Source organism: Roseivirga spongicola (assembly GCF_001592965.1).
In the GTDB taxonomy this organism is placed as follows: domain Bacteria; phylum Bacteroidota; class Bacteroidia; order Cytophagales; family Cyclobacteriaceae; genus Roseivirga; species Roseivirga spongicola.
This window is the reverse complement of record NZ_LRPC01000028.1, coordinates 173,014-634,386: the sequence shown is the minus strand read 5'-3', so window position 1 is coordinate 634,386 and position 461,373 is coordinate 173,014. Positions and strand designations below refer to the sequence as shown.

The following is a 461,373-nucleotide window of genomic DNA, read 5'->3' as shown; positions in this document are numbered from 1 at the left end:
AAGCCAGGATCGTTAGCAAAAATATTGTACTGCGCTAACTGAAATCCTTTGCCCAATACACTAGAAAGACCATTATAAAAGCTTGTTTCTTGCCCTGCTTTTATTCTGCTAAGGTCTTTTTCCGAAATTCCTTCTGCCTCGAATTTGGCAAAAGCTTCTTCTATGGCTTTAGCTACTTCGTCTAAATCTTTATCTGAATAGGCCCTTACAGAAAGCTGATATTGACCGGCCAACTCTGAGGTTCTATTATACATTCTTACGTTGGAGGTTAATTTCTTGTCTTCTACAAGCACTTGGCTAAATGGCGCTTTCTTGCCACTTGAGAGGTATTGCGCTAGTACATCTAGGGCATAGCTATCAGGATGATATTGTTCAACAGTAGGCCAGGTGTAAGTCAGTTCTGGTACTCTGGCAAAATTATCTTCATGGTAAAGCCTGATGTTTTCTGTAATTACACCAGCTCTTGGCTGCATGGTTTCCACTGTTTCACCCTTCGGAATTTCATCAAAATACTTATGCACCCATTCTTTGGCTTGTTCTACATCGAAATCTCCAGAAACTACTAGCGTTACATTATTGGGTACATACCAACGGTTAAAGAATTCCTTAACATCGGCAAGGGTTGCTGCCTGCAAATCGTCTAAAGAACCAATTACTTGCCAATTATACGGGTGATCGGCAGGGTAGAGGTTTTTGTCAATAACGTAGCTAGTATGGCCGTAAGGGCGGTTGTCTACACTTTGACGCTTTTCATTTTTCACCACTTGCTTTTCTTTGGCCAAAACCGGATCCGTTACGGTATTGATGAACCAACCAAGCTTATCGGCCTCAGCCCAGAGCATTTTTTCTAAGGCATCGTTAGGAACGGTTTGAAAATAGTTGGTTCTATCTCTGGAAGTTGAACCATTAGCACCTGAGCCACCCACTCTGGCGCTCAACTTATCTAAACCACCTTTGCCTAGGTTTTCTGACTCTAAAAAGAGCAGGTGTTCAAAGAGGTGTGCAAAACCTGTTCTGCCTTCCTTTTCTCTAGCCGAGCCTACATGAGCCGTCAAGGCTACTGCAACCACAGGATCGGACCTGTCAACATGAAATACTACATCGAGTCCGTTGTCTAGTTCGAATTTTTCATAGTCTACATTAAAATCAGCTTTGGTTTCTTCCTCTTGCTTAGGCTGGCAAGAAACCATGATGGTAAGAATGAAAAGGAAAGTCAGTTTATGTTTCATAAGAATAGTGATTTGCCACAGTTAGAATTGATCGTAAGATTTGATTCGAATTTTTACCCTTTTATTCCCTAAAGGGAGAGATTAGAATTTAATCACCTTTTAGGGCAGGGGTTAGTATTTTCTATTAATATGAATCTTATGATCAGTCTAGTATATGACTTGAATATCTTTCCTAATTAGCCAATTTAAGCAGATTTAGCAAGTGGAATAATAGGAGGTGTGTATCAAAATGATATACGTTTCGATTTCCATTTGATAATTTGTCTCAAACCATGAACTTGGCAGCAGAATTCGGGAAATGAAATACTACATCATTGCAGGAGAGGCCTCTGGCGATATGCATGCGGCCAACATGATGAAAGAACTGAAAAAGCGTGATTCAGATGCTTATTTCAGAGTGTGGGGAGGCGATAAAATGAAGGTCGAAGCTCAAGAATTAGCTAAGCACATTAAAGAGACTTCATTTATGGGTATTTTTCAGGTAGTTCAAAACCTGAAGACCATTAAGCAGAATTTCAGGTTCTGTGAGCAAGACATTGAAGAGTTTCAGCCCGATGTTCTTATCCTCATCGATAACTCTGGCTTCAACCTCCGAATTGCTAAGTATGTAAAGCAACAAGGCCTGAAAACGAAGGTATTCTATTACATCCTTCCGCAAGCTTGGGCTTGGAAGAAAAAGCGAGTTCATACCATACACCAATGGACAGATAGAATCTTTTCTATCCTACCTTTTGAACCTGCGTTTTACAAATCTTATGGCTATGATATAGATTTTGTTGGTCACCCTATTCTAGATGCTCTTGAACTTCGCCAAAAAGATTTACTCCCAAGCGATGAGTTTTATAGCAAGTATGAGCTTGCTTCGGATAAACCGTTAATTGCCATTTTACCTGGGAGCCGAAAGCAAGAGATAATCGGGAACCTTTCTAGAATGCTTAAGGTAATTCCTCATTTTCCTGATCATGAGTTTATTATTGCTGGTTCTGAGACCATAGATTCAGAGCTCTATGAGCAGTTTACAAAGGGTAGAGTGCGTGTAGCCTTTGGGGCAACTTATGATATTCTCAATAACGCCAAAGCAGCTTTGGTTACTTCTGGAACAGCCACGTTAGAGACTGCTCTTTTCAACGTGCCACAGGTAGTTTGTTATAAGGCAGGCTTTTTCACTTATCATATCTTGAAAAGGATAGTGAGTATAAAATACATCTGCATGGTCAACATAATTTTGGATAAGATGGCAGTGCAAGAACTTATAGAGTCAGATTTAAATGAAAAGAGGCTGGTGAGAGAGTTAATGTTGACTCTCAACGGATCGAAAAGAGATCAGATTCTTGAAGATTATAAAGCCCTTCGGGTGAAGCTTGGCGGCACTGGAGCTTCTGAAAGAGTTGCCGAATTGATGTTTGAAGAGTTAAGCAAGAAATAGAGCTTCAGCCAATAAGTTTTAGCCTTCAATTGGCAAGAGAAATATCCTTACAACTGCACCATAGAACTAAATTAAATGAAAACAGGTTTTGCAATCATGAATCACCAAGAGATAGTTGAGAGAATTGCCTCATTTTCAGTACTTGAGGGAGTGCCGATTTCACAAATTGAATGGATTGTAGAACGTGGAGAGTTGGTTGAAATACCTGCTGGCGAACAGATTTTTAAGAGGGGAGATTCTATTGATCGTTTGTTGATTATGCTCGATGGCCTCTTCTCACTAAAAGTTCAACAGGCAGGTCAGTTTAAGGAGTTGGCGCAAATTAAGACCGGAGATGTTTCTGGTGCATTGCCTTACAGTAGAGCTCAATCGGCCACGGGCCACGCCTTTGCAGTAACCGATTCTAAGGTCTTCACCCTTTCGGTAGATCATTTTTACGACCTCATTTGCGAGTGCCACGAGGTAACTGCTGTCTTGGTCCACCTGATGACCGATAGGGTTAGAGATTTCAGTCGTTTTCAACACCAAAGTGAGAAGTTGATGGCGCTAGGCAAGCTTTCTGCAGGCTTAGCACACGAACTCAATAACCCAGCTGCTGCCATTGTTAGAAGTGCCGAGTCTCTAGAAAAACACTTAGGCACAGTTCCCGACAAATTGAAGAAGGTGATCTCTATGGAAATTGTAGATGACCAGATAGACTTTGTGAATAACCTGGTGTTTGGCAAGCTTAGGCAAGGAATCAACAAAACTGAATCTATGATTGCCAGAGCTGACCGTGAAGACGAGCTCACCGATTGGCTAGAAGATAATGGTTATGGCGATTGCTATATGCTGGCTGAAACTTTAGCAGACTATCGATTTGATGTTGCTGATTTAGATGGACTTAAGGAAAAGATGGGCGAGAAGGAGTTTCCATCTATGCTTACTTGGGTAGACAATGTGCTGACCACCGAAAAAATGGTTGGGGAAATAAAAGATGCTTCAAAGCGAATCTCTACACTCGTAAATTCCGTGAAAGAGTATTCTCACATGGACAGGTCTGGCGATTATGAGCCTACTGATATCCATATTGGTTTGAGAACAACGTTGTCCATTTTAAATCATAAAGTGAAAAAGAACCAAGTTACGGTTGAAGAAAACTGGCAAACAGATATGCCAAAAATGGCAGCTAGCCCAGGTGAACTCAATCAGGTTTGGACGAATATTATAGATAACGCACTCGATGCCATGGAAGAGGCGGGTGGTACATTAACCATAACCACTAAGACGGTTGGCGATAATGTGAGGGTTAATATTAGCGATACGGGTAAGGGAATTCCGAAAGACATTCAAGACAGAATTTTTGAACCATTTTTTACCACTAAAGATATTGGAAAAGGTACAGGGCTAGGGCTAGAGACCGTGCAGCAGATTGTCGAAAACCATAACGGCACAATTAAGCTGCAGTCGCAACCCGGAAATACAACTTTTGAAATTTGCTTACCACTTAAGCACTAAGAATCACCAAAAACTCAAATGGCCAAACAACCAATAATTTTTACTGTAGATGATGACGAGCAGGTACTAGCAGCCATTCGTAGAGATCTAAGACAGCAGTATAGAGCAGACTATAGAATTATGAGTACGGCTTCTGCCAATGAGGGCCTAGAGGCACTCAAAGAGTTAAAGCAGAAAGGCGAAGATGTTGCCCTTTTCTTGTCTGATCAGCGAATGCCTGAAATGACAGGAGTGGAGTTTTTAGAGCAAGCCAAAAAGCTTTATCCTGCCGCAAAGCGAGTGTTGTTAACTGCTTATTCAGATATTGAGGCTGCCATTAAGGCCATCAACGAGGTTCAATTAGATTACTATTTGAACAAGCCTTGGGACCCACCAGAAGAGAAACTTTACCCAACCCTGAACGATTTGCTAGATGAGTGGCAAATCAATCATATTCCAGCTTTTAGAGGTATTAGAGTAGTTGGTTACCAGTACAGTCCAAAGTCGCATGCGGTGAAGGACTTTCTTTCAGGAAACCTCATTCCTTATCAATGGCTAGATGTAATGAATGAGCCAGAAGCCAAAGAATTAATGGACTTGGCCGAAGTAACCGATCAGCATTTGCCAGCAGTGTTCTTTGAAGATGGTTCACATCTGAAGAACCCTTCTGCCGTAGAGTTAGGATCCAAGATTGGCCTTCGGTCTAAGGCTGCTGAAAAAATGTACGATGTCACCATTATAGGAGCGGGTCCTGCAGGAATGGCAGCAGCGGTTTATGGTGGTTCAGAGGGGTTGAAAACGCTTTTGATTGAAAAACATGCTCCTGGTGGACAGGCTGGAACGAGTTCACGGATTGAAAACTACTTGGGCTTTCCGAAAGGTCTTTCTGGTGCTGATTTAACGCAAAGGGCCATTACCCAAGCCAAACGCTTTGGTATTGAGTTTTTGTCGCCACAAAGTGTGGTTGGGGTAGAAACTCAAGACAATTATAAAAAGGTAATTCTTGAAAATGGCGAGCAAATTCACACCAAATCGGTGATTATTACCACTGGGGTTCAGTATAGAAAACTGGAAGCCGCAGGAATTGACAATTACACAGGTGCAGGAATCTACTACGGTGCTGCCACTACAGAAGCCCACGCCTGTAGAGACAAGGATGTATATATTGTTGGAGGTGGTAACTCAGCTGGCCAAGCGGCCATGTACTTGAGCAACTTTGCCAAGAATGTCTATATCGTTATCCGTAAGCCAGACTTAACTAGCAGTATGAGCTCTTACCTGATTGACCAGATTAAGGGAACGGAGAATATCAGCCTAGTTCCTCGCTCGGTGATAGAAGCGGCTCATGGCGAAACTCACCTTGAGTGCGTGTCATTGAAGAACCTAGAAACCAATGAAGTGGAGAAAAAACCAGCAGGTGCTCTACTTATTTTCATAGGAGCAAGGCCTTACACTAGCTGGACAGGCGATCAAATTTTCAAAAACGAAAGAGGTTTTATCCTTACCGGACGAGATGTTCAGAAAGACGATGAGTTTAAGAAGATCTGGAAGAAAACCCGTGAGCCATTCTTACTAGAAACTAGCACTCCAGGCATATTTGCCGCAGGAGATGTTAGGGCAGGAGCCATGAACAGAGTAGCCTCAGCCGTAGGAGAAGGCGCTATGTCCATCAAGTTTGTGCATGAGTATTTAGGGGAGGTTTAGAGTAACGGTCTTGTATATGAGCTGAAGCGGATTTTAACCAACTACTTTTCAGATAGCAATATACTTTATTTAAACTAAAAACAGTTCAAGTTTGCACTCAAACCGCTATTGCTTATACACGTTATTAGCAGCTGCCTTTTTTGATTTTTGAATTTTAATTATGTGAAATCCGTGTATCAAAACTGCTATTCCACAACCGATTATAAATGGTGGTGCATTTAATAAAATTCCATAAGCGATGTAAATCATATTGGCAATCAATGATAGAACTCTCAACATTAGAATGTTCTTCATTGTCATTGAGAGTAAATTAATTCCCAAAGCCGAATAACCAATAATGTGTATCATAATGACAAGCACATAATTTTTTCAGTTCTCTCTAAAACATCCATTTGAGTTGGTGCTTTTCTGTCATTAAACCCAAGTTTATAGTATAATTTGTGTGCTTGTGGCATACTCATAGTGGTTTGTAACCATAATTCAGTAGCGTCATTTTCCAAACAACGACTTATGCAGCGTTCAATTAGTTTTGTTGCTATTCCAAGTTTTCTAAAGTTTGGATTGATGAATAGTTTGGCAAACTCAAAGGTGTCTTCATTCAATCGTTTTAGGGCGACACAACCAACAATTTCTTCCTTAAACTTGGCATAAAAGAGGAATCCGCCATTTTCTAAATAAGCCTTGTCAGGATTATGCAAAGTGAATTTATCATCTTCTTCTAATACACCATTCAAAACACTCAACAGCCAAGGTCCAGCCAATTCATAGAAATATTTTTTAAGACTTGGTTTATAGTCAATGATTTTTACAAATTCGTCTTTGGGTTGATGTATGCGTTCATTGATTGGTTTGTGATTGATTTCCCAATCCAATCTGTCCAAAATATTAATCATATCTGGATGTCCAATTGAGAAAAGTTCTTTAAGCGTTTTGGAAAATGAAAGCCATAAAGGTTCAAGTTCCATTTGTAATTCTTTCCCCTTTTTTGTTAGTCCAACCAACTTTGAGCGTTTATCATTCGGATTTGGCGTAATATTGACTAATTCTTCTTTTTTTAGTTCTCGAAGAATATTTTTTACCGTAATGTGAGAAAAGTCGATTTGATTGGAAATTTCGAGGATAGTTTGTGGTGAATTCGTTTTAGCTAAGACATAGTAAACAGAAAACCAACTTGCTTTAAATTGTATGTTGGCATCTGAATAAATCTTGTCACCATCTTGTTGCAGTTTTTCACTTATTCTTCGAAATCTTGAAGCTCCGGCAAGATATCCCAATTCATTTAATACATCTGACATATTTATTATTTATGAAAGTACTTTAATAAAAATATGAAAGGTGTTTCATAAGTTCAAATATTTCTTTGAGATTTCTGTGTTTAGGTTGCTGCTAACGTTGTGTATCGTGCACTCCAGTGCACGATATATTTCCAATAATTTACTAAAAGTGCACAATAGCCAACCAACTGGTGCTGTATAAAGTGCACTATCTCATTCTCCAGAAAACTCAAGATTGTATTTAGACTGTGAGTGTTTTCTGAGTCGAATAAACTTATTCCAGGGCTTTTTTATAAGCTGTTTAGATCTGTGATGCTTTCAACTCCTTCTAGAATTTTCACTTCTTAACTTAAGTCAATGCACAGGCGTTCGGGCTGCGCTACTTTTGGGTATCAAAAACAACAAAAGCCCAATGGACAAGCTCAAAACAACAATGAAAGCGGTAGTAGCCAATGGTTATGGCTCTCCGGAAATTTTGGAGGTGAAGGAAGTGCCTAAGCCACAAATCAAACCGACAGAGGTATTGGTCAAGACATCTGTGGCCAGCATTACACATGCCGACACACTAATGAGAGCAGGTGACCCCTGGTTTGCGCGCTTGGTACTCGGACTGTTCAAACGCAAGCACCCAATTATCGGAACAGGCTATGCCGGTGTAGTGGTGGAAGTAGGTGCCCAGAGAGCCGATTTTGAAGTAGGAGATAGTGTCTTTGGTGAAACTACCACCAACTTCAGTACCAATGCAGAGTACATAGCAGTGGGTTTAAATGACATCATCATGCAGATGCCAGCGCAGATCAGCTTTGAAGAAGCCAGTACTATGTGCGATGGCCCAGTTACTTCGCTTAACTTTCTCAAACTGATTGGAGAAGTTAAGCCAGGCCAAAAAGTGCTGATTGTAGGGGCTTCAGGAAGCTTAGGATCTGCTGCTGTTCAAATAGCGAAGAATTTGGGTGCTGAAGCTACAGGAGTATGCAGCGGAAGGAATGTGAAATATGTGAAGTCACTGGGTGCAGACCATATAATCAACTATCTGGAGAAGGATTTCAGGAAGTTGGAGTCTGCCTATGATGTGATTTATGATACTGTTGGGGCACATTCCTTCAAGAGCTGTAAGAATGCGCTCAAAGAGGGAGGATTGTACATGTCTCCGGTACTTTCTATGCCATTGTTGTGGGCTTCGCTGTTCAATAGGGAAGGAAGAAAGAGAGCCAAATTTGCGGCTACTGGTATGGCTCCTAAAGACACCATCAAAGACTTATTGAAAAGTTTGGTGAAGATGAAGCAGCTGGGCAAACTGGAAATACTGATAGAAAGAAGATATAGCATGGATCAGATTCGTGAAGCACATATTTATGTGGAATCTGGGCGAAAGAGAGGAAATGTAGTGTTGGGAGTTGCCGAGTGTTAAAATCACTTCGCAGTGAGTAATCTCTTTCTTATCCTGCTCAATGACTCGGGTTTTACGCCAAGGAAGCTTGCAATCTGATGTTGCGGCACTCTGTTCATAAGCCCGGGTCTCTTTTCTAACAGGCTAACGTAGCGTTCTTCTGGAGATGACATGATAAAGGCAGCGTATTCATCTTGAAACTTACCTGCATTTTTCTCTACCTCAACTCGCATTAGATTTTCCAGCCGAGGCACTTTTTTGCACATGGCTTCAATAATATCATCGGTGCCAACTGTGAGAATGCAGTCTTCTATACACTCCAGATAAGACCTTGAAGGACTTTTGCTATTGTTGCTGGTAAAAGAGTTGACCGGCTCATTTTCTGTAAAGAAGGCGGTGGTCTTTTCATCACCATCCTTGAGGTAATATTCGCGAATAAGACCTTTCAGCACGAAGTAGCATTTATCTGAAATCTGCCCTTCTTTGAGAAGAATGGTTCCTTTGGGAAAAGCCTGAATATTAGTTCCATCAACAATAGTATCCACCTCTTGTGGAGTTAACATGTTGAAAGTAGTAATAAAGGAGTGGAGATCTCTTCTGGCAGTTTCTAAAGCGTCCATGTGCGAATATAATCAACCAGAGGTTAACACATTCAAAATCAACTGTTTTAGAAGGGGGTGAGGACTTATTTAATAGGAAGGCTTTTCAGTCAATTTAAAGGAGTCAAACTGGTAAACGGAGAATATCCAAAGAAGCAAAATAACGCCAAAGAGGGAGTAGCTGATCCAAGAAGGGCTTTGAAATGTTTCGCTAAAGAAGGATACAAAGGTTCTAGTAATCAATATTGGAAAGAACGCTATCGGAGCTAGTACAAATCTCCTGCTAAGGTTTACCGTTAAGGTAGATTTGCAATTTTCACATTCAAACTGCGTGTCTTGAAGTCTTAATAGAACTTTTAAATACTTTTTAAAAGGGTATTTATGGTTACAGTTAGGGCACGTTCTACTGTTCATTGCTAATGATGTTCATTGAGTAGATTGAATGTAACTATTTAATCAAAAATCAACATAATATTCAGTGAAATTGTCTTCTCAAATTAGTCCAGATCTGCTAATGCAAGCTATGTAAATAGTTTTATGATAGGCGTTCAATAAGCCAACTCCTTCAATATAGCCTTTGCCGCTTTATTCAGTTTTTGTGGAGTTTTTGGGCCACTGTGGTTCACGAAAATTGAGATACCTAAATCGTACTTCGGGAATATATAGAGCCAGTTTTGTGTGCCAGTTGTGCCACCGTGATGATTGAACGATGTGCCGTACTTGTCTTTCCAGATATTCCAGAAATAGCCCATCCATCGGGTTTTCTTTTCATAGAGAAGACGGTGAGATTCTTTAATGATTGGATCTTCACTTAGGTTGTAAGCGATAAACTTCATCATATCCGGAAGGGAAGACTTCAAGCCTGTGCCAGTGTTCCAAAGTAAGTTCTCGGATAGTTTGGAAGCTTCGGTATTATTCATCCAATAGCCTTGTGCTAGTTCATTGTCTATTTCGGTGGAAGTGTGGTTCATTTCAGCCTTATTCAATATAAACTGGTCATAAAGCTCATTTAGCGGTTTGTTGTAAACAGAGCTGAGGATGTTTCCTATCAACTCTGCACCAGCATTGGAGTAAGCGTAGGTTGTTCCAGGCTTCTCTGTCAACTGAATATTGTAAAGCGACTCAAGAAATTTGTCCTTTGTGTATTCCCTTTCAAATTCGAAGATTACATCGGGTACATTAGGCTGAAGCCCTTGGTAAGCCTTCGCCACTTCCGAATTAATAAAAAGGGGAAGCCCTGCGGTATGGGTCACTAAGTCTTTGATAGTAATGGGAGTTCCTTCAAGGGAGAGGTTGGGATAATCATCGGTTAGATAGGTTCGAATGTCTTTATCTAGCTCAATTTTGCCTTCTAGCACAGCCTGAGCTACAAGGTAGCCTGCAAAGACTTTGGTAACAGACCCAAGTTCATAGCGTGTGTCATTGTTTGGAGATTGACCCGTGGGTAGTGTGCCAAAGTGGTGTATATAGGATTCTCCATCTTTATATATACCAATAGAAACAGCTCTGAATTCCTTGTTTTTTATTAATGATTTACTGGTTTTTTGAACGAGTTCATCAATACTTTGGGCGGATAAACCTTGAATGAAAATCAGTGAGAATAGGAGTAGGAGGTGTTGTGCTCTTTTCATGAATATAGATTTCACTGTTTTAAGCAAACACCAAACCACTTTTATTCCGCTCTAAGGCTATCCACAGGGTTTTGTCTGGCTGCTTTTATGGTCTGTATACCAACAGTAAACCAAGCCAAAAGCATGGCAGAAATAGCTGCAATAGCGAATATCCACCAGCTAAGCTCTATGCTGTAAGCGAAATTCTGGAGCCAGCTGTTGGCAATGTAATACCCAATCGGTACAGATATAAGTATGGCGATGGCCACCGTTTTGGTGAATACATTGGTTAGTAATTGGAAAATAATAAGTTGGCTAGCACCTAATGTTTTTCGGATTCCTATTTCCTTGGTTTTTCTTTCTGCTGTAAAGGCGGCTAATCCAAAGAGACCCAAGCAGGAAACAATAATGGCGATTGCGGCCATATAGTTCGAAAGATCAGCCACTTTGTTCTCAGAATCATACAGAGACTTATAATCGTCAGCCAATAGGCTAGGACTGAAAATCTGACCCGGAAACACATCTTGAAATACCTTTTCAACCTGAGCGATGGTTTCTTGCTCTGAACCTGGTCTGAGCTTTACAAAATATTGCTTTCCCCGTTCTCTAAACTGAATAATAAGTGGCTCAATCTTTTTATGTAATGAGCCATACTGAAAGTCTTTCACCACTCCAATTACTTCCATTTCACGATCATCGCCCCAACCAATTTTAGTTCCGATAGGGTTTTCAAGCTCCATATATTCCACTGCCGCCTCATTTAAAATGATGCTGCTTACACCATCGTTGAAGTCTCTGGAAAATGATCTTCCTTCAACTATTTCGAGCCCCAATGTTTCAATAAAGTTGAAGCCTACTTTGGGTGAATCGAAGAGGTGGTTATCATCATCTTCTGTGCCTTCAATCCATGAAAAGCCACTATTGTTGTCATCGGCTGCTAAAAAATCGCCCGACATGTTGGCCGTACTGAGCACGCCTGGGATTTTCATCAGTTCATTGAAGAAGGGTTGTGGGTTACTGTAGTCTGAACCGGCTTCTCTAAAAGTAATGATGGCTTCCCTGTCATAGCCTAATGACTTTTTCTGGGTGAAATCGATTTGTTTATTGATGACAATAACACCGATAATGAAGATCACAGAAAGGCTGAACTGAACGATTACCAACCCTTTTCTAATCCACTCTTCGCCTCTGAGGTTTGAAAATTTGCCCTTGAGTACGGTTACGGGCTTAAACCTGGATAAATAAAATGCTGGGTAGCTTCCGGCTACAAAACCAGTCAACAACACAAGTGAAAGGGCTGGCAAAATGTACTCTTTCCAGCTTATCAATGTTAATTCTTTGCCAGATATATGATTGAACTGAGGCAATACCAGCATGACCAATCCAACGGCAACAACAAGTGCAATGATAGAGAGGAGAATGGATTCACTTAAAAACTGAAAGATCAAAGCAGTTCTATTGGCTCCAATGGCCTTTTTTACCCCAACTTCCTTGAGTTTTTTGGAAGCTTGAGCGGTGGAAAGATTCATGAAGTTGATGCAGGCAATGGCCAAAATGAATATGGCGATATAGGTAAACAATCGAACGTTATCTATTCTTCCCCCAGTTTGAATGCCGCTTTCATACTTTCCGTAGAGATAGTTTTTAGAGTATTGCTGAACAAACAACTGGAATCTATCGCTGTCTGTGTTGATGGTTAAATAGTCGGCAATTTTAGCATTGAAGGCGTCTATATCCGTATCTTGTTTTAGTAGCAAATAAGTCTGTGCATAGCCTCCATTCCAATGATCTGCCCATTCATCGGCTTCCACCAAATTTTCGTAATTGAGCACTATGTTGAACCGTATGGATGCATTTTTGGGAGGTGCTTTGAAAACTCCCGAAACAATGAATTCTTTACTGAAGATTCTGTTGTCCCATGAGATGGTTTTTCCCAGCGCATTTTCGATACTCCCGAAAATGCTTTGGGCATATTCATCGGAAATAGTCACCGAACCCTTATCCGCAATTACTTTTTCGGGATCGCCAATAAGCATTTCATAGGTCATAACCTCGAAAAAGTTAGGACTGGCAAAAAGTCCATTTGCTTCAAAATAGTTCTCATCAAAAGCAATAGTGCCTCTAGGGCGGAAGAAGTCGTTACCTACTCGTACGGCATCTTTAACTTCAGGGAAATTATTTAGCAGGGCTTCGGCCAATTTGCCAGAGGTATAGTTCCAAGTATTTACATCGTTATTAATGGAGAAATTCGACATCACCCAATACAGGTGATCATTCTTCTCATGGAAAGTGTCAACAGACCTTTCGTCTTGCACCCAAAGTAGGATTAGCAAGGTAGCTGCCAGACCCGTAGAAAGCCCCAAAAGGTTGATGAGAAAGGTAGTTTTATGTCGCTGAAAACTGCGAATTGAGATTAACAAGATGTGTTTGAACATACCGAAGTTGTTGAGTTTTTGACTGCCAGAGAATTTTCTAATTAAGGAAGGTCTTATAAGTTTGAGCACTTCTAAATGATAGATTCTTCTGGCTTTCGACTTTGAATATTTGCCGAGTAAATCATGATAGACTTCCTCTAAATCGCCCTGAATCTCTTCCAAATATTGACCACGTAGGAAGAGCCTCAATAGCCGTGTTGACCATTTGGGTGGGGTGATATGTGAGCTATTTTTGCTCATCAGGCAATGGAGGCCCAAAGTTGGGTGCGAACCTCTTTAATTTCTTCCAATGTTTGAACGGCTAGGGGAGTAGCGGTGTATATGCGTTTGCGTTTGCCGCCTCTTACGGCAGTAGCTTCTCCAAACTCAGACTTCAGAAAGCCCTTTTCTTCCATCCGCTTCAGTGCAGATTGAATCGAACCAACACTTAATGTCTCTTTTAGCCTTTCTTCAAGCTCTCGTTTGATTTCTACCCCGTAGGCATCTTCTTTCAAAACAATAACTGTTAGTAGAACCAACTCTTCAAACTCACCTAGCTTAGTCTTCTTCATAATTAAATTCGTAATTGCAGTAAATATAGAGAAATATATTATTCGTAATTGCAGTTTTTATAAAAAGCTGGAAGTCGGATTACAGAAGACGGGAGTGTGGGGGCCGGAATTGTATCGTCCTCCTCTGTCCCCCGAAGTTTCGGGGCGGACATCGCCTCCAGAGGAGAACATCCGTGCAATCCGGTGCTTTAGCAGACTTATTATCCCCGCTTGCCGGGTGTAGGAGGGACTGGCTAGGAATAAAGGTTCCTACCTTTTCTTCTTCCTCTTCTTAAAAGTGGGGTTTTCAGCGTCTTTCATCAGTTTACGCCAATCTTTCGAGTCGTCTTCGGTCAGGTCTTTTACCAATTGATAGTCACCTTTACTTATTTCTATGCGCTCAATTGGCTCAGTAAGGTGTTCTTCGATAAGCGTCAGCATTTCCTGTTCCTCTTTGCTGCAAAATGAAACGGCCTGACCCTTTTGTGTTCCTCTTCCTGTTCGGCCAACACGGTGAACGTATTGCTCAGAACTGTCTGGCAGGTCATAATTCACCACATAATCAACGTTTGGAATGTCGATTCCTCTTGCGCTAATATCTGTGGCTATCAGAATTTTTAAACTACCACTTCTGAAGCGTTTCATCGTCTGCTGGCGCTGATTTTGCTCTTTGTCGCTATGGAGCGTATCCGTTTCAATTTCTACTCGCTCCATGGCCTTCATTACTCTTTCAGCGCGGACTTTAGTACGTACAAAAACCAGCATTTTAAGGTCAGGATTGTTTTTGATCAAGTTCTCAAGGAAGAAGCGCTTATCATCCATTTCCACCAGGGCTACAGCATGCTCAATATTTTTAGCCACAGGGTTTTTGGGAGAAATCTGTATTCTTATGGCATTGCTAACTAGTGAGTAAGCCAGCTTTTTAATTTCCTCATTGATGGTTGCAGAGAAGAAAAGGGTTTGTCTTTTCTTCGGTATATGGCGCATCAAGTCTTTTATATCTTTAATAAAGCCAAGTCCGAGCATGTGGTCGGCTTCATCGAGAATCAATATTTCGAGCAAAGAAAGATTTAGATGTCCCTGACTCACTAAGTCGAACATACGACCTGGAGTGGCCACAAGTACATCTATTCCTGAGTTCAGTTTTTCGATCTGCGGGACCTGATCTAGGCCTCCATGAATGGCAAAAATGTTCAATCCAGAACCTCTGCCAATCTCCTGAAAGCTTTGTTTTACCTGTTGTGCTAGCTCATGAGTAGGTACCATAACCAAGCAGCGAACACCATTGTGCCTAATTTTAGAACTCTTCTGAAGTAACTTTTGAAGAGTTGGAATGGCAAAAGCTGCGGTTTTGCCCGTTCCTGTTTGCGCAATGGCCAATACATCTTCTCCTTTTAGGATAGCCGGAATTGCCTTAAACTGAATGTCGGTCGGTTTTTTGAAACCAAGCGCTTGAATGTTAGTTTTGAGGATGTCGTTGATGGGGTATGCACTGAACTTCATGTGGCACAAAGATAGTTGTTAGCAAACAATAATATTAGTTTTCCCAGATATGCATCAGGTTGTTTCTGTTTTAAGGGTAGTTTGTTTTGTAGTATTCCTAAACCTTACGGTTTCTGAAGCCAAAGCGCAATACCTAGAAGTAGATACTACCGCTTTTATTGAGTGGTCTGAAGATTTATATATGAACTGGGCCGACTATAGGTTTAGGAATTATTCTAAAGAAGATGGTTCGGGAATGGCTCTTACATCGGTAATGCACTCGGTTAGGGGAGGGATTATCAAAGGCCAACCTAAATTTGAGGTGAAAGTGCTGTTCGTAAAGGAAGATTCTTGGACCACAGACTCTACCAGTATTACGCTATTGGCACATGAAAAGCTGCATTTCGATATAGCAGAATTATACGCTAGGAAAATCCGTAAACAAATAGATCAGCTTTTTAAGGATGGCGAGCGAGACTTAAAAGTTTATAACAAATACGTAAAGCAGCTCTTGGGCGATTTCAAGAGGTATTCTCATAATTATGATAGTAAAACTCGTCATGGGCGCAATTTTGACGAGCAAAAAGTGTGGTTTGAGAGCGTTTATTCAGAATTGGAGCGGCTCAAAGATTATTATAAATAAATTTAAATACATATATATTTATATACAAACATGTTTTCATGTATATGAATTTCATCTAGCATTTTCGCTTTAATACATATTTGATTTATTTTCAATCTAAATTAAGAAGTGGCAAAAGCTGTGGAGAAAGAATATTCAAATGGAGAGATCACTGTTTTATGGAAACCAGATCTTTGTATTCATTCAGGAATATGCCTTAAAGGATTGCCCAAAGTGTTCAACCTGAAACAAAGACCATGGGTGAACATAAATGCAGCTTCTTCTGAAGATATAGTGCAATTGGTAAGGGAATGTCCTTCCAAGGCGCTTTCCATTAAGGGGGTAAAGTTCAAAGAAAAGCAAAACCCTGAGGTGGAAGTAAAGCTAATTCCTGGTGGCCCTATAATTATTAAAGGAGGTGCTACCGTAACGGACAGGTCAAAAACCACTGTTTTCAATGAAACGGTTTCGTTTTGTAGATGTAAAAGGTCCGGGAATTATCCGTATTGTGATGGAACACACGCTCAACCTAAAGAAAATTAGACTATGGCTATAACTATAAAAGACATTGCTACGGCATTAAAGATTTCGCCCTCAACAGTTTCTAGGGCATTAAATGATCACCCGAATATTAGTGAAGACACTAAGAAATTAGTATCTGCTAAGGCCAAAGAACTCAAGTATCAGACAAACTTTATCGCTGCTGGTCTTCGAACAAAAAGATCTAACTCAATAGGTATTTTGGTTCCCCACATTACCAGTAACTTCTTTGCCTCTGCCATAGACGGTATTCAGAAAATTGTGAGTGACAATGGTTACTATACCATCATTTGCCAGTCTAATGAAAATTATCACGATGAGCTTGACCAGATAAAGTCGCTGCTCTCTTGTAAGGTGGAAGGCGTGATATTGTCCATATCGAGCGATACCAAAGACTTCGAGCATTTAGAAACGCTCCAGGCTTACGATGTGCCATTTGTGCTTTTCGATAGAATCGCTCCGGGCTTCGATACACCTACCGTGGAGGCTAATGATTTTACTGGCGGATTTCAGGCAGTAGAGCACCTAATTAAAAGAGGTAGAAAGAAAATTGCTCATTTGGGAGGGCCAGGACTTTTAGGTATTAGCAAAAGCCGATACGAAGGTTACTTAGAGGCATTAAGAACCTATGATTACGAAATCAACGAAGACTTTGTAGTATTTACTGACCCAGACCAAAAGCACGATGCGATCATCGAAAAGATGTTCGAAAATCCTAAGAACAGACCTGATGCACTATTCACCTTTAGTGATGAGCTAGCAGTTGAAGCCATTTTGAAATTAAAGAAAATGGGGCTCACTGTCCCTCGAGAGGTTTCAGTGGTAGGGTTCGGAAACAGTAACCTTTGTGAAATTGTAGAGCCAAACCTTACAAGTGTAACGCACGAGCCTATAGAAATGGGTGAGGCAGCTGCTGAGCTACTTTTTAAGGTGATTCAGAAAAGACATATTCCACCGCATCAACTACATATGAAGTTCGATTCTAGAGTGGTTATCAGAGATTCTTCGAGATGATGAAACGTTTGTGCGGCTTATTCCTAGTGTTGCCTTTTGCCTTCATACTTTCTTGTAAGCAAGAACGAAAGCTGGTTTGGCAAGACGAGTTCGATGGTAGAGAATTGGACACCACAAAGTGGACAGCCTATGTTGGTGATGGTTGTCCAGACCTTTGCGGCTTTGGAAACAATGAGTTGCAGTATTACACTGATAGGCCAGAAAATATTAGTCTCGCCCATGGCATTCTAACTATTACAGCCTTGGCCGATTCTTTTAAGACAAGACCATACTCATCGGCTAAGTTGGTAACCAAAGGCAAGGGTGGCTGGAGATATGGCAGGGTAGAGGTGATGGCTAGAGTTCCTGCTGGTAGAGGTAATTGGCCCGCCATATGGATGCTACCCACTGAAAATAGTTATGGCGGATGGCCTGAAAGTGGCGAAATAGATATTATGGAGCATGTGGGATTTGATCAGGGAAACATGCATGGTACCGTCCATACCGAATCTTTCAATCATATTAAGGGAACTCAGAAAGGCGACTCTCTGCAAATAGTAGACATATCTAATCAGTTTCATTTGTACGCTATTGAGTGGACAGAAGATAAGATTGATTTTTATCTGGACGATCAGAAATACCACACCTTTGAAAATACTGGTAAGGGTTCTGATGATTGGCCTTTCGATCAGCCTTTTTACCTCATACTAAATTTAGCCATTGGAGGCAATTGGGGTGGCCTAGAAGGCATTGCAAACGATGTCTTTCCAAACCGATTTGAAATTGATTATGTTCGGGTCTACCAATAGTTGATCCAACGATTGCACTGGTTGCTATTTAGCTTCTACAATTATTGGTAAATTGATATAAAGAAAGCATTGACACCGCATTCTATCGATAAGCTAGTATGATTGTATGAGCAAGCACTATAAAGTGGCCGTAATCGGTCCTATTCCGCGAGACCATATCACCACCTATCGGGGTGAAGTCATTGAAAAATACGGATGTATAACGCATCCTACTATTGGATTGGCTCAATTGTTAGAAGGCCAAGGCACAGTATATCCCATCTCACACATCCGAAAACAAGATACCGAGGCCGTAAAAGAAATCTTTGCGCCATACCCTGCCATAGATATGGAAGGTGTTTCTGATGAAGCCGATAGCGGAGATGTAATTAAGCTTAAGTTTCTCGATCAGAATTTTAGAGTAGAGAAACAAACGGCATTTATGAATGCCATTGTTCCGGCAGATTTAGCACCTTTCTTAGATTGTGATGCCTTTGTGTTTGTACCCATTACCGACCATGAAATTGCACTAGATACAGTTAAATACCTTAGAGAACATGCCAAAGGAGTCATCATATTCGATGCGCATGGCCCAACGCATACAATGACCATAGGTGGCGATAGGCACAAGAAGTTTTGGGTGGAAAGAGATCAGTGGTTGCCTTATATAGATGTGTTGAAGATGAATCTGGAAGAGTCTTGGTGTACATGGTTTAAGCATGAATATAGAGAAGATGAGCTCACCGATTTACTGGATGATATTGGGCAAGAACATTTGAGGCCATTGGCAGAATATGTGCTAGATCGTGGCCCTAGAGCACTTGTGGTTACCACTGATGCCACTGGCTGCAAAGTATTTACAAAAGAAAAGGGCGAATTGAAAGAGCAATTCGTCAATAGCATTCGCATGGAACATGTGATAGATACCACTGGCTGTGGCGACTCTTTTGCTGGAGGGTTGGCCTACGGACTTATGGATGGCCAAGACAACTTTGTTCGAGCTTCCATGTATGCCAATGCACTAGGTGCTCAGCGCACACAAGGAACTACCTTTGAAGTATTTAAGACGCTCTCTGAGACTGAGGAGATGATGAGAGCCAATTACCCTGATTTTAAATGACATTACCGAAAGCCTGTATTTTCGATTTAGATGGTGTTATTGTAGACACCGTCCCTGCTCACTTTGTGGCATGGAAAGCCATGGCCGATGAGCTAAACATTCCTTTTACTGAAGTAGATAATGAGCAACTGAAAGGAGTAAGTAGAACAGAATCGATGAAGAGAATTCTAGCCATGGGCGGAATGACCAAGTCGAACATAGAAATAGAGGAGATGACCACAAAAAAGAATCATATCTATGTGGAAATCATCTCTAAAATGACTCCTGATGATATTCTGCCAGGTGTGGTAGAGTTCTTAGATCTACTAGATGACAATAATATTGCCATTGCTTTGGGGTCTTCAAGTAAGAATGCTCCAGTGATTTTAGAAGCAGTAGGTTTGGCTCATCGTTTTCCAGTATCAGTAGATGGCAATCAGATTGCTCACTCCAAGCCTCATCCAGAAGTATTTTTACTGGGGGCTGACCGTCTGGGGCTAAGTCCTTCAGAATGTGTGGTTTTTGAAGACGCTATCTCAGGCGTTCAAGCAGCTAAAAGAGGCAATTTTAAGTGCGTAGGAGTAGGGGATTCAACTGTGCTTTCAGAAGCAGATGTTGTAATTCCGGACATGAAAAACATTGATCTAACCATTTTTGATAATTTATAATCAACCTCATGAAGAATTACATTAAGCACGATCCTTGGTCGATTATTGAAGAAGGGTTCGAACCTAAATACAATCAAATTTCAGAGAGTATTTTCAGTATTGGTAATGGCATGTTTGGCCAGCGCGCCAACTTCGAAGAGCAATACTCTGGAGAAACTCTCTTGGGTAATTATGTGGCAGGGGTTTATTACCCTGATAAAACACGTGTAGGTTGGTGGAAAAATGGTTACCCAGAATACTTCGCAAAAGTATTGAATGCAGCCAATTGGATCGGTATCAATATTTCGTTCGATGGAGAAGCTTTGGATCTCGCCAACTGTAAGGTAGAAGATTTCCGAAGAGAGCTGAATATGAAAGAAGGTTGGTTGAAGAGATCTTTCAAAGCCACTTTACCTTCTGGTAAGCAAGTACAGGTCAGCTCCACCCGAATTTGTAGTATGGCCAGAACCAAGGTGGGCGCATTGTCTTATGCTGTAACACCGCTCAACTTCTCTGGTGCAGCTCAGGTAACCCCTTATGTCGATTTTGACGTAATGAATGCCGATTCTAACTACGATGAGAAGTTCTGGAACGAGCAGGAAAAGTCGGCCTCAGAAGGTTTTAGCTATGTATTGGCCAGCACCAAAAAGACTGATTTTTGGGTTGCTACAGGAATGAAGTTCAACATAGCAGGCAAGTGGAATGGCTCATCGAATACTGGCAATGAGAAAGAAAAGTATGTTGAGGTAATTGCCGAGGGTAATATAACTGAAGGAGAAACCTTTACCATAGAGAAGTACGCTGCCAATATATCTTCCATGTATTTTGAGAAAAATCAATTGGTGGAAGTCTGCAAAAAAGAAGTTGAAGCAGCCGCAGCTGAAGGTTTTGAAACCCTATTGAAAGAACACAAAGAGGCTTGGGCGGTGAAATGGGAAAAGAGTGATATAGTCATTGATGGTGACGTTTCGGCTCAACAAGGTATTCGTTTCAATATCTTCCAACTCAACCAAACTTATACTGGTGAAGACGAGAGGCTAAATATTGGTCCTAAAGGATTTACAGGCGAAAAATATGGAGGAAGTACCTATTGGGACACTGAGGCTTACTGTCTAGCTTTTTACTTAGCTACAAGCGATCAGGAAGTAGCTAAAAACCTAGTGCTGTACCGATATAAGCATTTGCAAAAAGCCATTGAAAATGCACAAAAATTGGGCTTTACGGATGGCGCTGCACTCTACCCAATGGTTACGATGAACGGTGAAGAATGCCATAATGAGTGGGAAATCACCTTCGAAGAAATTCATAGAAATGGAGCCATTGCTTACGCGATTTACGACTACATCAATTACCATGGCGATGAAGATTACCTGATTGATTATGGTTTGGAAGTACTTATTGCTATTTCAAGGTTTTGGGCACAACGAGTGCATTGGTCGGAAAATAAGAGCCAGTATGTGATGCACGGTGTAACAGGGCCAAATGAGTACGAAAACAACGTTAATAATAACTGGTACACCTCTAAAATGGCCTTATGGACATTGGAATATACCTTGGAGGGTTTGGCTAAATACGAAGGTTCAGATAAGCTAAATGCCTTATTGGATAGGTTGAACTTTAAAGGAGCTGAGGAGACCGAGAAGTGGGAAGATATTCTTGAAAACATGTACCTCGGATACGATGAAGAAAGAGGTGTCTTCCTTCAGCAAGATGGTTTTTTAGATAAGGAGTTGATGCCAGTTGGAGATATTCCATCAGGGCAAAGACCAATCAACCAGAACTGGTCATGGGATAGAATTCTGCGTTCATGCTTTATTAAGCAGGCTGATACACTTCAGGGAATTTACCTGTTTGAAGATGAATTCGATGAAGAAACGATTGAGCGGAACTTCGATTTCTATGAGCCAATGACAGTACATGAGTCGTCTCTTTCGCCATGTGTTCACGCTATTTTGGCTTCTAAGTTAGGTAGAAAAGAGAAGGCCTATGAGATGTATCTGCGTACCGCCCGACTAGATTTGGACGATTACAATAACGATACGGAAGATGGTTGCCACACCACCTCAATGGCCGGAACTTGGATGGCATTTGCCAAAGGTTTTGCAGGTATGAGAGTAAGACATGGCGAACTGTTTTTTAGTCCATCACTACCAGATCATTGGGAAGGGTATTCGTTCAAAATTAAGTTTAGAGAACGTAATCTGTCTATTAGCGCTAAAGGAGGGCAGGTAACCATCGCCAACGAATCTGAGCAAGATTTAAGTCTGTATGTGTATGATACACCAATTAATGCACCAGCCCAAGGCTCAGTAAGTATTGAGATGGAATAGATCAGTCAGACTTACAGAAGACTGTTCCATCTTGAAGTAGTGGCCTTTGAAATAGGTGAGGGTCTATACAAGATGATGAGTTAAATACAAAAGCCTGAGCAGTCAGGCTTTTTTTATGGTACGAGTTTCACGGCCCCTATTAAGCAAGTAATGCTTAGCTGAGACGTATCTCATGAACAGTCGAAGACAGTAGATTGAGTCATTACTAATATATTCTGTCTAAATCGAAGTTTTTAACATGATTATCAGCTGAACAAATTTACAAAGGAGGTTAGACAATGCACTCATCAATTTAATTGTAGACCCTTATGATTTCTCCTCTGCCTTTTCCATGTACACTCCGCACATAGGCATTCACCACTTTGGTCATAGGTATTGGGTTGTGCCCAGGGAAGTAATCTTTGTATTTATCATAAGCAGCTTCTACCATTCCAGATGATACTACATTTACGCGAATTCCATTTTTTATCTCCAGATTAACGGCTTTTACAAAACTGTGAATAGCACCGTTGACCATGGCAGCACTAGTGGTTTTTTCTACGGGATCATCGGCCAAAATTCCCGTGGATAGCGTGATAGAACCATTTTTGCTTAAATATTCTTGACCAATACGCACAAGGTTCACTTGACCCATCAACTTGCTTTTTAGCCCTATGTAATAGTCTTCTTCTGTTAAGCTTTCAAAATTGTCCCACTTAGCTTCTCCTGCAATGCAAATGACCGCATCAAGCTTTCCTGTTTTTTCAAACATGGCTTGTATGGATGAGCTATCGGCTATATCTACGGTTACATCACCACTCGTTCTTCCGGCTATGAATACATCATTCGTTTTTTCAAAATGCGATGTAACTACACTTCCAATTGTGCCTTTACCTCCAATTATTAAAATTCTCATATTTTCTTATTTATGTGAAACATTCAGTTTTTCTGCACTTTGCTTTAGTCCTTCGGCTTTTGTATATCGTTAGCGTTGCAATTACACTCCATAGTAGATTCGTAATAAAGGGCGGAATGGCCTGATAGTAATAGCATTTTATGGCGATTAATATTCCTCCCATTAAGTTTAAATATTTGCCATAGTTCAAGTATTCGCTATTCTTTACTAAGGTGAGGGCATAAGCTAAAATAATCAATCCAGAACCGGTCCACCCAAGTATGTCGATTACAGTTTTCATATTACTATATATCTGAATATGTAGATGTATTATGGGAAATTTTTTAACTGATAAAATCCGTAAATCGCTTTATCACTTCTTCATTTCGTTTTAGGTATGACCACTTTCCATGACGTGTAGAAATCAACAACCCACACTTCTCCATATTGGTGAGATAGGTAGAAATGGTTGATTGAGAAAGCCCTGCCTTTTCCTGAATATAAGTCACACAAACACCATCGTTAAAATGCTTGAGCGTTTCATGAGGAGGGAAGTTCTTTGCCGGCTCTTTCAACCACTCCATTATTTGCATCCTTGTTTGATTAGATAGGCATTTCCCGATTTCTGTGGCCGTTCTTAAATCCATGACACAAATATATCTATAATTTGCGATATGTAAAAATGATGATCACAGGAAATTCTTGGCATTTCCATTTCTAATTCAAGCTATACTTCTCCCGATACTCCGTAGGGCTAATGCCTTCTTTCTTTTTGAAAAGGCGTGAAAAATAGGGCGGGTATTCAAAGCCCAATTCGTAAGCTACTTGAGCTACAGTTTTGTTGGGGTCCAGCAAAATATTCTTGGCTTCGTCAATCAAATACAATTGCAGATGCTCGGTGCTGGTTTTGCCGGTCTCTTTTTTTAACGTGTCGCTGAGATAGCGTTGCGAAACGGAAAGCTGCTCGGCAATTTGTTCAATGCTGGGAATTCCGTTTTCCTGTAATTGTCCTGAATCAAAATAAGCTTCCACTTGCTTATTAAAGCGCTCCAGCAAGTCGGTGGATAATTCTGTGCGGTGGATAAATTGCCGCTCGTAAAAGCGCTGGGCATATTTTAATAAAGTGCCTAAATGCGAAATGATAATTTCTTTGCTAAAGGAATCGGGATTGCTCTGATATTCCAGTTCGATATTTTCAACAATCAGCTCTATTTGCTTTTCTTCTTTGGGTGAAAGATGAAGTGCTTCATTGGCTGAATACGAAAAGAAACCATATTTCTTAATCTGGTGCGCCAATTCAGTGCCTTTTATAAAATCCTCATGAAAGTTGATGGAGAAACCTTTTTGTTCAAAAACCGCAGCGTCAGTCCATTGTAGCACTTGTCTGGGGGCGATAAAAAATAAAGCTCCATTGGTGAAATCATACTTAGTTCGGCCGTAGGTCAAATCACCTTGTACGAATTTTTTAAAGCTGATCGTGTAGCAATCGTTGGTAATGGGTGGCGAGCTTTCTTTAGGACAGGGCAAAAAGCCATCGCTTAAAGAGGAAAAAAGACTAAACATGGGGTGCTCTGGGCGAGGCAATTCCAAGTATGCTAGATAAGCCGAAAGTGTTTTGAAGTGCTGCATTTTACTCCTGTATTTCTTTTCGCGCTTGAATGAGGTGCTCGTTGTACTCCGCTATGCGTGCATGCGCCAAACCGTCTATGAGCATGATCACTGCAAGCATGGCTATGGTGGTAATCATGCTGGCGCGCCAGCCGGGTGGGTTTACAAATAAAAGCACAGCAGCGCAAACCGCTATAATGATGGGAATGGCTGTAAATACAACGTTTTTGTATTCTTTTAAAGTGGCTTCGGCACGGGTAATTTCGGAATCTATAAAAGCCACTCTATTTTCTTGATAAGCCGTTTGAAACTGGTTTATTCGGTTCTTGTTGATAAAGAAAAGTCCTGCTCCGATAATCACCAGTAATATACCCGCCACTAAGGTGGGAATGATGTAAGCTTTGGCTAAATCGGTTTTACCCACTTGCCAAAAACCAATGCTCATGGAGATGAATACCATTCCTGCCAGAGCGAAGAATGGCGTAGATATGAGTTCAGCTTTGGCCCAATCAGTAGCTGCTTTTAGTATGTCCATAATTCAAATTATTATAGGTTTCTAATTTACAGGTTCCACTTTACACCCGTTTCCTTTTCCGAAAGATCCCATAATCTTTTAGCTACAGCCTTGTCTTTGGCATGGGGTTTTAGTTCGTGCGGACCAACCGGGCCTGTCCAATTGTTACGTCCGGTGGGGCCATAAAATGCGGTTTGGTCTAAATCGGGCTCCGTGGCGCACATCAATTCTGGATAAGCGCCATTTTCGGCTGGTTGCGTAAGTGGCGTTAATTTCATGATTCCAAAAATTAATTTCATCATAAAACTACCATTGGTAGCAATCAATGAAGTTCTAGAAGAACCTGGATGGCACGCATAGGCTTTAACATGGGTTTTACCAGCGGCTTTTAATCTGGCATTTAGTTCGTACATAGACATGATTTGCGCCAACTTACTTTGACTGTAAGCATCGTTGGGTGTGTAGTCTTTGTCCCAATTTAGGTCGTCAAATTTGATGGTCTTTAGCCCCATATCGTATCCCATACTGCCTACAGTAACGATGCGTCCGCTAGATTTTTCGATCATTGGGAATAGCAAAGCTTGAAGCGTGAAATGCCCGAAGTAGTTGACACCCATTTGCATTTCCCAACCTTCTTCGGTTGTTTGTCGATTTGGAGTTTGCGCAATGGCGCCATTGCACATCAAAGCGTCAATGCGGTCTACTTTTTCCAGCACTTCGGTAGCGGCTTTTTTCACTGAATCTTGATTGCCCAAGTCCATAGTGATGTTGAGGACGTCAATCTTATTGCCCAGCAAATGTTTGAGTTGTGCGATGGTATCGGCCGCTTTTTTAGGGTTGCGGTTTAGCATCACCACTTTTGCATCTTTAGAAAGGAGAATACGGGCAGCTTCATAACCCGTACCACTGGTGGTTCCGGTAATCACAAATGTTTTACCGCTCAAATCTTTTATTCTGTCGGGCGTCCAGCCTTTTTTGCCAAATGGGTTTGTTGTACTCATCATGTAACGTTTTAAATCGTTGTGCTTTTTTGATGGTACAAAGATGCATTGGCTCTATGCCTGTGGCATTATACACATTTTCGTAAGCTGTATACTTTTTGGAGAAAACGATGAAGTTTTGATTTACCTCACTTCCAATTCCCCATTTGTCCGCACATAAATCACCACTTCTTCGTTGGTGCTCACCTCATGTTTGGCTTTGGCCGATGATGTAAAGTAGCTTCCAGGATCCAAGCTTTTGGTTTCTCCGCTTTGGGGCAGAGTGTAGGCCAAGTCTCCCTGAATAACTACAGCATGAAAAATATCGCCTTCGCTGTTGATGTGGCCTTTAAATCCTTGGGGCAGTTTGATGAATAGCCCTTTTAGGTTTTCACTTTTCCACAAAAAGCTAAGAGCGGCACCGCTGTTCGGAGCAATCCACTCTGCTTTATCGCTGCCCAGCCATACTACATTTGATGCGTCAATATTTACAGGGCGTTCACCATTGTCAAAAGCTTCTTCGGTGGGTTTTACCAAGTACGGACCATGGTCAATTTCTACGTAGGCAATGTTTTCATCACCTTGCGCGGCTGTGATGTGTGCCTCGCCAACGGGCTGTGTCCAAAAGCTTCCAGGTTTCATCCACATTTTTTCAGCTGAAGAATCATCGTTGTGGATGCTTCCGCTGATGACTACCGCCCTATACGTGACATTGTGGATATGTGGTGGCGATGAGAATCCATCTACAAATTTGGCCAGAAACCCTGTAGGAACTTCTGCATTTCTATCGCCCCAAAGAGTACCTGCCTGCGGGCTGGCATCGCCCCGAGCTGGATTTAGCTTTTCCCAGTTTACCTCCGAACTCAGTACTACTGCATTGGTGGGGTTTTCGATGGTCGTACTGGTGGTTTCTTCTGTTGTAGATTTATTTTCAATGCAAGAAATAAAGCTTGTTAAGCTTATTGCTGCTATTAGGATTTGTGATTGTATTTTCATTTTGTGGTCACTTAAATGATCAATTCGCTATAGGTATATCGCGTGGCTTACAGCTTCCTGTGAGGGTGGTATTCAGGCCATAGCGAATTCTAATCCTATAACTATAATTATTATAGTAGCAAAAGTATGTATAGTGTATTACCTTTGCAATAACGGTCAATATTGATAGTATAGAGATATGGAGTCAGTTGAAGCAAAATCATTTAAGTTTAAAGGGAGAGAATATCCTTGTTGTGCTAGCCTTACCATGGGCATAATTGGAGGTAAGTGGAAGACGGTGATTCTATTCCATCTTATCGGTGGAAAATTACGTTATAGCGAGCTCAGAAAATGTATGCCTACCGTTACTGAGCGTACATTAAGTTTACAACTTCAAGCCTTAGAAGATGATGGGTTAGTGCTTAGAGAAGTATACCATGAGAAGCCACCATTAAAAGTAGAATACTCACTCACAGCATTCGGAAAAACTCTTATTCCCCTAATTCAAGCAATTGCCGATTGGGGTGAAGTTGCAGCAGAGTAGCTTTAGAAAAAAATAGGCAAGGCTGTGCTTTTTGAGTAGTTGTTAAGTTCAGTTCAACACGAAAAACTCATTTTTTGCTTTACAGCTTTTGATATAATTCGCATCTTCGCAGCAAAACAGAGAATATGTTCATTATCGTTGTTATCATCCTATTTGTAGCTGCTATTGCAGCACCTTTTGTTGCTCCAAATACTAAAGTAAGCAAGCATGAGAAAGACTGGGAAGTATAACTCAATAGCGATTAACTCGCTGCCCTCTTCCAATTATCCAGTAGAGTATAGACCCTAATACAGGCAATAGGATTACCACTATAACCCAAATCACCTTATTCTGATGTGGGTTAAACTCGTTTCTGAGAATATCTACCAAAGCACTGATTACTATCAGAAAAGGAATTAGGTAGAACACGATTATCATAAATAGCATAATAAACTTCATTTGAATGAGGATAAAGACTAATTGTTTTTATTCAGCTTCTGCTTATATCCGATTAAGAAGTAAATAATCGAGCCTATGATTGGAGCAAAGATTACAATGGCTACCCAGAGCACTTTTGTAACCCCTTCTTCAAATCGAGCTCCTGCAATATCAATTATAGCTACAATAGGCAGAATTATACCGAAAGTAATTATTAGAATAACGAGTATTTCTCCGCCTCCCGGCATTCCAATAGCTAATAAATCCATTAGTTTCATCATTTATATGTGTGTTTAATCTTTTCCTAGTTGACTTCTCCCCATCAGTTTTACCAATAAATCGGCATCTGGTATTTGAGATAAAATAACTCTAGCCATCACAATTAGTGGAACAGAAAGAAGCATTCCAGCCACGCCCCAAATGTACCCCCAAATTACTAACCCAAGTATTACAGTTACAGTATTGAGTGCTACGGAAGACCCCATTACATAAGGTTCTATTACATTACCCCAAATAAACTGAGTAGCTATCAATAGAATGATAAAGAAGGTAAAACTTCCTCCAGAATCGATTTGAATTAGTCCGAGAAGTAATGGTGGAATTGTAGCAGCAATTGACCCTACAGTAGGGATGAAGTTGAGTAAGAAAGCCAAAAATCCCCAGAAAAGGGCAAAGTCAACGCCAAAGGCAAAGCATATTATTCCAAAACAAAGGCCAGTACAGAAGCTGGTAAAAAACTTGACTTTCATATAGCTTACTATAGAAGTTTTAACCTCTACAAATGAATTAATAAGCCTTTCTTTTCCCACCGAATCATCACCTTCTAAGTAGGAAATGTACTTTTCATAACGAACAATACTACCCAGAACAGCTACCAAATAGATGGCACACAGAATAAAATTAAAGGTAAAAGAACCTACAGAGCTAGCAACCACACCAGAGGTGTTCAACAGAAATTCCGTAGAAATAACATTGTTGAGTGTTTCAATAAAACCATCGGTCTCCAAGCTGCTTACCCCAGGTATAAAAGAAAGCCCTGAAAGTATTTCTTGAAAACGTACATCAATTTGAGATAGTAGCTTGTCTTTTTGACCCACAATCTGAAGCCCAGTATCATAAACTATCAGTCCGGTTAAGAAAATAAAGCCCAATGTAAGAATGGTAATCAATGTAATACTTACCGTATATGGCCATTTCTTTTGGTCTAAATAACTAATAATGGGCGAGAGTAGAATACCTATAAATAAGGCAAAGGCCAATGGGATAAGTAGGCCAGAAAGGGTTTTTATGATGATAATACCTAGAATTGCTGCAAAAATCAGCATGGTATTTCTAATGGTACGAAGGTCCGTATTAAAAGTGTTATTCATTAAAGAATGTGAGTTTTCGATCGACTCTTAAATTAAGTAAAATTCTATGGGCTAGCATTTATGCCAAAAAAATAAGTTGGGAAACACATTAATATTTAAGTTTGTAACTTGATCACAAACGGAGATGCTTTTGGAATTTGAACAACCGATAGTAGAGCTCGAAGGAAAGTTAGCAGAAATGAAGCAGCTTGCGGAGAGCAGTAGAGTAGATGTAACAGAAGACGTAAAATCTTTAGAAAAAAAGATTCAGAAGCTAAAGGAGGAGACTTATAAGAACCTTACGCGCTGGCAGAGAGTACAGCTCAGCAGACATCCTGAAAGACCATATACCCTAGATTATATATATAACATTACGGATGACTTTGTTGAAATTCATGGAGATAGAACCGTGAAAGACGACAAAGCAATGGTTGGTGGTTTTGGAACCATCAACGGACAAACGGTAATGTTGGTAGGGCAGCAGAAGGGTAGAAATACCAAACAGCGCCAAATGCGAAACTTTGGTATGGCCAACCCAGAAGGATATAGAAAGGCTTTGAGGCTTTTCAAAATGGCTGAGAAGTTCAATAAACCTATTGTAACGCTTATAGACACTCCTGGTGCATATCCTGGTTTTGAAGCAGAAGAAAGAGGTCAGGGCGAAGCCATTGCTCGTAACATCAAAGAGATGTTTATGCTCAAGGTACCAGTTATCTGTATTATTATAGGTGAAGGTGCTTCTGGAGGAGCCATTGGTATAGCTATTGGAGATAAAGTACTGATGCTTGAAAACTCTTGGTATTCAGTAATCTCTCCGGAGTCTTGTTCTTCAATTCTTTGGAGAAGTTGGGACTATAAGGAACAGGCCGCTGAAGCGTTAAAGCTTACTGCTACAGATATGCAGGGCTTTGGTCTAATCGATGGTATTATTGAAGAACCACTAGGGGGCGCTCATAGAGATTCCGATTGGATGTTCAATACTGTCAAAGACAGAATCTTGAAAGAAATTGCCAGCCTTCAAAAGTTGAGTACCGAAGAGCTGATTAACCAACGAATAGACAAATTCTCCAATATGGGAGAAGTTGTTGAATAAATCGAACTGTGAACGTATCTTAAAGTCATTCCTAAACGAATGACTTTTTTTATGCTCAATCAATTATATGAAAACTAAGAGGAAGACTTACACTGCCTATTTCATGGAGCTTTTGGTAGTGGTTTTGGGTATAACCATAGCCTTTACCTTAGATAACTACGCTAGCAATAGCAAATTGGACAGAGAGGAAAAGCTGTATAAAGAGGCTCTAATTTCAGACCTTGAGAAAGATATTGCCTCATTAGATAGCGCCAGAGAGTCTTCCAAAAAGGTAATAGCCTTAACGGGAGAGTTATTCAATTTTATGTATACAGATGCGCCTATTGAACGCTATACCAGAGCGCATGTTACAAGCACCTATACCACACCATACTTTTACAGTAACAATGGAACTTATCAATCATTAATCAACTCCGGAGACCTGAAAGTATTATCGAGCTTTGAACTAAGGCAAGAACTGGTAACGCTCTATAATGTGCATTATGCTGAGGTCAGTAGAGCAGACGAGTTTATAAAAGACTTGGTTACTGTTCAGGTTTACCCATACATTCTTTCTGAAATCGCATTTCATCCTATAGAAGATAGAATTATAGATTCTTCACCACTAAAAACAAATCAGGCCGTTAATCTATTAGGTAGTTTTTATAACCTAATGTCAGCGCGTAATATTGAATACGGAGAGTTGATTGAGGATTGTAAACGCGTCAAGAAAATTATTGAAGATACTTTATGAAATTACACATAATAGATACTGGAAAATTTAAACTAGATGGGGGAGCCATGTTTGGTGTAGTACCCAAAAGCCTTTGGTCTAGAACTAACCCTGCAGACGAGAATAACCTATGTACTTGGTCCATGCGTTGTTTATTGATTGAGGATGGTGATCAGCTTATTCTAATTGACAACGGCATAGGCAATAAGCAAGACGCCAAATTCTTTAGCCATTATTATTTACATGGAGAAGGCTCTTTAGATGGTTCTTTAGAGAAGGCAGGTTTCCATAGAAATGACATTACCGACATGTTTTTGACACACCTTCATTTCGACCATTGTGGTGGTGGAGTTGACTATGTTGGAGAAAATAAAGAACAATTAGAACTTCATTTTCCAAACGCTAAATATTGGTCTAATCAAGAACACTGGGTGTGGGCAACACAGCCTAATGCTCGAGAAAAAGCTTCTTTTCTGAAGGAGAATATACTTCCAATGCAAGAAAGCGGTCATTTGCATTTTGTGCCGAACAACGGTAAATCTCCCTTTAGTCAATTTGATATTATAACAGCCGATGGCCATACTGATAAACAAATGCTCCCGAAGATCAAGTATAAAGAGCATACCATTGTTTTTATGGCAGACTTACTTCCTTCGGTGGGTCATCTTCCGCTGCCTTATGTAATGGGTTATGATACCAGACCATTGTTGACGCTAAAGGAAAAGGAGGAGTTTCTAAATGAGGCCGCAGACCACAATTACGTACTCTTTTTAGAACATGACTCAGTGAATGAGTGTTGCACAGTTAAGCATACAGAAAAGGGAGTAAGGTTAGATAGAACCTTCCCGCTAAAAGAGATTCTTTAAGATGAAAGTAGGATTGGCATTGTCAGGAGGTGGAGCAAGAGGTTTTGCTCACCTTGGGGTTTTAAAAGCATTAGAAGAAGCCAATATCAAGGTAGATATGCTCAGTGGAGCTAGTGCTGGCTCTATGGCTGCCGCCTTTTACTCATATGGTTATAAGCCAGAAGAGATTCTTAAGATTTTTGAGAGTACCAGCCTGCTCAAGTTGGTATGGCCAGCATTTAGTTTTACAGGTTTGTTAAGCATACAGAAAACGGAATCTGTTTATAAAAACTTTTTAGAGGAAGATACCTTCGAAGATGCCAAAATACCGCTTTACATTTCGACTACTAATTTGAATGAAGGCAAAGCGGAAATGTTCAGCTCTGGATCTCTAAGGCAAGCCATTATGGCTTCTTGTTGTATTCCGTTTATTTTCGATCCTATAAAGATTGGAACAGATTATTATGTAGATGGTGGTATCTTGAACAACCTTCCTACAGAAGTGCTTAAAGAAAAGGGATGTGACTTTATTATTGGGGTTAATGTGGCGCCAGTCATTAAGGAGCCAAACCTTTCTGGCCCTAAGCGCATGATTGAAAGGGTTTCTGTTCTAGCGCTAAGCGCGAATGTTTCGTATAGTAGCAAGTTTTGCGATATGTACATTAAACCGGCAGAACTAAGGAAGTTCGGAACTTTTGACTTCAAGAAGTCTAGAGAGCTTTTCGAAATTGGTTATGAGTACACTAAATCTATGCTAGAAACGCCAGATAATAAGAAGTTGGAATTGTTGCTGAACCAACCAAAGACAGCTTAGATGGCATAAAAACCACTGCATTCTCTCATTTGTCCTGCCCAAGCTTCTAGTTTTAGTGATATTATAACACTAGCGGCAAAGCAATTGCTAGTAAAAGTCGAAGCGAGACGCTTCAACTAGATTTCGTATGACTGGTCAGACCAGTGGTTCCATCTCCATCAAATTCTAACATGGTGAACTCGGAGGAATTTTAGAAGTTGCACAAAGTTCCTGTCAAGAGAAGTCTGAGCGAAATGCTACACTAGATTGGATTGGTAGCTAAGTTCCCTTCTTGATGAAGGCTAGCTACTCACTTTAACTATGTACATAGTGCTGTCAGCCTCTAATCGCCTCTTTCCCATCCCGAGGAACCGAGGGATCTGCCTAGCCAAACCACTGAATCCATTCGTAAATGAGTGCTGAATAGTTTTGGCGAGGACACCAAAACTGGTGGTAAATCAATTGCTAGCAAAAGTCGAAGCGAGATGCTTCAACTAGGGTGTTGACGCTTTAGTTAGGGTAGGTGTCTGCTAGGTAAATTCAACTGAAGTATTTAAGATTCATCCTTAAAGAAAATACCAATAACTATTGTTAGGGCACCAACAATCGCTAGCATAAATGAAATCATAGCAAAGCCTGGATAACCAAAAATGGTGAACTTGGTTTGTACGCTCATCATTAAAGCTGAGCCGACCAGTAGGGCAGCCACAATTAGGCCGATGGTGATTCTATTCGCCACTTTCTGAAAACCTTGCATTAAGCTCTTTTCGTCAATAGCATCGAGTTTCACTTCTAACTCATTATTGGCCAGATTCCTCATAATTGTGTTGAGCCTGTGCGGCATTTTTTCAATGAGTTCTTTGCTCTCAAGTATAGTAGAGAAGAAGTTCTGAGGCGCTAGTTCCTTGAGCATGATTTTGTTCATCAAGCTCATAGCATTGCGCTTGATAGATTTATTAGGCTCAAACTCAGGAGCCAATGTGTGCGCTACAAGGTCTATGTTCATCAGGGCTTTGCCCACTGTGCTGAGCTCAAACGGAAGTTCAAATCCACATTGGGCGGCCGTATGAATAAGCCCAAACATCATTTTACCTGTATCTATTTCTTTCACAGAGGCCTGATGTGTGGCCTGAATGAGCTCTGCAATTTTGCTCCTAAACTGATCTTCATCTGCCTCGTCTGTTGCAGTGCTCATGGCAATCAAAGTATCTAATGCTTCAGAAACTTTATTATTGCTGATGTTCAGAATTAGCTTCAGGTAATTCTTTCTTAAATCTTCCGATATATGTGCTACCATGCCCATATCAAGAAGGGCCAATCGATTGTCGTCTGTTAGGTGAACATTGCCAGGGTGCGGATCGGCATGCATAAATCCATCGACAACAATTTGCTGCAAATAGGCTTTAAACAGCGATTCACAAAGTGCCTCTCCATCTAATTCTAGCTTTCTGAGGGGAGAAATCTTTGTGATGTTTTTGCCCTTTATAAACTCCATAGTCAGCACTTTGTCCGTACTGTAATCTGGAATGGAGGTAGGTACTATAATGTCCTTAAACTCCTTCAGGTTTTCATGGAGTATATCCATGTTCTGAGCCTCTTTCAGGTAGTTCAGTTCCCTTAATAAGGTCGATTTAAACTGGAGAAAGACTTTGTGTAGGCTGTATTTTCTGCCTTGAGCACTATTATTTTCAAGGAAGGAAGAAAGCTTCTCAAGTGCTTCTAATTCATCTACCACTTGTTGGCGAATACCTGGTCTTTGAACTTTAACCACCACTGTTTCACCATTTCTCATTTTTGCCAAGTGAACCTGGCCTAAGGAAGCGGATCCAATAGGTTCTTTATCGAATGATTGGAATGCTTTAGAAATTCTTACGCCCAATTCATCTTGAACAATACCTTCAACTTGTTCATAGGGAAAGGGTTCTAGGTTATCTTGAAGCTCTCTAAGAGCACTTATGTATGGTTCTGCGATCAGATCGGGGCGGGTAGATAATAGCTGACCTAGCTTAACATAGGTAGGCCCTAGTGCTTGCAAGTCTTTGACAAAAGCCTTTTTGTCCAAATCTTTAGTTTCTGATTGTTGTTCATCGGTTATAGCCATTTCGTTTGCTAAACCAGACTCCTTAATCATGTCAGAACTACCGTATTTAACTAGAAAAAGCACGGCATCTTTGTATTGCGAAAAGTGTTTCACTCTTGTTCGGGTTAAGGTTAAAAAATCAGCGTCATCATAGAAACTCAACAGAAGTACGATTGTTATAGCTATTTATTCGCTTCACTCGAAATGACTTAGACGCTAGCTGTTTCTTATTCCCAGTTTACCGAGAAATCTCCCTCCATATTTTTGAACACTGGTCTGCATAACATTCCGTTCACCCCGAATTGATGATTTTTTTATCGGTTTAGGTAAACCTTTGTGCCTTTCTTAACGACTTCTTAAGAAATTCTATAAGTAATGTACGTGTGTTTTATAAACTGCACGTCTTACCATGGAAAGGAAAAACAAAAACTCACTCGATGGCTTTCTTAAAGGTTAGCATCGAGACAAACAAACAACAACAATGCGCAAATTAATGCTTATGACCTGGGTGCTATGCTTGGTCGGCATGGCACAGGCCCAGGAAAAATTCACACTCAACGGCTACGTAAGGGATGCATCTAATGGAGAAGAACTCATTGGTGTAACGGTTTACGTTAAGGAAATGCAAAACGGGGTAATTACAAACCCTTATGGCTTTTACTCGCTTACTCTTCCAAAGGGTACATATCATGTAGAATTCAGTTTTATAGGTATGGAACCACTAGAAAAGGAGGTTAATCTTAATTCTGATGTTTCTATGAACATCGAACTCAAGGAGATTGCCATGGATCTAAATGAAGTAGTGGTAACTGGCGAACGCGAAGATGAACAAGTAGTAAACATTCAAATGAGCAAGAATGAGATAGATATTGCTCAAGTGAAAAAGCTTCCAGCTTTATTTGGAGAGCCAGATATTATTAAAACCGTACAAATGATGCCGGGAGTAATTTCGGCAGGAGAGGGCACATCTAGTTTCTTTGTTAGGGGAGGTAGTGCAGATCAGAACCTGATACTTATTGATGAAGCTCCGGTGTATGATCCGTCTCACTTGTTTGGGCTATTTTCAGTCTTTAATGCTGATGTAATAAAAGACTCAGAACTCTATAAAGGAGGAATCCCTTCAAGGTTTGGAGGCAGACTTTCATCCATTCTGGAAGTTCGAACTAAAGACGGTAACAATAAAGAGTTTGGTGGTGAAGCGGGTATAGGGCTTTTAGCCAGTAGCTTAATGCTCGAAGGGCCAATTAAAAAAGACGAAAGTTCATTTATCTTTTCAGCTAGAAGGTCTTACGTAGACTTGTTTTTAAAAGCGGCTAACCAAGACAACATTGTTTACTTCTACGATATTAATGCGAAAGCCAATTGGAGAGCCAATAACAAAAACCGCTTCTTTTTAGCCGTATATACAGGGCGAGATAACTTTAAGTTTGGAGATGATTTCGGCTTCGATTGGGGAAACAAAACCGCCACTTTCCGATGGAATCATCTATTTAACGATAAGCTGTTTTCTAACACCTCGCTTATTGCCAGTAGGTTCGATTACGGTTTAGGCTCTACAACCGACAGCGATGGATTTCAGTGGGATTCAAATATCACTGAGTATACTTTCAAGCAAGATCAGAGCTACTTCTTTAATCCAAATTTAAGCTTAGACTTTGGCTATCATCTTACTTACAGGCAGTTTAGCCCGGGCATAATTGAGCCAGAAGAAGGTTCTATCTTTAAGAAAACAGAACTGCAGAAAGAGTATGCCTTAGACCATGCATTGTATGCTGGGCTAGAGCATAAAGTATCTGACAGACTTACGTTTCAGTATGGAGCTAGGCTTTCAGTTTTCCAAAGCATAGGGGAGCAGATGGTCTATGATTATGCCGATGTTCGTGATAATAGAAATCCTGAAAGAACGGATTCTACCTTCTACGATAGTTTTGAAAACATCAAAACTTACGTGAACGTGGAGCCTCGTTTTGCTGCCAGATACATTCTAAACGAAAGCACAAGTCTTAAGGCCAGCTATAACCGAATGGTGCAAAATACACACTTGGTGAGTAGTGGAACCGTTCCTTTGCCTTTTAACACTTGGGCGCCAAGCTCTTTGTATCTGAAGCCACAGAAGGCCGATCAGTTTGCTATTGGCTACTTTAAAAACTTAGACAATAACAATTATGAACTCTCTGTTGAAGCCTACTATAAAGACATTCAGAATGTAACCGACTTTGCAGATAACGCACGTGTATTTTTTAATCAAGATTTGATAACGGAATACAGACAGGGTACATCTGAAGCTTATGGTGCTGAGTTTATGCTTCAGAAGAAGAAAGGGGCTTTAACAGGATTTGTGTCATACACATGGTCTAAAGCAACGCGCCTTGTACCCGATGTAAACCTGAATCGAGAGTTTTATGCCAACCACGACAGAAGAAACAACCTCAATGTAGTGGCTACTTATGAATATAGCGACAAGTGGACGTTTGGAGGAAGCTTCACTTATGGAACGGGTAGACCTATTACCTTACCTGCTGGTTCTTACGAATATGGCGATGGCTATTTGCCCGATATCATTACCGAGCGTAATGGTTTCCGCCTGAGAGATTTCCATAGAATGGATTTCAGTGCCACGCTTACACCGAGAAAGAATGCTGGTAAGAAGTACGAAACTTCTTGGACATTCTCTCTATATAATGCTTACAGCCGTAAAAATCCTTTCTCTGTGTACACAAGAGTTCAGATGGACGATGATGACAATATTGTTGGAGATGGTACACAAAAAGAGGCTCGTCTCATCTATCTATTCCCTATACTTCCTTCAGTTACATACAATATCTCATTCTAATCATGAAACAGCTTTATAAATATATACTTACAGTTTGTGCCGTGGCTTTAGTGTTTAGCTGCGAAGAAACCATCACCATAGACACATCTACTACCGATAGTAGAGTGGTTATTGAAGGCTTGGTTACCAATGTAGCTTCAGGCAGTTACGTAAAGCTATCTAGGAGTAGAAACTTCTATGATAATGGTCAGACCGATAGAATAACTGATGCACAGGTAACGGTAAATACCTCTACAGGAGAGCAAATTGTCTTTATTCACAACCCTTCTGGAGGAACAGATAGTATCGGATATTACTTTCCTAATCCAAACTTTGCAGGGACAGTAGGTATAACCTACACGCTAAATGTTGAAGTAGAAGGAGAGACCTTTACTGCGGCAGAAGAAATGCAGCCAGTAACAACCATAGACTCATTAACTTCTAAGATTGATGAGGATGAATTTGACGATCCTGAAGAGCCAGGAAGACATTTTGCAGTGTTCTTTTTTGCGAAAGAACCGCAAGATAGAGCCGACTATTATTTGTTTAAATTCTACAGGAATGGAGAGTTGCTATTAGATTGGCCAACAGATATTTACATAGCAGATGATGAAGCCTTGGGTGAAACAATAGACGATGTTGAAATTGCAGGGTATTTCAAGGAAGGAGACAATGCCAAGGTTGAAATGTATAGCCTTACTCGCAACGGTTTTATTTTCTACTCAGACCTGTCTACGCTATTGAATAACGATGGAGGAATGTTTAGTCCGCCACCTGCCAACCCTAGAACTAACCTCAGTAATGGAGCCATGGGATACTTCCAAGTCAGTGCAGTAGATGCACTGGAAATTACGGTGGAAGATAATTAAGATTTAAAATCTATATCTATCAGACTTTAATGCCCGCCTTTGGTGGGCATTTTTTATGACATAATCTCTTGTGATACAATTCTGTCAGTCTTCAAAGGATACTGATATAGTCTATTAACTGACATTGTGTCCTAATAAGTGTGTGTTAAATACAATTTATTGTATTTGGCATACACATTGTTAAATGAAAAACGAGGCAAGTTCGTAGCAGGCCTCGTTTTAACAAATTCATTATACCCTGAAGGGGTAGTTTTAAATTGGGACTGCAAAAGTAATAGATACTTTCTATTTACCAAACTGTTTGTTTAAGCTTCCTTTCGGGTTATTCTAAACCTTAAAAGACAGACAGTTATGTCAAAGAAAAACTATTTCGTTGTCTCCAACCCTCAAGGGGGGTGGAGTGTAAAAGCAGGTGGAAGCCAAAGAGCTTCTGCAAACACCAGCACACAAAAGGAAGCTATAGACATTGGAAAGCGTCTTGCTTCAAATAGCAATTCTGAATTAACCATACAAGGCACTGACGGTAAGTTCAGAAAGAAGAATTCATATGGAAACGACCCTCATCCACCTAAAGGCTAGTTCATATGGTTGTTCAGGAAAAAGGAAATCATTTGAAGTATTTGATTGATAGGTATGACAGGTACTTTCAGGTGGTGGACGCTAAAGGAAACATAATTTTGGCGTATCACCTATTCATTATAGGTGGATTATTATTGAATTACGAAGATTTGAATGAAGTTTACACTGGAGGCTTACTTTCATTCTCATCTATTGTTTGGCTTACATCTATAATTTCTACAGTATCAGTAAGCATCATTTTGGTTTCAATCTTCCCATACTTGAGAAAAGGAGCTTATTCGGATTCAGAGTCTCTAATTTTCTTTATGTCGGTATCTGAGATGAAACTAGAAAGGTTTGGTGATAAAGTCAGAAAAATGGTTGAGTCAGATCTTGAAGATGACTTAATCGAACAAGCCCATACCTTAGCTAAAGGGTTAAGGAAGAAATTCCAGTCTACAAATATGGCTGCAAAAGTAACGATTGGCCATTTGTTGATTGCCGGTTTAATTTTAATTCAATTCTTGCTATGAAGTTATTTGAGAAAACAATGCAAGGGTTTAACCCTTACTTCGTCAATGAAAGTCGTGATCTTAGTTTTTCTGATGTTTCTGGTCAGTCTAATGCTTTGACTAAATCTCGGTTAGATAAAGGTTTGTTAGGATTAGGTAGTACCAAAACAAAAAATATTATTGAGTTTAATGAAACGGATCTGAGTAGATATTTCTCGCCTTCGCCTTTAAGGTTTTCCGATATTTCGATTGGGGGACATCCTGATTTTGAGGATATAAACCACAATGAAACTACGATGCACAATGCTGTATCATTCTTTATGGATATAAAAGGCTCAACAGGATTGATAGGGATAGTTAGAGATTTAGAAGAACTAAGATTATTAAAAGATAATATTCTTACTCTGGCTATTAGGGTTTGTAACTACTTTGGCGGTCATGTGCAGAGATTGCAAGGAGATGGGATTTTTGTATTGTTTGTAAGGAGAGGAAAGGAACCATATGATGCACTAATTGGCGCATTAAATGCAAGTGCTATTTTAACCTACTTTATAAAAAATGAATTTGGTCCAGCGATACAGGAGATCGGAATTGAAAAGCCAATTCGGATACGGACTGGGATAGACTTTGGCCCAGATGAAAAAGTGCTTTGGTCTAGATATGGGATACCAGGTTGTGATGAATTGACGACAACAAGCGTTCATACCGATATGGCAGCAAAATTACAACAAAGAGCTCCTTCATTTGGTGTTATGATAGGTGATAATGTAAGGGGCCTATTGGATTTGGACTCTAGTCTTTTGAGTATCCGAACGTATCAGGAGAATGGTATTACCCAGAAAGATGAGTCATTCACAATCTCAAAGAATTATAAATACAAGTTTTGGGTATTTGATTGGGAGAAGTACCTTCTTAAATATGCATGTTGCGAAAGAAGTGGTACTTCAATAATTTTTGTAAAACCAGAAAAGAGACTTAAGTGTATCAGACAAGACACAGGCTATGAATATATAGAGAATTCATATGCTTTGCCTAAAGGGGTGAAGTTGAGGTTTGAGGTTTTAAATAGACATGGTGAAAAACTAGTTAATTTTCCTCCTCAGAAAATTGAGTGGAAAATACTAAATACTGGTAAAGAAGCAAGTCGAGATGAAAAATTGGAGATTCCAATTCCACTATACAATTCCTCTATGGAGATAGAAGTCGATACAGCCTACCTAGGGCAACACAAAATCCAGTGCAAGATTGGTACTTGGCCCAATTCCTCAACTCTAGAGTTTCACGTCTTTGTTAGGTCAAACTACCTATTGCCTTCTTAGAAATTGTACAAAGGCTGGAGTGAATTCAATTGAATAATTTTAATTCGTGGGGTGAGTAAAGTCTCACTCCACAACCACCAAATAGTAGTTCTTCTTACCTTTTTGAACTAGGAAGTACTTGTTCTGCAGTAAGTTGAATTCTGGTTTGGCGTTCATATCTTCAATCTTGTTTTTGTTGATAGATACACCACCGCCTTGCAGCATTCTACGGGCTTCTCCTTTAGACTTAAAAATGATTCCTTGAGTTACTTCACTCAATAAGTCAATGTAGTTTTCAGCTGCATCAACCTCTGCTTTAGCTACTTCTACCTGAGGCACACCTTCAAAAACGGATAGGAGAGTGCTCTCATTCAAAGAAGCCAAGTCTTCTGTAGTTGACTTACCGAAAAGAATATTAGAAGCTTTAATAGCTGTTTGAAGGTCTTCTTCGGAGTGAACTCTGCGTGTCACATCTTCGGCTAAGGCTTTCTGTAAAATCCTCATATGAGGTGCTTCAGCATGCTCTTTTTCCAAAGCCTCAATTTCTTCTTTAGGCAATAGTGTAAAGACTTTGATGAAGTTAGCAGCATCTTCGTCAGAAGTGTTGAGCCAGTATTGGTAGAACTTGTATGGAGAAGTTCTCTCAGGGTCGAGCCATACGTTTCCGCCTTCAGACTTCCCGAACTTAGTTCCGTCAGCCTTCTTCACTAGAGGAGCAGTCATGGCAAAAGCTTCGCCTTGCGCTTTTCTTCTGATCAACTCTGTACCAGTAACAATATTTCCCCATTGGTCAGAACCACCCATTTGCAACTTGCAATCTAGGTTTTGGTATAAGTGGTAGAAATCGTAGCCCTGAACCAATTGGTAAGTGAATTCAGTAAATGACATACCACCTTCCAAACGGTTCTTTACAGAGTCTTTAGACATCATGTAATTTACGGTGATGTGTTTACCAGTATCTCTGATGAATTCTAAGAAGCCAATGTCTTTGAACCAGTCATAGTTATTTACAATCTGAGCAGAGTTCTCGCTATCATCGAACCTTAGGAACTTCTGAAGCTGTTTCTTTTGAGAATTAAGGTTGTGGTTAAGTGCCTCAATATCTAACAACGGACGCTCAGCAGACTTCCCTGAAGGGTCACCCACAAGGCCAGTAGCACCACCAACCAAAGCAACTGGCTTATGGCCAGCTCTCTGTAAATGCACCAAAAGCATTACAGGCACAAGGTTACCAATGTGCAATGAATCGGCAGTAGGATCGAAGCCCACATAACCGGTGGTCATTTCCTTATTCAGTTGCTCATCTGTTCCAGGCATCATGTCATGGATCATGCCTCTCCACTGTAACTCTTCAATTAGGCTGTTGCTCATGGTTTTTTAATTTCGGAGGGCAAATATAGAAGATGGTGGGTGAGGTTGAAAGCTTTGATTCAACTTAATCGCTAAGTCCTTTCGAAGGAGGCACGACTGAGAAAACTTATACATCCATATAGATATCCTTTCTTGCTCAAGTGTATAAGATTTCTCCTTACAGTCGAAATGACATTCGATTAAATCCTTCCGTAAGTTATCTCCTAAGTTTTAAAGACAAATAAAAATGGCTCCAAAAAGAGCCATTTATTTATTCGTTAATCACACTGATTTCAGGTTTCCGTTTACTGCACACTGATATTTACCAAGCTACGGTACCGTAGTTATCCTTCTGGTCTCCAGAGGCTGATCTCTTATTCAGGTTAATATCTCTAGTAGAACGAGAAGGAGAGCTTGTATTTAATTCTGGTATTTCTACCTCTTTGCCTACAGTTACTTTCCCATTTAGTTCAGCACCATTTTCTACGGAGATACCTTTTGCGAATATCTTCCCATAAATTTTGCCTGCTTGAGAGATGTGCAAATGTCCGTTAGAAAGTACATCGCCATTTACATATCCATCAATTGTAATATCTGCTCCGCTTAAATTCCCTCCAATTTCTCCATGTGAGCCAATAATGATTTTCTCTTGTGACACTAAGTCGCCCGTTACATGGCCGTCTACTCGAATGCTGTGTTCCGACTTCATATTGCCGGAAATCACAGAACCATTCCTAATTTGAGTAATGTAGGTTGAAGGGTTTTGAACGTTTTCGTTTTTTCTACTCATTAATATTCAGCAGGGATAGAAGATTCCACAGTGGTTTGACTGTCATCATAAATAGAAACGATGGTTGTGGCGTTTCCGATATCCAAACCAACTGCATTTCCTTTAACGCCACCATTTAATTGGGCCGAGTTAATGCAATATCCTCTACTGGCCAACGATTGTGGCTCTTGAGCTACTTCTAAATCTAGAATATCTTGAAACTCTTCTTTAAAGCACTCTACTAGCTGACCGTATAATGCGCCACCTCCGGCAAGAAGCATTCTGTGCGACATGGTAAAGTCATTGTCATTGAAGGCCTTTCTCATAGCAGGAGAAACCACATCTTCGTAATACTGACGAATACATTTGTCTCTCATAGACTTGATGTCAATTCTCTTTCTGTTCAAGAAAATTATACCCTTTTGAAAGGCTACATCTATCTGATGCTCGGTTTTAAGCTCTAAATAATAAGTTTTAGCTAGTTCTTTCTCTAACAAGTTTACTGCGTATCTCAAGCCGTAAGTGGAAAGGGAGGTTCTTTGAACAATACCACCTTCTGTACTTAGGAGTCCTTCTAGCGTACCATAACCTAGCGACATCACAAAGAAATTGCCGTCTACCTTTTGTGCTCCTTTTCTTAGGGCTATAGCACAGCCAATAACTTCTGGGATCACCTGAACACCATCAATTTCGACCTGAATATTTTTTCTGGTACCACCACCAAAAGTGGCGGCATCATAATCTATAATGTGGTTGGCGTTAATTTGTCCTGCAGCCTGTTCTTTATACAACTGAAAGGTTGAGAATGGAAAACCAGTAGTTATAGTAAGAGGGTTGCCCAATTTCTGATTGGCCAACAAAAGTCCCGACTTTAAAAGCAAATTATAGTCTAGCTCGTCTGGTGCACTGTTGATGTTTCTGTGTGGAGAAACACCTTCAGTTAAAGCTAGATTTCCGATCACATAGCCTTCGCCATCGTGAAATATTTTTAAGCCATTAATTAGGTCGGGAGATACGTTTTTAAGGTCTGTGTTGTTTCCTTCTATAACACTGGGAAAAGTGTAAGTTTTGAACATAGCTACTTATTGATGTGGTTAGGTTGTCTTTCAACGAAAAGCAATAATACAATTTAATCGCCTTTCAAACTTGTTCTATTAGTAAAAATCAGCCTGAATTTGTGAAATACTTTTGATACTAAAAAACGATTTCATACTAGTTGTTCACAACTATGGCAAGCTTATCATTTTCCTGACTCACAGCCATTCTAGTAATGCCATTAGCACCTACTTGCCCAGAATCTATAATTTCTACCCATTCATTGTGATGCTCTGGGTTGAAAGCCAAGAGTTTAGCTCCAACGCTTGTTATGTAAGTACCTTCTCCCGTAATAGTCCAATCAGATGCTCCTTTTGGTTTTTCTACTACTTTAGTGAACTGCTTGCTGCTTTTATTCAATCGGTAAATTAAGGTTGTGCCGTTCTCTTCTCTTCTTTCGAAAGTAAAGTCTTTTGTGCCCGGAATGAGCCGAATAGTTCTACCTATATTACTCGTAATAATGTCATCATCTACCTCTTCCATATTGGCCATTACCATGGTTACTGGTTGTCCTAATACAAACATTAGAATATCTCTTTCGCTAATTGCAAAGTAGCCCACCGGCTGAATTTTGTCAAAGATTAGCTGCGGTTCACTTTTTCCATCCATATGGTACATCCATAGCCTTTGGCTGTTATCTGCTTCTACTCTAACTACAGCAAATGAATTGAAGCCTGGGATGGGCAGTGGGGAATATTCGCTGTCTTTTGAATTAGTTAAGTTCTTTACTTCTTCCTCATACAAATCGTAGATCATAATATCTGTCTGTCCATCTTGTTGCGAAGAGGTGTAGAGAATATATTCGTTGTTAAAGAATGAAGGTTGATTGTCATAACCATCTCTTTTCGTAATATTTTTCTCTTTAGAAAGACTGATTTTACCTTTCTTTTCTTTCATAGAATAAACATAAATGTCAGTACTAGGTGGTGCCGACTGACCAAAAATGGCTGTGCTTAATAGTAGGAGTAAGCTTAAACAGAAGAGCTTTTTCATAATGGTTGGTTTGAATGAGATTCGGAAAATAGGGAAATATGTAGTCAATTGAAATTCGATGATTTTCAAACTTTCAACATAAGTAGTAGTTTCCAAAGGGTGAGCTCATTAACGCACATATCTAAACGAGGCTTAAAGAAGTTTAGGCAACAAACGGATTCACTGGCCGATGCTGTTATTTCTAAATACTTTCCCAGTAATAAAGTAGGCTTGCAGCAAGAATTAGCACTCATTGTTAATAATGAAAGTGAATTGCTTAATTCTGCTGATTCAACTCTTGTAGCGCTTTATACAGACATTTGGAGCAAATCAGATAAGTTATCTGAGAGTGATCTGAAATTGGGGCAACAGTTTTTCAATAAACATGCTTCTGACATTATGCTCTTATTAGGCATGCTTTCTTTGCCATATTGTTATGCAGCCGCTAATGGAGCAGAGGTGTTAATAAGGTCAAAAAGAATATTGGAAGATCCAGAGAAGCGACTGTTAGAAACAGCAGAGTTTGTGTTTAATGTGTGTTCTAGAAATGCTTTTAGTGCAAAGGGAAGAGCCCTTTCAGATATTCTTAAGGTTCGATTAATGCATGCAGCAGCTCGCTGGTATGCTCTGCATACAACAGAGTGGAATGCCTCTGAGCTGGGGCAGCCAGTTAATCAAGAAGATATGGCCGGAACCAACCTTTCCTTTTCGCTGATTGTGATTAGAGGGCTAAAGAAATTGGGTAAGTCTGTGAGTGTCGAAGAGGCTTTTGGTTACATCAATTATTGGAATCTGATTGGTGATTTGTTAGGGGTGAACCAAGCATTGCTTCCTAAAAGTAATAGAGAGGCATATATTCTGGAGCGGAATATTCGAGAAGGCCAATTTAGGCAAAGTGAATCTGGTATAAGGCTTACTAAATCGTTGCTCAGGTATTTTGAAACTGCCACTTTAGATACGCCTTTAAAAGGGCGAAGCAAAACATTGGTTGCTTATTTATTGGGAGATAGAGTATCGGGCTTATTGGGTCTGCAAAACTCGCTAGACGAAAAAGTGCTATTTCAGCCTTATAAGTACTTTTTTAAAATCCAGAATACCATCAATCTGAGGAATGACTCTTATGCCGCAGCATTAAAGCAGTTTAGAGAGGTGCAGAAATCAGTAATATAGTTGGGTAGAAAATCCTCCGGCTCCCGAAGCCTCGGGACGGCTACCTCCTTTAGAAAAGGAGGATTGGCTCGCTGATAGGAGATTTAGGGTGAATTACTTGATTGGAAATTACAATTTCAATTAAGCTCGGTATAGACAACCTGAATCATTGAACCTCGTTTCCTCGTTTCCTCGTTTCCTCTTATCCGACTTCCGACTTCCGACTTCCGACTTCCGACTTCCGACTTCCGACTTCTGACCTTTTTATTTATACTTGTCGTTCAATCCTATACCTTCCAAAATCATTGGGGTTATCTTTTCTAGTCGCTTAGACTTGGTTTCTTCTCTTTTTGCGAGTTGAATGTATTCTGCAAACTCTCTTTTCTTGGAGAGGTTCAGCGCCTCAAAGGCTTCTTTTAGCTTGGTGCTCTCATTTAAAGCGGATTGAAGCTCCGTTGGAATAACAAGCGGTTTTCCTACTTTGGCTTTTATCTTTTTTCCTGCCTTTTGGTTGGTAATAGCTTCGCGAATATATGAGTTGATGGTTTCGGAATCTTGCTGAATCTCCTCGGTGCTTTCAAATCTCCACTGTCTCATGGCTTGAGTTTTCCCTTCTTGAGCATTCATTAGTTTATTGGCCTCGTCTTTCAATAGTCCACCTTGGAAAAACCAGATTCCAACATAAGACTTAAATGCACCAAGCCCTAGAATATTCTTGCCTTCTAAAGCATACACTGGTGCGCCCCATTTAATGGTTTCTTCCAAATTATGCGACTTTGCTAATTTTCTTAGAAGAGTTAATTCAGATTGCCAAGTTTCGTGTTTCTCTATGTAAGTATCTACAGTCTTATCTAGTCCCATTCAATGTATATTATAGAGTGAAGGTCAGTAAAATCGTTTGTAACAGCAAGTTAGGGTAGGTTTTTATCGAATTGTTAAATACTAATAAATATAGTATTGTATAACTAATATAGTTAGTATATTTGAAATATGATGAAGGATAGACCAGCTCAGTTATTTAGAAACAATGAACTAAATGAGTACATGATCATTGTTTTGCCTTATGCAGAAATCAATAATGAGGTAAAGAATTTTAAGAGGGAGTTCTTTAAAAAATACGGCCCCTATTCTGGCCAGAATTCTTGTGCTCATATTGGGTTAATGTCATTTTTTCAGACAGCTGATCGTGAAGAGAAATTGATGCAAAGTGTGCAAGAGGTTGTAGGTCAACTGAAAGGATTTGAAGTTTTCCTGAATGGTTTCGAGTTCGATTCAAATCAGCGTTCCGTTTATGTAGATATTCTCAACAAGCAATCGCTAGAAGGATTGTATCATCAGCTTAGGCTTCGTTTGTTCAAAGACTTGGTTTCGTTGGCTTTCTTAAATAAGAATTATACTCCTATGATGAAGATTGGACAAAACCTTAGTCCGCTACAATTCCTAGATGCTATTGCTGATAATAAGACCAGGGCTTACACTAATAATTTTAGAGTTACGCGCCTTCATGTATTAAAGCGTAAGGCACCTTACACTACTTGGGAGAGTTTGGCAGCCGTGCCTTTTGCCAGGGCGGAGAACGAGCTAATGGGCTTGCATTAAAGGTTTTTGGAGAGTCGATGGTGTTTAGTTGAATATTTTAGAGCACAGACGGTGTTCTTTCATCGGCTTTCAAAATTGATCTGAACAAGGGATGGTCAATAAACACACTGATTAAAGCTTAGAGTATGAAGAACAAAGTGAATTTTAAAGTATTGGAACAGAGCTTAAGGTTAGCTTCAAAGGCTTCTGATCTTGAGCGAGAATGTGATAACATGGAGATTTCTCAATTACTGCACGAGGTAAACTTAATGGCCTTAGGCATACCCAAAGTAGTTACTGAAGGAGAAACAGAGAGTGCTCTAATTGAAATAAGAGCTGCGATAGAGCAAATAAGGGTCAAGATTGCCAAGCTCCCTATACAATCGGAAGCTATTTTTGAGTTCGCTAGGTTGCTTGACGAAGAGAGCGAATTGGTAAAGCGGTACCAACCTAACACTCGAGAAATAGCCAAGCCTGTTAAAGCTAGTCGGCTCAGTATTCAAGACAGAGGAAGGTATAGAAGACCTCTGAATTTGAAAGCTGGCTTTCAGACTAGTTTATTCTGATTTATAGTGATTCTATTGTAGAACACATAGATTATTCAATCTTTGAAGTAATGTTCAATGCTGAAGAAATAGCTTCTAGAGATTTTAGTACTGAGTTGCATTTTCAAACTTCCAGAAGCTCTGGGCCTGGTGGTCAAAATGTAAATAAGTTGGAGACTCGCGTAACCTTGCGTTTTAATCCTTCTAACTCTGAAGTCCTCTCTGAAGAAGAGAAGGAGAGGTTGGTCTCTAAATGGAGCAATAAACTCACTAATGAAGGAGATTTTCTTATTAGTTCAGAGAAACATAGAAGTCAATTAAAGAACAAAGAAGACGCTATTTCACTCTTTCTCAAGGAGGTTAAAAAAGCCTTTACTGATCCTAAGCCTAGAAAAAAATCTAAGCCATCTAAGGCAGCAATTAAGAAAAGGTTAGATGGGAAAAAGAAATTGGCAGAAAAGAAGGCTATGAGAAAGCCGCCAAAGTTCTAAATGAGATTAATGGTTCGTACGCTGCTTAAATTCTGATTGATAGCCACCCAGCTTTCAGAGTTGTCATCAGACACATATAGGTTTCCATTATTAGTACCAAAAGCCATTGTGTTTCTTTGTTTATCGAAGGCAGCCCTGAGCACTAAATCGAAAGACGTATGACTTGGTAGTCCCTTTGATTTGCTCACCCAATTTTGTCCGCCATCTGTAGTTTTATACACCTCCAATTTAGTATGATGAGGGTATCTCAAATCGTCCGATTGCGCGGGAATAACCCAAGCTGTATCAACGTCAGTTTCATCCACTACTAAGTCGAAGCCATATACGGCTACTCCAGTCTGGTCAGAAACATCAGTCCAAGTATCGCCACCATCAACAGATCTAAAAATTCCACAGTGGTTCTGTTGCCATAGTATTTCAGGGTTTTTAGGATGACGGATAATTGAATGAGGATCATGACCAACTTCCGCGTTGCTATCTGGCAAGTAAAAGGCCTTGAGTCCTTTATTAGAGGGTTGCCAGCTTACACCACCATCGAACGAACGCATAATACCCGCGCAACTAATCCCGACCATTAGCTCTTTTTCATTCTTAGGGTTAAAGACGATGCTATGGAGGAATGGATTTTTACTGCCTTTGCCGCCACCTTGCCAAACGGATCGGCTTGGGTGTTCTGAAAGTCCTTTGAGTTCTTGGAAACCGTTTCCTTGCCATTCAAAAATAGTAGCGGGTTCTGTGCCTATAAATACCCTTTTGTTAAATGACTTGATGCACCAAATTGAACGTAGTGAGTAGGGGCTAGTTTGGTCGAACTGTGGCGCTTTAACTTCTTTAAAAGATTCGCCCTCATCTGTGGAAACATAAACTTTAGCTCCCCAATGTTTGTGGTTGATGGCTACCCACCAATTCCCATTTTGCTGCTTATGAAAAGCCCCAATTGGCAAACCGATAAAGTGAATATCTTTCAGCTTCCATTCATTGGATACTTTCTGATAGACAATAAGGCCTTTATCTGTTCCGGCTATAAGTTTCATTTTCGTATTTATTCGACACTTCCGTAAATTCTGCGGCTAAAGCATTCCCTCTACTGATTTAGGAGTTTTTTATCCACTGGTATATGGAAGGTGTTCTGTTTATGAGTTTGTATAATCAGATTTCCCTCCAGTCTTCTTCAGTAGCTTAGTTTCTTTAATGGAGATGTTCTGAGAGAAGGCCTTGCACATATCATAAACGGTTAATGCAGCTATTGAAGCACCTGTCAAAGCTTCCATTTCAACTCCCGTTTTACCAGAGCATTTAGCTACGCATTGTATTTCTACTAGTAGGTTCTCCTTTAGCTCTATTTCAATAGAGACTTTATTCAAATTCAGCTGGTGACACATGGGGATCAGCTCCCAAGTACGTTTTGCTGCCTGAATTCCGGCAATAATTGCAGTTTGAAATACAGGGCCTTTCAGTGTCTTTATTTCTCCATCATGAACATATTTAGCCATATCATCAGGCAGTTGCACATGGCTTACGGCTATGGCTGATCTTTTTGTTTCTGACTTATCTCCAACATCTACCATCGCTGGTTTGTCTTTGTCAATATGGGTGAATTCTCTGCTCATAATTAATTTCTAAATCGAATATAGCGATAAACTTCGCCAGCCTTAAATTCTGATTTATTATCTGGGAGAATAAGAAAGCCATCTGCTAAGGTGAGGTTGGCAAAGTCACCTGAGCCATTGCCTCTAAAAGGGGTGGCCTTTACAGAGCCCGAAGCTGTATTTTCTAGTTTGCACTCAATAAACCATGTCAGTTCAGGTGGAAATGACAAGTCGGAAGCCAGCTCTGCATACTCTTCTCCAACCGGCTGATCTAGACTTGCTTCTAGCCATTCTTTAATATAAATGTTGGCACAAGCGAATGAAGATACTGGGTTTCCTGGCAAAGCAAATACTACATTTTCCTTGCCTTTTGTACCAAACCAAAACGGTTTTCCCGGGCGCTGTTTTACCTTATGGAAGTGTTTTTCCACACCCAGCTCTTCCAGGACCTCAGGCAAGAAGTCAAACTTACCTCGCGAGACCCCTCCAGTCAAAACTATCAATTCATAGTCAGACAAAATAGAACGCAGCTCATTGAGCATAAGCTCTTTATCGTCTTTCAAATGGATCTGGGTTGCTTCAATATTCCAATCTTTTAAAAGAGCAAGAACTCCATAATTGCTCGATCTTCTAATCTGATGTTCAAGTGGAGATTCATCAATGTCTACCAGTTCATCTCCGGTAGTAATAATTGCTGCTTTGGGTAAGGCTTTCACCTTTACGGTAGATTTACCGACTGAAGCTGCAACAATTAATTCTACAGGGCTCAGTTTTGTGCCAGCACTAACCACAACTTCACCACTCAATCTATCTTGTGCTTTAAAGTGGATGTTTTGCTGGTGCTTAACTTCTTTGACCTCAATAGTGGCGATATCGTTTTTAATACTTAGATCTTCATACCTGATTACCGTATCTAACCCTTTAGGCATAATGGCTCCTGTCATTATCTGGACACACTTACCAGAAATGTCTAAGTCTTTTTGTGGCATTCCAGCACCAATTGTGTCTGCAATAGGGAAGGCCCTTTGTCCACTTTCAAAGTCAGCGTGGCGTATGGCAATACCATCCATAGTCACTCTATCAAAAGGAGGGAAGTCTCTATCTGCAATAAGGTTTTCTGCCAAAATTCGCCCATTAGCTTCTTCAATTGAAACAGAGATGCTTTTTGGTTTATAGAGGTGTTTTGAAATGATTTGCTTCGCTTCTTGGTAACTGATCATTGTAGTATTGAATGTTTAATTGTGAATGCTGAAGAGCTTACCACACATTCATCATTCTAGCATATAAAGTTAGCCGCCTATGGTAGCCATAGATTCAAAGGTATTGGATTGGCTCTTTTGTTCTTCGGCTTCGAAGCCATTTTTAGCTCTTCGTTTGAAAAAGTGCATAAACTTTTCCTGAATGTCTTGATCTGAAGCACCCTGGCGCATAAAGTCTCTAAAGCTAAAGCCTTCATTTTGGTATAAACAAGTCATTAAATCGCCTTTAGGAGTTAGTCTTATTCTGTCGCAGGTTCCACAAATAGATCTAGAGTAAGCAGGAATTACCCCGAAACTTCCTCTGGCACCAGGAATCTGATAGTTGTAAGAAGTAGAGCTGGCGTGGTCGTCTAGCTTCTGAATAGTTGGGTGTTTTTCAGCAATGAGTTGCAGTATCTTCTTATAGTTCCAATCGATTTTTTGATAGCCTTTAGAACCGCCATTGAAGGGCATTTCTTCTATAAACCGAACATTGACTGGGTCTTTTTGAGTCAATTCAACCAGGGGTAGAATATCTTCTAAATTGTGCTCTTCCATCACCACAGTATTGATTTTCGTTCGAATACCTGCATCAATAAGAGACTGGTAGAAGTTAATCACTTGATCGAACTCATCTCTTCTAGTTATTTTATGGAATCGCTCTTTGTTGAGTGTGTCTAAACTGAGATTGACAGCATGAATGCCCATTGCTTTCAGTGCTTCAATATGGCGAGTTGGGGCTGTTCCGTTGGTGGTGATACTTAGTTTTTCGATACCTTCAATCTGACTTAAATCAGCCATGAAAGGCATCAGGTCTTTGCGTACAAAAGGCTCACCTCCAGTGATTCGCACTTTGGAGATGCCCATTTTGGCTAAAATTCCAACAAGCCTGAGCATTTCCTCATAACTTAGCAGCTGCTTTTTATTAGACCATGGAAGGCCTTCTTCAGGCATACAGTAAAAACACCTGAGGTTACATCTTTCGGTAACTCCAAGTCTCAGGTATCTTAATTGTCGGCCGTGGTTATCGAATAGCAAATGCTTCTTATATTGTTAAGTTCAAACTACAACGAGAAAAATGGTAGACATAGTTTCAAGAATACAGCAATTACTCGACAAAGAAAAACCTTTTGCCTTGGCCAGAGTCATTAAAACTTGGAGAAGCTCTCCTCGGCCCGTGGGTTCTGCCATGCTAATAACTGATGATGGAGAAATGCATGGATCAGTGAGTGGTGGATGTATTGAAACTGCCGTTGTAAAGGGGGCTCTCGAAGTAATAATGTCGGGGCAGTCTAAGGTGATGGACTTTGGTGTGGCCGATGAAGAGGCGTGGGAAGTGGGTTTGAGCTGCGGTGGCTCCGTATCGGTGCTCATCACTCCATTTATGGAAGATGACGCTTACGTTAAGTTCTTGAGGTTTCTAGATAAGAATAAGCCGTTTTTTATACTCACTCGCTTAAATGGCCCAAGTCATTCTAATCCGATTTACCTAGATAGGATGGAGGATGAATTGGCTGGCAATCCTGTTCTGGTGAATAACATCAACAATGCGTTTGAATCTGGATTAACAGGTGCAATAGTGGAGTCAAGAGCCGGAGATGAGTATTTTGCTCATTTTTTCAGGGCTAAGCCTCGGTTGATTCTTATTGGTTCGGCACATATCACCTCTGAGCTTTTGGTTTTAGCGAGCATGCACGATTTTGAAACCATAGTTATTGATCCGCGCGATACCTTCGCTAAGAAAACTTCGCGCCAGCAAGAGCCCAATCAACTTATAGTGAAATGGCCACAAGAAGTGCTGGGAGAGATGGATTTAGATCAGAACACTTTTGCTGTAATTCTCTCTCATGACCCTAAAATTGATGATGAGGCTTTAAAGATTATACTGCCTTCAGAAATGAAATACGTTGGAGCGTTGGGGAGCAAGAAAACTCATGCTAAGCGTGTAGAGCGATTAAAAACCTATGGCTTCTCTGAAGATGAGATCGCCAGAATAGACGCGCCTATTGGTATTGATATTGGCTCTCAAACACCTAAAGAAATAGCCATAAGCGTTATGGGAGCTTTAATTAAAGCAAAGAATGCCTAGTTAAGGTTAGCTTCCTTTTTTGATCCATCCGGATTGGCCAGAGGTAGTTTTAACTCTCAAGAAGTCATCGTTTTTTCCTAAAACCTGAATGCCATCAGCAAGAGGTATGGATCCTATTGTTGCATTGTGGTCAGGCCTTTGGTACAGATCTACTTCTGTAGTAGCTACAAGCTTTTGGATTGGTCTTAAATTGATGGTTAGTTCTCGTTTGCTGATGTAGCCTACTTGGCCATCAGGAAGCTCAACCTTACAAGCTTTGTCATTGAGTGCAATAATTCTGGCTATTTGGTTTCTCTCTAGTTTGCTAAGTTGAGCGTGGGTACGGCTGTCTTTATAAATAACTGCGTTTGTGGTGAGTCTCATTTCAGAGCCAAGCCAGCCCAAATCGTCATTAACCGTTTTCAGTTCAAAGCCTAATGATTTTAGTGGGTTAAAGGCCTTCATAGAATTACGTGTATAAATGCCAAAGTGTAAATGTGGGGACGAGTAGAAAGCGTTTCCAGTATTGCCTACAAAGCCTATTGTATCTCCAGTTTTTACTTTTTCTCCTCTCTTCACACTCCAGTTATCTAAATGAGCAAAGTATAGATTATGCGGTCTTTTGGCATCTTCTAGCCAAATAGCCTTACCTCCAATCCCTTTATCATCTATAGACTTTACAGTGCCATCTGTTGGCGCAATAACTGGTGTGCCTAAAGGAGCATAAATATCAATTCCATCATGACTTCTGTTTCCACCGTCTCTGGGGTCACCCCAATAGCTGATTATCGATCCATGGTTTTTGCCTGCAACAGGAAAGGCGAGGGTGGGTTCATTCTCAAAAGTGATTTTGAAAGTTCCACCTCTTAAAAGTTCCGATTGAAAACGCAGAATATAACTAGCATCTCTTCTTGGTTCAAAGCTCAAAAGATGTCCTGTGCTGTCTGCTGAGGCAATATGAACGAATTCCTCGCTATCTACTCTGAATAAGTCCACAAACCTCTTCATGGTATCTGCCGCAATTTCGGCTATAGAGATCTGAATTTTCTCGCCCTTTTTGGCACTAAACGAATAGCTAATGGCTTTGGCGCTAGTATTATCTACAAAAAACGCCTCTTCATAAGGGAGGTCGATTGGGTCTGGTTCTAGTAAGGAGCTACTAGCCGAATTGAGCCACTCTTTACCTAAAGCAGTTTCTAATAGATTGGCATCTTGTAAGGCTTTTTGATAAGCCTCATGATCGTTTCTGGGCTGAAATACTACTGGAACTCTTTCTTCTTTGCAGGAGAACAACGTACATAGTAATAGCACCATTAAAGCAAGTAGCTGCTTTTTACTCGTCATAAAAAGTCATTTGAGTGTTGACCAAATTACAATACTGCCTAACGAGATTTAAGGTTGCAATTGTATGGATTGGAAAGGAAATATTTTTGAATGATGTAGTGCACTGAATTCGAGTGGTAGAACTTAAAGCTCATAACTAGTTCAGGCAAAGAGGCTGTAATAGCAGACCTGTCCGTATCAATCGAACTTATCGTAACCACCATTTAGCCATCTCCAAAATCTGCTGATTACATTGGTTGGTTTTGCAGATTGTGTCTGGGTCTGCTGCACCTGAGCTTGAATAGCTTGTTGCTCAACAAACTTCTTTTTCTTCTTCTTTTTTGGTTTGTCAGCGATTTTGGCTTTTACATTCTGTTCGTAATGCTTCTTCTTTTGTTCTTTATGCCACTGTTGCTCTTGTTCTTTCTTCTTTTTAGCCTCTAATTCGGCTCTTTTGCGTTGCGATTCTACCGGATTGCGATTGGAGTTTCTTCTATAGCTCTTTCTTTTATTGTGGCGTTGTCTGGCGCCACGCTCGTCAATAGTTTGAGTGGAACGCTTACTCTTTTCTTCTTTGACTTCTTTTGTTTCTTTAACCGCTTTGGGTTTAGGTTCTGGAAGGTCAATTTTACCGACTACCCTCAAACCTTCTAGCTCAGGCTTCTCTGCTTTAAAAGTCTCTAGTTCTTTCTTTTTTGCATTAAACTCTTCTTCTAGGGTAATTACCTTTGGTCGAAGCGATTCTACAAAGGCAGGCGTTTCAATAATTTCAGTCTCTTTTTCTTCTTCTAGAGGTTCTTCCTTAATGTCTACCGTTGGCTCGGTAATAATTTCTTCGGTAACAGGCTGTGGTTCTTTTTCTGGCTCCGGGGTTGGCTCGAAATGATTCGTAATAAATGCGAGTTCTTCTTTAGAGATTTTAATATTCGGGTGATTATTAACCTCTCGGAAGTTTTGTTTCAGGAGTTCAACAATAGCAGAAGAATCTACTTCAAGTTTTCTGGAAAGTTGTCCGAGTCGCATGTCATTCGATTAATTGGCTGCGAATATAAATAACTGATAGTCAACTTACCAGTGAAGCGTGAGAGAATAGAAGGTTTTAGTTATGAATAGGATAAAACTAAGCCTTTGATGCGTCAAATAATCGGAATTTATATCTTTCCATCATGAAAGTTATCAAAGCAGTTGAAGACCTAAATTCAGCAAAACACATTATACTCCCATTTGCACAAGACACCGTAGACTTTGACCTTATCTCTCAGATTACAGGCATACAGGGCAAGCCAGATTTTCAAGGAAAGTTTAAGCAGATCAATACATTGCCATCTGTAGACGGAACCAAGGTGCTTTATTTAGTTGGGCTGGGGACAGGTAAATATTTAAGTGAACGACATGAAGCTTTCAGATGGATAAGTCATAAAAGAAATAGGGCTTGGCAAGACCATATAACGCTTTATTTAGAACACCTGGAAGAAGACGATTTATATGCTGCTATTTATGGTTTGGTTTTAAGTAAGTATGATCTAGGAGCCTATAAGACAGACGATAAAACCAAAAATGCCTTTCTCAATGCTGAGGTTGAGTGTTTTGTTTATTCGAGGCATTTTAACGAAGAGCTGGCGCTTGAAGCTAGAGCCGCAGCTAGAACAGTTAATGCCATCAAGGCTTTGGTAGACGCACCCGCGAATATTAAAACCCCAGAATACTTGGCCAACTGCGCTGTCGATTCAGCCAAACGATTTGGGTTTAGCACCAAAGTTTTCGATAAGGAAATGCTGGAGCAAGGAGGCTTTCAGGCCCTATTGGCAGTTGGGCAAGGTAGTAGGTTCGAACCACGGCTTATTCAGATGGAATACAAACCCGAGACTGATGGAGATTACCCAACCTTAGCCTTGGTAGGAAAGGGGATAACCTTCGATACAGGTGGTTTATCCATTAAGCCTTCGGACAATATGCACCATATGAAGTCAGACATGGGAGGTGCAGCAGCAGTATTAGGTACTATGGAGCTAGTAGCCAAACTGAAATTACCAATTCATTTGATAGGCGTGGTAGCGAGTGCTGAAAATGCAGTTGATGCCAACAGCCTAAAGCCTGGAGATATAATCAACTCATATTCAGGGAAAACTATTGAGGTGATAGATACGGATGCCGAAGGACGTTTAGTACTAGCTGACGCTATAAATTATGCCATTAAAGAGTTTAACCCCGATAAGGTGATTGATTTGGCAACTCTGACAGGAAGTGCAATCGGTACACTAGGTTATACGGCTGCGGCCATGTTCAGCAACAATGAAGATATGACTGATGCTCTTTTAGATATTGGTTATGAAACACATGAGCGAGTCTGGCAATTGCCGCTTTTTGATGATTTTAAATCAGACCTTCATTCAGATGTAGCAGATGTAAGAAACTACAGCGGTAAGCCTATAGCTGGTGCTATAACTGCAGCTAAATTCCTCGAAGTATTCACAGAAGACCATCCAGCTTGGTTGCATCTAGATATTGCGGGGGTAGCTTTTGGCAGTTCTTCTTATGCTAAGATGCAGTGCGCTACAGGTTATGGAGTTCGGTTACTGACAGAATATATTAAAAGCCTATCGTAATTCTGGTCTATTCAATTGTTTCAGGGCGCTTATAGTCCGTTATATGGCGCTCTTTCACATCTTCATGAATATCTGCAATAGTCACAATGAGTCCGGTTTCTTCTACGCCACCAAAATCTGGGTTGTATGCTGTACCAAAGGTCATCATAGTAGAAGACAGATTCATATAAATATTGATTAAAGGAGGTATCCATTCTCCTCTCTCTTTCAGGAGTTTATGTAAGATTTTAAAGCCTTCGTTGAACGGTGGATTGTGCTTAAAATGTTCTTTGAAAATGGCGTTATCAAAATCTGCAAAAAGCTCAGGTTTAGGCCTGCATAGTTCGTCTTTATCTGGGAAATAATGTGCAAGAAAAGAGAATAGAATGTCTCTTGCTTCAGGGTTGTAAGACTTGTAGGTAGTTACTTTACCGAAGAAGTACTTTATTTCCGGGTACCCTGTGATTAGAGCACCTAATCCGTCCCAAATATTAGCTAAAGCGAACAACCCTTTTCGAGGGTTTACAGAAGGTTGGTATTCTGGCTGAACCCAAGAACGACCCAGCTCTATTGCACAAGGAAGAAAGTCATTCTTCATTTGTTCAGAAAAATCGAAGTAATGTGCAGTAGAGAGCTCAAATTCGCCTGTTTCAGGATTCCTAGCCCTATTCCCTGTTATGAATCGGTAACCGCCTATAATTTCTTTGTCTTCTCTACTGTAGACAATTAATTGCTCGTAACATCTGGGGCTGGTATCGTACTCGTCCATGTCAATCTCATGTCCCGTACCGCCACCAGCAGATCTAAAAGATATTTCCCTCAAACGCCCCACTTCGCGCATAGTATGCGGTGAGTTGTGGTGGTTGATTATGTAAATTTCGTTGTTTCCCTTGTGCGTATGTTGGATGAAACGCTCTTGCGTTAACTCATCTTCAATGAGTTCTCTTTCAACAGGAGGTATTATCTCTTTTTTTACTTTACTCTGCTTCATACGGGTCTGTTACGACTGCTTTAACTGGTAAACTTTCTCTTTCATCCATTCTGCCCATTCTTTTTCAGATTTGCTCTTGTCGAATGTTTCGGGAGAAACGGGTTTACCAATAATGATATCCATTTTATTGCCTTTCTGCTTATACAACTCATCAACCAGAAAAAACATCTCAATATTCACCTTAATTCCCAGTGCTTTTCTGATGTTGGCAAGTCTGTAAAACTTGTTCGTCAATCTCCCTTCAATATACACTGGAATGACGGGCTTTTTATATTTTTTAGCTTTTGAAACGAAGGTTTTATTCCACTCTAAGTCTCTGACAACGCCATTCTTTTTTCTACTCACCAACCCTGCCGGAAAAATGAAGGTTGCGGTGTCTGATGCAAACTGTTTTTCAACGGCCATCAGTGATTCGCGAGCACTCTTGCCCACCTTGTTCACTCCAATAAACCTTTCTTTTAAGTTTTTAATGCCAAGGAGGAAGTCGTTGACTACAAATCGAATGTCTGGCCTTATATGGTTTACAGCCCATACAAATGCTACAGCATCGAAACCGCCAAGCGGATGGTTTCCAACAAAAATACAGCTTTCGGGTGGTTCAATAATGTTTTCTTTCCCAACAAGGTTGAGGTCAATCTTCCATTCCTCCATTAATTCCTTACAGAATTCATAGGCGCTGGCCGACTCATGACGGGCCATAAAGTCATTGACTTCTTCTTGATGGATTATTCGTTCTATATAGTTTATAACAAACCCAGGAAGCCATTTGAGTAGCTTTGGGTTTCTAGCGGCCATCATTCTCCGAACGTCAATAAACTTATCCATGGTTGGGTTCCAAATCGAACAACCGCAAGTATAAGCCCAAATCTTCAACAATTCAAAAGCTCAAATCATCTTGATGGAACAAAGCTCAAAAGACTTGATAGATTCAAATTATTTGTAAAATGCATTATGATTGGAGTAAACGTAGGGCAAAAATTTTCTTTAGTTGAAGAATTTTGGAAACCATCTATCATAGGAGAGCTTAATGGTCAGCTAGTTAAGTTGGCCAAGCTCAAAGGTTCATTTGTTTGGCATAGCCATGAAAATGAAGACGAACTGTTCTATGTTCATCAAGGGACTTTATATATGGAGTTTAGGGATAGAACAGAAGTAATTAATACGGGAGAAATTATTATTGTGCCAAAAGGAGTGGAGCACAACCCATACACCAAGAACGATGAAGAAGTTTGGGTAATGCTCTTTGAACCAGCTAATACACAACATACTGGGGATGTTAAGCACGAAAGAACCCATAATAATCAGCAGTGGATTTAGTTTTCATTAATAATATCTACCCACAGTTGTTCTAACTTTTCTCCAGGCTTAGGTCTTTCAATGAACCTGCCTATTTCTTTGCCATTTCGGTAGAAGATAATTGTAGGCACTCTGCTGATATTATAGGTGGCCTGTTCGGCATTTGGCCCTTTTTTACCAAGGTCTAGTGCCCATGCATCTATTTGATTTTCAGATATTTTGAGTTGATCTATGAATTTGTAAAATACAGGCACATTTCTTTGGCTATCACCACACCAAGTTCCCATAAAAAGCTTCACTGTCAGGCCTTTCAATTGTGCCTGTTTTACTTGTAATACGATCTCAGTATTCAGCTCATATCTGTTATAAACCAAGTTGAACCAGCCAGCATAAGAATTGGAAGTAAGACCTTCTCGATTAATTTGACCATAGAGAATGGTTCTTCCATTTACTGTAATTTCTTTATTGATTTCTTCATTCGGTACTTCTGAAAATGGAAAGAGAAGAATTAAGGCTAAGAGTATCTGTTTCATGTTTTTATTTGATACTCGTCCTAAATTTGGACCTCAACAAAGAGTTTCTGCTTCAAGCAAGAAAGACCATGCGAACCTTTAAAAACAGCCGATCACTGGTCGTTGATGAGTTTTCATGCTGTTGATAGAAAGGAGTGAGTTGTTGATAGATGGATTCTTGCTACTGATTCTTTTGGTTGTATTTTGCTCTTGAAATGAGGTTGGACTTTGGTATTTACACGCGCATTGGCCTGAACCTGCTGTTTTGGGCTTTTTATTTTATCTATCCTTTTTTACGCTTTAGGTACACAGGTGAACACAGTATTACCTATGAAGAAATTGGCTTTTATTTTCTCGTTTACGGCTTTGTGCTTTACCTCAATAACCTTGTTTTACTTCCTCAATACCTCAAAAAGCATAATCTGAGAAAGTACCTTCTGATTCTTTTACCAATAATGCTTTCGGTAGCTTTCTTCGAAGCTTATGTCAATAAAACACTGCTTCAAACATGTTCGTGTGAAGGGCCGAATTCGACTTACGCGCTCTATAATTTCATACACTTGGGTATCCTTCTAGTCTTATTTAGTGCTGTTCCGGTTCTTCTAAACTATTCGGCCAAGCTTAAAGATTTAGAAAGAGCCGAAACCGATCGTTTAGAAGCGGAACTTAAGTTTCTAAAAGCTCAGGTTAATCCACACTTGTTGTTCAATAGCTTAAATAGCATCTATTCCTATGCCTTGAAAAAGGCTTCAGAAACGCCTGAAATGGTTTTAAAGCTGTCCGATTTGCTGCGGTATATGCTCTATGAAGCAGATAAGCACAAGGTTGAATTGCAAAAGGAAATAGAATACCTCAATGATTATATCGACCTACAGAAAATGCGTAAAGATGGTTTTAAGGTGAATTTCGAGATTATTGGGGATATTGAGCATTACTCCATTGCGCCAATGATTCTGATTAACTTCGTAGAGAATGCTTTCAAGTACATAGATCCTTTTCAACCAGAAATCAATTTGAGCCTAGTGGCTCAGAATAAGACCATTTTCTTTTCCTGCGAAAATAGTTTCAACAAAGACTCTGGCAAGTCCAACCTACTAAATGAACAAGGAGGCTTAGGTTTGAAGAATGCCAAGCAATTATTGCATGCCTTTTATGGAGAACGGTATCAGCTCGACATTCATAAAAGTGATCAATCATTTAATGTAAAACTCTTAATTACTAACGATGAGGTGTATAATCATTGAAGATGAAAGGCCTGCTCAAGAGGTACTGAAGGAGTTTATAGGGCAGTGTCCAGCCTTGGAGCTTAAAGGAGTTTATGCGAACGCCATGGAAGCACAAAGTATGTTGAATTCAGGGAAGGTCGACTTACTCTTTCTGGATATAAACCTTCCTTTGATTAGTGGGATTGAACTGTTGAAATCAATCAAAAATCCTCCACAGGTTATTATCACTACCGCCTATCCGGAATATGCTATCGAAGGCTTCAACCTTGATGTGACGGATTATTTGCTTAAGCCGTTTTCCTTTTCCAGGTTTCTTAAAGCCACAAATAAGGCTCTTAAACAATTTCAGAATGAAACAGTAGAGACGATCACAAAACCTGCAAAAGAGAAGGAATATTCAATCATTCTAAATATCGATAAGGTCTTACACAAGCTTAGCCCTAATGATGTGCTTTACTTATCGTCTGATAGAGATTATGTTGAGTTCCACACCACTCAAAGGAAATATGTAATGGTAGGAGCATTGAGAAAGTGGGAGATTGAATTACCAAAGACCAGCTTTGTTAGAATTCATAAAAGCCATATTGTGAATATCAGGTCGGTTGATCAGGTAATTGGAAACCAAGTGAAAGTGAGAGGGCAAATTCTGCCTATCGGTAGGAAATACAAACCTGAGTTTCTTAAGGCCTTTGGAAAGCCATCCTAAAATCATTTTGGCAACAATTTCCGTTTTAATGCTTATTTTAGATTTTATGCCTACAATCAAGTTCACATCTAACCTAAAGCGATTTTACCCTAATCTTTCGCCAATTCATGCCGATTGTAAAACCGTGAAAGAAGCGGTTGATCTCATTGAGCAGAACTATTCAGGGTTGAAGGATTATATAGTAGACGAAAATGGCTCGCTCAGAAAGCATGTAAATATTTTTGTAGGCAATCAATTGATAAAAGATAGAAAGTCACTTCAAGATGTGCTAAAGGATGGTGATGAGGTTTATGTGATGCAGGCGCTTTCTGGAGGGTAAAGCCTTAAAATCAAGTCTCAATTATAAACTTTTAGCCATGTCAGAAAAGAATACGCTCCTTGTAGGTTCTCGCAAAGGACTTATTGTTTACAGGAAAAATGTCTCTGGAAAATGGAGGCATGACTCTACTGAATTCCTTGGCTTCCCTGTTACTATCGCTTGTATTGATGAAAACACTGGTTATTGGTGGGCAATGTTAGATCATGGCCATTGGGGTTGCAAAATTCATCGATCTAAAGATGGAAAGGAGTGGGAGGAACTTGAAGCCCCTAAATATCCTGAAGGCGAAGAACTGAAAGATGGTTCACCTGCAGCAACCAAATACTTATGGGCATTTGCTACTGGAGGAAAAGGTCAGCCAGGAACCATTTATGTGGGAACAGAGCCAGGAGGACTTTTCAAGAGCACCAATAATGGAGACTCCTTCGAGCTGGTGAGAGGCTTATGGGATCATCCTTCAAGAATTGAGTGGTTTGGTGGGGGAAGAGACAATGCCGGAATTCATTCCATTCTAGTAGACCCAGCGGATTCTAATCACATTTATGTTGCCGTAAGTTGTGCAGGAACCTTCGAAACTTTAGATGGAGGCGAAAGCTGGAAATCGGTCAACAAGGGCTTATATGCAGAGTTTTTGCCAGACCCTACGGCAGATATTGGCCAAGATCCTCATCTGGTAGATTGGTGCGCGGGTAACCCCAAAGTGATGTGGCAACAGAATCATTGTGGTATTTACAGATCTGTAAATGGCGGTGAATTTTGGGATAAAGTCAGCGAGGAAAACGGTCCTGCCCACTTCGGCTTTGCCATTGCCGCTAGTGAAACAGATACTAATGTGGCTTGGGTAGTACCAGGAGATAGTGACCAGATGCGTGTTGCCGTAGATTCAGCGCTTTGTGTTTGTAGAACCGATGATGGAGGTAAAACCTGGAAAGCCTTCAGAGAAGGTCTGCCTCAAGAAAATGTTTTTGACATTACCTATAGGCACGCCCTCGATGTAACAGGTTCTACATTGGCTTTCGGTACAACTACAGGTAATTTGTATCTATCTGAAAATGATGGAGAAAGCTGGGCTACATTGAGTAACAACTTACCAATGGTACACTCTGTAGAATTCTGCAATACCTAGCCAATATATAAGAAGGTGGAGAGTCTAAATAAATTGATTGACTTTCAATTAGTTCCCATTTATTCCCTCTACCTTTGTAGTTCATTATAAAAATACGTTTTGTCAAATTTTAAATCACTAGGACTTTCGCAGAACTTATGTGAAGTGCTAGATCAGTTGGGTTTTGAAACTCCAACACCTATTCAACAACAGGCTATTCCGCAGTTGTTGAAGAAAAATCCCACAGACTTCATTGGTTTAGCGCAAACAGGAACAGGAAAAACTGCCGCTTTTGGTTTGCCGTTAATCGATTTGATTGATCTGGAAGATGAAAGTACGCAAGCCATTATTATGGCTCCAACCAGAGAATTAGGTCAGCAAACAGCTACTCAATTGCAAAGCTTTGTAACTAATAATAGAAAGCTTAATGTAGAGGTAGTTTATGGTGGTGTAGATATTAGCAGGCAAATTAGAGCTTTAAAAAAGCCTACTCAAATTGTAGTTGCCACCCCAGGTCGTTTGCTAGATCTTATTAAAAGAAGAGCCATTTCTTTAGATGCAGTTCAGTACGTTGTGCTAGATGAAGCCGATGAAATGCTGAATATGGGCTTCAAAGAAGATATAGATGATATTATTGGTTACACTTCTGAAGAGCGTTCAGTCTGGTTGTTTTCAGCCACTATGCCTCCAGAAATCAGAAGGATTGTAGATAAGTACATGCACGAGCCTATTGAGGTGGCTGTTAATACTGAGCAAAAAAGTAACCTAGATATTTCTCATCAGTACGTGGTAACCAAAACAGCGAATAAGGTAGCTGCCATTCGTAGGTTTTTAGATGTTCAACCAGATATGAGAGGTGTAATGTTCTGCCGAACCAAACGCGAAACTCAGCAATTTGCAGACGAGTTTTCGAATATGGGCTATGGTGTAGAAGCATTACATGGAGATTTATCTCAAGGTCAACGCGATGCCGTTATGAAGCGTTTTAAGGCGCGTTCTATGCAATTACTAATTGCTACAGATGTGGCAGCTCGTGGTATTGATGTAAACGACCTTACTCACGTATTCCACCATACTTTGCCCGACCAGCTTGAGAGTTACACCCACAGAAGTGGAAGAACCGGTAGAGCAGGTAAAAAGGGTATCTCTTTGGTACTAATTAACCCGAGAGAAGGCAGGAAAATCAAAGACCTAGAGAAGAGGCTCAAAGTTAATTTTGAGCTTGTAGAAGTGCCTAATAGAGCTGAGCTGAAATACAGTAGAATTAACCACTGGGTTAAACTTATTCTTCAGACCAAGGTAGATAAGGGCATTGATGATATTCTTGAGCATATAGATCCTGAATTAGTTGGTTTGTCTAAAGAGGAGTTACTTAAAAGACTTCTGACAGTGCAACTAGACCACATGAGGGTAGATGGTAATGCCAACTTCGATGAACCTGAAGACTTGAATGAATCTCAGGGTAGTGGTAAGAGGCAGTCAGAAGGTGGAGTACGAGCCGATGGCCTTCAGCGCTTCTTTATTAACATAGGAGAAATTGATGGTGCCACTAAAGCCGATTTACTTCACTTTATGGCAGATGTTACGGATATGAACCCTAAGGCTTTCCAAGACATTGAAATGAAGAAAAACTGTAGTTTCTTCTACATGGATAAGGCTGAAAGCAAAGATGTTTCGAGAAAATTTAGAGGTATAAGTGTTTCTGGTCGTGCCGTAAAGGTGAATGAAGACAATGATGGGCCACCTAAAAAGTCGGGCCCCAAAAAGGGCAGGGGCAGAAGTTTTGGTTCTGATAACAAAAGAGCTGGCGGCCGCAGACAGGGTAGAACTCAAGGTAGGTCTGGTAGAAGAAGATAGTTACTATTGACAAGTTTTTTTGTCTTGCGTAAATTCCACTAGTGAAAATGTAATTTGATCTATGGGAAAAGGAGATAGAAAAACCAAGAAAGGCAAGATTGCCATGGGTACTTTTGGTGTTTCAAGACCCTACAAGGTAAAAGCCAAAAGCCATCCTAAGAAAGAAAAAGCTACTAAAGAAAAAGTAGCTAAGAAATGAAAAAGCCCTGACTTCTCGTGAAGTCAGGGCTTTCTGTTTACTGATAATCTCAATTATTTCAGTGAGTCTATCAACTTCTCGTTTAGTCTCACATAGTCAGGGTTTCCGCCTTCCTCGGCAAGTTTCATAGATTCTTTAGCCGCTGCTTGAGCTTCTGCATTCTTGCCTAATCTGGCGAGTAATTTTGCCTTTAAATGAATTACCCAATACTGTTTTTGTGGAGAAGCATCAATGGCTTTGTTTACCCATGTAAGAGCTAAGTTTGAGTCTCTTTCGGTGTCGTAATAGTAACCAGCAGCTTGAAAATAAACGCCAGCATTGGCTGGTGTACCATCAATCACTTGCTCCTTAATTTGAGCCATCACACGCTCGTCTACTTTTGTTTCTATTTTGAACATTGCTTTAGTGTGTTCCCACTTCATGTTCAAGTTGGCAGAGTTAGTAGTGAAGTCTGAAAAGCTAATAGTGAAAGTCTCATAATGGCTGCTCGGATGCTTTACTGGTACTTCAACCCTAAGTTGATCATCTTTTGACTCATAGCCAATAGCACCCCACCAATCTAGGTTTTTGCTAAAAATGATAGTGGCTACATCTTCAGTAAACTGAGTGTAAAGAGCGTAATCACCTTTAGGTAGAGGTTTGCCTTCAATTAGAACATCTTCGCTAAATGAGATTTTTGTAGAAGCATTGGCACCAGTTCTCCAAACTTCATTGTAAGGAATGAGCTCTCCGGCAACTTTTCTGCCACGGGCACTTGGTCTAGAATAAACCACTTTTACCTCTGCTAAGCCTACGGTTCCTTTCAATTCGAAAGTAGGACTTGCCGGAGGCATTTGTATTTGCGCATAGGTTACCGTAGTAACCATAACAGCTAATAAGCTAAGTATAATTCTTTTCATCGGTTTGAATTTTTGTATTGTGAAGTTATAAAAAAAGCTTCCATTCAATGAATAGAAGCTTCGTTTAGATTTTATATAACCTTAGTTAGTAACCGCAATTGGGAATTTCACTGAAGTATCGGCCCATGCTAACTCAATCATAGCCTTGTCTTTGCTGTTCTTGTCAAAGTCTTGCATCATGATGTAAAAAGTTTCTACAGGCTTATCCGTTTTAGTGGCTTTTGCTTTGAAACGCATTACGTCTTGAGATTCGTCATAATTAGTACCCCAAGTCTTGGCTTTGTTGATGATGATTGTCCACTCATCAGCGCCAGGGATAGTGTACATAGAATACTCACCAGCGGCTAGTTTTTTTCCACCTATCATTACCTCTTTGTCAAAGCTAATTTTAGTATTGGCGTTAGCTCCAGTTCTCCAAACTTCTCCATTAGGCGCCAAGGTATTCAGCTTACGACCATCTAAACTAGGTCTAGAGTATACCAAAGTCATTTGAGTGTTTCCTATGGCTTGTGAAACTGTAGTTGTAGGACTTGCTGCAGGACCTCTCTGAGCGAAAGCTGAGGTAGCTACAAAAAATAAAAGTAGTGTTGCGAAAGAGATAATTCCTTTTCTCATTTTTGATCAGTTTTTTTGATTCAACAAGTTAAACTCATTTCTTGAGAATTAGTTGCTATGATTTTCAGATGAAACTTCAAAAATCATTTTATCAGCGTGAAAATGTAGTCCAGATTGCCAAAGAGCTTTTGGGAAAGACTCTACATACTTTAGTTGATGGAGTCTATACCGTAGCTAAGATTACTGAAGTAGAGGCTTATTCTGGTAGAGATGACAAGGCTTGTCATGCTAATAACGGAGTAAGGACTAAGAGAACAGAGGTAATGTACGCAGAAGGCGGTCATGCTTATGTTTATTTGTGCTACGGCATCCATCATTTATTTAACGTGGTAACAAATGTTGCAGATAAGGCCGATGCTGTACTGATTAGGGCCGTTGAACCTATTGAGGGCATTGATATTATGCTTGAACGAAGAAAGAAAGGGAAGTTGGAAAAAGGTTTGAGTTCAGGACCTGGTACTTTGAGTCAGGCCTTAGGAATTACTACCAAAGTCCATTATGGTAAATGGCTTTTAGGAGATGAAATATGGATTGAAGAGGCTCCTAATTTAAATGATACAGAAATTGTAGTATCAAAAAGAATAGGTGTAGACTATGCGGAAGAAGATGCGCTTAAACCGTGGCGCTTTTATATAAAAGACAATAAATGGATCAGCAGAAAATAGATATTCTACTTTGTGCCAAAGTGTGGCAACCAGAACCTTGGGTTGAAGGCCTTTCAAAGTCGCCTTATGTAAATAAAGTACATGTATGGCCTACGGAAGAAGACTTGTCGAGTGTTCAGGCTTTGTTTGTTTGGAAGCCAATGGATGAAGGTGTGGTTGAAAGCTTACCAAATCTAAAGTGGGTAAGTTCACTAGGAGCTGGTGTTGACCATCTGGTCAATGATCAGCAGATTCCTTCCGATATTCCGATTACCCGAATTGTAGACCCGCATCTGACACGTGATATGACCAATTACTGCGTGATGGGAGTGATGATGTACCAACGAAGTATGGATAAGCATAAGGAGAACCAAGAAACTTCTACTTGGGATAGGCTTCCTTATTCGAACCTAAAAGTTGGTGTACTTGGTTTGGGTGAATTAGGAGGTCATTGTGCTTCTACTTTGGCTACTTTAGGCTTTGAGGTTAGTGGGTTTAGCAGAACTCCGAAGGAAATTGAAGGTGTAAAATGTTATGCTGGAGATCAGATGTCTGAATTTCTCAAGCCAATAGACGTTTTGATTAATCTGTTGCCGGTTACACCTCAGACCGAAAGCATTCTGGATAAAAACCTTTTTGAACGGCTTTCTGATGGAACATATTTAATAAATGTAGCTAGAGGGAATCATTTGGTAGAAGATGACTTGATTGAGGCCTTAGATTCAGGTAAGCTCTCTGGAGCCTTATTAGATGTATTCAGGCAAGAGCCGCTTCCGTCAGAACATCCTTTTTGGAAACATCCGAAAATTAAAATCACTCCACATGTGGCCAGTGTCACTTCTCCAGAATCAGCATTGAACTTGCTTCAAAAAAATATAGCTCGACTCATTAAAGGAGAAGAGCTATTGCATGATATAGATAGGTCTGCCGGTTATTAAGCCAGCAGACTAATTTTCTTTCCACTGAGTAACAAACTCATCAAATGACTTTTCTGTAAGTTCCATGGCTCTTTCAAAAATACCTTCAAAGCCATCAGAATCTGAAAAAAGAAGCTCACTGGATACCCAAATATTATTATTGAACCAATAGACTTTGGTTACCTTTTTTTCTTTAGTGATATCGTGACAGATTATCTTTGCACGATTGATATCTGATTCTTCAGTCAATTCTAGTCTAGCAATTCTGGCAATTCTGAAAAACTCTTTTTCACTTGCGTCAATAGTTAGATAATAGTTATTGTCATTGTAAGTGAATTCCACATCGCCATCAGCATCTATTTCGGGGTCATATCCTTCTCTAATGAGATACCCTAAATATCTATTCTGTAATTCTTTCTGAACATCTTCCGATTGACCTTGTGCCATAAAAGTGCAGAAGAGTAAGCCTAAAAAAAGGAGTCTTTTAATCATGAGTTATTATGTTTCAGGTTATAAGGTTGAAAGTAGTAATTAGGAATTAAAGTTGTCTGATTAATTCAGTTTACTTCCGTTTGAATACTTCATAAGCACAATTCATTACACCATAATTAATTTCATTTGCAATAGTGAAACATATGTATTTCATTTACTATTGTGAAACAAATTAAAACCCATGGGAAGAGTACAAATAGGGGAGTTTGAAGAATTGGTGCTTTTGGTTGTGGCCATTCTGAATGACAACGCTTATGGCATTAGTGTGATGGAAGAAATTCAATCTCAGACTGGTAGGAAAATCAATATTAGTGCAGTCCATTCTGCCTTAGATAGGTTGGAAACCAAAAGTTTTTTAAAGTCTGAAGTTGGAGGGGCTACTGCCGAGAGAGGCGGAAGAAGAAAGCGATTCTTCAAAATCACTGTGGCTGGTCAAGAGGCTCTGAACGCTATTCGCGAACAGCGCAATAAGTTACATGATCAAATTCCATCATTAGGACTCAAGTATGTCTCCATTTGATCACGAACCACCTCAGTGGGCCATCAAATTCTTGAAACTCTATTGCAAGCCCAGGGCACTAGAAATCATTGAAGGAGATGCCTATGAGCTATTTTATAAACGAATTGAAGCGGAAGGACTCAAGCCTGCAAGAAGAAAGTTCTCTTGGGATGTTCTCAGGTTTTTCCGCCTAAGATATATCAAAGGTCTAGAAGATATAAACTCATTAAACAACATTGCTATGCTCAAAAACTATTTCAAAATATCCATTAGAAGTCTCCTAAGGCAGAAATTCTATTCTGCTATTAACATTTCAGGTTTAGCCATTGGTTTAGCGGCCTGTTTGCTCATTACTATGTACATAGGTCATGAATTGAGCTATGATAATTTTCACCAAGATGTAGATAGAGTTTACCGTGTTGCCAATGGTCAGGCAGGCGCTTGGACTCCAGCCAGGCTTGGTGCTCAAATGAAGACTGACTTCCCTGAGGTTGAAGCTGTAGCACGGCTTAATGGGCCATTTGATCAAACCTTCAAAATTGGTGATCAGGTTTTTAAAGAGGCTCGAGGCTTCAGTGCAGACTCCACAATTAATCAGATATTCGATATTCAGTTTATAGCTGGTAACCCCAAAACTGCTTTAAATAGGCCTAATTCTGTAGTACTAACACAGTCTTTGGCAGATAAACTGTTCGGGTACCAAGATGCACTTGGTCAGATTATTAAGGCCGATGGCCAAAATATTCAGGTAACGGGTGTAGTAGCTGACCCACCTAAAAACACTCATTTTCAGTATAATTTCATCAACTCGTATCCACATGAAGAATGGATAACCATTGGTAATTGGACAGGGAATGGCTTTTTCACTTATGCTAAATTGGCTAAGGGGGCTTCTCCAGAACAAATCCATGAAAAGATGCCTGCCTTTATTCGTGAACATCTAGCACCTATGATTATTAAATATTCGGGGCATGATAGTTTCGATGCGTTTCTAGCAGATGGAGGTAAAAAAACGTTCTCACTCATTCCTATGCAGAAACTGCATTTACACTATTCTCATATGGCCTTAGGGTCTAGTGGAAGTATAGATAATGTTTACATATTCTCGGCTGTTGCCTTCTTTATTCTACTCATTGCCTGCATCAACTTTATGAATTTAAGTACCGCTCGTTCGGCCATGAGGTCTAAGGAAGTAGGTATGCGAAAAGTACTCGGATCATTAAAGGGACAGTTGGTTGGGCAGTTTCTAGTTGAATCTATAACTGTTTGCTTTCTTTCTTCAATATTGGCTTTAGGCATAGCCTCTTTGGCTCTAGAAGGGTTCAATCAACTGGCTAATAGAAACTTTAATGTAGAGGATATTTTCAATACGGCTACATTGCTTAAGCTATTCGGTATTATGTTACTTGTTGGTCTTTTGGCCGGAAGTTATCCTGCTTTTGTGCTTTCTGCTTTCAAACCAATTACGGCTTTAAAGGGAGAGTCTCAGGCAACAGGAAAAGGTAGTGGCTTTTTAAGAAAAGGGTTAGTAGCATTTCAATTCGCTATATCTATTCTTTTGATTGTAAGTACAGTAGTGGTTTACACTCAACTTAATTTTATCAAAAATCAAGACCTAGGCTTTAATCAAGAACAAGTTTTACTCGTCAAAAATATTAATCGATTGGCCGAGAACGGCACATCTTTTCTGAATAAGATTGATAGAATACCTTCTGTAGAATCTAGAGCTTTGAGTAACCAATACCTCTCGGGAGGTGTGTCGGATTGGGGTTATCAAACAGTAGAGGATAACCCTAGAAATAATAGCTTCATTAACCTATTTGCTACGGCAGACTTTCTAAAGACAATGGATATTGAACTGATAGAGGGTAGAGGTTTCAATAAGGATCTAGTTTCCGATACTGCTAATATTCTCATTAATGAAAAGACCAAAAAATGGCTAGGGGGAGATGTTTTGGGTAAGGTGCTTTCAAGAGGCGATGGAGAGGACTATACTATCATTGGGGTAGTAAAAGACTTCAACCATGCTTCATTGAGAAGAGACATCGACCCATTCATTTTTAGGCTGATGGGAGAAGATGGCAAAACTGAGGGAGACTGGTATGCCGCTAACTATTTATCGCTTAAGGTAACTGGAGACTATCAAAATACGGTTGAACAAGTAAGACAAGCATGGGCTGAAACCATTACAGATGAACCTTTTGAATACGTGTTTTTAGATGAGTCTTTCAACTCCCTTTATGCCGAAGAAGAAAGGTTTGGGCAATTGTTCACGGCTTCTTCTGGTTTGGCAATCGTTATTGCATGTCTGGGGTTATTCGCGCTAGCAGCATTCACTTTACAAAGGAGGTACAAGGAGATTGCCGTAAGAAAAGTGCTTGGCGCTTCTGTTCAGAGTTTAACTTTTATGGTAATTAAAAGCTTTACCCTGTTGGTACTTATAGGTGCTTTAATTGCCATACCAGTAGGTTATTGGTTAATGAAAGAGTGGTTAGCATCATTCGCTTACCAAATCAACCTTAATAACCCACTGATATGGATTGTGCCTATACTAGTGGTTGCCGCAGTAGCCTGGCTTACTGTTGGTTATCAGTCTATTAGAACCGCTACAAGTAACCCAGTAAAGGCTTTGAGGAGTGAATAGCTTAGTTGCCTTCAGCAGGCGTAACCATTATGTGAGCTCTGTAAAGGCCAGGGAACATTACCCAAGGGTGTCCTTTGCCATTCGGGCTAATTGGTAAACCAGTAGATTCTGCGGTGGCCAGTGGGGTATAGATAACGTACCTAAACTGGCCGCCTTCTAATTCATTAGTTTCAGGGTTGTATTTGGCGTTTTCTCCATAATAAATGGCAAGTGTAGAACCATAATTAGGTTTTTGAAGAGAGCCATTCATCATTTCTTCTTCGCGCATCTGAAGCACTTCGCCTCGGTTTTTACCTTCAGCTCTTAGCTCACGACCACGAGCCATAAATGGTTCAACATCTTTTGGATAAGAAACTACCTCAAAACCCTCTTTGGTAGGATCATCGGCTCTTACCACAAAGTTATTAGTGCCTTCTCTGAGCGTAATCATTTCGCCTTTTTCGTTGAAACCGTAAACATGTGCTCCATCTCGAACGGCAGCGGGAGCTGCTAGAACGGCCGATTTGATTTGCTCTTCAATGTTATTTTGTCCAGTACAAGAAAACTGGAGCGAAATGGTACATAATAAAATGACTATAAGCTTTTTCATAAGTAGAGTTGTTTGCTCCACAAGGTAAGAAAGAGCTGGTTAATCCTATGTATTGAAGGAATCAATCCTTCTTTCCAAGTATTTTATTCTTGGTGAATTGGCTGAAATCTTGGAAGCCTTCTTTGGTGAAGATTGACTTAATCACTTTCCACCTAGTCAGTATTTCTTGAGACTCCTTCTTTGGCACAGAAGAGGTTTTGGGTTCTGATTTTTCTTCTTGCTTTTCACCTTCCTTTGGCTCGTAACCAATGATTTTATTCGATTGGTTGAAACTCTTCTTTGAGCGTTCCTGATAGCCGAGCTTTTCTTCAATCAGACCCTTGTTGTTTAGTGCAATAGCGTCATCAGGATCTAATTCAACTGCTTTTTCATAGTCGGCTAGTGCTGCTTCACCTTCACCAATTCTATCTTTAAAAAATGCCCTAGAAGACCATCTGTATGGGTTTTCAGGCTCAAGCTCAAGTGCTTTTTCAAACTGAACATTAGCTTCATCATTTTCACCATTTAAATGAAGCGCTACAGCATAATCACCAATAAAGGTGGCATTGTTGGGCTGTAGTTTGGCAAGCTTTTCAAAGTCTAAAAGTGCATCTTCTAGCCTCTGAATCTTAGAAAGTGCTCGTGCTCTGTTGTATAAGCCAGAAATATGTTCGGGCTGTTTTTCTAGCGCCTGATTGAACAATTCTACGCCTTTTTTGAAATTATCTGATTTACAGGCTTCAATGCCTTTTTCCACCAACGAATCAACCATTCTTCACTTTTTTACAAATATAAACCCCTTATAAAAGTCTTGGTTCTATTTACTTGAAAATAGATTCGAGATCGTATATTTGACAACTGATCATGGCAGTAACTCCCGAGCAGATTTTACAGCAGTTGAAGGCCGGAAAATATGAACCGGTTTATTTTTTACAGGGGGAAGAACCCTACTATATCGATCAGATTTCCGATTACATTGAAGACAATTGTCTGAACGAAACCGAGAAGGGTTTTAACCAGACCATAATGTACGGTAAAGATGTTTCTGCAAGTCAGATTGTAACTGCAGCCCGCAGGTTTCCAATGATGGCCGAACGTCAGGTCGTGATAGTAAAAGAGGCTAAAGAAATACAGGATATCAATAAGGAAGAAGGGCAGAAGCTCCTGATGAACTACCTTGATAATCCGGTGCCTTCAACAGTGCTAGTTTTCGCCCATAAGCACAAAAAGGTAGATGGCAGAAAACCACTCTCTAAGGCGCTTAGTAAAAAGGCTATTCTGTTAACCACCACCAAACTTCGCGATTATGAAGTACCTAAGTGGATTGAAGGTTACGCTAAAGACAAAGGTTTCAACATAGGTTATCAGTCGGTGCAAATGCTTGCCGAGTATTTGGGCAACAACTTAGAGCGACTAAGCAATGAAATCAGCAAGATTTCTATCAACCTGAAAGAAGGCGAAGAAATTACTCCAGAGCACATTCAGAAATATGTTGGCATTAATAAAGACTACAATGTCTTTGAACTTCAGAATGCTATTTCTAAAGGAGATGTGTTAAAGGCCAATCGTATTGTCAATTATTTTGCGGCTAATATTAGGGCAAATTCCATCATCCCTATGATAGCTGTACTTTTTAGTTATTATAGTAAATTACTCCTTTTACACAGTGCAAAAGATAAGTCAGATAGTGGCTTGGCTAGAGCAATGGGGCTTCCTCCATTTGTAGTGAAAGATTACAAGGTTGCTGCGGCCAGATATCCTATCGATAAGGTGATGCAATGTATTTCTTTGCTTCGCGAAGCAGACCTAAAATCTAAAGGAGTGAATTCAGGATCTATGCCTGAAGAAGAAATTTTAAGAGAATTGGTTTTCAAATTGATGCATTGAATACTTCAATGGAGACTAACAATATTCAGAAGTTAAAAGAGTTTAGAAGTAAAGTGAGCAAATACAACTTGATGAGGAATCTATTAACTATTGTCACCATCAGCCTTGTAACGCTCGGGTCATTAAATGCTCAAAGTACGCTTCACCAAAACAGCGATAATAAATACTATCGTTTTGGTTTGGAGTTGCTAGACAAAGAGAAGTATAGTGCGGCCCGAGAACAGTTTGAAAGGTATCTTCTCGAAGGGTCTGATGAAATAAAAAAGGCCGATGCCGAATATTATGTTGCCTTATGTGCTTTGAACTTGAACAATGCAGATGGGCCACAACTTATTTCAGAATTCGTAAAGAAAAGGCCAAGTCACCCGAAAGCTTCTAAAGCTTATTACAACCTGGGTATCAATGCCTTTAAATCGAATGACTTTCAGACAGCTAACAAGTATTTAAAACTGGCAGATCTGAATGCTTTAAGCTCTGAAGAAAGAGCTGAAACCTACTTCAAAATTGCTTATTCCGCTTTTAGTCTAAATAGAAAAGAAGAGTCTATCAAATACTTCGATTTGGCTAAGAGAGAAGCTGGAGAATATCAGGCCGATGCCAATTACTACTCAGGTTACTTGGCCTACATAGATAATGGCTTTGATAAAGCTATTGTAGACTTAAGGAAGGCCGAAGAAAGTGAAAAGTACAGGTACAGAGTGCCTATTATGATCACTAGTTCATATTTTAAGCAGAAGCGTTATGGCGAGGTGCTAGCTTATGCGGATAAATTCAAGAATGTTGATGTAGAGCGTACTAGAATGGACTACCTCTATCAGATTTATCAGTTAGCAGGTGAGTCTGCTTATGCCGAGAGCAGGTATGAGAATGCCTTGGAGTTCTACGCTTTATACAGACAGTTAGCAGCCCAAAGTATAGACAATCAGACCCTTTATAGAATAGCTTATTCTAATTTTGCCATGGGTAATTCGGAGCCAGCCATTGAAGATTTTAAGCGTGTAGCTTTAAAAGAAGATACCTTGGCACAGTATGCATCTTATTATTTAGGACAGCTGTATGTTGAGCAAGACAATTATGTGTTTGCAACTTCTGCATTTGATAAAGCAAGTAAGCTTCCATTTAACGAGAGCATTCAAGAAGAAGCCTCTTTCAATTTAGCTAAGGTGAATTTTGAGTCGAAGAAGTATTCTCAAGCCATTACTTCATTAGACAGGTTCATTAGAGAGTACCCAACTTCTCAATATATTCCTGAGGCAAATAATCTACTTTCTGAGGCATTTTTGAATACCAACGATTTTGCTCGGGCTATTACATTCATTGAAAGAATTCAAGATAAGAGCCCAAGAGTGAGGGCGGCTTACCAGAAAGTGACCTTCTACAAGGGAACAGAGTTCTTCAATAATGCTCAGTATACCAATGCTGTTCAAATGTTTGATAAGTCATTGGTTTACAGAATTGATGACGACCTAGAAACTGCAGCTCATTTTTGGAAAGCCGAGGCCTTGGCTACTTCAAGAAATTACACCAATGCCATAGATGCATACCAGCAGGTATTTAGAACTAGAAACACAGATTCTGAGTACTATTTAAAGGCGAATTATGGAATCGGCTATGCCTATTATAATACTAGGGATTACCCTAATGCCAGAATCTATTTTAAGCGCTATGTAGATGTGTTGGAGGGAAGACCCAATAAACTCAACTACAATGATGCTATTTTGAGGTTGGCAGACTGTTACTATGTAGATAAGGCCTATGCTACAGCCATTTCTTACTACCAAAGAGCAATTGATACGAATAACCCAAATGTTGATTATGCTTATTTTCAAAAGGGTGTAGTTAGAGATTTTCAAGACAAAAGTGATGAGGCTATTCAGTCTCTAGACGTAGTAATTAACCGCTTCAGCAATTCACGCTACTACGATGATGCTATTTACAAAAAGGCTCAGATTCAGTTAGAAAACAGAGACTATAGAGAGTCAATTCAAGGCTTTACTAGAATAATTGAGAACCAAGAGCAAAGTCCTTTCATTCCTTATGCTTATGAAAGCAGAGCACTGGCTTACTTTAACTTAAATGAGTTAGATAAAGCAGAAGAAGATTATAAAATCATTCTAGATACTTATGTAACCAGTAGAGTGGCCAATTCTGCACTTCTAGGTTTACAAAATACGCTGAAGCTCAATAACAAAGTGCTTGAGTTCGATCAGTATTTGGCAAAGTACAAGAATGCAAACCCAGATAATCAGGCGCTCGAGAACATAGAGTTAGAGTCCGCTAAAAACCTTTACTTCGGTCAAGAATATTCTGCTGCTATTGGAGCCTTCGAAGATTATGAGCGAAACTATACTAGCAGTCCGTTGAGCAGTCAGGCTAAGTTCTACAGGGCTGAATCTCACTACAGATTGAATAATAATGTAAAAGCTCTAGAACTCTATTATGAACTAGACAGAGAAGCGCAGGTATCTGATATTGATGTGGTTTTCCAAAGAATAGGTGAGCTGCAACTCAAGGCTGGAGACTTTGGAGAAGCTGCGAACTACTACAGCAGGCTAGAGAAAATAGCAATCTCCAAAAGGCAGGAGAATGATGCATGGGCAGGTTTGCTCGAAGCTTACTTTAAACTAGCCGAATATGATAAGATGAAGGTCTACGCCAATAACATCATCACCAAAGGGAATATCAGCCAAGATCAGGTGAACAAGGCGCAGTTGTATTTGGGTAAAGCAGCTTATAATCAGGGCAACTTCAATACAGCAATTGACGACCTTTTGAGCACGATAAATACTTCTAAAAACAGGTACGGAGCAGAAGCTCAGTATTTGCTAGGAAAAATATTCTATCAACAAGGTAACTACCAAGAGTCGCTCACCACCTTGTTCGAATTCAATGAACGATTCGCGGACTATGACTTATGGTTAGGAAAAGCCTTCTTACTAATTGCCGATAACTACATAGCCTTGGGCGAGTTGTTTCAGGCAAAAGCCACGGTTAATTCAATTATTGAGAATTCTCAGGTAGATGAAGTGTTAACGGAAGCAAGAGCTAAGTTGACCGAAATTGAGATAAAAGAGGAAGAGCTAAGACAACAAGAAATTGCATCGGATAGCACAAAAATGGATTCAACACAAGTTCAGAAAGGAGGCAACAATGAATAAGTTGACAAGACTTTCGATTGTAGGACTTTTTATCATAGGAACTGGTTCTCTTTTCGCGCAGCAAGGGCAAGGACAGCTAGAAGAGGCTGAAATTGTAATCCGTAAAGACAGGCGAATTACGCTTCCGCCAGCTACCAGAAACTTTGAGAAAATACCTCAGCTTCCCGTAAGCGAAACGGATACCAAGCAGCAATACTCTTTTAAAACTTTTCAGTACAGTTTGAGTCCGTTGGTGCCAGCATTTCGAACAGTGAATTATCAAGGAAATCAACGGTTGAGCGACTTGACTTCAAACTTCCTGAAGCTTGGTTATGGTAATTATGGAACCCCTTATTTAGAAGGGTATTTAGGCTCTAAACGACATGAGTCTTACTTGTTTAACCTATATGTAAGACACCTTTCGAGTAAAAAAGGACCTGTTTTCGATGAGAATTCTGGAGAAGGAAGAACCGAAGCGGCCATTGGCGCTAAGTACTTCAGTAATGTGAATAAGGTCTCTGGCTCAATGAATTACTCAAGTCAGAAGGTTCATTTTTACGGATACGATCCTGTGCTAGATTTAGAGCCTGGAGATATTGAGCGGAAATTCACCAGATTCTCAACTAATGTGTTGATTGAGAATGCCAATAAGGAGCAAAACTTCGATTACCATTTCAAAACAGACTGGATTTTCTTTAGAGATTCTTATGAGGCTAGAGAGAACAAGTTCAACTTCGATGTGGGTGGGTTCTTTATTGTAAATGAAGACCTAAGGTTCAACATAGACCTTTTAGCTACCCTCTCTAAACGTCAAGATACTGAAGAGGACAACCGTAGTTATTTAAACTTCAGGCCAAGGGCTATTTACAGAACCAATGGATTCACCTTTAATGCAGGTTTTAACCTAGCAGGAGACAATGGCTTTAACAAAGGCTTAAGTATTTATCCGGTAATTAAGGCCGATTATGCCTTGAGCTCTGGCTTTAGAATTTATGCTGGCTATGAGGGAGACCTTGAATTCAATTCTGTAGAATCTTCTATTAGCGAAAATCCATTCTTAGAGGCTGACTTTGACTTGAGAAATACTGAGAAGGTAAGCGATATTACTGCAGGTTTAGATTTTCAGTTATTCGATGGTTTAACACTCAGTTCTGGGGTTAGCTATGCTACCTTGAACAACTTGCAGTTCATTACCAACTCTATCTCTGACTCTACTAGGTTTGAAATACTTTATGATGGTGATAAAACTGATAGGTTAGATGTTTTTGGAGCGGTAAACTTTGAAAAAGCAGGAAAGGTGAGGAGCTCCTTACGTTTCGATTTCTATAACTATTCTTTAGCCACATTGACAGAAGCATGGCATAGACCAAACTTTAAAGCGGCTTTTAACTCTACTATTTTCCCAATTGAAAAGTTGGCCATCACTACTGATTTATACTACCTAGGTGGGCTTAAGGCACTTAACGGAGAAACAACCCAGGTGTATGATCTAGATGATATCATAGATCTGAATTTGGGTGGTAGATATGAGGTAAATGATAGAATTGGTGTATTTTTGCAGATAAACAACCTATTCGGCAAAGAGTACGAAAGGTATCTTAACTATCCATCTCGTGGTATTCAATTCTTAGGTGGATTATCAGTATCATTCTAGTCTGGCAAAGACCCATTTTAGTATAGTATTTTTATTTTACTAATTTGTAAAAACATCATTCAACCTTATTCAGTATGGCGGCTAAAAAGAAAAGCAATTCTTCTGGAGAAAACGACAAAGCAAAAAGAACCGGTGCGAGAAAATCACCAGCTAAACCTAAGAAAGAAAAACCTCAGGCACCTGAGACTAATGATGATGACTTTGGTTTAGATGATATTGAACTAGAACCAGTTACAGATACTCCTTTAGAAGAGCCACCTGCTCCAGAACCTATTGCAAACCCTAGCGAAGAAGCAGAAGAAGCTCCGAAAGAAGAAAAGGTAGAAGAGAAAGAGGTAACGCCAATACCTCCAGTAAAAGAAGAAAAAAAGGAAGAGCCAGAGCCTTTCGTGTTTTCTACTGGCGATGAGAAAGCGCATCCCAAAAACGAAGAGAAAAAAGCACCAGTGCAACCTGTGGCCAAAAAGCCTGAAGAGGAGGAGAAAACCAATAATTCAGGAATTACAGCTTTGGTTATTATCTTGCTGATTGTGATAATAGCAGCAATACTTTATTTCTTCGTTTTCAAGAAAGATAAGGAGGTTGAACCTATTAAAACTGAACAACCACAGCCTAAGCCAGAACCGGAGCCAGAGCCCGAACCAATTCCTGAACCAGAACCAGAGCCGACAGCAGAATTATTTACAATTTCTGCACCTGAAGGCCGTTGGTATGTTGTAATCGGAAGCTTCTATGATGCCGATCTTGCTGAAGATAAAGGCGAAGAAATTGTAGCTGCAGGAGAGAGTGCTTATTTGTTGAAACCTACTGGTGATTTCAAATTCCATAGAGTGGGCATAGCACTGTCTGGCAGTATGGCTGAAGCCGAAGAAAAGAGAGCTGACTTGGTTAGCACTTACGGTGAAAATATCTGGGTACTGAAATATTAAAATGGTGATATTATTGCAACAATTAGCCACTTCCGACACAACCGCTGTTGGAGGTGATGGAGAAGGAGTTCTGTTCTTTTTTGAACTCCTTTTAAAAGGTGGATTCTGGTTAGTGCCACTAGTTATTCTTTGGGGTATGGCTATCTATATATTCTTCGAAAGACTAAGAAATCTTAATAGAGCTTCTAAAACGCCTTTCGAGTTTATGGAGAAAATTAAAAACCTGGTGGCTAACGGAGATGTAAATGGAGCTAAGCTTTTGTGCTCTCAAACTGATTCACCAATTGCTAAAATGATTGAAAAGGGAATTCACCGAATAGGTTCTCCACTCAAAACTATTGAGGCTTCTATAGAAAATGTAGGTAAAATTGAAGTTTACAAGTTAGAAAAGAACCTCTCTTTGCTAGCTACTATTTCTGGTGCAGCACCAATGATTGGTTTCTTAGGTACCGTTTCTGGTATGATTCAGGCCTTTATTGCCATTGCGCAAGAAGAAGGGTCTGTAAGCCCTAAGTTACTTTCTACAGGTATTTATGAGGCTATGGTTACAACCGCAGCTGGTTTGGTGGTAGGTATTATAGCCTACTTGGGGTACAATTACCTAGTATCTAAAGTGCAGAAGGCTATTCACTACATGGAATATACTTCTATAGATTTTATAGACTTACTGCAAGAGCCGCAATAAGATGGATATTAAGTCTAAACATAAGGTAGAGTCATCATTTAGCATGTCATCAATGACAGATATTGTATTCCTGTTGTTGATCTTCTTTATGCTTACCGCCTCTTTCATCACACCATCGGGCCTACCGGTAAATTTACCAACGGCACAATCGGCTAGTATTTCACTGCAGAAAAATAGCTTAACGATTACAGCAGATTTGCGTTATGTGTTAAATGATAATGAGGTGACTCCTGAGACACTAGAAAACGAATTATTACGTTTAACGGGTGGGCAAGAAGGTACTTTGAGCTTAAATATAGATGCATCCGTACCAACCGGTCATACGGCTAAAGTGGCTGGGATTGCCGCCAAATTGAAGCAAAAAACAGTCTTGGTTACAAGACCTGAGTAATATGTCTGAACAGGAAAAGAAAGATAAGCGATTTAGTATTGTGGTTTCGGCTATTGTACATAGCTCGATTATCGCTCTTTTCCTTGTTTTAGTAGCTTGGAGAGAACCAGATCCGCCAATTCCAGAATATGGCATTGAACTAAACCTTGGTTTCCAAGAAGTTGGTAGTGGCGACACTGAGAAGACTTTTGATGCTCCGGCAGAAGAAACTGAAAATGATACGCCTCCTGATGCCGAGTCTGACTCTGAGAATACGGAAGTGGAAGAAGTTCAGGAAGAAGAAGTTACCGAGCCAGAAACAGTAGAAGAGATTAAGCCTGTTACACCACCTGTTGAAGAAACCAAGACAGAAACTCCTCCAGTAGAGCAAACAGTTAAAGAAACTATAACCAGTCCTGAAAAAGCAGAAGTGAAGGTGGAAGAGAAGACTCCTCCTGTAACTGAAACAAAAAAAGAGGAAGAAACTAAGCCGACAGAACAAAAGAAAACAGAAGAGAAACCTGTTGAGGAAAAAAAAGTAGAAGAAAAGCCAGTTGAAAAACCTAAGCCAAAACCTACTATTGATAACAGAGCTTTAATGGGGGGAAAGAAAACGAATACTGACAGTAAAGAAGCTGCATCAAATAATCAGGGAAGCTCTTCAGAAAAGGGAAATGAAGGTGACCCTAAGGGTAACCCTAATACCAAAGGCTCTAGCCCTGGAGGTGCCGATTTAGGTGTTAGTTACAGTTTAGACGGTTGGAAGTGGCAAGCGCCTCCTTCTAAAAAAGACGATTCTCAAGTAGATGGTGTTATCAAATTTGCTATCGATGTAGATGATAGAGGAAAGGTACTTAGAGTAACTGTTGTCCCTGGGACAACTATAAGTGACAACACTATTGTAGACTTTTATAAGAAGCAAGTGTTGGAGCTACGCTTTATTCAAACCGATGCCTCCAAAGCACCTGCTGCAGTATCTAAGGGCGAAGTTACCTTCGTAATTAAAACCAATTAATTACTTCTTCTTCACTTTACCAGAACCACTAATTTGTGTAAAAATTTGAGGGTTTCCGTAGTATTCTACTTTACCAGAGCCCGAGATATCTGCCTCTAAAGACTGATTTACTCGAGTTTCAATATCTCCTGATCCACGAATTTCCACTTCAGCAGATTCTGCTTGAAGATCGTGTCCTTTGAATTTTCCTGAACCATTAACCACAACCTTGAGCACATCTGTTGCTCCACATGCGTAAATATCGCCAGAGCCATTGATCTGAAATGATGCAGAGGCCACATCTAAACAGTCTTCAATAGCAATTAGACCAGAACCGTTTATGGTAAACTGAGACACCAAGTCAGAGGTGACATAAATGCTCATGGAGTTGGCGTTTCTAATCCACACATTGGGTGTAGTTTCAATTCTTAATTCTCCATTTACCACAGTGGTTTCAATGTACTTATGTAAGTTTTCGTTAGTTCTAATTCTTACACTAGGTGCCGTTCCTTCATAAACGTAAAGCTTAGCAGGAATCTGAAGATGCAAAGCTGTGAATTCATCCGTTGAGCGTTCTTGCTCAACTATAGGCCCACGGCCATTAATTCCATCTTCCGAGCAAGCAGTAATAAAGGTGAGTAAGGCCAGTAGGCTGAGGATTAATTTGAATGATTTGTTCATATTCTGAGTTTTTGACTTTTGCCGATATGACGTTTTCAGAGTGAACCACACGTATGATCAATCAAAATATTTTCAAAAATCCTGATACCCGATCAATAGGAGCTAGTATCTTCGCCCTATGACCTATCAGGAGGCGCTTGATTTCATGTTTAAGGCTTTACCCATGTACCAAAGAGTGGGACAGGCCGCGTTTAAAAAGGATCTTACAAATACAATTAAGCTTTGTAAGGCGCTCAATCATCCAGAAAAGAAATTCAAGAGTATCCATGTAGCAGGCACTAACGGTAAGGGCAGCACATCGCACATGCTGGCTTCGGTGCTCCAAGCATGCGGATATAAGGTGGGTTTATATACTAGCCCGCATTTAAAATCATTTACCGAGCGGATCAGAATAAATGGTGAAGAAGTAAGCCAGGGTTTTGTAGTAGATTTTATTGAGCAAAATATGCCCAGTATTGAGTCTATTAAACCTTCATTCTTTGAAATGACGGTAGCTATTGCTTTCAATTACTTTGCTCAGCAGAAGGTCGATATTGCTGTTATAGAAGTTGGACTAGGAGGCAGGTTGGACTCTACAAACATTATTGAGCCAGAAGTTTCTGTAATTACCAATATCGGTATGGATCATATGGATATGCTAGGTGACACATTGGAAAAGATTGCCTTTGAAAAAGCTGGTATAATTAAGGAATCGGTTCCTGTAATAGTCACTGAGAAGCAAAAAGAAACTGAGCCAGTTTTTGTTGAAGTAGCAAAAAAGAGAAATGCTCCCATCATTTTTGCTGAAGACCAGGTTTATGATGAAATACCTTTATCCGATCTTCAAGGAACTTATCAAGCTAAAAATGTCAAAGGAGTGTTGACTTGCCTGAGGGTATTAACAGAACTAGGTTGGGAAATCTCGGAAGATAAAATCAGGTTAGGCCTGTCTCAGGTTCAAACCAATACTGGACTTAAAGGCAGATGGCAACAGTTGGGTTCTAATCCTTTAACTATTTGTGATACAGGTCATAATAAAGAAGCATTTCAATATATAGTTGATCAAATATCTAGACAGCTTTACTCACAGTTATATATGGTGCTGGGCTTTGTTAAGGAAAAAGATTTGAATCCTATACTAGCTATGCTTCCTGAAAACGCACACCTGATTTTCTGTGAGCCTCAAATACCAAGAGCTCTACTGATAGACGAATTGAAAGCGAAGACAAGCAAGTTAAAGCAGCCCAAAACCTATATTCAAGATGTTAATGAGGCTATCAATTTTGCCCAACAGTCTGCATCGCCAGATGATATGATTTACATTGGAGGGAGTACATTTGTAGTGGCTGAAATCGAAGGGTTATAATGTCTAGGACTAAATTGAAGAAGTATGGGGAAATTGCTGAAAGACATAATGTCTTCGAAGACACTATGCCCATTTACAAAAACTTGAAAGGGAATTGGAACAAGGAGTATTTCCCTAATGACCAACCAATAACCCTTGAGTTAGCATGCGGAAAAGCCCATTATACTACAGGCTTAGCAGCAGTTTATGCTCAAAGAAACTTTGTAGGCATAGATGTTAAAGGAGATAGACTATGGGTTGGTAGTACTGTATCTATTGAGAAGGAACTAACTAACACAGCTTTCCTCAGAGCGCAGATTGAGCATTTAGATCAGTTTTTTGCCCCGAATGAGGTGGCCGAAATATGGATAACTTTTCCAGACCCAAGACCTAGAAAGAGGGATATTAAACGGAGGCTTACTTCTCCCAGATTTTTAGAGCTTTATAAAAGTGTATTAAAGCCAGATGGCCTGATCAACTTTAAGACGGATAACACCCAACTTTTCCAATACACCCTAGAGCTGTTTGAGGAACGAGATGATATTGAGTTGCTAGACCATACTTTCAATTTGTATGATTCCGATTTAAACAAGCTCCATCACGGTATTGAAACAGACTTTGAGAGAAAGTTTGTGGCCAAAGGTGAAAACATTAAGTACCTAAGATTCAAATTCAAGGAATGAAATCAGACTTATTCGGAACAACAATACATTGGTTAACGGCTATTTACTTTGTACTAGGCGGCATTTTAATGGTGTTTACTGCCCATGGTGACGTAGTGTTATGGTTAAATGACAACCACTCAGTATTTAGCGATTTTTTCTTCAAGTATTGGACGCATGTAGGTGATGGTTTTGTACTGGCTATAGTGGCACTAGGCTACTTATTCCTGAATTATCATAAGTTTTTAACACTGCTAATTGCCATAGTCTTTCAAACCATCTTTGTACATATCTTCAAACAATGGTTGTATGCTGGAGAGCCAAGGCCCAAGCTTTATTTCGAAGATCAATTAGATACATTGAACTTTGTAGATGGAGTTACAGTAAGAAGCTTCGATGCTTTTCCTTCAGGGCACACTGCCTCTGCGTTTACTTTGGCATTTTTCTTAATGCTTGTAATTCGTTCTACCACATGGAGAGTTGTATTCTTCTTTAGTGCCGTTTTGGTAGGTGTAAGCCGAATGTATATTCTTCAGCACTTTGCTAGAGACGTATATTTTGGTAGTCTGTTTGGAATTCTTTCAGTGGTTCTAGCCTACATGATTATGGCACCAAAGAGTGAGTATCCGAAACTTCAAAAGGGATTATTAAGGAAGTAACCTAGTGCTTTCCCCATTTCATAACCAGCGTGGTTGGGTTTTCAAATAAATCTTTGGCTTCGGAATGGTATTCTAGGCCATCAATTTGCTCCAACTCTTCACGGTAGTCAGTTCTAGAGATCACATAACCGGAAGGAGCCTGTGTCATGGCTTCTTCAATTTCCTGTAAGGTTGAAAAGCGAGGAATTTCTCTTTCTAGTGCAAAAACAAATGCAGGGTTAAGGCGTGCATAGGCAATCATTGCTTTACTAGTTTCCATCTGAGGGACTAGTTTTCTAACTGGGTTTTCAGCATCTACTTGAGGAAAGATCAGATAGAAAAACAAGAGTATAGTTGCCATCCATCCGGCTACATTCCACCTAAGCAATGCCGCTATATTTTTCGACCTGAACATTGTGTAGAAATTATAGATTCCTACTCCTGTAAGAATGATGAAATATACACCTAACCAAGAGAGGTGGCTTAATGATGGATCGCCTTTAAGGCCGAAATAGATTCCAGCAGGAAATCCCACCAGAAGTACCGAATAAAGGCCTAAGCCTAATTTGTTCCATTTATTAGTGAACCATTGTGTGTCAATCTGAGACAAATAAAACCCGAGAACAACAGCTAATACTGGGTATGAAGGAACCGTATAATTAGGCAATTTAGTACTTGAAGAAGCGAAGAAAATGACTACTACAAGGGCTGCTATTAATGAATAGAGAAGAGGTTCGTTCTTTCTATTGAGGATAGCATATTTAATGCTCTGAAAAACAAATGGTAAGAAGGTGAGCATCCCTAAGACAAATACAAAGGCAAAGGTGATAATGAATATACCCTCGTGACCTTCCATAGCCTCTGAATAGCGGGAGAAGTTGTGCTTAAAGAAAAAGTCTTCGGTCCATGCACCGTTGGTTTGCTTATGCACCTCATAGTACCAAGGCAAAGCCACCATCAGTGATAGTAACAATCCACCAAAGGGCTGCATGCGCCATATAGTCTTCCATTTAAAATCTCTGTTCAGTAATAAAAATATAACAGCAGTAAGACCTGGTAGTGCCACAGCAATCGGGCCCTTGGTTAAAAGTCCACAGCCAATGGCAAAGTAAAAGGAGAAAAGTTGCCATCTGTTACCAGTTTTATAAGCATCGTAGAAGGAGAAGTATGCCCAAGTGATAAAGAGTATCAAGTATGGGTCTGGTACAGACATGTGAAACTGCAAGTTAAAATGCAGGGATGCAATGAGCACCAAACTAGAAAGAATGGCTGCACGAGTATTAAAATGCTTCAGCACAAAAAGAAAGGTGAGCACAATGGTTAGCACGCCAAATAGCGATGAGAAGAACCTTGCACCAAAAGCATTCACTCCAAATAATGAATACCCTGCAGCCATAAAATAATAGTGTAGGGGAGGTTTATCGGTTCGTAAATCTCCGTTATAGAATGGCACTACGTAATTGCCACTTTCATACATGTAGCGAGCCGCCTCAGCATTTTTTGCTTCGTCTAAGGCATAAACATCTAGTCCACCAATATTGGCAAACATTACAGCTATCGATAGGGCAACTAATGCCCCGAATATGATTCTCAGTTTCACTTGGTCACAAAACTAATCGAAAAATGATAAAGCAAGCCTCAATTGTATTGATTAGGTATTTGGGGCAGAACATGTTTACTTTGCACAGCGAAATTTTGGCCTGCTCAAAACATAGAATTTGAAGATGAAACTATCGGTAGTTGTTTCCCTCTACAATGAAGAAGATAATGTGATTCCCCTTTGTGAAAAGGAGTATGAAGCACTGGAAGGTATTGATTATGAGCTGATTCTAGTAGATGATGGTTCTTCTGATAAAACGGTTGAAAATGTTAAGAAGGTAGCTAATGAGCGCACTAAGCTCTTAATCTTCAACAAAAACCATGGACAAAGTACAGCTATGCAAGCTGGAATTGATGCAGCAGAGGGTGAGTACATTGTTACCATGGATGGTGATTTACAGAACGACCCAGCAGATATTCCAACTATGTTGGCCAAATTAGAAGAAAGCGGACTTGATGTTGTAGCTGGAGTAAGAGCTAACAGGCAAGACGGTTTTGTGCTTAGAAAATTCCCGAGCAAAATTGCTAACTGGATTATCCGAAATACTACTGATGTTAGATTGAGTGACTATGGCTGTAGTCTTAGAATCTACAAAAAAGATATAGCCAAAAACCTTGGTCTGTATGGTGAGCTTCACCGATTCATTCCTGTTTTAGCTAAACTTCAAGGGGCTAAAATGACCGAAGTTGATGTTAGACACCACGCAAGAATGCACGGAGAGTCTAAATATGGCATCAACAGAACATTCAGGGTAATGGCCGACCTCATTCTGATGATCTTCTTTCAGAAGTATTTCAGAAGGCCAATGCACCTCTTTGGAGGGTGGGGAATCATCACTTTTATTGTAGGCTTCCTCATTAACTTGTATTTAGTTATTTACAAGTTTTGGACAGGAGAAGACATTTGGGGGCGTCCACTTTTACTCTTAGGAAGTATCCTTATTCTTGCGGGTATTCAGTTTGTGACGGTCGGTATAATCGCAGAACTAATGATGAGAACTTATTATGAGTCTCAGAATAAGAAGGTTTATCGCTTAAAAGAAACTTTCATTGGCGAGCAAAAAGCTTAAGCGGTGGGCGAAAGTAGCTGCTCAGCTGGTTATTGCTGTTCTGGCCATCTACTACGTTTTTCAAGATATTGATTTTGAAGAACTCAAGTCAACAGTTTTATCAGCTCATATAGGCTGGCTGTTTTTAGCTTTCTTGGCATTTAATGCCTCTAAAATTCTTAGTGCCTTCAGGTTGAATTACTTTTTTCGTGCCTTACGGCTAGATTTGAAGGAGCGTTTCAATTTAAAGCTGTACTACCTAGGTATGCTTTACAACCAATTTCTTCCAGGTGGAATTGGGGGGGATGGCTATAAAGTATATCTGTTGAACAAGTGGTACGGCAACTCCATTAAAATGCTAGTAAGTGCCACTTTACTAGATCGTGTAAGTGGGGTAGTGGCTTTGGGGTTTTTGGCCTTTAGTCTTGGTCTTTTTGGTTATGCTCCAGAAGCTTTAGGAGACTACTCTTTCTTGCTTTGGCTTGGCTTAATAGCTGCTTATCCTTGCTATTACCTTTTGGTAAACCTGCTTTTTAAGACCTTCAAATCAGTTAATCATATTACTAATCTTCAGGCCCTTGGTGTTCAGGGGCTACAAGTATTAAGTGCCTTTTTCATTCTTCAAGCACTAGGAGTAGAAACAGGATATATTGACTATCTCACTTTGTTTTTGGTCACTTCTGTAGCTGCATCTTTACCTGCCTCTTTACCTGGCGGTATTGGTATTCGTGAGTTAGTAATGGTAAAAGGAGCTAGCTATCTTTTGATTAATGAAACCAATGCCACGGCTTTAGCCACCCTGTTTTTCCTGATCAGTTTGCTAAGCGCTTTAGGTGGAATTAGCTTCTTGAAGCTTAAAAAGCCAAAAAGTTAGAATTCATTAGTCAATTGTTGTAATCAGATTTAGATTAGGATAATTTTTGAAATATGAAGACTACACACTTTCTCCTTATCATCTTATTCCTTGTTTTTTATCTACCAGCGAAGGCTCAAATCTCAGTCAAGAGATTGATTAACAAATACGAAAGCAACACCGAGAGGTATAAAAATCTGGAAACGAATTTTAGTGAAATAAAACTTAAGATTTCCGCTACCATGTCACTTGGAGAAATGACGGACATTCCTGTTTCGATCTGGATGTCAGAGCCATATATGAGAATGGAAATGAGCTTTATGGGAGCTAAATTCCTTAGAATTGCGAATGACACTTTAGCTTGGTCTAGAGATCCTTTTTCAACTCAGTATGAATTTGAAAAGTTGGAAGAGAGTAATACAACTACTGATGCGGACTTAGGTTTTATAAGTTTTGGATCTTTTGACTCTAGCCTAGATAAAGGCTGGGTAGGGCAGCAGGTTTCAGAGGTGAGCATTGATAGTCTTGACTTGTACGCATTGTTAATGACTAAGGAGTTAGATGAAGTTGATAGTATCACATACTACTTTGACAAAGAGAATTTTTACAATGTTGGTTCTGATTACCACGGAGAACGTGAATTTTACCTGAATTACACTGTTGTTGATGGATTCTTACTTCCTACAAGGTTTTTTTCTTTTGGTCAGGCGGATGGTAATGTTATTATGGTAGTCGATCAATATGAAATCAATCCAGCAGTCGATGATGAATTATTTGAGATGTCTGAAGAAGCTAAATCTGCTTACAGTGGCTACATTGAAACTATAAGACCTAAATCGGAGAAGTCTCCTCTACAAAAATATTACGAGGAAGGAATAAGCTTTGCTGAAAATGGTGATTTTACCAACGCAGTTGAGAGTTACTCTAAGGCCTTGAAGATTAACCCTAACGAAAGTTCTGTGTTAAATCGTAGAGGACTTGCTAAAATGTATAATAACGATTTATATGGCGCCATTTCCGACTTAGATAGAGCAAAGGAATTTGCTGACTCTACATTATTGCCTACTGTTTACAATAACCTAGGTTTGGCAAAGTATTACTTAGGCGATAATGAAGGAGCAAAAAACGACTATCTAAAAGCACTAGATGCTGATTCGACTAATCGCATGTATAATATGAATATGGGGCTTCTAATGATCAGGTTACAAGACTTTGAATCTGCAGAAGCTTATACCACCATTTCTATAAAAAGCGATTCCACCTTGGCCAATGCTTACTACTACAGAGCAGTAGCTAAGGCTCAGATGCAAGAATATGAAGGCGCTATTGAGGATTATAATAAAGCTGGAGAACTTGGTGTAGACTTAGCTGAATATTATAACTATAAGGGAGTTACGTTTTACAATCTAAATGAGTTCGAGAAGGCAGCTAATTCATTTAAGGCAGCAATAAATAGAGACAGTACAAATAGTCAATATTTTTACAATCTCGCACAAGGCTATGAAGGAATGGAAGACTATCAGTCTAGTATTCAAATCTATGATTTACTCGTTAAAAGGGATTCTACTTCTGACAATGTATATTACGCTCGATCTGATGCTTATTGGAGCTTGGCCATGACAAATGCTGCAAGGCGGGACATTGAGAAAGCGATAGAACTTAACCCTCAGAATGCTCTTTACTATGATTATCGAGCGTATATGAAAGAAGAGGCTGGTGATTACACAGGAGCAATAGAAGATTTTACAACTTCCTTAAACCTAGAACAAGACCCTAATATATACTTCCGTAGAGGTTTAGCTAAAATCAATATTAGCAACAAGTTTGATGCTTGCAAAGACTTCAAAAAAGCTGAAGAGCTTGGTAGTGAAGAAGCCAAAGAAGCGCTTACAGAGCACTGTAAATTATAACCTAGTATTTCAATACAGTTACTGTGCCTTTGCCAATTTCAGATACAGTAACAATGAATATCATTCCGTACTCTTTTTCATCTAGTTGTTTGAATTTTTCTGAACCAAGCAAAATGTTAGCAACCATAGGCGTGGTATTGGAATGTCCAGAGATCAGAATGGTGCTTCCTTTATGCTTTTTCAGCATATCTTGAAGATAGGTCTGGCTTCTGAAATCATAAACATTAACAGTGAGTCCTTTTGCCTGAGCTAATGGCTCAGCTGTAGTTCTGGTTCTTTTGAAAGGAGTTGAGTAAATGGCCGCTATGTCTTGTTCTGCTAGTACTTCGGCCAATTTCTGGGCTCTTGCTTCACCCTCAGCGGAAAGAGAAGGATCTCGAGGGTCGTCATTAGACTTCTCCGCATGGCGAACCAAGATAAAAGTGGTTAAATCGGTTTGAGCAAAAGCTGGACTTATTGCCAAACCCAATAGGAAACACAGAACCAAGATTTTTTTCATAGCTTCTAATCTATGAAAATATCTCGTGTGCTTTGCAGGAAATTCTTTCTGAGGAATTTTTGACTATAATTAGCAAGCTAGACCCACTCATCGGCATCTAGTGCCTCAAGAATATCAGCCATCTGATCAAAGTCCTTATAGCCAGGGCGAATCTCGTCACCACCTTTAAGAGCAATTCCTTTAGGTTGAATAGCCCCAAGAACATCTTCAAGGTTATCTGTACTAAATCCACTAGCAATTACTAGTTCGGTTTCACTAGCTAGTGCTTCTAGGCTAGACGGTTCCGCTTGTTCATCTTCTAATAAGATATAAGCTATTTTATCACCAAACTGACTCGCTATGCTACTAGCATCTGCTAATGATGAAGCAGAATAAATGACCTCCTTGCCAGTTTCACATGCTTCATCGATCATACTGCTTTCCGATACTTGAATAGCGTATAAATCATACTGCGAAATAACTTCTGCCACTTTGCCTTGTGCACTTAGAGAATCAAATTCTCCAACAAAATCAACACCAGAAACCCAATCTGATAATTCTTTAAACGATTGTGGATCAGTATAATTAGGGTGCTTGTCTTCAATATTAAATCCTAATTGATTTACTCCCATACCTGCACAGTATCGGGCATCACTTAGGTTATTTACTCCACTAATTTTCACAAAGGTTTTTAAGGCCATATCGCTGATTTTTAAAGCGTGGGCAAAGCTAATTCATTCCGAAAAACTAACCCAAAATACCACACACAAATGCTTATTAAGTACTAGGGTAAAATTATATTAGACTGTATTAATTGGTGTGAACAAGCTTTGCTACCATCAAACACTAAGCAATGCTTGCTAAACGTTTCAATAAGGTATTAATTCGCAATATGAAGCTGAAAAGCTGGATTCTTCTTTCTTTACTTATTGCTCTTGTGGTGGCCTGTGGTGGCGATGACGAAGAGCCAGAGCAACCGATTGACCCTAACCGGGGTAAAAGTTATTTCTTTTTAGAGCCTGGCAAATACAGAGAATACAACGTCTATGAGATTCGCTATTCGGGAGTTGGTTTTAGCGATACTTCAGAATATCAGATCAGAGTAGAAGTAGGGGAAGGCTTTGCTAGCGGTGGAGAGACCTCTCACTTGGTGAACAGATTTAGAAGGGAAGACGCTACAGAAAGATGGGAATTAGACTCGGTTTGGACTGCCAGAATTGAGGGCAACAAAGGCATTTCGGTTGAAAACAATGTTCCAATAGTCAAAATGACTTTCCCTTTAGATACTGGCAACAGATGGGATAGTAATTTGCTCAACAGTAGGCAGCCTGTGGTAAGCCGTGTTGTCAATTTCAATAGCAATTTTACAGTAGGGCTAAATACATTTCTTAAAACAGCCGAGGTAGAATTTAGTAACTTTGATGACGGTATTGTGGATCGGTTCATCAGCAAAGAGGTTTATCGCGATAGCATTGGTATGATATATAAGCTGTATGATTCAGTTAAATACTGTACTCGCGATTGTCAGTTGGGTTCTCAGATAGTACAATCTGGTAGATACTACCGAGAAGAATTGATTGCTCATGGCTTTTTAGATGAGGATTAAGCTACTCACTGTCTTCCTTTTTTTTATTGGCCTAAATAGCTGGGCACAAGATAGGTACATGGTCTTTTTTACTGATAAGATCGGTAGCCCTTACAGTGTTCAATCTCCCGAAGACTTCCTTTCTGAACGAGCGCTGAAGCGAAGAGAAAACCAACAAATCGAAATTACAGAACAAGATTTACCTATTAGTCCGGTTTACAGACAGGGACTAAAAAGCATTGGTGCCGAGGTTTATTTTTCTACTAAATGGATGAATGGCTGCTTAGTTCAGATGGATGAGAATGAAGCAATGGCTGTTCAAAGCTTGCCTTATGTTACTAAAGTTGAACTTGTAGCACCGAATGCGCCACTAAGCTATGCTTCTGAGAAAAATGAAGATCCGCTTCCTGGCTCAAATAATCTGGCTTCTTTTCAGCAAAGCATGCTGGCTATTGACTTAATGCACAGTTATGGATTTTATGGAGAAGGAATGCTTATAGCTGTATTCGATGACGGTTTTCAGAACCTAAACCAACTAAGTGCTTTTGACCACCTTTTCCTTGATAATAGGCTATTGTACACTTTCGATTTTGTGAACAATAGAGTGAATGTAGAAAACGGTGAAGATCATGGAACACGAGTTTTGTCCATCATTGCAGCCAGTGAAGCGAATTATACTGGAGCAGCACCTCATGCTAGTTTTATTCTAAGTGTTACAGAAGCTCCTCTGGAATACAGAATTGAGGAGTACAATTGGCTATTTGCAGTAGAAAAGGCAGATTCTGCTGGTGTTGATATTATTAATACATCGCTAGGCTATAAAACAGGTTTCAGCGACCCATCAATGAACTACGCTGACATTGAGCTAGACGGTAAAACAGCGGTGATTACCCAAGCGGCTAACATGGCAGCATCAAAAGGAATTTTACTAGTTAACAGTGCTGGAAATGATGGGGATTTAGTCAGCGCACCAGCTGATAGCCCAAATGTACTAGCAGTAGGAGCAATTACAGCAGATAGCGTTTTGGTTGGGTTTAGTAGTAGAGGGTCTAATACGGTAGATGCCTTTAAGCCAGATATTGTTGCCCAAGGTGCTGGGACTTCTTTAATAACTTCTACCGGTAATTATGCAGCACAAAACGGTACTTCATTTTCTTCTCCTCTAATTGCCGGGTTGGCAGCTGGGGTGTGGCAGGCATACCCAAGTAAATCAGCAGAAGAACTTCGAGAAATGATTAAGCTATCGGGTAACATGGCTAACACACCAGATAATTTGTATGGTTACGGTATTCCAAGCTTTGCTAGAATTATTGAGAACGAGAGGGGGATTTACAGTGGCAACAAGCCAATTTACACAGCTTTTCCCAACCCAACATTCGACCATATTCAAATGAGTTTTAGTTCTGAATATTTTGGGCAACAGCTAACAATCCAGTTGATTCGCGGAAATGGGAGCTTAAAGAAAGAGTTTCTGTATATACCTTTTGAAGCCAGAAACCCTTTGCAAATAGATTTACCGGAGAGTGGTTTGTACTTTATTCGTGTTATGAGTAAGTCTGAATCTACCACTCGAAAGATCATTAAATATTAATTTATATTTGTTCATGAACTCACCTATAGTTGCCCCTTCGGTGTTGGCCGCAGATTTTGCCAACCTTCAACGCGATATCGAAATGCTGAATGAAAGTCAGGCTGATTGGATTCATATCGATATAATGGATGGTGTTTTTGTACCTAATATTTCCTTCGGTTTACCTGTTTTGGAAGCTATTAATAAGTATGCCAAAAAGCCATTAGACGTTCATCTTATGATTGTGAACCCCGAGAAGTACATAAAAGCTTTTAGAGATGCTGGCGCTGCTAATATTACGGTTCACTTTGAAGCATGTAATCACTTACACAGAATGCTAGAAGAGATCAAGTCTTTAGATTGCAAAGCAGGTGTTGCGGTAAACCCTCATACTAATGTGCAATTACTCGAAGATACCATTAAGGATATTGATTTAGTGTGTATGATGAGTGTAAATCCTGGGTTTGGAGGACAAAAATTCATTCAGAATACTTACAAGAAAGTAAGACAGTTGAAGGAAATCATTGCCGAAAACGAGGCTCATACATTAATTGAAATTGATGGGGGAGTAAATGCTCAAAATGCCAAGCCACTAATGGAGGCAGGTGCAGACGTTCTGGTAGCTGGTAGTTTTGTATTTAAGTCAGTAGACCCAGTTGAGACAATAGAAGAGTTAAAAAATGTGGTTTCTGCTTAAAGTCTAGAAGCTAAACCTTACACTCAAGTTGGGAGTGAATTCCAAAAAAAACTTAGTTCTCTGCGCAATTACTACCTCGTTGTCCTGATTCAGGTCTATGAGGTAGCCTATATTATATACATTCCTTCTATTCAAAATATTCATAAGACTAAAGCCAACTTCTCCTTGCCAAGTCTTTCCCTTGAACCTATGCCATACAGAAGCATCAAAACGGTGGTAATTGGCTACTCTTAGACTATTAGGTTTGCTAAAACGCAACTCGTACTTTTCATTTACCCCTGAGCCTGGTGGGTTAGGACTGTTGTTTTTGCGATTGAGCCGCACGTTATTGATACCTGTGTAAGGAGCACCCGTTTTGAAAGTATAACCCAGTGAAAACTCCCAGTTTCCACGTGAGAGCGTACTTGAAAAACTAAACTGATGCCTGATGTTCAGGTTAGAGGCGAAGGTTGTTGGAAATAGTTCTGAGAAGCTTACTTCCGAATCTTGAAAATTATAGCTAAACCAAGTCTTGATGTATTTCCAGCGTTTACGGAGCGTCAAGTCTGCACCAACAATTCTTTCAGTACCCTGATTGAATCCTGCCTCTCTGGTAAAGCCAAAACCTAAATTTCTGGCCAATAGTCCGTCTACGTTCTTTTGGTAAATATCGAAATCTATAAGCCATGATTTCGTGTTTCTAATGAAGCCAAGACTCATCTGCTTATTGATGAGCATAGGAACTAACTCATCTTCATCGGCCAGTAGCCAATGCTGCTCTATAGCGTTAGAAATGGTGAATTGAGACTCTTTTATTGTACTCAAATACTGATGGTATATGCCATATGTAGTCTTAAAGAGTAATTGTTCATTGAGATTATAATTGAGCTTTATTTGTGGACTAAAGACACTTCTGTCTATGGATTCAATGGCTGTCAGTCTACCGCTCAATACCAACTCTAGAGGAGCTGAAAGCTTGAGGTTAAGGTCGGAAAATACTGCGTGTATGTTTCCCTCAGAGTTAATTTGCTCTGCTTGGTCTTGCTCAAAAAAGTTCTCAGTATTGATAAGGTTTCTGATTTTGAATTTATTGAATTGATAACCAATGGTCAGCTTATGCAGGTCTTTATAGATGGAGGTGTGACTAAGTCGCAATTCCAAGTTTTCAATATCATTACTCCTTTCTTGCTTATCGTCATCAGAGTCTATGGTGGGGTTCCGAAGGTTAGTGTAATCATATTCCATTCCATAGTCTGAGTAGGCAGCACTTACAGATAAAGACTGTTTATCCGTCACTCTTTGGATCCATGAAATATCTGCTCCAGAACTTTTGATCTGGTGCGATTGTACAATATTTTGCCGTTCTCTCAAATCGTTCTCCCTATGGTTAAATTGACTTCGGTTTCTGATATAACCTAGCTTAATAGATGTCTTATCTGTTGGTTCGTAATTCCAATGAAAATTGAGGTCGGAGAAATTGAGGTCATTGCTGTATTCGCTTTCATAAACAATGCCTTGTGGGTCTCTTATCTCTCTACCAAACAACTTTTCTCCGTAGGCATTATAGGTCCAAGTAGGGATGGCATCATTATAAGATCTTCTAGCTGCAAACATTACAGATCCCTTTTTACCTAAAAATGGAGTTTTAATAAAAGCATCTCCATGCGTCATATTAATGCTGAGCTCAGCATTCAATGTTTGGTCAATTTCATTTCTTGAAGCTAATGAGATAAGACCTGCCGAAGCCCCTCCATATTGAACAGGTACATAGTTTTTATAGACGTCTAAAGTGCCAATTGAAGAAGGTATAAAGCTGGATATATTACCGAAATAATGAGCAGAATGATAGATGGGCACGTTGTTCCAGTATAGCAGCGTATTGTCTCGTGCGCTACCTCTTACATTTATTCCGGAAGCAGATTCATCATTGGAGTTGACCCCTGAAATTATCTGAGCTGAAAGCAGTACATCGCGCTCTGCTAAACCAGGGAGTATCTCCATTTCTTGAGGAAGGATACGAAAACTATTGGCTTTTGGGTCGGAAGCAATACCAGCATTTAAGTACTCCTTCAGTTCATAATCATTTAAGTCTAATGGTTCTGGTAGGAGGTGTACCTGATGCACCTGATAAGAATTTAAACTATCAACGTGTATGCTGAACGATTGAAAGCCAAGATAGAACACCTCCAATACAACTCCCTTGTGGTTAGGTATTACCAATCTTGCTAATCCAAACTCATCGGTCACTAAGCCTAGTTTGCTAGCATTTTGCTTAATGGTGGCGAAGGGGAGGGCTAAGTCAGTTTCGGCATCAAGCACCTCAATAGTCAAGAATTTAGAGGCTGCTTTCTTTATGACATAATACTGATCATCTATTTTCTGGAACTCAAGTGCAGTGTTGCTCAATGCAGCTTGAAGTGCCAAGTCTAAATCATTGGTTTGCGGTATATTATTAAGCTTAATGCCTTTAAGTGAATTAGGGTCGTAAGAGAACCTGATACGGAATTGCTTTTCTAGATTGTTCAGCACTGATTTCAAAGAAACTGCGGTCTCATTTTGAGCCATCAGGTTTAGACTAAAAATGAGAAAGAGTGGGAGAACAAGCCTAATTCTGCTCAATACCGATAATGTTGAGTTCCTTGCTGTTGGCATTGTAGCTATACTCAAGCCCTTTGGTAGACATAACAATTTGTATGGCGATTTCCACATTATCATTCGGGTAAGACCCAGTAAAACGTTCTGAAGTTAATGATATGTTGGATGAGATAGATATCCCAAATGAATTTCTCAAAGCATCTAGAGCTTCAGAAAATGGTACATTGTTCAGCTCAGTAATATTTTGAGACAACCAAAGCGGCCTTTCCTGATCTTGAATTTGCCATTGATCGATCAGTTGACCGTCTTCAACCCTAAGGCCATCTCCCTTCTGAAGAGTAGAATTAGCACCTTTGGTAAGCACCTTCACTACTCCAGAGTGAACCTGAACATTTAGATATTCGGCCCTTTGATTAACATTGAAACTAGTTCCTAAAACTACAACTTGACCTTGGCAAGTATTAACCTCAAAGTTGACTCCTTTGGTCACTTCAAAGAATGCTTCGCCCTCAAGGGTTAGTTTTCTATTTTCTGAGAATGTATGAGGGTCGAACTTCAGAACTGAATTGACATTTAGAGTTACTGTTGAGTTATCTGGTAAGGTTATAGCCTTGGTTTCACCAAATTGAGTTTTGTAAACTTTATAACTTGGTTTAGTTAAGAAATAAACCAAAGAGATGCCCACAACAAGAACAGCAGCTACTGCTAACTTCCAAATAGGGTGTATGGTCTTAGTATTAGGCGCAATAGTCTTCTTCTTTTCTTGTAACCTTTGTAATTCCAATTCAACATTGTAAGCGGGAAAAGCCATTTTATCGGTAGAGGAAATTATCTTCAGCAAGTCCTTTCCTTCTTCAGAAGACTCAAAATTCTCCTTTTCAGCAGGGGTAAGTTCATTGGCCAACCATTTGGCCAAGAAGTCTTCACTATTTTCAGAATTAGAACTCATATTATTCACTCTATGCTTACATCCACTTCATTAGAAATAACCCTACCTGCCTGTTCTATATTTTTTCGTTTATCTGTATTCTAAGTTTTAAAAGGGCCTTATGCATGCGTTTTTCTACTGCTTTAACACTTACATCCAATGCTTCTGCAATTTCGCTGTAAGTCATTTTTTCAATTCTGTTCATTAAGAAAACCTCACGCTGGCCATCAGGTAAACCTTCGATTGCTTGTTGAACTTTTAGGTCGAATTCAGAAAACTCCATTTCGAACTCTGGCGTTTCGGAGTGGCTAGGTTTAAACAGAAAATGAATGTGCTTTTCTTTAGTCCTTTCTTTCTCCAGACTTTTAAGCATTTGATTTTGAGCCACCTTAAAGACGAAAGCCTTTGCCATAGAAGGCAGCACTTGCGCACACTTCTGCCATAGAATAAGAAATGCCTCTTGAACCATGTCGTTAGACTTGTCTATATCACGATACTTGGCATAAAGAAAGTTCCGAAGCAAGGGTGCTATGCTCCGAAAGAGTGAATTGTAAATATTTTCATTGCAGCTATCTGTAGCCTGCTTAATTTCCAAGGTTAATTACTTGAGAGTGAGTACAGTGGTGGTTTTTCCAGCAACTTTAAAATCTTTAGCTAAGTCAAAGTTCTTTCCAGAAATAACATCCATACCAAAGGTAAAACCTCTGAGCATTTCTAAGTGCTTTTCTCGAGAAATTGTGACTTCTGAATCATTCATATTCATAATTACCATAACTCTCTCTCGGTCGGTGTATCTGAAATAGACATAAACATTGTTCTCAGGAACAAAATGAAGGAGCTTGCCATGCTTTACTGCATCACTGGTTTTTCTCCAATTTGTGAGCTTTGTAACGTACTGATGCATATCGTTTTCTTCGGCTGTTCTACCTTCTTTAGTAAATACAGAGCGACTGTCACCTGCCCAACCTCCGGGCATTTCGGCACGTTTTGCACCATCTCCCCAATCACTTGGGCCAGCCTTAAAAGCTAGTTCAGTACCATAATAAACCTGTGGTATTCCTCTAGTGGTCAATAGAAATGCATAAGCCATTTTTAAGTGCTTCGGGTTTTCTCCAAGTGTTGAATAGATTCTACTGATGTCGTGATTATCTAGAAAGATAACGTTCTTCATTGGGTCTGAATAGAGCCTGTCTTGGGAGAGCGCATAATAGATTTTCATCAGACCAGTCTCCCAGCCAAAGCCCTGATTAAAAGCATCTCTCACGGCAAAATGAATCTGGAAATCGGTTACAGATGGAAGATAAGATTCATAGCCATCGTTTTCTCCTGGCTTATCTTGTTGCCAATATGACTCATGAGCTACAGTTTCCACCCAAGATTCGCCTACAATATTAAAATGCGGATATGCAGCAATCACCTCTTTGGCCCATCTGGCCATGTAGTCTTGATAAGGATATAGGTAGGTATCCATTCTGATTCCGTCAATGCCTGAGTATTCTATCCACCAAAGGGTGTTTTGAATCAGATAGTCAGCTAACTGCTGATTGCGCTGATCTAAATCTGGCATTTCTGTGACAAACCAGCCCTTAACTAGCTTATTGTTGTCATACTTTGAAGCATAAGGATCGGAAGCGATTGTTCCTCTGTAGTTGGTGTTGCCGTAAACCTCATGATCGTGAACCCAATCTTTAAACGGCAAATCCTTCATCCACCAATGCTGATCCCCGATATGGTTATGGATCATATCCATAATTACTTTGAGTCCTTTATCGTGGCAAGCTTTTACAAAGGCAACAAACTCTTCATTAGAACCAAAGCGCCTGTCAATCTTATACATATCTGTAGCTGCGTAGCCGTGATAAGCTTTATATTCAGGTGTTTGATCGTTTTCAAAGACAGGAGTGAGCCAAACGGCAGTCATCCCTAGGTTTTTTATGTAGTCTAAATGGTCTAAAACACCCTTTAGGTCACCACCATGCCTGCCACTAGGGTGGTCTCTTCTGGCTGGCTCCAACATGCCCTCAACAGTATCATTATTAGGATTGCCATTAGCAAATCGGTCGGGCATTAGCAAGTAAATCACGTCTTCACTGCTAAACCCTTGATTCCGCTTCAGCTCCTTAACTCTAGGCTTTAGTTCGTAAGAAATGGTTTTGGTATCTGCTCCATTAGTGAGGGTGAGGCTGAAAGTACCTGCCAACACATCGGGGCTTATTTCCAAATACACAAATTTATAGTTGGGAGAATCACCAGAAACCTGCTTAACCATGGTTATTCCTTTATGCTGAACATTGGCTTTATACTGCCCTATGTTTTCACCATAAATCATCAATTGCAGGTTTTCGGTAGGCATTTTTGCATACCAGAAAGGCGGTTCAACCTTAAGATCGCTCTGCTGAGCTAAACCGTTTGTTCCAAAAGAAAGTGCGAATAGAAATAGTAAAAGCTTAAGTTTTCCCATGATGAGCTGATTGTGTTTGGTAAACTACAGAAATAATGGGATACAGGAAAAAATGGTCTCATTCAACCGTTTGCATTCAGCCAATAAGGTAATCTATGGCTTTGTCTACAATTGATGCAGCCACCCAAGTAAAGAAGGGGATAATCAAATAAAAGATAAATCTCGAAGCTGTAGGGATATTAATAGGGATTTCTGGAGTAGCTGTTATTAAGCGTTTGTAAGTCATTAAGTCAACCACATTTATATTCTCCAAATTGTTACCTATTCGAGATTTTTCAAGGGCTTTTTTATCTCCCTCAATTCCTTTTTCTATTAATCCAATTTCTAATTCTTTGGCTGAAATTATCCTTTTCCGAACTCCACTGAGCGGAGTAACTACCATCCATACAATAGAGGGGATAAGAGGCAATAAGGCAGGATTGTATAGCTCAATTGAATCTATACTTTCAATGAAAAGAATAGTATAGACTCCTACAAAAGCCAAAATACTTATAACGCCAGCACTTGTCAGTGGCATTAACTGCTCAGTATTTAGAATATCTATCTCAATCGCTCTTGAAAGCCTATTCATCTTAGTCATGTTACGCAGGTAGGTACTAGTAGATTGCCAAATCATAATCCATATGATCAAGATTTGAATAATAGAGTAAACCTTGAGAAACGGATAGGGCACTTCATTAAATGAAAAGCTGGCTCCATTGACAAAGAAGCCGTGTAACAAACCAATACAGATAGGAATGAGCATTTCTTTCCATGAAAGTTTCTGATCATGAAATTCCTGAATATGATCTTGCTTTTCGGATTCATTGAGCTTGGTGTAGCTCAACAACTTAAAGAAGCCTTTTTCATGATTGTTATTAATTATTCGGGAAATAAAAACCAGATAACCAGTGGTAAGAATAAAGAAGAAGGTGGTTGAATAAAGACTGTAACTATGTTTAATTCCTTCAATTTCAAATACTAAGGCTTGTAACAGAACAAAGAACACACAGGTAAGAACACCCACCAACCAATTTGGCAATTGAGAAGAAGTGAGGCGTAATAGAAATGGTTGTGATGGTTTATTCATGTCTGATAAACTTACAATTTAAACAGTATGAAATGAAGGTCAAGAAGCCATTCAAATTTTATTAATTGTAGCCAGTATTGGTTGAAGAGAATTAACTGCTCAAATCCAAAAAACTGTTACCAATAAAAACCTTGAACATTTAGTTGATGATACTATAAATAAATTAGTATTAGTCTTAATAATTTGGACATCTTAGCTGATCTGTAAGAAGTCTTGGTCAGGAATTCATAATTTGACCTTATTTTAGATCCACAATTCAACCAATATGAAAAAACTACTTCTCTTATTCTTTATGATTTGTTCATTGAGCATGGTAGCTCAGCATGAATATGGAAACATTTTATCTATGAAAGATAGAGCCACTACCATTAACAGGTTGCTAGAAGATAAAGTGAAGAATTACCTTCCTGAAATCATGAGAAGAGAGGGAATTGATATGTGGCTGGTTATTTCTAGAGAGTACAATGAAGACCCAGTAATAGAAACCCTACTACCAGCAGAATGGCTTGCCGCAAGAAGACGAACCATACTTGTTTTTTACGATCGTGGAGATGGTAAAGAGTTAGAAACTTTAGCTGTTGCCAGATATGATGTGGGTTCAGTTTTTAAAAGTGCATGGAATAAGGAAGAGCAACCTAATCAATGGGCACGCTTGGCAGAGATTATAAGTGAGAGAAACCCTAAAAAAATAGGTGTAAATAAATCTGAATACTTTGGTTTAGCTGATGGTATTGTAGCTACTGACTATGAAGGACTTAAAGAAGCCATAGGAGCTCAGTTTTCCAAAAGAGTTGTATCGGCCGAAAAGGTGGCAATTGGCTGGTTAGAAACAAGAACTGCGGCAGAAATGGCCATTTATCCGCATATAGTCAAAATTGGACATGAGATCATTAAAGAAGCCTTTTCTTCTAAGGTAATTACACCAGGGGTTACCACAACGGAAGATGTGGTTTGGTGGATGCGAGAGAAAGTACGAGAGTTAAAGCTCCAGGCTTGGTTTCACCCTACAATAGACATACAGAGAGCCGACCCAGAAAGGTTCGACCACCTAAGAACTTTTAGTAAGCGCCCAGAACCTGGTGTAATAATGCCTGGCGATCTTATTCATTGTGATTTTGGTATTACTTATCTCAGACTGAATACTGACCAGCAACAGCATGCTTACATTTTAAAATCAGGCGAAACAGATGTACCTGAATACCTAAAGAAGGCATTCAAAAATGGTAATAGGCTACAAGATATCTTCACTAATAATTTTAAAGAAGGTAGAACTGGTAATGAGGTTCTGAAGATGAGTAGGGAACAGGCCATAGCCGAAGGAATTACTCCATCAATTTATACTCACCCTATTGGTTATCATGGTCATGCAGCTGGTACCACTCTGGGTATGTGGGATTCTCAAGGAGGCGTACCTGTAACCGGAGATTACCCACTACACTTAAATACTGCCTATTCTATTGAGCTGAATGCATCTACCTTTGTTGAAGAATGGGGCAAAGACGTAAGAATAATGTTAGAAGAAGAAGCTTTCTTCAATAAAGATGGCGTACGCTATATAGATGGGAGGCAAGAGGAGATTATCATAGTAAAGTAAGGCTTGAAGCATTTTTTAGTTTACATATCATTTTTTTTCCTCTCTATTGGAGGCTTATCTGCTCAGACCGAGTCATACTTCGATCTAAGAGGTCAGTCGTTTTCTGATCCTGTCAAGCTTGATGGTCAGTGGGAATTCTATTGGCAGCAATTCATATCAGAAAAGAATAATCAAGGCAGCTTTGAGCTTCTGGAGGTTCCTGGCGATTGGTATCAAGAACCGTTTGATAAACAGTTTACTAAAACTGGGTATGGTACATATAGAACTAATGTGGTTGTAGATGGGGGCAATCCTGAAGATTTAGGACTGTATATCCCTCACATATTTTCATCCTACAAGCTACTTATTAATGGAGACTTGGTTTATAAATCTGGCGAAGTAGGTAAGTCTAGGAAAGAATATCAGCCTAACAGAGAACCCAAAGTATTCAACCTTTCAAAATATGGCCAAACTCAATACGAGATCATCATTGAAGTAGCCAACTACGATCATATGAACTCTGGTTTATTATATTCTCTAGAATTAGGGAATTTTGAAGACTTAAGGTACGAGCTTATGGCTCGCCAAGATGTCAATCTCTTTTTGGCGGGGGGGTTATTTATTACTGGCTTTGTGCTTTTGGCTTTTGCTATCTCATACAAGCAATTAGAGCTTCAGATTCCTTTCTATGCGCTGTTCTCCATCAGTCTAATGTATAGAATGCTTGGAGCAGACCCATATCCCTTGCATGCTCTTTTCACTGGTTACCCATTCGGAATATCAATTCACTTAGAATACCTCACCATACATTCTGCCGCCTTGTTTGGAGGATTATTTGTGTTCTATCTATACCCAAACCAGACCAACAAGTATCTCAAGTATATTTTTGTGATAGGCACGCTCTTTAGCATGGGGTGCATTGTGTTTTTAGAACCTGTGGTATTTACAGGGCTTTTAAAGTATTATCTGTTTTTTGTAATAGTCTATGTCGGTGTATTCATTTACATAATAGCTAAGGCCAGAATTGAAAGAGAAGTAAGTTCTAGCTTCTTGGTTTTTGCTATGGTGGTGGTGCTTCTATGGACTGCTTTTCAGATTATCACCTTTTTAGGTTTAGGCAAAGTGCCATATTACTTGAACGTAGCACTCATGTCCATGATAGTTGTATTCTGCAACTTGGCGCTCTTTAGAACATTCATGTTGAAAATCCAGTCGGTAGATCAGGCGCAGGCCGAATTCAACCTGAATAAGGCCAAACAAAACATGCTGTCTCTTATTTCACATGAAATTAAGACACCCGTTTCTACACTTCGAATGAACATTGAAATGCTCAAAGCAGGTTTGGAAAGTGGCAAGGCTATTCCTGATTCTATGATGGAAAAAATTGTATGGGGGAGCTCAGAAGCCGTTGTAGATATAAAACAAATGGTCAATGACTTTGTCTACTTTATGAGTAGGGCCGATACAGGTGTGTGTGTAATAGCAGCTGAAGAAATTGCCAGTAGACTTACCGCGAGGTTCACTATGAACCACCTTAGTATTAAAGTTGCTTCAGGTTTAAAGGGAAGTTATAAAACCGATTTGCTCACGCTTGAGTATATTCTAAGTACTCTACTCAATAATGCCGAGAAGTATTCATCAGCTTCAGATCCGACTCCAGAACTCTGTCTTTACGAACAAGAAGATTGCTTAATTATAGAAGTTAAGGATTATGGAGTAGGAATGGACAAAGAACAAATTAGGCAGTTGGGCGAAACAAAGCTTCAATTGGACGAAAAGTCTGAAATATCTGGTGTAGGGTTTTACCTTGCAAGAGAATTGTCCAACCAGTTAGATCATAGTCTTAATATTGAATCTAATCCTGGAGTGGGAACCTCAGTTAGAATAGAATTAAAACGAAATGATTAACCTGCTGTTAGTTGATGATAATTTCTCTGTGAGAGATACCTTGAAAGACTTTTTGGAGTTTTTCTACAACGACCTTAATATTTTCATGGCCAAGAATGGCAAGGAAGCCATAAATCTTGTTGAGAATAATAAGATGGATATTGTAATATCTGATCAGATGATGCCAGATATGAAAGGCTCTGATTTTTTAGCTTCGGTGATTGATAAACTAAGAGCAGATAAGGCTTGGATTTACATTTATAGCGGCCAATTAACAGAAGAGCTAAGAATAGACTTTAAAGACTATGGAGAAGTGAAAGTGATAGATAAATTCACTAACCCTATGTTCTTCAAAGAGATAATTGAGAACTATAAAGTTGCAGTAACTAATTAGAACCTTCGTGAAACAATTAACCAAAGTTTTAGCTTATTTTGGCGCAAGCAGATGGAAAGCAACAAGAAGGATTTCTATAACTACTTTTCTCAAAACCTCATTAAGGGGTTCGTTTACCTTATTGTTCTAGTCGGCCTACTTATTCTTTTCAAGAGCTATTTTAAAACCCAGTATGATACCATTGAACATTGGGTGTCTGATGATTATGTGTTGATGCTCGTCATCTTCTTAATTTCAGAAGTTCTGGTAGGTATTCTTCCCCCAGAGTTATTTATGATCTGGTCTATAGACGATCCTGGAAATGTCTATACCATTATCGTTATTGTCATGGCTTTCCTATCTATCGGTGCTGGCTGGATCAATTTTGCTATTGGTAAAGTAATTAGTACCAAGGCCTTTTTTCATCGATACTTTAATAAAAGCCTTACCAAGTATCAGCAACGATACGATCAGTACGGAGCAGGTTTTATCATAGTGGCGGCACTTACACCATTACCATATTCACTTATCAGCTTGGTGACTGGCTCAATGGATTACCCAATCCGTAAATATCTTATCTACTCCTCATTTCGAATACTGCGCTTTGTGGTTTACGGCATCGTCATTTGGAACCTAGAAGGGGTTATTTAGTATATGCTGCTCGGTGCTTGTGATTAGTGCCTGGCTGTCTACAAGCATAAATAATTGACTAACACATCACACACAAAAAACACCAAATACCATAAACCAAAAACTACACACTAGATACCAAATCATCCAATTACCTAGTTCCTCAGTCGCCCAATTCCCAAAAAATACTATCTTCAAAAAATGAACCGTAGAAACTTTATGGGCAAGAGCCTGGCTGCCGGAGCACTCTCCGCAATTCCTTTTTCAGCCAGCGCCAACAACTCTTCAGAAAACACTTTTCAATTGAATTATGCGCCACATTTTGGCATGTTCAGCCAGTCGGCACCGGGTAGTATACTCAATGAGTTAGACTTTATGGCCGAGCAAGGCTTTAAGGCCTTAGAAGACAATGAAATGAAGGCCAGACCCATAGAGGAGCAGAAGCAAATTGCCAGCCGAATGGAAAAACATGGTATGAGCATGGGAGTTTTTGTGGCGCACACTATTCATTGGTTCAGACCTAACCTGACGAGTGGAGACCAAGACAAGCGAAATGAGTTTTTGCAAGAGATCCGCGAGTCTGTTGAAGTAGCCAAAAGAGTAAATGCCAAATGGATGACCGTAGTACCTGGCTTTGTAGACATGCGTAAAGATATGGGCTATCAAACTGCCAATTTGGTAGAGAGTCTGAAGCAAGCCTGTGCTATTCTTGAGCCGCATGGTTTGGTGATTGTATTAGAACCACTCAATAAAAGAGACCATCCAGGTCAGTTTTTAAGCGGTACTGCCCAGGCCTATGAAATCTGTAAAGCAGTAGACAGCCCATCGTGCAAAATACTCTATGATGTCTACCATCAGCAGATCACTGAAGGTAACCTGATCCCTAATATCGATGCTGCCTGGGACGAGATCGGGTATTTTCAAGTAGGAGATAACCCCGGCCGCAAAGAACCCACCACTGGCGAAATCAACTATCTCAATGTATTCAAACATATTCACAACAAAGGCTTTAGAGGCATTGTAGGCATGGAACATGGCAACTCACAAAGCGGCAAAGCAGGAGAACTAGCTGTGATTGAAGCCTATAGAAAAAGTGATGGCTTTTAACACGTCACTTGCAGAGGATTAATTAGACCAGCTTAAACCAAAAATAGTATAAACACATATCAATGATGGCGAAAAGTAAAGTAATTGAAGTTATGGGTAGCAAGATCACAATCATATCCAGAAATAATCGCGACTATATTTCTTTAACCGATATGGTACGCCATTTTGAAGATGGGTCAATTCTAATTGAAAAATGGCTCAGAAACAAGAACACCATCGAATTCATCGGTATCTGGGAACAAATCAATAATGAGAATTTTAATTCCCCCGAATTCGAGGGAATTAAAAATGAAGCAGGTCTAAATCGCTTTACTCTTTCTGTCAAAAAATGGATTGAACACACCAATGCCATTGGATTATTTGCCTAATCAGGGAGATATGGAGGGACATACGCACATAGAGATATAGCTTTTGAATTTGGAAGTTGGTTGAGCCCTGAATTCAAACTTTACCTCATCAAAGAGTTTCAACGGCTTAAAGAAGAAGAAAGTAATCGTCATCAACTAGAATGGAACGTAAGCCGAACCTTGGCTAAAGTCAATTACCGAATTCATACCGATGCCATCAAGGAGAAACTGATTCCAGAAAAGCTCCCCAAAGATCGTATTCAATTGGTTTATGCCTCAGAGGCTGACTTGCTAAACGTTGCCTTATTTGGACAAACAGCCAAAGAATGGCGTGACCAAAACCTTGATACTAATGGCAATATCAGAGATCATTCAACCATAGAACAGTTGGTGGTTTTGGCTAACCTTGAAAGTATTAACGCTATGCTAATTCAACAAGGTATGAGTCAACCAGAAAGATTAAGGCAGTTAAATGGTTTGGCAATTCAGCAAATGAAATCACTGCTGCAATCTCCTTCTACTAAAAACCTTCTGGAATAAATTGCCAAAAGGGCTAATATTTAAATAATGAACAGTGAGTTGGTCGTGATTGAAGCCTATAGAAGGTGAGCTTTAGTTTGAAGCTGACTGGTTGAATCTCCCCCAACTAATAACGTCTCTTAAAACCATAACTCAATTGACTACTATATAATCTTTGATTTTAACTAATTACTTTTGAGGTAATCTGGTAAATAGTTGACTGGAAGCATCTTATAAACTCCTAAATTAGCTAGGTGACCATAAACCATTAATGAGAGTGGATTGTGTAAGTTACCGTTTTGAGAGACTTTGGTAGTCTCATTTTTTAGAAGAATGTAACTAACCTCCGTTGTGTCATCAACCGGATTAGTAAAAAACAGCTCTATAGTTCCATCAACCCACATTTCATAATTATCATTTTCAACCTTAGTTAATTTTAGATTAGGGTTGACAGCAGATGGGCCAGTTCTTAGCGCATTACTAACTCTCTCATAGTCTTTTGAATCAATATTCGATGTGGGGTCAAAGTTTGTAATATTCACCAAAAAACCTTCCTCGATTAAACGGTCACTGATCAAACTAAATAGAAGGTGCTTTAAGGAGCCTTTGAATGCTTCTTCTCTATTCTTCTTCCATTTCACCAAGTCTTCTGGTTCTTTGGGTGTTAGCTCTTTAAAAACGGGGTATCCAATAAAAGTTTTGGTGGTTTTATTCATTATAAATGAGAAGTCGTAGTATTTTATTTCATAACCTAAGTATTCATTTACAAATACCAGATCATAGTTTTTGCTAAACTTCCAAGATTGTGATGTAAGGTCTCGGATATCTATTACTTCTTCATTGACCAACTGAATTAATCGTTCATTGTATTCTGTTCCGAGTACCATTTTCATGAAATTCCCTAATTCTCTTCTTCTTTGTCTCGCAAGCTTTCCTCTGCCTTTGGCACTGATGGAAACTTCATCTAAATCGACCACTTTAGGGTTTAGTCTAATTGTTAGTGTTTGATCTGTATTTTTTGGAGATAGCTTCAACACCTTATTTTCGTATGCGATATGAGAAAATACTAAGGTGAACTTGTGGTCTGGTAGACCTGAAAGTGAGAATTTCCCTTCTTTATCAGTGATGGTTCCTGTTGTAGAACCAACTAAGCCAATTGCACAGAATTCAATTGGGTCTCCTGTAGATTTATCTATAACTACACCACTCAAAGTATAAGATTGAAAAGAAAAAGAGAGATTGAAGGAAAAAATTAAGAGTAGAATACTCAATCTTATTATGGTCATTACTTACTTATTTTATAAAGTTTAGAAGCATTAAATACACTACCATCAGAACTTAAACCTTGTACATTAATGAGTACATTAGTCTCCCTGTCTGTATTGTAGAATTCTATGGTTTTCTGGCTTTCATTAGTGAAAAAGAGCATTGGTTCCCAATGCAACAAAAGCCTTTGGTCTGGAATCGTATTATTCACATTATCTGGATAGTATTTGGGAGAATAGAATTCTAAGGGTCTATTATACCCTCCTGGTAAAGTCATCGAAATAGCTCCTTTGCCATCCTCATCGAGAATATCTTTCTCAACTTTGCTGTAAAACGCTATTACACCTGCAGCCCCCTCAGAACCAAAAGCTGAAGCAGAATTACCTTTATAGACCTCTACTCTGTCTATAGAAGATGGAGGTATACTTGTCAGTTCTTCATACCTCATAGCATGGTTGTCTAAAAGGATTAAAGGCATTAACTGAGACAGTGGAGTGTTGTTTTCGTAACCGACAGAGTTTCTAAGACTGATTTTAACATCTGTTCCACCAATTTCAATTTTTACACCTGGGATTCTACCTTGCAGTGCTTGAAATGGGTTGTGATAGGGTGAAGTGTCAATTTTTCTGAAGTCCACCGTATAGTCACTCTGTCCATATACATTACCTCTATTCCCTTGTCTTTGAATTAGCTTCTTGCCTTGTATCACATATTCTCCAAGATCTCGAAATCTAGTTGAATCAAATTCATAGGTGGCTTTTATATACTCCCGCTTCTGATGGTGATCACTAAAATTCGTAAAATCTCCATCAGAGAAATTGAATTGCATTGAGCCTCTTTTTGAATTAGCTAAGGGAGGGTGCTCTGTATTAAAAGTATCGAGTTGTAAACTAACATTAGTTGCTCCTCTTTTATTTACTGCCTGAAAAACAACTTGATCTCCCTCATAGAATTTTACATCCTTCATGGTGAAGCGTCCATTTGCATCTGTAGAGGCCTGTTTAAAGACTGTTGGAATAACATTTTTATTTAAAAAAGTAACAGTACCATTTTCTAAAGCTTTATTTCCTCTTTCGTTTAATACTCTTCCATTAATTTCAAGGCCTTTCTCCGCTAAATATTTCTCTTCATTGGTTTTCAGGGCAGTTATGCTATTCCAAGAAAACCTAGTCCAACCCTGTACCAGCATTAATAAGTCTAAATGACTTTTTGCCAATGGGTTAGATGAATCAAAATAATATGTAGGTTTTTCCACATACCCTTTTAAATCTGAAGAGAGTAGTAGTTCAGAGACAATTGTTTGATCGGGAATTGAATCTAATGTTTGGCCTAAATCAATAATACTAACAGAAAACACTCCGTCAATACTTTGTTGATTTTGAGAGACAATTTTCGCACTTACCTTACTTCGTTTATCAAACGAACTGGATTCCAATTCTATAGAAATTTGAGATTTTTGGCCTGTTACGTGAATTAATCTATCGGCTATAATATTATTGTTTTCATCAAATAGCGTTACATGTGAAATACCATCGGGTAAGTGAATCTTGGGTATCGTTAATTTATTCTCGCCTACCTTTAATCTTGGCTCGAAAGTGTAAATTACTTTTCCTTTAGAATGAATAACCAATGACTGTTGACCACCTGAATTAGGAACGTTTGATCGTATAAAAACATCGAAAGTATTCTTTTTGGCATTGTTTACTTCTAAGACATAGCCGAGTTCTTTGGGGGTAGGAAGGTCAAGCTCCATAGGATAATTGTTGACTCTAGCCTTGTATTTCTTGCCCTCTGTAGGGGTTATAGAAAAAACACCCATTCCGTTGTGTTCTGTAATAAACTCCGTAATAATACTGTCGTATTGATCTACAATTTCGCCTTTCAAATGAACCCCTAAACCTCCGCTATTAACTGCTTTAAAGGCAACCTTGCTTTTGATGCCATTCACCAGATGTCCGCCTTCTGGAAAAAACTGCAAACCTAAATCATTGCCTGAAGGGTCTAAGGGTTTGATAGTAGAATCTACTACCACAATTTCTTTTTCAAACATGAATTCTTCAGGGTAGTTGCGCATTAACGCTGTATAACTTCTAAGTAAGTAACTCCCTGGTTCCAAAGATTTTGGTAATTCTAATTGCCCATGCCCATAGCCGTTATTCGAAAGTATTTTTTGCCGGCTAATTAGGTTATTTGTCTTAGAATAGAGCTCTACCCAAACTACTTTGCTCAATTGTGATGGTTGGTTGTTGGTTGCATTCACAACGTATGACTGATACCACAATAAGTCACCAGGTGAATAGAACCTTCTATCAGTATGTAGATATACTTTTTCATTCTTATGAGTATCTGTAAATGATTTAAATTCGTGGATAATATCATTTTCTTGTTCAGCTTCCTGAGCATTAATGCCGGTTTGCTGAGCAATGAGGAACAAGAATGATAGAAAGAGTTTCATATTGATAAAAGGTGTAGAATACTGAATTAACAAATTAGTTGATCACCGATGATTAACACAAATAGAACCTAACAAACCCTTATCGGATAATAAATTAAATATTATATTTTGAAATACATTATATATGAACAGAGGTAGTTTTTTGTCTTATATTAATATTAAAAATAGTTTAAGGTCAGTATTTAACAATTATTGAATGGGGTTTCATAGTTAATCTATACTCTATTTTTATAACTTATTTTGGAAACCTCTAGCCTCTTATGAAACCTTATAGACAGGGAATTGTAGCCTTGTATAAAATAATGAGACCATGATAAGGCATTAATTCTATATTGGGGTTTGAGAAATAAATATAACTCCACCATGCAGTCTAAACCTATCTTTAGAATTTTCTACTGTTTGACAATTATCCTATTGTCATTTAGCTCTATTTCAGCCCAAGAAAAGAAAGCCCTTCAATTAGAAGATTATGGGCAGTGGAACAGAATCAGCAATACTTCACTTTCGCCCAACGGCCAGTGGATTACTTACGCTTATAGTCCTAATGATGGAGATGCGAAGTTCTACATGCGTCAGGTTGCGGGCGACACGGTCTATAGTGCCATTAATGCCTCTAGGGTTAGCTTTTCGAACGATAATCGATACGTTGCATTTTTAGTTTCTCCTGCAGAAGAGAAGGCCGAAGCTTTAAGAAAGCAACGCAAACCTGTCAACAGAAACCTACATATTTATAACCTTAGCAATCGTTCGGTAGAAGAAATTAAGGATGTACAATCATTCAGCTTTGCAGAAAACTCTGAGTACATAGCCATAAGCAAAGTACAAAGCGATAAAGACGCTGAACACAGCGGCACCGACCTGATTTTGAAGAGCCTCAAAGGCGGCACGGTAATGAATATTGGTAATGTTTCGAGCTACGCTTTTAATGAAACTGGCAAGCTATTCTCTTACTTGGTAGATGCAGATGGCGATACTGGAAATGGTGTTTACTTACTAGACCTAAGCAATAGCAGAACCTGGTCTATCAATACTGGAGAATATACCTACAGTCAACTGTCTTGGAACGAAGCTGGAAATACATTGGCCATACTTTATGGTAAAACACCAGAAGGAAAGGTTCAGCGAGAAAATACACTGCTTATTTCAAGTAATCTTAGCGCAGGTATGTCAAATCTTTCTTCGCTTACCATGTTTAGCCAAGCACCGAACAATTTCGTGATCAGCGAATATAGTGGCTTGAACTGGAATGATGCAGGTACACAGATTTTCCTTGGTATTAAGGAGCAGGAAGATGAGTTAAAGAAAGAAGACGAATTGAAGGCCAATGTAGATGTTTGGCATTGGAAAGATGATGTGGTGCAGTCATCGCAAATTGTGCGAGCTAATAGAGATAAGCGAGCCACCTACACTGCTGCTTACAATGTGAACTCCGGTAAACTGGTGCAGCTCCAGACAGAAGATATTTCAGTAAGAACTAATGACAAATCGAAATGGGCAGTTGGCTTTAACGATAGCAAATACAGTAGCCTGAGAGATAGGCCATCGGGTTATGCTGACCTAACTGCCATCAACACGGAAACTGGAGCTAGTAAGCGAATTGCTGATGAGGTTTATCATTTCATGGGGCTTTCAGCCGATGGACAATATGCGGCTTACTCTAAAGATACGCAGGTAATGATTTACCAGTTCGAAACAGGTAAAACCACCAACATTAGCGCAAATACTGATATCAGTTTTGAGAATACCGAATTCGATTACCCGGTAGAAAAACCGGTTTATGGAATTGCTGGCTGGTCAACCGATGGTGATTGGGTTTTGATGAACAATAAGTACGATATCTATGCCTTTTCACTTAAATCAAAAGAGGTGAAGAACCTTACAGATGGAGTTGGCAGAGCCAATGATATTCGTTTCAGGTTGACACAGCTTGACCCTGAAGCTGATAGCTACGATTTATCTAAAACCTTATTGCTCAGTGCTTATGGTGAATGGACCAAGAAGTCGGGTTACTATGAAGTGCAAATGGGCAAGAAGCCGAAAGCACTTAAGTTTGTAGATAAAATGATTGGCCGACCTACCAAGGCAAAAGATGCTGACGTATTGATGTTCACTCAACAGACTTTTGAGGAGTTTCCAGATGTTTGGGTGGCCAACACTGACTTCAAAAACGAACAAAAAATTACAAATGCTAACCCACAGCAGGCAGAGTATAAGTGGGGCAGAAGAGTGCTAGTAGACTACACAGACAAAAGAGGCCATAAATTACAGGCTACATTAGCTTTACCTGCCGACTATCAGGAAGGTAAGAAGTACCCAATGGTGATTTATTTCTACGAGAAAATGTCGCAAAGACATCATCAGTATTCTATGCCAACTTATGATGACAGACCACACATGTCTGCTTATGCCAGTAATGGTTATTTGGTGTTGATGCCAGACATTGTTTACGATATGGGTAAACCAGGAAGCTCTGCTTTAGACGATGTGACTTCTGCGGCACAAAAGGTTATTGATCTTGGCTATGCCGACCCAGAAAGAATTGGTTTACAAGGACATAGCTGGGGTGGCTATGAGTCGAGCTTTATTCTAACTCAAACCGATATGTTTGCTTGTGTAATCACTGGCGCACCACTTACTAACTTAATTTCAATGTATAATGTCGCCTATAAGCGAACAGGCAACCTTAACGGTCCAATTATTGAGTGGTCGCAAGGTAGAATGGGAGTAAGCCCATGGGATGATATGGAGCTATACAGAAGTCAGTCTCCTATTCATCATGCTCAAAACATTAATACACCATTTTTAATATTACATGGTACAGCCGATGGCGCTGTAGACTGGAATCAAGGTTTAGAATATTATCAGACTGCTCGCAGATTGGGTAAAGAGGTAATTCTATTGTCTTACCCAGATGAACCGCACCACCTTGGCAAGGAAGAAAATCAGAAGGATTTTCAAATTAGGATGAAACAATATTTCGACCATTACTTAAAAGGTGCCGAAGCTCCAGTTTGGATGACGAAAGGCGTCAAACAATTAGATAAGAAAAGAACTAAAGCAGAAGAAATGGGAGAGGGCAAATAGCCCTCTTTCTTTTTTAGATAGCAAAATAACCATGAAACTAATTCTTACTCTTCTGGCCAGCGTAGTATTCTCTACGTTTATACATGCTCAGACAATGCTCAAGTTCGAAAAGGTGAAGTCTATGAAAACTCCATCTTACAATTTTGGCTACGCTGCCTCCAATCAAGACTTGTATGCCATGGGTGGAACGCAAGGTATGATGGAGTTTGGTTCGGGCATGCAAGTCTACGACAGCAGAACTGGAAAATGGATTACTGTAAAACTCAAAGACATACCTTATACTACCACTACGTCTTTACTTTATTTGGAAGAGTATGATGGCCTATTGATGCTCGGTGGAAGTCAATTGGTGGGAGATGCCGAATCGCTTATGCAAGAAGCTAGAGTGATTGACTTGTCAAATTTAACAATAAAATCTTTAGGGAATTTCCCGAATGCAGCGAAAAAAATGGGCCTCGCGAAACAGGGTGACTTTATCTATTACTTCGGTGGCTATTTAAGTAAAAGTAGATTCTCACCTCCAACCTATACCTTCAGTAACCACTTTTACTCCTTCAACTTAAAGAGTGGAGCACTACAAGAGTTAGCCAATTTACCAATGGCCATGTCTACGCAAGGCGGTATTTATGACGGTAATCTTTACTTGTTTGGAGGTTTTGATGATAGGTATTTAAGTGAAATTTGGCAATTCGACTTTGAAACCCAGGTTTGGAAGGAACTAAAAGGCTTTAAAGAGCCCGTTTCATCTTATGCCCTAGCTCAATATGAACACTATTTTATTCTGGTGGGTGATTACTCTAGTGGTGATCAGATATTGGTTTATGATGCCAAAAAGCAAGAGTACAAGACTTTTCAATCCAATGTGAGAATGAGAAATGGTGGAGCCGCGATTTTAAATGGCTACCTCTATGTGTACGGTGGTCAGTTGCCATACCCAGGCAAAGAGCAACTTCAACAAACTTATAGGATTTCGGTAAGTGAATTGATTGATGAAATGAATTAGTCAGGTAATTCTCCTGTGCTTAAGCATATTCATTTTGGTGTTTCTTCTTGAGTATACCGGAACGAAAAGATGAATGTTTGGCTTATATTCCTAACAACGATGCAGAGTTTAGAGCCAATTTTGTTACCTGCAAACTTGTAATATCATCAACGACAGCCTAGAGCACTTTTAAAATAAGTAATTGAGCAAGGAAAGAATTCTGGAAACGGCAAAAACACTATTCATGCGCTTCGGGGAGCGAAGCATAAGCATGGATGATATTGCCAAGGAGAGCATCGTTTCTAAGAAAACTATCTATCAGCATTTCGAAAATAAAGAGTCACTTCTCCTCACCATAGTGAAAAACGAAATAGCAGAATGGGATACTTTTAAGGCAGAACTAGCTGCAAAAAAAGAGTCTGCCGTCATTAAAATTTATAGGTATAATGAGTTTGTAAAAACTAGAATTCTCAATTTCAACCCACTATTCATCATTCAAGTTTCCAAATATTATAGAGCCATTGAAACAGAAATAAATACTGCTGCTGATAGTAATCAGACATTTATTGAAGGTCTTTACATGGAATTAAAGAGGGGTGATTTGCTCAATGACTGGGTAGATATTTCTTCTGCGGTAAAGGTTCAAAGGGTTTTGAATAAGCTGTTTATAGAAAACTGTGCGCTAGACAAAAAGAATGCAGTAAATGCTCATTTGCACCTCATTCAATCTAACTTTTTTGGAATGCTCACTAGCTCTGCTTGTGAAGAGTTACAACACTTTATCTCACGGAATTAACCATGCAACAATATATACAAGAAACTGAATTCTTCGATTTTAATACTGCTGGCATTCAAGCCTTAGTGGCTGAATTTATCGACCAACCGACTAATCAACAGATTGAAGGCCTCTTTCTTACGGTAAGAGACAACTGGAGATATAACCCTTATACCATTTCAGGCAAGAAAGACCACTACAAAGCAAGCGATGTGGTTGGCCGAAAAGAAGGGCATTGCATTGATAAGTCCGTTCTATTTATAGCTGCACTAAGGGCTTTGAAGATTCCTGCCCGACTTCGATTAGCGAAAGTTGTGAACCATATTGCAGCAGAAAGATTGACTGAGAAATTAGGCAATTCGCACATTGCACCTCACGGTATTGCTGAAGTATATGTTGATGGAAAGTGGTTTAAAGCTTCAAACGCTTTCAATAAAGAGCTCTGCGAAATATACAATGTTGATCCGCTGTACTTTAATGGGACGGAAGATGCCATGATTCAGCCCTTTAACAGAAGTGCGCAAAAGTATATGGAATACATCGAAGACTACGGTCATTTTGACGATGTGCCTTTTCGATTCATCATCGATACCTTTCAGCAAAACTATCCTGCCTTGGCCCATGCTTTTGTGGAAGATAGGTTCACCATCTAAGTTGGAAAGGAAATATAAATTCTTTCAGATCGACTGATTTTTGGCCATTTAGAAAGTGTCCCTAGACGATTTAATGATATGTTTGTGGCGGTACTAAAATGACCTAAGTTTCGGGAATGCGAACCTTCAGTAGTTTAGACAATTTAAACTTCAACTAAATGACAGCCATTGAAAGTATTGCTCTGATTGGCGTTTTCTTATTGCTGCTACTGTCTGCATTTCTGATTTCCAACAAGTCTGAAAAAAGAACTGCAAATTTACTTTTTGCTGGCTTTCTGATTATCACTTCGTTAGATCTTTCTGGTCAGTTTTTAGGTGATTTTTATAGGGATTTTACCATTCTCAATAAGTTGAGAACCTCACTTGCATTCTTACAAATGCCATTGCTTTACTTTTATGTAAAGAAAACCTGTTTCAGCGATTTCAAGCTCAAGCCTAAACTTTTGTGGCATGCATTGCCTACGCTTGTGTTTTTGTTGGTATATCTCTTCTCTGAAATCACTCTAGGACTGGAAGTGATCTTCGTTATTTCTGTTCAGATTCAGATTTATACCTATTTGGTGGCGAGTTTCATTCTACTGAAGAATTACAGAAAGACGTTTGAAAACTTCCATTCAACGCAAAGCCAAACCTATCGCTGGTTACTCACGGCTATAGCATCATACTTTCTAGCCAACAGCATTGTCCTTTTCAGAGGAGTCTCAGAAGCGTTAAATAATTTTGAACGCTTTCCTATTTTAGACTTATCTATTGCCTTGTTTGCCTTGTTTATGGTTTCTTGGTTCGTTCTAAAAACCATGCATACTCCGGAGCTATTTCTGCAGGTAAATCAAAACGAAAAGGAATCTGTAAAGCAAAAAGTGAGCAATGCACCCTCAGAAGATGCATCTAAAGATCTCGCTACTCTAGATGCCTACATGTTGAATAAGAAACCGTTTTTAAATGACACACTAACGCTTCAAGTCTTAGCCAGCGAAACTGGTCTGTCCGCAAAACGATTATCGCTAATTATTAACCAATCTAAGGGAACGCACTTCTTCGATTTCATCAATGGTCATAGGGTAGAGGAAGCCAAGCACTTGCTGCGCGAAACTGACCAGACCATTCAACAGATTATGTTCGAAGTTGGCTTTAACTCCAAGTCTTCATTCAACACGGCCTTTCGGAAACATACCAGCTTAACGCCTACAGCTTATAGAAAGCAAACCGCATCATTTAAAGTCTAAATACTAGGTGTTCTTTTTCCGATTAATTGGTTCGACTTTCCTCTAATCGAACCACAGAGCCCTTTTCTTTCATTTGATTTGCCTAAGCTCTTTGTGTAAGCAGATAGAGGCTTTCAATGAAAAAAAATCAAATCACCTATAACTCAACTATGAAAAATCTAAAAACAATTGGCCTAATTTCTCTCGCTTTAATCCTTTGGACAGCCTTCATTGCTCTAGGTTTTGTAGATGGATATTTATTGAAATCTATCGACTCTAGTGGAACAACAAAAGGCTTTGCAGAGGCTGTGTCAGATCAAATAGGGAATGAATATATAGGCAACCTAGCCATGGCGCTAATCAAAGACGGAAAAGTAGCAGAAATGCTTTTCCATTCAGATAGTGGAGAAGATATCAATGGACAATCTGCTTTTCCAGTAGCTTCGGTGAGCAAGTGGGTAACAGCTGTTGGAGTAATGAAATTGGTGGAAGAACAAAAGCTAGACTTGGATGCACCAGTTGAAAATTACCTAACTCGTTGGCATTTGCCGGCAAGTGAGTTCGTCAATGATCAAGTTACGGTAAGAAGACTATTATCGCATTCTGCTGGTTTTGATGATGACTTGGGCTACGGTGGATTCACTGCAGATGAAGAAGTTCAATCTTTGGAAGAATCTCTCACCAGCGCAGCAGACGGTTATTACGATGGTGCCAAAGCAAGAGTTGGATACGAGCCAGGGAGTCAATTTATGTATTCTGGAGCCAGTTATACGCTTCTACAATTGCTTATAGAGGAAGTAACAGGTGTATCATTTTCAGACTATATCAGTCAGGCCATTTTTAACCCATTAGGCATGAAAAATACCAGCTTCAACCTAAAAGATAGTAGCAGTATAAACCTGGTAAATGTGTACAAAACCAACGGATCGACTAGGCCAATGAATAGATTCACTGCTAAAGCAGCTGCTTCATTAATGACTAGCCTAGATGACCTCTCAAAATTCATGCTGAGCAATTCATTAGAAAACAGTTCGCTTCTAAAGCCTAGCACTATTCAGTTAATGGCAAAAGCTGAGAGCTACAGGAATGGGATTCCTTATTACGGACTAGGCCCTGATCTATACTCACCACAGCACGAAACAGCAAATATTATTGGCCATGATGGAAGCGGAAATGATGCTATCAATGCCACAGCAAGGTTCGACTTGGCCTCTCAGGATGGGATCATTATACTTAGTACGGGGCATTATTCTTTTGCCTCAGACACTGCAGATGAATGGTTGTTTTGGAAAGCAGGAATTGCCGATAGGGTAGTGATGCAAAGAAACATTCCATATCTAGTAACTCTGCTTGTAGTCGGCTATGTACTAATAGTCATTATATCATGGCTGATTTTGAAAAGGAGAAGGGCTAATACCTAAGGCCCTTTTTCTTCAGAATTTAGAATCTGAGTAGTGCTGTTACGTGATCGGTGTAGTAAACATTTGTCTGGTCATAGTAAGCTGATTGTTTTTAATATTAAGCTTACTATCTAACAAACAGTGCGTTAAAGCTTAAATTCATATAACTATATCAATTATTTAAGATTTCAACTATTGGGTAATATTCATTTTGTTTAAATTAGTGGTGTTTAGTTAACTGAACCGAATAACAATAAACGGTTAGGCTCACAACCTAGCGAATCACACAAACGACAACCCGATGAGAAGAATCAATCAGATTGCCTTATGTGCAATCACTCTATTAATTGTTTTAAGCCTACCTTCTTGCCAAAAAGCCACGCAGCGCCATCAAGAAGTAGCTTCTGAAGACATACTTAAGGAGATAAACACTATAAAAGCTAGTCTTTCAAGTGTTAAGCTCAAGGCTGGTGCAGACAAGCCGCTAATACATTTGCCTTTCCAGAATCCTGAAGAAATTTCTTCTAACAATGGAATGCTCGACACCGAGCTTGCCGTAAAGTTTACTACAAGCTCCATCTATAATACAGTTAAAGACGAGAACATTTCATTGTATCACAGGTCTTATAATGGCAAACTGGTAGGGCCAACCCTTCGACTTAAGAGAGGAGATTCACTGTTTGTAAATTTGATGAATCAGCTTCCAACCTTAGAAGGAGGAGGGGCTTGCGACCCATTTGAACCTATACATGATGGAGTAGATCCTAACATCATTGATAGTCTGAGGTTTAACAATACTAATTTGCATACGCATGGCCTGCATGTTTCTCCTATGGGGCATGGAGACAATGTATTCGTTAACCTAGATCCTGGTTGTAGCTTTCAGAACAGAATAGGAATTCCAGATAACCATGCGCCTGGTACATTTTGGTATCACGCACATCTCCATGGCTCTACGGCCATTCAGGTGTCTTCAGGAATGGGAGGAGCCATCATTATAGAAGGTGGCTTAGATAGTCAGCCAGAGATTGAAAAAATGGAGGAGAAAATCTTCATCATGCAACAGATTCCTTATACACCAGACACCGCTGCAGGAGGGAATCCAGATCGTTATGCAGTGAAGTTCATTGAAGGAACCACTTTTGGTCCAGGAAGCTGGCAAGATGGTATTGAAGCCTCAACAGGATGGAGAACAACCATTAACGGAATGGTATTGCCTATCATTGAAATGGAGTCTGAAGAGGCTCAACGTTGGCGATTTATTCATGCAGGTGTAAGAGAAACACTAAACCTTAAGCTTGTCAGCCTACAAGAAAATAAAATCAATCATGAGAAGCTTCACGTGGTAGCTGAAGATGGCATTGCCTATGGTTATCGCAATGATGTGGATAGCATGACGCTTCAGCCTGGCTATCGTGCTGATATTCTAGTTCAAGCAGCAGTAAATACGAGTAATGAGCAAGACACCCTGTATCTAATTGACGCAGATTCGCCTGTGTTGGATGAAACCGATAGAACCGAGTACGAGTCGGAAAAGGTATTGGCAGTGGTCATTGTTAAGCCTAAAACTTCCAAGGCATTGGCTCGCAAATTACCTTCTTCGGAGGCATTGGCGGTGTATGCACCATATCCTTCATTGGTTAATGAACCGGTTACCGATTCTATGCAATATGTACAGTTTGATATAGTGCCAGGAGATACTACCCTTTTCCAGATTAATGGAGAGGCCTTCGACCATACTAGGCCACCGCGTCAATTAGGACTAAATAATGTGCAGAAGTGGACTCTAACTTCATCATTAGGTGCTCATCCGTTCCACATCCATGTGAATCACTTCCAGATTCAACAGCATTTTAAGAAAGTGAATGATGAATGGGTAGAACAGCCCACCTCGCCAATCTGGAAGGATACTTACTTTGTTCCTAGCTCAGATTCCATCATCATCAAATCAATCTATAAGGACTTTGTGGGAGATTTTGTACTCCATTGTCACATTCTAGACCATGAAGATCAGGGTATGATGGAATCGGTGAGAATTGATAAAGACAACCGAATTACCGCCTACCTGAGTGATAGAGGGATTTCTATTTGTGGGCCAGGCTATAAGAATGATTTCGACATGACAGAATTAGAATAAACACTTATGAACATGATTAGACACACACTCAAAACGCTCATCGGCTGTATGTTGCTGATAGTACTTTTTGCTGGGCAAATCTCAGCACAGGTAATTAGAAAGAACATCGACTCGCTTACCGCAGTAGAGTTGGCCACTTACGAACATGCCATTCAACTATTGAAAGACAGAAGTGCTGAAAATCCGTACGACTTACAGGGCTACGCTTGGCAAGCTTGGGTTCACAACAAAAACAGAGTCACCATTCCTGCTCAAAATACTATGAAGCAAGGAGATATGATTCCGACCGAGTTTTATAAAAAAGCTGCTCAAGAAGTCTATGCAGATGGCACATACGGGTACCCAGGTATGTGTGAGCATGGAAAAGACATCTTCTTTATTTGGCACAGAGCACAGTTTTATTACTACGAACAGATTCTACAGAATACCGACCCTGAGGGTACAATTGTAGACAGCAAAGGAAATAAGTACCCCACCAAGAATTTGGGCATTCCTTTTTGGAATTTCACTAGAAAAGCAAGTGGCAAGAAGTTTCCGAAGATTTTTGAAGATCAAAATTCCGTACTGTACCATCCGGGTAGAAACATAGAAATTGATCCGAAAGACACCTCGTTTACATCTCCTTATTTACTATCTAACTTACTTCAAAGTGATTATTGGGCGGTATTCGGAGGATATCCAAATGCTACCAATGGTGGTTATGGTACTTTTGAAAGTCAGATTCATAACCCAATGCACGACAAGTTCATTGGCGGAGATATGGCAAGCCCATCTACTGCTGCTTATGACCCGATTTTCTATTCATTCCATGCCTATATCGATTATGTATTTGAAGCTTGGATGGAGCAACACGGAAAAGAGAAGATCACTTCTTTAAACTACTTTCTGAGAGCCCAACAACCAGAGCAATTTCATTTACCAAACCACAACCCAGGACTTGGTGATAGACCTAATATGGGGCAGGCAAACCTGTATCTCGACATTTCTAAACTTGGTTATAAATATCAGGTTAGAGGTAAAGACCGCTTCTATAATGCGGCAGAGATAGCTCAGTTTTTAACTGATAGCAAAGGCAGACCTTTGGTTTTAGGGGTGAGCAATGAAAGCCCTTATTACAAACTATTTACTTATGGCGTTCAAAGAAAGCCAGAAAGTGACATTGGAGAATTGACTCAGCAAACCCTTACAATAGATGCAGTAAACCCAGAAGTGCCATACATTTACACTTACACGGAAAGTCAGCCAACAACTTCTTATCAGGTAGATATTTATATGCACCCTGTAAATGTTAAAGCGAAAATTAAATCGAAGAAGTTTAGGGAAAAATACTTTGTAAGGTCGGCAAATGCGTGGTTAGATGAAATGCATGGCGACCATATAATGGGAGGCCACAAACTAAATGTAGACCTAACCGAGGCTATTAATGCTTTGAACCAAAACTTCTCAGGAGAAGAATATCAAATAACAGTAAACTACACTAAACAATAATACCATGAGCGTTTATTTCGACCCAGATATTAAGGCCATTTTTGCACCATACGTACAACTAATGTTACAGGTCTCAATTGCAACGGACCAAGGTGTTTTTAGCTTAGATCTCAGCAATTACGAGTCAGTTTGCCGATTAAGCCAGCGCATTAAAATAGCTATTGAAGGTTACAAGCCTGAGAGTAAAACAGCTCACCCAATGCCTCCAAGAAAGTCTAATGGCGATGATAACCCATTGCCAGATGAACAAATAGACATGTACAATCAATGGTTAAAAGATGGAATGCCAGAAAGCGAAGGAGCAGAGGCATTTAGCGGACCAATTGTTTAGCGAGTCTTACAAATAGATCATTACGATCTTAGTCTTATAATTAAGCCCTGAGCTTTCCTTTTGACGAATAGGGAAACGCTCAGGGCTTTTCTTTTCTGCCTCGTTTTCCCAAAAAAAAAACTGTTATTCAGTCTATCTATACTGTAACCTATTCAGGTTTCGGAGAGTCACTTAGTATAGCCTTAGCGATTTTTAGCAAGCTAAGCCTCCATTTTATGTAATGGGTTACCTATATTTAGAGGTGAAATGGCTTGACTGCAAGTACTTTCATAAGGTCAAAAACAAATAACAACAACTTACATGCTTAAAAATTACGTGAAAGTAGCTTTTCGAAGCCTACTTAAGCAACCTGCTTACACAGCATTAAACATCATTGGTTTAACCGTAGGCATTGCTTCCAGTTTAATCATTCTGCTGTATATTTTTCATGAAACGAGCTTCGATAAGCAGCACTCGAAGGCAGATCGGATCTATCGACTTTCAACACAAATAACGGAGCCAGACAACTCATTTAAGTGGGCAAGTATGACTTGGCGTGCAGCCATGACCATCAAAAATGAGAATCCAGAAGTAGTTCAGGCTACTCGTTTGTCTGAAGTGAGCGGTCAAGGAGGAATGCGTTTCACCTTAGATCAGGTCGACTATTTTCAGAACAATGTCTACGCTGCAGATTCTACCATTTTCGAGATTTTCGATTATGATTTTATATCAGGTAACCCCGAAACAGCCTTGGAAGCTCCTAACTCCATTGTCATCAATGAGTCAATGGCTAAGAAAATTTTCAAGAATGAAAATCCGGTAGGTCAAACCTTACAGAGCGGTGGCAATAGAGAAATGTCATTACAGGTTACCGGGGTTTATAAAGACGTACCTAAGAGTTCTCACCTAATTGCTGAAGCTTTAGTTTCTTGGAAGACTATTTTTCAAGGAGATGATCCAGGATGGGGGAGTTGGGGTACTTATTCTTACGTGCTAGTAAATGAAGGAGTAGGCAAAGAAGAGTTACAGGTAAAGCTCGATTCTACCGTAACCAAGTACATAGCGCCTATTTTTGAACCAATCAACATTCAGGTGCAGATGATTCCTGTCTTACTTCAAGACATTCACTTAAATTCTGAATTTGAAGGTGAACCAGTGCCTGCTGGTGATATTAAATATGTAAGGATTTTTACAGCCATTGCTATCTTCCTAATCATTATAGCCAGTATCAATTATATGAACTTGGCTACTGCCCGGTCGGCTAAACGAGCTATGGAGGTTGGTCTCAGAAAGGTAATGGGTGCCCAAAGGGGAGGTCTCATCGGTCAGTTTTTGACTGAGTCTATATTGATTACACTTATATCTCTCGCACTCAGTATTCTAATCATTGTTTCTGTAGTGCCAAGCATTAATAATTTGGTGGGCACCAGTCTAGACGTTCAGGCACTTTTAAACACCAACGTGATTTTATCCATCATAGGAGTAGTAATAATCACAGGCTTTATAGGCGGAAGTTACCCTGCATTCTTTTTATCCTCTTTTCAGCCAGCTGCAGTATTAAAAGGTAGTGCAGGTAAGTCTGGAAGCAAAATTTTAAGAAAGGGCTTAGTAACTCTTCAGTTTGCTATTTCCATGTTTATGCTCATAGGCACTTTTGTGATCTACGCTCAAATGCAATTTGTAAGAAATAAAGACCTTGGCTTTGATAAAGATCAAGTCATTCAAATTGACTTTAGAAGCAGGGCAGATGTTGAAAAATGGAATGTATTGAAAAATGAATTGCTTCAAAACCCGAATATCACTGGTGTTGGCTCTTCTAGTTCAACTCCGGGAAATGGTCATGGTAAAAATGTTTACAGTATTGAAACCGAAGAAGGGCCAATGGATCAGAGAGGTTTGGATAACTATCGCGTTGACTATGACTTTTTCAAAACCTTGGGAGTTGAAGTAGTTGCAGGTAGAAGTTTCTCTCTTGAATACCCTTCAGATTCTTCTCAGGCTGTAATGGTCAATGAGGCAATGGTACGTAGAATGGATTGGTCTGACCCAATCGGCAAGAAAGTAAATCTTACAGGTAATGATTCTCTGCCATCCGCTCGCGTAGTGGGTGTGGTAAAAGACTTTCACCAAAAGTCACTTTATGAACCTATCAGTGCGCTAATGTTTTTGCCAAGTCGATTGAATCCGTCTGCTGTTGTTAAAATCTCTGGAGATGTAAATAGCACCATTGACTTTATTGAAGAAGCTTGGGACAGAACTTATGCCACCACTGCCTTTGAATATACCTTTTTAGACCAGCAGTTTATGGAGAACTATGAGGAAGATCAAATTCGTGGACAGCTGTTCCTTGGCTTCAGTGGTATGACTATTCTCATAGCCTGTTTAGGCCTTTTGGGCTTAGCCTCATACACTGCAGAACAGCGTTCTAAGGAGATTAGCATTAGAAAGGTTTTAGGAGCCAATACTGGCGGATTAGTTGGCTTGTTAATCAGAGACTTTATCATTCTGATACTAATTGCCGCTATACCAGCTTGCATCTTGGGCTATTACTCAATGATGGATTGGTTAGAGACCTTCCAATTCCACATTACACCCGGAGTTTTGATTTTCTCTATCGTTTTATTGGGAACTGTTCTGGTAACGGTTTTAACCACAGGTTACCATGCTCGCAAAGCTGCCACAGCTAATCCTGCTCAGAAATTAAGAAGTGAGTAAAATCTGACTGATTATTATTAAGAAAACTGTCCGAAAAGTTATTTAGTTGGTTGATAGTCAGCTTGAAAATTGAGCGAGATTGGCGATTACCCAACAGCTTTTCAGACAGTTTTAATTGATTCATTTCCCTTGCGATACTTACATTTGAGCCTCTGTCACGTCATTCCCAGCTTGACTGGTAGTCTCTAAAGCCTTAATGACTTTCTAGTTATGATTAAGACCTAATTTGGAGGGAAGAATAAAGGCTAACAAAGAGCTTTGTAAGCAGACTTTATTGTTCACCTACGTGGGGTTAAGAGAACTATAAAACCACTTCAACGTCATTCCCTGCTTGACTGGGAATCTGTATCTTTTAACATTAAACTGGAAGTGAACTAAGGCTACTTATCGTATTCTATCTTTAGAATCTTCCATACAAAATCACCCAGCTTAGTGGTAACCACCACTTCATCGCCAACAGTTTTATGCATCAGTGATTTAGCCATAGGGGAGTCCATAGAGATGTAGTTCTTATTGCCTATTAACTCTTCATAACCAACAATTCGAAAACGATTCTGAATTCCTTTCTTTTCGTTTCTAATTTCTACCCAAGCACCAAAGTTTACTTTTCCTTCATGATTTGGGTGATACTCAATAACCTTAAAATCGTCAATGCATTTACGCAAATAGCGCAAGCGGCTATCAATTTCTCGAAGTCGCTTTTTATTGTAATGGTAATCGGCATTCTCTGAACGATCTCCCAAGCTTGCTGCCCAGGCCACTTTAGCCGTTACATCAGGACGCTCAACTCTCCATAAATGATCGTGCTCTTCTTTTAACTTTTCAAAGCCCTCTGGCGTAATCATCTGTGAACGATTGAGCTTAGGAAGTGTCGATTCTGGTATTTTCCGTCTCATATTGGAAGACCTGATTTTAAAATTTGGCGCAAGATAATTGTTCTAGAGCTTGAATGCATCCAGACGAACAGCCTATTTCAAATTGCTTAATGCAGGAATCAGTAGAATTGGTCAATAGACTAGTTAATTGAACTTCACAAAATCGATCTCAGCTTGAAAAGGGCCTTCTTTTTTGTCGTTGGTCATAAGGCCCAAACGAATGATCTGTTCGAGCTGACTTTTAGATATTTTGTTGCCCGTAGCCCTACCAACCCTGTATTCTTTCAGGTCGGCTAAAGCGATGGTTACAGATTGCCATTCACCATCAGTTGCTGGTAAAGTAGCCTTATAATTTGGGTACCACCAAGCTCTATAATAGTCTAAATTTAAACTCAGGCTCTGTCCATCACTCTTATATCTCACTGTAACCGTTTCATATTCTGACAGGTCGTAACTGCCAAAAGAACTCCTTGCGGAGGCAAAACCTCCGTTATTCTCAAAAGACACCGAGCCCTTAAAGACCAAAGAGTTTTCGGAATAGCTCACATTACCCTGAGAACGACCACCCATCACCGTATCGTTGACAGAAAACCAGTTGGCGTTTTTGTTTTGCCCAAAGTCGATGATTAATGGATTGGCCATAAAGAAAATGGAGGTTAGTACGATCATTAAGTTATACATGCGCTGCTAACTATGTTTTCAGCTTTACTGTTTATCAAATTGACGTTTAGCCGATAGTAGTAGAATAGGTAGTGCGGAATCTGAGCTTAGAAGTTTCAATGAAGGAAGATATACTTAAGTGGGTCTTTCGCCATACGTAATTCCGATACTGATTTATACCAAATTTTTGTACTAATAAGTGAGCCACAAATGTTAACCTAACTATAGAGCTTATCTAAAAGAATCGGATCTTAAAGCTTCGAACTTTAAGAATTTGCTAAGGAAACCTGCCTATCAAATAGCTGAGAGCTTAAAGTATGGATTCGCCTCTTCATTGTCTTTACCAATCAGGGCTAAACCAGTCCAAGCGGTAGAGGCTACATGCAGGTAGTTGAAATATGCCCAGCCTAAACCTTCACCAGTATGTGCCTCTTTAGCAGGAGTGGCCACTAAGCCGTAGCCTATACTGTTTTCGGCCTCTTTAATTTGCCTAACCAGACTCTCCATGTATTCATCAAAAACCTTCTCGAAAGACGAACTTACCTGTCTGGCAAACCAAAGCGACATGGCAGCCCCTGCAGTAGCTTCATTTTGTATTTCTGAGCCAGCAAGTGCGAACTTGGTTCCTTTAAACCCTTTAGATTTGGTCGTCATAGCATCAATCATAAAGGAAAGACTAGACATGTCCGTTTCAGGGTTTATTCGTGCTAAACTAACCCAGCTCTGACAGTCGGTTGGTACTACAGTATGGTTAATGTCGCTTGCTATACCAGTTCCCGTAACATAATACGTATTCTGCCAAAAACAGCCTTTCACTAATGTTCTAGCTCTTTCTCTGGCGTTTTTCCAAGCATCATTACCTGTCAATACCCACAGGTTATCAAAGAAGGAAACACAATCTACATTATGCTCTACAGACCTCCAGTGATACGGATTCCCCCAATGGTCTTCACCACCTGTAAAGCCCTGGAGTTCATCTTCTTTAGTGCAGTTTGTAATAATCCATTGACCTATGGTTTCCGCAGCATGCAAATAACGATGAACCTTGGTTTTATGGTAAAGGCGTGTAAGTGCTATACCAGCCCACGACATATTTCCGATATCCCTTCGCCCTCCATCAGGCACATAAATAGAGGTGGTAAAATTCATATCAGGGTCAATAAGCCTATCGGCTACTGTTGCGGCTACAATTCTACCTTCGCCAATCGGGTCGTGGTTCATAGCTTGCACCAAACCATCACCCAGCGCCTGTGCTCGCTCCAAATTATCCCTCACCAAAAAGTAAATACACGCCATGGCCGTGTCATAGGTATCGCCTCTAGAAAAAACCATGTTATGATCTGTAGAAAACCCAGGTGCAGGTGGGCGATAGGTTTGTACATAACGTGGCCCACTTAACTGAAATTGATCCATCTGCTGCTCTAAGAACAAGTCAATTCGTTCAAGAGAATTGGCAGAATGATACTTACTTCTACTCGGTACAACGGGGAATATTAAGTTGTTGGGCTGCCTTTCAATGAGCCCAGCCATTTCTCGATTTCTACCATCCCAGTCAACCAAATTCATAAAACTTTTGGTGGTATTTAGAAGTGCTTCATTCCAAGTTTTGGTCCACTCTTCCTGAACCTTCTCATCATAAGACCTCAGAGCCTCATAAACCGCCATTTTCGTATCCTGAAATTCGACCTGACCGCGATCTACAGGTACTCTAGGCGTCTCCTTTATTATAACTGCCGTGCCCAAGCCAGGCGACCATCGCCCTTGAGCAAAGCGATCGTAAACAGTCATGGTGATAACTTTTGTTTTAGCTTTGAGCACTTCTTGTTCTTCTAAGCCATCTCTATAGTGAATTTCTCCTTTGCCTGAAGCAATCATGGATCTTCTCCATGCCATAGATCGATGAAACATAGAAGCGGCACTATCGGAATAAAGGATGGCCATATTATTAAGAGCAGCCTGATGCCTATAAGTATGAGGCTCCATGGCTTTGAGCTCCATAAGCACAGCAATGTGTGTAACTGCCAGTACTTGCATTAATCTAGCAACCTGGAGTAGATGCAGGGGAGGCACATTGTTAAGCTCTGCCAGCATGGTATTGGTTTCTGAAGTCAATACAATCAGATGTAGTCGTTTTTCACGGGCATTGCTTATAAAAGCCAACTGCCTAAAAAGATTACCAAAATTGCGAATTCTCTTGATGAGGTTAGATGCCGTAAGCTCTCCAAGTGCCTGTTGAACCGCATCATCTACCTTATGATCAACCATATTAGAGACCTTTCCTTCTATCTGATCCCAGAGAGATTTCTTCTTTTTATCGGCACTGCTTGGAAAGAAAACTAGGTCTACCACATACTTGATCAGCTTATTGGATTTTCCTGGAGCCTGATCGGCAGCAATATGAATTACGGCCTGCAAAAAGCCTTTGTGGTCGAAGGTCTCGAAGTCATCACCAAAGGACTTTAAAAATTCGGTGCTTATTTCAAACGGATCGGTTGCCATATCTGTATGTGGTAAAGTGACGTGTTATTTTGTGTTTCTAATTATACTAAATAAATAGCTATGGTTCATGTAAACCAAGCGCTCGGTTACCGACCCACGTAGATTCATATTGAAATATAAAAGCAAACGGTTGGTGGTGCTGGCCCTGTTTTGCTTAACAAAAGAACTGTCGTTATCGTATAGATCCCGATAGCTATCGGGACGATAACTGATCTTATGTAAACCACTGCGTGGCCGCAAAACACTATTATTGTTATATAATGTCCACAGTTTTATGTTAAGTAAGCTTGGGGTTTCTAGCGAGCTTTTCATTCTAAGAAGGGCTGGCCAATTAGCCACGCAGGAGGGGAGGCAATGGCACACTCTTGCATAGTGCCTGCACAAGCATGTGTGTGGAATTTGGACTATTGTTTCAATGTAAAATCATCATTATGACTTTTCAAATATTACCTTAAATCTTAAGATTTAATTAGCTAATTTAAGCACTAACAATAATTTCTGACAATGAACATAAGTGAAAAGAATAAGGTTAACCAATAGTATTCTAGAATCTCTAACAAGGTTTAGCACCGAAATACAGATTTCTAATAAAAATGCATTCTTTGATATCAACATTCAGTCTGAATACCTGCTGATACCTTTATTGAATTTGGTTTTTGATTATAAGCTGGTGAATGCTAACCAAATAAAAAAGAATTATCCAGCGGTCGATCTTATCGATCTTGATAACAGATTAGCTTTTCAAATTACTTCGACATACTCATCCCACAAAGTCAAAAAGACACTTGAGAGTTTTAGGAAAAATGATCTTCATAAACTATTTGATGAAGTCTTTTTCCTCTTTTTAACTACAAATGATGTTAAGGTAAACTCTCAAAAAGTACTCTCTGAAGTAGGGACAAAGATCGTTTTAGAGGATGACCGACACTTCTTGAATTTCAATAGTTTGTTTTCTCACATTCAATCCTTGTCATTGAATAAAATTGAGCGTATCGAAGCACTTCTAACGGAAGAGTTTCATGAGGAAAAAGTTAAAGCTAGAATTCAAGATACGAAGAGCCCGGACTTGAGGACAGAGCCTTACTTCCTCAATTTAGTATCACTAGATCTTCCTAAGAGTCTATTTGTGGTTGATCTTAACATTGAAAAAGAAAAATTAAAAAAGGACTTGATTGAGCGTAAAAAGGAGAAGGGGCAAAAGATGAGAAAATTCAATGATAGGGACTTGTTTAAAGAGGCTATTAATCAGAATAATCCTGATAAATACTGTGAAGACTGGGTTATCCATGGTCAACAACTAATCTCCTTCAGAGATTTTACAAAGGATGTATCTCTAGCTGGGCTAGTAGATCAAGGAACTAGTACAGAACTGAGTATTGAGGAATTCTGCTTCGATGAAGATAAGAAACGAGTTTTCAAGAATTTATTAAATGCGGTTTTAAGGGAGTATCTAAAAACAGTGAAGTTCGAGTGGTACCATCCAGATAAGATTTTTAGAATAAAGTCTCCTAACGCAGATATGCCTAAAGAAGTCAAGGTTACTTGGAAACTGAATAAAAAACCCCAGCCTCGATCAGTGATAAGTGAGATATGGAATAAGAACAAGACTCATATTATCTGTTTTAGACATTTGGCATTTTCTTCATCCATTTTTGAATTTGACGGAAGGTGGTTTTTTAGCATTAATCCCACCTATAGTTTTACTACGAATGGTTATCGGAAAAGTAGATTTTCTCAGTATTACATGACTGGGAAAAAACAAAACGATGATAACAAGTCAATTTATCACGATCTCCGATTTATACTTTGGAATATTAAGAAGCTAGATTCCCCGTCAGAAATGTTCCAAGCTACGCTGCCCTATGATTTTAAAATAGGAGACTTTGAGGAATTCAAATCAGGATTTGCAATAAAGGATGATGAATGGAACCCAAAGCAAGAAAAAGTCAATGAAGGAGTAATCGATAACCCATTATTCAACTAATTATGGAGTTTAGGCACATCAAAGAACCTCTATTAGAGTTTGGAGAAGGGCTAAGTGTTTGTCCTAAAGATGGGATTGCAACCAAAGGTACTTACGACCGAAATCAAGTTCGACCTGTACAGATAAAATTAGGGGTTGTAGGTAAGGAGGAAAGCGTTGAAAAAGTTCTCAATTGGTTAATTAATTCTAAAGACTACATTCCGGGAAAAGAAAGTAAAAGAGAAAAACCAAAGCTATTCCCGGCCTTTCCGGGGTTCAATAGTCAAACAGCCTTCAAATCTGAAATAATCTATGACGAAACATATATTAGGAATCTAAACAATTCTGAATTTGATAAGATAAAGGAGAACTCGGACAGTGTCGAAAGCTTGATTTCAGCAACTATTGATTTATATCTGAACGAGATAAAGTTCTTAGCAAAAAACAAGGTAGCTGATGTTATAATATGTGTTCTTCCTGAAAAATTTGTCCAAGGTTTTTTAGAGAGTGAAAAAGATCCAGAAAAGCCATCCGCTAATGCTGACTCTACTCAGGAAAATGACAATGAATATCAGAATGGCAATGATGCTGAAGATGAAGAAGAGCACTCTCTAGAAACGGACTTCAGAAGACTCTTTAAAGCAAAGTCAATGAAGTATAACATTCTAATTCAGATAGTAAGAGATAGAATTGTTAAACCTTCTTCAAGTATGCAGGACCCTGCGTCAATTGCTTGGAATCTATACACAGCACTATATTATAAGGCTGGAGGTACGCCATGGGCATTGAGAAAAGACTCAGCCTCAATTGATTGTTATGCAGGTATAAGTTTTTATCGAAGCAGAGACAAAAAAACTCTTCAAACCAGTATCGCTCAAATTTTTAACGAAGTTGGAAAAGGAGTAATTCTAAGGGGTGAGCCTGTTGAAATCAAAAGCAACGATAGAATTCCCCACTTAAGTGAAGACCAAGCATACAGGTTAATGAATAGAGCTCTGACTGAATATAGAGACTCTTTAAGAATTAACCCCCAACGCTTGGTGATTCATAAAACCTCAAATTTCAATGAAGACGAGATTAGAGGGTTTGAGAAAGCGGCAAACGAACATGCCGTTTATTCAACTGATATGGTAACAATCATGCGTACCGATTTACGGCTTTTTAGAGAAGGAATGTTTGCTCCAAGAAGAGGAAGTCACCTTGCTCTTGATAGCCATAATCATCTGCTGTATACAAGAGGTTCTGTTGATTTTTTTGAGACATACCCAGCAAAGTATATACCATCACCAATTTTGGTACGACTTTTTAAATATGACAGCTCTCCCAATAAAATTTGTGAAGAGATATTGGCTTTGACGAAAATGAATTGGAACAATACTCAATTTGATAGAAAATATCCTATCACTATAGAATGTGCCCGAAAGGTTGGTGATATTTTAAAATACCTCAACGAAGACGAAAAAGAGCAATTAAAGTATAGCTTTTACATGTAGATAAAATGGATTGGAATAAATATTTAAACTCACAAAGACTAAGAAGCACTGAACGAGAAAAGAAAGGTGATTCAAGAAATGAATTTGAAAGTGATTTTGGCCGAGTAATCTTCAGCCCTGCAACACGAAGAATGCATGATAAGACCCAGGTGTTCCCATTGACGTTAGATGACAATATACATTCAAGATTAACTCATTCCATGGAGGTTATGGCTATTGGTCATTCCTTGGGTTTAAGGGTCGTTGAAGATAAATTATTTTTACACAAGACAAATCTTAAAAAACAGGATATACATAGAAACATCCCTGTGATTTTAAAAAATGCTTGTCTAGTTCATGATATTGGAAATCCACCATTTGGACATTTTGGTGAATCAGTCATAGCAAATTATTTCGAACGATTTTTTAATAACAATAAAGAAGATAAGTTTCATATCTCGAATAGAATAGAGCTTAGTAAGCTTGAGAAAGAGGACTTTACAAACTTTGATGGTAATGCTCAAGGCTTTCGCGTATTGACCAAGCTTCAAGTTTTAAATGACGCACATGGACTTAATTTGACTTACGGTACATTGGGGGCATTCTTGAAGTATCCCAATTCTGGCCAAATCGATAAAAAATATCTCGCCACAAAAAAGAGAGGGGTTTTTCAATCGGAGGCAGATGTATTAAAGAAAATAATTGACAATTGTGACCTTAAATCTGCTGACGAATTCAAAAGGCATCCTCTTGCATTTTTGATGGAAGCCGCAGATTCAATCTGTTATTTGGTAATGGACATAGAAGATGGCTTCAATAAAGGGTGGTATGGGTTTGACGATGTAAAAAAGATTCTTGTCGGTATTCCAAAGGTCAAGAAGAAAATTAAGGATTTAGACAAAACAAGTGGCTTAGGAAGCGAAATAACCAAAATGGTAAAGCTTAGAATATTCTTAATTTCTGAATTGGTGAAAATAGCAGTTTATAACTTTGTGAATCACCTTGAAGGGATATGTGAGGGTGAATACAATAAAGAATTGATAGATGATGATCCTAATGGTTTATCAGATATTCTGAGGGAATTTGTAGGCGTAAATGTGTTTCCAAAAAGAGAAATTCAACAATTAGAGCTGACCGGACACTCTATTATTACTGGCCTTTTGGATTTTTATATCGAATTTATTTTTTCTGAATCGAAGCATTACAGAAAAAGGGCAATCGGTATGATTTCTGGAAGTTTAATTCGGGCAGCACTTTTCGAAAACGGTTTTAAGAAAAGATCTGATTTTGATTCACTACCGGATTATTATAAGTTGAGAGTAATTGTTGATTTTATCTCCGGTATGACCGACCAATTCGCATTGCAACATTATCAAAAACTAAGTGGGCAGAAGATTAGCTGATATAGAGATTGAGATCAAAAACCATGAGCAAAAGTTCTCTAGCTTTCTTAGAAACATTTTAGAGGGCGAAATATTCAGGTTAATTGATCAATTATCTAAGTCAACCAAGGTATATTTATTCAGTGGCATAATCAGAAACTATTTTCTCCATAAGTATTTGGTGCGCGATGTAGATCTGGTGATTGAATCTGATGATGGACTTGACAAAGTGTTGGAAGGCTTAAAATATCGTCAAAATTCATTTGGTGGTTATAAGATTGAATTAGATGGTAAGAACATCGACATTTGGAGAATGGATAAGACATGGGCTTTCAACCATAGACAAAAGCATCTGAACCTTGATCTACAACGCATTATACCTGAAACTTCTTTCTTTAATTTTTCCGCCATTATTTATTCAATCAATGAACAAAAGTTCTTCTATACCAAAGACTTTTTGAGTTTCCTTAGGACGAAAACAATCGATTACGTTTATGAACCAAATGCCAACAGGCAATTATGTGTAGTTAATACATTCTATTATCAGAAGAAGTACGATTTGAAGGTGTCTAACAAACTATTACATTTAATAAGTTCTTGGTATTGGGAAGGAGAAAAGGACTATGAAAAAGTACAATATAAGCACTTTGGAAAAGTGATTTTCAGCAATTCCGAGATATTAGAAAAAGTCATTCCGACTAATGAACTCCTAGAATGTAAATAAAAAAATTGTGTCTACTCACAAGAAGCGTTCAGCTGTGCCTGGCTCAAAAGGACAGGATTTACTTGCCCTTGTAATTACCGAAGTGATCAGCCGGATATTGGCTATTGACTGGGAGTGGTAAGAATGTATAACTATATCCTTAGGTATAAGTGAAGTTGAGTTTTTGAAGGCGGGTGGGATGAAGGAATCGCGGAGATGCGTCCGCCTTGTGCGGCTGGCCGATTATTCCTTCTTGATTTCTTTGCATACTTTCTGCATCAAGGCAGAAAGTTTGAGCCTCCCGAAGTATCGGGACGGCTTGAATGAGATTGAGCGTTAAGAATTTATTCAGAGAATGAATTTAGCGAGTGGTCTGTCTATAGGGCAATCATCATTAACACAAATCCACAAAGCAATGAGGAGATTGCCGCGCTACACTCGCAATGTCGACCTTAATGACCCACAGCAAAGAGAAAGGCCTCGGACCAGCACACAGCTCAGTTAGACAGCCAAAAAATCAGTAAAGCGCCAACAGAGCCCAGGTTCACATATGTTTGCTCGCGATCGTTTGGATTTATTTTAAATCGTGCTCGCGAATCTCACTCATTGAAGTTCAATATGGTTCAGGGCTTCGAGAAGCGTTCGATTTTAACAGGCAAGCCTGAAGACTCGGGCTAACACTTGAGAAATGCCCAGCATTCGTTGCGCTCATTCGCCAAATAAATGAAGCGCGCGACAATCGAATATTCGGAAGCAATCTGTACGACAGGACGTACACAAGAAAATAGAGCATCAGAATTTTCTGGTAAACCTTATGAATGGGCCATCCGTGTTTTGCTTAACATAAGAACTGACGTTATCGCACTGGAGTGACGATAACTGTTCTTATGTTAAATACTCTACAAGCTCCGTATTACGCAAAACATTATTGTTGTTATATAATTTATATTATGTTAAATATAAACTTCGAAAATGAAGGAGGCCTATTTAACCTCCTTCTATTTCTTAGTTACCTCCTTCTAGTGCATCTAGTCTATCAAGGATGGCATCTCTCTTGTCATCCATTCCTAACTGATCGTAGATAGTACTCAATGGTCTTAATGAGTACACATCATTAGGATCGGCTTCAATGGCTTTCTCAAAATATGGCTGAGCCTCTTTGAACTTGTCCATTGCTTGCTTCTTCAACTCTTGATACTTGGCATCATCATCTACCTCATTATTAGCTTTTGACATTAACTCAGCACCTTGATTATAAACCACAGATCCTGCAACATATAAAGCTTCTGGGTAATTAGGATCCATCTCTAAAGCCTTCTTAGCGTTCACTAAAGCATCATCGAAATCCTCATTGTTCCATTGTAGGTATGACAACATGTAGTAAATATTCTTCTCTACATCACCTTGAGCGATTAAGCTCTCAAGTCCCTCAATTGCTTCATCCATCTGATCGATCTTAATAAGAATATCTACTTCCCATTGCGGATAAAGCTTTTCTTCTGGATACTCTTCTTTAGCAGCTCTCAACACTTTCAAGCCCTCATCATAATTTTCATTATCGATAAGGTTGGTGATTACCTGATTATAGGCATAGCTCTTGTTGTCATAGTCTTCTTCAGAAGCAATTACTTTTTTGTAGTATGCTACAGCTTCATCATCCATTCCAGCGTTTTCAGCAGAATAACCAGCAAAAAAGTCTTTTGTAATATCTGAGTTAATCTGAGTAACGATCTTCAAGCATTTGTAAGCTCTTTCATAATCTTCAGCTTCCATAGCCTTATTAGATTCGTTAAGCAAAACAGCCTCTAATGCACCTAACTTAGAACCACCCATTGCTTTAGTATCATCAGCAGGGTTTAGAATAGCTTCTTGCATAAGGTCTTCTTTCACCTTGTCGTCAGCTACTTCCATCGCCTTCATATACCAATCGAAGCTTTTTTGAGCATCTTCCATATTGGTTAGGCCACCAGTCAAGAATTTTTCTTGATAGATATCGCCTAATAGTACTAAGGCGTCAACTTTGGTTTCAGCATCTTGAGATGCTTGAGTAGCATTAGTTATCGCATTGTCAATCTCACCTTTTCTTAATGCTTTCTCAGCCTCTTTTAATACTTTCTTTTGTGCAAATACTCCCACTGCCAGGAATGAAAGTACTACAGTTAAAAACAGTTTTTTCATGAGTATTTTAGTCTAATTTTAGTTTCAATTTTTATTCGGTAGTCTCTGAAGTTGGCGCTTCGCCTCCTTCGTTATTTTCGTTTTCTGAAGAATCCATAAGTTCTTCATCTTCAGCTATTTGTTCTATCTTTTCTACAGAAGAGATTTCATCTCCTTCTTGTAACCTAATTAGCTTCACTCCTTGTGTAGCTCGGCCCATAACTCTTAGGTTCTCTACAGAAATTCTGATGGTGATTCCCGACTTGTTGATAATCATCAAATCATCTGTATCAATCACTTCTTTTATGGATACTAAGTTACCGGTTTTCTCAGTAATGTTAATGGTCTTAACACCCTTACCACCTCTTTTGGTAATGCGGTAATCTTCTATTGGAGAGCGCTTTCCGTAGCCCTTTTCAGAGACAACTAACAGGTTAGCGTCTTCTCTAGCTACACATACCATGCCAACTACTCTATCATCGTCTCCTTCTAGGGTCACTCCTCTTACTCCAGCGGCTGTTCTCCCCATAGATCGAACGTCACTTTCGTGGAAATGAACCACCTTACCAGACTTTTTACCGATAATAATATGGTTGTCGCCATTTGTGAATTTAACCTCTAATAATCGGTCTCCTTCGTTAATGGTAATGGCATTTATACCGTTAGTTCTTGGTCTAGAATATGCCTCAAGAGAAGTTTTCTTGATAGTTCCAGATTCAGTACACATAACCACAAAGTGGTTGTTTACATAGTCTTCATCCTTCAAGTCTTCAACATTGATAATGGCTCTGATCTTGTCTCCAGGCTCAATATTAATCAAGTTCTGAACTGGTCTACCTTTAGACGTTTTACTTCCTTCTGGCAGCTCCCATACTTTCTTCCAGAACACTTTACCAAACTCAGTAAAGATCAACAAGTAGTTGTGGGTCATACCAGTGAATAGGTATTCCGTAAAGTCGTCTTCCTTAGAGCCAGCCCCTCTAGAACCAACACCACCTCTTCCTTGAGTTCTATACTCAGAAAGGTGCGTTCTCTTAATATATCCTTGGTGAGAAACGGTGATGAGCATTTCCTCATTCGGAATCATATCTTCCGTAGTGAAGTCTTCTGCAGAATGAACTATATCAGTTCTTCTCTCATCGCCATAACGGTCTCTTATTTCAATAAGCTCATCCTTGATAATGCCCATTCTAAGTTCTTCTTTCTCAAGAATCTCTTTCAACTTAGCAATAAGCTCCATTATCTCTTCATACTCCTTCTTGATCTTGTCTCTTTCAAGACCTGTCAATCTTTGAAGTCGCATTTCTAAGATGGCTTTGGCTTGTATTTCTGACAAACCGAAATTCTCCATTAGACCTGCTTTCGCTATTTCAGGGTCTCTTGAAGAACGAATTAGATTGATAACCTCATCGAGATTATCTAGTGCAATAAGATAGCCTTCTAAGATGTGTGCTCTCTTTTCAGCTTCATTGAGTTCATATTGCGTTCTACGAATAACCACTTCATGTCTGTGGTCTACGTAGTTCTTTATTAAGTCTTTAAGGTTTAATGTGTATGGTCTACCTTTTACCAAGGCCACGTTATTCACACCAAATGAAGATTGAAGCTGTGTATACTTATACAGGTTGTTCAATACAACATTACCTATGGCGTCTTTCTTTAGCTCATAGACAATGCGCATTCCGCTTCTATCCGACTCATCTCTGATATCAGAAATACCTTCAATTTTCTTCTCATTTACCAAAGCAGCAGTCTTCTCGATCATGCTGGCTTTGTTTACCTGATAAGGAATTTCTGTTACAATGATTTGCTCACGACCAGACTTCAAGACTTCAATATCGGCTTTGGCCCTAAGCACCACTCTACCTCTACCTGTCTCGAAAGCAGACTTTACACCTGTGTAACCATAAATGGTTCCGCCAGTTGGAAAGTCAGGAGCTGTGATGTGCTGCGTAAGCTCATCGATAGTTATGTCATTGTTGTCGATATATGCGATGGTACCATTCACTACCTCAGTAAGGTTGTGAGGCGCCATATTAGTAGCCATACCTACCGCAATACCGGAGCTACCATTTACCAATAAACAAGGGAGTTTACCGGGTAAAACTGTTGGCTCTTTTAATGAATCGTCAAAGTTGAATTGATAGTCTACCGTATCCTTATTGATATCGGCCAACATCTCATCAGCAATCCTTTTCAACCTAGCCTCGGTGTAACGCATAGCTGCTGGCGAATCACCATCAATGGAACCGAAGTTACCTTGCCCGTCTACCAAAGGATATCGTAACGACCATTCTTGGGCCATACGTACCATGGTATCGTATACCGATGAATCTCCGTGAGGGTGGTATTTACCAAGCACCTCTCCTACAATTCTAGCTGATTTTTTATAAGGTTTGTTCCAGTTAACCCCTAGGTCGAGCATTCCGTAAAGAACCCTTCTGTGAACTGGTTTTAGTCCATCTCGGACGTCTGGTAATGCTCTTGAGATAATCACCGACATGGAGTAGTCGATGTATGCACCCCTCATCTCATCTTCTATGTTAATGGGGATGATGGTTTCCTTGTCTCCGTCTGCCATAAATTGGTTAAAAAGTCCGTTTTAATTAAAGGCGCAAGATACTAAATATTATCTGTAGAAGCGGTTAAAATGAAAGGTTTAATTGCCATTTCCACCACCTTTTTCGCTACCTTTTTTAGACTTTTTGTCCTTTATAATTGGGAATGACCAACCCTTGGCTTTTCTGTTAACGCCTCGCTGTCCGTAGCGAGGATTTTGCTTCTTATAGAACGGCCTACCTCGGTACATTTTTCCGTTGAAAACATGTTCCATTTGCACCATATCGGCCTTGTACTTATTTCTTGGGTAGACAGGATACTTGAATAGTAGACCTAAGTCTATGCTAAAGATGGAATATTTGTGCTGGGTAGAAAGAACATCGTTGGCCAAGGTATAGCTCCTCATTTCAAATGATGGTCTAATGTAGCCTTTGAAATACTTTGAGAATGTGGTTTGGAACATGAGCCCGACATTGAAAAATGGCTCGTAGTTGATGTTATCCGAATTAATTTGCGACTGTTTGATCTTCCAAACACCACCATAAACATCGGCCAACATAGAGAAGTCTCCCAGAGAGTAGAAGTTATAAGTGACCGAAGCAAACATTTTGGTTGTAGATATCTTGGTTTCAGGTAGCTGATATCGTCTCAGCAATGGGTCTACATCTTGCTCTGAACTCGGATGCCTAAACTTATGTGCGCCCCACCCTATTCCGCCTCCTATGCGAAGCATATCATCATCTAGATACCTCTTTTCTCCAGTTCTTTCGAAATGGCCTTTGTCTAATTTTTTAATGCTATACGATAGCCTCAGAGTCAGCGGATTATAACGACCTGAATTGTTATAGACGAATGAGGCTGTATCTGTTCTTACAATCTGACTATCGTCATCTATTCTCGAAATATCAACTTCGGTAAATCTATTAAACCAATTGCTATAGGCAACACTAGGCTGCGCTGTCGATTCTTCACCAATAGGGACAATATAAAGCAGATCGTTTCTCGGGTTTCTAATAACAGACACCCCTTCTAGCGGATTTTGATAAGAAAAATATCCGTAGCTTTTCTCTACACTCAGGTTGAACCGATTGAGCATTTTTCTCACCGGGCTAGTGAGCTGCCGTTCCATGGCCTTTTTCCTTTCCTCTGGTGTTTGGGCCTCTTCAAGCACAAAACCTTGTACGTTACCCTCCTTCTTTTTCTTTTTTTTCCAAAACTGAGCATCTACTTGGTTAAATGTTATACCCAACAGGAGAGTAAGCAGGAAAAGGCGGTATAGACGTATCAATGAAAGGCTTTTTCAATTATAAAGACAAACGTATTCAATTATTATGGAAAGGGGTAGAAAATAGATGCTAGAAGTAAGATTATAAACCCTTACAGTAAACTCATGGACAAAAAAAAGACTGCCAAAGCAGTCTCTTTTCGTTTTTAGTATGTTAAGGTTGATTAAGGGTTCTTATTGAGCTAGTTCGGCCAAGAATGCGTCAACTTTTGACTTTGCATCTCCACCACCAGCGTAAGCCTTCTTCACGGCATTGTACTTTTTAGCTCCAAGGCTATGTTTAGCCAAAGTACCAACTACACTACCTGCAGCTTTCTTCTTTGCATCGATTTGCTTGTTTACAAGCGCCAAGAATTGCTTCTCCCAGTCAGCTGCTGGCTCACCAGATTTCTTCTGAAGCTCTTGGAATCTCTGACCAGTCATACCCTCTTGCTTTTCAATCAATTCATTCACCATAGGGCTGATTTTATCAGTAATTGATTTCTGAGCCAAAAGGATAATCGCGTAATCCTTGTAGTCCTGATCTGTGATTTCGTCTTGAGCTTGTGCTGAAACAGACACAAAGACAAAACAAATAGCAGCTAGAACAACATTAGATAATCTTTTCATAATAGTTTTTGATTTTAGTTTTAATGAAAGGTCAGCGTTCCTTTCAGACAGTTTAGTAGTTTAGTTATTTTTAACAGCATCACAAAAAAAGGCATTTGATCAAAACATACAAATATTAGTATCCCAAAATTGTTTAATTGCGGCTGATTTTGTCAGTTTCCATAAAAAAAGACAAACAACAGATCGAATATGAAGAAAGTCTACTACCTCTCCACTTGCGATACCTGCAAAAGAATAATGAGCGAACTCAACCTTGAAGGATTTGAGAAGCAAGATATCAAAAACGAGGCCATAACTAAAACTCAAGTTGAACAAATGAAAGAGCTTGCAGGAAGCTATGCGAGCTTATTTTCTAAAGTGGCCCAAAAATATCGTGCACTTGGCCTCAATGAAAGAGTCCTCACTGAAGAAGAAATGAAAAACTATATTTTGGAAGAATACACTTTTCTAAAGCGTCCTGTTTTCATTATTGACAATGAGATATTCATTGGGAATAGTAAAAAGAATGTTGAAGCACTTAAGTCGGTCATTGGAAATTAGTCATTAGTCATTCGGTTATGAATGACTAATGACTAATAGCTATTGACTAGTTATCAAACTCCCCTGCCTTAAGCCTGGCGAAGTAGTCTTGAGCTGCTTTCCATGCTTTAGGCGCCAATAATATGGCAGAAATCATGGTAGGTATGGCCATTAGAGCAAAGCTGCTGTCTATCAGGTTTACCACAAAACCCAGCGAAGTAACAGCCCCGATAATAATAGTACCTATATACAAATAGTTATAAAGGTTTCCGTTCTTAGCTCCCAGCATAAAAGACACACACTTCACTCCGTAGTAAGAATAAGAAAGCAGAGAACTCACGGCAAAAACCAGAATGCACAGTCCTAAGAAGTAAGCTCCGTAACCTGGAATAGCAGCATTAAATGCTTCGAGTGTTAAAGAAATACCTGCTATGTTGCCATCTCCTATATACGGTTTGTAAACACCAGTACTCAGAATTACTAGAGCGGTAAGGGTACAAACCAAAAGCGTATCTATAGCTGGACCAAGCATAGCAACCAAACCTTCTCTTACTGGCTCATCCGTTTTAGAATCTCCGTGTACCATAGGGGCAGTTCCTATACCCGCTTCATTCGAGAATGCAGCTCGTTTGGCTCCAGTTACAATTATGGCACCAACACCACCTCCTAAAATGGCATTGCCGTTAAAGGCTTCTTCAAGAATTGAAGCAAATATCTCCGGAATACCAGCTAGGTTTTGAATTAGAATGTAGACTACAAGAATGAAATAAAGCACCACCATAGAAGGAACCATCTTTGAGGCCACTTTAGCAATCCTCTTAATTCCACCAAAGATCACAGAAGAAACCAATACGGTGAGTATTACACCAATAACGGCTGAAGCGTAAGGTATATCTATTCCTAAAAAGGTGAATGATGAAGCCACATCATAACCAATGGATGGCGCCAACACTTCATTAAGGGCAGCGGTTAGCTGGTTGGCTTGGAATATTGGCAATGCACCAATCAATGCGAAAATACAGAAGAAAACCGCCAGAGGTTTCCATTTCTTACCTAAGCCTTCGGTTATTACATACATGGGACCACCCCTAACTTCACCGTCAGAATCTTTTCCACGATACATAACTGCCAAAGTACAGGTGAAGAATTTTGTGGCAATTCCGAAGAATGCCGAAACCCACATCCAGAAGATAGCACCTGGGCCTCCCATGGTGATGGCCACAGCCACTCCAGAAATGTTACCCATACCCACAGTAGCCGCAAGCGCTGTAGAAAGCGCCTCATAGTGACTAATTTGACCCTCTTTATCTTCTTCGTGGTATTTACCAGCTAATACCTGAATGGCATGTTTAAAATATAGAAATGGGCTGAAGCGAGCGTATACCATAAAGAAAAGCCCCCCACCCATTAAAAGAATTAAAAGAGGTATTCCCCAAATCCATCCGGCAAAAAAAGCTACAGCGTCTTCTATAAATCCCACAGTCTCAAATTATGTGAAGCCGCTATAATAACAGATAAGACTTCATTCACCAACAGTTCTCTTTTAAATCGGAGAATAATTCTTTGGTTTCAACTATTTATATAGTTAAACTCACCTCATGAAAGCTATCATTTTGCTTCTATTATTCTTTCAATGGCACGGAGATCAAACGTCTTCAATAGACATCATTCAGAAGCACTATAACAACGATAGAATTGAAGTGAATGTCACAGAGGTAGTTCAATCATTTAAGACTGCATTAATAGAGAAGGGAATTTTGAATGAAGGTGAATTTGAGCATGTTGACATTCTTCATAAAAAGATCTATTCCATTATAGAAGAGTTTAAACCCGAAGCACTTAGCATTCCATCCTTCATTCCTAAGGAGCCATTCCTTAAGGCTCAGAGAGAACTGGAAAACATGGGTGAACAACGTCCTGAAGAAGTCTTGTTTCTCTATGCCCAGATGTTATCCGAAAAGCACATCACATTTAATCTTCATATTGATGAAAGAAGGCTTATATATCTAAATAACAATGACTTACCCATTAATAGTTTTGAAGCCGTATTCATGGGTAAGATAAATGAGCATAAATATGCCTTGCCTGCAGATTCTTGTGTTATTATTACAGCCGATGCCAGAACACCATTTGAATTTGTAGCCTTCGTAATGAAAAAGACTAGAGAACTAGGGATTAGAAAGACTGTTTTGAAGTGAGGGCTTAAAGCAAGCCCTGACTCATAGCCATTAAGTTGATTAGCCTATAGAGCACTCTTGCACCCACGTTGGCATCCCACTCATCATCTGAAGGTGAAACTTCATTTAGGTCGGCTCCCACAATAGTTTTACCCGATTGTACCAGCTTTTTAAACAAGTACATCACTTGTTCGAACTCAAAGCCACCAGGCACAGGAGTACCTGTATTTGGGCAAAGCTTAGGGTCTAAGCCATCAATATCGAATGAGATGTAGACTTTCTCTGGCAGTTCGGCAATTATCTTTTCGCAAATAGCATCCCAAGTAACACCAGCATATTGCTCTTCTTTAATTACCTGATCGTAAAAGCTAACTACTCTTCCTTTCGAACCTTTAACGAGATCAGCCTCTTCTTGACAATAATCACGGATGCCAACCTGCACTAACTTTCCTAGATTTTCATCCTTTAAAGCATTGTACATAATGCTCGCATGTGAAAACTCAAAGCCTTCATAAGCCGTCCGGAGGTCAGCATGAGCATCAATCTGAAGGATTCCTAAGCCCTTATGCTTTTTGGTTAAAGATCTGATATGTCCCAAAGGAGTACTATGATCTCCCCCAAGTAGCACAGTTAACTTACCTTTCTCCTGCCAATAGTCGCACTCTTGCTCAACATACTTCATCAGTTGAGCGCATTCTTCATTCACTTCTTCAAGAATAGCATCCATTTCTTTGGCTAAAACTGGGTTAGATCCCTCTTCGAGCCATTGAATGTACTGTTCCGATTTGGCACGCAACTCCTTCCCTAGTGAATACCAAACCTCAGGAATATCGGCCATAGCCACACCTAGCTTCCATGCTTCAGAAAGATCTGGCTGCTCATAGTCTAGTTGAGATGAAGCCTCCAACACAGCTTCAGGACCATCTGAAGTTCCTGCTCCATAAGAAACAGTAACATCCCAAGGCACAGGAATTACCACTACTTTGGCATCATCGGTACTATAGGGCAACCCAAATAGAGTGCCCTTAATACCAACATTGTTTGGATTGAAGTCTGTTGCCATTACCCAATCATTTCTTTTACAAAGTTTGGCAATGCAAATGCTGCTTTATGTAAATCGGCATTATAATATCTGAGCTTGTTAGCCTTTACAAAAGCATCTACCTCTTCAGTAGGCTTTAAGTTCATTGGGTTGGCCGATCCTTTTGAGCTGTAGCTGAATGACCACATGCCAGTTGGATAAGTAGGAATATGAGCTAAGTAACAGTGTACGTTATCTTGACCAAAGATTCCTCTGTAAGTCTGGTAAATTTCCTTAAAGACTTTGCTGTTAAATCTTGGCGACTCACTTTGAGTAATCATCAATCCATCAGCTGAGAGTATTCGGTGAACCTCCTTATAAAAATCTACAGTGAATAAACCTTCCGCTGGGCCAACAGGATCGGTAGAATCTACAATAACTAAATCGAAACTACCATCGGCAGCATCGTTTACATATTTGATTCCATCATCAATGATCAGGTTTAGCTTAGGATGGTCTAACGATTGGGCTATAGTTGGTAAGTGCATCTTACTTGCCTCGATCACTTTATCATCAATCTCCACCATTACCACTTCTTCCAAGTTCTCATGTTTAAGAACCTCGCGGGCGGTTCCACCATCACCACCACCTATAATAAGCACTCTTTTTGGATCTGGATGAGTTAAAAGCGGAACGTGAGTAATCATTTCATGATACACATACTCATCTTTTTCGGTGGTCATTACCATGCCATCTAGCGTAAGCATATTACCATAAGCTTGTGTATTATACACTTCTACGCGCTGATAGTCAGATTGCACATCGTACAATTTACCATCATGCTTGAGAGAAAGGGCTATTTTATCGTCACGCTCGGTAAACCATACATCTCTGGTTCTGATAGGGTCACCATCTTCAGAGCTTTTTTCATCTCTCATGGCTTTCACATCAAAGTTCTTTCTCTTCAATAAAGCCATTTCACCCCTCTTCAACTCTACAGCCGAACCATGCCCAGCCTGAAATGAATCTTTTAACATCTGATAAGAAACCCAAGGGTTTACCGTATCTCCACAGGTGAATAAGTCTACAGACGCATAACCATATTCAGGCCATGTATGAATAGCCAAGTGGCTTTCTTGTATAACCACAACACCAGAAACACCATAAGGTGAAAAGTGGTGAAAAGTTGAATTAATGATGGTTGCTCCAGCCTCTTCTGCAGCATTTTCCATGCTTTTTTCTATATGAACTACATCGTTCAATAATTCTGGAGAACAGTTGTAGTACTCCACTATAATATGTCTTCCTAATGATGCCATGCGTCAAAAATAAAACCTTCAATTTTTACTGAGCCAAAGTTTCTCAATTATTCTCAATAGATCATTATCCGATTTGGCCAGGATAGTAAAAATCTCGTTCGGTAAAACTATTTTCTGTAATGTGAGACCAACTCTCAAACTCCCCTTCTAGCCATGAACAGGTTGAGGGACTGTAAGACTCAAATTTTCTGGTGAGGTAATTATGTAGTTCTGCAATACCAGGGTTATGGGCTACAATAGCTACATTTTTAAAATTATCATCCATTCTATTCACAAAAGCCCTCATGAGGTTTCCAGTTGCTTCATATAATTCTTCGGCATCCATCATTCTGGGCACTTTATTCAGAGTATCTAGAATGAATTGGCTGGTTTGTAAGGTTCTTTTAGATGGACTGTGGTATATGGCGTCTAGCTCAAAGGGTAATTCTTTCAGGTAGCTAGCCAAGATAATTCCCTGATTCTGACCATTAGGTGTTAAGTTTCTATCGAAATCTCTTTTGCGTTCGCTCGGAAATTCAGCTTCCGCATGCCTAATCAATAATAAATTTCTAACCATTTTAATTGATGTTGTGTTGTTTGTTGAACAACGAATTAAGCAATGTATTGATATATCGCAAAACAGGTGAAAAATCAATTCGTTTGTTTTTTTGAAAGTTTTATGCGCATCTTTGAGGCGCTCAGAGATTAAAATCAAGCCCTACATGTCGAAAAATCTTGTTATTGTCGAGTCACCGGCTAAAGCTAAAACCATAGAAGGATATCTTGGAAAAGACTTCAAAGTAGTTTCTAGTTATGGCCATGTGAGAGATTTACCCAAAGGAGATAAAGCTATTGATATTGAAAATGGCTTTCGCCCCACCTATGAAGTTACGGCAGACAAGAAAGACGTCATCAAAAACCTTAGAAAGTTAGCGAAAGAGGCAGAGACCATCTACCTAGCGAGTGATGATGACCGCGAGGGAGAGGCCATTAGCTGGCACTTAAAAGAAGCATTAAAGCTTAAAGATGATTTCACTAAGCGCATAGTATTCAGAGAGATAACCAAATCTGCTATTCAGAAGGCCTTGGAAAACCCAAGGACTATAGATGAAGATTTAGTCTATGCTCAGCAAGCCAGAAGAATACTAGATAGAATTGTGGGTTACGAGCTTTCTCCAGTGCTTTGGAAGAAGATAAAAAGAGGACTCTCAGCAGGAAGAGTTCAATCTGTGGCAGTTCGTTTGGTAGTAGAAAGAGAAAGAGAAATCGATCAATTCGATGTTCAATCTTTCTTTAAAGTTTCAGCCATCTTCGACATAGATGGTAAAGAGTTAAAAGCCGAACTACCTAAACGTTTCGATACAGAAGAAGAGGCGCAAGCCTTTCTAGAAAGTTGTAAAGCTGCCAACTTCACTATCGAATCACTCGACAAAAAACCTGGAAAAAGATCTCCAGCTGCTCCGTTTACAACTTCTACCCTTCAGCAAGAGGCCAGTAGAAAGCTAAATTTCTCTGTTTCTCAAACCATGACTTTGGCCCAGAGGCTTTACGAAGCGGGTAAGATATCATATATGAGAACTGACTCTGTGAACCTTTCTCAAGAGGCCATGGACGGTGCTGCAAAAGAAATAAAGTCGGCTTATGGAGCTGAATACGCAAAAAGTCGTGTATTCAAAACCAAGTCTCAATCGGCACAAGAAGCTCACGAAGCCATAAGACCAACTGATTTTTCGGCACATACTGCTGGGAAAGACTATAACGAAAAAAGGCTCTACGAACTGATCTGGAAAAGAGCTGTAGCCTCTCAAATGGCAGATGCTCAGTTGGAGCGCACTACCGTAAATATTGACATTTCAACTAACAAAGAAAGACTTGTTGCCCATGGTGAGGTGATAGTTTTCGAAGGCTTCTTAAAGGTTTATATCGAATCTACAGACGATGAAGAAAGTGGAGATGAGGCAAAGGGAATGCTTCCACCATTATCTATTGGTCAGAACCTAAAGTTAGATTTCTTAAAAGCCAGACAAGGCTTTACTCGCCCTTCTGCCAGATATACAGAGGCTAGTTTGGTGAAGAAATTGGAAGAAATGGGTATCGGTAGACCTTCTACTTATGCCCCTACTATTTCTACAATTCAGAAGCGGGAGTATGTAGTTAAGGAAAACAGAGAAGGTAACGAGCGTAAATACATCGAGCTAATATTGAAAGATGACAATATTCGGTCTAACGCTCTTACGGAAATTACTGGTGCGGAAAAGTCGAAGCTCTTCCCTACCAATATTGCAATGGTGGTGAATGACTTTTTGGTAGATCATTTCCCAAATGTGATAGACTACTCTTTTACTGCTAATGTGGAAGAAGAATTTGATCAAATTGCTCAGGGTTCTCAAAACTGGGACAATATGATTAAGAACTTCTACGGTAAGTTCCATCAGACTGTAGAAGAAACAGAGCAAATAGACCGCAGAGAAGTTGGTGCTAGTAGGGAGTTAGGAATTGATCCGGAAAGTGGCAAAACTGTTGTTGCTAGACTTGGTAAATTCGGACCTTTAGTTCAAATAGGTGAAGCCTCTGAAGATGAGGAAGATAAACCTAAATATGCTAGCCTTAAAAAAGGGCAATTCATTGAGAGTATAACACTAGAAGAAGCGCTAGAACTATTCCAACTACCAAGAGAGGTTGGCGAATACAAAGGCAAAGAAGTAGTTACCGCCATAGGCCGTTTTGGACCATATATTAAGTACGATGAGAAGTTTATTTCTCTACCTAAGAGTGCCGACCCAATTAGCATTGAGCTAGACGAATGCATTGAGCTCATCAAACAAAAAGAAGAGGCTGATGCACCTATTTATGTTTATCAAGATAAGCCGGTTCAGAAAGGTAAAGGAAGGTTTGGGCCTTTCATAAAATGGGACAATATGTTCATTAACGTGAACAAAAAGTACGACTGGGATAACCTTTCGGCACAAGATATTGAGGAACTCATTGAAGATAAGCTTAAGAAGGAAAGAGAAAAGGTTATTCATAACTGGGAGTCTGAAGGCATTCGCGTTGAAAAGGCTCGTTGGGGAAGGCATAATGTTATAAAAGGCAAGGTAAAAGTAGAGTTAGCTAAAAATGTTAGTGTAGAAAACATGACATTAGAAGAAGCTCAAACTTTAATTGCCAACAATACTCCTGCAAAAAAGGGAAAGGCTAAAAAGAAGTAATTCTTAACTTTCTTTGGCTTATTTATTGTTTCAAGTCTCCATTGAAATCATTAGTTTTCAAACAGATTGACTATGGGCAGACTGATACTTATATCTTTCTTTATACTTTTATTTTCACCTCTTCTTCACACACAAACCTTCGAAGAAGATACGGTACATATTCAATCCAAAGGACATGATCTTGGTGGAGTCATAATGTTCCCTGAAGGCAAGAAGAAAAAGCTGCCTATTGTACTTATCATCCAAGGTTCTGGACCAACCGATAAAGATGGTAATTCAATTGCTCTGGCAGGAAAGAACAACTCGCTAAAGCTTTTAGCAGAGGTATTAGCCCAAAACGGCATAGCCTCCCTCCGATTCGATAAGCGAGGTGTTGGCCTAAGTAAAGAAGCTGCTATACCAGAAGCTGAGCTATCATTCGATGACTTTGTAAATGACGCCAATGCATGGCTAGAGTTTCTTATAGAAGATAGACGCTTCAATAGTATTGGCATCGCAGGTCACTCTCAAGGATCTCTAATCGGAATGAGATTGTCTCGACATGAAAAGGTAGAAGCTTTCGCTTCAATTGCTGGACCTTCACTAAGTATTGATGAAACCATACTAGCTCAGATTAAGAGCAATCCTTTTAATCCACCTAACATTACCAAAGAGGCCGAAGATATTTTTAACAAGCTCAGAAATGGAGAAAGTGTTTCCACAATCCCTCCTTACCTAATGGCCGTTTTCAGGCCAAGCATTCAACCGTTTATGAGATCATGGATGAAATATGACCCCTTGCTGGAAATTGAAAAACTGGATATACCAATCTTGGTAGTAGCTGGCAGCACAGACTTACAGGTAACCGTAGAAGACGCTCAGCGACTTCAGATAGCCAATGCCAAGGCCGAACTAAAAGTGATTGAAGGAATGAACCATGTGTTGAAAAATTCTTCTGCCTTAACCAATGAAAATACTGCCTCCTATTCAAACCCAAACCTTCCTCTGAATGAAGAGTTCGAGAAGTCGATCAACACTTTTTTTTCTAAACATCTCAAATGACAAAACCTGAAGCCCGAGAAATTCTTGAAAACTGGACAAAGACTGATAGCCTTCTAAGGCATGCCAGAAGTGTAGAATTAGTAATGGAAGCTTACGGAAAGCATTTCGGTGAAGATTCGGAAGAATGGGCCATTACTGGTCTTTTACATGATGCAGACTATGAAAAGTATCCTGAAGAGCATCCGAATAAAATAGTAGCCCTTTTGCGGGAGAAAGGCGAAGAGAAGATAGCACATGCTATTTCAGTTCATTACACAAAATGGGGAGTCAGTTATGAAAACCTATTAGACAAGGCTTTGCTGGCCTGCGATGAGCTCACTGGGTTTATTATTGCCTGTTGCCAAGTGAGACCAGAAGGTGCTAACGGCTTAACACCAAAGTCTGTAAAGAAGAAACTGAAACAAAAGAGCTTTGCTGCTAAAGTAGAAAGAGATGAAATTGAAGCAGGCGTCAGTCTGCTTGAGGTTGAACTGGATGAACACATTCGGTTTATTATCAATGTGTTGGAGCAGAACAAGGAAGAGTTGGGGATTGGCTAACCCCCTATCAAAAACATGTCATTTCCACGAAGGTGGAAATCCCTAAGTTTTGTGCACAGAATTGGGGATTCCTGCCTTCGCAGGAATGACAGAAAAATGGGTATGAAAAAACTAGTAGTACTAACAGGAGCAGGAATAAGTGCCGAAAGCGGCTTAAAGACTTTTCGAGACTCAGGAGGTTTATGGGAAGGTCATGATGTAACCGAAGTAGCTACTCCAGAAGCATGGGCTAAGAATCCTGAGTTGGTTCAGAAGTTCTACAACGAAAGAAGAAAACAAGCACTTAACGCTAAGCCCAATATAGCTCACACTTTATTAGCAGAATTAGAGAAAAACTTTGAAGTAACGGTCATTACTCAAAACGTAGATAATTTTCATGAAAAAGCTGGGTCAACCGAAGTGCTACATTTACATGGTCAGTTATTTCAGTCAAGAAGCTCAATTGATGAGCAATTAGTCTATGAGGTAGATGGTTGGGAACTCAAAATGGGCGATTTATGTGAAAGAGGCTCTCAACTTCGACCAAATATCGTATGGTTTGGAGAAGCTGTTCCTATGATGGAACCCGCCATTGAAGCAACTGCACAAGCGGATATATTCCTTGTAGTAGGAACGTCATTACAGGTTTATCCAGCGGCTAGTCTCATTCAGTACACCAAGGCGAGCTGCCCTATTTACTTAGTAGACCCCAAAAAGCCAGGTGGTTACCTTGGTAGAAATGTCACTTTCATTGAAGAAAAAGCAAGCACCGGGATGCTGAAATTCAAGGAGCTTATTTTCAAAAATTAAAAAACTCTAGGAGTTTTTCGAAAATTGGCCTTGCTTTATAGCATGATTGTTTGAGAGTTGTGTTCACACTTTATGTCGAGGCTGCATTGGTCCTGAACCTAGGATAATCCTTTCCTAGTCGCACATCTGTATTTTTTTATTTCATAATTCTCTACAATGACATCTATTTCTCAAAATAAGTACAAGCGTTACTTTCAATACCTTATTGCCGCTATCCGTGGCAAAGAAGAAGATTTTACTACCGGTAGTATTCGGAAGGCTATTTTTATGCTTTCCATTCCTATGATTCTGGAAATGCTCATGGAGTCTACTTTTGCTCTGGTAGACATTCTATTTGTTTCCAGGGTTTCGGTAAATGCTGTTGCCACCGTTGGTCTTACAGAATCTGTTATTACACTACTTTATGCTTTGGCCATCGGGTTAAGTATGGCCGCAACGGCTGTAGTTGCCAGAAGAACAGGCGCCAAAGACAAAAAAGGGGCTAAAGAAGCAGCTGTTCAAGCCATTATTTTAGGCGTAATCATTTCAATAGTAGTTGGAGCAATTGGCATCATTTACCCTAAAGAAATTCTGGGGCTAATGGGAGGCGAACCAGCTCTTATAGAGGAAGGGTATGGATATACCAGAATCTTGATAGGTGGAAATATCACCATTATGCTACTTTTTCTCATCAACGCTATTTTCAGAGGCGCTGGTGATGCCTCTGTAGCCATGTGGGCCCTGGTGCTATCCAACGGTTTGAATATTATACTAGATCCTATTCTTATATTCGGTTGGGGTCCTATACCAGCTTATGGTGTAGAAGGTGCTGCCATAGCCACTACAATAGGTCGAGGAACCGCTGTAGTAGCACAATTTATGGTGCTTTTCTTTGGTTGGAGCCGTGTCAAATTGACACTAAGTGACTTTGTGTGGAAGGCGGAGGTAATGATGAACCTTATCAAAATTTCCTTGGGAGGAATTGGTCAGTTTCTGATCGGTACATCGAGCTGGGTATTTCTTATGCGAATAATGTCCGAATTCGGTAGCGATGTATTAGCTGGTTACACCATTTCCATAAGAGTTATGATGTTCACCCTTATGCCCTCTTGGGGAATGAGTAATGCTGCTGCAACGCTGGTTGGTCAGAACTTAGGAGCTAAGCAACCCGAGAGAGCGGAAAAATCGGTATGGAAAACCAGCAAATACAATGCTGTATTCATGGTAATCGTTTCGGCTGTCTACTTCCTATTTGCTAAACAAATTATCGGATGGTTTAGCGATGTAAGTGATGTAGTAGAATACGGAGCCTTAAGTTTACAAATAATTACTGCGGGCTACATTTTCTATGCCTATGGTATGGTGGTTACTCAGGCCTTCAATGGTGCTGGAGATACTAAAACACCCACCATTATCAACTTCTTTTGTTTTTGGCTATTTCAGATTCCTGTGGCCTATTTTGTTGCTCTTCAATTAGATTGGGGACCTATAGGAGTTTATGGTGCAATCACCACTTCAGAGATACTTATTGCCATAGTGTCTATCCTTCTTTTCAGGAAAGGTAAGTGGAAGACTACAGAAGTTTAAAAATGAGTAAAGAGCCTCCAATCTATACAATCGATCGGAGGCTCTTTTTACTTAATTGCTTTCACTAAGTGTTTCCTTTGCTGCAATTATAGCCTTATCAATATCCTCAGCCACAATCTTAACACTTGTCAATTCCTCTTTCAAAGCATCAGTTAGTTCTTCCTTACTCATGACTTCATCATCAGCCAGAGAAGAGGCTTCTCCGCCCATCAAAGTACCTTCGGGAAACCTTGCTGAGAAGTTGCGCATCCAGTCCATCATACCATCGTGCGCCTTGGTTAAATCACTTAAGTTGATAAGAATAAGCGAATCATTTTTAGCCTCAATCTTCAATTTGGAGAGCTCACGTTTCAACTGCATAATCTCTCCCATTCTAGCCATGGCTTCATCATGAATAGTAATAACTTCTTCCTTCAACTCACTCACTTCATCTTGCCCTATATTTGAGTCAAATGAAAAAATTATGATAGCTATAAGAATACCTATAGCTATCAAGATTCCTTTAGACTTCATTCTACTCATCATTTACAAGCTGTAGTATAACCCGATTGAAAACCTATCTCCCCCTTCAATTGAGGCAAAATCATCTGTATTGAAGGTTTGCTTAATAGGAGTCTGATACTGAGCATTTAAAGTAAGTCGGCTGACAAAAACCTGGGCACCAAGTGTAGCCATAATGGCTTTACCACCAGTATTGGCTTCTCGAATTCCCTCATTATAGTGATAGTCCCCTTGTTCATAAAAGGCTCCTACAAACGGCAAAACCGAGAAACTGGCGGTTTCCAAATAGCGATAAACATTCAAGGCAACATTGGCCTGATTTCCAAATTCATAGTCCATACTATTGGCTGAGTTGATTTTATAAGATGACTCTACATTTGCACCATACTTACCAAACCTCACCATATAATTGGCTGAAAGAATGTAGTCTAGACTACCAGAGCCCAACTGAAAATTTCGGTTGATAATTTCTCCATCATCAGTTTTCTCAAACTCCCCTGCCGGCAGTTTCAACCCAGCGCCTACATTTAGTGAATGAACGATTCCCTCCATATTTTCACCAGTGTTGAAAACTGAATAGTAACCAACAATCATTGGATCTCCCAATCCTGAAGAACGCACATTTTGATGCGACCCTTCCATGTTATTGATGATATAAGGTACCACATACCTTACTTCAAATCTTGGGCTAAATCGGTATTTTCCAGTCAAGTCGAATCGCTGATAAGTATCGTTAGAATACTCATCTTGAAAGTAGTAGTCATCATTATCTATGTAGGCTTTAAATGAAGCCGAACTGTACTTAAGTCCTATAAAATGTCGGTTCTGCATAGATACGTAACCGAAATAGAGGCCTGAAAGGCTACAACCGCATACATCGCATGCCCAGGTCTTTGGAATGCTCAGTACGGCAATCAATGCAACCAGAATTATTCTTCTATTCATTGTTTCTAAATCTTTCGTCTGAAATAAATGTGTAATCGGTTAGGGTATGGATAAACTCAATAATATCTCCCTGCTCTTCTTTAGTCATAGGTATTCCGACCACTACTTCCCCATTTTTAAATGAGGGATCGAGTGTTGGAGAATCGACCATGCCATTGCCATAATGCTCAAGCACTTCTTCTAGTGTTGAGAACTTAGCATTGTGCATATATGGGGCGGTAATGCCTGCATTGCGAAGGCTTGGCACTTTAAACTTGCCTTCATCAGCCTCATCCTCAGTGATAAGCCCCCTACCCTTATCGCCAAAATCCGAACTGATTCCGTTATTCCGATAGCTTTGATCGGTAAACAAAACACCAGCATGGCAGCTTGAACATTTCTGTTCAAACAGCGCCAAACCACGCGATTCATTCGCTGTTAACTCTTCTTGCCCTTGCAAATACTTATCGTACTTGGAATCTGCAGAAATCATCATGGCAGTGAACTGAGAAAGCGCATGAAGCAAGTAAGGCGCAGTGGCCTCTTCAGTTCCGAATGCAGTCTTAAACTTGGTTCTGTAAGCTTCACTGGCATTGAGCTTTTTCACCACGTTTTCCAAAGACTCATCCATTTCTACATCCGATTCAATCGCATTGATGGGTACAAAGTCAAGATGTGTAACTGCACCATCCCAAAAGAACTCCTTCATAAAGGCCATATTGGCTATGGAAGGCGCGTTTCTTATGCCGAACCGGTTGTCTACCCCAACACTAGTCGGATGCAGTGGTGTGTCGGCAAAAGCCCGCGACTGCTGATGACAGTTATTGCATGAAACACTCTTGTCTCTCGATAATATTGGGTCGAAAAACAGCTTCTTACCCAGTTCAAAACCTTCTGCTGTTATCGGGTTATTCTGAAACGTGTATGTAGGCTCTGGAAAGTGCTCAGGCTTTACAAAAGCCAATACTTCTCCAGGCTTTTCATCAGCTCCGCCCCCACATGACCAAAGAGAAAAAAGCACCCAGCCAATGGCCAGGCACTTTTTCATCACTCTATTAATGACCATGACCATTAGAACTCTGGTGTACATGGTGCACCACAAAGGCATTGGCTAACTGATCTGCAAAAGGCTTACCTGCCTTTGGAGCATGTACCGAATAGGTTGAACTAAAGTCTATATTAACTCCATCTAATAGCTTCAGCACATCAGTTACTACATGAGCATTCGGAGAAAGCTCTTCAGAAACCGAGACGGTTGTTCCAAAATCGAGCGTTCTGGTGCGAACATTGTTCACAAAATTCTCATTGTCAGTAACATCCTTCCAGCCACCAACATGAACAGCAAAGGTTTTCTCTTTGGTTTCTGTACCATTGCCCCAATCTACATATTGCTGGGCTGAGTTTTCGGCAGTTCCCTCAATGGCCATTCCAATGTAGCCAGCATTCCAGTTCCAGAACCAAGCACCTTTGGCCGGATCTAGAACACCTCCCAAAGCACCTTCCTGAACGCCATCTTCAGCCACACCAATAGTGAAAGTTACTTTGCTGTACGAACCGGCAGGTACATTTTCCAGCATTACATTATGACTAGAAGCTACACTCTCCAAGATTTGGTAGTAACCTTTCGACTCGCTGGCAGAAACACTGACTTCATCCTCATAAAGTTCACCATTCGGTCCTTCCAATTTTATTTTGCTCACGTAATAGCCAAACCTGGAAAGGTTGAATTTTTCGCCATTGGTTGTTTCGTAATTGTAATTAGTAGATCCGGGCTCACTTAGCGTAAGCTCGCTAGCCCCTACCTTATTATCGAAGTAAAGTTGAAATGTTCCGAACTCTTCTGGTTGAGGTTCGTCATTTTCACAAGACATAATGGTAACGATAAGCGCCAGTAGCGCTAAAATTTTAGATATTTTCATCTTTTAGATTTCTTAGAATATTAGTTGAACAGGCTAAAACTGATGCGTAGATGTTCTATCTAAAAGTTTACTTAGAAACTAATAGACATCAGCTTTACTCGCTCAAAATAAACGAGTAGATCATCAAGCTTTAACCCAATTCAGGATATAATTGAATAATAGATAAGAGTGCACAGTGTATTCTCACATTCGCCATGAGCAAATGGAATACAGTTAATTCATACACCATTTGGGAAGGGAAATCTATGCCCGGGGAGGCTGAAAAATATCAGAATTAAAGAGGTCGCTAGGAACATCTTCGTCATAAGCCAGTGGCAATTTGTCTTGCAACAGATGCCAAGTGGCTTCACCTATTGCTTCGTCCCTTTGTTCATTGCAGTAAAAGGTATACTCCTTAGGCATCAGCTTTTCAGCATCGTCCTGAGTGTCTTGAGCCGTTTGTAGGTTTTCGCTCAAAACGCAGCTACCGTAGCATACTGTAATGGGTTTGTCTCTTTCGATACAAAGGAACTCAGCAATATAATCTTTCCGTATCTCGTAATCGAGATAGATCAGTGGCATGAGAAAAGTGCTCACAAGCTGTGAGCAAATCACCAAGCCAATAAGAGTTGATCTAATTGCTGACATTATTACAAATGTCCACCATGGTCGTGAAGCCGACAACAAAAAGTTCCATTTTTTGAAGGATGGTTAAAAACCCCTAGCGGCTAAAAGCTGAAAATAGATCTAAGCTATTTCCGAAAATATCATCAGTGCACTTATGATAAAACTGTTTTCAATCTGTCTAAGAATTCTTCAGAACTCTTAGCATCCATCATATTTTCAATGGCCAAAAACATATCTTTGCGACCAAATTTCGATTCATGATTTCAGTTGATGCTGTAGGTGTTGAGTTCAATGGCAATGCTCTATTTAATAATGTTACTTTCAATATTAATGACAATGACCGAATAGCCCTGATGGGCAAAAACGGGGCAGGAAAATCTACACTGTTAAAAATAGTAGCGGGTAAAAACACGCCTACTAGTGGTAAAATATCTGCACCCAAAGAAGCTGTTATAGCCTACCTACCCCAGCACCTGTTGACTGAAGATAATTGCTCCGTTTTTGAAGAAGCTTCTAAAGCTTTCGCCAAGATTCAAGGAATGAAAACCAGAATTGATGAACTCAATCATCAGCTGGAAACAAGGACTGATTATGAGTCAGACGCCTACAGTAAGATCATCGAAGAGGTTTCCGAGCTTAGTGAGAAGTTCTATAGCATTGAAGATGTAAACTATGATGCTGAAGTAGAAAAAACCTTAATAGGCCTTGGCTTTGAGCGTTCTGACCTAAACAAACCTACGAGTCAATTTAGTGGTGGCTGGAGAATGCGTATAGAATTGGCTAAAATACTGCTTCAGAAACCAGATCTTATTCTGCTCGATGAGCCTACCAACCACCTAGACATTGAATCGGTTCAATGGTTAGAAGACTTTTTGAAAACCAGCGCTAAGGCTGTAATGGTTATTAGCCACGATAAAACGTTCGTAGACAACCTCACCAATAGAACCATTGAAATCACCAGAGGCAAGGTTTACGATTATAAAACCAATTACTCGCATTATTTAGAACTGAGGAAAGAAAGACGCGAGCAGCAGCAAAAGCAGTTCGATGATCAGGCTAAAGAAATAGCGGAAATTAAACAGTTTATTGAGCGATTTAAGGGTACCTATTCCAAAACACTTCAGGTTCAATCTAGAGTGAAAATGCTCGAAAAAATGGAAATTATTGAGGTTGATGAGGTAGATACGTCTGCCTTAAACATCAAATTCCCTCCAGCCCCTCGCTCAGGAAACTATCCAGTAATTGTAGATAACTTGGCTAAGCGCTATGGAGACCATGTAGTTTTCGAAGGTGCTTCATTCACTGTGGCTAGAGGAGAAAAAATTGCCTTAGTAGGTAAAAATGGTCAGGGTAAATCTACTTTGGTTAAAGCTATTATGGGCGAAATCGATTTTGATGGAACACTTCAGGTTGGCCATAACTCTATGATTGGCTACTTTGCTCAAAATCAAGCTTCACTGTTAGACGAGAACCTGACCGTCTTCCAAACCATTGATGAGATAGCCAAAGGGGACATTAGGTCGAAAATCAAGGATTTACTAGGCGCCTTTATGTTTTCTGGAGATGCTATCGATAAGAAAGTAAAAGTGCTTTCTGGTGGTGAAAAAACTCGCTTGGCTATGGTGAAGCTACTCTTACAACCAGTGAATCTCCTGATATTGGATGAGCCTACCAACCACCTGGATATTCGCTCTAAAGACATTTTGAAAGATGCCTTAAAAGCTTTTGATGGCACGCTGATTTTGGTTTCTCATGACCGTGACTTTCTAGACGGATTAGCAGATAAAGTATTAGAGTTCGGCAATCAGAGAATCAAAGAGCATTTGGAAGACATCAACGGATTCCTTCGCAATAAGAAGATGGAGAACCTGAGGGAGATTGAGCGGAAGGTGTGATCTAGGTTCATTAAATTATCTCCCACTCCTTAGGCACATTGTATACCAACTCTCCTTTTCTGATCTCCAGTGGAGAATCAAAATTATTGGAGTAAAGCTGACCTGTTCCTAGGCCTTGCGGCAACAGGTTTTCATACTCAGCAGTGAACTGGGCGATAGCATTTAAACCAATATTAGATTCGAGCATGGAGGTCATCCACCAGCCTATATTTCTTTCTTCAGCAAGAGTAATCCACTCTCGACAGGATTTGATTCCACCCACCAAAGATGGCTTCAGAATAATGTATTGAGGTTTGATTTTATCGAGTAGCTCATTCTTTTTTTGAAGTGAATGAATTCCAATCAGCTCTTCATCTAGCGCAATAGGTAACAACTCTTCCTCGCAGAGCTTTGCCATAAGATCTCCTTGACCTGGCATAATGGGTTGTTCTATAGAATGAATTTCTAAGGAAGCTAAATCCGTCAATCTTGAACGAACATTAGATTCATCAAAAGCTCCATTGGCATCTACTCGTAAAGTAATTTCATTGGCAGAGTAATGCTTTCTTATGGATTCAAGCAGTTTAAACTCGGTATCAAAGTCAATGGCACCAATCTTCATTTTGATGGTATTGAAACCGGCTTTTAATTTGGCCTCAATCTGTTCTTGCATGAAGGCTTCATCACCCATCCAGATTAGGCCATTAATAGGAAGACGCCTTTTGCCTTGAGCAAACGGATTATCGAATATCTTAAACTGTCCACCTTTTAAATAATCGAGCAGAACAGTTTCTAAGCCGAACCTAATTGAAGGGAAATCAGCAGGAATCACTTCTGAGGCAAATTCAAGAATATCTACTTGATTGTCTGGTATTTCCATTCCTTCAACTTGACTAAAAAATGAAGTCAATTTTGACTGGAAATCAGGCGAATAATCTTCTGATAGTCCTTTTAACGGTCCTGCTTCGCCCCAAGCTACTTGATCTGGTTTTGATGGATCATAGGCCTTAATCAACCAAGTTTCTTTCTCGGTGAAAGAACCACGAGAAGTACCTGCTGTGAAAGTGAATTTCAAGACATAAGGAATGACCTCAAACTTTAGCCTCATTTGCCTAAAAGTCTTTTAACATACTTCCCAATGATATCGAATTCTAAGTTTACTGAATCTCCTTCTTTAAGCGTATGAAATACTGTGTGGTCGTAGGTATAAGGAATAATAGCTACTCTGAACTTTCCTTCTTCAGAATTGAAACAAGTCAAGCTGGTGCCATTAACGCATATCGAACCTTTTTCAACAGTTACATTGCCTAATGAGGGGTCATATTCAAAGTCGTAAAGCCAGCTTCCATCCTCTTCTTGGATACTCGTTACTGTACCAATCTGATCCACATGGCCTTGTACAACATGACCGTCAAATCGGCCATTAGCCACCATACAACGCTCTATATTCACTTTACCACCAACATTCCAGTTTCCCAGGCTTGTCTTTTGTAACGTTTCATCAATCGCAGTAACTCGGTGTACATTTTCATTTACAGCAACCACTGTAAGGCACACCCCATTATGAGCCACACTTTGGTCTATCTTTAGCTCATTGCTGATGTTACTTTCAATATTGAAGTGATAATTGCTTCCTTCTTGCTCAATGGAACTGATGGTTCCTACCGTTTCTATTATCCCTGTAAACATATGGCAAGTTTACGCATTAATCGGGAAAGCCTGAGCCTCAAGCACAAACGAAAAGCATCAATTTTTTATCGGATTGTCTGCAAATTTTCAGATAAATTCGAAGCTTCAATGCAAGACAGTTACAGACATAAAGGAATGAGAAGGCAGCTCGTGCGAGTTGTTAGAGAGAAGGGAATTAGAGATGAAAGAGTATTAGCTGCTATTGGCAAAATACCGCGCCACTTCTTCTTTGAGAATGCATTTTTGGAGCATGCTTATGAAGACAAAGCCTTCCCTATAGGTTCGGGTCAGACCATTTCTCAACCTTATACCGTAGCTTTCCAAACTGAACTACTAGAGTTAAAGCCTGGAGACAAAGTTTTCGAAATTGGAACTGGCTCTGGATATCAATCCATTGTACTGCTAGAATTAGGTGCCGAGGTTTATACCATTGAGTATCAGAAAGATTTGTACGACAAAACCAGTTGGTTTTTGCCAGAAATGGGATATAAACCAAACTTCTTTTATGGAGATGGTTCGCAGGGAATGCCACGCTTTGCTCCTTATGATAAAATTATAGTGACAGCAGGGGCTCCCACTGTACCCGATGCACTCATTGACCAACTAAAGGTTGGTGGTATCTTGGTGATTCCTGTAGGTGATGCCAAAACTCAACAAATGCTGCGCATTACTAAAACCGCCAAAAACCGTGTAAGGACCGAAACCTTTACTGATTTCAAGTTTGTCCCTCTCATGGGCGAAGACGGTTGGGGGAAGTAAATCGGTTCATTAGAAAACGGAAAACAGTAATCAGAGTTGGTCGGCAATTGGAATTTGACGCTTGTCATTTGTGCTCTCCTTTTCAGTATTTTATTCTAAAATATCTAACGAATACATCATACAACTAAAAATTCATTGACTACTTTTGCAGTGAACAAAATATACTATGGCAAAGAAAGCAAAGAAGTCGAGTGAATCTTTAGTTATAATGACCGAATTGGTGCTTCCTAACGACACCAATACGTTAAACAATTTAATGGGTGGTAAACTCATGCATTGGATGGATATAGCCGCTGGTGTATCCGCTCAAAAACACTCCAATAGAATTGTTGTTACTGCCTCTGCCGATAATATTTCGTTCCAAAGACCGATTCAATTAGGCGATGTAGTTACTCTTCGCGCTAAAGTGGTTCGTTCATTTAGTAGCTCAATGGAGGTATATATTGAGGTATTTGCCGAGAACATACCTTCAGGAACCAAATTCCGTAGCCACAGTGCCTTCTTTACTTTCGTGGCTGTAGACCAAGGTGGTAAGCCGATAGACGTTCCAGAGCTAATTCCTGAGACGGATGAAGAGAAAGAATTATTCGATGGCGCACTAAGAAGAAGACAACTTCGCCTTGTTTTGGCTAAAAGAATGAAGCCAGAAGAGGCTACAGAATTGAAAAGTATTTTCGTAGATCAAAATATCGCAAAAGCTGAATAATCCTTTTGCAGATTTCGCTTCTCAACGAATTAGTCAGGGAACTTAAATAATCAGGCCTTTTTTGTTGGTAACAACACCCACAAAGGCCTATTTTTGATCTATGTCCGATCGCGCTTTTCTTTCTGAGTTTATCACCGAGCCCCTTTACCTTATTAAAGAAGAATTACCGGCTTCAAACGAGTATAAAGAAGAAGCCGTTGAACAAGAGCCAGCTGTTGTGAAAGAACCAGAGGTCAAGGTGGAGCTAAAGCCTATATTCACTTCTGGTGATAACTTAAAAGGCTGTATCATTTTGGTAGACTGGCAAAATGGTGAAGTGAGTGCTGAGAAAGAATTACTATTGAAAATTCTTGGTTCAGTAAAACGGACAGAGACAGACGTACTCATTGCTCATACTCATGACAGCTCATCAGAACAAATGGAGGCACTTTTAGCGGAGCAAAATCACAAGCATGTGTTAGATTTTGGAACTAGTAAGATACCAAATCTTCAGCCTGCTGACTTTTACAAGATTACTGCTAACGGCCCTAAAAAATCATTAAAAGCTCATCCTCTCTCTGAAATAGCTACCGATACAGAGAAGAAGAAAATGCTTTGGAATGCCTTAAAAGAGATGTTTTTGTAAACTTCTTTCAACCATAAATCTGCTTTAGTTCAACTCAACCTATTTGATTTGTTGTAAAAACACAACTCATTATTTTCGCTCCATGATTAAGGGACTCAAATCTATCAGTTTAGTGGTTTTTATTTGCTTCAGTGCCTGTTTTGGCAGTGACCAAAAGAACTTCACTCCTACTACCTACGACTTAGATGAGGCTTACGATTACTTAGTAGACGTTGGCTTTATGACGGACGCTCCTAAAGGAGAAAGAGGTTATAACCCTTCAGCCATATTTGAGGAGTCTGCAGAAGATGTGCTCGGTCTTATCATGGCTATATTCCCAAATAAGGAGCCTGCTTTAGTATACTACTTAGAAGTGGCTGGAGCCAATCTCAAAAATGCATCTGAAAGAGACCTCTTCATCGACAATTGGGTAGATAAGGTGCCTTGGTTTGCTACTGATCTAGTTACTGCACTCAACTACATTCACAGAAACCCTGACAATGTGATTGTAAATAATGCCTTAGACAACATAATAAAGAGATTAGACACTGAAGAAACAGAGAAACTATTAGTTCAGCAGAGTTTTATTAGAGAGAACATGGGCCCTGATGGTACTGGTAACGGGGAATACACCATCATGGAAGAGTATATTGAACATTGGCCTATAAAGCACATCAATCAGTGTGCACAAAATATACGAGCTGGCAACTCAGATTCAAACCTGACTGAAGTTGCTGAGACATTAGAAAGAATCAGTAAGGAAAAAGAGGACACGAAATAAACCACTATGGGCTGAAAGCACCATAGTTTTAGAAGCAACTAAAAGTCGCTTTGAATGGCCGACTTAGAAAATGTACGATTTACGTCAATCAAACCCCGAGCATTATCGGGGCGTACATCGTAAATTCCAGGATGCTTTTGAGAAGCTAAAGCGAAATGCACTAAAGTGCATAGTTTTAACTCCTTTTATGACCAATAAAAAGGCTGTCTCAATTGCTAGCTTTCATTCTCGACCCAGCTCTAAAAATCTAGTGGGAATGACGAGAACAATAGCTTTTGAAACAGCCTCTATTGAATGTATCAGCGCCTTACACGACTATATAGATTTCAAGTCTCTGTCAGTTACATCCAAAGCCAGGTTCACTTCCTGAACGGTTGCTGGAGCATCTAATTTGAATAAACCAGAATGCCCTCTTTCAAGCCTGCTAGCTCTTACTGCCGCCTTGATGGCAAAGAATACACTAGAAGCCAGTACCAAAGGAGGCTCCCCTACTTCTTTACTAGACATCAATTCATTAGGGTTTTCAGGAACCTCTGAAGAGTTATTTCTAGGATACAAATAGGTATTCATTTCCAAAGGAATAGAAGTAACAGCTGGTGGCTTGTACCTCCAGGTATTCAGCGTATTCAGGCGGCCTACTTCTTCACCATCAGGTTGAAAAACTAGCTTTTCGGTGGTTACATAACCAACCCCTTGAACAAAAGCACCTTCTACCTGACCAATATCAATGGCAGGGTTTAGACTCCAGCCCATATCAAATACAATGTCTGATTTGAGAATTTTAACTTCTCCTGTGAGAACATCTACCTCTACTTCTGAACATGCAGCTGAGAATGTCCAACCAACGAATGAGTCGACAACACCAGCAGTGCTTTGCACAGGGGCCAATTCAATACCCGGTATTTCCTTTTGTTGATCTATTGGCTTGAATGTCATGGCAGGAACAGGCGTTGTTCCGCCAGGAATTGGTGCGGTAAATGCAGCGATCAAGTCAATGCGGTATTGGTAGGCCAACCCTACGAGATTCTGCCAGATTAACCTTGGGTGCTTATCGACATTCGGACGGATAACGTTTGCTGACCACCCTTCTTTTCCATAGTTCCAATAGTCAATACCTTGAGCCTTACACCAGTCTTCTCCGTTTTCTTTGAGCAACTTCTGACCAAATTCCATTAGCCTTTGCCTCATTTTCTCGCAGGCCTGCTTTACAGCTTCACCATTATAGGCCGTTCCTGTGGAACCTCCTGTGCTACTCGGGTTAGGGATTACCTTAGTTGACGGTTTATGAATTTGAATGAGTTCCATAGGCACATTCAAGATATAAGAGGCTATTTGCTCCACTTTGGTCATCATTCCCTGTCCCATATCTACACCACCCTGATTGATGGAAATACTCCCATCACCAGAATATATAGAAACAATAGCAGCGGCCTGCTCAAGCATCACTAGGTTATAACCAGAACCATACTTCACAGGAATGGCATAAATACCTCGCTTCTTCCACTTATTATTTTTATTGAACTCTTCAACTTTCTTAACTCGGGCTCTATAATCGCTCTTCTCCTCAATGTATTTCCATACATCGCGCATGTAGCAATAAGAAAGGGCTTGACCGAATGGTGTCACATCCCCTCTTTGATACATATTTTTGAGTCGAAGGTCATAGGGATCCATACCAACACTAAATGCGGCATCATCTACTGCATTTTCTAAAATCAACTTGCCCTGTATATCGCCAAAGGCACGCATAGCAGTATTAGGCGCCTTATTAGTTCGACACACATCTAATTGAGATTCAAAATTTTTGATCAGATAAGCATTATCCAGTCGCAACTGAATACAATTACTTACTACAAATGAACAGTCGTAAAAGGCACCACCATCGCCCCAAAGCTTAACCAATAGACCTCTAATAATCCCCTTATCTTCTTCTCTTATATCTCCCTGATCTACAGCTATTTGATATTGACCATAATAACCATGTCTTTTACCAATCATAGCGGTGTCATGCTCTCGCTTCAGGGCCATTCTAATCGGAATATTTAGGGCTTTAGCAGCAACCGCAACTGGACCAATCACAAACTTGGCTTGCTCGGTTTTTCCTCCATAACCACCTCCCAATTGACGAACATCAATATTGACTTTGTTATGTTCTGCCGCTAAAGAAATGGCAGCAGTTTGGTGCATTTCCATTGGACTTTGAGAAGAAGGGTGAATCAGAATTTGATTGTCATCTTCAGGAATTGCTACACAAGATTGTGTTTCCATGTAGAAATGAATCTGCTCACCTGACACCTGAGTATTTTCAATAACCAGACAGTTGTTGCCGTCCACCTTGGTCTTCCGCTTCACAGGCTTTTTATCCAACGGCTTTTTATTCTCATTAGTCCAATAGAGTTCCGTGCCAGGCCTTGTAATCTTCCATATATGCGTAACAAATGGAGAAGATTTTGGACAGTCTGGGAAGATACTCTCCTTTTCAATGGCCTCATCTATGCTCATAATTGGCTTTTCCCACCCCTTCTGCCAGTTAATGGGCTTGTACGCTAAACAATTGGAAGAGGCGAATTCTGCAATTTCGATGGCTAATTGTTCGCTCTCGGCTATAACCATGGCAATTGCTTGGCCTGGATAGAGTATTTGATCTACAGCAAAAATGGGTTGGTCAGCGCCCATACCTTGAAGATTTACGCCACCTGGAGGAATATCCTCATGATTGATTAATGCATAAAACCCTTCGAATTTATCTTCTAGATAATCTGCTAATTGGTCTCTATCAATTTGAGCTTTGGTTTCTGGATTAATGAAATGATAGAGAGCCAGCGTTCTTTGGCTTTGAATAAAAGCACCATTCTGACCAATTGGTGGCAATTCAATCTCATGTGTATAATGCACCTCTCCCATAGCCTGATGAAAAGCCATAAGCTTAATGTATGGTTGAGATACTGGAGCTTTAAAGTCTTGAATGGTATAGTGTTGAGTTCCTTTGCTAACACCCCAATTACCCCAATCAATTTTTGCAGCAGAGCTAATGTTCTCAGGAATCTCTTTCGGTTTCTTTTCAACAATCGCCCTAACAATGGCCTTGTAGATATAAGACATAGCAAGCTTTACGCGATATTCATCGGTAAAACCTTCCGATGGTAAGCCATTAGACCTTCCTTTTTCCTCCCAATAAGCCAGCTCTTTTATGACTTCTCTCCTAACAATGCCTAAAAGTCTAGGAAGGAGGTCTAGGGATAGCTTCTTTCCTTTTAGCCATCTCTCGGAATTTCTTGCATGCCAAGTGATAGGAGCAATACCACCAAAAACGATGGAAGCTTCATCGACCTTTAAGTCTTTACCAAGCTCCAGTCGAATTGTTGAGTTGACAATGGAATGTGAGTTTACTTCTCTTATAGAAACTTTCTGAGATAATACTACCTCTTCTCCTTTGCCTTGAGGAATGAAATATCTGAGAATGATAATATCATCTGCTAATGAAGGTGTTCTTCTTAGCTTTCTCACTAGTTCATCAACATGATCTTCAGTGGTTCTTCCGGTAGATACCTTGAGATAAGTAATTGTAGCATCATTACCATCTAAGGCTGTAAATAGGTCAGAAGGAAAAGGCTCTCCTTGCATCAAATGTTTAAGAACCAACATGGTATTTCCCGCCACTGAAGCAGCATTTCGCACAATCATTCCTGCCGTTCTATGAACCATGTACAAACTAGCTCCTAATCTGCTAGTAGGTTCTGGATTCAAATTCTCCAGAAAATCGAAGAGTTCGGAATAAGTTGTGGTCGCTCCAAACGAAATTCCATCCTTAGTCTGTTTAATTCCCTTTAACTCTTCAATCAACTTAATATCTACCATCAATTTGACTTGAGGGTATTCATCGGCATAAATACCGAATGATGTATTTCCGAAGACTATTCTGGTAGTTTCACCAGGATTCTTCCTCATGATTCTTTTGAGTTCATCAAGCGTTCTAGGCGTCACCCAATCACATTGACTCTCTAAAATTTTAGTGTCCGGAAGTGGTGCTTTAGCAGCCTCAGGAAATGGGATCTTTACTTGATCATGCACCAAAACCTGATCGCACTTGTCTTCTGTCAAGCACTTCATTCTTTCTTTTTCGTCCTCTTCCGTCCAGTCTGAAGCAAAGGTTTTCATTCCCGTAAGAATTGCCCGATAGCCAGTACACCTACAGATGTTACCATCGAAAGCTTCTTCTATTTGCTGCTTGGTTGGTGATGGATTTTGGGCAAGGAAAGCAGACATATTCATTACAAAACCTACCGTACAGTATCCACACTGAGATCCGTTATTGATGGCCAGCCTATGTGCCACTGGGTTCATTCCTTCATGAATTTCATGCAGATTTTCATCTCCTACCAGCACATGTTCTAGACCTTTTGCATCACGGATTTTTTCAAGGCTGCTCCTTACCAGTGACTTCTTTTTCTCCTGATGTTCCAGCAAGTTACTCTTAGATTCATTCCAATGATCTGTTGGCTGAATTGCCCCAGGAGCCACTCCTCTCGAAGCAGGCAGAGTAAAGGTAAGGTGTTTGTTTTCAGGCCTTTTTGTTCCTCCTGTACCTTCAACAGTGGTAATGGAAAGTCCTCCTAATGAGCAAACTGGTCTCAAACACGAGTTGATGGACTTATGCTCTACTTCCTTCTTTTCTTTGTTCCAAGAAGACATGATAACCGTACAGGCACCACAACCACCTTGGCCGCAGCCTTTTTTGGCTCCTGTGAGCCCTATTTCTGGAGATCTTAAAAAGTCGATCAGAAGTAGTTTTGGAGAAGGGTCCTCTAGAACTACTTGCTGACCATTTAGAAAAAACGATACTTGATTTGACATGTGCCTATTTAGTTAAGTGTTCTTTATTTCTATGAATGAAGTGTTTGCTGTAGCTTTCTTGTAAGTGTTCCAAGTGGTGTTTATCTCCACTATCATTTGAATCACCAGTAAGTTTATTCACCATTTTCCCCATTACTCTATGAAGGTCATTTTCATGATCTACATCTATTTTGGTATCCCATTTTTGAGGAGTTACTTCGGGAAATGAAGTTCTAGGACTGGCTTCGGTTAACACGGCCGAAAAACTCGGAGCAGCTTCATCTCTTGCGGTTAGGTGACCTTCAAGTTTGAAACACTCCTGAACTGTCTTGATTATTGAGGTATGATCAAAAGGCACATAGCCCTTAGGCCTGGCAATTAAACCTTGGGTAATGTATGGATTGATGAGAATACAAGGAACCCGTACACCAAAACGATTGAACAGAAATCCATCTTGTCCCGGCTGATTATTGGGATCAGGATTCTTGGCCTCTCCCGGAGGAGGGACATGATCATAACATCCACCATGTTCATCATAAGTAATTATGAAAAGTGTGTTTTCGAACGATTTGGAGGTTTTTACTGCATTGTACAGGTCAGCCATCAGCTGCTCACCAGGACGAATATCGGCCGGAGGATGTTGATCATTTTGATCTTCTCCTCCATAACAAGGCTCTAGAAACGAATAGCTCGGTAAGGTTCCATCAGCGCATTTCTGTTTAAAGTCATCCAATGTACCAAAGTTGTCATCGTACTTAGCATCGTGCAATTGTGTCATGCAAAGACGAGTAAGTGAGAAGTGATCATCTTTGGTTTCGCCTGGCTTGTCTTTTTGCTTTTTATAATAGCTTGTAGGCATCATATTACTACTGAACACCCCCCAACTCAAGTCATTCCTTCCTCCATCTATGGCATCTTGAATTTGATTATAAATGGTTTTAGCATCGGTAAATGAATTAGGTGAGTTGTTCACATTTCCGCCCGAAGTGGCGGCATGAACGAAAGACCTATTCGGCAACGTCTGACTGGGGATTGAACAATGATAATGATCGCAAACAGCAAAATTCTTAGCCAAAGAAGAGAGTACCGGTGTCTGCTCAGGAGTAAAGCACTTCATTATGTCCCTTGGGTTGCTAGGTGAATCACCAAAACTATAGGCTCCATAGAGCATGGCATTCTGGTAGTTCTGCACAAAGCCCATATTAATAGGCTGAGGAGGATAAAGTGAGCCAACATTGTATTCACTGAATAGCTGATGATTGGTATCTTTAAAGCCTTCTCCTGGATCAGGGTCAGGAAAACAATAGTCTACCGGAACGCTTTCAGTTTTTCCATATTTACTCTTTTTGACTCCATTTTTTTGAATAGGTACCTTTTCAACAAAGGGCATTCCATTACTATCAATATTGTCTAATGGGTTCCAAAGATCATCATACAAACCCTCAAAATATTGACCGTTTGGTGGTTTTTCTTCATCGTACAACCAGCCAAGCAGGTTATCAAAAGAGCGATTCTCAAGCATCAGAACAACGATATGTTTGATTTTTTCCTGAAGCTTTTCAGTTTGTGGCGGTAAGTACTGGCTCATGACTTACTTATTTAAAGTTTCGTCAACAGATGCTTTCAACTCACCCTTCCTATGCATTTCTAGCGGACTTCTCTCATATTCCTTATACCAATAGCCTTCTACATTATCATTTTTCCATTCTGTGAAATAGCCTAATGCCAATGAGACCTGTAATGAAAAGTCGCAAGATGTAGTGCCTTCTGAATAAGGGGTTCCACAGCGAATATTGGTGAAGTATTTTTTGAAGGCAGCAGCTTCAGTATTAGTGAGCTTAACCAAAACACTATCTTTACTGCCAGGTTTAACTGGTTTTTTAATTCCTTCGAAAGCTTCTGCCGGTACTAGTGCCGCAGCCTGAGGATATTCAGCCGTAGAATGACATGACATACAAGAGGCATTATTTAAATCTACCGGCCCATCTAATCTTCCACCCCAACCTAGATGCTGTGGGGGTAACTCTTCCTTATTCGGATTAATCTTGGTTTCCTTAAGGTTAGGATTAACTATAGTTTCAGTAGGCGGGTAAGGATTAATAAAATTGGTGGTATCCTGCTCGTCATTCCCGAACTGAATTCCCACCGGAACTAGGTTCTGAGCCCTCATTGAGCCAGTTTTACCATTGTTCAGCTTTCCATTGTAGCAGAAAGTACCGAATACCCAACCAGTACCATATTTATCGGCCCTTGGGTCACGGATCATCACATCCATTTGAATCAGGTGCATGTCCTTTACAACTCGTCCTGTATCCTGACCATCGTTCCAAGTTGGTGTAACATAAGCTTTTCTGGTCATAGGATTTACCAAGTAATCCACTTCAGTTTCATCGGCATCAGTGTAGAGAAGCTTGTAGATGACGGTGCCTACTGGAAAGCCTTTAGGGTTCTGGGTAGCATAAGCATCTGGGTTGTCAGCATCTTTCCACATTTGCCCTAGCGTATAACCAGCAAACTCATTGTAATAGCCCAAAGCATAAGTTTGATGCGGGTTCTTTTGCTCTGGTGTTAATTGGTATGGAGAAATCTGAGCTTCTTTGGCCAGTCCGTTGAAACCTTCAGAACCTTGTGGACCCCAATGCATCCATGGCATGTGATACCATTCTCTGACCTCACTCTCTTGAGCCACAAAGTCTACATCTATCATGCCTTCAAAACAGTAGTCTCTCACAGCATTGATGTATTCCATCCATCGATCATCATCATCGAATGGAATGTTGAAGAAGTCAGGGATTTTAGATTCATCGGGCATTTCTAGAGGATAATCTTGCTTGAGCTAAATACCTTTTCTCCAGGGTAATTTGCTACGAACTCGGCCGGGCTAATCATTCTTCCGAAATCAGGAAAGTTGTTATTAACCGTTTTCGCCTCATAGCCCTTATGCTTACGCTCAGGTTCCGAATGCTTGCAGGATTGAATTACCAGAAATGTTAGACCAATAAGAATGCAGAGCTGCACTCTCTTGAGTGTATTGTGTGTGTTCATGTTACTTGTAGTTAAGGTTTAAAACTTAGGTAATATAGGATTATTTCATAAATTTTAAAACCATCCTTAAAAGCAATTCGATTAACCTTTCAAATAACAGAGTATATTCAACAACCTGTTTTTCAGCACTATAAACAGAAAAGAACACGCTTCTCCATTGGGCAAAAAGCAAGTATTTACACTTGGTTTATCAGGTGAAAATCAGTGATTATTTCTGGCAGCATTTTCAAGCTGTTTTATCACTGAGAAGGGCTTTCCGTTCACAAAACCTTCTACGCAAATCAACATTGGAGCAACATCGTCAGAACTATAAAACTGAATGGTAGCCGAACCATTTTCGTCTGTTTCAACCGAAGGGTTCCAGTAAAGTGTAAACCTAAACTGTGGTGCGATTTTGTTCGGACGAATTTTAGCAAACGGTAAGCCTCTACTAATGCCAGTAAATAGCTTATTTTCATCTATTGGTTCTCTTGTTGTTCCCGACTTAGTTTCAACTAGCACAATCCCATTTTTGGCCATGTCTCCAAACCTAGAAAGTTTTTTAGGGTACTTGATAACCGAAATTCGTTTAAGCGTTTTTGGATCAAGAGACAGAAAGAAGTTGGTGTTCTTTGTTGCTATTCCGTCAATGATATATAGTGGATCTGCAGTAGCTATGTTTGGTTCTAAAAACCTTACCCTAACCACAGGTTTTCCCTTAAATTTTCCCACTCTCAAAGGGCGAACCACCTCATTAATGAACTCAGAAAACGTGGGAAATAAATAGAAGTCTTCGACATTAAATGTTTCGTCTGCCTCAAGAATAGGAACCTTAGGCGCTCTACTTTTCTTAGAGTCTGCCAATGAATCTAAATTGGCAGTATCAGAGAAAAACTGAAACGAGTCGTTTATTCTTTGCCTTTTACCAGCAAACACCCCGTAAGCATCTTCTCTGTTTGACTCCTTGGCTTTAGGTGGCGTTAAAAACCTAGGCAACGGCTCGGCAATCCAGTCAATATTAATATTTAGAAGCTCTTCACCTTTTGGTGTTTCTGCCATCACAAACAGTTCTTCTTCGCCAAATACATCAAACAAGTTTAAAGCAAACATACCTTGCTCTAATACATCCACTTCATAGCGCATTAAGTCGTTCTGTAAGTAAAACATCAGGGTAGAATGCAAAGGCAAGGGATTATCTAATGAGTCTTTTGCCACCCCTATTTTTTGTAGTAACGATGAAAAGCCATACTGAGGCTTTCTACCATCAAACTCAAGAATGTCATCCCAATTAGCTGTTTTGGGCTTCAGAATGAGCATTTGATCTACCACATTATCGTTTGGTTTAAGCTTGTGGAATCCTTCATTGATGATTCTCTGACTTAACACTATTTTCTCCTCGAAAGAAAGAGTTTCATTCTCTAAAACTGATTGATTGATAATCCGCACCGATAATTCTGACGAAACAGATGGAGCAGTTTCTATATTAAGCTTCAGGTCTTGAACAGTTGAATTGATACCAGTAGTATTTATCGATATTCCCAAATCTTCTACAGAAGGAAGAAAGAATTCGCGATATGAAATGAGCTCTCCACTATCACTAAGCAAGGAAATATGATAGAGCCCCGAGGTGAGTTTTTCACGAGATATGCTCTTCCCTACTTTCAGCTGGTCGACAGGAAGAGCCTCAGCATAAACTACTTTTCCTTTTGAGGTGATAATGAAATAAAGATTATCCAAATCAGGATCAGGTTTTCCAGATACCAATATTTTAACGGCTTCATCTTTAGACTCCCCATTTACCAAGCTTACACTGTATCCATTCTCCTGAACCATTGGAAGATCTACAACTGTATCTCCCGCGTTTATAGAATACCTTTTGGCCTTGTCACTTCTAAAGGTGAATTTCCCCAAGCCATTCATGTCCGTTTTAACAGAGTCAATACGGCTTAATCGATTATTTAAGTAAACCCAAGAATCGGCTTTATTGAATCTAATCACAACATCGGAGACCACTCCATCTACCAAATTGCCACCTTCAATTCCGTACTCTATTTTGTCATTCAAATAATCTAATTCAGCTTCTCCTACTATGCTTAGCTGAGCTTGAAACATAGAAGAAACCCCAAAATTTCTCATCCAATTAGTGAAGGCCGTAAAATTGTAAAAGCCGGGTTTCAAATCTGATGGAAGAATGATCTGATTGCTTGCTACTCCCTTTTCTGTTTTAATCAGTGTGTGTGCACTTACTGAGCCATAAGCATCGATCAAGTTAATCTCAACTATTTGAGGACTGCTCCAAAGACTCAGGTCTTCCCCTAAAAGGTAGGCTTTGAAGAATACCGTATCTCCAGGAACATACTTGCCTTGGTTGAAAGTGAAATACAGTTGTTGGGTAGGCCTTTCTTGTTTATATGTTTCATAAGTCTTTAAGAAGGAATTCAACTGGCTTTGAGCTTTAACAGAACAAAAGCACAAAACAAACCAGCCAAGAAGAGTCAACTTTCTCAATTCCATGATTCTGGCTGGACTGTGGTTGAATGATCAAAAAAGACTGTGCAAGATTCTGGAATGGTTTCCGTAGGGGTTAGCTGATAAGGTATATCTGATTTTTGAATAAACCGTGTCTTTTTACTGGTAGCAGTAGCCCAGAATAAACCAAGCACACGGTCATCGGAATTTACTGGAAAAACATTACCAATTAATTCACCAGATGGTGGCTGAAAAATATTTGAGGCCTCGGTTTTTTGAATTCTGATCAATTTGAAGAACTCAAAAGCAGTTTGAGTCATGCTCATTTGCTCTACTTCAACCAGGTACTTATCGTAGAATGTTATATTATTGATGGCCACTTCTCCCACTTTTACATTATTGAACTGTTTATCAGCAATCAATAGATCGTCTGAAAGCTGAGGCGCCTTTTCATATTGGGTTACAAAACACTCACAACAAGTACAATCTCGCTCTTGAACTAGTATATAACCCGAACCACTTGGATGACCAGCTATTCGGAAGCCACTACAATCTCTAGGTATTGGTCTCGGTAAATCTGACCATGGTAAGACTTCTACTTTTAATTCTGGGTTAGTAACAATTCTATAGGTACCCTTAAACCTCCATCGAACATAATTACCAAAGCCTGGCCCAGCATCTGAATCTATATAAACATTAAATACATCTTTGCGGGCATTGACAAAATTTTGTTCTTCTGTTCTAGCTTCAAATTCATAGCGAATCTCTTCAACATTCCCTACTGGCTTCATCAAATCTGGCTCAGACTCGTAAATCGTTCCATCTTCTAATTCAATCCTTATATGGTAAGATTTACCAACTTGTCCTTGAATAGCTCCACCAGTTTTGTAAACACCAGGACTTACTTCTTGGAAGTCTTCTATGTTGTTTTCATCATCGTATAATCTAACGGTAGCATTTTCTACTGGGGGCTGTTTCAAACTATCTGCTGAAAGCGGAATGGCCCTAGAGATAGTTACAGTATACTCCTCGTCTTGATCGCTGATATAGCCTTCTACAATAACTAATGATTCTGCAGGTGGTACATCAAATTCTATGGGTTGAACACACCCAAATATCATCAAGAGACAGCAAAAGAAAGTTGGTGAATATTTAAATTGATGTGCTTTCAATTGAGTTTCAGGTTATAGCTCACAGATGGTAAAATAGTACCTACAATAGATAATTGATAGGGTTCAGGAACACCAGCTCTAGACGTTCTGAAAAAGATGGTGTATGGGTTCTTTCGAGCGTAAGCATTATATATTGAGAACACCCATGTACCTTTCCACTTCTTTCTTTTATTATGATTTCCTTCTACAACCAAGGCGAGGTCTAGTCTGTGATAGTCGGGAATTCTGTATTGATTTCTGCCAGAAAAATAGGCTACCGAATTATTATCATATCCAAATACGGCCAAGGGAATAGTTACAGGCCTGCCTGTATGATAAGTGAAATTTCCTGTAAAAAAATGCCTTTTAGACATCGCTAGCTTCCAACCTAAATTGACAATATGAGGCTGATCGTAACTGGATGGATAGCGTTCTCCTTTATTGATGGATTCACTTGTAGAGGCCCCTGCAATTGTTCTGAAACTTCTGGAATAAGTGTAGCTCAAACTGCCTGTAAGCTTTCCCTGATTCTTAAAAACTGAGGTTTCAACTCCATAAGCTTCTCCTTTACCTTGAAGTAGCTCTGTTTCTAAATGATTATTCAGAATAAGACGTGCACCATCTTTAAAGTCTATCTGGTTTTCTATAAACTTATAAAACACCTCTGTAGACAAACCATAGGCTTTATCTCTAAAGTCCTTAAACAGACCTGCAGAAATTTGGTCTGCGCGCTGCGGACGAAAGTAATAACCACTTGGCTGCCATATATCTACAGGAGTAACAGCAGCAGTATTGGTTACTAAATGAAGAAACTGGTAAATTCTATTGTACCCAATCTTTAAAGATGCTTCGGAAGCAAACTCCCAATTAACTGAAAGCCTTGGCTCTAGACCAAAGTAAGCCTTAATTAACTTTCCACCCTTATAACTTAGGGTGTCTGTAATGGTAGACACTTGCTTTACCTCCCCTAGTTCATAAGTGAAAACTTCAGCAGGGCCAAAAGAAAAGAACATAGGCACCCTCAGTCCTCCTTCAAGTCTTAGCTTATCATTCAACTCCCATTCATCGTTGAGGTAGAAAGCACTTTCTATTGAATACTGATTATCCATGGTAATATTTGCAGCATTAGAATTACCAGAAGTTGGCTCTAGCTTACCTGGCTGAAATCGATAATGGGTCAATTGCCATCCAAAATCTAACTTGTGTTCAGCTTTGTCTAAATGAAAAGCAGATTGAAACGAAGTGAGGTTTATTTGGTACGAAAGACGTGAGGCTTGTCTAGGGTCTTCATTATCTACGTTGTAACCATACACTGTATGACCGAGCGTAAAATCAGAACCTAATTGCGGGGTAAATTGGTGATCTAGTCTTACGCTGACTTGCAAGTTATGCCATCTGTAGGTGGTATCACCTTCTAACGAAAAAGCATCTTTACTGGAATATCCTGTAAAAGATAGTTTGGTATCATCAGAAACCAAATGAGTCAATTTCAAAGTGGCATCGTAAAAGTTGACTTTGCTATCACTTAAATCGGCATAGTCTGTTCTTATAGCATTTACCAACCAATTAGAATAGGTAGACCTGAGTGATGCCGCCATTGCGGTTTTTCCTTCTTTAAGGGGCCCATCAACCATGGCTTTACTGGTTATCATACCAATACCAATGTTTGCATTCCAGCGATTCAAATCTCCGTCTTTAGACTTAATATCTAACACCGAAGATGCCCTACCTCCATAATTGGCCGGTATTCCTCCTTTATAAAAAGACACATCATTAACTGCCTCTGGGATAAAAGTGGTAAGAAACCCAAAAACATGAGAACTATTGAACACGGGCATGCCGTCATAAAGAATGAGGTTCTGATCTACACTCCCACCCCTCACATTAAACCCTGTAGCGGCTTCCCCTACCGTAGTTACACCTGGTAGTGTTTGAACCTGTTTCACTAGATCAACTTCACCCAAAAAAGCAGGGGCTAGCTTAATATCTCTAACATTTAAATAGGTTCTGCCAATTTTACTTTTTGTAAGGTCTTGGGTTCTTTCTCCCTGCACAACAACTTCATCTAACTGCGTAGATTCTTTTTCTAGCTCCACATAGATTTTTCCGTTATCGAAAGCATGAAGATCTACCACCTTTTCTGTGTAATCCAAGAAGTTGAAGCGTAACACATAACTTCCAGCAAGTAGTTTTAAGCTAAATTTTCCCTGATCATTTGAGGCTGTCGACATTAAAGAGTCGTTCACCGATACCGTTGCAAAAGGCAGCTCCTCTCCGGTAGTCCAATCAATTATTTCTCCTTCTATCAAAACCTCCTGATTCGAAGAGCTTCCTGGTTCGCCAAATTCATATGTTTCAACCTTCTTCCCTTGCATTAATGCCGAAATCAGTGCTTCTCTTCTCTGAATATCTTTTGTGGGGTCTTTAATTAGAACAAGTACTTTTGGGTACATCAACACTGCATCAAGTTCAGTGTTCTCAAAGAGCTCTTCCAGCATGAAGCCAAGGCTTTTACTCGAATAACTCTTATTGATCTGAATACCATCAATCCATCGAGGGAGAAAAAAAATACTGGCTTGTTCTTCATCGGCTATTTCAGAAAGTACCTCAAGCAATTGCCTTCCTTGCTCAGATCCATTCATCATATGGTCTAGTATATTCTGAGCCATGAGGGTATTGCCAATAAGGCATAGCCACAATATCGGTATCCAGCGCGTTCTCATACAATTGTTTGTAAGTTAGAAGAATTAGACTCCCAAAAAAGATATAGTTGCCAGATGGCTAAAAGACTTTATTTCATTTGGCATAAATGTAGAAGGTCAGAAAATGATTTTTGATTAAGTCATTTATCCTTAATTTATCGACAGATCAGTACTACGTGTGTTCAAGAATCACTGATGTTAACACGCGTTTACTGATTCAGCAAGGTATATCCAAGCTAAACGATTGTATGAAACGAGCGCGCTGGCTCACATTTTTGAAACTATGGACAAACCAAACAAAAGTTCTCGCAGAAACTTTATCAAAACCCTCGGTCTGGGTACTGCGGCTTTCACCATTGTTCCCCGCCATGTTCTAGGCAAAGGCTTTAGAGCTCCATCAGACACCTTCTATTTAGGTGGAATTGGTGTAGGAGGAAAAGGCTATTCTGACTTGACAGAATCTGCAAAAAGCTCTGCAGTGAAAGTAATAGCACTTTGCGATGTTGATGATAGAAGAGCTGTTAATGCCAGAAAAACATTTGCGGAAGCCAACTACTACAAAGACTATCGAGAAATGCTGGAAAAGGAATCTGGACTAGATGGAGTTACAATTTCATCACCAGATCACATGCATGCTATTCAAACGATGGCTGCCATGGAAAGAGGCTTACATGTATATGTTCAAAAGCCATTAACCCACGATATAGCCGAGGCAAGACAGCTGACCGAAGCCGCTCACAAATACAAGGTGGTGACCCAAATGGGGAATCAAGGAGCATCTGGAGACGGTGTAAGAAAGATGCAAGAGTGGTATCAGGCCGGACTAATTGGTGAGGCCGAAGAAGTGTGGTGCTGGACAGACAGACCCGTATGGCCGCAAGGCATAGCCTGGCCTGCCGATAGAAAAGCACAGGTACCAAAAGAGCTCGATTGGGACCTTTGGCTGGGAACAGCACCTAAAAAAGACTATATAGACAATTTAGTGCCATTTAACTGGCGTGGCTGGTGGGATTATGGTACAGGCGCCTTAGGCGACATGGCTTGCCATATTATTGAACCTGCTTTTAAAACACTCAAGCTAGGTTACCCTACTGGTGTAGAGGCATCTGTTGGTTCTGTTTATGTTGGTGAATTCAGAAGAGGTTATTTTCCTGAAAGCTGCCCTCCTTCTAGCCATATCACCCTAGACTTCCCTGCAAGAGGCGAAGAGCCTACTTTAAAACTGCATTGGATGGATGGCGGAATTCAGCCGCCAAGACCAGAAGAACTAGGTGCCAACGAGCAAATGGGTGATGGTGGCAATGGAGTAATCATCAAAGGAACCCGAGGCACCATGATGTGTGGTACTTACGGAATAAACCCTCGCTTGGTACCATTAGAGCTGAACGAATCCATCAATGTAAAAGAGACAATCCCTAGAGTACCAGAAGGCCATTACGTACAGTGGGTAAATGCTGCTATGGCCGGGTATAAGCAAAAAGAATGTAGCTCAGATTTCGATATTGCTGGACCTCTAACTGAAAGTATTTTGATGGGCAATCTAGCCTTAAGAAGTTTCGATATTCAGAAAAAAGATGGCAATAGAACTACTTATCCAGGACGCTACATCAAGCTACTTTGGGATGGTCCTAACATGAAGATCACCAATTTCGATGAGGCTAATCAATTCGTGAAGAGAGAATATAGAACTGGTTGGTAATCAAATCAATAATATTACGCATAAAGGAGATTGATTTTTGACAATCTCCTTTTTTATTATCTTCCCCTCAAACCTTAAAACAATGCTCAAAAAACTCATTTTGTTTGTCCTCTTACTCGTTTCCTTCACCTGTCTGGGTCAAAGCGATTTAGATAAGAAATTAGGTAATCATAGATTCAGATTTATTGGCCCAGAAGGTAACAGAGCTATTGCTGTAGCAGGAGTTCCGGGCGACCCAATGGTCAACTACATTGGTGCAGCTTCTGGCGGATTATGGAAAACCACTGATGGCGGCATCAACTGGCGTCCAATTTTCGATAATCAAGACATCTCATCCATTGGCTCTGTGGCCTTAGCTCCCTCCGATCCTGATCAAGTTTGGGTAGGAACAGGCGAAACTTTCGTTATCCGTCCTGCCCATGCCATGGGAAATGGAATCTATTTCTCACCAGATGCAGGCCAGACTTGGGAACACAAAGGCTTGGAAAAAACAGGTAGAATCGGACATGTGGTAATCCACCCTACCAACCCAGACATTGTTTATGCAGCTTCATTAGGTCACACATATGGTCCTCAGCAAGAGCGCGGTGTGTACCGCACCAAAGATGGTGGAGAAACTTGGGAAAGAGTTTTATTTATAGATGAAGGAACTGGTGCATCAGATTTAGCCATCGACCCAGAAAACCCAAACATCATCTATGCTGCTATGTGGTCTGTACATATCAATACTTGGGGATTGAATAGCGGTGGTGCCGGAAGTGGAGTTTATAAATCTACAGATGGTGGCGATACTTGGGAACCTTTAAACAAGTATGGCCTGAAGTTCGGTGCTGATAGAATTGTAGGAAAAACATCGGTAGCACTGTCTCATAGTGACCCAAATGTGGTTTACGCTTTGTTCGAAGCAGAAAGCCCTGAAGTGTGGAGATCGGAGGACAAAGGCATGAGCTGGACATTGATGAGCCGTGATCATGATTGGAATGAAAGAGCTCCTTATTACACCCGATTACGTGTGAATACTGGTGATCCGAATGAAATCTATTCTATGTCGGTTCGGTTCGTTCACTCATTAGATGGTGGAAAAACTAGGAACAGAAGACCTCCAAGAGGTGGTGGCGATAACCATGACATTTGGATCGATCCAGAAAACCCTGACCGCTTTATGGTTGCTCACGATGGTGGGGTAAGTATGACCCTCAATCATGGAAGATCTTTCCAAAGAGTGGTACTTCCTATCGCGCAGATGTACCATGTAGCAGTAGATGATAAAATTCCTTACAATGTATTCGGTAATCGTCAAGACGGTTGGTCCTACATGGGACCAAGCAATTCATTACAAGGCTACATTCCGCTTGGTTTGTGGAAAGGCGTTGGCGGCTGTGAAAGTGGTTTTGCTCAACCAGATCCCAACGACAATAACATCATCTGGTCGGGTTGTTACGATGGTGGTTTAGAAAGACACGATATCAGAACAGGTCACTCGAGAGAAGTTAGAGTTTGGCCAGAAGCTGGCTACGGTTGGGCTCCGGCAGATATGAAATATCGTTGGCATTGGAACTTCCCGCTAAGCTTTTCCCCTCACACTAAAAACAGAGTGTATGTAGGTAGTCAGTACGTTCATAAGTCGGACGATAATGGCCAAAGCTGGCAAATCATCAGCCCAGATTTAACCCTAAACCTGAAAGATCATCAGCAGAGTTCTGGTGGGGTAGCAATTGACAACCTGATGACTTTCGATGGTTCTACCCTATTCGCCATTGAAGAATCGCCTTTAGAAGAAGGCTTAATTTGGGTGGGCACAAATGATGGACAAGTTCAACTCACCAAAGATGGTGGTGAAACCTGGCAGAACCTAACAGCCAATATCACTGGTCTTCCAGAGTGGGGAACTATTGCCAACATTGAAATTTCGAAGTATCAGAAAGGCACGGTTTATATCTCAGTAGACCTTCACCAAATGGGTGATTTCGATCCATATATTTATAAAACCACAGACTATGGCCAAAGCTGGAAGAAGATTTCTGACGGAATTCCTTCGTCTGAGTCGAGCTTTGTACATGTCATAAAGGAGGACCCAAAAAGACAGGGAATGCTTTATGCTGGTATAGACAAAGGCATTTATGTGAGCTATGATGATGGTTCAACCTGGGACAGATTAAGACTTAACCTTCCTCCTGCCCCCGTTTACTGGATAGAAATTCAAGAGCGTTTTGACGATATGGTGGTGGGTACCTATGGTCGTGGATATTACATATTGGACGACTTAGCAGCACTGAGAAATGCTGATCAGCTAGATGATGAATTGGCGCTGCTGGACGTCAGAGACACTTACAGGTTCAATACTCGAGAGAGCATTAAAACCGATGGAGGAAGCTTCAATTCAGGTCAAAACCCGCCAAATGGAGCTATTATCAACTATTTCTTACCTGAAGGATTTAAGGGTGAAGTGAAAATAGAGATCGAAGACCTAGAGGAAAACCTGATCAGAACACTCAGCCCAAGGTCTAGAGCAGGTGTAAACAGAACCACTTGGGACTTAAGACACGAGCCAATTATTCGAGCCAAGCTTTTAACTCAACCTCCTGGCCGCCCGTGGGTGCAATTAAACGGAGAAGGCTGGAGACCTTTAGTACAATGGGATTTAGACCTAATGGCGGGTCAATACGGACCAAGGGTTGCTCCAGGTTCGTATAAAGTCAACTTGAAACTAGAAGACGAAAATGGTGACTTGATTCAAGAAGTTTCGAAAATGTTTGATGTGTTAAAAGACCCTTATTCTGAAGGAACTCAAGAAGATATTGAGGCACAGGTTTATTTCTCCCTTCAACTGCGAGATGCAATTAACGTTGCAGTAAGTAATATTAATGCCGTAGAACAACTTCGCAAGGAACTCGAAAACATCATAGATGAAGAAAGTGACAAACGCACTCAGAAAGAGGCAATGAGACTTCTCGGAATTGCCGAAGATATAGCTGGAAAATTATATGACATTCACCTTACAGGTGCACGTGAAGATGCATTTAGAAGCCCTATCAAGCTTTACGGAAGATTGAGTGCTTTGGCTAGTGATATCAACGGTAGTGGCATAGACTTCCGTCCAACCAATCAACAAGGTGAAGTTTATGAAGTGCTAAATGGAAGACTTCAAAAAGCCGTTGAACAATTCGATCAGATTATCAATGAAGACATTCCGAAGTTCAACAAGGCGCTGGAAAGAAAGAACAGGACGATTGAAATAGAAAAAGCTGGGAAGTAATAGGTGTAATATCCCCATTTACACAAAGAGCGCAGAGTTTAAACTTTGCGCTCTTTGTTTTTTTGGAATCTTAAAGGTCTTCAGGCCAATTTAGTCATTGCGAGGAGAAAGTTTGACCTGAGTCAAACTTGTGACGCGACAATCTGTCCGTTCTTGGCACGATGCACATAAACAAGCGGATTGCTTCGTTACAAAATTTCACTTTGTTCTTTTTGCTCCTCGCAATTACGGTACCTCGGCTATTCCGGACTTATCTTTTCTTTTTATAAAACTACCAACTCGTCACCGTTTGATACGAGGACAGTAGAAAAGTCGATTTACAATCGACATAAATAGTATAAAAGGCTTAAGACTGTAAAGGCAATACCTACCCTCTCTTAAAGATTAGCTTGTTATCAGTAGAAGATTCAGAATCGAATAAGTAGCCTTCAGAATCAAAAGCTTGAAGACCTTCAATTGTCTCGATTCGATTTTTTATGATGTATTGAGCCATCAGCCCACGGGCTTTCTTCGCCCAAAAAGAAATGATCTTATAGGTACCGTTTTTATTATCTAAAAACTCAACATCTACCACATTCATTTTAAGCGCTTTTAGGTCGACTGCCTTGAAGTATTCTTGAGAAGCCAGGTTCACCAAAGTTTTCTCTTTCAACTTCTTAGACTGCTTATTCAACTCAATGGAAAGCTTATCTGCCCAATAGTTGTAAAGTGTGGTATAGTCATCGAAAGCTAATCGAGTACCCATTTCCAATCGGTAAGGCTGAATCAAATCCAATGGCTTTAAAATGCCATACAAACCAGAAAGAATTCTCAACCTGTCTTGAGCATACGAAATATCTTCATCAGAAAGCGCTTCAGCCTCCAAGCCTTGATAAACATCACCCTGAAAAGCATAAACTGCCTGTTTGGCTCTTTTAGAGTTTTTGCTCTTGGCGAACTTTCTATACCTATCTACATTCAACTCCGCCAGATTCTCACTCAAATCCATCAACTCTTGAATGTCTTCAGGGCTTTTTTCTTTCAGCACACCAATCAATTCCAGCGCTTCTTTCTGAAATTTTGGGTAAGAATGTTCCTTATCGCAAGGCGTTTCGAAATCGAGTGTTTTAGCAGGAGAAAGTACTAATAGCATATTGATTGTTCTTTATGCAAACATACAACCTGAGTGCTAAAAATGTTCGTAGGAATGATAGCTTGTTTCAATATTGTATAGCGATTTGCGATATGGGTATTGAGTACAAAGTACAGAGTATTGAGTATTGAGACTCGCAAGTGCAACACCCTCAGTGTCTCCTAAAATGGACACTGAGGATCTAAGAGACTCTGATTTGGAGAAGAAAGAAATGACTCAAAAACCCTCAATTCCTTCCCGATGCTTCGGGAAGGTCGGGGGATTTACCTATTCATTATTAGATTCAATAAAATTTCTAATCTGTAATATCAAGAGTATCATCCCAAATCCGTATTTCTCAATAACCAATACTCAGGTCTCAATACTAAAACCCTTAACTTCGCAACATATTATTCAAAATGAAACAACTTATAACTTCTGTTTTCCTTTTAGCTTCCTTCCTGTTTTCAGGCACCATATCAGCACAAACTCAGCAAGAAAAGGATATCAAGAGACTCATCATAGGCACTTGGGAAGGCACAATTTCAATAGAGGTTGATGAAGAAGGAAACAAGGTTGAAATACCTAAACTAAGAAGCTTTGGTTCTGAGGAAAATCATAACAACGAAGAGCAGGATAAAAATGACTTAGCTTTTAATTTCAATTCTGCATTTGAAGGTCGTGAACTGTTTGAAGGAGAACCTATTCATTATGCATTTATCTATGATGTTTCTGCCGACACATTGCTTCTCGGCAGTCAAAAATGGAAAGTGGTTAAAATTGACAATAACGAACTTCAGCTTCTGGAAATCCCTGAACTCATACCGCTTAGAGGGTATAAGTTGATGTCATTTAAGAAAACAAGCTCAAAAGGTTTCGAAAGTACGAGATATGAATTATTAGAGGGTATTAAAGGTGAATGGGTAACCAAATCCGTTCAACCTGTAAGAACCGAAGGAATTGCTATCTATGAGGAACCTGTGACCATCCTCGATACTTTATCGGCTCCCATAACCGACCCGGTGTTTTCACTGAGTTTTTCCAACAACGAACTAGTTATTGGACAAGATGAAATTGGACCTATGGGTACCTTTAAATATGATGTTGCGGATAGCATGATTAATTCTGATGGAATTCATCTCTTCTCAATTTTTGAGATAAAACCAGAGTCTTTAACACTGCTGGGAATACACGGAACAGAAACACAAGGCAAACCTTTGATGATCTGGAAACTAGAACGTAAAAAATCTAACTAACCGAGCTTCTCTCCAGTCAAATTACTGCATACTAGAATTCACTAAATGTCCTTCGACTACCAACATATAGACCTTCCTGTTAAGGAAGTAGTTTCTGATACCAGAAAGCATCTCGCTGAAAAGAACACCATGATCGTAAATGCGCCTCCGGGTGCTGGAAAAAGTACTCTTCTGCCACTCACTTTGATGGAGGAACCTTGGCTCAAGGGTCAGAAAATAATCATGCTGGAGCCAAGAAGATTGGCTGCGCGTACCATTGCGGAACGCATGGCTTATTTCCTCGGAGAGAAAGTTGGCGAAACGGTTGGCTACCGAATTCGATTTGACAATCGAGTTTCTGATAAAACGAAGATTGAAGTCGTTACCGAGGGTATTCTTACCCGAATGATTCAATCAGACAATGAGCTTTCGGGCATTGGAATGGTCATTTTCGATGAATTCCATGAGCGAAGCATTCATGCCGATGTAGCCCTAGCACTTTGCCGTGAAGCCCAACAGGTACTCCGTACTGACTTGAGAATTATGATCATGTCGGCCACGCTGAACATGCCTCAACTGACAAGTCTTTTGAAAGCTCCTGCGGTAGTCAGCGAAGGAAGGCAATATCCTGTAGAGGTAAACTATGAAGGCGATATCGATGAATTCTTAATTCCTGAACTGATATCGAAAACCATAACAAAGGCTGCAAAACAGCATGATGGCGATATTTTGGTCTTCCTTCCAGGACAAAGAGAAATCCAGAAAACAGCAGACTTACTCAGAGGCAGTTTACGCGATATGGCCATTCACCAACTTTTCGGAAGTCTTCCGCCACATAAGCAACAGGCAGCCATAATGCCTGATAGAAATGGGAAACGAAAAGTGGTACTGGCTACCAATATTGCCGAGACCAGTTTGACCATTGAAGGCATTAAAGTGGTGGTTGACAGTGGTTTTGGAAGAACTTCCAAATTCGATCCAAACTCAGGTCTGTCTCGTTTAGAAACAGTCCGGATTTCTAGAGACTCAGCCGATCAGCGGGCAGGCCGGGCTGGTAGACTAAGCGCAGGACATTGCTATCGCATGTGGTCAACAGTGACTCATCAGCGAATGGCTGAGCATATTGTACCAGAAATTATGGAGGCCGATCTGGCTTCATTGGTACTCGATATGGCGCAATGGGGAATTATTGATGCTCAACAGATGACTTGGCTAACTCCACCTCCTGCCGGTCCATTGGCACAGGCAAGAGACTTACTTCATCAGCTTGAGGCCTTAGAAAATGGCAAGATCACTGAGCATGGTCAAAAGATGTTGCGTTTGCCTTGTCACCCAAGGATTGCTCATATGCTATTACTGGCAGAAGAACATGATCATTTAGCTTTGGCCACTGATATTGCAGCTTTGCTTGAAGAACGTGATCCGCTTGGAAGAGAAGCCGGAATAGATATCAATACCAGAATTGAAGCATTGAGAATGCATCGCAGGGAAAACCGTGATGGAAAGAAGCTGGCGCGAATAGAAAAAATAGCAGATCAGTATCGAAGGCTGTTTCAGATTAAAGCAGAGAATGATTTTGTCGATCCGTATGAAACAGGTGTTTTGATTACCCATGCTTACCCAGAGCGAATCGCTTGTGCTCGACCTGGTAATAATGCTCAGTTTCAGCTATCCAATGGACGCTATGCTATGGCTGGCCACAGAGATGATTTGGCTGCCGAACCTTGGCTAGCAGTTTGCCATATAGATGCCCGCGATGGAATGGGTAAGATTCATATGGCCTCTCCATTGAATCCACGTGATTTGGCACCGTTGGTAAAGGCAAAAGAAGTTATTACTTGGGATACTGAAGATGGTGGACTGATTGCGAGCAAAAATTTGTGCATAGGAAACATTGTATTGCGAAGCACTCCTCTGCCAGACCCTGATCCTTCTCATTTGGTAGAAGCAATTATTGAAGCTATTAAGAAAGAAGGCGAAAGATTGCTAGACTTTAATGAGGAAGTAGCTCAATGGCAAAGTCGCGTATTATCGCTCAGGAAATGGAATCCTGACCAGCAATGGCCAGAAGTCAGCACCTCTTCACTCCTACAGACCTCAGCTGAATGGCTAGCTCCTTATCTCAATGACATTCGTAAGCCTGAAGACTTGAAGAAGCTCAACCTGAAAGACATTCTTCATCACAGTCTCAGCTTTGAGCAGCAGAGCCAATTGAATGACTTGGCACCTGAAAAGATTGAAGTGCCAAGTGGCTCAAGCATCCGACTGGCATACCGAGATAATGCCGAAGCTCCTATCCTTGCCGTGCGTATTCAGGAAGTTTTTGGCTTGGCCGAAACTCCTAAGATAAATGGTGGAAAACAGGGTGTACTAATGCATCTACTTTCTCCAGGTTTCAAACCCGTGCAAATCACCTCTGACCTTAAAAGCTTTTGGTCCGATGCCTATTTTGAAGTCCGCAAGGAACTAAAAAGGCGCTACCCTAAGCATGTTTGGCCAGATGATCCTTGGAATGAACCCGCTATTCGTGGGGTTAAAAAGAGAAAACAGTAATCGGTTGAACGGAAATTGGGGAATTAGGTAATTGGTCAGTGGTCATTTGTCAATAGTTATTGAAGGAGTTTATGATTGCCAAGTGATCTAACCCCATGCTTAGTGATTTTCGAGTTTTATTTGGGCTCAACTTTGAGCCCAAATGAAACATCGAACAGGTTTATTCATTCCTAAGTACTTCAGTTGGGTTCTTTCGAGTACTTAAATAGCTGTGAGCTCCTAGTATGAGGGTTGCAATCAAAACTATGATGGCTACTGAGCTTATACCAAAGCTTCCAAGACCTTCTATTCTATACGGAAAAGCTTGGAGCCATTCTTCTACCAAGTAAAATGTAGTGGGAATCGATACTAGAAAGGCTACAACCATCAGCCCAACAAAATGCTTATTGAGCGTTTTTAAGATGTGGAAATAGTTGGCACCCAACACTTTTCTAATTCCGAGTTCTTTTTCCCTAGCATTACTTTCAAAAGTGGCCATGGCGAACAAGCCAAGGAAAGCCACCAGAATAACCATACCTGTCAGCATATTAAAGATGGTTTTGAGCGTAGTTTCAGCATCATAAAAGTTAAAGCCTTGGGTTATGGTCTTCAGTTCTGTCATGCTTGGCGCAGACTTTAGGCCAAACTCTTGTTTCATGGCCATTTCAACCTGAGCCATAACATCTGCCTTATTTCCAGCTCTGAAACTAAATTGAACATTATAGAAACCTCTTGGATAGTAGGTAAGAGAAGCGGGTTGAATCTCCGATTTAGCTGTATCAAAGAAAAAGTCCTTTACTACTCCTACTACCTTAGACCCATCAGGCAGTTTAGCACCTAAAGCTGGATTGAGAGCTAGCTTCTTCTTAGCTGTTTCATTGATAATAGCCGCATTTCCAAGTTCAGATTCTGGTACTTGTGTAAAGTCCACTCCCTCAAGAAACTCCAACTGAAAAATCTCATTAAAATTCCTGTCAACGAAGCCTGTAAAAAAGGTCATCGCAAACATTCTACCTTCTATCTCCACCATCGATGGCGGAGGCGGAGGCGGAAAAATGGGAAGTGTAGCAGAAGTAACCACCTCAATTTGAGGAATGGACTCTAGCTTGTTTTTGAGCACTTCATATTCCAAACGCTGACCTTCTTGTCTAACACTCATAGACATAATATTTTCCTCATTGTAACCTTTATCTATGTTAATGAGGAAGTCAGCTTGGCTTCTGATAGCTAAGGCAGCGATTAGAAGACCTGAACAGATGATAAACTGAAATACAATCAGCGACTTTTTAAATAAACCGGCTTTAGTTTTAGGTTGAGCTCCTCTTAATACTGTTGACAAGTTGATAGAGCTCAACATAAATGCAGGATAGACGCCAGAAATCAACATGACAACAATAAGCAACACTACTGGTAATACTAGCTGTGATGGAGACTGCAAAACATTGAATGAAAGCGACTTACCTATTAGGGAATTGATATAAGGTAACGTCATTTCTACGGCTATGATGGCTAAGACTAAGCTCCAAAATGAAACAAAGAGAGTTTCCACCATTTTGTTAGATACTAAACTTGTCTTTGAGGCACCTATCACCTTACGAATACCCATTTCCTTGCTTCTGCTAATTGAAGCACTAGTAGTAAGGTTGATGTAATTGAAGCAGGCTACTAGAAGAATTAGCGTTCCTATTAAACTGAAGATGTAGACATACTTCATCTGACCGCCAAACATATCCCTATTAAAGCGCTCAGTTTGTTGCTTCAAATACAATTCTGAAAATTTGAGAAACTCATAGTTGGCAGCTATATCCTCAGCACCATTTCTAGCTAAAATCGTTTTGGTATCCTCATAGAGCTTATCGAGCTTATAATCTCCTTTTAGAAGGAAGTAATTGTATCCCGTTCCATAAACCCACTCCCCCTCTGATCTTTTATATCTAGAGCCTGGATTATTAATTGAAGCCACCATATCGAACCTCAAATGTGAATTTGCTGGAATTGGGTTTAGAACACCCACCACCTTCAGTTCACCCTGGCCTTGAATGCTTATCATTTTGTCTAATGGGTTCTCCCCAGAGAAAAGAGATTCTGCCAATTCAGAAGAAATTACTACATCGGTTGGCTCAGAAAGTGCAGTGGTTTCGTTACCATACTTCAGACTAAAATCAAATACTTCGAAAAGTTCTGGTGAAGAATAATAGAACTGCTCGGTCTGAACCCACTCTTCACCTAGCTGATAGTACTTCCAGTTGTTTCGGCTAATATTTACAGCACTTACTACTTCAGAGCTTTCTTCTTTCAATGCCTTAAGCAAAGCATAAGATGGCCTAACCTTGAACTTCTCTCCATCCTCTCGCTGCATTTCCAAAGAAGACATGAAGATATTATCGGCATTCTCATGCCATCGGTCAAAAGTCAGTTCATCCTTTACGTAAAGTGCCGTAATGAGAAAACAGAACATACCAATTGCCAGGCCCGAAAGGTTGACAAGTGAGTAAAGTTTTTGTCTCTTAAAGCCTCTATAGCCTGTTTTTAAAAAGTGTTTTAACATATCTGTTAGTTTTATGTTCTAAGTTTTAGGTTTCATGTTGGCTCAACTTTGAACTCATTTATTCATCTTTTAAATAGTTAACTGTCTTAGTGTGATACACTTTAACCACCTGAAAAAGCATAGCAGGAATAATTAACAAAGCTGTAATCATTAAAACCGGAGCGTAGTTTAAGGCACCAACATTGATCTGATATGAGAATTGAGCTAGCCAATCGTTGATCCACCAATACGACAATGGAATGGCCACCAGAGCACTGATGACAAGGTATCTAAGACCACTTTTGTTGATGGCTCTATTTAGATCGATCAGATTCGCGCCTAGCACCTTGCGAATGCTGATTTCCTTCACTCTTCGCCTCACCGTATAGGAACTCGACCCAAACACTCCGAAGAAGGAAATCAGGAGGGCAATACCGGTAAAAATCTGCATCAAATACTTGATCACCTTCTCCGAAGCATAGATTTTGTCGTACTGCTCATCAAAGAATCGGTAAGTAATCTTGCTGCTTCCTGTTACCTCTTCGTATCGCTCGAGCACATCATCCATAGCAGCCTGAATATTATCTGACTTTAGCCGCATCAAAATCCATCCAAAACCATCATGCTCGAACAATCGAATGGCCAGAGGCTTAATCAATTCTCTTTTCGATTCTGCATGAAAATCGGCCACAACACCTATAATCTCCTTTCCGTTGAATTTTTTACCTATCGGTTCATCAAAGCCCAAAGCTTCCACAGCAGTTTCGTTTAGTATTGTGTAATTCTTGTGGTGTTCGAGGTTTTCTAGTGGCCTGCCTTCTATCAAATCGAAATCAAATACCCCCAGAAATTCTGCATCGGCTGTATACTGAATAAAATTCAGTTCCTCTTTCGCTGCATATGTTGGGCGGGCATGCTCTACCGGATAAGAACTTGATATTGCAGCATGCTGCACATATGGGCTCTTGACGAAAGTAGCTTTCAGTTCATTCTTCTTGAAAATGGACTCACGTGTATTCACTGAGACCATCAAAACATGCTCTTTGTTAAAGCCCAGATTCTCGTTTTGAACAAAATCTAACTGTTGATTGACAAACAAAGTAGCTGCCAATAGAAAAACGAATACGGCTGCTTGAAAGCAATTAACAACATAGATAAATGATGTTCTTCGGAATAATGCTGAACTACCATGTGCTTTAAAATTGCTCAAGCCCCTTCTAGAAGCTATATAAGCAGGATAAAGTATGGAAAGAAAAGACACAAGCACAACTGCACTAAAGCATTTCGATAGAAGTGTTAGGTCACTAAAAATTTGTACACCCAAGCTCTTATTGATTACACTTTCTATTTCCGGAACTGAAACCTCTATTATGATCAGAGCCAGAATAAAAGCTGATGAAGTAAGTATTACAGACTCGAAAAAATAGTGGCTGATGAGATTCATGGTTGATGCACCAACTGTCCTTTTTACGCCAATCTCCTTAACTCTTTCAACTGATTGAGACAGGGTAAGAGAGCAGTAATTCGCAAGCGAAGCGAAAAGAATAACCAAAGCAATAGTGCTAAATATCAGCAGGTAACTTTCATCTGTCTGGTCACTGAAGTGGTCATTGGTGGCTAAGTCGAAATGGGCTTCTTTAAAAGGCTGAAATTCAAAACTTGATGGAAGTTCCTGATGAACTACTCTGGTGTTGTATAACTCAGCAATTTCATGAGCAACTAACTCTCTTTGTTCACGGGTGACACCCTTCTTGAATAACACCACATTATTAACGATGTTATTCCCCCACATTTTTATAAAACTTGTTTTACCTTCTACCGATGGATAGGCTCCCATCAGAGAGGTGAGACAATCAAAACGAAGTGAAGAACTTTCAGGAATGTCTTCTATCACTCCCTTCACTATATATTCCTCCTTGTTAAAACTACTAAACACGCTTCTCCCAATTGCCTTCTGCCCTGTTTCAAATAATGCCTTCGCTTTACTTTCTGTAATGATTATTGCACTATGATCATTATCAAAATCTGGGTACTGACCATATTTAAGTTTGAAATCGAATATCTCATTGAATTTAGAGTCGACCTGAAAGGTATTGTGGCTAATGGCCAGATCTTCGGATATTGTGGAATCGGATACAAATTTGCTTCCTCCAGATAATTCATATCTACTAAAAGCTTCTATAGCTGGATAATCAGTTGCTAGTTCTACCAGAATAGGCCCTGAAGTTCTGGTTGATTTCTGGGCGGTACCATCCCGTTCTGTTACAATTGCCAAGTGCTCAATCCTATCCAGTTTTGAATGAAACTTGTCGAACGCCCTCTCCTTCTTTACAAAAAGGAAAATGATCAATACAGATGCAAAACCAACCGATAAACCCAATAGGTTAATGAGGGTGTAAAACCGATTCTTGATCAGTCTTCTGAAAGCGAGTTTAAGGTGGTTCTTTAGCATGTTTATTAGTTTTATGTTCTAGGTTTTAGATTTCATATTGGTTCAACTTTGAACTTGAAACTTTGAACAGTTCTATTCATCTCTCAATGAATTAATTGGGTTAGCATTGGCTGTTCTATAAGACTGTATACTCACCGTTAATACCGCGATAAAAAGCGTTATCAGGGTTGGAATAAGGAAAACCAACACACCTAAGTCTATTCTAAATGCAAAGTTTGAAAGCCAATCGTCTAAGAAGTAATAAGCTGCTGGAATAGCCACTATGGCCGAAATAGCTACCAATTTGGTAAAACTCAGATTGAGCATAAACACCAGTTCCCTCACACTTGCCCCTAATACTTTTCTTACACCAATTTCTTTCTGTCTCTGTTGAGAAGAAAGGTGTGCCATTCCGAATAACCCGAGACATGAAATGATGATGGCAATAACAGTAGCGCTAGTAATAATGGATCTCCACCGCTTCTCATCAAAATAGCTTTCTCTATTCTGTTCTTCAACAAATGAAAAGCTTAAAGGCGTATATGGGTCTACTTTTCTCCATGCATCAGTTAGTTTTCCTTCTATTTCACTAGCGTATCCAGCGCTATGCTTGACATTCACCTTATTAAAACTTCCCTTTTCAGCGCTTCCTGCTATAAATGATATTGGAGAAACTCCACTTTTAGCCGATGAATAAATAAAGTCATTGACCACCCCCACTATGCGGTAAGCGTCTTCTTCCTCATCGCCTCCACTTGTGATGTAGAGCCCAATTGGATCTCCATCAAACTTAATCTTCTCCAAGAATTTTTGATTGACAACTATGTTTGTCAGTGTATCCTGTCCTCTTATATAGGCGTCTTCTGTCTGTTTAATATTTCTACCTTGGAGTAGCTCCAAACCCAGAACATCAATAAAACTCGTGTCAATTGCAGAAACAACACAGAAAAACTCCTCCTCTCCATAACCCATTGAAGTAGCGGAAGAGAAATCACCACCTAGGGCAACTTTGGTAATATTCGGATCTTTGGCCAGCTCACTAGTTACAATGTTAGCCTGCTTCTCGCTGCCCCTAATACTCATTGAAACCAAGTCCTTATCGTTATAACCTAAGTCGGTTTTAAGTAGAAAGGAAATCTGTTGATTCATACCAATGGTACCAATTACCAAAATGGCAGCAATAGCGAATTGAAAGAGCACCAAACCTTTGGTGAGGTACTGTCTACCACTCATTTTCACCCTGCCAGAAAGGCTTTTGAGGACTGAAAAACGAGACACAAAGAAGGCAGGATATGAGCCAGCCATTAAGCCACTGAAAGCCACTACTCCCAAACAGATTCCTATTAAGTAGGCATCATTCCATATTCTGGAAGAAAAATCCTTCCCTGTTAATTGACCGAAGGTTGGCAAAAGTAATTCAGCCAGAATAAGGCCAAGTACAAAGGCTATGACTGAAACATAGAACGCCTCTCCTAAAAACTGAAGTGCAATTTGTTTTCTCTGCGCACCTAGCACTTTTCTCAAACCAATTTCTTTGGCTCTCGGAATAGACCTTGCCACCGATAGGTTGGCAAAATTGATACAGGCTAGAATTAGAATCAGCAATCCAATTCCTCCTAAAATATAAGAGTAGGTAGGGTCGCTGGCATTGGAAACGCCTGAGCTACCCTGAACCTCTGTATTCAAGTGGAAACTCTTCAGAGGTTCTAAATAGCTCATAATACCTCTCGCCCATGAATCTTCTTCCGGATTCAATTGAAGACGAACTTCCCTAAGTTTCTTTTCAACTTCTAAAGGATCAGAACCTGCTCTAAGCATTAGAATAGATGTATTTCCTATATTATTCCAAGCTCTTTCAGGTTTCAGGTTTCTGAAGTCATTTGACTTTTCTAATGGAAAGTAAATATTCGGGTTTAATGATGAGTTAATTGGAAAATCTTCAAAAACTGCCTGAATGATGAACTGCTCCAGCTTTCCTTCTAGCTTAATGGTGAGTTCTTCTCCAACTACATTCACTCTATCGAAATACTTCTCCGCAATGCTTCTGGAAATCACTATTGAGTTGAGGTCGTCCAATGCTCCATCAAGAGCTCCGTCTAAAACCTCATAATCGAATATGTCAAAGGTTCCAGAATCGGTAAACAATGCCCCATATTGATTCACATACTCTTCCCCTTTTTTGATGACTAAGGCAGTACTCTTATACCGAGTAAAAGCCTCTACTTCAGGAATTCTATCTGCATATTCTTTGGCTTCAACTAAGTTAGAAGCTCCCATGAGGTCTTTGTTCCCAAACCAATCAATTTCAGAGTTGATGCGGTAGATTCTATCTACATTAGTGTGAAACCTGTCGTAAGTCAACTCATCTTTTACATAAAGGAAAATGAGCAAACAACAACAAATCCCTACGGCAAGCCCAAAGACGTTGATGAATGAATATCCTTTGTGTTTACGGATATTTCGAATGGCGATTTTCAGATAGTTTTTGAGCATGGTATTAATTTTATGTTCTAAGTTTCATGTTCCATGTTGGCTCAATTTTGAACTTCAAACAAGGAAGATTGAACTGACCTTTATTCACTTCTAAGCACTTCGGCCGGGTTTTTCCTCACACTATTTACTCCTTGAATAGATAGCATTACAATGGCTAGGACCATTACAACGCCACCAGCTAAAATGAAGTAGTTGGCCGTTGAATCTATTCGATAAGGAAATGCATCTAACCAACTACCAATTAGGTACTGGGTAATCGGGATAGAAATTATCAAGGCCAGACCTATTAATAGCACAAAACGCATATTCAAGTTCCTGAGTAAGGTTAAAGAATTAGCACCAAGCACTTTGCGTATACAAAGTTCCTTCTCTCTAATCTGGCTTTCGAAAACGGCAAGGGCAAATAGACCAAGACCCGCCACTGAAATCAGCATAATGGTCAAACCATCGAAAATAGAGATCAGCGCTTCTTCCCTTTTGAAGGCGTTTTCAAAATGATTTTCAATTACGTTGTATTTCAATTGCTCAGTATATCCCAACTCTGCCAAAACTGCTTCAGCATGAGCAACCACTTTATCCTGATCACCTGCCTTGTATCGGATCAATACATTGCTAAGCTGATCTTCATCATAAGAGATGATTTGAGGGCCAATTTTAGACTTTGTAGAACTTGTATGATAGTTCTTAATAACCCCTACAATTTCCATTTCAGAATCTGGAATTTTTGTAGAAATAGCTTCTTCTGGAGAAAGATCCAAAAGCTCGCAAGCTGCTTCATTAATAATTACACCATTAGCCAAAGCCGACTCATCTACATTTGCGAAAGAATTGCCAGCAACGATCTGCAAATCAGCAATATTGATGAAGTTCTTGTCGGCAGCACTGTACCCAAAGAACTGTTGAACCTTATCTTCTTCGCCAATATTGATTATCATAGCCCCACCGCTGGTAGGAATTGGACCAGAAGCAATTCCTTCAACTATAGCCGAACGCTGAACTTCATTCTTAAAGGTTTGCATTTTGTCATAAAGGCCACTTCTTCTCATCTCTATTGAAATGATGTTCTTGGTATTATATCCCAAATCCATATTGATCATGTGGTTAGCTTGGAAGCGGATAATTAAAGCACTTGCCAAAACCCCTGTACAAATAGTGAATTGAATGACGATTAAAGCTTTACGAATGACTGTTCCTCTAGAGTTGGGCGACTTGCCTTTTAATGAAGCTGATAAATTAAAACGACTTCCAATAAGTGCCGGATACAATCCTGAAAGCAGCATTACTAACACCAATACAGATGCTGGAAGAAATAATACTGAAGGGTCTCTTTGAATCTGGAGGGAAAGATTCTTTCCTATCAATTCGTTAATCGATGGCAAAGTAAGTTCTAAGGCAATTAGCGCTATGACCAGACCTAGCAAGGCAATGAAAAACGTTTCACCCAACTGAATAGCAATTAACCTAGCTTTGGACGCACCAATCACTTTCCTGATTGCAAAATCCTTTGCTCTGGCAAAAGACCTTGAAGTGGTCAAGTTGATATAATTAAAAGACGCAACCAGAAGCATAAGAGCTCCTATTATACTAAATATAACCACGTACTTCTTCCGCCCACCAAACATGCTATCCCCAGTTCTCATAGCACTGCCAGACATATACAACTCAGAGAATTTGTTGAACCTAAAAGGCATTGCCTGCTTATTTCCTGTATGCTTCTCAAGCATAGCCAAAGTTTCATCAGAGAGCTTTTCCATATCAGAGCCCTCGTCAATCAGTAAATAGTGATAGCCACTACCAAATTGCCAGTTATTTTCAAGTCCAGTATAAGGGTCTTTGGTAAAGTCGATAGGCACTAAAAATTCAAATTGTAAGTGAGAATTACTGGGGATTGGATTGAGCACTCCAGTAACCTTATAGGTTCCAATTCCCTTTACTTCAATGTACTCTCCCAAAGGGTTCTCACCTTTGAAATGCTTTCTGGCTATTTCATGAGAAATAACCATTGCATCGGGTTCGCTTAAGGCTTTCTCTGGGTTGCCTAAAGCCAAACTAAAATCAAAGATTCTAAATAGAGCGCCAGTGGTAAAGACCAGTTGCTTGGTTTTAAACTCACTTTCATTAATGATGTAGTCTCTATGCTTTTCAGAGCTAATATTCACATAGTCTCGAACCGCAGGAATTTCATCTACCCACCCCTGCCCAATGGCAAAAGATGGCATTAACATCATAGAGCCTTGCTCTGACTCGAAAATCTGTTGTGGCATATAGATATTCTCTGCATTCTTATGCCATTTATCATGGGTCAACTCATCTTTCACATAAAGCGAAGTGAGTAGAAAGCAGAAAATACCTAAACCAAGTCCAAGAATGTTGAGCAGCGCATAGTACCGCTCTCGTTTCAAGGACTTGAAGCCACTTTTAAGGAATTGTGCCAGTTTATTCATGTCTTTTGTTGATTTGTGAGTGATTCATCCTAACCCTTATTCTGTTCTAATAGCGTTTACAGGATTAGCATAAGCCGATTTAAGGGATTGAAATATCAGTATAATCCAGACTACTGCGATCAAGGCAATGAGTGGAATAAGCATAGTGAAAACACTGATGGAAATATTGTAGACAAAACCATCGAGCCACTCAGACATAAAATGGTAAACTAAAGGCAGGGTGATGAGTGCTACAATAAGAATGAGCTTGGTGATGCCACTATTTAAAAGCCAGATTAACTGACCAATATTGGCACCAAGAATTTTCCTGATTCCCACTTCTTTAATTCTGGATTCAGCAATGAAGATGGAAAGCCCTAAAATCCCAAGACCGGCTACAATAATGGCCAACACTGTAAAGGTTGAAAAGACTTGAGAAAGCTTCTGCTCCTGTTCATACTTCTTAGCGAAGACATCGTCTAGAAAACTGTAATCGAATGGGTAATCACTTGCGAAATTTTCAAAGGTTGACTGCAGATGATTCATGGCAGACTTAATATTTCCCCCTGAAATCTTAACGTAAGCATAAGTAAAGCCACTTTTCGAAGGTACAATCATTAAAGGTTGTATTGCCTCTTTGGCCGATCCATAGACAAAGTCTTCCACCTGGCCAATGACTTTATAATCGCTTATGGTTTTACCAATTGGAGTATCCCAACCGAATTCTTCCTGGGCAGTCTCATTAATGAGTATTCCTTTTCTGTTTAACTCACCTTCAGAAGAGAAATCATCACCTTCTTTAATTGTGATTCCTAAACGCTCTGCGAAGTTCGTTTCGACATTCATAAAAGTGATGGGCACAGATTCTTCCATTCCTTCCGGATCCATATAGAAGCTGGCACTACCATCGAAAACAGAGAAAGAAGCCCCTGTAACAGATTCGATTGAGGCATTCTTGGTTAACTCATTTTTGAAAGTTTCATAATTCTCAGCTACACCTTTATCGGCCAAAGAAACGCCCACAATTTGATCGTGATCAAAGCCCAAATCTAAATTCGACATGTGCTTGAATTGCTGAAGAACAATCATTGTCACCGATATAAGACCAAGACAAATAAACACCTGAAAACCAACCAGCGCAGTTCTAAATTTTGAACCCTTCTTACCGCCCGTTGCTCTACCAGAAAGTACTTCAATGGCATTGAATCTGGAAAGGAATGAAGCGGGGTAAATTCCCGCTAGGAAACTTACAGCTATAACAATTGATAATAGAATAAGATAGCTTTCTGGTGCACTGTAATCAACACCAATCGACTTATCTACAAAGTTGCTTAGTATTGGAGAACAAAGCTCAACCAAACAAATAGCCAATACTAAACCGATAAATGTAATGATGAAAGATTCTGTTAGAAACTGTCTGGCCAGCTGCATTTTATGCCCACCAACTGTTTTGCGAATACCAACTTCTCGAGATCGTTTAGAGTAGCGAGCCGTAGCCAAATTCATGTAGTTGATAATGGCCACACCTAAAATGACCAGCGCAATAATTAGGTAGAGCTGAGCTTTGTCTTTTTCTCCTTTTCTCCCAAAGTAACCATGACTCAGGTCTGAAAAATAAATTTCATTAACAGGGAGTAATTTGGTAACCCTATTACTCTGATGTAGCCCTAAGGCCGCATTCATTTTTGCTTCAACCGACTCAATATCTAGGTTCTCAGCATTCAACTTGACATATAAAGGAAAAGCAGAAACCACACCCCAATCGAAGACTGTTTTCTCCATAATAAAATTGACTCCCGAGAAAAAAGCATCATTGGCATTCTCGAAAGAGATAAGGTAATCGAAATCCAAGTGAGTATTATCTGGTAAATCGTTGAAAACACCACCTACTTGAAAAGTGCCGAGCTCAACTATTTCAACCGATTCTCCAATTGCAGCCTGAACCGAACCAAAAACCTTCTTTGCCTCACTTTCTGATAAGATAATATCACTCTTCCCTAGCTTCAAATTGGAAGAACCAGTAGCAGGACTAACATCAAAGAAATCGAGTGTTTCCGGATCAGTGTAACGAACTCCTTCGATCAAAAACCTCTGGTTGTTCATTTTCAACACTTTCTTATGCATAGTACCAAAACGAGTGCTTGCCGCTACCTCAGGTACTTGATCAACCATTAGCGGCCCCATAGGTGCCATGGTCTGTAAGGCAAAATCAGGAGCTTTATCAGTAGTATCCTTAAGAAAGACTTGATAAATCTGGTCTTTCTGGCTCAAATGCTCATCGTAACTAAACTCAACCTTTACGAACAGACCAAGCATTATAAAAGCTGCCAAGCCTATCGACAGACCAAATACATTGATGAACGTGTAGCCTTTGTTTTTGAGAAGATATCGGCTAGCAGTCTTGAAGTAGTTTTTAAACATGAGTGTTGAATTATTTTGACCATTGGGCTCTAACCCACCATTTTCTTTCCAAGCAATATGCCAAAGTTAAAAACCTGATTTACAGTGCTTTAAAAACACATCCTCAACTTAAACTATTCGCTGACGAACTTTACCGTTCGCTGGCGGACGGTAGTATTTGTGTATATTCATGAGGAAGGATTGATTTGCTAAGCTTTTTAACTCTGCCTAAAATAAAAAAAGCCCCTTAAGGGGTTTAAGGGTGAATACATTTTAGAACGTCATTCCCGCGCAGGCGGGAATCTCCAATGAAAACAAGATCCGTAAGGGATTCCCGCCTGCGCGGGAATGACGATAAATCAGGCATCAGTAAAAGGTTGTTTTATTACAAGAAAAATAAAACCTAGCACAAACCCTCCCCCTTTTTGAAAAGGGGGCTAGGGGGATTAGATGATAAATCCATTATGACCACCTACAACAAACACTTAAAACACAACGCCAGAAAACTTAGAAATGAGTCGACACCAGGTGAGGCCATACTCTGGAAATACGTTCTCAGAGCCAAAGGTTTTTACGGACTTCAATTCAACAGGCAATTCATTATTGAAAACTATATAGTTGACTTTGTCTGTCGCGAATTGAAATTGATCATCGAATTGGATGGAAAATATCATGACCATATAGTTGAGGAAGATGAAATTCGAGACTATAGATTGAAAGAACTCGGTTATCAGGTCATTAGAATTCCCGAAAAGTTGGTAATAGAAGATGTAAATGCGGTTTATCACTATCTGAAAGAATTTGTACCTGAAGGGATTAAAGGAAGACAAGGAAACAGTCAATCCCCAGAACCTCTGCCGTTGCTCAGGAAGCCTATGGGAAAATAAACGTACTAGAGTTAGAACCACCAGAAGCATATGCATAAAGCAAAGCGACTATGGAAAAAGTAAATAATTTATGGCAGCAACTCTCCCCCTTTTTGAAAAGGGGGCTAGGAGGATTAGTGACTAGGTCAATCCTCCCAACCTCCTTCGCCAAGGAGGAGTATCCTTACAAACATCATTCAGATCAATTCCAAAGATGTTTATCTGCTAATAATTTACCTTTTTTAAAAGAGAGTTAAGAGGATTAAAATCACCGAAACCCAAACATGAAAACAGGACGCATACTCATTATAGACGACAACGAAGACCTGCTCAAAGCAGCTCGTATTTTCCTGAAACGCCATTTCGGGCAGATTGATCTGGAGAAAGATCCCACCCTGATTCCTGACCTACTTAAAAATGAATCGTATGATGTGATTCTGCTAGATATGAACTTTACACAAGATGTGAATTCAGGTCAGGAAGGCTTTCATTGGTTAGATAAAATTCTGGAGATTGATCCGTCTGCCGTGGTGGTGCTTATCACAGCTTTTGGCTCGGTAGATATGGCGGTAAGAGCCATCAAAGCTGGAGCAACAGACTTTGTGATGAAGCCATGGGAAAATGAGAAACTGCTAGCCACAATGCTATCAGCTATTCAGCTTCGATCTTCTAAAGCAGAAGTTCAGCAACTCAAAGACCAACAGGAACTTATGCGTGAAGAATTGGATCATAAGTTCAAAGACATTATTGGTCAGTCTTCGGCTATGATCAGGGTGTTTGACACCATTGAACGAGTAGCTGAAACCGATGCCAATGTGCTAGTTCTGGGTGAAAACGGAACGGGTAAGGAACTCATTGCTCGAGCCATTCACCGCAATTCCAAAAGAGCTGATAAACCCTTCGTTACGGTAGACTTGGGAGCTATCACTGAGACCCTTTTTGAGTCGGAACTTTTTGGTCATGTGCGTGGTGCATTTACCGATGCCAAAACAGATCGTGCTGGTAGATTTGAAGTAGCCAATGGCGGCACTCTCTTCCTCGATGAAATTGGCAACCTCTCTCCTGCTCTTCAGGCCAAATTATTGACAGCCTTGCAGAATAAACGTATTTCTCGCGTTGGCTCAAACAAAGTACTTGATGTAGACATTCGCTTGATATGTGCCACCAACATGCCGCTTTATGAAATGGTGCAAAAGGGGGAATTTAGGCAAGATCTGCTATATCGTATCAACACCATTGAGCTTACCTTGCCTTCGCTGAAAGAACGCAACGAGGACATTAGAATACTGGCAGAACATTATCTGGAGCAGTTTGCTAAGAAATACAACAAAGACATTTACAAGTTCTCAGAAGCCACTGTGAAGCGATTGGAGAAATACCATTGGCCTGGTAATGTTAGAGAGCTTCAGCATGCTGTGGAAAGAGCTGTGATTATGAGCAGAGACAACATTCTGCAGCCGGAAGACTTCTTCTTTAATGCCTCGAATCAGCCGAAAGACCAAAGCGAGATCAATCTGGAGCAGTATAATCTGGAAGATGTAGAGCGAATTCTCATCCGCAAAGTCTTGGCAAAGCACAACGGAAACATTACCCATGCCGCTCAGGAATTGGGACTTACGCGTTCGTCACTATACAGAAGATTAGAGAAGTATGGGCTTTAACCGTTTCCGCTTATTTGTACTGCTTCGGGTGATTGTTCTTTTCATCACCGTATCTGCCTTTGTATATCTAATTTTCTTCGATGAAAAGTACGTAACCACTGTGGTTACCGGCTTTCTGATCATCTTTGAAGTCTTTGAGCTTTTCAACTACATAGAAAGCACCAACAAGAAGCTCAGACGCTTTTTCGATGCCATCAAGTACAACGACTTCAACATGAGCTTTACCCATGACAATAAGCTGGGAAAGACCTTCAAGGAACTGAATATGGCTTTCAAAGAAGTGATTGATGCCATTTTGTTGGAACGTCAGAAGCGTGAAGAGTTCTTTCAGGAATTGCAGGTGGTGGTTGAAAACATAGCTTCTGGTATTGTGTCCATCGATGAAGAAAACAAGGTGAAGTTCATCAACCGCTCAGCTCTTAACCTACTGAACCTGAATAATGATAGAAATGTGTCAATCAATCGGTCTTACCTTGAAATCAGGGAGATACTGAAGGAACTGGGAAATCATTCTAGAATCATTTATAAAACCAAGAACGGCAACGAGTTAGCGGTATTTATCAGCCGTTATAAATTAGGAAATGAATCGTTTCGTTTGTTGGCCTTCCAAGACATTAAGGCTGAACTGCAATCGCGTGAGTTGGAAGCCTGGCAAAACCTGACCAAGGTGTTGAGGCATGAGATTATGAACTCCATTGCCCCTATTTCATCCCTCACCTCAACGCTAAAGGAAATTATTGCAGAAGATGTAACCAGAAAGCCCGATGCTAACCTGATACCAGATGATAGCCTTGACGACCTGGAAGAAGGTCTACGCACCATATCAGGTCGTTCAGATGGATTAATCAACTTTATCAATGCTTATCGAGATTACACCAACCTGCCCGAACCAAACCTACAAAAGCATGATATTAACAAAGTAGTCGAAAGTGCGGTGGCTCTGATGAAGAATGAATTCAAGGAAAATCAGCTGACACTGAAGGTTTTAAAACAGGAAACCATTGTAAACTTAGACGATCAGTTAATCGAGCAAGTGCTCATTAATTTGATCAAGAATGCTAGTGAAGCTATTGAAAACCAAGAAGACGGAGAAGTTGAGGTAAAAGTTGATTTCCGTGATGGACATACCAAAGTCTCAATCCAAGACAACGGACAAGGCATTACCGAAGAAGCCAAAGAGAAGATCTTTATGCCTTTCTATTCCACTAAAAAGCGAGGTTCAGGTATTGGACTGAGTCTATCCAAACAGATTATGCAACTCCATGGTGGCGACCTAAGAGTTGAAAGTGAAATTGGTAAGGGAGCGTGTTTTGTTTTGAGTTTTTAGGATATCCATATATTAAATTTAGACGTCATTCCCGCGTAGGCGGGAATCTCCAAATAACATTGAGATTTGAATTATGAAATACCAATGCCCTTGTTGTGATTATTTCACCTTAGAAGAAATTGGGGCGTATGATATTCGGTTCATTTAGTTCTTGCAATTTGCTAATCTACCATTCTATTTTTCACCCCTTACTCGGCCTGTAAAGAATAATCACCTGAATTATGATAGCCAAAAAGATCAATACATAAACTTCTAGTTGGGTGAATAACTCATCTGATTCTGTTTCTCTATTGGTAATGGAAACCTGTCCACTCCTAAACCCAGTCTTAGGCGTCTCATAAAAACCTAGTTTCAACATCTCACTTAGACCATCTTTTAACTGATTTTTTAAAACTGATTCCAATAAACCTGAATAAAAGTTAAACTCGATTCAAACTTTTGTTCTGGAATAGGAGGACGACTATCATTGAGTAAATCAAACAACACCATCAATGAAACATATTACAAAAATAATCATTGGCTGCGCCCTATTTGTTTCGAGTCTCGTGCATGGACAAGACAGCTCAGCTACGAAAGAAATTGGGTTATTCGCAACTACTCAAGATCAAGGTATCACCTACCGATTCGGGTCAGAAAGAAAACTATGGAATTTCAGTCTTTATGGGAGTGCTTACTCCGGTTTTCAGCATCAGAATAGAATTGGTTTTGAAGCTGGAAGAGAGTGGAGATATCCTCTTTCATCAAGGGCATTTTTCCGATTTGGTGGAGGAATAGGATATTCATTTGTCAGAGTTAAAGAAAGAGTAAATAATAATGGGGTCATTAATTATAATCGGCAATATGACGTGCATTCACTTTATCTATATGGCTTTGCCGGTATCAATTACGACATAACGAGAAGATTTTCCTTGGGACTCAGTTTTAAACCTTATGCAGGTTTTTATCAAGTCAACTATAGCAATAAGAACTCAACACCAACAGAAAACAAATCTGGAATCCATGGATTTAATGTTTTCAATTCTAACGGAAATTTTCTGGAGTTGTCATTAGCGTTTAGGCTTGGCAAGAGGAAAAAGTAAACTCCAGCTTCATCTCAATCTAGTCTTGGCATCTCGCCCAAGACTAGAAACTGGAAAAATCACCCCTTACTTGGCCTATCAAAGAATAATCACCTGAATAATAATGGCTAGAAAGATCAATATATAGGCTTCTTCCACTAATCAAAGCGTCTCGCTTTGACCGCCCTTGACTGCCTATTCAAAGTCTTAGGGAGCCCCCAAGACTAATTATGCTATTACGATTGCACAAATAATTCCCCTGTACCACTTCCTTTAAAAATTCACTCCTGTTATTTTGCCTCTTCATGAATTGGCAGCCATTACGCGACTCCCTAAAAGGAGATTTATATACTGACGAAACCCACAGAAGGCTATATGCCACTGATGCTTCGGCTTACAGAGAATTACCTCTTGCTGTGGTTATTCCCGAAGGAAAAGAAGACCTAATTACCTTGGTTAAGTTTGCTTCGGTGAACAATAGTTCACTGATCCCCCGAACGGCAGGGACATCTCTCGCTGGTCAGGTAGTGGGCGGTGGCATTGTGGTAGATCTTTCCAAAAACTACAACCAAATCATTGAAGTAAATGCTGAAGAAGGCTACGCTTGGGTTGAACCAGGAATCGTTAGAGACGACCTGAACAAGCACCTAGCCGTCTACGGTTTCTTCTTTGCACCTGAGACCTCTACAGCCAACAGAGCCATGATTGGCGGTATGATTGGAAATAATTCTTGCGGCTCTAATTCGGTGGTTTATGGTAGTACGAGAGAACATCTCTTAGAGGTAGAAACCATTTTAGCCGATGGTTCAGAGACTTGGTTCGGTCCGATGGATACAGGCGAGTTTTTAAACCGATGCAACGGACTTTCTACAACAGGTTTGCTTCACAATAACATCTACTTTGAAACCAGAGAGATGTTGAAGGATGAAACGAATCAAAAAGAGATCGTTGAGCAATTCCCTAAGGCCGATATACCGAGAAGAAATACAGGTTATGCGCTGGATATGCTACTTAGGCATGAGCCCTTTGTTGAAAATGGCACTCCTTTTAACTTTTGTAGTCTGATCGCTGGTTCAGAAGGAACACTATGCATGGTTACCAAAGCGAAGATCAAGCTCACTCCTCTTCCACCTAATAACAAGCGACTGGTTTGCATTCACTCAGCAACAATAGATGATAGCCTAAAAGCCAATTTGGTAGCACTGAAATATGCTCCATCAGCATGTGAGCTGATGGATGATTACATTCTACAAGCAACCAAGCGAAACCCAATGTATCGTGCACTACGCTTCTTTGTAGAAGGCGATCCTGAAGCCATTCTGGTGGTCGAATTGAATGGCGAAACACCTGAAGAAGCCGACCAAAAAGTCACTGATTTAATCTCTGACTTAAAAAGTGAAGGAAGAGGTTATGCCTATCCCGTCATTCAGGGAGAACAGATTAAATCCGTCTGGAACCTCAGAAAAGCTGGATTGGGCCTTCTTTCTAATGTTCCTGGCGATGCCAAAGCTGCTCCGGTTATTGAAGACACAGCTGTAGATGTGCAGGATTTACCTGCCTATATCGAAGAGTTCAACCAGATACTCCAAAAACATGGCTTATACTCCGTGCATTATGCGCATGCCGGTTCTGGAGAACTGCACCTGCGTCCCATTTTGAACCTCAAGACGGCAGAAGGACAAAAGCAATTCAGAATCATAGCCGAAGAAATTGCTTCACTGGTTAAAAAATACAAAGGTTCGCTTTCAGGAGAGCACGGTGATGGAAGACTCCGAGGCGAGTTCATTCCTCAAATGGTGGGTGAACACAATTATGAGCTCATCAAGCAGATGAAGCAAATCTGGGACCCGCAGAATATCTTCAATCCCGGCAAAATAGTGAACACCCCTCCTATGGACAGTTCGCTTCGCTATGAGAAAGATCAGGAGACCAGAGAATTCGACACCATGTTCGATTTCTCCGAGAATCAGGGGATTCTTCGTAGCGCTGAACTTTGCAATGGATCGGGAGACTGTCGCAAATCGGAACTCAGTGGCGGCACCATGTGCCCGAGTTACATGGCCACCAGAAACGAGAAGGAGACCACTAGAGCCAGAGCCAATATTTTGAGGGAAATGCTGACTCGTTCAGACAAGGCTAATCCTTTCGCTCACGAAGAAATTAAAGAAGTGATGGATCTTTGCCTGAGTTGCAAAGGTTGTTCTTCAGAATGTCCGTCTAATGTGGATATGGCCAAACTCAAGGCCGAGTGGCAATATCAATATTATCAGGAAAAGGGCGTTCCAACTAGGGCCAAACGGATCGCTCATTTCTCCAAAAGCATGAAGCTGGCCAGCAAAGCTCCATGGGCTTACGATCTGGTTTTTGGCAACTCGGTTACAGGAAATCTGGCCAAGTCGATTGCAGGATTCGCTAAAGAGCGCAGCATGCCTGAACTGGCCAAGAAGCCACTCAAACATTGGCTGAACAAAGAATTCCGACCTGAAAAGAAAGAGAAAAGGGTTTACTTCTATTGCGATGAATTCACCAATTACAACGATGCTGAAATCGGGAAGAAGGCGGTCCTATTGTTGGACAAACTGGGCTATGAAGTGACTTTCGTAGATCACCCAGATTGTGGCAGACCACAGCTCTCCAAAGGATTGTTGGATGAAGCCAAGGAATTGGCCGAAGCCAATGTGAAGCTATTTGCGGATATAGTCTCGGAAGAAGTGCCTTTAGTAGGCATAGAGCCTTCCGCTATACTTACCTTCAGAGATGAGTTTATCGGCTTAACTCGTGGTGAATTGCAGGAAAAGGCTAGAAATTTAGCCAAATATGCTTTCACTATAGAGGAATTCTTGGCTAGAGAAATTGACCGAGGCCATATCAAAGCGGAACAGTTTACAGAGGTGCAGAAGCTGATTAAAGTTCATGGACACTGTCACCAGAAGTCGCTTTCCAGCATGACTCCTACTAAGAAGATTCTGAGTCTTCCGAAAAACTTTGAAGTGCACATGATTCCTTCAGGATGCTGTGGCATGGCCGGGTCGTTTGGCTACGAAAAGGAACACTATGAGCTCTCCATGCAGATTGGAGAATTAGTACTCTTCCCTACTGTGAGAAAGCAACCGGAAGAAGTAATTATTGCCGCTTCAGGCACCAGCTGCCGTCATCAGATTAAAGACGGAACAGGGAGAAAGGCGCTGCATGTGGTGGAGATTTTATTAAGTGTTTTGAGATAATGTCATTGTTTCGCGATTAGATCTTGAACGTCACTGCGAGGCACGAAGCAGTCTCTGCCCAAAAACAAGGAGATTGCCGCGGTCGTACCTCCCTCGCAATGACGGACAAAATATTAGCTCAAGACCCAAGACTCAAGACTAATCACTAGATTCATGATAATGAATAAATTAGGTTTCCTTCTAGTTCTAGCGATATTCAGCTGTTCCCCCAAAAAAAGCTCGCTCACCATCGCCACCGCTGCCAATATGCAGTTTGCTATGAGTGCCTTGGTTGAGGCTTATGAGGCTGAGACCGGAACTGATTGCGAGATCATCCTTGGCTCTTCTGGTAAACTGACTGCGCAAATTCAACAGGGTGCTCCTTACGATCTCTTCTTCTCAGCCGATACCAAGTTCCCCGAAGCACTTCAGGCATCAGGAAACACAATTGGAGAACCTGTTATCTATGCTCAGGGACAATTGGTGCTCTGGTCTATGAAGGAAAATCTGTTAGTTTCTTTGGATCAACTGAGTTCTAAAGAGGTATCGCATACCGCATTGGCCAACCCCAAAACTGCTCCTTATGGACTCGCTGCGGAGGAAGTGCTTAAGCGATTGAATTTGTATGAGGCCAATGAGTCCAAATTTGTCTTTGGAGAAGGTATTTCTCAGGTCAACCAATTTATCATCTCTCAGGCTGCGGAAATGGGCTTCACAGCCAAATCGGTTGTCCTTTCTCCTAATATGTCAACCCATGACAATTGGATCACCATAGCTGATAGCTTGCACTCCCCTATCAATCAGGCTATGGTTATACTTAAAAATGACCGAGGCTTAGGAAAGGAAGCTGAGGCATTTGCAACATTTGTGAGATCTGAAAAAGGCCTTTCCATTCTACGCAATTTTGGCTACAGATAGCCTTTTCAATTTTTTTAGTCATATTTTATGAAAAGTAGAAACATATTTCTATTGTTGCCGTCCTATATTTAATATCAAAAGTAGAAACATATTATGAAGGGCTATTTGGGTGAGTTTGAAGAACTCGTTTTGTTAACCATAGCGAATCTGGCTGAGGAAGCTTACGGAACTACCATTTTGGAAATGATAGAGCAGCAGGCTAATCGTAAAATGAGCTTGGGTGCCTTGCATTCCACTCTCACACGCTTGGAAGAAAAAGGGTTTCTCGTTTCCTATTTAGGAGAGCCTACAGCCAAACGTGGTGGACGTAGAAAACGCTATTTCGAGATCACACAAAGTGCTAAGGAAGCGCTCAACAACATGAAAAGCCTTCGTGATGAACTTTGGCAAAACTCTAAAATCAACTTATCAGTTGGCTAATGCATAAAGCTCCTAAACTCGCAACTAAACTCTTTCACTGGGCAAGTGGTCAGGCTCAGAATGAAGATCTTTTAGGCGATCTGCAGGAACTCTATGAAGATAAGTTAGAATCGAAAGGGGAATTTAGAGCCCGCCTCTTCTACTGGTTAGAAGTTATAAAACTCTCTTTCTCCTACGCCCTGAGAAAGCGCAAGAAAGACAGGTCATTTTCAAATTATTATTCTGGTCAAAAACTCAATACAATGATTCTCAACTACATTAAAATCTCTATTCGGAACATAAAAAAACAAAAGCTCTTTACAGGGCTCAACGTCTTTGGTTTAGCCTTAGGCATGTCGGTTGCCTTACTCTGCCTAGCCATGGTGTCGGATCTTAAACAGTTCGATAGGTTCCACCAAGATTCGGAAGACATCTATCGAATCACAACAAAGCTAACCACTTCAGGAGACAGAAATCACTTTGCTTCCTCCCCTCCTGCCTTGGCAGAATTATTACGTAACAGTACCCAGCAAATCACAAATAGTGCAGTTATTAACGATCATTTCTTCCCTACTATCAAATCACTGGGAGAGCCTATTCAGATGTATGGTTACTATACCGAACCCAGCTTCCTTGAACTTTTTGATTTCAAATTACAAAGAGGCAATGCTAACGTAATTGATAATCCCAGAAGCGTGATCATTACGCATGAGCTGGCTGAAAAATTATTCAACTCTACGGATGTTATCGGAAAAACCGTTGAAACAGAAAGAGATGGTATTTTCGAAATTGGTGGTGTGTTGGCGCCTTTCCCTCAGCGTACCCATTTCAAGTTCGATTTGCTAGCAAACATCTCAGGTACTAATCGCGGAAACAATATTGGTGCTGCAGGGTGGACTGATTTTAGTGGCAATTATTTCTACTTTAAGTCGGAGGCTTCTAGAGGTGATCTAGAAACCATTGTAAGCAACTTAGGTCAAAGCGGCCAAGCATTCTTTGATTTGGAATCTTCTCAAGCTTCTTATCATGTTCAGGCCATAACTGAGATCAATCCAGGCCCCAATTACTCAGATAGAATTGGTGTGATTTTCGGTTACGATGGGCTTTTGTACTTCATTGGAGTATCGCTTATGGTGCTTATTCCAGCATGTTTCAATTACATCAACATGGCCATTGCCAACACACTCAATAGAACCAAAGAAATTGGCATTAGAAAAATTATTGGAAGCCCTAATAAATTCATTATCAGACAGTTTTTGGTAGAGACAATTATCGTCTGCATTATCAGTTTATTGCTTTCGACCGTACTCTTCAACCTTGTAAAAGGAGAGTTTACCTCTATGCTTGTTGGTGCAGAAGCCTTGACGTTTGAGATGACTCCTCTTGTCATCATCATGTTCTTAGGCTTTGCCATTTTAACAGGCCTTGTTACAGGAGTATTACCCGCTCTTTACCTTGCCCGTATCGCGCCTATTTCCGCCATCAACAACAGAGCCAGTAACAAAAAAGTATCGATTTCTGGCTTCAGAAAAGGCCTTCTAGTCTTTCAGTTTATTCTTTCGCTCTCTTTCATGATTGGCATTGGAGTAGTACTAAGGCAGTACTCACACACCATTACTTATGACCCAGGTTTTGCCAAAGAAAACAGAATTATCTTACCTCTTGAGTCGAACAATGTAGCCGTACTTCAAAATGAATTGCAAGCTATAAATGGGGTCGAAGACATAAGTTTCAGTTCCAACATCCCTGGTTTACCCTTGAACAAAACGAATTATTTCTACAGTGATGATTTGACCGACTCTATTCTAGTTAGAGAGGTTTACATCAGTGAAGAATTCATTGATAAAATGAATCTTAAAATGGTTTGGGGCGAAAGCCAATTGAGTGATGTTCAGTTTGAACAGGTGCTGGTTAATGAGAAGCTGCTGAGCCTTCTCAACAATATTGAGAATAACCCTCAAGACAGTTTAATCAGGCAGTTAGCCGACAGGCAAGTTCAAATTGTTGGTATAGTAGCAGATTATAATCACGAACCGCTTAACGAAAGAATTGAACCTATGGTAATGCGGCTAAATGAATCGGCTTATAATTATGCGATTATTGAACTTAACGGAGTAAATGGTGATGCAACACTGGCCAACATTGAAGCCGCATGGAATAAACTTCAACCTGAAAGCCAATTTCAACCTAGGTACTTAGAAAGCATTGTGGCTCAGAGTTATGACTTTATGTTTACGGCCATGAAAATCTTCGGCTTTTTGGCGTTAATCTCTATTACAATCTCTAGTCTTGGGTTATTGGGCATGGTTGTTTACTCTACCGAAAACAGGCGTAAAGAGGTGGCTATTCGTAAGATACTTGGTGCCAATGCCATGACGCTCTTCGGAAATCTCTCGGGAATGTTCTTAAAGCTTTGGCTAATTGCCTTGTTAATTGCCATACCTGGAGCCTATTTTTTCTATGATAATCTCTTTGTGAATATCTACAATAAGTTCAGTGGTGGTGTTCACTTCGCAGAAGTATTTGTAAGCAGCCTGCTGACCATCATTATCGGTCTATCTGCCATATTCTGGCAAAGCAGAAGGATCATCAGAATCAATCCGGCAGAAAACCTAAGAAATGATTGAGTAGACGGAATCTTCACAGACACAATAATATGACTAATCTCTGGGCAGTACGTTGTTCGATGTCACTTCTACGAAGCTTAATGGAGTAGTAGGATAACTCATAATTATGACATAACGCCACTCTGTGGCTAGTCTTTCCATTAGATAGGAAATAAGGCTCCAGAGGAGTCTAATGTCATAACACTCTGATCAATAGAGTGATTGAGCTTCGTAGAAGCGACATGATCTTAAAGGACGGCTTATGACTATGCAAACACCCATTTTCTGCTCAAGTCAACAAGTGGTTCAGCCACGGAGTGGCGAAATGTCATAATACCAATGGTTAAGCTAACCTGAGCTTCATAGAAGCGAGAGGGCCGATAAAATCAAAATAAACCTCATCAAAGACACTATCCTGCAATCCAGCCTACTCAAAAAAATAAAGGGTATAAGCATTACTACCTCAAATGAAAGGCTGCCTCCCTCTTGTTCCTTCAATTATCATTTGTGCTTTACCTTATTTCGCTTCTACGAAGCTTAATAATCCGGTCGAGTTGCAGATGTTATGACATTGGGCTCCTCTGGAGCCTAATTTCCCCATACCATATTGTGAGTTTAGACAGCCACATAGTGGCGAAATGTCATAACCATCAATAATCCTACCTTCCAACTAAGCTTCATAGAAGCGATATATTCACATAAGTATTAGTAAATTGTTCAATGGCAAACACATACACACAAATCTATATCCACTATGTCTTTGTGGTGAAAGGAAGAGACAACCTGATTAAGGAAACCATAAGGGAGGAACTCCAAAAGTACATTACTGGCATTATTAAGAACCACGGACATCTATGCATTGCTATCTATTGCATGCCTGATCACACACATATTTTGATAGGTTTAAACCCAATTCAGTCCGTTTGCGACTTAGCTAGAGACATCAAAGCCAACTCTTCCAAATGGATTAATGAGAAGAAGTTTCTGAAAAATAAGTTCAACTGGCAAATCGGCTATGGAGCGTTTTCATATGCCCAAAGTCAAGTTCAGACAGTAGTTAAGTACATCAATAATCAACCAGCGCATCATAGAAAAACTAGTTTCCGTGAAGAATACATCGATTTTCTTAGCAAATTTAGGGTCGACTATAATGAGGAATATCTCTTCGAATTTCTAGACTGAATTGAACTCTTTCAAAGCTAAAATCTCAGACATCAAAACCTCCGGTAGCTTCTCGTTAGTAAGCCTGAATGCCAATGGCTTGAAGCTAAAAAGCATAGTGATTGATACTCCTGAAACAGCCGATTACATACAGTTGAACAATGAAGTAAATGTGATCTTTAAGGAGTTAGAAGCTTCAATTGCTATTCAGGCCAACTTACCCATCAGCTTGCAGAATCAGATTTCAGGCGATATCACGGACATTCAAAAAGGTCAGCTATTGGCTCGAATCACCCTTCAAACCCAAGTTGGGCCTATTACTTCAGTGATTACTAGCGGATCAGCAGATAAATTGGGGCTGACTGTTGGACAAGAAGTTTTTGCCTTAATTAAAACCAACGAACTAATGCTTTCGAAGGAATGAACTGGTCACCTATTATACTGTCCTTAGAGTTAGCTTTGGTAACCACTATACTACTTTTTGTTGTCTCTGTTCCTTTGGCCAATTGGTTAGCAGAAACTAAGTCGAGAATCAAGCCAATTATAGAGTCCATTATCAGCTTGCCTCTTGTGCTCCCTCCTACGGTGCTTGGCTTCTATTTACTGGTTGCCTTCAGTCCTAATAATACCTTTGGCAACTGGCTCCAGGAAACCATTGGTATTCAATTGCTCTTCTCTTTTCCAGGACTGGTACTTGCTTCCATGATTTACAGTCTTCCATTTATGGTACAGCCAATCCAATCGGGATTAGCTAGTCTTTCATTAAACATGAAAGAATCTTCATATGTTTTAGGCCAATCGAAGTTTAAGACACTGACCCATGTTCTTCTACCCAATATCAAACCATCGATTCTAACAGCCTTGGTACTTTCTTTTGCCCACACCATGGGTGAATTTGGAGTAGTACTAATGATTGGCGGAAACATACCTGGAGTCACTAAAGTGGCTTCCATTGCCATTTATGATGAGGTCGAGTCGCTCAATTATGCTGCAGCACATCAATACGCACTGGTACTACTTCTACTCAGCTTTGGCATTTTGGTGACAGTTTACAGCCTAAATAAGAGAATTAATCTCACTGGAAACCATGCTTGAAGTAAAAGTCAATAAGCTATTGAGTTCAGCCGAAGGCCAACTAGAACTTGACCTAGATTTTAAGTGCCAAGCAGGTGAATTTTTAGTGATCTCAGGTGAATCAGGAGCTGGCAAAACTTCCCTCCTGCGCATGATAGCAGGTTTGATGAATCCAGATTCAGGCAACATCATTTCCAATCAAGAACCTTGGTTCGGCCATAAAACTAATATCAAACCTCAGCAGAGAAACTGCGGACTGGTTTTTCAGCAATACGCTCTCTTCCCTAACATGACTGTTGAGGGCAACCTTAGATATGCCTTGAAAAAGTCACAAGCTGACTCCATCATTGAAGAGCTACTGGATATCATGGAAATCAAGGGGTTGAGAAATCAGAAACCCAATCAGCTTTCAGGAGGTCAGCAACAGCGGGTGGCTTTAGCCAGAACACTGGTTCAAAAACCCAAACTTCTACTGCTTGATGAACCATTGTCGGCCCTAGATAGGTCAATGCGTATTCGACTTCAGGAATACCTTAAAAAGGTGCATCAGCAATTTGAGCTAACCACTATTATGGTCACTCACGACCCTTCAGAAGCCTTAAGGTTAGCCGATAGAATCATTGAAATTGAAAAAGGCAACATCACCAAAGATGGAAAACCAACTGAGGTTTTCGGAAACAAAAGCCTGAGTGGAAAATTTCAGTTTACTGGAGCCGTGGTCGACATTCAGGAAGAAGAACTGCTTTGTATAGCCTCTGTGTTGGTGGGCAACCAGCTAATAAAAGTAGTTATCAGCGACTCGGAACAAAAAAACCTTCGAATTGGCGATGAGGTCATCGTAGCATCGAAGGCTTTCAACCCTATTATTAAGAAAATTTAGCTTCTAAAAATCATTACTTATCGGATTGCATTGTGAGGATACAACAGTATGCAGAAACTGATCTGGTGTGTCAGCCAATAACGCCATACATTGAATACAATCCGACTCTACTGGCTCATCAACAATATTTACAAAGAAAGTATCACCAACTTGTACACCACTGTCGCATGGACTCACGGTTGTAGTAAATACATTCTTATAAGTAACTCCACTATTGTTAGTCCAAGAATTAGCGACACCACTCGGTACTTCGCCACCAGTAACCTGATAAATAGCCGTACCACATAGCTGATTAATCATTTTAACTTGAATACAGCCATCAACCGAATCATTGTCGCATGAAGTGATCAAAGCGATGGAAAGTATAGATAGAATAAAAGATAGCTTCTTCATTTTTGTGCTTTTGCTATTCTAGACCTCAACTTGGGACAAATGGTTGGAATTAGATGATAAATTAAAGTAATTCAGCTTCATGAAAGCATTGGTTTGTCACTCCTTCGGTCTACCTGAGAACCTTAAAATGGATGAGCTTGAAACTCCTCAAATTCAACCCAATCAGGTTCTAATTCAAGTGAAAGCCTGTGGTGTCAACTTTCCAGATACGCTCATCATTCAAAATAAATATCAATTCAAACCTGAACTACCTTTTGCCCCGGGTGGTGAAGTATCTGGTATAGCTGTTGAAGTAGGCCCTGAAGTGAACCACGTCAAAAAAGGTGATCGAGTTTTCGCGCTTACTGGTTGGGGTGGCTTTGCTGAATTTGTAGCCGCTGATGCTCACAAATGCTTGCCTGTTCCTGAGGGCATGGACTTTGTAACCGCTGCCACTACTATGTACAATTTTGGCACATCACTCTTCGCGCTTAAGCAAAGAGCTAACCTTCAGAATGGAGAAAAACTACTGGTTTTAGGTGCTTCTGGTGGTGTTGGGTTGGCAGCAGTTCAGATTGGCAAGCAGATGGGCGCTCATGTGGTGGCTGCTGCAAGTTCAAAAGAAAAGCTGGAAATTTGCCTGAAAGCCGGAGCTGATGAAGTCATCAACTACTCAGAACAAGATCTAAAGGAAACAGCAAAAGCCATGACGAATGGAGAAGGTTTCGATGTGATTTGTGACCCTGTTGGAGATCAATATGCTGAACCCGCAGTTCGTTCTCTCGCTTGGGGAGGCAGGTATTTGGTGGTGGGTTTTGCTGCTGGTTCTCCTTCTGCTATTAAAATGAACCTACCTTTGCTGAAAGGCGCCTCGATAGTTGGAGTATTCTGGGGCGCTTTTGCTCAGAAAGAACCCGCAGAAAACATGAGGAACTTTGAGCAGATTCTTCAGTGGATTCAGGAAGGAAAAGTGAAACAGCACATCTATAAAGAATATCCGTTAGAGCAAGGTGCTCAGGCTATTCGTGATCTGATGGATAGAAAGGTAATAGGTAAGAATGTGGTTATAATAGATTAAATGTTTTTGCTATCAAAAACTCGAACAATGAGTCTGGGTTAACCTTCAAAATAGCTAGGAACAATTGAGCAGGAATGACCTGCTTCTCAGAAATCGGCTTACCACATAAACCATGTCTTTCAGGCAGAGCTTCAGGCTATAAAATCCTAACTTGAACAAGTTCAATCAATCCTAATTCAGAAAGAAAATGGTTTTGAGTTAATTTTCACAGAATACTCCTTTAGGGAAATAAATTTGTCTGTGATAATAGGACATCAAGCCCTTTTTAACCAATTCATGAGTCGCGAAAAGCTCTTCAACTCCTCCCTCCTGATCTGATTTATAGATGACAACCTGACCTTCATTGGCATTTAAGTTAATAGCTCCAACCAACTCAGCGTTGTCCTTGTACTTCTGTTTGAGTTCTTTCAGCAAATTCTCAGTAAAACGATTAGTCTTTACTGCATCAATGTTCTCATCACCCTTATTTGGCTCAAAGCGTACGAAGTAATAGGTCGTCATTTCTACATCGGCTTCGTCTTTATGCCAAAGCGTGCAAAGCTTCCCTTCCATCAGATCGAACGGATAAACCTCTAGCTTAAAACGGCCAGCAGAAATTGCAGGATCAGAATTTAAAACTGCTTCCGTATCGGTCTTATTGGTATCGAATAGAAAAATACCTCCCCCATTATAAAACGGACCTGCAGCAATCATCTTCTGCTCTTTCACTAGCCGATTGATATTAGCAATATGTCCTGACTGAAGGCTATCGACTTGCTCTTTGGGTAGTTCAGCTCGGTCAGGATTCGTGTTCAGGAAAACGAAGGTATATCTACCATCACCATACTGAGCCTGTAATTGAGCAGCAACCATTAGGAACAGAGCGAGGAAGGTCAATTTGAGTTTCATATCGATGAATTAAGAATGAATGAAATTAGCAATAAAGTCCGAGGACGATAGCTGGAAGATAGAAATTTCGTCTACCCTTCAAATCGTAGGTCAAATTGAAACGCAACACCTTTTACGCTCAGACGTCTCCTGAAAGGGACTCTGAGCATCTTAAAGCATCATCAGAGTCCACTGCATGAGACTCTGATAGTGTTGGGAATCAACTGGTCTGACCACTTGGAGTGGTCTGACCAGTGAAACGCGCACAGTTGAACTTGCCAGCTTCCACCCTAGTTGAAGCGTCTCGCTTCGACTAATACTCAGACTATTTGAGTGTTGTCACCAAAACCCAGCTTCCAGATGACATCACTGAATAAGCGATAAATGAAGCCTGGCCGATCCCTCGATTCCTCGGGATGAGAAAGAGCTTGAACAAAACTAGGAGCCTTACAACAGTGAAAGTAGGAAGCCAGCCTTCAAGTAGAGAACTTCTCTACCACACCAAGCTCACTCAGGCACCTCCAGAAAGAGACACGCTCCTCGCTTAGAGTCTCCTGAAAGGGACTCTGAGCATCTTAAAGCATCATCAGAGTCCACTGCGCGAGACTCGGATGGAGATGGGAATCAACTGGTCTGACCACTTGGAGTGGTCTGACCAGTGAGACGCGCCTCAGTTGAACTTGTCAGCTTCCAACCTAGTTGAAGCGTCTCGCTTCGACTAATACTCTAGGTTGATTGGGTTTTGTCACCAGAATCCAGCTTAAGAGTGACAACACTGCTTGAGCAATAAATAAAGCCTGGCCGATCCCTCGATTCCTCGGGATGAAAAAGAGCTTGAACAAAGCTCACAGCTCTATATCTACATAGTGAAAGTAGTTAGCCAGCCTTCGATTAGAGAACTTCGTACAATTCTAACATTTATAGCTCCTCACCCAAAAACCTCCTAAAAGGGACATTTACCTCGCTCAGACGTCTCCTTAAAGGGACTCTGAGCATCTTAAAGCATCATCAGAATCCATTGCGTGTGACTCTGATGGGGATGAGAATCTTATGAGGACAGGGAGGTAAACGCTTAGTTCATCAAAAGGTAAAGCCTAATTCACATTAGTTAAATTTAAAATCGCTCTTTGTAAACCATTACATCCTTATCTTTGGGCAAATTTCAAGTCATGAGAAAATTTCTTACTCTTTCGCTTCTAGTATTGTTCTCTATTTCTCTAACCTCAAGCAGTTTCTTCTGGGGACAAATTGGACATAGAACAGTTGGTCATATCGCTGATGGTATGTTAAGCAAAAAGGCGCAGAAAAATGTGAAACGTGTTCTTGGCAGCGAAACACTGGCTGAGGTAAGCACATGGATGGATGAAGTAAGATCGGACAGGGCTTACGATTATGCCAACACTTGGCATTACTGCACAATCCCCGATGGAATGACTTATGAAGAAGCTCCTGAGCAAGAAGGTGGCGATGTAATCAAAGCGATAGAAACCATCACTGCCGAGCTTAAGGCAGGGGACTTATCGGCCGAAGAGGAGGCTACAAAACTGAAGTTTCTAGTTCATTTGATTGGCGACATTCACCAACCTCTTCATGTTGGGAATGGTGAAGATCGTGGTGGAAACGATGTTAAAGTTGAATATTTCGGAAGCAGCACTAACCTGCATAGCGTTTGGGATAGTCGCATGATCGATGGCAAACAATTGAGCTACACAGAGTTTGCAGATTGGGTAAATCACCCGAGTTCAAGTCAGATAAAAGATTGGCAGTCTGCAACCGTAAGAGAATGGGCTTATGAGTCTATGTCTTATAGAGACCAAGTGTATGATGTTCCGGAAAATGGAAGATTGAGCTATCAATATGGCTATAAGTATTTCGACATCATCAAGTTAAGAGTCCTTCAGGCTGGAGTTAGATTGGCAGGAGTTATCAACGACATTTACGGATAATCTAAGCCTGAGCTTCTGAACTAGCGGCATCTACAGGAGTGGTTCTATGTTTTTTTGTGAAAAGATAGAGCCACAATATTCTCGATAGTTTAAAGTTCGGAAATAAGAAAATAAGCATTACAGCTGTAATTATGGCCATCATGAGGTCTACAGACATTTCTATTCCTAAAACCCTGATAGCAACAAAAGTAGCGATTGCCTCAGCCGTAGTAATACCGTAACTCACAAACATGGCTCCGAAAAAATAGCCTGGTTCACGTTCAAATTTGAAATTGCAATGAGGACAATTCTCATGCATCTTTGGCCCCTGAAGCTTCAGAATATTTCCATTTGACTCAAAAATCTTTCCTTCTTCACATTTAGGGCATTTGCCTTTTACCATTGAGTTGAACCTACCCATCTCCTTTTCAATTTATTGCAAAGTTAGAATCATGTAGAAAACAAAGCTGTTACAATACACTCTAATACTAGCACAATTAAGACATTTTCCATTAATTGTAGTATGGAGAATATCCCAATATTACACCTCGATCAATTCTTGCTTAGTGGAGGAAATGGAGTTTACATTAATGACCTAAAAACACATCTTTTAGATCATCATAATAAGATTTCACACCCACACAAGCACAACTTTTATTTGAATGTACTTTTTACTCATGGCGAAGGAATTCACGAAATAGACTTCAATGAATTTGAAGTAAAACCTGGGAGTTTTTTTGTTATGGCACCTGGTCAGGTACATCATTGGGAGCTTTCAGATGATGTAAAAGGCTTTGTTTTTCTTCATTCAAAAGAGTTTTTCATGTTAAGAGATAGTGAATTCGAGTTAGATGAGTTTCCTTTTTTCTATTCAAAACAGAATACTCCAGAAATAGTGTTAGACGGAGAAGCGTTTAGTTCGGTGCACGATCTATGTCACAACTTGCTACAAGAGTACAAAGCAAGCCATGAGTATAAAGCGCTGAAAATTCACTCCCTTATAACTCTTGTATATATAGCATTGACACGGGCTTACAGCCCGACAAATCATAAGGTGAAAAGGAACTCGCATTATGACAGCACAATTAGGACTTTAGAACACTTAGTGGAAATCTCTTACAAAGATGAAAAAGGACCATCATATTATGCCGACCAACTCAACATAACCTTAAAGCATCTCAATAGAATCTGCAATCACGTTTTAGGCACATCAGTAAGTCAAGTAATTACCGCTAGGGTATTGTTAGAGGCAAAACGCTTATTGATGTTTAGAGATTTAAGCATTGCAGAAGTAGCTAACCAGTTGGGCTATTCTGACTACTCCTATTTCTCTAGGCTCTTTAAAAAACACACCACCCAAACGCCACAGCAGTTTCGGAAAGGGTATATTCAGTAATCATCATTTCAAGAGACACGATCATCCTACTAACAAGCCACTAATCAATTAGAAAACCAATATTCATTAATGAAATCACTATATTCCTAACATGAACTCACAAATAACATTTATGCCTAAATGGGCGGTTGGTACTTTACTAAGCTTTGCCCTTCTCCTATTTATATTTGGAATTAGCCAGAGTCTGACATTCGATAATGCTCCAGCAGTCTTTATTCTAGCCTTTGCCTGTTTCCTGCCTTGCTACATTGCGCTTTTCATGGATATAGCCAAACGTAGACTTCCTTACCATTGGGGAATGTTAATGCTCTTTCTGCCATTTCTTGGACCTTATATTTATTTCTTAAGTCAAAGTCATTTGAACAAATAAGCCAATTGATGCATAGGAGATTAATCATTGCCCTAATTCTCAGTCTATCTATTAAGTTATCCTTTGCCACAAGTCAAGCTTCAGAGTTGATTATATATAATGGTGATACGTTGGAAATGCTTTCTTTACCATTAGATCCCTATTTAGGTGAACTAGATAAAAGAAATGAGAAATATCCCTTCCTTAAAGAGATGTGTTCCACTGGGTTGTGGAGAGGATATCAAGGGTTGTGGAAAATTGAAAACAATGAATTATTTCTTATTGATGTATTCCAATGTGCCGACAAAGAAAAAAGCATCTTCCGTAAACTATTTAACACTGATTTCCCTATAAAAGCTAATTGGTACTCCGGCAACCTTTTTATTCAGCATGGAGAAGTAATAAAGTATAATCATACGGGATTCTCAAGATTCTATGAAGAAGAAACAGTTCTGGAAATCGACAAAGGAAATCAAGTTGATCAGAGTCACTTTATAAATGGATATAGACCAGATGACAACAACTTTTCAAATCACCCAGACTCTATAATAACTAAAGTTTTTAATCGAATTGATTGGAAGAAGTTTCCTGAACTATCAAAGGAATACTGCCTATATGCAGGCATAAAATTAGGCCAAAAAGATAGTCTATATATAATCAAAGCTAAAGCTCCAGAGGCATATGTTAATGAGATTAGAACAATATTCAATGAATTCCCAAAACTCAAAAAATTCTATTCTCGTGGTAAACCTTTGAATGAAGTTTATTCTTTCCGAATCATTTTCAGCGAAGAGTCAAGAAAAAGATATAGCAAGAAGTAGCGATGCTAGTGCATAACTCATCCTTGGACAGTCTGAATTTCTCATCCAGAAAAGTATACTAGATGAGGGCAAAGTAGCAACTTATTAAGTCTATCTATTTTCAACAGATCTTTATCTATTTATTGGAAAAAGAAAGTGACTTATCAGTTAGCAGGCGGTACATTAAAACTGCAGCTCTTTTAGTCTGCATTGGCAAGGTTCTTAGATCTCCAGCTTCATTGACAGTATGACCTTGAGTTCCGCCCATTCCCATTCCATCAATGCCCATTTTAATTCCAAAAGCTGTAAATGATATATCTGCTGCACCAGCGTCTGCAGGGTTTACAGGAGTAACCTCTCCAAAGCCTAAATCTTGACTCACCTGACTGAATTGCTTTAGAAGTTCATAATTGCCATCAGTTGGGGCAAAAGGCGGATAACCATCACTGAAAGTGATTGTTGCTTCAGTTTGGGGCAAATGCTCTGAAACTATGCGTTTCATCACTTCCTGTGCCCTCTTGTACTGTTCCTCACTGATACAGCGAATATCACCATTCACAATAGCAGATTCGGCTACTACGTTGGTCTTTCCAAAAGCAGTCCCAGAATTGGTTTTGTCATTGTAGCTAATATCGGTTCCACCTACAATATTCCCTGGGTTAAAGGTTAAAAACTCTTCTCCTGACAGTTCTTCATAGAATTGATAAAGAATTCGAGAAGCCTCATAGATGGCACCTGCCCCAATGTTCGGTTTAAAGATTTGAGACGAATGTGAAGGAACACCCTTCACCTCTAGTGTCCAACCAGATGAACTTCTACGGGCTACATTCGCTGTCTTTGGATTGCCATCACCGTTTTCAAACCCAAGCGCAATATCAGCCCATTCCGCAGCCTTTTTCAACTCCGCTTTAGAAAGGTCAAGTGGCCTGCCGCTGAGTTCTTCATCACCTGTCATCACCACCCAAATGTTCATGTCTTTCAGTAGACCAGCCTCATTTAATGCAGCTAAGGACTGAAGAATAATTACATCTCCACCTTTCATATCGGCAATTCCAGGCCCTTTGATAGTATTTTCATCAACCTGTTCCCATTGCTGGAATGGGCTATCTGGTTCAAATACGGTATCTAAATGACCAATCATTAAAATCTTCGGCCCTTTTCCTCCTTCAATTTTGGCCACCAAATGCCCAGCGCGGTTCCATGAGCTTCCATCAATAAAACTGGCATCCATTCCAATTGCTTCAAATTTCGGAATTAGAACATCCGCCACTTGTCTCACTCCATCAAAATTCATGGTGCCAGAATTGATGTTAATAAGCTCTTTAAGTAAGTCTAATGCTTCAGAGTTATGCTCATCTACCCAAGAAGAAAGCTTTTTTTCGGTACGATCGAGTTGAGCATTGGCCTGAAATGAGACGAAAAGAACAAGTAAACAGATGATTTTGGTAAAGACACCAAAATTGGCTTGAGTCAGTTTCATAGATGAATGTTTAATTCAAGTATACTGAAGAAATACAACACTAGAAAGTGATGCTGTTTGGGATGTTAAACTGACCTATCAATGTAATCTGGCATATACTTCTCCCAATAGCTATCGGGATTGCTTAGTATAGGAAAAACTAATCATTTACATCCCGAGGGAACGAGGCATCGGCCAAAAAGTTAGAGGCAAGATTTCTCCCTTGAATCAAAGAAACTTCTAAAAAACATTCACCACAAAGAGCCAGGCCATCCAAGCAGAAGCTATTAATTTCAGGAGTGTTCCTGCCAAGAAACCAACAAAGGAACCGAAGGCAGACCTGAGTGCGGCTTTATTGGTAGTCTTGCCAGTACTCATTTCTCCCAAAAAGGCGCCTACAAACGGACCGATAATAATTCCGAATGGAGGAAAAAAGAACAAACCAACCAACAATCCGATGGTGCTGCCCCACACTCCTCTTTTAGTTCCTCCGAACTTCTTGGTTCCATAAATGGGCACAACGTAATCTAGCGCTGTAACAGCTGCAGTAATAAAGGCCCAAAGCCAAAGAGTGTCAGAATCAAAAGGCGACTTCTCTGTCCATTGAAGTAGTAATAATGCCAAAAAACTGATTGGCGGACCAGGCAGGATGGGCAAAAAACATCCTCCAATACCTACAATGACACAAATAAAACCGAGAATGATTAAAAGAATATCCATGGTTGTTGTTTTGACCTAATTTAAAGATGCACAAAACTTTGATTTGTTACACCTTAGTACAAGTCAATGGTCGATAGTCCATTGTCGATGGATGAATTTTTGGGCTAAAAAATTTTCCCCATCATGAGCGTGCCGAAGGATCTGCTCATGAACATAGACGGACTGATCCTTCGGTTCCTTGGGATGAAAAAAGAAACAGAATATTGAGAGTTGAGGAATCTTGGAATTTGGAGATTGACTTTTGTTATTTACCAATAGATATGGACATCAAGGCTCAACTCACCAAAGAACATAGCAAAGAGAATAAAGACTTAATAGTTGAACACCTATTAAATAACCCTAGTGAAATTGATGCTTTGATGGATCAATTCTTTAGCTCAAATCACATAATGGTGCAGAGAGCTGCCTGGGTAGTTGGGACTTTAGGTGATAAACAACCAGAACTAATCAAGCCTTTCTTCCCTAGAATGGTTAAGGCAATTAGGCAAACAGACTGTATTGTGGCTGTTAAAAGAAATGTACTAAGAGTTTTACAATTCCAAAATGTAGATGAGAATCTCTGGGGAGAATTGTATGATGTATGTATAAGATTCCTTGAAGACAATAACGAACCAGTAGCCGTAAAAGTCTTCTCTATGTCTACTGCCTACAATATTGTAAAACAAGTTCCTGAATTAAAAAACGAACTCATGGGAGCCATAGAGCAAATTATTCCAGAAGGCACAGCGGGTGAAAAAAATAGAGGGCAAAAAATACTTAATGCCCTCTCTAAACTTTAGTTTTCTCCTGAGTACTTTGCTTTTACATACTCTGGAAATATTTTCTTAAACTTCTTTACCTTAGGAACAGCCACTTGAATTATGTATGGATTCCCAGGATTGAGTTCATAATAGTTTTGGTGATAATCTTCGGCTAGCCAGAACTCTTCAAATGCTTCAACCTCAGTTACTATAGACTTCGAATACTTTCCAGAGGCATCTAGCTTTTTAATTGTATTCTCTGTTGCCGATTTCTGAGCGGCATCATGATAATACACCACTGGCCTATACTGCTTACCAATATCAGGGCCTTGACCATTAGCTTGTATAGGGTTGTGAGCTACAAAGAATATATCTAGCAATTCCTGATAAGTAATAACCTGAGGATCATAATAGATCTGAACTGCTTCAGCATGTTCGGTCTTACCATAACTTACCTCATAGTAAGTTGGGCTTTGTTCAGGCCCACCTGTATAGCCAGAAACCACATCTCTTACTCCCTTAACTCTTTCAAAGACTGCTTCTGTACACCAGAAGCATCCACCAGCAAATGTGGCCACCTCTTCTCCTGCTCCTTTCGCCTTGTTCAAATTAACCAACTGAGAGCCTTCACTCTGACCATAGCAAGCACTTACTGATAGAACTAGCATTGCAGAAACCAGAATAGAATAAATATCTCGCATAATCATTCTTTACGTTCGCTTTGATAACGCCCTCAGTAAGTCAAAGGTTTTTAGAGGTGGTCAGCCAGCCTACTTTTTAGATCGGCCGGTGAGTAATTCACTGACTTTAAGGTCTTGTTATCGGAAGATCTATATACCAAGAAATGCCCGTCAGACTCTTCTATGTAGCTCTCTGTACCATCCTTGTCTAAATAGAATTTCTGAGTAGCTTCTGCCTCTTCCATGGTTTTACAAGTTTTACTCATGTTTGAGCGCTGAACCTCATCGAATAACTCTTTGAATTTATCTGCAAGGCCAAACTCTAAAATGGCTCCACTAAGAACATACTGAATATCACAAAGTGCATCGGCTACTTCAACCAAGTCCTTATCATTAATGGCTTCTTCAAGTTCCTTTAGTTCTTCCGCAATTAAAGAAACCCTCAGTTTACACCTATCTTCTGAAGGTATTTGAGGGGAACTGAGTATGGGATGTTTGAAAGTTTTGTGAAATTCTGCTACGCTATTAAGTGCTTTTGGTTCTTCCATAATTCAATAAAAAAAGCCTGAAATTTAGTTTCAGGCCAATGTTAATCAATAATTCTTTTGCGCTGGAATTAGTTATCGTCTTTTTTGAATTTAGGAGGCTTCTCTCCTTTTGGCACAAAGATTAAAGCATCTGAATTAATGCAATACCTTAAGCCAGTTGGTTCTGGACCGTCTTCAAAAACGTGTCCCAAATGTGAACCACTTTTACTATCCACTACTTCCCAACGCACCATACCAAGAGAGGTATCTTTCTTAAGCTCTATTGCGCTATCCGATACTGGTTTCCAAAAAGCTGGCCAACCAGAGTATGAGTTATATTTGGTCTCACTAGAGAAAACTGGCTGCAATGAAGCAGCAGAATAATAAATTCCTTCTTTATAAAACTTATCGTATTTACCACCTCGTGGTTCGGTGCCCTGCTCTCTTAAAACATAATATTGCTTAGGTGTCAGCCTCTGCTTCCATTCTTCCTCAGTCAACTGAATTTCGTATTTCTCCTTCTTCTTAGGGTCTTGATCTTGAAACGCCTTAGATCGCTTGGTTGCGAAAATGCTAGAAATTAGAATTATAACTAAACCTGATATTAAAATGATCTTTGCTTTCATGAATAGCCTTTGTTTGCCTAACTAGATTTACGTACAAAAGGTTTGGCTCGGTTTTCCGAATTAGGAGAATTGTCTTCCGAGCGATGTTTTGGTATATAAATCGCCCGAAGTATCGTCATTAGAATAGGTTTTCACAGGGTGAAAATAGATGGACGGTACCTTTTTCTTTTTCCATGGCGCCACAATTCCTAAAGCCTTTTTAGACAATTGATCTGACTTAAATTGAGCTTGAGCATGTAATGGTTTATCCTTATCATAAAGAACAACGGAATGCCCATTCCCTTTTAGTACACGTTTTAACTCTCGATAAGCCTGCGTTTGATCTGCCTTGTCATACTCATTAATATAGTCGAAAGAGAACAATGCATCAATAGACTCTTCAGCAAAAGGTAGGTTGGCATTATCACAGAGAATCAACAAGGTATTATCCTTCATCTCTGCTTTTATAGCAATAAGTCGGTCTAAAGAAAAATCTATATGCAGATATTGATTAAAATGGGTATTGAAAACGAGGTTATGTAAAGCGTCTACATCATGAGTTACAGCACTTAGAAAACAGTCTCCAGATCTAGGCAAAAGGCCTTTAAGTTCTTTCAGCTGATCGTTAGAAAGAGGCTTACTGCGCATTTGCTTTAAACCTACGTGTGAATTATCTCCTTTCTTAAGAGGTTTAAACTCTGTATAAAAAGCTTCAACAGTTTGCTGAGTCACTCTTAGAAGAGGATTCTTTGTTCTGTTCTTCGCGGTAACTGCAGTATCTTTTCTCAGCAGAACAATACCGTCTACAATCGGATAGAAATAGGTTTGATTTTCAGTGATTAACCCTTGCTCCAAGCTAATTTCTACTTGTATTCCGGGGTGAAAATAAAGTTCACCATTAGCAATTTTCTGATTGACAATAGAAAGCTCCTCTGGTGACATAAGTCTGAGTGACTTACCAGAAATTGGACATACAAAAGAAGATGTATTTATACTCTCTAACACAATACTACTTACACGCAATAATTCTACGGTTGTGGGAACAATAACCCTACCAAGCAGTAAAATCGATCAAAAATGAGCAAATAAGAGGAAGTGGCAAAAAGAATAATCCCATTTTGGGACTCATATACCAAAAAAAACCGACTTGGGAGTCGGTTTACTTTTTCATTACCAAGGCAGACTTGCTGGCCCTCAGAGCACTACTATACATAAGCTCTTTGCTAACCTCGCTAAGGTCGTTTACATACTTTCTTAATCTAGCTGTGGTTTCGCTAGAACGTAACTGAATTTTCTCTTCAGCATACTTAAGGATCTTTCCTCCTATTTCTTTAGACTTTGTCATTTCCATATTCTTAAAAGTTCAACCATAATTTTTAGTAAAGATTACTACAAGTTCTGATTGCTGAGTTGAGACTACAGTTTAAACGTTTCAGAAGAGATTCTGTTTGCCGTTTAACTCATTTAATATACAAATTACAAAGGGTTAACCCTCACTTGATTTTTATCAAAGGTTTATCAACTGCCTTTTTTCCCTGAATTGACGAATAATGCTTTGTATATCTGGTGTCTCCGGATAGAGATGGATAATGTCCTTAATGTTATCTATGTTCTCAATTGCAAATGATGTTTCCGCATAACCATAGCCTTGATACTTGCCTTGCTCCACCAATACCAGCGAAACTTCATTGACGTCTCGCCCCTTTCCTACTAAACAGAAGGAGTCTCCTACTGCGTCCAAGTCTTTAAGCGCATTAGCGAATCGCTCATTTAGCCCCATCTCACTTGAACTATCGTAAGAATATCCATGATAATTTAGTAAGGAGGCCGGAAGACCACAATGCTCTGGGTTCAACCCGAATTGCTTTGCAAATTGAATAAGAAAGCTCCTCGCTTTATCAAACGAAGGGAATGCTTTAATGGGCTTAAGGCCCCTTTGAACCTTTCCAACCGATATTCTATTTACCCCGCTCCCATCTACATAATGATAGAGTCCGAACTTCGCTGTCGGAAATTTCTGTGCTTTATTAAACTTGGGGAATAGCCTTTTGATCTCATATGACTCTTTGAGAAACGCTATTAATTCATCACCACAAATCTCGAATGAAACATCGTGAATTTTATCTTTTAGCTGTTGCTTGAATATTACATCTGTACTTGAGAAATGATTTCGAACCCTTCTTTTAATGTTATTCGCCTTTCCTACATAAAGCACCTTTCCGTGCTCATCATGAAAGTAGTAGATTCCAGTAACCTCAGGCAATTCTTCAAAAACCTGACGGTTTAAGTTGGGTGGCAGATCGGCCTCTTTACTATTCTTTTTTAGAAAGAATTCAATTTCTCCATTCTCCTTTTCTAGAATAAGATCCATCAATTCGGCAGTCGCTCTCGCATCGCCCATAGCTCTGTGCCGTGCTGAGTTTTCAATACCGAAATGCTCTCCTAAACGACCCAAACTATACGACTTAAGGCCGGGGAATACCTTTCGGGTTAAGCGGACCGTACAGAGCTTTGGCAAGTTCAAATTGCCGCCTAGGTCTTGAAACTCCTTTTTTATAAATGAATAGTCGAAGTTGACATTATGAGCTACAAATATGTTTCCTTCTAGCATCTGATGTACCTCTTTAGCTACTTCGAAAAAGCGAGGTGCATCTTCTACCATTTCATTGCTTATACCCGTTAAAGCGGTGATATTAGATGGAATGTATGACTCAGGATTGAGCAAGGTTTGGTATTCATCTACCACCCTTTTACCGTCATGAATGAGTATGGCTATTTCAGTAATTTTTCCGTGCGCTGCCGAGCTCCCCGTAGTTTCAATATCCACAATAGCGTACATAGATTGAAATTAAGTAACAATTCGTATTTTATGCCAGTATGAGTCAAAAATGGGTAAAAAAAGCATCGGGAGAAATTGTAGAATTCGATGAAAACAAACTTAGGCAATCACTTTTTAATTCTGGAGCCTCAGAAGAACTGATCAGCACAATTACCAATAAAATTCTCAATGAACTAGATGAGACCACTTCGACCAGAAGTATTTATAAAAAAGCGTATCAATTATTGAGAAGCTCTAGCCAAAAGTTGGCAGGTAAATACAAGTTGAAGAACGCCATTTTAGAACTTGGCCCATCTGGTTATCCTTTCGAGCACTTTGTTGGTCAACTACTCGCCTATCAAGGATATGATGTTGAGGTTGGTATTGAAGTTCAGGGAAAATGCTTAAAACATGAAGTTGATATTTTCGCTCATACTGATGACCATCTAATTGTTGGAGAATGCAAACATCACAGAAATGCTGGCTATAAATCCGATGTTAAAATCCCTCTATATGTGCACTCTAGGTACAACGACATTGTAAATGGACTACGATCTGCCAGTGAAAAGAGAGACTCTGAATGCTGGATAATCATAAATACCCGATTTACTTCAGATGCTGAACAGTATGGCCAATGCTATGGTCTAAAGCTAGTTTCTTGGGATTACCCTAAAAAAGGAAGTCTCAGAGAACGCATTGAGCTTTCTGGTCTCTATCCTATCACTTGTCTCTTTTCACTTACAAAGAAGGAAAAACAAGTATTGATGGAGGAGGACATAGTGCTATGCCAGCAGTTGAGCAAGAACCCAGAACTTCTAGGGCCAATAGACCCAAGAAAGCATCAGAAGGTTTTAGCCGAATGCGAGGAAATCTGCTCTGCTAGTTTTTGAAAATTCTAACCACATAACTTAGAACAACCACTAAGATACATCCGAAGGCATTGTACCATAAGTATCCCATAGTTAGTGGCCCTGCAATTCCTTGCACATTGAGATAGTGCACCCCAATTACAGCAAACTGGCTAATAATAGCCGCAATAAACACTGCATTGCTTTTAATGGATTTGAAGAAGAATGCCACTACAAAGATTCCGAGCACTATAGGGTAAAACAATGACCCTATTAGGTTTACTGCTTGAATTAAGTTCTCAAAAAGGTTAAGTGTCGAAGCAAAAATGATGGCCAATACTCCCCATGCTAAAGTGAACAGCTTGGAGTTTTTTAGGTATGTGGCATCACTAGCATTTTTATTGACCGTTCGCTTATAGAAATCTATGGTCGTAGTTGAACCCAAGGCATTCAATTCTGATGAAGTAGATGACATGGCTGCTGAGAATATTACCGCAAACAATAAACCTACTATACCCACTGGCATGGTGTTCATCACAAAGTTCATGAAGATGTAATCTTTGTCATTGGTTTCCCTCTCTGGCAAAGCTTGACTTATCAGTGATTTTGCTTCTTCTCGAAGCTCTTCAGACTCATTCTGGAGTCTATTTAGCTCATGCCTACTAGTTTCAATAAGTGTTTCACTGTTAGATTCTACGGCTTCATTCAAGTCTTTTACTACCTGCAGTTTCTCATTGAAGATATCTTGGTATTCAGACTCCATACTGAGAAAGTCTTGACCAAACTCTTCGTTAGCCACAACCTCTTCCCTAATGGTATCATTGAAGAAAATTGGTGGTTGATTGTACTGATAGTAAACAAAGACCATAACCCCTATGAATAGAATTACGAACTGCATTGGCACTTTAAGCAATCCATTCATCATAAGCCCCATACGGCTTTCTTTCAAGGTTCTGCCTGATAAATAGCGTTGAACCTGTGACTGGTCTGTGCCAAAATAAGACAAGAAGAGAAAAACAGCGCCCGTCATTCCCGACCAAAAACTGTATCTATCCTGAAGGTCGAATTCAAAATTGACAATGTTCAATTTCCCCATTTTTCCAGCAACATGCATGGCATCTTTGAAACCCACACCATCTGGCAATGACATTACCACGAGAACACCAGCTACAATCATTCCTCCCATCATTACAGCCATTTGTTGCTTCTGAGTTTGCGTAACGGCTTTTGTCCCACCAGATACTGTGTAAAGAATAACCAAAACACCAATTACGATTGTTGTCAGTTGCAATGGCCAACCAAGCAAAGCACTAAGAATAATAGATGGAGCATAGATTGTAATACCAGCTGCTAAACCTCTCTGAATTAGAAAGATAAATGCAGCAAGTAATCTAGTCTTTAAGTCGAACCTGCCCTCTAGATATTCATAGGCAGTATAAATCTTAGCTTTGTAATATAATGGTAGAAAGAAGATCGAAATGATGATCATGGCTACGGGTAAACCGAAGTAGAATTGCACAAATCGCATTCCATCGGTATAAGCCTGACCAGGAGTAGAAAGAAAGGTAATTGCACTTGCCTGAGTTGCCATAATAGAAAGGCCTATCACCCACCATTTACTGTCATTTCCACCTCTTAAATATCCGTCTACTGTGTTTTCGCCTCGAGTTTTCCAGATTCCATAGGCCACAATGAAAATGAGTGTACCAAAGAGTACAATCCAATCTATACTAGTCATGAATAACTAACTGTAATGAGGTAAAACAAAGAGATACATACAGCTAAGACAAATAAAACGAAACCGTATACGCCTGCCCAGCTATTAAAAAATAAGAATCTGACTTTTTCCTCTTCAGGATTTTCTTCCTTCATACTACTTGTTTTCAACAGAATTCAACGAGGTTGAATTAGGCTTATCTTGACCTAGTGAAATCATATTCGTGAAAATTCTAAATGCCCCAGGGACTCCAGCAGGTAGTTCTCTGAACCATGAATAGCCCGAATATACAAAATAACCTTCGCCATACTTGGTCACTAGTAAACCACCATTCTTTGGTGATTCTCCCGGATCGTTAGCAGACAAAATTGCCGTATATCTTTCATCCCACTGGTTCGGAAAGTATAGTCCCCTTTCTTGAACCCAGCCTTCAAAGTCTTTTGAGGTGATCTTATTTGGACCATCAATAATTGGATGGTCTGGGGCTAAAATTCTAACCTCAGCCTCTTCTTTAGTAACTCTATCTCTTGAGATACTAAAAGAATAAGGACCAATAGGTGGCTGATTGCTCATTGAAGTGTTGTATTGAGCGATTAATGTTCCTCCCTCCTTAACATAATCCATCAACTCAGGCTGAATCACACGCATTCTATCAATGGTGTTGTAGGCTCGAACACCGATGATGACTGCATCATAATCTGCAATTGACTCTGTGGTGATATTCTCTGGGTCTAGAAGCGTAACATTATAACCGATTTGCTCTAAGGCTTCTGGAACAGCATCGCCAGAACCCATGATATACCCAACAAACTGTCCTTTTCTCTTCAAATCTAGCTTTACAATCTTGGCCTGGCTTTCAGGAAAAATAGTTTGGGTAGGAATATATCCGTAATCAATAATCTTTAGCCCTTTATTGTAGGTTTTCCCTTCATAGGTTACTTGTGCTTTCGCAAAACCTTCAGAAGCTCCTGCAGGTGGTAATACTTGGAATTCGGCTCTATACTCACCACCCTTTTTGGCAATACTATAGTCTAACGATTCAGGGCTCACTTTCCATCCCGCAGGAAGAGACAAACTCACTTTGCCAGAAACATCATCTTTACCTGCGATGACAGTTACATCAATTTGTTTGGTTTCATTGTCTGGGAAAATTAGCACGGACTGTTGCGTATTCACGAATACAGGTGGTGTAATCACAAATGGGCGATATACCTCTCCATCGACTCTGTCATTGGTTTTATGAACCACAGGAACCGAAAAACTGTAAGGCTTTCCTTCAACCTTGAAATTAAACGTAGCCTCAATAGTTGGTGAGTTCTCTGGTAAACCGCGCATACGCTGATTTTCGACAGTATACATTCCCAATGAAGCTTCTTTTTCTAACCAATAAGGTTGAGAAATTTTATTCTCTCTTAGTACCAAATCAGCAGCTACATCGAAGCGTTCATTGTTTTTAAGAGGCTGGTAAGGCTTTAAAACCACATCGTAACCATCGAAGCTGATTGTTTCTAATTCTACATTTGCATCAGACCGATTTATAGCTTCACCATAAATATTGAGTGTTTGACCGTTAACCGCAGAGTAATCGCTAGCGACAAGCTCCACATAAAGGCCTAGGGCTCCTTTTATGATTCCATCCAGTTCTGCACCTTTTACTTCTCTCCAGTACTCGTCTTTTAATGCACTAATTTTCTCTCTAATCACTAACAACTCAGCTACACTAGCTGACGGATTCTGTATATCGAAGTTTTCATTGGCCTTTTTAATTAACTCACCAATTTCTTTTCCTCCTTCCACACGAGCCCAAGTCTGATCAATATTTTCGAACACATCATTCTTTGGAAGATCTCCTTTCCAATGTCTCAAATACTCAGGGATATTACCTCTTCTGCCCGTACTTCCGAATCCTTGAGATTTATGCTGACTTCTGCTTAAGGCTGAAATTTCATCGTATGACTTACCAAGTAGCGGGTTGTATTGATTTAAGTCTATTGCAAAATATCCTGGCTGATCTTCATGGCTTGAAGTAAACCTTCCTCCAAAGTTGTAAGTGTTCCAATAGAGTCCTTTGGGTTGCCAAGTGTCTACGTATTTCAATTGTTCAGGAAAAACCTTAGGGTCGGCTGCAATATCAAAAGCTCGTTGAGCCAGAATTGCTGAAGCAGTATGGTGGCCGTGCATTCTTCCACTATTATCGCGGGTGGTATCAAAACGAGTAATAATTACATCAGGTCTAAACCTTCTGATGTTCCAAACTACATCGCTAAGCACATCTTCTCCTTCCCAAATTTCGAATGTCTCATCAGGATTTTTAGAATACCCAAAGTCATTCGCTCTGGTAAAGAACTGCTCACCACCATCAGTTCTACGTGCTGCCAATAGTTCTTGGGTTCGGATTATGCCCAGTAGCTCTCTGATTTCCGTACCTACCAAGTTTTGACCACCATCTCCCCTTGTCATAGCCAAGTATGCAGTTCTGAGCTTCTTTTCATTAGCCATGTAAGCAATTAGCCTAGTATTCTCATCATCTGGATGAGCGGCCAAGTACATTACTGAACCAAGTACCTCTAGTTTGTTCAGTGCTTGCTTTAGTTCAGCCGCATTGGGTTTTTCAGGTGCCTGAGCGTATAAAATTGATGTGAAACAGAAAAGTAGTAGTGCGCCAGTTACGCGCGTAGTGAGTCTCATAGAATTAGGTTTGATGCCTTTAGTACGGAAGTAAAAATAGGAAGTTATAAAAAATCCACCGCTGGCAGTTTTGCTAACGGTGGATTAAGCTATGTTTTGAATCCCTATATGGCAGCTAATGCCGCCTCATAGTCAGGTTCTTGGCCAACTTCTGGTACTTGTTCGGTATAAATGACATTGCCCTTTTTATCTAGCACAATGATAACTCGGGAGTCTAGGCCTTCAAAAACACCATCTACTATTTTTAACCCCATGTCTTCAGCAAATTGTGGCACTTTGAAATCTGAAGCTACGGTTACATTTTCGATACCCTCAGCACCACAAAAACGATTCAACGCAAACGGTAGATCTTTAGAAATACAAAGCACGGCAGTATCGTCCATGTTAGCGGCTTCTTTGTTGAAGTTTCGAACAGAAGTAGCACAAACCGAAGTATCTACACTTGGAAAAATATTCAAGATTAGGTTTTTGCCCTTGAAATCCGAGAGGCTTACAGGAGCCATATCATTCTTTACAAAAGTGTAATTATTTAAGGTAGTACCAACTGCAGGAAGCGTTCCATTGGTATTAGTTTCATTACCTCCTAAGGTGATTTTAGCCATAATTCTTTTTGATTAAAGTTATGTGGTTTCAACCCAAGTTAGTCCATTATGTTCAAAAAATAAGGCCTGCCCGAATTGGGCAGACCCTGATCAAAACTCAAAACAACATTTATCTTCTGAAGTAGACGGTGTTACAAAAATCTACCAGTCCACTATTGTCTAATCTATCTTCTACTGAGTAACTCAAAACTACGTCTCCATAGTCTATTCTTCCTGTCCCCTGTATGACATATCCATCTATTACTTGTCTAGGAATTGTGAGTCTATCACCGTAAACCTCGGCAAATACCTCTACATCTATTCCGTAGAAGTTACGGATGTAGACTACACTACTGTGGGGATCTCCATCTTTTAGTATTCTAACATTATACTTGGTGAGTAAATCGTAAGTTTCGCTGTATTCCTCTACACTAAACCTTCCTGTGAAGTTGTCTCTAGAATCGTATGGAACCTCTACAACCCATACATCACAACTACTCAAAAAAACTATGACCGATAAAATGAGTAAACCTTTTTTCATATTGACCTCCTTTGGTTGATGTTACTACCCATTTTCCCAAAATGATGCCAAAAATGAAAAGACATAAAAAAAGCCTCACAATAAGAGGCTTCAAATATTTGATTTTCAGTATTTTAACTAAGCAATATTTGTATATACTGCTTGCACATCATCATCGTCTTCTAGCTTGTCGAGCATCTTTTCAATCTCTTCTAGCTGCTCATCGTTAAATTCTACTGGTGAGGTAGCGAATCTTTTAAGTGCTGCATTCTTCACTTCAATATTCAGACCTTCTAAGCCTTCTTGCATTGAACCAAACTTGGTGTAATCTGCATAAGCATAAACCGTAGTAGTACCTTCTTCTTCGTCTGTATGAGAATCGATTTCCTCAAGTCCAGCATCGATTAACTCAAGCTCTAATTCTTCAAGATCCATTTCTTCAGTTTTCTCAAACTCAAAAACAGCCTTTCTAGAGAACATAAACTCTAGCGAACCATTAGGCACTAAACCGCCACCAGCTTTATTGAAGTATGACTTAACATTGGCTACAGTTCTGTTTTGATTATCTGTAGCACATTCTACAAATACCAAAACCCCGTGAGGACCCTTTCCCTCATAATTGATTTCTACGTAGGCCTCAACATCTTTGCTAGTAGCCCTTTTAATAGCCGCATCGATATTGTCTTTGGGCATGTTCTGCGCTTTGGCGTTTTGGATAGCCGTACGCAGCGAAGCATTCATATCAGGATCTCCTCCACCTTCTTTGGCGGCCATAGTAATGGCTTTAGCCAGTTTTGGAAATATGCGGGACATCTTATCCCAACGTTTCATTTTGGCGGCTTTCCGATATTCAAATGCTCTTCCCATATTAAATTAATTTTCTCGCTGCAAAAATAAGAAGTCCCTTCAAATGGCAATCAGAAGGTTTAAAAATGTTCACTAGCTATTGGTTGCCACGCTGGTAACGATTATCGAAGAAGTAATGGCTATCATTATAGCTGCTTGAATTTCTCTGATACTCTTATTAATGACCTGGCTTACCTTCATGTCTTTGGTAACTTCTTTTATCTTTCTATTAATGGCTTTGTAGTCATCTTTGTCTCTAAAAGCCTCTTTGGTTAGGTCTGTGGCATCTATTAAACTCAAGAGCATCAGATCGTGAGGGTCTATGGTAGACTCAGAGCTTAAAACATCGTCTAAACGCTTTCTTACTTTGTTCTCAGGAGTCAGATCTGAGGTTGGATATTTTTCATATGGAATAATCCAAAGCACCTTATGCTCTTCTTTTTTGAGAATCCCCTTGTTAATCAGCCTTTGTAAAGTGTCGTTTTTAATCTCGGAAGATTTCCTTGCCAGAGATTGAATTGACTTTTTTAAGGTAGGACTGTCTTGTTCTCTAATCACATCGATCATTTTGTTAACCGACATTTCTGGTTCATAGGTATCGTCTCGAAGTATCAATTTTTCACCTTCTACCTGAATCTTTCCTCGCAGTGCAAGTTCCAATAGCACCGCACCAGCAAAACCGTAATGCAAACGTGTTGAATCAATTACAAACTTGCCCCTATCATCATCTAAAGCAAGTAATAAATATTCTTCCAGCAGATTTAATTTCATGAGTTTTTGAGTATGATTCCGAAGATACCAAAAGCTTAAAGCAATCGATCATTTTAATATTAAAATGAATATGATTCCGAGAAATATTACCATAAAAAGTTTTTGATAAGTATATTCATAGATCATTATTACAAGAACGGGCTAAGCAATGCTGTTACTCCGGATAAATCAGCCTCTAGATAACCCACAAATTCTGTAGTAAAGAGCACCTCAACATGAAAATACCCAAGACTGCTAAGCGCGAAGAATCACGCTTAGAGACACTTATTGCATATAGAATTCTAGACACGCCTCAAGAGCAAGAATTCGATATAATCACTGAAATCAGTGTAGAGCTCTTCAATACGCCAGTTTCAACCATTTCATTTATAGATAAAGACCGAGTTTGGTATAAATCTGTGGTAGGATTGAACACCAAAGAAACCAAAAGGTCTGAAGCTGTTTGTGCCGAAATCTTGAATGACGATAATGATATTTTGGAAATTGAAGACTTAAGCAATGATCCCAAATTCTCTTCATCAACTGTTTTCATTGATGATCAATCATTAAAATTCTATGCTGGTGCACCTATTAAAGACAGGAACGGATTTACGCTAGGCACTCTTTGCGTAATGGATACCAAGCCTAGAAGGCTATCGGACATCGAAAAAAGCCGTCTGAAAAGTCTCTCTAATATGGTGATGAGCCAAATAGAACATAGACTTATTCAAAAGCACCTGAATCAATATGTACAGTTACAAACTGCTGAGCTTCAAAAGACTCTTATCAACCTCCGTAATAAAGTATCTGAAACACAACAGGAGAAGGCCCAACTAATCAGTGATTTGCAGGAGGAAAAGGACTTTGCTGATATGCGAGCACAATTGGTTCAATCGATCTCTAAGCAATTTAGAAGCCCACTAACTACAATCACCTCTTCTGCACAACTCATAGAAATGATTACTCCAGAACTAAGTACTGGCATGGACAAGCATTTAAATAGAATATTGGGCTCTGTGAAGAATATTGCAGAAATGATGGACGATGTGCTCTATTTTCATGAGCTAGATTTACTAAATCTACACGATTCTGCTACTGAAATAAATATAACTAAATTAGTATACACTGCCTTAGACAGGGCAAAACTCGAATGTCAAGGCAGAAATGAATTTCAAGTAGACTGCTTAGAAGAAGAAACACTCAAGTTTTATAGTAATAAGGAAGGGTTAGAAATGCTCCTAAAAGTCTTTCTTTCAAATGCCATAAAGTACTCTACCCTAGGCTCCATTATCAAGTTTCAATATTCGGTAAACTCCGAATCATTTCAATTCAATGTCAATACCAAAGGAGCCACGTTGAAGAAAAGCGAGTTAAAGCAAATATTTGATCTTTTTTACAGAGGAGATAATAGTGCCAATACCAGTGGTTTGGGAATTGGCTTAACCACTGCCCGTAAACTCATAGGCTCATTGAATGGACAAATAAAGGTGGAATCTACCTCAAGAGATGGAACCACCTTCTATGTTTTGATAACTGCCTTTACTCAAGAAGGTCAAGCAGAAACTAAATGATAGTACTGAGGCCTGCCTGAATATTCGATTGCGCACAAGACTCCTCACCATCTGAAATACAGTTGACAATAAAGTCTCCTACTCTGTCTGTTCCGTAGCTCTGCTCTTTGGCCAAGTCTGAGGTGACCATGCCATTTCTCAATGAAGCATTCACTGCCTGACGTACTTCAATGGCTTCATCAATCAGTCCGAGATGATCTAGCATCATAGCTGCTGATAAAATAGTAGCCAATGGATTGGCAATATTCTGACCGGTTGCTTGCGGATATGAACCATGAATAGGTTCGAACATAGCAGTTTTGTCTCCTACAGAAGCCGATGGCAACAAACCCAGAGAACCACCAATTACTGAGGCCTCATCGGAAATGATATCACCAAACATGTTCTCTGTAAGAATCACATCGAACTGCTTAGGGTTTTGAATCATTTGCATAGCTGCATTGTCGACAAACATAGCGTCTAGCTTCACCTCTGGATATTCCTTGGCAATTTCTGTTACCCTTTCCCTCCAAAGCCTGGAGGTCTCCAGCACATTGGCCTTATCAACCAAAGTCACATGTTTTCTGCGATTTTGAGCCGACTGGAAGGCTAGATGTGCAATGCGATCTATCTCATAATTGGAGTAAGTACAGTGATCGTATGCACCATCTTCTGTTCTTCCCTTTTCTCCAAAATAAATACCTCCAGTTAGCTCTCTATAAACAACTATATCAACCCCCTTTATTTTCTCAGTTTTTAACGGAGACATGTGTAACAAACTATCATAAGCCGTTACAGGCCTAATATTCGCGTAAAGTCCGAGGCTCTTTCTTAGCTTCAACAAACCTTGCTCAGGCCTAACCTTCGCTTTCGGGTCATTATCGTATTTCGGATGGCCAATGGCTCCGAAAAGAAATGCATCAGACTGTTCACAGATATCCAATGTCTCATCTGGCAGTGGCTCACCAGTCTTATCGATGGCAATAGCACCAACATCGCCATAGCTATAGGTAAACGTATGACCATATTTTTCAGCTACGGCATTTAACACTTTTATGGCTTCAGCAACTACTTCAGGGCCAATTCCATCTCCGGGCAATACGCCAATTTTCTTCTTCACTCCCATATTATATTACCATTGAAGAGGCCTCATACTCCTCTATTTCATCCTTAATACTTACTAAAAAATCGATATCATCATATCCGTTCAACAGACACTCTTTCTTGTACGAATTCACCTCAAAACTTTCTGATTTTTCATCAAAACTGATAGTCTGTGCAGGCAAGTCAACAGTGATTTCAGTAGATGGATTAGCCTTAATAGCAGCCAATAGTTCTTTCAAGAAGGCTTCTGAAACCTGAACTGGCAAAAGGCCATTGTTCAACGCATTACCCTTAAAAATATCTGCAAAGAAGCTTGAAACCACCACTTTGAAACCATAGTCATACAAGGCCCAAGCGGCATGCTCCCTTGAAGAACCACAACCGAAGTTCTTGCCTGCTACTAATATTTCTCCTGAATAGGTGGAATCATTCAATACAAAATCAGGCTTCGGCTGATTGCCCTGAACATATCTCCAGTCCCTGAAAAGGTTATCACCAAAACCATCCCGGCTAGTAGCCTTGAGGAACCTTGCAGGGATAATCTGATCGGTATCTATATCTTCAATCGGCATTGGCACTGCCGTAGAAACTACTTTATTAAACTTCTCCATCTCAATTCAGGTGTTTACTAATGTCCACAATCTTGCCCTCAATAGCCGTTACAGCCGCCACCAAGGGGCTGGCCAATAATGTTCTAGCTCCTGGCCCCTGTCTTCCTTCAAAATTTCTGTTTGAAGTTGACACACAGTATGACCCAGCAGGCACCTTGTCTTCATTCATGCCCAAACAAGCACTACAACCCGGTTCTCTCAGTTCGAAACCTGCTTCGGCCAGCACTTTATCAATTCCTTCAGCTTTAGCCTGCTTTTCAACTTGTTTTGAACCAGGCACAATCATGGCATTCACGTTTTCGGCTTTTCTTTTGCCTTTCACGTAATCGGCCACAATGCGTAAATCTTCAATTCTGGAATTGGTACAGCTTCCGATAAACACATAATCAATTGGTTTACCCAACAGGCTCTCTCCTGCTTCAAAACCCATGTATTTCAATGATTTCTGGAAACTTTCTTCACCAGCTTCGGCCAATCTATCTGGAATGTTCGCGGTGATCTTGATGCCCATACCCGGATTCGTTCCGTAAGTAATCATCGGCTCAATATCAGCCGCAGGAAAGTTGTATTCCTTGTCGAAAGTGGCTCCTTCATCAGAATAGAGTGTATTCCAATACTCCATGGCCTTGTCCCATTCTGCCCCCTTCGGTGAGAATTCTCTGCCCTTTACATATTCGAAAGTGGTTTCGTCAGGAGCAATCATTCCGCCTCTTGCACCCATTTCAATACTCATATTGCAGATGGTCATTCTAGCCTCCATAGAAAGCGAACGAATGGCCGAACCAGCGTACTCCACAAAGTAGCCTGTTCCGCCTGCAGCAGTGAGCTTAGAAATGATGTAGAGAATAATGTCCTTGGCATAAACGCCCTTGTTCAGTTCACCATCAATCGTGATTCTCATGGTTTTAGGTTTCGACTGAAGCAAACATTGGCTAGCCATTACTTGTGCCACCTGGCTCGTTCCGATTCCGAAAGCAATGGCTCCGAAAGCTCCATGTGTTGAGGTGTGTGAATCGCCACAAACCATAGTTCTACCAGGAAGCGTAATTCCCAGTTCCGGCCCAATTACATGGACAATTCCCTGAAATGGATGACCTAAGCCATAAAGCGTGACATTATGCCTGGCACAATTAGCCAAAAGTGTATCAACCTGATGCTTAGAAAGTTCCTCTTGAATAGGTAAATGCTGATCCTTAGTAGGAACATTGTGATCTGGTGTAGCCACCATTTGATCTTTCCTGAACAACTCAAGTCCACGACTTTCCAATTCCGAAAATGCCTGTGGACTCGTTACTTCGTGAATTAAATGCCTATCGATATACAAGACATCAATTCCACCTTCAAGGCTTTTGACCACGTGTGCATCCCAAACCTTGTCGAATAGTGTTTTCGCCATATTATACCGCTACCTTTTGTTTATACTCTGCAATACCGTGTAAGTCATCGTCTTCCACTTCTTTCTTATCATCAGCCACTTTCAAGAACTGAGCGTACACAACATCCAATTCATCTCTTGTAAGCTCGTAGCCCAGGTTTTTCATCCTGTAAGCCAATGCAGCCCGGCCACTTCTGGCGGTCAGCACTATTGAGGAGTGGTCTACCCCAACATCTAGCGGATTGATGATTTCGTAGGTTTCTCGGTTTTTGATCACTCCATCCTGATGAATTCCGGATGAATGTGCAAAAGCATTAGCTCCTACTATCGCCTTATTCGGCTGAACAGGCACACGCATGGTTTCAGACACATAGCGCGAAATAGCGTTAAGCTGTTGGGTATTAATATCTGTATATTTAGCTAAATCTGGGTGCTGACGAAGCACCATTACCACTTCTTCCAAAGCTGTATTTCCTGCTCTTTCGCCAATGCCATTAATAGTACACTCAATCTGAGTAGCTCCATTCAATACTCCAGCAATTGAGTTGGCAGTAGCCATTCCCAAATCGTTATGGCAATGAGTTGAAAGCCTCACGTTATGGACACCCTTTACATTTTCCCTTAGGAATTTGATTTTCGCTCCATATTCCTCAGGAAGGCAATAGCCTGTTGTATCGGGAATATTTAAAACGGTAGCACCAGCCTTTACCGCCTGCTCACACACATAGGCAAGAAACTCGTTGTCAGTCCTTCCTGCATCTTCAGCATAAAACTCAACGTCTTCCACATACTTTTTAGCTAGCGAAACGGCTGCTATGGCTCGCTCAACTACCTTTTCCCTTGTGGTTCTCAGTTTGTGAATAACGTGGGAATCTGAAGTACCGATTCCTGTATGAATTCTTGGTCTAGCTGCTTTTTTTAGTGCTTCTGCAGCTGTTGTAATGTCTTTTTCAACGGCACGACTCAGGCCACAAACCGTTGCATTCTTCACCACCTTGGCTATGGCTTCTACCGAGCCAAAATCTCCCGGGCTTGAAATAGGAAAACCTGCTTCAATCACATCTACTCCTAGGGCTTCAAGTCGTTTGGCTACTTCTACCTTTTCGGCAGTATTCAACTTGCAGCCAGGCACCTGTTCGCCATCTCTCAATGTGGTATCGAAGATTTGTATTTTTTGTTGATCCATCGTTTCTTTGGTATCAGTTCAATGCTTCAATTCACTTTTCTCTCTAAAATTGAAGTTAGATATCCGGTAAAACGACTCCATAAAAGAAGGGCTGAGTTCTACTATTTCTAATTCACAGTTTTCATTTGTAAGATTCTGTTTATCAATAGTTTATTATAGCTTTAAATACAATGGCTAAAGCAAAGAGCGATTCCTTATTTTCCCTTGTCAAATCACTTACCCAAACTGAAAAGCGACATTTCAGGCTTTATGTGAACCGAAGTGGAAATACGCAAGATGTAAAGTTCATCAAGCTGTTCGATGCCATGGACTGTTTGAAAAAATACGATGATAAGGAAATTCTTAAACGAGTTCCTTCCATAAAGAAATCGCAGCTTTCGAATCAGAAGGCTAACCTTTACAAGCAGATTCTCTCGAGCCTTAGAAGGTATCATATTGGCCAGAATGTAGATATTCAGCTACGCGAAAACCTCGACCATGCCAAGGTGTTATACAATAAAGGTTTTTATAAGCAGGCCCTGAAAATGCTAGATAAAACCAAGGCTTTAGCCCGTGAGACAAAGCACTTCACCATAGCCCTTGAGGTTATGGAATTCGAAAAGCAGATTGAGTCGCAATACATTACTCGAAGCATTGAAAACAGGGCTGAAACATTAACTGATGAGGTCTTGGCTACTACTGACATCATCAAATCAAGCCATCGACTATCAAACCTCACCCTCAATTTATATAGTTTATTTCTAAAACATGGTTACGCTAAAAACCAAAAAGAATTCGATGAAGTAAGCACTTACTTTTATTCGCACATGCCTCAAATAAACTTTGAGAACCTCACCTTTTATGAGCAACTCTATTTTTATCAAGCGCATGTTTGGTTTAACAAAATCATTCAGAACTTTCCAAATGTTTACAAGCACTCCCTTTCTTGGGTAAAGCTCTTCCAAGACAACCCTGAAATGATCAAAAAACAGCCTGTTCACTACATCAAGGGCTATAGAAATCTATTAGGATCACTATTTCAACTGCAGTATTACTCTAAGTTTTGTGAGGTACTTAAGGAGGTTGAAGAGTTGAGTCAGAACAAAGAGATCATTCAAAACCTGAACACTGAAGTGCTGGTTTTTCAATTCCTCTACATTTCCAAAATCAACAAACACTTTATGGAAGGCAGTTTTGATGAAGGAGTTGAAATGGTACCTGAGCTTATGCAAAAGCTAGAGAGGTATCAAAACAAAATTGATCCTGAGCGTGTGGTAATGATGTATTATAAAATAGCATCACTCTATTTCGGAAGTGGCAATTTCAGAAAAGCCATTTTCTATCTCAATCAGATTATTTTTTATCAGGATATAAAGCTGCGCGAAGACATTCATTGCTTTGCCAGAATACTGAATCTTATCGCTCACTTTGAAGATGGGCAAGACTATCACCTAGAGTATCAGATCAAATCTACCTTTCAGTTTATTGGTAAAATGAACCAACAGCAGGCAGTTCAGCGAGAGATCATCAACTTCTTGAGGATTACTGGAAAAATTACCCCTGATCAGCTCAGAGACGAATTTATTAAGCTCTATAATAGGCTGCTTCCGCTAAGTGAAGACATATATGAGCGTAGACCATTCTTTTATCTAGATATACTCTCCTATCTACAATCGAAGATTGAAAACAGACCAGTAAAATTGCTGGTACAAGAGAAGTTTGAGAAACTGAAGTGATGTGCGATGTTAGGTTTTTGATCTTAGAGCAATCAAGAGCGTTAACATCAGATTATCAACCTCAAACAGCCTGCTTCAATCTTAACGTTTACTTCATCGATTTCGCCCATTAATTCTCCGTCTATTTGGAAAGTTTGGGGTCGATTAAGTTTGATTTTAACCTGACTGGTTTGATAAACCTGACAGTAAGAGGCAGACTCATCTACATGGTCGAAAAACTGCGCTGCTAAACCTGCAACACTCAATTCACGAAGCACATAGATTTCGAAAAGTCCGTCATCCAGCTTACCAATAGTATTTAAAACAGCTCCCGTTCCGTATCTTCTAGCATTGGCAAAAGCCACCATATGGCAATCCTCAACTACTGTTTTATCATCCAATTCTATGGTTGCCTGAAACTGCTCAAGGTTCATCAATTGGTTGGTCACTCCTTTGGCGTAACCTAGAAATCCGCGCCTTTCTCCCTCTTCAAACTCCTTCACTAATCCTGCATTTAAGCCTACATCGCTTATATGCAAACCATAATCTGCATCATTAAAGAGGAGCATATCAGCCTGAATAGTATTTCCTTTTAGAACAACGGCTAGTGCTTCTTTTACATCTTGAGGAATTTCCAATTCCGTGGCCATACCGTTGGCCGAGCCTGCTGGAAGTAAGCCTAAAGCGATTTCAGTGCCTTTTACCACCATGGCACAGAGCATAACTGTTCCATCGCCTCCCACAGCGACAACCGTTTGTGGTTTGAGCTTTTCGATGCAATCCTTTAGCTTTTGGTCATCATCTTTACCAGTGGTTTCCCATTTTTCTATGGAAATATCCAAACCTTCTGCCCACTCATCGATTTGATTAATAAGGTCGGTTTTGTCTTTATCACCAGAAATAGGGTTAATTACAAAGAGTATCTTGTTCATTGGAAACGCTTAAGCGACTAATTTAAAATGATTTCAGCACACCCAGAATGGAGTTCATACAAAGAAGCACCTATTAGTGGAAATTCTTTTCAAAAATGGTGGAAAAGCCGTTTTCGCTATGTCGATTATCCGTTTATTCTGGCTTATCGAGGTTTTGGAAATGCTGACAAGTGTTACGTTCAAGGCCATGTTTTTAAAGGAATGGCATTGCGAAAGCCCAGAAAGGATGCTTCGGTCTGGAAAAACATCATCGCACTACTTAAAATGTTTCTGGTTTCCACAATTGCAGAGGCCAAAGTGGAACTTAAACTCAATGGAAAAACTTACCATTGCCATAGTAATGAACAAGGCCTCTTTGAATTTGAGATTGAAAATCACGGTTTAAGTGAAGGCTGGAATAGTGCTGAAATCCGACTAGCTGAAGAGTTAGTCGATGGTCAGGAAGAAGTGAAAGTTTCAACAGAAATTCAGATTTCCACACAAAGCGAACTCATTTTCATTTCTGATATTGATGATACGTTCCTGGTATCTCACGTCACCCAAAAGCCTAAGAAACTCTACACCTTGCTTACCAATAATGCTCAAACACGCAAGCCTGTAAAGGGTGCAGTAGACTTTTATAGAGCACTTAAAAAAGGAGTCAATCAAGAAGAAAATCCATTCTTCTACGTTTCGAGCAGCGAATGGAATTTGTATGAGTTTCTGGTGCAGTTTATTGAAATGAATGAACTACCCAAGGGGGTTCTGCAGCTCAAACAGCTCAAAACAGGCTTTCTCGATTTCTTTAAATCAGGTTACGGAAGCCATACACATAAACTCGATAAAATAGAGCGAATCCTGAAACTCTATCCAACTAAGGAATTCGTGCTACTAGGTGACAATGGACAACATGATCCACTGATTTACAAGGATATAGTAGAAAAAAACTCAGACAGAATCAAAGCGGTTTATATACGGGGAGTCAAGTCCAGACATTGGGATGAAACACAGAAAATTCTAGAGGAAATAGAATCGATCGGCACAGCCAGTTGCCAGTTCAGGCATAGCCAACAGGCTTTTGAACATGCACAATCTATCGGGTTAATCAGCTCTTGAGAAGGATGGTTTCCATGTAAGGCACATCTCTATGACTCTGCTCAACCCAATAGGTTTGAAGAATTAGCTTTTGAAGCGAATGGGTTGTTCTAATCTCCTAGCCCCCTTTTCTAAAAAGGGGCAATGGCCTCTGCTAGATTGAAGGGCAACATATTTGAGCCACATGCTAACTATTCTATTTACTTTAAACTCGGCTACTACACTACCCATCTGATCTTCGTTACTGATGGGCTTTCCGTCAGCACGGAAGATCAGCTGGAAAAAACAAAACTGATAGCGCAACTATTCTATGACCATTCCTAGGAAGTTCTTTTCAGAAGATTCTTAAACTCCGAATACTCGCTGCTCATTTTAGTCGACTTCTTTTGTTTCAGCATTAGGTCTTCGGCAAACTCCGGCATTTCCAACTTCTCCCCTAAAGCCTTCTCCATAACTGGCGCAAACTTGATCGGATGAGCAGTTTCTAAAAACACTCCTTGCTGGTCGATTTTCAGCCTTTCCTTTAATCCGGCATAGCCAATAGCACCATGTGGATCGAGCACATAACCTGTTTCCTTATGGCACTGCTCAATCGTTTCAAGAATTTGCTCATCATGTAGAGTGAAGCCTGAAACGTCCTGAATCAGATCATCAAAAGTGTGATCATAGAGCTCCAACATTCGTGGGAAATTGCTTGGGTTACTTACATCCATGGCATTGGCATAAGTGGCAACAGTTGGTAATACCTCGTATTCGCAGCTTTCCAGATAACGAGGAACGACATCATTGGCATTTGAACAGACCAGGAATTTGCCCAACGGAAAGCTCATTCGCTTGGCCAACATGCCTGCCGTTACATTGCCATAATTCCCCGAAGGAACTGCAATCAAAGCTTCTTCTGCGTTTTGCATCTTTAAAGCCAGACTAGCGTAGTAAATCGACTGGGGCATCCAACGGGCAATGTTGATGGAATTGGCCGAGGTTAGATTCAGTTTTTCACTCAGTTCTTTATCCAAGAAAGCCTGTTTCACCAAGGCCTGACAATCGTCAAAATCACCTTCCACTTCCAAAGCGGTAATGTTTCCGCCCAAAGTAGTTAACTGCTTTTCTTGCAAGTCGCTTACCTTTCCCGATGGATAAAGGATGATCACCTTCACTCCTTCTACACCATAAAATCCGTTGGCAACTGCTCCGCCTGTATCTCCGGATGTGGCCACCAGGATAGTCGTCTCTCTGGCATCTTTCTTAGCGAATTCACCAAGACACCTGGCCAGAAATCTAGCTCCGACATCTTTAAAGGCATAAGTTGGTCCATGAAAAAGCTCCAGACTGAAGATATTCTCTTCTGCCTGAACCAAAGGAATCTCGAAACTCAACGCATCTTCTACAATGTCTTTCAACTGAGATTTTGTCAGATCGGGCTGAACGAAATCCTTCATCATCTCAAATCCAATGGCGGGAAGGCTTGCATCTTTTAGATTGACGATGGTTCGTGCATCCAAGGCAGGAATCGACTTAGGGAAATATAGTCCTTTATCAGCAGGCAGACTGTTGATAACCGCTTCCTTAAAGCTTACTTCGTTCGACTCTCTATTCGTTGAAAAATACTTCATATTGGAATGTTGAATGCTTTATTGTGAATATTGATTTTCAGGCTATCCGATGTCAATTACCTCAGCACCCCGCCCGTTTATGGCTGATTCATGAAGTCTGCAATTGATGCCTTTGGCTGAATAGAGCTCCTTAATGGACTCCTTCAATTGAGTCAAATCCTGCTCCTTTCTAAAGAATGAGAACATACTTGGCCCCGAACCAGAGATATTAAATCCGATAGAACCATGCTCTTCACAGAGTTTTCCCACTTCATCATAAGCCTGAATCAATCTCTTTCGGTATGGCTGAGCCAGCACATCTTTCAAGGAGTTTCTAATCATGGCATAGTTGGCTGTGGTTAAACCATTGATCAGCCCGGCCATATTAGCAGCCTGTTGAATAGCCAGTGACATAGGCACTTCCTTGGGCAGTAAACCACGGGCATCAGATGTTTTCACAACAATATCCGGAAAGATAATCAGCACTTTCAAAGCCTTGGGGTAAGCCACCTGAAAGCCATCGAACGGATCGCAACCCTTTACTGCAACGAAGCCACCAAGCATGCATGGTGCTACATTATCCGCATGTCTATGACCAGAAGCCAGCGACTCTCCATCTAAGGCAAAACTAATCAGCTCCTCCTTTGAATAACCAGCCTGAAGCAGCTCATTGGCAGCAAAAACAGCCCCTACGGCACTAGAGGCCGAGGAACCCAATCCACTGCCTGGCGTAAAGTTCTTCTCGATTCGAATTAGAAACCCACCTTGATAGCCAATTTCATCGCAGAAAGATCGCAGAGCAACTGTGGCCACATTCTTCTCAGGATCGGTAGGTAAATCAGTCCCAACCGCATCGATGATATAAGCCGTCCCATCTCTTTTGCTTAGGGTGATCTTGTCTCCCATTCCCTCCAGCGCAAAGCCAAGTATATCAAAGCCTGGACCTACGTTGGAGACTGAGGCGGGTGCGAAAACTTTAACCGAATCTTTATTCATTCTTCTATTTCCGAGTTATGCGTCATTGCCTAGTTTGCTAATTAGTCAATTGTCATTAGTCATTTTTCCTTGTCGGTGTTACGTGTCATTGCGAGGAGCAAGTTTGACATGAATCAAACTGGTGACGAAGCAATCTGCTTGTTGACGGCAGTCTGCAAAGAATCAGGAGATTGCTTCGTCATTAAATTTGCTCCCGCAAAGTTAATTCCTCGCAATGACGGTTCCGAGAGTATCTACTGTTTTCCAATCACTGATTTCCGGTCACCGATTACTGATTAGCAATTCGTAATACATCTGCAAAAATACCACTTGCAGTGACTTCTGCACCAGCACCAGCACCTTTTACTACTAAAGGTTGTTCTTGATATCGGTCTGTGTGGAAGAGCACTATATTGTCCTTACCCTCAAGAAAATAGAAAGGATGACTTTTCTGCACTTTCTCCAATCCAACCTTGGCAACTCCATCTTTAAAGCTTGCCACTACTCTTAGCTGTGCCTCTTCAGCTTTTGCGTCATCATAAATCGCTTTGAAATGGCCTTCATTCTGATCGAGTAAGGCATAGAATTCTTCCAAGTCTTTAGCTTGCTCACAAGCTTCCGGCAAAAAGGAAACTTGCTCAATTTGATCCATCTCCCATTTTCTTCCGCTTTCGCGGATAAGGATGAGTAGCTTGCGCATTACGTCTTCTCCAGAGAGGTCTAGTCTTGGATCAGGTTCGGTTAAACCCAATTTCTTAGCATCTTTCACAATGTTTGAAAATGGCTTAGTGCCATCGTAATTATTAAACAGGTAATTCAGGGTACCACTCAACACGGCATGAATAGCGTGAATTCTGTCCCCCGATTTAAACAGGTCATTCATGGTTGAAATGACCGGAAGCCCTGCCGCCACATTAGTCTCAAACAAGAACTGGCTGCCGTATTTTTTAGTAGCGTACTTCAAACTCAGGTATTTCGACATTTCTCTAGTGGCTGCAATCTTATTCGGAGTAACCACCGAAATACTCATCTCGAGTAATTCCTGATAAACCTCAGCAATGGTTTTTGAAGCCGTCATATCAATAAACACACTGTTCCTTAGATTAAGCTCAGTCATTTGAGTGATAAACGCCTCAATAGTCGAGTCATTCCCTTTATCCAAAAGCTGCTCCCATTGTGCTAAATCGATGCCATCTTCATCGAAATGGCTCTTTCTGGAATTGGCCACAGCCACCACCTGAATATCGACCCGGAACTCCTTAGCGAGCATGGTCTGTTGCCTTTGCACCTGACTTAGGAAGGCTTTTCCCACATTCCCAACACCCACCACAAAGAGATTGATCTTCTTCGATTCTGATAGGAAAAAGCTTTCATGTAGTGTATTTAGTGCCTTTTTCAGATCAGGTTTGGCAATGATGGCAGTTATATTTCTTTCGGATGAACCCTGCGCAATGGCCTTAACGCTGATGCCATTTCTGCCCAAGGTATTGAACATCTTGCCCGAAATACCCACCTGATTTTTCATGTGTGAACCCACCAGGGCCACCACACTCAGGTCTTCTTCAACAATGGGCTTATCTATTTTGTGAAGTAAAATCTCTGTCTCGAACTCTTCGCTGATGGCCTCTAAAGCAGCCTGCGCATCGGACTTAGAAATACCCACGCAAATAGAATGTTCCGAAGTGGCCTGAGTGATCATTATCACATTGATTTTAGCTTCGCTCAGTGCTTTGAACAAGCGAAAGGAAAAGCTTGGAATACCCACCATACTGGCACCACTCAGGTTGAGCAAAGCGATATCCTGAATGTTGGAAATGCCACAAATGGCCTGTTTATCATCGTCCCATTCTTTGGTTACAAGAGTTGATGGCCCATCAGCATCGAAGGTATTCTTCACCCAAATAGGTATTTCAGCATCCAATGCCGGCTGAATACTCGGTGGATAAAGCACCTTCGCACCGAAGTGAGACAGTTCCAGCGCTTCTTCATAAGACACATGTTCCAATAAATGGGCTGAGGGCACCAACCGAGGGTCTGCAGTCATCAGTCCATTCACATCAGTCCATATTTCCAGCTGAGATGCTCCCAAAACATTGGCCAAAACAGCTGCCGTATAATCGGAACCTCCCCTGCCTAAGGTAGAAGTTTCATTATCGCTGGTAGAAGCAATAAAGCCCGGAAACACGCTAATTGGAGCCAATTGTGGCTTAAGCTCCTGCAAAGCCGCTTTGGTGGACTGCCAAAGTACATTGGCACCACCGAATTTCTTATGCGTAATCAGGTATTTTCGGCTGTCAAAGAGTTCTACTTGTAGCCCTTCTTTTTTGAGGTGTTCACTAATTATGTAGCTCGACAGCCTTTCACCGCATGACTGAATATAGTCGCTGGTTCTTGGAGTCAATTCTCGCAGAAGATAGACACCTCTACAGATTTCGGTAAGTCGAACGAAGAGTTTAGAAATCTCGAAGCAGTTGGAGTTTCCTGTGAGTTTCTTAAATGCGGTGCAATGCTTTTCCTCTAAGGCTTGCAGGTCCGATTCGTAACTGGCATCCCGAACAGCAGCTTTTTGAGAAATAGAAATCAAGGTATTTGTGACCCCGCTCATGGCAGAAACTACCACCACCAACTGTTCCTGACCAGATTCCTTTTTTAGAATCTCAGCAACCTTTCCAATTGCCTCTACACTTCCTACGGACGTACCGCCAAACTTCAAAACCTTCATGGTTTCGCTGATTTATGATTAGAATTTGATTTAAAAATTATGTTCGTCATTCTGAATTTATTTCAGAATCCTTTTCAAAAAGACCCTGAATCAAGTTCAGGGTGACGGTAAAGTTTTAAAGGATAAACCCGAACAGATTCGGTTGCTCGTTGAGGTATTCTACCTGATAATTTCTCGACTTCATTCTTTCCAAAAGTGGCTCGAAATCCTCTTGATTCAAGTGTTCAATACCAATGAGTGCAGGCCCTTTTTCCCTGGCTGTTTTCTTCGTGTATTCAAAGTGAACAATGTCATCATTCGGCCCTAATACTTCCACCAGAAAATCACGAAGTGCACCTGCTCTTTGAGGGAATCTTACAATGAAATAGTGCTTTAGGCCTTCGTATAGCAGTGATCTTTCGCGAATCTCTTCAGTTCGGGAAATATCATTATTACTACCTGAAAGCACGCAAACCACATTCTTACCCTTGATTTCTTCGTGAAAAAGATTCAAAGCAGCTACACTGAGAGCACCTGCTGGCTCTACCACAATGGCTTCTCTGTTGTACAAAGCGAGAATGGTGGTACACACCAAACCTTCGGGTACAGTTATCACCTGGTCGAGGTTCTGCTTACAGATTTGGAAAGTTTTAGCTCCTACTGCCTGAACCGCAGCACCATCTACAAACTTATCGATGTCCTTTAGCACCACATTCTCTCCAGCTTCTAATGACTTGAGCATAGCTGGCGCACCTTCCGGCTCCACTCCAATAATCTTAGTATTCGGACTCAATTGCCTGAAAACGGTAGACACTCCAGCAGAAAGTCCACCACCACCAACAGGCAGAAACAGATAATCTATGGGTTCTGAGGCATCGGCCAATACTTCCAGACCAACTGTTCCCTGACCTTCAATCACCTGCTCATCGTCAAATGGGTGAATGAAAACGGCCTTTTGCTTTTGGCAATATTCCTGTGCGAGGTGGTATGCATCATCAAAGGTATCGCCAATCAGCACAACATCAACCCAGTTCTTACCGAAGAACTTGACCTGATCTACTTTTTGCTTAGGCGTTGGAGCAGGCATAAAAATAGTAGCATTTACCTCCAACATTCTGCAGGAATAAGCCACACCTTGAGCATGATTTCCAGCACTAGCACAGACCACACCATTCTCCTTCTGAGTTTGGCTCAACTGGCTGATTCGATTATAAGCTCCACGGATCTTATAAGATCTTACCACCTGTAAGTCCTCACGCTTGAATTGGATATTGGCCTCATACTTTTCAGAAAACGAGAGATTTGACAACAAGGGAGTTCTTTGAACCACACCCTGAAGTCTTTCTGCTGCCTTTTCTATATCAGCTAATTGTGGTATGTAAAAAGTAGTTGTATTCATTGCATATTCGTATCATTTAACACGTCATTCCCGCGCAGGCGGGAATCTCCAAATAATCGCACCTAAGGCCGATAGGGATTCCCAATCAAGTTGGGAATGACGGTTACTAGAATCATTGGAAGTAGGCCTTTACAGCCTACTCTAGCACTAATACTCTCCCCCTATTCTAGGGGGAGTTGGAGGGGGTCAAACAAGTTCCTCTTTCTTCACAGCTGGGGCATTTTCAGGCCTGAGGGCTCTAACGGCCTTGCCTGCCTGCCACATTTCTGAGTTTTGAAGCTCGTCCAGCTCTACTTGAAGTTTCTCTCTGTAATCAGCTTGAGAGTTAGAGTCAATAGATTTCTGAGCCTCTACACCTGCTTTTACCGAAGCATAAAGCTTTTCGAAAACTGGCTTGGTAGCTTCGTAGAATGGATCTTTCCAGTCCAAAGCACCACGCTGAGCTGTGGTAGAACAGTTGGCATACATCCAGTCCATTCCGTTTTCAGCAATCAGAGGGTAAAGCGACTGAGTAGCTTCTTCAACAGTTTCATTGAACGCTTCTGAAGGTGAGTGTCCATTAGCTCTCAATACTTCGTATTGTGCCTGGAACAAGCCCTGAATAGCCCCCATCAAAGTGCCTCTTTCACCAGTAAGGTCAGAAGTAACTTCTTTGATGAATGTGGTTTCGAACAGGTAACCTGAACCTACTCCAATACCCAAGGCAATGATTCTGTCTTTGGCTTTTCCTGTAGCATCCTGATGCACAGCAAATGATGAATTCAAGCCTTTTCCTTCAACAAATAGTCTTCTCAAGCTGGTACCTGACCCTTTGGGAGCCACTAGCGCCACATCTACATCAGCCGGAGGAATGATACCTGTCTTATCCGAGTACGCCACTCCAAAGCCATGTGAGAAATAAAGCATTTTACCTGCAGTCAGGTGCTTTTCTACCGTTGGCCAAAGCTGAATTTGAGCAGCATCTGAAAGTAGATAACAAATGATGGTTCCTCTTTCCAATGCCTCTTCGATAGAGAACAAGTTCACACCTGGCTCCCAGCCGTCTTCCACAGCTCTATCCCAAGACTTAGATGGTTGTCTTTGCCCTACGATTACATTGATACCGTTATCTCTTAGGTTTAATGATTGCCCTGGTCCTTGAACACCATAACCAATGATGGCCACAGTTTCTTCTTTAAGCACTTCCTGTGCCTTAGATAATGGGAATTCGTCTCGGGTTACTACGTTTTCTTCTACGCCTCCAAAATTGATTAATGCCATTGTATTAAGATTTAATTGGTTTTCAGTTTAATGATTGTTTGTACTCGGCCTGCTTGGCTTCTTTTATTAGCTTCTTCAGGTCTTTTAATTCTTCGTCCATTTTGATGAGTGACACCCTACCAGATTTCACGTAATCGATTAAGCCATATGGTTTTAAAAACTCCAATAGATCATCGTTTTCAACCTTATGACCAGTCTTTTCCACGATCATAAAGTCTTGTTCAACCGATAGAATTCTTGCATTTTTATCGCGAATAAGTCTTTCTACTAGATTGTCTTCAGCAGCCTTTTCCACAGAGATTTTAAAGAGTGTAATCTCTTGAAACACCGTCTCCTCATCCGTATGATAAATTGCTTTTATCACCTCAACTTGCTTCTCTAGTTGAAGCACCAACTTCTTCACCATTTCTTCGGTGGTATTGAGGACTATTGTGAAGCGATGAATGCCCGGAATCTGCGACTCTGAAGCATTAAGACTTTCGATATTCAAGTGCCTTCTTGTGAAAACTGAAGTAATGCGATTAAGCAAACCGATGTGGTTTTCAGTGAAAGCGGTTATGGTAAAATCCTTGTTCATGATTATGATAATCTTACATCTGAAACTGAAGCACCTGTAGGAACCATTGGGAAAACATTGTCTTCCTTCCCTACATGAACTTCTAATAGAAAACTTCCTTGGTATGCTAACATCTCTGCAACTGCACTCTTCAAGTCGTCTCGTTGATCGATCGACTTTCCTTTAATTCCATAGCCCTCAGCTATTTTTACAAAATCTGGGTTGATTAACTCAGTTGAACTGTATCGCTTATCGAAGAAAAGCTGCTGCCATTGGCGAACCATTCCAAGAAAGCTGTTATTCAGGATGATGATTTTCACCGCTGCTTGAGTTTGGAAGATTGTGCCCAATTCCTGAATTGTCATTTGGAAGCCTCCATCACCAATCACAGCAATAACCTCTCTATCTGGAGCACCAAGCTTGGCACCCAATGCTGCTGGAAGACAGAACCCCATGGTTCCTAAACCTCCTGAAGTGATATTACTTTTGGACTGCTTGAACTGAGTATATCGACAAGCCACCATTTGATGCTGACCTACATCGGTTACCAGAATGGCTTCACCTTCAGTCAATTCATTGACTTCCTTAATTACCTCACCCATAGTCATCTGACCTTCGGTCGGATTCAACTCGGGCTGAATAACTTGAGCCCTTTCTATATCATTCAGAGTTCTGAATTGATCTAGCCAAGACTGATGGCTTTTCCTCTTCACTAATTCTGTAAGTTGTTTTAGGCTCTCTTTACAATCACCCAAAACTGGTGCATCGACCTTCACATTCTTGTTGATCTCTGAAGGGTCGATATCTAGATGAACCACCTTAGCCTGCTTGGCATATTTGGATAGATTACCGGTTACCCGGTCATCAAAGCGCATTCCAATGGCTATCAAAACATCACATTCATTGGTTAGCTTATTCGGGCCATAATTTCCGTGCATTCCTAACATTCCAACATTTAGCGGATGCTCAGTTGGCAGCGCTGAAAGCCCTAAAAGCGTCCATGCTGCAGGAATGCCTGACTTCTCAATGAAAGTCTTAAACTCTTCTTCGGCCTGACCTAAAATCACTCCCTGACCAAAAAGTACAAATGGTTTTTCGGCCTGATTAATAAGGTCTGCCGCTGCTTGAACTGCCACTGGCTGAACTTCTGGAATAGGCTGATAGCTTCTGACAGCCTCACATTTCTTGTAATCAAATTCTACCTGATCGAACTGAGCATCTTTTGTGATGTCAATCAACACTGGCCCTGGTCTTCCACTTTTGGCTATGTAAAATGCTTTTGCCAAGGCAGTTGGAATATCTTCTGCCCTCGTTACTTGAAAATTCCATTTAGTGGCTGGCATAGAAATACTGATGATATCCGTTTCCTGAAAGGCATCGGAACCAAGAAGAGATGATGCCACCTGGCCTGTAATACACACCAAAGGCGTAGAATCGATCATTGCATCAGCAATTCCGGTGATCAGGTTAGTAGCACCCGGGCCAGAAGTAGCCATCACCACCCCAACTCCGCCAGTAGCACGGGCATAACCCTGAGCAGCATGGATAGCACCCTGCTCATGGCGGGTAAGTACATGATGGATTTCTTCCTGATAGTGATACAGCGCATCATAAACAGGCATAATGGCGCCACCAGGGTAACCGAAAATCAGGTCGACACCTTCTGCAACCAAGGAACGAAGCACAGCATCGGCCCCTGAGGTCTTTACTTTTTCACTAACGGATTGAGTAATTACAGCTTCCATATATCATTATTTATCGGTTACACAGCCCTCTGATGCAGAGCTTACTGCTTTTGCGTATTTATAAAGTGCTCCTCGTTTCACTTTCAGTTCAGGAGCTTTCCAATTCTTTCTTCTTTTAGACAATTCCTCATCAGAAATCAATAAGCTGATCTCATTCTTAGTGGCATCAATAACTATCTTATCTCCATTTTCCACCAAAGCGATAGTACCTCCTACCTGAGCCTCTGGAGTTACGTGTCCCACCACAAAACCATGACTTCCACCAGAGAATCTTCCATCGGTAATCATGGCTACAGTTTTACCTAAACCAGCACCCATTATGGCCGAAGTAGGCTTCAGCATTTCCGGCATTCCTGGTCCGCCTTTGGGACCTTCGAAACGAATGACTACCACGTGCCCGTCCTTTACTGAACCATTTCTAACACCTTCAATAGCAGAAAACTCATCATCGAAAACAATGGCTGTTCCTTCGAATCTCTCTCCTTCTTTACCTGTGACTTTAGCTACAGCCCCTTCTTCAGCCAGATTGCCGAATAGCATCTGCAAGTGTCCTGAAGGCTTAATTGGAGCCTCTTTTGGTTTGAGAATCCCTTTGCTATTGTCTAATTCTGGCACATCGGCCAGGTTTTCGGCAATTGTCTTACCGGTTACGGTCATACAGTCACCATGCAGCATTCCTTCAGCTAACATCCATTTCATCACAGCAGGAACTCCACCAGCCTCATGAAGGTCTTCCATCAAATACTTACCGCTTGGTTTTAGGTCGGCCAAGAAAGGGGTTGAATCAGAAAGCCTTTGGAAATCACGAAGGGTTAAATCTATATCAATGCTGTGTGCAATGGCAATTAGGTGCATTACTGCGTTGGTAGAACCACCCAAAACGGTGATCAAACGAATGGCGTTTTCAAACGATTTCTTCGTCATAATATCACGAGGCTTTAAGTTTAGTTCTAAAACCTTTCTTATCGCTTTTCCTATCTCTTCACACTCTTGAGTTTTGTCAGTACTAACAGCAGGGTTAGATGCACTATAAGGTAATGACATTCCCAAGGCCTCAATGGCCGAAGACATGGTGTTGGCAGTATACATTCCACCACAGGCTCCCGCACCAGGACATGAGTTTTTGATGATGCCCTTATAATCCTCCTCAGATATAGTGCCCGCAAACTTCTGCCCCAGTGCCTCGAACGAAGAGACTATGTTAAGTTTTTGGTTCTTGAAACAGCCTGAAGCAATAGTGCCTCCATAGAGCATAATACTCGGTCTGTTCAAACGCCCCATAGCGATGAGCGCTCCGGGCATATTTTTATCGCAACCCACAACGGTAACCAGTCCATCATAGTAATGAGCACCTGCCACCGCTTCTATGGAATCTGCGATGATCTCACGGCTGGCCAGAGAATAGCGCATGCCTTCGGTTCCATTGGATATACCATCACTCACTCCGATGGTATGATACATCAGGCCTACCAAATCTTCCTTCCAAATACTCGCCTTCACTTGCTCTGCGAGCTTGTTCAGGTGCATGTTACAGGTGTTGCCATCGTAACCCGTACTGACTACGCCCACCTGGGCTTTAGCCATGTCTTCCTCAGTGAGGCCAATCCCGTACAACATGGCCTGTGAGGCCGGCTGCGAAGGATCTTGTGTTAATCTCTTACTGTATTTATTCAGTTCCATTAGTTTGAAGGTATTAAGTTGAGCCCCCTGAGGCAGCCCGAAAATCATTTTTGCTACAGTTTTAAATCCAATTCGTTTTTTATTTATCTATCTGTTTTTCAGATATTTAATCAATTTTTATTACAGTTTTAAGTTGTTTCAACTACAGTCTCCAGTACCTCGCCATTCTGAGCGAAATACAACGCCCCGAGACTTCGGGGCGAAGAATCTCCCGCGGATTGCACCTCAGTCTTTCACCCCTAACCCCGATGCTTCGGGGCCCTAAAGGGGACTTTGAATCAGGGCAGTAACTTCATCAGTCACCCTTTAGGGTTGGAGTGGAAACTTCTTCGGTTTTTGAGCCCCCATCACCCCCGATATTTCGGGGCTTCCCCCAAGGGGGAAGGCTTTACATTCTGCCAGATTCGACCGAATCAGTTTAAACTGGCAGGATGCTTATGGGGCTATCTCAAAAGCTAACCGTCATTCCCGACTCCGATCGGGAATCTCTTAAAACTGGTCACCAAGGCCGGTCGTCATTCCCGCCTACGCGGGAATGACGACCTTAGTGGCTTTTGAGATAGCCTCTGGAGTTTCACGCAACAAAAAAGGCCCTTCCCACTGAGTGAGAAAGGCCTTCAATTATGCATACAGAAGTCGCTCCCTCACCCCGTTGGGCCGGTAATAATGACTACTGTAATGGTTATGTTATTCAGTTTCATATTTTAAGTTCAATGTTTCGGCACCGCGTCATTCAGACCCCGATTCATCGGGGGAAGAATCTCCTAGAATCTTGCATATAGTTGGAGATTCTTCAGTCGCACATTTCTGATTACATCGAAATGTCCTCCTTCTGAATGACGGGGTCTGAAACAAAAAAAAGCCTTCCGGTTAAGGAAGGCTTTTCAGTTTATATTTTACTCAATATCCTCCCCTTATTGTGACTCGATCACAATGGTAATAATGGTTTGGATATTGATTACTTGTTTCATGTTGCTCAAAAGTGAGGGGTTTATTTTTTAGATCAAAGGGAAAATTTGAAAAATCCAGATCAATTCAAAAGGTTTCCTTCTTCATCCCACTCTGCAATATTCATTCGTTTGCTTTGGTCTACACATTTCGCTAACCACTCTGGTTCGTAATCTACATCATGTTCGGCCAATACATCTGCAGGTACTCCATCCCAAACTCCCGGACGATTTCCTTGGTAGCCTAGGTCTTTTATTCCCATTTCTGAGGTAAAATAGCCCGTCATTGTTAGGTTGCGCATTCTAGTAAAGAAGCGTTCGCCTGCCATTAACTCAGGAGCTGTTTTACCTGGGTAGGCTATAGTATCGCAAATAGCTTTTTGTTCTTCCAATGTCAAGTCTTTAAATACCTTGTTATGCAGCTTGTTGGAATGTGAATCTAACCATGCTATTCCACCTCTTATCGGCAGTTGATTGTTCGGCATATCCTTGACTATAAAATCAATGAAGTCCACAACCCCAGCATCTGATGCCGACCCAAAGTCCGCATTAGAAGGCAGAATAATATCGACCAGCACAGCTATAGTTTCTAGCTCGTGCTCATTTAAGAACTCTTGCGCTAAAACTTTTCTATCATGTTCCTTTTCCTTTTCTGTTCGGCCATAGCCAGGAAGATCATTGGAAGCTACTTCTGGTACTTCAGCATTTTCTGAACCGGGCGCACATCCTGTTACTAGTAGTCCACCAGCAACCGACCCAACCAATAGTGATTTTAATGAATCGCGTCTGTCCATGATTAGATATTTCTTTGTTTTACTTGTTCTACTAAATAGTCTGATGCTCTCCAAGCCAATGCCAATATAGTCCAGGTTGGATTCTTGTCTGCTTGAGAAACAAATGGTCCAGCATCCATTACAAATACATTTTCACAGTCGTGTAACTGATTATACTTATTGGTAACAGACTCTCTTTTATCGTTACCCATTCTGGTAGTTCCTACCTCGTGAATAATCTGCCCTGGAGCAGTTAAACCATAGTCTCGGTCAGCCCCTGGTTTATCTCCTAGCAGTATACCCCCTGCAGCATCAAGCACTTCCTCAAAAGTATCTTGCATATGCTTAGCCTGATTTACCTCATGCTCTGTCCACTTGTAGTTGAATTTGAGCACCGGAATACCCCACTCGTCAACCACATCATTGTCTATCTCACAATAGTTATCGCGTTGAGGAATACTCTCTCCTCGTCCAGAAACTCCTAAAGTAGCACCGTAATAGCGCTTCACATCATCTCTCAAGGAGTCTCCATAGCCACCCACGGCACCTCCTGTTACCTTATTTAGGTCATTCGGGTTAAAGCCAAAGCCATAGCTAGGCATTCCCATTCCACCCCAAACTTCTATGTGGTAGCCACGTGGAAAATCGAGCTTTTTATCGTTCAACCACCAAGGTGTGTAAACGTGCATTCCTCCTGTTCCATCTTCATTATAGATTTTCCTATCCATTAATTGAGGAATAAAGGCAGAACGGCTAGCGCCTGTAGAATCGTGTAAGTAACGACCAACTAAGCCGCTGCTATTACCGAGTCCGTTTTGGTGAACGCTGCTTTTGGAGTTAAGTAAAATTCTTGCCGTACTACATGCAGAAGCAGCCATAACAACCACCTTAGCTTTGAGGTGATATTCTTTTCTATCGGCCTTATTAATGTAATTAACGCCAGTGGCCTTACCATTTTTATCGGTGGTTACTTCCCTAACCATGGCTTCAGTGAAAATCTGAACTTTTCCACCATTTTTTTGAGCTGGGAAGATGAGGCAAGTACCTGCTGAAAAATCTGCATAGGCAGAACAGGCCCTATTACATTGACCACAGTAGAAACAGCTTCCCCTTTGGTCGTTTATTCTTTTCGTAAGAATGGAAAGACGTGACGGAATAACAGGAATTCCCGCTTTTCTGGCACCTTTTACATAGTAAAGCTCATGTAAACGCGGTTTGGGTGGTGGTAAGAAGAATCCGTCAGGTTCATTGTGGATGTTTTCTCTACTACCGAAAACGCCAATGAGCTTATCTACCTTATCGTAATAAGGTTTTACATCGTCATAGCCAATTGGCCAGTTATCGCCTAAGCCATCAACGCTTTTTCGTTTAAAGTCTAAAGGACCGAAACGGAGCGAAATTCTTCCCCAGTGGTTAGTTCTACCACCAAGCATTCTAGAACGGAACCACCAAAAATTGGTGCCAGGCGCATTGGTAAAAGGCTCGCCTTCAATATTCCAGCCTCCGTAAGCTGCGTCAAAGTCGCCAAAAGACCTGCGGTTTGAACTGGCTCCCCTTCTTGGAGATTCATAAGGCCAACGAAGTTGGTTTCTGTCTTCGTCTTTGGCGGGATCGAAAAATGGACCGGCTTCAAGCACAGCCACATCAAATCCGGCTTCGGAGAGTATTTTGGTAGCCATACCGCCTCCTGCACCAGAACCTACGATGGCAACATCATAGGTTTTTGAAGATTCAATGATTTGCATAGGATGAGTTAAATCAGTTAAAAGTCTAGTAAAGTAATCGCTTAATTTAAGGAATAAGGTGGAAACCAGACCACAGAAATTGTAAGAACTGATTCATTCATTCTAGAACTAAACTTTGATAACCGATTATTTGGCTGAATATCAAATGGATAGTTAAAACCAACACTGATTATTATAAATGCTAATTGAACTGAAACTTTTATAATGAAATACAGAAGATCATTTTTAAAAATAACATATCAATAGCCCTGTATTCTATTGGTGCGACTAACTGCTAAACTGGCAAAAGCGAGGTGGATGGACTTAGGTGGGTCTCAGGCAATGATTTAACGGGTTTTCTGCTATTGATTAGAAGCAGAAAAGGTGAAACCGTGGCTTTTTACACCACGATTTCTGAGGGCTGGTAAGACTCATTCAAGAGCTCTTTTTGGTGGTTAACTTTTCTTCTGGGTTATTAACAATTCTTTTTTTTACACCACCAAAGACATTATTGATCAATAGAATAAGAATGGTGATACCTACCGCAATCACAAACTTTTCTAATGCTACTGAAATTCCTATACCTAAGCAGTAGAGCAGTGTCGCAGCGGTTGTTAAACCTTCAACCCCTTCTTCTTTTTTCTTGATGATGGTACCCGCTCCTATAAAACTGATACCCACCACCAAAGCTTGCAGCATTCTGATTGGGTCGGAATCTACGGCATCTTTAAGCTCAGAATTCTGAATTAGGTCAATTAAAGGAATGGCTAATGACACAATGAGGCAGGAGAAGCTTCCAACAATCATATTGGTTCTGAGTCCTGCAGGCTTTTCTTTTTTCTCACGCTCTAGCCCCACAAACCCGCAAAGAATAGTGGCTGCTGCGGTGTTCATCAATATCTCTAGTTCGGCAATATCTATCATGTTCTAAGGTTATGGTTTCACTTTTTATTACATGAATAGTGCCCTTGTGAAATATGCCCTAAAACACCCAAAACAGCGTTTTCTCATTTCGGCACAACTCTAAAATTGAATAAATCTCTCTCAAAAAGATAAAGATGGATTTCGATCTATAGGCTCATAGCTCTGCGGTAAGAAGGATGGGGCTATAATATGAGGACAAAAGAACTCCCAAATAACTCTGGCCTAATAATGGTGTTATACTCAATACATCTAGCTCGCACCTCATGAAAAAAATAAACGATTGGTTATTTAAGTCTTATAGACTAATCATTGGAAGCATTGCTTTCTACCCCACCATTATAACCATGGGCTTTTTTGGCTTTTCAATCATCATAAACCTGATAGAATATAGACCATGGATGATGGATCTGAAAGAAACCCTTTCCTTCATCTTGGTGAAGAGTAAAGAAGATGCTAGACTAGTTTTAGGAACCTTAGTTGGCAGCATAATTTCCCTAATGGTATTTAGCTTCTCAATGGTAATGGTGGTGCTTAACCGAGCTTCAGCCACATTATCTCCGAGAGTTATTCCGGGCCTTATTACTCACAAGTCTAACCAGACCGTCTTGGGCTTTTACCTAGGCTCTATTGTCTACTGCCTCACACTAATTGTGAATATACAGTCTGAAGGAAGTAACAGCATACCAGACTTTGGCATTCTCATGGCCATGATTTTTGGTATTATGTGTCTGGGCTTCTTTATGTTTTTTATTCACTCAATAAGCCAATCCATTCAGGTAGATAATATTCTAAAACGAATACAAGGCAAAACTGAGCGTAGAATGGAAAGTCTCTCTCTGACCGATGATGAGGATTTAATTGAGATGCCTGAAACGGAAGAATGGCTTAGTTTGAAGTCACCAGACGCTGGCTACATTAAAGAAATTAAAGTTAAGGAGCTGCTGAAAATGGCTAAAAAACACAAGCTGAAAATAAAGCTAGACGTACCTATAGGATACTTTCTAGTGAAAGGCTATCCCTATTTGAAAATCAATAAACAGACTGACAAAGAAGTAGAACAAGAGATTCATAACTGCTTTATATCGTATCCGCAAGAGTGGCTAGACGATCATTATTCATTCGGCTTTAAGCAAATCTCTGAAATTGCAGTTAAAGCCCTTAGCCCAGGAATTAATGACCCCGGAACAGCGGTAAAAGCAATTAATCTGCTCTCGGTTCTATTCATTCAGAAAATGAAAATTACTGACAAGTACTTTGTGACAAATGATAACAATGAACCACGGCTTTTCTTCGAACCTATAGAATTGAATGACCTACTTTATCAGAACCTTACCTCAATAAGAGAGTATGGAAAAACAGATGCTTTGGTAATGATCACTTTACTCAATTGCCTAAAAAACATATTACATGCCGACCAACAGTGCCAACATCATTCAGTAATTATAGAGCATATTGAAAGCATTGCAGAGTCTTGCAAAGAGCATATTACCAATTCTATAGATATGAAGAATATTCAGGCAGTGCTGAAGAGTATTGCGCCTTTGAGCCAGAAAAGTTTAAAGGTGGATTTAGATAGCTGACTGCACCAGTTCACAATTACTCTACGAGCATACTCAAAAGATAGACTCTCTTTACGCGTGAGCGCAAGAATCAATTAGATTGCGACATGAGTATAAAAATTCGTCCGTCAGTTGAAGCCGATCTGCCATCTATCTACGCCTTAATCAAGGAATTTTCAATCTTTCAAAAGACTCCTGAAAAGGTGAAGATCACACTGGAGCAAATGATTGAAGACCAAAATGACTTTAAGTGTTTAGTAGCTGTAGATAAAGATAAAGTCATTGGGTTTTCAAGCTACTACTTTGCTTATCACTCGTGGACAGGCAAGGTTATTTACTTAGACGACCTTTATGTTCAGTCTGCTTATCGTGGCCAAAATATTGGAAATCAGCTCTTCGATGCTGTAATGGAAATTGGTAAGTTTAACCGCTGTATTAAAATGAAATGGTTGGTTTCTGATTGGAACACAAAGGCTCAAGAATTCTACAAAAGCAGAGGTGCAACCATTGAAAGTACAGAATGGATTTGTGATTTAGGGTTCAAGTAGTAAACTTACTAGAAAGTCACTTCAACTGAAGAGAAATACCTGATCTCTTCATAAATGGCGTTGTCTGTTGCGAATGTGAAGTAAATCCCCCAGCCTAAAGGCCAACGCCTTTCACTCATAAGGAGATTGATATCTGCTAGAGTGGACAGTTGACGTCCACTCTAGCACTCTTTTATCCTCTATATGGACATGGATAAAAGAGTGAGGTCTACTCTCCTTTCAGTGTATCCACCGGATTTCGGCTAGCAACATAAAGAGATTGATAGCCAGTGGTTAAAATTGCTACTACTAGGCTAATCAATGAAGCTAAAACAAATACGCCAAGCTGCATCGGAGTTCTGTACGCAAAACCTTCTAACCACAAACTAACTAACCAATAAGCCAATGGAGCGGAAATAAGGATTGACACTACTACCAATTTTACAAAGCCAGTGCTAAACAAATAGGTAAGCTGACCTGTATTTGCACCAAGTACTTTGCGAATGCTAAGTTCTTTGGTTCGTTGCTCAGCAGAAAAGGCAGCTAACCCGAACAACCCTAGACATGCGATTATCATTGCCATTAGCGTAAAGAAGTTCAAAACTGTAGCCATGCGCTGTTCGGTTCTGAAGTTATCCTCAAAAGCTTGATCCATAAAGCTGTACTCAAATGGAATGGATGCATCTACTTCATTAAGTGCTGACTCGGCTTGATCTAAAACCCTTTTCAAATCTGAACTGGTTTGTATTGATTGGGGGTTCAACTTCATTGATAGGAAAGACAAACCAGCTCCATAATCCCAAACCTTATCATTCTTATCGCTAATTAGAATCAGTGGGCCAATTGCTTGTCGTGTAGTATGATAATTGAAGTCTTTAGCCACTCCAATTACCTCAAATTCATCCTCATTACCCGAAGCTACAGCCACGTGTTTACCTACGGCTTCTTCAGTTGTCCAGCCTAGGAGCTCTACCGCAGCTTGGTTTAGAATAACTGAATACTGATCGGTTGGGCGCTCAAACTCAAAGTTTCTACCTGCAAGAAATTCAATATCTAACACGTTTAAATAGTCATCATCTACTCGTAGGTTATTGAGTTGAAATACCTGCGCATCCGGTTCTGTAGACCTATACCTATCTCCAGTCATTACATTAGGAGGTACTCCAAAAGACTTGCCTACTTGAGTGACTGCAGCAATACCTTCCAATTTAGATTTGATAACCTCTGTATTGAAGCCAAATTGCTCGATATTATGAATTTGAAGTACGTTTTCATCCGATAACCCAAGGTCTATTTTGGAAGTGTAACTCAGCTGTTTTTGGACAAATAAGGAGCAAATGATGAGGCAAATTGAAATTGAGAATTGAAAAACCACAAGTCCATTCCTTAAAGTTTTTCCCTGCTGTCCTTTGCTGATTTTCCCCTTAATAACTTCTATTGGTCTAAAGGAAGACAGATAGAACGCTGGGTAGCCTCCTGACAATAGCCCTAAAGTCAATACAAACCCAATTAACACCAGCCATACTACTGGATTCATCAAGACAGGCTCGAGCGTTAGCTCCTTTTGTGCCAATAGGTTAAACCAGTCGAGTGAAGCACTCACAATAACAAGTGCCAATATTGTACTCACAGAAACGAACAGTACTGATTCAAATACAAACTGTCTAATCAATGAATTTCTCAGCGACCCAAGCACTTTCCTAACCCCAACTTCCTTGGCTCTACTAGACGACTTGGCTGTTGAAAGATTCATGAAGTTAATACAAGACAAAGTCAGCACTACAAGACCTATGGCCATAAAAACCTGAACGAATTGTTTATTTCCAATAGGACCAAATGAGTTGAATGGCGGGTCTGATGACAGGTAAATATCAGGTAACGCTTGTAAATCGAGCTTCCATGGGTTGCCTGCTGTAAATTCTTCAAAACTCTGGTTAAAGATTCTTTTTGTTGTTGGTGGGGCATATTTAGGTGGAATGGCCTGTAGCTTGTCATTTATTAGGGCAACATCTGCACCATCATCTACCAAAACGTAGGTTGAAAAAGCGGTCCAAATCCACTTCCAGCCATGCATATCCATTTGTTCCTTGGCACTGGTTAAAGAAGTAAGAACATCGAACTGTAAATGACTCTGCGTTGGTAAATCTTTTAAAACACCTGTAACCACATAACTCTTTGAGCTTCCATCCCATTCTCGCATCTCTATAGTTTGACCCAGCGCTTCATCTAAACCAAAGTAGCGTTGAGCAGCAGTCTCCGTAAGAACCATGCTGTTAGCTGCCTCTAAGGCCGTTTCTTGATTACCCAAAAGCATTTCATAATCAAAAACCTTAAAGAAATTCTTCTCAGCCCAAAAGAGTTGATCCTCTTTGAATGAAAGTACCTGCCCCGATTTAGTTTTGTAGCTAGTAAACTGAGAACCTTGATTCAAAATGCGGGTTACCTCTCTGAATTCTGGTACTTCTTCGCGCAAAGCATCTGCCACGTTCGGACCAGTTGTAGAACTCATTTCAGTCCAATCTCCCCAAATGTTTGGCTGGTTGACTCTATAAATATTATTGGTTTGGTCTAGAAAATTATCATAGTTCTTTTCGTGATAGACATAAAGACCAATTATCAGGGAAATACTGATTCCTATGGTAAGTCCTAGAATATTGAGTAATGTAAATTGCTTTTGCCTAATGGCATTGCGCCAGGCAATAGTGAACATAGATTTTAGCATCATAGTGTTGTTGTTTTGAGTTTTAAAAATTTTGAATGAAGTAAAGCCAAAGAGTAAGTGCAGTGTATCGACCCAATACATGCACATGGCTAAAAACCGACTTTTTTCAGAAAGACGCTCTTCATAGATTTCTTGCAAATCTCCTAAGAACTCTTCCTGCAACTCCTCTCCGACCATTTTGGAAAGCAGCCAATTTGCCAAATTTGGTGGATTCTTTGATGACATTATTGTCCAGAGTTTAGCTGAGGGATAAGTGACCACATTTTCTGACGCACATCTTGAGCTGCCTCAAGTTGCTTCATTCCCTGAGTAGTGATCTCGAAAAGACGCTTACGCCTGTCTCCTCTTTTCTCAGTGTTGCCACCCATTTCAGACTTCAACAGACCTTTATCCTGAAGGCGGTAAAGTGTGATATGCACAGCTCCCAGTAACACAGAGCGGCCAGAGTGCTTTTCAACCTCTTGCTTTACATTAATGCCATAGGCTTCACCCTTAAGAATACAAACCGCTAGTAGCACCAACTCTTCGAATTCACCGAGACCCTTATTCTTCATTAGTTACAATGTTGTATGTTATACAAAGTTATAACTAATAAAATTAGAAAAGCAAATCTGACTCTAAAACCACTTCCTAAGACAACGATTAATGGTTCATTTGGTGATGATAGTTTTGTAACTGAGAATTATAGATTATATAAGCATTTGTAACCTATATTACCTTCCTCTAAATTTAACTGAACTTAGTTTGTGAGTAATTTGTAACATCATTATGACGATGAATAGCAGAAAGGCCAAGCCCGGAAAACGAGATATCATTGAACTAAGCATTATAATAGCGGTTTTTGCTATTATTTACTTCACTGGCTCACAAGCAGAAGTGTTTGGCAAAGTTCAGCAAGCTGTACTTTACACGGGTGTAATGAATGCAAATGAACTAGACGAGTCTTCTCAAAAACCCGCTAACTATGACTTCAAACTCTTTGATGTTAACGGTAATATTTTAGATGCAAAAGACTTAAAAGGTAAGAACATCTTTATTAATATTTGGGCTACTTGGTGTGCACCGTGTGTGGCCGAAATGCCGAGCATTAATAAGCTTTATGCTGACGTTAAAGACAACCCAAATGCGGTATTCCTGATGATTTCTGAAGATCGAGACTTTAAAAAAGCCATTGAGTGGGTTAAGAAAAAAGAGTTCGACTTCCCTATATACCGACTAGCCACGGCACTACCAGAAGAATACGAGACCAATGTGGTTCCTACCACTGTAGTAATTTCAGCCGAAGGCGAAATAGTTGTTAAGAAAACAGGGATGGCAAATTACAATACGAGAAGGTTTAGAAAGCTTATGACTGCAGAGCAATAGTATTAATTGGGAAAAATTAGAGCCGAGTATAGGACTACTCGACTCATGATGGAATTCTGTTAAGTTTTTACTACCCTTCAGTAGAACCCTTGGCTGTTTTTTCTGATAAAAAACTTCCATCTTCCTTAAACAAGAGCACTACCTGAGAGTCTAGCCAAACCTTGAAATTACCATCAGCTGCTACAGCCGCTTTCTCTACAGCTGCATCTGTATAATTGGTTGCAATGTAATCTGAGACTGACTCGGGTAAGCTTTCTAAGTCTATGGCAGTCCATTGATCACTAGCTCTAGACTTTCCTCTCTTACCTTTATTTCTTCTCTTTCTGTGACCTTCAGAATCTATCTCTTCAGTGAAATTTCCTTTAGAATCAAATATTAGAGTGGGTCCATCAACCAGTTTAATGTAAAATGCGCCATTCTCATCGGTAGATGCTTTTAGTATAATGTAATCACTGTAGTTGTCTACAATATAATCGGTTATAGACGTGGACAAGCTGGCCGTATCAATCTCCGTGAGTTCAGGCCTATCTTTTGCTCTTTTCTTAACCGCGTTGTCAATAGCCTCAACAAATACCCCTAGATTATCGAACCTAACAGCTGTTTTCCCCTGCAACAGGACCACGTAACCACCACTATCATCTACCCATGCCTGGCGAACATTTAGATCCGTATAGTTCTGCTCTAGGTAATCCAGCACATTGTCTGGTAAGTCTGCTTCATCAATTTCTGTCCAAGTAGAAACATCGGAACCTGCAAAAGCCGTGCTATCTACTATACCTGCGGCAATGGTCAATTCCTCTTCAAAAACAGGGTCATTATCTTCGTTTTCGCATGAGGTAAATACTGCAACAAAAGCTAGAAGCATCATTAATAATAGGTTTCTCAAGTTTCTCATTTTTGTAAGATTAAGTTTCGAATTCAATTTTGCTATTACTCAGATTTGAGTTTTCTGCTTTTGAATACTGCTCAGTAAAACTTACCCTACCCCCTACTATATATATTCTGAAATTGATCTTATACACGCATCTGCCGACATATACAGGATATAAAAATAAGCCACCCATAACCCACCTATCACCTTCAATATCAACAGGTAAACGATCCGAGAAATGTAATACACCAATTGACCAAAAACAGTTAACCGAAATCCTATTCCAGTTATCGAAGAATAGATACCATTCGTCTTTTATGCCTGAAAACCATGGCAATTCATGACAGATTTGAAGAAAAAAAAGCGACATGGAATCAATACTTGTAATCGAAAGCAGCTATATGATGAGACTTTTCCTCATCAACTATCTAGACAAAAACTTTGATGTAACAGCTGTAGAAAGCCCTACTGAAGCACATGAATTGCTTGAAAAGAAATGGAGACCAGATGCGGTCATCTCTAACTTTTATGGAAATAAAAGCTTGGAGAGAAAACCATTTGTAGACCTTATTGCCGAATTAGAAGGTAGAGGTATTCCTTTATTGGTGCTAACCGACCAAGACAAAAGTGACCAGCGCATTGAGACTTTAAAATTAGGCGCTAAAGATTCCGTAAGTAAGCCATTTAACCCTGTAGAGCTTCAGCTTAGAATTATGAGCTCAATGGGTCTTAAGGGCCGAGATAAAATGAAGCGAGTCGCTTAATTCAAAATACCAACAACAACAAAACAAAGCCAACCATGAAAAATCTGTTCAACAAAAAACCAAATGATGAAAAAGACAGCTTTAATAGCGTTGGCTCTATTAATCCTAAACGGATGTTTAGAAAAGCCTGTAGTAGAATTAGAAGAAACCATTAACGAAACTTCTAACTTCGACTTTGTAACCACAAATGACGTTTCTTTAGCAGTTAGCCTTACAGATGCTTCAGGAGATCCCTTTACAGGAGTTAAAGTCTCAGTATTTGAAGTAGCTGGCGATACAGCAGGCAGAAAGTTATTTACCGCAGTTACCAACAACTCTGGTCAACTGAACGAAAGTTTTAACCTGCCTACATACTACGAAAGCGTATTGATTCAAACGAATTTTATTGGTATTCCTAACAACGTAGAAGTACCAATTCTGAACAATACTATAGAATTGACCTATGAGAAAGGTGAAGTAACTTCTGTAGTTGTTCAGGAGGAAGAAGAGCAAAATAATTCAGATGCTGGTGCTGCAAATACTTCAAATGGTATTAATGGTATTACATTCAATTACTTAGCAAACTACAGCTTCTGGTATGGAACACCAAGAAACCTTGAGCCTAACAGAGATGTAATTAGCGCTACTCTTCTAGAATATATCAATGCATCGCTTCCAGAGGCCAAGCCAGTTCCAGAATATCACCCAACTTACTTGGCCAATGGCAAGAAAACTACTTTAGATATTCTTGAAACAGCAGACGTGTGGATTACCTTCGTGCATGAAGGAGCTGGATGGAAAAACGCTATCGGGTTCTATACTTACCCTACTGGTACACCGCCACAGTCTATAGATGATATTGATGTAATCAACATTGCTTTCCCTAACCTCTCTTATTACGGATCTGGTGGTGGACTACGCTCTGGAGATAAAGTAAACATTGGAAGATTTGAAGCAGGCACTTCAATTGGAGTAGTCTTATTAGCCGATGGCTGGAACGGATGGAATTCACAAAGCTACAATTACCTTATTTTCTCAGATAAAAGCTTAAACCCAGAGTCTGACCCTAATTTACAACAACATAACGTATTGCTTTGGGACGAAGAGAACGAGTTATTCCTTCTTGGTTTTGAAGACGTGGTACGTGAAGACTCTTGGTCTGATGAAGACTTTAATGATGCAATTATGTTTGTGACTTCAAACCCGGTAGAGGCCATTAGTATTGAAAATGTTAGTCCAATAGACAAGCCAGGAACATTAGACTCTGACGGAGACGGCATCAACGATATTTTGGACGAGTATCCTAACGATGCTTCTAAGGCTTACGCTAGTCATTACCCATCTTCTTCTACCTATGGAACATTCGCTTTTGAAGATAAATGGCCAGATTATGGAGATTACGATTTCAATGATTTAGTAGTTGACTATCAGTTCAAGCATTATTTGAATGCCAACAACCAAATCGTGGAAATGGAATCCAACTTTAAGGTTAGAGCTGCAGGAGCAGGATACAGAAACGGCTTCGGTTTTGCTACAGACTTACTTCCTTCTGAAGTGCAGACTAGCACAGGGCAAAGCATAACTGGCTCTAGCGTAAACTTAAGCGCCAACGGAACCGAAAGCGGTCAAGATAATGCAGTATTTATTGTAGCAGACAACGTACACGCACTATTCGATACTAATGGGTTCATCAATACTGAAGAAGATAAGCCTCAGCACGATGTACAAACCATTACTCTAAACACTGTATTTAATAGTCCTAAAACGTATGCCCAAATTGGCAATGCCCCATACAATCCGTTCATGATTGTTGGTCAGGAAAGAGGTAGAGAGGTACACTTACCAGGTTATGCCCCTACTAACTTAGTAAACACTGAATTCTTCGGCACATTAGACGACAATACAGATGTAGAAAGTGGCGTTTATTATAGATCGAAGACAGATTTACCTTGGGCTATCCATTTACCTGAAAGCTTCGATTACCCTCAAGAGAAAATTGACATTAGAAGCGTTCACTTAAGATTCAAAGATTGGGCACAAAGCCTAGGCTTTAGCTACATGGACTGGTACAGAGACCAGCAAGGATATAGAGATTTAGACTTCCTTTTCAAGAAATAATAGTGTTAGGTTGAATTGTGATTAAAGAGCACCTCGAAAGGGGTGCTTTTTTATTAAATTCAGAATTAATAGAGCCTATATTAGATAAGCAAAATTGATTAATACACTTGAATGGGACTTTTTGACTTTTTTAACAAGACAAATTCTTACAGCATTAATGATTTGTCTCATTATGGACTAGTGAAAACTTCAGAGGAACGAAAAAAACAATCTGAAAATTATCTGCGGTCTATGAAATTCAAAGTAAACCCATATTTGCCAACAATTGAAGATTCCAAAATTGCCAAATTTCAAAGTGCTAGAAATATTGTGGTTAGAACTCAAATTTTAGGTGCCCTGACTGAAACAGCCTTTGATTTCTCTAGGTCAGAGTGCAAAGAATACCTCGAGAAACTCCAAATTTGGAATCAAGTTTCACCAGAAGAGAAAGCATACTTACTTCATGACGAGCCAAGTCATTCAAATATAGTTAGTATCTCATGGAGAATCGAAGCATGTTATACCCTGTATTGGTCATTGGGTTTGATTAAAGAACTTCCTTCGCCAAACCAAACGATAAATCTGCACGATGTTCAAGACCGAATAATCAGTTCCTTCGAATCTCAAGAACAATTCTTCAACTCGGTTGAATTGAGAAATCGTGAGGAAATACTGGACGAATGTGATTTCATTTATCGTTTACATAATTCGGTTAGAAGCTCAGTCTTCAATAATGCTAAAATTCCCCACGACTATAACCCAAGTATTATTTATGAACGTCATTATGCTTTAAACTGGGTAACCTGCTATCAAGACAATTGGGATGAGGTTACAACTGACACATAATCCTCAATTGAAAACCAACTTAAGCAGACTAAGAAATGTAATATTATTATCAATACTCTTTAGCTTAATTAGTAGCTGCAGCGTTTTCCCAAAGAAGCATTTTAGAAGTTCATTGGTTGTTGATAGAACCGGGATGATGGACACTTTAACCGTAAACATTTCGGGGATCGTGCTAGATGCCTATATCAAGTAAAAAACCGCAGAAGCCTAAATACGACTATCGATCAGTGATGACACTTTCGAAATAAGTTCTGATGTGAATGGCTACTTCTGTTTTGAACATATTCCAGCTAACCGTTATCATGTCTGCTCAATTTGTTGGTTACTATACACTTGATGATTCAATTTTTGTAGAAACTGAAGAGGCAATTAGGCTAAAAGTAAGCCTTGGCTATGACTGGTAAAACATCTTGACTTAATAACATCAGAACTTCCCAACCTTTCAACCCCATCACCTCTCCCATTTCATTCACCTTCAGTTTTTGTTCAGTCGTCTAATAAACCCGTTAAAACACCTCTGAGGGTTTACTTTTGATATGTATTTAAACTGACAGACAAGTGAACAAGCGAAGTACATTAATCATCAAAAGAGCATTCGATATCGCCTTTGCTGGTATCTTGATTTTGCTCATCAGTCCAATCCTTATTTTGGTTTCAATCGCCATCAGATTAGACTCCAGAGGTCCTATTTTCTATTATTCATATAGAGTGGGTCAGAACTACAAAATCTTTAAGTTCTACAAGTTCAGATCTATGAGAACAGACGCTGATAAGCTCGTAGAAAACATGAAGCATTTGAATCAGTACGAAATTGAAGATCAGGTAGAACTTCAAGAGTACGAATTAGACAGACATGCCATTGCGTATTATGCTAATGACCCAATGATGATCACTGATGAGAAGTATGCTGATGTGAATCGCTTTGAGGACCATAAGAGTAAAGACAATGCCAACTCTTTTGTGAAGTTTAAGAACGACCCAAGAATAACGAGAATTGGTAGGTTCATCAGAAATACGAGTATAGATGAATTACCTCAGCTCTTCAACATTCTTAAAGGCGATATGTCTGTAGTAGGCAACCGCCCTCTGCCTTTATATGAAGCAGAAAAGCTTACTACTGACGAGCGTGTAGGACGTTTTCTAGGCCCTGCAGGACTCACTGGCTTGTGGCAGGTAACTGAAAGAGGTAAAGACAATGTAGACCCAGAAAACAGAGTAAAGCTAGACATTGAATATGCACAGAACCACAGCTTGTGGATGGATTTAAAAATCTTAGTTAAGACACCTATCGCAGCGCTTCAACACCAAAACGTTTAAGCCATGAAAAAGCTGTTACAAAACCTAAAAAGACCCAATTCGGGCCGTTCTTACATACCTTTTGTAGACGGAATACGGTTTGTGGCCATTTTACCTGTGGTTATTCTACATGCCAATGAAAGATTTCTCAGGTATGTTTATGGAGAAGAAAACCTAACCGGACTCAATGAACAACTCAACTATCTGATTAGTAGAGGCGCCATTGGAGTTATGATTTTCTTCGCACTAAGTGGTTTTGTTCTAGCACTTCCTTTTGCTAAAAGTGGCTATACTTTCAGTTATAAAAAGTACTTCACAAGGAGGTTAGAAAGGCTCGAGCCTCCTTACATTTTCTGGATGAGCCTTTTTGCCATCATCTTTATTATTAAATCGGGTATGGGTGTTGGAGAAATGGCAGGCCATTACTTCAGCAGTATTTTCTATGTTCACAATATTGTATACGCTGAATTCCCTGTAATCAATCCGGTGGCCTGGTCGCTTGAAGTTGAAATTCAATACTACATTATAGCGCCTTTTCTAGCTATTCTATACTTCAACCAGAAAGACCTTTCATTCAGAAGAATTTTTCTAGCCGCCCTTATCATTTTATTCATAGTATTCCAGCATGTGTTTGGCTTTCAATACCAGCCATTCAGAGCGTCAATCTTAGGGCAACTTCAGCACTTTTTAGTGGGGCTATTGGCCGCAGATCTATTCGTTCACTCTAAAAATTGGGTCAACAAAAAAGCCTACTTATACGACATTCTTGGAGTGGCAACTATTATTATGATGATGTTCACCTGGACAGACGATCTTGAAAAAGCATTGCTCTTTTCTACGGCCTTAATGGGCTTCTTTATAAGTACCCTAAAAGGGAAAATTGTACCTCAAATACTGTCTTATAAATGGATACCAGTTATCGGTGGTATGTGTTATACCATCTACTTAACCCACCTTCCTCTACTAGAACTCATTTATTCACTTATCGATAGAATTGGTTATTCAACGACATATTTCTCAGGTCTAACGATATCACTCATTATTACCCTGCCTATCATCTTACTTAGCAGTATAATCTTTTACACGGTCATCGAAAGACCTTTTATGAAGAAAGACGGCTTTCAGCAAATCCTTGAAAAAATCAAGAGCCGAATCAGTAAAAGGTTAGTGAAAACAGAACAGTAAGATGAAAAAGTTAACCACAATCCTTATCGCGCTAATGTCCTTCACAGGGCTGAGTTTTTCGCAGACAACGGCAACTCAACTTAAGGTAGAAAACCTTAGACCAGTTGAGGAGCTGATGGCCGTGGCCATTGGAAAGTCTTCTTCAATTAAGGCTTTAGAAATTTCTCAGTTGCAAACTGACCAGGAGATAGCCATGAAAAGAAAAAAGTGGTTACAGCATGTGTCATTAGCTGCCGGAGTAAATTATGGAAACGGCATTATGTCTGACCAACTTGTGGGCGACCAAAGTGGTACACGAGTTACTTACTTATCTAGACAAAACGTAACATATAATGTAGGACTAAATTTAAGACTTCCTTTCACCGAAGTAAGTTCAAGAAAACACGAGATCAAGATTCAACAACTTGAAATCGAAAAGTTAGACTACGAACAAGAGTCTGAAGAAGAGCTGATCAAAAAAGAGATTGTGAAGCTCTACTCAGACCTAAAACACTACATTAAATCTATTGAATTGCAGGCTGAAGTGGTAGAGTCTAACGAGATGTCTCTAACCGTTGCCGAAGGCTACTTTAAGTCCGGAAAACTTCCGCTAGAGCAATACAGAATGGCCATCGAATCGAACTTCTCTTCAAAGCTAGAGTTCGAAAAAGCTAAGAATGAAGCTTGGTTAGCCTACACTACCTTGAAAACCATTGTTGGAGAAGAAATCCTTAAGTAAGCCATGACTATCGTAGAAATTGTAAGACTGCTGGTTCGCTACTTCCACTTTATTGCCGGAACAGCCATAGTACTTGCTTGCTTGGTTTTCTACAGCACTAAGGATGGCAAGAAGGAGTATAACACTCATACCCTCCTGAATACTGGTTTAATTTCGGGCTACAGCATAGAGAGTAACTCAAGTGGAAGAGTAGATTATGCAAAGACCAACAACGAGCTTGAAAACCTTATCAACTTAGCCACCTCTTACGAGACCAATAAAGAGCTATCTGCCAAGTTAATGGCTCACTTATTATTGGCTAAAAGAAATGAAGAACTCAGAATACTACCTGATAACAGAGAGTACTTTGAGGAGACTATTGAACATTTAGATATTAACATTACTGATGCCGACTCTGAGATCTCGATTTACGAGAAGCTCGTAAGAATGAGAGAAAAAGATCAGTTCAACGAGGTATACCTTATTGCCAATTCTAAAAATGAATTCTTTGGCATAGAGCAGTTAGAAAACCTAATAGTAACCAGAGAAGGTAATAGTGATATGATCCGTATGGAATACACTTCGGTAGATCCATACTTAAGCCAGAAAACGTTAGAGTTGCTAACCGGCATATTTATGTCGAAGCAGAAGAATATTAAAGAAGGTCAAAGCGATTCTGTAATTGAATTTTTCCAGTCTGCGGTAAACAAATCTTCCGCAAAGTTGCAAGAAGCAGAAGACGCACTTTTAAAATTCAGAGTAAACAACAAAATCATTAACTACTATGAGCAAACCAGATTTATCTCTGGTAATAAGGAGGAGCTAGACAAACAGTATCAAGAAGAACTAAAAGTTTTAGCGGGTGCAAAATCGGCATTAGTTAAAATTGAAAACGATGTTGCCGACAAGTCAATCCTGGCTAGCCTCCAAACAAAATTGGCCGATAGCCGAGAGGTAATCTCTAAATACAGTGCAGAATTGGCCAGCTTAGAGTTAATTACGGACTCCATTCCTAGTCCTGAGGTTATTACTCAAAAAGCTATTCTGAACAATAAAATAGACTCCTTAAAGGGGCAAATGTCTAACACTGCAAGCGATCTTTTCTTTGTAAACCAAACTCCAGAAGGTGTAGAAACTAGAGACATCCTTACTCAATGGCTCAATTACACCATTATCAAAGAAGAGTCTGCTGCAAAGCTTACCGTTATGGAAGCCAGACAAGAAGAATATGAAAGAATCTACGATCGCTTTGCTCCACTAGGCTCAACCTTAAGCCGGTTGGAAAGAGAAATAGATGTTGCTGAAAGCGAGTATTTAGAGAACCTACATAGCTTTAACCAAGCCCGGCTACATAAGTACAGTATGATGATGTCTTCCAACATTAAAGTGATAGACGCTCCGTACTACCCTATTAAGCCAGAGAAATCTAAGCGAATGATGATGGTGATTCTTGCCTTCATGGTGGGAGCCATTTTACCTACTGCGGTAATTGTAGGAATGGAATTGCTAGACAGCACCTTAAAAAGACCTGAAAGAGCTTGTGACCAAACAGGCCTTAAACTAGGCGGAATTTTGCCTAGAGTTCGAAAAAAGCAGATCAATAAAATCAACTTCGAAGGTTTGAACAAACATGCACTTAATCACTTTATTCAAGAATTAAGGGCTGAGGTTAAGGGAGAAAGCAGACCTAAAAAGATTATACTTTTCAGCACTCAATATGGAGAAGGTAAATCTTACATCATTGAAAAAATCAAGAAGCACTTCCCTACCATAATGGATGAGAATGACCCAGAGTTCATTTTTGAAGAATTAGGGCCAATTATCTTCAAACCATACAAAGAAGAAGTGGTAACTGAAGGCGATGTACACATTTTGGTGGCCAGAGCTAATAGAAAATGGACAGCTTCAGATAAGCACAGTTTAAAGGTGTATAAAAAACTAGCTGGCAAAAAGCCTATACTCTTCTTAAACGCTGTTACTACTGAGGTAATGGAAGAAATAGTTGGAGATATTCCAAAGAAGCGAAGCAAGCTCAGAATGTTTGTAAAAAGACTTTTGACTCAAGGATTCAAACCAGCATCGATATGAAGAAGGTAATAGTTTGTCATAGTTTTCCTGCCTGGGACACGCCTTACATCAAATCTACTATTGAGCTGTTAAAGCAGCTCAGTAAAGACCACAGGGTCATCATGATAGATTATCACTATACTATCAAAGACCTCTTCTTCAATAAGTTTGCTCCAGTAAAAAACATTTTAGGCACAGGCAGCCGAATAAGAAATCAAATAACAGATCATGGAGAAATAGAGCTGATTTCTACCCCTCCTGTGCTTCCTATTAACTGGATAAAATCTGCAAAACTATATGACTGGGCAGCTAAGTTGAACAGCCGAATTGTTGGCCGCAGCATTAAATCTCAGCTCAAAAAGTTAGGCGTTGAGGAGTACACGCTTATCAATGCATTTAACCCTATTTTCGGTTATCATACTCGCAAATTCTTCAGTCCTAAGAAGAGCATCTATTATTGCTACGATGAAATTTCTGGCACTGATTGGTCAGGAAAACATGGAACGCACTATGAAGAAATTTACATGCCTTTGGTAGACGAAGTTATTTGCACAAGTACAACTTTACAGAGCAACAAGTTACCACTGGCCAAGCAAGTAAAGTTTATTCCAAATGGAGTGAATCTCGATATATTTCTGGCATCTCATAACGAGAAGTCTAAAGGTAACACTATTGGTTATGTTGGAGCAGTAGACAAAAGAATAGACTTTGAGTTGATCAGCTACTGCGCAGAAAATTTACCTGAGTATAATTTTGAGTTTTACGGCCCTGTAAGAACGGAGCTTCCTCCCCTGCCAAACAATGTCAGTTTCTTGGGTTCGATAGAGCAACACATGCTCCCAGACAAAATTCAGAACTTTGATGTAGGGCTTATTCCATTTGTAAAATCTAAGCTTACTGCAGCCATTTATCCATTGAAAATCAATGAGTATCTGGCCATGGGTAAACCTGTGGTGGCCTCCAACTTCTCCGATTTATCTGACTTTTCTAAAGTTGCAGAAATAGCCGATGGTCGAGAAGAATTCCTAAAAGCCATTAAAAGATCCATCAGATATAATTCTAGAATAAAAACTCAGAAGAGAGTTGAGTTTGCCAAACAAAATTCTTGGGCAAACAGAGCAAGAGAGTTTGCTGAGGCTATTTGATTACAAAGAATAGATTATACCTCAACCATAAATTTTGGTAACTGATGTATTCAAAATCCTTTCAGCATTAAAGGTGATTGCCTCTTAACCATCATTCGGAGGAAGTATATTTTGATGATAATCAGAAATATACGACCGAAGAATCTCCAGAGATAAAAGTTAATCAGAAGATTCTTCGCCCTGAATGCCGCCAAATAAGCCTACTACCCTCCAGAACTTCTGATTCACCAATTATCTGATTCAGCGGTTACTCATCGAAGATCCTTGTCAATTCACCGATTCTAAAAAAAACTACGCTCCAGACTTGGCACCTTTGCTTCGATGAATAGCAAGGAAACCATAACTGCACAATTTAGCGGTGCTTCCATTTTATCTACGCCAGTAGGCTGGATACTAATGATTGGTATTCTGGGTGTAAGCTTTCTGCTGTTCAAGTTTTTAGGAATTATTGGAGGAGCACTCCTTCTTGGTTTACCCATTTCTCTAGTTGTGCTTTCCATTATTTGGAACAACCCTAAGCTCGGAGTTTGGGGTAATATTATAATAGCGTTTTTTGGCGCTGGCATAGCTCGATATGTACCTGGCCCTTGGGGGCTTTTGGTAGATATTTTACTTGCTCTTTCTTGGCTCAGCGTAATTCTTAATAAAAAAGTTAATCCTAATTGGAAATACCTCAGAAACCCAATTGCTATTCTCTATACAGCTTGGATGCTGTTTTTAGTGTTTGAGATAGTCAACCCAAGTGGCAACGGACTGATTGCATGGTTTTATGCTATGCGCGGTATTGGTTTTTACCAAGCACTTACCATCCCGTTAATTTTTCTCTTTTTCAGAGAAGAAGAAGATCTAGAGAAGTTCATTAGATTATTAATATACTTCTCATTAATAGGCACTATTTGGGGCTTTAAGCAGCAGATTTTGGGTACCGATGCCGCTGAAGATCATTGGCTTTATGCTGAAGAACATCACGAGGAACATGTACTACACGGAGTACTCAGGGTATTTTCTTTTTATTCAGATGCAGGAAGTTTCGGTGCATCGCAGGCCATGATGTCATTAATGTGCGCCATCATGTTCATGGGCCCATACAAAGGAATAAAGAAATTCAAATACCTCGTTTTCGCAGTTATCTTCTTGCTCGGATTCGCCATTTCAGGCACTAGAGGTGCATTAGCCGTACCGTTAGCCGGTGGCATTGCCTACCTAATTCTCATTAAAAACTTTAGAATTCTGGTCGCTGGCTTTAGCGGAATGATTTTAGTGTTCGTAATTCTGAAATACACCTTTATGTTTCAGGGAGTGGAACAAGTGAGGCGTATGAGAACAGCGTTAGATCCTGAAAACAAATCACTCAGCGTTCGGCTAGAAAACCAAAAGACTTTTGCCCGCTACCTGGCTTCTAGACCATTTGGCGGAGGTATTGGAACAGCAGGTTTTTGGGGTGCAAGATTCAACCCAGACTCGCTAATGGCCAATACTGCCACAGATAGCTGGTTTGTAAAAATATGGGCAGAGACCGGACCTGTCGGGCTCACTTTTCACTTAGTTATTTTGGGCTTTACACTTGGCTATGGAGGTCATAAAATAATGAGTATGAGGAGCGAGAAACATCGAACACAAGCCTCGGCATTATATGCTATGTTCGCTGGTGCCATACTGGCTAGCTATGGTAATCAGGTGCTTATTCAAATGCCAACAGGGATTATCCTCAATTTTGCCATTCCTTTCATTTTCCTGATTGCCGAACGTGACCAAAAAGAATGGCTGAAGTCGGTAAAAAAAGCATCCAAGCTTAAATCATAATTCCTCCTATCTTTTAATAACAATCTGATTAGCTGGCCTTAAGGCTCACGTTAAACTTTGAACTATAAACTAATCAACGCCTACCCTTTTTCATTCATCGTTGATTTTCTCCCATTCATCTTAATACCCTGAAAGAGGGCTGTTTGCAGGGTACATTTGATTAAAAATAAGATCATGAAAACCCTCTTCGAAATCTTACTTGCTCCAGTACTCATCTACCTCACAGTTTCAGCACTCTATCAGTTTGTATTGGCTGTAGCTTCTAAGTACAAAACAAAAGATATTCAACCAGTACAAAATGGTTTGACGCGCTTCTTGGTATTAGTCCCTGCTTACAAAGAGGATGCTATTATAAAATATAGTACTGCTAAGAACATGTCGCTCAGATATGAGTACCCAAGAGGTCAGTTCGATTTGGTGGTTATTGCAGATCAACTTAAGGATGAAACCAAAAAGGAGCTGAAGCAACTTGGGGCGAAAGTCCATTCAGTAAGTTTCGAAAAAAGCACCAAGGTGAAATCGCTTCAGAGCGCTATTAAAGCATACGATAAGGGGTACGATGCGGTGGTAGTATTAGATGCTGACAACGTAATGGAGAAAGGCTTTTTATTCAAAGCCAACCAGTGGATTCAGTCTGGAGCTCGAGCAATTCAGGGGTTAAGAAAAGCAGCCAATAACAATACTTCTACTGCGTTAATGGATGGCCTTTCCGAAGCAGCCAATACCGAAATGCTTTGTAAAGGAGCTAACAGTTTAGGTTTATCTTCTAAGCTTTCGGGTTCGGCCATGGTTTTCAATTTTGAATTATTCAAGACTACAATTAATCAATGCGAAGCCATAGGTGGGTTCGATAAAGAAATGGAATTAATTCTCACCAGAAAGCGTGAGTTCATAGATTATACTGCCGATATGGCGGTTTTAGACCAAAAAGTAACCTCGACCAATGCCTTTACTAAACAAAGAGGAAGATGGCTAGAAGCCCAATATACCTTCTTCAAAAAATCGTTTGGTGAAAGCTTAAGTAATTTGGCAGAGGGAAATGTAGACTTTTTTCATAAAGTTATGCAGTTAGCGCTACCCCCGCGTGCAGTAGCGCCCTTTGCCATATTACTTTTGGTTGTTTGCGGTATACTATTGAACTCTTCGTTTTTAGGAGTAACCGCTACTATTGCCTTTGTAGGTCTTAGCCTCTCATATCTTTTTGTACTACCTACAGACCAGTTGTTTAAGCAATCGCTTAAAATTCTTGTGAGCATCCCAAAAATTGGTTGGGCTGCCATTAAATCGCTTAGTCAAATGAAAAAGTCTAAGCAAGAGTTCATTCATACGAAACACGAATTAATAGAAGCCTAATGTTTCAGGGAATGCCATGGCCTGCCGTACTACCTATAGCCATAATGGCCTTGGTATATGGTATAATGCTCTCGAAAAGGGAAGAAAAGCTGGCTGTAGATAAGAGGTTAAAAGAGTTGAAAAAGCTCAAAAAACAAAAAAAGTCATGAAACCGAATAAGTCGCTAAATATTCTACTTATCTCTAAAACCTTGCCTTGGCAGTTTAAAGGAGGTATTCAGACCCACTCTTGGGAGCTGGCTAAAGGCCTAGCTGCTATTGGACATAAGGTTTCCATTCTAAATGGCGGACCATACCGTTCTAAGGTAAACACCAAAAACATTGAAGGAATAGACGTTATTCAAGTCCCTTATTTCCCAGGCCGCTACATCAAGCCCATAAATATTGTTGCCGAAGAGTTCAGCTTTAATTGGTACGCCTTCAAGTGGGTTAAAAAGAATCATCAAACATTCGATATCATCCATGCTCAAGGCAGAAGTGGCTATTTGCTAAGCTTCAACAGAGACATTAGGTCTAGGCTCGTTAACACTGTTCATGGTCTTATTGACATCGAAAACAAAGGCAAAAAGTGGTATCAACTCAATCATAAACTTCATCATTCATTTACAAAAAAGGTAGAAGATAGACTTTATAACAGTGCTGCCGGTTTGGTTGCAGTTAGTAATTCTTTAAAACACGACTTATCAAATGCCCGTGCTATTCAAAAACCCATCAAAGTAATTTCTAACGGAGTAAAGAGCTTAGGACACTCTAGGTTTAAGCAAGATAAAAACGAAGCCAGATTCCTTTTTGTAGGTCGTTTACACCCAGTAAAAGGCATATCTAGAATTGTAGAACTGATGGATCAGGTAGACTCATGCGTGTACTTAGATATTATTGGTGATGGCAGCGAGAGAGAAAACATCGAAAAAATTATAGCCCAAAAAGGGCTACAGACCAGAGTCAGACTGCTTGGGGAGTATAGCAATGAAGAAATTCATGGCATGCTCCCCTATTACACTGCTTTGGTTTTGCCAAGCTTCTATGAAACGCAAGGCATTGTACTCTTAGAAGCTAACTCTGAAGGTATTCCTGTAATTGCTTCTGACCTAGATTCTATAAAAGAAACGATTCAGCATGGAGAAAATGGCCTTTTATGTGCCACAAATAAACCAATGCAATTTATAGATGCCATGAACTACCTCTCTAGAAACAGAAATGAGGCTAGAGTGATGGGCTTAAAGGGTAAATCTAAGGTAGAAGCTTATTATACCTGGGATAAAATTGCCCAACAAACTGAAAGACTTTACCATTCGCTTGCACAATGAAGCAGATCTTAAAAAGTAAATCGTTTACTAATACCGCCTTTTCTTTTGGTGGACAGATTGCCTTTTTATTGAGCAACTTCATTCTATTCATTTACATGGCGAAGGTTTATGATCAGGCTACCTTTGGTACTTGGGCACTTTTTATCACCACAGTCTCCATTTGTGATGGTTTTAGACAAGGTTTTGTTCAAAACGGATTAAGCCGACTACTTATACAGTCAGGCTTTGAGAAAACAGTGGTCAATACAGGAGCGGCACTCAACTTTGGATTAATGACAATCTTGAGCTTGTTGCTTTTAACATACGGTCTTATCAGCAACAACGAACTATCTGTACTTTATGCAAATGGATATAAAGTGCTTTGGGCATTGGGTACGCTCCAATTTTCAAATACTCTTAACCAAGCGGAAGAAAGATTCAAAAGGTATTTTACGTTCAACATCATATACCTAATCAGCTTTGTTAGCCTACTTCTAGGATACATTTATCTGTATAACCAGCCAAGTTTAAGTATGCTGATCAACCTAATTTGCTTGGCTTCAATACCACATTCAATTTTACTATTTGCGACAAAGCTTAACAGGTCATTGCCTAGTAAAAAAGTATTTACTCAACTATTTAGTTTTGGCAAATATGCTTCGGGCACTAACCTTTTATCCCTCCTTTTTCAGCGTGTAGATATTCTAATGATTGGCTACTTTCTGGGGCCATCTTCCGTGGCTATCTTCCATTTTGCCACTAAAATCATGAATTATGCAGAGCTTCCACTGCAAGCTTTATCCCAAGTCATTTATCCGAAAATTTCAGCAAGTAGTCATCAGAATTCAGGCACTGATCTAAAGAAAACATATGGTCAATCAGTTCTTTCTTTATTTGCTTTTGTATTACCGATAGCCCTTGTGTTGATCTTCTTTAACCATACTATTATTCAAATACTTGGAAACGAAAGCTTCCAGGAGGCATCTGTTATCATCATTCTGCTCAGCATAGCCTCAGTATTTAAGCCATGGGGAAGAGTATTCGGGCTAACGCTTGATGCGGTTGGTAAGCCGAGGGTAAATTTTTTAATGCTCTTATTAAGCTTAGGTATTAACGTAGTACTCAACCTGACTTTAATTCCTACTTATGGAGTTATAGGAGGTGCCATTGCAACGGCTAGTGCCATTGTAATTACCATTCTTATTGGACAATTAAAATTAAATAAAGAATTGAGTCTTCACCCTGTACACACAGTGGTTGAAGCGGCAAAAATGGTGTTCAAAAACAAAAATATCTCATCATGGAATTGACATTTGGAACAGCACAGATTTACACCAGTGAAAGAATGAAAAAAGCGCCAAAATTGGCTAAGCTCTTTCATAAAGTATTTGGATATACAAATGTTGGTAACTACGCCAGATTCACTGTTTTCAAAGAAATGGTCAAGAAAATACCTTTGAAAGCAGATGCAAAAATCTTAGATCTAGGAACTGGTTATGGCGAGTACAGTTTTAGTCTTGCTCAAGCCCTACCACAAAGCGAAGTACACAGTCTTGATATAGACAAAGAGAGAATTAATTCGGTGAACGAGGCTATCTCAAGAAGTGGTATAGAAAACATCAACACCCACTGCAAATTGACAGAAGATCTTGAGGAAAAAGAATTTGACTTTATCTTTTCAATAGATGTTTTCGAACACATTGCCCCTGAACAAATGCCTTTTAAAGCCGCTTATGACAGGTTAAAACCTGGGGGGCATTTCATGGTGAAGATCCCCTATGTAACCCAAAGAACAATATTCCCAGAAAAATATTTTGAAGACCATCACGAGTGGTTAGAAGATGAACACATTGGCCAAGTTTATGACCTTCATGGACTAGAAACCCGATTTATTGAAGAAGGATTCAAAGTGGTTCATGCAAGCTATTCAGACGGATGGTATGCAAGACTTGGTTGGGAATTGGCATACTTAGGTAAAAAAGCAGGAGTAATTGGTCAGATGCTTACTCTACCTCTAGCAAAAATGCTTATTCATTTCGATAGAATGTTTCATGTAAACACTTGGGGTAATGCTATTCAGGTAATTGGTATAAAAGAGAAAAAATGAACCCTTTAGTTTCCATTATTACGGTCAATTATAAGCAACAAGCTGTTACTAGCGAGCTGTTGCATTCAATTAGCAAACTAGGCTATCCTAACCTTGAAGTAATTGTAGTAGACAACTGCCAAGAAGGAGACGACACACAGAATTATCAGTCTATTTTACCTGGGGCTATAGTACTGAATGCCAAAGAGAACCTTGGATTTGCCGGTGGAAACAACTTAGGAATAGAAAAGGCCAAGGGAGATTACCTATTCTTGGTTAATAATGACACGGAGTTAGAAAACGGCCTAATTGAATCATTACTCAGTCGATTCACCGAACCAACCATTGGAGCCGTGTCTCCTGTGCTTAAATACTTTAGTCAGCCAGATAAGATTCAGTTTGCGGGTTTTACCCCTATAAACTCTCTTACTGGCAGAAATGAACTACTAAAAAACACGCAATCTAACTCACCTTACGAGACCCCCTATTTTCACGGAGCAGCAGTAATGCTAAAAAAAGAGGTAATTGAAAACTGTGGTCTTATGCCAGAACAATTCTTTCTTTATTACGAAGAGCTAGAATGGTCTAACATTATTAAGCAAGGTGGGTATAAGCTATTGGTAGACCCCGCTGTTCATGTATTGCATAAAGAGTCCATTTCTACAGGAAAAAATAGTCCTCTTAAACTGTATTACCAGACCAGGAACAGACTGCACTTTATGAGAAATAAAGGCAAGTTAAACTGGTTCACATTCGTTAGCTTCTTCCTTCTTATATCAACGCCTAAAAACTTCTTAAAACACCTTCTATTAAGAGAGTGGAAGCATTTGAATGCTTTTAACAAGGGAATTTCGGATGGTTTAATTCAGAAAAAATTCGGCTTTCGACCTATCTAATTCGTTCACCGACAGTTTCTTACTATTCATCGAAACAACTCCATTTTACTCTCCAGACTTCATTTAATTGAATAAAAATTAAACGTCATGGAAATCTTCTTTTGGACTTGCGTATTTATTGTCTTTTATGTGTTTGTAGGTTACGGTATGCTCATTAGCATTCTCGCCAAAATAAAAGGCACCAAACCTATAGAAACGCTGGGCGATGAGGATTTGCCAGAAGTAACATTTTTGGTAGCCGCTTACAACGAAGAAGAGATTATTGAAGAAAAAATCAAGAATACTCTGGCCTTAGACTATCCTAAAGACAAGCTAAAAATTAAGATTGTCACTGATGGTTCAAATGATGGCACAAATGACATTGTTAGCAGATTTTCAGAAGCAGAGCTATGTTTTAAGCCTGAAAGAGCTGGAAAAATAGCAGCCGTAAATAGAGTAATGCCTTCAGTTGAAAGTGCTTTGACGGTGTTTACTGATGCTAACGTGATGATTAATAAAGATGGACTAAAAAATATGATCCGACACTTTCAGAGCAATTTGGTTGGTGCTGTCTCAGGAGAAAAGACAGTGTTGAGTAAGGAAGAAGATAGTGCCAGCAGCTCTGGAGAAGGTTTTTATTGGAAGTATGAATCGTTCTTGAAAAGGAAAGATGCAGAGTGGAACACCCTGGTAGGTTCTGCCGGAGAGTTATTCGCAATAAGAACTCACTTATATGAAAACATAGATACCAATACACTAATTGAAGACTTTGTAATGACCATGAAGCTTTCGGCAAAGGGTTACAAAGTAGCTTATGAGCCACAGGCATTGGCCATGGAAACTGGTTCTGCTAACATAGAAGAAGAAACAAAGCGAAAAGTTAGAATCTCTGCAGGTGGCATTCAGGCAGTTATTATGTTGTTGCCTCTTCTAAATCTCTTCAAATACGGAAAACTCACCTTTCAATACATTTCTCACAGAGCGCTACGCTGGACGTTAATGCCATTAGCCCTTGTGGGAGCCTTTACTAGTATCTTTTTCTTGGCTCCACAAGGTTGGCCTTATGATCTAATTATGAGATTAGAGCTCATATTTGCTATTCTAGCCTTGGCAGGTTACGCCATGAGAAATGGAGAAACCAAAATTAAAGCGCTTTACATCCCTTACTATTTCATCTACATGCACTACTGTGTTGTACTGGGCTGGATAAAATACTTCAGAGGAAAACAGCAAGTAACTTGGGATAAAGCAAAAAGAGCGACTCCCCTACAACAGGTTCAGTCGCTTAATTAATGCCTCTTTATTGGCTCTTGAAATAGGAATTACCTTGTGGTCTATTAGCAGGTTAGACTCTTCTATATCCACAATTTTGGCTAAGTTGATTACATAAGAGCGATGTACTTTGGCAAAGTTATAATCGTTCAGACGCTCTTCTACCCTCTTCATAGTAGTATGAACAATATGCCCCTTCTCTTTAGTTTTGAACAAGGCATAATCTCCCTTAGCTTCTATATAAAGAATGTCATCAATTTTAGTCTTAATAAGCTTAGAATCAACTTTTAAGAATATACTGTCTTGGATAACTTTAGACATGGCTGGAGTTTCGCTAGCCTTCTTAAAGCGTTCAAAAGCCGTCATAGCAACCTCTATGGCAGCATTCATGTCTTTTATACCATAAGGCTTAACTAAGTACCCGTAAGGTCCTTTAGACTTTGCTCTAGCAATGGTGTCATTATCTGCAAAAGCCGTAGTAAAGATAAATGGTATCTGAAAATTCTGATTGAGTAAATCGGCCAGGTCAACCCCATCAATATCGCCACCAATTTGTATATCTAGCAAGGCTAGATCTGGAAGTGTTTCGTTACAAATGGCAATGGCATCTTCTGCATTCTCTGCTACTCCAATAACTTCATGTTTCAGGATAGCAAGAATATCCTGAACACTTTCTGCGATCATCGGATCGTCCTCAACAACTAGAATCTTCAACTGGCTCATTCAATATATTTTTGGCCAATTTAATAATTCAATTGAGGTAAACTAGAATATAAACTATGATAATGGTAATTCAACAATGAATTCAGCGCCTTTTCCTTCATCACTATCCACTTCAATAGTACCTCCGTGCATTTCTGTGAACTCTTTTACAATGGAAAGGCCTAGCCCAGAACCTTGTATATTTTTAACATTGGTAGCCCTGTAAAAAGACTCAAATAAGCTTCTTTGATCTTTCTTCGGTATACCAATACCGTGATCTTTCACTCTTAAAGTTACCCTGGAAAGCTTGTTGAATGACAGGTTTACTTCTGGAGCCTTTGCACCTGGAGAGTATTTAAGAGCATTTGAAAGCAAATTAGAAACAACATGATCTATGAGTTGTGTATCAATTTCCAGTTCTTGAGGTACACCTTGCACCTTCATTTCAATCTGTCTATGCTCACTATCTGCTTCTGAATACTTAGTAACTAGCTTCTCAATAAATTGTACAAAGTTTATCTTACTCTTATTCATTTGAATCTTACCAGATTCAATTTTTCCGAGCATTAGAATATCGTTCATTAAACCTGTAAGTCGGTTTACATCTCCATCAATTCTATCAATGTATTTCTTAAAGAGTGCATATTCATTAGGAATAATGCTTTCTAATTGGTAGCTGATAAGGTCGGTGTTTTGCTTTATGGTGGTAAGAGGCGTTCTGAACTCATGAGAAGTCATAGAAACAAACCTAGATTTCAATTCATTCAGTTCTCTCTCCTTGTTTAGTGCCTTTTCCATTTCGGCCTGCACCTGTTTTTGAATAGTTATATCACTCAAGAATGCTGTAAAGCTATGACTCCCCTTATCTTCAACAGGAATTATAGCCATTTCGATAGGAAACTCTTCTCCTGACTTTCTAACTGCTGTTATTTCTATTTTCTGATTTAATACCGGTCCGTGTCCTGTTTCATTAAAATGCCTCATTCCGGCATTGTGAGATTTGTGATGATGAGGCGGAATAATGGTTGCAGTCAATGGTTTGCCAATAGCTTCTTCTCCTGTATAACCGAAAATAGTTTCAGCTTGCAAATTCCACTCCTTTACAACCCCTCTGTTATCTATTGTAATAACCGCATCAATAGCATTGTGAAGTATCTTTCTAAATTTCTCTTCACTTTCTTGGAGCTCCTTTTCAGCTCTCTGCTGCTCTCTTTTTGCCAGCGCATTCTTCAGGCGGTTGGCAGCTATATTAGCAATTGTTTTCAGTGTGGTTAAATGCTCTTCTTTGAAGAAGTTTTTCTGTTGGTGTTCAGAGTCTATTACTCCAATAACCTTACCATCGGCAATAATTGGCACCGTAATTTCAGACATGCGGTTAGCATCGTCTACAACGTATCTGTCGTCTTTAGAAGTGTCTGCAATTATTTCCGCTTTGCCAGATTGTGCCACTGCACCTACAATACCAGTTCCGAAAGGAATCTTTATGGCGTCTAATACTTTTCTATCTTTAGTTTGCTTAGAACCATAGGCAGCTAGCTGTTCTAAAACTTGCTGTTCTTCATTAACAATGTAGATTACGCAGTCGTCATAATCGAACTTCTCAATTACACTCTCTGCTATTTCCCAAGCTATGTCTGTAAGTGTTTCATCATCTAATAAGCTAGTAACAAAGTCATTAATAGCCCCTAGAAATTGTTGATTTCTCTCTAACTCCTCATTCTTGGCCGCAAGGGCCTCTTTATCTGCAAACTGCTTCTTTTGATTCTCATAGAGCGTAATAGTATAACCAATCCACTTAGAAAACAGATTAATAAACTCTAGGTCATAGCTATCGAATTCTTTATTTCTTGGGTCTGGCGATGAGAAATTAACCGTTCCACACTTTTTCCCATTTATTGAATAATTAACTCCTAAGTAAGATTCTACACCGAAGAGTTCGTGACAAGGGTGCTCAGAATACTTAGACTCTGAAACATTTTTCATGTAGAGAATATCGTCTTTAGCAATAACTATATCACAGAAAGTATCGCTAAGCTTAAACTCATCACCATTACTCAATTCAACTCCTTCGTTCTTAGCTACGAAGTGCTTCACCGTATAGACCTCATCTTCTATTTGGCTAATTACCCCCAAATCCATTTCTAGATAATCTAAGGCAATCTTTAGACCCTCCTTAATTTGATCTGCATAAGAGAGCTTAAGATTAGAGGTGACCCAATTGAGCGCTTCAATCCCCTCTTTATATTTTTTGAGTCGCGAACGAGTAAGTTTAAGCTCATCTTCAGATTCAATTCTGTCGGTGATATCCATGTGGATTCCAATAGAGCCTCTGATACTACCATCTACATTGTAAATAGGAGCACCACTAATCATTACCCATCTATGGCCACCATCTTTGTGTTTAATTTTTATCTCATAAACACTGGCGTTTCCATCTTCTCGCTTTTCATGCTCACTGTCTAGCACCTCCATGCTTCTTTCGTCAACTAAAAGCTGAGAAGCTACTTTTCCAATAAGTTCTTCAGGTTCATATCCCGTTATTAAACTCATTGCCTCGTTGGCGTAAACAATTTTCTCGTTTATATCTACCTCTAATAATCCGTATTGAAGGTTTTGAATTATACCTCTATATTTCTCTTCAGATTGCTGTAGGGCAAGTCTATTATGATAGCTTTCCGTAATATCTCTACCAACTCCTAGAAAGCCAGTTACGGCAAAATCATTCTCTAGTAACTGCACATTTAGACCAATCCAAATCTGCTCTCCACTCTTGGTAACTATAGGTAGCTCTTGGTAGGTAGATTTTTTGAGCTCCTTTACTTGCTCGGTATAAAAAAGCTTAAGCTTTTCTTTATAGTCAGGATGAATAAGGTCTAAATAAGACTTTTGCATCATCTCTTTCTCAGAAAAGCCCGTAACCTTTAAAGTTTTTGGATTTACATAAGTAAACTGGCCCTTGGCATCTGCCTCGTAAATAATCTCGTTGGCAGCCTCTACTATTAATTTATACTTCTCGTTGTCTTTTGGTCCTTCTCCCATAGAATAATCTTCAGCCTCAAAGCTTATGGAGTATAAGTTATTGGAAAATGTAACGCAATAAGAAATATTTCGATTAAATACTTGAAATGCCCCTTTGTTTCCTGTTTCTGGAGAGCTTGTGAATTTTGAGATGATATCTTCTAACAAGCCATATTCTGACTCTTTAAGGAAAAAGTAGAATTTGGAAGATAGGGAATCGAAAGAGACCACCTCCCCCCGTTTATTAAGAGTGATACTTGGTTTCATTAGTGCTTAGAAGTCAAAAAAAGGAATAATTCCTTTTGAATTTGAGCCATTTCGTTGGCTAACAGTATGCTTCGATGAATGACATTATATGTCGATAAGCTGTTTATTATTATCTTCCACTACCAACCTTAAAAACTATTATGAAGAGAATTTTTCTACTATTACTCATTTGTGGGTTTTCCATTAAAGCCAATGCCTTTCAGGTTAGGCAATTAGACCCAATTAGTTGGCCTGAGTCTGACAAAGACACCACCTACTACACCGTAAAAGGTGAAAGACACGGCATAAGTTTTTTTAAGCAACACCAGCATGCTGAGGTTCAATATGAACCCTCAGAACAGCTCACCTTCGACACCTATCATACAGTAGACGTAATGTATCATTGGTATAAGCTATGGGCTGAAAAGTACCCTGAGATTGTAGACTTATACCAAGTAGGAACAAGCTTTGAAGGCCGTCCTATTTTACAAATGACCATAACCAATAAGAATACGGGAAAAGACACAGACAAACCTGCAGCCTATTTTGAAGGCGGAAGACACAGCGGAGAAATAACTAGCTCTGAATCAATTCTTTGGCTTACTCAACATCTATTAGAGAATTACGGAAGCGATGCAGCTATTACGGACTTAATAGACACTAAGGCTATCTATTTAAGACCTCAGAACAACCCTGACGGGAGCAATCTTTACCTGCATACCGCTCAAAGAAACAGAAGTACAGTACGACCTCATGATAACGACCGAGATGGTCTATTAGATGAAGATGATGAGGAAGATTTGGATGGTGATGGCATTATGTACCAAATTCGGGTTAAAGCCAAAGACGGTGAAGAAGGTACTCATATAATAGACCCAAGAGACCCTCAGGGCAGGCTAATGAAAAGGGTTAGAGAAGGTGGAACTCACTTTGTTTACTCAGAGGGTATAGATAACGATGGTGACGGCCGATTTAATGAAGACGGCATTGGAGGGTTAGACCTACATAGGAACTACCCTGAAAACTGGAGACCAGACATTGGCGAAGATGCTACAGGCAGAGGCTATACTCAATATGGTGCAGGCGCCTACCCTGCTTCTGAACCTGAGTCAAGGTCCATTGTACTATGGGTATTAACTCACCCAAATATTTCAGTTGTCAACTCTATGGACACGAGGGTTCCTATGCACTTGAGGGCGCCTTCTACATCTAAAAGCGAGGAAAGAATGTACCCAGAAGATTTAGACCTCTATAAAAAGTATGACAGCATAGGTTTGTCTATTACCAATTATCCATGGGCCGGAGATGTTTATGAGACCTACGCTACTCGTTACAAGGTTAATCCTAGCACTGGCGATCCGCTTAAGCCAAGTCCCCTATTTGGGCACGGACCAGATTTTGGGTATTTCTACTATGGCTCAATTTGGTATGGCGATGAGCTCTGGAATAATGGGGCTATGAAAGATTATGATGGCAATGGAATCTACGATGACTATGACGGCCTAAGATGGGACGATGAAGAAAATGGTGGAAGAGGTTTCAGAGAGTGGGAACCGTTTACTCATCCAACCTTAGGTGAGGTGGAAATTGGTGGGTTCCATCCAAAATTTTTCAGTCAGAATGGACCACCATGGCAATTAGAGAACTGGGCAAAAAAGCAAGCACTATTCAACCTAGCTATGGCCCTAGAGCTTCCTCAAATAGAATTGGAGTCTATTGATATAAACAAGAAAAACCGAAACACTTATGAAGTTAAGGTACGAATTAAGAATACTGGTGAGCTCCCTACTGCGTTGAAGCAGGCTCAACTGGTGAAAATTGTTAGAGAAGATAGAGTACAATTACAGTTTGATGGCAAACTCATGAAAGGTGGTGAAAAAGCTCAATTGCAAATTGTAAGCCCTGACTTAACTGATAAAACCATATACCTAGACAGAACACTTTCTGGAGAAAGCAAAGAAGCAACTTTTGAGATTAAGCTGAACGGCATAGACGGAGCCAAAGGAAAAGTAAAGGTGCTTTCTACTCGTGGTGGGTATATTGAAAAGGAAATAGAGATAGGTACAATTAAGTAACTAGCATATAGACAATCGGCTATTGAAGCCTGATTAACCATAATTAAAAAAGACCACCCTTGGCTTAGCAAGGGTGGTCTTAATTTTATTATCAGATGTCAATAGTCTACAATTCGCCAGCTTGAATCTTTTTGGCTACTTCTTGACACTCATCTAACACTCTAAGAAGGTTCCCGCTCCACATCATACTAATTTCTTCTTCAGTATAACCTCTCTTTACAAGCTCTAAAGTTACATTGAAAGTCTCGGAAGCATCTTTCCAGCCTTCAACTCCACCGCCACCATCAAAATCTGAACTGATACCAACGTGCTCTAAGCCAATTTTATTCACTAGGTAATCTACATGGTCTACAAAGTCAGCCACATCAACTGGAGGTGCACTAGCATTTACTTCTTGCTGTAATCTATCTCCATGCTTTTCTCTGATTTCAGTAAGTCTTTCATAATAAGCCTCTCTTTCTTCAGAACTCATTTCGCGAAGCTCTCCTCTAGACTTCATCTCAAAGTTTTCTTCAGCAGCTATAGCTTCCATTACTTCGCCATACTTTGCAGAATTAGCCCTGTTCTTTTCAGAATTTACATAGCTTTTAAAAGCCACAGTCTGTACAACACCACCATTTTCTTTAAGCATCATTAACTGCTCATCATCTAAATTTCTGCTAACATCGTTCAACGTTCTAGCTGAAGAGTGTGATGCAATAACTGGAGCCTTAGAAAGTATCATAGCCTGCATATTAGCCTCTTTGCTCGGATGAGAAAGGTCGATCATCATACCGTATTTGTTCATTTCGGCAATCACTTCTTTACCCAACTCACTCAAACCATTGTGCAACCAAACTGAATCTCTTTCCCCAGTATTCGAATCACTTAATTGGCTATGTCCGTTGTGTGAAAGAGACATGTAACGAGCTCCTCTATCGTAAAACTCCTTAACTCTTTCTATTTCCATACCTATAGGATAGCCATTTTCTACGCCAATCATTGCCACCTTTTTTCCTGCAGCAACAATACGTCTTACATCATCAGAGGTATAAGCCAACTCAATTTTATCTGGGGCAATCTCTTCACACAATCTGTGAATAGCTTTGAACTTATCATCAGCATTTTCATAAGCTCTAGCAAAGCCTTCTTCAGTAAGTTCTCCCTGACCTGTATACACAACAAACCAAGCTACATCTAAACCACCTTCTTCCATTTTTGGCAGGTTTATTTGAGTTGAAAGACGTTGAGTATAATTAGTCTCCTCCGTAAAGTTAGAGGTGTTAATATCGTCATGCGTGTCCAGCGTAATCACTCTTTCATGGATTCCCTTGGCGTAATCCATCAGCTCTTGTTCTGTCATATTGTTAACATCCACTGTTTCTTCTTTGCTCTCCTGAGCTCCACAAGACCAAAGCATAGTGGCCGCCAGAAGGCTTAAACTTAATACTCGTTTCATTTCATTATAGTTTATAAAGGTTGAATTTGCAGTTAATCTAATCACTATTCACTGGAAAATGTCGGGCTATTTTGTCAGTGGTAAAATTCTTATTCCTCCGAAAAAGCCATTATCCTTTAAAAACAAAAAATTGCTCTAAATTGAATTATGTCTAAAAACAGGAAGATTAAAGGAATTGAGCCTGTACTACCAAGTTCAGATATTGAAAGGGACATTAAGTGGTTTAACAAGCATACGAGCTTTAAGTACAGCTTTGGTGATAACATGTATTCGGGCATCAGTAGAGACGGTGTATGCATTCATTTACAATGGCATGCCAATAATGTAGAAGACCCACTTTTAGGCGGTTCGGTAATAAAAATCTTTGTAGAAGACATAAAACCTTGGTTCGAAGAATTTGTAGAAAGAAAGACAATACAGCCAGAAAAACTAAAAATGAATACGCCTTGGGGAACCCATGAATTCGGTTTTTACGATTTAAATAAGAATGCCATCTTTATAGTACAAGACGCTTAAATGAACTCGCTTTGAAAGAACTCATCCATAAATTCTATACTGCCTTTAATGAATTAGATGCAGAAACCATGGTTTCGTGCTACCACCAAGAGGTTAAGTTCGAAGATCCTGCATTTGGTACTTTACAAGGCGAAAGAGCAAAGAATATGTGGCGAATGCTTTGTCAAAGTCAGAAAGGCAAAGACTTCAAAGTCTTACATTCGGAGGTTACAGATCATTCGGCATATTGGGAAGCCTTTTACACTTTCAGCAAAACCGGCCGCAAGGTTCACAATAAAATCCATGCTAAGTTTGAGTTTAAAGACGGGCTGATAATTAAACACTCAGACCATTTCGATCTTCATAAGTGGTCTAAGCAAGCCATGGGATTTAGTGGAGCTATTTTAGGTTGGACAGGCTTCTTTAAAAACAAGCTTCAAAAGCAGACCAATTCCCTTTTAACCAAGTTCGAACAAAGCCGAATCGGTTAATTTTCCTTTATCGGTTCAAAATTAACTTTCTACTTGGCTATCTTAATAGCTCAATAACTAACCAAGTATGAAAAGAAAACTACTATTGATGTTCTGTGCCCTTGTGGTATGGACTAGCTCTGCTATATCTCAAGATATTGTAGATCAGATTGTTAAAGAAGCCAATGAAAACTCATTATTAGAGCAATTGGCCTATGAAATGTTAGACCTTAATGGTCCAAGACTTGTAGGTACACCACAAATGCAAAGCGCTCACAACTGGGCCGTTGACCGATTTGAAGGTTGGGGTATTTCTGCCCGAAATGAAAAATGGGGAGAATGGAAAGGTTGGGAACGTGGTATCACCCACGTAGATCTAATTTCGCCAAGAGTAAAAACCCTAGAGGCCATGCAATTGGCTTGGAGCCCTTCTTCTAATGGTATTGTTGAAGGAGATGTAACCGTTATTCCTGAGGTAGAAAATGAAGCTGAATTTAAGCAATGGCTTTCTAGCGTAAAGGGTAAATATGTACTAGTAGACATGGCTCAGCCTACAGGCAGACCTAGCTACAATTGGGAGAAATATGGTAAGAAAGAATCCATTGAAAAGATGGAAAGAGAATCTCGAGAAGCTAGGTCTAACTGGAATAAAAGAATTCAGGCGACAGGTTCAAATTCTAGAGAATTACCAGCCGTGTTAGAAGAAGCAGGAGCAGCGGGAATACTTATATCTAACTGGTCTAGAGGCTTCGGAGTAAATAAAATATTTGGTGCTAGAACAAAAACGATTCCTACCATAGACATTGGACTGGAAGATTATGGCACACTTTTCAGAATGGTTGAGCATGGTGACACTCCAAAAATTAGAGTTGAGGTTACTAATGTAGACCACGGAACAGTACCAACATTTAATACCATAGCGGAAGTAAAGGGTACAAACCCAGATGAATATGTACTTCTTTCTGCCCACTTTGACTCATGGGATGGTGGAACTGGTGCAACAGATAATGGAACTGGCAGCCTGGTAATGATGGAAGCCCTTCGAATTCTAAAGAAGGTTTACCCTAACCCAAAAAGAACTATTATGGTTGGTTTGTGGGGAAGTGAAGAACAAGGCTTGAATGGCTCAAGCTCGTTTGTAGAAGACCATCCTGAAGTGGTGAAAGGCTTACAGGCCCTTTTTAATCAAGATAATGGAACTGGTAGAGTTCAAAATATTAGCGGGCAAGGCTTTTTGCATTCCTATGAGTTCATCAACCGTTGGTTAGCTCCAGTACCAAGAGAAATCAGAAGCGAGATTAACACCACCTTCCCAGGCACTCCGGGTGGAGGCGGCTCTGACTATGCTTCATTTGTTGCTGCTGGGGCTCCAGGCTTTAGCCTTAGCTCATTGAGCTGGGACTATGGCACCTATACGTGGCATACCAACCGTGACACTTATGACAAAATTGTGTTCGATGACGTTAGGGACAATGTTATTCTTACAGCAATTATGGTATACATGGCCTGTGAAGACCCCGAATTCTTCCCGAGAGATAAAGCCGTTTTAGGTGTAAGCCCTTGGAATGGTAGACAAATGACTTGGCCAACACCAAGAAAACCAACAAGAAACGGAGGCCAAGATTAATTCCCTCACCCCAATAAAACCAAAAAGCCACCCGTTCGGTGGCTTTTTATTTTGACTATTAACCTCAACCTTCAATAGCCATCAACAATATATAACCTTGTCACAAAAACCTTTTCGGCTTAAATACAATCCCAACTTGTCTCAAATTTTGCGTTTCAGAAAAAGTTTGTTCTGAACAGCTTCAAAAATGTTCTGAATTAATTCTGACTAGCCATTTTGATGAAGGAGATTGTATATCTTCACCTCCTAGATCACCCCATCTTAAAGCCATAGCTTCTACTATCAAAGTAGTGGTGCACCATAAGACTCTAAAAAGAATGAAGGTTCTAGGTATTTCAGCATACTATCATGATTCTGCCGCAGCCCTAACCATAAACGGCTTAACAATAGCTGCTGCTCAAGAGGAAAGGTTTAGCCGAAAAAAACACGATGCTTCTTTTCCAACAAACGCTATCAAATACTGCCTTGACCATCAAGCTACTTCACCTCATCAAATAGATGCAATCGTATTTTATGACAAACCTCTTCTCAAATTTGAGCGACTGCTAGAAACTTATTATTCGTTCGCTCCTAAAGGATTGTTTTCTTTTCAGTCAGCAATACCAGTCTGGCTTAAAGATAAAATGTTCTTGAAAAGGCAAATTAAAACTGAGTTGAAGGCAATAGGTTTTGAAAAAATACCAAAACTACTTTTTACAGAACACCATCTTTCGCACGCAGCAAGTGCCTTTTACCCTTCTGGTTTTAAAGAAGCTGCCATCCTTACCATAGACGGTGTAGGCGAATGGGCAACTGCCTCAATATGCTACGGAAACGATAGAAGCATTAAAGTGTTAAAGGAACTCAAATTCCCTCATTCCTTGGGGCTACTTTATTCAGCCTTTACATATTTCTTAGGTTTCAAGGTTAATTCTGGAGAGTACAAATTGATGGGCTTAGCGCCTTACGGAAAACCTGTAAGTACTCAAGTTCAATTATTCGAAGAAATTATTCTAACTGAACTGGTTGACTTGAAGGAAGACGGATCCATATTTCTCAATCAAACGTACTTTACTTACACAACTGGCCTTAGAATGGTGTCTGACAAACAATGGCAAAAGCTATTCAACATGAGCAGAAGGCTACCTGATACTAAAATAGAACTCGTACATTGTAACCTTGCCCTTGCTATTCAGAGAGTAACGGAAAAAGTTGTTCAGAAAATGGCGGTTGAAGCTAAGAAATTAACCAATTCAGAAAATTTATGCTTAGCAGGTGGAGTCGCATTAAATTGTGTAAGTAATGGTAAACTTCTCAGTAAAAAGTTATTTAAAAATGTTTTCATTCAACCAGCTGCTGGAGATGCTGGAGGAGCTTTAGGGGCTGCGCTTGCCACAGAACATATATATTTCAATCAAGAGAGAGTTTACCCTAAAAAGTCAGATAAAGACCTAATGTTTGGTGCTTTCCTTGGACCATCCTTTTCAGAAAAGGAAATTCTGGCTATGGTCAATAAATATGAGGCAATCGGGTTTAAGGTTAGTTATCATTCAATCTATAAAACTGTTGCTGAAGCCCTCAACTCTGGACTTATTGTTGGTTGGATGCAAGGTAGAATGGAGTTTGGCCCGCGAACTCTTGGATGCAGGAGTATATTAGCTGATGCAAGAGACCCGCAAATCCAAAAGAAACTGAACCTAAAAATTAAAAACAGAGAATCTTTCCGCCCTTTTGCTCCTTCGGTGCTTGCCGAAGATGCCAACAAATACTTTGATTTGACTTCTCCCAGTCCTTACATGTTACAAACACAGCCTGTTTTAAAGGAACGATGCAGGAAAAAGCCAGACAATTATTATGAGCAACCTATACTAGACAAACTGTATTTTGAAAGATCCGACCTCCCTGCAATAACCCATATTGACTATTCTGCTCGAATTCAAACTGTTCATAAAGAAACCAATGAACATTATCACAACCTCATTAGTGCTTTCAAAGCTTTAACCGGATGCAGTGTAGTTATTAATACAAGTTTTAATGTACGAGGAGAACCCATTGTTTGCACTCCTGAAGACGCATACAGTTGTTTTATGAATACTGAAATTGACCTATTGGTGATTGGTCAATATCTTTTTCATAAAAAAGATCAACCACATTGGAGCAGAGGTTCTAATATTAAATCACCTTCTATATTAGACTAAGAAAATGGAATCTATAAAAGACATATTCAACTTTTTGAAAGAACGCAAGAAATGGTGGCTCGCCCCCATAATTATCACTCTTTTGCTACTAGGTCTCTTACTTGTTTTAGGTGGTGGATCGGCTGCTGCTCCATTCATCTATTCCCTTTTTTAGTTAGTCATGAGCAAGGTTTACTCTTCCATTTTAACAATCTGTACAGGGTTTTTATTTCTGAATATAATCTTCGATAAAGAATGGATGATATATACATCACTGGCTATCGGCACTTTGTCACTTTTATCTAAAAAAATTGCAGATCTTATAGTAAGAGGGTGGTATAGAGTTGGCAGCATACTTGGTTATGTTAATTCTAGAATTCTACTCTCAGTCATTTTTTTCGTTGTTTTAACCCCTATTGCCCTGCTCAAAAGAACACTTACAGGATCTGGCTTAGACCTTAAAAAAGAACATTTAAGCTATTTTAAAAAAAGGGATCATCTATTTGAAAAGAGTGATTTTGAAAAACCTTGGTGAATATCAACATAACAGAAGTCGAGAACTACTGGTGGATACGCAATCGACTGTGCATAAGCAAATTGAGAGTAGTGGCATTTCTATAGTTATTCCTGTAAAAAACAATCAAGAAGGGATTATAGCTCTCCTGAAGTCTTTTAAACAAACCCTAACAGACACAGAATTACCTAGAGAGGTCATTGTTATTGATAACAATTCGTCTCCTGCCATATCACTACCTAAGGATAGCTTTGACTTGGGTTTTAAAGTACACTTACTCAAATGTAAAAAACCAGGACCAGCCGCGGCTAGAAACATGGGTGCAAAACAGGCAAAGGGAGAATGGTTGCTTTTTATTGATAGCGACTGCCTTTGTACCCCTCTACTAATTCAGGGATATCAAAAAGCAGATCCTAGAGCCGTAGCATATCAAGGCTGCACCACAATAAATAGTCGAGACGTTCTATCTAGATATTATATCAGTCAGAAAATTCATCAACCACCCGTTGTGAATGGAAGTCCGAAATACCTAGTTACAGCTAATGTATTGATCCAAAAAAATGCTTTCGATAACATAGGTGGCTTTAATGAAAGCTTTAAGCTTGCTGGAGGAGAGGATATTGAGCTTTCACTCAGACTTAAGAAATATGGTAAGATAGTCTATGCACCACAAAGCATAGTTGTACACAGCTTTGAAGATGGTTTTCTAGGCTTTGTAAAAAGGTTCATTAGATATGGAAAAGGCATTAGACAGGTAAGGTTTTATCATAAAGATCACCAATTTCCTAAACCCTTTACTGCAAACAACAAATCGGTAATATTGAATAACTTCCTTGCCCCAATTCAATGGTGCTTGATGGCTTACGGATATATTATGATGTCTTTGAAACTAAGGAACATAAAAGCTTGAAAATATTAGTTTCCATACTTAACTGGAATAGCGAGGGTAAAACTGCCTCTCTTCTAAAATCGCTATATATCCTCAAAGACGACAAACTAAAGGTTTGCCTTACAGACAATGCATCCAAAGACTTTAATCCTAGTCAATTTCAAAGCATTTGGAATAACATTATAATTTTTGAAAACACCGAAAACCTAGGTTACGCTCATGGACACTTAAAAGCCGTTAACTATGCATTAGCACAAAACTATGATGCCATTTGGCTATTAAATAATGATCTAACAGTCCTACCAGATACCCTAGCAGAATTACTTAAAGCTTGGAGCCAAAAAGGTGCAGGGCTCTTTGGAAGTGCAAGTCTAGATATAAATGGACAAGCTAACAAAGAAGTAATATGGAAGTTAAAAGGGATCAAGGATGAACTTTGTTCATTTGAAGAAATGAACCTAGGAGAACTAAGTAAAGAAGGCACACAGAAGGTAGCAAACTTAGTCGGCTACAGTCTTCTTATTCCCTTAAGTATAATCAAAGAACATGGCTTTATAGACACCTCTTTTTTTCTCTATTTCGAAGAAACAGATTATTGCCTCAGGCTATTAAAAAAAGGGATTCACTCCTATTGGGTAGGTAGCAGCAAAGTTATACACGAAGGTAAAGGAAGCTCTAACAAGCACCCTCAATTAAAAAAAGTACTAGCATATTACACCTATCGAAACATGTTCAGATTAATTAAAACCCATGCTTCTAAGGTGATACTTTTGCACTACCTCAAAGACTTTCTAGTTCAATACTTTAGAAATTCAGAGCACTACGAGGTTCGAAAGTTTCAATTCAAAGGAGTCAAACACGGACTTATGGGAAAAAGCGGAAAGGTACTCAGCCCAGAGGCATACATAGATCAAGAATAGTCTAACTGAAAATATGCCAAAGCGCCACCATATTATTCAACAAGCCTTCAAGAGAACACTTCAATTCATTTCAATTGTGATTCTCACACTGTTATTGTTAGAATGTATTCTACGATTAAAAGGTCACCAGCTTCCTCCTGCCAGACCTGTCCGAAAAAAGCCAATAATGCAGTTAGATGAGCAATTAGGGTGGAAGCACATTCCGGGAGAATTTCTATTGCCCCCTAACTCAGCATCTCTAGATAGTGTGAATATCACTATCGCGAATGATGGAAGCAGAAAAACAAGCACAAACACTGTTGAATACAAAGATGAATTACTGTTTATAGGTGGCTCATTCACTTTTGGCTGGGGTCTAAGCAACCAAGAACATGTAGCTTGGAAAGTTCAGAATGAAGTAAAGAACCTCAAAATAAAAAATAAGGCTGTTGGAGCCTATGGCACTTATCAGTCACTTTTGGTACTAGAAAATGAGTTAAAAAATGGCAATCGTCCAAAACAGGTTATCTATGGGTATATAGCTCATCACAAATTAAGAAATGTTGCAGAAGGCAATTGGGCAATGCTTATGCACGACATAAGAGGCACTCAACATGTGAAAGTCCCCTATGTTACTATGAATGCTTCAGGAGAACTTTTAAGACATGATCCATTTGAAGTATATCAAATCCCTCTTGCTAAACACCTTGTGTCTGTTTACAGCTTACAGGTAGCATATTTAAACTTTCAGTCTAAAAAGAGAGTGGAGCATGCAAATGGTATTTTTGAAAAGCTTGTTTTAAAAATGCAGGAATTGTGTCAAACCTATGATATAGATTTTCAAGTAGCAATCTTGTACGAGGAGCCTAAAGAAATAGACAATCTCACCTCTTTTTTTCAACACAACGACATCCCCTATATAGATTGTAATGTGCCGCTGTCTCATGAAAACACCATTGAAAACGATGGACACCCAGTTCAAAGCGTCCATACGGAGTGGGCGGAAAGAATTGTTAAGAGACTAGGCAGTGACAATCCTCAGTCAAATCAATAATGAATCATAATAGGCGAATTTCAACTATGACATCAGAAAAATTAGCTGAACTAAGTATCTTCTACGGAGCAGTTCAAAAGAATAAAGAACTGACTCAGCTAGTTGATTTACTCAAACAAAAGCCAAAACTAAACAACGTTTTGGAAATTGGATCGGCTAGTGGCGGAACATTTTGGCTATGGTGTCAACTTGCTTCTTCAACAGCTCAGTTAACCAGCATAGATCTACCCTTAGGCAGATTCAATAATGGTCGAACATATAATGAAAAACTTCTTTTAGGTTACAAGAAACCAAATCAAACCGTAAGCCTCATTCGTAAAAACTCTCATTCTCCAAAAACCGAATCTAAATTATGTGAAGTCTTGAATGAAAAAGAGTTGGACCTACTTTTTATCGATGGTGATCATACCTATGAAGGTGTTAAGGACGACTATAACAGGTATTCCAAATATGTAAAAAACGGTGGGCTAATTGTTTTACATGATATTGCGCATCACGATCAGGTAAAAGATTGTCAGGTCGATAAGTTTTGGAACGAATTGAAACAACAACACTCTGTTGTAGAAATCATTGACCCAGAATATGACGATAGAGGCTGGGGTAGTTGGGGAGGTTTAGGTGTTCTAGTTAAGTAACTTATCTTTTAGAAGCTTCGTATTCACTCAAAATTGAGTCGATTTCTCCGGTTTTAAATATCTCTCCTTTTCGCAACCAAATCGCCTTATTACAAACAGAACGCAATGACTCAAAATCGTGATCTGCCAAGATTATTGCAACACCTTCATTCTTTATACGTTCAATTTTTTCAATACACTTAATCTTAAATCCTTTATCCAATACTGAAAATACTTCATCAGCCAATATGACTTTAGGTTTATTTGTCAAAGCAACACCAAGTGCCAAACGTATAATCATACCGTTTGAATAACTCTTAACCTTCATACTCATAAAGTCTTGCATTTCGGAAAAGCGAATAATCTCGTGCAATTTTGAGTTAATTTCAGTCCTAGATAGGCCCATAAGACCACCTAAGAAATAAACATTTTCCTCACCGGTTAAATCCGGGTGAAATCCTGCTCCTAATTCAAGCATGGAAACAAGGCGACCACTTACTCTTAAGTTTCCTTCTGATGGTCGAGTGACACGACTAAGGATTTTCAAGAGTGTAGACTTTCCAGATCCATTATCACCAATTAGAGCGACATGATCTCCCGCATGTACGGTAAATGAAATATCTCTTAACGCATAAAACCCATCTTTAGCGTGCAACAGATTATAGTGTTTAAAGTAGTGTTTGCTGATATTGCAGGCCTGTACCATACTATCTAAATTTTATCCGAAAGAGTTACATCCTCATAATTAAAAAGCACTAAACCGCATATGCATATGAGAAATGCACATACTGAGTAGATTACAACTATATGCGTTGAAATACTGTGATTAAAAATACCAAATCTAAAAATCTCCAAAATCCCCGTAAAAACATTCAGCCTAATTAATGCTCTCACCAAGCTATTTTCAATGGTCAAATTAATGTCAAAAATGATTGGAGAAACAAAAAAGAAAGCCTGCGTCAATAGCGGTTGAATTACAGAAAACCCCTTAAACCGAACAGTTAACACAGAAGCAATTAGACATAATCCTACCCCAAAAAGTACTAGATCAATAATTGACAGAAGAGTGAAAAATGCAAACTGATAAATATTAACATCAAGATTAAAGTACAACAATGCAAAAAGAAGCGCCATAAAAGAAATTGCAAGGTCTGGTAATTTCGAAATCACATGACTAAATGGCATTAAAAATCGGGGAAAGTAAACCTTCTTAATTAAACTAAAATTATCTTGAAAGCAGCTAGCAGAACTACCTGTGCTTCCAGCCAAAACGTTCCAAAAAATAAAGCCTGAGTAGATGTAGAGGATGTAATTTTCTAAATCAGAACCAACCTTATTCCCAAGAACAAAAAAGAAGATAGCTGTCATTATCATTGGGTTCAACACGCCCCAAAATAAACCCAACCAAAAGCTATTATACTGTAGCCGGAGGTTTCTCCAACTTAGCACATATAGAACATTACGATATTTAGAAATGAGTCGTAACTCTTCCCACAGAATAGGCTTACTAGAAATTAAAAACTCTTCCTTTTTCACTTTAATAGAATTTCATTTCCTCCAGTAAATCCCAGACCAATCTATCCATTGATAGCTATTACTAATATTTCTTTTTTCTCTAAACTCGTCAACCGCTTTCTTACAAGGAGGCAACACTCCATAATCATCCACTATAACAAAACCACCTGAAACCACCCTATCATACAAAGCGTTAAGAGAGTCCATGGTAGATTCGTAAAGATCTCCATCGAGACGGAGCACGGCTATTTCATTTATAGGTGCATTGGGCAAAGTGCTGGAGAAAAGGCCAGGTAAAAATTCAACATTCTCCTTTAGTAAATCATATTTATCAAAGTTGTTTTTCACCTCTTCAAGCCCAACTGCCAACCCGGGAAACACCTTTTTGCTAATGTCGAACTCTTTGTCTTCTTCCAATTCTGGGACTGGAACACCATCAAAAGAATCTGCCACCCACACCTTACGATCATGTTCTTGGTAAGCCTGAAGAAGACCTGCCATAAAAATAGTGGCACCACCATTCCATACTCCGCACTCAATTAAATCTCCTTGAATATTCTCTGAAATTAGTTGTTCAAAGCATCTCTGAATATTATCCATTCTTTTTCTTCCTATCATAGTATGAGCATATACCAAATGTTGAGACCCCTCAGCTAAGTGCCTCCCTTCATTTCTCCTCTCTTTCATGAGTTCGAACTCGGAGGCATAATACTTTTTAATATTATGAAGCTTCTCATAAGCGATTCTCCTGTTGAGTAAAGACTTGCCCTGTACCCAACCTTCAGCCAAGGCTTGTATTCTTAACTCATTTTCAAGATAATGCTCATTCAAAAGAGCCATTTTGAGGAGATCTATATACCTTTTCCTTATTTCCATAATAAAAGTACTCTTTATTTACTCGCATTTTTCTTAACCAAATCATGCAGATATGGATAAAGATTATCAAAAATTAATTGATGCCCCTTTACGTTTGGATGCCCTCCAAAATCTAGAGTATAATCGGCTGCTTCATTTGGATGTAATGCTTGAGAAATATCTAGGACATTAATACCCAACTCCTCCGCAATCATCAGGTCTAAATCATTTTCCTCCCATTGGTACTCAGAAAATACAGGCATATTTACTATCAAAAGTTCTACTCCCGACTGGTCACAAGCTTTCTTAACCTCAAAAAAAATCTTATTTAAAATCCCTTCCTTTCTCGAATCTAATAGCTTATCTAATGATTTTCCTTTGGTCCTTAACAAATTTGAAGATTCATATAAATCGTATATAGCACCATCATATTCGAGAGAAAAATCATATCCGCTCAAACGATTCTTTATGTGAATCCATTCTAGGTGAGGATGGTAAAACATTAGCAAAACGTCTGGGTTAAAGTCCAAAATCTCTTCTTTAGCGGTATACGCTGAGTTGATAAATAGACGTCCAGGCACAGAAAAATTTAGAATATCGAAATTGTATCCTTTGCTTTTTAGCTCCAACTCTATTAGATCGTCAAACCTCTGCTCTTTGGGAATCATCCAGCCCATTTCGACAGACCCTCCTGCAAGTGCTATGCGATACTTATTATCAATTGGGGTTTTCTCAATATCATCATCCCTCATTCCCCATTGATTAATATCAATTTCTATTCCTGTAACATCAGTTGTTTTAGAAGCGGCTAAATTTGTATATCTAGCATCGTTAGTTTTTAGCAAGACCTTTTTGCCATAGATTTCCTGTCTAAACAACTCAGACATTATATAGTCATTATTACCGTTGATAATAGGGCTCATCAGACTATGATTATCTAACATATTGTCATAATACCCTGCCAACTGTACCTCTCTATCATCAGGGTTTAGGGTGAAGTGAAATAGAGCCTGTATATTTTTCCCTTCAAGCCTTTCATTCCAAAACCCTTTCAAAGTAGCAGTATTAAAAACTAATACTAAGGTTAACATCGCTATTGGCCAAAACAAGTTGGGCATGATTATATCGGAAATTACTTTATTGTTTTTTCGAAGGAGAAAGTAATTCGATACCCATAAGGCAAGTAGCGGCACAACTAGAACCAAAAGTAGTTCTAGTATCTCACTAGTCTGACTGGACCATGAATTTCTAATTAACCACCACCAGCTTGATAAGCTTTCGCTGGACCAAATAGACCAGAGAACGGACATTATTAAAAAGGTACCCAAGATTTTTAGAGCAGCATCAAAAGCTTTACTAGCAACACTCTTCTCTAAAGCTCTTTTTGATGAAAGAATTGTACCGAAGGCTATAGTAAAGCCAAAGAAGCCCCAAAATATCACATCGGTAACATCTACATCAAAAACACCCGTCAGCCAGAAAAACTGATAATCATGAAGAAGCAGAGTGATAGCAAATGATAGTAGAGTCACCCAAAAAATAGCCACTTTAGTTCCGTACTTCTTTAGCCTAAAATACAGTGGATTGAAGTAAACCTTGACAATAAAGTCTTTCCAATAAATGTTGATTCTTCTCCATAAATCACCAAAGCCGGAAGCAGCAAAATGGTTCTTAAAAATATCTGGTAAATCATAGCCCAAAAGGCATAACACACCAACAGAAAAATGAAAAATACCTGAAAGTCTGATTGTCAATAAATAAGAAAACACGAGGTATTTAAGCAAATTAACCTGAGTAGTAAGTTCAGAAATCTCTGGCAATAAATAGGAGTATATTATTCTGTATACGAATAGGTGAAATACTCCTTTCGCTACTAAACCAGCTCCCCTCTTATATATTTCCAATTCATCTCTCTGATAGTAATTACTTTGATAAAGCTTGTAATCAACTACAGGAAATAGAGGAAAAATAAGGTTTGGAAGAAGTAAGAAATACCCTAACTGATCCGTAAACGAAAGCTTAGTTCTCTGATATTTCATCTCATAAAGAAACAGTATCAACCTGAACATGAACATACTAGAAAGGATCACCAGCATTGAGGAGCCTAGCCAAGGTACTCGCCAAACACCACCTACAACCAATGCAAAACAAACCGCGATGGATATCAGCATTACCTTCTTCCATCTTATATCTAGAGTTAGATTACAAAGAGCAAGAATTCCTACTGAAAACACCAGTAACAATATAGCCTCTAACGGAGGAAGAATTAGGAATAAAACTCCCGCGGTAGACAGGGTACTGAAGAGTCTCCTCCGTTTAAGAGGAATTACCGCATTCAACAAAATTATGAGTATAAAAACAGGAAATATTCGTGGAAGATTAAATGCCTCTTCAATATTGAAATGCCATAGAAAGCCAGCTACAATTACAAGCTGAGCAAATATAAATATGAGGCCTCTATGTTTATTTAGGGTATTCATTTGCTCTCAGAACCAAAACGAGTTTTAATAAAGGCTGTAAATGTGGCCAATTGTGAAATACTGAAAAGAATGGAGGTAGCTATTCTTTTGGAAAAGCTTAATTGCGCGAACACAAATGGCCATTTCAATAAGCCCCAATAAAATTGAGCCCTAAACGGCATTGGCGGCACATCATGTTCAGTTAGCACCTCTCTATATTGGTCAATTGCCTCTCCATACTTTCTGTGCAACCTCCAAAAAGAGAAGAAGCCCAATCCATGCGCATGATCAATAATTGCCTTCTGCTCATATTTCATTTGAAAACCTCTGGCCAACCATTTGGCGCAGAAGGCCCGGTCTTCCCCAGCAGAGGTTCGGAAGTGTGTATCAAACCCTCCCACCGCCAAAAAGGTCTTTCTATCGACCAGTAAATTATTAGATGTAAAAAAGTACCAAGGTGTTTCTCTAAAGTATTCATATAAGTAAGAAACAAGACTTTGACTGGCATCTGAATACAGATTCCTACCCAATTTGTTCTGCGTTTTACCCCCAACCATTACACCCTCTTTGGCTGCATTCATTAAATGCTCCAACCAGTCTTCTTCTGGCTCACAATCATCATCTAAAAAGGCTATAAACTCACCCTTAGCCATAGCAACACCATAATTTCTTGCTTTAGCAGGTCCTGAATTTTCTTGATGTAAAAAACTACAGCGCAAATCTGGTTGGAAGAACTCTTCAATACTTTTCAACGGAAACTCTCCTCCATCATCGACCACTATTACCTCCCAAGCACCTGAGTAGCTTTGGTTCAACAGAGCTGTCAAACATCGGTTTAATTGGTCAGGCCTGTTATATGTAGGAATTATAATTGATACTAACACTCCTTCACCTTTCTACATCCAGTTGATAGACTATAATATTGTTATAGACTGCTGAATCGATCAACCGTAAATCTCCGTAATCCACTAATCTTTCAGTAATCAAGAACGCAGAAGACTCATCAGCACCAAGTGCATTTAAGGCTTTAAGCTTTTGAATACTCAAAACCATTTGTTCATCCAATCTATCCACAAATAACAATGAGTCTAGTTCAAAAATATACGAGTCGGTTCTTTCTCTAATTGCAAACTTGTTTATTCTTCTTCTATTATTAATACTTGAATTAATATTAAAAAATATATTCGACTTAAGTGATTTGGATGGTTTTCTCTGAACAATAAACTCTGAGATGTTCTCATCTTGAACTTGAATCTTACCATGCCTATAGTAAGTCACACCATACAATATCAAATACTGAGCTACACATATGATGATAGAACTTAGTCCTAACAAGATTATACTTCCTGATGATCTCTCTTCAATAATTGATAGAAAATATGCAAAACATAAGCCCAAAGGAACAGATAAAAACATAAAGGCGTGTCTGTGAACAACAAACCACTGCAACATGAATACTAATAGTATGAGAAGAGCTATTATGATTAAACTGAATGAATACCAAAGTCCACTGTATTGCTCAGTCTTTAATAATCCGATAAGTGATTTGAGTGAAAGTTTTGAAAACTGCCTTTTTAAAAAAAACAACACAAAAACACTAAAAAACAAAAGCACCATCTGTTTGGTTCCCATCCATAAATAAGGAGCATTTCCGTTAAACAGGCCTAGTGTCGAATGCTCTTCTAATGCAAGAATAAGCGTACTATCTGTTGAAATCGAATGGAGAAAAACAAGACTAAGGATTACTATAAAAAAAAAAGAAAAAATAAAGAACCTGTTAACCTTACCATGCCGCACTTTAGAAAGAATATGATAAGTGATATATGCCGGCAAAAGAAATATGATAAACCAATGAAAGAAAAAGCCTATAACACAGACAACCGCAAAAACTCCAAAGTAGAGTTTCTTAGGATTGGCAAGAAGTAAAATTGCTAGTAGCCAGAAAAGATTAACCCAGATGTCTGAATATATGTAATAAGACGACTCTAGATTAACAGGTAAAAGCATAAAGACAATCGAGGAAATTAGGGAGACCCTTATTGATAATCTATGTTTTTTAACAAGTAACCAATAGAAAAACAAACTGGTAATCCCATAAATAATTACAGAGAAGTATCTAGCAGCTTGTATTGATTCTACCCCCACTATCCCATACCATTTACTTAGAAGCCAAAAGTGCAAAGGTGGCCAATTTCTATAAAAATGAAACTCACCATTATTTATATATCCTTGATTTTTGAAGTTGATAAGGTCAAAATAATTAAAATACGCTTTACTCAAAGCCATCCCCACCGGACTTAGATCAACGTCAGCATTTCCATAAAAAAAACATTCATTAGGCATAACTGCAATAACTACAGAGCACCCTGATAAAAAAACTATCAAACCGATAAGCACTTCTACGTAACTAGGCTTCCAATTCTTCATTATATATCATTTCTGTATTTACAGCCCATATATTACTATGATCAGTTACCTTATTTATTAAGTTGTCTACAGCCTCTTTGGCAGTGAGCATAGAATGATCTTGATTATTATATCGATGGGTTCCATTCCTTCCAATGAGATAGAGGTTGCTTATGGAGTTAAAGTAGGTTTTAACCTTACTGAATTCGTTATAGCTTCCCACATAAGAAGGATACGCCTTAGGCATCTTAACTACAGTACTGTCCAATACTTTCGACCTATCGATAATTCCGATCCTAGATAGTTCCTCGATTGCCAAAGCAGTCAAATCGGTTTCCGACAGTGTCCATAGATCATCCCCCTTTTGGCAGAAATACTCAGCACCAATCCAGTACTTGCCCTTTTCAGCCACCATATATGGGCTCCAATTATGAAATAGCTGAACTCTGCCGAGTTTGACATCACCTTCCTGAATGTATAGCCAATTATCCTTTACATCCAAACCATTTTTGTCTTTGAGTACAAGTTCATCAAGCAACAACCCAACAATCAAAAACTCTCTATACTCTAAGTCAGAGGCTATATTGCGAATAGCATTCGGTACAACACCATTCATACTGCGAACTAGGTTTCTTACAGGCATGGTAGAAATAATGTCTTGACATCTTATCAACTCCCTTTCTCTAGTAACCAAGTTTGTGCATGTAGCTCCGCAAACTTGCCCACTCATAAAATCAATAGAGTCAACTACTTGATTTAACCTAATCTCTACACCATTTTCAATACACTTAGAAGCAACGGTCTCCCATAACTGCCCAGGCCCGCATTGAGGGTAGAGAAAATACTCAGTTAAGGTTTGCTCAGTTTCTTCACTAGCAAAAGACTGTTTTGAAGGATAGAATAGTGTGGTGAGATAATGCCTTATTATCTTTCTTAAACTAAGTCCCTTTACACGTTGACGCCCCCATTCCGCACTGATTTCGGTGCACTTTTTGCCCCATACTTTTTCAGTATAGTCTTTGAAAAACGTTGAATACAACTCGTAACCAAATCTATTCACGTAAAAGTCTTCTAAGCTCTGTTCTTCTTTTCTAGGAAATACCCTGCTGTAAAGAATTGAAAACAGAATCTTTATACTCTTCCATAAACCGATTTTAAGAAGGGTATTCAAGTTCAACTTAATAGGGTATTCAAAAAGCTTTTTGTTGTAGTAAATTCTTGACTTTCGAGGCCTAATAAGCATATGAGGCCTATCAGGGCTTGCTCTTTGATCAATTTTTATAGTCTTCTGCCTATTATGATAAGTGGCTACCACTTCATCTTCAGGAGCCAGAATTGGAAGAAATTTTTGCCACCAATTCAACACCCAGTCGGACTTAGAAAAAAACCTATGCCCCCCTATATCTATTTTATTGCCTTTATAGTCTACCGTTTTACTAATTCCTCCCACCTGACTATCTGCTTCAATGACAATTATCCGCTTCGAACTTCTAGTTGAAAGCTCGTAAGCTGCTGTTAAACCAGCAGGACCGGCCCCAATTATGACAACAGTATTATTTCCCTCGTTTATCATACCTTGGGTTTAGTTGTATCGTAGATAAGAGATGAATCGGCAAATGAAACACTGTTCTGCTTTTGTCCCTTGAAAAAGTGTGAAACCAGACCTAATACCAAGCCAAAGGCTCCACTAATTAAGTAAGTCCAATGCAAAATGATCACTATAGGAAGCTGTTGACGAAAGTGTTTAGAAAGGAAAAAGTAAACGTTTCTCTTTATTACTAGCAGTATTAAAAAGAAAGCAAGAGAAAGAAAAAGCGCGTATGTGTAAAATAAACCAAAACCGAGACTGATCAACAACATGCACAGTATGAATACAGCGGCCCGTTCGGAATTCTTCACATTCAAATCTCTCTTTCCCCATTGTTTATATTGAAAGAGAAGTTCGGTCCATGGTTTTGCTCTTAAAAACACATCCGTTTCAACCATACTTTTAAAAGACCACTTTTTCAGATGTTTAACTTGTAATTCTTTATTAAGCTTAATTCTATATCCTTTCAATTTTAAGCGATATCCGAGTTCAATATCTTCGACACTTGGTTTTGAAAAATCCGTATTGAAACCACCTATTTGTACAAAAGCATCTTTTCTAATGGCTCCACAAGCCCCCCAAAATGTGCTAGCCTCATCTGAGGCTTGCTGATGAGTATAATAATGGAGAAGATTACGAAATCTGGATACTACCGAGGTTTCTGCGGGTTCATCATCATAAGAACCTATTAGGGCATCAGGAGCGTTGGGAGATAAAAAATGATCTGCAACCTTAGAAAGAGTATCGGCACTTATTTCTACGTCAGAATCAAGAAAAAACAAGACATCTGCTCTTGCCTGAGAAGCTCCGATATTTCTTGCGTAAGCAGGTCCATAAGATTTATCCAGGCTAATAACTTTTAAATCAGTAGAGTCAACATTATCGAAAAACTGGTTCGCCCTATCAATTCCATCCAGAACCAAAACTACCTCGGCCAGATTTTCGGTAGAGTAAGACGAAACGGCATTCAAACAACGCCTGAGTTTCGAATCCAACACATGGGCTGCAATGACTATTGATATAGAGGAGCTCATTGTGGAATTATCTTTCTTATTTTTCTGCTTAGCAAGATTCATTTTCTTAACCTCCGGTACGGCTATATAGACAACATACTTTTTGTACAAACCTGCGAAGTTTGAGTATCCGTATGATTAGTAAGGTGACGAAACCTTTCTACCATTTTTGCACTTGACAACACCTCTATTGCTTTCAGGTAGTTCTTATGGTTGGAAAAAAAATCTCCTGCCAGAACTAAGTGCATTATGCCAAAAACTGTATCCAGCTTTTTATACTCACTTATAGACCCATGATCTAATTCTGAAAATTTAATGGCATCTGGGTTATAGAAAGTTGTAATCATTAATTCCAATAATTGGTATGCCCCAGATATCTGAGAGTAAGCATCAATAAGCTCACTTTCATATTCACCTTCATTTATATTAAGAAGGGCATTGGTTACCAACATCGCACTTTTCATTCCTACAAACACTCCACTGGCAAACATAGGGTCTAAAAAAGATGCGGCATCTCCAATTACGGCAAACCTATCTCCATACTTTTGTGAAACATCAAATGAATAGTTACTATTGACAGCAACCTCCATCGCCATTTTAGCACTCGTCAAGACTTCCTTACCTAACCTGCAAGAGTTAACCTCACTTATATAAAAATCTCTCAGCCAATCACTTGAACTACTTTTCTCATTTCTTTTCTTGCTTTTGAAGTAATCTAGCTCAACAACTACTCCAACACTAAGTCTTTGGTCAGAAACTGGAATCATCCAAATCCAACCCTTCTTTCTTCCTTCTAAGGAAACAATCCTCAAGTTTCCTTCCTTCAATATTGGGTCTAGTTTAGCCTTTTCCCAGTGAGCAGAAAGGGCAATGCGTTGACTAAGCTGTGGTTGATTTCTTTTAGTACCCTGCAACTTTCCGAGAAAAGCGTCTTGCCCGCTAGCATCAATTAGAAAATTAGCAAGGAAACATTCCTCGCTTTTGGTAACGACTTTCACATGTTTGTTTGATGAAAAATCAACGCTTGAAACTTGTGTAGCTTCCAATACCTCAGCACCAAGTTCACGACTTCTTTCCAGTAGAATTTTATCGAACCGATCCCTTTCCACGTGAAAGGATAAGTGTGAGTCGTCCTTAATGAGGTGATTAAAACACCAGTTAGAACTATTGGTATTATCGGAATTAGAAAATGTAACACCCGGTTTTCTTTTAAACTCCTTTTCCATTTGACCCAGCACTCCCAAATCTTTGAAAAGCCCGTAACAAAATGGCAATAAAGATTCCCCCACATGAAACCTTGGGAACTTTTCCTTTTCCAGCACCAACACCTTGAATCCATTTCTGGCTAAATTAGAAGCAGCAGTGCTACCTGCCGGACCACCTCCTATAATGACAAAATCGTAAACCTTATCCACTGTTATACTCTCATCATTTTTGCAATAACACTTCTTTGAACTTCCGATGTACCTGAATAGATGGTACTGGCCATAGCGTCTCGCAACAGACGTTCTGCTTCATGATTCTCCCTAAAGGCTTTACCAGCATAAATTTGAAAAATTGATGTGGCAAACTTTTTAAAAAACTCACTCACAAAGAGCTTACTGGCAGAGGCTTCCATCGTGCTCATCTTAGAACTACCAAGTTTCCAGGCAGCCTGATAAGTCATAAGTCTTGAAGCCTCCAATCCAACTTTTAAGTCAGCCAATTGATGACTTATTGCTTGATAACTCCCTATTGATTTATCTCCCGATTTCCTCTCTTTAACAAAGGCAATTGTATTCTCTAAAACACGACTCATAGCGCCCAAATGGATGGCTCCCAAACAGGTTCTTTCCCACTCCATGGACTTATTAAAAATCATTGCTCCGGCACCAGCTTTGCCAAGAACACTATTTGTTGAAAGTTCTAAATCTTTAAATCTAGCCTCTCCCATTTGGCATGTCCTCACTCCCATTTTATCTACTGAATCTGTAAGGGTTAATCCAGGCATTTCTTTGCTGAGCAAGAAAGCAGATATACCTCCAAAGAAGCCTTTCTCTTTATCGGTTAAAGCATAGGTTAGTATAACATCTGCCACAGGACCATTAGAAATGTAACTTTTGTGACCTTTTAAAATATAATTGTCTTTACATGCTACAGCCGTGGTTCTTACATCATATGTATCAGAACCGGAATGCGGCTCAGTCATGGCATTCCCCGCTATCCATGTACCATCGCAAAGCTTTGGTAAAAAGGCCTGCTTTTGGTCATTGCTGCCATAAAGCCAAATAGGAACGCAGCAGGCCAACATATGCGCTGACACAGCAAAACAAAGGCCTCCATCTTCGCAACCTTCTCCAAAAGCCTCAAGAGCTAAAACAGTGGTTAATGGATCAAGTCCTCGGCCTCCAAACTCTTCAGGAATACACAAACCAGGCAACTTAATTTCACCAAGCTTACTCCAGAGACTTCTATCAAAAAATTGATTTTTATCTCTAGTAACTATGTCCTCATTCAAATGCTTTTTTGCAAAGTCTAAAACCTCATTTTTAATATCCTCTTGGTATGGTGAAAAAGAAAAATTCATAGTTACTTCACTAGTAGTTTAAGGTCTTGATAGTTTACTTTTTGCGTACTTGTAAGAGGCAAATCATCTACAAAAAACCACTTATCCGGGAGCATATAAGATGGCAATTTGTGCTTAACATAGTCTTTCATTTCACCTATGCTAAACTGCGGATTGAAGGCTACAACAAAAGCAATGATACTTATTTCTCCTTCTTCACTAACTTCATTAATTACCGCTGCTCTGGAAATATTCTCATTACTATTTAAGACCGTCTCTATCTCATCGAGTTCTATCCGGTAGCCTCTCTTTTTTACCATGCGGTCTATTCTACCCAAATAATTGAAGCCTCCATTTTGAAGTCTTTGTACCCGATCTCCAGTTCTATACCAGGTGATCCCAGAACTATCCTCAAAAAATTTAGACTTATTTAATTCTGGCCGATTTAAATACCCCGGGCTCACAGAATCGCCACTTACCACTAACTCCCCTATTTCACTCTCCAATCCTTCCTCATTCAGGATTTCGCATTGAGTATGACCACAATTCACACCTATTGTCCTGGAGTTAAATTCATTTGGAAGATTCTTTGGAATGGTCCACCAAGTACACACGTTGGTTTCTGTCGGCCCATAGAGATTATAAAAATCAGCCTTGTTCCATACTTCTTTTACTGAAACTAATTGCTCTTTAGGAAAAACTTCACCCGCATAAAATACATGTCGGATTGAACTGTAATTTCTCCGTTTCAACTTTCCATACCTAAGCATGAGCATGAGAATTGTTGGGGTTGAATACCAAACCGTAATCTCCTTTACCTCTATAAGCTGAGCAAGCAACAGAGGATTGCGAATAGTTTGTTCATCCATTAGTACCACCTTAGCACCATGCACCATAGCTACAAAAATGTCGAATACCGCCAGATCGAAATGAAAAGGTGCTACAGAGCTGAAGATGTCATTTTCTGAAAAACTAAAATTTATTGAAGCCCAATTGATAAAACTGAGTGCATTTTTATGCGTTATCATAACTCCTTTCGGAACACCTGTCGATCCGGATGTATAGAGAATAAACGCTAAATCTGATGGAAGTTTTAGCTCTGATTTACACCAATTCAGTTTTAAAATGAGCAAAGAGGTATTTGGAATCGGTCGTTTATCAACTATAGGGATTCCTTCAAGGTCTAATGAGCTCTTATCGTCACTATTCAAGATTAAAGCTTGAGGCAAACTATCACTTAAAATTGCCTTCAACCTATCCAATGGTGCCAGCTTATCTACGGGTATATAAACACAACCATTTAATACGGCACCCAATAATACAACCAAGGTATCGATGCTTTTTCCGGACCAAATAGCTACCCGGTCTCCCTTTTCAATTCCAATGCTATTGAGAAAATCTAACAACTGGTTTGATCTCCAATTAATCCCTGAATAAGTCAGCTCTTCAACCCCAGGCAAATCAAATGCTGGATTATCAGGATAATCAGAGAAAGGTGTTAGAAGTATGTTGGATAAAAGCCTATCCACCTTTATCCTTGACGTTTACGCTCTACGAAATTTTCAATCAAGATGAGCGTATCTAGATTATCCCTATCTACCTCATGAGCATCAAACTCTATGTTAAATTCTGTTTCAATGAATTCGACCAGTTGTAAAGTGGTGATTGAGTCAACAATTCCACTTGAAATCAGGGTGGTAGTATCAGATAGCTGTCCAGCCTCATTTTGATCCAAAACATTCTGAACCAAATAGTCTTTTAGTCTTTTTTTTATTTCCATTAGTCTCTTTCTCTATCCAGCTTGTTCAGAAATTAGATACCGAAACCTTAATTATAAGCCTATTAATTCATTTATAAGTCGATAAACAAAATATAATTGTCGCGCAATTCGAAGCTCTTCATATTGTCCTATTCTAAGCTCCTTTCATTTTAAAAACTCATTCACCTCAACGCTCTTCACTTGAAAAAAGCCACCCGTTCGGTGGCTTTTTATTTTGACTATTAACCTCAACCTTCAATAGCCATCAACTTATTTCTTTATGATGGAAAGCTCCACTCTCCTGTTGAGTGCCCGGCCTTCGGCTGTGCTGTTGTCTGCTCTTGGGTTGGCTATGCCATAACCTTCGGCTTCTAACCTATCTGCTGCTACATCTTGGCTTACTAAGTAGGCTTTTACTGCTGCTGCTCTTTGTTTGGATAGCGCTAGGTTCGACTGGGCATTACCGCTATTGTCGGTGTAGCCCGATAGCTTCAACCTGAGCTCTGGGTTGGACTTGAGTAATTCCACCACCTGATTGAGCGACTCAAACGACTCTTCTTTCAGGTTGGCACTGCCAGAGTTAAAGGCGACTGATTCTGTGGCCAGGCTCAAGGCTTTCTTGATCGCCCTTTCCTTCTCCAAAGCCAATCTCTCCAGCTCTTTCATCTTGGCCCTTTCAATCTCTTCCACCCTTCTGCGCTCTGCTGCTGCTTCTTCGGCTTCTTGCTTGGCTTTCTCCACTCGCAAGGCTTCCAGTCTGGCTGCTTCTATCTTGGCCAACTCTTCTTTTTCAATCTTTAAGAATAGGGCCTTATAGGCTTCTTCTGCTTTCTTATTGACTTCCTTCTTCTTGCCTTCTTCCAAGCTCTTCAAGTAGCACAAGGCTTTTTCTTTGTCTTCTGGGTTCACCAGGTTTTCATCGAAAATGCGTTGGTCTATGATCCTGTTCACTACGGCTAGCCCTTCTTCTTCACATACATTGGCCTTTTCTTCCGGGGTGTTAAGCTGATAGTGAAGCCCAAACTCATTGAAGCCATCAGCCAAGAACGGGGCGTCTTTCTGTCCAAAATCATAGTTGTAGGTGAACAACAGCTTTGGCAACAGCTGAGCTCCAATACCAATGGTTGGTCCGTAGTTATCGCGGTAGCCCAACGAGGCTTTGAACTTGTCTTTGAAGTCCAACTCTCCCATTACATCCAGTTCGGCACCAATGGTTTCTCTCAACCTCACTCCCAAATATGGGGTGAAACTCAGCTCTGGGTTGATGGTGAAGCCATATCTTGCTCCACCTATAAAGTCAGGCACGTTGTCATCGTTAATGCGGATATAGGCATCGTCTGACAGGCTTTGGTTGATTACCGTTGGAACGGCCACATCTATGCCCAGTCTACCTTTTCGGTAACTGGCCGAAAAGTCTACACTCAAGGAGCTTCCATTGTTACCCAGTAAGTCTACCAGCACATTGTCCGATGGGTTTTCTGGGTTCACTCTTTCTTCGTTCAGGCTGAAGAAGGAAAGACCAACTTGGCTACCTATACTCAGTCCATCGTTTGCTTCGCCAAACAGTTTATAGCCTATGCCTCCAGAGAATTTGACCTGACTGGTGAAACCAATGTCGGCTGTAGTTACATTTCCTGTAAAAGCCAGCTTATTTCTAAAAGTAGAGTTATAGGCCAGGGCGAAGTTCTTTGGTGCCCCGACCAGCCCCCCAAACTGGTCGCGGTACACCAAACTTATGTAACGATGCTCCTGAAAGACTGCCCCCGAAGGGTAGGCCAATGTGCCTGCATTGAAGTACTGATTGTACAAGGGTACTTGCTGTGCCTTTACGCCTATCGCTATCAAAGCCATAGTAAAGACAAGGATGAATTTGTTTCTGATGTTTTTCATTTGCTTATGCATGACTTTGATAATTATCTGTTTCTAATGATGGTCAGGAAGCCTTTAATGGTTCTGGCTGGGCTTGTAGATTGCTCGTTTTCAAAGATGAGTATCTCGTAATAGTAGGTACCATCTGGCACCGGATTGTCCTTGAACGTCCCTGCCCAATCGTTGGAGTAGTTCACTTTGCTGTAGATGAGTTTTCCACCTTGAGCAAAAATTTTCACCTGGTTGAACGGGTTGTCCAGCAAGTCTTCAATCACCCAGGTTTCGTTGATTCCATCACCGTTTGGCGAGAATACGTTCTTCACATCGGCTCCTGGCTGGTTTTGGGTGTACTCCCTCACTGGTTCGGCCACCACATCTTCAATAGTTATGCTGAAGGTTTGCTCGAAAGTAAGCCCGCCTGCATCGGCTACCTGCACACGGATGCTTCGGCTTGCCCCATCTTCAAAATCTATGGCTCCCGCTGTGCTCAAAGTGTTGCCACTAATGGCAAACTGCGCATTGTCGGCATCGCCATCACCGGCCATCAGGCTATAGGTGAAAGTGTCTCCATTGTCTGGATCGAGCGACATAAGCTGACCTACTTCTTGGGCTTCATCGGCTTCATCGATGGTGGCATTGGTAAGGCTCAGCGTAAATGGTGCTTCATTTACATTACTTACCGTAATTTCAAAGGCCTTGGCAAAAGTTCCGCCTGCTCCATCGTTGGTTTCAATACGAACCGAATAGCTGGCTTTATCCTCAAAGTTGAACGAAGTGTTGTTCGCTTTTAAGGTTGAACCATCCACCGTGAAGCTGGCATTGTCGGTATCTCCTGCACCACTTACTAGTGCATAAGTGTGGGTGTTACCAGCATCGGCATCAGCCGTAGTCAGTGTTCCAATAGCTGCATTCAACGCATTGTTCTCGGCTATTGAAGTGGTACTTATAGCGATGTCGGTTGGAGCGTTGTTGAAGTCATCATTAACGATGGTTACCGTGGCTCCATCACTGATATCAACCCCCAAGGCAGTGCTTAACTTACTCATTGAAACAGTCAGTGTTTCATTGGCCTCAATAACCAGATCGTTGGTTGGAGTTACTGTAAAGGTTTGCGTTTCTCCGGCTGTTCCGGCAAAGGTCAGCGTTTTACCCGCAACGGCTGTGTAGTCGCTATCGGCTAGCGTTGCTGTTCCATCTGCTGTATTTACTTCTACCGTGAACCCGCCCTGAACGGCATTGTCTAGGGTAGCCGTAACTGTAATGGCTCCGTCTCCTTCATTTCCGCTGGCATCGGCAAGGGTTACTGCCGCTGCATCATCGTTCTTGATCGTCAATACGGCCTGGTCTGTGATTACTACATTGGCTGTGGTTCCGGACAGGTTGCTCAAGGAAACAGTAAAGGTCTCATCGGCTTCGAGTTTGCTATCAACACCCGGAGCTATATCCAGCTTTTGAACTTCACCATCGGTTCCGATGAAGGTTAATGTAGTTCCACTAACCGCGGTGTAGTCTCCATCGACCACCGTAGCTGTGCCATCGGCAGTCGATAGATCAACGGTAAATCCGCCTTCTATAGTCCCTTCAAGTGTAGCGGTAACTAAGAAAGACTCTCCATCTTCAAACTGGCTCACATCTTCAATGGTCACCTGTGCATCGTTGTTCACAATAGTATAAGTGTACACTGTATTGGTACCCAAGCTGGCACCAGAGGCATTGGATAGGGTTATCACTACCGTCTCATTTTCCTCAATAAGCGCATCGTCAACAATTGTCAGGTCTATCCTTTTGCTAAGCTCTCCTGCTGCAAAACTGAGTGTACCATTGGCAAGAGTGTAATCAACTCCTCCTGTAGCTGTACCCGATACAGTATAGTCAACTGTTGACGCGACCAAACCAGCTTGACTTAGCATTACTTCTATGCTGGCGGTAGATACTGATTCTGCGTTACTCTCGGCCGTTGTGTTGAATGAAACTACTGGCACATCATCGTTTAGGATGGTTATTGTCGCCTCATCCGTAATGGTTACTGTGTTCGAAGCATCTGTCACCAAGTTGCTCATGCTAACCGTCAGTGTCTCATCACTCTCTACACTCGAATCGGCCGTTGGGGTGATCGTAAAGCTTTGGGTCTCTCCTACTGTTCCGGCAAAAGTGATGGTCTCGGAAGTCACAGCGGTGTAATCCATACCTGCTTCGGCAGTTCCATTGCTTGTACTTATATCTACCGTGAAGCCACCAACTACAAAAGCATCGGAAGTTAGGGTAACTGTAATAGCTCCATCATCTTCATTGGCCGACACATCGGCAATGGTCACCGTTGCTGAACAAGCCTGCGAATCGTTCTCGATTGTCCAGTTGAAGTTGTCAATCAATGATTGTCTGGCGGCTGCACCTGCGCAGTATTGGAGGCCTTCGACATCAAATTGAACATCGGTTATTAGTTCTTGCTCAGAGATCGAAATCAAGAATGCGTCATAGTTTTCAACTGAAAGCCCAGAGTTCTTGAGCATCGAACCAAAACTGGTTACACTCGTCAACTGCCAGCTACTGATGTCTTGATCGAAGCTGGACGCGCTCTCGAACATATAAGCGACATCGGTTGCCTTACTCATATCCCAATTGCTGAGGTCTTGATTGAAGTTAGGTGAGTCTTCGAACATTCTGCCGAAGTCCTTAGCATTACTCACATTCCATCCACTGATATCTTGATTGAAAGGAGTTTCATTCATGAACTCGTCAAAGTCTTCCACCTTGCTTACATCCCAATTAGAAATATTGCCATTGAAAGACTCTGCCTCCTCAAAGGTGCTGGCCATGTTGGTAATATTGGAGACATCCCAGTCGTTCAGGTCCTGGTTGAATACCAGTGCTCCCCAGAACATCTGCTCTAAACTCTCGAGGTTAGGGAAACGCCAGTTGTTGATTGGCTGATTAAATACCTCAGCATCTCTGAACATTCTTCTTACTCGTGTGGCACTAGCCAGGTTCCAATTACCAATAGGCTGATTGAAAGCTTCCGTTTCTTGGAACATTTCTTCAAAATCCTGTCCGCTGGATACATCCCAGCCTGTTATATCACCATTGAACAGAGCCGTCTGCTTGAACATTTCGTCAAACTTCTCCACTTTGCTCACGTCCCATGAATTCAAATCTTGGTTGAAGGCATCGGCATTTCTGAACATGATTTCCATAGTCACCACGCTGCTCACATCCCAAGCATCTATTGGTTGATTAAAGGCCTTCGTACCAGAGAACATGGCCGCCATATCCACTACATTCGAAACATCCCATGAAGAAATATCCTGATTAAATAGATCTGCTTCGGAGAACATACCAGTCATATCAGTTACACTGCTTACATCCCATGAAGAAATGTCTCCGTTAAAGGAATCTGCATTGTTAAACACGGACTCCATATTGGTTACGCTGGATACATCCCAGTTTGACAGGTCACCATTGAAATCCGTAGCCTGAATAAACATGCTCCTCATGGTAGTGACGTTCCCTACATTCCAGGTGCTGATGTCACCATTAAAAGGTGTGCTGCCAAAGGCACCACTCATATCTGTGACATTACTCACATTCCAGTTACTGACATTACCATTAAAGTCAGAGCCATTGAATATATCAGACATGTTGGTAATCAATGAAACATCCCAAGCTGTTAAATCAGGAGAACCAATACGGGTAGAGCGGAACATACCAGCCATAGATGGCCCTTGTGATAGGTCTGGAGCATCGGTTGCATTAATTGTCAACTCTCTATTTTGAAGGGCATTTTCAAGACTCTCCCATTCTTGGCTTCCCCACTGCTCAATAGACTTTATGTTGAAGTATTTCAATTGAAGCCCTGGGTAGTTACCTGTCACTTTAACAGTAAATGGCCCCGCAGAAGTATAAGTATGCTTAGCTGCTTCTGTCAAGTTGGTATCTATATTTCCATCTCCCCAGTCTACAGTATAATCATACATTAGCCCTTCAATAACACCAAACACCTCAATCTCTCTACTTATAGAATATTGAGCATCAAGCGTTATTATAAATGGTCTCTGTTCTACAGTCAGTTGACCATTAACTAAGTTGATGTTATAGTTAGCTGCGGCACCACCAGAAAGCGTGATATCATAAGTTCCAACTGGGCTCGACTCGGTTGCCGTGGTGGCTATGGTCGGTTCTGTGATATCTGCCTTGGTATCTCCGTTCTCAAAACCTGAATAGCTAATAGTAAGCTCAGGATTAGCCTCTCCCAAGAATTTGGTTTGATCGTCTGCCGTGGCAGTCAAATCTGTCTTTTCAATGATCAGGTCGGCACTCTCAAAACTTATGTCGTAGTTAGGGTTGAACAGGCTACTCTGCAAGGCATAAGTACCTACATCTTCGCCTGCAACCCTGGTAACTGCACCACTCAGTTCGTCACCAGCATTCAGTGAACCACTGGTGATTGAGTAAGCAAAGTCAGGGTCATTATCTCCATAGGTTTTGGTTGCGGCCTGGGCTGTTATGGTCAGGCTTCTTTGTGAAATAGTGAATACTCCCGGAACAACCGTTATTTCATAGTTGGCCGCACTGTTACCGTCAGTCAGGTTTATGGCATAGATACCTGGTGCTTCACCAGCATCTCTGCCTACGGTTACTACTTCATCTTCTCCTACTATGGAACCGCTTGTTACGGTAAATTCTAAGGTCGGATCGGTATCATCAACCAACTTACCCGCATCGGTTGCTTTCAATGCTATGGCCTTTTTAGCTACCGTAATCGTGCCTTGCACCTGACGAGATGTATACTCGGCATCTTCGGCCAAACTTACATTTACTAAAATCTCACCTGCATTGCCCAAGGTTACAGTAGAACCATTGATAGCCGCTCCAGTTTGGTCATTATCGAAAGTGTAAGTAACGGCTCCTGAAGAATTCGTAATTGCAGCTAAGTTGAAGTCGGCATCGCCATAAGTTTTGGATATATCACTTAGTGAAAGGCTTGGTATTTTCTTGGCAATAGAACCTACCGCTGTACTTTCAATATCGGTACCACTAATCTTACCATCATTCGGTGTTACCTCAAAGCTGATGTATTTACCGGCATCGGCAGCCGTTAACACATAAGTAGTGGTAGTGGCTCCTGCTATTTCTGTTTTGCCGGTTCCTGAATTATCCTCAGATCGGTACCATTTGAATGATGAATTATCTGCATCCAATTCGGCATCTATAAAGTTATAGGTGGCAGTCAAAACTTCATCGATGGTGGTTGTGCCCGAGACCTCCACTCCATTAACTGATGGTGCTGTATTGCTCTGAAGAACGTTTACAGTGAACTCTTGGGTCTTTGTACCACCATTACCATCATCTAAGGTCAAGACAATACTATGGTTACCAATGTTGGCTGAAGTTGGGTTTCCTGAGAGCACCAAACCATTCACTGTCAACCAATCTGGCCCTGTTGTTTTAGTAAGTGTTGGTACATCATTGTTCAGGTCTTCGTAGGTGACTGTATAGCTATAGGCTTCATCATCGGAGATGGATGTCAATGCATCTGAAGTAAAGGCTGGTGGAATATTAGTGATACCATCATTAATTAACACCGGTCCAAAGAATGTGCTTTCTTCTACCGTTCCGGTCAATACACCATCGCTAGGCCTTACTTCAAAGCTTACAAACTTGCCATTGTCGTCATTTACAACCGTGTAGCTTTTGGTGGTTTCTCCGACAATAGCTACTCTGTTAGCACCTGCAGAATTATCGGCTCGGTACCATTGGAAGGTCGTACGCGATTCAGGGTCGTCATTCGCATCTGAATATGCGTACGAACCTTCCAGTACCCCATCAACAACCAAAGATTTTTTAATACTTACCCCCTGAGCTACAGGAGCTACATTAGCTTCCTTTACCGTAAAGTTCCAGGCAGTTTGGCTGGTTAGCCCAGCAGAGTTGTTGCCATCGGCATCAACAAAGGCTGAGGCATCGAAAGTGACCGTATAGAATTGCCCTTCTAGTAAATCACTGTCTGGGTTAATAGTTACCTCTGCTCCTGAAATAGCCACCTCATTAGAAGTTACATCAATGACAGTTGCAATTCCTGTTATAGGTGTCAGGGTGATATTCCCTGTTCCTTTGGTCACCGTTTCCCTCATGGTGAAACTCAGGTTGGCATCTTTGGCCACATCTACCGAGCCATCAGTTGGTATAGTACTGATTACCGTAGGCACCACAGCAGCCACTACCGGCCCTGTATAGGTGGCGAATGTTTGTGTTCCTGCATCCGTTCCATCGTTTGGTGATACCGCAAATGTGATGTATTTGCCTACTTCAGAAGAAGTGAGGGTATATGTGCCTGAGGTTGCTCCACTTATTGCAGTTCTATTGGCCCCGCTCGCATCATCGGCTACATACCATTGAAGAGTTGAACCCGATTCTGCATCGCTATCTGCATCGCTATAGTTATAAGAACCTGTAAGCTCCAGATTGGCTTCTAAGCTACCAGCAATGCTTACACTACTAGCTACCGGTGCCGTGTTAGGCTGGCTTGTCGTGGTAAAGCTAATCACCGTAGGATCGGTAATAGCTGCAGTTTTCACTTCATTATTGCTAATGAAGGCTTCGTTCTCTATCAGAAGGTAGTAAGCCGTATTGTACGCTAAATCGCTAGACGGATTGATGGTTACTTTAGAACCACTGTAGGTCAAGGTGTTGGCAGGGAAAGTTTCAACCACATTATCATTGACATCGTATAGTACCACATTGTTGGCTGTGGTTCCTCCTTCTCCGTATACATAAGCCTGAATATTTTCGCTATAGGTCAGTGTTATGTTGGCCAAAATGGCCACATCTGTGGCATCGTCTGTCGGACTTGTGGCAGTGAGCATTGGGGTGCTTGGCAAGGCCAAAGTGCTGAATCGCCAAACGGTTGGGTCGGAGATGGTATATGAGGTTCCGTTATCAGCACCATTAATATGATTTTCTGTAATGAGAATGTAGTACTCTTGCCCAGCCTCAAGCTCTACAGATCCATTGCCTGCAACATTGATAAAACTAAAATTGAGGGTTCTATCATTATTTGAAAGATTGGCAAAGTAAGTTCCGGTTCTTGGAATAGTGTTCGATCCAAGCAATTGATCATTGGAAGCATCGTAAATTTGAATAAGTCCAGATTGAGCGGAAGTCTGTAATGAAATAGGTTCCTCGAAATTGATCTGAAAATTATTACCTCCTGCGTTAAAATCTGATTCTACTGTAGTTGCATCTAAAGCTGGAACCGTGCTTATCAACTTGGGTTGATTTGAGCTGGAGCCAATAGTAATAAATACCTGATCGGAAGTTTCAGAACAATTACCTAAGGTTACCAGTACCTGAAAACGATCTCTATCGTCAGTATTATCAAGGTTGAGAACAGTTAACCTGTTCGTTGTTGTACCCTCATATTTACCAGTTTGCTCTGGTAAATTCTGTCTAATTCCAAATGGATAATAAGTCCACTGATAAGTTGCCCCGTCTATTTCAGGAAGCTCAAAAGTCACACTTTTTCCGATGCTTCCAACTTGATCTTGCGGCTGATTAGTAATTAAATCATCACATTCAGTAATAAATGACCATGAGGTCTTGTCTGTAACGCCAACAAACTCTTTACCTGATGCTGTAAAACCAGTTTTAGGAATTAAAACGTAATATTCTGTTCCATAATCTAAGGCGGCATCTCCTAAAGAGATTGTTGCTACTGCACCATCGATAGACACTAAACTACCATTAGCTTCAATCTGCGTAATTAATTGATCATCTACGGACCTTTTTAACTCAATATTGCCAGTACCCTTTGTTACCTCGCTATCTAAAGTAATCACAAGCTGGGTATTTCGGCTCACTTTCTGTCTTCCATTATTTGGATTCAAGGAAGTAATGGTGATAGGAATCGGGGCATCAGAAAGTGTGAGTGTAATAAGTTCTGAAGTCTCCTCACAAATACCTTTAGTTACAACAACGAAGTATTTTGTTTGGTCGAAGTCTTCAGTAAGGTTGGAGATGGTGAGCTCTCTTGTATTGGCTCCAGAGATGTAGTTATCTACTGTGGCGTCTGAACCAGAAACCAAAGGACTGGTACTAGAATGGCTAAGCAATGTACTGGCCACTCCGCCAGCATATACCTTATTATTAAGCACTGAAATTGCCACTGACCTGTAACCAGCAAAACCTTCTTCAAAAACAGTATTGAGTGTTTGACCTCCATCATTGGTTGAGTATATACCCGCTCCACCACTTGTACTCCGCACTGCTATATAGACTAAGTCATTATCTATCTCTAAGTCACGGACAATAGAACTAGCAAGTTCGCTATTCGTTGGCATGTCAGTGAAAGTGGCTCCTCCATCGGTAGATATGCTCATGCCACTAGAGGTGCCAGCATAGATTGTTCCATTCGCTGACACTACCACATTTCTAACATTGTTATTTTTTAAACCGTTGGCAGAGGTTTTGTTTTCAAAACTATTGCCACCATTTGTAGAAATGCTCAACCCTGACTTGGTGGCCACATAAATATTATCTCCTGCTGCAAAGACATCATATACTTCATTGCTGCCTAGGCCATCGCTAGATGTTTTTCTAACAAAACTCTCTCCGTTATTGGTAGAAACTATTACTCCTCCGTTGATAGAAGCATCACTTATAGAAAGGAAAAGGGTATTGTCAAAAACCGAGATGTTGGCAATGTCATTGCTAGGTAAATCACTATTGGTTGTTGTTTTGATTGAAAAGGTTTCACCATTGTCTGTAGAGATACCCAAACCAGATTCATACCCAACATATAGAATTCCATTCTTTTCTAATACAACATTAATATTTGTAGAATCATTGAGTTGGGCAAAGCTTTCTCCGTCATTAGTAGACCTATATAATCCAGTAGCAGCACCTACAAATATTCCTGAAGAGGTGGCCGAAACTGAAGCTATTGAACCAATGTTACTCAACAATTCATCTGTTCTGTCATTTTCGTTAAACCACTGGTAACTAGCACCCGCTACTTCGGGAACCGAGAAAGTGACACTTTGACCGATGACTCCTGTTTGATCTTCAGGCTCAGTCAAGACTAAAGGCTCACAAACCGTATGGAAAGTCCATGTGTCTTTATTGGTCATGGCCAGGTTTCCGGCATCGCTTTCATCCTTTACCAGATCGGCACTTAAAGTAATGTAGTATTGGGTGGCATATTCGAGAGATACTCCTGATGTAACGGTAGCTGTACTACCTTCAATAGTCAAATCATTTGCCGTAAGTATTTGTATAAGGGCATCGGTACCATAATCATAGATTTTGAGTTCACCTGTTCCTTTGGAAACAGTCTTGCTAAACTCGATGCTCAGTTCGGTATCTATAGCTACATCGGTACTTTCATTGGCCGGGGTAATGGATGTAACTCCTGGCACATCCAGAACCGTTAATAAAAGATCATCCGATTGCTGCTTGCAACCATCTTTTGTAACCTCCACGAAATATATATTTCCACTCTGCTCTAATGTTACGTTGCTGATAGTCAACTGGTGGGTTGTCGCTCCCTCAATAAGGTTGTTTGATCCGCTATTTTGATCTTCAAGCTCAAGATTACTATTGTAGATCGATAGACCTACTAATGTACCCACCTCCAAGTGTCCATTATATTTATTAAGGGACTTTACGGTTTTCGTAAATGGGTCTGAAGTAGGGAATTGACTAAATGAATCTCCTTGATCAGAGGATACAAACAGCCCTCTACTTGTACCTACAAAGAGTTGTCCAGCGAATTCGTAGATAGCATTCACTAGATTCCCGTTAAACCCATTGGCTTCAGTGACGGTTTTAGTGAAAGACTCACCTGCATTTGTAGAGATAGAAATAGCTCCATCTTTAAAATCCGCTGTTTGTGTACTTACATAAAGCTTATTTCCAGATTTATAAACATCTCGAATACTATTGAAGGCAAGACCATCTGTAATAGTCTTCTGAACAAAATTAGCTCCATTATCATTTGAAATAAATAGTCCTTCACGGCTTCCTACGTAAAGAGTTCCTTCCACCTCATAGAGTACTTCAACCATTCCTGTAACATCCGAATGTTTACTGAAATTTGCCCCTCCGTCAGTAGAAACATGTAACCCATTTAGAGCTCCAATGTAAATAGTCCCATCTTCCGCTTTCATTACAGTCTGAGGTAGATTAGCGCTGGCATTTGGGGTGACTTGAAAAAGTGTTTGGAAACTGTTTCCTCCATCTTTTGAAATACTAACAGCTTTATTTATCTGCACCGCATAGATATTATCATCAAAGATCTTTATCTCTTTAATATCATCTATAAGCAATCCATGAGCCGTGTTCCTGATAACCCAAGTATTTCCCTCATCAGTTGTATAATAAATACCTGCGGTTGAAGTAGCGTTGTAGATGGTACCATCGGGTGCCCGATATACGTCCCGGTTTAAAAGTCCTCCTGTTATGTTTATTTCATCAAACCCTTCTTCTCTTCTATACCATTGGTAAGACGCACCCGGTATTTCTTCTACTTCAAAGGTTACATTGGTAGATGAGGCTATTGTCTTACCTGTTGGCTGGGTAGGAATCAAATTAGTATAACTCAAGCTAAAGTCATCTAATTTTTGGAATAGCGGAGTACCATAGGTTACGGAGTATTGCAAGGTTCCTTCTTCTACCGCAATGTTTCCTGTGGCATCGGTATCAAATTCAGCACCACCCTTTTTCCAAGAGAATGAATAATTGGCAGAGGCATCATAATCAGTGATTTCAGCTTCATGACTTGTTACAAATATGGAGCTGTGAGAGGCCAAGCCATTGTTACCGTTATCGGTAAGGTCGCGCAATAGATTGTCGGCAATATTTTTATGAGTACCATAAGCTGCTACCAGATTAGTGGCATCATGTGCCGAGGCAGCGCCCATTAGGCTGGTTACTTCTTCCTGAGTTAAAACCTTATCCCAGATGGTGATTTCGGCCATTTTGCCATCCAGGTAATCTTCTAGGCCGTTGTCATTATATTTTGCCCCTAGCGTTGCAATCCAGCCATCGCCAAGTGGCATATTCAGCGTTCCGCTGTCTTCCACATTACCATTCAGGTAGAGTTTTGTCTCACCAGTTGCATTGTCATAAGTGTACCCAACAAAATACCATGTATCATTAGACAGTACAGAAGAATTTAGGCGATCATTAGTACCATCCCATAAGGCTAAACGCTCTGTATCTCTGATGTAAAAACGACTCAGGTTGTCTACATCTGAATCTTGAAAGACCAAGACCTCGTTAAAGTCACCACTACCAATATTGCTCTCTTTATTCAGCCACATAAATACCGAGTAGCTTTTACCAGCTATATCATCGGTAAGTGCATTGAGTTGAACTGAATTATCTTCTGTTTCTTCAAAATCGAGGTAGTTGACGGCACTGGTACTTACTGTTCTGGTAATAGGATCATCAGCACAGAGTGTTTCATCAGCAATTAGATCTGCCGTAGTTGCATTGCTGTTCAAAGTCATGGTCCAGCTATCGGTGCTTTGAACAAAGTTTCTGGTGGCTATCAACTCGTAACTTCCGGCAGCTACATCGAAAGTATATGTAGGATCGGTTGAAACTTCTGCACCATCCTTTTTCCAGCTAATATGTTCGTACCAGTCAATGGCATTGAAGCACGGAATAGACTGCACATTTTGAAAATCAACCGTGAAGTCATTGACCATTAGCCCATCATTGCCTTTGCCAGAATGGTCTTTTAAAACATCATTAGTATCGTTACAATCTCCGAAAACAGAGTAATACCCAACTAAGTTGTTATACTTAGGGTGGCCGCTATTGATCTTCGCCATCATGGCTTGCCTAATATCAGCTCCTGTCAGCACCTCATCCCATACAGAGATTTCTGCCATGTCGCCATTATAGAGGTCACTAATACTATTGCCATCAAACTCCTGACCCAATGAATATTGTGCAGATGCATTTGGAACGGAGGTTCCAGTAGTAAACCGGTCATTTTCTATACCATCTACGTAAGTTATCGTTTGACCCGTGGAATGATCGTAGGTCCAGCCCACATAGTGCCAGGTGTTGTCGCCCATGTTGTAAGATGCCGACTCGTTGGTAGAACCTCCCCTATTTACTTCCAGATTGTCTGAACTAGGATCAATCCAAAGGAAAGACAGGTTATCTCCATTTGCCGCATTCACGGCAAAGAGTGCCTGATTGGTAGTAGTATTGTTTTCAGCCTTGACCCACATAAAGACAGAGCGGCTTTTTCCATCCAGATCATCTTGTAATGCATTTAAGTTTACCCAGAAATCCTGTGTCTTATCGAAAGAAAGTACTCCTGTGGCGTTGGTGTTGGCCTGATAGGTTACTGTGCCCGATTCGGCAATGGTGGCGTTTTGGAAAACATCTACACCTTGTTCGGTACTTTGAAAAGTAACTATGTAGCTGACTCTTTCAATTGGGGTTTCAAAAATATCATATCTACCATCAGTAGTAGCACTTGTGCCATTCGAGAAATCATAAGAATCTCCGCAAACCGCCACTTCCTGTGTGGTGCAGGTGACCCCGGCTGGGCAATCTGCCAGAACCCTAACCAATCCTACCCTATCCATGCCGTTGGCATCAACACCCGGAGCCCCGATGGCCAGTATCAGCCCATCATTTGATGCAGATACGGCATGCCCCAGAATGTCTCCATCCATTTGACCAGTGATCTGCAAGTCTTGCATTACCCACTCGCCTCCTAAAAAATTGTAGACCTTTACGGCCCCTACTTTGTCAGTGGTCTGATTTTGGTATCTCGGTGCTCCAACAAACAAAGTATACCCTGCAGGGGTAAGGTCTATACTGTTTCCAAAACCTTCTCCACTGGCTCCTTCGAGTCTACTTCCCATCGCTGTCCATTCCGGATTTCCCAGAGCATCAGCTCTAAGTTTATATACATCGACTGCACCAGTTGAAGACGAAGAGTAACTTGCGATGGCCAGTATTTCGCCATTGAATGATGTGGCGATGTCAAATCCATGAAGCCCCCCCTGGCCATCTAATGATCCAGTTCCTGACCAGTTATCATTTTCATTTTTATAAGTGAATACTGTATTACCATCCCCAGTTGTATTCACCCAATTGGAAACGAATAATCGGGAAGCATCCTCTGAAAGCTTTACCGTCATGCCATAAGTATCTACATCCAGACCACTCAAGAGTTGACTTCCTACTTGACTCCACCCCGAATTACCCTTTTTATAGGTCTCTACATAACCAGCCCGCGCACGGATATTGTCAGGGTCGTCAGTTTCTTCTTTTGGCCTATGAGCACCGACCACCAGATAGGTGGCATCTGCAGAAAAGTCAATGCTTATTCCAAAATGATCATAGATGTTATTTCCTTTTAAGGTATTTCCTTGTTGAACCCAGTCTCCACCCGTAAAAGCATACACCTTTACCGTACCTTCTCTTTCCTGATCTGTAGAATCATGGGCATTGCCAATAGCTATGGTCTGACCATCATCAGATATAGCCAAAGTCACAATTTCACCATCCACATCTTCAGTGTTAATGGCCGAACCCATCAAAACCCAAGCGCCACTCTGCTGTTGATAAACACTGACAACCCCCACATCGTTGTTATCATCTTCAATGTATTCGACCGTAATATAGGCAGTGCCATCTCCTGAGAATTTTACAACATCTCCCAGCTCCCCTCTTTCGCCTATCCCTATTACATCCTGACCTATTTGCTCAGTAAACTGTGCAGTTGCTGTAATAGGAAGAATGGATAAGCTTAAGAATAACAGAAGTCCAAAAAGAGAATAGGTGACTCCATTATTCTTTGAACTATTTGAAGAGGTCTTAGTTGAGTGTCTCATAAAGTTGATGTTTTGGTATTCAATAGTTAGCAGCGAAGAAACCAATGGTTTTTCGCGCATGAAAAATTATGTTCTGAACTATGGCTGTTTTGTTCTGAAAGTGTGTTTGACCCCTCTGTCCTAAAGGACATCTCCCGTTGGCAAGGGAGAAATAGCCCATTTTGTACTTTGGGCACTTTCCCTTAGCAAGGAGAAGAGACTTCCTGAGACAGCTTTTCTAAGCTTTAAGCTTCTGAGAGAATCTATTTGCGGCAAGTCGCCTTTCAGTCCATATAGGAATTGATAAGGCTAGATGTGTCGAGGTGTCCCGAAAGGGATATTCGAGTATAAAGCGAATAGAAACAGAAAACCTGAAATTGTTCTGAATGGGTGTTTTTTTGTTCCGAACCCAAAGGCCCGTTCATTGAGAAGAGCAAAAGCGGTTAAAAAAGCTTTTGAGATATAGTTATCACCAGAAGTTAGGAATTGGTCATTGGTCAATTGTCATTGGGTGATGGAAGTAAGAATTTTAGGCACTTAAATTTATACTACTGCCATTTCGGACCATCTTTGAGAGGCGCAAAATTAACAAGGTGGAATTTTGTAACGAAGCAATCTGACTATCGTCATGTGGGTCTAACTAAAAGTTAAGATTGCTTCGTTTTTATTCCTCGCTTTCGTAGGAATTGTTCCTCCTTTCCAAGGGTAACTGGGGAATTGGTGGATTAGTTAGTGGTCATTAGTCTTGGGTATTGGGAGTGAGAATCTTGGGCACTTAAATTTATACTACTACTACCATTTCAGACCGTCTTTGCGAGACACAAAATGAACAAAGTGGAGTTTTGCAACGAAGCAATCTTCTTATACTTTCCCATCCTTAAATCTTGGAGATTGCTTCGTCACAACCTTCTGCTGCGCGAAGCTTGTTTCTCGCAATGACGGATACAGTGAGGTTGTTAGCTCTGTAAGATACTGCTCTTAAAAGGCGGATTGCCACGTCCCAAGTTTGACTCAGGTCAAAACATTTCCTCGCAATGACGGTAAAGGGAATTACTCTACACGTATCTTCTTCAAGAGGTCATCACGATAGTTTTTACCAATAGGAATTTGCTCGTTGTTCATCAGCACATAGGCCGAATTAATGGCTTCCAGATGATCTACATTGATGGTGAAACTGCGGTGGGTTCGATAGAAGTTTTTTGGCAGTCTTTCAGAAAGATCGGTTAAGCTACCGCGGATCAGGTGTTTTTGATTCTTAACTGTGTGCACTTCTACATATACATGATCGCTTTTGAGGAAGCGTATATCATCTAGTTTGATCTTATGAAATAGGTTTTTCTCCTTAATGAATATGGCATCCTTAATCAGCAGTTCTTCATCCACCTTTCCTTCACTTTTCTGCTCGGCATACTTATGAAGGGCTAACTCAATGGAAGTGTAGAGGTCGTCTTTCTTGAAAGGCTTAACCAGATATGCCGGGGGAGCCACTTTCTTTACCCGTTCAATAGTACCTGCATCGGCATTAGAGGTGAGGAAAATGAAAGGGAAATCGTATTGTTCTTTAATGGTCCATGCCAGATCAACACCGTCACGCCTCCCTCCTAGTTGAATATCCAGAATGGCGATGTCGGGCTTTTCAGCCTCTATGGTCTCAATGGCTTCCTCGTAGTTGATGGCTGGTTCTAAAACTTCATAACCAAGGTCTTCAAGTATTAGACAAATGTTGTCTGCAATGACAATTTCGTCTTCAACAACTAAGATTTTAACCTGACTCATTAAACCGCTTTTCTCTCTAATGTATCTGTGAAAGTAATGATAAATTTACTGCCTTGCTCGTAATAATATTCAGCCGAACCATAAAGCTGTTTGGATAGTCTCCTAACCAATCTTAGGCCCAAACTCTTAGCTTTAGTGAGATCGAAATCTTGCGGAAGACCTACGCCAGAGTCACTAACTGTCAACTGATGTTTTCCATTGCCCAAATCTTCAATCGAAATACTTAACACTCCTTCTCCTTCTTGGAAGGCATATTTGTAGGCGTTTGAAATCAATTCATTCAAGATAAGTCCTAATGGTATGGCTGTATCGATGTCGAAATTAGCTTTCTGAGTGGAGTTAACTGATGCTTTAACATTTACAGAGCCAGCGTAGATAGATGCTAGTTCAGCCATTAATTGCTCGGCATATTCAGCAAAATCGATAGTAGCCAAATCCTCGTTTTGATATAGCTTTTGATGTATAAGCGCCATGGCCTTAACTCTATTCTGGCCTTCCATAAAAGTAGACAGCGCCTTTTCATCTTCAATTCCCCTCGACTGTAAATCGAGCAAACTGGAAACTACTTGCAAGTTGTTTTTTACCCTATGGTGAATCTCCTTTAATAATAGTTCTTTTTGCTCCAACGACTTCTCTACTTGAGCATTTGCCTTCTTAAGCTTTAGCCTATTGCGTTGAATAATAAGCATAATAGCAACTATCAAAAGCAATACTACCAGAGCACCTGCAATGAGATATCGCTGTTGCTTTAACTGAGCTGTTTGTCGTTTTTGGGTTTCCTGAAGTAAATTGTTTTGCGCTTCAATGCGCTCTGTTTCAAACTCAGCAGACATACGCGCTATGGCATCTGTTTTGGCCTGATCGTTAATATCTTGGGATATCTCTAAGGCCAGTTTACCAAACTCAAAGGCTTTTTTGTAATCCTTCAACTTAGCATAAAGGTTTGCTTGCCCCAAGGCCAACCGATATCGTACATTACCTGCTTCTGACTGTTTGGCCAATTCCCATCCTTCTATGGCATAAGGCAAAGCCTCATTCCATAGTTGCCTTTGCTTGGCTGGATTATCGACAAAAACAGAATCAGCCAAAACCAGCTTTTTCTCCACCAGACTGCCATAAACATCGCCTTTGGACTGAGGGGCTGTTCCTTCGGGCACATTGGCCACAGATTTCTCTATGTAATCATGCGACTTTTGGTAGTTACCACGATAAAACTCAATCGTAGACACATTTTTATAGTAATCTGCAGTTGGCCAACCAGAAGTGTTAATTTCTTTTGAAATCTCCCACCCTTTTGTGAGCGATTCAAAGGCTCTATCAAGACTATCTTGTTTAATCAATAACTGACCAATATTGGTATAGGCCAATGCTACTTGTCCTCTAATACCAATTGCCTCATTGATCAATAGAGCATTTTTCATATACTGCTTTGCCAATTCGTATCTGTTTTGCTCCTTCAGTACCAAACCGTAATTCATGTAAAAAGCTCTTAGGTTAACAGTATCAGGTGTTGTTTTTACATATCTAATTCCGTCCAATAAAATTCCAGAAGCTTTTTCCAGCTCTCTTAAATAGTAATACACTAAACCAGCATTATTATAAGCAGCTGCCATCTTAAACTCTGTACCGTCTTTTTTATTTCTATTTATTACTGCTTCATAATGCTCAATAGCATTATGAAATTGTGATGCCCTATCATAAGCTTTTGCCAGTTCATACTGTGTCAGTGTCAGTTCTTCATTCCATACCAGAGACTCAAAAACGGCCATTGCTTCTAGGTAGAACTCAAAACATTCTTTGCTTCCATTAGCTAAATAGGCTGCTGCTTTTGCCCTTAATACAAAGCCTTTGAATTGCGGAAACTCGCTAGAAAACCTTTCCGAAATCTGCAGTGCTTCATCCAAATAACTTAAACTTGAGTCTAAATCATTTCTTTCAAAGGCCTTACCTAATTCTAAATAGGTTTGAATTTTCAAAGTATCATGAACATCGGAATCAAGGATAGCTTTAAGCGAGTCTACCTCTTGTGAGAATAAAAAATGAGGTAGAAGAGTTAGCAACAATAGGAAGGGCTTAAAAATCACCTTCGGGGTAACGTGCATGCTTTAGTAGTATGGTTGAATCAATCTTTGAATTTACATTTCATTTATTAAAAATCTACAGCTATTAAATTGGGCTAGAACAAAAAAGAGCAACTTTTTCAAGTCGCCCTTTTTAAATGTGATTATCAATAGTTTTAGTTATCTCTCTTCTTGATAACAATGTAGTCTACAGATTTCTCTTTAACTAGATTGTTGAATGCAGGAAGATCATTATTCATGATGGTTCTAAGCTTAGCCAATTCAGCATCAATTTGCTCTGTTAGTTCAACTCTAACATCTTCAGACTGCTTAGTAGGTCTCCACTCCCCGCTTCCAGCTACACCTAACAATGCGGCTAGTTTGTTATTCAAGCGAATTGGGAAGTTCAACGGATCTTGACCCGACTCATTCTTGGTTTGGTAAAGTGCTTCTTCTACCTCAGTCATTTTAGCCATTAGCTCTTTACCCTCTTCTACAACATCTTTGTACTGCTCTTTACCCTTGATTTTAGCCATTAAGTCATTCATTTGCTTTCTTGCCTCGCGAATATCTTTAATAGCTCTGTGCATCTCGGTTACTTTAGCTGTTACAGTTGTTAAGAAATCGAATTGTGCTTTAATGTCCGCATCGGTAGAACCGTAACGAGGATCCTTAATCAGGTTGAAGGTAGTTTCTTGAACTTCATCTCCTACCTTAAGTCTGGCAGTATACTCACCAGTTGGGTACATTGGACCAGGACCTCTAACAGAAGCAGCCCACATAATTAAACCTTCGAAACCTTCTGGACCTTCAGACCTCATATCCCAGTTGAAAGAATTCAAACCAGCTTTCAGGTCGCGTTGAGGGAACGTTTTGATAGAGTTTCCTTCTGAATCTAGAATCTCGATAGAAACTTTCTCATCTGCCGGAGGAGCTTCCTTCATATTGAAGTAAATTACTGGTCCTGCTGGAGCATTCGTACCATATCTAAGGCTAAGGTCATTACCTCCGCCACCACCGAAACGTCTGAAGCTACTGCCTGAGCCCATCAATCTATAAGCATCCATTGGCTTAAATAAATGCACAGATTTGTTCGCTACTTCATCAGACAATTGGTGAAGCAATGTAAGGTCGTCTAGCATCCAGAAAGACCTACCTTGAGTTGCCGCAATAAGGTTATTGTCCTTAATGGTCAAATCTGTGATTGGCACTACAGGAAGATTCATTTGGAATGGCTTCCAAGAAGCGCCATCATCGAAAGAAACGAACATTCCTCTTTCAGTTCCAGCATAAAGCAAGCCTTCTCTTTCCGGATCTGCTCTTACTACTCTAGTGAAATATGTATCTGGAATACCAGTAGTTATCTTAGTCCAAGTTTTACCATAATCTTTGGTTTTGTATAAGTAAGGCTCATAATCTCCTAATTTATACTGCGTACCAGCTATGTAAGCACCACCTTTAACAAATGGATCTGCCTCAATAGAGTTAATCATCAAGTACTTAGGCATGTCTGGAGAAGTTACGTTTGTCCAGTTTTTACCACCATCTCTAGTTACGTGAATCAAACCGTCATCTGAACCAGCCCAAATTAAGCCTTCTTCATAAGGAGACTCAGTAGCAGCGAAAACAGTAGCATAGTATTCAACTGAAGTATCATCATACGTAATCGGACCACCCGACTTACCGAGTTTATCTGGCTCAGCTCTTGTTAAGTCTGGGCTAATGATCTCCCATGACTGACCACCATTTGTAGTTACATGAACATGGTTAGATGTAGTGTAAAGTTTGTCTGGGTTATGCGGAGAGAAGAAAATAGGGAAATTCCACTGGAATCTATACTTGTAATCTTCTGCACCATGTCCCATTGGGTTATCTGGCCAAGCGTTAACATTTCTGCTAATTCCTTTTTGATGATCTCTCATTACTAATAAACCACCGTAGCTACCACCGTAAACTACTTCTGGATTATCTGGCTTAGGTGCTAAGTGAGCACTCTCTCCACCAGCAGTGCCTTCCCAGTCGTTTTCAGTAATGGCAAAACCACTGGTTCTGTGAGCAATTCTTACTGTTGAGTTATCTTGCTGTGCACCATAAATTCTATATGGGAATGCATTATCTGTAGTTACTCTGTAGAACTGAGCAGTTGGCTGGTTCATCATGGTAGACCAGTTATCTCCACCATCGTAAGAAACCTGAGCTCCACCATCATCGGCAATTACCATTCTCATGTTATCCTCAGGTGCAATCCATAAATCGTGATGGTCACCATGAGGCGCACCATTTGCTCTGAATGTTCTACCACCATCAGTTGATACATGATAAGCCACGTTCATTACAAATACCTTATCTACATCTTTAGTATCGGCATATATTCTAGAGTAATACCAAGCTCTTTGTCTCAGTGCTCTAGAAGAGTTAGTGTTTCTCCAAGTTTCACCACCATCGGTAGACTTGTAAACACCTCCTTTATTTGCTTCTATAATTGAGTAAATTACATCTGGGTTTACAGGAGAAATAGCAACACCACTAATGCCTATAGGACCAGCTGGCATTCCTTGTTTGTCCATTAAGTTCTCCCAGGTTTCTCCACCATCTTTAGATCTCCAAATTCCAGAACCTTCACCACCAGAAGTAAGGCTGTAAGGAGTTCTCCTTACTTTCCATGTACTGGCCATTACAAAATTAGGATTGCTCGGGTCTATAGAAACATCTACTGCACCTGCATCTTCATTGGCAAAAAGTGTTTTCTTCCAAGTTTTACCGCCATCGGTAGTTTTATAAATACCACGTGTGGCGGAAGATTTAAACAAGTCGCCCATAACCGCAGCCCATACTACGTCAGGATTGGTTGGGTGTACCACAATTCTACCCACATGCATGGCATCTTGTAAACCAATATTAGTCCAAGACTCACCACCATCGGTAGACTTCCAAAAACCTTCGAAACCAGAAGAAACGTTACCTCTAACGGTTTGCTCTCCTTGTCCTACATAAACTACATCTGGGTTAGATGGGCTCACAGCTACGGCTCCAATTGAACCACCGAAATAACCATCGGAAACGTTCTTCCATGTTTGTCCACCGTTGTCAGTTTTCCATACACCGCCACCAGTTGCACCCATATAAAATACTTGAGGGTTGCCAGGCACACCTGACACAGTAGAGGCTCTTCCTCCCCTATAAGGGCCTATAGATCGCCATTCAATTGTGTTGTAAACTTCCGCTTTCGGGTCTGGAGCTGGTTCTGCATTACGCCTATTTCTTCGTTGTGCATTAGCATCGTTGAAAGACATTAGCAAAACTGCGAAGACCATCACCAATAACTTGGTTTGAGAATTTCTAGTCATCTTCATAGTTAAGTTAATAGTTAGATTATGATGAATACTCGTTGAGTAAATCGTTAAAAGTTATGAAGACGAGCAGATATAAAGAAAAGCACTCATCAATTTTACACCAACGGACATAAAAAAAACCACCCTTTTCAGAGTGGTTTTAACTACCAACTAAACTTAACTTTAAACTATTCTTCGATTTTATAGATAGATGTTCCGGCAAAACTTGACAGATAATCTGCTCTGTTCAATAGGATTTGCGCTTTTTCATCTTCAATAGCACCGTCAATTTCTTTTACTATAGAAAGAATAAGTCTGTCATTTTTATCGAAGATTTTGATAGTCTCAATATTAGACTCCACTACTTCAAACTCGTACTTATCTTCTATTACTTCTTCATAAGCTCTTTCTAAAGAACCTTTAATGTCATACACTATTAGTTCTTCTGCATTAGTGGTTCCAAAAGACTTAATAGCTGCCATAAATGTGACTACTACTGCTAAGGTCAGGGCAACTATTGCCGACCATTTTCTCTGTGTTGTAAATTGCTTCTTCATGACCAAATGTTGTTTCGAATTTTTCTTTTTTGTTTAGGCGATGTTACCTCAGTGTTACCAAATATAATTTGCTTATCCCTACCATATTAGACGGCAAAGTTCTGAAAAAGTTTAATTCTGATAGAGAAAAAAAGAGAATATTTTTCTCGATTGGTCGAAATTGAAGATAAGCAGTATAAAATTGGGGATGAAATGTTGCGCACTAAAAACCCCGGAACTTCCGGGGTCAAAATGAGCAATTTTATTTGGCATTATTTTCTACCCAATAGCCTGTTCTAGGTCCGCTATAAGGTCTTCAGCATCTTCTATCCCTACACTTAAACGGATAAGTGAGTCTAACAAGCCTATTTCCATTCTATCTTTTCTCGGAACAGCACCATGAGTCATAGTTGCCGGATGATTGGCCAGAGACTCCACTCCTCCTAAAGACTCAGCAACAGCAAAGACTTTAAGTCTTTCGAGTACCTTGAAAGACTGCTGCATATCATCCTCATTAAAAGTGAAAGAAATCATTCCTCCAAAGCCTTTCATCTGAGCTTTTGCAATCGAATGGTTGGGATGAGACTCAAAGCCTGGCCAATATACTTTATCTACCTTGGGGTGATTAGAAAGATATCTAGCTACTTTTTCGCCATTCTCGCAATGCCTTTGCATTCGTAAGTGGAGAGTCTTAATTCCCCTCAACACCAAGAAGCAATCTTGAGGACCAGCCACGGCTCCACATGAGTTCTGGATAAAGGCCAATCGCTTATATAGTGGTTCGTCATTCATGGCCAGTGCCCCCATTACAACATCAGAATGTCCTCCTAAGTATTTAGTCACTGAATGCATTACAATATCTGCTCCTAAATCTATTGGGTTTTGCAGAGCAGGCGAGGCAAAAGTGTTGTCTACTGCTAAAATCAGCTTGTGCTTTTTGGTAATGGTAGCGGCTTTTCTAACATCAACAATATTCATCATTGGGTTAGTTGGGGTCTCTAACCAAACCAACCGTGTATTATCATTTATGTAGTTCTCGATGTTGGACACATTGCCCATTCCCACGAAGTGAAACTTTATTCCAAAGTTCTCAAACACCTGAGTAAAGATTCTATACGTTCCACCATACAGATCATTAGAGGTAATAACCTCATCTCCAGGCTTAAGCAGCTTCAAAACTGCATCTATCGCAGCAAGACCTGAACCAAAAACCAAACCATGTGCCGCATTTTCTAAAGCCGCAATACTGTTTTGTAGGGCAAACTTTGTTGGGTTCTGAACTCTTCCATATTCATAGCCTTTATTATTACCTGGCGACTGCTGAACATAGGTAGATGTTTGAAAAATTGGAGTCATGATGGCCCCTGTAGAAGGGTCTGGGTCTACTCCTGCATGCACCGCTTTGGTATCGAATTTCATAAGGACTACTTTTTACTGTCGAAAAATGCCTTAAGCTCGTCTTCCATTTCAGATTTAGACTGCTGATATTCAGGAGTTAAGCTTTTCTGACCAGGCATCTGCTCTATCATTAATGTTTGAGTTGGGAAGGCAAATCTTACTCCAAGATGCTCAGCTAACTTGTTGATTTCTAGCATAATCTCTTGTCTACATCTTAACTCATTGTTCCAGTCTGGCACTTTAAAGAAAATGTAGAGCATTACTTCTAAAGCACTTCCGCCATACTCATTAAGGAAGATGTTATAATAATCCTTTCGAGTATCTGGGTGTTTTAGTACTATTTCTTCCACCCCTTTCACAAACACTTCAATGAGTCTCGCTGGCGTATCGTATGTGATGGCTAGTTTGGTGTAAAAACGCCTATAATTTCTCTTACCGTGATTATCTACCATGCTATTGGAGATAATACTATTAGGTACATACATTACTGAGTCTCTAAATGTTCTTACCCTAGTAGAACGAAAGCCTACTTCTTCTACTGTACCATCAATATCACCCGCAGTTACCCAATCACCAATCTGAAAAGGTCTATCAATGAAAATCATCAATGAACCAAAGAAGTTTTTGAGGGTATCTTGAGCTGCTAAAGCAAACGCCAAACCACCAATAGAAAGCCCTGTAAGTATTGGCCATATATCGAATTTGAAGCCCCTGAGTATTGCCACAAAACCCACAATAATGACGAATACATGCAGCACCTTAGTGACCAAAGGCATCAATTGATCATCTAACGTATTTTCTGATCTATCGGCAATTTTCTTTAAATAATGCCCAAGTATGTCTACCAGCCTATAGAAAAAGAAAGTAGCGAAAAACGGCACCAAAGCATGTACTAACAAAATAATACCAGTGGCAATAAAGGCTGGTAATTGAAGTACAGGAATTAGAATGCTGGCCAGTAAGGCAATGATCATTAAACTGAATGGCTTTACAACAGGATTCAGAAACTGATTAGCCATATCTAGCTTTCCATACTTATGAAGAAGTGAAAAAAGTATTCTTCTAAGTACTACCGTGAAAATTAGGTGTATTAAAAAGCCAAGAGTTATAAGAATAAGAATACCTAAGTACTGCCAGAGGTGAAGCCCTAAGTACTTAGTGGTACCCAAATTGGGTAGAATGTTAAGTAGCTTATCGGTGCCAAATGGAAACACCTTTTTATGTATTCTATCAATTTGATCTACAGAATACTCCGAGTAGAGCCACTTATTTCCATACTTCTGAACGTATAGTTCTGGAAAGTCTGTAGTGATTACATAACGGTTTCGTCTCGACAGTGAATCATAGTACTCACTCGATTTAGGGACCTCATCTAAATCTATAAAGTTGGCTGAGCCATCTAAAATCTGCTTAAGCTCTTCCGCTAAATTATTGAGCTGCTTCTGACTCCTCTCTCCTTTGAAAAGCGACTTGGCCGCTTGTTCAGGAAGATGGTTTTCATCTTGCAAATAGTTCAGGTGATTATAAATGACTTCATAGGGGCTCGAAAAATTATCGGGCAATGAATCGGCCTGAGACCAAGCAGAGGAGATGGTCAGAAAAAATACTCCTATAAAAGCAATGAGTCTAATACTACTGTGCATCGATAGCATAAATATTCAATTGATTGGCGAAGTTAACAAACACTTCGTACTCTGATAAATTCTGATAATATAGAATGCTTATTCGCTCTGAAGAAGGGATTACAGGGCATATTTGCTCTCCCTTATTGTTGAAAAGGTACAATTGATTGCGCTGAATATCTCTAACCGCATAAAGCTCTTTACCGTTTCTAAAGTTGTAGAACTCAACATTCAATTCTCCAGAATTATCAAAGTCTATTTCGAACTCTTGCTCACCAGACATGTCATAGAATGCTATTCTATTTTGATCGTTTCTGATAATTCTGAATCCAGTTTCCAACACATCGCTCACCATAGAGTACATACTTCTGGTAGTAGGGCGAAAAAGCTGTTTCTCTTGAACCACTTTACCCTCTAAGTTAATTTGAAGCAACATGCCTTCCTCTCCCATTAAAGCGATATTGGTACCTGCAAAGTTGGGTCCTTTAACTAGTGTAACATCTCCCTTAAAGCGTAAATCGAAAGTTTTTGGGAAACCACTGTAAAACTCTCCCCTCCTATTCAGTAAAGAAACCTCGCCTGTTCTTTCTACCACTACAAAAGCATCTCTTCCTCTTACACGCGTATGAAAAGGAGTCTGTAGAAGTTCGCTTTCCATTGCTTTTGGATTCCAGCCTTCCAATAGATTAACCTCTTTATCGAACAAGCTAATATTTCCTCTTCTATCCTTAGCTAGGTATCTGTAACGCTTACTATTGTCATAATCTACCACAGCAGAACCATTGATGATCATAGGACTTTCGAACGATTTGGGAAAACCATCTACCATTTCACCATTTCTATCTATCAGATGAACTAAAGAGTCTGTAAAGAATAAATACTGCAGCTTTTTATTATTGTAGTAATCTATTTGATGAATACCACCCCTTATTCTTTGCCCTACATCGGTCTTCCAAAGAATTTCACCTTGCCTAGTGGTTAGGTAAACAGCCCCAGTCAAGTCTTGAAAAACAACCTCAAGGCTAGAGTTAACATGGTTGCGAACAATAAATGGTTTGGTGACAAGCGTGGTATCTGCAAATGCATTGGCCTTAACCACCAATTCTGCAGCAATATCCTCTCCATTAGTTGTTTCTATAGGAGCAATCAGTTTGCCTTTATTAAAGTCTAAGGTTGAACTTACCAAATAAGATTCATTATTTGAGTTGAGCTGTATTTGCACTCGTTTAAGTAAGGTTTTGAGACTAGGATTTTTACTAAAAAACTCTTTCCATACTGGCTTCAACCCATCGAAGATGGATTCAGAACCGTAATCTAAGTCTTTAATAATAGTAAGGTCAGTTTCTTGTACTAGGTCATCTAACACCCTCCTTCTTTCGACCGATTTACCCCAGGTAGATTCATTGTCGAACTCGTTCATGATGGTTTTCAGCGCATCCAAATTATCGCTTAAAATCAGAGCATTTTGAAAGATAGCGTAATATGGCTCGTCCATTTTCCTTTCGCCCGAGGTAAGCAACTCAACAAAATCGCTTTGTTGAATGTAACCTAATGTGGTATTCAGGTAAGACTCACTATAGACAGTAGAATCTTGCACACTTGTTTTAGATTCAGATAACCTATCAAGTTCTCTCCTTAAATACACCGTATCTGCTGTATTGATTAAGAGCACCTCAGCCACATCAGAAAAGTTCATATCTAACGAAACCGCTAGCATTTCGCCACGCAATAGCTCTTTCAAATCAGTCATACCCACATTAAAGGGCATCCACTTAAAGGCTGTAGAAGTTATAGGAATAAGGTTTTTGCCAAATAAGCTAGCATCTTCTTTAGCAATCACTTCTCCACCGGCAGATGTTCCCTGAGCGCTAATACTCTCCGCTCCAAAACTTAGGTTTAAGTAAGCCACAGACCCAACACTTTCAGAACCATCTAGATCTTCAGAAAAGAAAACTTGATGCAACTCATTCATTCTTTTGGTATTGACAATGAGCTGCAAGTCGCCATCAACAAATGGTTTGTACTGAGAATCAACCAACCTATTAGACTCATTTTCCAATGCTCTTACAACATCTTCTACAAGCAAATTTTCTTCAGAAATCACCAAATAGCTACCCTGAATAAGCATCACTAATTGTGTATTACCTCCTTTTACATTCAGTAGATTGAAGCCATTAAATAGCTGATTCGAGGTAGTATAATCGGTTCCGGTTAGTGTATTTAAAATGGTTACAATATTCTGAGAATTCCATTTAAAATCTGAGGCCTCTATAATATACAGAGGAGTTATATCTGAGCTGCCAGTAGAGTGAAACGAAATCCAGAAAGGCAATTCAGTAACTGAAGATTTCAGTTTACCACTGGTCTCCAAAGAATCTACTTTATCTGACCAATCGACCACTGTTTTGACAAATGGAATAGATTTAGCTGTACTAAACCATTCGTAATCTTCTATAGCCTGAAGCGACTGCTTGAGGTTAGTACCATGAATTGCAAACAAGCTAGTTTCTGGAAGAATGTGTTCTATTTTCGATTTCGGTCGTTCTAACTCAAAATACCAATATGCAGCTCCAGAGAGTAGTATTAAGACAGTAATTACTATAAAAATTCGGACTTTCAATGCAATAATGAGTTTTATTTAAGGTTAGTCAAACTGACTTACCAACCATTTAAACTAAAAACTTGTCGTTTTATTAAGTCAAATATGACAACTGTTATAATTTTTCTTTGGCAATTGAAGAATCGGCTACATTTTTGCAGCGACTCTTTTCAAGTGAATTAATCAATATACACACAACAGTTTGCTGTATTGTAAACTTGATTAGGAACCTTGAAATTTAACTAACCAAACACCTGACTTGAATAATCATCAACCTTTGTTGATTTTTCAAATACCAAATGTATGAAGAGAGTAATCATTAAACTCAGTTTTCTTAGCTTATTACTAGTATTTATTTCGGCAGACAAAGCAGCTGAAAAAGTGCACATTTCTGAAGTAAGTTTTTTGAATGGAATCTATAGTCATTCCGACAGACCTATTACGGGAGAAATTATTGACTATTATGAAAATGAAAAGCTAAAATTTACCTACGGAGCCCTTGAAGGACGCCTACACGGTAAAGCAGTGGAGTTCTACGACAATGGTGACATTAGAAGTGAGAGACACTACACTTACAACAAACTTTTTGGTGAATTCACTGAATACTTTAAAGATGGAGATGTTAAGCTTCAGTTTAAAGTAGGGCTAAATGCTTATGGCAAAGGTGAGCTTTTAACGGAAGTAAAGATAGCCAAGCCTAACAACCACAAACTCAAGTCTTACGATGAGGCCACTCTCATTTTCTTAGGAGAAAAGAATGAGAGTCTATGCACTTCTGAGGAAATCTCGATTTTGAACCAGAGCAAATTCAAAATCGTAGATAAGGATGGAAAACTTCTCTTTCAGCACAACTAAAAGAAAAACTAGGACCATAAAAAAGCCTTTTCAGTATGCTGAAAAGGCTTTTTTTTAATTATAATGCTTTATCTGAATTAGATCAGACCGTTAGTCTTTCGAACAGCATCGGCACTGCTAGTTAATTCGGCTTTTTCAGCATCATTCAACTCTATTTCAACAATAGACTCTACACCATTAGCTCCGATAATTGTTGGAACACCAATACAAATATCGTTAAGGCCGTACTCTCCTTCTAACAAGCAAGAACAAGGGAACATTTTCTTAGAATCTAAAGCAATTGCCTGAACCATAGCAGAAACTGCAGCTCCAGGAGCATACCAAGCAGAAGTACCCAATAGCTTAGTCAATGTTGCACCACCAACTTTGGTTTCTAGCTTCACTTCTTCCATTCTGTCTTCGCTAATGAACTTAGAAACTGGCACAGAGTTTCTTGTAGCTAAACGAGTTAGAGGAATCATACCAGTATCGCTATGACCACCAATAACCATTCCGTCAACATCAGAAATAGGAGCCTCTAGAGCTTCTGCCAATCTATATTTGAAACGAGCAGAATCTAAAGCTCCACCCATACCAATAATTCTGTTTTTAGGTAAACCAGTCGCTTTATGAGTCAAGTAAGTCATTGTATCCATTGGGTTAGAAACCACAATGATGATTACATTTGGAGAGTGTTTGATTAGGTTTTCAGCTACAGACTTAACAATACCTGCATTGGTGCTAATCAACTCTTCTCTAGTCATACCTGGCTTACGAGGAATACCAGAAGTAATTACTGCAACATCGCTGTTCGCAGTTTTTGAGTAATCATTAGTAGTACCTGTTATTTTGGTATCGAAACTATTCAAAGAAGCCGTTTGCATTAAGTCCATTGCTTTACCTTCAGCAAAACCTTCCTTAATGTCTATTAGCACTACTTCTGAAGCAAAGTCTTTAATAGCGATATATTCGGCACAACTGGCACCTACTGCTCCGGCACCTACTACTGTTACTTTCATGTGATCTTTAGGGTTTTAATTACTAATGCGGCAAAGTTAATACGCCATTATTCTAAATGAAATTACCGCTCAAATGTTTGATGATATTTTGATGGAAGGTTAGTTATTTTTCAGCTTCGCCTGCCAAACCTTCTTTGTTTTCTCTGAAACCTTAAATTTTTCTGAAATTCTAAAGCCAATTACCCAAGCTATTTCATCATTCGACAATAGAACATGAACCTTGGGCTTATCTGATAGCGGCACCTTTAGGTCTATTAGCAAATCGCTAATCAACTTTCTACCCTTCATACCTATAGGCTGAAAAGTATCTCCTTCCTGCCAAGGCCTGATCTCTAAGGGGAATTGAAGTAAAGCCAAATCTAAAGCAGCATGCTCAGGTTTTCTATCTAACTTCCAGTCAGATACACCCAAAACGGATAAATGATAGTGCTTATCTGCACAGATGAAACCATCCTCACCTTCCTGAAGCTCGAATGACTCATAACTAGTAGTAGATATCTCTTCTATAAACACATATTCTCTGTCTACCAAAGCAAAGTGGCTGTCAGATTTAAACTGTACCCCAACCTTATCTAGAGATTCATATAGTTGCTCTGCTGTGTCGAAATTAAAACTAAAAGGCCTCAACACTTCATAAAGGTCATAAGCACTAGCACATTGTTCTAATATCTCTGACTTAACAATTCTGCTTTGGTTATTCTGCTCTTCAATTAGCGAAGCCCTTAAGTCATCGTAATGCCTTTCTGAAGTTTGGTATCTATATTCCAGCTTCTCCAAATTCTCGGACATTACCTTTTCAAAATCAGGATTCAACTTCTTAAAAACCGGAAGCAGCTCATGCCTAATTAGATTCCTCTTATAGTAAGTCTCTTCATTGCTGACATCTTCTCTCCATGCGATCCCATTTCTTGTAGCGTAATCGACAATCTCCTTTTTAGATAATAGCAACAAAGGTCTAATGAGATTTTCATTTCTTGCCTGAATACCTCTAAGCCCCTTTAATGAGGTCCCTCTGCTTAAATTCAAAAAGAAAGTTTCTATCGAATCATCTCTATGGTGGGCCAACACTATTTTAGTGTAACCAAACTTCGAGCATAACTCCCTAAACCAATCGAATCTAAGCTCTCTTGCCGCCATTTGAGTAGAGATTCCCTTTTCTGAAGCAAACTTTTTCGTTTCAAAGCGGACAGAATGATTCTTGATGCCGTTGGCTTCACAAGCTTCCTTCACTAGTTTCTCATCTAAATCTGCCTGTTCACCTCTTAGCTGAAAGTTACAGTGTGCCACTGCAAACCGATGCTTTGTTTGTGAAATAAGGTTAAATAGCACCATGGAATCTACTCCACCACTCACTGCAAGGAGCAAATCGTCCTTTTCATCAATAAGGGCATGTTTTTTGATAAACTCCAAAAAGCGATCAACCATGGCTCAAAAATAGCACAAATCGCTAATTTTGCGGCCGTTCCGAAAAAATGAGAAGAGTTACATTTTATCTTATTCTATTCTTTGTATCTGTACTTAGCTTTAGTCAGACAAGAGTAACGCTTAAAACAGCGGGGAAACTCATTGGGTCTGGTAGTGAGCAACGTATGAAAGACAGTGTGGTGCTGATACAAGGCAACACGACTATCTTTTGTGACTCTGCCTACCTGAACAAACTAACCAATTCGGCCAAGGCATATGGTCATGTTCGGATTATTGACAATGTAGATCCTCTCAACATTCAGAGTGACTATTTGGAATATGATGGAAATCTGAGAGTTGCGAGACTTCGCAATAATGTTGTAATGAAAGATGATAGCGTCACGCTCTACACAGATAACTTGGACTACGATAGAAACACTCAAGTAGGTCATTATTTTGGTGGCGGTAAGCTTGTTGATGAATCTAACGAGCTTACAAGCGATTGGGGATACTATTTTACGCCTACCAAAAAAGCAGAGTTCTTTAGTGAGGTTGATATGATAAACCCAGAGTTCAGGCTCAAGACGGATACGCTTTATTATGATACAAACACTTCTCTAGCAAAAACAAAAGGTAAAACCGAAGGTATTACCATTGAGTCTGACACCCTCAACACTAACAACGGTCTCATTTACAATCGGCAAGATCTCTATGCAGAAATTTATGAGGGTAATATTGCTAACGCGGATGTTTACATTGAAGCTGACACTATAGTTGCCGATGACGCAAGAAAAGTATATACAGCAAGTCAGAATATCATAATGACCTCAAAGCCTGATTCATTAACTATCTATGGAAACCGAGGGCGCTACACTAAGCTTATAAAAGAAGCTGTAGTTTATGACCAGGCCTATATGAAGAAAATGCTTGAAGGAGATTCATTGTTCATCAGTGCAGACACTTTGTATTCAAACCAGAACGATCCTGAGAACAAATTTCTCACAGCCTATCACGATGTAAAGATGTTCAAATCTAACATGCAAGGTGTAGCAGACTCGGTAAGCTACAACTTTCGAGATTCTACTATCTACATGTTTACTGACCCGGTTATATGGGCTGAAAACAGCCAAATGACAGCAGATTCAATAAACATAGAAGTACGTGAGAGCAAAATTTATAAAATGAACCTCACTCAAAACTCCTTCGTCATATCTCAAGATAGTGCAAAGAATTACAATCAAGTAAGAGGCATAGACATGCAGGTATACTTTGACGATGGATTCATTAAAAAGACAGATGTGAACGGCAACGGTGAAAGCATCTATTACATTAAAGAAGCTACTGGAGCTATGTCTATGAATAAAATGAAGTGCTCTAATATGGCGTTATATTTCAACCGAAACTCAGTAACAGAAATAAGAACTTACAAGGAAGTAGATGGCCAGGTTAAGCCAGAGTTTGAGATTGCTCAGCTGGACAAAAGACTGCGAGGCTTTACTTGGCACCAAGATATACGGCCTACTCTACGGCAGGTAGCAAGAAATCTGCGCTGGGATAAATAAGCCACGGGTTAAAAAAAGTTAATGTTCAACGAAACCCTCCCCAAATGAAAATCCTTCTCATTACCTTCGTTGAATTGGAAATGTCTAACTTAACTGGTAATTTTGCAGGCCGATGAAAAAGCCCCCTCTTTTAATAATTTTTGTGGCATTAATTACTTTATACACTAGCTGTGCCTCAGACTTTGTGAAATTAGAGCGATCTAATGACTATGAAGAAATGTACAGCGGTGCTATTGCTCTTTACGAAAGAGGTAAGTACGAAAGGGCTAAACTTCTATTTGAGCGCATCTACCCGTACTTTAGAGGAGCAGAACAAGCTGAGAAAATCAGATATTACTGGGCATACTGCGAGTACAATCAAGGTTTTTATCAACTAGCAGCGTATCAATTCAAAGAGTTTTATCAAACTTTTGGTAGAAGCCCAATGGCAGAAGAGGCTCAGTTTATGGAGGCTTATTCTTTATATTTAGATGCCCCAGGCCCAGACTTAGACCAGAGCAGCTCAGAACAGGCTGTTTTAGCCATGCAAAACTTTTTGAACCGTTACCCTGCATCTCAGCGTTACCAAGAGGCAAATGCAATTATTGATGAGCTGCAAATTCGTTTTGAAACTAAGGCTTATCAAACGGCAAAATTATATTACAGGCTTACAACAGGTTTATCTTACCGAACATATTTAGAAGCAGCTTTGGTTAGCTTCGAGGCGTTCAAAGAAGATTATCCTGATTCCAAATACAATGAGGAATTGTTATTCTTAAGTGTAGAAACTAGCTTTAAACTTGCTGATAACAGTATTACCAGCAAAAGGAAAGAGCGTTTCGATAAAACTTTAGATCTTTATGAGGAGTTTTTGGAAAAGTACCCACAGAGTGAGTACATGAATAAAGCTCAAGATTACTACGAGCAATCGAAGGAAGAATTAAATAAACTGAAAATAGACTAAAATGGCAGCAAGTCCATCAATCATTACAAGAGATACCGATAAGATCGCGGAGCCTACTGGCAACATCTACGAGTCGGTAGCTATTATTTCTAAAAGAGCTAAGCAAATTGCCTCTACTATGAAGGAAGAGCTCAACGGAAAATTGGCAGAGTTTGCTTCTACTGTAGATAATCTTGAAGAGATTTTCGAAAACAGAGAGCAGATTGAGATTTCTAAATTCTATGAGAGAATGCCTAAGCCAACAGCAATGGCAATCGAAGAATTTATCAACGGAGAAATCTACCATAGATTCAAAGAAGCAGAAGCAGCTTCAGAAGAATAACAACGGTCCTTCATGTTGAAAGGAAAGAAAATACTGGTCGGAGTTACCGGAAGCATAGCAGCCTACAAGGCTGCTATTTTCGTTAGATTACTGGTGAAAGAAGGTGCCGAAGTTAAAGTAATTATGACTTCTGCAGCTAAAGAATTCATTTCTCCTCTTACCCTTTCAACCCTCTCCAAAAACCCCGCTCTCTCGGAGTTTACTACTGGTGATGCCGGAGAATGGAATAATCATGTTGAGCTTGGACTGTGGGCTGATCTTATGATTATAGCACCGGCAAGTGCCAACACCATCGGTAAAATGGCTAATGGCCTTTGCGACAACTTACTATTGGCCACCTACCTATCGGCCAGATGTCCAGTAATGTTTGCTCCTGCAATGGATTTAGACATGTACCAGCACCCTTCAGTATTAGCTAACATTGCTAAGCTACAGGGTTTTGGAAATGCATTGATCGAGGCTCGACATGGAGAATTGGCTAGTGGATTGGTTGGTCAAGGCAGAATGGCAGAACCCGAAGAACTCATAACCTACCTTAATGACTTTTTCTTGGAAAATGCCCCGCTAAAAGGAAAAAAGGTCATGATAACTGCTGGCCCTACCTACGAGGCTATAGACCCTGTTCGCTTTATTGGCAACTACTCTTCTGGAAAAATGGGCTTTGCTCTAGCTGAAGAAGCTGCTAGACTTGGGGCACAGGTAACACTTATAACTGGCCCTACGCACCTTAGTGTAGATAACTCAGTAATAAACCGAGTAAACGTAAAGAGTGGGCAGCAAATGTTTGATGCATGCGAGCAAGTTTACCCTCACTCGGACATCAATATTTTTGCCGCAGCAGTAGCAGATTATGCTCCAACTACTCAAGCAGATCAGAAAATAAAGAAGGCAGACACTACTCTGCAGATTGAGCTTTCTAAAACTATAGATATAGCCAAGACACTCGGGGCCAGAAAAGAAGAAAAACAGTTCAATGTAGGTTTCGCACTAGAAACCAACGATGAATTAAAAAATGCGCAAGGCAAAATAAAGAGTAAAAACTTCGACCTCATTGTGTTAAACTCGCTACAAGATTCGGGAGCAGGCTTTGGCCACGACACCAACAAGATTACTCTAATTGACAAAGCCAATAATATTCAACATTTTGAGTTAAAGACTAAAAAAGAAGTTGCTAAAGACATCATCAAAAGCATTCTTGAAAAAATCTAGCTTCATCCTAATTCTACTCATTACATGCCTTTTTTCACTAAAGGCACAAGAGCTGAACTTTACAGTCAGCATAAATGCAGACATAGTTCAAACTACTGAAAGAGCAGTTTTTGATGATATGAAAACTACTTTCGAGCGCTTTCTAAACGAGACGGTATGGACCAACGATCAGTTTAGAAACAACGAAAAAATAAAAGCTAACCTCGTTCTAACCATTCAAGACCAGCCCAGTATAGGTCAGTTTACTGCTAATGCACAAATACAAATAGTTAGACCCGTTTATGGAACTACCTATGAAACTTTGTTGCTAAACTTTGCCGACAGAGACTGGGACTTTCAGTTTAACCAGTCGCAGCCTTTGCAGTTTAACCAGAACAATTTCACCAATAATATTACTTCCTTACTTGCCTACTATGCATACATAGCCTTGGGCATAGATTATGACTCATTTGCGCCTCTCGGAGGTACAGCTCATTTTCAGACTGCTCTGAATATTGTAAACAATGCTCAAAACGCTGGCTCAACAGGCTGGGGGCAATTTCAAAGTCGAAGAAACAGGTATTGGTTGGTTGAAAACCTAATGAGTAATGCCCAATATGAACCTGTTAGACAAGCATTCTACGATTATCACATTAACGGAATGGATATATTTCAGTCTGACCAAGAAACTGCCAGACAGAATATACTAGATGCTTTAAAGGAAGTTCAAGAGGTAAATTCAGTACTTCCCAATTCAATTCTAATCATCTCTTTTTTAGACGCTAAAAGTGATGAGTTAGTAAATGTTTTCTCTCAGGGTGATATGAAGCTCAGAAGAGAAGTTTACAATGAGTTACTCAAGTTAGATCCTTCCAGAAGGAGTCAATATCAAAAAATCGTTCAGAACTAGTATTGCTTGGAGCAAGCTGAATTGATACTTTTGTTCAATGCTCAGAACCCTTTCTATCGAGAATTATGCGCTAATCAGGCAACTAAAAATTAAGCCTGTTTCTAGCTTAAATATTATTACTGGTGAAACTGGAGCTGGTAAATCAATTATGCTAGGGGCCTTAGGCTTATTACTTGGCAAGCGCGCAGAAAGCAAAGTGGTTTTTGATGAGTCTAAGAAGTGCATTATTGAGGGAATCTTTGATGTAAAAGCATATCAACTTAAGCCTCTTTTCGAAGAGTATGACTTGGACTATGAAGAAGAGTGTATTATTCGTAGAGAGATAAGTGCAGCCGGAAAGTCTAGGGCATTCATTAATGATACACCAACCACGCTAGATGCGTTGAAGGCGATTGGCTTAAGATTGATGGACATCCACTCTCAGCACGAAACACTGGCTTTGGGCAATAACTCTTATCAACTTCAGATAATCGATATAGTTGCTGGCAATTTCGAGCTCCTTTCAAAGTATCAAGAGGTTTTCAAAGACTTCAAAGAAAAACAGAGAATACACAGAGACTTAATCGAAGAAGGTAGCCAAATAACCAAAGAGGCCGATTACCATCAGTTCCTATTCGATGAATTAGATACAGCCCAGCTGCAAGCAGACGAACAAGAGGAGCTAGAAGAAGAGCTCTCCAAACTAGAGCATGCCGAGGAAATTAAAGCCAAGCTCAATGAAGCTTTAATGATTTCTGATCAGGCGGAATTTAATGCCTCTGGTATGATCCAAGAGCTAAAGTCTACGATATCTGCCATAAGTAGCTTCGGTAAGTCTTACGATGCTTTAAGAGAGCGTCTAGAGAGCCTTCTCATTGAACTGAAAGATATAATTGCAGAGCTTGAGGATGAAGACAGTAAAGTAGAAGTTGATCCTCAGCGTACCGAAGAATGTCAGGATAGACTCAGCCTCATTTACAAACTCCAGCAGAAACATCAGGTAGGGTCAATTGCTGAGCTGTTAGAGATTTACGAAGAACTTGGAAACAAAGTACTAAGGGTTAGCAACTTAGATGAAGCCATTGAAGAAGCTGCAAAAGCAGAAACAGAAGCCTTTGAGCGAGCCAATAAATTGGCAAAGGAGCTATCTAAGGTAAGAACAAAGGTTTTCGATCAGTTTACCAAATCTATCAAATCACATCTGGCAGAACTTGGTATGCCAAATGCCAGCTTAGAAGTTAAGAGGATAGATTCTGAACTGACCTTAACCGGTAACGACACTATAGAAATTCTCTTTTCTGCCAATAAAGGCATAGCCCCTAGCCCACTGAAACAAGCCGCATCTGGTGGTGAGTTTTCAAGGCTCATGTTTGCCGTTAAGTATATTTTGGCAGACAAAACCGCCCTTCCTACCATTGTATTCGATGAAATAGACACAGGTATTTCTGGCGAAATTGCCATTAAAATGGCTCAAATGATGAGGAAGATGTCGGAAAGTCATCAAGTAATTACTATTACACACTTGCCTCAAATTGCTGCTCGTGGGTCAGCTCACTATTTCGTATATAAAGACGAGTCTACCAGCACAACCAGTAGTCAGATCAGGTTGCTTAATCAAGAAGACCGTTTAAGAGAAATTGCAGAAATGATAGGAGGAAAAAATCCATCAGCAACGGCTTATAATTCTGCTAAAGAACTTATTGAAATGACAGGTTCTTAAGTTTAACCATTATTCAAGCCGAATATCACACGGTTACATTCGAGTTTTAATTCTTTTTCTATATTTGACCATGCGAAAGTTAGGTTTGCTGTTTGTTGGTTTGGCTACGGTAATTGTGCTCCTGCACAGTATTACCCCGCACCAGCATAATAATATTACGCAAACCTATAATCATACCATATCCGAAGTCGAGAATAATGGCAATATTCTAAACTGGCTTCAGTTTATTTTCCATCCAGACTTGGGTCAGGAACACCTGGAAAAATTTGAGACAGAGCATCAGTTAGAGATCATAAGTCCAGACCTGGCTTTCCTAGCCATAGCTTTATCTTTCATTCCTATTCTTGAAGAAGAAACTCAACACAATACTCCTTACTTATTCAGTCTAAAAGACAATTATTACCTCAAGCTACAACCGCTAAGAGGCCCACCTGCATTGGTGTAATCCCCTAATAAGGTCTATCTGACCCTCCATTATTGATTAATTGATTTAATCTTATTACACCATGTTTAAGAAAATTATTCATTTTTCTGTTGAACAGAAATTCATTGTATTCCTATTGGTTATAGCCATAGTAGTTGGAGGTTTATATTCCCTCAAACAACTACCAATTGACGCTGTACCCGACATTACCAGCAATCAGGTGCAGGTGGTTACCACCTCGCCTACCCTTGCTCCACAAGAAGTGGAGCAGCTCATCACTTTCCCTATCGAGATAAGTGTTGCAAACATTCCAAGAGTTACTGAAATCAGATCCATCTCACGATATGGTCTTTCAGTGGTGACCATTGTGTTCGAAGACGGAATGTCTCAGCTCGATGCCAGGCAGTTTGTTCAAGAGCAGCTCAATCTGGCTTCAGAAGAAATTCCTGAAGGACTTGGTTCCCCGGAACTTATGCCAATTACCACTGGTCTTGGTGAAATCTACCAATACGTGCTGGCTGTAGAGCCCGGTTATGAAGATCAGTATGACGATATGGAGCTCCGAACTATTCAGGACTGGATAGTTAAACGTCAGATGAGTGGAATTCCCGGCATTATCGAAATCAGCAGTTTCGGAGGTTACCTTAAGCAATACGAAGTTGCTATAGATCCGCTCGTACTCAGAGGTTTCGACCTAACCTTAGCCGATGTGTTCGATGCTTTGGAGAGAAACAATCAGAATAGTGGCGGTAGTTATATCGAGAAAAGCACCAATGCATATTATATCCGTTCTGAAGGAAGAATCGATGACCTAGAAGAGCTTAACGACATTATTGTTAAGCACCAGGGAGAAACCCCTGTATTGATAAAGGACATTGCAGAAGTAAAATGGGGAAGCCCGAAACGCTACGGTGCAATGACCAAAGATGGAAAAGGCGAAGCTGTGGGTGGTATCGCCCTAATGCTTAAAGGAGCTAACTCTTCAGAAGCCATTGCCAACGTTCATGAAAGAGTAGAGCGAATTCAGAGCAGTTTGCCCGAAGGCGTTTCCATTGAACCATATCTAGACCGTTCCGACTTGGTTGGGCGTGCTATAGATACGGTAAGTAAAAACCTAATTGAAGGTGGTCTGATTGTAATTTTCGTGCTGCTACTACTACTGGGTAACTGGCGTGCCGGACTTATTGTAGCCTCAGTCATTCCTCTGGCCATGCTTTTTGCCTTTATTCTGATGAACATTTTCGGAGTATCGGCCAACCTCATGTCATTAGGAGCAATCGACTTTGGTATTGTGGTAGATGGTGCGGTAATCATTGTAGAAAATGTACTCCACGTAATTTATGTTGGTTACGTTGGCAAACATCTCAGCCAGTTAGAAATGGACGATGTGGTAAAGAAAGCCTCAGTCAAGATTTATCAGTCAGCTGCTTTTGGAGTCCTCATCATCTTGGTTGTATTCCTTCCGGTAATTACACTTACAGGTGTGGAAGGCAAGATGTTTAAGCCAATGGCCTTGACCGTGAGTTTCGCCCTTTTAGGCGCCATGATACTTTCTCTCACCTACGTTCCAATGGTTACCAGTCTACTTCTTAAAAAGAAGATCAAAGCGCATAACACACTTTCGGACAAATTCGTGAATTGGATGAGAGACCAATATCGTCCTATGCTTAAATCTGCACTCAAGTGGCCAAAAATGCTACTTAGCATTGTAGTGGCTGCATTCTTAGCTTGTGCGGTATTACTCAGCACTTTGGGTTCTGAATTCATTCCAACCTTAGAAGAAGGAGATTTAGCTATGCAAATGGCTATTCCCCCAGGAAGTTCACTCCAACAAAGTATTAAAACGGCAAATCAGGCTGAAAACATACTTCTTAGCAATTTCCCTGAAGTAAAGCATGTAGTTTCAAAGATTGGTACTTCGGAAGTACCTACCGACCCAATGGCCATAGAAGATGCCGACATCATGATTATTCTAAAGAATAAGTCGGAATGGACTACCACTAATGACAGGGAAGAACTCATTGACCTTATGAAAGGAAAGCTAGCAGCTATTCCGGGAGCCTCATTCGAATTTACCCAACCTATTCAATTGAGATTCAATGAATTGATGACCGGTGCAAAAACAGAGATTGCCATTAAAATTTTCGGTGAAGATGTTGGAGAGCTTGCCAGACTAGGCCAAGAAGTAGCAGATATTGTGGAAGGTATAGAAGGTGCTGCAGACGTAAAAGTTGAGCAAACTGCCGGACTGACGCAGTTTGTCATAGACATTAACCGCAAGAAGTTAGCACAATACAATGTGTCAATAGATGCAGTAAATCAAGTAGTAAGAACTGCATTTGCAGGAGAAGCTGCTGGAGTGATCTTCGAAAATGAGAAGAAGTTCGATCTTGTAGTTCGTTACAATGATACCTATAGAGGCGATCTAGACCTGAATAAACTCTACGTAACTAGTTTCGATGGTGAAGTAATTCCGCTTCATGAATTGGCTGAGCGAAAAGTAATTGAAGGGCCAATGCAAATTACTCGTGAAAATGCGCAGAGAAGAATCACCATTGGTGTGAACAACAGAAATAGAGATATTGCCAGTTTAGTGGCGGAGATTGAAGAGAAAGTTGATGCCAACATCGATTTCCCTGCAGGATATTACGTGATGTATGGTGGGCAGTTTGAAAACCTTGAAGCAGCTCAAGAAAGGCTAAGCATTGCTGTGCCTGCTGCTCTTCTAATGATTTTCGTGCTACTCTATTTCACCTTTAAATCGATGAAATATGCTGCACTTATTTTCTCAGCAGTGCCAATGTCTACCATTGGGGGTATTCTCGCTCTCTGGATTAGAGGTATGCCTTTCAGTATTTCTGCAGGTATCGGCTTTATTGCACTGTTTGGTGTAGCAGTGCTCAACGGTATCGTGCTGATTTCATACTACAACCAACTGAGAAAAGAAGGCCATAACACGATTGATGAGGTGGTAATAGAAGGAAGTTTAGCAAGGCTAAGACCCGTGTTAATGACAGCAGCAGTTGCCGCATTTGGTTTCCTTCCAATGGCCATTTCTGTAACTGCTGGGGCTGAAGTTCAGAAACCACTCGCCACGGTTGTAATCGGTGGACTGATCTCCTCTACCCTGCTAACGCTGTTTATATTACCTAACTTATATGTAATGTTCAACAAGAAAACATTGACTAAAGCCGCTGGTATTATTGTTCTGTTTTTGAGTTTCAATTCCCTACAGGCACAAACTAATCCGGTAAGTATAGATGATGTAGTAACAATGGCCAAAGCCAACCATGCCGAGTTCAAGAACCTATCAATTGCACTTGAACAAAGTAAAAGCCGTGAGAAAGCCACCTTTCAGTTAGGTAACACCTCATTCGACTATTCCTATGGTGAACTCAACGAAGATGTGAATGACTGGCAGTGGCAACTTGATCAGAGTCTGGGAAATCTCTTCCATATGAGTGCAGCTAAAAAAGCCGCAGTAGCAGGAACAGAGTATGTTGAATCGGAACAATTACTTCAGCAGCGATATATGATTTCTCAGGTGAAAGGCCTATGGTTCAAATGGTATTTTGCGGAACAGAGTCTTGAGCAAATCAACCTATGGTTGCCTGAACTGCAAGACATAAATGTAACGCTAAGACAAGCCAGAGAGGCTGGTGAGCTGAATCTTAAAGATCAGTTTGGTGTAGAAAGTATAGTACTTAGTTTAAGCAAACAGCAGCTTTCAGCAGAAATGACTAAGGAAAGTGCTCTAGCAGAACTGAGTAAGTGGTGTGGTCAAACTATTGATGGAAAACCAGCTAATATTTCTGTCACTGAGTGGATGAGTCAAACTTCCGATTCAATCACCAGCTTGCTCGCACAAAGTCAGCAGGCAGAACTCAATTGGATGGAAATGCAGGTTAAAGAAGCGAAAGCTCAGTATGCTCCTGAATTGAGAGTAGGTTATTTTCAACAGAGAATTGTGAACCTGACAGGACTTAGCGGTTTTCGAGCAGGGCTTAGCATGCCCCTCTTTTCCAGCTCTCCAAAGCAAACAGCTAAGATCAGAAGTCTGGAAGTTGAAAAGCGTAGAAATGAGCAAGAGCAAATCATTTTCGATTACGAACAAAAGATTTCTGAGCTCAACAAAAACAAAGAACACCTGCAAAAGGCCCTTGCTTTTTTACCTCCCGATAATCAAATGGAGGCTAACTGGGGTGGACTAAAAACCCTACTCAGCAGTGGCGACATCAACACTTTTGAATGGTCTCAGTTAGTGAATACTCACTTAGGCTATTTCGAACAAAAAATATCTATCTATCAGGAGTTGGCTGCTATTCAGCTTCAGCTCGAATTCCTAACAGAAAAAAATTAAACCCATGAAAAAGTTATATATCCTATTCATCCTTTTGGCCCAAGTGGGGCTCGGATGTTCAGAAAAAACGAATGATACTGAAGTTGCAGAGGAACCAACTCAGGAAAGCGCTCCAGTGAGAAATATTCAGGTGGGAAACCTTCAGGTGAAACCTCTAATTGAAACTGTAACAGCAACCGGCAACATTGATGTTCCACCCATGGAGCGAAAAGTGATACATAGCTTTATTGCTGCCAATGTGGTTTACTTAGATGTTATTCAAGGGGAAGCCGTAAAGAAAGGTCAAGTAATAGCCAAACTTAGCCACCCTAACCTAATTGCTTTACAGCAGCAGTTGCTTGAAGAAAAAGTAGAGATGAACTTTCAAACTAAGGAATTAGAGAGAAAACAAGGTTTAGTTTCATCGAACGCTACTTCTCAAAAGGAGATCAATGAGATTGAAAGAGAACTAAGCAAAGCTCAAATTCGATATAAAACTTTAAGCTCTCAATTAGAATTGATTGGTATTAATCCGGAATCCATTGAAGACAAGGGAATCGTTAATGAGATTAGCATTAAGGCTCCTTTCGATGCAAAAGTGAGTAAAGTGATGATTTCCAATGGTCAGTTCATCGGTTCAGATCAGCCGATACTAGAGCTACTCAGTGAAGGCCACAAGCACCTTGAGTTAGATGTGTTTGCCAAGGATGCTAGCAAAATAGTGAAAGGGCAAAAAATCGAATTCAATTTACCAGGCAGTGATGAAGTGTATACAGCAGAGGTTTATTTGATTAACCCAGATGTTTCTTCAAACAAACTCAGAGTTCACGGTCATTTGGAAGATGAGTCACTGAACCTTAAGATTGGTACATTCATAGAAGCACGTATTATTGTTGGCAGCGATGAAGTGGCTCAAATCGAAAACGAAGAGCTGATTAGAGAGAACAACATCTTCTATCTATTTCAGCAAGATGGTGACGAATTCAAAAAAGTAATGGTTTCTGTAGGTCGTAGTAATGAGAACTTTACGGAAGTTTTAGATGCCCAAAATTCAGATCAGTGGGTTCTGAAGGGGAACTATTTTCTCCAGGAGTTTTAAGTCAGTGAAACTTTGGATTTCTATTTCAAAGCAAATCCCTATTTTTGACCCGCAAAAAGAAAAAACATTATGTCGCATAACCTACTGAAAGGAAAAAGAGGAATCATCTTTGGTGCATTAGATGAGCGTTCAATCGCCTGGAAAGTTGCCCAGGTTGCTCATGCTGAAGGAGCCTCTTTCACATTAACCAATGCCCCAATTGCGTTAAGAATGGGCACAATAAACAAGCTTGCAGAAGAATGTGAAGCAGAAGTAATTCCGGCAGATGCTACTTCAATTGAAGATTTGGAGAACTTATTCACCAAGTCTATGGAAGTACTTGGCGGTAAAATTGACTTCGTTTTGCACTCAATCGGCATGAGCCCTAACGTAAGAAAAGGTCGCGATTATGGCGATTTGAACTACGATTGGTTGATGAAAACCCTTGACGTTTCTGCCATTTCATTCCACAAAGTGATGCAAACTGCTGAGAAGCTTGATGCAATGAATGAGTGGGGTTCAATTATGGGCTTGTCTTACATTGCTGCTCAGAGATCTTTCCCAGACTACTCAGATATGGCTCAGGCTAAGGCTATGCTTGAATCAATTGCAAGAAGCTACGGTGAGCGTTTCGGTAGAATGAAAAACGTGAGAGTAAACACTATTTCTCAATCACCTACCATGACCACTGCAGGAACTGGTGTTGGAGGTTTTGATGTATTCTTCGACTATGCAGATAAAATGTCTCCACTAGGCAATGCAAGTGCAGAAGACTGTGCTAACTATTGCGTAATGTTCTTCTCAGACTTCACTCGCATGGTTACTATGCAAAACCTAATGCATGACGGTGGCTTCTCTTCATCAGGAATTACTGATCGACTTATTGAAGATTTAACAAAATAAATAACCTATAGTCACCCTATTTCAGGGTGACTATTTTCTTACCTCTATGCTGATATTCCCTAACGCCAAAATAAATCTTGGCCTCCAAATTACTGAGAAGCTCAGCAATGGGTACCATGCTATTAATTCTTGTCTTTACCCGATACCGCTTAAGGATGCTTTAGAATTTGTGCCTGCAAAGAAAAAAACAGCTTTTAACTCTTCTGGCTCATCTATACCTTCTGATGGAAAAGACAACCTTGTAATCAGAGCGTACAAACTTCTTAAAAAGGACTTTCATCTTCCTGAACTCAATATCCACTTACATAAAAACATACCAACTGGTGCAGGCTTGGGAGGAGGCTCTTCAGACGCAGCTTTTATGCTTAAAGCGCTTTCAGACTATTACCAGCTCTTTTTAGACGATAGCTTTTTAGAGTCATACGCTGCTCAATTAGGTAGTGACTGCCCGTTTTTTATTCAGAATAAGCCAGCATTAGCCAGTGGTACTGGGACTGAATTAGAACCTTGCAATGTTAATTTAAGTGGTTATCACCTTGTATTGATTCATCCAGGCTTACATATTTCCACGAAAGAGGCCTATGCTGGAACTACTCCCAAAGAACCAGAACATCAGTTAAAAGAAATCTTGGAGAAGGCAGACATAAGTACATGGAGAGAAACTCTCGTTAATGACTTTGAAGAGTCCATCTTTAAAAAACAGCCAATTTTAGCCGAAATTAAAGCTGAACTATATGAGCAGGGAGCTATCTATGCTGCCATGAGCGGTTCTGGCAGTAGTCTTTTCGGCATTTACAAAGAACAACCACCAATCATTAAAGCATTTAGTCAAAAGTTCTTTTACAGAACTATGTCGCTCTAAGCCTTTTCTTCGTATTAAAAACAATGCGAAGCTTAATCTTACTAGTTTTTCTTAGTAGTACATTATTTGGCCAAACATCAGATTTCGACATGCAGATATATGTTGAAGAAGATGATGAAGTAGTTAAAATAATGGGCAATAATGAAGAGTATTTTCCCATTTCATTAAGTCTAGAAGTTCAGATAAAAGGAGCCAAATTGGCTGAAAACCTAGAAGAATATTATGTCTTAAAACCCAATTCTAAAGGCACCATTTTAGCTACTATTGTAAAACCTAAAAATGCCAATTGGTCATACAAATTTGGATACAACTACAGTATGGGCGATGCTCTAGCCGAACATGATGAGAACTACGCTTATCAACTTCCCTTTCCTGCTGGTAAGTCTTATCGGTTAAGTCAAGGCTACAATGGTAGCACCACGCACAGGGGAATTAACGCTCTGGACTTTACAATGCCAGAAGGCGCTAGTATTACGGCAGCCAGAGCAGGAACCGTGGTTAGAATTAAGGAAGACTCTAATCGTGGTTGTCCTTCTGCAGAATGTATGCATGATGGAAATTACGTAAGCATACTTCACGAAGATGGCACCATGGCAGATTATGTTCACTTACAAAAGAATGGGGTAATTGTAGAATTGGGCGAAAAAGTGACCGTTGGACAACCGATAGCACTTAATGGAGCAACTGGCTGGGCTTCTGGAGCTCATTTGCATTTTGTAGTCTACACCACAGGTAACCAAGCTCAAAAAACCTTACCTGTTAAATTCGAAATAGCTTTAAACAAGGTTGAATACCTAAAGGAAGGACAGACTTATAACTCCTTTCGCTAATTGAACAGCCTGACTAATTAGTTATTATTCGCGACTTCTTAGACTGTCTATTCCTTTTAATTCTGCGTGCCACGGGATAAGAAAGTACAGCCAAAACTATAATCAATGTTCCCCAGTAAAAACCTCCACTCATCATTTCTTCCTCACCATAAATAGTAAGTGCCAATAGAATACCATATACAGGCTCCAAATTCACAGTCAGGCTAACCACAAAAGCGGTAATTCTTTTCATCAATTCAACAGATTCTGAAAAGGCATAAACGGTACAAATTCCACTAAGTAGCAACAGTAAGAACCAATCTCTAGTAGTAGGAAGCTGATAAATAACATCTGTCTCTAATACAAAAGACTTATAAAGAGGAATAAAAACTAGCAAGCCAATTGCTGCTGCAGACATTTCATACAGTGTAATACCGTAAGCAGGGTATTTTACGGTAAACTTAGAATTAAGCACTCCAAAAAGCGCAGCCAAAAAGGCCGAAACCATAGCTAGTGCTAAACCTTCAGCATGATTAAACTCAAACTTAAATATGAGATAGAGACCAAAAATAACAACTAGCCCAAGAAGAACCTGAAAAGCTTGTACACGTTGCTTCTTGAACAAAGGCTCAATTAGACTAGTCCAGAAGGTAGTGGTGGCCATTCCTGCTAAACATACAGAAACTGTTGATATTCGAGCTGACTCGAAAAATGTAACCCAGTGGGCCGCCACCACAAGCCCAGTCAGAAAAAGATAGCCAACAGCCTTTCTTGGAAGAATAAAGACCCTTTTTCGAATCTTCATTAGAACTGCCAATATAACAGAAGCCAAAGCCGTTCTATATAGCACCAAATCCGTTGACTCAATAGTCATTTCATTGCCAAGAATGGCTGTAAAACCCCAAATAAATACAATGAAATGGAGTTTTAGATAATCTTTAACAGAGGCTGTTTCCATTATTTAGGTACAAATCTGTACAAAAGTACACCAAGTGCAGTAAATATGATATTAGGTACCCAAACCGCTAGCAAAGGACTATTAGAAGTAGTCTCTGCATTGCTTTTGGCGGCAATAAATAGAATGATGTATATAAACGCGATCATAAAGCCCAAAGCAATTTGAAAGCCTACCCCTCCCCTGGTTTTCCTAGAAGAGAGTATTACCCCAATAAAGGTGAGAATGATGGCCGAAAATGGCGACATGTACCTCACATACTTTTCAATAATATAGATAGGAATATTATCGGCTCCCTTCATTTGCAAGTCTGCAATATGATCGTTCAGCTCATTTAGGGTTAATGTTTGTTCAAAGCTATTTAAGTTACCAAAATCGCTTGGGCGCATATTAATGCCAAGAGTGGTATCCTTGTTAGGGCTGTACAAATATTTCTCTCCCATTTCTTGAAACTCCCTCAAATTCCAATTGCTCGCCACCCAAACGTTCTCAAGAGTATCCCATTTTAACTGTCTGGCTGCAAACTTCCAAAGCACTTCCGTTCCCTTTACCTCCTCTAACGTAAAGCGGTATGCAATATCTCTACGAGAGTCGTATGAGGCTATATAGGCATAGGTTGAAGGACTTACTTTAAAATGGACATCGCGTTGAGAGAAATTAAATTCATTATCGAAAAACTTCTGCTCGAACTCCACGCGAAACTTATTAGCTTCTGGAATTATCCAACCTGTAAAAGCAAAACTTACAACGGCAATAATAACGGAACCAATCAAGAATGGTCTGAGCATTCTAGGGTAGCTCACACCTCCACTTAAAATGGCAATAATTTCCGTGTGGCTTGCCAGTTTAGAGGTAACAAACACCGTTGCTATGAATACAATGATTGGCGTAATAAGATTAGCTATATAGGGAGCATAGGCTAGAAAATACTCAGCTATAAGCTTTGGAGGAACTTCATTTTTAATAAAGCTTTCATTTCTTTCAGAGAAGGTAATAATGAGCACAATGGCCACCAAAATCCCCAAAACAAAAAGAAATGTTGTTAGAAATTTAATGAGAATGTAGCGATCTAAAATTCTCATCATAAACGGGTTGTCACTTTTTTAACCATTTTGTTTTTCCAATCAACAAACGTGCCTTTCTGTATTTGCTCTCTGGCCTCTTTTACCAACCATAAGTAAAAGCTCAAATTATGAATAGAGGCAATCTGGGCAGCCAAAATCTCCTTGCTAATTACTAAATGTCTCAAATAAGCCTTAGAATAAAAAGTATCTACATATCCCCCGAGGTTCGGATCTATTGGACTGAAATCATCCTTCCACTTTTCATTCCTAATATTAATAATGCCTTCTGAGGTAAACAGCATACCATTTCTAGCATTTCTAGTTGGCATCACACAATCGAACATATCTACACCTAGGGCAATACACTCTAATATATTCTCTGGTGTACCAACACCCATTAAATACCTTGGCTTATCATGAGGTAGAATATCGCAAACCACCTCAGTTTGCTCATACATCATTTCATGAGGCTCACCCACAGAGAGTCCACCAATGGCATTACCCTCTCTTCCGAAAGAAGCAATAGTTTCTGCAGACTTAATTCTTAAATCTTTGAATGTACTGCCTTGAACAATAGGAAAAAGTGTTTGGTCATATCCGTATTTACCTTCTGTTTCATCAAATCGGTCACAGCACCTTTTCAACCAACGGTGAGTCATTTCCATCGACTCTCTTGCATAACCGTATTCACAAGGATATGGAGTACACTCATCGAAAGCCATAATAATATCTGCACCTATGGTTCTTTGAATGTCCATTACATTTTCAGGCGTAAATACATGCTTAGAACCATCTATATGTGACTTGAAGGTTACACCTTCTTCCTTAATTTTTCTGGTACCAGAAAGCGAATACACCTGATAGCCTCCAGAATCTGTCAATATCGGTTTTTCCCAACCGTTGAATTTATGCAATCCACCAGCGGCTTCTATAATATCCAGACCCGGTCTTAGGTAAAGATGGTATGTATTTCCGAGAATAATTTGGGCCTTTACATCATCGTGTAATTCTCGTTGATGTACTGCTTTTACCGTCCCTGCGGTTCCTACAGGCATAAATATGGGGGTCAGAATTTCACCATGTGCTGTGGTGACTACTCCTGCCCTTGCCTTTGAACCTTTATCTTCTGCAACTAGCTTAAAATCCATTCACTTGATTTGAAGCCACAAAAATAGCAGTATTGCTTAATTCTATTTTCTTTGACCGTTATTGTTTTCTGAATGCAGCCCTTTCTGCTAATATTTTCACTAGTAATTACTCTTCAGCTTGTCTTTGTGCTAAGCCTGGCACTTAGCATTCTTAAGCATTCTAGTAAAGCAGATATTAGATTTAAAAGTGTTTCTGTAATTGTAGCCGCAAGAAATGAGCATAAAAACTTACCCCATCTACTGAATGCCTTAACAACTCAAAATCACCCCAACTTTGAAGTAATTATTGCTAACGACCGCTCTACCTATGAAAGCCAGCAGCTTTTGACAAATTGGTCGAGCAAATATTCTTTCATAAAGGTGATTGACATTAAAACGCTACCCCAGGGGTGGACAGGTAAAAAATTTGCTCTAAATGAAGCGATTAGCAAAGCATCGAACGAAGTTCTGTTGTTTACAGATGCAGACTGTGTTCCCGATTCGGAAAACTGGATTAGCAGCATGACTTCCTATGTTAACAACGAATCAGAAATTATCATCGGCTATTCTCCTTATCGACAGACCAAAGGCTGGCTAAATAGGTTTATTCAATTCGAAACACTCTTTGTAGGGCTGCAATATTTGGGTTTTGCAAAACTCAAGCGTCCATATATGGCTGTTGGCAGAAACTTGGCCATTTTAAAAGAAGCTTATGATCTAGATTTTCTTAAGTCCATTGGCGGTTTAGAAGGTGGTGATGATGACCTTATGCTTTCTCACCTTGCGCAAAAAAGAAAGCAAATCGATATTGAGATAAGCCCAGAATCACTCGTATTTTCCTCACCAAAGACTGACACCAACTCCTACTTAAGACAAAAAATAAGACACTTATCGGCTGGAAAACACTATCATCAAAAAGACCAAACGCTTTTGGGAATTTTTACGTTATCTTGGTTGGTCGGATGGGGTATGTTTATTTCAGTAATATTTTTAGGAATAAACATAAAATTCGCTTTACTGGTTTTTGGTATAAGGAGCCTGGTTGTTTATCTGATATTGAATCAATTAGGTCGAAAACTTAAAACAGACATCAATTTTTGGGCACTTCCCTTTTTAGATTTTTGTTATTGTTTTTATTATCCTTGGGTAGCCATTAAAGCACTGGCAACGAAGCAAGTTGAATGGAAGTAGGAAAGCAATTCTCGAAGAAAGCACTCGAAGATTTTAAGTTGATAGATGCAGCCGTTTCTGGCGTAGACGAGCAGGCATATGCCGACTTAATGAAACGGTATAAAAAACCTGTATATCACATGATTCTGAAAATGGTCAGAAATGTAGATGATGCAGAAGACCTGACCATTGAAGCTTTTGCAAAAGCTTTTAAAAACTTACACAAGTTTAAAAAGGACTTTACTTTTTCTACTTGGCTGTTCAGAATAGCCACTAACAACACCATTGACTTTATTAGAAAGAAGAGGTTAGACACCATGAGTCTCAACACATCGTTTAAAGACGACAATGGTGAAGCAGTTACCATAGATGTTCAAGACAAGAACCTTAACCCACAGGAAGAGGCCATTAAAGCACAAAAGATTGATTTGGTAAGAATGTTTGTAGGCAAGCTTCCTGCTAAATATCAGAGACTTGTAAAGCTGAGGTACTTCGATGAATTAAGCTATGACGAAATTGCGAAAGAGCTCGATGCTCCATTGGGTACAGTAAAAGCACAGCTTCACAGAGCTCGTGAGTTGATGTATGATTTGGTGAAGAATAAAAAGGAGCATATCTAAAGCTTCCAAGTTTACTGGCTTCTTCCCTATCTTTGCCGAATGAAGAACCTGCTTCGGTATTTCCCTGATTTAACAGATGCTCAAAAAGAGCAATTTGCTCAATTGCCAGCTCTATACGCAGAGTGGAACGACAAGATTAATGTGGTATCTCGAAAGGATATTGAGAACTTAACGGAGCGTCATGTTATTCACTCTTTGGGTATTGCTAAGGTTCAGACTTTTAAACCTGGAACTCAGATCTTAGATGTTGGCACAGGAGGTGGTTTTCCGGGCATTCCTCTAGCCATTCTCTTTCCCGATTCTAACTTCCATTTAGTAGACAGTATTGGAAAGAAAATTAAGGTGGTAAACGAAGTATCTGCTGCTTTGGGTTTAACTAATGTGAAGGGTGAACACATTAGAGCTGAACAAGTACCGGGTGACTTTCATTTTGTAGTGAGCAGAGCAGTTACCAGACTAGCTAATTTCTACCCTTGGGTGAAAGATAAGTTCAAGAAGCAATCCAATCACCAACTTAAAAACGGAATCCTTTACTTAAAGGGAGGTGACTTAGCGGATGAATTGAAAGAGTCAAAATTAAAGCGCATAAAGTCTTATGCGCTTTCTGAATATTTTAAAGAAGAGTTTTTTGAGACCAAGCAGGTTATCTACATACCTGCTCAGTAATCATTCTTTTCGGCCTTACTCTTGGCAGTAAACACTAAAATGCAATAGATTCCTAAAAGGGTTCCGATAGGTATATTAATTAAGGAAAACACCCCATAAACTAAGGCTGGAACATTGGCCCATCTTCTCTGATTAATAAGTCCAATTCCGATAATGATTCTCGGGATTAAGAAGATAATGGCAATTCCCCATAAGAAAGAGTTAATCAAGTCGAAAACCCATATAGCATCTGGATCAAAACCAGGCTCATCTTGCGCCAAACCAATTATCACGCTCATGAGTTGGTCGTAGAACATAAGCATCAGAAGGCCTAATGCACTAAATACGATAAAAATTACTCCGATAACTTTCTTGTGTACAGGATCAGTGAGGTTCATGTTTTTTTTCTTCAATATAAAAAAAGCCTCGATAAATCGAGGCTTTCTAATCAGCAGTATATACCGCTTATTCAAATCTTAAAGACTCAATTGGGTCTAGTGCCGCAGCTCTTTTAGCAGGTATGTAACCTGAAACAACTCCCACTATAACACAGATTACAAGGCCAACTGTAATCCACACCCAAGGAATTACAAATGCACCTCCTAAGAAGTTCGCCATTATGTTACCGACTATAATTCCTAAAATAGCACCAGCTATGCCTCCCATCTGGCAGATAACAATAGACTCTACCAAGAACTGACGAAGTATCTTTTTTGGTGTGGCACCCAGGGCTTTTCTTACACCAATCTCTCTGGTTCGTTCTGTTACGGTTACCATCATAATGTTCATCAAACCAATGGCAGCACCTAGTAAAGTGACGGCCCCGATTCCAAAACCGCCCATTCTAAGTCCATTGGTCATATTATCTAGGGCCTCTGTAACAGAGTCGCTTCTTACCACTTCAAAAGAATCTTCTTCACCAATTTTATCTCCTCTAATCTGACGCATTAATCCAGTGGCTTCTCCCATTGCATAATCAATATTCTCTGGGTTTTCAATCATGGTAGTAATGCTGTATCTCATACTACCTCTCCTATCTAACCTTTTAGCGTTTAGTAAAGGAATAACAATGTTTCTATCTTCTTCGGTATCACCACCAAAGCCTCCTTTTTCTTCCAACAATCCAATTACTCGGTAGTTATTACCGTAAAATTTAACTGTCTTATTTAACGGATCTTCACCTTCTTCAAACAAAGCTTTTACAACCTCTGTACCCAATATGCATACATAGTTTCCATACTGAATTTCAAGAGAAGAGAAGTTTCTTCCACTCTCAATATTCACTCCTTTAATAGCAAAGTAATTTTCATCTCCACCAGTTATCGAAATGTTCGGATTGGTCTTTTTGTTACCATATTTAATTTCGGCAGTACCTGAAGCTCTAGTATAGATGGTAGTTGTAGAAGGGAAGTCATACATTTCCTTAAACCTGATTGCCTCATTAAAATCTACCGGTTCAAAAGATTTCTCCCTTCTCCCATTCATATTTCTTCTGCCAGAAAATCGGGAATTTACATCGAAGCTGTTGGCTCCAAGGTTGGAAAGGCTAGAATCAATTTCACTCCTAATGCCGTCTACCGCAGTTAGCATACCTACCAGTGAGGTAATTCCAATGGCGATAATCAGACCTGTTAAAATGGTTCTGAGAATATTCGCCTTAATTGAGTTAATTCCTTCCGAGATGTTCTGTGCTAAATTCATAATAAGTTTCGAGTAAGACCTCGTTATAAATGTAATAGACCACTGGTCAAGTTTTAGTAACTAATACGTAAATTGAACGAATCCACAGCTAAACGGTTTTATATCTTGTTCGCTATGAATAAACTCATTTTCACCCTTCTGTTCAGTATTGTTTCCTTTACTGCCCTAGCAAATAAGATCCTCGTTCCGATGGACGAAACACAAGCCAACCATATGAAGGCTTATGGCATTGCTTATTGGGTTCTTAATCAAGACGAATCAATTGACTGGATGTTAAATTATAGAGGCGGAAGTTTTTTGCTTCCTGCCAGAACAGGTATAGAAAATGAATTAGTAATACGTGGGGTTAGCTACCAAGTAATATCTGATGCGGATGCTTTAAAGTTTGAGGAACTGTTATCTTCTCCATCGTCTAACATGGACATGATGAAGTTGGAGACTGCTCCAAAAATTGCCGTTTATTCCCCTAAGAGCAAAATGCCTTGGGACGATGCCGTTACTCTGGCACTGACTTACGCAGAAATACCTTACGATGTAGTGTATGACGATGAGTTGATGAATGATGAGCTTTCTACTTATGACTGGCTACATCTTCACCATGAAGATTTCACTGGCCAGTACGGTAAGTTCTATCAAAGCTTTAGAAACTATAGTTGGTATATTCAGCAGCAGAAAGACTATGAGGCCAGCGCCAAAAAGCATGGCTTTGCCAAAGTGTCTCAACTTAAACTGGCCATAGTAAAGAAGATTCAAAGTTTTGTGGCTGGTGGCGGATTCTTATTTGCCATGTGCTCTGCTACCGACTCTTTTGACATTGCTCTAGCTGCTAACGGTGTAGATTTCATCGACTATATGTACGATGGAGACCCGCCAGAGCCTGGAGCAGAATCTAAGTTCAACTTTTCCGAAACTCTAGCCTTTGAAAACTTCAAGCTGCGGATGGATCCTATGGAGTATGAATTTTCAGACATAGATAATACCGAGTCTAGAAGAGAAAGATCTTTGAACGAAGGAAATGATTACTTCAAACTATTTCAGTTCTCCGCAAAGTGGGACCCTGTTCCTACAATGCTCACGCAAAATCATACTCAATTGATTAAAGGTTTTTACGGTCAAACTACCTCCTTTAAAAAGAGAGTTGTTAAACCAGATGTTGTTGTAATGGGCGAAACCACTGCAGCCAATGAGGACAAATACATTCATGGCATCTATGGCAATGGCTTTTGGACTTTCTATGGCGGACATGACCCTGAAGATTACCAGCATAGAGTTGGCGAAGAACCTACAGACTTAAATTTGTATCCTAACTCTCCTGGTTACAGATTAATTTTGAACAACATTCTGTTCCCTGCTGCAAAAAAGAAGAAAAGGAAAACCTAGTGGTCATTGGTCGGTAGTCAATGGAAATTAGTGGCTAAACCAACGGCCAAGTCTCACCAATGACAAATGACTAATTATCTTCCTCCTCTTTAGTTCCTTCTTGGTTGTTCTTACGGTCTCTCCTACGTTCTTTCGGAGGCTTCTCTTCTTTCTCTTTTTTACCTTTTTTAAAAAGGCCAAAGATGCCTTTCTTCTTGGTTGAATCTTCTGCCAGAGTTTCTTGGGGCAAGTTTTCTAATTCTGAGCTATCAATTGGGGCTGGTGGATCGGGCATTCGTAAGAAGTAATCTCTATATCGCTTATTATACTCCTCTTGCTCAGTGTTAAAGCCACCTCTTAACAGAGGAGCATGTTGAGCTTGTAAGGCTGGAGGTTTAGCATAATATTCCTGCATTAATCGGTCGTACCGGCTAGTATCTCCTCTATTAACAATCGATTTTACAATGCTATCGTGCTCAGTACTATTAAAGTGGACCAACTCGGTCTCTAAATGATCTAGTTTGTAGAAAGGTTTTCTCTTGGTAATTCGGTCGAATAAATAAGGATTCTCTAAAACTGGTTTTTCTGGGCCAGAAAACACCTTCACCCAAAGCTTTTCCTTTGCCCTATTCTCATACACAAAGCCTGCTTTTTCTAAAGAATGTGTCCTTCCTTTTTGAACACGAAACCCTTTACCTTCAGTACCTTTAATGAATTTCTCCATCAGGCTATCTCCATCTGCTTTATACTTATAGCCGTAAGGTCGCTTGGGTACGGTATCACCATCTACAACGGTAAACAAAGAGTACATATCTCGCTGATAATCTTCATCCAAAACAAATGCCGATTGATAAGCAGGACATATCATCTGCATACCGCAAGAGCTGAGCAGACCTATGGCCACAAGGCATATGAAAGGTGTTTTGGTCATGGTTTCTTCCCCAGAAGGGCTTGAATTTAAAAAGTTTTATCTAAAGAGCTATTTCTCAATTCTTTAGACGGTATTAATTAATTATTTCTTGCAACTGACTTAATAAGGTCAATCAAAAATCTCTAATCACAGTTATTACCAGTAAGTTTAAGTGTAAATGAAGCAGTTCCATTACATCATAGCCGGAGCGGGAGCAGCTGGGTTAACGCTAGCTTATCTGCTGATGGAGTACGAAGATAGAGAAAAATCGATACTAATAATCGACAAAGACTCAAAAAGCACCAATGACAGAACTTGGAGTTTCTGGGAAAAAGGCAGCAATTTGTTAGAGCACTTGGTTTACAAAAGTTGGTCAAAAGCCACGGTAAACACCAACTCCTGGTCTCAAACATATGAGTTAGCTCCCTATACCTACAAGATGATTCGAGGTATAGATTTCTATGAGTTCATGAAACAAGAGCTCAATACTTCAAACCTATACTGGGTTCAGGATGAAGTACTTGAAATCACAGATGCTGGACAGGTAACAACAACAAATGATGCATATCAAGGAAAGTTAGTTTTTGATAGCACCTTCGATCCAAAACTTCTTCAAACCTCTAATGCAAACACCATCTTGCAGCATTTTAAGGGTAAGGTAATTAGAACTGAAGAAGACTGTTTCCAGATAGACACTGCCACATATATGGATTTTTCGGTAGATCAAGAGGGAGATTGTCGGTTTGGCTATGTACTGCCATTTAAACCCAATGAAGCGCTAGTTGAATACACCCTCTTCAATAAGCATCTACTCTCCGATTCAGAATATGAACATAGGCTCGATGCGTATATTAAACAGCTGAGAATTAAGAATTATGAGGTGATTGAAGAAGAGTACGGCATTATTCCTATGACTGATCATAAGTTTTTACTGCGAAAAAGTGATAAGGTGTTTAATATTGGGATTAAAGGAGGCTTTGCCAAAGCGTCTACAGGCTATTCATTTCTGAGGGCTCAACAAATTCTAGAGCGAGTAGTAAAGAATTTGATATCAGGAAAGAAACCAGACCATGAGCTTCCTCACCAAAGCCTGAAATACAAGCTATATGACGCTACTCTTTTAAAAATTTTAGCAGACAAAAAATACACTGGCAGAGAGGTTTTTGGAAACTTATTTCAGAAGAACGGCATACAGAGTATGTTTCGTTTTTTAGATGAAGAAACCACTTTGACCGAAGAGCTCAAAATAATGTCATCTACTCCAATTATAGATTTTGGTAAAGCTTTCTTTCATCAACTTGGAAAATAAAAAAATGGTAGCCCAACGGACTACCATATAAAAACAGCTAATCGATTTAGTTGAGGGTCTAATAAAGGTTAAACATCAGCCTAGCCGACATTAAGTCTATTTCACTTCCTGGCCCATACTCAAAGGCCAACCTCCAGCTATCGGAGAATTTAAATCTTACTTCAGTAGTTAAAATTGTTTTCTGCCATTCGCCATTTAAAGTGGCTTTTCTGAGACCTGCGGCTAACTCTACACTTTTAGCAATAGGTTGTGCAATGCTAAAATGAAAACCAGCATATCGGTTATCGAGGTATGGTTTTTCTTCATTAACACCATAATCTCTGGTGTGGAAGTAATTAAAGGAAAGTACTTGTTTGAAATTGGCTCCTATACCAAAACCAAATTTAGCACCATTATAGTCTACCACGCTTGGAGCCACTTGAAAGGTCATGGCTTTTTGTTGGCCTCTTCGGTTATAATTCTTTCTGTAATAGGTTTGACTGAAAGCAGCTTGTGCTAACACCATCAATAGGGCGGAGATGAGGATTTTTTTCATGGTTTTGCTGTTTTGTTGGTTGTAAAATCTTACACAACAAATGTCGCTCAACCACTCTCGAAATATATTCGTGGAACACCTGAATGCCGAAATTCGGCAACTCTCTTACCAAATTAGGTAATTCGCTTACTCCATAAAAAACACTGTCTCAAAAGCTAGTTATCATAATCTTTTGCGCTTCCAATGAATTAGAACCTACAAAATTACTAGCTCTTGAGACAGCGAACTTTACTTAATTATAGCTTAACTCGGTAGAAGAAATATTTTGGTTCTCCTTCGCCTTTTCAAAGAAAAACTTCTCTTCTCCAAAAGCTGGCTCTAACTCATCAAGCCAAATCGCATGAGGATCATACTTAGCGAAGAACGGTCTACCAACCCAGTCTGGGTTTCTTCCTTGTAAAAAGTTAAGTACAAACACTTTTTCTCCATGTATTTCTTGAGTGCCTAAAACCTGTACCTTACCTGGCGAGGCAGACATACTTGGCCCTCTAACAGTTCTGGCAATTCCACTCACCTTCTGATAAGCTTCTCTGTAAATTTGCCAGCACCTTTCAAGGTTTACCGCAAAGTAATCTTGAGCGCCTGTATCTCTGGCAATGAACATGTAATACGGTACACAGCCTAACTTTACCTGCTCTTTCCACATAGTAGCCCAAGCATCAGCATCATCATTGATGTATTTCATTATAGGCGCTTGTGTTCTTATCTGTGCACCTGTATTTCTGATATTCTGAATGGCTTTCTTCACTGTAGGAGTAGAGATCTCTACCGGATTATTGAAGTGCGCCATAAACGTGAGGTGCTTTCCTGCTTTCGTAGCTTTTTCAAACAACTTCAAAAACTTATCGGCACCCTTGTCTGTGGTGTATTTGTAAGGCCAAAAAGTAAGTGACTTAGAACCAATTCTGATATTCTGAAGATTGGGTAGATCAGCGTCTAAAAGGGCATTTAAATAGGTAGCAAATACTTCTGGTGCCATAACCATTGGGTCACCACCAGTAATAAGAATATCTGTTATATGTGGGTTCGCTTTAATATACTTAATAATGAGGCTGGTCTCATTCATGGCAAATTTAAGGTCGTCCATTCCCACAAACTGAGGCCACCTGAAACAAAAAGTACAGTAAGCGTGACAAGTTTGCCCTTTTCTAGGAAAAAAGAGCATGGTTTCTCTATACTTATGCTGAACACCAGTAAGCTTAACCCCATCAATTTCAGGCACATTGCTAGACTGCTGACCAGCCGGATGAGGGTTTAATTCTTGTCTAATTTTATTAATCTCATCTCGCATGGCATACTTATCCATCCCAGCTTCAACCATGCTCGCCACTTTGTTAAAGTGAGGCTTAGAGAGCATTCCTTTCTGAGGAAAAGTTAGCTGAAAAATAGGATCGTTTTCCACATCGCTCCAGTCGATTAGCTCATCTAAAACATAATTATTAACCTTAAACGGAAGTACATTACCTACCACCCTAATATTAAACTTCTGCTCCTCGGTGAGGTAGTTGTATTGGGGCATTTTATGAAAGCTATGCAAGGCATAAGCCTGATATTCTTTTTGATCCATGGGAAAGATTTTACCTATTCAACAAAGAAGACTAGAGACCGAAAAAAGAAAGAGCCCTATACAGCTGCGATCTCGAGTTAGTCTTCGAAACATGCGAAAGTAATAAAATCATGTGGAACGGCTATGCTTAATGAGATTTTAAGGGTTATGAAATGATTAAATGAGTATTTGATAAACTCACCTACCAATTAACCACTTACTAGAATCTTGAGATGTATGTAAAATAGCAATTATTGTAATGCTACTAGGGTAGATTTTATAGAAAACCCCAAAGGGGAACCTCTTTAAGAAAGAAATTCTCACGTCACCAATTCTTCTCTGGTAACCTTTAGGGAGACTTTTAATATTGGAAATTGTCGATTCTAGGTCGTTCAAGAAATTTTCTGAGATTTCTGGATTTATTTCATCATAATAATCAATTATACCTTGAATATCATTCTGAGCTAATGGCCTAACAGTAAGCCTAACCATTTCTTCTTCTAAGGCTCGCTCTTACTTCTTCCCAAGATTTACCAGGCTCCTTAGATTCATCAGCCTCACGTTCTCTTTCTTTTATAATCCTAATATGCTCAGAGCTAAGCTCAAACTGCTCATGCTTAACTTTCATTAACTCGAGAATTAAGTCTTCAGCAGTCTCAAAACTAGTTTTGCTAAGGTTTAGATTTTCATCTGTCAAAGTTATCTGCGTCATATTATTATTTTCTACTATAGTAAATATACGTTATTCAGTAGCTCGGTTAGCCTTCCTACCGATTAAATTCTCCTCAATATGCTTTCTCCTTTATTATGACAGCCGCACAACCAATATTCTTGACATCACTCCTCATCATTGAACTTTTCAAACTTAAAACCTTGAACTTACTCCCTATCTTCGCACTATGCTAGCCAACCTTAGCCTAATAGACATTGCCACCGTAGCTACAGCAGCCTTTATTCTTGGGCTCTCCAAGTCGGGTATTAAAGGCATCAGCATTATTATAGTAGCATTGATGGTTTTGGTGTTCGAAGCAAAAGCTTCTACCGGCATTCTGCTTCCTATGCTTATTGTTGGAGATATATTCGCGGTGATCTATTACAATCGGCATGCAAAATGGAAATATCTCTTGCGCCTAATGCCATTTATGATGGCTGGTGTAGTCATTGGCACTCTTGTTGGCGACCAAATGCCTGAATATGCCTTCAGAAAAGGAATGGCGATCGTCATCTTAGTTTCCGTGATCATGATGGTTTGGTGGGACAGACGAAAATCTAAAAACGTACCTCAACATATTTCATTTGCGGGAATAATGGGCCTCACGGCAGGTTTCACTACCATGGTCGGGAATTTGGCAGGTTCATTCGCCAACATTTTCTTTTTAGCCATGAGGCTACCTAAAGACGCTTTTATCGGCACAACCGCTTGGCTCTTCCTCATCATCAACCTGTTCAAAGTACCTTTTCATATTTTCAGTTGGGGCACCATTAATTGGGAAACCATTCAGGTGAGTATGGTCTTTGTACCTGCTATTTTTCTCGGTCTTTTCTTTGGTGTGAAAATTCTAAAAAGGGTGAACGATGAACTTTTCCGCAAGTTCATTTTGTTAATGACTGGCGCGGGTGCAATCTTGATTTTCTTTAGTTAATTTCGCCCCGAAATTTTCACCTTCAACATCCAACAATACAGTTGAACACGTAATTAGGATGTTATATTTAAAATGAAGTTATGGAGCAGAAGCATTGGATCGAAAGAGAACTTCAACCTTACACAGACCAACTTAAAAACCACCCACTTTACGATAGACTCAATAGCATAGAAGACATTAAGCTCTTTATGGAGCATCATGTTTATGCAGTTTGGGATTTTATGTCGCTACTAAAGGGTCTGCAAGTTGAACTTACAGGAACTACCATTCCATGGACTCCTAAGTATAATCCGTCTTTGACCCGCTTTATCAATGAAATCGTATTAGAAGAAGAAAGCGATGTGGACGAAGATGGTAACTACATGAGCCACTTTGAGATGTATCTCGATGCGATGGATCAGGTGGGTGCTAGCACTTTAAAGATTTCACAATTCATTGAGTTTGTACGTTCAGGCAACAACCTAGCTGAAATCCAAGAAAAGCTAAAGATGAACGATGCGGTGGTTCGCTTTCTCCGATTTACCTTCGATGTAATTGAAAGCGGAAAACCACACCTGATTGCTTCTGCATTTACCTTTGGCAGAGAAGATTTGATCCCAGATATGTTCTTCGAAATTGTGAAAGCGGCTGAAGAAAAAGACGAAGCTGCTTCATACAGTAAGTTGACTTACTACCTGAAAAGACATATTGAGCTCGATGGTGGCGACCATGGCCCACTAGCGCTTAAAATGATTGCAGAACTCTGCGGTGATGAAGAACAAAAGTGGAATGAAGTAGTCGAAATTGCTAAAGATGCCCTTCGCGTGCGCATTGCCCTGTGGGATGCTATAGCTGATAAGATTAGTAAGAATTATGAAGAATTGGCTGAGGTGGTTTAGGCCTAGTTTTCAATTGAAGATTCTACCCCTGCCCTAAAGGGTGAAAGAATGAAGATTTCGAACTGATAAAGCTAAAGTCCCCTTTAGGGGATTTAGGGGTCATACTGAGGTACGAAGCATCTTATCAGGCCTTGCAAGTCTTTGCTTGTGGATAAGATTCTTCTCTGCGTTCAGAATGACTTAGACGGAAATGCATCTGTAACCGCCATTCAGAGCGGAGCGAAGAATCTCCGGGTTATTCAGCAACAGCCGGCTCACTCTCTGCCAAGTAAACCCCAAGATTCGAAATGGTTGGAACGGCCTTGGCATCGAGGATTCGGATTTGAATCGAGCTAGTGGTGATATCATCCAATCTGAGGATTCTCTTATAGCCGATTGTGGTTTGAGTATCTACCTTTACGTACCCCTCTCCTTCTTTCGCCCAAACTTCAAAAGCCTTAACTCTTTGACCAAGCGCAATATACTCTTGCAGCATCAGGCGATTGAAAGTGATGGCCTCATCAAAATCTATAGTCAAAGTAGATTGAATCTCTCCATCAGGAGTTGACCAATAGGTTTCTGTTGAACTATCTATAGCTTGAGTTGCTTCAAAGCCTTTCCCTCTTTCCGTACTGGCTGTAGCCTTCGCTTGAACAGCCAAATTATCATCGAAGGTTTCGTCCAGAACCTTTCTGAATTCCATTAGAACGGCAACATCATTTTCATGCACTAAGCCTCTTCTGTCAACTGGAAGGTTGAGCAGCAGGTTAGCGTTTCTTCCCACCGACTTGTAATAGATGTCGAGCAGGTGGCTCAAACTCTTCACTTTGTCATCCTCAGCCTCATGGTAATACCATCCCGGACGAATAGAAACATCGGCCTCTGCTGGCACCCAATAGGTTCCATCTTCATGACCGAATTGTGACTCTTGATACGGGCCAACTCCCGGAGCAAATTGCTCTGCTCTAAAGCTCGACCAATTGGTTTCTCCGGCAAATCCGTTTTCGTTGCCCACCCAACGGGTTCCTGGGCCACCATCACTGAAAATGATGATCTCTGGCTGAAGCGACTTTACCAAGGCAAAAGTGCTATCCCAGTCGTAATAAGTAGTTCTATCTACATTTCGGGTTTCGTTAGCCCCTCCATAGTAGCCATCACCACCATTGGCTCCATCTACCCAAAACTCGAAGATATCACCATAGTTGGTGAGCAATTCCTTCACCTGATTTCTGTAGTAGGTCACATATTCAGGGTTGCCATACTGCGCATGGTTTCTGTCCCATGGAGAAAGGTAAATCCCCATTTTCAAACCGTATTCTTTGCAAGCTTCGGCCAATTCGGCCACCACATCGCCTTGACCATCTTTCCAAGGACTGTTCTTCACGGAATGCTCCGAATAAGCCGTTGGCCATAAGGAGAAACCATCGTGATGCTTGGCTGTAAGGATTATGCCCTTCATTCCGGCCTCTTTGGCCACTCTCGCCCATTGGCGTGTATCCAATTCTGTTGGGTTGAAACTACTTGCAGGTTCATCGCCATAGCCCCACTCCATATCGGTGAAGGTATTCATGTTGAAGTGTACAAAAGCGTAATACTCCAATTCTTGCCAAGCCAGTTGCTCAGGCGAAGGTAGTGGCTCTACCGCAGCAGGCGGACTTGCAGGCTCCTGACACGAAAATACGGTAACAAGGAGAATTAGGGCAAGGAAGTAGTTTTTCATTTTAGTTTCGGCTTGAGCCTTGAATATAGTACTAAAGCGGAAATGTGACCGAAAATTGACCATGAAATATCCATCTCCGTCCTCCTAAAGCCTCGGGAGAGAGGGACGGCATATTCCGCTAGAATTAAACGATACTGCTCTTAGATGCACACAGTACCGTCTTCCTCCTATGGGGGAAGACAGGAGATGGGGGCTTCGGTGCCATCCTTGGGAGATTCCCGCCTACGCGGGAATGACAGCAAAAAAAAGGAAGACTTCTAATTTCCTAGCTGAATCTCTTCCTTCACTTCAAAACTCTCTCTTAAACCTTCTGCTGAGTTGCCACCAACTTGCACTCTAAACTGGCCAGCTTCTACTACCCTTTTCATTTCACGGTTCCAAAGGGCGAGGTCTTCTGGCTGTAACTGAAAAGTAATGAGCTTAGATTCTCCCGGCTGTAGGGCCACGCGCTCAAAGGCTTTGAGTGATTTAACAGCTGTGGTTACTGAGCTATAAACATCCGTTACATAAAGCTGAGCTACTTCTTCTCCGGCACGATCTCCAGTGTTAGTGAGTTCTACGGTAACCGTCACTTGCGCATCACCTACAGTTTCTATCTTCAAGTTTTTGTATTCAAAAGTGGTGTAGCTTAAGCCATAGCCAAATGGATAGAGCGAAGTAATTTTCTCATCGACATAGCGGTGGTTACGGGTTGGTTTGGAGCTGTAATACATCGGCAACTGACCAACATTTCTAGGGAAAGTCACTGGTAGCTTTCCACTTGGGTTAGCGTCTCCGAATAAGGTCTGAGCTACAGCCATTCCACCCTTTTCTCCCGGAAACCACGCTTCCAGAATAGCAGGCACTTTTTGCTGCAGTCCGGTAATGCTTAGCGGTCGGCCATTGTAAACCACAGCAACCACAGGCGTACCTGTAGCCAAGATCTCATTAAGAAAGTCTTCTTGCAGTCCGTATAAATCTAGACTAGAAACATCCTTGTTTTCCTCTACCAACTCAGGGGTTTCACCCAACACCACAATGGCAACTTCTGAGGATTTCGCCAGATTAACGGCTTTAGAATAGTCGGGCTTTTCCTTGTTCCAAAGTAGGAAAGCCTTAGCTCCATATCCTCCCTCCCACATATCGAGCACAATTTTGTATTCCTGACCTGCCTTAAAGCTCATAGGTGCGGTTTCAATATTGGTGGCTCCTTTGCGCCAGTTGTCGATCACCATTTGGCCGTCTACTTCCAGTCGTACGCCATCATCAGAACTGACCCCAACCCAACCTTCAAAGTCAGTATCAGGCACCAACCAACCTTCCCAACGAATGGAGAAATGGTCAGCATTCACTCCTTCACCGGGAGATTCTTCCCATTCAAAACCAACTTGCTCATCGATTCTGGTGAGCACTGGCTCACCTTCTAAATCACGATTATTGAAGAAGGTAGCTTTCAGTCCTTTCTTAGATTTATCAGGAGTCAGAAGATTGGCCGAAGGCACTGTTTGCCCTTTGTAGATCAGAGGAATTCCTACTTCGTATTGAACAGTAGCCGTACTTCCCAAATACTGCTTTACTCCGTCAAATACCGTGATGGCTTTAGCTCCTTTTACAGAATAGCCACCTAAAACTGACTCATTGGCCAACGGCCCTAGCACCGCCACTTTCTTCATTCCTTTGTTCAGCGGCAGCAAATTATCTTCATTCTTCAGCAACACCATCGACTTCAGCGCAGCTTCCAAAGCCACCTGCTGATTACCTTCAGAATGATGTCTGTCATCGATCAAAGCCTGCGCGGTATATGGATTCTCGAACAGGCCGAGCATAAACTTCAGTCGCAATACACCCGATGCAGCTCTATCTACATGAGCCACATCCATTTCACCAGACTTTACCAAATCGATAATGGTTTCTTGATATTGCTTGTTCGGGAAATCATAGAACTGCATATCGATACCAGCAGAAATTGCCGCTTTGATAGACTCTCTAGGCGAAGCAGTAGATCGGTGACTAGTCTGCAAAAACTTGATAGCACCAAGATCGGAAACCACAATGCCTTTAAAGCCCCATTCGTTACGTAAAATCTCCGTCAGCAAATGCTGGTTGGAAGCCATTGGCACTCCATCGATCTCCGAATAAGCGGCCATGGTTCCCAAGGCGCCACCTTCCTGAAAAGCTTTTCGGAAAACCGGCAAAAAGTCTGTCCTTACCGATCTTTCACCATAGAGAATCGGGCCTGAGTTTCCTCCAGCTTCTGGTGAACCATGCACTGCAAAGTGCTTTGGTTCAGCCACCATGGCTGTGTTTTTAGTGAGGTCATCCCCTTGAATTCCCTGAACCAATGCCGTTCCTAAAGTAGCTGACAAATGCGTGTCTTCACCCAAGGTTTCTGCAATTCTACCCCAACGAGGTTCGCGTCCTAAATCCAAATTGGGACCTAAACCGAAGTGCACGCCATGCGCACGGCCTTCCATGCCTATTACTTCGCCCACACGTTTCATTAAATCGGCATCCCAGGTAGCACCTAAGCCAATATTCATAGGGAAAGCTGTACTTCCTTCACCTGTATAGCCATGCAAAAACTCACAGAAAATGATGGCAGGAATGCCCCAGCGATTGTGCTCAATTACATACTTCTGCAAATCGTTAATGTCTTTGGCATTTCTCGGGTAGAGATCGTGGATGGAGCCTACACCTAGACCATCGCTAAAGGTTGTTTCTACGGCAGAGCGTTTCAGCGCTTCGTTTTCCTTGAGTTTGGCACCGTCATACATATCCATCTGGCGCACCTTTTCTTCCAGACTCATGCGAGAAAGCAGGTCTTTTACCCGTTCTTCTACTGGAAGCTTAGCGTTTTGATATGGGTATTGCTGCGCCAAGGCTGGAGAGAACGCAAATAGTGTAATAAGCATCAATAATTTTAGCCCTCGTTGGAGTTGTCTCCAACGAACTAATTTCAATAGTTTGTTGGTCACAAGACCAACAAAGGCGAAACGAGCTATCTGGGTATTGATGTTTGTTGATATTGTCATCAACAAAGGCTTGAGCTGAGAAAGTCGAAAGGAAAAAAGTAATACAAAAACGGTTAGTAGTCTGCTTCGTACCATGATGAGATTTTAGTAATTGTCTAATCTACATTTTCTAGCTTAAGTGTGGAAACTGGTTCGAAGAAAAACCACCACTAACTCTTCCTGAATCAGAAGGGGAATTAGCCTATGCTGGGTTTATAGACTTCTGAATTATTTAAGCTTTTTATATAAAACTAAACTGGGTCGATCCCTCAGTAAACTCGGGATGAAAACAACAGTTTAGATTTCTTTACCCCTCGTTGGAGTTGTCTTCAATGAGTTCGTTTCAATGGTTTGTTGGTCACAAGACCGACAAAGGCTGGAGCGACCACCACCCCTAACCCCTCCTGAATCAGGAGGGGAATTGGCTTCTTCTGTGTTTATAGATGGTTAAATCAAATACGATACTCAACAGGTAATGGAATTAGGCCGATCTCTAGCTTGCTGATAGCCATCTGACGGCATAGAAAAACTGATTCCCATGTCCCTTTAGGGACTACATATTGGTAGAACTGGAATGATACCGAACCCTTTTGTGCCTTTAGGTACAAAATATGATGTACCTAAAGGCACATCTAAATATCACAATCTATATGGCTACCTAAATTCTGTCCCTAATGGGACAGGTTTTATATGCACCCAAAAATTTACCCCTCATAGAAGTTGTCTCCAACTAGCTGATTTCAATGGTTTGTTGGTTACAACATGAACAAAGACTGTAAGAAAAGTACTTACCACAGGTGAGCACTGGTTAGTGGTTTGTCGGTCACAAGACCAACAAAAGCGAGAAGGCTATGACCGGAGAAAAACCACCCCTACCCCCTCCTGAATCAGGAGGGGAATTGGCTTCTGCTGGGTTTATAAATAGGTGAATTATCAGGAGTTTTCTACCTAAAAACTGAACTGGATTGATTCCTCGATAATATTGGAAGAGACAAAAAACTCCTATAAATAAACCAATATGGACTGAAAGCACCATAGTTTTAGAAGCATCTGAAAGTGGCTTTGAATGGCCGACTTAGAAAATGTACGTCCCGAAAGTTTGTGGGATTAGATTTACGATTGACGTCAATCAAACCCCGAGCACTATCGGGGAGTACATCGTAAATTCCAAGAGGCTTTTTAGAAGCTAAAGCGAAATGCACTAAAGTCCATAGTTTTAACTCCTTTTGCGACCAATAAAAAAAGGGGCACGCACCCCCTCTTTAATCATCAATCAACACTCTCAATCACTAATTAGTACCTATAGGAGCAAAGCTCACATCTTTTACAGCGGAAAGGTATGCACTCCAGTTTTCAGCGTACCAAGCATCCATTTTCTGCTGTAATTCTTTACGTCTGTCTTCAATTTGCTTCAATGAAGTTTTTTGAGCTTGCACTGGTGCATCGTAAGAACCACTCACGGCTCTTAAAAGCGTGAACACCTCTGTTTGCAACGGAGTTGGACCATCGCCACTTCCGCCACCAAAGAAGCCTCTACCTCCACGGCCAATAAGCCCTTGAAGTTCTTCCATCTCCTTTTTTATGTCATTGCTTTTGGTTCTGAGTTGGTTGTACTCTTCACCCCTTTTGCCTTCTAAAGCTTTAATCACTTTATCTACCGACTCGATATCTTCAGAGATTTTACCTGACATTTTTGTAACCTCATTATTGATCACTGAGATATCTCTTAGGAAGTCTCTTCTCGCAATGAGGTTGCTCATTACATACTCTTCCCTAGGGTCCATTTTATACTCTAGCGTAGTTTCATCTGACTCTCCACCTACAGTAATCTTCACCTTATAAGTACCAGGCAAAGCAGGTACACTACCGCCAAACCTGAACCTGTTGTTTCCTCCTTGAGGTTCGTCTTCCTGACCTGGTATGTTCTCATCGAATCTCCATGTAGCCACGTTAAGACCATCTTCTACAGGTATTTCAAAGTCTTTAATAAGTTCACCAGCTTGGTTAAATATTTCGATTTTAGCTTGAGGGCCTCTTGCTCTACCACCGGCTGCACCAGGTCTTCCTTGTCCACCTCTGCCTCCTTGGCCTTCGGCAAACTGGCCTCTTACAGGCGCTCCGTTAGCGTTAGCCTCTCTATTTGGCCTCTGAGGAGTTTCTGGTTTCTTAGCAAAGAACTTGATAGATGCTATTCCGTTTCTTCTATTCTCTCCTTCAAAAGTGGCATTACCCGGGTTTGCAGGTCCATGAGCCGATCTGGTACTCACTTGATAGGCAGTTACGGCCGGAATAGCAGTTACACTGGCGTCCATTACTTCTTTCTGCCCTTTAGAAGCCAATACTCTCAATGGGTTGATATCATCAAGAATCCAGATTGACCTTCCGAAAGTTCCGATTACTAAATCGCTTTCTCTCTCTTGAATCACCATGTCCATGGTAGAAACACTTGGGTAACCATTATTGAATTTGCTCCAAGTTTTAGCACCATCTATTGTTATGTACAAGCCGTGTTCTGTTCCATAGAACATCAAGTTTGGCTCAACTGGGTCTTGAACGAAGGAAAGTGAATAACCAAAGACATCATTTTCGTCTACTAGATGCTCCCATGTTTTACCATAGTTCTTTGTTCTTAACAAGTAAGGTTTAAAGTCGAACCTTCTGTAGTTATTTATGACTGCCACTGCCTCACCATTGTTGTACCTAGAAGCCTTAATTTGAGCCACCCAACTACCAGCAGGTACTCCTTTTAAATTGCCTCCAACATTGGTCCAAGTGGTGCCACCATCTCTAGTAATCTGAATATTACCATCATCTGTTCCTGCCCAGATTACACCTTTTTCAGTTGGGCTAGGCTCAATAGCTAATATAGTTGTATGGTTTTCTGCACCAGTAGCATCAATGGTTAGTCCACCACTTTTATCTTGTTGCTGCTTGGTGGTATCATTAGTAGTAAGGTCTGGAGAAATTACCTTCCAGTTACTTCCTTTATCTGTACTCTTGTGTACAAACTGACTACCGAAGTATATGGTGCTATTATCGAATGGATCTTGAGCGATAGCTGCATTCCAGTTAAACCTAAGTTTTACTTTAGGGTCTTCATGGGTAGGTCTGATATAGCTACTTCTACCAGTAACTTTGTCGTATCTAAACACATATCCTTGTTGAGACATAGCATAACCATAGCGAGAATCGTCTGGATCTGACACTACGTCAAAACCATCTCCGCCACCAATTGGCAAGAAATAGTCATTCCTTATTCCTTCGTTAGTCAATACATAGGCAGGCCCAGTATAAGTACCATTATCTTGTAAACCTCCATACACATTGTAAGGAAATTCATTATCTACCTCAATATGATAGAACTGACCTAATGGAAGGTTCTCAATAAACTGCCAAGTTTTACCCATATCTCGGGTAATGGCTAAGCCACCATCGTTACCCAAAAGCATATACTTGGGGTTATCTGGGTGAATATATAAGGCATGATTATCTACGTGAATGAGGTTTCGGCCAATAATGTTTTCAAAAGACTTACCACCATCTTCACTCCTATGAACATTGGTGAAAATGCTGTAAACACGGTTTTCGTTCTTCGGGTCTACATAGATGTCATAGTAATAGAAAGGTCTGTTTCCAATGTCTCTATTTTTGTTGATCATTTCCCAATTGAAACCACCATCGTCTGAACGATAAAGTGCATTCTGCTTGGCTTCAATTAGAGCATAAACTCTATTTGGGTTGTTAGTTGCGAAGGCAAGTCCCATTCTTCCAAGATCTCCTTCTGGCAAGCCATTCTTTTCTGCCGACTGTTTGGTCCAATTTTTACCTCCATCTAAGGTCATGTAAAGTCCAGAACTTGGGCCACCAGAAGTAAAGAACCAAGGTTCTCTTCTGTGTTGCCACATGTTCACCAAAATCTTATTAGGGTTAGCTGGATCCATCACCATATCGCCAACACCTGTCATTTTATCTACATAGAGAATCTTTTTCCAAGTTTCTCCACCATCGGTTGTTTTAAAAACACCTCTTTCTTCATGATCTCCCCAGGGAGAACCAATAGCACCAATGTAAACTGTATTCGGATCGTCTGGGTGGATGATTATTCTGTGAACATTTCTGGTTTTTTCTAGCCCCATCAGCTCCCAGGTTTTACCAGCGTCTAAACTTCTATACACACCGTAACCACCTGTTAAACTATTTCTTGGGTTACCTTCACCAGTTCCCACCCATACTACATCTGGATTTTTTTGGCTCACAGCCACTGCACCAATAGAAAGAGGAAGCTCATTATCGAAAATAGGCTCCCAAGCAATTCCACCACTTTCAGACTTCCAGAGGCCACCTGAGGCCGAACCTGCGTAAATAACGTCTGGTTGTGTTCTAACTACATCTATTGATGTAACCCTACCACTCATATTGGCAGGTCCTATACTCCTTGGTTTAAGCGACTCCATTTTGCTGAAGTCTACTTGCTGTGCGTTAAGTGTAACGGACACAGCCAGAACAACGAATCCGAAGATCATTTTGCTAATCTTTCGGAATGCAGTAATTTCTAGTCTTTGCATTTTAATTAAGGTTGATTTGAATTTGGACAGATAAGTAATTCAAAAGTTTAGTCTGCTGAAGGAAAATGGTATGAATGGTCAATTGTTGACCAAAACAAGTCACTTATTGGTTTAAGGCGATTGATCAACCCTTTCTTAAGGGTAACAAAAAAGAGGCTCCCTCAAAAACGACTTGCCATAATTGACAATGTTTTGAGGTAGCCTCTTTACAATTTTTCTTAACTAAACTACTTACTACCTATTGGAGAGAAGTTCACTGCTTTTACAGCATTCAGGTAAGCATTCCAATTACTAGTATACCAACTATCCATTTTCTGTTGAACCTCGGCTTGCTGCTTTTCAATTCTTTCCATCAGCATCTTCTGAGTTCTACCAGGCATATCATTAGTACCGCTTACAGACCTCATTGCCGAGAAAACATGTGAGATAAGCGGAGTTGGCCCATCTGAGCTACCCCAAAATCCTCTACTACTACTCCCTATAAGTGCCTGAATCTCTTCTAGCTCTTTTTTGGTTTCGTTACTTTTCTTCTTCAACTCGGCATATTCTTCGCCATTCTTACCTTTAAGTGCATCTAGAACACTTTGCACGGTTTTCAAATCTTCAGCTAGCTTAGAAGACATTGAAGCAACCTCTCGAGAAACCTCTCCTATCTGCTTCAACATATCTCTTTTAGCCACCAAAACTTCCATTGAAATATCCTCTCTCGGATCTGTTTTGTATTCCAACGAAGTTTCATCAGACTCACCATTAACAGTAACCTTTACCTTGTAAGTACCGGGTAATGCTGGTGTTCCTTGCCTTAAGAATCTTGAAATACCACCTTGATTACTAGCACCTTCTTGCTCAGGAGCATTTTCATCGAATCTCCATCTGGCTACATTCAAACCGTTTTCAATATTGGATTCAAAATCTCTAATCAAGTTCCCATTCATATCTAGGATTTCGATTTTGGCCTTTTGCTTCTTCTTAGCGTTATCATCCATTCCAGTATTTGCGAAGAATTTAATCTCTGCAAAACCGTAGGGCCTATTTTCGCCTGCAAAAGTAGCACTACCAGGGTGTCTCTGTCCATTTCCGGCCCTTGAACTCACCTGATAAGCCGTTTTAGTTGGCACTAGTGTTACAGAACTTTTAAGTACATCGTTCTGACCATTTTTAGCAAGAACTCTTAATGGTTGAATGTCATCTAACACATAAATAGCTCTACCAAAAGTACCAATTACCAAATCTGACTCCCTTTCTTGAATGGCTAAATCCATTGTAGAAACGTTCGGATATCCGTTGTTAAACTTAGTCCAGTTTTTAGCACCGTCTATTGATATGTAAAGACCGTGCTCTGTTCCTAAGAACATCAAATTAGGTTCAACTGGGTCTTGGATGAAAGACAAAGCATAACCAAATACATCTTCTTCGTCTACCAGTGACTCCCAAGATTTACCGTAGTTCTTTGTCATAAATACATACGGTTTAAAATCGAACCTTCTGTAGTTATTGATGACCACTACTGCCTCTCCTTTATTGTATTTGGAAGCACGGATTTGAGGAATCCAGCTACCTGCTGGCACACCTTTAATATTCTTAATTACGTTAGTCCAAGTCTGACCACCATCTCTAGTTATTTGAAGGTTACCGTCATCGGTTCCAGCCCAAATTACACCTTGCTCTACAGGGCTAGGCTCAATAGCCAAAACGGTAGTGTGGTTCTCTGCACCTGTGGCATCTATGGTCAAGCCACCGCTTTCATTTTGTCTTTGCTTAGTGGTATCATTTGTACTTAGGTCTGGTGAAATAACATCCCAACTATCTCCCTTATCTGGGCTTCTGTGCACAAACTGACTACCAAAGTAGATAACGTTATTGTCGAAAGGATCTTGAGCTATTGGCGAGTTCCAGTTAAATCGAAGCTTCATGTCTGGGTCTGGATGCATTGGCTTGACAGACTTAGTATTTCCGGTCAGCTTATCGTAACGCACCACATTTCCTTGTTGAGACATGGCATAGCCGTATCTTGAATCATCAATATCTGGTAGAGCATCGAAGCCATCACCTCCAAGTAGAGGCTGATAGTAATCATTTCTCAAACCTCCGCTTACCCATTTATAGGCTGGGCCAGTCCAAGTTCCGTTGTCTTGCATTCCTCCATACACATTGTATGGCAGCTCATTGTCTACTGCAATATGGTAGTACTGGCTAAGCGGAAGATTTTCCACAAACTGCCAGGTTTTACCCATATCTCTGGTAATGTGCAAACCACCATCGTTACCCAAAATCATGTATTTTGGATCGTCTGGATTAATGTACAAAGCATGGTTATCTACGTGAATCAGGCCATTGGGAATAAGTCTTTCAAAAGACTTCCCTCCATCTTCACTCACGTTTACATTGCTGAAAATAGTGTATAGCCTATTTTCATTGGTTGGGTCTACGTAAATATCGAAGTAGTAGAAAGGTCTGTTACCAATTTCCGATTTATTGTTGACCATTTTCCATGTATGACCGCCATCGTTCGACTGATAAAGGGCGTTCTTTTTTGCTTCGATAAGCGCATATACTCTATTTGGCTTATTCTCCGCAAAGGCAAGTCCCATTCTACCCAAATCGCCTTCTGGCAAGCCATTTTTCTCTGGCGTTTGTTTGGTCCAAGTCTTACCTCCGTCAAGTGTCATGTACAAGCCTGAGCTTGGACCGCCAGAAGTAAAGAACCAAGGCTCTCTTCTATGTTGCCACATGTTTACAAGAATCTTATCTGGATTAGAAGGATCCATCACCATATCGGCCACTCCAGTCATTTGATCTACATAGAGAATCTTCTCCCAAGTCTCACCGCCATTGGTAGTTTTATACACACCGCGCTCCTCATGGTCACCCCAAGGCGAACCAATAGCACCTACAAAAACCGTATTAGGATCGTCTGGATGAATAATTATTCTGTGAATGTTACGAGTCTTTTCCAAGCCCATCAGCTGCCAGGTCATTCCAGCATCTATACTTTTATACACTCCATAACCGCCTGTTAAACTGTTTCTTGGGTTACCTTCACCAGTTCCCACCCAAATAACATCTGGGTTTTTCTGGCTAAGTGTTACGGCTCCTATTGAAAGGGGTAATTCTGAATCGAAAATAGGCTCCCAGCTTAGGCCGCCACTTTCAGACTTCCAAAGTCCGCCTGAAGCAGAACCTGCATATATAATCTCTGGGCTACTTCTAATTACATCTACCGATGTAATTCTACCACTCATTCCTGCTGGTCCAATGTTCCTTGGCTTGAGTGACTCCATTTTGGAGAAGTCGATGGTTTGGGCTGATAACGTTGAGGCTGCAAAGCACAGCATAACGAATAATGCGCCACCAAAAGACTTCAAAAAATTGTTTCTAGTCATTTTTAATTGCTTTATGGTTGATTTCCGAAACTCAAAAAGTAGCAATTAACTCAAACCTACGGGAGGCCTTTTAGATAAGTGGTAAGTGGCTCTATTGAGAAGCCACAAGCTCTATATTACAATATTCAGAATAAATTATATTATTGACGTATAGGTAATTATCCTTTAGGAGATGGACTCATCTAATCCGTAATGCCCAATGACTTAATCCCTTGAATGATTTTTTCTTATAGAATGAATCTGGGCTACCTCAGGCATATATATAACCTCTAATTGACTTTTATGAATAGCTCATCATTTAAAGCAGTGATTTCTAAAGATATTATCACTTCTTCAAAGTATACATTTGGTCAGGTTATCTTAAAAATTTTATAGCGATGAAAACTCAATCTATTAAACAGCTCTACACTCTTATACTTACTCTATTGGTTTCGGTAACGGCTTTTGGTCAATCACAAAAAGTCTCCGGCATTAATGAGTTTCTAACCACACTAGATAAGCATAACAAGTTTATGGGCGTGGTGGCTATTTATGAAAATGGCGAACAACAATACATTAAAGCAAGCGGATATGCTGACGTGCAAAATGGAAAAAAGCTGAATACCGATACTCGATTTAGAATTGGTTCTATCAGCAAGATGTTCACCGCTGTTCTTACGTTTCAAACAATAGAAAAAGGGCTTTTAAGTTTAGATACACCTCTATCCGATTACTATCCAGAAATAAGTAATTCCGAGAAAATTACCATCTCCGACATGCTAGAACACAGGAGTGGAATTCCCAATTTCACTAATACAGGAGAATATATAGCAAAAATGGAATCGGGCCTTAGTGAATCAGAAGTCTTAAAAATCATTAAAAGCATGAAGGTTGAAATACAACCAAAGACACAAACCTCATACTCTAATTCAAACTACTATTTACTGAGCAAAATTCTTGAAAAAACAACGCAAAAGACCTTTGATCAACTCCTTACTCAAGGAATTACTGCACCTCTCAAACTCAAAAACACATTCTACGGAAGTGAAATTGACCCTACCAAAAACGAGGCATATTCTTACAAGTTCAGTGTTTCTAACAATAAATGGGCGAAGGCCAGTGAAACCAATATGGGAATACCGTTAGGCGCAGGAGCTATTGTATCAAACACAGCAGATTTATCAGCTTTTATCAACGCCTTATTCACTGGGAAATTAATATCCGATAAAAGCTTGGAGCAGATGAAAGAAATAAAGGATGGGTTAGGAAAAGGCATGATGGTTTTCCCTTTCTATTCACAAATGGCCTTCGGACACAACGGTTCAATAGACGGCTTTGAGTCCAGCTTGGCTTATTTTCCAGACTCCAAAACAACAGTTGTAATGTTGGCTAATGCATTATCTGATTACAGCTTTAACAACATAGCTTTGGGAGTTTTGAGTAATTGGTTTGGCAAACCTTTTGACGCTCCCAATTTTTCAGAAAAACCAGTTAAACGTACAGCCGAAGAACTTAAAGCCTTCAGCGGTACCTATTCTAACAGCCAAATTCAAATGAACATTAAGGTTTGGGAAGAGAATGGTAGTTTAATGGCCCAAGCCGATGGCCAATCAGCTTTCAATTTAGACAGTTACGAAAACGATACTTTTAAATTCATTCCCGCTGGCATTACCATGAAGTTCGATTTAGATCAAAAGCGTTTTACATTACTGCAAGGTGGTGGAGAGTTTGTTTTTGTGAAGAAGTAAATCCCCCGGCTGTCGCCAATTTATAAATTGAGTGCTTCTAGTAGTTTCTTCCGTTCTATGGATCGTACTCATATATGAAAATAACTAGGCAGATCCCTCCACTATGCTCGGGATGGAAAAGTAGTAACCATGGAGTTCAGAGCCTACTTTTTCATTCTGAGTTTATCGAAGAATCGGCCAAGAAGTAATTAGATAAACCCCTTCTCCATGGTCGGTTGAAAAAATGAGAGATTACACCCTCTTACAAATCTTGGCAAATTCACAGTAGCCACAGCGCTCCAAATCATCGGTTTGAGCGAAAGGAATTTCAGGATTGAATATTTCCCGAACCAGACTATTCACCCGACCGCCAAAGGCTTCTATTTCTTGATCAGCGAGCGTCTGACCATTCTTGAGCCATTGCGTTCCTTGGCTCAGGCTCTTCATTGTGGTGATACCGACTTTGATTGGTTTCTCTACATGTGGACGAACCAAAACAGCATACAGATAAGCCTGAAAACCGGACTTGTATTTCGGGTCTTGGAAGTGGGTTTCTAGAATTTCTTCGTCAGATTTAGCAGGTCTGCCTTTAGGTACAAAATCCACCTTACCGGTTTTGTAATCGGTAATTCTGAGTACACCATCTTTCTCATCCACACGGTCAATGGTTCCGCTGATTCTTGCTGTTCCCACATTTGGGATTGAAACCAACTGCTCATAACCTTCCTGCTCGAGGCCTACAACCTTGAATGGTGCATCGGCTATATCCAGATCGAGCACCTTCTGAATCAGTTGTTCCATTACCTCTTTGGTTACCAAATCTCGTCCTGTTAGCTGCTGATTATCCTGCACGATTTTATTGCGCTTTAAGGAATCGATCAACTGCTTTTCAACCTGAGATTTCAGGAGCTTGATTTGCTCAGAACCAATTTCTCTCCCCACCCACTGTTGATACAGGTATTCGAGCACCTCGTGAACGACAATCCCCAAATTTCGGGCATCAATATCTTCCCCAACATCCTCCAATTCTTTGAAACTGGCTACATTCTTCAAGTAGAATTTCAGTGGACAAGTAATGTAATTGGTAAGAGATGTTGGAGAAAGGAATTTACCATCTTCAGCTTCCACCGTAAATCGCTTCAGCAGATTAATGACATCTTCGCCTTTCTCAACCTGAACCGAAACATCAGTTTGCACATTGGGTACCAACCCCTCGTAATTCTGACTTTGAACAGTATAATGAGGCAGGTTTTTATAACGCTTTAACCGTTGCAGAATAAACCGACTCTTCTCCCCTGTTGAATCGCCTTGAGTTGTATTGTCATAAACAAAGTGAATCTCTTCAGCTCTCTGAATCAATCGCTTAAAGTGATAGGCATAAATGGCATCTTGCTCTTCAAAAGTCGGTAATTCGAAAACTCTTCTGAGTCCATACGGCACGTAAGAGTTGAGCGTCCTTGCAGTTGGCAATTTGCCTTCATTGGCCGAAACCACTATTAGATGTTTAAAGTCCAACGTTCTGGTTTCTAGAAAGCCCATGACCTGAACACCTCTGACTGGTTCACCTTCAAATGGAATCTTAGCTGCCCTGAAATGCTCCTGAATGATTTTCCTGATAAGCTTCAGGCTGAAATCCTGACGGTCTTGCAAATAGTCATTCAGCTGATTCAACGACTTCAAAAAGAAGTAGATAAACTCCTGATCTGTGGTTCCGCTATCAGTCTCCTTAAAGTGGTAAAAAACAGAAGTGAGATATGACTTCAGAGAGTTGTAGATGCTTGTCCAATCGAGTTTTGAACTTAAAAGCGACTTCAACTCCAGAGAATTCAATTTCTCTATTACCTCACTTTTTAATACTCTAGTGCGCTTCTCTACCAAAAACCACTGGTTCAATTGCTGATATACTTCAGGTTCAAAAACGGCAGCATAAGCGTTGGAAAGGAAAGGTCGGAAATCATAGACATGAAAAACCAACTCGCCATCTCTCAGCTGTGCTTTTCTAACCAGTTCCAAATAACTCAACACAAAGTCAAATACCACCGTGGCCTTCATGGGATAACCCATCGTAACGTTGACTTTATGTCGCTGCATCGGCATGCTATAGAGCAGCGGAATCAGCAGCTTTTCATCGGCAAGAACAACCGCAGTTTCTTCAGGCTTAGCTCCAGCATCCAAAAGCTCAGTCACTTTCTGAGCTGCCAACTGAGCCTGAGCCATATTCTGTGGTACAGAATGCAAAGTGATTTGCTTTGGCTCTTCCAGTGAGTTCGCATCGAAAAGCACACTGTTTGGCCATTTAATTAGATAATCTCGAAGGAAATCTCCGGCTTCTTCCTGTTTCTCTTCTACATAGTAACCGTCTAAATCCCAGTATAACTGTGCTTTTCCTGCCTTCACCAAAGCATCGAAAATTATCTCCTCCGCTTTAGACAATGCATTGAATCCGCAGAAATGATATTGAGCAAAATGGTGATCGAAATTCTCCTGTGAAAGTACATTGGCCAGATTACGATAGAGCATTCCGCCATAGGCCTTTTCTTCTTTCGCCAGTTCCTCCTGGTAGACCTCATACACCGCTCCTACTTCCTTCCATATTTTCAGGAATTCAGTGAGCAGTTTAGTCTTCTCATTCTTTTCAGTTAGGGTTCTGTAACGAGCAATGATCTCCCGAAACTCATCATTATATCCGAAGACATTATCGATTTCCTTAATGTCTTGTAGTGCAGAATAAATCTTTTTGGCATCAGCCATATACCTGTCGATCTCATCATAATCTTTGAGGATGATTTTACCCCAGGCATAGAAATCGTCAAACTCTAGGTCTTTGTCTTTCGACTGGTAGATTTTGTACAGATGGAAAAGCAGTGTCAACTCATCGGTGATGGTCATTCCCGTCATTCGCTGCACGAATTCTTCTACACTGAAGATGGCAGGAAGCATGAAATTCTGATCTCCATATTTGTCCAACAATGCTCGTTTGAAGAACACTCCTCCCCGCTTAGTAGGAAAGACAAAACAATGGTTCTTCAACTCAGGAAGCTGCTCTGCGGATATCTGCTCAACAAGATTTTGGTGGAAGGTTAGCATGATAAAACCTCCTTTCTTGGTACTTGATTTAGTAAGCTTTCTATGTAGTTGGAGATCGAGAAACTCCCCTCTTGCACTTCCAATTCCCCACCTGTTTTAGGAGGGGTTAGGGGTGATAAAATTCCCGTATCCCCCTTTCTAAAGGGGGAATGGTTCGCACTGAAATTGATATTAATCAAGCTTATGGAATTAAACAGACGGATTCTAGCAGTGACACTCCTCCTTGGCGAAGGAGGTTGGGAGGATTGGTTTCTGAATCTAATCCCCCTAGCCCCCTTTTCAAAAAAGGGGGAATAATTCGCGCTAGCCATTTTAGCTTCTGTATCAATCAATGGAGACTGTTGAAGTGTCTTCTTGCACTTCTCTTGTCCCCTTGGCAAGGAACCTGCATGAGTTAAACTCTTCATCTCTCCACCTCCTTCACCAAAACAGGTTCAACATAAATTAGATAACCAGAAACCTTTTCAAAGCCCATGGCTTGAATGGCTCGCATATATCGATGCACTTGAGCATGGTGGCTATCACTTTCAATTTCCTTTTTGTAGTCTATCACTACTGCTTCATTTCCTTTGAAGAGCAATCGATCTGGTTGGTGCTCCCGCCCTTCGAACCAAATACTTCTTTCATTGTAGACTTCATATTCGTCCGAAAACCAAGCGTCAATCTGCTCTTGCGCGAACAATTTTTCAATCCGTTCTTCCACTTGGTTTACCACCTCCCTACTCATTTCACCTGACTGCAGTCTTTGCCTGAGAACAATAGGCAAATCTTCTCTCACACGGATCTCTGACAGCACATCATGCACCTGATTTCCGAGGGTGATATTCTTGGCCTGCTCTGTTTCTTGAAGCATAAAGAATCGGTCCGAGTCGTTTCGGATGGACAGCTGATCGAGAAATGAGGTTGCAGGATATATTTTCAAAACCTCACTCGCTTGATGCGTTTCTGCCTTTCCAACCTTCACGTGATCTTCACCTAGGGAAAACTGGATGTAATCAGATTCTTCCGACTTCTGCAAACCTGCTTCTTCCAGCAAACCAATCATCAACTGATGAATTTGAGCTGTTCCTGGCTTGGTTTGTGGTGCCGATAAGTAGAGCTTTTCTCTAGGTCTGGTAAAAGCCACATAAGTCTTGTTGAGAATATCCAAAGCGCTTTCCTCTGCCTCTTTATAATAATCGTTTTCGAAATAGGAGTCTGTAAGGAGTCCCTTACTGAAGTCTAAAGGAATGTATTTCAGTTCAGCATATTCTGGCGGCACATGCTTGGTCCAGAATTGATGTATGGTAGGCCTTGGGAGCAAATCCCAACTGGTGAATGGAATAAAAACGATTGGCGACTCTAGACCTTTCGATTTGTGAATTGAAAGAATCCGAATGGCATTGGTTTGCTCGCTGGTGCTTACGGTCTGATTTTCTCCTTCCTTCTCCCACCACTCGAGAAAACTAGCGATGGAGTTTCGGCCTTTCTGGGTCTGTTCCAACACTAAATCAAGCAACTGTTGAAGGTAGATGTCCGCGCTCTCCTTCAGGTCGAAAATGATCAGGAGCACGCAAACCAGGTCGAAAAGCGACTGCTGTTTTAGGGAATGAGTCTGCTGAGTAAATTCTGGTGGAAAACCAGCTTTTTCCAAGGTAAGTCTTTGTTTTTTGGAAGTTAGTAAGGCTTCTGAATAATCCTGACCTGTTAATCTCTTGTAAAGGATGATTAGACTTAGTGTCTGAACTTCGTCTTTTCCTGACTGCAAATAGCCTAGCAATTCGAGCACAAACATGACCAAATCGCTCTGCTGTAGTTTTAGCGAATCACCATTGATGAATGGAATTTGCTCCAGCATCAATCGGTTGGCCACGTCTGAGATTTCGCTATTTCTATTCACGAGAATCAGCATATCTTTCAGTCCGTAGCTTTTGTCCTGATTTTGCCTGATATTCTCTACCAAGTTATCAATAGCCAAGTCCTTCCAGCCCTCTGCCTCAAAGAACTTCATATTTACAAAGCCACCTTTTTGCTTCTTAATATCCTGAGCATGACCTTCGAAGGCCAACTCAAAAAGGTTGCTTTCGGTCAGTGAGTCATTCTCCCTTAACGCAGAAGGCAGCCGATCGAAAAGTGCATTGTTGAAATTGACAATCTCGCTTAAGCTGCGATAGTTGTCTGATAAGTTTCTATCTGCTTCATTCGGATAAAACAGCCCCAATTCTTCTTTAATCTGACTCAAGAGCAGTCGCATGTTTCCTCCCCTGAAACGATAAATTGACTGCTTTACATCCCCAACAATCAGCACTTCATGCCCCTCAGACAAGGCATTGATGATTAACGGTTTTAGGTTGAACCACTGGAAGTTGGAAGTGTCCTGAAACTCATCGATCATGATATGTTTGTAGAAACTTCCGAGTTTCTCAAAGATGAAAGGAGCATCGGCTTCGCGAAGCACTTCTTTGAGAATGATATTGGTATCAGAAATGAGCATCACATTGTGCTCATCGCGATAGTCCTTTAGTTTTTGATGAAGCGATTCCAACAAACCAAAAGCATAGATATTTTTGAGAATGGCTCTGGCCGTATTATAATGTTTTCGTTCTTTAGTGACGAAGGCCAAAGCATCTGTTCCGATATAGTGCAAGTCGGATTCTCCTAGCTGACAGGCCAATTCAAAATTTGGACTCTTTTTGGCTCCCCACTGCATTTCTCCATCCAGTGTCTGAAGAAACCTCTTCTTCGTGTCGATTTCAAAGTCGCCTTTATCCAGCGCATAGAAAGCGGCAATGGCTCCTGACGTTCCGTAATGAAAATCTGCCGCAGTCAACCCGTTTTGACTCAACACCTCAAAGGCTTTATTCGCAAATGATTTAGCTGTTTTCTCAAAGGTTTTGATTTCTTTCTTTAAGCTTTCAATCAGGTTTTTCAGCGAGGCTAATTCAACCTTCTGGTCGTTGAACCCATCTTGAAACTCCTCTTTAAAGAGGTTCTTTCCTAACTTCTGAATCTGCTGGTCTACATTCCAGCTTTTGTCATTTTCGACCTGATCTTTAGAATACTGAGTGAGCCAGTTTTTGATCTCAGGCTGATCGTCCAGCTCTCGGAACAGGTTATCGATGGTTTCATTCAAGGCGAGATCTTGGTTCATTTCCACCTCATAGCTTAAAGGCAAATTCAGTTCCCTAGCAAAGGACTTCAACACCCTGGAAAAGAAACTATCTATGGTAGAAACCTCAAAACGGCTGTAGTTGTGAATGATCAAGTCGTAGGCTTCATTCGCTCTGGCAGCTATCTGACTTACATCGAACCTTCCTTCGAATTCAGAAATCAGGACTTTCTCCAAATCAGAAGTTTCGCCCGATGCTAGTTCTTCCAGATTCCGAAGAATCCGAGATTTCATTTCCTCAGTCGCCTTATTGGTAAAAGTAATAGCCAGAATATGCCTGTAATCCTGAGGGTTAGCAATCAGTAGTTTGATGTACTCTTTTACTAGCGTAAAGGTCTTTCCTGAACCTGCAGATGATTTGTAAACAGTTAAAGCCAAATGGGTATTTGTTTGACTTGAAATTAAAGAAAGACAAGGAACTCTGTACTATTAACGAATAAGATTAAAGCTTCCTCTGTAGGTTTCTTCAAAAGGACGATTATTTACAACTCCTGAATAAAAAATCAGGTAGGAGTAGTTACCTACAGCTGCTGGTTTTCCAAGATATGTTCCGTCCCATCCCTCTTCAACGTTGGTAGTGGTGTATACTACAGCACCCCACTTATTATAAACCTGCATCATAAAACCTGAAGAACAATCAGCCTGTGGCATAAAAATGTCATTTTCACCATCATTATTTGGGCTGAACGCATTGGGAATAAAGATTCTTGGTTCTCTTTCAGAAATGTCAAATGTCATACTCTTCTCGCATCCATTGCTATCTACCAGTTTTACCGTGTAAGTTCCTTTTGCAAACCCACTTCCTTCGGTTGAAGCAACATTTGGATTATTACTCCAATAGAAACTGTAATCAGGCGTGCCTCCTTTAGCATCTATAAAAGTTCTTCCATTTGATTCATCAGGACAAACTGGAACTTTAATAAATGCTTCCATATCGAATTGAAGAGGCGATGGTTCAGAAACTTCTATATTCTGAGAAATTGAACATCCATTTCTATCAGTGATGGTTATGGTATACTCACCTTTCCCCAGTCCACTTATATCACCACTACTAAATACGTTAGAGACGCCATTACCTTCTACCAAAAATGAGTAATTGCCAGCTTGAAACGGTGTACCGCCTTGAACTTCTACTTTGGCTCCTCCACTATCTTCTTGATAACAAAATGAGGGAATAACCTCAATATTAGCAAACAATGGATCTGGCTCATTTACGTATATGCTACTAACGGTAGAACAGCCCAATTCATCGGTTACAGTTGCAATATAATTCCCTGAACTCAAACCACTTATTGACTCCCCTTGCATTCCATTGTCCCATGTTACCTCATAAGCACCACCTTTACCTCCAGCAATGTTTAGGACAATACTTCCATTAGATTCTCCCTTGCACAGTACATCAAACACCTCTGGCGACACGGTAACCTCTTTCAATACCTTTACTTGAAGCTTATCAGAGAAGCCCTCGCAATCAGATAGTTTCTCATTGAACTCTCTATACCAAACCTCTCCAAAAGAACTATTACCCCAGTCTATGAAGACTTCGTTGGAATTGATATCTGTATCTGGTGTAAAACTCCCACCATTTACAAACCATTGATAACTGGAGCCAGGGGTTTTAGGAGTAAAGTACTTTACTCTTTGCCGATCCGAAAAACAGACCTCCTTGTGGTTAGAACCTTCAGATTGAGGGATGGCTGGCTGAAGATTGGGATTAACTCTGATTGGAAAAGTCACCTTCTCTCCTTCACAACCAAGGCTATTTGTAGTCACTACGTAAAGTGCTGCATTTTCATTGCTATCTCCCCAATTCACTGTAACTGTGCTGCCCACCGAAGAAGAAACGATTACACCGCCTTCAATTCCCCATGAGTAAGAGTTACCTTCATCACCAGTAACCTGATACACCACTCCTTCTGTAGCTGGACAAACCGACCGAGGCCCTACCAATTCTTCTGGAGCTGAATCTTTTACAATAAACTTTCTTGCTATTAAGTCTTGCGTACTGCAATTACCTAACCCGTCACTGGCTAACAAAAAAACCTCATACTCACCCGGCTCTTTATACTGGTGATTTATTTGTGCTCCATGTGCCTTATTACCATCACCAAGGTCCCATTCAAAAATGGAATAATCTGGAACATCTGGACCAGCCTTGATAAATACTGAAAAATCTATTGTTTCATTAATACAAATCTCAGACAAATCTGGGCTAGCATTCTCTGCTCCTAATTCAATTTTAACATTTAGATTTTCTAAGGCTACACCTGCACTATAACCGAAAGACTCCTGACTTCCATATCCATAAATAAACGCTATAACCCCATCAGGTGCTTCTAGGGTATGACTCCCTTGCTGAATTTCTATTGATGCATAAGCGGCATCTTGGAAAGAGCTAAACCGATTTTTTATATTAACCCCATCTAGTAAAACATCACTTTCATCAGATGATAACTTGATAAGAGTTAAAAAATAACGGTCTATGTCTTCTACGTCAAAAGCATGGAAGGTAGCTTGCTGAATTCTCTGCTCAAGAGGACTTACCACTATGTAAAAGGGGTCAGAGTTGGTTTTATCACAAGAGCGAGACCTGCTAAACTGTGAGAAGCTTATTGGTTTGTCTGAGGTTATCTTTCTTACCCCATCCATAGCTTTGTTAATATATGACTCTCCGGCATCTAGTGTAATAGTCCCTATTCCACCAGTTAAAGTCACCTTTGTATTATCAAATGCCGCAAGAATTTTTATGTAGTCACCACCTAACCGAGTTTCATAAGGCACGTAAAGAAAGTTTTGCCCCCAAGTAGATAGTGGAAACATCTGTTCAAAAAGGTGGTCTCTTGCATCACCACACCCCCCTACATTGGTAAAAACATTTCCTCCAAAAACGGCTACCTTTTTACAATCTGTATTATTCGAACTTACAGACCTTACAATTGTACCTGTAAGGTCTTCTCTCGACTTGATTTGATATGTCTCACCTGCATTTAAAGTAACATTATTAGACTCTCCTTTCTTTAGACCTCTATAAGTGTCTACAGTTGTTATAACCTCTACCTGAGTATTATCTTCAGTGGCTACAATTAACATATTTGATTCTCTAGAAGATGGTATAATATCACCAGGAGGCTCCATATGAGCAGTAACTATATACTCCTTCCCTAAAGCTGTTGTTGGCAAAACTACCGTTGCATCTGCACTAGATTGTCTTTTATTCAAAGCATATACAGAAACAAAATTATCTGAAGTAACTCGGAGCCCGATTGGTCTTATACCTTCCTTTAAAGGCATAAACTCCGATGTGGGTAGAACAACTTTCTCAGTAGAGCCCGGACTTACCGTTACTGTTTGCTTAAAATCACCTAAAGGTGCTTCTACTGTAACTTGTGACGTTTGCCTAGAAGAAATATAGATTTCTAAGAAAACTGGAGGACCACCTAACTCATTCTGCATAAAGCCCAACCAGAACTCTTTACCTTCGGTGGTAGTTTGAGAAAATAGTTGTGTATTTACGAGTAATAATAAGAATACTGCACAGCAGATCCGAGCCAATTTCAGCATGGTGTGATTACTTAGATATTGCATTATTAATACACTCAAAACAACCAGACTACCTTAGCCAGTACTGAGCAACTCATTGATCTGACTCTCTATAAGTGAGAATCTATCTAATCAAGTCAAAGCTTCCCCTATAGGTTTCTTCAAAGCTTACCTCATTTAGACTACCTGCATAAAATACCACATAGGAGTATTTGCCTTCTGGGGCAATATCACCCTGATAGGTTCCGTCCCAACCTTCAGATAAATCTTCGGTAGAGAAAATAACTTGTCCCCATTTATTGTATATCTGCATATAGTATGACACTTGGCAGTCTGCTACTGGCTTAAAAGTTTCGTTTTCGCTATCTCCATTAGGGCTAAAGGCCGTAGGGAAGAATATCTTTGGAAATCGTTCTGTTACATCTACTTCTAACGAAGTTTCACAGCCATTGGCATCAACTATCCGTACCGAATAAGCACCTTGACTTAAATCTGAAGCATTGGCATCGTCAGTGGTAGGTTTATTGCTCCAATAGAACTGATAATCTGGTGTACCCCCCTTTGCATCTATAAAGGCTGTACCATCACTAGCTTGAGGACAAATAGGATCGTTGATCAATGATTCAAGGTCTGCCTCTAAAAGTGGGGGCTCATCAATAGTAAAATTGGCTACAGCCTGACAACCATTGGCATCTGTTACCGAAACTACATAATCTCCGGCTGGTAAACGAGAGTTCACATGGCTGGTAGATGATGTCTGAAAACCATTCGATTGCCAGTTAAAGGTATATTCACCATTCGGTAAAGGCGTTCCGCCTATTACCTGCAAATCGGCAACTCCATTTCTGTCTTGGAAGCAGCTTACTCCTTGCGGAACAACATTGGCTATCTGAAGCCTCTCTGGCTCACCAATTGTAACTGTAGTTGTTATCTGGCAGCCTAATTCATCAGTTATAGTTGCTGTGTAGTTACCCGTTCTTAAGTCGGAAATTTCTTTTCCTGTTTTACCATTATCCCATTCCACCTGATAATTACCTGGCTTACCACCAGTAATATCTAAACTAATAGTTCCGCTAGCACCTCCATTGCATAAAACATCTGAATTACTAACTATTGACTCAAGCGCAGGATAAACCCGTACGTTTAAGGTATCAGAATACCCTTCGCATTCGGCTATTAAGGGATTAGACTCCAAATACCATATTTTCCCGCTAACATTCTCTTCCCACTTTACAAAGACTTCAGTATCTCCTGTGCCCATTGTTTCAATAAAATCTCCACCTTCTACAAACCATTTGTAAACCGAGCCATTAGTAGGGGTAAGAAAATATCGTTGAGTTAGTCTTTCAGCATCACAAACCTCAGAGTTAAGTCCGTCTGTAGATACCGCTGCTTCGGTAAACGGAGCTATTGGCTCCAATCTTTTATTAATGGTAACAGGTAAAATTAGAGTATCTCCGAGACAGCCCAAACTATTACTCGGCAGCACTTTAATACTAGCGTCAGTTCTAGCAGCCCCCCAGTTTACCATAACAGATTCTCCAGAACTTGGACCGTCAAACTCTCCTCCTTCTATAAACCACTGGTAACTATTCCCTTCTCCGCCAGAAACTGTGTACTCTATCCCATCTACATCAGGACACACAGACAGCGGGCCAGTCACTTGCCCGACCTCAGTTTCTTGTACTTCAATAGTTTTAACTACTGTTTCGGAATTTCCACATGAACCTTGACCGTCTGATGCTGTCAGAATAACATTATAAAAACCGGGAGCTTCATAGGTATGGTTTACTACTTCTCCGTTATCAGTAGTACCGTCACCAAAATCCCATTCAAACGTATTATAAGGAGATACTTCACCTGGCTCTAAAGTGAAATTGAGAGAGAACTCAATATTAGCATCGAGACAGGCTTGTTGGTCAATTATGCTGATATATTCATCATCTCCTTCAATTTGAAGGTTTAAATTTTCTAAGGCAACTCCAGCCGAATAACCAAATGACTCAACATTTCCATATCCGTATACAAAAGCAATAACCCCTTCTGGGGCCTTTATGGTGTGATTCCCTTGGCTTATTTCAATTGAAGTATAGGCCGTATTACCAAATGTTGTAAACTCACTACCAACATTTACATTATCTAAAAATACTTCAGCTGTAGCTCCTGCCTCCGTTATCATTGTTAGGTAATAACGGTCAATCTGATCAACAGAAAATGCATTAAACGTAACCTCTCTTATTCTCTGCTCTAAGGGGCTTACAAGAATGAAAAAAGGATCTGAAGGCACCCCATCGCACTGTTGAGATCTACTAAATTGTGCGAAACTGATTGGCTTATTTGACTCAACGCTTCTAACACCATTCAGCGCCTTTATTTTGTATACCTCACCTCTATCTAAATTTATTGAACTATTACCAGAAATATTGACTACCGTGTTGTCTTCCGAAGCAATGATTTTGACATAGTCTCCCCCTAATCTAGTTTCGTAGGGAACATATAGAAAGCTTTTACCCCATGTAGAAATTGGGAACATTTGTTCTAAAAGGTGGTCTCTTGCATCACCACACCCTCCTACATTAGTAAAAACATTCCCACCAAAAACTGCAATATTTTTACAATCATCAGAGTTGGTACTCACCGACCTTACGTATGTTCCAGAAAGGTCTTCAGTTCGTAAAGCACTTTTGATTAAGTAAGTTTCACCAGCATTTAAAGTGACGGTGAATGGGTTATTTGGTAGCTTTCCAGAAGCTGTTCTCACTGAAGGTGTAATTTCAACTTCTGTGTCGTCTTGTACCGCTACAATCAACAACTCCGACTCACGAGCGTTATCCACAATATCAAAGTTTGGTTCGGCATGAGCGGTTACAAAGTACTCTTTACCTAAAGCTGTTGTGGGCAAAATAACTGCCGCATCAGCGCTGAATTGTCTTTTATTCAAGGCATATACAGAAATTGGTATATCTGAAGTTACCTTAAGTCCCATATCATAAACACCTTCATCTACAGGCATAAATTCATTAGCAGGTATGGAAACGAATCGAGCTGTACCAGCAGGAACAACAATTTCTCTTCTGAAATTACCTCTAGGCGCTGTTATTACTACATTTGCTTCTTGTCTAGATGAAAGATATATCTCTAATTCGACACTAGCCGGATTATCGTTCTCCATGAAGCCTAACCAAAACTCTCTTCCCTCAGTTGTTACCTGAGCCATAGTTGTGACAGACAACAGGCTTGTCAATAAAATTAGTTTTAGTCTCCTCAAAGTCTTTTTTGTGTAGTAGTGTTACAACGGTAACCTCAAATATGAATAATTATAAAACTTCATTAAACAGAAATAGAATATTTCTTATTCGACAATTTGAAGGTCAATAGGTTTATCACAATTCAGATAATCACATCCCTTAGCTTGCGTATTCTGGTATAATTGAATTGTTTTGAAGCAAAATTGAATTGATGGATATTAAAGCGAAGATTGAAAAGATATTTCCCACACACCAAGTAACAGGCACATTCAAAAAAAGAGAGTTTGTCGTAGAGTTTGCAGAAAACCCTCAATACCCTGAGTATGTGAAGTTTGAATGCATTCAAGATAAATGTGATATGTTAGATAATTTCTCTACTGGGCAAGAGGTTACCATCAGCTTCAACCTAAAAGGAAGAAAATGGACAGACCCGAAGAACGGAGAAGACAGATACTTCAACACCTTACAAGCATGGAGAATAAATGCTGAAAGCACTGCCGCACCTGCTCCTAATGGTGGTGGTAATACACCTCCTCCTCCCTCTGCCAATGATGAACCAGATTGGTTGAGCGAAGATTCTGACGACTTACCATTCTAATATGAAATATAATGTAGTGGTTATTGGTGGTGGTATTGTTGGCTTATCTACTGCCTATCAATTGCTTAAAAAGAAGCCAGGACTCAAACTGGCTCTGGTTGAAAAGGAGACCGTAATTTGTAAGCATCAGACTGGGAATAATAGTGGAGTAATACACTCAGGCCTATATTATAAACCAGGTAGCCTGAAGGCGAAGAATTGCATAAACGGTTACGATATGCTCCTGAACTTCTGCAAAGAAGAAGGAGTACCTTACGAACTTTGCGGTAAGGTTGTAGTAGCTACAGACGACTTCCAAAAACCACTACTTGAAAACCTATATAATAGAGGTTTAGAAAATGGACTCGATCAGATCTCTAAGCTTAGTATTGAAGAGCTGAAAGAGATTGAACCACATGTTAATGGCATTGCGGCCATTAAAGTGCCTTACACTGGAATAATTGACTATACGGCAGTTGCAGAAAAATATGCTGAGAAAATAAGAGCCTTTGGAGGTGAGATTTTTCTAGGTGAAAAGGTAAATGACATTAAAGAAATCAATAAGATTTCAGTCATTGAAACTAACAAACAAAATCTTGAGGCCGACTTAGTAATTAATTGTGGCGGACTTTATTCGGATAAACTTGCAAGGAAAACATCTGAAGATGTAGACCTCAAAATCATCCCATTTCGGGGAGAATACTTCAAGCTGAAACCTGAAAAAGAATATTTAGTAAAGCACCTGATTTACCCTGTTCCTGATCCTAACTTCCCGTTTCTCGGAGTACATTTTACGAGGATGATCAATGGAGGTATCGAAGCTGGCCCTAACGCAGTACTGGCATTCAGAAGAGAAGGTTATAAGAAATCGCAGATTCATTTGGGTGAACTTATGGAGTCTCTAATGTGGCCAGGATTCCAAAAAGTGGCTATGAAGTACTGGAGAACAGGGTTTGGAGAAATGTATCGATCATTCTCAAAGGCAGCCTTTACCAAAGCACTTCAAAAACTTATCCCCGAAATTCAGGAAAATGACTTGGTCGATGGTGGTGCTGGAGTAAGAGCTCAAGCCTGTGACAGGACCGGTGGTTTGCTCGATGATTTTGCCATCTTTGAGTCAGAACAAGCCATTAATGTTTGTAATGCACCGAGCCCTGCTGCTACTTCCTCACTATCTATAGGCAACACGGTAAGCGACTTGGCTTTAAAACGTATTTAATTCACAATTAACTAATGCTAGGTATTTCTGTTTATCTAGTGATAACCTTTATTTGCCGGCATGAGATTTAATCGATTATACCTTTCTGTTCTTTTACTCCTTCCACTAAGCCTTTTCGCTCAAGAGATCAATGTGGCTAGCTATAACATTCGTTTCAACAATCCTCATGACAATGAGAACTGGTGGGGCCATAGAAAAGAAGCCACAGTTGATCTATTAAAAGCCAATGATCTGATTTCATTCGGTGTTCAAGAAGCGGTTTTAAACCAGATGAAGTATCTGGATAGCAACTTGGAGAACTACAGCTATGTTGGTGTTGGCAGAGATGATGGAAAAACTGGTGGCGAATACAGCGCTATTTTCTACAGGAAAGATTTAAAGCTAATTACCAGTGGAACTTTCTGGCTATCTCCCACTCCCGACAAAGTTTCTAAAGGATGGGATGCTGCTCTACCAAGAGTTTGCACCTATGCTCAGTTTGAAATGGAAGACGGGAACAGGTTTTGGCATTTCAATACTCACTTCGATCATGTAGGTGTAGAAGCAAGAGCTGAGTCTGCTGAACTTATTGTTGATAAAATTAAAGAAATGACTGGAAAAAGAGATGCAGTTATTCTAACTGGTGATTTCAATGTTACTCCAGATACTGACCCATACGCTAACATTGTCAAATACATGGATGATGACTTGGAGAAATCTAAAGGTAAGCTTATCGGCCCAATCGGAACTTTCAGTGGATTCGATGTAAACTCGAAGTTGGAAAGAAGAATAGACTATATCTTTAGCAGAAACCTAGAAGTATTGAGCTATTCGCACCTAGACGATAAAAGAGATAATGGCCTTTGGGTCTCCGATCATTTACCAGTAGTAGCAACTTTCAGGTTGAAGGATTAATTAAGAAGAGAACCATTCGACTGATTTTTATACGCCCTTGGAGAAAGGCTATTCTGGCGCTTGAACATTCTATTAAAGTAAGAAAGACTGTTGAACCCACAAGCCATATACACTTCCTTCACTCTTACCTGAGGGTCTTTCAACATACTTTCTGCAAGCTTAATTCGCTCATTATTGATGAAGTTAACAGGAGAAATTCCCATTTCATTCTTGAATACTCTGTGAAAATGCGATGGGCTCATGCAGACCTTTTCGCTGAGGTCCTCAATGGTCAAAGGTTCATGCAAATTCTCTCTAATATAAGCTACAACAAAGGCCAGCCTATTGCTGCTACTCATACTAATGGCCTTCTCAGAATAGATCTTTCTGGTTTCAGTTTGTAGAATTCGAACGATCAATTCCTTTAAAGACATGTTTACAAACAAGTCTTTTGCAGGATGATTCTCTGTAAAAAGGAACATCAGCTTTTTGATGATCTGGTTAATCGCCACTTCATTGGTAAAGTGGAAATTGTAATCGGTAAAGCGCCATTCTGCATCATCGGCCTTTGGCATCACTTCATTCATTTCCTGAATTACCTTTCTAATCCTAACTTCATCAATGGTCATGGCAAGGCACTTGGTAGGGTTATTCATTTGCGCCTCAGGAAAATCAATACACATCACTTCTTGTGATGGCAAAATCAATGATTCGCCCGGCAGGAAATCGAATGCACTATAGTCTCTCAGGTGCATCACCTTCTTTCCCATTAACATACTTGCCAAAACTGGTTGATCGAATTGGAGCAAGACTCTATCAGCTTCTTGGTGAGTTTCGAAAACATGCATTTCTGCACTGTTAACCGTATAGGTGGTCTGATTTTCGACTAACGTCTGAAGTTTTCGGTCTTTATAAAATTTGTCTGACAGCTCCATAGCACCTCAATTCCTTTGACATCAAATTACTCAGCCAAAGTGAATTATCATCAAAATTTAGTGTCGCCTGACAGACAATGCAAGGATTGTTCATCTTTTTGGCAGAATCCATCAAGCAAACGATTTCAGCGGTACATAATTTTACAAAAAGCACTACTCTCAAAACATTAAAATGAATTTTAAACAAAACATAGATAATTATGAGTGAAGCAATAACAACAGCCGCTACTGCGGTTGAAAAACCGAAATTCAAAGATCAGTACGATAATTTCATTGGAGGTAAATGGGTAGCACCAACCAATGGAGAATACTTCGAGAGCATTTCTCCTGTAGATGGCAATGCCTTTACTAAGGTAGCAAGGTCTTCTGCAGAAGATGTAGAACTAGCGCTTGACGCTGCATGGGAAGCTGCTAAAACCTTCAACGTATCATCGGCTACAGAAAGAAGCAACATGCTGCTAAAAATAGCAGATAGAATTGAAGCGAATCTTGAGACTTTGGCCAGGGTTGAAACCTGGGATAATGGAAAAGCTATTAGAGAAACTAGAGCTGCCGATCTTCCTTTGGCAGTTGATCACTTCAGATACTTTGCTGGGGTAATTCGTGCCGAAGAAGGCTCAGCAAGTGAACTAGATGCTAATACGGTTTCTCTCAACATTCTGGAGCCGCTCGGTGTGGTTGGCCAAATTATTCCATGGAACTTCCCGCTATTAATGGCAACTTGGAAACTTGCTCCAGCTCTAGCTGCTGGCAATTGCGTGGTTATTAAACCTGCAGAGCAAACTCCTGTGGGCATAATGATTCTGATGGAAATGATTGAAGACATTCTTCCTCCAGGGGTTGTGAATGTAGTTAACGGTTTCGGAGTTGAAGCTGGAAAACCTTTAGCTTCTAGCCCAAGAGTTGAAAAAGTAGCCTTTACAGGAGAAACTACCACAGGTCAGTTGATCATGCAATATGCTGCCAAAAACATTAAGCCAGTTACACTGGAATTAGGTGGGAAATCGCCTAACGTATTCTTTGAAAGTGTAATGGATGCTGACGATGACTTCTTCGACAAGTGTTTGGAAGGTGCCGTAATGTTCGCCCTAAATCAAGGTGAAGTTTGTACTTGTCCTTCAAGAATTTTAGTTCAGGAGAGCATTTTCGATGCCTTTATAGAAAGAGTGGTAGAACGAACAAAGGCGATTAAGCTCGGCCACCCGCTCGACCCAAATACCATGATGGGAGCACAAGCTTCAAACGACCAGTATGAGAAGATTCTCAACTACATAAGTATTGGAAAAGAGGAAGGTTGTGAAGTGTTGGCTGGTGGAGCAGCAGCATACAACGAAGGCTTAGAGGGCGGATATTACATTCAGCCAACCATTCTGAAGGGCAACAATAAAATGAGAGTGTTCCAAGAAGAGATCTTCGGACCAGTAGTATGCGTTACCACTTTTAAAGATGAAGCAGAAGCACTCGAAATAGCCAATGATACACTTTATGGTTTAGGTGCAGGTTTATGGACTCGCGACATGCATCAGGCATATCAAATTGCCAGAGGCATTAAAGCAGGTAGAGTTTGGGTAAACTGTTATCATAATTACCCTGCTCATGCACCATTCGGAGGCTACAAAAAGTCTGGAATTGGTAGAGAGAACCACAAAATGATGCTTTCTCACTACAGACAGACTAAGAACATGCTAATATCTTACGATAAAAAAGCATTAGGATTCTTCTAATGACAGTCCAGAGAGTTTTAATAACCATGGAAGCCGCTGCTGTTGTCGACCAATTACGGCAACAGCATGGCTCTCTCATGTTTCATCAAAGCGGGGGTTGTTGCGATGGCTCATCTCCTATGTGTTTTCCAGAAGGCGATCTCTTTCTAGATGATTCAGATATACTTTTGGGTGAAGTTGCTGATTGTCCCTTCTACATGTCGAGGGATCAATTTGAATACTGGAAGCATACTCAACTTACAGTTGATGTCACCAAAGGCAGAGGTTCTAGTTTTTCGTTAGAAATTCCGATGGGCATCAGGTTTATCATCAAATCGAAGCTATTTTCAGAAGAAGAATTAAGAGAGCTAGAGCTAGTCTAAGATTCATTCAAAAACTCAAAAGCTCTTTTTTCACTGTAAGTATATTCAGAATTCCAAAGAGCAAAACCTACATGACCTCCCCTTTTGGGTGTTTCTAAGAAGATATTGCTATTGGTTTCAGCGAGCTCAAACGGATAGCACTTGCCCTTCAACAACGGGTCGTTCAATGCATTGATGATGAGTGTAGGTCTATCTATATTCTTCATAAAGGGATAAGGATTACAAAACTCATAAAAGGCCTTAGCACTCTCAAAGTCATTAAGTGGAGCGGAATAACGATTATCGAACTCTTCTAAGTTTCTGATATCATCAATCCCTTCAATATCGATCTCCGAAAACTGCTGAGCCTTAGCCTTTATCTTGACTATCAACTTTTTTAGGAAACGTTGCTCATAGAGCTTGTTCGACTTATCATAAAGGGTTTCTACACTATGCGGAAGATAGCAAGGCACAGAAATAGCCACGGCCTTCTTTACCTGCTTTGGTAAAGGGAATTCTTCTCCCTGTCCCATGAAGCGCAATGTCTGACCACCTCCCATACTTATTCCGGCCAAACAAACTTCATCGTAACCTTGAGTCTCTAAAGCATGATTTACCACCGTTCTGATATCGTAGCTAGCGGCATGGTGATAGAGCTTAATTGTCTTATTCATTTCACCATTGCAGGTTCGGTTATTCCATGCTGCAACATCCCAACCGTTGCTACTAAAAAGCTTCGCCAAAGCCGTGACATAGTGTCTGTCTGAGCCACCTTCTAATCCATGAGAAATTACCAATAACCTTCTATGGCCATTTCTAACCCAGTCTACATTTAGAAAATCATTATCTGGTGTGTCTATTTGTTCCCGGGTATAACTGACATCAACCTTACGCATTAAGCTAGGAATAATGGTTTCAGCGTGTTTATTGAAATAGTAAAAAGGAGGACCTTTGTATTTAGACTCTACAATTGGCATGCGGTATCAGCTATATTTGTTGCAAGCAAGACCTTAATTCATCAAATGCAAAACCATTTTTTGTTTATTCGCAGTTTCAGTTTATGATTCGATTTACCATCGGTTTTGCCCTCTTCATTTTGACCTTCTCACTCAAGGCTCAAACCATAATGGTGATTGACAAAACCACACAGAAACCTATTGAGCTAGTTACCATTCAAGAAAGAGGAACAGACAAGGGTGCAGTCACTGATAAAGCCGGGAGAGCTAAACTGAAGGGTTTTTCCACCGAAGGTGAACTCATTTTCAGACACCCATCTTACAGAGCAACGCTCATCAAATACAAAGAGCTTGTCAGAATGGGCTTTAGGGTTGAACTCAAGGAAGATATTACCGAGATGGATGGCGTTGTCGTTTCTGCCAATCGCTGGGAACAATATCAAGAGGAAATACCACAGCAAATTGTTGAGTTCGAAAAAGAAGACATTGCGCTTGCCGAACCCGCTACCACCGCAGATATGTTAAGCTCTAACAGTCAGGTTTTCGTCCAGAAAAGTCAACTGGGTGGTGGCAGTCCGATGATCAGAGGCTTTGCGGCTAACGGTTTGCTCATTGTGATTGATGGCGTTCGAATGAACAATGCTGTATACAGGAGTGGAAATCTTCAAAATATAATCAGCTTAGACCCTGCTAGTATTGAAAAGGCAGAAGTAGTTTTTGGGCCAAGCTCAGTAGTTTATGGTAGCGATGCTTTGGGCGGAGTGATGGATTTCCACACCAAAGAGCCCTCTTTTTCCGACTCCGAATACCTTGGTATTTCATCAGGAGGGTTTGGTCGATATTCTTCAGCCAGCGGTGCCATTTCGGGCAACTATAACATTGAATTTAGCTTGCCCAACTTTTCAAGCTTTTCGAGTGTGAGTTATCGCAAGTTTAGCGATTTAAGAACTGGCTCAAGAAGAACCGATGAATTTCCCGACTTCGGTAAAAGGCTGGAATACATTGAACGGCAGGGCAATACTGACATTATTGTTCAAAACGACAAGCCAAATATTCAGCGACCTTCTGGTTACGACCAATATAATGTCTTGCAAAAATTCAAGTGGAGACTCGGTTCATTTATGGACTTCTCTTATTCCTTTCATTATTCCGGTTCGTCTGACATTCACAGATACGACCGACTGATTGAAAAAGAAAACAACGTTCTGAAAAATGCAGAATGGTACTACGGACCGCAACTGTGGCAAATGCATGCCTTTCAAAGCAACTTCACCTATCCAAACACATTTTTCGACAGACTAAGGCTGACAACAGCCATTCAGTTTGTAGAAGAAAGCCGACACGATAGAAGGTTTCAATCTGAAATTCTAAGAAACAGAAAGGAAAAGGTGAATATCCTATCGCTAAATGTTGATGCCTACAAGTCGCTAGGATTCAGTAACGAGCTGTACTATGGCTTAGAAATGGCTACCAATAAGGTGGAGTTTTCTGCCTTCACCGAAAACATTATGACCAAAGAAATTGGAGCATTAAGCACCCGATATCCTGATGGAGGCTCGGACTACAGTTCTGCAGCAGCTTATCTAAGCATAAAAAACAACCTTAGCAGCCGTTTAATCCTAAACTCAGGTGTAAGGTATACCTTCACAAAACTTAAATCGAAGTTTGAAGATGATACCTTATATAACTTCCCTTACAATGAAATTAAACTGAGCAATGGTGCCCTAACGGGAAACCTAGGCTTGGTATTTAATCCAGGCAACGGATGGAAATTCAACACATTGGTTTCATCTGGTTTTAGAGCACCCAATGTAGATGATGTTGCCAAGGTATTCGATTCCGAACCAGGTGCTGTAGTTGTTCCTAATACTGAAGCAAAGCCGGAATACAGCTACAATGTGGAATATGGAATCAGTAGAAGTATCAAAGATAAATTCAGCTTTAACTTTGTAAACTACTTCTCATTCTTAAGAGATGCTTTAGTTCGAAGGCCGTTCACTTTCAATGGTCAAAGTCAGATTGAATATGATGATGTTTTAAGTAATGTTTTTGCTGAACAAAATGTTGGTGAGGCTTACATCTGGGGAGTTAGTTTGTACGGTAATTGGAATATCCAGAAAGGTTTATCTATGAATGCATCAATCACCTATACTAAAGGTGAAGACAAAATCAATAATGAGCCACTCAGGCATGTTCCTCCCATATTTGGAGAGGCAGGTATGAGTATGACCCAAGGAAAACTCACTTCATCTTTTCTTATCAAGTTTAATGGTGGAATAGCTTTCAATGATTTAGCACCTTCGGAACAGGCCAAACCACACCTTTATACTGCAGATGGGGTACTTCCGTGGTATACCATTAACATCTACAACTCCTATAAACTGAGTGACTATTACAGCATCAATTTTAACTTAGAAAACATACTAGACACTCACTATAGACCTTACTCCTCTGGCATCAGCGCACCAGGATTAAATGCGGTAATCTCCTTTAGGGCTAGTTTTTAAAAGTATGCTTAAGCACAACTCTTTTTTATCTCGACTTTACGGAGAGATCAGCCAAAAGAGTTCATTGAGCAGATCTCTTGGCTTCGCTCAGGATGAAAATGTAATAAAAATTTATCCTCTCAATTTTATCATACTCCTTTCCGTCTAATCTGCAATACTGACGGAAAGCCAATGCCTGTCCCGCTATGGACACTTCATCATTACTCCGAAAACAACCTTAAGCCTTACTATACCTTTAGGTACAACGCATATTATCTCTTGCACCTAAAGGCATACCTCTAAACGCCTTGACTATTCTACCATATCTAGCACGAATAAATCCTCCTTTTAAAAAGGAGATGCCCACCCCGAGACTTCGGAGGGCAAAGGATTTTAGTGAAGATGAAATATGTTTGGTTCAAATTCTCCTAGCCCCATTTTCAACAAAGGGCGAATGGACTCTGCTAGGTTGAAGGGCCGTACATTTAAGGTATTTCTATTGAATGGGAGTTAGATGCCTTTTTCTAGGAAATCACTTTCGAAAAAGGGGGAATGGTCGTGCTAGTGTCTTAGATTTTGCTCCTAGCGTAACTAGCTATTGCAAAGAAACCATTCTGATTATATCGTAACACTTTATTAATCTTTGGTTTACTTTTTAGATAAACTCCACCTGTACATTAGTGCTTAATTCATATCTCTTCATATTTATTGGGTGTTCGTAAAAAAGGTCTGTCGATACAGGCTTTTTTTCGTTTATCACATGCCTATTCCATCCACTCTTAATAACTTGCGACCCGAAAAAATTTTAATAGTCGATGCACGTTGCGATAGCTGGAAATATTGGGTCTGGAAAAACGACATTAGCCAAAATGTTGGGCAAAACTTATGGTTGGAATGTTCAGTTAGAATCGGTTGATGACAACCCATACCTGAAAGACTTCTATGAAGACATGACCCGTTGGTCTTTCCACCTACAAGTATACTTTCTGAATAGCAGGTTCAACCAAGTAGCTAAAATTAGAGAGGCCGAAAAAGGAACCATTCAAGACAGAACTATTTATGAAGACTGTCACATTTTCGCAGCTAACCTTTTCAAGTCGAACTTTATCTCTGAAAGAGACTACAACAACTATTTAGAGCTCTTCAATTCTATGGTAAGGCACGTACAACCACCTGACCTGCTCATCTACCTAAGGGCTGGAATTCCGAAATTAGTTGCCAATATTCAAAAGCGTGGCAGAGACTATGAAGAGCTAATCAGAATTGAATACCTCAAAAACCTTAATTCGCATTACGAAGACTGGATTGGCACTTACGATCTTGGAAAATTATTAGTGATTGATGTCAACGAACTCGACTTTGTGAATAATGTAGAAGACAAGGCCTACATTCTAGAAAAAGTAGACTTAGAGATTAACGGTCTTTTTGCTTGAACCAAATAGATAAAAAGGTTGATGTGTTTGGTGAAGCGTCTATTATAAAAGACACTAAACAACTGAAAATCAGAGCAAACGAATTGATCTTGTAGAAAAAACCAATTGCGAATTTCTTATTTGAGTTGTTATAGATAATTCCGTAATTTGAGTAGGCTAAAAAAGACTCTACTTTTTTATTACACTAACCAAGTCCTGCAATTGCAGGACATTTTTTTTCCCACATTTGGAAGAGGTATTAAGCCACTGATTGCGGCCAAGTTCAGGCTTAAAATTCCAAATCGCCTTCTTTAATTACCTCCCAGGTATGGTCGGCTAAAAGCTTAACCGTGGCCACGAAGGTAAACGGACAGCTCTTGCCCCACTCTTCTGGAGCAACTAATGAAAGCGTATCTGTACCATCGTTTTTTTGATAAAGGTGGTACACTCGACTAATAATAGGGTCGAAGCTCATTTTAGCCTGATAGATTCGCTCAGAAACAGACACTCTATTCTGAATAGTTTTAGCCTGTTCGGCCAAGAACTGCATCTGCTCATAAATCTGCTTCATGTCCATTTCCGTCTGATCATACATGGCAGAAATAGCTCTCCCTTTGATTTTGCCTTTGTCTTCAGGCTTAATCATAGCACCTCCAACCGTATGAGGAAAAGGAATGATACCGGGGTTTTCAGTGGTCATCTCCCCCATTCTTTCTAGATCGATTTTATCTACATCAACCTTTTTTCCTGATTCTTTCTTACTCACTGATTCGGTAATTTATCTTGCTCATTATCCACTTTAACACTGTCAGACTCTTCTTCCGTTGGCGCGATTGACTCTTTCAAAAGCTTTTTAGAACCGGGAAAAGAAGTTCTTCTGGAAATATCGTAGCCTACAACCAAAGTGGCTAACACAAAAAGTATGGCAACGATAACGAATAATTTTTTCGACTTTTTCATGTGCTGAAAACAGAACCTAAAGGAATAGACAAAGTTTAATAATTCAGTGCTAAATTCGGCATCTCAGTGAAAAAAGCCTCAGAATCCTTTCGTAAAATCATTCATGTAGACATGGATGCCTTCTTTGCCTCAGTTGAGCAAAGAGATAACCCTGAGTTGAAAGGCAAACCCGTTGCTGTTGGCGGAAGCCGAGAAAGAGGTGTGGTAGCTGCTGCAAGTTATGAGGCCAGGAAGTATGGCGTCCGTTCGGCCATGCCTTCATCAACAGCCTACAGAAAGTGTCCTCAGATTATTTTCGTGAAGCCCCGTTTTGAGCGATACAAAGAAGTTTCGAGTCAGATCAGAGGCATTTTTGCCGAATACACCGACCTGATTGAGCCACTCTCTCTAGACGAGGCTTTTCTAGATGTAACCCACAACAAGAAAGGCATTGAGTCGGCCACCCTCATTGCTAAAGACATTAAAAAGCGCATTAAAGAAACTACTGGTCTTACGGCTTCGGCTGGAATTTCCATCAATAAATTCATTGCAAAAATTGCCAGCGACTACAACAAACCCGATGGCATTACCCTAGTGGGACCAGAGAAAGTGGAACTATTTCTGGAAAAGCTAGCTATTGAAAAGTTCTTTGGAGTAGGAAAAGTGACTGCTGAAAAGATGAAACGGCTCGGCATTGTAGATGGAAAAACACTAAAGGAATGGACCAAAGAAGGACTCACTTCGGCCTTTGGCAAAAGCGGTGGGTTCTACTATGAAATTGTAAGAGGCAATGATAACCGGCCCGTAAACCCCAACCGAATCAGAAAATCTCTGGGAGCAGAAAACACCTTTTCAGAAGACTTTCACGATTTGGCCGATATGAAAATGGCGCTCGACCCTATAGCCAGAACTGTTTACAAAAGACTAGAGGCCGCAAATAAATGGGGAAAAACCCTTACAGTAAAGGTCAAATTCAGCGATTTTACGCAGATTACCCGCAGCCAAACGCATGACCACGTAATAGATAGTCTGGATGAAATTCTCGAAATCACCTTTCAAATTATGGATCAGATAGACTGGGACAACTTTACCGAAGGCGTTCGTTTACTTGGCATTACATTGAGCAATTTTGAAGGGGAGCAAAACGAATCGCCCAAATTAGGCCAGCAGCTGACTCTAGAGTTTTAATTTCTTGCTTGATTTGACATTAAATTGACTTAGTTTCGTTCCTCAATCACACTAGCATATGTCAAAAGTAGTAATCAACAGCCACAAAGAGTTTGAAGCCTATATCGGTGAAGAATTAGGCGTTTCTGATTATTTAAAGATAGAACAGGAAAGAGTAAATGCCTTTGCCGAAGCTACCATAGACCATCAGTGGATTCACATTGATGAGGAGAAAGCAAAAAGTGAAGGTGCCTTTGGTGGAACCATTGCTCACGGATACCTCACGGTTTCTCTCCTTCCCTACTTATGGGAGCAAATTGCCGAGATCAACAACATCAAAATGATGATTAACTATGGCATTGAGAAGCTCAAGTTTAACCAACCTGTTTTAGTAGGTTCTGAAGTACGCTTAAGAGTAAAACTCAGCAGCTTGGCCGACTTAAGAGGTATTACCAAATGCCAGCTCAATGTAAAGCTAGAGATCAAAGACAACCCAAAACCAGCCTTTACTGGAGAGTTTATCTTCTTGTATCATTTTAATAGCTAATCTATCGGTCATTGCCGCGTACGCGGGAATCTTCCTCTCAGTTATAACTTACCCCATCGGTAGATATACAGCCTGTGGTTTAAACCGTGGACTGTTTTGTTTTATCTCCCCATGATCTTAGGTCTCTAGATACCACTTATACGAACAGAAAAGTCTTAGTGAGATACTAAGACTAGTATACAAAACACTAGGCACACGGCACTAAGCACCAAAAAACCTACTTCTTCCTCACATAAATAGTCTTATCCAGTTCACAGACCACATCTCCCTCTTCATCGGTGATTTCTAAAGGGAGAATGATTTCCGTTTTCCCATGAGCATCAGCCTCTGCTCTAAGCTGCTCAACAATCGTATCATTAATCTCAAAAACGCAGCTTACTTTGCCTTTCCCGGGTTTCTTAAAGCGAATGGTTGAGGCCTTATCCCAAACAATATATCCCTTTCCTATATTCTGTAAAATCAATAACATATAGAAAGCATCGGACATAGACATGAGCGAACCTCCAAAGTGAACTCCCACCAAATTTCTATTCCACCACCTGAGTTTCATGGTCACCACAGCCTTCTTAAAGTCGGGAGAAATGTGATTTACTCGAATACCCGCACCCAAAAATGGCGGATAAAGGTTCATCAATCTGATTTTAGTACGATCGGATAGCCTAAACATAAGATGGGTTGGTTACTTTTGCCCTAAATAAAACAAATAACGAATGACAGCAGAAATACATACTGAAAAAGGTCTGATGAAAGTGGAGTTTTATGAGAAAGATGCTCCAAACACAGTGAAAAACTTTGTTGACCTTTCTAAAAAAGGATTCTACGATGGCCTAACATTCCACAGGGTCATTCCTAATTTCGTAGTGCAAGCAGGTTGCCCTAATGGCATCGGTAACGGTGGCCCAGGTTACTCTATCGACTGTGAATTAGACGGAGACAACCAATACCACGATAGAGGTGTACTTTCTATGGCTCATGCCGGAAGAAACACAGGTGGTTCTCAGTTCTTCATTTGCCACAGCCGTGAAAACACTGCTCACTTAGACAGAAACCATACTTGCTTCGGTAAAGTAGTTGAAGGTGTTGATGTAGTTGACGATATCCGTCAAGGCGATAAAATCGAGAAGATTGTTGTAATCGAAGATTAATCATTTGATAATGATCATTGGTCAATAGACTTTTGCTATTGACCAATGACCATTGTCTATTTACCATTCAGTTGATTGAGTACCCAGTGTTTCCCCCACTCTGACATCTCCTGCTCTGACCATAGATCTGGAAAGAAAATCACCTTCTGGAATCTGGGCGGAAGATACTTTTGCCAGTTAGTACCTCCTGTTGCCGCAATATCTACAGGGTCTTTCTGCAAATATCTAACAGCCGATCTGTAATGGGCCAACGGCCAGTCTACATTGGCCAATAAGTCAAACTTTTTTAACTGCTCCACTACCAGTTCTTCACCCTCAACTCCCTTATAATGCTTTAAATACAGCTGATTAAAATTGGTGGTTCGAGTATCTTCGGCTAGCTGTAAAAATTCTCTTGAGTATTTTTCTTCAAACTGTTCTAAAGTCAAAGTCTTTTTACCAGACTTTAACTCTGTAGCACCAGTTTTCCAGTAAATGGCTTCGTACAACTGGTCTAGAGAAGAATAATCATCAAAGCTCTCTCGCTTGTCTAAGTTTACTAGATTAATCAAATCTGTAGAGCCAATTTCTATCATTCTATATTGTCCCGACTGAAAGCCTGAAGAAGGCAACAAAGACATTCTAAATTGAAGGAATTGCTCTTTCTCCATACCATCTGTCATCATTACAAATGAATGACACAGATGCTCAAAGTAGTTGTTGATTCGCTTAAGCCGCGCTACAAAAAACTCAACATCTGGATGATTATGCTCGTGAATCTGGCGCATTTCCCACAGGCAAAGCTTAAAATAGAGCTCTGTAATCTGGTGGTAGCAAATAAAGACCATCTCATCGGGAAAGCTCGTTTTTGGTTGCTGAAGCCCCATTAAAGAGTCTAGATTAATATAATCCCAGTATTTGAGGTAATCGGCATGCAACAAACCGTCCAAGTAAGAAGTCATATCTTGGCCCATGGCTTCGTACTTTTCAGAAAGCTTCTTAATTCTATCTAGTATCTTTTGGTCGATATCTGATTCACTCATACGTTTGCATAGGTTAAAAAGTGGGTGCAAATTTGACCACAAATCATACAGAAACCAAATTACCTATGGACTCAAATAAAGCTTCTAAAATTCAAAAATCTTCTAAATCCGATCTGTTTGAACATCCTGATTTCTATATGATGGATGATATGCTGACCGAAGAACACAAGATGGTACGTTCTGCGGTGAGAGATTTCGTGAAGAGAGAAATATCCCCTTACATAGAAAGCTGGGCAGAAAATGCCTACTTCCCTTATGAAATAGTAAAGAAGTTTGGTGAAATAGGTGCATTCGGTCCTCAGCTACCTGAAAAGTATGGTTGTGGTGGTATGGACTACATTGCCTATGGTTTAATTATGCAAGAAATTGAGCGTGGAGATTCTGGCATGCGCTCAACCGCTTCTGTGCAAGGCTCGCTGGTAATGTACCCTATTTATAAATTCGGTTCTGAAGAGCAACGCCAAAAATACTTGCCAAAATTAGCCTCTGGCGAAATGTTAGGTTGTTTTGGGCTTACGGAGCCAGATCACGGCTCTAACCCTTCTGGCATGACTACCAACTTCAAAGACATGGGCGACCACTATCTATTGAACGGTGCCAAAATGTGGATTTCTAATTCTCCTCATGCAGATATTGCAGTAGTTTGGGCTAAAAATGAAGAAGGCAGAATACATGGCCTTATAGTAGAAAGAGGCATGGAAGGCTTCTCAACTCCAGAAACTCATGGCAAATGGTCATTAAGAGCGAGTGCAACGGGTGAATTGGTTTTCGATAATGTAAAAGTACCAAAGGAAAATCTACTTCCTGGAAAAAGTGGTTTGGGCGCACCAATGATGTGTCTCGATTCTGCTCGCTATGGTATTGCATGGGGAGCCATTGGTGCTGCTATGGACTGCTACGAATCTGCCAAAAGATATACATTAGAAAGAGAGCAATTTGGTAAGCCAATCGCCTCATTCCAGCTACAACAGAAAAAGTTGGCCGAAATGCTTACCGAAATCACTAAGGCTCAGTTGCTAAACTTCAGATTGGGAGAACTTTTTAATGAAGGTAAAGCGACAACTGCTCAAATCTCCATGGCCAAACGCAATGCGGTAGAAACCGCTTTGAATATTGCTAGAGAAGCCAGACAAATGCATGGTGGAATGGGAATTACAGGCGAATACCCGATGATGCGCCATATGGCCAACCTAGAATCTGTGGTAACCTACGAAGGAACTCACGACATTCACCTACTTATTCTGGGTGCTGAAATCACTGGAATTCCTGCTTTTAAGTAAGTAAAAAAATACGGATAGATAATTCTTTTAGAGGCTGTCTCGAAAGATAACTGTCATTCCCGACCCAGTAGGGATTCCCAGTCGAGCTGGGAATGAGGAAATAGTATCTTTTAAGACAGTCTCTTTTTGTTAAAACTTATTCATTTCCTTTTACCAATACACCTCTGGCAGAGTTTTCCGGCCAAACTAGCGCATTAGCAGGTCTTTGCTTATTAGAAGCTATTTCTCTCAAGTTTTGAAATGTGCCATTCAACCTTTTCCGAATACGCTTAATGATCATTCTGTTAATGTTCACGACAGACTTTACATCTTGATAAACGCCTAAATAAGTAACCTTTACATGCTGTTCATCTATTTGCTTAAGCTTCCATTGGGCAGAATAGAAATCTACCTTATCGTAATCCTCATCTCTATCATAGTCTTTGATTTGTGTAGACTTGGTGAAAAGCATACCATCTTCAAATTGAACATCTACTTTAACACGCCCCGTTTTCTTGACAAAGAGCCAAGGTATGTTCACAAAAAAATCGAAGGTAAAAGAAGAATCGGCCTCACTTACAAAATGCATTTTGGAAGTACTCTCCCCTTCCACCCAATCATATCCATCTACATTGAGAATAAGATTCATCACCTCATAAATACTCGTATTTTCAATGATGAAATCGCCCCTCAACGCTTCGTAACCTTCTTCTAGCGTGTCTAGCTGAGTAATGCTTACTCCATCATTCTCCCAAACTTGTTGAGCTTGAATACTACCAGAAATAAAAAAACAAAGGAGTGTAAAGAAGACTGAAAATTTCATAGTTAAGGTTGAAAGTATTGAGTAAACCAATTTAGTAACTGATTCACAATTTGTTACAAGGCCACATCAAAGCTAAAATGAATTTGATAAGATATGGCCATTCACGTCTTTTATTTTGTTAAATCGTCAGCCAGTCGGCAGACCATTTATCTCAAAAAGCAAAAAGATGAAACTATTTCCCCTCAAATACCTTGTAAAGAATAGCTTTGTCAACTCATGAAGAGAAAACGGTTAGATTTAACTCAAGGCTCTATTTTGAAGGGGTTAATCTCATTAGCCCTCCCCATCATTGCAGCTAACTTATTACAAACTGGTTATCAATTAGTTGATGCATTTTGGGTAGGTCAGTTAGGTGCCAATGCTGTTGCTGCGGTGTCTGTCAGTTTTCCTGTCAACTTCTTGCTCATATCTTTGAGCTCGGGCTTCGCATTTGCAGGCACTATTTTGGTAGCGCAATATGCTGGTGCCAAAAACTTAAAAATGGTAAGCCATGTGGCCACGCAAACGCTTACCATGGTACTCATTATCTCCATCATTTTGTCTACCATCGCCTGGAACCTCTCTCCTTCTATTTTGAAGTTACTTGGTGTAGAAGAAGTGATCTTTGAAGATGCCAACATATTTCAACGAACCATTTTTGCTGGCTTAGTCTTTAATTTTGGCTTCATCATGTTTCAATCGCTCATGAGGGGTATTGGCGAAGTGAGAATTCCTCTGTACATCAATGCAGCCACTCTTACAATCAATTTCGCCCTAGACCCACTGTTTATTTATGGATGGGGGCCTATTCCGGCTTATGGTGTTACAGGGGCAGCAGTTTCAACATTGGTAACGGTAAGCTTATCGGCTTTTACTGGCATATACATACTCTGGAGAGGTAAAACGGACATTAAACTCTCTACCAAGAACTTTAAATTCGATATACCATTACTAAAAAAAGCCTTTAAGCTTGGAGCGCCTTCTTCCATAGAAATTTCGGCCAGAGCACTCGGGCTCACCATTATGACTGGTATTGCCGCCAAGTTTGGAACATCTGTTTTAGCTGCCTATGGCGTAGGCTCTAGGCTCATAAGCTTTGTAGTAATATTTGGCTTAGGCCTGCTGCATGCCTCCTCTACTTTTGTAGGGCAAAATATGGGTGCCAAGCAGGTAGAAAGAGCAGAAAAGGGGGCTACTTATGCCGCTTGGATAGGCTTTACTATACTTTCAATTATTGGCGTAATCTTTTTCTTTTCTGCCGAACCGCTAGTGAGAACATTTCTAGAGTCGTCAGACGATGTTGTTCAAATGGGTGTTGATTTCCTCAAAGTCACTTCGCTTGCATTTGGTTTTATGGGCGCACAATTGGCGTTGGTTGGTACTTTAAGAGGCTCTGGTAACACAGTAGACTCCATGCTGTTAGCCATTATTGGCATTTGGCTCATCCAGTTCCCCTTTGCATGGATTACATCAGAAATGCAGAGTTTTCAAGAGTTTGGGGTATGGTGGTCTTTTCCTGTTAGTTACGTAATTCCATGTATTCTCACTGTTATTTGGTTTAAAAGAGGCAAGTGGAAAGAAAAAACCTTGGTTAGTTAGTCATTAGTCCACCTTCATTGGTAAATTGTCTCAACTATAATAGAAAATAGAATTGGTCTTGCACCAATTACCAATGATTAACTTATGGAGAAAAAACATCTGAGCGATATTGAAATCGCACAGGCTGCAGAAATCAGACACATCAACACCATTGCAGCCAAACTCAACCTAAACGAAGATCATTTAGAACATTACGGCAAGTACAAAGCTAAGCTTCCGCTTTCGCTATTGAATGAAGAAAAAATAAAGGAAAGCAATCTTATTTTGGTTTCTGCCATGACCCCAACACCTGCTGGTGAAGGTAAAACCACTACATCTATTGGTCTTACGGAAGGCATGAATAAGATTGGAAAGAAAACGGTAGCAGTATTACGAGAGCCTTCTTTGGGCCCTGTTTTCGGAATTAAAGGTGGCGCTGCTGGTGGTGGCTATTCTCAGGTTATTCCAATGGAAGATATAAATCTCCATTTTACAGGAGACTTTTCGGCTATTGAAAAAGCCAATAATTTACTTTCAGCATTAATTGACAACAATATTCAGAGTAAAACCAATAACCTGAATATTGACCCTAGAACTATTGTTTGGAAGCGCGTAATGGATATGAACGATCGTTCTCTGCGCCAGATTACAATAGGTTTGGGCGGTACAGCCAATGGAGTACCAAGAGAAGATGGTTTTAACATTACTCCTGCTTCAGAGGTAATGGCTATTCTTTGTATGGCCGAGAGTTTTACTGACCTTAAAGAACGTTTAGGTAACATTTTCATTGGCTATACTTTCGATAAACAACCAGTTTTTGCCAAAGACTTGAAGGCAGAAAATGCGATGGCTATTCTCCTGAAAGACGCCATTAAGCCTAACATGGTACAAACCTTAGAAGGAAACCCAGCCATTATTCATGGTGGGCCATTTGCTAATATCGCTCAAGGCACCAATACGGTTATTGCCACTAAAATGGGGCTTTCCTTAGCAGATTATGTAGTAACAGAAGCTGGCTTTGGTGCAGATTTAGGTGCCGAAAAATTTCTGAATATCAAATGTGTTTCAGCTGGTTTAAAACCGAAGGCAGTTGTAATTGTAGCTACTATTAGAGCATTACGCCATCATGGCGGAGCTAAATCTGAAGAATACAATACACCTTCTGTTGAAAGAGTAGAAAAGGGTTTTGCGAACCTTTCTAAACATATCGAAAACATTCAAAAGTTTGGAATTAGTCCAGTAGTAGCCATTAACGCCTTCCCTTCCGATACCCAAGAAGAGATTCAGCTAATTCAGGAGAAGTGCCAAGACTACAAAGTAAAAGCTGTGGTGGCGAATGGTTGGGCCGAAGGTGGCGCTGGAATGACTAACTTAGCCGAGGCTGTTGTAGATGCCGCAAACGCTGACGATAATGAGTTTAAACCGCTTTACGACTGGAAGAAGCCGATTCAAGAGAAAATCGAGACCATTGCTAAAGAAATTTATGGGGCAGATTCTGTAGACTTCTCTAAAAAAGCTACACTTCAAATGAAGCGTATGGAGAAACTTGGGTTCGACCAAATGCCGATTTGTATGGCAAAAACTCAGAAATCTCTTAGCGACAACGAAAGTTTGCATGGCAGACCTGAGGGCTTTGAAGTTAGTGTTCGTGAGTTTGAGTTTGCAGCTGGAGCCGGATTCATTATCCCTATTCTTGGTCAAATGATGCGTATGCCTGGTTTGCCAGCCGTTCCGGCCTCTGAAGGCATGAGCATTGATGACGATGGAGTAATATCTGGTCTCTCTTAAAGTCAGAAGAGGCTATAATTAGCCATTATAGCTTATTTCACCTATAAATACTAAATATAGTCTTATTTACCTATATTTGAGTTTATGAAGTATACTGTTATTTCTGGTGATATTATAGCCTCTTCTAGTATTGACTCTAAGGAAAAGGGAATTCTGGAAAGCCAACTCCAAGAATTCCTATCACAATTGAAGGCGGATTACGATGTTTTCAGTAGAATTATCAAAGGTGATTACGTTGAGTGCGTTGTACCTAATTCTGGAGAAGCCTTAAAGATTGCACTAGCCATTAAGTGTTTCATTAAATCGTTACCTATAGAAAAAGTCTTATCAGAAAAAGAAAAAAATAGATTCAAAGCCTTTAAAACCTACGGTATCAGATTGGCTATAGGATATGGCGAATTAAGCCGATTTGATGCCCAAAAAGGCATAATTGATGGAGAAGCCATCTACCTCTCTGGCAGATGGATCACTGAGAACTCAACCCACAGCAAACAACGAATTGTGGTAAAAAACACCCTGCAATTTCTTTCTAATGATGACAAGTTGAACCGAGGCTTTGAGCCATTGCTGATGCTATTAGACCTTACTATTAACAAAGCCACAAGCCGTCAGTGTCAAATAGCCTATCTGAAGCTCTTAGGCAAGTCTGAAGAACAAATAGCCTCCGACCTTAGCATTAGCCAACCAGTTGTTAATCAACACTCTACATCTTTAGGTTACAATGCTATAGAGTCGGCTGTCAACTATTTTCAATACACCATAACTGAATGATATGGCCTTTGGACAACTCTTTTTACTTCAACTCATAGCCCATATACTGACTGACTTCTATTTTCAAACAGGAAAATCAACCAAAGAGAAGTTCGAGAAGGGTGTTAAAAGTAAATACCTCTACTGGCACATCATCATTACTTTTGCACTATCGTGGGCATTGTCATTTCAAGTTAACTTTGTCTACATATCGGCCATCATAGCCTTTACCCATTTCTTTATTGACCTAGCCAAAAAGCCAATAACAACACTAAAGCCTATAGGGGCTTATGCCTTTTTTATCGATCAGCTTCTGCACATCATCATTATTGCCATTGCGGTTGACTGGTTTACTAGAAACGAGGTTCTAGACCCTGTTTTCGAATTCAACCCCAAAGTCATTCACCTAGTGCTGATATATTTAATTGCGCTCAAGCCAGCCAACATCCTAATAAGAGAAGTATTTAGGGCTTACAGCATTAAAACCCCAGAGGCAAAAGACCTACCCAATGCAGGAAAACTGATAGGAAACCTAGAAAGAGTGCTCATTATAACTTTGAGTTTAGCAGGACTTTTAGAGGCCGTGGGCTTTTTAATAGCAGCTAAATCTATATTGAGATACAAAGACACAGACAATTTAAAGACAGAATACGTTTTAATCGGAACGCTCTTGAGTTTTGGCACCGCCACCCTCTTGAGCCTATGGTATTTATCTACATGAAATTAAGAATAAACGGAAATAGCATCAGACTAAGGTTAACCCCAGAAGAGGTTAAGGCAGTGTCTTTAGGCGAAAGAATACATACAACATGCAAGCTTTTAAACGGACTCTTTTCTTATGAATTGAAGCCAGAAACAGATTGGCATGCTGAAATTTTAGGAACGAATATATCAATAAGTCTCCCTATTGCTGAAGCCTCTGGCTGGGCAGAAAATGATCAGGTAGGTTTTGAATATCGCTTCTCTAATGGATTACTGGTTTTGATAGAAAAAGACTTTCAGTGCCTGCATCCGCGTGATCATGAAAATGAAGATCACCTCTACCCTAACCCTGAGCAGTTGTGATTCAGACAAGAAAAATAAAACGAGTAGACTCATTTACCGAAGTGGTAGAAGACTCAATTGCTATTGAAGAACCTTTGGAGATTTCAATGAAAAAGGAAAGCGAAATCACAACCACCAAGGTCTCCATAACCATGCGCACACCTGGAAACGACTCTGATTTAGCACTGGGCTTTTTGTTCACCGAAGGAATTCTGACAGACTTCAATGACGTGATTAGCGTAAGTGAGTTTGTAGAAAATGAAATTCTAATTACCCTAAAAGACAGTGCACAAATTGAAGTTGGGCAAATTGATAGAAACTTCTACACCACCTCTAGCTGTGGCGTTTGTGGCAAAGCATCTATAGATGCTATTCATACAGTAAGCTCTTTCGATATCGATAACTTCGACCTTACAGTAAAAAAAGAGGTGCTCTATGAATTACCTGCAAGCCTTCAACAATACCAGACCACATTTAATCAGACAGGAGGAATTCATGCCGCAGCTTTGTTTACAAACGAAGGCGCTTTGATTTCCTACCAAGAAGATGTAGGCAGGCATAATGCCTTAGATAAGTTGATAGGTGAAGCCTTTACAAAAGGCCAATTGCCACTCCGCAACAACATACTACTGTTAAGTGGAAGAGGTAGTTTTGAACTTTTGCAAAAAGCCGGTATGGCAGGAATACCAATAGTTGCCTGTGTTGGTGCACCTTCTAGTTTAGCTATAGACTTAGCAGAAGAACAGGCCATTACCCTAATTGGGTTTCTTAAAAAAGATAGATTTAACTTATACAGCCGATATGAGCGAGTCCAATAAAGAAATTAAGGTTCAACCACCCGAAAAATTCACCGGTCTTAAATTCGATGGCCCAAAAGAGTCATCTGTTGGCAAGGCGGCAATAGGTTCTGCCATGGGGCAAATGGCCAAATACATGAAGCCTGCAGATGCTATTAAACTGAGCCTTAAGATTAACCAAAAAGGTGGGTTCGACTGCCCAGGCTGTGCTTGGCCAGATCCGGACGATGACCGCTCAAGCATTGGAGAATACTGCGAAAATGGTATTAAAGCCATTGCAGAAGAAGCTCAGAAGAAAGCACTGACCAGTGAGTTTTTCTCTAAATATTCAGTTCAGGAAATTTCAGAGCTTTCAGATTTTGAAATGGGCAAAACGGGTCGGCTTACTGAGCCCATGTTTTTAGATGAAGGCTCTAGCCATTATAAATCAATAAGCTGGACGGAGGCTTTTCAACTCATTGCCAGAGAACTAAACCAGTTGAATTCTCCAGATGAAGCTCTTTTTTACACTTCGGGTAGAACTTCTAATGAAGCAGCCTATTTATACCAGCTCTTTGTTCGTGCATATGGCACCAACAACCTGCCAGATTGCTCCAATATGTGCCACGAATCGAGCGGAGTCGCGCTTTCCGAAACTGTAGGAATTGGCAAAGGGTCGGTTACACTTCAAGATATTCATGAAGCTGAAGTACTTATTATCATGGGGCAAAACCCTGGCACCAACCACCCCAGAATGCTTTCCGCTATTGAGAAATGTAAGGTGAATGGCGGCAAGGTGATCTCAGTAAATCCATTGCCAGAAGCAGGACTCATAAAATATACCGATCCGCAGAGCCCGAAGCGCATGCTTACTAACGGCATCAAGATCACCGACCTATTCTTACCCATCAAGATTAATGGCGATGTAGCTTTTTTGAAGGCGTTGATGTATGAGTTGCATAAGATGGACATCGATCAAGGTGGAGATTTAATTGACTACGACTTCATTGAAAAACACACCAACGGTTATGAAGACTTTATAAAAGCAATCAGCCAGATTGATTATATGGCATGTCTCAAGCAATGTGGACTAGAGGCAAAAGATGTTAGAGCTGCTGCCAAGATGATTGCCCGAAAAGAGAAAATCATAGTTTGTTGGGCTATGGGGCTGACTCAACATGAAAATGGGGTTGATAATATCAAGGAGGTCGTTAACCTTCTACTGATGAAAGGAGCCATCGGTAAACCTGGTGCTGGCACCTGTCCTGTTAGAGGACACAGTAATGTACAAGGCGATCGTACTATGGGCATTTGGGAAGCTCCAAAAGACTCTTTCCTCGATAAACTAGATGAAGTTCACGGAATCAAATCGCCAAGAGCACATGGTTTGGCAGTTGTTCCTGCGATTAACGCCATGCATGAAGGAAAGGCCAAAGTGTTTTTCGCCATGGGCGGAAACTTTCTTTCAGCCACTCCAGACACTGACTTCACTGCAAAGGCTCTCCAGAACTGTAACCTGACGGTTCATGTAAGTACCAAGCTGAACAGATCTCATGTAGTTCACGGAAAGAAAGCCCTTATTCTTCCTTGTTTAGGTAGAACAGACAAGGATATTCAGAATGGCCAAGAGCAGTTTGTGAGTTGCGAAAATTCAATGGGTGTGGTTCAAAGTTCTCAAGGGGTTTTATCACCTCCTTCTAAGCACCTACTGAGTGAAGTAAGGATTGTAGCCGAGTTAGCTAAGGCTACTTTGAAAAACTCTAAAATCGACTGGGAAGGCTTAGCTTCTAACTATGACAACATTCGCGCAGCCATTGAAAAAGTGATTCCAGGCTTCGAACAATACAATGAGAAAGTAAGAAAGCCTGGTGGATTTTATCTGCCGAATGGCGCTAGAGAAGGCAAGTTTAACACCACTTCTGGAAAGGCCGAATTTACCGTAATTGACCTACCAAAACATGAGTTGGCAGAAGATGAGTTTGTGATGATGACCATCAGAAGTCATGATCAGTACAATACAACCATTTACGGGTTGAACGATAGATATCGTGGCATTTACAACGAACGCAGGGTTGTAATGATGAATGAAGAGGACATGCGAGACAAAGGCTTCAAAAAAGCTGATGTGGTTAATCTGACAAGTCATTTCAACGGAGTTAAAAGAAGAGCCAACCAGTTTATAGTGTTGCCTTACCCAATCCCGAGAACCAATGTTGCCACCTATTTCCCTGAGGCAAATGCATTAGTACCGATAGATTCGTTCTCTAGAAAAAGCATGACGCCTGCCTCAAAAATGGTTAGGATAAAGATTGAAAAAGGAGAATGAAGAGTGTTCATGGCTTGATACTCTGTGGAGGAAAGAGCACTAGAATGGGACAAGATAAAACAAGTGTTATGCTTCAGGGCAAGCCACTTCTCACCTATTCCATTGAGCTATTCGCATCGTTAAATATAGACTTTCATCTTTCTGTCAATCCTAACCAAAAGGAATTGATTGAAAACTATCCATCTGTTATTGACCAGTTTGAAGCAGTTGGTCCCCTAGGAGGAATTCTTACAGGATTAAAGTCCATCGGAAAAGACTTATTGATCATCCCTGTGGATATGCCTCAACTCACTAAAAATCTGCTTTTGAAGCTTGTTGATGCCTTCGGAAACCATGAACTGGTGCGTTGCTTTCAACGCAATGGGCGAATTGAGCCTTTTCCATCTTTATGGAAATCGGAAGCTACCAGTCTCCTGAACGAACTCTTAGACGAGAGGGAGCTTTCACTTCAGAAGTGCATCACCAGACTCCCACATCACTTGTCAGATTCAACTGATTCTGAAGTATTCAGAAACCTCAATTATCCTGAAGATCTAGGTTAAGACTAAAGTTACTGGTCTGACCAGTTGAAATGAAAAAGCCACTTCCAGTTTCCTGAGAGTGGCTTTTCTGTTTATAGTTAGATAGTATTAAATATCTACTTTAGCATACTTGGCATTCTTCTCAATGAACTCGCGTCTTGGAGCAACTTCATCGCCCATCAACATAGAGAATAAATGATCTGCTTCAGCAGCAGATTCAATAGTAACCTGTTTTAAGCTTCTAGACTCAGGGTTCATTGTGGTTTCCCAAAGTTGCTCAGGATTCATTTCACCAAGACCTTTGTATCGCTGTACAGCAACTGAATCTTCTTTACCATCTTTCGCCATTTCCATGGTAAACTGAGCACGTTGTTGCTCATCCCAGCAATAGCGCAACTCCTTACCTCTCTTTAATAAGTACAATGGAGGAAGCGCGATGTACAAATAACCAGCATCGATCAATGGCTTCATGTATCTAAAGAAGAAGGTCAGAATCAAAGTTCTAATGTGGCTACCATCAATATCGGCATCGGTCATGATTACGATTTTATGGTAACGCAACTTCTCCATATTCAGCGCCTTTTCGTCTTCTTCCGTTCCGAAAGAAACTCCAAGGGCTGTGATCATATTCTTAATTTCCTCGTTATCGTAGATTTTGTGCTCTTGCGCTTTCTCTACGTTCAGAATTTTACCTCTTAAAGGAAGAATTGCCTGGAAGTGTCTGTCCCTTCCTTGCTTTGCCGATCCACCTGCAGAGTCACCCTCCACTAGGTAAAGCTCACTAATGGTAGCATCTTTAGAAGCACAATCGGCTAGTTTACCTGGCAAACCAGAGCCACTCATCACGTTCTTACGCTGAACCATTTCACGCGCCTTTCTGGCTGCGTGACGCGCTTGGGCAGCTAGCACTACCTTAGCAACAATCTGTCTGGCACTTTTTGGATGTTCCTCTAAATAAGTACTCAAAACATCACCTACTGCCGATTCTACAGCACCTGTAACATCTGAGTTACCAAGTTTAGTCTTGGTCTGACCTTCGAATTGTGGTTCTGCTACTTTTACTGAAATAACAGCTGTAAGCCCTTCTCTAAAGTCATCACCACTGATTTCAACCTTCACCTTATCTAATAGACCTGAGCGGTCGGCATAAGCCTTCAACGTTCTTGTAAGGGCTCTTCTGAAACCAGAAACGTGCGTACCACCTTCAATGGTATTAATGTTGTTCACATAGCTAACCACATGCTCGGCATAAGAAGTATTGTAGCTCATGGCTACCTGAACAGGGACCTCATTCTTCTCACCTTCAATGTAAATAGGTTCTTCGATTAAGGTTTCTCTAGATTCATCTAAGTACTGAACGAATTCTTGAAGTCCACCTTCAGAGAAGAATGTTTCTCCCAGATAATTTCCATCATCATCCTTATCTCTTTTATCTGTAAGATCAATCTTAATACCCGCGTTCAAGTAAGAAAGCTCTCTTAAACGAGAGGCTACAGTGTCGTATTTATACTCTGTAACGGTGAATATTTCTGGGTCTGGATAGAAGTGAACAATAGTTCCGTTCACATCTGTCTTGCCAATTTCTTTAACATCGTATTGAGGAATACCTCTAGAATACTCTTGCTGATATACTGTTCCTTTTCTGTGAACTGTAGCCACCAATTTGTGAGAAAGTGCATTCACACAAGAAACCCCCACACCGTGCAGACCACCAGAAACTTTATAAGTGTCTTTGTCGAACTTACCACCAGCGTGAAGAACAGTCATAACCACCTCAAGCGCAGATTTTTTCTCCTTAGGGTGAATATCCGTTGGAATACCTCTACCGTTATCCTCTACAAGAATGGAGTTATCTTCTTCAATAGTCACTTTAATATGGTCGCAATGGCCAGCAAGTGCTTCATCTATTGAGTTATCTACAACCTCCCAAATCATGTGGTGAAGCCCTTTAATTCCGACATCACCAATGTACATAGCAGGGCGTTTTCTTACTGCCTCTAAACCTTCTAAAACTGTAATATTACCCGCTGAATAGTCCTTGTTTGCGTTTGGTTTTTCCTCGCTCATATATATCTCTAACAATATTTAGAGGGCACATTATTCAAAACAGATAGATTGAAAAAAGATGGGTGAAATGTGCCCCAAAACAAAGCACGAATATAAGCAAAAAAATGCTAGTAAACGCCTACTGAAAGCATAACTAATGTACAGGCTTCGAGACATTCTATACCCTGAGCTTCAGCAAGTTTTTTAAGTTCCTGATTTTCAGTACCAGGATTAAAAATAATGCGCTTAGGACTCAAAGAAAGTAGGTAGTCATACCACTCTGACTGTCGTTTGGAGTTGATGTATAATGTGATGGTTTCAACCCCTTCAATTTGTGGTTTATCATAAATATTTAAGATACTCTTACCTTGCACTTGCCCCTCTGTAATCCCCATAGGAATGAACTCATGATCACGTTCATTCAACATTTGAGCCGCTTGTTGCGCATACTTATAAGGCTTTGGCGTACTGCCAATTATTACCGTCTTTCCCATTAACCAATATTAACACCAATGAAACTTAAGAACACTGCCGATTGTATAACAATAACTAACTTTGCAATCGTTAATGTTTGAAACAGCTATAAATTCAATGAAAGTTCAATTTTCTATTTTTCTGCTTTTAATAGGCTCATGGTTAAGCGCCAATGAGATTGAAAGCCTCAAATTTACAGAGGTTACTAATCAAAAGCAGTGGGACGAAGTTTTAAAAGAAGCTTCGGCAAATGGACAATTGCTTTTTATTGACGCATATACCGACTGGTGTGGCTATTGCCATAAACTTGATAAGGAAGTTTATACGGACAAAGATGTTATTGGCTACTTTGAAGAGTACTTTATCAACGTTAAGTTCGATGCAGAATCGGACTTTGGAATGCAACTGGCCGATTTTTATGGAATAGACAGCTACCCAACACTTCTGTTTCTTACACCAGAAGCAAAAATTTTCGATAGAATTGAAGGCTTTGTGCCAGCCAAAACTCTACAGGCTTATGGCGAACAAACACTGAATGATTGGGCCGTATTGCCTTTGCTAGAAGAGTCTTACACCAATGGCACTTTAGAAAGAGAGTCTTACCTAGAATTTATTGGCATACTGGAAAGAACCAACCCAGAAAAAGCTGAAATGGTGGCTACTGCCTATGCCATTAACTTTACTGAGGAGGATTATCTGGATGTTGAAAACATCTGGTTTCTAACTCGGTTTGAGAACGGTCTAGACTCTCAACACTACAAGTACATTACTGCCAACAAGCAGAAAATGATTAAAACTCATGGACAAAGTGAGTTTAACGATTATTTGAGCGGAGTATATAACGATAACCTCATATTGGCCATAAAATATGGAGATAAAAACCTAATGAGCAGGTTGACTCAAGAAGTTCTCCCTCAGTTTGTCCCAGAAGACGAACTACCAATGGCTCAATACATTACAGAATCGATTTACTACTTACAAAGAGAAGAGTTAGACAATTATAAGCTGACGGTTAACAGCTTTATGAATAACCACCTTTCTACCGATGAAAAGCCTGATTTCATTATCTCAACCACCGTAGAGATTATTGAAAACTACGACTTTGAAGAGCTTATCTCTTTTTCTGAAACACTCCTTTCACAGGCCATAGATATAGACGAAAAGAGGTTTGAAACTCATGCCTTATTCGGGTACATCAAAGGTCTACAGGCCAACTACAAACAGGCTAATGAATCATTAAATAAAGCCAAAGCACTAGCCTTAACAGAAGAACAAAAGGCTTTTGTAGACAACCTTAAAGAAGCTGTTAAAATGATGCAGTAAATACAGCTAGAAGTCGGAAGCACGAAGCTTGAAGCTTGAAGAATAATCCACCCTCGTTCACTTCTCGAGGCTTCAAGACAGGATATCGACAAATTCGAGACCTCTTTAAAATAGAAATGCGAGAATCTTTATTCTTAACCTTTTAGGATTGGGGCAAGAATTATGTTCGAATGTCTATTGTCTATCAACCAATGTCTAATGACTATTGACTATTAACCAACCTTCCCGTAAGCCTTAATCAACATATCTGCGCATTTTTCCCCATCCATGGCTGCTGAAAGTATTCCACCTGCATAACCAGCACCTTCTCCGCACGGATAAAATCCTTTAATCTGCACATGTTCACAAGTCTCTTTGTCTCTAGGAATTCTGACAGGCGATGAAGTTCTACTTTCCACTCCCACAATCTGCGCTTCATTAGTGTAATAGCCTTTCACCTTTTTACCAAAAGCCTTAAAAGCGGTCCTCAATCGCTCGTGAACATGGTCAGGCAGCACGTCATTCATAGAGATACTCACCAACCCAGGTTGGTAGGAAGTATCATTAAGTTGAGAGGAAACTTTGTTGTTCACAAAGTCAATCATCCGTTGTGCCGGAGCAGCCTGAGTTTGACCAGCCACCTCAAAAGCCCTTTGCTCTATCTGCTTTTGGAACTCCAATGCAGCTAAAGGCCCATGCTTGGCAAAAGCCTCAAGATCTTCTAATTCAATTGCCGTTACAATCCCAGAATTGGCATATTTAGAATCGCGCCTAGACGGACTCATACCGTTCACCACAATCTCACCAGGTGCAGTGGCCGCGGGCACAATAAAGCCTCCTGGGCACATGCAGAAACTAAAAACTCCCCTTTGCTTTTGATCAAAATAGGTTTGATGAACTAATGCATATGAACTAGCTGGTAGCCAAGGACCTCTATCAACTTCACAGTTATATTGAATCTTATCAATGAGCTGCTGAGGGTGTTCCACCCTTACTCCCAAAGCGAACGGTTTGGCTTCAATGTAAATATTCTTCTTGTGCAGCAGTTCGAAGATATCCCTAGCAGAGTGACCTGTAGCCAAAACAACCCCTAAGCCTTCCACCTTATTACCATCTTGTAGTACTACACCCTTCATTCGTTCTCCTTCGAGAAGAAAATCGGTCACCTTAGTATCGAAAAGGATTTCACCTCCTGCATTTAAGACAGACTCACGGATCTCCTGAACTACTTTAGGTAGTTTATTGGTACCAATATGCGGATGAGCATCTACTAGAATTTCTTCAGTGGCTCCATGTGCTACCAATATCTCTAGCGATTTCTGAATATCGCCTCGTTTCTTAGATCGGGTATAGAGTTTTCCGTCAGAATAAGTCCCTGCCCCTCCTTCTCCAAAGCAGTAGTTAGATTCAGGGTTTACAATATGCTCTTTGTTGATAGCAGCAAGGTCTCTCCTACGTTTTTGCACATCGCTACCTCGCTCAATTACAATCGGTTTATAGCCTAACTCTATGCACCTAAGTGCTGCAAACATTCCTGCCGGGCCAAACCCAACAATCACCACTTGCTCAGCATGAGTTACATTAGGATAGTCTCTTTTGTAGGAAATTAATGGAGGCAGGTCTTCCTTGATGGAAATCAAGGCTTCCATATTGACTTTTACATTTCTTGAACGAGCATCGATAGAACGTTTTGTAGGCCTTACTTGGACATCAGATTCTCTAATCCCTGACTTCTTAAGAATGGCTTCTTGTAAAAGATCGGTATTGAACGCCTCCTCTGGTCGAAGGGTAACTTTAATTGTCTTCTGCATATTGGTAGAGTATTTATCTCTAAAGTTTCGCGAAGCAAAAATACTATTTATCTAGAAGAGCTTTAGCAAAGTCTGTCACTAAATAACTGAGTGATTTTCCTACCATTATTCGTTGCATTTCATTTGTAGGAGCCCCTTCTGTTAAGTGCAAATAAGATGGGTTTAAGCTCTTTACGCACTTTCGCACAAACAAGCGAGCTTGCTCCATAGAGAATCCGGTTGGAGAAATGGCCGAAGTTGGCATCATTCTAATAGCATCTAAATCTACCTCAACACCACACTCTATCAAATCATCTTCAACAAATGAAATAGCATCTGCTAAATTCTCTTCCAGATATGTGATATTTTCTAAGAATGAATACTTTACCTGTTCATCGGCATCCATCGCTTTGAGCATATTCTCATTGTTGTAAGACTGGTGCAAGCCAAAAGCAAAATACCTATTCAGACACATTTTTTGCCTAGCATATGAAAACGGATTACCACTATGCCTACCCTCTAGCGCTCTAAAATCGCAATGCGCATCTAGGTTAATCACATTCACTTTTTTCTTAGCAGACACTGCCGAAACCCCTTTTATAATTGGGTAAGCATTATTATGCCCCCCGCCAATCACTATTGGTATGAGGCCTTGAGCCTTCACCCTTTTTATCACTGGCTCTACCAAATCGTCAATCTCTTCGCATAGCAAGTGTAGCTTCTGCATGTAGTAATCTGAGCTATCGTTCAGCAGCTCTGCCTTTTCTTGAATCTGCTCTACATCTACTGCTCCTAGCACCACAAACTCTTCTCCCGATAGAAATCGGTTACTTTGAGAATTTAAAAAATAAGAGAGGAACACTTCCCACCCATTCTGTGCACCAGGCCTACCTAAATTACCTAAAACGCCTACACATTCTGGAATACCAATGATACAAAATCGAGCTTCTTTTTTGATCTTCTCAATTTCCGACTCCCAAGATTTACTTGCAAAAAATGCCTTCTCACCAATTCGGACCTCACCTTTTCTAGTTTTGAGAAAGTGTGCTGGGTTAACTTCAACTATCATTTATTGTCTGTATGGGATTTTCCACTAAAAATAGTCAAAAAGGAAGTTGGCACTCCGTATATTCGCTATTGAGATTGTTAAATAATTTTTACTTTTCATTTTCCAACCATATAGATAAGAATGAATTACGTACCTGAGAGTGTTCGCATTTTTGTGGTCGAAGACGACCCGCTTTACATGAAACTAGTTCGGTACATTGCAGAGTTAAATCCAGACCATATTGTACATTCTTTCGAAAATGGAAAGTCGTGTTTAGAAAACCTGCATGAAAACCCAAAAATCGTAATCCTTGATTATAGTCTTCCAGACATGACTGGCAAGGATATATTAATGGAAATAAAGAAATACAACCCTGATATTCAGGTAATTGTAGTTTCTTCTCAGGAAAGCATTAATACGGCAGTTTCTTTACTTAAGCACGGAGCTTATGACTATATCACTAAAGATAATGAAACCAAAGACCGCTTATTAAACGCCATTAATAATGCCAAGAGATTCGATTCACTGACAAGCGAAATCAATGCTTTGAAGGAAGAATTGAATCAGAAGTATGAGTTCGATAACAGCATTATTGGTGAAAGCCCTGCTATACAGCGGGTTTTCAAAATGATGCAAAAAGCGGTAAAAACGAACATTACTGTATCTATTACTGGAGAAACTGGAACTGGAAAAGAGGTAGTAGCAAAAGCCATTCACCACAATTCAGACAAAAAATCTAAGCCTTTTGTAGCGGTAAATATTGCGGCAATTCCGGAGAACCTAATAGAAAGTGAGCTATTCGGACATGAAAAAGGAGCGTTTACCGGAGCAATAGCGAGAAGAAAAGGCAAGTTTGAAGAAGCCAATCAAGGTACACTTTTCTTAGATGAAATTGGTGAAATGGATATTAACCTTCAGGCCAAACTACTGAGGGTATTACAAGAAAGAGAACTCACTAGAATTGGTGGTAATGAAGTGGTAAAATTCGATGTACGCGTAATTGTAGCCACACATAGAAACCTTGCTGAAGAAGTAAAGGCAGGGAATTTTAGAGAAGATCTCTATTATAGGCTTTTAGGAATTCCTATCGAACTCCCTCCTCTTAGAGACCGTGGACAAGACGTAATTTTAATAGCGAAACATCTACTGGGCAACTTTGCCAAAGAGAACAAACTAGGAAATATCAAGCTGAGTAAAGAAGCACAGAATAAGCTTATATCCTATCCTTTTCCTGGCAATGTAAGAGAACTGAAGTCTGTAATAGAATTGGCTGCCGTAATGTGTGAAGATAAACTCATTGAAGTTGAAGACATTACATTTAACAGCTTACAAAAAGAAGGGCAATTCTTGTTTGAAGAGATGACCTTGAGAGACTATACATTTAAAATAATCAGGCACTTTTTAGATAAATATGACAACAACGTATTGCTGGTAGCTAAAAAGCTAGACATCGGGAAGTCCAGTATTTACAGGTATTTAAAAGAAATGGAAGGAGAAGAATAATCAGCCAATTCTTGAGCAAAAGGCTTCCTCTATTTTTAGGTATAATTCTGCCGGAACTACTGGTTTCGGCAGACAGCCAAAGTAGTTCTGAAAATCTAATTGGAGTTCATCATTTTTTTGAACTGTAGAACTCATCACTATTACCGGAATCTGCCTGTATTCTGGGATATCGTCCAACATCTCAATGAGTTTAAGGCCATCTAACTCAGTCATTTCAATATCGGTGAGGATTAAATCTTGAGGATCACTATCCTCATTAAGAATTGTGAAGGCCTCCCAACCATCAGATACAACTTTCAGGTCGTAAAGATCCTTTAAATGAAAACTAACCAGTTTTTGCATCCCTGGATCGTCTTCTACAATTAGTATCTTTTTTCTTCCGTTATTCACTCTGGCACCAAAAGCAACCTTAATCATGCCATAATATTTCTGCCTAATAAAAGTGGCTCATAAGCAAAAAAATGTAAGATGTACTTTCTACCACACCATCGCTAAAGACCAAATCGGGACAAAAAGTCTTAAAACGGGACTTCATTATTTATTGCCTCTCGACATATTTCTCAAACAGGTTATTTGCATTTTAAGTATGTTTGACCATTACCTTAAAATCTAAATAGAGACATGAGAAAGATCGGACTATTCGGTTTATTACTACTGTTTGCTGTTTATGCTTCGGCTCAAACCAAGCCTTTAAGCCAGCTTACTGTTGAAGAGATTATGCAGGCTCCTGAAAAGTTTATAGGAACCTCTCCTTCGCGTGTTAGCTGGTCGAAAGACAGCAAAAACATCTTCTTTTACTGGGATCCAGACGGAAATGGCGAAGTATCAGCCTACCAAATAAGTAAAGACGGTGGAACACCCGAAAAGATAGACGACACTAGTGAAGGCTGGCCTTCTAACTATGAGTTTAACCAAGACAAAACTAAAATTGTATATACAGAAGGTGGAGATATCTACATTAAAGAATTGAAGTCTGAGAAGGTTAGTCGCCTTACAGCTACCAATGACAGAGAAACCAATCCGAGCTTTCATAAAGAGAATGTAATCTCATTTGTAGTTGAAGACAATCTATTCACAATCAATACAGAAACTGGATTAATCACTCAGCTCACCAATTTTATTGTAAACTATGGGCGTGAAGATGAATCTCCCAGCCGAAGAGGTGTAGGTAATGGTAACTCAGGAAATAGAATTCAAGATTCTTGGCTGAGAGAAGACCAACTGAACACTTCAGAAATAATTAAAGAGAGAAGAAACAGACCAAGAAGAAGTTTCAGAGGTTTTGGTTCTTTCGGTAGCTTCGGTGATAACGACAATCGCGATGCCGTAGAGTTACCCAACATCAGAAGCCTTCAACTATCACCTGATGGTAGGTTTGTTAGTTTTTCGGTATACAATTCACCAGAAAATGGAGCTCAGAACACTATTGTCCCTAATTACGTGACGAATTCGGGTTACACCACAGATATCAACGCCCGATCTAAAGTAGGTGGTGAACAAGGTTATTCTGAAATAGGAATTTATAGCGTTTCAGGAGATAGTGTTTACTACCTAGACAAAATGCAACTTCCTGGAATCACTGATCTGCCTGACTATACTAAAGACTATCCGGACAAAGAATGGATAAAAGAGCCTAGAAAGGTTTCTGCAACCACAACCCTATGGTCTGGCGATGGCAAATATGCAGTAGTTCAATTCAGTGCAGATGATAATAAAGACAGGTGGATTATGAGACTAATCCCTGAAACTGGCGATTTGATTACAATAGACAGACAGAGAGATGAGGCATGGATTGGCGGGCCTGGCGTAAGCGGTTTCGGAGGTACTTTTGGTTTCCTTCCAGATAACAAAACCATTTACTTCCAGTCAGAAAAAACAGGATACTCCCATCTATATACTCACGATATATCTACTGGCACCACCAAACAACTAACCAGCGGCAACTACGAGGTTTACCAACCTAAACTTTCTAGCGATGGCAAAAAGTGGTACTTCACTGCGAACATGAAGCACCCAGGTATTAAGCACTTTTACTCTTTACCTCTAAACGGAGGAAAACCCACTCAAATAACTACACTAGACGGAGGAAACGAAGTAACCTTATCTCCCGATGAGAAAAGTATAGCTATTGAGTATTCTTACATAGACCAACCTACTGAGCTTTATGTGATGGATAATAAACCAGGTGCTAAAGCCAAAAAGCTAACCGAAAGCTTAAAAGAAGGCTTCAAAGCTTATGACTGGCACCAACCAGAAATCATCACCTTCAAAGCAGAAGATGGAGCAGATGTTCATGCAAGACTTTACAAACCTGAAAACCCTAATGGAGCAGGAGTAATTTTTGTTCACGGAGCGGGCTACCTACAAAATGTACACTACTGGTGGAGTACTTATTTCAGGGAGTTCATGTTCAACAATATGCTGATGGCCAAGGGTTACACTGTACTAGATATTGACTATAGAGCTAGTTCAGGTTATGGTAGAGACTGGAGAACTGGAATTTACCGCCATATGGGAGGAAAAGACCTTTCTGACCAAATAGATGGAGCTAAATTCTTGATGAATGAGCATGGTGTAGAGGCCGGAAGAATTGGAATGTACGGTGGTTCTTATGGAGGTTTCATCACTCTATTTGCCATGTTCAAGCATCCAGATGTAATTAGTGCTGGTGCAGCCCTTAGGTCAGTGACTGATTGGGCTCATTATAATCACGGCTACACTTCTAATATCCTAAATACTCCTGTAGAAGACCCAATTGCTTATAAGAGAAGCTCCCCTATTTACTTTGCTGAAGGCTTAGAAGGTGACCTACTCATTGCTCATGGAATGGTAGATACAAATGTGCATTTTCAAGATGTTGTCAGACTAGCTCAAAGACTTATTGAGTTGGGCAAAGACAATTGGGAAATGGCTCTTTATCCTGTAGAAAATCACGGGTTTACTGAGCCTTCTAGCTGGACAGACGAGTATAAGAGAATATTCAAACTGTTTGAAAACACCATTGGTAAAAAGTAATTAAAGTATGAAGAAGGCAGCATTTATTGCAGTTCTACTGCTCCTTGTTTTTTCATGTGAGCAAACCACTCAACAAAAGCCCGAAGGCAAAAGAGGCTTAGTTGTTGACAAGGCCATGGTGGTTTCGGCCCATCCGCTGGCATCTGAAGTGGGTAAAAACATTTTGAAACAAGGTGGAAATGCAGTAGATGCTGCCATTGCTACTCAGTTTGCTTTGGCCGTTGTATATCCTGGGGCTGGCAATATTGGAGGAGGCGGTTTTATGGTAAGCCGCATGGCCAATGGAGAAACTGCCACGTTAGATTATCGAGAAAAAGCACCCTTAGCAGGAGGTAGAGACATGTATCTGGATGACAACGGTGAGGTAATTCCTAACGCAAGTGTAAGAGGACATTTAGCAGCTGGAGTACCAGGAACCGTAGCAGGATTAGAGGCTGCTCACAAGAAATACGGTAAGCTAAATTGGGCCGAATTGGTACAACCTGCTATAGACATAGCCGCTAATGGCTGGACACTTACAGCAAGAGAAGCCCGTGGTCTAAATAGTAATAGAAAGGCATTCATGGAGTATAATACCATAATGCCAGACTTCTTCTTGGCGGAAGAAGGAAACGAATGGAAAGAAGGTGACACGGTAAGCATTCCTGAATTAGCTGCTACCCTAGCACTCATAAGAGACAATGGTAGAGATGGTTTTTATAAAGGAAAAACCGCTCAACTTATTGTTGAAGAGATGGAAAGAGGCGATGGGCTAATTAGTCTTGAAGATTTAGAAAAGTATGATGCGGTTTGGAGAGAACCAATCACTGGAACCTATCACGAATACGGGTTCATTTCTATGCCACCTCCTTCTAGTGGCGGCATAGCTTTGACACAACTTTTCAACTCAGTCGAAGACTTTAACCTTAGCGAACTCGGGTTTCATTCAGTAGCAGCAATTCATGCTATTGTGGAGGCAGAGCGTAGAGTTTATGCAGATAGATCCAAGCACTTGGGAGATATGGACTTTTACAATGTTCCCCTAAACGGACTGTTGGAGAAGAACTACTCTACTCAGAGAATGAGCGATTTTAATCCAGAAAAGGCAACCCGCAGTGCGGCTATTCAAGCCGGTAGCCCTGCTGGGTATGAGAGTGAAGAAACCACACACCTTTCTGTGGTAGACGCTGAAGGCAATGCCGTTTCGGTAACCACCACTTTAAATGGAGGAATGGGTTCAAAAGTATTTGTTGGGGGCGCTGGCTTTTTACTTAATAATGAAATGGATGATTTCAGTATTAAACCAGGTGAGCCTAACATGTACGGATTAGTTGGTGGCGAAGCCAACTCAATTGCTCCTGAAAAGCGCATGCTAAGTTCTATGACCCCAACCATAGTAACCAAAGATGATAAGCTTTTTATGGTGGTAGGAACCCCTGGTGGCTCAACCATTATTACTTCGGTTTTTCAAACAATATTGAATGTGGTAGATTTTGGAATGACCATGCAAGAAGCTGTCGATGCACCTAGGTTCCATCATCAGTGGCTGCCAGATTTAGTTCGCTATGAAGGAACAGGTATAGACAGTGTTGTGGTTGCTAAACTTAAAGGCATGGGACACGACATGAGAGGAGGTAGCACCATTGGAAGAGTTGATGCCATTTTGGTATTGCCTGACGGTCGCCTAGAAGGCGGAGCCGACCCTAGAGGAGACGACACGGCTGACGGTTTCTAATCCCCTGTTTTAAAAACACTTACATTTTTTATCTTTAGCATCATGCGCAGCGTGATGCTTTTCTTTTTTATGGCAATACCCTGCTGGGTTTGGAGTCAACTCCCCTCCTTTGAGTCTTCTCACTTGCAAAATATTTGGGTAGATAAAAGCTTAAAGGGTTCTCCAGAGCAGTTCTCAATATTAGAGTACAACTATGACCCAGAAGCTGCACGATTGGCCAAGTCAGCAATCACTAAGCATTATTTCTACTCTTCTGGTAAGCTGGTTAAAATTGAATTTAGAAAAAGTGGGACACCGGAAATAACCTATGAGTATGATACAAGAGGAAGAATTATTGAACAAATAAGGAAAGGTGATTTTGAGAGTATTCCTCGGATAGCTTACCATTATGACGACAACAGCCTCCTTTCCGAAGAAGTGATCTACCGCTTAACAGGAACGGTTCATTCCAAAACCAGATTGAGGTATAATGACAAAATGAAATTAGTTGCCAAGGAAGAATTTCAAGGCATTGATAGACTTACCAGATATTGGCTCTACCACTACAATGAGCAAGACGATCTAGTTTCTGAAGAATACTTCGACTTGGCATCTACACCATCATCTAACATTAATTATAAAGCAGTTAAGTCTACTAGCCGCACTAAATTAGTTCATGAATATGATACCGCATTTCAGCCTAGGCGAATTCAAACCTATAAAAACGATTTACTGGTTACATCAACCCGTTTTCATTACGCACCAGACTCAGTGGTTAAGGAAACCACCTATTTTCAATCTGCCGAATGGCCAAGTGAAAAACATGTAGAGATAAATCATGACTCAGCCAGAGTTTTAATCAAAGGGTTTTACAAAACTGGAGACACTACCAGTTTCAGGTCGAGATTCAAAGAAATCTATGTAGATAACGACCTAATAGAATACGAATCTCGCACATTAAGAGGTACTTATGTAGACCGCTACGCTACCTTTTATGAATATGATCACAAAGGCAATTGGATCAAAAAAACTACTTACTCTAATGGCATCACAATAAAGGTTGAAGAGCGTAAGATAAGGTACTGATTCTACCGTTACAGGATGGATTACATCTTGCACAAAAGAAAGAAACCTACCTGTTTCTTAAATACCTCTCTGGGAGAGGAAACGCAGCACTTTCCCCCATCCAAAAGACAGAAACGATAAACCAACGATCTGTTCCCTTCAGCAGCTGAATACTGTTGATACCCCTAGCGAAAGGCTTTTCATCGCTTTCATTTCTTCGCGATTCATAGGTAGAAAACACATGTGCAATAGTGCCATACTGTTCCACTTTTCTTGCAATCTCGATTTCAAAAAAGCCATCTCGCTCTAAACTTACTCCAGCCTGATCAATATACTCCTGAACAGTCCAAGTTCGGTACCCCACCTCTCCAGTTTGTGGATTTTTCCCAGTTGGCATTAACCTTCCTTCTGGAACAAACAGGCTTTTCATTCTATCCCAATCGCGCTTCTCTCCTGCCGGGCCTGAAATAACATCATAAAGAGCTGCTAAAATAGCGTCCATTGATTCTACATCTTTTGGATTTACATCCTGAGCATTTAGTTGAAGCGTTGAGGCTACGAGAGTCAAAAGGAAGAATAGTCTTTTCATTGCTAAAAGTTTTAGAGTAATGAAGATAAGATTTTTGATTTGGTACAGGGCGAAATGTGTATGACTTATAACGAGGTGAAAGTTGCTAAAGGTATTGGGTCATGGGTATTGAGTAATGAGATAAACAGTCCTCTCTTTTTCATTCTGAGCGCAGCCGAAGAATCGGCCAAGATTTATTTTAGGCAGATCCCTCGCTCACTCGGGGTAGAAACGTGCTGACACCTGATTCCTTATTTCTAAGGGGTTCCTAAGTATTGTAAAGTCCAGTGCATCCTATGCCTGTGAATAGGATTTATCTCTGCGGTCGAAATGACTTAGAGAATCAACACTCTCTGGGAGTATCTCAGTAAGCATATTGCAAAATTCAGTACCTCTTCCTAAAACCATGCGTTATTTGCTGCCAGAAAGTTTTTGGAAACTTCTTTACCCCGGGAAAGCCAAGCTTTATTGATTTACCTGAGTAAGGTATGTAGGCTGTTCCAAAAAGATAGTCCCATATGCTAAGTGTAAGCCCAAAGTTCACTCCATACTTTCGGTCTTCCGGAAGATCATGAGCATGGTGCCACATATGCATATTGGGGTTATTCAATACGTATTTCAAAGGCCCTAAGCGAACCTTAATATTTGCGTGATTCCAATGGCCAATGGCAAGGGTGAACATGTGAACGAAGAAGAAATCATCAATTCCGAAACCAATCATGGCCAGTGGTAAATACTCAATAGTTCGGTACACCACCGTTTCCATCCAGTGATAGCGCAAATGAGCAGCAAAACCCATCTGCTCTACGGAATGATGTACTTTATGATATTCCCAGAGCCTTGGAGAATAATGCAACAATCGGTGGGTCCACCATTGAATAAAGTCACGAATTATAAAAAGAGTAAACAGTTGCAAAAGAATAGACCACGAACCAATTTCCAAAGCGACCACGTTGGTCAAGCCAAATAATCCAAGAAAGTCGTTGAAAGCGTTTACAAATACTTCCGAAAGAGCATTAAAAAGTATGAGTGAAAAAAGAAAGAAGTTGAAGAACATGTAAAATGCATCTAGCCAAAAGTCTTTTCTAAACTTTGGCTGATCTTTTCTCCACGGCCTTAGCCATTCCCAAGTGAGAAAAAGCAGCGAAATAAGAATAAGTGCCCAAAAGTAATTTTGCCACCAAGGTTTATAGTCATATTGAAAGCTTATCTCTTGCCACAAATAGTTGGCATAGCCTTCATACGCATTTCTTATAATTTCAATATACCTCTCCACAAAAAGCAGCTTTGAACCAACCACTAAAATAATCAATAACCCACTGTATGAATAACACTTTTTGAATTGCAGAGTTTCCCCTTTTTTCAAAGATTGACTAATATAAATGTATATGCAATACAGATTGACCAGAAAGTCCGTGATAGCCGCTATCACGCTAGGCTTTGTGCTAATGGGCAGCACCGATACCCAGGCGCAGAGGCGCAATAGAAACCAACAAAATGAAGCAGCAGACCAGCCCAAGCAGGAGACTCCTAAAAAACAGGAGAAAACCTATGAGTCGGTTGTAAAGGGCATGCAGCTAGATGAAGGAATCTTTAATGTCTATCAAGACGATTCCAAAATCATGTTCGAAATTCCAAAGTCTGAGCTAAAGAAAGATATGCTTTGGATTACTCGCTTGGTGGCTTCTCCAGAAAATCTCAGCCCTTTTTTAGGCTCAGGTTGGAAAATGAATGAACAAGTAGTTCAGTGGGAAGAGATTCAGGGAAAGATTTACCTCAAAACCATCTCTTTCAATAACGTAGCAGACAGCACCGATGCTATATTTAAGTCTGTGGCAAACAACAATTTTGCCCCGATCATCGGTTCTTTCAAAATAGAAGGCCAACCGAAAGATTCATCGGCTTACCTAATTGATGTGACCGGCTTTTTCAACCAAGATACTAAGGCCATTAGTGCTTTAAGTAGCGGGATGAGAAGCCAAATGCAGGTAAGAAGACTAGATTCAGACAAAAGCTATGTAGAGTCTACCAAGTCTTTCCCAATCAACGTAGAGGTTCGTCAAGTAATGACTTACGATGCTGGGCGACCACCATCTAACTCTGAAACTGGCTTAATTTCTATGAAAGTGAGTCAATCAATGATCAAGCTACCAGAAGATAAGATGATGCCGCGTTTGGCAGATCAGAGAGTCGGATGGTTCACTCAAAGAAATATCAACTACAGTTCAGATGCACTTAAAGGAGATCAAGTTACTTTTCTCAAAAGATGGAGGCTCGAACCAAAAGACAAAGCTGCTTATGCACGTGGAGAGCTAGTAGAGCCTATTAAGCCAATAGTTTATTACTTAGACCCTGCCACTCCAGAAAAATTCAGAAAGTGGTTTAAGTTAGGTATTGAAGATTGGCAAGTGGCATTTGAAGCTGCTGGTTTCAAAAATGCCATTATTGCCAAAGACCCTCCTAGCCCTGAAGAAGATCCTGACTGGAGCCCTGAAGATGCACGCTATTCAACGGTTAGGTACATCGCTAGCATGACAAGAAATGCAGTAGGCCCAAGTACTGCCGACCCAAGAACTGGTGAAATTATAGAAAGTGACATTATCTGGTTCCACAACCACCTTCGTTCTTACCGTAATTGGTATATGATTCAAACCGGTGCGGCAAACCCAAAAGCAAGAACTTTAGATACGCCTGAAGATGAAATAGGTGAAATGATGAGAGCAGTAATTGCGCATGAAATAGGTCATGCTTTAGGACTTCCTCACAACATGAAAGCTAGTTCGGCCTACCCTGTTGAATCATTAAGAAATCCAGAGTTTGCAGAAGAGTACGGTGTAGCCCCAACCATCATGGATTATGCTAGACTAAATTACATTGCTCAGCCAGGCGATGGCGTGAAAAGGTTTATTCGAAAAATTGGCCCTTATGATAAATATTCAATCAATTGGGGATATAGATATATCCCTAACGCTAATTCGCCAGAAGAAGAAAAAGCTACCTTGAATGAATGGATAATCTCTAAAGCTAATGACAGAATGTATCGCTTTGGCGGAGGTGATGGCACAAACCCTGAAGCTCAAACAGAAGACTTGGGTGATAACTCAATGAAAGCTGATGCCTATGGCATGGAGAACTTGAAAAAAGTGGTTCCTAACCTGCTAGATTGGACTACAAAACCTGGCGAAGACTATTCTGATACAGAAGAAATCTATGGTGAAATCATTGGTCAGTGGAGAAGGTTTGTAGGACACGTAATAACCAATGTTGGCGGAATTACCGAGAATTATAAGTCTACCGAACAACAAGGGGTAGTTTATGAGGTACTTCCAGAATCTCAGCAAGTAGAAGCAATGAACTGGCTTATGAAGTATGCCTTCAATACTCCAGAGTGGTTGCTAGATGAGGATTTACTGAGAAAAATAGAAAACTATGGTGCAGTAAACAGAATTAGAAGCACACAGTCTTCATTCTTAAACTCCCTTTTAGACCCTACCAGAATGCAGCGCCTTATTGAAGCTGAAGCTTTTAAGGGTAGAAACACTTACACCATTTACCAACTATTGGCAGACACCAAAAAGGGTTTGTTCTCAGAGTTGAGTACAGGTAGTGAGATCTCTACTTACAGAAGAAACCTTCAAAGAGCATTTGTTGAAAGGCTTGAGTATTTAATGAACAATGAAGCAAGCAGCTTCCAAGCTAGACAAGTAAATATTGAGCAGTCTGATATTAGACCTGCAGTGAAGGGTGAATTAAAGACTCTTTTATCAGACCTAAAAACTGCTCAAAGCAAGTATACTAATAACAGAGCTGGGAATTTACACCTGATTGACCTTCAAGATAGAATTAAGGAAATCCTAGATATGGAAGACTAGAGTTACTTTCCTTAGCAGCACTGCTGCTAATTCTTGAACAAAAGGAGGCTACCTAATAAGCTTAAAAATCGGCATTGATTGTTCTACCCGAAACCCTATTTCCTTTTATGGTAAGTAAGGAGTTTCTAGAGATGCTGACCGATATAATAGTAAGCTTTTAAGTAGCCTCTTTCTATTAAAGCTATTCACATGACATAAGTCACTTAGCCATCTCCTACCCTCAACATCAATATGCTGCCACTCTCATATAAGATTTTGAATTCATAGTAGGTTTACCGTATATTTTCTCCTTGATTTTAACTCTAAACTAAATTGCTAAACATGAAATCACTTCGAAAGTTATGTCTTCACGCTGTGTTGCTACTTTCAATGTCGGTTATCTCATTAAGTAGCTGGGCACAAAGCGACCCTACCGGAGAGTCGCCAGTAACCAGAACCTACGCGTTAACCAACGCAACGGTTATAACCAAACCGGGAACGGAACTGAAAGAAACAACTGTAATCATCAAAGATGGTCTTATTCAGAGTGTGGGCAAAAATGCTTCTATCCCTGCCAATGCACAGGTAATAGATGCTTCTGAGCTCTACGTTTATGCTGCCTTTATAGACGGTATGTCTAATACGGGAGCAAAAAGACCAGAGAATCCACAGAGACCACAAAATCTTTTCACTCCAGACCCTCCAAATTTTTATGCTGGTATTACGCCAGAAAACAGTGTAGTTGAGCAATTAGATGTAGAAAGCTCTTCTATTGCTAGCTTAAGAGAAGCTGGATTTGCTATTTCTAATACTGTTCCTTACGGTAGAATGCTTCCTGGCTCAAGTGCTCTAATTCTTTTAAATGATGCAGATCATGCAGATGACATCATTATGAAGAAGGATGCAGCTCTTTTCGCGCAGTGGGTTGGAGCTCCTGGAGCTTACCCTGGTAACATTCTGGGTATGATGGCCAAGTGGAGAAACTTGTACAGAAATGCCGTTCAGGACAAAAAGCACTCAGAACTTTATGCTCAGAACCCTGCTGGCATGACAAGACCTGAAAATGACAGAGTAAGCCAAGCTTTCTTCCCTGTTATTGCTCAGCAAAAGCCTGTTATGTTCAATGTAGATGGCGTGCTTGATGTAAGACGTGCCATGAGACTAAGAGACGACCTCGGTTTTCCACTTATTGTAGCTGGAGTTGAGCAGTCTTGGGAATTGGCAGACGAGCTCAAAGCCACCAACACCCCTATCTTCCTTTCATTAGATTTACCTGATGAACCAAAAGCAAGCGATGACGAAGACAAGTCTGAAGAAATGGCTGCCATGGAAGAAAGAAGAATGGAATTCTACAAAATTCATGTAGCTCAGGCTGCTAAACTTCAAGAGGCTGGTGTAAACTTCGGTTTTGCAGTAGGTAGTGTTAGATCAAACTCTATCTGGAAAAACGTTCAAACCTATATAGACAATGGCTTAAGTACCGATGCTGCATTAGCTGCCCTTACTACTAACCCTGCTTCTATTCTTGGTATTTCTCAAGTTGTCGGAACAGTGGAAACGGGAAAACTAGCTAACGTTATGGTTACCACTGCCCCTCTTTTTACTAAAGATGCTAAGGTAAAGATGATGTTTGTTGACGGAGACAAGTACGAGTACGAAGTTAAAGAAAGAAAGAAAGCTGCTAACGGTGGTGATAACTCTAGTGCAACTACTGGAGACCCAGTTACTGGTTCTTGGACTTACGCCCTAATCACCCCTCAGGGAGACCAAGGTGGTAAAATGGTAATCAGCAAAGAGGGTAGCAATTACTCTGGCTACTTAACTAGTGACGATGGAAGCCCAGACACCGCTATGAACAACATTAGCTTTAGAGATAGCGAATTAGCATTCGATTTCTCTATAGATGCTGGTGGCCAATCTGTTCAAATTGTGGTTGTTGGTACTGTAACTGGCAAAACTTACGATGCTACTGCTACCGTTTCTTTCGGTGGACAAGACATCAGCATGGATTTAACAGCTACTAAAGACGAGCAATAAAAGAGATGACTATGAAAACGAAAAATATACTTCTATCACTTCTTCTTGTGCTATGCACATCTGCATTTGCTCAAGAAGCACCAAAAGGTGATGTTTTATTTAAAGGAGGTACCGTTTTAACAATCACTAACGGTGCATTAGAAAATACAGATGTTCTTGTTCGTGATGGTAAAATTTCACGTATCGGAAAGGGTTTAAGAGCTCCTAACGGAGTTGAGACTGTCGATATTACAGGTAAGTTTTTAATGCCTGGTATTATAGATGCTCACTCTCACATTGCAGGTTCTGCTATTAACGAAGGTACTAGCCAAGTAACTGCAGAAGTTAGCATGGAAGATGTTGTAGATCCTTACGATGTTTCTATTTATAGAGCATTAGCAGGTGGTGTTACTTCAATTCACCTTATGCACGGTTCGGCTAACGTAATTGGTGGTCAGAATGAAACCATGAAATTGCGTTGGGGACAAACAGACCCTGACATGCTTCGCTTTGAGGGTGCTCCTAGAACTATCAAGTTTGCTTTAGGAGAAAACCCAACCAGAGGTGCAAGAGCAAGAGGTATTCAGCCTCAAAGCCGTATGGGTATTGAAATGATGTTGAGAAACTCTTTCTCTGAAGCTCAAGAATATGAGAAAAGATGGAAGGCCTATAATGCCAGCAAAGACCCTAAAAAGGTTGCTCCTGAGTACGACTTAAGAATGCAAACCTTGGTAGACATCTTAAATGGCGAAGTACTTGTACACTGCCACTCTTATAGAGCAGATGAGATTTACATGTTACTAAAGGTATTCAGCGATTTCAACATTCCTAGACTTACTTTCCAACATGCTAATGAAGCCTATAAAGTAGCTCCAGAATTAGCAGCTTTCGGTGCAACTGCATCTGTTTTTGCTGACTGGTGGGCTTACAAACTAGAGGTTTACTACTCTACTGCTTATAACGCTGCTATTCTTCATGAAAATGGCGTTCTAACATCAATTAACTCAGATTCTGGTGAACTTATCAGACACCTCTTCCATGAGGCTGCTAAAACACAGAAATATGGTAACCTTTCAGACGATGAGGCCCTAGCAATGATCACTCTAAACCCTGCTAAGCAATTGGGTATTGATAACAGAGTGGGTTCTATTGAGGTAGGTAAAGATGCAGACATCGCTATCTTCGACAACCACCCTCTTTCGATTTACGCTGTTCCTCAAATGACTTTCGTGGATGGTGTGAAGTATTTCGATATCAACAATGACAAAGCTGATCAGAGAATTTATATAGATCCAGAATCTTCTATTGAAGAGGTTACTCTATTTGAAAAAATGGATTACAACCACAGATGTATGGAAGGTGCAGCTATCTTCTTTGGCCAGAACTTGATTAACCATCAACACTAAAAGACGATGAAAAAATTAAATTCATATTTAATCGCATGTCTGTTGACCATAGTATCAACTATGGCGATAGCTCAGGAAGACGATCAGGTACTTAAAGCTGAGTACGGTAAGTTCGCCCTAACCAATGCCAAAATATACACTGTTACTAAAGGTGTAATTGAAAATGGTACACTCGTAATTAACAACGGAATTATTGAAGCCGTTGGCGCCAACGTTCAAATTCCGAACGATGCCAAAGTAATAGATGTAGCAGGTAAAGAAATTTACCCTGGTATGATTGACGGTGGAACTACTCTTGGTTTGAATGAAATCGGGAGTATTGCCGAAGCGCAAGACTACAGAGAATACGGAGCAATTACTCCTCAAATGGAAGCTCTTACAGCTGTAAATCCAAATGCAGTTACAATCCCTGTAACTAGAGTAAGTGGAGTAACTACTGTTTGGACTATGCCTCAAGGTGGTGTTCTTCCTGGAACTGCTGCGGCTATTAACCTATTTGGTTATACGCCTGACCAAATGTATGCTGGCCAGAGAGGTATTGTAATGAACTTCCCTTCTACCGCAGGTGGAAGAAGATGGAGAAGACTTTCTGAAGACGAAATAAAGAAGCGTCAGGAAAGAGCTATGAAAGAAATCAATGAAACTTGGGACAAAGCTGAACTTTATGCCAAGATTGAAAATGCTGAGGATGTAAGAAATTACCCAGAGATTGAAGCATTGGTTCCTGTAGTAAAAGGTGAGACTCCTATCTTCATTGAGGTTAATGCAGCTCAAGATATTCTTAATGCCATTGAGTGGATTAAAGGACGTGGTTACAAGCAAGTTGTGCTAACTGGTGTTGCAGAAGGCTGGAGAGTTGCAGATGAAATTGCTGAGTCTGGTTACCCAGTAATTGCAGGGCCTGTTCAGGCTATTCCAACTCGTTCGTCAGATAGCTTTGATGCTGCTTACGCCAACCCAGGCATTATGTCTAAGGCCGGTGTTAAAGTAGCACTAAGAACAATGGATAATGAGAACGCCAGA

368 protein-coding genes and 1 pseudogene (2 of these 369 cut by a window edge) are annotated in these 461,373 nt (G+C 40.2%); 194 read left to right on the top strand and 175 right to left on the bottom strand.

The annotated features are described in order from the left end of the window. Positions 1 to 1,229: the start of a M16 family metallopeptidase gene (locus tag AWW68_RS14620; protein WP_068222450.1), read on the bottom strand. The gene continues 1,606 nt to the left of window position 1, outside the view; the window shows 1,229 of its 2,835 coding nt (coding positions 1–1,229); its start codon is at positions 1,227 to 1,229; the stop codon falls past the left edge of the window. 298 nt (positions 1,230 to 1,527) lie between these two features. Between AWW68_RS14620 and lpxB the strand changes: the two genes are divergently transcribed. The 3 genes from lpxB (at position 1,528) to AWW68_RS14605 (ending at position 5,835) form a co-directional block, all read left to right on the top strand. Continuing rightward, positions 1,528 to 2,655: a lipid-A-disaccharide synthase gene (lpxB, locus tag AWW68_RS14615; protein WP_068222447.1), complete on the top strand. Its 1,128-nt coding sequence runs from the start codon at positions 1,528 to 1,530 to the stop codon at positions 2,653 to 2,655. Between the two features lie 75 nt (positions 2,656 to 2,730). Beyond that, positions 2,731 to 4,152: an ATP-binding protein gene (locus tag AWW68_RS14610; protein WP_068222444.1), complete on the top strand. Its 1,422-nt coding sequence runs from the start codon at positions 2,731 to 2,733 to the stop codon at positions 4,150 to 4,152. 18 nt (positions 4,153 to 4,170) lie between these two features. Then, complete coding sequence (locus tag AWW68_RS14605) at positions 4,171 to 5,835, top strand: response regulator (RefSeq protein ID WP_068222441.1); 1,665 nt, start codon at positions 4,171 to 4,173, stop codon at positions 5,833 to 5,835. Between the two features lie 344 nt (positions 5,836 to 6,179). Here AWW68_RS14605 and AWW68_RS14595 read toward each other — a convergent pair whose 3' ends face one another. Next, positions 6,180 to 7,130: a bifunctional helix-turn-helix transcriptional regulator/GNAT family N-acetyltransferase gene (locus AWW68_RS14595; RefSeq protein WP_068222436.1), complete on the bottom strand. Its 951-nt coding sequence runs from the start codon at positions 7,128 to 7,130 to the stop codon at positions 6,180 to 6,182. A 391-nt stretch (positions 7,131 to 7,521) separates the two neighbouring features. Here AWW68_RS14595 and AWW68_RS14590 point away from each other — a divergent pair, with 391 nt between their 5' ends. Beyond that, positions 7,522 to 8,520, top strand: coding sequence for an NAD(P)-dependent alcohol dehydrogenase (locus AWW68_RS14590; protein WP_245660248.1), 999 nt, complete (start codon positions 7,522 to 7,524; stop codon positions 8,518 to 8,520). A gap of 2 nt (positions 8,521 to 8,522) precedes the next feature. Here the strand turns inward: AWW68_RS14590 and AWW68_RS14585 are convergent, their stop codons facing one another. The 6 genes from AWW68_RS14585 to AWW68_RS14565 all read right to left on the bottom strand — a co-directional run bounded on the left by AWW68_RS14585 (position 8,523) and on the right by AWW68_RS14565 (position 15,176). Continuing rightward, the gene (locus tag AWW68_RS14585; RefSeq protein WP_084375706.1) at positions 8,523 to 9,119 is read right to left on the bottom strand and encodes a Crp/Fnr family transcriptional regulator; all 597 of its coding nucleotides are present in this window, start codon (positions 9,117 to 9,119) and stop codon (positions 8,523 to 8,525) included. Between the two features lie 69 nt (positions 9,120 to 9,188). Beyond that, positions 9,189 to 9,512, bottom strand: a complete 324-nt coding sequence (locus AWW68_RS20500; protein WP_157717667.1) for a TIGR04104 family putative zinc finger protein — start codon at positions 9,510 to 9,512, stop codon at positions 9,189 to 9,191. A 134-nt stretch (positions 9,513 to 9,646) separates the two neighbouring features. Then, positions 9,647 to 10,729: a serine hydrolase domain-containing protein gene (locus tag AWW68_RS14580; RefSeq protein WP_068222433.1), complete on the bottom strand. Its 1,083-nt coding sequence runs from the start codon at positions 10,727 to 10,729 to the stop codon at positions 9,647 to 9,649. 41 nt (positions 10,730 to 10,770) lie between these two features. Further along, on the bottom strand, positions 10,771 to 13,383 hold the full coding sequence (locus AWW68_RS14575) for an ABC transporter permease (protein ID WP_068222431.1): 2,613 nt from the start codon (positions 13,381 to 13,383) through the stop codon (positions 10,771 to 10,773). Further along, positions 13,383 to 13,694: a PadR family transcriptional regulator gene (locus AWW68_RS14570; RefSeq protein WP_068222428.1), complete on the bottom strand. Its 312-nt coding sequence runs from the start codon at positions 13,692 to 13,694 to the stop codon at positions 13,383 to 13,385. The genes AWW68_RS14575 and AWW68_RS14570 overlap by 1 nt, the downstream gene beginning before the upstream one ends. Positions 13,695 to 13,943: 249 nt before the next feature. Beyond that, positions 13,944 to 15,176, bottom strand: a complete 1,233-nt coding sequence (locus tag AWW68_RS14565; protein ID WP_068222425.1) for a DEAD/DEAH box helicase — start codon at positions 15,174 to 15,176, stop codon at positions 13,944 to 13,946. Positions 15,177 to 15,225: 49 nt separating this feature from the next. Here AWW68_RS14565 and AWW68_RS14560 point away from each other — a divergent pair, with 49 nt between their 5' ends. The 7 genes from AWW68_RS14560 to AWW68_RS14530 all read left to right on the top strand — a co-directional run bounded on the left by AWW68_RS14560 (position 15,226) and on the right by AWW68_RS14530 (position 22,174). Further along, a complete protein-coding gene (locus AWW68_RS14560) occupies positions 15,226 to 15,798 on the top strand; it encodes a DUF922 domain-containing protein (protein WP_068222423.1) in 573 nt (190 codons plus the stop codon). A gap of 108 nt (positions 15,799 to 15,906) precedes the next feature. Then, complete coding sequence (locus AWW68_RS14555; RefSeq protein ID WP_084375705.1) at positions 15,907 to 16,320, top strand: (4Fe-4S)-binding protein; 414 nt, start codon at positions 15,907 to 15,909, stop codon at positions 16,318 to 16,320. Positions 16,321 to 16,323: 3 nt separating this feature from the next. Beyond that, a complete protein-coding gene (locus AWW68_RS14550) occupies positions 16,324 to 17,331 on the top strand; it encodes a LacI family DNA-binding transcriptional regulator (RefSeq protein ID WP_068222420.1) in 1,008 nt (335 codons plus the stop codon). Then, positions 17,328 to 18,119, top strand: a complete 792-nt coding sequence (locus AWW68_RS14545) for a glycoside hydrolase family 16 protein (protein WP_245660247.1) — start codon at positions 17,328 to 17,330, stop codon at positions 18,117 to 18,119. The genes AWW68_RS14550 and AWW68_RS14545 overlap by 4 nt, the downstream gene beginning before the upstream one ends. A gap of 106 nt (positions 18,120 to 18,225) precedes the next feature. Then, entirely contained in the window at positions 18,226 to 19,218 is a 993-nt protein-coding gene (locus AWW68_RS14540) for a carbohydrate kinase family protein (RefSeq protein WP_068222413.1), read from the top strand. Further along, a complete protein-coding gene (gene pgmB / locus AWW68_RS14535) occupies positions 19,215 to 19,865 on the top strand; it encodes a beta-phosphoglucomutase (protein WP_068222410.1) in 651 nt (216 codons plus the stop codon). The genes AWW68_RS14540 and pgmB overlap by 4 nt, the downstream gene beginning before the upstream one ends. An 8-nt stretch (positions 19,866 to 19,873) precedes the next feature. After that, positions 19,874 to 22,174, top strand: a complete 2,301-nt coding sequence (locus AWW68_RS14530; RefSeq protein WP_068222407.1) for a glycoside hydrolase family 65 protein — start codon at positions 19,874 to 19,876, stop codon at positions 22,172 to 22,174. Positions 22,175 to 22,466: 292 nt separating this feature from the next. Here the strand turns inward: AWW68_RS14530 and AWW68_RS14525 are convergent, their stop codons facing one another. From AWW68_RS14525 to AWW68_RS14500, 7 genes are all read right to left on the bottom strand, one after another. After that, complete coding sequence (locus AWW68_RS14525; protein WP_068222404.1) at positions 22,467 to 23,069, bottom strand: short chain dehydrogenase; 603 nt, start codon at positions 23,067 to 23,069, stop codon at positions 22,467 to 22,469. Between the two features lie 10 nt (positions 23,070 to 23,079). Then, a complete protein-coding gene (locus AWW68_RS20525; protein WP_084375704.1) occupies positions 23,080 to 23,349 on the bottom strand; it encodes a CBU_0592 family membrane protein in 270 nt (89 codons plus the stop codon). A 43-nt stretch (positions 23,350 to 23,392) separates the two neighbouring features. Then, positions 23,393 to 23,632 (bottom strand): ArsR/SmtB family transcription factor, encoded by a 240-nt coding sequence (locus tag AWW68_RS14520; RefSeq protein ID WP_245660246.1) that lies wholly within the window; start codon positions 23,630 to 23,632, stop codon positions 23,393 to 23,395. A gap of 133 nt (positions 23,633 to 23,765) precedes the next feature. Then, the gene (locus AWW68_RS14515; RefSeq protein WP_068222399.1) at positions 23,766 to 24,677 is read right to left on the bottom strand and encodes a helix-turn-helix domain-containing protein; all 912 of its coding nucleotides are present in this window, start codon (positions 24,675 to 24,677) and stop codon (positions 23,766 to 23,768) included. A gap of 1 nt (position 24,678) precedes the next feature. Further along, on the bottom strand, positions 24,679 to 25,191 hold the full coding sequence (locus tag AWW68_RS14510) for a hypothetical protein (RefSeq protein WP_068222396.1): 513 nt from the start codon (positions 25,189 to 25,191) through the stop codon (positions 24,679 to 24,681). Positions 25,192 to 25,217: 26 nt separating this feature from the next. After that, entirely contained in the window at positions 25,218 to 26,174 is a 957-nt protein-coding gene (locus AWW68_RS14505; protein WP_245660245.1) for an SDR family oxidoreductase, read from the bottom strand. Positions 26,175 to 26,294: 120 nt separating this feature from the next. Further along, positions 26,295 to 27,146 carry a DUF4437 domain-containing protein gene (locus AWW68_RS14500; protein WP_068222394.1) on the bottom strand — a complete coding sequence of 284 codons (852 nt, stop codon included), beginning with the start codon at positions 27,144 to 27,146 and terminating at the stop codon, positions 26,295 to 26,297. A 178-nt stretch (positions 27,147 to 27,324) separates the two neighbouring features. On the opposite strand from AWW68_RS14500, the gene AWW68_RS14495 reads away from it, so the two are divergent. After that, positions 27,325 to 27,669: a winged helix-turn-helix transcriptional regulator gene (locus tag AWW68_RS14495; RefSeq protein WP_068222391.1), complete on the top strand. Its 345-nt coding sequence runs from the start codon at positions 27,325 to 27,327 to the stop codon at positions 27,667 to 27,669. Between the two features lie 231 nt (positions 27,670 to 27,900). Here the strand turns inward: AWW68_RS14495 and AWW68_RS14490 are convergent, their stop codons facing one another. From AWW68_RS14490 to AWW68_RS14480, 3 genes are read right to left on the bottom strand one after another with little or no spacing between them, the layout of a single operon-like run. After that, a complete protein-coding gene (locus tag AWW68_RS14490; protein WP_245660244.1) occupies positions 27,901 to 28,095 on the bottom strand; it encodes a PLDc N-terminal domain-containing protein in 195 nt (64 codons plus the stop codon). Positions 28,096 to 28,124: 29 nt separating this feature from the next. Next, positions 28,125 to 28,367 (bottom strand): PLDc N-terminal domain-containing protein, encoded by a 243-nt coding sequence (locus tag AWW68_RS14485; RefSeq protein ID WP_068222388.1) that lies wholly within the window; start codon positions 28,365 to 28,367, stop codon positions 28,125 to 28,127. A 12-nt stretch (positions 28,368 to 28,379) separates the two neighbouring features. Next, positions 28,380 to 29,456 carry an AI-2E family transporter gene (locus tag AWW68_RS14480; RefSeq protein WP_068222385.1) on the bottom strand — a complete coding sequence of 359 codons (1,077 nt, stop codon included), beginning with the start codon at positions 29,454 to 29,456 and terminating at the stop codon, positions 28,380 to 28,382. Between the two features lie 124 nt (positions 29,457 to 29,580). Here AWW68_RS14480 and AWW68_RS14475 point away from each other — a divergent pair, with 124 nt between their 5' ends. The 4 genes from AWW68_RS14475 to AWW68_RS14460 all read left to right on the top strand — a co-directional run bounded on the left by AWW68_RS14475 (position 29,581) and on the right by AWW68_RS14460 (position 32,899). Further along, entirely contained in the window at positions 29,581 to 30,528 is a 948-nt protein-coding gene (locus AWW68_RS14475; protein ID WP_068222382.1) for an acetyl-CoA carboxylase carboxyltransferase subunit alpha, read from the top strand. 67 nt (positions 30,529 to 30,595) lie between these two features. Beyond that, positions 30,596 to 31,261: a DUF6090 family protein gene (locus AWW68_RS14470; RefSeq protein ID WP_068222379.1), complete on the top strand. Its 666-nt coding sequence runs from the start codon at positions 30,596 to 30,598 to the stop codon at positions 31,259 to 31,261. Further along, positions 31,258 to 32,106, top strand: coding sequence for an MBL fold metallo-hydrolase (locus AWW68_RS14465; RefSeq protein ID WP_068222377.1), 849 nt, complete (start codon positions 31,258 to 31,260; stop codon positions 32,104 to 32,106). Before AWW68_RS14470 ends, AWW68_RS14465 begins: the two co-directional genes overlap by 4 nt. Before the next feature lies 1 nt (position 32,107). After that, positions 32,108 to 32,899, top strand: a complete 792-nt coding sequence (locus tag AWW68_RS14460; RefSeq protein ID WP_068222374.1) for a patatin-like phospholipase family protein — start codon at positions 32,108 to 32,110, stop codon at positions 32,897 to 32,899. Positions 32,900 to 33,431: 532 nt separating this feature from the next. Here AWW68_RS14460 and AWW68_RS14455 read toward each other — a convergent pair. Beyond that, a complete protein-coding gene (locus AWW68_RS14455; protein ID WP_084375703.1) occupies positions 33,432 to 35,072 on the bottom strand; it encodes an ABC1 kinase family protein in 1,641 nt (546 codons plus the stop codon). Positions 35,073 to 35,484: 412 nt separating this feature from the next. Here AWW68_RS14455 and AWW68_RS14450 point away from each other — a divergent pair, with 412 nt between their 5' ends. The 5 genes from AWW68_RS14450 (at position 35,485) to AWW68_RS14430 (ending at position 41,028) form a co-directional block, all read left to right on the top strand. After that, positions 35,485 to 37,791 (top strand): TonB-dependent receptor, encoded by a 2,307-nt coding sequence (locus tag AWW68_RS14450; RefSeq protein WP_245660243.1) that lies wholly within the window; start codon positions 35,485 to 35,487, stop codon positions 37,789 to 37,791. A gap of 2 nt (positions 37,792 to 37,793) precedes the next feature. Then, positions 37,794 to 38,639: a DUF4249 family protein gene (locus AWW68_RS14445; RefSeq protein WP_068222364.1), complete on the top strand. Its 846-nt coding sequence runs from the start codon at positions 37,794 to 37,796 to the stop codon at positions 38,637 to 38,639. Positions 38,640 to 38,990: 351 nt separating this feature from the next. Continuing rightward, positions 38,991 to 39,218: a DUF2188 domain-containing protein gene (locus AWW68_RS14440; protein ID WP_068222361.1), complete on the top strand. Its 228-nt coding sequence runs from the start codon at positions 38,991 to 38,993 to the stop codon at positions 39,216 to 39,218. A 5-nt stretch (positions 39,219 to 39,223) separates the two neighbouring features. Then, entirely contained in the window at positions 39,224 to 39,730 is a 507-nt protein-coding gene (locus tag AWW68_RS14435) for a Pycsar system effector family protein (RefSeq protein WP_068222357.1), read from the top strand. Further along, entirely contained in the window at positions 39,727 to 41,028 is a 1,302-nt protein-coding gene (locus AWW68_RS14430) for a nucleotide-binding domain-containing protein (protein ID WP_068222355.1), read from the top strand. The genes AWW68_RS14435 and AWW68_RS14430 overlap by 4 nt, the downstream gene beginning before the upstream one ends. Positions 41,029 to 41,091: 63 nt before the next feature. Here the strand turns inward: AWW68_RS14430 and tyrS are convergent, their stop codons facing one another. The 4 genes from tyrS to AWW68_RS14410 all read right to left on the bottom strand — a co-directional run bounded on the left by tyrS (position 41,092) and on the right by AWW68_RS14410 (position 45,214). Continuing rightward, positions 41,092 to 42,378: a tyrosine--tRNA ligase gene (gene tyrS, locus AWW68_RS14425; protein ID WP_068222352.1), complete on the bottom strand. Its 1,287-nt coding sequence runs from the start codon at positions 42,376 to 42,378 to the stop codon at positions 41,092 to 41,094. Positions 42,379 to 42,679: 301 nt separating this feature from the next. Beyond that, positions 42,680 to 43,147: a bactofilin family protein gene (locus AWW68_RS14420; RefSeq protein WP_068222349.1), complete on the bottom strand. Its 468-nt coding sequence runs from the start codon at positions 43,145 to 43,147 to the stop codon at positions 42,680 to 42,682. Further along, the gene (locus AWW68_RS14415) at positions 43,147 to 44,202 is read right to left on the bottom strand and encodes a ParM/StbA family protein (protein ID WP_068222346.1); all 1,056 of its coding nucleotides are present in this window, start codon (positions 44,200 to 44,202) and stop codon (positions 43,147 to 43,149) included. Before AWW68_RS14415 ends, AWW68_RS14420 begins: the two co-directional genes overlap by 1 nt. A 136-nt stretch (positions 44,203 to 44,338) precedes the next feature. Next, positions 44,339 to 45,214, bottom strand: coding sequence for a TolB family protein (locus AWW68_RS14410; protein WP_157717666.1), 876 nt, complete (start codon positions 45,212 to 45,214; stop codon positions 44,339 to 44,341). A gap of 99 nt (positions 45,215 to 45,313) precedes the next feature. Between AWW68_RS14410 and AWW68_RS14405 the strand changes: the two genes are divergently transcribed. After that, complete coding sequence (locus tag AWW68_RS14405) at positions 45,314 to 46,363, top strand: oxygenase MpaB family protein (RefSeq protein ID WP_157717665.1); 1,050 nt, start codon at positions 45,314 to 45,316, stop codon at positions 46,361 to 46,363. Between the two features lie 243 nt (positions 46,364 to 46,606). Here the strand turns inward: AWW68_RS14405 and AWW68_RS14400 are convergent, their stop codons facing one another. Further along, a complete protein-coding gene (locus AWW68_RS14400; RefSeq protein WP_068222339.1) occupies positions 46,607 to 47,203 on the bottom strand; it encodes a YdeI/OmpD-associated family protein in 597 nt (198 codons plus the stop codon). 129 nt (positions 47,204 to 47,332) lie between these two features. Between AWW68_RS14400 and AWW68_RS14395 the strand changes: the two genes are divergently transcribed. The 3 genes from AWW68_RS14395 to arfB all read left to right on the top strand — a co-directional run bounded on the left by AWW68_RS14395 (position 47,333) and on the right by arfB (position 48,956). Then, positions 47,333 to 47,941: a 2'-5' RNA ligase family protein gene (locus AWW68_RS14395; protein ID WP_068222334.1), complete on the top strand. Its 609-nt coding sequence runs from the start codon at positions 47,333 to 47,335 to the stop codon at positions 47,939 to 47,941. Positions 47,942 to 48,066: 125 nt separating this feature from the next. Continuing rightward, positions 48,067 to 48,486: a hypothetical protein gene (locus tag AWW68_RS14390; RefSeq protein ID WP_068222331.1), complete on the top strand. Its 420-nt coding sequence runs from the start codon at positions 48,067 to 48,069 to the stop codon at positions 48,484 to 48,486. A gap of 50 nt (positions 48,487 to 48,536) precedes the next feature. Then, a complete protein-coding gene (arfB, locus tag AWW68_RS14385; RefSeq protein WP_068222328.1) occupies positions 48,537 to 48,956 on the top strand; it encodes an alternative ribosome rescue aminoacyl-tRNA hydrolase ArfB in 420 nt (139 codons plus the stop codon). Here arfB and AWW68_RS14380 read toward each other — a convergent pair. The 4 genes from AWW68_RS14380 to moaA form a co-directional block, all read right to left on the bottom strand. Further along, positions 48,953 to 49,990: a WD40/YVTN/BNR-like repeat-containing protein gene (locus tag AWW68_RS14380; protein ID WP_068222325.1), complete on the bottom strand. Its 1,038-nt coding sequence runs from the start codon at positions 49,988 to 49,990 to the stop codon at positions 48,953 to 48,955. The genes arfB and AWW68_RS14380 overlap by 4 nt on opposite strands. A gap of 99 nt (positions 49,991 to 50,089) precedes the next feature. Then, a complete protein-coding gene (gene moaC, locus AWW68_RS14375) occupies positions 50,090 to 50,566 on the bottom strand; it encodes a cyclic pyranopterin monophosphate synthase MoaC (protein ID WP_068222323.1) in 477 nt (158 codons plus the stop codon). Between the two features lie 2 nt (positions 50,567 to 50,568). Further along, on the bottom strand, positions 50,569 to 51,765 hold the full coding sequence (locus AWW68_RS14370; RefSeq protein ID WP_068222320.1) for a molybdopterin molybdotransferase MoeA: 1,197 nt from the start codon (positions 51,763 to 51,765) through the stop codon (positions 50,569 to 50,571). 69 nt (positions 51,766 to 51,834) lie between these two features. Then, entirely contained in the window at positions 51,835 to 52,821 is a 987-nt protein-coding gene (gene moaA, locus AWW68_RS14365) for a GTP 3',8-cyclase MoaA (protein WP_068222315.1), read from the bottom strand. Positions 52,822 to 52,861: 40 nt separating this feature from the next. On the opposite strand from moaA, the gene AWW68_RS14360 reads away from it, so the two are divergent. Next, positions 52,862 to 53,872 carry an XdhC family protein gene (locus AWW68_RS14360; protein ID WP_068222312.1) on the top strand — a complete coding sequence of 337 codons (1,011 nt, stop codon included), beginning with the start codon at positions 52,862 to 52,864 and terminating at the stop codon, positions 53,870 to 53,872. 6 nt (positions 53,873 to 53,878) lie between these two features. Here AWW68_RS14360 and AWW68_RS14355 read toward each other — a convergent pair whose 3' ends face one another. Both AWW68_RS14355 and AWW68_RS14350 read right to left on the bottom strand, forming a co-directional pair. Then, positions 53,879 to 55,195, bottom strand: coding sequence for a peptidoglycan DD-metalloendopeptidase family protein (locus tag AWW68_RS14355; protein ID WP_068222309.1), 1,317 nt, complete (start codon positions 55,193 to 55,195; stop codon positions 53,879 to 53,881). A 177-nt stretch (positions 55,196 to 55,372) separates the two neighbouring features. Further along, a complete protein-coding gene (locus AWW68_RS14350) occupies positions 55,373 to 56,197 on the bottom strand; it encodes a hypothetical protein (RefSeq protein WP_068222306.1) in 825 nt (274 codons plus the stop codon). Between the two features lie 143 nt (positions 56,198 to 56,340). On the opposite strand from AWW68_RS14350, the gene AWW68_RS14345 reads away from it, so the two are divergent. Further along, entirely contained in the window at positions 56,341 to 57,780 is a 1,440-nt protein-coding gene (locus AWW68_RS14345; protein ID WP_068222303.1) for a leucyl aminopeptidase family protein, read from the top strand. Between the two features lie 7 nt (positions 57,781 to 57,787). Here the strand turns inward: AWW68_RS14345 and AWW68_RS14340 are convergent, their stop codons facing one another. Both AWW68_RS14340 and AWW68_RS14335 read right to left on the bottom strand, forming a co-directional pair. Continuing rightward, positions 57,788 to 58,750 carry a GNAT family N-acetyltransferase gene (locus AWW68_RS14340; RefSeq protein WP_068222301.1) on the bottom strand — a complete coding sequence of 321 codons (963 nt, stop codon included), beginning with the start codon at positions 58,748 to 58,750 and terminating at the stop codon, positions 57,788 to 57,790. A gap of 9 nt (positions 58,751 to 58,759) precedes the next feature. Further along, positions 58,760 to 59,575 (bottom strand): glycerol acyltransferase, encoded by an 816-nt coding sequence (locus AWW68_RS14335; RefSeq protein WP_068222298.1) that lies wholly within the window; start codon positions 59,573 to 59,575, stop codon positions 58,760 to 58,762. A 126-nt stretch (positions 59,576 to 59,701) separates the two neighbouring features. Between AWW68_RS14335 and AWW68_RS14330 the strand changes: the two genes are divergently transcribed. After that, positions 59,702 to 60,067 (top strand): cupin domain-containing protein, encoded by a 366-nt coding sequence (locus AWW68_RS14330; RefSeq protein ID WP_068222295.1) that lies wholly within the window; start codon positions 59,702 to 59,704, stop codon positions 60,065 to 60,067. Here AWW68_RS14330 and AWW68_RS14325 read toward each other — a convergent pair. Further along, positions 60,064 to 60,579, bottom strand: a complete 516-nt coding sequence (locus AWW68_RS14325) for a thioredoxin family protein (protein WP_068222293.1) — start codon at positions 60,577 to 60,579, stop codon at positions 60,064 to 60,066. The two genes, AWW68_RS14330 and AWW68_RS14325, sit on opposite strands and share 4 nt — an antisense overlap. A 194-nt stretch (positions 60,580 to 60,773) precedes the next feature. Here AWW68_RS14325 and AWW68_RS14320 point away from each other — a divergent pair, with 194 nt between their 5' ends. From AWW68_RS14320 to AWW68_RS19950, 6 genes are all read left to right on the top strand, one after another. Beyond that, complete coding sequence (locus tag AWW68_RS14320) at positions 60,774 to 61,802, top strand: sensor histidine kinase (protein ID WP_068222290.1); 1,029 nt, start codon at positions 60,774 to 60,776, stop codon at positions 61,800 to 61,802. Continuing rightward, the gene (locus tag AWW68_RS14315) at positions 61,783 to 62,490 is read left to right on the top strand and encodes a LytR/AlgR family response regulator transcription factor (protein ID WP_068222286.1); all 708 of its coding nucleotides are present in this window, start codon (positions 61,783 to 61,785) and stop codon (positions 62,488 to 62,490) included. The genes AWW68_RS14320 and AWW68_RS14315 overlap by 20 nt, the downstream gene beginning before the upstream one ends. Before the next feature lie 28 nt (positions 62,491 to 62,518). After that, on the top strand, positions 62,519 to 62,809 hold the full coding sequence (locus AWW68_RS14310; RefSeq protein WP_245660242.1) for a MoaD/ThiS family protein: 291 nt from the start codon (positions 62,519 to 62,521) through the stop codon (positions 62,807 to 62,809). A gap of 37 nt (positions 62,810 to 62,846) precedes the next feature. Next, entirely contained in the window at positions 62,847 to 63,935 is a 1,089-nt protein-coding gene (locus tag AWW68_RS14305) for a WD40/YVTN/BNR-like repeat-containing protein (protein ID WP_068222283.1), read from the top strand. A 99-nt stretch (positions 63,936 to 64,034) separates the two neighbouring features. Further along, positions 64,035 to 65,771 carry a DEAD/DEAH box helicase gene (locus tag AWW68_RS14300; protein ID WP_068222281.1) on the top strand — a complete coding sequence of 579 codons (1,737 nt, stop codon included), beginning with the start codon at positions 64,035 to 64,037 and terminating at the stop codon, positions 65,769 to 65,771. 61 nt (positions 65,772 to 65,832) lie between these two features. Then, a complete protein-coding gene (locus AWW68_RS19950; protein ID WP_084375702.1) occupies positions 65,833 to 65,970 on the top strand; it encodes a 30S ribosomal protein THX in 138 nt (45 codons plus the stop codon). A 53-nt stretch (positions 65,971 to 66,023) separates the two neighbouring features. Here the strand turns inward: AWW68_RS19950 and AWW68_RS14295 are convergent, their stop codons facing one another. After that, a complete protein-coding gene (locus tag AWW68_RS14295; protein ID WP_068222278.1) occupies positions 66,024 to 66,869 on the bottom strand; it encodes a DUF2911 domain-containing protein in 846 nt (281 codons plus the stop codon). An 81-nt stretch (positions 66,870 to 66,950) separates the two neighbouring features. Next, complete coding sequence (locus tag AWW68_RS14290; RefSeq protein ID WP_068222275.1) at positions 66,951 to 67,484, bottom strand: DUF2911 domain-containing protein; 534 nt, start codon at positions 67,482 to 67,484, stop codon at positions 66,951 to 66,953. A 68-nt stretch (positions 67,485 to 67,552) separates the two neighbouring features. On the opposite strand from AWW68_RS14290, the gene AWW68_RS14285 reads away from it, so the two are divergent. Together AWW68_RS14285 and AWW68_RS14280 are read left to right on the top strand one after the other, a co-directional pair. Then, entirely contained in the window at positions 67,553 to 68,149 is a 597-nt protein-coding gene (locus tag AWW68_RS14285) for a DNA-3-methyladenine glycosylase (protein WP_068222272.1), read from the top strand. Then, positions 68,131 to 69,066: a 2-hydroxyacid dehydrogenase gene (locus AWW68_RS14280; RefSeq protein ID WP_068222269.1), complete on the top strand. Its 936-nt coding sequence runs from the start codon at positions 68,131 to 68,133 to the stop codon at positions 69,064 to 69,066. Before AWW68_RS14285 ends, AWW68_RS14280 begins: the two co-directional genes overlap by 19 nt. Positions 69,067 to 69,075: 9 nt before the next feature. On the opposite strand, the gene AWW68_RS14275 is transcribed toward AWW68_RS14280, so the two are convergent. After that, the gene (locus AWW68_RS14275) at positions 69,076 to 69,537 is read right to left on the bottom strand and encodes a hypothetical protein (RefSeq protein WP_157717664.1); all 462 of its coding nucleotides are present in this window, start codon (positions 69,535 to 69,537) and stop codon (positions 69,076 to 69,078) included. A 181-nt stretch (positions 69,538 to 69,718) separates the two neighbouring features. On the opposite strand from AWW68_RS14275, the gene AWW68_RS14270 reads away from it, so the two are divergent. Both AWW68_RS14270 and AWW68_RS14265 read left to right on the top strand, forming a co-directional pair. Then, positions 69,719 to 70,057 (top strand): PadR family transcriptional regulator, encoded by a 339-nt coding sequence (locus tag AWW68_RS14270; RefSeq protein ID WP_068222264.1) that lies wholly within the window; start codon positions 69,719 to 69,721, stop codon positions 70,055 to 70,057. Then, the gene (locus AWW68_RS14265; RefSeq protein WP_068222262.1) at positions 70,044 to 72,680 is read left to right on the top strand and encodes an ABC transporter permease; all 2,637 of its coding nucleotides are present in this window, start codon (positions 70,044 to 70,046) and stop codon (positions 72,678 to 72,680) included. Before AWW68_RS14270 ends, AWW68_RS14265 begins: the two co-directional genes overlap by 14 nt. Before the next feature lies 1 nt (position 72,681). Here the strand turns inward: AWW68_RS14265 and AWW68_RS14260 are convergent, their stop codons facing one another. Together AWW68_RS14260 and AWW68_RS14255 are read right to left on the bottom strand one after the other, a co-directional pair. Next, the gene (locus tag AWW68_RS14260) at positions 72,682 to 73,269 is read right to left on the bottom strand and encodes a hypothetical protein (protein WP_068222261.1); all 588 of its coding nucleotides are present in this window, start codon (positions 73,267 to 73,269) and stop codon (positions 72,682 to 72,684) included. A gap of 61 nt (positions 73,270 to 73,330) precedes the next feature. Next, entirely contained in the window at positions 73,331 to 74,020 is a 690-nt protein-coding gene (locus AWW68_RS14255) for a tetratricopeptide repeat protein (RefSeq protein WP_068222259.1), read from the bottom strand. A gap of 92 nt (positions 74,021 to 74,112) precedes the next feature. Here AWW68_RS14255 and holA point away from each other — a divergent pair, with 92 nt between their 5' ends. From holA to AWW68_RS14220, 7 genes are all read left to right on the top strand, one after another. Further along, on the top strand, positions 74,113 to 75,135 hold the full coding sequence (gene holA, locus AWW68_RS14250; RefSeq protein ID WP_068222257.1) for a DNA polymerase III subunit delta: 1,023 nt from the start codon (positions 74,113 to 74,115) through the stop codon (positions 75,133 to 75,135). 71 nt (positions 75,136 to 75,206) lie between these two features. Then, positions 75,207 to 78,293, top strand: coding sequence for a tetratricopeptide repeat protein (locus tag AWW68_RS14245; RefSeq protein ID WP_221406002.1), 3,087 nt, complete (start codon positions 75,207 to 75,209; stop codon positions 78,291 to 78,293). Continuing rightward, positions 78,286 to 79,926 (top strand): porin family protein, encoded by a 1,641-nt coding sequence (locus AWW68_RS14240; RefSeq protein ID WP_068222254.1) that lies wholly within the window; start codon positions 78,286 to 78,288, stop codon positions 79,924 to 79,926. The genes AWW68_RS14245 and AWW68_RS14240 overlap by 8 nt, the downstream gene beginning before the upstream one ends. A 74-nt stretch (positions 79,927 to 80,000) precedes the next feature. Next, on the top strand, positions 80,001 to 80,855 hold the full coding sequence (locus tag AWW68_RS14235; RefSeq protein WP_068222252.1) for a hypothetical protein: 855 nt from the start codon (positions 80,001 to 80,003) through the stop codon (positions 80,853 to 80,855). A gap of 4 nt (positions 80,856 to 80,859) precedes the next feature. Further along, positions 80,860 to 81,540 carry a MotA/TolQ/ExbB proton channel family protein gene (locus AWW68_RS14230; protein WP_068224155.1) on the top strand — a complete coding sequence of 227 codons (681 nt, stop codon included), beginning with the start codon at positions 80,860 to 80,862 and terminating at the stop codon, positions 81,538 to 81,540. 52 nt (positions 81,541 to 81,592) lie between these two features. After that, positions 81,593 to 81,931: an ExbD/TolR family protein gene (locus AWW68_RS14225; RefSeq protein ID WP_317038760.1), complete on the top strand. Its 339-nt coding sequence runs from the start codon at positions 81,593 to 81,595 to the stop codon at positions 81,929 to 81,931. A 1-nt stretch (position 81,932) separates the two neighbouring features. Beyond that, positions 81,933 to 82,925: a hypothetical protein gene (locus AWW68_RS14220; RefSeq protein WP_068222249.1), complete on the top strand. Its 993-nt coding sequence runs from the start codon at positions 81,933 to 81,935 to the stop codon at positions 82,923 to 82,925. On the opposite strand, the gene AWW68_RS14215 is transcribed toward AWW68_RS14220, so the two are convergent. Then, the gene (locus tag AWW68_RS14215) at positions 82,926 to 83,585 is read right to left on the bottom strand and encodes a head GIN domain-containing protein (protein WP_068222246.1); all 660 of its coding nucleotides are present in this window, start codon (positions 83,583 to 83,585) and stop codon (positions 82,926 to 82,928) included. It lies immediately after the preceding gene. Positions 83,586 to 83,748: 163 nt separating this feature from the next. On the opposite strand from AWW68_RS14215, the gene AWW68_RS14210 reads away from it, so the two are divergent. The 3 genes from AWW68_RS14210 to AWW68_RS14200 are packed head-to-tail and all read left to right on the top strand — an operon-like array spanning position 83,749 to position 86,230. Further along, the gene (locus tag AWW68_RS14210; RefSeq protein ID WP_317038759.1) at positions 83,749 to 84,930 is read left to right on the top strand and encodes a bifunctional folylpolyglutamate synthase/dihydrofolate synthase; all 1,182 of its coding nucleotides are present in this window, start codon (positions 83,749 to 83,751) and stop codon (positions 84,928 to 84,930) included. Further along, the gene (trmB, locus tag AWW68_RS14205) at positions 84,930 to 85,592 is read left to right on the top strand and encodes a tRNA (guanosine(46)-N7)-methyltransferase TrmB (protein WP_068222239.1); all 663 of its coding nucleotides are present in this window, start codon (positions 84,930 to 84,932) and stop codon (positions 85,590 to 85,592) included. The genes AWW68_RS14210 and trmB overlap by 1 nt, the downstream gene beginning before the upstream one ends. Further along, a complete protein-coding gene (locus AWW68_RS14200; RefSeq protein ID WP_068222235.1) occupies positions 85,589 to 86,230 on the top strand; it encodes a phosphatase PAP2 family protein in 642 nt (213 codons plus the stop codon). Before trmB ends, AWW68_RS14200 begins: the two co-directional genes overlap by 4 nt. Before the next feature lies 1 nt (position 86,231). On the opposite strand, the gene AWW68_RS14195 is transcribed toward AWW68_RS14200, so the two are convergent. Continuing rightward, complete coding sequence (locus AWW68_RS14195; protein WP_157717663.1) at positions 86,232 to 87,809, bottom strand: ArnT family glycosyltransferase; 1,578 nt, start codon at positions 87,807 to 87,809, stop codon at positions 86,232 to 86,234. 124 nt (positions 87,810 to 87,933) lie between these two features. On the opposite strand from AWW68_RS14195, the gene AWW68_RS14190 reads away from it, so the two are divergent. Genes AWW68_RS14190 through AWW68_RS14180 form a run of 3 tightly spaced genes read left to right on the top strand, consistent with a single transcriptional unit; the run spans position 87,934 to position 91,620 of the window. Then, positions 87,934 to 88,878: a glycosyltransferase family 2 protein gene (locus tag AWW68_RS14190; RefSeq protein WP_068222228.1), complete on the top strand. Its 945-nt coding sequence runs from the start codon at positions 87,934 to 87,936 to the stop codon at positions 88,876 to 88,878. Next, positions 88,859 to 89,731: a lysylphosphatidylglycerol synthase transmembrane domain-containing protein gene (locus tag AWW68_RS14185; RefSeq protein ID WP_068222225.1), complete on the top strand. Its 873-nt coding sequence runs from the start codon at positions 88,859 to 88,861 to the stop codon at positions 89,729 to 89,731. Before AWW68_RS14190 ends, AWW68_RS14185 begins: the two co-directional genes overlap by 20 nt. Positions 89,732 to 89,784: 53 nt before the next feature. Then, the gene (locus AWW68_RS14180) at positions 89,785 to 91,620 is read left to right on the top strand and encodes a tetratricopeptide repeat protein (protein ID WP_068222222.1); all 1,836 of its coding nucleotides are present in this window, start codon (positions 89,785 to 89,787) and stop codon (positions 91,618 to 91,620) included. A 1-nt stretch (position 91,621) separates the two neighbouring features. Here the strand turns inward: AWW68_RS14180 and AWW68_RS14175 are convergent, their stop codons facing one another. Then, positions 91,622 to 92,119 carry a SixA phosphatase family protein gene (locus AWW68_RS14175; protein WP_068222219.1) on the bottom strand — a complete coding sequence of 166 codons (498 nt, stop codon included), beginning with the start codon at positions 92,117 to 92,119 and terminating at the stop codon, positions 91,622 to 91,624. Between the two features lie 77 nt (positions 92,120 to 92,196). Continuing rightward, positions 92,197 to 92,799 (bottom strand): phosphoribosylanthranilate isomerase, encoded by a 603-nt coding sequence (trpF, locus tag AWW68_RS14170; protein ID WP_068222216.1) that lies wholly within the window; start codon positions 92,797 to 92,799, stop codon positions 92,197 to 92,199. A gap of 152 nt (positions 92,800 to 92,951) precedes the next feature. Between trpF and AWW68_RS14165 the strand changes: the two genes are divergently transcribed. Genes AWW68_RS14165 through rpe form a run of 3 tightly spaced genes read left to right on the top strand, consistent with a single transcriptional unit; the run spans position 92,952 to position 95,950 of the window. Then, positions 92,952 to 93,704, top strand: coding sequence for a hypothetical protein (locus AWW68_RS14165; RefSeq protein WP_068222213.1), 753 nt, complete (start codon positions 92,952 to 92,954; stop codon positions 93,702 to 93,704). Beyond that, positions 93,694 to 95,274 carry a S8 family peptidase gene (locus AWW68_RS14160; protein ID WP_068222211.1) on the top strand — a complete coding sequence of 527 codons (1,581 nt, stop codon included), beginning with the start codon at positions 93,694 to 93,696 and terminating at the stop codon, positions 95,272 to 95,274. The genes AWW68_RS14165 and AWW68_RS14160 overlap by 11 nt, the downstream gene beginning before the upstream one ends. A gap of 13 nt (positions 95,275 to 95,287) precedes the next feature. Then, entirely contained in the window at positions 95,288 to 95,950 is a 663-nt protein-coding gene (gene rpe, locus AWW68_RS14155) for a ribulose-phosphate 3-epimerase (protein WP_068222208.1), read from the top strand. Positions 95,951 to 95,953: 3 nt separating this feature from the next. Here rpe and AWW68_RS14150 read toward each other — a convergent pair whose 3' ends face one another. The 5 genes from AWW68_RS14150 to AWW68_RS14130 all read right to left on the bottom strand — a co-directional run bounded on the left by AWW68_RS14150 (position 95,954) and on the right by AWW68_RS14130 (position 102,982). Further along, positions 95,954 to 98,581 (bottom strand): TonB-dependent receptor, encoded by a 2,628-nt coding sequence (locus AWW68_RS14150; protein ID WP_157717662.1) that lies wholly within the window; start codon positions 98,579 to 98,581, stop codon positions 95,954 to 95,956. Then, on the bottom strand, positions 98,535 to 99,473 hold the full coding sequence (locus AWW68_RS14145; protein ID WP_068222203.1) for a FecR family protein: 939 nt from the start codon (positions 99,471 to 99,473) through the stop codon (positions 98,535 to 98,537). Before AWW68_RS14145 ends, AWW68_RS14150 begins: the two co-directional genes overlap by 47 nt. 55 nt (positions 99,474 to 99,528) lie before the next feature. Then, positions 99,529 to 100,047: an RNA polymerase sigma factor gene (locus AWW68_RS14140; protein ID WP_068222199.1), complete on the bottom strand. Its 519-nt coding sequence runs from the start codon at positions 100,045 to 100,047 to the stop codon at positions 99,529 to 99,531. 6 nt (positions 100,048 to 100,053) lie between these two features. Then, a complete protein-coding gene (locus AWW68_RS14135; RefSeq protein WP_068222196.1) occupies positions 100,054 to 101,913 on the bottom strand; it encodes a glycoside hydrolase family 13 protein in 1,860 nt (619 codons plus the stop codon). 76 nt (positions 101,914 to 101,989) lie between these two features. Further along, positions 101,990 to 102,982, bottom strand: a complete 993-nt coding sequence (locus tag AWW68_RS14130) for a hypothetical protein (RefSeq protein ID WP_068222193.1) — start codon at positions 102,980 to 102,982, stop codon at positions 101,990 to 101,992. A gap of 265 nt (positions 102,983 to 103,247) precedes the next feature. Between AWW68_RS14130 and AWW68_RS14125 the strand changes: the two genes are divergently transcribed. From AWW68_RS14125 to AWW68_RS14100, 6 genes and pseudogenes are all read left to right on the top strand, one after another. Beyond that, positions 103,248 to 104,576 (top strand): M24 family metallopeptidase, encoded by a 1,329-nt coding sequence (locus AWW68_RS14125; protein ID WP_068222190.1) that lies wholly within the window; start codon positions 103,248 to 103,250, stop codon positions 104,574 to 104,576. A gap of 3 nt (positions 104,577 to 104,579) precedes the next feature. Next, positions 104,580 to 106,463, top strand: coding sequence for a sensor histidine kinase (locus AWW68_RS14120; RefSeq protein ID WP_068222187.1), 1,884 nt, complete (start codon positions 104,580 to 104,582; stop codon positions 106,461 to 106,463). Further along, entirely contained in the window at positions 106,456 to 106,836 is a 381-nt protein-coding gene (locus AWW68_RS14115) for a response regulator (protein ID WP_068222184.1), read from the top strand. Before AWW68_RS14120 ends, AWW68_RS14115 begins: the two co-directional genes overlap by 8 nt. Positions 106,837 to 106,887: 51 nt before the next feature. Next, positions 106,888 to 107,466, top strand: a complete 579-nt coding sequence (locus AWW68_RS14110) for a YqaA family protein (RefSeq protein ID WP_068222181.1) — start codon at positions 106,888 to 106,890, stop codon at positions 107,464 to 107,466. 180 nt (positions 107,467 to 107,646) lie between these two features. Beyond that, positions 107,647 to 108,552 (top strand): hydroxypyruvate isomerase family protein, encoded by a 906-nt coding sequence (locus AWW68_RS14105; protein WP_068222178.1) that lies wholly within the window; start codon positions 107,647 to 107,649, stop codon positions 108,550 to 108,552. A gap of 62 nt (positions 108,553 to 108,614) precedes the next feature. Next, positions 108,615 to 109,439: pseudogene (locus AWW68_RS14100) on the top strand (KilA-N domain-containing protein). A 164-nt stretch (positions 109,440 to 109,603) separates the two neighbouring features. Here AWW68_RS14100 and AWW68_RS14095 read toward each other — a convergent pair. After that, positions 109,604 to 110,704, bottom strand: coding sequence for a carboxypeptidase-like regulatory domain-containing protein (locus AWW68_RS14095; protein WP_068222176.1), 1,101 nt, complete (start codon positions 110,702 to 110,704; stop codon positions 109,604 to 109,606). Further along, positions 110,704 to 113,139: a TonB-dependent receptor gene (locus AWW68_RS14090; protein WP_068222174.1), complete on the bottom strand. Its 2,436-nt coding sequence runs from the start codon at positions 113,137 to 113,139 to the stop codon at positions 110,704 to 110,706. Before AWW68_RS14090 ends, AWW68_RS14095 begins: the two co-directional genes overlap by 1 nt. A 363-nt stretch (positions 113,140 to 113,502) precedes the next feature. Here AWW68_RS14090 and AWW68_RS14085 point away from each other — a divergent pair, with 363 nt between their 5' ends. The 10 genes from AWW68_RS14085 (at position 113,503) to AWW68_RS14040 (ending at position 127,888) form a co-directional block, all read left to right on the top strand. Then, positions 113,503 to 116,223 (top strand): S9 family peptidase, encoded by a 2,721-nt coding sequence (locus AWW68_RS14085; protein WP_068222172.1) that lies wholly within the window; start codon positions 113,503 to 113,505, stop codon positions 116,221 to 116,223. Between the two features lie 31 nt (positions 116,224 to 116,254). Next, complete coding sequence (locus tag AWW68_RS14080) at positions 116,255 to 117,226, top strand: Kelch repeat-containing protein (RefSeq protein WP_068222169.1); 972 nt, start codon at positions 116,255 to 116,257, stop codon at positions 117,224 to 117,226. Between the two features lie 181 nt (positions 117,227 to 117,407). Continuing rightward, positions 117,408 to 118,001 carry a TetR/AcrR family transcriptional regulator gene (locus AWW68_RS14075; RefSeq protein WP_084375699.1) on the top strand — a complete coding sequence of 198 codons (594 nt, stop codon included), beginning with the start codon at positions 117,408 to 117,410 and terminating at the stop codon, positions 117,999 to 118,001. 2 nt (positions 118,002 to 118,003) lie between these two features. Then, positions 118,004 to 118,633 carry a transglutaminase-like domain-containing protein gene (locus tag AWW68_RS14070; protein ID WP_068222162.1) on the top strand — a complete coding sequence of 210 codons (630 nt, stop codon included), beginning with the start codon at positions 118,004 to 118,006 and terminating at the stop codon, positions 118,631 to 118,633. Positions 118,634 to 118,791: 158 nt separating this feature from the next. Beyond that, entirely contained in the window at positions 118,792 to 119,859 is a 1,068-nt protein-coding gene (locus tag AWW68_RS14065; protein WP_068222159.1) for a helix-turn-helix domain-containing protein, read from the top strand. A gap of 149 nt (positions 119,860 to 120,008) precedes the next feature. Then, a complete protein-coding gene (locus AWW68_RS14060) occupies positions 120,009 to 121,259 on the top strand; it encodes a serine hydrolase domain-containing protein (protein WP_068224152.1) in 1,251 nt (416 codons plus the stop codon). Between the two features lie 280 nt (positions 121,260 to 121,539). Beyond that, positions 121,540 to 123,375 (top strand): multicopper oxidase family protein, encoded by a 1,836-nt coding sequence (locus tag AWW68_RS14055; RefSeq protein WP_068222156.1) that lies wholly within the window; start codon positions 121,540 to 121,542, stop codon positions 123,373 to 123,375. Between the two features lie 12 nt (positions 123,376 to 123,387). Then, on the top strand, positions 123,388 to 124,863 hold the full coding sequence (locus AWW68_RS14050; RefSeq protein WP_185101277.1) for a tyrosinase family protein: 1,476 nt from the start codon (positions 123,388 to 123,390) through the stop codon (positions 124,861 to 124,863). A 4-nt stretch (positions 124,864 to 124,867) separates the two neighbouring features. After that, a complete protein-coding gene (locus tag AWW68_RS14045; RefSeq protein ID WP_157717661.1) occupies positions 124,868 to 125,194 on the top strand; it encodes a hypothetical protein in 327 nt (108 codons plus the stop codon). Between the two features lie 300 nt (positions 125,195 to 125,494). Continuing rightward, on the top strand, positions 125,495 to 127,888 hold the full coding sequence (locus tag AWW68_RS14040; protein WP_068222144.1) for an ABC transporter permease: 2,394 nt from the start codon (positions 125,495 to 125,497) through the stop codon (positions 127,886 to 127,888). 380 nt (positions 127,889 to 128,268) lie between these two features. Here AWW68_RS14040 and greB read toward each other — a convergent pair whose 3' ends face one another. The 3 genes from greB to AWW68_RS14025 all read right to left on the bottom strand — a co-directional run bounded on the left by greB (position 128,269) and on the right by AWW68_RS14025 (position 131,922). After that, positions 128,269 to 128,784, bottom strand: coding sequence for a transcription elongation factor GreB (greB, locus tag AWW68_RS14035; protein ID WP_068222141.1), 516 nt, complete (start codon positions 128,782 to 128,784; stop codon positions 128,269 to 128,271). Between the two features lie 123 nt (positions 128,785 to 128,907). After that, positions 128,908 to 129,432, bottom strand: coding sequence for a CIA30 family protein (locus AWW68_RS14030; protein ID WP_157717660.1), 525 nt, complete (start codon positions 129,430 to 129,432; stop codon positions 128,908 to 128,910). 285 nt (positions 129,433 to 129,717) lie between these two features. Next, positions 129,718 to 131,922, bottom strand: coding sequence for a glycoside hydrolase family protein (locus AWW68_RS14025; RefSeq protein WP_068222135.1), 2,205 nt, complete (start codon positions 131,920 to 131,922; stop codon positions 129,718 to 129,720). Positions 131,923 to 132,436: 514 nt separating this feature from the next. Here AWW68_RS14025 and AWW68_RS14020 point away from each other — a divergent pair. Genes AWW68_RS14020 through AWW68_RS14005 form a run of 4 tightly spaced genes read left to right on the top strand, consistent with a single transcriptional unit; the run spans position 132,437 to position 137,463 of the window. Beyond that, positions 132,437 to 133,906, top strand: a complete 1,470-nt coding sequence (locus tag AWW68_RS14020) for an SMEK domain-containing protein (RefSeq protein WP_068222132.1) — start codon at positions 132,437 to 132,439, stop codon at positions 133,904 to 133,906. 2 nt (positions 133,907 to 133,908) lie between these two features. Next, the gene (locus AWW68_RS14015; RefSeq protein WP_068222130.1) at positions 133,909 to 135,378 is read left to right on the top strand and encodes an argonaute/piwi family protein; all 1,470 of its coding nucleotides are present in this window, start codon (positions 133,909 to 133,911) and stop codon (positions 135,376 to 135,378) included. Positions 135,379 to 135,383: 5 nt separating this feature from the next. After that, complete coding sequence (dgt, locus tag AWW68_RS14010) at positions 135,384 to 136,760, top strand: dGTP triphosphohydrolase (RefSeq protein ID WP_068222128.1); 1,377 nt, start codon at positions 135,384 to 135,386, stop codon at positions 136,758 to 136,760. Further along, on the top strand, positions 136,741 to 137,463 hold the full coding sequence (locus AWW68_RS14005) for a hypothetical protein (RefSeq protein ID WP_068222125.1): 723 nt from the start codon (positions 136,741 to 136,743) through the stop codon (positions 137,461 to 137,463). The genes dgt and AWW68_RS14005 overlap by 20 nt, the downstream gene beginning before the upstream one ends. 984 nt (positions 137,464 to 138,447) lie before the next feature. Here AWW68_RS14005 and AWW68_RS14000 read toward each other — a convergent pair. From AWW68_RS14000 to AWW68_RS13985, 4 genes are all read right to left on the bottom strand, one after another. Further along, on the bottom strand, positions 138,448 to 139,620 hold the full coding sequence (locus AWW68_RS14000) for a tetratricopeptide repeat protein (protein WP_068222122.1): 1,173 nt from the start codon (positions 139,618 to 139,620) through the stop codon (positions 138,448 to 138,450). A gap of 31 nt (positions 139,621 to 139,651) precedes the next feature. Further along, positions 139,652 to 142,180, bottom strand: coding sequence for a DNA gyrase subunit A (gene gyrA, locus AWW68_RS13995; protein WP_068222119.1), 2,529 nt, complete (start codon positions 142,178 to 142,180; stop codon positions 139,652 to 139,654). 78 nt (positions 142,181 to 142,258) lie between these two features. Further along, a complete protein-coding gene (locus AWW68_RS13990; protein WP_157717659.1) occupies positions 142,259 to 143,446 on the bottom strand; it encodes a hypothetical protein in 1,188 nt (395 codons plus the stop codon). Positions 143,447 to 143,617: 171 nt separating this feature from the next. After that, on the bottom strand, positions 143,618 to 144,052 hold the full coding sequence (locus AWW68_RS13985; protein ID WP_068222113.1) for a hypothetical protein: 435 nt from the start codon (positions 144,050 to 144,052) through the stop codon (positions 143,618 to 143,620). A 189-nt stretch (positions 144,053 to 144,241) separates the two neighbouring features. On the opposite strand from AWW68_RS13985, the gene AWW68_RS13980 reads away from it, so the two are divergent. Further along, positions 144,242 to 144,592: an arsenate reductase family protein gene (locus AWW68_RS13980; RefSeq protein ID WP_068222110.1), complete on the top strand. Its 351-nt coding sequence runs from the start codon at positions 144,242 to 144,244 to the stop codon at positions 144,590 to 144,592. A gap of 46 nt (positions 144,593 to 144,638) precedes the next feature. Here AWW68_RS13980 and AWW68_RS13975 read toward each other — a convergent pair whose 3' ends face one another. Next, positions 144,639 to 146,051 (bottom strand): alanine/glycine:cation symporter family protein, encoded by a 1,413-nt coding sequence (locus tag AWW68_RS13975; RefSeq protein WP_068222108.1) that lies wholly within the window; start codon positions 146,049 to 146,051, stop codon positions 144,639 to 144,641. A 118-nt stretch (positions 146,052 to 146,169) separates the two neighbouring features. On the opposite strand from AWW68_RS13975, the gene AWW68_RS13970 reads away from it, so the two are divergent. Continuing rightward, the gene (locus AWW68_RS13970) at positions 146,170 to 146,769 is read left to right on the top strand and encodes a biopolymer transporter ExbD (RefSeq protein ID WP_068222104.1); all 600 of its coding nucleotides are present in this window, start codon (positions 146,170 to 146,172) and stop codon (positions 146,767 to 146,769) included. A 4-nt stretch (positions 146,770 to 146,773) separates the two neighbouring features. Here AWW68_RS13970 and AWW68_RS13965 read toward each other — a convergent pair whose 3' ends face one another. From AWW68_RS13965 to AWW68_RS13955, 3 genes are all read right to left on the bottom strand, one after another. Continuing rightward, positions 146,774 to 147,811, bottom strand: a complete 1,038-nt coding sequence (locus tag AWW68_RS13965) for an agmatinase family protein (protein ID WP_068222102.1) — start codon at positions 147,809 to 147,811, stop codon at positions 146,774 to 146,776. Next, positions 147,811 to 149,088, bottom strand: a complete 1,278-nt coding sequence (gene speE, locus AWW68_RS13960; protein ID WP_068222099.1) for a polyamine aminopropyltransferase — start codon at positions 149,086 to 149,088, stop codon at positions 147,811 to 147,813. The genes AWW68_RS13965 and speE overlap by 1 nt, the downstream gene beginning before the upstream one ends. 64 nt (positions 149,089 to 149,152) lie before the next feature. Then, a complete protein-coding gene (locus AWW68_RS13955; protein ID WP_068222097.1) occupies positions 149,153 to 149,644 on the bottom strand; it encodes a SixA phosphatase family protein in 492 nt (163 codons plus the stop codon). A 145-nt stretch (positions 149,645 to 149,789) separates the two neighbouring features. Here AWW68_RS13955 and topA point away from each other — a divergent pair, with 145 nt between their 5' ends. The 5 genes from topA to AWW68_RS13930 all read left to right on the top strand — a co-directional run bounded on the left by topA (position 149,790) and on the right by AWW68_RS13930 (position 156,211). Next, on the top strand, positions 149,790 to 152,276 hold the full coding sequence (gene topA, locus AWW68_RS13950) for a type I DNA topoisomerase (RefSeq protein WP_068222096.1): 2,487 nt from the start codon (positions 149,790 to 149,792) through the stop codon (positions 152,274 to 152,276). Between the two features lie 72 nt (positions 152,277 to 152,348). After that, positions 152,349 to 153,317: an alpha/beta hydrolase family protein gene (locus AWW68_RS13945; protein WP_068222094.1), complete on the top strand. Its 969-nt coding sequence runs from the start codon at positions 152,349 to 152,351 to the stop codon at positions 153,315 to 153,317. Then, positions 153,314 to 153,856 carry an HD domain-containing protein gene (locus AWW68_RS13940; protein WP_068222091.1) on the top strand — a complete coding sequence of 181 codons (543 nt, stop codon included), beginning with the start codon at positions 153,314 to 153,316 and terminating at the stop codon, positions 153,854 to 153,856. Before AWW68_RS13945 ends, AWW68_RS13940 begins: the two co-directional genes overlap by 4 nt. Before the next feature lie 102 nt (positions 153,857 to 153,958). Further along, positions 153,959 to 154,645: an SIR2 family NAD-dependent protein deacylase gene (locus tag AWW68_RS13935; protein WP_068224149.1), complete on the top strand. Its 687-nt coding sequence runs from the start codon at positions 153,959 to 153,961 to the stop codon at positions 154,643 to 154,645. A gap of 156 nt (positions 154,646 to 154,801) precedes the next feature. After that, the gene (locus AWW68_RS13930) at positions 154,802 to 156,211 is read left to right on the top strand and encodes an MATE family efflux transporter (protein ID WP_068222087.1); all 1,410 of its coding nucleotides are present in this window, start codon (positions 154,802 to 154,804) and stop codon (positions 156,209 to 156,211) included. A gap of 51 nt (positions 156,212 to 156,262) precedes the next feature. Here AWW68_RS13930 and AWW68_RS13925 read toward each other — a convergent pair whose 3' ends face one another. The 5 genes from AWW68_RS13925 to AWW68_RS13905 form a co-directional block, all read right to left on the bottom strand. Continuing rightward, positions 156,263 to 156,724, bottom strand: coding sequence for a hypothetical protein (locus tag AWW68_RS13925; RefSeq protein ID WP_157717658.1), 462 nt, complete (start codon positions 156,722 to 156,724; stop codon positions 156,263 to 156,265). 12 nt (positions 156,725 to 156,736) lie between these two features. Then, positions 156,737 to 157,657 carry a hypothetical protein gene (locus AWW68_RS13920; protein WP_068222081.1) on the bottom strand — a complete coding sequence of 307 codons (921 nt, stop codon included), beginning with the start codon at positions 157,655 to 157,657 and terminating at the stop codon, positions 156,737 to 156,739. Next, positions 157,650 to 158,726, bottom strand: a complete 1,077-nt coding sequence (locus AWW68_RS13915) for a cytochrome-c peroxidase (protein ID WP_245660241.1) — start codon at positions 158,724 to 158,726, stop codon at positions 157,650 to 157,652. The genes AWW68_RS13920 and AWW68_RS13915 overlap by 8 nt, the downstream gene beginning before the upstream one ends. Next, positions 158,692 to 159,555, bottom strand: a complete 864-nt coding sequence (locus AWW68_RS13910) for an MbnP family protein (RefSeq protein WP_068222076.1) — start codon at positions 159,553 to 159,555, stop codon at positions 158,692 to 158,694. The genes AWW68_RS13915 and AWW68_RS13910 overlap by 35 nt, the downstream gene beginning before the upstream one ends. A 243-nt stretch (positions 159,556 to 159,798) precedes the next feature. Beyond that, positions 159,799 to 160,116 (bottom strand): hypothetical protein, encoded by a 318-nt coding sequence (locus tag AWW68_RS13905; RefSeq protein ID WP_068222073.1) that lies wholly within the window; start codon positions 160,114 to 160,116, stop codon positions 159,799 to 159,801. Positions 160,117 to 160,418: 302 nt separating this feature from the next. On the opposite strand from AWW68_RS13905, the gene AWW68_RS13900 reads away from it, so the two are divergent. Then, a complete protein-coding gene (locus tag AWW68_RS13900; protein WP_068222070.1) occupies positions 160,419 to 162,056 on the top strand; it encodes an ABC-F family ATP-binding cassette domain-containing protein in 1,638 nt (545 codons plus the stop codon). Positions 162,057 to 162,066: 10 nt separating this feature from the next. Here AWW68_RS13900 and AWW68_RS13895 read toward each other — a convergent pair whose 3' ends face one another. After that, on the bottom strand, positions 162,067 to 163,143 hold the full coding sequence (locus AWW68_RS13895) for an o-succinylbenzoate synthase (protein WP_068222067.1): 1,077 nt from the start codon (positions 163,141 to 163,143) through the stop codon (positions 162,067 to 162,069). Continuing rightward, entirely contained in the window at positions 163,140 to 163,724 is a 585-nt protein-coding gene (locus tag AWW68_RS13890) for a riboflavin synthase (RefSeq protein ID WP_068222064.1), read from the bottom strand. The genes AWW68_RS13895 and AWW68_RS13890 overlap by 4 nt, the downstream gene beginning before the upstream one ends. 108 nt (positions 163,725 to 163,832) lie before the next feature. On the opposite strand from AWW68_RS13890, the gene AWW68_RS13885 reads away from it, so the two are divergent. From AWW68_RS13885 to AWW68_RS13870, 4 genes are all read left to right on the top strand, one after another. Beyond that, positions 163,833 to 164,483 carry a protein-L-isoaspartate(D-aspartate) O-methyltransferase gene (locus AWW68_RS13885; RefSeq protein WP_068222061.1) on the top strand — a complete coding sequence of 217 codons (651 nt, stop codon included), beginning with the start codon at positions 163,833 to 163,835 and terminating at the stop codon, positions 164,481 to 164,483. A 166-nt stretch (positions 164,484 to 164,649) separates the two neighbouring features. Continuing rightward, positions 164,650 to 165,189: an acyl-CoA thioesterase gene (locus AWW68_RS13880; protein ID WP_068222057.1), complete on the top strand. Its 540-nt coding sequence runs from the start codon at positions 164,650 to 164,652 to the stop codon at positions 165,187 to 165,189. Positions 165,190 to 165,289: 100 nt separating this feature from the next. Continuing rightward, positions 165,290 to 165,814 (top strand): hypothetical protein, encoded by a 525-nt coding sequence (locus AWW68_RS13875; protein WP_068222055.1) that lies wholly within the window; start codon positions 165,290 to 165,292, stop codon positions 165,812 to 165,814. A gap of 82 nt (positions 165,815 to 165,896) precedes the next feature. Next, positions 165,897 to 166,574 carry a hypothetical protein gene (locus AWW68_RS13870; RefSeq protein WP_068222053.1) on the top strand — a complete coding sequence of 226 codons (678 nt, stop codon included), beginning with the start codon at positions 165,897 to 165,899 and terminating at the stop codon, positions 166,572 to 166,574. A 315-nt stretch (positions 166,575 to 166,889) separates the two neighbouring features. Here the strand turns inward: AWW68_RS13870 and AWW68_RS13865 are convergent, their stop codons facing one another. The 7 genes from AWW68_RS13865 to AWW68_RS13835 all read right to left on the bottom strand — a co-directional run bounded on the left by AWW68_RS13865 (position 166,890) and on the right by AWW68_RS13835 (position 180,720). Then, positions 166,890 to 171,428, bottom strand: coding sequence for a molybdopterin cofactor-binding domain-containing protein (locus AWW68_RS13865; protein ID WP_068222051.1), 4,539 nt, complete (start codon positions 171,426 to 171,428; stop codon positions 166,890 to 166,892). 4 nt (positions 171,429 to 171,432) lie between these two features. Further along, positions 171,433 to 172,995 carry an alkaline phosphatase family protein gene (locus tag AWW68_RS13860; protein WP_068222048.1) on the bottom strand — a complete coding sequence of 521 codons (1,563 nt, stop codon included), beginning with the start codon at positions 172,993 to 172,995 and terminating at the stop codon, positions 171,433 to 171,435. A 3-nt stretch (positions 172,996 to 172,998) separates the two neighbouring features. Next, positions 172,999 to 174,219 (bottom strand): hypothetical protein, encoded by a 1,221-nt coding sequence (locus AWW68_RS13855; RefSeq protein WP_068222045.1) that lies wholly within the window; start codon positions 174,217 to 174,219, stop codon positions 172,999 to 173,001. 2 nt (positions 174,220 to 174,221) lie between these two features. Then, positions 174,222 to 174,452, bottom strand: a complete 231-nt coding sequence (locus AWW68_RS13850) for a hypothetical protein (RefSeq protein ID WP_068222043.1) — start codon at positions 174,450 to 174,452, stop codon at positions 174,222 to 174,224. A gap of 201 nt (positions 174,453 to 174,653) precedes the next feature. Then, entirely contained in the window at positions 174,654 to 176,945 is a 2,292-nt protein-coding gene (locus tag AWW68_RS13845) for a hypothetical protein (RefSeq protein WP_068222036.1), read from the bottom strand. Beyond that, entirely contained in the window at positions 176,936 to 178,021 is a 1,086-nt protein-coding gene (locus AWW68_RS13840) for a DUF4249 domain-containing protein (protein WP_068222034.1), read from the bottom strand. The genes AWW68_RS13845 and AWW68_RS13840 overlap by 10 nt, the downstream gene beginning before the upstream one ends. Positions 178,022 to 178,068: 47 nt before the next feature. Further along, positions 178,069 to 180,720: a TonB-dependent receptor gene (locus AWW68_RS13835; protein WP_068222033.1), complete on the bottom strand. Its 2,652-nt coding sequence runs from the start codon at positions 180,718 to 180,720 to the stop codon at positions 178,069 to 178,071. A gap of 316 nt (positions 180,721 to 181,036) precedes the next feature. On the opposite strand from AWW68_RS13835, the gene AWW68_RS13830 reads away from it, so the two are divergent. Further along, positions 181,037 to 182,452 (top strand): Gfo/Idh/MocA family protein, encoded by a 1,416-nt coding sequence (locus AWW68_RS13830; RefSeq protein ID WP_068222031.1) that lies wholly within the window; start codon positions 181,037 to 181,039, stop codon positions 182,450 to 182,452. A gap of 82 nt (positions 182,453 to 182,534) precedes the next feature. Continuing rightward, positions 182,535 to 185,708: a WD40/YVTN/BNR-like repeat-containing protein gene (locus AWW68_RS13825; RefSeq protein WP_068222029.1), complete on the top strand. Its 3,174-nt coding sequence runs from the start codon at positions 182,535 to 182,537 to the stop codon at positions 185,706 to 185,708. Positions 185,709 to 186,075: 367 nt separating this feature from the next. On the opposite strand, the gene yaaA is transcribed toward AWW68_RS13825, so the two are convergent. Beyond that, positions 186,076 to 186,840 (bottom strand): peroxide stress protein YaaA, encoded by a 765-nt coding sequence (yaaA, locus tag AWW68_RS13820; RefSeq protein WP_068222027.1) that lies wholly within the window; start codon positions 186,838 to 186,840, stop codon positions 186,076 to 186,078. A 398-nt stretch (positions 186,841 to 187,238) separates the two neighbouring features. On the opposite strand from yaaA, the gene AWW68_RS13815 reads away from it, so the two are divergent. Then, on the top strand, positions 187,239 to 188,075 hold the full coding sequence (locus tag AWW68_RS13815; protein WP_068222025.1) for a hypothetical protein: 837 nt from the start codon (positions 187,239 to 187,241) through the stop codon (positions 188,073 to 188,075). Between the two features lie 45 nt (positions 188,076 to 188,120). Then, positions 188,121 to 190,607: an ATP-dependent helicase HrpB gene (gene hrpB, locus AWW68_RS13810; protein WP_068222023.1), complete on the top strand. Its 2,487-nt coding sequence runs from the start codon at positions 188,121 to 188,123 to the stop codon at positions 190,605 to 190,607. Between the two features lie 160 nt (positions 190,608 to 190,767). Here hrpB and AWW68_RS13805 read toward each other — a convergent pair whose 3' ends face one another. The 5 genes from AWW68_RS13805 to AWW68_RS13785 all read right to left on the bottom strand — a co-directional run bounded on the left by AWW68_RS13805 (position 190,768) and on the right by AWW68_RS13785 (position 202,881). Next, entirely contained in the window at positions 190,768 to 193,134 is a 2,367-nt protein-coding gene (locus AWW68_RS13805; RefSeq protein ID WP_068222021.1) for an ABC transporter permease, read from the bottom strand. A 58-nt stretch (positions 193,135 to 193,192) separates the two neighbouring features. Beyond that, on the bottom strand, positions 193,193 to 195,565 hold the full coding sequence (locus AWW68_RS13800; RefSeq protein WP_068222019.1) for an ABC transporter permease: 2,373 nt from the start codon (positions 195,563 to 195,565) through the stop codon (positions 193,193 to 193,195). 72 nt (positions 195,566 to 195,637) lie between these two features. Further along, positions 195,638 to 198,037: an ABC transporter permease gene (locus tag AWW68_RS13795; RefSeq protein WP_084375696.1), complete on the bottom strand. Its 2,400-nt coding sequence runs from the start codon at positions 198,035 to 198,037 to the stop codon at positions 195,638 to 195,640. A gap of 80 nt (positions 198,038 to 198,117) precedes the next feature. Continuing rightward, positions 198,118 to 200,481, bottom strand: coding sequence for an ABC transporter permease (locus AWW68_RS13790; RefSeq protein WP_068222015.1), 2,364 nt, complete (start codon positions 200,479 to 200,481; stop codon positions 198,118 to 198,120). 36 nt (positions 200,482 to 200,517) lie between these two features. After that, positions 200,518 to 202,881, bottom strand: a complete 2,364-nt coding sequence (locus AWW68_RS13785) for an ABC transporter permease (protein WP_068222013.1) — start codon at positions 202,879 to 202,881, stop codon at positions 200,518 to 200,520. Positions 202,882 to 203,324: 443 nt separating this feature from the next. Here AWW68_RS13785 and AWW68_RS13780 point away from each other — a divergent pair, with 443 nt between their 5' ends. The 4 genes from AWW68_RS13780 to AWW68_RS20495 all read left to right on the top strand — a co-directional run bounded on the left by AWW68_RS13780 (position 203,325) and on the right by AWW68_RS20495 (position 206,862). Continuing rightward, positions 203,325 to 203,747: an endonuclease domain-containing protein gene (locus AWW68_RS13780; protein ID WP_068222011.1), complete on the top strand. Its 423-nt coding sequence runs from the start codon at positions 203,325 to 203,327 to the stop codon at positions 203,745 to 203,747. 263 nt (positions 203,748 to 204,010) lie between these two features. After that, a complete protein-coding gene (locus tag AWW68_RS13775; protein WP_068222009.1) occupies positions 204,011 to 205,387 on the top strand; it encodes a sigma-54-dependent transcriptional regulator in 1,377 nt (458 codons plus the stop codon). Beyond that, entirely contained in the window at positions 205,377 to 206,714 is a 1,338-nt protein-coding gene (locus AWW68_RS13770; protein ID WP_068222007.1) for a sensor histidine kinase, read from the top strand. Before AWW68_RS13775 ends, AWW68_RS13770 begins: the two co-directional genes overlap by 11 nt. Positions 206,715 to 206,787: 73 nt before the next feature. After that, a complete protein-coding gene (locus AWW68_RS20495) occupies positions 206,788 to 206,862 on the top strand; it encodes a CPCC family cysteine-rich protein (RefSeq protein WP_157717708.1) in 75 nt (24 codons plus the stop codon). Between the two features lie 33 nt (positions 206,863 to 206,895). On the opposite strand, the gene AWW68_RS13765 is transcribed toward AWW68_RS20495, so the two are convergent. Next, positions 206,896 to 207,117 (bottom strand): hypothetical protein, encoded by a 222-nt coding sequence (locus AWW68_RS13765; RefSeq protein ID WP_068222005.1) that lies wholly within the window; start codon positions 207,115 to 207,117, stop codon positions 206,896 to 206,898. Between the two features lie 88 nt (positions 207,118 to 207,205). Between AWW68_RS13765 and AWW68_RS20130 the strand changes: the two genes are divergently transcribed. From AWW68_RS20130 to AWW68_RS13720, 9 genes are all read left to right on the top strand, one after another. Continuing rightward, positions 207,206 to 207,793 carry a hypothetical protein gene (locus AWW68_RS20130; RefSeq protein ID WP_157717657.1) on the top strand — a complete coding sequence of 196 codons (588 nt, stop codon included), beginning with the start codon at positions 207,206 to 207,208 and terminating at the stop codon, positions 207,791 to 207,793. Positions 207,794 to 208,077: 284 nt separating this feature from the next. Beyond that, positions 208,078 to 210,996: an FAD-binding and (Fe-S)-binding domain-containing protein gene (locus AWW68_RS13755; RefSeq protein ID WP_068222001.1), complete on the top strand. Its 2,919-nt coding sequence runs from the start codon at positions 208,078 to 208,080 to the stop codon at positions 210,994 to 210,996. 159 nt (positions 210,997 to 211,155) lie between these two features. Then, complete coding sequence (gene modA / locus AWW68_RS13750) at positions 211,156 to 211,893, top strand: molybdate ABC transporter substrate-binding protein (RefSeq protein ID WP_068221999.1); 738 nt, start codon at positions 211,156 to 211,158, stop codon at positions 211,891 to 211,893. A 93-nt stretch (positions 211,894 to 211,986) separates the two neighbouring features. Further along, entirely contained in the window at positions 211,987 to 212,313 is a 327-nt protein-coding gene (locus AWW68_RS13745; RefSeq protein WP_317038758.1) for a PadR family transcriptional regulator, read from the top strand. Further along, the gene (locus AWW68_RS13740; protein WP_068221995.1) at positions 212,313 to 214,919 is read left to right on the top strand and encodes an FtsX-like permease family protein; all 2,607 of its coding nucleotides are present in this window, start codon (positions 212,313 to 212,315) and stop codon (positions 214,917 to 214,919) included. The genes AWW68_RS13745 and AWW68_RS13740 overlap by 1 nt, the downstream gene beginning before the upstream one ends. Before the next feature lie 699 nt (positions 214,920 to 215,618). Then, positions 215,619 to 216,080 carry an IS200/IS605 family transposase gene (gene tnpA / locus AWW68_RS13735; protein WP_068221993.1) on the top strand — a complete coding sequence of 154 codons (462 nt, stop codon included), beginning with the start codon at positions 215,619 to 215,621 and terminating at the stop codon, positions 216,078 to 216,080. Between the two features lies 1 nt (position 216,081). Continuing rightward, entirely contained in the window at positions 216,082 to 216,483 is a 402-nt protein-coding gene (locus tag AWW68_RS13730; RefSeq protein ID WP_068221991.1) for a TOBE domain-containing protein, read from the top strand. After that, a complete protein-coding gene (gene modB, locus AWW68_RS13725) occupies positions 216,480 to 217,154 on the top strand; it encodes a molybdate ABC transporter permease subunit (RefSeq protein WP_068221989.1) in 675 nt (224 codons plus the stop codon). Before AWW68_RS13730 ends, modB begins: the two co-directional genes overlap by 4 nt. Continuing rightward, entirely contained in the window at positions 217,147 to 218,013 is an 867-nt protein-coding gene (locus tag AWW68_RS13720; protein WP_068221987.1) for an ABC transporter ATP-binding protein, read from the top strand. The genes modB and AWW68_RS13720 overlap by 8 nt, the downstream gene beginning before the upstream one ends. Positions 218,014 to 218,016: 3 nt before the next feature. Here the strand turns inward: AWW68_RS13720 and AWW68_RS13715 are convergent, their stop codons facing one another. Beyond that, positions 218,017 to 218,406: a hypothetical protein gene (locus tag AWW68_RS13715; protein ID WP_157717656.1), complete on the bottom strand. Its 390-nt coding sequence runs from the start codon at positions 218,404 to 218,406 to the stop codon at positions 218,017 to 218,019. Between the two features lie 79 nt (positions 218,407 to 218,485). Here AWW68_RS13715 and AWW68_RS13710 point away from each other — a divergent pair, with 79 nt between their 5' ends. Next, complete coding sequence (locus AWW68_RS13710) at positions 218,486 to 219,463, top strand: NADPH:quinone oxidoreductase family protein (protein WP_068221983.1); 978 nt, start codon at positions 218,486 to 218,488, stop codon at positions 219,461 to 219,463. Positions 219,464 to 219,661: 198 nt separating this feature from the next. On the opposite strand, the gene AWW68_RS13705 is transcribed toward AWW68_RS13710, so the two are convergent. Beyond that, positions 219,662 to 220,351 (bottom strand): YciI family protein, encoded by a 690-nt coding sequence (locus tag AWW68_RS13705; protein WP_068221981.1) that lies wholly within the window; start codon positions 220,349 to 220,351, stop codon positions 219,662 to 219,664. 1,148 nt (positions 220,352 to 221,499) lie between these two features. Between AWW68_RS13705 and AWW68_RS13700 the strand changes: the two genes are divergently transcribed. Continuing rightward, complete coding sequence (locus AWW68_RS13700; protein WP_068221979.1) at positions 221,500 to 222,276, top strand: S1/P1 nuclease; 777 nt, start codon at positions 221,500 to 221,502, stop codon at positions 222,274 to 222,276. Position 222,277: 1 nt separating this feature from the next. On the opposite strand, the gene AWW68_RS13695 is transcribed toward AWW68_RS13700, so the two are convergent. After that, positions 222,278 to 222,676, bottom strand: a complete 399-nt coding sequence (locus AWW68_RS13695) for a DUF983 domain-containing protein (RefSeq protein WP_068221978.1) — start codon at positions 222,674 to 222,676, stop codon at positions 222,278 to 222,280. Positions 222,677 to 222,778: 102 nt separating this feature from the next. Between AWW68_RS13695 and AWW68_RS13690 the strand changes: the two genes are divergently transcribed. From AWW68_RS13690 to AWW68_RS13680, 3 genes are all read left to right on the top strand, one after another. Continuing rightward, positions 222,779 to 223,651: an AraC family transcriptional regulator gene (locus AWW68_RS13690; RefSeq protein WP_068221976.1), complete on the top strand. Its 873-nt coding sequence runs from the start codon at positions 222,779 to 222,781 to the stop codon at positions 223,649 to 223,651. Positions 223,652 to 223,742: 91 nt separating this feature from the next. After that, complete coding sequence (locus AWW68_RS20280) at positions 223,743 to 224,021, top strand: hypothetical protein (RefSeq protein ID WP_068221974.1); 279 nt, start codon at positions 223,743 to 223,745, stop codon at positions 224,019 to 224,021. A gap of 86 nt (positions 224,022 to 224,107) precedes the next feature. Next, on the top strand, positions 224,108 to 224,821 hold the full coding sequence (locus AWW68_RS13680) for a hypothetical protein (RefSeq protein ID WP_221406001.1): 714 nt from the start codon (positions 224,108 to 224,110) through the stop codon (positions 224,819 to 224,821). A 115-nt stretch (positions 224,822 to 224,936) separates the two neighbouring features. Here the strand turns inward: AWW68_RS13680 and AWW68_RS13675 are convergent, their stop codons facing one another. Next, on the bottom strand, positions 224,937 to 226,280 hold the full coding sequence (locus AWW68_RS13675) for a M20/M25/M40 family metallo-hydrolase (protein WP_068221970.1): 1,344 nt from the start codon (positions 226,278 to 226,280) through the stop codon (positions 224,937 to 224,939). A gap of 219 nt (positions 226,281 to 226,499) precedes the next feature. After that, on the bottom strand, positions 226,500 to 226,979 hold the full coding sequence (locus AWW68_RS13670; RefSeq protein ID WP_068221968.1) for a DUF456 domain-containing protein: 480 nt from the start codon (positions 226,977 to 226,979) through the stop codon (positions 226,500 to 226,502). 260 nt (positions 226,980 to 227,239) lie between these two features. Between AWW68_RS13670 and AWW68_RS13665 the strand changes: the two genes are divergently transcribed. Next, the gene (locus tag AWW68_RS13665) at positions 227,240 to 227,758 is read left to right on the top strand and encodes a hypothetical protein (RefSeq protein WP_068221966.1); all 519 of its coding nucleotides are present in this window, start codon (positions 227,240 to 227,242) and stop codon (positions 227,756 to 227,758) included. Here the strand turns inward: AWW68_RS13665 and msrA are convergent. The 6 genes from msrA to AWW68_RS13635 all read right to left on the bottom strand — a co-directional run bounded on the left by msrA (position 227,755) and on the right by AWW68_RS13635 (position 232,370). Then, positions 227,755 to 228,420 carry a peptide-methionine (S)-S-oxide reductase MsrA gene (msrA, locus tag AWW68_RS13660; protein WP_068224146.1) on the bottom strand — a complete coding sequence of 222 codons (666 nt, stop codon included), beginning with the start codon at positions 228,418 to 228,420 and terminating at the stop codon, positions 227,755 to 227,757. The genes AWW68_RS13665 and msrA overlap by 4 nt on opposite strands. A gap of 50 nt (positions 228,421 to 228,470) precedes the next feature. Further along, positions 228,471 to 228,947, bottom strand: a complete 477-nt coding sequence (locus tag AWW68_RS13655) for a pyrophosphohydrolase domain-containing protein (RefSeq protein ID WP_068221964.1) — start codon at positions 228,945 to 228,947, stop codon at positions 228,471 to 228,473. 68 nt (positions 228,948 to 229,015) lie between these two features. After that, entirely contained in the window at positions 229,016 to 229,552 is a 537-nt protein-coding gene (gene msrB / locus AWW68_RS13650; protein ID WP_084375695.1) for a peptide-methionine (R)-S-oxide reductase MsrB, read from the bottom strand. A 60-nt stretch (positions 229,553 to 229,612) separates the two neighbouring features. Further along, entirely contained in the window at positions 229,613 to 230,473 is an 861-nt protein-coding gene (locus AWW68_RS13645; RefSeq protein WP_068221962.1) for a class I SAM-dependent methyltransferase, read from the bottom strand. Between the two features lie 217 nt (positions 230,474 to 230,690). After that, positions 230,691 to 230,876 (bottom strand): hypothetical protein, encoded by a 186-nt coding sequence (locus AWW68_RS13640; RefSeq protein WP_157717654.1) that lies wholly within the window; start codon positions 230,874 to 230,876, stop codon positions 230,691 to 230,693. Between the two features lie 162 nt (positions 230,877 to 231,038). Then, entirely contained in the window at positions 231,039 to 232,370 is a 1,332-nt protein-coding gene (locus AWW68_RS13635) for an exonuclease domain-containing protein (protein WP_068221959.1), read from the bottom strand. Between the two features lie 38 nt (positions 232,371 to 232,408). Here AWW68_RS13635 and AWW68_RS13630 point away from each other — a divergent pair, with 38 nt between their 5' ends. Further along, positions 232,409 to 233,239 (top strand): restriction endonuclease, encoded by an 831-nt coding sequence (locus AWW68_RS13630; RefSeq protein ID WP_068221957.1) that lies wholly within the window; start codon positions 232,409 to 232,411, stop codon positions 233,237 to 233,239. Here the strand turns inward: AWW68_RS13630 and AWW68_RS13625 are convergent. The 6 genes from AWW68_RS13625 to AWW68_RS13600 form a co-directional block, all read right to left on the bottom strand. Then, on the bottom strand, positions 233,229 to 234,935 hold the full coding sequence (locus AWW68_RS13625; protein ID WP_068221955.1) for a sodium:solute symporter: 1,707 nt from the start codon (positions 234,933 to 234,935) through the stop codon (positions 233,229 to 233,231). The genes AWW68_RS13630 and AWW68_RS13625 overlap by 11 nt on opposite strands. 135 nt (positions 234,936 to 235,070) lie before the next feature. Beyond that, complete coding sequence (locus AWW68_RS13620) at positions 235,071 to 237,602, bottom strand: PIG-L family deacetylase (RefSeq protein WP_068221953.1); 2,532 nt, start codon at positions 237,600 to 237,602, stop codon at positions 235,071 to 235,073. A 104-nt stretch (positions 237,603 to 237,706) separates the two neighbouring features. Further along, positions 237,707 to 238,204: a thiol peroxidase gene (gene tpx / locus AWW68_RS13615; protein ID WP_068221951.1), complete on the bottom strand. Its 498-nt coding sequence runs from the start codon at positions 238,202 to 238,204 to the stop codon at positions 237,707 to 237,709. Positions 238,205 to 238,313: 109 nt separating this feature from the next. After that, positions 238,314 to 238,724, bottom strand: a complete 411-nt coding sequence (locus tag AWW68_RS13610) for a hypothetical protein (RefSeq protein WP_068221949.1) — start codon at positions 238,722 to 238,724, stop codon at positions 238,314 to 238,316. A 117-nt stretch (positions 238,725 to 238,841) separates the two neighbouring features. Beyond that, positions 238,842 to 239,570, bottom strand: a complete 729-nt coding sequence (locus tag AWW68_RS13605; RefSeq protein WP_068221947.1) for a YebC/PmpR family DNA-binding transcriptional regulator — start codon at positions 239,568 to 239,570, stop codon at positions 238,842 to 238,844. Positions 239,571 to 239,642: 72 nt separating this feature from the next. Beyond that, positions 239,643 to 240,320 (bottom strand): GOLPH3/VPS74 family protein, encoded by a 678-nt coding sequence (locus AWW68_RS13600; protein ID WP_068221945.1) that lies wholly within the window; start codon positions 240,318 to 240,320, stop codon positions 239,643 to 239,645. A gap of 215 nt (positions 240,321 to 240,535) precedes the next feature. Between AWW68_RS13600 and AWW68_RS13595 the strand changes: the two genes are divergently transcribed. Then, complete coding sequence (locus AWW68_RS13595; RefSeq protein WP_068221943.1) at positions 240,536 to 241,870, top strand: GAF domain-containing sensor histidine kinase; 1,335 nt, start codon at positions 240,536 to 240,538, stop codon at positions 241,868 to 241,870. On the opposite strand, the gene leuB is transcribed toward AWW68_RS13595, so the two are convergent. The 4 genes from leuB to AWW68_RS13575 are packed head-to-tail and all read right to left on the bottom strand — an operon-like array spanning position 241,863 to position 246,125. Next, a complete protein-coding gene (leuB, locus tag AWW68_RS13590; protein WP_068224131.1) occupies positions 241,863 to 242,969 on the bottom strand; it encodes a 3-isopropylmalate dehydrogenase in 1,107 nt (368 codons plus the stop codon). The genes AWW68_RS13595 and leuB overlap by 8 nt on opposite strands. 7 nt (positions 242,970 to 242,976) lie before the next feature. Continuing rightward, positions 242,977 to 243,564 (bottom strand): 3-isopropylmalate dehydratase small subunit, encoded by a 588-nt coding sequence (leuD, locus tag AWW68_RS13585; protein WP_068221941.1) that lies wholly within the window; start codon positions 243,562 to 243,564, stop codon positions 242,977 to 242,979. Between the two features lies 1 nt (position 243,565). Then, positions 243,566 to 244,960, bottom strand: coding sequence for a 3-isopropylmalate dehydratase large subunit (gene leuC, locus AWW68_RS13580; RefSeq protein WP_068221939.1), 1,395 nt, complete (start codon positions 244,958 to 244,960; stop codon positions 243,566 to 243,568). 1 nt (position 244,961) lies between these two features. Next, positions 244,962 to 246,125, bottom strand: coding sequence for a 2-isopropylmalate synthase (locus AWW68_RS13575; RefSeq protein WP_068221937.1), 1,164 nt, complete (start codon positions 246,123 to 246,125; stop codon positions 244,962 to 244,964). 170 nt (positions 246,126 to 246,295) lie between these two features. Here AWW68_RS13575 and AWW68_RS13570 point away from each other — a divergent pair, with 170 nt between their 5' ends. Beyond that, positions 246,296 to 247,840 (top strand): hypothetical protein, encoded by a 1,545-nt coding sequence (locus AWW68_RS13570; RefSeq protein WP_068221935.1) that lies wholly within the window; start codon positions 246,296 to 246,298, stop codon positions 247,838 to 247,840. A 47-nt stretch (positions 247,841 to 247,887) separates the two neighbouring features. On the opposite strand, the gene AWW68_RS13565 is transcribed toward AWW68_RS13570, so the two are convergent. Then, a complete protein-coding gene (locus AWW68_RS13565; RefSeq protein ID WP_068221933.1) occupies positions 247,888 to 248,751 on the bottom strand; it encodes a diacylglycerol/lipid kinase family protein in 864 nt (287 codons plus the stop codon). Positions 248,752 to 248,778: 27 nt separating this feature from the next. Here AWW68_RS13565 and AWW68_RS13560 point away from each other — a divergent pair, with 27 nt between their 5' ends. After that, the gene (locus AWW68_RS13560; protein ID WP_068221931.1) at positions 248,779 to 249,846 is read left to right on the top strand and encodes an App1 family protein; all 1,068 of its coding nucleotides are present in this window, start codon (positions 248,779 to 248,781) and stop codon (positions 249,844 to 249,846) included. Between the two features lie 123 nt (positions 249,847 to 249,969). Next, the gene (locus AWW68_RS13555) at positions 249,970 to 250,149 is read left to right on the top strand and encodes a hypothetical protein (protein WP_068221929.1); all 180 of its coding nucleotides are present in this window, start codon (positions 249,970 to 249,972) and stop codon (positions 250,147 to 250,149) included. Here AWW68_RS13555 and thrC read toward each other — a convergent pair. The 11 genes from thrC to AWW68_RS13500 all read right to left on the bottom strand — a co-directional run bounded on the left by thrC (position 250,146) and on the right by AWW68_RS13500 (position 266,101). Continuing rightward, on the bottom strand, positions 250,146 to 251,438 hold the full coding sequence (thrC, locus tag AWW68_RS13550) for a threonine synthase (RefSeq protein ID WP_068221927.1): 1,293 nt from the start codon (positions 251,436 to 251,438) through the stop codon (positions 250,146 to 250,148). The two genes, AWW68_RS13555 and thrC, sit on opposite strands and share 4 nt — an antisense overlap. Positions 251,439 to 251,480: 42 nt before the next feature. Then, entirely contained in the window at positions 251,481 to 252,413 is a 933-nt protein-coding gene (locus AWW68_RS13545) for a homoserine kinase (protein WP_068221925.1), read from the bottom strand. 268 nt (positions 252,414 to 252,681) lie between these two features. Then, the gene (gene thrA / locus AWW68_RS13540; protein ID WP_068221923.1) at positions 252,682 to 255,114 is read right to left on the bottom strand and encodes a bifunctional aspartate kinase/homoserine dehydrogenase I; all 2,433 of its coding nucleotides are present in this window, start codon (positions 255,112 to 255,114) and stop codon (positions 252,682 to 252,684) included. Positions 255,115 to 255,229: 115 nt separating this feature from the next. Next, entirely contained in the window at positions 255,230 to 256,492 is a 1,263-nt protein-coding gene (gene ilvA, locus AWW68_RS13535) for a threonine ammonia-lyase (protein ID WP_068221920.1), read from the bottom strand. Positions 256,493 to 256,678: 186 nt separating this feature from the next. Next, positions 256,679 to 257,752 (bottom strand): ketol-acid reductoisomerase, encoded by a 1,074-nt coding sequence (gene ilvC, locus AWW68_RS13530; protein WP_068221918.1) that lies wholly within the window; start codon positions 257,750 to 257,752, stop codon positions 256,679 to 256,681. Between the two features lie 22 nt (positions 257,753 to 257,774). Beyond that, positions 257,775 to 258,329 carry an acetolactate synthase small subunit gene (gene ilvN / locus AWW68_RS13525; protein ID WP_068221916.1) on the bottom strand — a complete coding sequence of 185 codons (555 nt, stop codon included), beginning with the start codon at positions 258,327 to 258,329 and terminating at the stop codon, positions 257,775 to 257,777. 2 nt (positions 258,330 to 258,331) lie between these two features. Next, on the bottom strand, positions 258,332 to 260,053 hold the full coding sequence (ilvB, locus tag AWW68_RS13520) for a biosynthetic-type acetolactate synthase large subunit (protein ID WP_068221914.1): 1,722 nt from the start codon (positions 260,051 to 260,053) through the stop codon (positions 258,332 to 258,334). A gap of 6 nt (positions 260,054 to 260,059) precedes the next feature. Next, a complete protein-coding gene (gene ilvD / locus AWW68_RS13515) occupies positions 260,060 to 261,733 on the bottom strand; it encodes a dihydroxy-acid dehydratase (protein ID WP_068224128.1) in 1,674 nt (557 codons plus the stop codon). A gap of 1,030 nt (positions 261,734 to 262,763) precedes the next feature. Then, a complete protein-coding gene (locus AWW68_RS13510; protein WP_068221913.1) occupies positions 262,764 to 263,474 on the bottom strand; it encodes a gluconate 2-dehydrogenase subunit 3 family protein in 711 nt (236 codons plus the stop codon). Positions 263,475 to 263,476: 2 nt separating this feature from the next. Continuing rightward, positions 263,477 to 265,198, bottom strand: coding sequence for a GMC family oxidoreductase (locus tag AWW68_RS13505; RefSeq protein WP_068221911.1), 1,722 nt, complete (start codon positions 265,196 to 265,198; stop codon positions 263,477 to 263,479). A gap of 414 nt (positions 265,199 to 265,612) precedes the next feature. Further along, on the bottom strand, positions 265,613 to 266,101 hold the full coding sequence (locus AWW68_RS13500) for an MgtC/SapB family protein (protein WP_084375694.1): 489 nt from the start codon (positions 266,099 to 266,101) through the stop codon (positions 265,613 to 265,615). 263 nt (positions 266,102 to 266,364) lie between these two features. Between AWW68_RS13500 and AWW68_RS13495 the strand changes: the two genes are divergently transcribed. Continuing rightward, a complete protein-coding gene (locus AWW68_RS13495; RefSeq protein WP_068221909.1) occupies positions 266,365 to 267,681 on the top strand; it encodes a DUF2254 domain-containing protein in 1,317 nt (438 codons plus the stop codon). A gap of 86 nt (positions 267,682 to 267,767) precedes the next feature. Next, positions 267,768 to 268,208 carry a GNAT family N-acetyltransferase gene (locus AWW68_RS13490; RefSeq protein WP_068221907.1) on the top strand — a complete coding sequence of 147 codons (441 nt, stop codon included), beginning with the start codon at positions 267,768 to 267,770 and terminating at the stop codon, positions 268,206 to 268,208. Between the two features lie 208 nt (positions 268,209 to 268,416). Here AWW68_RS13490 and AWW68_RS13485 read toward each other — a convergent pair whose 3' ends face one another. Further along, entirely contained in the window at positions 268,417 to 271,134 is a 2,718-nt protein-coding gene (locus AWW68_RS13485) for an ABC transporter permease (RefSeq protein ID WP_068221905.1), read from the bottom strand. After that, entirely contained in the window at positions 271,134 to 271,463 is a 330-nt protein-coding gene (locus AWW68_RS13480) for a PadR family transcriptional regulator (protein WP_068221903.1), read from the bottom strand. The genes AWW68_RS13485 and AWW68_RS13480 overlap by 1 nt, the downstream gene beginning before the upstream one ends. A 220-nt stretch (positions 271,464 to 271,683) precedes the next feature. Here AWW68_RS13480 and AWW68_RS13475 point away from each other — a divergent pair, with 220 nt between their 5' ends. Continuing rightward, a complete protein-coding gene (locus AWW68_RS13475) occupies positions 271,684 to 272,274 on the top strand; it encodes a TlpA family protein disulfide reductase (RefSeq protein ID WP_068221901.1) in 591 nt (196 codons plus the stop codon). A gap of 70 nt (positions 272,275 to 272,344) precedes the next feature. Here the strand turns inward: AWW68_RS13475 and AWW68_RS13470 are convergent, their stop codons facing one another. Beyond that, positions 272,345 to 273,169, bottom strand: coding sequence for a PepSY-like domain-containing protein (locus tag AWW68_RS13470; protein ID WP_068221899.1), 825 nt, complete (start codon positions 273,167 to 273,169; stop codon positions 272,345 to 272,347). Between the two features lie 344 nt (positions 273,170 to 273,513). Between AWW68_RS13470 and AWW68_RS13460 the strand changes: the two genes are divergently transcribed. From AWW68_RS13460 to AWW68_RS13390, 16 genes are all read left to right on the top strand, one after another. After that, positions 273,514 to 273,909, top strand: coding sequence for a response regulator (locus AWW68_RS13460; RefSeq protein WP_068221895.1), 396 nt, complete (start codon positions 273,514 to 273,516; stop codon positions 273,907 to 273,909). A 63-nt stretch (positions 273,910 to 273,972) separates the two neighbouring features. Further along, positions 273,973 to 276,006 carry an LruC domain-containing protein gene (locus tag AWW68_RS13455; protein WP_068221893.1) on the top strand — a complete coding sequence of 678 codons (2,034 nt, stop codon included), beginning with the start codon at positions 273,973 to 273,975 and terminating at the stop codon, positions 276,004 to 276,006. 111 nt (positions 276,007 to 276,117) lie between these two features. Next, positions 276,118 to 276,831 carry a DUF4272 domain-containing protein gene (locus AWW68_RS13450; protein WP_068221891.1) on the top strand — a complete coding sequence of 238 codons (714 nt, stop codon included), beginning with the start codon at positions 276,118 to 276,120 and terminating at the stop codon, positions 276,829 to 276,831. A gap of 260 nt (positions 276,832 to 277,091) precedes the next feature. Beyond that, positions 277,092 to 277,235 carry a hypothetical protein gene (locus tag AWW68_RS20125; protein WP_157717652.1) on the top strand — a complete coding sequence of 48 codons (144 nt, stop codon included), beginning with the start codon at positions 277,092 to 277,094 and terminating at the stop codon, positions 277,233 to 277,235. Positions 277,236 to 277,389: 154 nt separating this feature from the next. Then, positions 277,390 to 278,148 (top strand): sugar transferase, encoded by a 759-nt coding sequence (locus tag AWW68_RS13445; RefSeq protein ID WP_068221889.1) that lies wholly within the window; start codon positions 277,390 to 277,392, stop codon positions 278,146 to 278,148. 3 nt (positions 278,149 to 278,151) lie between these two features. After that, positions 278,152 to 279,312 (top strand): acyltransferase family protein, encoded by a 1,161-nt coding sequence (locus AWW68_RS13440; protein ID WP_068221887.1) that lies wholly within the window; start codon positions 278,152 to 278,154, stop codon positions 279,310 to 279,312. Between the two features lies 1 nt (position 279,313). Next, positions 279,314 to 280,030, top strand: a complete 717-nt coding sequence (locus AWW68_RS13435; RefSeq protein WP_084375692.1) for a TolC family protein — start codon at positions 279,314 to 279,316, stop codon at positions 280,028 to 280,030. Positions 280,031 to 280,033: 3 nt separating this feature from the next. After that, the gene (locus AWW68_RS13430) at positions 280,034 to 282,097 is read left to right on the top strand and encodes a GumC family protein (protein WP_068221883.1); all 2,064 of its coding nucleotides are present in this window, start codon (positions 280,034 to 280,036) and stop codon (positions 282,095 to 282,097) included. Beyond that, on the top strand, positions 282,094 to 283,221 hold the full coding sequence (locus AWW68_RS13425) for a glycosyltransferase (RefSeq protein WP_068221881.1): 1,128 nt from the start codon (positions 282,094 to 282,096) through the stop codon (positions 283,219 to 283,221). The genes AWW68_RS13430 and AWW68_RS13425 overlap by 4 nt, the downstream gene beginning before the upstream one ends. A 321-nt stretch (positions 283,222 to 283,542) precedes the next feature. Next, entirely contained in the window at positions 283,543 to 285,024 is a 1,482-nt protein-coding gene (locus AWW68_RS13420) for an O-antigen ligase family protein (protein ID WP_068221879.1), read from the top strand. A gap of 174 nt (positions 285,025 to 285,198) precedes the next feature. Further along, positions 285,199 to 286,377, top strand: a complete 1,179-nt coding sequence (locus tag AWW68_RS13415) for a glycosyltransferase (protein ID WP_068221877.1) — start codon at positions 285,199 to 285,201, stop codon at positions 286,375 to 286,377. Between the two features lie 145 nt (positions 286,378 to 286,522). Continuing rightward, positions 286,523 to 287,683: a glycosyltransferase family 4 protein gene (locus AWW68_RS13410; protein ID WP_068221875.1), complete on the top strand. Its 1,161-nt coding sequence runs from the start codon at positions 286,523 to 286,525 to the stop codon at positions 287,681 to 287,683. After that, positions 287,680 to 288,972, top strand: a complete 1,293-nt coding sequence (locus AWW68_RS13405) for an oligosaccharide flippase family protein (protein WP_068221873.1) — start codon at positions 287,680 to 287,682, stop codon at positions 288,970 to 288,972. The genes AWW68_RS13410 and AWW68_RS13405 overlap by 4 nt, the downstream gene beginning before the upstream one ends. After that, positions 288,963 to 289,769, top strand: a complete 807-nt coding sequence (locus AWW68_RS13400) for a methyltransferase domain-containing protein (RefSeq protein ID WP_068221871.1) — start codon at positions 288,963 to 288,965, stop codon at positions 289,767 to 289,769. The genes AWW68_RS13405 and AWW68_RS13400 overlap by 10 nt, the downstream gene beginning before the upstream one ends. Further along, complete coding sequence (locus AWW68_RS13395; protein WP_068221869.1) at positions 289,766 to 290,644, top strand: glycosyltransferase family 2 protein; 879 nt, start codon at positions 289,766 to 289,768, stop codon at positions 290,642 to 290,644. The genes AWW68_RS13400 and AWW68_RS13395 overlap by 4 nt, the downstream gene beginning before the upstream one ends. An 87-nt stretch (positions 290,645 to 290,731) precedes the next feature. After that, entirely contained in the window at positions 290,732 to 291,916 is a 1,185-nt protein-coding gene (locus AWW68_RS13390; protein ID WP_068221867.1) for a glycosyltransferase family 2 protein, read from the top strand. Here AWW68_RS13390 and AWW68_RS13385 read toward each other — a convergent pair. Continuing rightward, positions 291,890 to 292,618, bottom strand: coding sequence for a LytR/AlgR family response regulator transcription factor (locus tag AWW68_RS13385; protein ID WP_068221865.1), 729 nt, complete (start codon positions 292,616 to 292,618; stop codon positions 291,890 to 291,892). The two genes, AWW68_RS13390 and AWW68_RS13385, sit on opposite strands and share 27 nt — an antisense overlap. 54 nt (positions 292,619 to 292,672) lie before the next feature. After that, entirely contained in the window at positions 292,673 to 295,882 is a 3,210-nt protein-coding gene (locus AWW68_RS13380) for a PAS domain S-box protein (RefSeq protein WP_068221863.1), read from the bottom strand. Positions 295,883 to 296,022: 140 nt separating this feature from the next. On the opposite strand from AWW68_RS13380, the gene AWW68_RS13375 reads away from it, so the two are divergent. After that, the gene (locus tag AWW68_RS13375; protein WP_068221861.1) at positions 296,023 to 297,936 is read left to right on the top strand and encodes a M14 family metallopeptidase; all 1,914 of its coding nucleotides are present in this window, start codon (positions 296,023 to 296,025) and stop codon (positions 297,934 to 297,936) included. Positions 297,937 to 298,042: 106 nt separating this feature from the next. Here the strand turns inward: AWW68_RS13375 and AWW68_RS13370 are convergent, their stop codons facing one another. Continuing rightward, positions 298,043 to 299,374 carry a dipeptidase gene (locus AWW68_RS13370; RefSeq protein WP_068224125.1) on the bottom strand — a complete coding sequence of 444 codons (1,332 nt, stop codon included), beginning with the start codon at positions 299,372 to 299,374 and terminating at the stop codon, positions 298,043 to 298,045. A 147-nt stretch (positions 299,375 to 299,521) separates the two neighbouring features. Here AWW68_RS13370 and AWW68_RS13365 point away from each other — a divergent pair, with 147 nt between their 5' ends. From AWW68_RS13365 to AWW68_RS13325, 10 genes are all read left to right on the top strand, one after another. Then, positions 299,522 to 299,890, top strand: coding sequence for a glyoxalase/bleomycin resistance/extradiol dioxygenase family protein (locus tag AWW68_RS13365; RefSeq protein ID WP_068221859.1), 369 nt, complete (start codon positions 299,522 to 299,524; stop codon positions 299,888 to 299,890). 11 nt (positions 299,891 to 299,901) lie between these two features. After that, complete coding sequence (locus AWW68_RS13360) at positions 299,902 to 300,360, top strand: nuclear transport factor 2 family protein (protein WP_068221857.1); 459 nt, start codon at positions 299,902 to 299,904, stop codon at positions 300,358 to 300,360. 67 nt (positions 300,361 to 300,427) lie between these two features. Continuing rightward, on the top strand, positions 300,428 to 301,966 hold the full coding sequence (locus AWW68_RS13355) for a M20/M25/M40 family metallo-hydrolase (RefSeq protein ID WP_068221855.1): 1,539 nt from the start codon (positions 300,428 to 300,430) through the stop codon (positions 301,964 to 301,966). A 317-nt stretch (positions 301,967 to 302,283) separates the two neighbouring features. Beyond that, on the top strand, positions 302,284 to 304,143 hold the full coding sequence (locus AWW68_RS13350) for a carbamoyltransferase family protein (protein ID WP_068221853.1): 1,860 nt from the start codon (positions 302,284 to 302,286) through the stop codon (positions 304,141 to 304,143). A gap of 4 nt (positions 304,144 to 304,147) precedes the next feature. Beyond that, a complete protein-coding gene (locus AWW68_RS20275) occupies positions 304,148 to 304,297 on the top strand; it encodes a DUF5989 family protein (RefSeq protein ID WP_221406000.1) in 150 nt (49 codons plus the stop codon). A 6-nt stretch (positions 304,298 to 304,303) separates the two neighbouring features. Continuing rightward, entirely contained in the window at positions 304,304 to 304,657 is a 354-nt protein-coding gene (locus AWW68_RS13345; protein WP_068221851.1) for an SxtJ family membrane protein, read from the top strand. Continuing rightward, complete coding sequence (locus AWW68_RS13340) at positions 304,641 to 305,546, top strand: glycosyltransferase (RefSeq protein ID WP_157717651.1); 906 nt, start codon at positions 304,641 to 304,643, stop codon at positions 305,544 to 305,546. The genes AWW68_RS13345 and AWW68_RS13340 overlap by 17 nt, the downstream gene beginning before the upstream one ends. After that, a complete protein-coding gene (locus AWW68_RS13335; protein WP_068221847.1) occupies positions 305,543 to 306,445 on the top strand; it encodes a glycosyltransferase family 2 protein in 903 nt (300 codons plus the stop codon). The genes AWW68_RS13340 and AWW68_RS13335 overlap by 4 nt, the downstream gene beginning before the upstream one ends. A gap of 13 nt (positions 306,446 to 306,458) precedes the next feature. After that, positions 306,459 to 307,478: a hypothetical protein gene (locus AWW68_RS13330; RefSeq protein WP_068221845.1), complete on the top strand. Its 1,020-nt coding sequence runs from the start codon at positions 306,459 to 306,461 to the stop codon at positions 307,476 to 307,478. 26 nt (positions 307,479 to 307,504) lie between these two features. Beyond that, positions 307,505 to 308,113, top strand: a complete 609-nt coding sequence (locus AWW68_RS13325; protein WP_068221843.1) for a class I SAM-dependent methyltransferase — start codon at positions 307,505 to 307,507, stop codon at positions 308,111 to 308,113. Position 308,114: 1 nt separating this feature from the next. On the opposite strand, the gene AWW68_RS13320 is transcribed toward AWW68_RS13325, so the two are convergent. Genes AWW68_RS13320 through AWW68_RS13305 form a run of 4 tightly spaced genes read right to left on the bottom strand, consistent with a single transcriptional unit; the run spans position 308,115 to position 312,501 of the window. Further along, positions 308,115 to 308,798, bottom strand: coding sequence for an ABC transporter ATP-binding protein (locus tag AWW68_RS13320; RefSeq protein ID WP_068221841.1), 684 nt, complete (start codon positions 308,796 to 308,798; stop codon positions 308,115 to 308,117). 5 nt (positions 308,799 to 308,803) lie between these two features. After that, a complete protein-coding gene (locus AWW68_RS13315) occupies positions 308,804 to 309,628 on the bottom strand; it encodes an ABC transporter permease (RefSeq protein WP_157717650.1) in 825 nt (274 codons plus the stop codon). A 12-nt stretch (positions 309,629 to 309,640) separates the two neighbouring features. Then, positions 309,641 to 310,483, bottom strand: coding sequence for a TylF/MycF/NovP-related O-methyltransferase (locus tag AWW68_RS13310; protein WP_068221837.1), 843 nt, complete (start codon positions 310,481 to 310,483; stop codon positions 309,641 to 309,643). Positions 310,484 to 310,497: 14 nt separating this feature from the next. Then, on the bottom strand, positions 310,498 to 312,501 hold the full coding sequence (locus tag AWW68_RS13305; protein WP_157717649.1) for an SGNH/GDSL hydrolase family protein: 2,004 nt from the start codon (positions 312,499 to 312,501) through the stop codon (positions 310,498 to 310,500). A gap of 28 nt (positions 312,502 to 312,529) precedes the next feature. Between AWW68_RS13305 and AWW68_RS20120 the strand changes: the two genes are divergently transcribed. Next, complete coding sequence (locus AWW68_RS20120) at positions 312,530 to 312,898, top strand: hypothetical protein (protein WP_157717648.1); 369 nt, start codon at positions 312,530 to 312,532, stop codon at positions 312,896 to 312,898. A 40-nt stretch (positions 312,899 to 312,938) separates the two neighbouring features. Here AWW68_RS20120 and AWW68_RS13300 read toward each other — a convergent pair whose 3' ends face one another. The 17 genes from AWW68_RS13300 to AWW68_RS13220 all read right to left on the bottom strand — a co-directional run bounded on the left by AWW68_RS13300 (position 312,939) and on the right by AWW68_RS13220 (position 351,283). Beyond that, positions 312,939 to 313,805: a glycosyltransferase family 2 protein gene (locus AWW68_RS13300; protein ID WP_068221833.1), complete on the bottom strand. Its 867-nt coding sequence runs from the start codon at positions 313,803 to 313,805 to the stop codon at positions 312,939 to 312,941. Between the two features lie 4 nt (positions 313,806 to 313,809). After that, complete coding sequence (locus tag AWW68_RS13295; protein ID WP_084375687.1) at positions 313,810 to 315,348, bottom strand: glycosyltransferase family protein; 1,539 nt, start codon at positions 315,346 to 315,348, stop codon at positions 313,810 to 313,812. Further along, positions 315,329 to 316,900: an NAD(P)/FAD-dependent oxidoreductase gene (locus tag AWW68_RS13290; protein WP_068221829.1), complete on the bottom strand. Its 1,572-nt coding sequence runs from the start codon at positions 316,898 to 316,900 to the stop codon at positions 315,329 to 315,331. Before AWW68_RS13290 ends, AWW68_RS13295 begins: the two co-directional genes overlap by 20 nt. Further along, complete coding sequence (locus AWW68_RS13285) at positions 316,897 to 318,039, bottom strand: glycosyltransferase (RefSeq protein WP_068221827.1); 1,143 nt, start codon at positions 318,037 to 318,039, stop codon at positions 316,897 to 316,899. The genes AWW68_RS13290 and AWW68_RS13285 overlap by 4 nt, the downstream gene beginning before the upstream one ends. After that, on the bottom strand, positions 318,012 to 319,343 hold the full coding sequence (locus AWW68_RS13280; protein ID WP_068221825.1) for an NAD(P)/FAD-dependent oxidoreductase: 1,332 nt from the start codon (positions 319,341 to 319,343) through the stop codon (positions 318,012 to 318,014). The genes AWW68_RS13285 and AWW68_RS13280 overlap by 28 nt, the downstream gene beginning before the upstream one ends. A gap of 2 nt (positions 319,344 to 319,345) precedes the next feature. After that, complete coding sequence (locus AWW68_RS13275; RefSeq protein ID WP_068221823.1) at positions 319,346 to 320,494, bottom strand: acyl-CoA dehydrogenase family protein; 1,149 nt, start codon at positions 320,492 to 320,494, stop codon at positions 319,346 to 319,348. Positions 320,495 to 320,496: 2 nt separating this feature from the next. Next, on the bottom strand, positions 320,497 to 322,002 hold the full coding sequence (locus AWW68_RS13270; protein WP_068221821.1) for an amino acid adenylation domain-containing protein: 1,506 nt from the start codon (positions 322,000 to 322,002) through the stop codon (positions 320,497 to 320,499). A gap of 2 nt (positions 322,003 to 322,004) precedes the next feature. Then, positions 322,005 to 322,253, bottom strand: coding sequence for a phosphopantetheine-binding protein (locus AWW68_RS13265; protein ID WP_068221819.1), 249 nt, complete (start codon positions 322,251 to 322,253; stop codon positions 322,005 to 322,007). A 249-nt stretch (positions 322,254 to 322,502) separates the two neighbouring features. Then, positions 322,503 to 324,122 carry a PorP/SprF family type IX secretion system membrane protein gene (locus AWW68_RS13260; RefSeq protein ID WP_185101271.1) on the bottom strand — a complete coding sequence of 540 codons (1,620 nt, stop codon included), beginning with the start codon at positions 324,120 to 324,122 and terminating at the stop codon, positions 322,503 to 322,505. A gap of 23 nt (positions 324,123 to 324,145) precedes the next feature. Then, on the bottom strand, positions 324,146 to 338,020 hold the full coding sequence (locus tag AWW68_RS13255; protein WP_068221815.1) for a BspA family leucine-rich repeat surface protein: 13,875 nt from the start codon (positions 338,018 to 338,020) through the stop codon (positions 324,146 to 324,148). Positions 338,021 to 338,989: 969 nt separating this feature from the next. Beyond that, positions 338,990 to 339,715, bottom strand: coding sequence for a LytR/AlgR family response regulator transcription factor (locus AWW68_RS13250; protein WP_068221813.1), 726 nt, complete (start codon positions 339,713 to 339,715; stop codon positions 338,990 to 338,992). Then, a complete protein-coding gene (locus AWW68_RS13245) occupies positions 339,715 to 341,817 on the bottom strand; it encodes a sensor histidine kinase (protein ID WP_068221812.1) in 2,103 nt (700 codons plus the stop codon). Before AWW68_RS13245 ends, AWW68_RS13250 begins: the two co-directional genes overlap by 1 nt. Positions 341,818 to 341,951: 134 nt before the next feature. Next, positions 341,952 to 345,122 (bottom strand): VPS10 domain-containing protein, encoded by a 3,171-nt coding sequence (locus AWW68_RS13240; RefSeq protein WP_068224122.1) that lies wholly within the window; start codon positions 345,120 to 345,122, stop codon positions 341,952 to 341,954. A gap of 173 nt (positions 345,123 to 345,295) precedes the next feature. Beyond that, positions 345,296 to 345,664: a hypothetical protein gene (locus AWW68_RS13235; protein ID WP_068221810.1), complete on the bottom strand. Its 369-nt coding sequence runs from the start codon at positions 345,662 to 345,664 to the stop codon at positions 345,296 to 345,298. 258 nt (positions 345,665 to 345,922) lie between these two features. Further along, positions 345,923 to 347,062, bottom strand: a complete 1,140-nt coding sequence (locus AWW68_RS13230) for a trans-sulfuration enzyme family protein (protein WP_068221808.1) — start codon at positions 347,060 to 347,062, stop codon at positions 345,923 to 345,925. Between the two features lie 5 nt (positions 347,063 to 347,067). Continuing rightward, complete coding sequence (locus AWW68_RS13225; protein WP_068221806.1) at positions 347,068 to 348,684, bottom strand: mechanosensitive ion channel family protein; 1,617 nt, start codon at positions 348,682 to 348,684, stop codon at positions 347,068 to 347,070. Then, on the bottom strand, positions 348,674 to 351,283 hold the full coding sequence (locus AWW68_RS13220; RefSeq protein WP_068221804.1) for a hypothetical protein: 2,610 nt from the start codon (positions 351,281 to 351,283) through the stop codon (positions 348,674 to 348,676). Before AWW68_RS13220 ends, AWW68_RS13225 begins: the two co-directional genes overlap by 11 nt. A gap of 282 nt (positions 351,284 to 351,565) precedes the next feature. Between AWW68_RS13220 and AWW68_RS13215 the strand changes: the two genes are divergently transcribed. After that, positions 351,566 to 352,117: a toxin-antitoxin system YwqK family antitoxin gene (locus AWW68_RS13215; protein ID WP_068221802.1), complete on the top strand. Its 552-nt coding sequence runs from the start codon at positions 351,566 to 351,568 to the stop codon at positions 352,115 to 352,117. Positions 352,118 to 352,194: 77 nt separating this feature from the next. Here the strand turns inward: AWW68_RS13215 and mdh are convergent, their stop codons facing one another. Then, on the bottom strand, positions 352,195 to 353,115 hold the full coding sequence (mdh, locus tag AWW68_RS13210) for a malate dehydrogenase (protein ID WP_068221800.1): 921 nt from the start codon (positions 353,113 to 353,115) through the stop codon (positions 352,195 to 352,197). Between the two features lie 99 nt (positions 353,116 to 353,214). Beyond that, positions 353,215 to 354,540 (bottom strand): tRNA lysidine(34) synthetase TilS, encoded by a 1,326-nt coding sequence (tilS, locus tag AWW68_RS13205; protein WP_068221798.1) that lies wholly within the window; start codon positions 354,538 to 354,540, stop codon positions 353,215 to 353,217. Between the two features lie 47 nt (positions 354,541 to 354,587). Here tilS and AWW68_RS13200 point away from each other — a divergent pair, with 47 nt between their 5' ends. From AWW68_RS13200 to AWW68_RS13145, 12 genes are all read left to right on the top strand, one after another. Then, positions 354,588 to 356,081 (top strand): OstA-like protein, encoded by a 1,494-nt coding sequence (locus AWW68_RS13200; protein WP_068221796.1) that lies wholly within the window; start codon positions 354,588 to 354,590, stop codon positions 356,079 to 356,081. A 142-nt stretch (positions 356,082 to 356,223) separates the two neighbouring features. Then, entirely contained in the window at positions 356,224 to 357,024 is an 801-nt protein-coding gene (locus AWW68_RS13195; protein ID WP_157717647.1) for an outer membrane protein assembly factor BamD, read from the top strand. Position 357,025: 1 nt separating this feature from the next. Beyond that, the gene (locus AWW68_RS13190) at positions 357,026 to 357,346 is read left to right on the top strand and encodes a DNA-directed RNA polymerase subunit omega (RefSeq protein ID WP_068221794.1); all 321 of its coding nucleotides are present in this window, start codon (positions 357,026 to 357,028) and stop codon (positions 357,344 to 357,346) included. A 12-nt stretch (positions 357,347 to 357,358) separates the two neighbouring features. After that, on the top strand, positions 357,359 to 358,555 hold the full coding sequence (gene coaBC, locus AWW68_RS13185) for a bifunctional phosphopantothenoylcysteine decarboxylase/phosphopantothenate--cysteine ligase CoaBC (protein WP_068221792.1): 1,197 nt from the start codon (positions 357,359 to 357,361) through the stop codon (positions 358,553 to 358,555). Further along, positions 358,542 to 359,444, top strand: coding sequence for a type IX secretion system protein PorD (gene porD, locus AWW68_RS13180; protein ID WP_089082306.1), 903 nt, complete (start codon positions 358,542 to 358,544; stop codon positions 359,442 to 359,444). Before coaBC ends, porD begins: the two co-directional genes overlap by 14 nt. A gap of 37 nt (positions 359,445 to 359,481) precedes the next feature. Next, on the top strand, positions 359,482 to 361,143 hold the full coding sequence (recN, locus tag AWW68_RS13175) for a DNA repair protein RecN (protein ID WP_068221788.1): 1,662 nt from the start codon (positions 359,482 to 359,484) through the stop codon (positions 361,141 to 361,143). A gap of 70 nt (positions 361,144 to 361,213) precedes the next feature. Next, positions 361,214 to 361,588: a hypothetical protein gene (locus AWW68_RS13170; protein WP_068221786.1), complete on the top strand. Its 375-nt coding sequence runs from the start codon at positions 361,214 to 361,216 to the stop codon at positions 361,586 to 361,588. 61 nt (positions 361,589 to 361,649) lie between these two features. Beyond that, positions 361,650 to 365,927, top strand: coding sequence for a CusA/CzcA family heavy metal efflux RND transporter (locus AWW68_RS13165; protein ID WP_068221784.1), 4,278 nt, complete (start codon positions 361,650 to 361,652; stop codon positions 365,925 to 365,927). A gap of 4 nt (positions 365,928 to 365,931) precedes the next feature. Continuing rightward, on the top strand, positions 365,932 to 367,005 hold the full coding sequence (locus AWW68_RS13160; protein WP_068221782.1) for an efflux RND transporter periplasmic adaptor subunit: 1,074 nt from the start codon (positions 365,932 to 365,934) through the stop codon (positions 367,003 to 367,005). Positions 367,006 to 367,074: 69 nt separating this feature from the next. Beyond that, entirely contained in the window at positions 367,075 to 367,887 is an 813-nt protein-coding gene (locus tag AWW68_RS13155) for an enoyl-ACP reductase FabI (protein WP_068221780.1), read from the top strand. Between the two features lie 46 nt (positions 367,888 to 367,933). Further along, positions 367,934 to 368,749 carry a 4-(cytidine 5'-diphospho)-2-C-methyl-D-erythritol kinase gene (ispE, locus tag AWW68_RS13150; RefSeq protein WP_068221778.1) on the top strand — a complete coding sequence of 272 codons (816 nt, stop codon included), beginning with the start codon at positions 367,934 to 367,936 and terminating at the stop codon, positions 368,747 to 368,749. Positions 368,750 to 368,772: 23 nt separating this feature from the next. Then, on the top strand, positions 368,773 to 369,579 hold the full coding sequence (locus AWW68_RS13145) for a M23 family metallopeptidase (protein WP_084375683.1): 807 nt from the start codon (positions 368,773 to 368,775) through the stop codon (positions 369,577 to 369,579). A gap of 13 nt (positions 369,580 to 369,592) precedes the next feature. Here the strand turns inward: AWW68_RS13145 and AWW68_RS13140 are convergent, their stop codons facing one another. From AWW68_RS13140 to tgt, 3 genes are read right to left on the bottom strand one after another with little or no spacing between them, the layout of a single operon-like run. Next, positions 369,593 to 370,516: a DMT family transporter gene (locus tag AWW68_RS13140; RefSeq protein ID WP_068221774.1), complete on the bottom strand. Its 924-nt coding sequence runs from the start codon at positions 370,514 to 370,516 to the stop codon at positions 369,593 to 369,595. After that, positions 370,516 to 371,598 (bottom strand): LptF/LptG family permease, encoded by a 1,083-nt coding sequence (locus AWW68_RS13135; protein ID WP_245660239.1) that lies wholly within the window; start codon positions 371,596 to 371,598, stop codon positions 370,516 to 370,518. Before AWW68_RS13135 ends, AWW68_RS13140 begins: the two co-directional genes overlap by 1 nt. Continuing rightward, positions 371,595 to 372,725: a tRNA guanosine(34) transglycosylase Tgt gene (gene tgt / locus AWW68_RS13130; RefSeq protein WP_068221770.1), complete on the bottom strand. Its 1,131-nt coding sequence runs from the start codon at positions 372,723 to 372,725 to the stop codon at positions 371,595 to 371,597. Before tgt ends, AWW68_RS13135 begins: the two co-directional genes overlap by 4 nt. Positions 372,726 to 372,797: 72 nt before the next feature. Here tgt and AWW68_RS13125 point away from each other — a divergent pair, with 72 nt between their 5' ends. From AWW68_RS13125 to rsmG, 3 genes are read left to right on the top strand one after another with little or no spacing between them, the layout of a single operon-like run. Next, the gene (locus tag AWW68_RS13125) at positions 372,798 to 373,895 is read left to right on the top strand and encodes a glycosyltransferase (protein ID WP_068221768.1); all 1,098 of its coding nucleotides are present in this window, start codon (positions 372,798 to 372,800) and stop codon (positions 373,893 to 373,895) included. Beyond that, positions 373,886 to 374,494 carry an RNA polymerase sigma factor gene (locus AWW68_RS13120; protein ID WP_068221766.1) on the top strand — a complete coding sequence of 203 codons (609 nt, stop codon included), beginning with the start codon at positions 373,886 to 373,888 and terminating at the stop codon, positions 374,492 to 374,494. The genes AWW68_RS13125 and AWW68_RS13120 overlap by 10 nt, the downstream gene beginning before the upstream one ends. 39 nt (positions 374,495 to 374,533) lie before the next feature. Continuing rightward, positions 374,534 to 375,160, top strand: a complete 627-nt coding sequence (gene rsmG, locus AWW68_RS13115; protein WP_068221764.1) for a 16S rRNA (guanine(527)-N(7))-methyltransferase RsmG — start codon at positions 374,534 to 374,536, stop codon at positions 375,158 to 375,160. Here rsmG and AWW68_RS13110 read toward each other — a convergent pair. Continuing rightward, complete coding sequence (locus AWW68_RS13110) at positions 375,154 to 375,537, bottom strand: hypothetical protein (RefSeq protein ID WP_157717645.1); 384 nt, start codon at positions 375,535 to 375,537, stop codon at positions 375,154 to 375,156. The genes rsmG and AWW68_RS13110 overlap by 7 nt on opposite strands. Positions 375,538 to 375,604: 67 nt before the next feature. Next, the gene (locus AWW68_RS13105; protein WP_068221760.1) at positions 375,605 to 376,840 is read right to left on the bottom strand and encodes an ABC transporter permease; all 1,236 of its coding nucleotides are present in this window, start codon (positions 376,838 to 376,840) and stop codon (positions 375,605 to 375,607) included. Between the two features lie 114 nt (positions 376,841 to 376,954). On the opposite strand from AWW68_RS13105, the gene AWW68_RS13100 reads away from it, so the two are divergent. Further along, positions 376,955 to 378,220, top strand: coding sequence for an asparagine synthetase B (locus tag AWW68_RS13100; protein ID WP_068221758.1), 1,266 nt, complete (start codon positions 376,955 to 376,957; stop codon positions 378,218 to 378,220). Positions 378,221 to 378,290: 70 nt separating this feature from the next. Here AWW68_RS13100 and AWW68_RS13095 read toward each other — a convergent pair whose 3' ends face one another. Next, positions 378,291 to 379,130, bottom strand: coding sequence for a hypothetical protein (locus AWW68_RS13095; RefSeq protein WP_068221756.1), 840 nt, complete (start codon positions 379,128 to 379,130; stop codon positions 378,291 to 378,293). Positions 379,131 to 379,287: 157 nt separating this feature from the next. Between AWW68_RS13095 and AWW68_RS13090 the strand changes: the two genes are divergently transcribed. Next, entirely contained in the window at positions 379,288 to 380,418 is a 1,131-nt protein-coding gene (locus AWW68_RS13090) for a lycopene cyclase family protein (protein ID WP_068221754.1), read from the top strand. Between the two features lie 58 nt (positions 380,419 to 380,476). Here AWW68_RS13090 and AWW68_RS13085 read toward each other — a convergent pair whose 3' ends face one another. From AWW68_RS13085 to AWW68_RS13070, 4 genes are all read right to left on the bottom strand, one after another. Beyond that, on the bottom strand, positions 380,477 to 380,953 hold the full coding sequence (locus tag AWW68_RS13085) for a hypothetical protein (RefSeq protein WP_068221752.1): 477 nt from the start codon (positions 380,951 to 380,953) through the stop codon (positions 380,477 to 380,479). Positions 380,954 to 381,185: 232 nt separating this feature from the next. Then, positions 381,186 to 382,520 carry a KamA family radical SAM protein gene (locus AWW68_RS13080; protein WP_068221750.1) on the bottom strand — a complete coding sequence of 445 codons (1,335 nt, stop codon included), beginning with the start codon at positions 382,518 to 382,520 and terminating at the stop codon, positions 381,186 to 381,188. Positions 382,521 to 382,697: 177 nt separating this feature from the next. Beyond that, positions 382,698 to 382,991 (bottom strand): type II toxin-antitoxin system RelE/ParE family toxin, encoded by a 294-nt coding sequence (locus AWW68_RS20490; RefSeq protein WP_068221747.1) that lies wholly within the window; start codon positions 382,989 to 382,991, stop codon positions 382,698 to 382,700. Continuing rightward, positions 382,984 to 383,211, bottom strand: coding sequence for an addiction module protein (locus tag AWW68_RS13070; protein WP_068221745.1), 228 nt, complete (start codon positions 383,209 to 383,211; stop codon positions 382,984 to 382,986). Before AWW68_RS13070 ends, AWW68_RS20490 begins: the two co-directional genes overlap by 8 nt. A 187-nt stretch (positions 383,212 to 383,398) precedes the next feature. Here AWW68_RS13070 and AWW68_RS13065 point away from each other — a divergent pair, with 187 nt between their 5' ends. Then, on the top strand, positions 383,399 to 384,142 hold the full coding sequence (locus tag AWW68_RS13065) for a sulfite exporter TauE/SafE family protein (RefSeq protein WP_068221743.1): 744 nt from the start codon (positions 383,399 to 383,401) through the stop codon (positions 384,140 to 384,142). Positions 384,143 to 384,222: 80 nt separating this feature from the next. Then, positions 384,223 to 385,020, top strand: a complete 798-nt coding sequence (locus tag AWW68_RS13060) for a DUF3050 domain-containing protein (RefSeq protein ID WP_068221741.1) — start codon at positions 384,223 to 384,225, stop codon at positions 385,018 to 385,020. Positions 385,021 to 385,255: 235 nt separating this feature from the next. Here AWW68_RS13060 and AWW68_RS13055 read toward each other — a convergent pair whose 3' ends face one another. From AWW68_RS13055 to AWW68_RS13040, 4 genes are all read right to left on the bottom strand, one after another. After that, positions 385,256 to 386,719, bottom strand: a complete 1,464-nt coding sequence (locus AWW68_RS13055; RefSeq protein WP_068224119.1) for an alpha-L-fucosidase — start codon at positions 386,717 to 386,719, stop codon at positions 385,256 to 385,258. Between the two features lie 257 nt (positions 386,720 to 386,976). Further along, positions 386,977 to 389,730, bottom strand: a complete 2,754-nt coding sequence (locus AWW68_RS13050; RefSeq protein WP_221405999.1) for a glycoside hydrolase family 3 N-terminal domain-containing protein — start codon at positions 389,728 to 389,730, stop codon at positions 386,977 to 386,979. A 1,268-nt stretch (positions 389,731 to 390,998) separates the two neighbouring features. Next, positions 390,999 to 394,274 (bottom strand): WD40/YVTN/BNR-like repeat-containing protein, encoded by a 3,276-nt coding sequence (locus AWW68_RS13045; RefSeq protein ID WP_084375682.1) that lies wholly within the window; start codon positions 394,272 to 394,274, stop codon positions 390,999 to 391,001. Between the two features lie 227 nt (positions 394,275 to 394,501). After that, positions 394,502 to 397,657, bottom strand: a complete 3,156-nt coding sequence (locus AWW68_RS13040) for a VPS10 domain-containing protein (protein ID WP_245660238.1) — start codon at positions 397,655 to 397,657, stop codon at positions 394,502 to 394,504. A 377-nt stretch (positions 397,658 to 398,034) separates the two neighbouring features. On the opposite strand from AWW68_RS13040, the gene AWW68_RS13035 reads away from it, so the two are divergent. After that, complete coding sequence (locus tag AWW68_RS13035) at positions 398,035 to 399,384, top strand: serine hydrolase domain-containing protein (protein WP_068221737.1); 1,350 nt, start codon at positions 398,035 to 398,037, stop codon at positions 399,382 to 399,384. Positions 399,385 to 399,615: 231 nt separating this feature from the next. Here the strand turns inward: AWW68_RS13035 and AWW68_RS13030 are convergent, their stop codons facing one another. The 4 genes from AWW68_RS13030 to AWW68_RS13010 all read right to left on the bottom strand — a co-directional run bounded on the left by AWW68_RS13030 (position 399,616) and on the right by AWW68_RS13010 (position 412,355). Beyond that, on the bottom strand, positions 399,616 to 402,450 hold the full coding sequence (locus tag AWW68_RS13030; RefSeq protein WP_068221735.1) for a PD-(D/E)XK nuclease family protein: 2,835 nt from the start codon (positions 402,448 to 402,450) through the stop codon (positions 399,616 to 399,618). Between the two features lie 403 nt (positions 402,451 to 402,853). Further along, a complete protein-coding gene (locus tag AWW68_RS13020) occupies positions 402,854 to 405,976 on the bottom strand; it encodes a UvrD-helicase domain-containing protein (protein ID WP_068221730.1) in 3,123 nt (1,040 codons plus the stop codon). A gap of 51 nt (positions 405,977 to 406,027) precedes the next feature. Beyond that, positions 406,028 to 409,183: a T9SS type B sorting domain-containing protein gene (locus AWW68_RS13015; protein ID WP_068221728.1), complete on the bottom strand. Its 3,156-nt coding sequence runs from the start codon at positions 409,181 to 409,183 to the stop codon at positions 406,028 to 406,030. A 79-nt stretch (positions 409,184 to 409,262) separates the two neighbouring features. Beyond that, positions 409,263 to 412,355, bottom strand: a complete 3,093-nt coding sequence (locus AWW68_RS13010; protein ID WP_068221726.1) for a PKD domain-containing protein — start codon at positions 412,353 to 412,355, stop codon at positions 409,263 to 409,265. Between the two features lie 242 nt (positions 412,356 to 412,597). On the opposite strand from AWW68_RS13010, the gene AWW68_RS13005 reads away from it, so the two are divergent. From AWW68_RS13005 to AWW68_RS12995, 3 genes are read left to right on the top strand one after another with little or no spacing between them, the layout of a single operon-like run. Beyond that, entirely contained in the window at positions 412,598 to 412,984 is a 387-nt protein-coding gene (locus tag AWW68_RS13005) for a DUF3127 domain-containing protein (RefSeq protein WP_068221724.1), read from the top strand. Between the two features lies 1 nt (position 412,985). Beyond that, complete coding sequence (lhgO, locus tag AWW68_RS13000) at positions 412,986 to 414,182, top strand: L-2-hydroxyglutarate oxidase (protein ID WP_068221722.1); 1,197 nt, start codon at positions 412,986 to 412,988, stop codon at positions 414,180 to 414,182. Positions 414,183 to 414,242: 60 nt separating this feature from the next. Beyond that, positions 414,243 to 415,076 carry an endonuclease/exonuclease/phosphatase family protein gene (locus AWW68_RS12995; protein WP_068221720.1) on the top strand — a complete coding sequence of 278 codons (834 nt, stop codon included), beginning with the start codon at positions 414,243 to 414,245 and terminating at the stop codon, positions 415,074 to 415,076. Here AWW68_RS12995 and AWW68_RS12990 read toward each other — a convergent pair. Continuing rightward, on the bottom strand, positions 415,073 to 415,990 hold the full coding sequence (locus AWW68_RS12990) for an AraC family transcriptional regulator (protein WP_068221718.1): 918 nt from the start codon (positions 415,988 to 415,990) through the stop codon (positions 415,073 to 415,075). The genes AWW68_RS12995 and AWW68_RS12990 overlap by 4 nt on opposite strands. 200 nt (positions 415,991 to 416,190) lie before the next feature. On the opposite strand from AWW68_RS12990, the gene AWW68_RS12985 reads away from it, so the two are divergent. Next, positions 416,191 to 417,714: an aldehyde dehydrogenase family protein gene (locus AWW68_RS12985; protein WP_068221716.1), complete on the top strand. Its 1,524-nt coding sequence runs from the start codon at positions 416,191 to 416,193 to the stop codon at positions 417,712 to 417,714. After that, positions 417,714 to 418,076: a DUF779 domain-containing protein gene (locus tag AWW68_RS12980; RefSeq protein ID WP_068221714.1), complete on the top strand. Its 363-nt coding sequence runs from the start codon at positions 417,714 to 417,716 to the stop codon at positions 418,074 to 418,076. The genes AWW68_RS12985 and AWW68_RS12980 overlap by 1 nt, the downstream gene beginning before the upstream one ends. Here AWW68_RS12980 and AWW68_RS12975 read toward each other — a convergent pair. Next, positions 418,073 to 419,032 (bottom strand): YheT family hydrolase, encoded by a 960-nt coding sequence (locus tag AWW68_RS12975; protein ID WP_068221712.1) that lies wholly within the window; start codon positions 419,030 to 419,032, stop codon positions 418,073 to 418,075. The genes AWW68_RS12980 and AWW68_RS12975 overlap by 4 nt on opposite strands. Positions 419,033 to 419,115: 83 nt before the next feature. Between AWW68_RS12975 and AWW68_RS12970 the strand changes: the two genes are divergently transcribed. Continuing rightward, positions 419,116 to 421,518, top strand: a complete 2,403-nt coding sequence (locus tag AWW68_RS12970; protein WP_068221710.1) for a TonB-dependent receptor — start codon at positions 419,116 to 419,118, stop codon at positions 421,516 to 421,518. Positions 421,519 to 422,312: 794 nt separating this feature from the next. Then, on the top strand, positions 422,313 to 422,930 hold the full coding sequence (locus AWW68_RS12965; RefSeq protein ID WP_068221708.1) for a deoxynucleoside kinase: 618 nt from the start codon (positions 422,313 to 422,315) through the stop codon (positions 422,928 to 422,930). 268 nt (positions 422,931 to 423,198) lie between these two features. Here AWW68_RS12965 and AWW68_RS12960 read toward each other — a convergent pair whose 3' ends face one another. Together AWW68_RS12960 and AWW68_RS12955 are read right to left on the bottom strand one after the other, a co-directional pair. Then, a complete protein-coding gene (locus AWW68_RS12960; RefSeq protein WP_245660237.1) occupies positions 423,199 to 423,675 on the bottom strand; it encodes a DUF2452 domain-containing protein in 477 nt (158 codons plus the stop codon). Next, on the bottom strand, positions 423,672 to 423,869 hold the full coding sequence (locus tag AWW68_RS12955; RefSeq protein WP_068221706.1) for a hypothetical protein: 198 nt from the start codon (positions 423,867 to 423,869) through the stop codon (positions 423,672 to 423,674). Before AWW68_RS12955 ends, AWW68_RS12960 begins: the two co-directional genes overlap by 4 nt. 66 nt (positions 423,870 to 423,935) lie before the next feature. Here AWW68_RS12955 and dinB point away from each other — a divergent pair, with 66 nt between their 5' ends. Then, on the top strand, positions 423,936 to 425,036 hold the full coding sequence (dinB, locus tag AWW68_RS12950) for a DNA polymerase IV (protein ID WP_262501405.1): 1,101 nt from the start codon (positions 423,936 to 423,938) through the stop codon (positions 425,034 to 425,036). A gap of 58 nt (positions 425,037 to 425,094) precedes the next feature. Next, positions 425,095 to 425,562, top strand: coding sequence for a MaoC family dehydratase (locus tag AWW68_RS12945; protein WP_068221701.1), 468 nt, complete (start codon positions 425,095 to 425,097; stop codon positions 425,560 to 425,562). A 217-nt stretch (positions 425,563 to 425,779) separates the two neighbouring features. Here AWW68_RS12945 and AWW68_RS12940 read toward each other — a convergent pair whose 3' ends face one another. Then, a complete protein-coding gene (locus AWW68_RS12940) occupies positions 425,780 to 426,193 on the bottom strand; it encodes a DUF4442 domain-containing protein (RefSeq protein WP_068221699.1) in 414 nt (137 codons plus the stop codon). 79 nt (positions 426,194 to 426,272) lie between these two features. On the opposite strand from AWW68_RS12940, the gene AWW68_RS12935 reads away from it, so the two are divergent. Continuing rightward, the gene (locus AWW68_RS12935; protein ID WP_068221696.1) at positions 426,273 to 426,707 is read left to right on the top strand and encodes a peptidylprolyl isomerase; all 435 of its coding nucleotides are present in this window, start codon (positions 426,273 to 426,275) and stop codon (positions 426,705 to 426,707) included. A gap of 56 nt (positions 426,708 to 426,763) precedes the next feature. On the opposite strand, the gene AWW68_RS12930 is transcribed toward AWW68_RS12935, so the two are convergent. Then, positions 426,764 to 427,729, bottom strand: a complete 966-nt coding sequence (locus tag AWW68_RS12930) for a tryptophan 2,3-dioxygenase family protein (protein WP_068221694.1) — start codon at positions 427,727 to 427,729, stop codon at positions 426,764 to 426,766. A 65-nt stretch (positions 427,730 to 427,794) separates the two neighbouring features. Between AWW68_RS12930 and AWW68_RS12925 the strand changes: the two genes are divergently transcribed. Next, on the top strand, positions 427,795 to 429,009 hold the full coding sequence (locus AWW68_RS12925) for an acyl-CoA dehydrogenase family protein (protein WP_068221693.1): 1,215 nt from the start codon (positions 427,795 to 427,797) through the stop codon (positions 429,007 to 429,009). A 136-nt stretch (positions 429,010 to 429,145) separates the two neighbouring features. On the opposite strand, the gene AWW68_RS12920 is transcribed toward AWW68_RS12925, so the two are convergent. Continuing rightward, positions 429,146 to 429,811 (bottom strand): SRPBCC family protein, encoded by a 666-nt coding sequence (locus AWW68_RS12920; RefSeq protein ID WP_068221691.1) that lies wholly within the window; start codon positions 429,809 to 429,811, stop codon positions 429,146 to 429,148. 216 nt (positions 429,812 to 430,027) lie between these two features. Here AWW68_RS12920 and AWW68_RS12915 point away from each other — a divergent pair, with 216 nt between their 5' ends. The 8 genes from AWW68_RS12915 to mobA all read left to right on the top strand — a co-directional run bounded on the left by AWW68_RS12915 (position 430,028) and on the right by mobA (position 438,594). Beyond that, positions 430,028 to 431,389 (top strand): MATE family efflux transporter, encoded by a 1,362-nt coding sequence (locus AWW68_RS12915; RefSeq protein ID WP_068221689.1) that lies wholly within the window; start codon positions 430,028 to 430,030, stop codon positions 431,387 to 431,389. A gap of 84 nt (positions 431,390 to 431,473) precedes the next feature. Continuing rightward, the gene (locus tag AWW68_RS12910; protein ID WP_068221687.1) at positions 431,474 to 433,156 is read left to right on the top strand and encodes a formate--tetrahydrofolate ligase; all 1,683 of its coding nucleotides are present in this window, start codon (positions 431,474 to 431,476) and stop codon (positions 433,154 to 433,156) included. 84 nt (positions 433,157 to 433,240) lie between these two features. Beyond that, positions 433,241 to 433,927, top strand: coding sequence for a helix-turn-helix transcriptional regulator (locus tag AWW68_RS12905; protein ID WP_068221685.1), 687 nt, complete (start codon positions 433,241 to 433,243; stop codon positions 433,925 to 433,927). A 1-nt stretch (position 433,928) separates the two neighbouring features. Further along, positions 433,929 to 434,627, top strand: coding sequence for a DUF3307 domain-containing protein (locus AWW68_RS12900; RefSeq protein WP_068221683.1), 699 nt, complete (start codon positions 433,929 to 433,931; stop codon positions 434,625 to 434,627). Next, positions 434,624 to 434,971: a DUF7009 family protein gene (locus AWW68_RS12895; protein ID WP_157717644.1), complete on the top strand. Its 348-nt coding sequence runs from the start codon at positions 434,624 to 434,626 to the stop codon at positions 434,969 to 434,971. The genes AWW68_RS12900 and AWW68_RS12895 overlap by 4 nt, the downstream gene beginning before the upstream one ends. Continuing rightward, positions 434,968 to 435,768: a formate dehydrogenase accessory sulfurtransferase FdhD gene (gene fdhD / locus AWW68_RS12890; protein WP_068221679.1), complete on the top strand. Its 801-nt coding sequence runs from the start codon at positions 434,968 to 434,970 to the stop codon at positions 435,766 to 435,768. The genes AWW68_RS12895 and fdhD overlap by 4 nt, the downstream gene beginning before the upstream one ends. After that, positions 435,752 to 438,052, top strand: coding sequence for an FdhF/YdeP family oxidoreductase (locus AWW68_RS12885; protein WP_068221677.1), 2,301 nt, complete (start codon positions 435,752 to 435,754; stop codon positions 438,050 to 438,052). The genes fdhD and AWW68_RS12885 overlap by 17 nt, the downstream gene beginning before the upstream one ends. Continuing rightward, complete coding sequence (gene mobA, locus AWW68_RS12880) at positions 438,049 to 438,594, top strand: molybdenum cofactor guanylyltransferase (protein ID WP_068221675.1); 546 nt, start codon at positions 438,049 to 438,051, stop codon at positions 438,592 to 438,594. The genes AWW68_RS12885 and mobA overlap by 4 nt, the downstream gene beginning before the upstream one ends. 87 nt (positions 438,595 to 438,681) lie before the next feature. On the opposite strand, the gene gyrB is transcribed toward mobA, so the two are convergent. Beyond that, positions 438,682 to 440,640, bottom strand: coding sequence for a DNA topoisomerase (ATP-hydrolyzing) subunit B (gyrB, locus tag AWW68_RS12875; RefSeq protein WP_068221673.1), 1,959 nt, complete (start codon positions 440,638 to 440,640; stop codon positions 438,682 to 438,684). A 107-nt stretch (positions 440,641 to 440,747) separates the two neighbouring features. Next, complete coding sequence (locus AWW68_RS12870; protein WP_068221671.1) at positions 440,748 to 441,113, bottom strand: CoA-binding protein; 366 nt, start codon at positions 441,111 to 441,113, stop codon at positions 440,748 to 440,750. A gap of 97 nt (positions 441,114 to 441,210) precedes the next feature. Here AWW68_RS12870 and AWW68_RS12865 point away from each other — a divergent pair, with 97 nt between their 5' ends. After that, entirely contained in the window at positions 441,211 to 442,416 is a 1,206-nt protein-coding gene (locus tag AWW68_RS12865) for a thioredoxin family protein (RefSeq protein WP_157717643.1), read from the top strand. Between the two features lie 212 nt (positions 442,417 to 442,628). On the opposite strand, the gene AWW68_RS12860 is transcribed toward AWW68_RS12865, so the two are convergent. Further along, positions 442,629 to 444,206: an NAD(P)/FAD-dependent oxidoreductase gene (locus AWW68_RS12860; protein ID WP_068221667.1), complete on the bottom strand. Its 1,578-nt coding sequence runs from the start codon at positions 444,204 to 444,206 to the stop codon at positions 442,629 to 442,631. Between the two features lie 43 nt (positions 444,207 to 444,249). Next, entirely contained in the window at positions 444,250 to 445,254 is a 1,005-nt protein-coding gene (locus tag AWW68_RS12855; RefSeq protein WP_068221665.1) for a formimidoylglutamase, read from the bottom strand. A gap of 120 nt (positions 445,255 to 445,374) precedes the next feature. Here AWW68_RS12855 and AWW68_RS12850 point away from each other — a divergent pair, with 120 nt between their 5' ends. Then, positions 445,375 to 446,736 carry a sigma-54-dependent transcriptional regulator gene (locus AWW68_RS12850; RefSeq protein ID WP_068221663.1) on the top strand — a complete coding sequence of 454 codons (1,362 nt, stop codon included), beginning with the start codon at positions 445,375 to 445,377 and terminating at the stop codon, positions 446,734 to 446,736. Here AWW68_RS12850 and AWW68_RS12845 read toward each other — a convergent pair whose 3' ends face one another. Next, on the bottom strand, positions 446,737 to 447,153 hold the full coding sequence (locus tag AWW68_RS12845; RefSeq protein ID WP_068221661.1) for a response regulator: 417 nt from the start codon (positions 447,151 to 447,153) through the stop codon (positions 446,737 to 446,739). It abuts the gene before it with no gap. 204 nt (positions 447,154 to 447,357) lie between these two features. Between AWW68_RS12845 and AWW68_RS12840 the strand changes: the two genes are divergently transcribed. The 3 genes from AWW68_RS12840 (at position 447,358) to AWW68_RS12830 (ending at position 452,530) form a co-directional block, all read left to right on the top strand. Further along, the gene (locus AWW68_RS12840) at positions 447,358 to 449,751 is read left to right on the top strand and encodes a S9 family peptidase (protein WP_068221659.1); all 2,394 of its coding nucleotides are present in this window, start codon (positions 447,358 to 447,360) and stop codon (positions 449,749 to 449,751) included. Between the two features lie 7 nt (positions 449,752 to 449,758). Next, entirely contained in the window at positions 449,759 to 451,465 is a 1,707-nt protein-coding gene (gene ggt / locus AWW68_RS12835; protein ID WP_068221657.1) for a gamma-glutamyltransferase, read from the top strand. A gap of 123 nt (positions 451,466 to 451,588) precedes the next feature. Beyond that, positions 451,589 to 452,530, top strand: coding sequence for a hypothetical protein (locus AWW68_RS12830; protein ID WP_157717642.1), 942 nt, complete (start codon positions 451,589 to 451,591; stop codon positions 452,528 to 452,530). 46 nt (positions 452,531 to 452,576) lie between these two features. Here AWW68_RS12830 and AWW68_RS12825 read toward each other — a convergent pair whose 3' ends face one another. Both AWW68_RS12825 and AWW68_RS12820 read right to left on the bottom strand, forming a co-directional pair. After that, positions 452,577 to 453,098 carry a hypothetical protein gene (locus AWW68_RS12825; RefSeq protein ID WP_084375680.1) on the bottom strand — a complete coding sequence of 174 codons (522 nt, stop codon included), beginning with the start codon at positions 453,096 to 453,098 and terminating at the stop codon, positions 452,577 to 452,579. 364 nt (positions 453,099 to 453,462) lie between these two features. After that, on the bottom strand, positions 453,463 to 454,353 hold the full coding sequence (locus AWW68_RS12820) for a sterol desaturase family protein (protein WP_068224106.1): 891 nt from the start codon (positions 454,351 to 454,353) through the stop codon (positions 453,463 to 453,465). 112 nt (positions 454,354 to 454,465) lie between these two features. Between AWW68_RS12820 and AWW68_RS12815 the strand changes: the two genes are divergently transcribed. From AWW68_RS12815 to AWW68_RS12800, 4 genes are all read left to right on the top strand, one after another. Then, positions 454,466 to 456,949 carry a zinc-dependent metalloprotease gene (locus tag AWW68_RS12815; RefSeq protein WP_084375679.1) on the top strand — a complete coding sequence of 828 codons (2,484 nt, stop codon included), beginning with the start codon at positions 454,466 to 454,468 and terminating at the stop codon, positions 456,947 to 456,949. Positions 456,950 to 457,270: 321 nt separating this feature from the next. Beyond that, positions 457,271 to 458,965, top strand: coding sequence for an amidohydrolase family protein (locus AWW68_RS12810; protein ID WP_084375678.1), 1,695 nt, complete (start codon positions 457,271 to 457,273; stop codon positions 458,963 to 458,965). 11 nt (positions 458,966 to 458,976) lie between these two features. Continuing rightward, complete coding sequence (locus tag AWW68_RS12805; protein WP_068224084.1) at positions 458,977 to 460,350, top strand: amidohydrolase; 1,374 nt, start codon at positions 458,977 to 458,979, stop codon at positions 460,348 to 460,350. A 6-nt stretch (positions 460,351 to 460,356) separates the two neighbouring features. Beyond that, positions 460,357 to 461,373 carry the 5' portion of an amidohydrolase family protein gene (locus AWW68_RS12800; RefSeq protein WP_068221651.1) on the top strand. Its footprint extends 315 nt past the window's final position, so the window shows 1,017 of its 1,332 coding nt (coding positions 1–1,017); its start codon is at positions 460,357 to 460,359; its stop codon lies beyond the right edge, outside the window.

Excerpts from the sequence above, each read along its gene's own strand:
- AWW68_RS12910 (WP_068221687.1), top strand. The coding sequence starts at position 431,474 with ATGGAGAAAAAACATCTGAGCGATATTGAAATCGCACAGGCTGCAGAA.
- AWW68_RS13885 (WP_068222061.1), top strand. The coding sequence starts at position 163,833 with ATGCAAGACAGTTACAGACATAAAGGAATGAGAAGGCAGCTCGTGCGA.
- AWW68_RS20275 (WP_221406000.1), top strand. The coding sequence starts at position 304,148 with ATGGAATCTATAAAAGACATATTCAACTTTTTGAAAGAACGCAAGAAA.
- AWW68_RS13125 (WP_068221768.1), top strand. The coding sequence starts at position 372,798 with ATGCAGCCCTTTCTGCTAATATTTTCACTAGTAATTACTCTTCAGCTT.
- AWW68_RS13880 (WP_068222057.1), top strand. The coding sequence starts at position 164,650 with ATGGCAAAGAAAGCAAAGAAGTCGAGTGAATCTTTAGTTATAATGACC.
- AWW68_RS14435 (WP_068222357.1), top strand. The coding sequence starts at position 39,224 with ATGGTTGTTCAGGAAAAAGGAAATCATTTGAAGTATTTGATTGATAGG.
- AWW68_RS13165 (WP_068221784.1), top strand. The coding sequence starts at position 361,650 with ATGTTTAAGAAAATTATTCATTTTTCTGTTGAACAGAAATTCATTGTA.
- AWW68_RS14290 (WP_068222275.1), bottom strand. The coding sequence starts at position 67,484 with ATGAGAAAAGGAATTATCTCTTTCGCAACACTACTTTTATTTTTTGTA.
- holA (WP_068222257.1), top strand. The coding sequence starts at position 74,113 with ATGGCAGTAACTCCCGAGCAGATTTTACAGCAGTTGAAGGCCGGAAAA.
- AWW68_RS13790 (WP_068222015.1), bottom strand. The coding sequence starts at position 200,481 with ATGAATAAACTGGCACAATTCCTTAAAAGTGGCTTCAAGTCCTTGAAA.
- AWW68_RS13495 (WP_068221909.1), top strand. The coding sequence starts at position 266,365 with ATGAAAAAAATAAACGATTGGTTATTTAAGTCTTATAGACTAATCATT.
- arfB (WP_068222328.1), top strand. The coding sequence starts at position 48,537 with ATGTTCAATGCTGAAGAAATAGCTTCTAGAGATTTTAGTACTGAGTTG.
- AWW68_RS14220 (WP_068222249.1), top strand. The coding sequence starts at position 81,933 with ATGTCTGAACAGGAAAAGAAAGATAAGCGATTTAGTATTGTGGTTTCG.
- AWW68_RS14520 (WP_245660246.1), bottom strand. The coding sequence starts at position 23,632 with ATGGAGTGGTTGAAAGAGCCGGCAAAGAACTTCCCTCCTCATGAAACG.
- AWW68_RS13690 (WP_068221976.1), top strand. The coding sequence starts at position 222,779 with ATGGAGAATATCCCAATATTACACCTCGATCAATTCTTGCTTAGTGGA.
- AWW68_RS14085 (WP_068222172.1), top strand. The coding sequence starts at position 113,503 with ATGCAGTCTAAACCTATCTTTAGAATTTTCTACTGTTTGACAATTATC.
- AWW68_RS12810 (WP_084375678.1), top strand. The coding sequence starts at position 457,271 with ATGAAATCACTTCGAAAGTTATGTCTTCACGCTGTGTTGCTACTTTCA.
- AWW68_RS20280 (WP_068221974.1), top strand. The coding sequence starts at position 223,743 with ATGAACTCACAAATAACATTTATGCCTAAATGGGCGGTTGGTACTTTA.
- AWW68_RS13720 (WP_068221987.1), top strand. The coding sequence starts at position 217,147 with ATGCTTGAAGTAAAAGTCAATAAGCTATTGAGTTCAGCCGAAGGCCAA.
- AWW68_RS13470 (WP_068221899.1), bottom strand. The coding sequence starts at position 273,169 with ATGAGAAACTTGAGAAACCTATTATTAATGATGCTTCTAGCTTTTGTT.
- AWW68_RS14315 (WP_068222286.1), top strand. The coding sequence starts at position 61,783 with ATGAGGTGTATAATCATTGAAGATGAAAGGCCTGCTCAAGAGGTACTG.
- AWW68_RS13265 (WP_068221819.1), bottom strand. The coding sequence starts at position 322,253 with ATGGAAATAAAAAAAAGACTAAAAGACTATTTGGTTCAGAATGTTTTG.
- AWW68_RS14395 (WP_068222334.1), top strand. The coding sequence starts at position 47,333 with ATGATGAAGGATAGACCAGCTCAGTTATTTAGAAACAATGAACTAAAT.
- AWW68_RS14420 (WP_068222349.1), bottom strand. The coding sequence starts at position 43,147 with ATGAGTAGAAAAAACGAAAACGTTCAAAACCCTTCAACCTACATTACT.
- AWW68_RS13965 (WP_068222102.1), bottom strand. The coding sequence starts at position 147,811 with ATGGCAACAGACTTCAATCCAAACAATGTTGGTATTAAGGGCACTCTA.
- AWW68_RS13755 (WP_068222001.1), top strand. The coding sequence starts at position 208,078 with ATGAATTGGCAGCCATTACGCGACTCCCTAAAAGGAGATTTATATACT.
- AWW68_RS14605 (WP_068222441.1), top strand. The coding sequence starts at position 4,171 with ATGGCCAAACAACCAATAATTTTTACTGTAGATGATGACGAGCAGGTA.
- AWW68_RS14090 (WP_068222174.1), bottom strand. The coding sequence starts at position 113,139 with ATGAAACTCTTTCTATCATTCTTGTTCCTCATTGCTCAGCAAACCGGC.
- AWW68_RS20500 (WP_157717667.1), bottom strand. The coding sequence starts at position 9,512 with ATGAACAGTAGAACGTGCCCTAACTGTAACCATAAATACCCTTTTAAA.
- AWW68_RS14255 (WP_068222259.1), bottom strand. The coding sequence starts at position 74,020 with ATGGTTGATTCGTTGGTGGAAAAAGGCATTGAAGCCTGTAAATCAGAT.
- AWW68_RS12825 (WP_084375680.1), bottom strand. The coding sequence starts at position 453,098 with ATGAAAAGACTATTCTTCCTTTTGACTCTCGTAGCCTCAACGCTTCAA.
- AWW68_RS14465 (WP_068222377.1), top strand. The coding sequence starts at position 31,258 with ATGAAATTACACATAATAGATACTGGAAAATTTAAACTAGATGGGGGA.
- AWW68_RS14440 (WP_068222361.1), top strand. The coding sequence starts at position 38,991 with ATGTCAAAGAAAAACTATTTCGTTGTCTCCAACCCTCAAGGGGGGTGG.
- AWW68_RS13080 (WP_068221750.1), bottom strand. The coding sequence starts at position 382,520 with ATGGATCAAAAAGAATATCAGGCTTATGCCTTGCATAGCTTTCATAAA.
- ilvN (WP_068221916.1), bottom strand. The coding sequence starts at position 258,329 with ATGAACAAGGATTTTACCATAACCGCTTTCACTGAAAACCACATCGGT.
- AWW68_RS12885 (WP_068221677.1), top strand. The coding sequence starts at position 435,752 with ATGAGCGAGTCCAATAAAGAAATTAAGGTTCAACCACCCGAAAAATTC.
- AWW68_RS14590 (WP_245660248.1), top strand. The coding sequence starts at position 7,522 with ATGGACAAGCTCAAAACAACAATGAAAGCGGTAGTAGCCAATGGTTAT.
- AWW68_RS13655 (WP_068221964.1), bottom strand. The coding sequence starts at position 228,947 with ATGGAAGAACCAAAAGCACTTAATAGCGTAGCAGAATTTCACAAAACT.
- AWW68_RS12905 (WP_068221685.1), top strand. The coding sequence starts at position 433,241 with ATGAAGTATACTGTTATTTCTGGTGATATTATAGCCTCTTCTAGTATT.
- AWW68_RS12805 (WP_068224084.1), top strand. The coding sequence starts at position 458,977 with ATGAAAACGAAAAATATACTTCTATCACTTCTTCTTGTGCTATGCACA.
- AWW68_RS13370 (WP_068224125.1), bottom strand. The coding sequence starts at position 299,374 with ATGAAACGAGTATTAAGTTTAAGCCTTCTGGCGGCCACTATGCTTTGG.
- AWW68_RS14335 (WP_068222298.1), bottom strand. The coding sequence starts at position 59,575 with ATGGATAAGTTTATTGACGTTCGGAGAATGATGGCCGCTAGAAACCCA.
- AWW68_RS13455 (WP_068221893.1), top strand. The coding sequence starts at position 273,973 with ATGATGAAAAAGACAGCTTTAATAGCGTTGGCTCTATTAATCCTAAAC.
- AWW68_RS13295 (WP_084375687.1), bottom strand. The coding sequence starts at position 315,348 with ATGAAGAATTGGAAGCCTAGTTACGTAGAAGTGCTTATCGGTTTGATA.
- AWW68_RS20130 (WP_157717657.1), top strand. The coding sequence starts at position 207,206 with ATGAAACATATTACAAAAATAATCATTGGCTGCGCCCTATTTGTTTCG.
- AWW68_RS13405 (WP_068221873.1), top strand. The coding sequence starts at position 287,680 with ATGAAGCAGATCTTAAAAAGTAAATCGTTTACTAATACCGCCTTTTCT.
- AWW68_RS13490 (WP_068221907.1), top strand. The coding sequence starts at position 267,768 with ATGAGTATAAAAATTCGTCCGTCAGTTGAAGCCGATCTGCCATCTATC.
- AWW68_RS12815 (WP_084375679.1), top strand. The coding sequence starts at position 454,466 with ATGCAATACAGATTGACCAGAAAGTCCGTGATAGCCGCTATCACGCTA.
- AWW68_RS13320 (WP_068221841.1), bottom strand. The coding sequence starts at position 308,798 with ATGGTACAGGCCTGCAATATCAGCAAACACTACTTTAAACACTATAAT.
- AWW68_RS13030 (WP_068221735.1), bottom strand. The coding sequence starts at position 402,450 with ATGCTAACCTTCCACCAAAATCTTGTTGAGCAGATATCCGCAGAGCAG.
- AWW68_RS14240 (WP_068222254.1), top strand. The coding sequence starts at position 78,286 with ATGAATAAGTTGACAAGACTTTCGATTGTAGGACTTTTTATCATAGGA.
- AWW68_RS13800 (WP_068222019.1), bottom strand. The coding sequence starts at position 195,565 with ATGCTAAAGAACCACCTTAAACTCGCTTTCAGAAGACTGATCAAGAAT.
- AWW68_RS13230 (WP_068221808.1), bottom strand. The coding sequence starts at position 347,062 with ATGAAATTCGATACCAAAGCGGTGCATGCAGGAGTAGACCCAGACCCT.
- AWW68_RS13505 (WP_068221911.1), bottom strand. The coding sequence starts at position 265,198 with ATGCAAATCATTGAATCTTCAAAAACCTATGATGTTGCCATCGTAGGT.
- AWW68_RS13305 (WP_157717649.1), bottom strand. The coding sequence starts at position 312,501 with ATGAAATATCAGAGAACTAAGCTTTCGTTTACGGATCAGTTAGGGTAT.
- AWW68_RS13035 (WP_068221737.1), top strand. The coding sequence starts at position 398,035 with ATGAAAACTCAATCTATTAAACAGCTCTACACTCTTATACTTACTCTA.
- hrpB (WP_068222023.1), top strand. The coding sequence starts at position 188,121 with ATGTCCTTCGACTACCAACATATAGACCTTCCTGTTAAGGAAGTAGTT.
- greB (WP_068222141.1), bottom strand. The coding sequence starts at position 128,784 with ATGAGACGGAAAATACCAGAATCGACACTTCCTAAGCTCAATCGTTCA.
- AWW68_RS14350 (WP_068222306.1), bottom strand. The coding sequence starts at position 56,197 with ATGCGACTCGGACAACTTTCCAGAAAACTTGAAGTAGATTCTTCTGCT.
- AWW68_RS13435 (WP_084375692.1), top strand. The coding sequence starts at position 279,314 with ATGAAAAAGTTAACCACAATCCTTATCGCGCTAATGTCCTTCACAGGG.
- AWW68_RS14400 (WP_068222339.1), bottom strand. The coding sequence starts at position 47,203 with ATGGGACTAGATAAGACTGTAGATACTTACATAGAGAAACACGAAACT.
- AWW68_RS14065 (WP_068222159.1), top strand. The coding sequence starts at position 118,792 with ATGACAGCCATTGAAAGTATTGCTCTGATTGGCGTTTTCTTATTGCTG.
- AWW68_RS13480 (WP_068221903.1), bottom strand. The coding sequence starts at position 271,463 with ATGAAGAATAAGGGTCTCGGTGAATTCGAAGAGTTGGTGCTACTAGCG.
- AWW68_RS13485 (WP_068221905.1), bottom strand. The coding sequence starts at position 271,134 with ATGTCATCAAAGAATCCACCAAATTTGGCAAATTGGCTGCTTTCCAAA.
- AWW68_RS13345 (WP_068221851.1), top strand. The coding sequence starts at position 304,304 with ATGAGCAAGGTTTACTCTTCCATTTTAACAATCTGTACAGGGTTTTTA.
- AWW68_RS14105 (WP_068222178.1), top strand. The coding sequence starts at position 107,647 with ATGAACCGTAGAAACTTTATGGGCAAGAGCCTGGCTGCCGGAGCACTC.
- AWW68_RS14125 (WP_068222190.1), top strand. The coding sequence starts at position 103,248 with ATGAAAAAACTACTTCTCTTATTCTTTATGATTTGTTCATTGAGCATG.
- AWW68_RS14495 (WP_068222391.1), top strand. The coding sequence starts at position 27,325 with ATGGAGTCAGTTGAAGCAAAATCATTTAAGTTTAAAGGGAGAGAATAT.
- pgmB (WP_068222410.1), top strand. The coding sequence starts at position 19,215 with ATGACATTACCGAAAGCCTGTATTTTCGATTTAGATGGTGTTATTGTA.
- AWW68_RS13155 (WP_068221780.1), top strand. The coding sequence starts at position 367,075 with ATGTCGCATAACCTACTGAAAGGAAAAAGAGGAATCATCTTTGGTGCA.
- AWW68_RS14210 (WP_317038759.1), top strand. The coding sequence starts at position 83,749 with ATGTACCAAAGAGTGGGACAGGCCGCGTTTAAAAAGGATCTTACAAAT.
- AWW68_RS13425 (WP_068221881.1), top strand. The coding sequence starts at position 282,094 with ATGAAGAAGGTAATAGTTTGTCATAGTTTTCCTGCCTGGGACACGCCT.
- AWW68_RS13795 (WP_084375696.1), bottom strand. The coding sequence starts at position 198,037 with ATGCTCAAAAACTATCTGAAAATCGCCATTCGAAATATCCGTAAACAC.
- AWW68_RS14370 (WP_068222320.1), bottom strand. The coding sequence starts at position 51,765 with ATGATCAGTTACCAAGAAGCGAAGCAAATCATTTCAAAACACCTCTAT.
- AWW68_RS13830 (WP_068222031.1), top strand. The coding sequence starts at position 181,037 with ATGGACAAACCAAACAAAAGTTCTCGCAGAAACTTTATCAAAACCCTC.
- AWW68_RS13225 (WP_068221806.1), bottom strand. The coding sequence starts at position 348,684 with ATGCACAGTAGTATTAGACTCATTGCTTTTATAGGAGTATTTTTTCTG.
- AWW68_RS14130 (WP_068222193.1), bottom strand. The coding sequence starts at position 102,982 with ATGAATAAACCATCACAACCATTTCTATTACGCCTCACTTCTTCTCAA.
- AWW68_RS14485 (WP_068222388.1), bottom strand. The coding sequence starts at position 28,367 with ATGATGAAACTAATGGATTTATTAGCTATTGGAATGCCGGGAGGCGGA.
- AWW68_RS13670 (WP_068221968.1), bottom strand. The coding sequence starts at position 226,979 with ATGGATATTCTTTTAATCATTCTCGGTTTTATTTGTGTCATTGTAGGT.
- AWW68_RS13500 (WP_084375694.1), bottom strand. The coding sequence starts at position 266,101 with ATGATAGATATTGCCGAACTAGAGATATTGATGAACACCGCAGCAGCC.
- AWW68_RS13780 (WP_068222011.1), top strand. The coding sequence starts at position 203,325 with ATGACCACCTACAACAAACACTTAAAACACAACGCCAGAAAACTTAGA.
- AWW68_RS14265 (WP_068222262.1), top strand. The coding sequence starts at position 70,044 with ATGTCTCCATTTGATCACGAACCACCTCAGTGGGCCATCAAATTCTTG.
- mdh (WP_068221800.1), bottom strand. The coding sequence starts at position 353,115 with ATGAAAGTAACAGTAGTAGGTGCCGGAGCAGTAGGTGCCAGTTGTGCC.
- AWW68_RS13740 (WP_068221995.1), top strand. The coding sequence starts at position 212,313 with ATGCATAAAGCTCCTAAACTCGCAACTAAACTCTTTCACTGGGCAAGT.
- AWW68_RS14540 (WP_068222413.1), top strand. The coding sequence starts at position 18,226 with ATGAGCAAGCACTATAAAGTGGCCGTAATCGGTCCTATTCCGCGAGAC.
- AWW68_RS14165 (WP_068222213.1), top strand. The coding sequence starts at position 92,952 with ATGCTTGCTAAACGTTTCAATAAGGTATTAATTCGCAATATGAAGCTG.
- moaC (WP_068222323.1), bottom strand. The coding sequence starts at position 50,566 with ATGAGCAGAGAATTCACCCATATTGACAAAGACAAACCAGCGATGGTA.
- AWW68_RS13895 (WP_068222067.1), bottom strand. The coding sequence starts at position 163,143 with ATGAGGCTAAAGTTTGAGGTCATTCCTTATGTCTTGAAATTCACTTTC.
- mobA (WP_068221675.1), top strand. The coding sequence starts at position 438,049 with ATGAAGAGTGTTCATGGCTTGATACTCTGTGGAGGAAAGAGCACTAGA.
- AWW68_RS13935 (WP_068224149.1), top strand. The coding sequence starts at position 153,959 with ATGAAAAAACTAGTAGTACTAACAGGAGCAGGAATAAGTGCCGAAAGC.
- recN (WP_068221788.1), top strand. The coding sequence starts at position 359,482 with ATGCTCAGAACCCTTTCTATCGAGAATTATGCGCTAATCAGGCAACTA.
- AWW68_RS13450 (WP_068221891.1), top strand. The coding sequence starts at position 276,118 with ATGGGACTTTTTGACTTTTTTAACAAGACAAATTCTTACAGCATTAAT.
- AWW68_RS13430 (WP_068221883.1), top strand. The coding sequence starts at position 280,034 with ATGACTATCGTAGAAATTGTAAGACTGCTGGTTCGCTACTTCCACTTT.
- AWW68_RS14565 (WP_068222425.1), bottom strand. The coding sequence starts at position 15,176 with ATGAAGTTCAGTGCATACCCCATCAACGACATCCTCAAAACTAACATT.
- AWW68_RS13240 (WP_068224122.1), bottom strand. The coding sequence starts at position 345,122 with ATGACTAGAAATTCTCAAACCAAGTTATTGGTGATGGTCTTCGCAGTT.
- AWW68_RS13605 (WP_068221947.1), bottom strand. The coding sequence starts at position 239,570 with ATGGGAAGAGCATTTGAATATCGGAAAGCCGCCAAAATGAAACGTTGG.
- AWW68_RS14585 (WP_084375706.1), bottom strand. The coding sequence starts at position 9,119 with ATGGACGCTTTAGAAACTGCCAGAAGAGATCTCCACTCCTTTATTACT.
- AWW68_RS13120 (WP_068221766.1), top strand. The coding sequence starts at position 373,886 with ATGGAAGTAGGAAAGCAATTCTCGAAGAAAGCACTCGAAGATTTTAAG.
- AWW68_RS12975 (WP_068221712.1), bottom strand. The coding sequence starts at position 419,032 with ATGCCAATTGTAGAGTCTAAATACAAAGGTCCTCCTTTTTACTATTTC.
- AWW68_RS13110 (WP_157717645.1), bottom strand. The coding sequence starts at position 375,537 with ATGAACCTCACTGATCCTGTACACAAGAAAGTTATCGGAGTAATTTTT.
- AWW68_RS13250 (WP_068221813.1), bottom strand. The coding sequence starts at position 339,715 with ATGAGTCAGGTTAAAATCTTAGTTGTTGAAGACGAAATTGTCATTGCA.
- AWW68_RS13235 (WP_068221810.1), bottom strand. The coding sequence starts at position 345,664 with ATGAAGAAGCAATTTACAACACAGAGAAAATGGTCGGCAATAGTTGCC.
- AWW68_RS14595 (WP_068222436.1), bottom strand. The coding sequence starts at position 7,130 with ATGTCAGATGTATTAAATGAATTGGGATATCTTGCCGGAGCTTCAAGA.
- leuD (WP_068221941.1), bottom strand. The coding sequence starts at position 243,564 with ATGGAGAAGTTTAATAAAGTAGTTTCTACGGCAGTGCCAATGCCGATT.
- AWW68_RS13415 (WP_068221877.1), top strand. The coding sequence starts at position 285,199 with ATGAAAACCCTCTTCGAAATCTTACTTGCTCCAGTACTCATCTACCTC.
- AWW68_RS14445 (WP_068222364.1), top strand. The coding sequence starts at position 37,794 with ATGAAACAGCTTTATAAATATATACTTACAGTTTGTGCCGTGGCTTTA.
- AWW68_RS14235 (WP_068222252.1), top strand. The coding sequence starts at position 80,001 with ATGGCGGCTAAAAAGAAAAGCAATTCTTCTGGAGAAAACGACAAAGCA.
- leuC (WP_068221939.1), bottom strand. The coding sequence starts at position 244,960 with ATGGCGAAAACACTATTCGACAAGGTTTGGGATGCACACGTGGTCAAA.
- AWW68_RS13045 (WP_084375682.1), bottom strand. The coding sequence starts at position 394,274 with ATGCAAAGACTAGAAATTACTGCATTCCGAAAGATTAGCAAAATGATC.
- AWW68_RS13070 (WP_068221745.1), bottom strand. The coding sequence starts at position 383,211 with ATGACGCAGATAACTTTGACAGATGAAAATCTAAACCTTAGCAAAACT.
- AWW68_RS12870 (WP_068221671.1), bottom strand. The coding sequence starts at position 441,113 with ATGGGAAAGACGGTAATAATTGGCAGTACGCCAAAGCCTTATAAGTAT.
- AWW68_RS13850 (WP_068222043.1), bottom strand. The coding sequence starts at position 174,452 with ATGAACACACACAATACACTCAAGAGAGTGCAGCTCTGCATTCTTATT.
- AWW68_RS14275 (WP_157717664.1), bottom strand. The coding sequence starts at position 69,537 with ATGATTAAAAGACTCCTTTTTTTAGGCTTACTCTTCTGCACTTTTATG.
- AWW68_RS13875 (WP_068222055.1), top strand. The coding sequence starts at position 165,290 with ATGTCCGATCGCGCTTTTCTTTCTGAGTTTATCACCGAGCCCCTTTAC.
- AWW68_RS13870 (WP_068222053.1), top strand. The coding sequence starts at position 165,897 with ATGATTAAGGGACTCAAATCTATCAGTTTAGTGGTTTTTATTTGCTTC.
- AWW68_RS13570 (WP_068221935.1), top strand. The coding sequence starts at position 246,296 with ATGGCTAAAGCAAAGAGCGATTCCTTATTTTCCCTTGTCAAATCACTT.
- AWW68_RS13215 (WP_068221802.1), top strand. The coding sequence starts at position 351,566 with ATGAAGAGAGTAATCATTAAACTCAGTTTTCTTAGCTTATTACTAGTA.
- AWW68_RS13845 (WP_068222036.1), bottom strand. The coding sequence starts at position 176,945 with ATGGAATTGAGAAAGTTGACTCTTCTTGGCTGGTTTGTTTTGTGCTTT.
- AWW68_RS14460 (WP_068222374.1), top strand. The coding sequence starts at position 32,108 with ATGAAAGTAGGATTGGCATTGTCAGGAGGTGGAGCAAGAGGTTTTGCT.
- AWW68_RS14150 (WP_157717662.1), bottom strand. The coding sequence starts at position 98,581 with ATGCCAACAGCAAGGAACTCAACATTATCGGTATTGAGCAGAATTAGG.
- AWW68_RS14380 (WP_068222325.1), bottom strand. The coding sequence starts at position 49,990 with ATGAAACTTATAGCCGGAACAGATAAAGGCCTTATTGTCTATCAGAAA.
- ilvB (WP_068221914.1), bottom strand. The coding sequence starts at position 260,053 with ATGGAAGCTGTAATTACTCAATCCGTTAGTGAAAAAGTAAAGACCTCA.
- AWW68_RS13245 (WP_068221812.1), bottom strand. The coding sequence starts at position 341,817 with ATGCACGTTACCCCGAAGGTGATTTTTAAGCCCTTCCTATTGTTGCTA.
- AWW68_RS14325 (WP_068222293.1), bottom strand. The coding sequence starts at position 60,579 with ATGAAACAGATACTCTTAGCCTTAATTCTTCTCTTTCCATTTTCAGAA.
- AWW68_RS12920 (WP_068221691.1), bottom strand. The coding sequence starts at position 429,811 with ATGAAATTTTCAGTCTTCTTTACACTCCTTTGTTTTTTTATTTCTGGT.
- AWW68_RS13940 (WP_068222091.1), top strand. The coding sequence starts at position 153,314 with ATGACAAAACCTGAAGCCCGAGAAATTCTTGAAAACTGGACAAAGACT.
- AWW68_RS13565 (WP_068221933.1), bottom strand. The coding sequence starts at position 248,751 with ATGAACAAGATACTCTTTGTAATTAACCCTATTTCTGGTGATAAAGAC.
- AWW68_RS13380 (WP_068221863.1), bottom strand. The coding sequence starts at position 295,882 with ATGAAACCAAGTATCACTCTTAATAAACGGGGGGAGGTGGTCTCTTTC.
- AWW68_RS12945 (WP_068221701.1), top strand. The coding sequence starts at position 425,095 with ATGTCAAAAGTAGTAATCAACAGCCACAAAGAGTTTGAAGCCTATATC.
- AWW68_RS14545 (WP_245660247.1), top strand. The coding sequence starts at position 17,328 with ATGATGAAACGTTTGTGCGGCTTATTCCTAGTGTTGCCTTTTGCCTTC.
- AWW68_RS13825 (WP_068222029.1), top strand. The coding sequence starts at position 182,535 with ATGCTCAAAAAACTCATTTTGTTTGTCCTCTTACTCGTTTCCTTCACC.
- AWW68_RS14025 (WP_068222135.1), bottom strand. The coding sequence starts at position 131,922 with ATGGCAACCGATCCGTTTGAAATAAGCACCGAATTTTTAAAGTCCTTT.
- AWW68_RS13420 (WP_068221879.1), top strand. The coding sequence starts at position 283,543 with ATGAATAGCAAGGAAACCATAACTGCACAATTTAGCGGTGCTTCCATT.
- AWW68_RS14430 (WP_068222355.1), top strand. The coding sequence starts at position 39,727 with ATGAAGTTATTTGAGAAAACAATGCAAGGGTTTAACCCTTACTTCGTC.
- AWW68_RS13980 (WP_068222110.1), top strand. The coding sequence starts at position 144,242 with ATGAAGAAAGTCTACTACCTCTCCACTTGCGATACCTGCAAAAGAATA.
- AWW68_RS14530 (WP_068222407.1), top strand. The coding sequence starts at position 19,874 with ATGAAGAATTACATTAAGCACGATCCTTGGTCGATTATTGAAGAAGGG.
- AWW68_RS13290 (WP_068221829.1), bottom strand. The coding sequence starts at position 316,900 with ATGATAAACGAGGGAAATAATACTGTTGTCATAATTGGGGCCGGTCCT.
- AWW68_RS14070 (WP_068222162.1), top strand. The coding sequence starts at position 118,004 with ATGCAACAATATATACAAGAAACTGAATTCTTCGATTTTAATACTGCT.
- AWW68_RS13065 (WP_068221743.1), top strand. The coding sequence starts at position 383,399 with ATGCTAGCCAACCTTAGCCTAATAGACATTGCCACCGTAGCTACAGCA.
- AWW68_RS13840 (WP_068222034.1), bottom strand. The coding sequence starts at position 178,021 with ATGATATTTGGGTGTGTTCAACCCATAGAATTTGATGTACCACCTGCA.
- AWW68_RS13015 (WP_068221728.1), bottom strand. The coding sequence starts at position 409,183 with ATGCAATATCTAAGTAATCACACCATGCTGAAATTGGCTCGGATCTGC.
- AWW68_RS13835 (WP_068222033.1), bottom strand. The coding sequence starts at position 180,720 with ATGGCTCAGAATATACTAGACCATATGATGAATGGATCTGAGCAAGGA.
- modB (WP_068221989.1), top strand. The coding sequence starts at position 216,480 with ATGAACTGGTCACCTATTATACTGTCCTTAGAGTTAGCTTTGGTAACC.
- lhgO (WP_068221722.1), top strand. The coding sequence starts at position 412,986 with ATGAAATATAATGTAGTGGTTATTGGTGGTGGTATTGTTGGCTTATCT.
- AWW68_RS14580 (WP_068222433.1), bottom strand. The coding sequence starts at position 10,729 with ATGAAAAGAGCACAACACCTCCTACTCCTATTCTCACTGATTTTCATT.
- AWW68_RS20490 (WP_068221747.1), bottom strand. The coding sequence starts at position 382,991 with ATGGTTAGGCTTACTGTTAGGCCATTAGCTCAGAATGATATTCAAGGT.
- yaaA (WP_068222027.1), bottom strand. The coding sequence starts at position 186,840 with ATGCTATTAGTACTTTCTCCTGCTAAAACACTCGATTTCGAAACGCCT.
- tyrS (WP_068222352.1), bottom strand. The coding sequence starts at position 42,378 with ATGAGCAACAGCCTAATTGAAGAGTTACAGTGGAGAGGCATGATCCAT.
- AWW68_RS14175 (WP_068222219.1), bottom strand. The coding sequence starts at position 92,119 with ATGAAAAAAATCTTGGTTCTGTGTTTCCTATTGGGTTTGGCAATAAGT.
- AWW68_RS13595 (WP_068221943.1), top strand. The coding sequence starts at position 240,536 with ATGAAAATACCCAAGACTGCTAAGCGCGAAGAATCACGCTTAGAGACA.
- AWW68_RS14080 (WP_068222169.1), top strand. The coding sequence starts at position 116,255 with ATGAAACTAATTCTTACTCTTCTGGCCAGCGTAGTATTCTCTACGTTT.
- AWW68_RS13160 (WP_068221782.1), top strand. The coding sequence starts at position 365,932 with ATGAAAAAGTTATATATCCTATTCATCCTTTTGGCCCAAGTGGGGCTC.
- AWW68_RS14470 (WP_068222379.1), top strand. The coding sequence starts at position 30,596 with ATGAAAACTAAGAGGAAGACTTACACTGCCTATTTCATGGAGCTTTTG.
- AWW68_RS14575 (WP_068222431.1), bottom strand. The coding sequence starts at position 13,383 with ATGAGCAAAAATAGCTCACATATCACCCCACCCAAATGGTCAACACGG.
- AWW68_RS14570 (WP_068222428.1), bottom strand. The coding sequence starts at position 13,694 with ATGAAGAAGACTAAGCTAGGTGAGTTTGAAGAGTTGGTTCTACTAACA.
- ggt (WP_068221657.1), top strand. The coding sequence starts at position 449,759 with ATGAAGAAGGCAGCATTTATTGCAGTTCTACTGCTCCTTGTTTTTTCA.
- dgt (WP_068222128.1), top strand. The coding sequence starts at position 135,384 with ATGGATTGGAATAAATATTTAAACTCACAAAGACTAAGAAGCACTGAA.
- coaBC (WP_068221792.1), top strand. The coding sequence starts at position 357,359 with ATGTTGAAAGGAAAGAAAATACTGGTCGGAGTTACCGGAAGCATAGCA.
- AWW68_RS13665 (WP_068221966.1), top strand. The coding sequence starts at position 227,240 with ATGGACATCAAGGCTCAACTCACCAAAGAACATAGCAAAGAGAATAAA.
- AWW68_RS13620 (WP_068221953.1), bottom strand. The coding sequence starts at position 237,602 with ATGAGACTCACTACGCGCGTAACTGGCGCACTACTACTTTTCTGTTTC.
- AWW68_RS13945 (WP_068222094.1), top strand. The coding sequence starts at position 152,349 with ATGGGCAGACTGATACTTATATCTTTCTTTATACTTTTATTTTCACCT.
- AWW68_RS13330 (WP_068221845.1), top strand. The coding sequence starts at position 306,459 with ATGCCAAAGCGCCACCATATTATTCAACAAGCCTTCAAGAGAACACTT.
- AWW68_RS13050 (WP_221405999.1), bottom strand. The coding sequence starts at position 389,730 with ATGACAATATCAACAAACATCAATACCCAGATAGCTCGTTTCGCCTTT.
- AWW68_RS14015 (WP_068222130.1), top strand. The coding sequence starts at position 133,909 with ATGGAGTTTAGGCACATCAAAGAACCTCTATTAGAGTTTGGAGAAGGG.
- modA (WP_068221999.1), top strand. The coding sequence starts at position 211,156 with ATGAATAAATTAGGTTTCCTTCTAGTTCTAGCGATATTCAGCTGTTCC.
- AWW68_RS13395 (WP_068221869.1), top strand. The coding sequence starts at position 289,766 with ATGAACCCTTTAGTTTCCATTATTACGGTCAATTATAAGCAACAAGCT.
- AWW68_RS14060 (WP_068224152.1), top strand. The coding sequence starts at position 120,009 with ATGAAAAATCTAAAAACAATTGGCCTAATTTCTCTCGCTTTAATCCTT.
- AWW68_RS13905 (WP_068222073.1), bottom strand. The coding sequence starts at position 160,116 with ATGCCACTGATCTATCTCGATTACGAGATACGGAAAGATTATATTGCT.
- AWW68_RS14145 (WP_068222203.1), bottom strand. The coding sequence starts at position 99,473 with ATGAGTTCTAATTCTGAAAATAGTGAAGACTTCTTGGCCAAATGGTTG.
- AWW68_RS12990 (WP_068221718.1), bottom strand. The coding sequence starts at position 415,990 with ATGGAGCTGTCAGACAAATTTTATAAAGACCGAAAACTTCAGACGTTA.
- AWW68_RS13375 (WP_068221861.1), top strand. The coding sequence starts at position 296,023 with ATGAAGAGAATTTTTCTACTATTACTCATTTGTGGGTTTTCCATTAAA.
- AWW68_RS14180 (WP_068222222.1), top strand. The coding sequence starts at position 89,785 with ATGAAGACTACACACTTTCTCCTTATCATCTTATTCCTTGTTTTTTAT.
- AWW68_RS13610 (WP_068221949.1), bottom strand. The coding sequence starts at position 238,724 with ATGAAAAAAGGTTTACTCATTTTATCGGTCATAGTTTTTTTGAGTAGT.
- AWW68_RS13005 (WP_068221724.1), top strand. The coding sequence starts at position 412,598 with ATGGATATTAAAGCGAAGATTGAAAAGATATTTCCCACACACCAAGTA.
- AWW68_RS13365 (WP_068221859.1), top strand. The coding sequence starts at position 299,522 with ATGTCTAAAAACAGGAAGATTAAAGGAATTGAGCCTGTACTACCAAGT.
- AWW68_RS13775 (WP_068222009.1), top strand. The coding sequence starts at position 204,011 with ATGAAAACAGGACGCATACTCATTATAGACGACAACGAAGACCTGCTC.
- AWW68_RS13440 (WP_068221887.1), top strand. The coding sequence starts at position 278,152 with ATGAAAAAGCTGTTACAAAACCTAAAAAGACCCAATTCGGGCCGTTCT.
- AWW68_RS14215 (WP_068222246.1), bottom strand. The coding sequence starts at position 83,585 with ATGAACAAATCATTCAAATTAATCCTCAGCCTACTGGCCTTACTCACC.
- AWW68_RS13560 (WP_068221931.1), top strand. The coding sequence starts at position 248,779 with ATGATTTCAGCACACCCAGAATGGAGTTCATACAAAGAAGCACCTATT.
- speE (WP_068222099.1), bottom strand. The coding sequence starts at position 149,088 with ATGGCATCATTAGGAAGACATATTATAGTGGAGTACTACAACTGTTCT.
- AWW68_RS14200 (WP_068222235.1), top strand. The coding sequence starts at position 85,589 with ATGAAATCAGACTTATTCGGAACAACAATACATTGGTTAACGGCTATT.
- AWW68_RS13310 (WP_068221837.1), bottom strand. The coding sequence starts at position 310,483 with ATGGAAATAAGGAAAAGGTATATAGATCTCCTCAAAATGGCTCTTTTG.
- AWW68_RS19950 (WP_084375702.1), top strand. The coding sequence starts at position 65,833 with ATGGGAAAAGGAGATAGAAAAACCAAGAAAGGCAAGATTGCCATGGGT.
- AWW68_RS12855 (WP_068221665.1), bottom strand. The coding sequence starts at position 445,254 with ATGATAGTTGAAGTTAACCCAGCACACTTTCTCAAAACTAGAAAAGGT.
- AWW68_RS14560 (WP_068222423.1), top strand. The coding sequence starts at position 15,226 with ATGCATCAGGTTGTTTCTGTTTTAAGGGTAGTTTGTTTTGTAGTATTC.
- AWW68_RS13010 (WP_068221726.1), bottom strand. The coding sequence starts at position 412,355 with ATGGCTCAGGTAACAACTGAGGGAAGAGAGTTTTGGTTAGGCTTCATG.
- AWW68_RS13085 (WP_068221752.1), bottom strand. The coding sequence starts at position 380,953 with ATGAAAAAAATCCTCATCTCCGCCCTATTGATGGTGTTAGCACAAGCT.
- AWW68_RS13640 (WP_157717654.1), bottom strand. The coding sequence starts at position 230,876 with ATGACAAAGTCTAAAGAAATAGGAGGAAAGATCCTTAAGTATGCTGAA.
- AWW68_RS13350 (WP_068221853.1), top strand. The coding sequence starts at position 302,284 with ATGAAGGTTCTAGGTATTTCAGCATACTATCATGATTCTGCCGCAGCC.
- AWW68_RS12865 (WP_157717643.1), top strand. The coding sequence starts at position 441,211 with ATGAAAGTTCAATTTTCTATTTTTCTGCTTTTAATAGGCTCATGGTTA.
- AWW68_RS13805 (WP_068222021.1), bottom strand. The coding sequence starts at position 193,134 with ATGTTAAAACACTTTTTAAAAACAGGCTATAGAGGCTTTAAGAGACAA.
- AWW68_RS14280 (WP_068222269.1), top strand. The coding sequence starts at position 68,131 with ATGGATCAGCAGAAAATAGATATTCTACTTTGTGCCAAAGTGTGGCAA.
- AWW68_RS12970 (WP_068221710.1), top strand. The coding sequence starts at position 419,116 with ATGATTCGATTTACCATCGGTTTTGCCCTCTTCATTTTGACCTTCTCA.
- AWW68_RS13705 (WP_068221981.1), bottom strand. The coding sequence starts at position 220,351 with ATGAAACTCAAATTGACCTTCCTCGCTCTGTTCCTAATGGTTGCTGCT.
- AWW68_RS13770 (WP_068222007.1), top strand. The coding sequence starts at position 205,377 with ATGGGCTTTAACCGTTTCCGCTTATTTGTACTGCTTCGGGTGATTGTT.
- AWW68_RS13920 (WP_068222081.1), bottom strand. The coding sequence starts at position 157,657 with ATGAATAGAAGAATAATTCTGGTTGCATTGATTGCCGTACTGAGCATT.
- AWW68_RS14260 (WP_068222261.1), bottom strand. The coding sequence starts at position 73,269 with ATGAAAAAGCTTATAGTCATTTTATTATGTACCATTTCGCTCCAGTTT.
- AWW68_RS14360 (WP_068222312.1), top strand. The coding sequence starts at position 52,862 with ATGGTAGACATAGTTTCAAGAATACAGCAATTACTCGACAAAGAAAAA.
- AWW68_RS13100 (WP_068221758.1), top strand. The coding sequence starts at position 376,955 with ATGAATAAACTCATTTTCACCCTTCTGTTCAGTATTGTTTCCTTTACT.
- msrA (WP_068224146.1), bottom strand. The coding sequence starts at position 228,420 with ATGCGAGATATTTATTCTATTCTGGTTTCTGCAATGCTAGTTCTATCA.
- AWW68_RS13090 (WP_068221754.1), top strand. The coding sequence starts at position 379,288 with ATGAAGCAGTTCCATTACATCATAGCCGGAGCGGGAGCAGCTGGGTTA.
- AWW68_RS13865 (WP_068222051.1), bottom strand. The coding sequence starts at position 171,428 with ATGTCAAATCAAGTATCGTTTTTTCTAAATGGTCAGCAAGTAGTTCTA.
- AWW68_RS14355 (WP_068222309.1), bottom strand. The coding sequence starts at position 55,195 with ATGACGAGTAAAAAGCAGCTACTTGCTTTAATGGTGCTATTACTATGT.
- AWW68_RS14095 (WP_068222176.1), bottom strand. The coding sequence starts at position 110,704 with ATGACCATAATAAGATTGAGTATTCTACTCTTAATTTTTTCCTTCAAT.
- AWW68_RS14320 (WP_068222290.1), top strand. The coding sequence starts at position 60,774 with ATGAGGTTGGACTTTGGTATTTACACGCGCATTGGCCTGAACCTGCTG.
- AWW68_RS13900 (WP_068222070.1), top strand. The coding sequence starts at position 160,419 with ATGATTTCAGTTGATGCTGTAGGTGTTGAGTTCAATGGCAATGCTCTA.
- AWW68_RS20525 (WP_084375704.1), bottom strand. The coding sequence starts at position 23,349 with ATGAAAACTGTAATCGACATACTTGGGTGGACCGGTTCTGGATTGATT.
- AWW68_RS13410 (WP_068221875.1), top strand. The coding sequence starts at position 286,523 with ATGAAACCGAATAAGTCGCTAAATATTCTACTTATCTCTAAAACCTTG.
- AWW68_RS12985 (WP_068221716.1), top strand. The coding sequence starts at position 416,191 with ATGAGTGAAGCAATAACAACAGCCGCTACTGCGGTTGAAAAACCGAAA.
- AWW68_RS12850 (WP_068221663.1), top strand. The coding sequence starts at position 445,375 with ATGAATTACGTACCTGAGAGTGTTCGCATTTTTGTGGTCGAAGACGAC.
- tnpA (WP_068221993.1), top strand. The coding sequence starts at position 215,619 with ATGGCAAACACATACACACAAATCTATATCCACTATGTCTTTGTGGTG.
- AWW68_RS13860 (WP_068222048.1), bottom strand. The coding sequence starts at position 172,995 with ATGAGCCAGTACTTACCGCCACAAACTGAAAAGCTTCAGGAAAAAATC.
- AWW68_RS13145 (WP_084375683.1), top strand. The coding sequence starts at position 368,773 with ATGCGAAGCTTAATCTTACTAGTTTTTCTTAGTAGTACATTATTTGGC.
- lpxB (WP_068222447.1), top strand. The coding sequence starts at position 1,528 with ATGAAATACTACATCATTGCAGGAGAGGCCTCTGGCGATATGCATGCG.
- AWW68_RS13600 (WP_068221945.1), bottom strand. The coding sequence starts at position 240,320 with ATGAAATTAAATCTGCTGGAAGAATATTTATTACTTGCTTTAGATGAT.
- AWW68_RS13815 (WP_068222025.1), top strand. The coding sequence starts at position 187,239 with ATGAAACAACTTATAACTTCTGTTTTCCTTTTAGCTTCCTTCCTGTTT.
- AWW68_RS12915 (WP_068221689.1), top strand. The coding sequence starts at position 430,028 with ATGAAGAGAAAACGGTTAGATTTAACTCAAGGCTCTATTTTGAAGGGG.
- AWW68_RS13190 (WP_068221794.1), top strand. The coding sequence starts at position 357,026 with ATGGCAGCAAGTCCATCAATCATTACAAGAGATACCGATAAGATCGCG.
- AWW68_RS13170 (WP_068221786.1), top strand. The coding sequence starts at position 361,214 with ATGCGAAAGTTAGGTTTGCTGTTTGTTGGTTTGGCTACGGTAATTGTG.
- AWW68_RS14345 (WP_068222303.1), top strand. The coding sequence starts at position 56,341 with ATGAAAGTTATCAAAGCAGTTGAAGACCTAAATTCAGCAAAACACATT.
- AWW68_RS13400 (WP_068221871.1), top strand. The coding sequence starts at position 288,963 with ATGGAATTGACATTTGGAACAGCACAGATTTACACCAGTGAAAGAATG.
- AWW68_RS13970 (WP_068222104.1), top strand. The coding sequence starts at position 146,170 with ATGAAAGCTATCATTTTGCTTCTATTATTCTTTCAATGGCACGGAGAT.
- AWW68_RS14410 (WP_157717666.1), bottom strand. The coding sequence starts at position 45,214 with ATGAAAAAGCTCTTCTGTTTAAGCTTACTCCTACTATTAAGCACAGCC.
- AWW68_RS12995 (WP_068221720.1), top strand. The coding sequence starts at position 414,243 with ATGAGATTTAATCGATTATACCTTTCTGTTCTTTTACTCCTTCCACTA.
- AWW68_RS14515 (WP_068222399.1), bottom strand. The coding sequence starts at position 24,677 with ATGCAGCACTTCAAAACACTTTCGGCTTATCTAGCATACTTGGAATTG.
- AWW68_RS12845 (WP_068221661.1), bottom strand. The coding sequence starts at position 447,153 with ATGATTAAGGTTGCTTTTGGTGCCAGAGTGAATAACGGAAGAAAAAAG.
- AWW68_RS13890 (WP_068222064.1), bottom strand. The coding sequence starts at position 163,724 with ATGTTTACAGGGATAATAGAAACGGTAGGAACCATCAGTTCCATTGAG.
- AWW68_RS12980 (WP_068221714.1), top strand. The coding sequence starts at position 417,714 with ATGACAGTCCAGAGAGTTTTAATAACCATGGAAGCCGCTGCTGTTGTC.
- AWW68_RS13460 (WP_068221895.1), top strand. The coding sequence starts at position 273,514 with ATGGAATCAATACTTGTAATCGAAAGCAGCTATATGATGAGACTTTTC.
- AWW68_RS14525 (WP_068222404.1), bottom strand. The coding sequence starts at position 23,069 with ATGAGAATTTTAATAATTGGAGGTAAAGGCACAATTGGAAGTGTAGTT.
- AWW68_RS12955 (WP_068221706.1), bottom strand. The coding sequence starts at position 423,869 with ATGAAAAAGTCGAAAAAATTATTCGTTATCGTTGCCATACTTTTTGTG.
- AWW68_RS14305 (WP_068222283.1), top strand. The coding sequence starts at position 62,847 with ATGTCAGAAAAGAATACGCTCCTTGTAGGTTCTCGCAAAGGACTTATT.
- AWW68_RS14340 (WP_068222301.1), bottom strand. The coding sequence starts at position 58,750 with ATGAAGCAGAGTAAAGTAAAAAAAGAGATAATACCTCCTGTTGAAAGA.
- AWW68_RS14030 (WP_157717660.1), bottom strand. The coding sequence starts at position 129,432 with ATGATCGTACTAACCTCCATTTTCTTTATGGCCAATCCATTAATCATC.
- AWW68_RS13255 (WP_068221815.1), bottom strand. The coding sequence starts at position 338,020 with ATGCGCGAAAAACCATTGGTTTCTTCGCTGCTAACTATTGAATACCAA.
- tpx (WP_068221951.1), bottom strand. The coding sequence starts at position 238,204 with ATGGCTAAAATCACCTTAGGAGGTAATGAAACTAATACCAATGGAACG.
- AWW68_RS14490 (WP_245660244.1), bottom strand. The coding sequence starts at position 28,095 with ATGCTATTTATGATAATCGTGTTCTACCTAATTCCTTTTCTGATAGTA.
- AWW68_RS13040 (WP_245660238.1), bottom strand. The coding sequence starts at position 397,657 with ATGACTAGAAACAATTTTTTGAAGTCTTTTGGTGGCGCATTATTCGTT.
- AWW68_RS14050 (WP_185101277.1), top strand. The coding sequence starts at position 123,388 with ATGATTAGACACACACTCAAAACGCTCATCGGCTGTATGTTGCTGATA.
- thrA (WP_068221923.1), bottom strand. The coding sequence starts at position 255,114 with ATGAAGGTTTTGAAGTTTGGCGGTACGTCCGTAGGAAGTGTAGAGGCA.
- tilS (WP_068221798.1), bottom strand. The coding sequence starts at position 354,540 with ATGGTTGATCGCTTTTTGGAGTTTATCAAAAAACATGCCCTTATTGAT.
- AWW68_RS14505 (WP_245660245.1), bottom strand. The coding sequence starts at position 26,174 with ATGATGAGTACAACAAACCCATTTGGCAAAAAAGGCTGGACGCCCGAC.
- AWW68_RS13475 (WP_068221901.1), top strand. The coding sequence starts at position 271,684 with ATGAATAGCAGAAAGGCCAAGCCCGGAAAACGAGATATCATTGAACTA.
- AWW68_RS13325 (WP_068221843.1), top strand. The coding sequence starts at position 307,505 with ATGACATCAGAAAAATTAGCTGAACTAAGTATCTTCTACGGAGCAGTT.
- AWW68_RS14115 (WP_068222184.1), top strand. The coding sequence starts at position 106,456 with ATGATTAACCTGCTGTTAGTTGATGATAATTTCTCTGTGAGAGATACC.
- AWW68_RS14450 (WP_245660243.1), top strand. The coding sequence starts at position 35,485 with ATGGCACAGGCCCAGGAAAAATTCACACTCAACGGCTACGTAAGGGAT.
- AWW68_RS14000 (WP_068222122.1), bottom strand. The coding sequence starts at position 139,620 with ATGAAAAAACTGTTTTTAACTGTAGTACTTTCATTCCTGGCAGTGGGA.
- AWW68_RS13635 (WP_068221959.1), bottom strand. The coding sequence starts at position 232,370 with ATGTACGCTATTGTGGATATTGAAACTACGGGGAGCTCGGCAGCGCAC.
- AWW68_RS14045 (WP_157717661.1), top strand. The coding sequence starts at position 124,868 with ATGAGCGTTTATTTCGACCCAGATATTAAGGCCATTTTTGCACCATAC.
- AWW68_RS14225 (WP_317038760.1), top strand. The coding sequence starts at position 81,593 with ATGACAGATATTGTATTCCTGTTGTTGATCTTCTTTATGCTTACCGCC.
- AWW68_RS13745 (WP_317038758.1), top strand. The coding sequence starts at position 211,987 with ATGAAGGGCTATTTGGGTGAGTTTGAAGAACTCGTTTTGTTAACCATA.
- AWW68_RS13930 (WP_068222087.1), top strand. The coding sequence starts at position 154,802 with ATGACATCTATTTCTCAAAATAAGTACAAGCGTTACTTTCAATACCTT.
- rpe (WP_068222208.1), top strand. The coding sequence starts at position 95,288 with ATGAACTCACCTATAGTTGCCCCTTCGGTGTTGGCCGCAGATTTTGCC.
- AWW68_RS14245 (WP_221406002.1), top strand. The coding sequence starts at position 75,207 with ATGAGGAATCTATTAACTATTGTCACCATCAGCCTTGTAACGCTCGGG.
- AWW68_RS13545 (WP_068221925.1), bottom strand. The coding sequence starts at position 252,413 with ATGAATAAAGATTCGGTTAAAGTTTTCGCACCCGCCTCAGTCTCCAAC.
- AWW68_RS14330 (WP_068222295.1), top strand. The coding sequence starts at position 59,702 with ATGATTGGAGTAAACGTAGGGCAAAAATTTTCTTTAGTTGAAGAATTT.
- AWW68_RS13700 (WP_068221979.1), top strand. The coding sequence starts at position 221,500 with ATGAGAAAATTTCTTACTCTTTCGCTTCTAGTATTGTTCTCTATTTCT.
- AWW68_RS12900 (WP_068221683.1), top strand. The coding sequence starts at position 433,929 with ATGGCCTTTGGACAACTCTTTTTACTTCAACTCATAGCCCATATACTG.
- AWW68_RS13275 (WP_068221823.1), bottom strand. The coding sequence starts at position 320,494 with ATGAATTTTTCTTTTTCACCATACCAAGAGGATATTAAAAATGAGGTT.
- AWW68_RS14285 (WP_068222272.1), top strand. The coding sequence starts at position 67,553 with ATGAAACTTCAAAAATCATTTTATCAGCGTGAAAATGTAGTCCAGATT.
- AWW68_RS14310 (WP_245660242.1), top strand. The coding sequence starts at position 62,519 with ATGCTTATTTTAGATTTTATGCCTACAATCAAGTTCACATCTAACCTA.
- msrB (WP_084375695.1), bottom strand. The coding sequence starts at position 229,552 with ATGAAAGCAAAGATCATTTTAATATCAGGTTTAGTTATAATTCTAATT.
- AWW68_RS13855 (WP_068222045.1), bottom strand. The coding sequence starts at position 174,219 with ATGCCCGATGAATCTAAAATCCCTGACTTCTTCAACATTCCATTCGAT.
- ilvD (WP_068224128.1), bottom strand. The coding sequence starts at position 261,733 with ATGGAACTGAATAAATACAGTAAGAGATTAACACAAGATCCTTCGCAG.
- AWW68_RS13695 (WP_068221978.1), bottom strand. The coding sequence starts at position 222,676 with ATGGGTAGGTTCAACTCAATGGTAAAAGGCAAATGCCCTAAATGTGAA.
- AWW68_RS13910 (WP_068222076.1), bottom strand. The coding sequence starts at position 159,555 with ATGAAAATATCTAAAATTTTAGCGCTACTGGCGCTTATCGTTACCATT.
- AWW68_RS13140 (WP_068221774.1), bottom strand. The coding sequence starts at position 370,516 with ATGGAAACAGCCTCTGTTAAAGATTATCTAAAACTCCATTTCATTGTA.
- AWW68_RS13060 (WP_068221741.1), top strand. The coding sequence starts at position 384,223 with ATGGAGCAGAAGCATTGGATCGAAAGAGAACTTCAACCTTACACAGAC.
- AWW68_RS14110 (WP_068222181.1), top strand. The coding sequence starts at position 106,888 with ATGGAAAGCAACAAGAAGGATTTCTATAACTACTTTTCTCAAAACCTC.
- AWW68_RS14270 (WP_068222264.1), top strand. The coding sequence starts at position 69,719 with ATGGGAAGAGTACAAATAGGGGAGTTTGAAGAATTGGTGCTTTTGGTT.
- AWW68_RS13385 (WP_068221865.1), bottom strand. The coding sequence starts at position 292,618 with ATGAGCCAGTTGAAGATTCTAGTTGTTGAGGACGATCCGATGATCGCA.
- AWW68_RS13390 (WP_068221867.1), top strand. The coding sequence starts at position 290,732 with ATGGAAATCTTCTTTTGGACTTGCGTATTTATTGTCTTTTATGTGTTT.
- AWW68_RS20120 (WP_157717648.1), top strand. The coding sequence starts at position 312,530 with ATGAACATACTAGAAAGGATCACCAGCATTGAGGAGCCTAGCCAAGGT.
- trmB (WP_068222239.1), top strand. The coding sequence starts at position 84,930 with ATGTCTAGGACTAAATTGAAGAAGTATGGGGAAATTGCTGAAAGACAT.
- AWW68_RS14160 (WP_068222211.1), top strand. The coding sequence starts at position 93,694 with ATGAGGATTAAGCTACTCACTGTCTTCCTTTTTTTTATTGGCCTAAAT.
- AWW68_RS12860 (WP_068221667.1), bottom strand. The coding sequence starts at position 444,206 with ATGCAGAAGACAATTAAAGTTACCCTTCGACCAGAGGAGGCGTTCAAT.
- AWW68_RS13055 (WP_068224119.1), bottom strand. The coding sequence starts at position 386,719 with ATGAAAAACTACTTCCTTGCCCTAATTCTCCTTGTTACCGTATTTTCG.
- AWW68_RS14550 (WP_068222420.1), top strand. The coding sequence starts at position 16,324 with ATGGCTATAACTATAAAAGACATTGCTACGGCATTAAAGATTTCGCCC.
- AWW68_RS12935 (WP_068221696.1), top strand. The coding sequence starts at position 426,273 with ATGACAGCAGAAATACATACTGAAAAAGGTCTGATGAAAGTGGAGTTT.
- AWW68_RS13095 (WP_068221756.1), bottom strand. The coding sequence starts at position 379,130 with ATGACCAAAACACCTTTCATATGCCTTGTGGCCATAGGTCTGCTCAGC.
- thrC (WP_068221927.1), bottom strand. The coding sequence starts at position 251,438 with ATGAAGTATTTTTCAACGAATAGAGAGTCGAACGAAGTAAGCTTTAAG.
- AWW68_RS13355 (WP_068221855.1), top strand. The coding sequence starts at position 300,428 with ATGAAAAGAAAACTACTATTGATGTTCTGTGCCCTTGTGGTATGGACT.
- AWW68_RS14055 (WP_068222156.1), top strand. The coding sequence starts at position 121,540 with ATGAGAAGAATCAATCAGATTGCCTTATGTGCAATCACTCTATTAATT.
- AWW68_RS14390 (WP_068222331.1), top strand. The coding sequence starts at position 48,067 with ATGAAGAACAAAGTGAATTTTAAAGTATTGGAACAGAGCTTAAGGTTA.
- AWW68_RS13715 (WP_157717656.1), bottom strand. The coding sequence starts at position 218,406 with ATGAAGAAGCTATCTTTTATTCTATCTATACTTTCCATCGCTTTGATC.
- AWW68_RS14510 (WP_068222396.1), bottom strand. The coding sequence starts at position 25,191 with ATGGACATACTAAAAGCAGCTACTGATTGGGCCAAAGCTGAACTCATA.
- AWW68_RS12895 (WP_157717644.1), top strand. The coding sequence starts at position 434,624 with ATGAAATTAAGAATAAACGGAAATAGCATCAGACTAAGGTTAACCCCA.
- AWW68_RS13985 (WP_068222113.1), bottom strand. The coding sequence starts at position 144,052 with ATGAAAAGATTATCTAATGTTGTTCTAGCTGCTATTTGTTTTGTCTTT.
- AWW68_RS13675 (WP_068221970.1), bottom strand. The coding sequence starts at position 226,280 with ATGAAACTGACTCAAGCCAATTTTGGTGTCTTTACCAAAATCATCTGT.
- AWW68_RS14415 (WP_068222346.1), bottom strand. The coding sequence starts at position 44,202 with ATGTTCAAAACTTACACTTTTCCCAGTGTTATAGAAGGAAACAACACA.
- AWW68_RS14295 (WP_068222278.1), bottom strand. The coding sequence starts at position 66,869 with ATGAAAAGAATTATACTTAGCTTATTAGCTGTTATGGTTACTACGGTA.
- AWW68_RS13510 (WP_068221913.1), bottom strand. The coding sequence starts at position 263,474 with ATGGACAGACGCGATTCATTAAAATCACTATTGGTTGGGTCGGTTGCT.
- AWW68_RS12965 (WP_068221708.1), top strand. The coding sequence starts at position 422,313 with ATGCACGTTGCGATAGCTGGAAATATTGGGTCTGGAAAAACGACATTA.
- AWW68_RS12840 (WP_068221659.1), top strand. The coding sequence starts at position 447,358 with ATGAGAAAGATCGGACTATTCGGTTTATTACTACTGTTTGCTGTTTAT.
- AWW68_RS13105 (WP_068221760.1), bottom strand. The coding sequence starts at position 376,840 with ATGAATTTAGCACAGAACATCTCGGAAGGAATTAACTCAATTAAGGCG.
- ilvA (WP_068221920.1), bottom strand. The coding sequence starts at position 256,492 with ATGAATACAACTACTTTTTACATACCACAATTAGCTGATATAGAAAAG.
- ispE (WP_068221778.1), top strand. The coding sequence starts at position 367,934 with ATGCTGATATTCCCTAACGCCAAAATAAATCTTGGCCTCCAAATTACT.
- AWW68_RS13630 (WP_068221957.1), top strand. The coding sequence starts at position 232,409 with ATGAGTCAAAAATGGGTAAAAAAAGCATCGGGAGAAATTGTAGAATTC.
- AWW68_RS12940 (WP_068221699.1), bottom strand. The coding sequence starts at position 426,193 with ATGAACCTTTATCCGCCATTTTTGGGTGCGGGTATTCGAGTAAATCAC.
- AWW68_RS12930 (WP_068221694.1), bottom strand. The coding sequence starts at position 427,729 with ATGAGTGAATCAGATATCGACCAAAAGATACTAGATAGAATTAAGAAG.
- AWW68_RS13135 (WP_245660239.1), bottom strand. The coding sequence starts at position 371,598 with ATGATGAGAATTTTAGATCGCTACATTCTCATTAAATTTCTAACAACA.
- gyrA (WP_068222119.1), bottom strand. The coding sequence starts at position 142,180 with ATGGCAGACGGAGACAAGGAAACCATCATCCCCATTAACATAGAAGAT.
- AWW68_RS13555 (WP_068221929.1), top strand. The coding sequence starts at position 249,970 with ATGGCCTCTGCTAGATTGAAGGGCAACATATTTGAGCCACATGCTAAC.
- AWW68_RS14480 (WP_068222385.1), bottom strand. The coding sequence starts at position 29,456 with ATGAATAACACTTTTAATACGGACCTTCGTACCATTAGAAATACCATG.
- AWW68_RS14040 (WP_068222144.1), top strand. The coding sequence starts at position 125,495 with ATGCTTAAAAATTACGTGAAAGTAGCTTTTCGAAGCCTACTTAAGCAA.
- AWW68_RS13925 (WP_157717658.1), bottom strand. The coding sequence starts at position 156,724 with ATGAAGTCTAAAGGAATCTTGATAGCTATAGGTATTCTTATAGCTATC.
- AWW68_RS13915 (WP_245660241.1), bottom strand. The coding sequence starts at position 158,726 with ATGTACACCAGAGTTCTAATGGTCATGGTCATTAATAGAGTGATGAAA.
- AWW68_RS14135 (WP_068222196.1), bottom strand. The coding sequence starts at position 101,913 with ATGGGAAAACTTAAGCTTTTACTATTTCTATTCGCACTTTCTTTTGGA.
- AWW68_RS13200 (WP_068221796.1), top strand. The coding sequence starts at position 354,588 with ATGAGAAGAGTTACATTTTATCTTATTCTATTCTTTGTATCTGTACTT.
- AWW68_RS13575 (WP_068221937.1), bottom strand. The coding sequence starts at position 246,125 with ATGGATCAACAAAAAATACAAATCTTCGATACCACATTGAGAGATGGC.
- AWW68_RS12925 (WP_068221693.1), top strand. The coding sequence starts at position 427,795 with ATGGACTCAAATAAAGCTTCTAAAATTCAAAAATCTTCTAAATCCGAT.
- tgt (WP_068221770.1), bottom strand. The coding sequence starts at position 372,725 with ATGGATTTTAAGCTAGTTGCAGAAGATAAAGGTTCAAAGGCAAGGGCA.
- AWW68_RS13645 (WP_068221962.1), bottom strand. The coding sequence starts at position 230,473 with ATGTCACCAGAGGAGCTTTCTATTGTCAATCAGAAAATTGCTAATGGT.
- AWW68_RS13260 (WP_185101271.1), bottom strand. The coding sequence starts at position 324,122 with ATGAAAAACATCAGAAACAAATTCATCCTTGTCTTTACTATGGCTTTG.
- AWW68_RS13785 (WP_068222013.1), bottom strand. The coding sequence starts at position 202,881 with ATGTTTAAAAACTACTTCAAGACTGCTAGCCGATATCTTCTCAAAAAC.
- AWW68_RS14610 (WP_068222444.1), top strand. The coding sequence starts at position 2,731 with ATGAAAACAGGTTTTGCAATCATGAATCACCAAGAGATAGTTGAGAGA.
- AWW68_RS14500 (WP_068222394.1), bottom strand. The coding sequence starts at position 27,146 with ATGAAAATACAATCACAAATCCTAATAGCAGCAATAAGCTTAACAAGC.
- AWW68_RS14190 (WP_068222228.1), top strand. The coding sequence starts at position 87,934 with ATGAAACTATCGGTAGTTGTTTCCCTCTACAATGAAGAAGATAATGTG.
- topA (WP_068222096.1), top strand. The coding sequence starts at position 149,790 with ATGTCGAAAAATCTTGTTATTGTCGAGTCACCGGCTAAAGCTAAAACC.
- gyrB (WP_068221673.1), bottom strand. The coding sequence starts at position 440,640 with ATGAGCGAGGAAAAACCAAACGCAAACAAGGACTATTCAGCGGGTAAT.
- ilvC (WP_068221918.1), bottom strand. The coding sequence starts at position 257,752 with ATGGCATTAATCAATTTTGGAGGCGTAGAAGAAAACGTAGTAACCCGA.
- AWW68_RS14475 (WP_068222382.1), top strand. The coding sequence starts at position 29,581 with ATGCTTTTGGAATTTGAACAACCGATAGTAGAGCTCGAAGGAAAGTTA.
- rsmG (WP_068221764.1), top strand. The coding sequence starts at position 374,534 with ATGAAGAACCTGCTTCGGTATTTCCCTGATTTAACAGATGCTCAAAAA.
- AWW68_RS20125 (WP_157717652.1), top strand. The coding sequence starts at position 277,092 with ATGGCTACTTCTGTTTTGAACATATTCCAGCTAACCGTTATCATGTCT.
- trpF (WP_068222216.1), bottom strand. The coding sequence starts at position 92,799 with ATGGCCTTAAAAACCTTTGTGAAAATTAGTGGAGTAAATAACCTAAGT.
- AWW68_RS13625 (WP_068221955.1), bottom strand. The coding sequence starts at position 234,935 with ATGACTAGTATAGATTGGATTGTACTCTTTGGTACACTCATTTTCATT.
- AWW68_RS13955 (WP_068222097.1), bottom strand. The coding sequence starts at position 149,644 with ATGGTTAGAAATTTATTATTGATTAGGCATGCGGAAGCTGAATTTCCG.
- AWW68_RS13710 (WP_068221983.1), top strand. The coding sequence starts at position 218,486 with ATGAAAGCATTGGTTTGTCACTCCTTCGGTCTACCTGAGAACCTTAAA.